Consider the following 349,322-nt stretch of genomic DNA (forward strand, 5'->3'; position numbering starts at 1 on the left):
CGACTACATTACCAAAGTGCTGATCGACTTCCTGAACCGCCGCGCCTTTGAAAACTTCGATTACAACACCAAAAACGATCTCAAAAAGCAGATCATCAAGTTTCTGGACAGCGTAACCGGGCCGGGCAAACTGATTGAAAAATTCAGTGTGATGCGTTTTGAGCAGGATAAAAATCAAAAAGACAAGGTATACCTCGACATTCACATGGTACCTTATTTTCCTGCCAAAAATTTCATGATCGCACTCACCGGGCAGAAGGGGGATGACCTGGATGCAGCGGCCTGGGCAGCGGAATATGCGCAACAATAATGCCCTTCCAAGCAACCCTAAAAGTCGACGGCGACCACGAATTCACGGTCATGTTTATGCGGTTTGAGCTGCATCAGACGGTGGATGATGCGATGTCGATTACTTCGCCGATGCAGTGGGCGCATTTGTATGTGGAGCTTGAAATGGTGCTGGACGATTTTCTGATTGAATGGGCCAACAAGCCGTCGCAGAAATATGATTTGACGGTGGAGCAGTTCGGGGAGAATGGGCCTTTTAAAACGCTCAGTTTCAAAGACGCTGTGTGTACTGAGTTTGTGGAAATGTTTGACGACGGTACTGACGATCTGGACAAGGCGCTGACGCACAGGTTGCAGAATTTTATCACCTGCCTGACGATCACGGCTTCGAGTGTGGAGGTGGACGAAGCCAAACTGGAAAATTTTTAAACCATGGCCGACCAGGATGCTACGATTGGCGTAGAAGCACATTTTACGCTGGACGGGAAGGAGTTTGTTGTCAAAAAAGTTTCGTACGGTTGCAACCGCAATGCCGACGAGCGCGGGAGTCCGACGGATGCGCCCAAGGCGCGGCTGATCCGGATGATTATTGCGCCGAAAGAGGACGACGACTTTGCATTGCTGTACGACTGGGCATTTAAAAATGACCGGCAGCTGAGCGGGCAGATCGAGTTCAAATACGACGGCGACTCGCAGGTCTTGCGCAAAATGGAGTTTGAAGATGCCTATTGCGTGGGGTTCCGGGAATCATTTCTGGCGCATGCGACAACAATGAGGAATTACACCATGGCGCACGTGCCGGATACAAAAGCGTACAAGCCGGAGCACCGGGGCAAGGATTATTTTCTGAGAAACAGCGTGGCAGACCTGGTTTATGAGCTGGTACTGTTGCCGACGAAGGTCAAGATCGGGCAGGTTGAAATCAAAAGTTGAATGGCACGACAGGTAAACACTTCCATTGAAATCGAAGGCGGGACGGAGATCAAGCGGCACCTGGGCCTGGTGATCGAGCAGGATTTGTTTGACCATCACTGGTTTGAGCTGCTGGTGCCTTTTGACCAACTGGAAGACGCGGGCGAGCATTTTTTCAATAAGTCACACCGGGCGGTGATGGGGAAGAAAATTACTTTTTCATTTAGTCCGCGGCTGGGTTCCGATTCTTTTGATTTCACATTCCAGGGTATCGTGACCGAAATCCGCCTGCGGAGCCTGAGCGATATGAGCAGTGCATTTGTGCTGAAAGGGTACAGCCCAACCATTGTCCTCGAAGATTCGGTTCAAAGACGCTCGTTTTTGAGGGGAACCGTGCAGGATATTTTCAACACCGTTTTACAGCCTTACCCGCAAAATCTGCTCAGAAAGCAGCTGAACCCCGAAAATGGCAGTCGTGCAGTGCCTTTTACTCAATATAATGAAAGCAACTTCCGGTTCCTGAGCCGCGTCGCCGACCGCTGCTGCGAGTGGTTTTATTATAATGGTAAGGAGCTGGTGCTGGGCCACGGTAATGATAGTTCGGAGGTGGATTTTCTGGTGGACGGGCTGCAAAATTTTGACGTAGCATTGAAGCTGCATCCTTCCCAGTTCAGTTTTGAAGGCTATAATTATACAGTACCCGAAGCTTATACCGGTCAATCCAGCTCCCAGAATGTGGACGGGCTGACTTCGCTGAGCGAGTTTGCCTTGGAACAATCGGACAGCCTTTTTGCCCAAACAGCATTGCTGCCTGCACCGGAAATTATCAGCGGACAGAGCGAGGTGGACGAATTGACTAAAATGGAAAAATCGGCCCGGGTAACTTCCATGGTGGATTTTCGGGGAAGCGGAGAGACGCCGACGATCAGTATCGGGACGGTTTTGACGGTGAAAGGACAGCGGTTAAATGAGCGTGGGGAGCAGTATGAGGAGAATTTTGGCAAATACCGTGTCGTGCATGTCCGGCATGAGATCAATACGGCTGGGAGTTATCAGAACACATTCAATGCGGTGCCTGAATCGGCTCAGCATCCGCCCAATAATCCGCATGTAAGAAATCCGCTGGGCGAAACCGAACAGGCGGAAGTGATCGCGAATGATGATAGCGATAGTCTGGGGCGGATAAGGGTGAAATTTTTCTGGAGTCAGCAGCGTCAGCAGGACCAGGAGTCGATCTGGATGCGGGTGGGAACATTCCATAATTCGGAGGGCCGTGGCGCGAACTTCGTGCCGGAAATCGGGTCGATGGTGATGGTGGGATATGAAGGGAATCTGGCAGAAAATCCTTTCGTGATGACCAGCCTTTATCCCAAACCCAAAGAAGAAATTAACTATACCAACGACAATAATGACATCAAAGTCGTCGCAACTCGCTCCGGGAATATGATGGTTTTTATTGATAAAGACGGCGACGCACAAATTCAGATCAGCAACCGGAACAAGACAGATACAAACCTGAAATTGAGCTTCAAAGACGACGGGTTTATCGAAATGCAGGTCGAAAACGGGCTGATCCATTTGAAAGCGAAGGACGTCAGTGTTGAAGCGTCCAACAACATTACGATGAAGGCCGATTCCAGTTTCGAAGTCCAGGCTGGCAGCATTTCCATGAAAGCCGATCAGGGCATTAAAATAGAAAGCGGAACATCCACCGACATTAAGGCTGGTACCGAACTGAATGCCGAAGGTACGGCCAGCGCAAAATTGAAAGGCGCGCAACTCAGTGTGGAAGGTGACGCTATGGCCGAGCTGAAAGCCAGCGGCCCGACCACGATCAAAGGTGCAGTAATCATGCTTAACTAAATATATCCATAACTATTCTTTTCACTTTTTAAACACTTACAACTATGCCAGCTTCAAGTTTTGACGCGTACTTTACCTGGGACGGTGGTCCCTCGGGCGACGGAATTGCCGTGATTTCCTGCAACTATTCTTTGTCACAATCCATAGACGATAAAGGCCGTGTTTCTTCCAAAGTGTACGGCGGTACTGTATTTATCCAGGTCGATTCGTCGAGCGCATCCGACAGCCAGAGCCTGTGGGAATGGATGGTGGACCCGGACGGAAAGAAAGCTTCGGCCAAGATCACATTCAAAAATGTAGACGAGGAGCAAACCCAGAAAGAGCTGGAACTGACGGATGTATACTGCGTCCAGTACAGCGAAAGTTTCATCGAAACCGGCTCCATGCCGATGACGACGAGCCTGACATTGTCTTCGAGAGAGATCAAGTTGTTCGGTACACCGCATGTGAACCGGTGGTAAAAGGGCTTCGGCCGTCGGCTTTCGGCTGACGGCCGTTTTTAACGCATAGAAATTATGATTTTTTGTGATTTTCAGACATTGCTCAATAACCACCCCTATCACACGGTCGAATCGATGAATATGGGAGGCGGGATACAATCTTACATTGGTAATGATCAGGAAACCTGTACGATTGAATTAAGCTACGCGATGAATAAATCGGGTCTTTGGATACCTGATGATTTACCTTATTCGCCGCTGGTTTTTGGTGGACGCGTGCGCAGCATGAAAGACGCGAGCGGCGATAACTACATTTACAGCGTTGTGGATATGATCGTGTATCTGGACAAAACCTATCCGGTTTCACAAAATTACCGTGCGGCAAATCGTGCTGGTTTTGTGTCCCAGTTAGGTTCACGGGTGGGAATTATTGCATTGGGACACCGGCATATCTCTCTCTGGGACGGCAAGCAGTATGTCCATGAGAAGGAATTTTATGATATATGGAGCGGCGAGTATGGTGCAAGCGCTGCCAAAAGAGGCATTTTCTTTTGGGAGGTCAAATCATTTGCGAGCGTGCTGAATGACATTTATCATTTCGAATGAGCGATTCACAACCCTCTAATTTCAAAATAATTTATGGCAGATGCAGTGGTGCATGTGGGGCCGGGAATGCAGCTCGCGGCGGAATATTACCAGCGATGCAGTTTTGACGTAGCAGGTCCAGGCCGGATCACGACCGGGCAGATCATCAATTTCACAAACCTCGAACAGCTGCTGGATAACATAGCCAGCCGGACAGAGGTGATGCATCTGATCGTTTCGCACGGATCGACGACAAACGGGCTGATTATTCCTTTTGCGCAGAATACCAGTTTTAATGCTACGGGATTGATCATCAGTAACCTGGCGCAGCTGGCGAAAAGTTCTGTCCCGCTTTTAGCTCAAAATAAGCATTTGCCTGTGAGCGATACAACTGTGATCAATCTGGCTTCCATGATGGGGATCCAGCCAAATGTGGCGATACGGCTGGCCGAGAAATTCATAGCAGTTCAGGAGAAAAAGCCGATCATCTTTATCCGCGGCTGCAACATTGGTGGTAATCAGCCTATGTTGCTGGAATACAAAGCAGCGCTGGGCGCACAAATGATTTCGGCGCCGAAATGCCGAATGTTTTTCCTGAGAATCCAGCCGCATTTACCCACCCGAAGACAAACCATGGCGGGCCTCGGCACCGGAAGACCTACGACTGCAAATACGCGCCGCCGATTTTTCAAACAACCTGCGGGAGGTACATTCAGTAGCGCAATGATTATTGATGTACGGGATATCGACGGACATACCAAGGTTGATAACGAATCATTTCAAAGTGCCACCGACCCGAGCAACGCCTGGGCGAAGGAGTTCAATTTTGCCTGGAATGGTGGGCTGCCGAATCAATTTATCATGCCCGTAATGTGGGACAATGCTGAAACTAGCTACCACTGCCCGAATGATATCAGCTACCGCGAAAAACTGGTGTTTGTTTAAAATAATAACCTACTGAAAGTATGGCAACAACGTGTCACTACGCATCGAACATTATTATCGGTACCGGTACCGGGCCGGTGGGCTGGGGAAATTTTGATTTGAATGCTTACGAAACCGGCACGCAGGCCGCGCTGGATGAAATTGTGAAAGGCAGCATGACGGGTTACGGATTGATTATGTTGATCCGCGAGCTGAGCGGGGAAATCGTAATCACGCCTAATTTTAGTAAAGTCTGCAATGCTACTGCGGCGCTGCCTACCTGGAAATCGAAAAATCAGGTTGAGATCATTTACACGCCGAGCGTTTTTGGGAAGGTAAATTGTAATGGTGCGGGGTTTACCGCCGACGAATTTTTATTGCACGAGCTGGTGCATGCTTACAGATTCCTGAAAAATAAGAAATCAAATACTTTTGGTCTGACAATCGGAGATTTCCAATACACCAATTTTGAGGAATTTGCCTCGATTTTATACGTCAACATTTATATGTCGGCCAAGGGGAAATCAACATTAAGAAAGCATCATTTGGATGGTACCGCGATGCCAGCTAATATGGCAAACAACCGCGGATTTTTCCAAAATCAAAAAGAACACGCGAGGCGGGTACATGATCTGATTTGCGAGGATTATCATTATTGTCAAACCTATGTGCGGAAGGATTATGGTGTTTTTAACCCGATAGATTACTTCCTGAAAAATTCGGTAGAAGTGACGAATATGATCGACTGGCCCAAACCGATGGTACCCAGTCCTTAACCGCGAATCGCGACGATGGTTTCGTTATCGACCACATTGTTAGCCTGGAATGTGAGGTCCGGATCCATGTATTTGCGGCGCTTGTACCAGGGGGCTTTTTTGTAGAATAACCAGCCGAAAGGTGCGCCATCGGGATTTAAATATTGAATAGGACTGGCGGGGTTGCGGTCATTGTAATCATTTAAAAAAATAAAAAACAACTCGCCGAATAACATAGCATTGGGCGCTTTTGCCCGGAAGTTGGTGAATGCAGTTTCGTTGAATTGTTTGGTAAATTCAAACTGGATTACCAGCACACGGGACAAATCGAGCAGATCCATATCAGGCAAAGGCTGACCGACTGGGTAGTACCATTTTTTATATTCTTTAAGCGGGATCGCGAGGAAACTTTGATAGACTTTTGCTACAAAAACCGGAAACAGAAACCCGACCAGCGCCGAAGACATTCCGATGCCTTTCATAAGTTCCTGAATGAGCTTGTGGTACAGAAAAACAAGCAGCAATGCTGTGAGCAGGCTGATCAGCAGGGTAAAACCGATGGCTTTGAAAGAGGCATTTTCAAAGAGCGTCGGAAACCATTGAGATATGAGATAAACGTGCAGGATGCCCAGGATCAGGTAACTTACCATCGCCATCGGATACGCGTCGCGGTAGTCGGAAATCCAAAAACCGAGAGAGCCAATCAGTACGAGCACCGCAATCACAAATATGGCGTAGAGTAGCTGGTAACGTTGGGTGACGGTTTTAACGAAAGGTAATTTCATTGAGTTAAGGGGCCGTTTTTAATACAGACAAAAATAAGATACACTTTCATTAATGCAACCACATTTTATTAATCGCCAACATGGAAGACCAAAACTACGCACTGCCCCTCGCGCTTGACAGGCTGGTAGCAGGTCAGCCACACCCCAAATGTTCTGATAAAGAGGCGATTCACCAGCATTTGTATCTTTTAATGGTCACGCATTTCGACGAAAACCGCTTCGACAGCGGCTACGGCTGCGCGCTCTGGGAACAGGACTTCGCAGTACTTTCCCAAATCAAATGGAAAGACCTCATCCGCGAATCCCTCGAAGAAGCGATCGCCCGCTACGAGCCGAGATTGACGAACACCAAAATCCGCGTGGAAGTGGAGGAATTTGAAGTGCTGACGAAGACGAATAACTATGTGCGGAAGCGCATTGGTATTGAGGTTAAAGCGATGATTAAGCGTACAAATGAGGCTTTTGTGTTTTTTGAGAGGATTTTTATTTCACCGTTGTCGATTGAATAGGAAGGGGTTAGGTGTGGTCAGAGGTTGTCAGGTATGGTCAGGTGTTGTTTACGTAGTTCGAAATGGTTCGGGGGTGTTCGGAGTTGTTCGAAATGGTTAATAGTTGTCACATTGCTATCATGGTTGTCATGCTGAGCGGAGTCGAAGCACTTTACCGGTGAGCACAGTGCAAGAAAGCATCCTGCCTAGCCAGTAGCGTGCTTCGACTCCGCTCAGCATGACATAACAAATATGTCTTATATGAATCAATCTATTTATTCAAAAGAAACCATCTCCCGTCGCCTGCTCCGCCGCTCCGCGGAGCTCTGGGGATACGACGAATCCCAATTAGACCATTTCGATCCGCTGGTAAAGCTACTCATCGATGCCTGCTCCGTTGAATTTGAAAAAGTCGGCCAGGAAATCCAGGGGACTGAGCTGCGGTTGATGACGCGGTTGGCGGAGATACTTTCGCCGCAGGTTCAGAATAGTCCGAAGCCGGCGAGTGCGATTGCGCAGGCGCGGTCGGTGGAGTCTTTGACTTGGATTAATCCTGAGAATCAGCTGGTTTGTAAGCGGGCTAATGTGCGGAAGGGGGAGGCTGCGGAGACGTTTTTTTCGCCGGCGGGAAATTATCCGGTGGTGAATGCTTCGATCGTTCATTTTGCCACGCCGCGAGCTCTGTATAGCATGGAAAAAGGAGCGAAAACATTGGTGGCGTCTGGGCGGATGCAGCCTGGCGACCAGTATTTGTGGATTGCCCTGGATATGGAAGCCAGCATTACTTCCTGGCAGGGTTTCCGGTTTTATTTTGATTGGGTCAATGATCCGGGGATGTATGCTTTCCGTGAATTTATGCCGCTGACGGTTTGGGAGGTAAATCAGCAAACATTGCCGATCAGCATTGGGATGCAGGATGAAGAGGCAGCCGACGAGGTGCTGGTTTATGACGAAAGCTTTGTCCGTATTACGAGTACTGATTTTTGGGAAAAAGGAAAAATCAAAACCGAAGCTTATCCGGTTGAATTTGAAAGAACATTCGACAACCGCACGTTACAAACATTAAAAAAGCCTTTGGTTTGGCTTAAAGTCAAATTTCCTGATTCGTTTCCCGCGGCGGGTTTTGAAAATATTTCTGTGGCGATTAATGCTTTTCCGGTGCTGAACAAGCAGCTGCACAAGCTGACTTACCGCCTGCAATCGGGCTTGAACGGGATTGCGCTGCCTTCTTCGGATGCTTTTCTGGGAGTCAACTCGGTGATTAATCAGAAAAACCAGGTGTACTATGCTTCCGGATCTGACCAGGAAAATGAGGCCGGGAATGTGGACAGAACTTACACATTAAGGCAGCAGGGGATCGGGCGGTTTGACCAGCGGAATGCGAAGGCAGTTTTGTATCAGCTGATGGAATTGTTGCGGGATGAAGTCACGGCATTCAGTGCGATCGGGGAGGATTTTCTGGCTTCTTCTTTGCGGGAAATCGGACAGAATATGGCGCGGATCGAGCAGAAGTTGGGGGTAAAAAAGGCCAGTGAAACCACGGCGCAGCCATTTCTCGTGATTAAAGGTGAAAAAAATCCGGACGTACTTTTTGTTTCTTACTGGACCACATTGTCCGAATCTGCAAACGGCTTGCCCGCTGGAACAAAGCTCCAATCCTACGCCGCGACAGGCATCAGCAACTCAGATATGATCCTGCTCACCCGCTCGACGGGCGGCAAACCTAAGCCCGACGAAACCGAATATGTGCAGGAACTGCGCAAGAACATCATTACCCGGAACCGGCTTGTTACCCAGGAAGATATCCGCACATTCTGCCTCGCCGAGCTGGGCGACCGGCTGCGAAATGTGCAGGTGAAGCCAGCATTTTCGCAGGGAAATATGCCCGGACAAGGTTTTGTGCGCTGCCTGCAAATCACATTAACTCCTTCATTAAGAGTTGAAAATCAGGAGGAATGGGCGAGTTCGTGTCGGTTGCTTCAATTGAAAATCCAGAAATTATCGTCAGGTATGTATCCGGTGCAGGTTGTTACCGCCAATTAAAAAAACATGATAGCAGAGCAAATTTCCGATCTCAGGGCCGAATTTATCGCCAGCTCGTGGCTGGAAGACGGCGTGGCTGCGGGTGACATTCTTTTTCGCTCGCTAGGGGCATTTAAGCGGCGGAGCCATCTGGATGTGGAGGCGGTGAAGGAGCAGGAAATCGGGCATTTCAAGGGACAGGTGATTGAGTCCAACCGGAGCGGGATTTATGATTATCTGCCCGAGCAGCTTTTTCATTTACCGTCATCGACTTCGATCAATACATTGAAGAAAAAGGTTGATGAAATACGCTTGCAGCGTGAAAAAGAGCAGAAATCCCGCATGTTCTTTCTCCCGCTTGAACAGGAATTTTTTCTGAACCGGGTCACATTGACGCAGTTGGAGCAGCGCGCTTTTGAGCTCGATCCTGAATCTTATTTGCTGGAAGAGCTCCAAAGTTTCTGGCAGGTACCTGCGGGTATTTCAAAGGAAACCGTCGTGAAGCTGCTGCCGGTGCTGCCTTTTGTTTCAGAAAACCGGGGTGATATGGAAATGGCCGGTGAGGTGATGTCGGCGGTGCTGAATTTGCCGGTCAATGTTAAAAGTGAGTTTGGTAAAAAATATCTGCTGGAATCGGAGTCTTCACTCGCGGGCTCGCGGCTGGGAATGGATACGATGTTTGGCGGCGAAATGGACACTTACCAGGCTGATTTGAATGTGGAAATCGAGCTGCCGGACCAGGAAAGTTTGGAGAAATGTTTGCAGGATGCTGGTTTTGATACACTTGTCAATTGGCTTGCGGCCTGGTTTATTCCGGTGGAATGTGATTACAACATTGCCTTGAAGCTTGATCCGAATGCTTCTATCTTCCGGCTAGGGGATGAAAATCTAATTGCGCCACGGCTGGGTTATGCACTTTTATAGAACCACCGTTTTGCATCGTTTAATTTGACAGGTACCATATAATGTTTGAATTTTTACATCGTTTTGTTCAAAAAAATAGTTTGCGATTCTGATTTTTTAAAATCAAATTTGCGGTTCATTTTGGAAAATGATTTGTAAGTGAAGCGTATCAAGGTTATCAATCAGGCAATTAGCTTAATGCTCGCCATCATGCTTTTGATGGTAGCAGGGGCGCGTTCCTGGTCTGATCATTCCGGTTCGATCCAATCCTACACTTCCAAATCAAAAGAAATTGCCAAAGATCTGACCAAAAAAGGGGCTCCTCAGTCCTCAGATGCAGATCAGGCCAAAGTAAGTACCCTCTCGCTGGACGCAGTCATCACGCCAGCCATTTCATTTGATTTCTCGCATTACTTTTATTTTGCGCCTCAGCCCGTTTGGCAATTTGTTGTCAGCGAGTCGGTTATCCGGGTTGCCTTCGAAGAATCCGTATTTCTGGTATCGTATTTTCACCGCATCTTCGGAAGATTTATAGTCACCAACGCCCCCTGACCACCCGGTTTCAGGGTTTCCAAAGCTTTTTCACGAGCATTTATCCCTCTTTTTTTGCAACTACCTGCCGCGCTCTCTGGCGTGGGAAAACCGTTTTTTCAGCATTATCAGTTTCAATTTTTACAATTTAAAAAATGACCAACAAGAATGGAATAATAGGGTTGACGATCGTGATCGCCCTTATTAGCGTCTATTATCTTTCTTTCACCTTCGTTTCGCGCAGCTTTAAAAGTAAGGCAACTGCTTATGCCACAGATTCCAAGGGTGAAGTAAATGTTTCTAAAAAACAGCATTATATCGACTCCCTGTGGCGCGAGGATGTGTATCTGGGGCATACTTTGCAGGAGGTAACCGAGCGTGAGTTGAACCTGGGCCTTGACTTGCAAGGTGGTATGCACGTGGTACTTGAAGTAGCGCCTGCCGACATTTTGAAAGGTATGGCTGGCGGAAATTCACGCAGCGCAGCATTTCAAACTGCATTGAAAAAAGCAGGTGAAGACAAATCGGCCAGCAACAGTGGTTTTATCAACCGTTTTGCATCGGCGTATAAAGAAGCTGCGCCGAATTCGAGCCTGGCGGCACTTTTCGCTACCAGCGCCAACCGTGGCAAGATCAGCAGCAGCTCTTCGGATGCGGATGTGATCAAAATGCTGAATACGGAAGTCAACGGTTCTATCGACCGGGCATTCCAGATTACACAGGCACGTATCGATAAATTTGGGGTGACGAACCCTAACATTCAGCGTCTGCCGGGTCAAAACCGCATTTTGGTGGAGCTTCCAGGTGTAGATAACCCTGAGCGTGTACGTCGTCTTTTGTCTGGTGCCGCGAAACTGGAATTTGCAGAAGTCTATCTGACCAACGAATTGGGTGCCGGTCTGGAAGGTTTAGGTAAATATCTGACCCAACAAGCTGAGATCGAAAAAGCGACTAAAAAACCTGGGACAGCAGCAACAGTTGCTAAAACCGATACTTCTAAAAAATCGACAACAGGTGGTTTGGCTGAGCAGCTTGCTCAAAAAGCCGACGCAGATTCTACTCAATCTGATTCTTCGAAAGTAGCTGCGCAAACTGCGGCTTTGACAAGTCTTTTCGTCCCAATGCCGCAAGGTTTGGGTGTTTATTTGAAAGATACAGCCCGCGCTGGTGAAATCCTGCGCCGCCCCGAGGTACGTTCTATGTTCCCTGCTGACTTGGTTTTCATGTGGGATCGCAAAGGAACCGAAGCAGGTGGTAATCAGCTGATTTTGCCTCTTTATTTTATCAAAAAACAAAATGGTGAGGCTGCGATGGAAGGTGACGTGATTGTAGATGCTACACACGATTACGACGACCGCGGCCGTCCGGAAGTGACGATGCGTATGAACGGTGAAGGTGCCCGCAAATGGCGCTCGCTCACTGCCCGCAGCGTAGGCCGCCCGGTAGCGATCATTATTGATAACCTGGTTTACACTGCGCCGACTGTACAGGGCGAAATTCCAAACGGAAATTCAAGCATTACCGGAAGTTTTACGGTGGAAGAAACGAAAGATATGTCTAACGTTTTGAAAGCGGGTAAGTTACCAGCGCCAACGCACATTGTTGAGGAAGCCGTGGTAGGTTCAACATTGGGTTCTGAGGCGATCAGCGACGGGCTCTGGTCTTCGGCGATCGGTCTTTTGATCGTACTTGTTTTCATGGTGGCTTATTATAACAAAGCCGGCTGGATTGCTGATATCGCATTGTTGATCAACTTGTTCTTTCTTTTAGGAGTCATGGCGTCGCTTGGTGCCGTACTGACGCTTTCGGGTATTGCGGGTATCGTACTTTCGATCGGTATGGCCGTGGATGCGAACGTGTTGATTTACGAAAGTATCAAGGTGGAGATTGAGTCAGGAAAGCCTTTCGCTCAGGCGATCCGCGATGGTTTCAAGAATTCATTGTCTGCCATCATCGACTCAAACGTAACAACATTATTGACAGGTATTATCCTTTATACATTCGGTACAGGGTTGGTACTTGGTTTTGCTACAACATTGGTACTGGGTCTTCTAACCTCACTTTTCAGCGCGATTTTCATTACAAGATTGCTGCTTGAAAACCAGATCAAAAATGGTAAAGTGTTCAACTTTTACACCGGTTTAACCAAAAACTGGTTTAAGGACAATCATTTTGACTTTGTATCCCAGCGTCGCCGTTTTTACCTGATTTCCGGTGTGATCATCGCGATAGGTATCGGCTCGTTTATTTTCAAAGGTTTTGGTTTGGGTATCGATTTCAAAGGCGGACGCTCTTATGTGATCCGTTTCGCTGAGAATGTGGATGCAGATCAGCTTCGTACCAACATGGACCAGACATTGGGATCGGCTACGGAGGTGAAAACTTTCGGCGGACAAGATCAGGTAAAAGTGACTACTGCCTATCTGATCGACGAAACTACGCCGGATGCGGATCAAAAAGCGCAAGCGAAAGTTTTGGAAGCGGCTGGCAAAATTCCTAATAACAAAGCTACCGTTGTAAGCTCGAACAAAGTAGGCCCGACGATGGCAAAAGACACCTTGTGGTCAGCGGTTTACGCGGTTCTTCTGGCACTTGCGGCCAACTTTATCTATATCCTGATCCGGTTTAAAAGAGTTGCGTTCAGCTACGGTGCAGTGATGTCCCTGGCGCATGACGTGGTGATTATCCTAGCAATTTTCTCACTTTTCAACGGCTGGCTGCCATGGTCACTCGACATTGACCAGGCATTTATCGGCGCGATTCTGACCATGATCGGTTACTCGATGAACGATACCGTTGTAATTTATGACCGTATCCGTGATTACCTGGCTGATGATAAATCACGTGGTCAAAGTCTTTCCGTGGTTATCAACAACGCATTGAACAGTACATTGAGCCGTACCGCGGTAACCGGTATTTCGGTAATCCTGGTATTGATCGTGTTGATGATCTTTGGTGGTGCGGTAATCCGCGGGTTTACATTCTGTATGTTGCTTGGGGTAATCGTGGGTACCTATTCGTCTCTGTTTGTGGCAGCTCCGATCGTGGTAGACCTGTTGCAGCGCGAGAAAAAGAAAGAGCCGGCGCTGGCCGTAGTTGATCCTGCGGCACCTGTGGCGGGCAAAAAAGTAAAAGCATAATAGGAAGAAGAAAAAAGGGTGAGATTCGTGCTCTCCCTTTTTTTATTTTGTCCCTATACGCATTTGGCGAATTTTTCTCTTAGTTTTATAGGTCTTTCAAAATCCTTATAACACCAACTCAGTATTTATGGCAAGTCAATTATGGATTAAAAAACCTCTTGATAAATTAATGCAAGAGTCCTCTGGTGAGGGTAACCAGTTAAAACGCACCCTGGGGCCGGGCTCTCTGGTCGCGCTGGGAATTGGGGCGATCATCGGGGCCGGATTATTTTCCATAACAGGTGGGGCGGCTGCAAATCAGGCGGGCCCTGCTATTACCATTTCATTTATCGTAGCTGCCCTGGGCTGTGCCTTTGCGGGATTGTGCTACGCTGAGTTTGCTTCCATGATCCCGGTTGCGGGAAGTGCCTATACTTATTCCTACGCCACGATGGGCGAGTTCATCGCCTGGATTATCGGCTGGGACCTTGTATTGGAATACGCGGTAGGAGCTGCCACGGTAAGTATCAGTTGGAGCCGATATTTAGTCAAGTTTTGTGAAGGCTTCGACGTCCACCTCCCGGCAGCATTGACAGTCGGACCATTTGACGGCGGAATGATCAACCTGCCAGCGATCTTCATAGTGATCCTGATGAGCTTGCTTCTGATGAAAGGTACCGAAGAAAGTGCTACTGTGAATGCGGTAATCGTGGGTTTGAAAGTGATTGTGGTAGTTATTTTTATCGTTTTGGGCTGGAAGTACATCAATGAAAGCAATTATGTACCCTACATTCCTGAAAATACGGGCACGTTTGGTGAATATGGTTTCAGCGGTATAGTCCGAGCGGCGGCTATCGTATTCTTTGCCTACATCGGTTTTGATGCAGTAAGTACCGCGGCGCAGGAAGCTAAAAATCCCAAGAAAGACATGCCGATCGGTATCCTGGGTTCACTGGTGATTTGTACTGTGCTTTACATTCTTTTCGCGCACGTGATGACGGGCGTGACTCCTTACACTTCATTCAAAGGACAAGACGGAATTGCACCGGTAGCGGTGGCGATCGAAGCGATGGGTACCACGGATGCAGCCGGAGTTATCCACCCAGATTATCCCTGGTTGAACCGCGCGATCATCGTCGCGATCCTGGCGGGTTATTCTTCTGTAATTCTCGTGATGTTACTCGGCCAGAGCCGCGTGTTCTTCAGTATGAGTAAAGACGGCTTGCTGCCACGTGTATTCTCGAGCGTTCATCCAAAGTATCAGACGCCGGTGAAGAGCAACACCATGTTCCTGATTTTCGTGAGCCTTTTCGCAGCATTTGTACCAGCCCGCGTGGTCGGTGAAATGACGAGTATCGGAACATTGTTTGCGTTTATCCTGGTGTGTATCGGCGTAATGGTCATGCGAAAACAGAGGCCGGATGTTCCCCGCGCATTCAAAACCCCGCTGGTTCCGCTGGTACCGATCCTCGGTATTTTCGTTTGTTTTTTCATGATGGCATTTCTGCCGCTCGATACCTGGATTCGCTTGTTTGTCTGGATGATTATCGGGTTCGATGTGTATCTGTATTATGGTATCAAAAACAGCTTCTTGTCCGATAGACTGCCCGCTTCAATTGTGAATGGAAGTAAGACAGTTGGGCTTGTGGGTCTTGTACTGGCACTTGCATTGGCCATCATCGCCTACGCGCACCACGCAACAACCGATGGCGAAGACACCGGAATTTTCTATTTTTCCATGATTTTTGCAGTAGTGCATCTGGTAACATTCGGTTTGACCCAGACTAAGAAGGCTTAGGATTATATATTAAATAAAAACAGGTCATCCCGCTCTGGAATGACCTGTTTTTATTTTAAAGGAGTATAAACTCTTGGACCACTAGGCTTGCGGAATATTTCTGACATTACGCTCATTCAATTTCGAAAGCAATGTTACCGTCCGCAGCTGATTAGCAATATCAACACGCATCTCAGGGGTAACATTTTCCAGATCTTTGCAAAAAAGCAAAGCTTCGAGCAGCGAGTTCATGGAGCCAATAATCTCGGCGCAGCTATCGGTTTGAAAGAATTTCCTGACATCGCCCAACATTGCTAGTTCGGTTTGTGTCAAATCTGAGTGTGAATTGTTAGTGGATTTGTTTGCTGAATTCTCGAATGTGTTCATACATTTACGAAAGTTTGATTGTGAAAAGATAATTGAACTGGCCCGGGTGTTGAAGTTTGGAGACGATAGCATCCGGGTTTTTTCTTGAAATAATTAGTCGGAAAATTCGACCAATTTGGGTAAAAAATTTTATTTTGGTTTGAATGTTACGACGGTTTGCACGTTTACATCACCAAATTTTGATAGCACTTCTGTCATTCTTTTATCAGATATTCCTTGCTTGTAGGTGAAATCTTTCCAGGCACTTGTATACTTGCCTTTCTTGACATCTGGCGGTAAACTTGGGTATACACTCTTACACCACCAATCAAAAGCTTCGGACAGCGAGGCGAACTTCTTCATCTTTCAAAAATACGCAAAAAGTCGAAATTCTCGACTTTTTTAAACAAGAAAATAAGAATCTTCAAGGCTTTCGGGTGATGATAATGTGAATGTCAAAATGCCCATATTCAACCAAAATCTTCTTCATTCTGGATTCCGAAATGCTTTTCTTATGTATGTAGTCCCGCCAAGCATCTGTTAACTTTCCTTTCTTCAAATCAGGGGATAGACTTGGATATTCATTTTTGATCCACCAGTCAAATGCATCTATAATTGATGGAAATCGCTGCATAGAACTGCGTGCTTAAGGCTTTAATCTGACGATAGTTTCAATCTCGAAATGACCAAATTCAAGTAGTATTCGACGCATTCGTTTTTCTGAAATTCCTCTTTCGTATAGGTAATCCTGCATTGCCTGCACAGCTCTGCCTTTTTTCATATCTGGCGCCAAAGAAGGATAGATGTTCTTGACCCAAAATTCGAACGCCTCTTGGATAGTAGCGAATGTCTTCATGATAGTTTTAGTGATGTGTAGTTCAGTATAAAGTAAAAAATGTAACCTTGATCTCAGGCTCGATGGCCTGAAATCCAAAGGTTACATTTTACTATCTAAAATTAAAGGGCCTTGACGAACCTGACTCCTCTCGCATGCAATTCATCCCTGGTTATTTTTCCGTCGTAGAACAGATTAATAGATTCTTGATCTGCTCTTACTTTTTCAATAAAGCGTGTCAATCTATCACCCTTCTTTTCACCATCAGCAGCTTCTGCCACAGGTGCTTTTGCCATTTTGCTCATGAGTTTACCATAGTTTATTTGCATTCAATACGACATTCAAGCGTGGGCGGATAGCCTTTTGAGATCAGTTCATCCCTGATCTCAAATGCACTAAGCTTAATTTGTTCAAGTTTCGAGCAGGTATTCGGGACAAGCAGCATCATATCAAATTTTTCTCCACTCCAAATACTTGATCCGCTAATGCTGATTCTGGTAACTTTCTTTTTCAATAACCGGGAGCATTCATTGTACCATCGGGCAAATGTGATTTTCCTGTTTCGTTGCCTGCCATCCGATGTGTCATACATCACTAGCATCGATCTTTCAGGATACATTTCGATGACATGGCAAAGTATCTGGAAGACAGTTGCTTTGATTCTTGCGTCATACTTGTCCACAAAAAAACCTTTGGATTGGCTGGTTCGCTTTAATCCAAAGGTTACAATGTCATCTTTCACTAGCGGATAGTCTTCGAAATAGGCCGAAGCATTAGCAAAATAGCAGGAATAATGAGCGCCAGATTCAGTCTGAAAAAGGTATTCCTTGTCGCCGCCTCTATATTCGACGGTGTAATCATAGGCCCTAAATGAACCTGACTCCTCGTGCGTGTAATTCATCCCTGGTTATTTTTCCGTCGTAAAACAGATTAATAGTTTCTTGATCCGCTCTTACTTTTTCAATAAAGCGGGTCAATCGGTCTCCCTTCTTTTCACCATTAGCAGCTTCTGCCACAGGTGCTTTTGCCGTTTTGTTCATGGTTTTTTGGTTTCGATTTTTCTCTTTTTGAACGTAGTAATGAGCGACAAGTCTTTTCAGGGAGCTTATCAGCGCGAATAAAATTAGAAAGAAAAATTTATTAATAAAATTCAGCCTCTTTCTTTAACCCCGGGCTTAAGCCCGGGGTTAAAGAAAGTGAGTTTCAGACCTAGGACTGAGGCAAAGGTTGCGGGCAAACAGACTTTGACCCGCGGCAAAGGATGGTGCGGCTGTCAAACCCTAGCCAAAACCCTTTCCGAAACCGTCTGCCCGATCGACAGCGAAGAAGTAGCCGCCGGCGAAGGCGCATTGCAGACATTAATTGCCATTTTATTCTCAATGATCGAGAAATCATCCAGCAAACCGCCGTCGTAGTCGCAGGCCTGCGCGCGTACGCCGGAGCCGCCAGGGATGAGGTCTTCGCTTTCTATTTGCGGGATCAGGCCTTGCAGGGCTTTGGTGAATGCGGCTTTGGAAAAAGAGCGGTAGTATTCGCCCATGCCCGTTTTCCAATATTTGGCCGCCACTTTGCGGAAGCCTGGCCAGGCCAGCGATTCGAATAACTCAGGAAAATTAATATCCAGCTTGTTGTAACCCTCGCGCCGGAAGGCAAAGACAGCATTTGGGCCAGCCTCAATCCCGCCTTCAATCATACGTGTAAAATGCACGCCGAGGAAAGGGAAGTTAGGATCAGGAACAGGGTAAATCAGGTTTTTGACAAAGAAATGTTTCTCCGGCCGGATTTTGTAATATTCACCGCGGAAAGGAATGATGCGAACTTTGATATTCTCGGGTTGAGTTAGTTGAGCAACTTTGTCGGAATAAAGACCGGCGCAATTTACAACCAGTTTTGTTTCAAAAACTTTGCCCGTCGCTGTGACTACTTCGGAATGTGTGTTGCGGTTTTTAATGTCCGTTACTTTTTGGCCAAACTGAATCTCGCCATCCAGCCTGCGCAAACATTCCGCATATTTTTCACAAACGACTTTATAATCAATAATGCCGGTATAAGGCACCCAAATCCCCTCCAAACCATTTACATAGGGCTCAATTTCCTTGATTTCCCCCTGCGAAATCATCCGGTTTTTGATCAAACCATTCTGGTTTCCCCGTTCAAAAAGATTGCGCAATAACGGTCGCTGCTCCTCGGTGGTTGCCACAACGATCTTCCCGCACAGATCATAGTGCACATTTTCCCGATCACAAAAATCAATTAGCATCTGGTATCCTCGGATGCAGTTGGTGGCTTTGAGGCTGCCCGGTTTGTAGTAAAGCCCCGAATGTATCACGCCGCTATTATGGCCGGTTTGGTGCTTCGCCACCTCGTTTTCCTTTTCGAGGAGCAGCAATTTAAGCGAAGGTTTCTGTTCCTTAATGCGGAGCGCCGTGGCGAGGCCCACAATGCCGCCGCCGATGATGGTAATGTCGTACATCTTATCCTTTATCTTTAGTGTAAAGAAAATGGATAGCCTCCTATATGTGGCAAGAAAAGTAAAAAGTAACGCTACTTTTGTTAAATCCTCAACACGTTCCTGCGATACAAATCGGCGTGCTGAGAAGCTACATTCAAGTAATACCGAGATAACAAGATGGTTTTACACAACGGGCGATCTTGCATACGCATCAAAGAATAATCCAAAGCGCCCGCCAAATCGCGGATCGTTTACTGACTTTTGACGGTTGCCTGCTGAGGTAGTTTGAAGCTAAGTTTGCGAAGTAACAAATCTGAAATCAGTATGGACGGATGCGCTGGCGGAAATAATGCGATTTCAACCGAATCCGGAGATGAATAAAACAATCTTCAACATTAAAGTTATCAACTGGGCGCTGATATTAACTGCCTTGGTGTACATTTTGCTTGGGGCTTATTATCCCAGAATGATGTTTAATCATGGCGGGATCTACATAGTCCTCGGTATTTTCTGGACGTTTCTGTTTTTGAAAATTAACTTTCTTTCGAAAGAGGAAAGGGTTGAAAGTTTTTTCAAGAAAAAAAAGCAGCTTCCGCTATTGTTGTATATGCTAATGATTGGGCTGCTCCTACACAGATATCTGGAAACCGTTTACTGGGCTCCTAAACGACAAAAAGCATTTGAGGAAATTCAGCGGAAGTATGAGGAGCGCAGTGGGAGGTCTGAGCAAAATAGATAGGTTACTCAGGAAACGAAACCTTCCCCATACTCACATCCGGCACGCCGTCCTTTTGACCAAAATGCGACTGTGTGCCGGCAACTGCCTCGTTAGCCAAAACAGCGAAGAGAACTGCCTCTTTCGCATCGCCTGAAACGCCCAACTCATCGATCAGTTTTACTTCCGATGGTAGGTTTTCGCGGATTGCGTTCATGAGGGCAATGTTATGTGCACCGCCGCCGCTGGCGTAGATCGTGTACTTTTCATCGGGAGAGGTGACGCTGGCGATGGCTTCGGAAATGGTGTCGGCGCTGAGGCGGGTTAAGGTGGCTATGATGTCCTGGCGGGTGAGGGATGTTAGTTTTGATTTTTGGATGGCGGCTTCTACGTATTCGAAATTGAAGACTTCCGGGCCCGTGGTTTTCGGGAAGGGGAGTTTGAAAAAGGGCAGGGATTTTAATTCTTCCAGTAATATCACATTGACTTTTCCGCTTGCGGCAATTTCACCGTTTTCGTCGAAAGGTTTGTGGAAAAAGCGGCGGGTATAGGCGTCCAGTAACGTATTTCCGGGGCCGGTATCGGTTGTGAAAACTGTGTTGGAATCTAATGTTGCAGGCAGGTAAGTGAAGTTGGCGATGCCTCCCATGTTTAATAGAATGCGGTTTTCCCCTTTTTTTGAAAAAAGGAAATAATCACCATAAACTGCCAGCGGGGCACCTTCTCCGCCTGCGGCAATGTGTTTTTGCCGGAAATCGCTGAGTGTGATGATGTTGGTTTTTACTGCAGTATGATCGCCGTCGCCGATTTGCAATGTTGCGTTTGGAAAACCTGAAAGCTTGTGTTGCTTTTTTGGAGCGTGAAAAACGGTTTGGCCATGGCTCGCGATCAGGTCGATATCATTTGTGGGGATGTCCCATTCTCCTAGACAATCCAGTATCATCTTTCCGTGCGTGGTTCCAATGTATGGATTAAGCAGACAGAGCTGCTGAAAGTCGATCTCGCGTTTTGCGAAAATTTTCCTGATCTCATCCCGAAAATCATCCTGATAAGGTACGGTAGCAAATTTTTCCAATTTTAAAACCGTATCTGTGCCGCTGCCTTCGATCCGGCAAAGCGCAACGTCCAGCCCGTCCAGCGAGGTGCCCGACATTAAGCCGATGATCCTCCGGGATTTGGCCTGGGCGATTTCGTAAAGCTTTTCAATGGATTTTTTCATAAAACAAGATCGTAAAAAAAGAAGTCAAGTTTATAAAAACCTGACTTCCCGGCAATGTGAAATGTATCTCAAACCTCTTAGCTTTTTGGCGTAGGTGTCGGCGCTGCCGCCGGTTCCTGCTTATTCTGTTTCCGCTGATTGTTTTGATTCCTGTGGTTTCCCTGACTTCCCGAATTGTTCTGGTTCCCCGGATTGTTCTGGTTTTTAGGATTACCTTGGTTTTTCTGACTTCCCTGATTATTCGGATTGCCCTGTTTATTCGGGTTACCCTGATTCGGATTTCCCTGGTTATTCGGCTTGCCTGGATTCGGGTTACCTTGATTCGGATTACCTTGGTTATTGGGCGTGCCCTGAATCTCAGCGGCTCCCACATTCTCCTGGTTATCCGGGCTATTCTGACCGCTTGGATTATTCTTGTTCTTGCCCGATTTATTCTTCTTTTTCTTCTTTTTCTTCTGCTCGTCGCTATACTTTTTATCGAGATTTTCCAGATCACTATTCAATTTTCCAGGCACTCGATCCAGACTTTTCTCAGGTTCCGGCGTCAGGATTTCCAGCGATTCCGGAATAACACCTTGTTTGTTCAACTCAATGATCTCCAATACTTTCTGGATTGCCACAGGGTACCAGTTGGTATCTTTATCAAAGCCAAACCACATGATTTTCTTGAAGATATCGGTCTTCTGCAAGGTAGCGACTCCCTTTTTTGTCCTCAAAGGCGCTTCCACTGTCGGAATGTCGCGCAGGGCATCAATGTATGTTTCCAGCTCGTAATTGAGGCAGCATTTCAGCCTGCCGCATTGTCCCGAGAGTTTGGCAGGATTTAGGGAAAGGTTTTGATACCGTGCCGCAGAAGTTGAAATATTCTTGAAATCAGTTAACCAGGTAGAGCAGCACAATTCCCTGCCGCAAGATCCCAAACCACCGAGCCGGCTCGCTTCCTGGCGCAGACTGATCTGCCGCATTTCGATCCTGACTTTGAATTCCGAAGCTAGCGATTTGATCAGCTCGCGGAAATCGACCCTTTCTTCGGAAGAATAATAGAATGTTGTTTTAGTGTTATCCGATTGAAATTCCACATCAGACAGCTTCATATTCAGCTTCATTTCGCGGATAATTTCTCGCGTCCGGTACAATGTGGGCATTTCTCGGGCGATGGCCTGCGTGTGTTTGTCGAGGTCCTTTTCGGAAGCTACCCGGTACACCACGTGCATATCATCGCTGATCACCACATTTTTGCGCTTCATTTGCAGCCTGACGAGCTCGCCTTGCAAAGAAACCGTTCCTATATGCTGGCCAGAGGCCATTTCACAAACCACATAGTCGCCTGTGACAAATTCCAGTTGATTAATGTTGCGGAAATATTCCTTTCTTCCTCCTTTAAACTTCACTTCAACAACATCAAAACGCTGACCGGCAGGCACATCCATGTGACTCAGCCAGTCGAATACATTCATTTTGTTGCATCCGCCAGTCCCGCAACTTCCACTACTTCCACATCCTGATACGGCTGAACCGTTGGTTCCGCAGCCGCCGGATGTACATGATCCACATCCCATAATTATCGTCCCTTCATCAATCGTTATAACGAATTAAATCCACACCGATATCGTGACGAAAATATTTACCCTCAAACTGAACAACCTGCGCAGCACGCTGCGATTTATGGACAGCATTTTCAAGGGAATTGGCCAGGCCGGTAAGTACCATCACCCGTCCTCCGTTCGTCACTACCTCGGTATTTCCATTAAAAGTAGTGCCAGCATGAAATACGTGCACATCCTCTGTTTTATCACTGCCCGAAATTACCTTTCCTTTTTCATAATCCCCCGGATAACCGCCAGAAACCACCACCGTAGTGACCGCCACCTGCGGAGATACCTGCATTTCAAAATCGTGCAGCGTACCTTTTGCCGTAGAAGCCATCAGCATCGCAAAGTCCGACTGAATGCGCGGAATGACCACTTCCGTCTCCGGATCACCCATACGCACATTGTATTCGATCACGTAAGGTTCGCCTTTTATGTTCATAAGGCCGATAAAAATAAAACCTACGTACTTAATGCCTTCATTTTTTAATCCGGCAAGTGTCGGCTTGACCACTTTTTCATCAACTTTCCTTAGAAAATTGGCATCAGCAAAAACCACAGGCGATACTGCGCCCATACCGCCGGTGTTCAGGCCGGTATCATTTTCACCGATGCGTTTGTAATCTTTTGCTTCGGGTAAAATTTTATAATGTTCGCCATCCGTCAATACAAAAACAGACAGTTCAACACCCTTCAAAAACTGCTCTACAACTACTTTATGCCCGGCAGTGCCAAATTTTCCATCAATCAGCATTTCCCTGAATGCTGTTTCGGCCTCCGCATGTTTTTCGGCGATGATCACCCCTTTTCCGGCAGCAAGTCCGTCGGCTTTCAGTACGATCGGAAGCGTATGTGCTTCCAGGTATTCCAGGCCGATCGCCAATGTTTCGGGCGTAAATGTGCGCGAAGAAGCAGTTGGAATGCCATATTTCTGCATAAACTGCTTGGAGAAATCCTTGCTTCCTTCCAGCTGGGCACCTGCTTTATTTGGCCCGATCACTTTTACCTTTGCAAGATCACTTCTTGATTCAATAAAATCCACGACACCATTTACCAGCGGCTCTTCCGGTCCTACGATCACCAGCTCAATGTTGTTCTGGGTGATGGCGTTGGCAACAGAATCAAAATCATTATAAGAAATAGAGAGGTTGGTCGCGATAGCAGCAGTACCCGCATTTCCGGGCGCTACAAACAACTGATCGCAAAGAGGGCTTTGGGCAAGTTTCCAGGCAAAGGCATGCTCTCTTCCGCCTGATCCCAATATTAGTATATTCATAAATAGGTTAAAAAAATCCGCTTTGCAGGCGGACAAGTAGGTCTCTTAGGGTTTATTAGTTTGCAAGTTCGGATAAAAACTTGATGCGCATCAGCCGCAGCTCTTCTTCGCTGATCTCATCATTTGCAAATTCGTCCAAAGCTACGGCAATGTTATCGGTTTCGGCAGACATGAAATAATCGTAAATGTCCTGCTGCCGCTCGCGGTCGATCACCTGGTTAATGTAATAATCCAGGTTGAGTTTGGTACCCGAGTAACATATATGCTCCACCTCCTCGATCACATCCGCCAGGTCCAGCGCCTTCACCTCCGCAATTTCATCCAGGCTCACTTTGCGGTCTACCTGCTGGATGATAAAGATCTTGATTTTGGACTTATTAACCGTGGATTTGATCACCACATCCTTGGCCGTTTCAATCTCATTTTCCTCCACATACCGTGTGATGGTATCGATAAACTGGCGTCCAAATTTTTGCACCTTCCCCATCCCGACGCCATTGATCTGCGCCATTTCCTGCTGGGTGGTAGGGTAAGTTGTGGCCATTTCTTCCAGGGAAGGATCCTGGAAAATAACGTAAGGAGGCAGATTCTTTTCTTTCGCTACCTTCTTCCGCAAGGCTTTCAGCATCCCGAGCAGCGCCTCGTCATAAGCATGGGCACTGCCGCCGCCTGCTGCGGCATCCTTATCGTCGTCCTCCGGTTTTACTTCCTCCTCTTCAAAGTTATGGTCTTTGTGCAATGTAACCTGGTAAGGATCATTTAGATAGCGCGCGCCTTTTTCTCCAAGCCGGATCACGCCATAATTTTCAATGTCCTTTTCAAGATAATTCAATATCACAAGCTGGCGTATCGTCGAAACCCAGTAATCACGGGATTCATTCAGCTCGAGGCCTTTACCGTACACATCGAGTTGGTCGTGCTCGTAGCTTTTAACGTATTGATTTTCAGTAGCCGTCAGCAGATCGGCAATGTGGTCAGCGTCAAATCGCTCGTCGGTTTGCGCTACTGCTCTCAGTACCAGGATCACATCTTCCTGCACTTTTGATTTTTCAGTGGGCTTAATGCAGTTGTCGCAGAAGCCGCAATCTTTTTCAAGATATTCACCAAAGTAACTCAGCAGCTGACGTCTCCGGCACACGCCCAATGTCGAATACGCCACCATTTCATTCAATAAATGGCGCGCATTATCCCGCTCCGTGACGGTTTTATCCTTGTTAAATTTTTCCAGCTTCTGAATGTCCTCGTAGCTGTAAAACATCAGGCAGTTACCTTCGAGGCCATCCCGACCGGCGCGGCCAGTTTCCTGATAATATCCTTCCAGCGACTTGGGAACATCGTAATGTATCACAAAACGCACATCCGGCTTGTCGATGCCCATTCCGAATGCGATGGTCGCCACAATCACGTCACATTCCTCATTCAGGAATGCATCCTGGTTGGCCATGCGGGTGTTACTATCCAGTCCGGCGTGGTACGGTAATGCACGAACGTCGTTGACATTCAGCAGCTCCGCCACCTCTTCCACCGTCTTGCGGCTGAGGCAATACACAATGCCCGATTTTCCTTTGTTATTGCGGATATACCGGATCAGCTGCTTTTTTACATCCTTCTTGGGACGTATTTCGTAGTAAAGATTTTTCCGGTTAAAAGACGATTTAAATGTTTCTGCCTCCTCCATTTGCAGATTTTTGCGGATATCCTGCTGCACTTTCGGGGTAGCCGTGGCAGTGAGCGCAATGATCGGAAGCTGGCCGATATTCTCGATAATACCATAAATCCGGCGGTATTCCGGCCTGAAATCGTGGCCCCACTCAGAAATACAGTGGGCTTCGTCTATCGCTACAAATGATATTCTTACTCTTTTGAGAAAATCGAGGTTATCTTCCTTCGTCAGGGATTCGGGGGCAATGTAAAGCAGTTTCAGGGTGCCGTCGAGCGCATCGGTTTTAACGCGGGTCATCTCGGCTTTGGTCAATGTTGAGTTAAGAAACTGGGCGTTAATTCCAAAGGCGGTCAGCTGGTCGACCTGGTTTTTCATTAAGGCAATCAGGGGAGAGATAACAATGGTCAGTCCGTCGCTGACGAGTGCAGGCAATTGATAACACAGTGACTTACCTGCCCCGGTGGGCATAATTACAAATGTATTTTTACCAAGGAGAATGTTTTGAATAATGACTTCCTGTTCCCCGCGAAATTGACTGTATCCAAATATTTCTTTTAGTTTCTCTTTTAAGGTGTCTAAGACAACTTGATCAACCTGCTTTACCATACTCTGTTAACAAAATGGTTATCCCCAAACTTCTTTATCTTTGCTTTTTTTGAAATGAATTTTGACGATTCTATCCCCTTAAACTGTGTTTCAGATTTGAAATTAATAAAAAATATTCAGTCAATAGCAAAAGAAGTAATACGGCAGGAGGCAGAAGCTTTGCATAAAATTATTGAACTGATAGATGATGAATTTGAAAACTGCGTATATGCTATTTTGAACTCCGGAGGGCGTGTTGTGATTTCCGGAGTGGGTAAAAGTGCGATCGTCGGACAGAAAATCGTAGCCACCCTCAACTCTACCGGAACACCCGCACTTTTCATGCACGCCGCCGATGCGATACATGGCGATCTGGGTATGATCCAAGACAATGATATCGTGTTAGTAATTTCCAAAAGCGGGGATACTGCGGAAATTAAAATGCTGGTACCGCTGCTCAAAAGGATCAATGTTACCATGATCGCAATGGTCAGTAACAGAGACTCTTACCTTGCTAGAAATAGTCAGTTTGTGCTGCATGCACAGGTTTCGAAAGAAGCCGACCCGCTTAATCTCGCACCTACGACAAGCACTTCCGTCACGATGGCGCTCGGCGATGCGCTGGCGATTTGTTTACTGGAAGCCAGAGGGTTTACCCATGATGATTTTGCCAAATTTCACCCTGGCGGTTCGCTGGGTAAAAGGCTTTATCTGAAAGTCTGCGACATTTACCCGCACAACGAACTTCCGATGGTGCCGGCAAGCGCAACATTACAGGAAGTGATCCTGGAAATGACTTCCAAAAGATTAGGGGCAACCGCCGTAAAAATGGCTGACGATCAAATGATTGGCATCATTACCGACGGAGATTTGCGCCGCATGCTAAAAGAACATCAGGGGACCAGGATCCTGACATTAACGGCAGCAGATATCATGACAAAATCCCCCATTTCCGTCTCGCCGGACGAATATGCCGTGAAGGCGCTGGAAATCATGCAGGCAAAAAGTATTACCCAGCTTGTGGTCGTGGAGGAAGGAAAAGTCCTGGGTTTCGTGCATTTGCACGATTTACTGCGAGAAGGTTTGGTCTAGCGCAGGCTACCGGAAACGCTTCGATTGCTGCACTTCGCGCTCGTCTTTCCTGATGAAACGGTTGGCAAAAACATTGGCCAGCATTGCACCCACCAGACCGTAAAAACCGATATCATATTTGCCTGGAAGTTCAGGATCAAACAATTTCGCGGTTTTATAAAAAGTGAAATAAATGACCAAACCCATGATAACGGTCATCAATATAGAATTCACCGCACACAGCGCAGATTGCAACACACGGTTGCGAAATTGAAAGATCGTATAAGCCGCCACGCCCGCCACCAGCACCGCCAGAATGATCAGATAATAAACCGGCTGAATATTTGACTGGGTTTCGCTTACCTGATGCGTCAGTTTTAATGCAGTCAATTCTGCATGCTGTACGCCCGCCAGCGCAACTTTATTCCAGATCGGGAAGGCAATAAAAAGCCCCATACCGACGATTGTGATGGCTAAAAAAATGGATTGGATTCGTTGTAACATGTGTTAATCTATGCTTGAATGTTTTTATTGGTCAAATTTAAGAAGGCCGCGCTAGCAGAAAAAGGGAATCAGGTAATCACTTCGCCATACAAATCAAATTCCTCCGCGGCTGTAATTTTCACTTGCGCAAAATCTCCAAGCCTCACATACTGACTTGCCGGTACAAGTACCTCATTATCAACTTCGGGTGAATCAAATTCCGTACGGCCGATAAAATGTCCGCCTTCTTTCCGGTCAAAAAGCACTTTGTAAGTATTGCCGATTTTCTGCTGGTTCAATTCGTACGAAATGCCTTGCTGCAATTCCATGATAGCATCGGCGCGCTCCTGCTTGATTTCTGCCGGAATGTCATCGGGCATGGTGTAAGAATGTGTGTTATCCTCATGCGAGTACTGAAATGCGCCCAATCTGTCGAACCGCATCTTTTCAACAAACTCATAAGTTTCATCAAATAACGATTCAGTCTCGCCCGGGTGCCCTACGATCAATGTGGTTCTTAATGTAATTCCAGGCACTTTCTCACGGATCGACCAGATGAGCGACTCCGTTTTTTCGCGGGTAATTCCCCGCCTCATCGATTTCAGCATTTCCGTCGAGCCTGATTGCAGGGGCATATCCAGGTACTTGGCAATGTTGCTCCGCTCGTTCATTACGTCCAGCACATCCATCGGAAATCCGGCCGGATAAGCATATTGCAGCCTGATCCACTCAATACCTTCCACATCGGAAAGTTGGGCGAGCAGGTCGGAAAGGTTTCTTTTTTTATAAATATCAAGACCATAATAAGTCAGGTCCTGCGCGATGAGTATCAGCTCTTTAGTACCTCGTTTGGCGAGCGATTTTGCCTCTTTCACAAGCTCGTCGATCGGTCTGGAAACGTGGCCGCCGCGCATGATCGGGATAGCGCAAAAACTGCACGGACGGTCACAGCCTTCGGCAATTTTCAGGTATGCGTAATGTGCGGGAGTTGTGAGCAGGCGCTCACCTACGAGTTCGTGCTTATAATCTGCTTTGAGTGTTTTGAGCAGCCGAGGAAGTTCGTTTGTTCCAAACCAGGCGTCAACAGTTGGGATTTCTACCGAGAGTTCGTCCTTGTAACGATGTGACAAACAGCCAGTAACATACACTTTGTCCACGATTCCGGCCGCCTTTGCATCGGCGTATCGCAGGATGGTATTGATCGATTCCTCTTTTGCATTATCGATAAATCCGCAGGTATTGATCACAACAATCTGCGAATCATCTTTCTTGGATTCATGCGCTACCGCAAATCCGTTTCCTTTGAGCTGTGTGTAAAGTACCTCCGAATCCACCAGGTTCTTGGAACAACCCAGGGTAACTATATTGACTTTATTCTTGATTATTCCTTTGGTTTTCATTGGAGAGTAGCTGCGAGCGACTGGCTTTCAGCTATATGTGTTAAATGAAAAATAATGCAATTCCTGTATCAGCGAATCAATTGACTGTGAACCGCTAAACGGGCCGCAAAGTTCGGGAAAATCTAATTGTTAGCCAATCTTTTTAAACAGAGAATCCACAAACTCGCCACGGTCGAAAACCTGCAAGTCGTCCATTTTTTCGCCTACGCCGATGTATTTGACGGGGATTTTAAATTCGTCGGAAATGCCGATTACGACGCCTCCTTTGGCGGTGCCGTCGAGTTTGGTGATGGCGAGAGCCGTGATATCGGTTACTTTGGTGAATTCTCTGGCCTGGATTACAGCATTTTGTCCTGTGCTTCCGTCTAAAACGAGCAAAACCTCATGCGGCGAATCGGGGATGATCTTTTGCATCACGCGCTTGATCTTCGATAACTCATTCATGAGGTTGACCTTGGTATGCAAGCGGCCGGCGGTATCAATAATGATCACGTCCGCGCCGATTTCTATGCCTTTTTTCAAAGCATCATAAGCCACTGCCGAAGGATCGGTGTTCATGCCGTGGTCGATCACCGGAACATTCACGCGTTTTCCCCATAATTTCAGCTGGTCCACAGCCGCTGCGCGGAAGGTATCTGCAGCACCCAGCACCACCTTATGGCCCCGCTGATTGAACTGATGCGCCAGTTTACCAATCGTCGTCGTTTTTCCAACACCATTTACGCCCACCACCATAATTACGTAGGGTTTGGGTAAATGTTCGGTTTCGAAACTATCCTTAATGTCAACGGATTTATTTTCAGTAAGTAATGCGGCGATTTCGTCCCGAAGAATGTTGTCGAGCTCCGCAGTGGTGGCATATTTATCACGGGCTACGCGTTCTTCAATCCGACGGATTACCTTCACGGTAGTCTCGACACCCACATCGGAGCTGACGAGAATATCTTCCAGCTCATCGAGCACCTCTTCATCGATAGTCGTTTTGCCGACGATCGCCCGGGAAAGTTTGCCGAAGAAGCTGTCTTTGGTTTTTTCGAGACCTTTATCTAATGTTTCCTTTTTTTCCTTTGAAAAAAAATCAAATAAACCCATAGTGCTAATGTTAGAGGCTCAAAAATAAAACAAAAAAGTCCCAAAAAGGGACTTTTCATTTTCAATATCACGCTTCGCCTTCGCTTAGTATAATAATATCATTTTTAATTGTGCTACGGACCAACATTGTCAGTCTGAGCGCAGTCGAAGACTAGTTTTTCAAAGCGCCTTGAACACCGTCAAGGGGTACGATCTCTTCTTTGAAGGTATAAGCTCCGGTTTTAGGAGATTTTACGGCTTTAATTACTTTCGCAAATGCTTTGCCGCCTTCTTTTTTCAGGGTAGCAACTACTTTCTTTGCCATGTCGGTATATATTAAAGTTTAAAAAAACTTATTTAATTTCTTTGTGAACGGTATAACGTCTCAGGAAAGAATTGAATTTTTTCAACTCCATACGGCCTGGCGTATTTTTCCGATTTTTTGTCGTCACATAACGTGACATACCTGGAACACCGCTTTGTTTTTGTTCTGTGCACTCCAGTATGACCTGTACTCTATTGCCTTTCTTAGCCATTTCTTTTATTCGTTTTACAAATAGGAGTGCAAAAGTAACAACATGAAATGTAAATCACAATATTATCATTTAAATAAAACCTAAAATTTGTAAAGTTTCCCTCCTGATCGCGTCTGTTAATGTGTTGTATAGCAAAAGAGTATCTTTTCAACATTGGCCAAAGGCCCGTAATTTATGCTGGGTATATGAAGGAAATCTAAGTCAAACTTAGTTTCTTCGTGTGATGATTTAATCTCAACCTTAATCTGGCGGAATTCTTAAAAATTGAAAACAATGACACTTAAACTCAGTACTTCCCGGGCATTTATCGCCCTCGCGGTTGCTTTCTGCATCGGCTGTTCGTCCAAGGAGGATCGCGACAAGTACAATACTTTCTACGGATCGGAAAGTAAGGCCAGGGAAGAATCGGCGCTTGTAAAGCTTCAAAACGACAGAAAAAATCAACCTGAGCTGCCAGCAGCTGCACCTGCTGCCGCACCCGCAGCATCACCTGCCGATTCATCGCGCGGAAAATCTGCTGATACTACCAAAGCTGCCGGTGCTGAAACTGCCACCGCAGCCCCGGCTGCCGCAGCTCCGGCTGCCGCACCAAAACGCAAGCCTGTTCCTGCTGATGTTTTGGCATTGCTGAACAAGCACGCATGTTTTGCATGTCACCAGGCTTATGATAAAGTGATCGGGCCGGCTTACTCGGAAGTGGCCAAGAAGAAATATACGCCGGATCAAATCGTAGAATTGGTACACAGCCCAAAACCGGAACATTGGCCTGGTTACCCTCCGATGGCACCACTGGCGCACGTTCCGAAAGCGGATATCGTTGTGATTGCCAACTGGATCAACGGTTTATAAGTCAACATTCCATACCGCATAAAATACGGGCCGTCCACAACTTGGACGGCCCGTATTTGTATCTTTGCGAAAGCATTAACACAATATTATGATTCAAAACGCCCTCCGACCTTCTGACATCAGCGATGAAATTTTGGCTGGTTATGAAACGGTTATTGGCCTGGAAGTACATTGCCAGCTGCAAACCGAGTCGAAGCTATTTGCCAGGGATTACAATCTTTTTGGCGCGGAACCGAATACCAACATTGGCCCGCTCACACTCGCCTTACCGGGAACATTACCCAAAGTCAATAAAAAAGCCATCGAGTACGCGGTCCGCCTGGGCCTAGCCTGCGGCTGCTCGATCAGCAAAAAAACCATTTTTGACCGTAAAAATTATTTTTATCCCGATCTGCCAAAAGGTTACCAGATTTCACAGGATAAAAAGCCGATCTGTGAAAATGGCGGTGTGACGATTTCGATAAAAGGTGCACATAACCAGTTAGTTGAGAAGACAATCCGCTTTCACCACATTCATTTAGAAGAAGACGCGGGGAAATCGGTGCATGACGGAAGCTATACTGAAACATTGCTGGATTATAACCGTGCGGGCACGCCGCTGGTGGAAATGGTATCCGAGCCTGATCTGAGATCGGCGGAGGAAACCGGGGCATTTGTGACGGAAATCCGGAGATTGGTGCGATACCTGCAAATCAGCGATGGAAATATGGAAGAAGGCTCGCTGCGCTGCGATGTGAATGTTTCTGTGCGTAAAAATGGCGCGCCGGCATATGGTACCAAGGTGGAAATCAAGAACATGAACTCGATCCGCAACATGATGCGGGCGATCAGCTTTGAGGAAAGACGTCAGATAGCATTGCTGGAAAATGGGGAGCAAGTGTTGCAGGAAACGAGAATGTTCGACGTCGAAAGCGGCCAGACTTACGGCATGCGGGTGAAAGAAACCATGAATGATTATCGCTATTTTCCTGATCCCGACCTGGGTCCGGTGGTGATTTCGGAAGAATGGCTTTCGGAAATCCAGCAAAGCATGCCAGCATTGCCGCATGAGCTGCGTGAAAAATTCGTGAGCCAATATGGCATCCCGGCTTACGACGCCGTGGTTTTAACTGATACAAGAGAACTGGCTATCTATTTTGAAGCAGTTTGCGCCAATACAAATGCCTACAAATCAGCTTCGAACTGGCTGATGGGGCCGGTTAAGTCTTTTTTAAATGAGCACGAAGGCAACATTGAACGTTTCCCGATCGGCGCAGCAAACCTGGCAGCATTGATCGAGCTGGGCGAATCGGGCGTTGTGAGCCATTCTGTGGCTACGCAAAAGATTTTCCCGGTGATGTTGACCGAGCCTGCACGTTCTCCCAAAGACATTGCGGAGGCAAATAACTGGTTGCAAAACAGCAATACAAACGAGCTGGAATCGTTGGTAGATGAGGTAATTAGCGTGATGCCGGATAAAGTTTTCGCTTATAAAAAAGGTAAAAAGGGGCTGATCGGCTTGTTTGTGGGAGAAGTGATGAAGAAATCGAATAACACGGCTGATCCCAAACTTGTCAACCAGCTTTTGGCCAAGAAACTGATCTAGTCACACATTTTATCAAGCATTATGAAGGGTTTTATCAAAGAGAGTATCTTTCTGGCAGTGACCGTTTTTGCAGGCTTCTCGTCTCTGGCGCAGCTAGCCCCGAAGAATTTTACAGTTTCGGGCAAAGTAAAAAACGGATCAAAAGGCGAGAAAGTGATTCTATCTCAGTCGGTTGTCGGCGGGCCAGCCATTAAACTGGATTCTGCGCAACTCGCAGCAGACGGAAGTTTTGCGCTTAAATCCACTGAAAAAGACCGCGGCAGTTTTTTTACATTAAATATTGCTGATCGTCAAAAAGTGGTGCTCCTGGTAGAAGGCGGTGAAAATTTCAATGTACTGGCCGACGGCACGAGTAAGGATAGCAAAGGAAACGGCGGAAAAGCGGAAGTGACCGGCTCGAAAAACATGGAATACTACGCGAAAGTGGATCATTTGATGCAAAACTTCGCAGCAAAAGTGACCAAGTGGAATGAGGACTACGCCGCAGCCGAGGAGAAAAAGGATGCTAAAAAAATTGCGGAAATCCAGCAGGCTTTTGCAGCCGCGGATCAGGAGCGGATCAATGTCATTAAAGGGTTAATCCCTGAAATGGGTACTTCGCTGGTGGCACTTTTTACAGCTAACAATTTCCTGCGTCCGGAGAATGATCTGGAAACATTGAAAAAGCTGGCGGATAATTTTGGAAAAGTGGATCCAATTCCCACATTAGCAAAGAGTTATATTGGTCAAATTAAACGCATTGCCGGTTTGGCAGTAGGTGAAATGGCGCCCGATTTTACATTGACCAGCCCTGAGGGAAAGCCAGTAGCCTTGTCGTCCCTGCGCGGAAAATTTGTGCTGATCGATTTCTGGGCATCTTGGTGCGGACCCTGCCGGATGGAAAATCCGAATGTGGTGCGGATGTATGATAAGTTCAAAGACAAAGGTTTTGACATTTACGGCGTCTCGCTCGACGATAATGAAAAGGCCTGGAAAACGGCCATCAGCCGGGATAACCTGAAATGGCAGCATGGTTCTGAATTGAAAAAATGGAACTCCGGTGTTGCGCAAACGTATGGCGTGAATGCGATTCCAGCCACATTTCTGCTGGATAAGGATGGCAAGATCATCGCGAAAAACCTGCGCGGCCCGGATCTGGAAAGCAAGCTGACAGAGTTGCTAGGAGCTCAGTAATATTCATTTTGGTTAAAATAATGCAAAAATCCGCGGGGCTACCTGCGGATTTTTTTGTTTTCTCAGTTCACTTTTAAAGTGTGTCTTTGATCGAATAAAAGAAGTTGAGCGGATCAGGATAAAGTAAAGAATAGGAGAAATCTTTATCAAGTTTTTCCCCTGAAATCACTTTAAAAGCGGGCTTCTCAGCATTTTGTGCATAAGTGGGTGCTTCCCAGCCAAACTGGTCGCAAGATTTCTGATAAATTTCCGCCCGTGTCGGGTGGTGCGGCGCAACAATGTTATACGTTTCGTTTTTTAAACCTTTCTCAATCATTATTGCCAGAATAGTCGCAGCATCGTCGCGGTGGATGTAATTGACTGGGATTTCACCAGTTAGCATATTTTTCTGGCCCTGCACATACTTGCCCGGAATCCGGTTGTAGCCCAGCAAACCTGCCAGCCTGGCGATCGTCACATTTCTTTCAGGACTTAATGCCTGAACCAGATTTTCGGCCAGGACCATTTCAGGAGAAGCGGAATGTTCGGGTTTAGTGACATCAGTTTCCGACATTACACGGTTCAGGTCGGGATAAACGCTGGTCGAGCTGATGAACAAAATGTCCGTTATTTCAGATGCTTGTATTTTTTCGACTACCGCCTCAATTTGTTTTGGATAAAATCCCGGCTCGTTTTTTGTCAGTCGTGGAGGCAAGGAAATGACGAGCGTGTCCACTTTAAAAAAATTTTCATTGTCCTCATTTTGGTCTGGAAAGCCGGGGTTCAAATCAAATAGATGGGCCTCAATTCCGTTGTTAGCAAATTTGAATACTTTCTCCATGGAAGTCGTACTGCCTCTGATTTCCTGCGTACTAGGCTGGCGGCGCAGGCGTTGAGCTAATGAAAATCCAAGCCAGCCACATCCCAGGATGCTTATTCGTTTTTTTTCTACTTTTGAACCGCTGTCTGTCATGTCACTTACCTTTGGTCGAATGTATTATTTGAGAAACTTTATCCTTTTTTCTGCTTCAATACTTTTCTTTTTCTCCTGCAAAACAAACAGCAAAAAGGAAGCAGATACTAATTCGGCGGAAATAAATTTGGTGTCCGAAAATCTCGACCAGGAATTGTTTGCCTGCAAGTCGGTTGCCGAAGTGCAAAATTTGCTGGATAGACACCCGGCTGTCTCAAAATTTTACTTCGTCGATTCCGGCGTCGACTCTACCAAACTGGCAGCGCATCTCTTTAACATTTCTCAAAATCCTGATTTACAGACATTCAGGCAGCAACTGGATTCTCTTATCGGGGATAGAAATACTGAAATCATCAAGCCGCTCGCCGCAGCATTTAAGCAAATCAAACATTACTATCCTGGCATCCAGGTCCCGAAAATTCAGTTTATGGTGACAGGCTTTACAGGAAACGATCTGTACATATCTGATTCTGTAATTGTTATTGGCCTCGATTATTTTGGTGGACCGGCTGCAAGGTATCGTCCCAATGTTTTTGATTACCAGCTCAGAAGATACCGGAAAGAATACATTGTGCCTTCAATTGTATTTTTTGAGTCAAACAGGTTCAATAATGTTGACGCAGGCGATCAGAGTTTACTGGCAGATATGGTAGGATACGGGAAGGGTTATGAGTTTGTAAAACAGGTCATGCCGGACACGCCCGACAGCCTGATCATTGGGTACTCGGAAGAAAATCTCAGACGTACCTATAATAGTCAGCTGGACATTTGGAGTTACTTTATTTCCAGCAAATTGCTGTACGAAAAAAGTGACCTGGTCAAGCGGAAATACATTGAAGAGCGCCCTTTTACGACCGAGATCGGTGCCAAAGTCCCTGGCGCGATTGCCCGCTGGGTGGGCTGGCGCATTGTCAGCAGTTACATGGCGCGGAACCCGGATACCACATTGCCGCAACTGATGGAAATCGGAAATCCTGCGCGCATTTTACAGGAATCAGGTTATAAAGGCCAGCCGGACGAAGAGGAGTAAGTTTTTTGGTTAGTTTTGCAACATTCACATGACCGCGATTCACGTTTGATACCGTTTACACTCATATTTTTCCTGCTTTTCGTTCCCGGATTTGTAGTCATCGGCGTGTATCTCGAACGCAAAGTGTCGGCATTTATTCAGGACAGGATGGGGCCGATGGAAGTGGGTAAATGGGGGTTGCTTCAACTCTTTGCAGATTTGCTTAAACTGCTTCAAAAGGAGGACATTGTACCCAAAGCTGCCGACAGAAGCCTTTTTCTCGTCGCACCTTTCGTGATATTTCTTTCCGTATTTACCGGTTTTGCAGTAGTTCCCCTCGCACCCGATCTGGCTGGCTCCGGCGCGGCGGTCGGCGTTTTTTTTCTGCTGACGATTGTTTCCATTGATGTAGTAGGCTTGCTGATGGCGGGGTGGGGGTCTAACAATAAATTTGCGCTTTTTGGCGCGATGCGGGCCGTCGCACAAATCATTTCCTATGAAATCCCGCTGGGACTTTCGATTCTTTGCGTGGTGATGTTAACTCAAACATTGGATCTTCAACTGATCAGCTACCAGCAGGGGATTTATGCCAACGAAACAACTTATTTATTCGGAATGAGGCAGTTAGGAATTGAGGTAAATGCGGTGGGTGGATTTCTCTCCTGGAACATTATCCGAAACCCATTTCTGCTGCTGGCCTACATAATCTTTTTTATTGCCTCTCTGGCTGAATGTAACCGCGCTCCTTTTGACCTTCCAGAGGGCGAATCTGAGCTGGTAGCCGGTTTTCATACCGAATATTCAGGGATGCGGTGGGCGCTTTTTATGCTTTCCGAATACGGCATGATGCTGCTCGTATCTCTGCTCGGCGCGATCCTTTTTCTTGGAAGCTGGAACACGCCTTTCCCAAACATTGGACCGATAAAACTGGCCGACTGGACCAGCGGCGAGCCAGGTACCTGGTTCGGCTACCTCACAGGAATTTTCTGGATTTTGAGTAAAGCCATGCTGGGAATCCTGATCCAGATGTGGGCGAGATGGACATTGCCGCGTCTCCGTGTGGATCAGCTGATGTATCTTGGCTGGAAAGTACTCACGCCGGTGGGACTGGTATTGTTCTTTATTTCAGGGATCTGGCGGCTTGTCGGGATTTAATTGGTGATCTCCGCGCTGTCCAGAATGTAGTTCATCTGGTAAATGTCGTCCGCGTTTAATTTCAATGTTCCTGTAAATGTCAGGCGCTCGTCTGTTTTAAATTTCCGTCCGTCTTTTTTCTTAAAATTCAATGTCATTACCGACTCCGGACCAGCGCCGCCGCAAAAAAAGCAGGCGCTGAAAGGAAATGCGGAAAGCACATACAAGTTTGCATCCAGATCGACCGGCAGAATGTATCCGGTGATGGAAACCTGCTGGTTTTTAAGCTTCTGCACATTTGGTCCGAATGTTGGATGCAACATATAAATTGATTCTTCCGGGTACCACTTCTTTTTAAAAGTCACATCGCGCAAAGTTTCCCAGGTAAGTTTCACCGGCTCCACGGTAGGCCGGAAAGCTGATAGTGAAGTGATTAAGAGAAAAAATAAGGCAACTTTTAAAGATTTCATTTGGGCGGAATTTTCGGGTTTCAAATGTTGAACCGGATTAACAAAATTACAGACATTATCATTCCTCGGCCAAAGTTCTCGAAATATTCAGCCTGTAAATGCCCAGGGAAGGAAGCGCCGCGGCCACCGCGCCGATGAATAATGCGCCGAAAAACAGGAAAACTTCTTCTTTCAAAAGACCAAATCCTTTGAGAGAATAATGAAAATCCTGCTCCGCCGCGCTGGAAAACAACGATAATCCAACCCTGCTCAGCAAAATCCCTGCAAAATAACCGACCACTGCCAGCAGCAATCCTTCAATTAATAACATTAAAAAAAGTCGCGTGCGGGTAGCCCCCATAGATAACATTAAAGCCATTTCGTATTTTCTTTCTTTCAAAGAGTTATAGAGGGAAACAAAAACGCTCACGCCTGCAATGCCGATAATGATCATCGCCAAAGCTCTCAATGTTTCAATCCCGACTCCCAACAGAGAAAACAGGCGGCTGATTTCAATGCTGGGCAAGGCAGCCTGCATGGATGTGTTATCATTGATCTGCCGTGGGATTGTCAGCAAACCCATCGGGTTTCGAAATTGCACTAATGCGCTGGTCACCTGCTTGTTCTCCTCGTCCGGCTCTGGCTCGGCTTGTCCCGGAAGTGGCTTGTGATGTTCTTCGTGCGACTTTTCAGACGATCCTTTTGAATGTTCTTCCGCATGTTCATGGATGTCCCAAACACTTGACAATCGGGTCAGTATCAGCTGGTCAACCACACTACCGTTTGGCGAGAAAATGCCGGTAACCTTGTATTTTTTCTCCCCATGCTTTTCTCCTGCCTGGTCGAGACCGTGTGCGCTTGAAAACTGGTCACCAACTTTCAAATTGGTCATTCTGGCAACTTTATTACCGATCGTCACTTCCAAGGAAGCATTGTAAACCTGGCCCTGCGCAAGCTTCGCGCCGAAATGTTCGATATACTTTGGGGTTGTGCCCACAATCCTGAAACCCTGAAAATTATCACCCATAGAAAGCGGGATCACAGTTTTTACAAACGGATTTCTGCGCAAAGCATTCACTTCCGCCAGAGGCACATTGCCCGTCGGCGCATCGATTTGGTAAATACTGGAAAGGATTAGTTGCAGTGGGCTTCCCTTGGCACCGACGACCATATCAATTCCCTTGATATTTTTCCTAAATTGTTCGTCCAGCTGCTTATTCAGCAAGAGGAGCAGGGATATCATGCCGATTCCCAGAGTAAGCAGCAGCGCGCTCAGAAAACTGTTGAGCTTTTTTTCCTTGAGATTCGCGAGACTGATCTTTAACAAATTCATTCCCAATGTATTATTTACAAAATCACCTGATTTGAAAACTCGTCTTTCAGTCGCTGGTCGTGCGTAACTACCACAAGACTTGCGCCGATAGACGCCGACTGGGCTTTAAGGAGCTGAATTACTTTCTGGCAGTTTACGTCATCGAGGTTCGAGGTAGGTTCGTCGGCCAGGATCACATTTGGGTTGTTCATCAGCGACCGGGCAATGCTCACGCGCTGCTGCTCTCCCTGACTTAGCTGGTGTGTTTTTTTAGATAAATGCTCGGTAAAACCCAGCTGCTCCGCCAGTTGCACTGCTTTTACTTTATCCTGTTTTTGATTAACCAAAAAGTTGGGAAGCAGCAGGTTATCCAGCACAGATAATGCACTTACAAAATGTGGACGCTGGTAAATGATCCCAATGTTTCGGGCCCTGAGACTCGTCAATTCTTCCTGAGAAAGTGCGTTACTGGACTTATCTGCAATCCGTACTTCACCAGATTCGGGTTTCAGAAGAAGCGCCAGCAAATGCAGCAAAGTGGTTTTCCCACGGCCAGATTGACCGAGTATCAGTAATGTTTCCTTATTGCCGCATTGAATGTCGGGAAAGCTGAATTTTTTCTGAGGTGAGTACGAAAAGCGGAGATTGCGGCTCGAAATCATTGCTAAAATCTTTTTTGCGTACACAATGATAAGGAAGATTTGTATCCCTGCCGGAAAAAAGAAGAGGCCTACAAATAAATTTTGGCGAAATACGTTGAAATGGTGTTGCAGCCTGTAGAAAACCAACAACTATCCTATTTTTGCAAAAAAATCGACCCACATGCTTAGAGATTTCGAAATGAGAAAAGTATCCGGAGCGCTGACTTTGATCTTGACTTTTGGGCTATTACTATCAAATGAGCGCGTTCAGGCGCAAAGCCGCGGGATATTCGTTCCTTATTCAACAGCAGGTTTTGGTATCGGTACTTCCAGTTATTTTGGTGATTTTGCTCCTTACCGGAGGCCGCTCGCATCTACTTTTTACATGATGCGTTGGAGTGTAGGAGGTAATTACACACGCCACTTTACACCACGTCTGGCTGCCAGGGCGAGTTTTATTTATGGTCGTATTGCTGGTGACGATTACATTATGAACCGCAGCTCGAAGTATGAAAACAGCGTCTTTTATGCCCGAAATCAGCATTTCCGTAATGATTTGAAGGAGTTTTCGGTTCAGGGGATTTTTAAATTAATACCAGATAATAGAAGCTATGACAGACGTCCGCAGTTCGGCGCCTATCTTTTTGCAGGTATTGCTCTAACCGCCCACAATCCAAAAGCATTAGACTCTCTAAATGGCGACTGGGTGAAGTTACAGCCGCTGGGTACTGAGGGTCAGGGCAATGAAGGCTATCGCAAACCTTATTCACTGGTCCAATTTGCAATTCCACTGGGTATCGGTGTCCGGTATAAAATCAATTCCAAGCTGGATGTCTCGGCGGAACTTGGTTTTAGAAAAACATTTACAGATTATCTGGACGATGTGGCTGGAAATTACGCAGACCCCGCTTTGTTTGCTGATAATCCTACGGCGCTTGCGGTTCAAAACCGCTCTGCTAATCAATTTGCAACCCGAAAAGGTGCTGACAGAACGGAATCCATCAGGAAGTTCCTGATTTCGAATTACAACTTAGATTCCAATGATCCTCTGGCAACCTTGCCCACTACGGGTTACGGCGCACCGGGTACACCGAGAGGTTACAGCCCAAAATACAAGGACAATTATATGTTTGGCATGATCCATATCAATTACATGCTGCCTTCACAAATCAAATGTCCACCACTTAAGTAATCCGGTTAGCATTGAAATACCTTTTTAAAAAGATGAGTTACAAATACTTGCTTCCTTTTCTGGTCGCAGGTATTTGTTTTTTTGTGCTGGGGAATGTTCATGTTCTCGCACAAAAAATAGAGATAGGTGCGGGAGTCGGCGGCTTTAATTATAAAGGTGACATTTCTCCTTCCGTAAGAGCACGGTTTTTCAAACCGGGTGGAAGTCTTTTTTTCAGATATAATCCAAGTCAAGCACTTTCACTTCGTGCTGAGGTCGCAGGTGGCTTGATTGGCGCGAAAGACCGTTACAGCAAAGATCCTTTTCAGCAGGCGCGCAATATGGAATTCAAAACATCCATTTTTGAAGGCAGCGCAGTGGCGGAATATAATTTTCTCAATTTTCAGGAACGCAGGTTTGCCGTAAATTGGAGCCCATACCTTTTTGGGGGAATTGGGTTCAACAAGTTTAATCCGCAAGTTCAGACGAGTTCTTACAAAACCAGCGGCCTGGTGCTGCCTTACGGGGTTGGTATCAAATATCAGATTAAGAGACCCTGGAACATTGGCCTGGAATACGGTATCAGAAAAACATTTACCGATTACCTGGACAACCTTGGCGGTCAACCCATTACGACAGACAAAATGCAGGGTGATCCTTCCCTGAAAGACAATTATTATTATCTGAGACTTTCTGTCAGCTATACTTTTTACAAAATCGTTTGCCCCTGATTCTATGAAAAAAATTCTCCTTATCCTCCTAGGAGTAATTGTAGTAGCCTTGATCGGTTTCTTCGGAGTCCGGAAATACACGAAATCATTCAGTCCCGAAGCAATTGCCGAAACACAGGCAAATGGCGTAAAAATCAAGGTTATTTATAGTAAACCGAGCAAAAAGGGCCGGCTGATCTTCGGACGCGAGCAGGACAAGGCGCTCGTCCCTTACGGAAAAGTTTGGCGTACTGGTGCCAATGAAGCCACATTGATCGAATTTGGAAATGATGTTCTCATCGCCGGAAAACCGGTAAAAGCGGGTACTTATTCTTTGTATTCGAGCCCTGGCCAGAGCAGCTGGAAAATTATCCTGAACTCCGAAACCGGCCAGTGGGGTACGGAATACAATGATGGCAAGGATATTCTCAGGGTAGAAGTCCCGATACGTATCCGTCCGACTGTGCGGGAGCTTTTCAATGTTTCTTTTGAGGAAATACCTGGTGGCGTCAATATGGTGCTCAGCTGGGACCAGACAGAAGCGTTAGTGCCCTTCACGCATCAATAAACCGACTAACAGATCCCTATGTTTGTCGAAGCTATTGAAAAAGTAGAACAGTTTACCCGGCCTATCCACTTCATTTTCAGATATTACGGCGGCAGCGACATTGTGCCGGGCACAGCTACGTTATTTTTTGTCAACGAAGATGGATTTGCAATCACTTGCAAGCATGTCGCCCGGCAGATCCTTTATGCCAAATCTATTTACGAGAACTATCTGAAATTCAGGGCTGAACTCAGAAAGTTTGAGAAGGATCCAGGCTTCGATACGCAGCGCCAGCTTTTAGAATCCAGATATAAGATTACTGAAGAAAACCCGATCCGGGTACTTTACAATTTTATTCACTGCGTACAATCCTATAAGGCGCTCAACATTCACCTGCATCCCACGCAGGACCTGGCGATTATCCAGTTCCGAGATTTTGAATCCATTCAGTATCAAGGTAGAGCCGAATTTTTAAAAGATAGTCGCCTGGTAAAACAAGGCAGGTACTTATGCCGGTTGGGTTACCCTTTCCCTGAATTTACCAACTATCAATACAACAAAGCCACCGGCGACATTGAATGGTTGAAGGAAGGCAAAATCAAAACGCCGAGCTTCCCGATCGACGGTATTATTACCCGGCACATTGGCGAAGCGAATGAAGTAACCGGTATTGAAATGAGCACGCCGGGACTTCGCGGACAAAGTGGCGGCCCGCTTTTCGATCCGAATGGTTTGATTTACGGCATGCAGACTTCCACCAGACATTTGCACCTTGGGTTTGATCAAATCAACAAAGAAGTCGTTTCTGACGGATACCGCCGTCGGGTTTCCAATTATCCGTTTTTGAATGTGGGCCAATGTGTCCACGTCGATGTGATCAAACGGTTTTTGCGCGAAAACAAAATTACCTTTCACGAAGTAGGTTAGCAGGGTAGTTTTGACAACTTTGGCTCTTTTCAGGTTAGTCAAATACTTCCAGCGATGACCGATTCTTACACTGATTCTCTTCAAACTGAGCTTGCTGCGCCTTATTCACTTCCCCAGGGCGTTGTCGAACATTTCGAAACTTACGGGTATGTGAAGTTGAAGGATGTTTTGAGTCCGCAGCTGCTAGAACATTACAGTTCACTGATTACAGACCTGGTTTTCAAGCTAAACAAGCTCACCAAACCGATGGAGGAGCGGACGACTTACGAGCGCGCATTTTTGCAGGTGATGAACCTTTGGCGGGAAAGTGATGAGGTGAAAGATTTTGTTTTTTCAAAAAGGCTGGCAAAAATCGCGACGGATCTTTTACAGGTGAAAGGCGTGCGGCTCTACCATGATCAGGCCTTGTACAAAGAATCATCCGGCGGTATAACTCCCTGGCATGCAGACCAGTTTTACTGGCCGCTATCTTCTCCAAAAACAGTGACTGTCTGGATTCCTCTTCAAAAAACCGAAATGGAAATGGGCCCGCTGGCATTTGCTGAGAAAAGCCATCATGTAGAAATTGGCCGTGATCTGGAAATCAGTGATGAAAGCGAGGCGTTGATGACGGAGCAGCTCAAACAGTTTGAAGTAAATGAAGGTCCGTTTGATCTCGGTGAAGTGAGCTACCACGCTGGCTGGCTTTTTCACCGAGCGGGGGCGAATGCTTCCGGACAGCCGCGAAAAGTGATGACAATGATTTATATGGATCAGGATCAACAGATTGTGCCACCACGCAACGAATATCAGCAGGCTGATTGGGAAACCTGGCTTTTGTCGAATCCGATCGGCGGCCCCGCTGACAGTGCGCTGAATCCGGTGCTTTTTACTTACTGATTATAGGATATACATCAATTCTTCCAGCCGCCGAATGTCATAAGTTGGCGACTCATCGAATTTCAGGCCGGCCGGGTTGAGGTACACCGTATCCAACCCGACTTTTTTTGCGCCCATAATGTCGGCCACCCAGTTATCGCCGACCATGATGCTTTCATGTTTGAGCGCTTTTGTTGCATCCAGCGCAAATTCGAAGATTGCGGGATCAGGTTTTTTAGCATTTGCAGTTTCAAAGGTGACTACGTGCTCAAAAAAGTGGCCGATCTGAGAGCTGGCAATTTTCTTTGCCTGGATCTCATTAAAACCATTGGTAATAATGTGCAGCCGGTAGCCCGCGGCGGTCACGTAGTTCAACAGATCCAGTGCACCTTCGAGCAAATGCTTTTTATCGGGCAGGGCAAGTAGGTATAATTCACCGATTTCGGTGTGATTTGGCGGACATTCGACGCCCAGCTCCTCGAAAACCAATTTAAACCGGTTCTCGCGTATATAGGTATGGTGCAATTTCCCCTGATCGAAGTCATTCCAAAGCGCCATGTTTATTTTCAGGAAAGACGTGATGAAATGCTCCATGGACGTAATTCCATACTGGCTCAATGTCAGTTTATGAAAAATTTCTTCCAGCGATTCGGATGAATTTCGCTCGAAGTCCCATAGTGTATGGTCGAGGTCAAAGAAAATATGTTTGTATTTCATATCTTGAAAATGTTCAATAATTATAAAAAAAGTCAAATAAAAATCTTGCGGATAATATAATAAAGGTTCAAGATCCGAAATGATCCAAAACGGGTCATTTTATCGTATATTTATTTGATAAGTTCTATTATTTGTTTTAAAAAGGACAAGTGGTGCGATTTGGGCTGACGGATTTTGTAGAAGAGTTTAGAGTTGTTAACATCTGTTAATAATAAATATTTTACAAAAAAAACAATCCCAAAGATTTGCAAATTATTTCCCAAATCTATTTCTTTGATTTATATAATTCGAAATACAGATAATACTTCATTTTTTTCACCATACAGAAAGGAGAAACAATATCGACGAACTGCTCTACGTTAACTAAATCGAATAGGAAAATGGAGAAAGTCCAAGTTAGCGACAGTGAGTTGGTAACGTTGTATGTCCGTGGTAATGAGAAGGCCTTTGAAAAGCTGGTTCAGCGCCATAAATCAAGAATTTACACCACTATTTATCTGATTGTCAAGGACCAATATGTAGCCGAAGATTTATTGCAGGATACATTTATTAAGGCAGTTGATACGATAAAAGGTGGTAGATACAATGATGAGGGCAAGTTTCTGCCCTGGATTATACGAATTGCACACAACCTCGCCATTGATTATTTCAGACGCGATAAACGCTACCCCAATGTAGTGTTCGAAGATGGAAGCAGTGTATTTAATACGCTGGATTTTTCGGAAGATTCCGTTGAGTCAATCCAGATTCGTCAGGAGACACATGAGCAACTGCGGGAGATGATCCAGCGGTTACCCGACGTGCAGAAGCAGGTACTGATCATGCGCCACTATGAGGACATGAGCTTTCAGGAAATTGCGGATGCTACGGGTGTGAGTATTAATACGGCATTGGGAAGAATGCGTTACGCGTTGATAAATCTGCGTAAACAATTTAACCAACGTGCCCCACAGTATGACAAAAACTTTTACTTACGATGATGTTGTAAGGTATTTATACGCCGAGACAACAGAGAATGAAAATGAACTGATTGTTGAAGCACTCGCGCTCGACGACAATTTGATGAACTTCTATCTGGATTCGCTTGAAATTCAGAGTCAGATGAACAAAATTACCCGCACTCCTTCGGATGGGGCGATTTCGGAAGTGATCAAATATTCACAGCAATTTTCTTCTAAAAGGCCTGCCGCTCTCTTGTATTAGGATTTAGCAGCAGGTTTTTTTGTGCCAGCCATTCCATGAGTGGCTGGATTTTCTATTTTTTGGTATTGACTATTTATGAAGAAACAAGAACGTTTCAGGCTTTTCCTTGATTATTTCACACACAACTTTCCGGAGCCAGAAACAGAGCTGCATTACGATAATCCCTATCAGTTACTGGTTTCGGTGATTCTTTCGGCGCAATGTACCGACAAGCGGGTAAACATTGTTACGCCACCGCTTTTCGAGCGTTTTCCCGACCCCGTATCGCTGGCTGCTTCCAATGCCGAAGAAGTTTTCACTTACATTCGATCCATTTCTTACCCCAATAACAAGAGTAAACATTTGGTTGGTATGGCCCGGATGCTGGTGGAACAGTTTGATTCTGAGGTTCCAGCTTCCATCGACGATTTGCAGAAATTACCGGGCGTGGGTCGAAAAACGGCTAATGTGATTGCATCGGTGATTTTTAATCAGCCCGCGATGGCGGTTGATACGCATGTTTTCAGGGTTTCGCATCGTTTGGGATTGGTGCCGACTACGGCAACTACGCCGCTTGCGGTGGAAAAAGAACTGGTAAAATACATTCCTAAAAGCCTGGTACACAAGGCACATCATTGGCTTATACTCCACGGTCGCTACATTTGTATTGCGCGGAGCCCGAAATGTTCGCAATGTCCTCTGACCGGTTTTTGTAAATATTTTGAGCAGAATGTAAAAATGGGACTTGTGCCTGCTGCATGATTGCAACCAATGTCGGAGGTAACGAGTCTATCGATAAATTAATAAATTTTAAGAATGAAAGTCAGCAAAATGAAGCGTGTAAGTTTAGTATTTAGTTTTCTCGCCGTCATGACATTGGCCATGTCCGGATGTATGAACTCAGACGGGGGGCAGGACGAGCAAAAAATTGCAGAAAATGAAGCAGCTATCGCAGCTTATTTGAAAACGGATAGCCTGGGTTCGACAGCCGTGGTCGATAGTTCGGGCCTTTATTACTTTATCCGGAAACCTAATCCTGCGGGAGAGCGCGTAAAAACGGGTGATGGCGCAACAGTGAAGTTCACTGGTTATCTTTTAAATGGTGCCAAAGTTTTGTCTACGCCTGGTGATTCAGCTTTCACCTTTCCAGCTTTGGGTTATTCAACTGGCTTTGCAGGCTTGGAGCGTGCGATATTTCTGATGCGTACCGGCGAAAAAGCGTCTTTCTTGCTACCCTATTATCTGGCGTTCGGGAATGTTGAGCGAGTGAATGTTCCGGCATATTCTCCGATCAGATTGGAAGTTGAGTTTGTGAAAAAACGCAACGAATTGCAGCAAATCGATGATTTTGTCGCCCGGAAAAAATTTGTTGTTTCGGACAAAACTTCTGATGGGTTGGTGATTGTCAGGACTAATACGGTTACAGGAGAAGCGATCGGAAGCGGCAAGTCGGTGACGGTGAAGTATGTGGGTAAGTTTTTGGATGACAAAAAGTTCGATGAAGGTACTTTTAGCCTGACTACCGGGGCAAATCAGGTGATCCCGGGTTTCGATGCGGCAGTTCAGAAAATGAGGAAAACGGAGAAGGCGATCATTATTTTCCCTTCTTCTCTGGGATACAAGTCAACCGGCTCCGGTTCGATTCCTCCCTACACACCTTTGCAATTTGAAATTGAGGTAAACTGATTTCATGAAGTTTTTAAAATGGCAGCCGATATTCGTCGGCTGCCATTTTTGCTTTATAATGTCAGGGATATCACCTCGCAAATCTCAAAAATCGAACTTTCCGACAAATCGGAACCTGATGGCAGGCATAATCCTCTTCGAAATAAATTCTCAGCTACCTCACCTCCCCAGTATTCACATTTTGTAAAAACCGGTTGCAAATGCATAGGCTTCCATAGCGGCCTGGACTCGATGTTTCTTGCCTCTAATGCTAACCTTATTTTTTCCGGAGTTACACTTTCAGAAGTTTCAGATAGCAAAAGCGCAGTCAGCCAGCGGTTAGAAAACGCAGCCGGTGGTTCTTCCTGGAAGCGAATATTTTCAACCCCACCTAAATGTCTTTTATAAACGGCAAAGTTGCGCCTTCTCTGCAAGACGCGCTCGGGTAGCACTTCCATTTGTCCCCGCCCGATTCCGGCGGAAATGTTGCTCATACGGTAGTTATAACCAATTTCTTTATGTTCGAAATGCGGGACAGGTTCACGCGCCTGGGTTGCCAGGTAGCGGGCTTTTTCAATGTATTTTTGGTTTGAAGAAACCAGTGCGCCGCCTCCCGATGTGGTTATGATCTTGTTTCCATTAAAAGAGAATATCCCCAAATCACCGAATGTACCGAGTTTTTGCCCTTCATATTCCGATCCCAGCGCCTCGGCTGCGTCCTCGATCAAGACCAATCCATACTTTTCACAAATCGATTTGATATCAAGAATCTTGCAAGGCATGCCATATAAATGCACGCAAATAACGGCTTTTGGTTTTTTACCGATGCGCTGGTAATGTTTGATTGCATTTTCCAGGGCGTCCGGGCAAACATTCCAGGTGTCAGGCTCGCTATCGATAAATACGGGAATAGCATTGAGATAAGTGATCGGATTGGCGGAGGCAGCGAAAGTGAGCGACTGACAGAGAACAAGATCACCGCTTTGAATCCCCAGAACGCACAATGCTAAATGCAATGCAGCTGTCCCAGAGGCGAGCGCGACAACATTTTTCGCACCGGTATATTCCCTTAAATTATTTTCAAAGGCGTCAATATTCGGCCCGATAGGCGCAATCCAGTTCGTATCAAAAGCTTCCTGGATGTATTTCATTTCATGCCCGTTCATGTGCGGAGGCGAGAGCCAGATTCTCGGAGTCATAGTATGTGAGTTTAATGTTTAATAACTCTGCCGGGATTTCCGCAGACAGTAACATTGTCGGGAATGTCGCGGATAATGACACTCCCTGCGCCTATGACGCAATTTTTACCAATAACAATATTGGGGACGAGAGTAGCACCGGCACCAACCAATGTAAAATCGCCGACCGTGACCGATCCACAAACAATAGCGCCCGGAGCGATATGAACAAAATCACCAATCACCGCATCGTGCTCTACGATCGCGCCCGTATTGATAATGCAATGATTGCCGATCCGGGATCCAGCTTGAATTACCACCCGGTGCATCACAAAATTACCCGCTCCGATGTTGATATTGTTTGTGATCAGAGCCGAGGGATGTATCACATTTACAAAGCGATGACAAATACGCCGGGCAATGTTGCCCCGAGTAGCATTGTCACCTATTGCAAGGACGATCGGTTCTTCCGGAAATAGGTTTGGCGAATAAGGGTAAACAGGATAATCTAGAAACTGATTTATCCCAACATCGTCATCAAAAACGGCAGTTATCGAACCTCCATCCGCATTGATGACGTCACAAATTACTTTCGCATGACCGCCAGCTCCGTATACGATCATAATCCTGAGCCTTTAAATTTTTCGAAACCTACTTCGCCAGGCGATACAATTCCTCGACATTGAAATACCCTTTTGACAGTCAGAAGCAGAATTTCAAAATCCAGTTTGAAGGATTGATTTTGGACATACCATAAATCAAAAGCGAATTTATCTTCCCAGCTGATTGCATTCCGACCATTCACTTGCGCCAGCCCGGTAATGCCCGGACTTACCGAATGTCTCTTTCGCTGCTCAGTATTATATAGTGTCAGATATTCCGTCAGTAAAGGTCGCGGCCCTACAAGGCTCATATCCCCACGCAGCACATTCCAGAGTTGTGGCAATTCGTCGAGGGACGATTTTCGAAGGAGATGTCCGATGAATGTAATGTGCAGTTTTCGAGGCGAAGCTTCTCGCATCGACCGAAATTTGATCAGGCGGAAAACCTTTTCATTTTTCCCTGGCCTTGCTTGAAGAAAAAACGGTCTTCCTGAAAAATGAAACCACAGCAAAACAGTCAGAAAAATAAAAAGCGGGAACAGGATGATCAATCCCGTCACCGCCAAAAAAATGTCGAATGTCCTTTTTCCAAATTTTCGATACATGAAATCAAACCGCGTTAGAATAGCTCCGGATACTGTTCGGGCGCTGCTTCTCGCATGATTTGATATACAGTTTCAAAAATATCGTCCATATTGGGTTTCGAAAAATAATCCCCGTCAGACCCGTAAGGCGGGCGGTGATCCTTGGCAGAAATGGTTACCGGCGCGGCATCCAGCCAGCGGTAAGCATTCTGTTTCTCAACCACTTGCTGCATCATATAACCCGATGCACTCCCCGGTAAATCTTCATCTGCGAAGATTACCCGGCTGGTTTTTTTGATAGACTCTACAATGCTACTGTTAATGTCAAACGGCAAAAGTGTCTGCACGTCAATTACCTCAGCATCAATGCCGACATGCTGTAATTGAGAAGCGGCCTCCATTACAATACGACACATTGAACCATAAGTAACAATCGTAATGTCTTTTCCTTCGCGGATAATTTCAGGAATGCCGAGCGGGACACACATTTCGCCGATATTATCAGGCAATGTTTCTTTCTGACGGTAGGAATTGAGCGGCTCCACCACCAGCGCAGGGTCGTCGCCTTTTAGTAAGGTGTTATAAATGCCCGCCGCCTGGGTAAAGTTTCTTGGAACAGCTACGTGCATCCCGCGCAAGCTGCTGAGGATGGTACCCATCGGTGAGCCCGAATGCCAGATACCTTCCAGCCGGTGACCTCTTGTCCTGACAATCAGCGGGGCTTTTTGGCCACCAGCCGTGCGATAGCGCAGGGAAGCAAGGTCGTCCGTCAGTGTTGCCAAGGCGTAATAAACGTAATCGAAATACTGAATTTCCACAATCGGACGTAAGCCACGCATGGCCAGGCCGATTCCCTGACCGATAATAGTCGCTTCGCGGATGCCGGTGTCTGTAATCCTTAACTCTCCGAAACGCTCCTGCAAACCGGCAAACCCCTGATTTACATCACCGATCATCCCGATATCTTCTCCCAGCGCCACTATCGCCGGATTTTTTTCAAACTGAGAATAAAAAAACGAGCGGATCACTTCCCGACCGTCCACAACCGCACTTTGGTCTGAATAAGTCGCCGCAATGGGCTCTACAAGCAGGGGAGATTCAGGCGTTTCGCTGTAAAGATGGGTATTGAAGCGGGCCGCATTTTCTTGCAGATGGCTGCGGAGATATTCTTTGAGGGAGTCTTTAACCGGATTTTCTTCTTTGCCGACGTTCCGGAGCGCTTTCCGGATACTTCCTATAAAATCGCGTCGGGTAGGCAGGTAAGTCTTTGAAAGTTCCAGGACAACATTGCTGAGATCGCTGGCAAATTTACTGGCTTTACCTGTTTCCTGCAGCAGCTGAATGGTTTCAAGATACTCTCTGTCAAGCTCTTTCCGGTAAGCCTGCCAAGCCTGGTTTCTTGCCTGATAAGCTGTTTCCTTCGCCTCTGTTTCTATTTGTTCAAGTTCTTCGTCGGTCGCATAGCCATTTTTGAGAATCCAGTCACGGAATCGAATGTTGCAATCGTGCTCAATTTCCCAGCCCAGTCGCTGCTTCGATTTGTACCGCTCGTGAGAGCCCGAAGTGGAGTGTCCCTGCGGCTGGGTAAGTTCCGTAACATGAATCAGCACAGGCACTTGCTCTTCCCGGCAGAGGGCGGCAGCTTTCTGATAGGTTTCGATCAATGTTGGATAATCCCAGCCATGTACCGTAATAATTTCCATCCCGGGTTCATCTTCATTGCGCTGCAAACCGGCCAGTGCTTTTGAAATACTGCCTTTCGTCGTTTGGTACTCGATCGGGACGGAAATGCCGTATCCATCGTCCCAAACCGAAGTGAGCAGCGGGATCTGCAAAACACCCGAAGCATTCATCGCTTCCCAAAACATGCCCTGGGAAGTGGATGCATCACCGATCGTGGCGAAAACTATTTCTTTTCCCTGACGGGTAAAGTTCGTAAAACCGTGTAGTTCTTTATTTTCCCGGAATAATTTTGAGGCGTAGGCAAGGCCTACTGCCCGGGGAATCTGGCCCGCTGTGGAAGAGATATCACAAACGGAATTGTACAATTTAGTCTGGTCAAGCCACTTGCCGTCTTCATCGAGCCAGCGGGTAGAAAAATGGCCGTTCATAGACCTGCCGCCGGTACTGGGCTCATGTTCGAGATCCGCGTGCGCGTACATTTGCGCGAAAAATTCCTGCCAGGTCAAATTGCCCAAAGCTGCTTCGATTGTCTGGTCGCGGTAGTAGCCCGAGCGGAAATCTCCCTGCTTAAAAGCCCTTGCAAGTGCAATTTGCGCCACTTCCTTACCGTCCCCGAAGATGCCAAATTTGGATCGACCGCCCATGGTATCCTTTCTCCCCAGCAAGCTTACCTGACGACTTTCGCACGCTAAACGATAGTCCTGGATAATATTTTCTTTACTGAGAACACTGGAACCGGTTAAACTGTCATTTTCAAGCATAAGCAAAAAGGAACGGGATTGAATCCGTAGTTAAATTACATTTTTTTGGATGGACACCAAAATCAGGCCGCAAAATAATAAACGCTCCGGTTGTCCGTATAACTTTTACAAGCTTCTGTTAATATTGGTTAACAATTATTATTTTTCTCATTAATGCATTAATCTTGTTTGCTAAAAATTGTTTCACCACTAAATATATAGTCACGATTATGAAAGTGTTTTTTTCAGCGCTGGTTCTTTTGGTAGGTCTTTCTACCGTTAGTTTTGCTCAAAAAGGTGTTTTGAAATTCAAAGAAGAAACACACAAATTTGGTAAAGTACCTCAGGGAACTCCTGTAACGCATGAGTTTACCTTCGTTAACACAGGTACCGACCCGATCGTCCTTTCCAATGTTACCGTTTCTTGCGGATGTACTACACCGGTTTGGTCGAAAGACCCTGTATTGCCAGGAAAAACGGGATCTGTAAAAGCTACTTTTAATGCAGCTGCTTCTGGTCCTTTCAATAAGCCTGTTACGGTTTTCAGTAACACAGAAGGTGGATCAATTACTTTATATCTGAATGGTGAAGTGGTGCCTAAGGCTGCTGCTGCAAAGACATCGTCCAAGTAATTTTTTCCGAAGACATTCATTAAGGCCGGCCTGCAAAGGTTGGCCTTTTTTGTTTTCAGGGGTAGGTTAATATGCGGCCCGGTCGTAGAATGAGCGGCGGCGGGTCACTTTTAAATCCTGCAAAATCGCGGATTTAACTTTCAATGTGAAGTTGTAATTACTTACCCGTGAGGCCGCTCCCGCAAAAGGTGTCCAGCTGAAACTCATATCCCAGCAATGCAGGTCGCGGTATAAGGTAAGCGAGGTAATGGTCGGAGAGAATGCCGTAAAGTCAAAACCGGTATTGATACTGATCTTGAAATTCTTGGACAAGCTCAGGTCGCCCGTAGCCTGCACCGCCTGGATCAATTGCGCCTTGGAAAGTCCTGGCTTCGTTAAACCGAAGTTATAGTTCAGCGATAAATTCCAGGGTACATTGAAATCCACATATAGATCCGGGTTTTGCTGAACAAAGTCTTTCGCAGCCTGTAAATCCTCCGTAGCCGCGGCATTGTTGGCCGTATTGGGCTGCGTTTTATTCTTATCCGTGCTTTTCGGGTTGAAACTGGTACCCAATGTAAAGCCCATGCTTTGCAAGTTTGCCAATCCCTGGCCCTGCGTGATCGCATATTTGTTCACCTTAGTACCCACCTGGTTGGTCAAAATCCTCGGATTGGCCTCGTAAGCATACGGATCCAGGTTCATGTTGAAGTTCAGGTTCAGATTCCTGCCAATCCTTGCATTCGCATTGATGGTAATGTTGGATAAATTCAGCGAATCCGCCAGCAGGTTATAACTTCCGCCCAAACTCAGGTTATCCAGCAGCGATACCTTTTCAAACTGCGTGGCGGCGGTGTCACTTTTCGTTTTCAGCTTCATTTCAAAAGAATTGTTCAAGCTGAAAGAAACTACGCTGGAAGCCAGACCATTACCCACCCCGCTGCCAATTCCCCGGAAACGCGAAAGGTTATACTCCTTGATCTCGCCACTCGTGCTGCGGACATTTATTTTTTGATAAAAACCAAAAGCGTCACCCGTGAAATCTGGTGTATAAGTGAATGACAAAGAAGGGATTACAGTATGCCGGATAGCTTCCAGCCGCTTGCCGCGTATGAAGAATGTCCCATAAAAGCGTGTATTCATTCCCGCCCCGAAGTTGTAGGAATATTCCGTCCCGGCCTGCTTCAATGTATCGATCGTCACCCGGTTATCTTCGCCTACCCGATAGTTATATTGTTTGGTAAAAACTTCACCTTGTAGCGAAATGCTCGGGGTAATGTTGATAAACCGTAAAACCTTAAAGTTGGGAAGCGAGATCGGCAGACTGTACCGACCGGTAAATTGCGCATCCTTCAACATTTGAGGCAGGTTACCAATGTTGAATGGTATTACCTTGGTTGTATTGAGGCGAGAAGTATCAATGTCGTTAGCGATCGTAAAACCAAGTCGTGCGGCAGAAGTATCGATGGATGTCAGGGAGTTCGTCAGGGTGTAGTTTCCACTAAAATCCAAACCTAGACGAAAGCTTTCATACCACCGGCCGGTGCCGCCTTTCAATGCAAAAGGTGCGATTTGGTTGACGCCGAAACTGAAATCGGAGGATACGTTTGTCTTACCGCCTTTTCGTTTGTTTCCATCATTTGGATCAGCCTGACCAAAGTTTTGGTTCACCCGTAAACTTGCAGCCGCACGCATATATTGCCCGAATGTCCGATTGTATTGAACCGATGAGCTTGCAACATTGGAAATGTACTTCTGCGTGTTGAATTCCTGAAACTGGTTGTAACTATTGCTGCTGACATTCACATTCGCAGAAAACTGAGAGTTTCCCCGCGGTTTTGGAGCGTGAGACCATAACACGCTGAAATCATTGGTTACACCTCTCCCCAGCAATCTATCGATTTCATCACTCGATTTATTTTTGTTGAAACGAAAAGCAAAGTTACCACTGTACTGATAGCGCTTGATATAAGTAGATTGAAGGCCCACACCCCAGCTTCCAGTTGAATAAATCTGCCCTGTCACAATCGCATTCACATATTCACTAATCGCAAAGTAATAGCCGCCATCACGTAGATAAAATCCACGTCCGTTGGGTTCCTCGCCATAAGTTGGAATGATAATCCCGCTGGTACCGCTTTCTTTTTTCTTGGGAAAAGGAAAAAACCCGAAGGGTAATGCAATCGGTAGTGGTACGTCGCTGATTACCAGGTTGAATGGTCCGGAAATAACCTGTTTTTTATTGACCATCTTGATCTTCGGCGCATTGATAAAATAATGCGGGTGAGTCAGGTTACAGGTCGTGTAAATAGAATGCCTGATGTAAAAGTTACCCTCGGCATCTTTTTTCACCTTTTCGCCCCGGATATTCCCGTCGCCTTCCTGCGTCACAATGCCCTGGATCAGCGCTTTTTGCGACTTGAAGTTGTACCTGATTTCCTTCGTATTGTAAGTCTCCGGGCCATCCTTGAAAATGGGTTCTCCCACCATCTTTTTAGAAGTGGAATCGAATGTACCTATCGCGTAAACTTCATTGGTCACCCAGTTGAGGCGGATGTAATTAGCTTGGAGATTAATGGTACCATACGTCACTTCCGCGTTACCATATAAGTGCACCTGTTTGAGGACCGCGTCCATGATCGTCGAATCTTCGGCGGTATACTGGACGGTATTTTGAAGATCGTCGGGATTAGATAAGGTATCCGTGGCCGTGGAATCGGACGTTAAACCGTTGTTAATTAAAGAAGTATCTCCCTTTGCGAGGGCAGCATTGGACGTACCAGCCTTACCGGTACCTGATGTATCTGCGCCGGTTTTTTGATTTGCTTTAAGAAGAGAATCCGCTGATTGCTTGTCAGAAATGGAAACTTTCTGCTTACTCTTATTTTTCCCGGACCCCCTTGTTCCCTGCCTTATACAGCCTAATGTGCTGAGCAGGAGAAACACCGCTACTACAGACGATATAATAATCGCCTTTCTTTTCAGTTCTAACAAATAGAGTATTTTTGCATATTAATTTCAAAATTAGCAGAGAAACCTCTTACGAGTTACGCCCCAATTAAAAAATAATGTTAAAAGTTCTTAAACTGGTAATTGTTGCAAGTTTTTTGCTCGCAAGTGTCTCTTTTATAATCCGACAAGAACCGGACGCCCACAAATCCCCAAGTAAAGTAAATACCGTTGTGATCGACGCCGGCCACGGTGGAAAAGACCCTGGAACACGGGGAAGCCGCACCAAAGAAAAGGATGTTGCGCTGGCCGTAGCGCTCGAACTGGGCCGCAAAATCAAGGAAGAGACGCCAGAAGTTAAAGTACTTTTTACCCGCTCCACCGACGTTTTTATTGAATTGGGTGAGCGCTCGGCTTTTGCCAACCGCAACAATGCCGACCTTTTTATTTCCATACATTGCAATGCAACGCCCAGCTCACGGTCGGTTCGGGGAACTGAAAGTTATGTAATGGGTTTACACAAAACACAAGGCAACCTGGAAGTGGCGAAACGTGAAAACTCGGTAATCTTGCAGGAAACCAATTACAAGCAAAAGTACAAGGGGTTTGATCCTAATTCCCCGCTGGCACATATCATGCTGGCCAATTACCAGAGTGCATTTATTTCAAGCAGTCTTCGTCTGGCAGACCTAATCGAAAAAAAGTTTAAGTCTGTTTCGGACCGGGATAGCAGAGGCGTGAAACAAGCTGGGTTTCTGGTGTTATGGCGGTGTGCAATGCCCGCGATCCTGATAGAAACCGGTTTTTTATCCACACCCGACGAAGAAGATTACCTTCGCTCAGAAGACGGGCAGGAGGAAATTGCGGAATCCATTCATCAGGCATTTATGGCCTATAAAAAAGATATGGACCGCTAAATGAGTGAATTCTAATAAATTTAGTCCATGAAATTATCAAGAGAAGCAAAAGTCGGGATCATGGCCATCTTCGCCATGGTTATGCTCTATTTCGGCTTTCATATCCTCAAAGGCTCCGACGTTTTTTCCCGCACCTATAAGTATTACATTGTTTACGACAACATTGATGGTCTGACAGCTTCTAATCCCGTCCTGCTCAATGGTTTGAATGTGGGCCGCGTGCAGGAAATCAAATTATTGCAGAGCCGTAACAATCATTTACTGGTAACGATCGACGTGCAAAAAGGGGTGGTACTGCCAAAAGGTACAGCAGCGATTTTGGCCGACGGGGGTCTTCTGGGCGGGAAAGTTATTAATCTCGCAGTAGGTACCGGTGCAGCTTTGCAGGATGGGGATACACTTTTAGCCAAAAAAGAATCTGGCATCTCCGCAGTTTTGCAGGAACAAGCATTACCGCTCGTGACCCACGCCGATTCACTTATCAAAAATCTCGATCAGGTAGTAGCAGGTTTTCAGGAAACCGGTTTGATTCTGAATCAGGTTTTGAAAAACTATAACCAGACTGGTAGCAGCCTGCAAGGATTATTAAATGAAAACAGAAGTAACCTGCTCGCATTAACTTCCAATTTGAATAAACTATCTACCTCACTGGTTGAAACTGAAAAAGAGCTGAAACCGCTTCTTTCCAAAACCGGATCATTGGCCGATTCGCTGAGCGCATTAAGGTTGGGCGAAACATTGCAGGGAGTGAACCGGACGATCAATGAGTTGCACACGCTTCTGGCGAGTGTGGAATCCGGCAAAGGTACCGCCGGGAAAATCGTGAAGGATGAAACATTATATAACAACATTGACAGGACGATCGTCAGCCTGAACAAGCTCCTGACGAACCTGCGCGAACATCCGAAACGCTACATTAACATTTCTGTTTTTGGTAAAAAAGACAAAGGACCAGCCGAATCGCCGCTGGATACCACTACGAAAATCAAGTAGCATTTACAGGTTGTCATACCTCAAATTATAATCAAAGTCGTTTGCTTACCGGTGAACGACTTTTTATTTTCGCCTATCATACAACTTCATCGCCGCACCATGACCAGCCAGGAATCACTTCCCGAATTACTTCAAAAACTCAGGACAAAATACGAAGAAGTGAAACTGGGCGGCGGCCTGAAAAAGATTGAGGCGCAGCATAAAAAGGGCAAGCTCACAGCCCGCGAGAGGATTGACTATCTAATTGATACGGATTCATATTTCCTGGAAATCGGGGCTTTCGTCGGGGACGGAATGTACCAGGAAGAAGGCGGCTGCCCGGCTGGCGGCGTAGTGGCCGGGATAGGTTATGTGTCGGGAAAACAATGTATGATCGTGGCCAATGATGCCACCGTGAAAGCCGGCGCGTGGTTTCCGATCGCTGCCAAAAAGAATTTGCGGGCGCAGGAAATCGCGATGGAAAACCGGCTGCCTGTGATTTATCTGGTCGACAGCGCCGGGGTATATCTGCCGATGCAGGCGGAGGTTTTTGCGGATAAAGAACATTTCGGGCGGATTTTCCGGAACAATGCTAAGATGTCGGCGATGGGCATTGTGCAGATCGCCGCGATCATGGGCAGCTGTGTGGCTGGCGGGGCCTATCTCCCGATTATGTCCGATGAAGCATTCATCGTGGAAGGCACCGGCTCGTTATTTTTGGCAGGGCCATTTCTGGTAAAATCGTCGATAGGCGAAGAAGTGGATGCTGATTCGCTCGGCGGCGCTACGATGCATTGCGAAATCTCCGGCGTAACCGACAACAAATTCCCAGACGACAAAACCTGCCTCGATGCCATCAAAAGGCACATTGATAAAATAGGAAAACCGCAGTCCGCCGGTTTCGACCGTAAAATCGCGATTACGCCGAGGAGAAACGCGGAAGAAATTTACAACCTCCTCCCCACCGACCGCCTCAAACCATACGACGTGCTGCCGATCCTGGAATGCATCGTGGATGATTCGGAGCTCGATGAATACAAACCCGATTACGGAAAAACATTGATCTGCGCCTACGCTCGCGTCGATGGCTGGGCGGTAGGAATCGTGGCAAACCAACGGAAAATGGTGAAATCCGGAAAAGGTGAAATGCAGATGGGCGGCGTGATTTATGGCGAGTCTGCGGATAAAGCAGCCCGTTTTATCATGAATTGTAATCAGAAGAAAATCCCGCTGCTCTTTTTTCATGACGTCACCGGCTTCATGGTCGGCAGCCGCGCGGAGCAGAGTGGTATCACCAAAGACGGTGCCAAAATGGTGAATGCGGTGGCAAATTCCGTGGTGCCCAAGTTCACATTCATTATTGGAAATTCTTACGGCGCGGGCAACTACGCCATGTGCGGAAAAGCATATGATCCACGCCTGATATTTTCGTGGCCCACGGCACAAATGGCGGTGATGAGCGGAGCTACCGCAGCCAAAACATTGTTACAGGTACAAACCGCCACATTGAAGGCAAAAGGAGAAACATTGACTGAGGAGGCAGAAAATGAACTTTTGAAACAAATAACCGACCGGTATAACCAGGAATTATCCCCCTATTATGCCGCAGCGCGACTTTGGGTAGACGGTATCATCGACCCCGTCGAAACCCGGCGCATCATTTCAACAGGCATTGAAGCCGCCGACCAGGCACCGATCGAAAAGCCTTTCAATGTGGGCATTTTACAAGTTTAAAAACCAATAAAACATTCAATTATGTTCGATAAAATCGCATTTCTGGGCCTTGGAAATCTGGGCACGCCGATAGCGGAAAGTTTGATAGAGGCAGGATATGAGTTAACCGTCTGGAACCGGACTGCATCGAAAGCCGAGCCGCTGGCCAAACTGGGCGCAAAAGTGGTGGAAGATCCGATGGACGCTATCACCGAGGGCGGTTTGGTCATTTCGGTTTTGGCTGACGACGCAGTTTTGGAGGATGTTTTCTCCATGGAATTGATTGAAAAACTGGGAAAAGGCGGGATACACATTTCGATGAGTACCATTTCGCCGGAAACTGCCAGGCAGCTCAGCAAAATTCATGATTGGTATGGGTCAACGTATGTCGGCGCACCGATTTTTGCACGTCCGGATGCCGTCAAAGCGAAGGTGGGCAACATTGCTATATCAGGTAAATCCGACGCCAGAGAAGCCGTGAAGCCTATCTTGCAAACATTCGTCAAAGGTATTTTCGATTTCGGAGAAGATCCCGGCGCAGCGAATGTGGTGAAGCTCGCAGGAAATTTCATGATTGCGGCGAGCCTCGAAATGATGGCAGAAGCATTTACGATGGCAGAAAAAAATGGCATTTCGCGCCAGAGCATTTACGAAATGCTGACGCAGACGATTTTCGCCGCGCCGATTTTTCAAAATTATGGAAAGCTGGTAGCCGCAAACAAATATGAACCTGTCGCATTCAGGTTACCGCTGGGCTTGAAAGATATTAAGCTGACTTTGGAAACCGCCGAGCGGGTGAATGTACCGATGCCATTTGCTGACATTGTCAGAAACCGGTTTGTATCGGCCCTGGCAAAAGGAAGAGAAGATATGGATTGGGGCGCACTGGCGCTGGGTGCATCTGATGACTCGGGGAATTAAAACAAAAAAAGGGAGCGCTTCAAACGCTCCCTTTTTTCAATTTCAATGTCAGGCTTCTCTCAGCTCCAATAACATTTCATCGGTAATGTTATTTTTCGATTTAAAATCTGCGACGGTTTCTGTGAAAGAAGTTTGCAGATCTTCAACGTGCTGCAGATTCTGGTAAACCCCATCATATATCTCATTCAGGGATTTATCGAGGCCCTGTACATTCACATTCATATTCTCAGTTTCAATCTGGCCGATCTTTTTGATCACCGCAGTTTCGCTGTTTTTCAAATCTTCTATTTCACGGAGAATCTTCTCCATCGTCTTGAATTTCTCGATCTTATCCATGAGTTCGTATTAGATTGTTTAGGGTGTATAGTTCAAATATCGTACCATTAGAGTTTTCGTACCGGTAAATTAGGCGCTCAAACTCCTTTAAAAACTATGAAAAACAGATTTTTAAAGGGAATTCTTCTCCTGACTTTTTGCTTTATAAACCTCGCCTCCTTCGCTCAGATCGAAGAAAAAACGACTTCCTGGAAGGGTTTTGACAAAGTAGATTTCAAGTTCGAAGGTCGTGATGCCTGGTATGTAAAACCAAAGAAGGCTATCGCTGGGAATCCGTGGATTTGGCGGGCACATTTCCCCACCTGGCACACCGAGATGGACAGTATCCTGCTTTCCAGAGGTTTTTATGTGGCTTATGTCAATACCAATGATCTGTTCGCGCATCCCAAAGCCATGCAGGTGTGGGACGATTTTTATGATTATCTGGTCAAACAAAAACAATTTGCGCCCAGGGTGGCGCTGGAAGGCGTGAGCCGCGGTGGATTGTATGTGTACGGCTGGGCTAAAAGAAATCCCGATAAAGTAAGTTGCATTTACGCCGAGGCGCCGGTATGCGATCCGAAAAGCTGGCCGGGTGGAAAGGGAAAAGGCAAGGGTTCCAAAGAGGATTGGGCTTCGTGGCTGAAATTGTTTAACCAGACGGAGGAGCAGGCGGCAAATTTCAAAGATATACCGATCAACGATCTGGCAGGGCTGGCGTCTTTCAAAGTTCCGGTGGTGCATGTTTTGGGTTTGCAGGATAAATTGGTCCCGCCCGACGAAAACAGCGACATTCTCCTCAAAAACTATCAGGCGCTGGGTGGCCCGGTGAGTGTATACCCGATGACGCGCGGCGAGCAAACATTGGAAGGCCATCATTTCCCGATCGAGCATCCCGAGATTTTGGCTGATTTTATCGTATCCAACAGCGTGCCGGTTTTGAAACCACTATCCCGCCAGCCCTACATTGAGGTAAATAAAGGTTTGGGAAATGCTTTTGAAAAATTCACGAAAGAGAAAAAAGGTACCGTGGCATTTCTTGGCGGCTCGATCACGCACAATCCTGGTTGGCGAAACAAAACCTCGCAGTATTTGCAGGAACATTTTCCGGATACTGAATTTACATTCATTGCCGCTGGTATCCCGTCGCTGGGAAGCACGCCACACGCATTTCGTTTTAGCCGCGATGTTCTGGCAAAAGGTACGCCCGATTTGCTTTTTGTTGAGGCAGCCGTAAATGACCGAGGAAATGGATTTAGCGAAAAAGCGCAGATCCGCGGCCTGGAAGGTATTCTGCGCCAGATGTATGCCAAAAACCCGAATGCCAATGTAGTAATGATGGCTTTTGCCGAGCCGCACAAGAATACAGATTATGAAAAGAGAAAAGAGCCCACCGAAGTTGCGGTACATCAAAGAGTGGCCAAATATTACGGGGCAGCTTACATTAACCTGGCCAAAGAAGTGTACGACAGGATTACCGCCGGGGAATTCAACTGGAAATATGATTTTAAAGATCTCCACCCGTCGCCATACGGACAGGAAGTGTATTTTCAGACGATCAAAGAATTATTGAAAATGGAATCCAAGCCAGAAAATGCCATCCAGCTGCCCACCCCGATCGATGAATTTTCCTACGCAAAAGCAAGCTACCACGCACTGACAGAAGCCAAGAATCTGAAAAATTTCACATTGGTAAGTGATTGGAAGCCAGCTGACAAAGTTTCCACCCGCGAAGGTTTCGTGAATGTGCCCATGCTAGTCGGAGAGCAGGCAGATGCATCTTTTGATCTGGATTTCAAAGGCCGCGGCATCGGTATCGCCCTCATCTCCGGCCCCGACGCCGGAAAAATCACTTACACTATCGACGGCAAAAAACCGCAAACATTAGACCTCTTCACGCAGTGGAGCAACCAGCTGCATTTGCCCTGGTACTTAATGTTGGCCGATGAATTGAGTTCAGGCAAGCATAAGTTGCATTTGGCGATTGATCAAAATAAGAATGAAAAGAGTGTTGGTACTGCGCTGCGGGTGGTGCATTTTTTGGTTAATGAGTGAGAGTTTCGGATATTTAATAATCAATTTTTTATTCACACACTAAATCAAAAGTCAATGCCGGAAATATCGCGCTTCTTTGGAATTACGATTTACATGTATTTCAAAGACCATTTACCTCCACACTTTCATGCTTATTATGGTGATCAAGAAGCTCAATTTTCAATTGAAACCGGGAATGTGATCGTAGGGGACTTGCCAAGAAAACAGATACGTTTGATCCAGGCCTGGGTCGAGTTATATCGTGAAGATTTATATCAGAATTATGTTGAAGCTCAAAGTGATAATGGGCAGCTGAGGAAAATAAGACCACTTCAATAATGAATCCCAGAATTAAAAAAATATTATCCGTTAGTCCTTTCACGGTCAAAGCTTTATGGAGCGACGACCATGTTAGGCAGATAGATTTTGGTAGTCTGTTGAGTGAATATTTCGAAAAAGAGGAAAGTCTGTTTTATAAGATACTACAACCCGACACTTTCATAAATGCCAAAACAGATGGGAAGACCATTTATTGGGATAACATTACCAAAATGAAGGATTATAGTGGAGCAATGATCGATGCACCGCTGGATTTTGATCCGGACGTCTTGTTTGACCAAGCGGAATTCATTTCCTGAGCTACTTCAAAGTCTGCGTCGTGTACGTACTCTCAAAAATCTTATCCGCATTACCAGCCTCAAAACCGTCCCTGCGGTGTTTTCTTTTGATTTCAGCTTGCGGTAAGTTCTGAAATTCAGGGAGGATTCTTCTTTCGGCAAATTCGACGTAGGAGCCCGAGATGGTTAAATGTTCTCCATTTGCAAATTCAGCATTGAGCATTTCAGCAACGGTTGCACTTTGCAGCAAGCCGCCATCGGGGCTTACCTTAATTTTTCCTCCGGAGGTATTCAGCTTAATGCCATTTTTTTCCAGAAATTCATTGAATGTCGCGACGGTGTCGTAGCCGGGTGGCAAATTGTGTACGCTGATCGTGAAGTGATTGAGGTAATACCGGTTGTAAATTACCCAGGCCGCATATTCGCTTTCCTTCAAGAGTGCCTGGTAATCTGTGGCGGAAGGTGTGCGCCAGAGCGGGCGGTGCAGAAATGCGTCCACTTCAAGCCCATTATCCAGGTCGAGCGCATCCACCGGGTCGCTGGTTACTTCGTCGGTGTAACTTTTGATGATGCGCTGACTTTCCTCGGAAAGATCCCCGACGCGCAGCTCGCTCACGAAAATCCGGGGATCAGTTTCGCGCGGCGGACTGTACCACCAGGCATCCAGTTTTTTACTTTCGAAAAAATAATGATCCCGTTTTTCGTAGCCGTAATGCACGAATATTTTTTCGAAAGACTTTACGCCCAGCTGCTGCACGCCCATGGTGCGGAATGCAATGTGATCGTTTTCAATGTCGTTCGTGCTGGCAACGATCCCGTCGCGGACCATGGCATTTAAAATGATACCGACGTCGGGTACGCGTTCTTTGTAGCGGCGCATGAGTCCGTCGAGGACAATGTCGAGCGTGGCGAGTTTGTCAGAAGAAGTCATAGTGTTGATAGTTAAATGTTTATAGTGGTGCGCAGTGACTTTTGGTTTGTTAGCCTTTTGATAGCTCTGTCGATCTTACCTGCGCGGCGATGATCCCGTCTTTCAATGTCTGATCCAGCTGTCCTGCTTCGAATTGCCGCAATGCTGCCTCGGTAGTGCCGCCTTTTGAGGCGACGGCTTTGATCAGATCATCCAGCGATTTATCCGCAGTATTGATCAAATGATACGACCCCAGCATGGTTTGCTTCACCAGAAGGGCCGCGACGGATTCTTCAAAACCCATTTGTTTGCCTGCCTCGATCATCGCTTTTACCACATAAAAGAAATAAGCCGGTCCGCTGCCGCTCAATGCAGTCACTGCATTCAGCTGATCCTCGTTTTCCAGAAATACGGAGCGCCCGGTAGCATTGATCAGGTTTTCGATTTTTCTTAACTGGTTGATATCCACCTCTGGCGACGCAGAGTATGCGGTAATACCCATGCCGAGCATCGCCGGTGTATTGGGCATCGCGCGGATCACCGCTTTATGGTCTAATGCATTTTGAATAATCTGGATCGTGATCCCCGCCATGATGGATAATACCACCTGGTTGGGCTTTACTACTGCTTTTAATGCTTCCGAAACAGACAAAAAATCCTGCGGTTTTACCGACAAAATGATCAGATCGTACTCGCCAATCTGTGGGCCGATGACGCCGGTAATCACACCCGGTTGAAAGCTGGTCAGACTTTCCATGCGGTCGAGACTTTTTTCAACCAGCAGAAAATCTTCTTTTTTGACCAGATCAAATTTCAGGAAAGCGCGGGCGAAGGCCATGCCCATATTGCCGCAGCCGATAATTGCAATTTTCATTCAGATTTAATGGATATGGTAAGGATACAGGCGAATTACGTAACTTTTAAAGAATAATCCGGCTGCGGCGGTTATTTACTCTTTTGAGATTGGAATGAATATCAGATAGGGCACGTTAGCCTTTCAGGGTACCTGTTATCCAACTATTTTATTGAATAGGTAAAAATCAATGAGTGTAGAATAAAATTTTGTTTAAATTATTTAATGTGGATGTATATTTTGAAAAACAACTAATATCCATTTTTTTAGGATCGGGTAATTCTCTTCCAGCCTAACTAATCAAGTTTAATGTAATACTCCTATTATGGCTATAAAAGTTGCTATTTCGCACAAAACAAAATACAAATTTGACCGGAGTGTTTCACTATCACCGCATATTTTTCGACTCAGACCTGCGCCACATTCCCGGACAGCCATAGAAGGATACTCGTTTAAAATTTCCCCTGAAAATCACTTTATCAACTGGCAGCAAGACCCTTTCGGTAACTATCAGGCGCGGGTTGTTTTTCCTGAAAAAACAACGGAACTGAGCATCGATGTAGAGGTGATCGCCAAGTTACAGGTGATCAACCCATTTGATTTTTTTGTTGAAGATTATGCCGAAAAATTTCCTTTCAACTACGAATCTGGCTTAAAGAAAGAACTCGGGCCATATCTCGAACCAAGAGAGTCGGGCCCGAAACTGATGCAGTGGATTGCCGACAACCGGCCAGCCGACGGCATTAAGATCGTCGATTTTTTGGTGCATCTCAACCAGCGGATTTTCAGGTCGATCGGATATAACATTCGCATGGAGGCCGGCGTGCAGACCTGCGAGGATACATTGAATATGCAAAGCGGCTCCTGCCGTGATTCTGCCTGGATGTTTGTCCAGGTTTTGCGGCATTTGGGTATTGCGGCGCGGTTTGTTTCCGGGTACCTGGTGCAGCTTACTTCCGACATTAAATCGCTCGATGGTCCGTCTGGCCCCGAGGAAGATTTTACTGATTTGCATGCCTGGGCGGAGGCTTACGTTCCTGGTGCGGGCTGGATTGGTCTGGACGCAACTTCCGGCCTTTTTGCCAGTGAGGGCCACATTCCGCTTTGCTGTACGCCCGACTATGCGAGCGCGGCGCCTGTTACCGGTGCTACCGACGTATGCGAGGTAACATTTGAATTCGACAACAAAGTGTACCGCATCCACGAAGATCCGCGCGTCACCAAACCTTATACTGAGGAGCAGTGGGCGGCGGTGATGGAAGTGGGCAATGTAGTTGAAAGGGATTTGCAGGAAAACGATGTGCGCCTGACGATGGGCGGCGAGCCGACCTTTATTTCTATTGACGACTACGAATCGCCGGAGTGGAATACTGCGGCGGACGGACCTCTGAAACGTCAGCTGGCGTATGACCTTTCGCTGAGACTGAAAAAGCGTTTTGCGCACGGCGGGCTGCTGCATTTTGGTCAGGGAAAATGGTATCCTGGCGAACAATTTCCGCGCTGGCAATATGCCTTATATTGGAGAAATGACGGCGTGCCGATGTGGCGCAATGATGATCTGGTGACCAAAGAAGGTCAGACCAAATATACTTTTCGCGAGGCGGAGCTTTTTACCACGGAGCTTTCGAAATACCTCGGCATTGATACCAACAACATTACCCCGGCTTACGAGGACCCGATTTACTGGGCGATGGAAGAGGGGAAAATTCCGGTAAATGTTGATCCATTGAAAGTTAACCTGAAAGATTCGGTTGAGCGGAGAACATTGGCAAAGCTGCTGGAAAAAGGGCTTAACAATCCTGCGGGATTTATTTTGCCGATTAAATGGAATACGGAAGGTGAACATTGGGCGAGCAGTGCCTGGCAGTTTCGCCGCAACAATTGTTTCCTGATCCCGGGAAACTCGGCAATCGGTTACCGGCTGCCGCTGACCGCGCTCCCGGAAGTAGCGAAAGAAAGACGCGAGCAGCCCATCGAGCGCAGCCCATTTGAAGATTTGCCTCCGCTGGCGGATTATAAGCCTATCGTGCAGTCGCGATACGGCTCTGTGGCGCCTGCCTATCAGTTGCCTTTGAATGTGCTGCCGGACGAGGAAGGTGAGAAAATAGAGAAGGACGCAACATTGCTTTTTGATGTGCCGATCATTAAAACGGCGATCTGTATTGAGGAGCGGGACGGGATCATTTACATTTTCCTTCCGCCCACAGATTATCTGGAACATTACCTGGACTTGATGGCGTCCATCGAGGCGACAGCTGAAAAATTGCAAATGCCGGTCCGCATTGAAGGTTACCCGGCGCCTTCGGATTACCGCGTTCAGAAATTGATAGTTACGCCGGATCCCGGTGTGATTGAAGTAAACATTCACCCTGCGAAAAACTGGCAGGAGCTTGTTGATAACATTAGTGCGCTTTACGAAGAAGCATTTTTCTCGCGCCTCGGCACAGATAAATTTATGGTCGACGGGCGGCATACGGGAACTGGCGGGGGTAACCACGTCACGATCGGTGGTGCGAAACCGGCTGACAGTCCGATACTTCGGCGGCCTGACTTGCTTAGAAGCCTTTTGACTTATTGGCAGCATCACCCGGCGCTGAGCTACCTTTTTGCGGGACCATTTATCGGGCCTACCAGCCAGGCGCCGCGGATCGATGAAGGTCGGGATGAAAGGCTTTATGAAGTGGAAATTGCATTTGACCAGATTCCGGAAGGTGAAGAAGTGCCTTTCTGGATGGTGGACCGCATTTTCAGGAATTTGCTGGTAGATATTACGGGAAATACGCACCGGTCGGAATTTTGTATGGACAAGCTGTATTCGCCGGATTCTTCGACGGGACGACTGGGTATCCTCGAATTTCGCGCATTTGACATGCCGCCGCATAAGCACATGAATTTGGTGCAAACATTGCTCATCCGGGCTTTGATCTCTAAGTTTTGGAAAAACCCTTATAAACATAAGCTGATCCGCTGGGGTACCGAGCTGCACGACCGTTTCCTGCTGCCGCATTTTGCGTACCTGGATATGGTGGATGTGGTAAATGATTTGAAAGAAGCGGGTTACCATTTCGACATTTCATGGTTTGATCCGTTCTTCGAATTCCGTTTTCCGCATTATGGCGGGATCACCGTAGATAACATCCAGCTGGACCTGCGCCTGGGTATTGAGCCGTGGCATGTCTTGGGTGAAGAGTTATCTAACTCAGGAACAGCACGTTTTGTGGATTCTTCGCTGGAAAGATTGCAGGTAAAAGTGAGCGGCTTCGTGGAAGGCCGGCACATTCTGGTATGTAACAGCTGCCGCGTGCCGCTGAGAAGTTCGGGCATTAAAGGCGAATATGTTTCAGGAATCCGCTACAAAGCGTGGAATCCGCCGTCAGCATTACACCCGACGATCGGGGCTGATGCGCCGCTGGTTTTCGACATTGTCGATACCTGGAATAACCGTATCTTGGGTGGCTGTACCTATTTTGTTTCGCATCCCGGCGGACGTAGTTTTGATACGTATCCTGTCAACAGTTTTGAAGCAGAATCTCGGAAAATCAGCCTTTTCCAAGGATTTGGCCACACGCCATCTTCCCGGCAGGAAGTGCAGATCAAGGAAGAATCTACCGGCGGTGTTTCCCGGTTTGTAGCCGAAACCAAAAAAGAAATGCGGGCCGACACGCCGATAGAATTAATCAATCCGGAGTATCCGAATACGCTGGATTTACGTAAATACTGGAAATCAAAATAGATTTCCTGATAAACCCCCTTTTTGAAGAAAACATGCTTACCGAGGCTTCTGTGAACCTTTTAGAATCATATACCAGTGGATTGAGTTCTTACGACGAAGTCCTGGATCTGAACGGAGTAATCAAACCTCATTGGAAAGCACTTTTCGGAACGATTGAAAAATTGGGTATCGGCGAGCTCAACAGCAGGAACCAGGAAATTGTCAGCAAGCTCCGCGAAAACGGTGTTACCTACAATGTTTACGGCACGCCCGACGGCATGAACCGTCCCTGGCAGCTTGATCCGATTCCTTTTTTAATCGAACAAAAAGAATGGAATGCGATTGCAAAAGGCTTGGAGCAGCGGGCCGTTTTGCTGGATTTAATGTTGAAGGATCTGTATGGTCCACGCAATCTGGTCAAAGACGGCATTATTCCCGCCGAGCTGGTTTTTGACAACACCGGTTTTTTCCGGCCGTGCACGGATGTAAAACTCCCTGCAAATCAGCAGCTGATCTTATTCGCCGCCGATATGGCGCGCGGTCCGGACGGGCAAATGTGGATCGTGGATAACCGCACGCAGGCGCCGTCGGGCTCAGGTTATACGCTCGAAAACCGCGTGGTGATGAGCAAGCTGCTGCCCGAGCTGGCGCAGGGAATGTACGTCAGCAAGCTTTCGCCTTATTTTAATAGTTTACAAAATACCGTTCTCCGGCTTTCCGATAAAAGCAAAGATGCTCCCAACATTGTATACCTCACGCCGGGGCCGAACAATGAAGCGTATTTTGAACACGCCTATCTGGCTTCCTACCTCGGCTATACATTGGCCCAGGGGGATGATCTTTTGGTGAGAAATGGCTGCGTGTGGCTCAAATCCATCGATGGTCTGCAAAAAGTGGATGTTATAGTTCGTCGGATCGATGATGACTGGTGCGATCCGCTGGAACTTCGGGAGGATTCTCAACTGGGCGTGCCGGGTTTGCTGCAGGCGATCAGGATGGGACATGTGCAGGTGCTGAATGCGCCGGGTACCAGTGTGCTGGAAAACCATGCATTCCTGGCATTTATGGAGAATATCTGCCAATATTTTTTGAAGGAAAAACTGATCATGCCTTCCGTGGCGACCTGGTGGTGCGGCCACGCGAAAGAGCTGAGCTATGTGCTGGAAAACATCGATGAGCTGATCATTAAAAAAGCCAACCGGAAAACAAGATTCCGGTCGATTTATGGCCGGCTGCTCACCAGCATTGAAAAGGAGGATTTGAAAAGAATGATCGAGGCGGCCCCGCACGAATTTATCGCCCAGCAGGAGGTAAGCCTTTCTACAACGCCTTCATTGATCGACGGTAACATTGAGCCGCGCTACGCGGTGCTGCGGGCATTTATGGTGGCCGATGGAAATGGTTACCACGTGATGCAGGGCGGACTTACGCGCAGCTCAGCGGTGAAAGACCGGTTTGTAATCTCCAATCAATATGGCGGTTTTTCAAAAGATACCTGGATTGTTTCCGATAAAACCGTGGATACGCAGGAAAAGGTAACATTGATCACGCCGGCATCGGTGAACAAGCACGTTTCGCTGCCGAGCCGGAGTGCCGAGAATTTGTTCTGGGTGGGCCGGTATTGCGAGCGGACGATGGCGGTGATCAAATTTATGAACATTACTATCAATGTGCTCAACCTCGACCGCAACTTCGGCGGCTCGGCCAAGCAGGAACACATTAAAGTGCTTTTACAGGCGCTGACACATCTTTCTTCTACTTACCCCGGCTTTTTAGACGAAACAGAGGACAAATTTCAGGATCCTTACAAAGAGGTGATCGATATGATTTCCAATATTTCGCGGGCTGGGTCGGTGGCAAGTAACATTGGCTCGTTTCTGAACGCGGTAGGGGCGGTGCGCAACCAATGGGACCTGGAAATCTGGCGGATCGTGGACCTGATCGATAAAGGGTTTCACAGCATCCGCAATGCTTCGAGCATGAATAGTACCAACATTCAAAAAACACTCGACGGGCTTTTTAACAATATGTTCACTTTCCTGGGCGTGATCGCGGAAAGTATGCCGCGGGACAATAGTTTTCTGCTGCTCGAAACCGGGAAGCTGATCGAGCGTATCCTGTCGCGGATCAGTGTGATACAATCTAATTTTGGTGTGAAAAATGCGCCTGCGGTGGAAAATGAGTTGATCGAAGCCACATTGATCAACCATCATTTGCTGGTGAATTACCGGCAGATTTATAAATCACATTTAAGTGTAGAGGCGATGCTGGATATGGTGCTCCTTGAAAAAAAGCTGCCTTATTCGCTGGCTTATATGCTGGATGAATTGAAGAAAAACCTCGGTCATTTACCCACAACCACACGCGGAGAAAGATTAAATGAGGCGGAGAAATTTGTGTTGAAAGCTTCCACGTTGATCAAGCTGGCGGATATTGCCGATTTGAGTAAAAGCAACCGGAATTCGGAGCGGGAAGAGTTATTCGACTTGCTTTCTGAGGTAGCGAGGCTGATCAGCTCGGTTTCTACTACGTTGAACAATATGTATTTCAGCCACACATTAATGCACCACTCGTTTTTTGACCCTGCGGACTACGATACCGATGAAATATAAGCTGATCCATAAAACGGAATATAAGTATGCCCAGGCCGTGAACAATTATCATAGCCTGCTGTGCCTTACGCCGCGGACATTGAATAACCAGTCTTGCAAGGATTTTAGCATTGAAGTCACGCCCAAACCTTCCGAGCTCGTCAGCCGGACGGATTTTTACGGAAATACGGTACATTATTTTTCCCTGCACTCGCCGCATAAAACATTGACGGTGCTGACAAAAGGTATTGTCGAGCGGTTTCAGGAAAGTACGGGGTCGCTTTTTATGCCGTCGGAAATTAGCTGCGCGACGGTGCGGCATCGGGTGCAAAATGACCGTTCACTAAAAATTTCGCTGATAGAATTTATGCTGCCGAGTCCCTCGGTAAAATGGGACCGGGAAATTGTGGGTTATGCCAGCGATTGTTTTCAGGAAAGCCGGCCTTTGTATGAATGTGTCCAGGCGCTTTGCCGGAAAATCTATACGGAATTTGATTTTGTACCTGATTTCACGACGGTTAACACACCTATAAAAGAGGTTCTGCACGCCAGAAAAGGAGTTTGTCAGGATTTTTCTCATTTGGCGATTGCCTGTATCCGAAGTTTTGGCTTTGCGGCGCGGTATGTAAGCGGCTACCTGGAAACATTGCCACCGCCGGGCAAGCAGAAATTGCAGGGCTCCGACGCGTCTCACGCCTGGATTTCGGTTTTCATTCCCGACTACGGCTGGTGCGATTTTGACCCTACCAATAATGTGGTGCCCGGCGAAAGACATATCACCACCGCCTGGGGCCGCGATTATACCGATGTGCCGCCGCTGAAAGGGATTATATTCAGCTACGGAAAACACACGCTTAAAGTGGAAGTAGATGTAATTCCCGTTTGACAATTGGGCTTGTTTCTCTAATTTTACCAGACATTTCGAAATAAGTATCCAAAACCTCTTTTGATGTAACCACAGTAGTCAAATCCAAACATTATACCGGGTTTTGCGATGGTTTCTTCTAAGGATTAAATAATTATAAAAATTACGAATGAAAGAATTAGCATTTAGAGATGCCATTCGCGACGCTATGTCGGAAGAGATGCGCCTTGACAAAAGTATATTTTTGATGGGCGAAGAAGTTGCTGAATACAACGGCGCCTACAAAGCAAGTCAGGGAATGCTGGACGAATTCGGGCCAGAGCGTATCATTGATACGCCGATCGCCGAGCTTGGGTTTGCCGGTATCGCGGTGGGAGCAGCCGGAAACGGACTTCGCCCGATCGTCGAATTCATGACATTCAACTTCTCCCTGGTGGCCATCGACCAGATCATCAACAGCGCGGCGAAAATTCTTTCCATGTCGGCAGGCCAGTACGGCTGCCCGATCGTGTTCCGGGGACCAACCGGTAATGCAGGTCAGCTGGGCGCGCAACATTCACAAAACTTCGAAAACTGGTACGCCAACACGCCTGGTTTGAAAGTAGTTGTTCCTTGCAATCCCTACGATGCAAAAGGACTTCTAAAATCATCTATCCGTGATAACAACCCGGTGATCTTCATGGAATCCGAGGTGATGTATGGTGATAAAATGCAGATCCCGGAAGAAGAATATCTGATTCCGCTGGGTAAAGCCGACATTAAGCGTCCGGGAAAAGATGTTACCATTGTTTCTTTTGGTAAAATGATCCCACGGGTAGTGATGCCAGCCGTATTGCAGCTTGAAAAAGAAGGTATTGATGTGGAAGTCGTGGATTTGAGAACTGTTCGCCCGATCGATTACCCTGCTGTCATTGAATCAGTTAAGAAAACAAACCGCTGCGTGATCGTGGAAGAAGCCTGGCCGCTGGCTTCAATTTCTTCTGAGGTTACTTATCACATTCAGCGTCATGCATTTGATTACCTGGATGCACCGGTGATGCGGGTTACCAACCGCGATGTGCCGCTTCCTTACGCACCAACATTGATCGAGGAGATCTTGCCGAGCGTAAAAAGAGTTACGGAAGCAGTGAAAGCCGTCCTTTACAAATAAGGTTTCAATTTGAGTACACAAAGCCATTTCCTGGAACAGGATGTGGCTTTGTTAGGTTATAAGAATACTAGTACTTTTGTAATCCTAAACACTCCTTGATAATAACAAAATCAACGTAAGAGATTATGCAAGAAGAACGCACAAGATATTCGGAGGAAGAATTGAGGGAATTTGAGGAGCTGATCCGTGGGAAGTTGGACGCAACAATGAGCGAGCTTAATTATATTAAAGGAGGGCTTAGCAAGAAAAACGACAGTGGTACCGACATTACGGCTGGTTCAGCCAAATTAGTGGAAGACGGCGCCGACGCCAGCGAGCGTGAAAATCTCAGCCAGCTGGCAGCACGTCTGCAAAAATATTCCATCCAGCTTGAAAATGCCCTAGTACGCATTAAAAACGGCACTTACGGGATCTGTATCGACACAGGAAAGTTGATTCCGAAAGAACGTTTGAGAATTGTACCGCATACGCAGCAGACAATTGAGGCGAAGCTGCGCCGGGCTAGCTAACATTTCCGGATATCAAAAAAGCCAGGCAAATCGCATTTGCCTGGCTTTTTCATTTTAGAAAAATCAATGTTATCATTCCCCCTCAGTCCCCAATACCTCCCGAAAAACTTCCAATAACCCTTCCGAAGGTTCCTGTCCCTTGTTCTTTGATTTGAAGTATTCCTGAAAGAGTTTTTCCATGCTTAAAGACAAGTCTATTTCTGAACCGGTTTCGGCGACTTCAGCTTTTTTTACTTGCGGGATGATCTGGATGATGCCTGAATGTGCTTCCATGAGACGCTTTTTGTCAGCGGCTTCGAGGTAGTTGTCGGAAATGATGGTGAGCTCGATCAGATCGTCGGCGTGTTCTTGCAGCCACTCGATCGCTTCGTCGATTTTGTGGAAGCTTTTTCTTCTGAGTTTTTTGCCTTTGAATAATTCGATGGGCTGGTAACCAATCAGTTTCCCGGCGGAGGCTTCGATCAGGACGACGAATTTCCTTTGATTGGCTTCGGAAAAACTATAAGCCAGCGGGCTGCTGGAATAGATTGCCGGTGCCGGTTCTTTGTCTACTACCTGAAACCGGTGCAAATGTCCGAGCGCAATGTAATGTACCTGTTTTGGGAAATTTTCGGTGTAAATGGCCTGGGCGCCGCCAATGTGAAGGATCGGTCGCTCGTCGTCAGGTTCTTCGGGCATCGGGCCTTCTTTTTGCATCACGTATAAATGTGTTGCGAGCAGGTTAAAACCTTTGTTGTCCAGGTAAGTGTCGGCCAGATCCTGCCAATGTTGCTGCAAATTCAGGCGCAAAGCTTCCTCCGAATCTTCCACGCCCAGAAATGTTTTGAGACGCTGCTCGTTGGCATAAGGTGTGTGCAGAATGCGGAGGGGAAAGTCGCAGTTCGGAAGCATGATTTCGATAAAACCTTTTGCGGTGCGGACAATATCCACTTTTCCCTGCGTACAAAATGGTTTTACTTCGGTATTGGGAAACCCGACGAACAGAATGCCGCAAACCTTCGCCAGCGCATCGGGTACCTGGATGCGCTCGGGCGAATCGTGGTTGCCGGCGATGGCGATGACGGCGCGGCTGCCATTTGCTGAAAGCCGGTGTAATGTGCTGTATAAAAGTTCGGTAGCTTCGGAGGACGGATTGAAATTATCGAAAAGATCTCCGGCAATCACTACCGCATCAACAGCCTCTCGCTCAGCGATTTCGCATATCTCGTCCAAAACCAGCCGCTGCTCGTCAAGACGTGAAAAGAGATCGAGCTTTTTGCCAATGTGCCAGTCGGCCGTGTGGAGAATTTTCATTTGTGTGATTAATTTTAGCGAAAATAACATTTGACTCCCGAAGTATTGAAATATAGATCATCGAGGTTTGCGTGGCTTGCTACATTAACGGTTCTTTTTTTAGCCGGAATGTTCCTGGCGGGCTGTATGCCGGATGCAAAAAGTCATGAACAAGCCGGTATCGCTATTTCTTTTGACGATCATTTTATCAGCGACTGGCATGCATTGAGGCCGCTTTTTAAAAAATATAATGCTAAGGTTACTTTCTTCATCACCTGCCCTGATAGTCTTACCAAAGAAGAAGTTACGCAGCTAAAAGAGCTGGAAAGTGACGGACATGAAATTGGTTTTCATAGTACCACCCACGGAAAGTCGACAGAACTGATCGCGGCAGTCGGGCCGGCGGGATATGTGGAGCGCGAATTGAAACCGGGCTTGGGATTTATGGCGGCTGCCGGTTTTTTCCCGAAATCTTATGCGCATCCTGGTGGAAATCACAATGATCAGGTGGATTCGGTTCTTTTTGCAAATGGTTTTAAAATTCTCCGCGATGTAGGCGTTTCAAGAAGAAAGCTTTTTGGAATCCAGATTTATGCCCTCGCGCCCCGGTTTATGAACTGGGTATATTATCGATTTGACCAAAAGAAATCGGTAGACGCATTATTCATCGATACGGACTCGGAAGTGACGGAGGTGGAAATGGCTGAGGCGATTCAAAAAGCGAAGGATACGAATACAGCCTTGATGATCTTCGGTCACCAGCCACTTTACGCCGCGCCAAAAAACGGTCAGTACGGTTTTAATGTACCTTTTCTTGAAAAAATATTGAGAGAAGCGAGCCGACAAAAATTGAAATTCTACACGATGTCTGAGCTGCCTGACCAGACTTCCACGGACTAGTCAGAACATTACCTGCCGAACTTTCGGTCTTTGAAAGCGAGCAAAGGTTTTTCCAGATAAGAATAAGAAAGAGAAGCCACCAGCACAGAGCCGATGAATGTCAGAATGTACAGAACGGTTTGATAAACAGGCCCTTCCCACTTAGGCGCATAGGCGGCAAGCAGGTTGATAATCAGCACGATCACCACGACGTGGTAAATGTAAAGTCCATAGGAAATCTTTCCCAAATGATCCATCACCGGGTTTTGCAAGCTGATAATGCTGTTTTTATTACAGGAAACATTCAGGACGAAGAACGCAAAAAACAGCGCGTACACTTCCAGAAAACCATTGAAATGTATGCCTGAAAAAAACAATGCAGCGAGCAGCAGGTAAGCCATGATCTGCAAATCTTTCCTGAAAATAATGTCGAGCACACGCTTTTTGTCTTTGTAAACCAGCCACGCGCAAAAGCCGCCGAGCGCCATCGTCTGTATCCTGAATTGGCCGAGGAATGTGGTGATGATGGCATCCTTCATTTCTTCGGAGGGATCAACAAAATACAAACCGAGGTAAAGCACGCCGGCGGTGATCGCCAGGAAGGCGAGGATGATGGGGATACTTCTTTTGGGATATTTGATCAGCCAGGGCCAGAGGTAATAAAATTGTTCTTCTACGCCAATAGACCACGTTTGGGCACACCAGTACGGCAGGTCGTAAAGGACGAATGCAAAATTTGGAAGGACAAGTAGCAGTAATGTCAGTCGCTCGCCCGCGTGGATTTCCAGTTTTTCCTGCGCTCCGGGATAGTAAAGCAGGTCAATGTGGGAGAAGACAAAAAAGGAGAGAAAAATGATGAGAAAGTAAATTGGCCAGATCCTGAAAACGCGGCGCAGATAAAACTTTTTGGCATCTACGTCCCCGAATCGCCCTTTTTCTTCCAATAATAAATAGGTGATCAAAAACCCGCTGAGCACGAAAAATAGCCCAACCCCCAGTCTTCCGGCATGCTGAATGATAGGCGAATCGTAAACATTGGCGATTCCCAGCGCATGTTTGGCTTGTTCCAGATGGTGAAAAACCACCAAAAGCGCCGCAATGCAGCGAATGCCATTGAGATTGGGGAAATAACGCTTTTTTTCCAATGATTCCACGCCGGGATTTTTCTCAGTTAATCGAACCAGGACATCCATTTTCCCTGAACCTTCATCACCTGTTCAATGAGATCGCGCACGGCGCCGTGGCCGCCGGTTTTTGGAGATATGTAATCGGATAAGGCAAGAATTTCTTCGGAAGCGTCGGCCGGACAAGCCGCCAGCACATTGGTACGCATCACTTCATAATCGGGCAGGTCGTCGCCCATGAACACAATTTCGTCTTCGCTAAGGTTATTTTCGCTCAGGTATCTTTTGAAAACGGGCAATTTTCCATCCGGCGATGTGCCCAGGAAAATTTCTTTAATTCCCAGGTATTCAAGGCGTTTACGAACCCCTACCTGGCCTTGCGCCGAAATAATAGCGACCCTGTAACCCAGCCTGACCGCACGGTTCAAAGCATATCCGTCCCTGACATTAAAAACCCTGGGTTGCTCACCGGATTCCAGCGCAATCACGCTTCCGTCGGTCAAAACACCGTCGACATCAAAAATCAAAGTGGTTATGCGCTGAAATCGCTCCGTTAACGAAGAATCCATGAAAATGAAAAGTAGTGACTCCTGCAAATATAGCCTAACTTTTTCCAGACGTCGCGCATTCTACTATTTTGAAATGTAGAAGTTGCGGATCTTGTCAGTCAGAAGCCGGTAAATTTCTGTCCAGTCTTCATTGGTTTCCTGAAGATATTCGAGGTGCCGGGCTGTGGTTTTCCAGTCGCCGCGCCGGGCAGGGCCGGTTTGTCCGAAGGCTGGGTCGTTTGTAGATAATGCTTTGTGAATGGTGGTTTGGATCAGCGGTTTTAGCAGCTCGAAGTTAATTTGCTCGCGTTCCAGGAGATTTTGGGAAACCGTGAGCATGTAATTGGTGAAGTTGCTGGCAAAAACGGCGGCGACGTGCAGGATAAATCGTTCATCGGAATCCATGCGCGTGACATTGTTACTGATGCTTTGGGCAATCAGAATGAGCTTATTTTCAATGAGTTCATTTTTTGATTCAATACAAAAAGGCAAATCCTGGTAATCCATTTCAATGTCCTTCGAGAATGTTTGCAAAGGATAAAAAACACCGGTATGTACATATACGTCGCTGTAAATCTCGACCAGCTTCTGAAATTCGGCCAGCGACCGGGTACCCGAAGTATGGACCAGAATCACGCCTTCCGGCAGCACAATCCGCTGTAAAACCTCTTCAATCGCATCGTCGCTGACTGCGATGACGATCACTTCGGCTTCGCTTTCCGAAAAATTCAGGTCGGGCTGGATGTTGGTATCATATAATACAGCGGCGAGCTGACGCGCTTTTTGCGTATCGCGGCTGTATACCTCGCAGATCCAATGTCCGGCGTCTTCAAAAGCCTGGGCAAGATGCCACGCAACATTGCCGGCACCGATAAAGGAGATTTTCATGCAACTGAATATTTATCCGTAAGATATCAGCCGGAAACCGGCTTCACAAATCAATTCACAACCGGCGCGGTTTGTTCAGCCGAAGTGATGCCACCCGGCAGTTCCAGAATGCGGATGTTGCGGAAGTGAATTTCGGCCCCTTCGGCTTCCAGGCAGATATATCCTTTCTTCCGCTGAGAGTCGCGCAAGCCATTTACAAACTTACCGTTGACAGATAATTTGACGACGCCATCGACGCAGACAACCACATATTTGTTCCACTCGCCTTTTCCTTTGCATCTCTTTTCCAGCGACTTGCTCCGGATCCCGCGTGGATTGTCGGGCGTGGCGGTCATACCCATCGTCGGGAAAAGTTCACCGTGAACATAGTCTTCGGTGGCATTATGGATGGGCGCATATTGTAGTTCCAGCATTTGCACTTCAATCGCTTTAGTGAGCGGATCATCCGGTTGCGGCGTCCCTTCGCTCCAAATAAAAACGCCCGAATTCCCGCCAGCTTCCATGTGTTTCCACTCCACTTCAAGAATAAAATTCTCATACTGCCGGTCACTCCGCATCACGCCAATCGGCTTGCCTGAGCATATCAATGTGCCATTTTTAACCTTCCACGTTTCCTTCGAAGTATTCACATCCACCCAGCCATCGAGGTTCTTACCGTTGAAGAGCGGCTTGAAGGCCAGCATGTCGTAGGACTGGGAATTAACATGGTGGTTTAAGAGAAAAATGCTTAATAGTAAGGCTGACCGTAAAAAAAATATTTTACCGGAGAATAAATGCTTCATGGGTTTAGGCGATTTGAATGGGGATTGTCAAGTTTTACAATGTAAGAATATCACAGTTCTTCTCCTCGGCAAGCATATATTTATCACCGCTTATAGCATCGGTCTTAATTTTTAACACACTGATCCAATAAAATTTCGAATGAAAAAAGTCCTTCTTGGCTGTGTTTTCCTGGCAGCTATTCATCCGGCTTTCGGCCAAAATCAATCAAATGTTAATGCTGGAATTGACGTGGGCACAGGCTTCAAAAATTCCGCCTGGGCACCATCTTTACTTTACCACGAAGAGGTGGGCATCGGGAAGCTTAGCTGGCTCAGACTTGGGTTGGGATTACGGGCCTGGGCATATTATGGAGAAGGCGCGACGCTGTCAAGCAAAGATGAAAGTAACAATCTTTTATTTCGCAAAACTTCTGTCAATGGTGCAAGCTTCGTGGCTGGTTTTAATTTCTGTTTTCCGAGGGTTGATATAGGTATCAACACAGATATAGGCGGTCTGGCGCTCGGTTCAAAACGCAGCGGATTCTACGAAAAGACTACTTCCACTCCTGGTATTGGTGAACTATTTTATAATACCTGGCTTTCCACTTCGCCTGTGAATTTCGATTTTCTTCCCTTGTTTTTAAAAAATTATAATGGTCAGTCAGAAATATATGCACGGATTTATCTGTCGAAAAAGATGGGTTTAAAACTGGGATATGTTCTGGGCCAGATTGCTTACAAGACGAATAATGTCAAAGAACGCAAGGTTCTCCTCGATGATAGAGAGCGTCGTGTTTTTGACAGATATAGCTTGCCGTATGCAGCGTTATCCTTTTCTCTGTCTGACTGATCGGATACTTTTTTCAGAGAACTTTGCAGAGTTACAAATATGCGTAGAGATACCCTAGTGGCGAAATTTCTCAGACATACTTGTTATTCAAATTGTTAAACTCTATATTTGCACTCCCATTTTGCGATGGGACTGTCTTGTTACAGTGTAATTTATTGAAAATCAATTAAATTTTTTGTTAATCGTGGATACGTTAAGCTACAAAACCATCTCGGCGAACAAAAACACAGTAAACAAGGAGTGGATTGTTGTGGATGCTAAAGATGCAGTTCTTGGTCGTTTGGCCAGTGAAATTGCGAAAATTATCAGAGGCAAACATAAAGCAAGTTACACTCCTCATGTGGATTGTGGCGATAACGTAATTGTTATCAACGCCGATAAGATCAAGTTGACCGGTAAGAAAATGACCGACAAAGTGTATGTCCGTCACACAGGTTACCCAGGAGGTCAACGTTTTCAGACTCCTCGCGAGTTGCTCGAAAAACACCCTGAGCGTGTGATCGAGAAAGCCGTAAAAGGCATGCTTCCAAAGAACCGTTTGGGACGTCGTTTATTCACTAACCTGTTTGTTTACGCTGATGCAGAACATCCTCACAGCGCTCAGCAACCTAAACAAATCCAGCTGTAATTCATGGAAGTGATCAACACAATTGGCAGAAGAAAAACAGCCGTGGCCCGTATTTATATGACGCCAGGGAAAGGAGATATCAAAGTTAACGGCCGCGATTACAAAGAATACTTTCCGTTTGAAGTACACCAGATCGTTCTTCAGCAGCCTTTCGCTACGATCAGCGGTGGTAATGGATATGATATCAAAGTAAACGTAAGAGGCGGTGGGATCTCAGGTCAGGCGGAAGCAATCCGTATGGCAGTTTCCCGCGCACTGTGCGAATACAATGGTGAATTCCGTCCTGCATTGAAAAAAGAAGGATTTCTTACCCGTGACCCACGTATGGTTGAACGTAAGAAATACGGACGTGCAAAAGCGAGAAGAAGATTCCAGTTCTCGAAACGTTAATATTTCGTCCAGACAGTACTTATCGTGCCCGATGTGCTGTGCTGCGTAATTTCAAAAACATTCTAACATTAATCTGTAATGGCACAATTAGAATATAAAGAACTATTGGATGCAGGTGTGCACTTTGGCCACCTTACCCGCAAGTGGGATCCACGCATGGCTCCATACATTTTCATGGAGAAAAACGGGATCCACATCATTGACCTGAACAAAACATTGAGCTGCATCAACGACGCTGAGGCTGCGTTGAAGCAAATCGTTCGTTCGGGACGTAAGATCATGTTTGTTGCTACTAAAAAACAAGCGCAGGAAATCGTAACAGAAGAGGCAAAACGCCTTAAAATGCCTTACGTGACCGATCGCTGGTTGGGTGGTATGCTCACAAACTTTGGCACAATTCGCAAGTCTTTGAAAAAAATGCAGACTCTTGAGAAGATGCTGAAAGACGAAACCACGGTTAGCAATATTGCGAAAAGAGAACGCCTGATGCTTACACGTGAAAAGGACAAACTGGAAAGAGTACTAGGTGGTGTAGCGGACCTTACTCGCCTTCCAGCCGCACTTTTCATCGTTGATGTAAAACGCGAGCACATTGCGGTTGCAGAAGCAAAAAGATTGAACATCCCCATCTTTGCGATCTGCGATACCAACTCAAACCCAGAACTTGTTGACTTCCCAATCCCAAGCAATGATGATGCGTACAAAGCCATTTCATTGATCACTTTGGCGATCGGAAAAGCGATCGAAGAAGGTTTGATGGAACGCAAACAAGATAAAGACGATCAGCGCATGGTTGAGGAAGAAGAAGCCAAACGTCAGGTTGACAAAGGCAATGAGGAAGCAGCTGCACCACGTGCAGAAGTAGCTCCTGAGGTAGTAGCTGAAAGTGATGAAGAATAAAAACTAGGGCGATATGGCTGGGGTTTCCAAATCCACGTGTTGTATCTGATTAGATAAAAATAGCCCATAGCCGTTTTGCTATGGGCTATCATTTTTTAAGGACCATTCATTTCATTTAAATAAAATCATGGCAATTACCGCACAAGATGTAAACAAACTCCGCCAAATGACTGGCGCGGGCATGATGGATTGTAAAAAAGCGCTTCAGGAGGCTGACGGCGACTTCGAACAAGCTGTTGATATTCTTCGCAAACAAGGACAGAAAGTAGCTGCGAAACGCGCTGATAACGCAGTTTCGGAAGGAACAGTACTGGTGAAAATCAGCGCTGACGGAACAAATGGTAAACTGGTAGCACTGGCTTGCGAAACTGAGCCGGTTTCCAATGTAGAAGATTTTAAAAACCTTGCTCAGAGCATTCTCGACAAAGCTGTTGCCGATGATATCGCTGACAAGGATGCTTTGCTGGCTGCTACGCTCGAAGACGGTCGTCCGGTGAGCGAGCACATCGTTGATTTGGTAGGTAAATTGGGAGAGAAACTGGAAATCACTTCTTACGAAAATGTAACGGCTGACCAGGTTGTTCCTTACATTCACTCAAATGGTAAACTGGGCGTTCTGGTAGCATTTGATGGCGTAAACGGAACCGATGTAAACGAGTTGGGTAAAGATGTGGCGATGCAGATCGCTGCAATGAAGCCGATCGCTCTGGATAAAGACGGTGTAGATTCAGCGACTGTTGAGCGTGAAATTGAAGTGGGTAAAGAGCAGGCGAGAGCAGAAGGCAAGCCAGAAGCAATGTTAGAAAAAATTGCGCAGGGTAAGCTTCAAAAATTCTACAAAGACAACACCTTGTTGAACCAGGAGTTTGTAAAAGATTCTTCTTTGACCATCCGTCAGCTTTTGGAAAAAACGGCCAAAGGCTTAACAGTGAAGTCCTTTAAGCGTATAGCAATCGGAGGATAGTAAATTCCGTAATAAATTAATATCGACAACGCCTGGTATCTATTTGTATACCAGGCGTTGTTTTTTAATATTTACAAGAAATTAATTCACCCTTTTCTTTTTTTACCACACTATCAGTGATATTCCAGCGAAGAATGACTGACCAAACAGCCCACACTTTTATAGTGTCGCACACTGCATCTGACGAAGAATTAGTAAGACTTTTTATAGAAACAGGTGACAACAGGCATTTCGAAAAACTTTACGAGCGCTACGCTTATAAAGTGTACAAAAAGTGCCGGACTCTGACCGGGGATTCTTCCAAAGCCGAAGACATTACCCAGGATGTTTTTCTGAAACTGATGTTCAAAATGAACACATTCAAGAAAGGCGCCAAATTCTCAACGTGGCTTTTCACCATCACCCACAACCATTGCCGGGACCTTGTCCGGATTAGTAAAAGGCGCGTCGTGCTCGTTAACGAAGCAGGTGCCGACCTGGTGGACGAATCGGATCTACACAATATTTTCGGGACGGACGAAATCGATACCGGAAAATTCAAGATAGCTATCACGCAACTCAGCCTGGAAGAAAAGGCGATTATTTATCTTAAATATCTGGAAAATAAGACAATACGCGACATTGCAGATATTTTTGATACCACAGAATCGGCCGTGAAAATGCGGCTGATGCGGTCGCGGGAAAAGCTCAGGAAGCAATATCTTCACATGATTCTCTTCGGGTGATCCTTCGAAGTGTTTAAAAAAATGCTTTACTTTAAGTCCTCTCTCTTTCATCAGATTCATATTTTAGCCTGAAGACGTCATGATCCGATACACTAAAACTGTTGAAAATGAGAGACTTACTACTTAGAATCTCTACATTACTCTGCGCTTTTATTCTTCTGCCAGGTAGCTACGCATTTTCCCAAAATGTTGATCTGTCCAATTCCCTCAATGCCGGCCGGCTCAAAACCGCCAACGATACCACCTGGAAAAAGATCGAGTTCGGTGCGAACCTGAACCAGGGATCATTCAGCTCCAACTGGACGGGCGGCGGGGTAAATTCTGTTGCGTTAGGCTTGTTTTTCAATGCATTAAATGAAAAAAGGAGAGGCAAAAATTCCTGGCGAAACGATTTTCAATCACAATATGGCGTTGTCAGAAATAAGGGGCAGCAAAGCAGAAAGAATGTTGACCGGATATTTTTTGATACCAAATACAACCGTGAGCTGACCGCAAAGTGGAGCCTTTTTGCCAATGTTAACTTCCTGTCGCAGTTCAGTCCCGGATTTAAATATTCTTCCAATGCCGATACTGCGGTGATCAAGGACAAAGTTTCCGGATTTTTGTCGCCTGCATATCTTACCGAAGCAATCGGTATTGAGTATCGGCCGGCACCTTACTTCTTTGTAGATCTGGCGCCTGGTGCGCTCCGTCAGACGATTGTGATCGATACGGATTTGTATGTTAACACACCCGACCAAAAAAATTACGGCGTGCCGATCGGTAAGAAGGTGCGGACGGAGGCAGCATTGATACAGGTAGTGGCCAATTTTGACAAGGATATCGCCAAGAATGTTAACCTGAAATTCAGATACCTGATGTATTCCAGCTTTAAACATCCGCTGAACATTGACAACCGTCTGGATGCCCAGTTGACTGCGAAAATCAACAAATATGTAAATGTGAATCTGGGCGCGATCGTGGTGTATGATCAGGACCAGAGCAATGAGATACAATTCGCTCAGGGCCTGAGCATCGGGTTTTTATATTCTCTTTAACGTTCGTTCAACTAACCTCAACTTGTTATGCTACAGGAATTTAAAACCTTTATCGCCCAGGGTAATGTGCTCGACCTGGCAGTCGGTGTTGTCATTGGTGCCGCATTTGGAAAGATCACAACTTCTCTCGTGGAAGACATTATTAACCCAATCCTCGGTCTGCTGATCGGTGGCGTGGACTTTACGCAGCTCAAAATTGTCCTCAAAGAAGCAGTCGGAAAAACGCCGGAAGTGGCTGTGAAATATGGTAATTTTATCCAGGTACTGATCCAGTTTATCATCATTGCCTGGGTGATTTTCATGATCGTCAAGCTGGCTAACAGATTGAGAATTTCGGAATCGCTTAAGAAATAAAAAGTAAGATTGAAGACTAATTTTGCAGCGGAGGCATCTTCAAAATGCCTCCGTTTTTATTACGTTTAATTAAATCCGAAGTCCGCAAAATTTTCTTCAAAAGATTTACCTTCGTAGTCTGCGTAGGTTGTTCCACGTTTAACTCAGAATTTGTGCAAAAAAAGGTCGTTATCCTGGGCGGCGGGGAAAGTGGTGCTGGGGCTGCTATTCTTGCTCAATCCAAAGGTTTTTCTGTTTTTCTATCTGACAAAGGTCAAATTCATCAGAAATATATTGATGTCCTGGTCGCGGAAAACATCCCTTACGAGCAGGGCCAGCATACCGAAGATTCCATCCTGGACGCCGATCTGGTTGTAAAAAGTCCGGGTATCCCGGATACTGTTCCGCTGATTGTGAAGCTGCGCGAAAAAGGCGTGGAAGTGATCTCGGAAATAGAATTTGCCTCGCGGTATACTCAGGCCAAATTAATCGCCATCACAGGTAGCAACGGAAAAACGACCACGACGCTGCTAACTTACCACATTCTTAAAACCGCTGGCTTGAATGTTGGTCTGGCCGGAAATATCGGCGACAGCTTTGCCTTGCAGGTTGCTGAGAATCGGTTCGATTATTATGTATTGGAAATCAGTAGTTTCCAGCTCGACAACATTGTCAGTTTCCATCCCAACATTTCAGTTATCCTAAACATTACCCCCGATCACCTCGATCGTTACGGGTATGATTTCCAGAATTATATTGATTCAAAATTCAACATTATCCGTAACCAGACTTCGGAGGATCATCTGATCTATTTTGAAGAAAGTGAAGTAATTCAAATGGAATTAGCCAAAAGAAAACCGGCGGTAAGTTTGTCGGGCATTTCGTTGGAAATCACATTGCAGCAGGGCGCATACCTCTCAAACGGTGTGCTAACCGCAGACATTCAGGACCGTTTTTTTGAAATACCATTTGATGAGCTACCTATCAAGGGGCCGCATAATGCCATCAATGCGCTGGCGGCGATTTCGGTTGCGAAGTTGCTGGACATTGAGAATGATAAAATCGTAGCAGGTTTAAAATCCTTTACAAACGCGCCTCACCGCCTGGAAGAAGTAGAAGTAATTGGGGGTGTCACTTATATTAACGATTCCAAAGCTACCAATGTTGATTCGGTGTTTTACGCGCTGGGAAGTTTCGACAAACCGGTGATTTTGATTGCAGGCGGCGTCGATAAAGGCAATGATTACAGTCAGATTGAAGAGCTCGTACGAAATAAAGTGAAGGGGTTGGTTGTTTTAAGTAAAGATGCGGACAAGCTGCAAAGCTATTTTTCAAGCATTGTTCCGCAGATATACATTACCCAGGATGTCCAGGATGCAGTTAATAAGGGAAAAGAGTGGGGCTTAGTGGGCGACATTGTGTTGCTGTCGCCAGCCTGCGCGAGTTTCGATTTGTTTAAAAACTACGAAGATCGCGGCGAAAAATTCAAGGCGGCTGTCAGAAATCTAGTTAATCCTTAATTATCAATATTGCCCGTGGATATCAACACCGATTTCTTGCAAAAGTCGAAGGACACCCAGGCATGGTTTGCCAAAAGTCTTAAAGGTGATCCCTGGATCTGGGGGATTTGCATAATCATGCTGCTCTGGAGCATTGTGGTGGTGTACAGCGCCAGTGTGAAGGACGCGTACAGCCAGATGGACGGGAACACGGAATACTATCTGTACAAACACGTGATGCTTTGTGCGGTTTCGCTGGTTGTCATGTTTTTCGTGCACCGAATCCCTTATATCAAATTCGTGTATGTGACGCGGCTGGCGGTTTGGAGCTCGATCGTGCTGCTGATTTTTACCATGTTTTTCGGTACGTCGGTGAATGATGCGGCGAGGTGGATCGAGATACCGGTGATCGGGCAGCGTTTTCAGCCTTCGGAGTGGGCCAAAGTGGCTTTGATCGCGCATTTATCCCTCATTTTGGCACGGCACATCAAAGGCGGCTGGAATACCCGGGAGCTTTTTATGGAGCCGCTTTCGCTGGTCGGCGTGGTTTGCGGGCTTATTTTTACAAGTAATGTTTCTACCGCGGTCATGCTGGCGGGTATTTGTTTTCTGCTGATGTTCGTCGGAAAAGTGCCGATACATTATCTGCTTTTTACAGCATTGGGCCTCGTATTTTTTGCTACGATCGCCATTTTGCTCAACTCTACACAAAGGGCCGGAACTGCTCAGAACCGTATCTCCGCTTTTTTTGATAAAGACGTGGTGGTGTACCAGTCACAACAATCCTACATGGCAATGGCGCGGGGCGGATTGTATGGTGAAGGTGTGGCGAAAAGCCGGCAAAGAAGGTTTTTGCCGGAGCCTCAGAAAGATTTTATTTTTGCCGTGGCCGTGGAAGAATACGGAACATTGGGCGGTACCATACTGATTGTTTTTTACCTGATCCTGCTTTACAGGGGATTAAAAGCCATCGAAGCTACCAAGCGACCTTTCGGCGGGCTGCTGTCTGCCGGACTTACCTTTGTGGTGGTCAGCCAGGCATTTTCGGCGATGGCGGTGACGGTAGGGCTGGTGCCGGTGACGGGGCAGACATTGCCATTTTTTAGTCAGGGAGGAACTTCGCTGATCTTTACGGGCATTGCCATGGGCATGATCCTGAGTGTAAGCCGCGGCGAAATTGCTGAAGAGAAACGCATTTGAAATGGCAAAAAGAGTAATTATCAGTGGCGGAGGTACCGGCGGGCACATTTATCCTGCCATCGCCATTGCCAATGCGCTGCAACAGAAAGAGCCTGATCTGGAAGTGTTGTTTGTAGGTGCTTTGGGTAAAATGGAAATGGAGAAAGTGCCGCGTGCCGGATATAACATCGTGGGTTTGCCGATTGTAGGGATAAAAAGAGAGCTTTCGCTGGATAATCTGGCGTTTCCTTTTAAACTCGCAAACAGTCTTTTGAAGGCAAAAAAAGTTGTGAAAGATTTTGCGCCCGACATTGCGGTAGGTGTGGGCGGTTTTGCCAGCGGGCCTTTGTTAATGATGGCTTCTCTGGCTGGAATTCCGACATTGATCCAGGAACAAAATTCCTACGCAGGGATTACCAATAAGTTGCTGGCGAAAAAAGCAGGCAAAATATGTGTAGCATATCCCGGCATGGAAGCATTTTTTCCCGCTGAAAAACTGGCACTGCTCGGCAACCCGGTAAGGAGCGACATTGTGGATGTTTCGGCTAAAAGCAAAGAAGCGATCGTGGAGTTCGGGCTTGATCCCGAACGAAAAACATTGTTCGTGATGGGGGGAAGTCTGGGGGCACGGTCGATTAATGAAAGTATTGATGCGGGTCTGGAGAAACTGATTGCGGCTGGTTATCAGGTACTCTGGCAAACCGGGAAAAGCTACATTGCCACGGCGCAAGCCAGCATTGCAAAACTCGGTACGAAGCAGGTAAAAGCGTTTGAATTTATTTACACGATGGACCTGGCGTATGCGATTGCCGACGTGGTGGTTTCCAGGGCTGGCGCGCTGTCGGTTTCGGAGCTTTGCCTGGCAGCCAAGCCTTCGATATTGGTGCCTTACCCAGCGGCTTCGGAAGATCATCAGACAAAAAATGCGCAGACACTGGTAAAACAGGATGCGGCGTGGATGATCAAAGATTCGGCAGCGGGGCAGGATTTGGTAACAAAAGCACTCGAATTGCTGGGCGATCTGGCGGAACAGGAAAATTTGAAATTTAATATCAGGAAACTGGCAAAACCGACGGCCGCGAGTGATATCGCAGATGAAGTTTTGAAATTAATCAAGTAAAATCTCAGCGTATGTCATCTTCCATGACGGATTGGAAATACATTTATTTCGTAGGAATCGGCGGTATCGGCATGAGCGCTTTGGCGCGCTGGTTTAAGGCAAATGGTTTTCAGGTAGCGGGTTATGACAAGACAATGACGCCGCTCGTGCAAAAGTTGACGGAAGAGGACATTGAGGTAACCCTGGAAGATTCCATCGAAAGTATTCCCGCAGCATTTATTGAGGATCCACAGCAGACGCTGATCATTTATACGCCGGCAGTTCCGGTGCAGCATAAGCAGATGAATTATTTCCGGGACCAGAATTTCCTGATCCTGAAACGCTCGCAGGTACTGGGTTTGCTGACAAGAAATTTGAGGACGATAGGTGTCGCCGGGACGCATGGAAAGACTACTACTTCGTCTCTGGTAGCGCACATTCTGAAACATGCGAATGTAAACAGCACCGCTTTCCTGGGTGGGATTACGCAAAATTATGGCACCAATCTGCTCTTAAACGAGCCGTCAGAAAAGCTGGAAGAGGTTTTCTGCGTGGTTGAGGCAGATGAATTTGACCGCTCATTTCTGACACTTTTTCCTGAAATAGCTATCGTCACTTCCACGGATGCCGATCATTTGGATATCTACGGCGAGCACGAGGCAGTGTTGCAATCTTTTCGTGAATATGTGGGCCAGATAGACGATGAGGGTGCATTGTTTATGAAAGATGGACTTGAAATTGCGAATAGTACCAAGGCAAAAGTGTATACCTATTCGTTAAAAAGCGGCGACTATCATTCTGCCAACATTCACATTAAAAATGCGCGTTTTGTGTTTGATCTGGTGTATCCGGACGGTGTGATTTCGAACATTGCGATGAAGATCCCGGGTTATCACAACATTGAAAATTCGATCGCGGCGAGCGCAGTGGCATTGTACATTGGCATTTCACCAGAAAATATTAAGGAAGCGCTGGAAAGTTACCGGGGTGTAAAAAGGCGTTTTGAATACCAGGTGGAGGAAGAGGGAAATGTGTACATCGACGATTACGCACACCACCCGGCCGAGATTGAGGCTTTTCTGACTTCTGTGAAAGGACTTTACCCGGGAAGGCACGTGACGACGATCTTCCAGCCGCACCTTTTCAGTCGTACCCGAGATTTTGCAGACGGTTTTGCAGAGAGCCTTTCACTGGCAGACCGGCTTTTTTTGCTGGAAATTTACCCGGCCAGAGAGCTCCCGATCGAAGGTGTGAACTCGGAAATGCTTTTGGAAAAGGTAACAATTGCAGACAAGCAGCTGGTCTCTAAAGAGAATGTACTGAACATTTTAAGGGAGCTGGACACGGATATTGTGGTGACAATCGGGGCAGGCGACATTGATACTTTGGTGTTGCCGATGCGCGATTTGCTCAGGAATTCATTTGCTAATAATTAGTAAAAGCATTTTTAATATTACTAAGATGTTACGTAAATTTGGTTATTCATGGCTTTTGTTGAAACGAAGTTTATGGCTGATCCTGCCGATAGCCGGAATAGGAATGGCCGAAAGCAGGCTTGGGACGCAACGCTGTAACGATCTTGTCATAACCATTGAAGGTGACTCGGGCGCACGTTTTCTAAACCAGATGGACGTCCGCATGCTGCTGACAGAAAATGGGGGAGATCCGCTGCTTGGGAACAGGCTCAAAGACGTTGCTTTGAATGATCTCGAAAACAGGATCAGGAGAAACAAGCTCATCAAAAAATGCCAGGTTTATCGTGACCTCAGAGGTAATATAGTTGTAGAAGTAGAACAGGAGAGACCACTTGCGCGCTGGATAGGGACTTCGAGAAATGGGGAAACGCAAAGTACAGCGGGACACTATATTAATGACGAGGGCGTTTTTTTTCCTCTATCAGAAAGTTATTCAGCAAGAACGTTATTGGTTTCCGGGTCATTTTTTAATGATTCGAAAAAGATGCAGACTACCGAAGGATTGTCTACGAGGGAATTGCTTCAATTTCTGAATACCGATCCTTTCTGGAAGGCGCAGGTAGCACAAGTGGACGCAGACAAAGAAGGCGAAATACATTTGCTAACTGTTTTAGGAGACCAGCGCATTGAGTTTGGCACGGCAGAAGATTACCAGTCTAAGTTCAAGAAGCTGCGTGTGTTTTACGATAAGGTGTTAAGTCAGGATTGGAGTAGGTTTAAGCGGATTAGCGTTAAGTTTCAGGATCAAATAGTTTGTGAATAATAATTCACCATCAGCATGGCACACGATAAAATTGTAGTTGGAGTAGATATAGGTAGTACCAAGATTGCGGTGGTTGCAGCGCAGGGGACCTCTTCGGGATCTCGCCAGAACAACATTGAGATATTGGGGTTCAGTGAAATTCCGATGCCTTCCGGGGCGGTTGTGAATGGATCTGTTGAAAATATCAAACAGGTTGGCGGCGCGATCCGGGAAGCTTTGCAGGAAACCTCAACACGCTCCGATCTGGATATTGGCGTCGTGAATGTTAGTTTCAGCGGCTCGCATGTGAAGGTAAGTTCCCAGAGCGACGGCGTGATCAGGCAGTCCGCTTCTTCCGGTGAAGAAGTTACTCAAAGAGATGTCGATCAGCTTGTTGACGATATGTACAGAGCCTGGATTGAGCCGAATTTCGAGGTGCTGCACGTGCTTCCGATGGAATTTGTAGTAGATAATTCAATGGGCGTCCGTGAACCGGTTGGACGTACGGGCATTAAGCTGGGCGGTAATTTCTTAATCGTTTCAGCAGATAATCAATCGATTCTCCGCACCAAAAAAAGCCTTGCCGACGCAGACCAGAATTTGCGTTGTGATAAAATGGTTTTCGGCCCGCTTGCTACTGGCCTGGCGGTTTTGACAGATAATGAAAGAAAAGCGGGTATCGCCCTGGTCGATATCGGCGACCATACAACGGATCTGGTGATTTACCACGACCGGATCATCCGTCACATTGCCACATTTCCGATCGGCGGGCGGCACATTACCAGCGATCTTGCGATTGGCTGCGGGATTCAATATGAAAATGCGGAGCAGCTGAAAAGAACATTCGGCTCAGCATTGTCTTCCGAGGTTCCACTCAACATTGAAATTCTGGTGAACTTTCTGACGGGAAGAGCACCTAAGCCTGTTTTGAAGAAAAACGTTGCATTGATCATTGAAGCGAGATTGAAAGAGATCGCGGCGATGGTGTATGCCGAAATTATTGAATCGGGTTATCTGGATAAATTAATCGGCGGAATGGTCCTGACAGGCGGCTCTGCCAACATTGAAGACATTGAAGCTTTGTTCGAAAAAGTGACTGACATGTCGGTGCGCGTAGGATATCCAGAGAATCTGGAAAGAACAGCGAAGGCAGAAGCAGTGAGCAATTCTTCTTACAGCACGGCAATCGGTCTCGCAATCGCGGGTTTCCGGTCCATCGACTCTCGGGTGAAATCGGTTTGTAAACCTGCTACGGCAGCGGCTACTACCACTGTAATCCAGCGCGAAAAACCGAAAGAACCGAAGGAGCAGCCCATCAAAAAGACGCCTACATTTTGGGATAGTTTTAACAGTATCATTGGTAAGAAAGACGACAGTTTGGGAGACTATTAAAAGCTCACAGCAGAAGTTACACAAACTCAACCCCGGGAATTATGAACACAAGCTTGTTGCAATCTTTAGACCAGGATTACATTGTAAATGAGATAGTAAAGGACCAGCCACATGGCGGCAGGGAAGGTGAGCCTGCGATCATTAAAGTCATTGGCGTGGGCGGTGGCGGCAGTAATGCTGTCAATTATATGTTTGAAAATAAGATTACAGACGTAGAATTTGCTGTTTGTAACACCGACAGACAGTCTCTTGCTAAAAGTCCGGTGCCGGTGAAAATCCAACTTGGCGCTACCTTAACCCAGGGGTTGGGAGCAGGTACGGATGCTGTGAAAGGTAAGGAAGCTGCACTGGAAACGATTGAAGAGATTAAGGGTTTGCTGGGCGGTTCAACGCAAATGGTTTTTATCACCGCTGGTATGGGTGGTGGTACCGGAACCGGAGCAGCGCCGGTAATCGCGCAGCTTGCACGGGAAATGGGGAAACTGACCGTAGCCGTAGTGACGGCCCCTTATACCTGGGAAGGACTTGATAAAAAAGAGCAGGCGCTGGAAGGTATTGAGCAGCTGAAAAAATATTGCGATACGGTTCTAGTGGTCTTGAATGATAAGCTGGAAGAACTTTTTGAAGATATGACCATCACGCAGGCTTTTGCCCAGGCGGATGGCATTTTGCTGAATGCAGTAAAAAGTATTTCTGAAATCATTACCACCAGCGGTAACATTAACACGGATTTCAAAGACGTAGAAAAAGTATTGAAAGGTGCCGGTCAATCAGTGATGGGTACTTCTGAGTCGACGGGTTCTGATCGGGCGCAGACTGCTATCAAGGAAGCACTGGACTCACCGCTGCTGAATGACCGCGATATCAGAGGTGCAAAACGTATCCTGGTAACCCTTGCCACAAGCAAGAAGAAAGAGGCGACGATGAAAGAGCAGCGCGAGATTTGGAGTTACGTACTTTCACAAGTGGGAGGCGAAGCCCGAATGTTCAAGCTGGGAACGATCACCGATGAATCTTTGAGCGACAAACTGCGGGTAACCATTGTTGCGGCAGGTTTTGATAGCGTGGAGTCGCCCATCCCGGGAACGAAACTAAACCGCTCTTTTGAAGTAAAAGCAGAAGATCCCTACGTTACAGGCAACTTCATGCAGACAATCCCTGAGCCGGAAGTTTTGAGAGAACTGGAAATGACGTCGGAACTGGAAGAAGCTACGCCAACTGGCCATGCAGACATTGTTCTGGAAGATGAACCTGTTGTTACTAGTGGATTTGAGAAGCTGAACAACACATTGACGGAGTCGGAAGATAACAGGGACTGGGCGGATGAGGAATCGGAGCGGATTGGGATTATGGTAAATGCTTTCAGGGATAAGCAGGTAAAAATGGCTGATCTGGAAGGGCCGGCTTACCGACGCAGCCGGGTAGAGCTTTGGAAAAAGCCGACAATGCCCGCCACGGAAATGGAACAACATTGGTTGAGATAAAAACGAAAAAAGGGAGCAGATGCTCCCTTTTTTCGTTTTGAGGCAATCACTAAAAGTGAATGATCTGCCCAGCCTGGATTTCCAGTAATTCTTTATATAAAGTATTCGAAATCACGTTTTCGCGGTAATGTGAGCGTATCTGTCCCAGTTTCACCCGCAATGCTAATGTATTCATACCCAGGTAACTGAATACATCATTTAAATGGCTTAAAGCGATGGCAGCACCCTGCATGTTGGAAGAAAGTCCCACCAAAGCTGCTTTTTTATTCGCGAAGCTATTCGGGTAAGGCAGGCCATCAATAAATGCTTTCAGCACGCCGGGATAAGAACCATTATATTCCGGGACGATAAATACAAACTTATCAGTCTGTTCGAGCAGCGATTTCAGGTTGTTAAATTCTTCGTTTTTGCCGGTATTTTCATACAATGCGGAAACCGTAAAATCGTGCGGCAGATTCACAAGATCGAGAATAATGCTGGATGCCTGGTGCTGGGTGAGGATTTCCTGGTAATATTCGGCTATTCGTCGCGACATGGAATTGGGACGGTTTGTACCAACTATAATCACGATCGGAGAAGTGTCTTTGGTCATTAATTTGTGAGGATAACTTGTACCTGGCGTCCGGCCGGGTTGAAATTGAATTGTTTTAGTAACAATTTATCGTCAAAATTGTTCAAATGGCAGGAGCTGGTCGGGATAAAAGCGGTGGCACAATGTATCCGGCATGCGCTGGTTTTCATGATACCGAACATTTATTGTTATATTTGATGCTCTTATTCATCATGGAAACGAGATAATTACTTAACGTTCAAGTCTTTATCAAGATATTAACCCACATAAAAATATGTCCTGGTTTATTCGGAAAGAGAAAGGTATCAATACGCCGACGGAAATGAAGCGCGAAGCGCCTGACGGTTTATGGTATCAGTGTCCAAATTGCAAGAAAATTAGTCCTACCAGGGAACATAAGCAGAATGCATTCACTTGCCCACACTGCAACTACCATGAAAAAGTGGGTTCAGATGTTTATTTTGACCTGCTTTTTGATGATAATGAATTTATAGAGCTGGACGAAAATCTGACTTCCGGAGATCCTCTTCATTTTGTTGATACAAAGGCATATCCCGACCGTATTAAATCAACGATGGCCAAAACCGGATTGAAAGATGCGGTACGGACAGGTCATGGAAAAATGAATGAGCTGGACCTGGTGATTGCTTGTATGGATTTCAATTTCATCGGCGGTTCGATGGGTTCGGTTGTCGGTGAAAAAATCGCGCGCGCAATTACTTACGCCATCGAGCATAAAATTCCTTTCCTGATGATTTCCAAATCGGGTGGTGCGCGAATGATGGAAGCGGGATTTTCATTAATGCAGATGGCGAAAACTTCTGCCCGCCTGGCGCAGCTGTCAGAGGCTAAACTTCCGTACATATCATTACTGACGGACCCAACCACGGGTGGTGTTACGGCTTCTTTCGCGATGTTGGGCGATTTCAACATTTCGGAGCCCGAAGCGTTGATCGGATTTGCAGGCCCGCGGGTAATCCGTGAAACAATTGGAAAGGATTTGCCAAAAGGTTTTCAGAGTGCGGAATTCGTTTTGGAACATGGCTTCCTCGATTTTATTGTTGACAGAAAAGACCTGAAAGATAAATTAACAAGTCTGCTCACCATGCTTCGCTGATATGCGCCTGGTTTCCCATCCGGTCCTGTGTAATTACTATGTAACTTATCGTTGCAATGCTTCATGCAGTTTCTGTGATATCTGGGAAAAGCCCTCGCCATACATTACCGTTGAAAATCTTCGCGAAAATTTAAGAGACCTCAAAAAGCTGGGAGTTAAGGTGATTGATTTCACCGGCGGCGAGCCGCTGCTGCACCGGCAGTTGGACGTACTTTTGCGTGAAGCGAAGGCGCACGGCATGATTACGACCGTCACTAGTAACGGTTTACTTTATCCCAAGCAGGCGGAGAAACTGCGCGGCCTGATCGATATGCTGCATTTTTCACTGGATTCTCCTGATCAGGAAGAGCATGATAAGTCGCGTGGGGTGAAATGTTTTGATAAGGTGATGGAATCGATCGAAATCGCCAGGTCATTTGGAGAGCGTCCCGACATTATTTTTACAGTTTTTGAAAATAACATTCATCACATCAGGCAGTTGTGGGAGGAAGTATGTCTGCCAAATAATCTGGTCTTGATTTTAAATCCAGTTTTTGAGTACAACAATGTTGGCTCAAATCTTTCGAAAGAGGCTTTGAATGAATTGTTGTGGTGGGCGAAGCAGAAAAATGTGTATCTGAATGAAGCATTTGTACAGCTGAGACTGGATGGTGGCAACCGCGTCGATGATCCGGTATGTAAAGCAGCGAGTACGACAATTGTTATTTCTCCGGAAAATAAGCTCGTTTTGCCCTGCTATCATTTGGGTTTGAAGGATTTTCCGATTGATGGCCAGTTGTTTGACTTATATCATTCAGATGAGGTACAAAAGTTGGTAGCCTTGGAAGGCCGGCTTCCGGCTTGTGAAGGATGCGCGATCAATTGCTATATGCAGCCCTCATTTGCAGTTGAAATGAATAAATATTGGTGGAAAGCCCTGCCCAGCACCATTAAGTACAATCGTATGAAAGGTACCTGGAAGCAAATGGTAAAATTCTGACGCTACCTGCATCCCTCTTTTCTCAGCGTATCCGTAATCCCGCTTATTTTCCAGCCCTCTTTTGGTCGAATCCTAGGTGCGCATACCCTCCTGCTCATGTTGGTATAGTTTTAACAAAAGGTTAATTTTGAGCCCTTTTTACATTGATATGTCTGAAAAAATAGTTAAAAAAGTAGATATAAAGAACAGGCGTGCTTCCTTCGAATATTTTTTCCTGGAAGAGTTTACTGCCGGAATGGCCCTGATGGGAACCGAGATTAAATCGATAAGACAGGGAAAAGTCAATTTTCAGGACGCTTATTGTCTTTTTATGGATGACGAGCTTTACATCCGCAGCCTGCACATTTCGCCCTATACAGAGGGAACACATTACAATCACGAGCCGATGCGTGACCGGAAACTGCTGATCACGAAAAGAGAGCGGCGTAAACTGATAGAGGGATTGAAAGATCAGGGGCTCACGATCATCCCGGTACGCCTCTTCACCAGCGACCGTGGACTGGCTAAATTGCACATTGCCCTGGCCAAAGGTAAGAAGCTCTACGATAAGCGGGAATCGATTAAGGAAAAGGACATTAAGCGCGAAACTGACCGGGCCAACTATTGACGGTTATGGTAAAAAATTGCTATATTGTCGGAACTAACTACCTCAAGGGCTCATGGGTAAAGTACTGGTTCTTAATCAAGATTACAGCGCGTTAAGTGTTTGCACAGTTCCGAAAGCATTTTTGTTAGTCTATATGAACAAGGCTGAAATGTTGGCCGAATCGCCGCAGCATTATCTGCGCACGGTCAACGATCAGTATCCCATGCCGGTGGTCATTCGCCTCAACCGCTACATTCACATTCCATATAAGGGAGTGGTTATGACCCGGCAAAATCTTTTCAAGCGGGACGGCAACCGCTGCCAGTATTGCGGAACACATGATAACCTGACCCTGGACCATGTTATTCCAAAATCGCGAGGTGGAAAGACGACGTGGGACAATCTGGCGACTGCATGTAAAAGATGTAATTCAAGAAAAGGAGATCACACACCGGAAGAGATTGATATGCCGCTGAGACAGAGACCTTTCCGGCCATCGTTCTTAATGTTTATCAGAGATTTTTCGGGTTTGGCTGACGACGAGTGGCTTCCATACCTTGGTGCCAAAGAACGAGCATACTAACATTCTACGGCTTTCTGCCACTTCCTGCAAGAAATTCATTCTTGCAAAGGAATTTCCTTCCCCTCTCATTTGGAATAAAATTTTCCTGTCCTAGCGGAAATAATCTTCAAAACACGTACTTTTGCGCTCTGATTTCTCAAAAAATACTTGTTTAACTAATTTTCAGCTATTTAGCTCGGGAGCTGATGTACCTTTAAGAGCGATAATTCCTATTTATGTCTAAGGAAAAAGAAAATCAACCACTTCCTGATTTCGATTGGGATAAAGCAGCTGACAAAGGTTTTGGAACCGGATATTCTTCGGCGGACCGTGATCGTTTGGAGCAAATGTATGAGACTACCATTTCTCCTGTATCTGAGAAAGAAGTAGTTAAAGGTGTTGTAGTAGGTATTACAGACCGTGAAGTGATCCTGAATATCGGTTTCAAATCCGATGGTATCGTTTCATCTAATGAATTCCGCGATCTGCCAGGAATGAAAATTGGCGACGAAGTGGAAGTTTACGTGGAAAACCAGGAAGATGCGCAAGGTCAGCTTGTTCTTTCACGCAAGAAAGCAAAAGTTATTACTGCATGGGATAACATTCAGAAATCATTCGATGAGGATGTTGTGATCGATGCAAATGTGAAGAGAAGAACCAAAGGTGGTTTGATCGTTGATATATTTGGTATCGAGGCGTTCTTGCCAGGTTCACAAATTGATGTGAAACCAATCCGCGACTTCGATATTTTCGTTGGAAAACGTATGGAAGTGAAGGTTGTGAAAATCAATTACGCAAATGATAACGTAGTCGTTTCTCACAAAATACTGATCGAGAAAGATCTTGAAGCACAACGTCAGCAAATCCTGAACAACCTTGAAAAAGGTCAGGTACTGGAAGGTGTGATCAAAAACATGACCAACTTCGGTGTATTCATCGATTTGGGTGGCGTGGATGGTCTTTTGCACATCACAGATATTTCATGGGGACGTATCAACCACCCATCAGACCTGCTTTCACTGGATCAGAAACTCAATGTGGTGGTTCTGGATTTCGACGAGGAGAAAAAACGTATTTCTCTTGGTTTGAAACAACTGCAGTCACATCCATGGGATTCTCTGGCAGAAGAAATTCAGGTTGGCTCAAAAGTAACCGGCCGCATTGTGAATGTTGCTGATTACGGCGCTTTCCTTGAAATCAAACCAGGTGTTGAAGGTTTGATCCACGTTTCTGAAATGTCATGGTCTCAGCACCTGCGCAATCCTCAGGAGTTTATGAATGTAAACGACGAGATCAGCGCGGTTGTATTGACTCTGGACCGTCAGGAGCGCAAAATGTCTCTTGGTATCAAGCAATTGACAGAAGATCCTTGGACTCAGGGTTCTCTGAAAGAAAAATATGCGATCGGTACACGTCACAAAGGCGTGGTTCGCAATCTGACCAACTTCGGTTTGTTCATTGAACTGGAAGAAGGTATCGACGGTTTGGTTCACGTTTCTGACCTTTCATGGACTAAGAAAATCAAGCATCCTTCTGATTTCGTAAAAGTAAATGACGAGCTGGAAGTTGTTGTTCTTGAACTGGACGCTGACAACCGTCGTCTGGCTCTTGGTCACAAACAACTCGAAGAAAATCCTTGGGATACATTCGAATCGATCTTTGAAGTTGGATCGGTACATAAATGTACAATCGTAGCGAAAGGTGATAAGTTTGCAACATTGGAGCTTCCTTACGGAATTGAAGGTGTAGCGGCTATCAAAAACCTGGCGAAAGAAGACGGTACATTGGCGGAAGTAGGTGAAAGCCTTGACTTCACTGTACTTGAATTCCTGAAAGACGAGAAGAAAATCGTTCTGACTCACTCAAAAGTAGCGAAGAGCGCGCCTGCGGCAGAAGAGAAGAAAGAGGAGAAATCCAAACCTTCCAATACCAAGAGTGCAGCTTCTGAGCCAGCGCCAAAAGATGTTGAGAAATCAACATTTGGTGACCTGAGCGTTCTGTCTGCTTTGAAAGAACAGATGGAAGAGAGTGAAAAAAAAGGTAAAAAGTAAGATAAAGTAAGTGCATCGTAGCCAATTTTTGGTACTTTTGCACCCGGAATAGCTGTCGGCCCGACGGCAGGCAGCTATTCATTTTGGTTCCGTGGCCGAGTGGCTAGGCAGAGGTCTGCAAAACCTCGTACAGCGGTTCGAATCCGCTCGGAACCTCCCCAATATTGCCATACATCCGAAGGATTTCAGGCACAAAAAATTAGTTAAAAAATACCATTTGATGAATTCCGGTTTAGGGTTCAGAAAATGGTATTTTTTTTGTTAAATGTTTGAAAATCAACATAATATTGCTCGTGACTTTAATCGCATTTTAACCTATAAATTAGACAAATTATAAATAAGATGGTGGTACAAAATATCCCCTAAATACTTTTGTGGATAAAAAATCGTGAACTAGTTTTGTCTGCTGAAGAATAATGAATAGTTGATTATGAATATATCATTCCGTACGGACGCTAAATTTTGTTCCTACTTAAGTTGCTCAAAAATCTTTATAGCTATTCTCGTAGCTGTATTATTAAGCCTGCCAAATTTAGTTTCTGCACAAGATAGCACGGCCGCCGCAGGTGGCGCTGCTGCTGCTCCGGCTGGCGGTGGTGACGCAGCCAAGGGAGAAGCACTCTTCAAAAACAACTGTGCGCAATGTCACTCCCCAACCGACGAACGTGTAGTTGGTCCTGGTCTTAAAGGTGCCAGCAGCCGCCACGACTTCGCCTGGCTTACCAAATGGGTACGTAACTCACAAGCAGTGATTGCTTCGGGAGATCCTTACGCAGTAAAAATCTACAACGAGTATTCAAAGGCTCAAATGACAAGTTTCCCAAACTTGTCTGACGATGATATCAAAGGCATTTTTGCTTATATCGACAAAGCTTCTACTGCGGCTCCTGCTGCTGCCGCACCAGCGGGTGGAGGTGGTGCCGCTGCAAGTGGTGATTCAAAAGGAGAAGGTCCATCAGATCTTTTCATGATTGTTCTTGTAGCGCTTGTAGTTGTTATGCTGCTTGTTCTGGGTGTTTTGGTAGTGATCGTGACATTGCTAAGCAAAGCAGTAAGCGGAGAAACGACGGATGCTGCGAAACCAGATTTCATGACAAGCCTTGGCAATTCTTTAAAAAGAATTTCAGCCGACCCGGCGATCAGATCTGCTACGATGTGGATATTCGTTCTGCTGGTTTTAAAAGCAACATTGGATGGTGCTTATAGTGTTGGTGTTCAGCAAGGTTATGCTCCAAAGCAACCGATTTCGTTTTCACACAAATTGCATGCAGGCGAATACAAAATCGACTGTAACTATTGCCACACCGGTGTTAACCGCGGTAAGTCGGCACACATTCCTTCTGCGAACATTTGTATGAACTGCCACGGCGTCATCAAGAAGGAATCTCCTGAAATTCAGAAAATCTATACTTCTATTGAGAACAATCAGCCGATTGAATGGGTGCGGGTTCACAACCTTCCTGATCTGGCTTACTTTAACCACGCCCAACACGTGAATGTAGGCGGGCTGGAATGCCAGAACTGCCACGGTGAGGTTGAAAAGATGGAGGTGATCCAGCAACGTTCATCCTTAACTATGGGATGGTGTATTGACTGTCACCGCAAAACGGAGGTTAATACCAAAGACAATAAGTACTACGATAAGTTGGTACAATTGCACGCTGGCGAAAGCAAGGAAGCATTGAAAGTTGCTGATATAGGTGGGTTGGAATGTTCTAAATGCCACTATTAATCAAAAAAATACCTGATACAACTCATTTGTATTGAATAGTTTTATGGAAAATACCAATAAAAGATACTGGCGGGGACTTGAAGAGCTGCGGAATGATGAGAAGTTTGTAAAAGAAGCAAGTTCTGAGTTTGGAGTCGCACCAACTGAAAACCAATACGAAAGTTTGGTGGACGGCGTTGGTACGCATCGCCGTGATTTTTTGAAAGTGCTTGGATTCGGGATGGCTGCGGTTTCTCTTGCAGCTTGTGAAACGCCGGTAAAAAAGGCGATACCTTATGTGAATAAACCCGAAGGTGAGTTTCCTACGATTGCCAACTGGTACGCATCTACTTATGCAGAAGGCGGAGATTACGCAAGTATTCTGGTAAAAACCCGTGAAGGCCGACCTATTAAAATAGAAAGTAATTCCCTTTCAAAAATTTCTTATGGTGTGAGCTCCCGGGCACATGCTTCGTTGCTCGGCTTGTATGACAATGAGAAATTGAAAGGGCCTAAGAAAGGAAATGATACAAAAGTTAGCTGGGAAGTTGTTGATAAAGAAATCGGCGACCAGCTGGGTCAGATTGCATCAAGAGGCGGAGCAATTCGTATCCTAACTTCCACAATATTAAGCCCGTCGACCAAGGCGGTAATTGCTGACTTTACAGCAAAATATCCTACCACTTCGCACGTGGTTTACGATGCTAATTCTTCTTATGCGATCGTAAAAGCCAATGAGTTATCATTTGGCAAAGCAGTTATCCCTTCTTACGATTTCAGCAAAGCGAAAGTTGTTGTCGGTATTGACGGTGATTTCCTGGGAACATGGCTTGCTCCTGACACTTTCTCGAAACAATTTGCAGAAACGCGCCGGGTGAGCAGCGAGAAAGACGGCAAAAAAGAAATGTCCCGTCTTTACCAGTTTGAATCTACATTGTCTCTGACTGGTGCAAATGCTGACTACCGCACTGCTGTAAAACCTTCACAAATTGGCTTAGTTGCGGCAGCACTTTATAACAAAGTGGCAGCGAAACTTGGCGGGGCATCTGTTGCAACTGCATCATTGAATGTTCCGAATTTGGACAAAGCTGCAGCGGAACTAGTTGCTGCGAAAGGACAGGCGCTTGTTGTATCGGGTATCAATGATCCTTCGGTACAAGTTGTTGTGAATGCGCTGAACAGCTTGCTTGGAAGTTACGGTTCAACAATCAATCTGGATAAACCGGCTAACTATCGCCAGGGTAATGATATCGCTACCAACCAGTTGATCGACGAGATCAAAGGTGGCAAAGTTTCTGCATTGATTTTGTGGGGTGCAAATCCGGTTTATGATCACCCACGCGGTGCCGAACTCGCTGCTGCATTGCCACAGGTTTCATTAAGCGTATCTTTCAACGATCGCCCCGATGAAACTTCTTCCCTTTTGAAATACATTCTTCCAGCGCCGCATTACCTCGAATCATGGGGTGATGCGGAGCCAGTTGCGGGATCTTATAGCTTAATCCAGCCAGCAATCAGCTTGATATTCAGTACACGTCAGGCGCAGGCCACACTTTTAAAGTGGGCAGGTGCATCGGCGGATTATCATGAATACGTAAAAGCATATTGGAGAAAAAATATCTATCCTCAGAGTGCCGGAGGTGATTTTGAAAAGTTCTGGGTTAAATCGCTGCATGATGGCGTATTTGACGTAGCTGCAACTTCCGCGACGGGTGGCGGTGCAACATTCGCCGGTAATCTTCCTGCTGCCGCTGCTGGTATTGCTAAAAAATATAAAGCTTCTTCATCCGGTCTTGAACTGGCGATTTTTGAGAATGTAGGATTAGGTACTGGTTTTGCTGCCAACAATCCATGGTTGCAGGAAAACCCTGATCCGATTACAAAAGCTTGCTGGGATAACCACGCGGGTGTATCGCAGAAAACGGCCACCGAACTTGGTTTGGCGCAGGGCGATGTTGTCAAGATTGATCTGAAAGGAAAATCTGTTGAGTTACCTGTGATTGTTCAGCCAGGTCTTGCACAAGGAACCGTTGCAGTTGCGATAGGTTTTGGCCGCGAGAAAGCAGGTAAGTCTGCAAATGGTGTTGGTAAGAACATGTTCCCGTTCGCGTCATTTACTGACGGCTTCCTGAACTTTACGCCAGGTGAAGTAACATTGTCCAAGACAGGTGCTACCCGGGAGATCGCTCAGACCCAGACACATAATACGGTGATGAACCGTAAGTCAGTTTTGCAGGAAACTGTACTGGCTCACTTCCAGAAGGATCCTTTGGCGGGACGTTTCATTCCGAAAATCCAGACTTCCGAAGGTGAAGTAGAAGCAACTGACCTGTCTCTTTGGAACGGTCACAAATACAAAAACCACTCATGGGGTATGGTGATTGACCTGAACACGTGCTTCGGCTGTGGCTCATGTGTGATCAGCTGCCAGAATGAAAACAATATTCCTGTTGTAGGTCGTCAGGAAATTATCAATTCCCGCGAAATGCACTGGCTGCGTATCGACCGCTATTACAGCAGTGATGCAGATGTAGAAGATTTACGTGGTTTGGAAATTGCTTCGGAAAATCCGGAAATTACATTCCAGCCAATGCTTTGCCAGCATTGTAATAATGCTCCTTGCGAAACGGTATGCCCAGTATTGGCGACTACCCACAGTTCGGAAGGTTTGAACCAAATGACTTATAACCGCTGTGTTGGTACAAGATATTGTGCAAATAACTGTCCTTATAAAGTACGTCGCTTCAACTGGTTCAAATATTTTGATAACGACAATTTTGACTACGCATTCAATAATGACCTTGGAAAAATGGTCATTAACCCGGATGTAACGGTACGTTCAAGAGGGGTTATCGAAAAATGCTCGATGTGCGTGCATAGAATTCAGGATGCCAAACTGACTGCGAAAAAGGAAAGAAGACGGATTGTCGACGGAGAAGTAAATGTAGCTTGTGCATCTTCTTGCCCAACAGACGCTATTACTTTTGGCGACATGAATGATCCTGAAAGCAGAATTTCGAAATTGCTTGAAGTAGAAAGAGAAGGACGCGCGTTCCACATGCTGGAAGAAATCAATGTTCGTCCGCAGATTTCTTACCTTACCAAGGTTCGTAATAAGGATGCAGCTGCCGCCAAAGAAGTTGAAAAAGAGCACGCATAAGTTGCTAGTAACGAGAGTTTTGAAGATTAAATCATTATAAATTAATAGTAATATGCATGTTACTTCACCTGTAAGAGAACCGCTGATTCAGGGTGGGAAAACGTACGCAGACGTAACGGAAGATATTTGCCGCCATGTGGAAGGTGCTCCAACCAAGGAGTGGAAAATCGCTTTCGGTATCTCCCTTTTGGTGTTGGCTTATGGATCAGTCTGCCTTGCATGGACCTGGTGGGAAGGCCTCGGAGTTTGGGGGTTGAATAAAACAGTGGGCTGGGCCTGGGACATTACCAACTTCGTTTGGTGGGTGGGTATCGGTCACGCTGGTACATTGATCTCGGCGATCTTGTTGCTGTTCCGCCAAAAATGGAGAACATCTATTAACCGTGCTGCTGAGGCGATGACCATTTTTGCGGTACTCTGCGCTGCATCTTTCATCCTGATGCACATGGGCCGTCCCTGGATGGCATATTGGGCATTGCCTTTGCCAAACGTTTTTGGTTCTCTTTGGGTAAACTTCAATTCCCCGCTTGTTTGGGACGTTTTTGCGATCAGTACATATTTCTCGGTATCCCTTGTATTCTGGTACATTGGTTTGATCCCTGACCTTGCAACAATTCGTGACCGTGCTACCAGCAACATTTCCCGCTTCATGTATGGAACATTTGCAATGGGCTGGGATGGTTCAGCTAAGACCTGGGCTAGATACGAATACATCAGCTTAATCCTTGCCGGTCTTTCTACACCGCTTGTACTTTCGGTACACACCATTGTAAGTATGGACTTTGCTACCTCGGTCATTCCGGGATGGCACACTACTATCTTCCCTCCATACTTCGTTGCGGGTGCGATTTTCTCCGGATTCGCGATGGTGCAGAATCTGATGCTGATCACACGTGTGGTTTACAAACTGGAAGACTACATTACGCTGGAACACATTGAAACGATGAATAAAGTAATTACCCTGACTGGTTCTGTTGTGGGTGTGGCTTATATCACTGAGTTCTTTATTGCGTGGTACGGTGGTGTTGAGTACGAATATTATGCATTCTTCAACCGTATGACAGGACCTTACTGGTGGGCATACTGGGCGATGATGACTTGTAACGTAATTTCTCCGCAGCTTTTCTGGTCAAGAAAATTGCGTCGCAGCATCACCTTCACCTTCTTCATTTCAGTGGTTGTAAACATTGGTATGTGGTTTGAGCGCTTTGTAATTATCGTGACTTCTCTTCACCGTGACTACATTCCATCCAGCTGGGCGATGTTCTCTCCTACACGTTTTGACATTGGTGATTACATTTTCTCCTTTGGGTTATTCTTCACATTGTTCCTTCTGTTCTCGAAATATCTGCCTGTTGTAAATATGGCGGAGGTAAAAGCAGTACTCAGGTCGACCTCTGCGCAAATGCCTGCGAAAATTGCTGGTGTTGCGAAAGTAAGACAGCGTGGTACGGCGCAACCAGCGTACGACAAGGATAAAGAATAACCAAAAGCGGACTTACAGATATTAATTTAGTAGTAGTATGGCAGAATTATCTGGTAAATATTTAGTCGGAGTTTATGACGATGACGATACTGTCCTTCACGCGGTACCAAGGCTAAGAAAGGCAGGAGTGAAGATCAAAGAGGTGTATTCACCATTCCCAATCCACGGAATGGACGAAGCACTAGGTCATCCCAGAACAAGAATCGGTATTGCCGCATTTATGTTTGGTGTAACAGGTTGCTGCTGCGCTTTAACATTGATGATCTGGACGATGGGGATTGACTGGCCAATGATTATTGGTGGTAAAGACCCAATCTCCATTCCGAACTACATTCCTATCACTTTTGAGTTGACAGTACTTTTTACTGCATTCGGGATGGCGACTACCTTCTTTATTTCAAATGGACTCGGACCCGGTACGCATTTTCATCCTAGATTTGACGTTCGCTCGACTGACAACAAGTTTGTGATGGCGATTGATCTGGGAAGAAACTCGATGACCGAAGAGGATATCACGAGAGCATTGAGAGACAGCGGTGCGGAGGAGGTCAACGTTAAACAATTTTAATGGAGTTTAGACAATGAAATTTAAAAGTTTAAATAGATATCTGATCGTTGCTGCTATCATCCTTACTACTGTCAGTAGTTGTAAAAAGGACCCAAGTAATCCTGGAAAAGAGTATGCTCCCAACATGTATCTGCCGGTAGGTTACGAACCGTACAAGCAGGAAAAGGCGAATCCGATTAACCCGATGGGTTTGACGATGAGATTGCCGGTTGCAGGTACAGTTGCAAGAAGAAATTACAAGACTTCATTCGGCGAGTCAGATTCCGCACAAGTTGATTTGATGGTGTATAACATACCGGCTGATAGTATTTCTGTTTCGGAAAGAGTGCTTAAAAACCCGCTTCCTGTAAATGAACAAGTAACAGCTGAGGGAAAAGTTTTATACGACAGATATTGCGAGCATTGCCATGGCGCAACTGGTGCAGGTGACGGTAAGGTTGGCGCGATGTATAAGGGTGTTCCGAATTATGCCAGTGATGCTTACAAGAACCTGAATGAAGGTCATATTTTTCACGTCATCACGTACGGAAAAGCCCGTATGTGGCCTCACGGTTCGCAAATTAATCCTGAGGAGCGGTGGAAGATCGTGCGTTACGTGCAGAAATTGCAGAAAGGCGCTTAAATACATTTTTGATAACAGAGAAATAAAATTTAATAATGGCATCAGCACATTCGATTCCTTCTATTGAAGAACGGTTTGAATTTACATCGGGGGCTAAAAGAAATTTACTCATTGGCGGTGGTATTGGACTAGCTCTGGTAGTTCTCGGAGCTTACCTGGCAGCAAATGGAGGTGGTCATGAAGCTGCATCGCATGGAGCAGAACATGCCGCAAGTGCATTGGCACACGCAACTCCGGAACATGCTGCCAGCGGACACGAAGCTGCGGCTGCGGCGGAAGGTCATCACGCTAAGAGCTGGGTGGCAAGAATCTGGGCGAACCTTTGGGTGAATGGTGTCTATTTTACGGGTATCTCGGTGGTTGGAATGTTCTTTATTTCTTACAACTATCTGGCTCAGGCTGGATGGTCGGCAGTTTTCAAAAGGATTCCTGAAGCAATGCCAGCATTTCTTCCGTTTACCGGCGCAATATTATTGATTACATTCTTCCTGGGCGGTCACGATTTATTTCACTGGACACATGAGGGCCTTTACGAAGTAGGCAGTGCTGAGTATGACAAAATTATCGCTGGAAAAAGAGGCTATTTGAATACACCTTTCTTTGTAGCCAGACTTGTCATTTACTTCGCTGTTTGGTATGGCTTATGGAGAGTGATCCGCAATTTGTCTTTGCAAGAAGATGAAATTGGTGGCACAGAGTTTTATGAGAAGTCGATCCGTTTTGGTACTGCGTTTTTGGTTGTGTTTGGGGTTACTTCATCTACATCTGCATGGGATTTTGTCATGTCAATTGATACGCATTGGTTCAGTACTATGTTCGGATGGTATACGCTAGCTAGCTGGCACGTGGCTGGTTTAGCCGTGATCACATTGACGGTTGTCATGTTACGAGAGAGAGGTTATTTAAGGGCGGTGAATTCTAGCCACTTGCGTGATTTGGGTAAGTTTGTTTTTGCTTTCAGTATTTTCTGGACTTATGTATGGTTTGCTCAGTTCTTGCTGATTTACTATGCTAACCTTCCGGAAGAGACTATTTATTTCCTTGAAAGATTCAGAGGGCATGGCGGATTTTTTAAAGCGCCATTCTTTATCACCTTGTTCCTGAATTTCTTCTTTCCGTTTCTTGTGTTAATGACCCGCGATGCCAAATTCACACATTCAATTTTGAAAGTGGCTTGCTGGAGTGTTATTATCGGTCACTACATGGATTTCTACACCAACATTATGCCGGGATCGGTAGGTGCTGCTGCTGAACTTGGACCGTTGGAGTGGGGTTTCTTTGTGATCTTTCTTTGCGCATTTACTTATTCAGTTGCATCGCAACTGGAAAAAGCGAATCTGATCCCGAGAAATCACCCTATGTTGGAGGAGTCATTGCATCACGATATTGCCTAATTGGAAAACCAGTCTATTATCATGTATATTTTAATCGCAATAGTTGCTCTTGTTTTCGTGGTTCTCACAGGTATCGTGGTTTCCAGATTACAGAACGTACTTAAAGATATCAATAAGTCTGATTCGGATCACAGCTACACAAGTGGCAACAAGGTTAATGGTGCGATGTTTATCGTGGTGTTGCTGATAGGCGCAGTAGCGATTACATGGTCATACCTTCACGCACGTGAATTCTTTCTACCAGAGGCATCTTCAATTCATGGAAGAAGAACCGATGACCTGTTTTGGTTTTCAATGGGAATTCTTACCATTCCATTTATCCTGGTAAACTTTCTTATTTTCTTCTTTGCCTGGAAATATCAGCACAAGAAAGATCACAGAGCTTCTTTTTATCCTGAAAATCACAAGCTGGAATTGATCTGGACGATCATTCCTGCAATTGTCATGGCCTTACTTGTATTTACAGGATGGAAAGCATGGTCGGATATTACATCAGAGGCGCCACGGGATGCAGAAGTAATCGAGATTACTGGAAAGCAGTTTAACTGGATTGTTCGTTATTCAGGTGTTCATGATAACAAATTGGGTAACTATAACTATAAATTGATTGACGCGCAAAATGAGGTAGGTATCGATTTGTCGGATGAAAATTCATTTGACGATTTTACCAACCCAAGTGAAATGCACATTCCGGTTGGTCGCCCGGTTCTGTTAAAGATCCGTGCACGTGATGTTTTGCACAGCGTTTTTATTCCTCACATGAGGGTTAAAATGGATGCGGTTCCAGGTATGCCGACTAAATTCTGGTTTGTGCCGGACAAGACAACATCTGACATGCGCTCAGAGCTTAACAATCCTAAATTTGACTATGAAATTGCTTGTACAGAAGTTTGTGGGCAAGGTCACTTTTCAATGAAAATGAGGTTGATCGTGGAAGACGAAGCGTCCTATAAAAAATGGTGCGCTGAGCAGGCTACTTTCTTGCAGACCTATCCGGAATATCTGGCAAGAGTACCTGAAAATTTGAAAGCCAAAGCTATGAAGTATGTACCTGCAGAGGCTGCGACGCCTGCTGACAGTTCATCGAAGGCAACAGGTAGTGCAGGAGCAAGTGTTAGTCTACGCTAATTAATAATTTTAAATACAGTAAAAGTATATGTCAGCTATTGAAGGATTGGATACAGCTCAACACCACGAAGCGGAACATGAGCACCACCACGAAGCACAAAACTTTTGGCAGAAATATATATTTTGTGAAGATCACAAAGTAATTGCTAAGCAGTATCTGATTACAGGTATCATGTGGGCGGTTATAGGGATTTCCATGTCCGTAATCTTCCGCATCCAGTTGGGTTTGCCTGATTCTAACCTGTCCTGGTTAAAACCGATACTAGGCGGTTGGATTAGCGATTCTGGAAAACTGGATCCTAACTTCTACCTCGCGCTAGTTACCATGCACGGAACTATCATGGTGTTCTTTGTATTGACCGCGGGTTTGAGTGGAACATTTAGTAATTTCTTGATTCCATTGCAAATCGGTGCGCGTGATATGGCATCGGGTTTCATGAATATGTTGTCTTACTGGTTCTTCTTTCTTGCCAGCGTCATCATGTTTGCTTCTCTTTTCTTGCAAAACGGACCCGCGGCTGGTGGTTGGGTAATTTATCCGCCTCTTAGTGCACTACCGCAAGCTCATCCTGGATCGGGAATGGGTATGACGCTCTGGCTGGCAAGTATGGCATTGTTTATTGTGTCTCAGTTGTTGGGAGGTATCAACTACATTACAACCGTTATTAACCTGAGAACACGTGGAATGTCTTTCGACAAACTTCCATTGACGATCTGGTCATTTTTGATCACTGCCGTTCTCGGTTTGATCTCTTTCCCGGTACTTTTCTCGTCAGTTCTTCTTCTGATTTTTGACCGTCATTTCGGTACAAGTTTTTATCTGTCTGATATTTATATCAATGGTGAAGCATTGCCGAATGTGGGAGGTAGCCCGATTTTGTTTCAACACCTTTTCTGGTTCCTTGGACACCCGGAAGTTTACATCGTTCTTTTGCCAGGACTTGGTATTACGTCAGAAGTAATCGCAACAAACTCACGCAAGCCTATTTTTGGTTACCGTGCGATGATTGCTTCCATGCTAGGTATCGCATTCCTTGCCTTCATCGTATGGGCTCACCATATGTTTGTGACAGGTATGAATCCTTTCCTAGGATCGGTATTCATGTTCCTAACATTGATCATTGCAGTACCTTCGGCAGTAAAAGGATTTAACTACATCACGACACTCTGGAAAGGAAACATTGTTTTCACGCCGGGTATGTTGTTCTCGATCGGTCTTGTATCACTCTTCGTTTCTGGTGGGCTAACAGGTATCATTTTGGGTAACAGTGCGCTGGACATTCAGTTACACGATACTTACTTTGTTGTTGCTCACTTTCACCTTGTAATGGGTGCGGCGTCAGCATTCGGACTTTTTGCCGGGGTTTACCACTGGTTCCCTAAAATGTTCGGTAGAATGATGAACACCACATTGGGGCAGATACACTTCTGGTTTACGTTTGTCGGTATCTACCTGGTATTTATCCCGATGCACTACGTGGGTATTGCTGGTTTCCCACGCCGTTACTACCAGTTTACGAGCTACGATTTCACGCATAAGTTCATGGACATGAACATGTTCATATCAATCGCTGCGATACTTTCATTCCTGGCACAGTTCATCTTCCTTTGGAATTTCTTTTACAGCATTTTCAAAGGTAAAAAAGCGCCGCAAAATCCATGGAGATCTAACACCTTGGAATGGACAGCGCCAATTAATCCTGGTCACGGAAACTGGGTTGGGGAAATTCCCGCGGTTTATCGCTGGTCTTACGATTACAGCAAGCCAGGTGCAAAAGAGGATTTTATCCCGCAAAATATTCCATATTCTCAAACGCTTGAGTCTAACTTCCCTCACGAGAACGAGTTGATCGCGACGGAAAAAGTGATTGAGTCTCAAAACTTCAATGATCAGTTCAATACCGCCCACTGATTCCAAAGCCAACCGCCGGTTTCGACGGTTGGCTTTAAATACTGTCATTACGCTCTATTTTCTGATTATTGCGGGTGGGGTAGTAAGGAGCACCGGAGCAGGAATGGGATGCCCCGACTGGCCGAAATGTTTTGGAAGGTGGATACCTCCGACTGAGGCATCACAGTTACCAGCAAATTATAAGGAACTTTACGGGGCGAAGTTAAAGGGAGAGGTAATATTCAATCCCATAAAAACGTGGACCGAATACGTTAATCGTCTTCTTGGGGCATTTACCGGGATCATGATTTTCTTCACTCTGCTGGCTTCCATTCCATTTTTGAAGTCGCAAAACAAGAAAATCTTTTTTTACAGCCTGGCCGCTTTCTTACTCGTAGGATTTCAGGGTTGGTTGGGTGCAAAAGTAGTTTCGTTTGAGCTGGCGCCCGTTGTGGTAACATTGCACATGCTTTTGGCCATCGTAATCGTGATGATGTTGCTTTATCTTTTCGCAAGATCAGCATTATCAAGAAAAGTGATTAAAGTCTCAGAAGAAAAGAGAAGATTTCTGAGTAACATAGGATTGATCGTAATGAGCCTGTCTCTGTTTCAGATACTGCTCGGAACGCAGGTCAGAGAGGTGATGGACGAGGTGATCAAGAGATTAGGTTACGAGGCCAGAAATAATTGGATTGACGAACTCGGAATCAAGTTTTACGTCCACAGGTCATTTTCACTGATCATTTTTGGTTTCAATGTATACTGGAACCGGAGTATTGCCAAGTCTGAAGTTGGGGCGACGGTGGCTGGAAAGATTTCACTGGCATGTTTTGCCGTATTAATCGCAGAACTTTGTACCGGCATATTGATGGCCTATCTTGGAGTACCGCCTTTCGCCCAGCCACTGCATTTAACATTTGCGATCCTGATGATCGGTTTGCAGTTTTTAGTTTGGCTGATTGTCAACGGAAATAAATATCTCAAATATCCGGCTATTGTACAGCCGGCGGTTTAGAATAGAAATTAATTAAGAATGATATCAGCACAGAAGGATTTAGCAGCGGCGGGGATCAGAGAGAAACTAGGCATTTTGTTTGAATTGCTAAAATTCAGATTAGCGTCTTTAATTGCTTTTTCAGGAGCCATGGGATACTGTCTGGGTTCAAATAATGTACAGACGAGCGATTTGGTATTCTTTATCATCGCATCCATTGGAATAACCGGCGCAGCAAACATCATTAATCAAATCCTGGAAAAGGATTATGATAAATTGATGAAAAGAACCGCTTCCCGACCGTTACCCAGCGGAAGAATCACGGTGGAGCAGGCAGCGATATGGGCGGCGTTTCTGGGAATAATGTCACTTACGATTTTCATTACCAGATTCAATCTTAGCACAGGGCTTGTTTCTTTGCTTTCATTGGTTCTTTACGGATTTGTTTATACACCATTAAAAAGAGTTGGCCCCATCGCAGTATTCGTTGGCGCATTTCCAGGTGCATTTCCTCCGATGATCGGGTGGGTTGCGGCTACAAATCATTTTGGTTTGGAACCTGGGATTCTCTTTGCAATTCAGTTCTTCTGGCAGTTCCCACATTTCTGGGCGATTGCATGGGTTTTGGATGAAGATTACAAAAGAGCTGGATTTAAATTGTTGCCGGCAAATGGTTTGAAGGATCTTGATACGACTTTCCGGATCATGATCTATACATTGTTTTTGCTGCCGATTGGATGGTTGCCGTATAAATTAGGTATGACGGGTATCAACTCAGCATTCATCGCTACCGTTTTCGGCGTTTTGTTTTTGGCCCAAACATTGCACCTCATGCGCACCTGTACAGATAAAACGGCGCGGCAGCTGATGTTCGGCTCATTTATATATTTGCCGATTGTGCAGATCGCTTTTTTGTTGGATAAATTGTGAAAATGAAATTCGTTGAGAAATGGAAAATGTTCAGCAGTATAAATTAAATATAGAAGAACCCAAAGCCACATTGGCGATGGATCCGTCAAAGTTTATTCTTTGGCTATTTTTGGTTAGCATTATTATGTTGTTTGCTTCCCAGTCGAGTGCTTACTTGGTTCGCAGGGCAGAGGGCAACTGGTTGGAATTTGAAATGCCGCGTATTTTCTGGTACAGCACAGCGGTGCTGGTAATCAGTAGTGCGGCCATGCAGTGGGCGTATTTTGCGGCAAAAAAAGATCTGTTTAACCAATTGAAAATTGCAATTTCTATTACTTTTGTACTGGGTCTGGCATTCCTTTGGATGCAGTTTGAAGGGTGGAAGCAGCTGGTTGACATGAATGTTTATTTCGTTGGAAACCCATCTGGTTCGTTTTTTTATGTGTTTACCGGCTTGCACGGTTTTCACATTATCAGTGGACTGATCGTTTTGCTTTACTCCTGGGCAGCTGCGTTTAAATTGCGGGTCCATGCGAAAAACCTGAGACGAATTCAGATCTGCGTGACTTACTGGCATTTCCTTGATATACTTTGGTTATACCTTTTTGTTTTTTTATTGACTTTTAATTAATGTTTTTTCAATGGCTGCAAATGTAACAACACCTGGCGCGATAGAACCCAAAATGTGGTTGGGGGGTATTGAGCCTATGAAAGCGAGTTACGGAAAACTGATGATGTGGTTTTTCCTCATCTCAGATACCTTCACTTTCTCCGCCTTGCTGGTGGCATACGGCACAGCCCGTTTCAGCTTTCCCTCTTTTGCGGGTAAAGCAGCAGATTTTACATTTTCAAATGTTTACTGGCCGATCCCTGAAAAGGTGTATGAGTCAGTTCCTTTCCTGCATGGTATCTCGCTCCCGCTTGTGTTTGTGGGTATCATGACATTCATCCTGATTGCAAGTAGCGTAACCATGGTATTGGCCGTAGAAGCGGGACACCGGATGGACAGGGCCAATGTTGAAAAATACATGCTTTGGACAATTCTTGGAGGATTTACCTTCCTGGGTTGCCAGGCTTGGGAATGGACCCACTTTATTCACGGAACAGAGTCGGGCAGTGTGATGAAAGTTCTGGTTGATGGTTCATGGGTTGAAAAAACGATTTTCGGGGCGAACCTGACAGAGAACCAGTACGGTCCTCCTGCATTTGCTGACTTCTTCTTCTTTATCACAGGTTTCCACGGAACCCACGTATTTAGTGGTGTTATCCTGAACATTCTGATCTTCTTCCGTTCTGCGACAGGTTTTTACGATAAAAGAGGAAGCTACGAAATGGTCGAAAAAGTCGGTTTGTACTGGCACTTTGTAGATCTTGTTTGGGTATTCGTATTTACCTTCTTTTACCTGGTTTAAATTCTCAAAACATTATAATTCCTAAGTCAAATGTCAGAAGTACATCAGATTCACAACCAGGACCCTAACGCAGGCGCCGAACAACGTAAGGCGATTTGGAAAACCTTCTGGATTCTGCTTGTTTTAACTACATTGGAATTCGTGATCGCTTTTACTGTTCCTCACGGTACATTGAAAGTTTCGGTTTTCATCGTGATGACCATTGTGAAAGCATTCTATATTGTAGGAGAATTTATGCACTTAAAGCATGAAACCAAGTCGCTGATTTGGAGTATCCTTGTTCCGATCGTATTTGTAGCCTGGTTGATTTTGGCATTGCTCCTCGAAGGACACGCGATTTTTGAAGCGATATTTGATTAAATAATACATGAAAAAATTTTCCAAAGCCGGATTGCTGATCGTCACATTAGTAATTCCGGCTTTGATTTTTGTTTTCCTAAAATTCTTTGCGAAAAACCATTACGACCTTCCTTACTTTAATCCGGAATTGGACGCACAAGGGAAAGTGGTGATTGAAAATGGTGATACATTATTTCGGAAAGTGAATATGGTTTGTCCGTCATTAGGACAAATAGATTTGAGGAACAAACTAACATTGATAAGTAGCTTATCCGGAGAATGTGATGCGGATTGTCAGACATTTGTGACGCAGCTGCAAAGGATCAATAGTCTAACCCACGAAATTCCTGAATTGCAAATTTTAACGCTGACTGATACATTAAAAAAGGTCGCTGAGTTGCCCGACGGAATGGGTGGGGGTAAGTGGAGCTTAATAAGGAGTTCGGAGAATGCGATCGATAATTGTCTTAAAATGAGCCCAATGTCCGTCGAAACGAGCAACGAATTGGATAAAAAGTGGCAGCTCATGTTGATTGACAGGCAAGGATTTGTGAGAGGATATTACAATGGTAAGGATGTGAAGGATACCGACCGTTTGATAGCGGAAATTAAGATCCTTGATTACGAAGGAAAAGCGACTAAATAGCTATGGCAACATTATCAATAGAGAAAAAACCTAAGTACGAGCGGATCATCAACATTCTGGCTGTGGCAATTCCGCTTGCCGTGGCCGTTTTGCTAGGGATTAGGCAAAAAATCGATTTAGGAGCGTGGACAAAAGTTTTGCCACATGTAATCGGCGTGATTAATTCGCTTACTGCTATTTTGCTGATGGCGGGATTTTATTTTGTTAAAAACAACAATCTTTCTGCTCACAGAAAAACGATGACGGCTGCTTTCTTGCTGGGTGCTGTTTTTCTAATTTGCTACATTCTTTACCATATTTCAAATGAGTCCACGCCTTACGGAGGGCAGGGATTTCTCAGACCGATCTATTATTTCCTGCTTATTTCGCACATTCTGTTGTCGATCGGGGTTGTTTGGTTTGTGTTGCGGGCGGTTTATTTTGGTTATACCAATCAAATTGTACAGCATCGGAAAGCTGTAAAATGGGCATTTCCGATCTGGTTATATGTCAGTATCAGTGGAGTTATCGTTTATCTGATGATCAGTCCTTATTACGTATGAAAAAATTTGCATTAGTATTCGGTCTAGTTGTTTCTCTGGTTTTGTCAGGTGCAGATTCATGGGCGCAATGTGCGATGTGCCGGGGTACGGTTGAAAGTTCGATGGGAAATGGCAGAAACAATGTGGGTGTCGGCTTGAATACCGGGATCATGTTCTTGTTTGTGATGCCGTATTTGCTGGTAGGTGTAATCGGCTACTTGTGGTACCGGAACAGTAAGAGAGATCAGCAGGAGCGTCAATTCGTGACGTCGCGTGTGAAGCAGGCATTTCAAAGCTAAGACAATACTTTAAATAATGTAGAGGGCGAAACTGGAAACGGTTTCGCTTTTTTTATGCGTAGAAAACGGATCTCCCGCCTTTATTCAAAAACTTTATCCGATGCGCGTCACGCTCTTTCTCCTGCTATTTTTTAAATGTGTGTTACTTCCAGCACAGAATATTTCCACCGCAAAACCCTGGACATATTGGTGGTGGATGGGCAGCGCAGTGACGAAAGAAGACATTTCAGCGCAGCTACAATTCTTCAAAAAATCCGGTCTTGGCGGCGCACATATCATTCCGATTTATGGCGTGAAGGGTTACGAGTCGAAGAACATTTCCTTTCTCTCACCCCAGTGGCTGGAAATGATGCAATATACCGTGCAGGAAGGCGCCCGGCTCGGAATCGGTGTGGACATGACGACAGGTACCGGCTGGCCTTTCGGCGGGCCTAATGTGGATACCTCAAACGCAGCTAGAAATATGGTGGTGACAGATGGAAATCTTTTCATTACGCCGACCAAACAAAAAGTAAAAAGGGCCGCTCCCGGCGGGGAAGGATTCGTTTTAGATCCGTTTCAATCCAATGCGATGGACAAATATCTCACCCGCTTTGATTCGGCTTTTAAAGGAATATCAAGTAAGCCAAGATCCATGTATATGGATTCGTACGAGGCTTACGGGGCAAATTGGACGGACGATTTTACAAAACAATTCAAAGAAAGACGGGGATACGATTTAAGCTCAACATTAACCTTGTTGACGGATTCCTCAGGTAATCCGGATGCCGAGCTGGTCAAAATAGATTACCACCAAACATTGGCGGAGCTGCTTTATGAGCGATATGCAGTGCCCTGGACAAAATGGAGCCGCGAACATGGATTTTTAACCAGATACCAGGCGCACGGTTCACCTGGAAATTTGCTCGACCTATATGCGGCGTCCGACATCCCGGAAACAGAATCTTTTGGTACGAGCCGCCTCCCCATCCCCGGACTGCGCGTTGATCCCGATTATTCTATCGATCAGTTTGGTACGCCTAATCCGCTCGCGATGAAATTTGCGTCTTCCGCGGCAAACCTGATGGGTAAACCTTTGGTAAGTTCTGAAACCGGTACCTGGCTTGCGAATCATTTCAAAGTGTCACTATCACAGTTGAAGCCGCAAATCGATGAGCTTTTTGTGGCGGGTATCAACCACATTTTTTATCACGGTACCACGTACTCGCCAGACAAGGAAGCTTATCCGGGCTGGCTGTTTTATGCGTCTACCAATTTTGGAAAGCATTCGCATTTCGCCGGGGAGTTTTCCTTAATGAATGCTTATGTTGAACAATGCCAGAGCATCTTACAGAATAGTACTTCAGATAATGATCTGCTTGTATATTTTCCAATTCATGATTTGTGGGCTACAAAAGCGAAATCGGCCGGGAATGTACATTTGCTTGAAGTGCACCATGTAGACCGCTGGCTGCTGGATTTGCCCTTTGGGAAATTATCTAAAAAGCTTTGGAATGAGGGCTATGCATTTGACTATGTATCAGATATGCAGTTGAAAAACCTCACTTCCGACAAGGATGGAAATTTGCATTCAGGTAAAGCCATTTATAAAACATTACTGATTCCGGCTGCTACTTACCTGCCGACCGAAACATTGGCTGAATTAAAGCGACTCGCCAGCGCAGGGGTGAAGATTGTCTTCGATTCGAAACTGCCGTCAAAAGTGACCGGATATGCAGATCACTTAAAGCGGCAAACGATTTTTGAAAATGAGCTTCAAATGTTGGCGAAGGTGAAAACGGTGAAGGTTTCAACGGATCTGGAAGCTGATTTGAAAAATAACAGTATATCCCGGGAGAAATCGCTCTCCGCTAATCATTTAAATTTTATCCGAAAGAAAGCGACAGATGGAAGTAAGTTGTATTTCGTCACCAACCTTGGCAATGCGTTTCAGGAAGGTTGGGTCACGGTAAGTGCTGGGAGTAATTTTTTCAAAAATGATCCGATCTTGGGTAAGTCGCTGTTGGCTTATCGAAAAGGAAATGTGGGCGAGGAGTTTTTTCTTTCGCTGGCGCCGGGGCAGTCTTGTTTTTTATTGGCAGGAACTGAAAAAGCGGCCCGTAAGCCGGTATCTGGTAAGAAGGAAGAATTTCAGATTTCCGGTGACTGGAATTTAAAATTTACAGAAGGAAAACCTCGCCTGCCTGCGGCAGCTAAGTTTACGGATTTGAGATCCTGGACAACATTACCCGACTCAGCAGAATTCTTTTCAGGCAAAGCAAACTATAAAATCACGTTCGACATACCAGAAGCTGTTTTGAAAAATCAGCAGGTTGAACTGGACTTAGGCGATGTGAGGGAATCAGCGAAAGTTACCCTTAACGGAAAAGAATTAGGAACATTATGGAGCATTCCGTTTCGAACCCGGATTGATCCGAAACTTTTGAAAATGAAAGATAATGTCCTTGAAATTGAGGTAACCAATCTTTCTGCGAATTATATGCGGCTGCGCGACACACAAATGCCCGATTGGAAGAAATTTTACGAGATTAACATTGTCGACATTACCTATAAAAAATTTGATGCAGCAAAATGGGAGCCGATGCCGTCGGGCTTGCTGGGACCGGTAAAGCTGGTTTATGAATAATCATTCCCAAAGCGGATAATGTTCCAGCTGGATTTGCTCCCCAAAAAATATGTTAGTCGATTGCTCAAAAGACAACGTGTAATCCGAAACGTAGAACTGTCGCCTGCCTTCGCCTTTCGCGTTCACCAGATAATGTTGTTCCAGCCAGGCTTTTAACGAGCGCGCGACGATTTCAGAGGTGTCCAGAATTTCTACCTGCTCCTTGTAAAACTGCCCGATCTGTTTTTTGATCAAAGGATAATGTGTACAGCCGAGGATTAATGCTTCGATGGAAGTTAATGTTGGGTCGGACAGGTAGTTGGTGATAATGCTTTCACTAATGTTATTGTCAAAAAATCCTTCCTCTATCATCGGCGCCAGCAGCGGCGTGGCCAGCGATTTCAGGTAAATATTTTTGTCCAGCGCGTCCACTTTCTTTTTATAAACATTAGAAGTGACCGTCTGCTTCGTGCCGATCAGCCCGATGCTTTTTCCTTCATAATGTTCCTTAATGTAATCGACCACCGGATCGATCACATTCAAAACTTTTGCCTTGCTCCCCACATATTCCCGCACCAATTCATAAGCCGCAGCCGAGGCCGAGTTACAAGCGATCAGTATCAGCTTGCAATTTTGCTGGATTAGCATATTGCAGATTTTGATAGAATAAGCCTGGATTGCAGCCGTCGATTTATCACCGTAAGGCAGGTGGGCAGTATCGCCAAAATAAATGGTGTTTTCCTGGGGCAGCAGCCGGGTCACCGCTTTTGCGACGGTCATACCGCCAATACCACTGTCAAAAATGCCAATCGGAGCAGAAGAATCGAGCATAAATTCTATTAAGAAGAGCAAGTTAATGGTTTCAAAACTACGGGAACTACGTCAATAACTTATAGAATAGGAAATAAAATTGGCTGCTAGGATCGCAAAATGACATTATCTCAAAAAAGTTTGAGACTGGTGCAACCTCATTATAAACTTTGAGCATCTTGCTGTCGAAACCACGAATTTAATGGGTCGAATTTTAACATTATTTAGCCAGGAAAAACAACTTGTCAATGCGCTGAGGAAGGCAGATCCGAAGGCACAGCGGCAGGTTTACGATAAATACAGCGCTCGCATGCTGGCTTTATGCTTCCGCTATATATGTGATGATATGGCCGCTGAGGATGTAATGGTTGAAGGGTTTCTGAAAGTTTTCGATAAGATAAGCCAGTTCAGCGGCGAAGGAAGTTTTGAAGGCTGGATTCGCAGGATTATGGTCAATGAGGCGCTAGGGTATCTGAGAAAGCAGAAGAGGGTTTTGGAAGATGCGATTTCAGAGGAAGTCAACAACATTCCCGACTACGTTCACGCCGACCAGAATCTGGAAACCGAAGAGTTGCTAAGCCTTATTGAAACATTGCCAACCGGTTACCGGACGGTTTTCAACTTGTATGCGATCGAGGGTTATTCCCACATGGAGATTGCGGAAATGTTGGGTGTTACTGAGAGTACCTCGAAGTCGCAGCTGCACCGTGCACGTGCATTGCTGCAAAAAATGGTTTGTGATTGGGAGAATGATTTTAAAAAAAAAGTAGAATATGAAAAAGCATCCTGTTGATGATCTTTTCAAACGTAAGTTGGCGGATTTAGAGAAAAAGCCCTCTGCCGGTGCTTGGCTCAAAATCCAAGAAAATACCAAATCGCGTCGCAGGCCAGTGGCGTGGATCTGGTACGCGGCTGCCAGCGTGACCATTGCGCTGCTTGCGGGTTATGTTGTTTGGGAAAACAATCAAACGAACATTGACAAGCAGATTGGAGATCAGAAAGCGATGGCTGTTGTGAAACAGAAGATGGCTGAGAAAGGAAAAGAAACTAGTCAGGATCCTGACACACATTTAGAAGAAGCAAAAGCTGAACCTGCTGGTGCTGAATTGGCGAAGACTGATGTGTCGGTAAAAGTGGATAATCCAAAGGTTAAGGCTGAGAAAAGTGTTTCGCCGGCTGTGATAGCTCAGCAGAAACAAGAATTGGCTGACATTCAACCTTCAAACATTTCAGAAGAGAAAGCGCCTTCAACATTAAATTCTATTACCCCGATTAAATCACCGGAGCCGGTGGAGGTTGCGTTGACCAAACCTGCTGCAAATGAAAGCGATCTGCCAGAAGGTAAAATGCAGAAGGCGGAACAATCAATCAAGATTGTGGTTGCGGTAGAGGAGCCGGAGGATCAATCCGAAAAACCCAAAACTTCTCGATTTTCGAGAGTATTTCGTCAACTGAAAAATGCGAGAGCTGGCGAAAAAGTGGATTGGGACGAAGTGGGTTTCAATCCAAAAAATCTTGTCGCGAGGGTTGACGACCGCCTACGGACGAAAGAAGAAAAGTCGTCGGACAAAAATCAAAATTCCAGGGAGAGAACAAAATTATAATCTGTTAGCTATGAAATCGAAATTATATATCACGCTGCTGCTTACATTATTAGCATGCTTTTCTGTGAAGGCAGAGGAAAGAAATACCCTAACATCGGGTGATGCGTCCAGCCAGAAGGATTCCATCATTGTGACATTCGGGGACAAGACCCGGCTGGTCATCTATGGTGAAAATCGCAAGGAGCTGGAAAAAATTATGAAGTACGATTTGAATGCACTTTTGCAGGATTTGAAAGTACGTCTGGACAGCGCGAGTGGAGATACCACCTATTTAAAAGAAGAAGTAAACGGAAGCGCTTATCTCAGGCAAAAGGACGAAAGAGATGACAAGGATTATGTGCGGATCGGGCTCCGAGGGGTTCATGTGAAAGATGGAGATACACAGGTGAGTATTGATGCGAAGGGTGTTGAGGTAAAAGATGGAACTTCGGACTCGACTTATAGAAGGATCGGCAAGCGTTTTTACCGGTCGCATGGCGGCAGCAGTCCGCGGAAGGGATTCAACATTGCGGCTGGATTAAATACTTATGGAGAAAATCTGGCGAATGTGGAGTATGATAAGGTGGATTATGATCTGAAACCCTTCGGGTCGCGCTTTATCAGCCTGGGTTATGTTGCGAGTACCACCGTTGCCAGAGGTAAAAATGCACGCCTGCATTTTGATTTCGGAGCGGATTTCTCCTGGTACAATCTGATGTTTGATGGTAATAATACGATTGATAAGAACGACCAACGTGTGACATTCCCAGCTGTAATGGGCGATTCAACAAAGGAAATCCAGATGAAGAAAACAAAGCTGGTGGTACCCTATGTGAACCTATCTTTTATGCCTACCGTCAGTTTCTCACATTCGTTTATTTCTTATCTGAGCGCGGGGGTCTATGGTGGCTACCGGCTCGGTAGCTATACAAAGCTTCGGAGGGAAGGCAGCAAGGATGTAGATCACGTGAGAAAGAACTTTTTTCTGGAACAATTCAGGTATGGTTTATCAGCTGAAATCGGTATACGAAATTTCCCGGATCTGTTCGTAAGCTATGATATCAATAAGTTGTACGAAGAAAACCGAGGACCATCTGTGCGAATGTTGAGCTTTGGCGTGAGGTTGTTTTAAATGCGAAAAATGCTTCATGGAGGCTGAAATGAAGGTATTTCATTTCAGCCTCGTTTTTTATTTATTTTTTTCTTGAAACAATTTGAGAATTTAAGAAAAGGGTATAATTTTGCGACTCCAAAAGTGAAACGAACGGTTTTCACGGTAGTGTTGAAATGTTGTAAGGGGGTGTACCAGAGTGGCCAAATGGGGCAGACTGTAAATCTGCTGGTGTACGCCTACGGTGGTTCGAATCCATCCGCCCCCACAGTTTATGCCTGATTTTATTCCTGAAATACCAGTCAGGAATATGGCAAAACAGATGCGGAAGTAGCTCAGCTGGTAGAGCGATAGCCTTCCAAGCTATAGGTCGCGAGTTCGAACCTCGTCTTCCGCTCATTGAATACACCATCGAAGCGACTAGCGAAAACATTCTAATGAACCATTTTCGCTAGTCGCTTTTTGGCTAATATAAAGTTTGGCTGAAAGGTCACATTGATTTTTGAAATTTTTGCCTTTATAGCTCAGGGGTAGAGCACTTCCTTGGTAAGGAAGAGGTCAGGGGTTCAAATCCCCTTAAAGGCTCAAAGTGATTAGAGTACTTCCTTGGTAAGGAAGAGATCAGGGCCGGGCGGCCGGTGCCGCGGTCCGCCGCGCGGTTCAAATCCCCTTAAAGGCTCGGAGTCGTTTGCGGCTCAAAGGTTTTGATTCTGTATTTGGTTATTTGATTTTTGGAGTGCTTGACGTAAAGCCAACAGAATCAATATTTTAGTGTAAATAATTCGTAATAACTTTTTAATTTTAAGCGTACTTAAGTCATGGCAAAAGAGACGTTTGACCGCTCGAAACCCCACGTAAATATTGGTACTATCGGGCACGTTGACCACGGTAAAACTACCCTTACAGCAGCAATCACAACTGTACTTGCTGAAAAAGGTTTCGCACAAAAACGCGATTTCTCATCTATCGATAATGCACCGGAAGAGAAAGAGCGTGGTATCACAATTAACACTTCTCACGTAGAATACCAGACAGCCAACCGTCACTATGCGCACGTTGACTGCCCAGGTCACGCTGACTACGTTAAGAACATGGTAACTGGTGCTGCCCAGATGGATGGTGCTATCATCGTAGTTGCTGCTACTGATGGTCCGATGCCTCAAACTCGTGAGCACATCCTTCTTGCTCGTCAGGTAGGTGTTCCTCAGCTTGTTGTGTTCATGAACAAAGTGGATATGGTTGATGATCCAGAACTTCTTGAACTTGTTGAAATGGAAATTCGTGAGCTTTTGAGCTTCTACGAATACGATGGAGACAACATTCCAGTTATCCAGGGTTCTGCTTTGGGTGGTTTGAATGGCGACCCGAAATGGGTTAAAACAATCGAAGAATTGATGGATGCTGTTGACAGCTACATTCCAATTCCTCCACGTATGACAGATCTTCCATTCTTGATGCCGGTTGAAGACGTATTCTCGATCACTGGTCGTGGTACTGTTGCAACTGGTCGTATCGAGCGTGGTGTGATCAACTCTGGTGATCCTGTTGATATCCTGGGTATGGGTGCAGAAGGTCTTAAATCTACCGTAACTGGTGTTGAGATGTTCCGTAAAATCCTTGACCGTGGTGAAGCTGGTGACAACGTTGGTCTGCTTCTTCGTGGTATCAACAAAGAAGATATTCGTCGTGGAATGGTAATTTGCAAGCCAGGTTCAGTAAAACCTCACGCTAGCTTCAAAGGTGAAGTTTACGTTCTTTCGAAAGAAGAAGGTGGTCGCCACACACCATTCTTTAACAAATACCGCCCTCAGTTCTACTTCCGTACAACTGACGTAACAGGAGAAATTTCTCTTCCTGCTGGTGTTGAGATGGTTATGCCAGGTGATAACATCACAATTGAAGTGAAGCTGATCAATAAGATCGCTATGGAAAAAGGTCTTCGTTTCGCGATTCGTGAAGGTGGACGTACCGTAGGTGCTGGTCAGGTAACTGAGATTCTTGACTAAGTAGTCAAAAGATAATTACAAGTGCATTTCTTAACGGGGTGCACTTGTTTTTTATCATAAAGTTGTATCTTTGCAGCCCGAAATAGGTGGTTGTGCGATAAACGGGTGTAGTTCAAGGGTAGAATAGCGGTCTCCAAAACCGTTGATGGGAGTTCGAATCTCTCCACCCGTGCAAATAGAAAAGGGAAAATGGAAAAATTTACGTCTTTTTTGAAAGCTTCCTGGGAGGAAATGACCCAGCATGTAACCTGGCCGCCATTCAACGAATTGCAGGCTAATACAACGTTGGTGCTTGTAGGGTCCCTCATTTTTGCCTTTGTAGTAGGTGTGATGGATTTCGTTTTTGAAAACGCACTGAAATTGTTTTATCAGTCTTTCTAAGACTATTTTAACCCCAAAGAAGGTATGAGTAGTCTAAATTGGTTTGTATTAAGAGCAGTGTCCGGACAAGAGAAAAAAATCAAGTCTTACATTGAAAATGAAATAACACGTCAGAAACTTAACGAATTCGTTCCTCAAATTTTAATCCCTTCGGAGAAAATCTATGAGATGCGTAATGGCAAGAAGCGTGTTAGGGAGAAGAATTTTTTTCCAGGATATATAATCATTTCGGCTGACCTGTCAAAGGGTGAAGTCCTGCACATTATAACCAGCATTCCCGGTGTTATTGGATTTTTAGGGAATGCAGAAGGTAATTCAAAAGTCCCCGTTCCTCTACGCCAGTCGGAAATCAACCGTATCCTCGGAAAAGTTGATGAAGCTGAGCAGCACGAAGAAGCACCAAGCATGTCCTTTATCAAAGGAGAAACAGTGAAAGTGGTGGATGGTCCGTTCAGCGGATTTATCGGTCTCGTGGAAGAGGTTTTTGATGAGAAGAAAAAACTCAATGTAGTTGTAAAAATATTCGGGCGTAATACACCCGTGGAACTCAGTTACGCACAAGTAGAAAAGGATAGTTGATAGAAAACGGGCAAGGTAAGCTTCCACTTGCACTAGAACCGTGATCGATCAATGACCCAACAAATTCCAAAACAATGGCAAAAGAAATAGGTGGATACGTCAAACTACAGGTAAAAGGTGGCCAAGCCAACCCTTCACCTCCAATTGGTCCTGCTCTTGGATCAAAGGGTTTGAACATCATGGAGTTTTGCAAGCAATTCAATGGCCGTACCCAGGATAAAATGGGTGTGGTGTTGCCGGTAGTTATTACGTATTACAAGGATAAGTCTTTTGACTTTGTCATCAAGACTCCCCCGGCCGCGATTCTGCTTCTGGAAGCATCAAAAGTAAAGGTAGGTTCGGCTCAGCCAAACCGTTTAAAGGTAGGTTCAGTTTCATGGGATCAGGTTCGTACGATCGCTGAAACCAAAATGCCAGATCTTAACTGCTTTACAATTGATTCTGCTATGAAAATGATAGCGGGAACGGCTCGTAGTATGGGTATTACCGTAGCTGGCAAAGCCCCGTGGGAAGAAAACAACTGAGCGTAAATTAACAATACGCCAAAGAAACAAAGAACATGGGAAAATTGACCAAAAAGCAAAAAGAAGCTCTTTTAAAATATGACGCAACCCAGGCTTATACCCTGGAACAGGCTGCGGATGTTCTAAAGACGATTTCCTATACCAAATTTGATGCTTCCGTAGATATCGACGTTCGTTTGGGCGTAGATCCTCGTAAAGCTGACCAAATGGTGCGTGGCGTGGTAACATTGCCGCATGGAACAGGAAAAGAAGTTCGCGTGCTTGTATTGTGTACGCCTGACAAAGAGGCCGAAGCGAAAGAAGCAGGAGCGGATTACGTTGGTCTTGACGAGTATATCCAAAAGATAGAACAAGGCTGGACTGATGTTGACGTGATTATCACGATGCCAAGTGTAATGGCCAAAGTGGGACGTTTGGGTAAAGTGCTGGGTCCTCGCGGGCTGATGCCAAACCCTAAGTCCGGAACAGTAACCCCTGAAGTTGGTAAAGCTGTGAAAGAAGTGAAAGCAGGTAAAATCGACTTTAAAGTTGACAAAACCGGTATCATTCACACAAGTGTAGGTAAAGTTTCTTTTGGAAACGATCAGCTTGCACAAAATGCTCAGGAAGTTATTAACACGCTGGTGCGCCTTAAACCGTCTTCGGCAAAAGGTACTTACGTAAAAAGCATTCACTTGTCAAGTACGATGAGCCCGGGTGTTATTATTGACAAAAGCACGATTCCAGGATTATAATATGACACGGGAAGAGAAAGCAGTTATTATTGACGAATTAAGTCAAAAATTCTCTAGCACGCCTTACTTCTACATTACCAGTGCGAATGGCATGTCGGTAAAGGAAGTAAATGAACTGAGAAGGCAATGTTTTGAAAAAGGCATTGAATACCGTGTGGTAAAGAATACTTTGATTAAAAAAGCACTAGGAACATTAGATACGGATTATACATCTTTCGGAGAAGTTTTGAAAGGTTTTTCCGGTGTTATGTTTCACCCGGAGTCAGGTAAAGTTCCTGCACAGCTGATTAAGGATTTCAAAAAGAAAGGTGGTAGTGACAAGCTTAAATTTAAAGGAGCTTCTGTTGATACCGCAGTTTTTGTAGGCGAAAGCCAGCTTGATGTCCTGATCTCTTTGAAATCAAAACAAGAATTGATTGGAGAGGTAATCGGCTTGCTGCAATCACCTGCCAAAAATGTTATCGGCGCACTTTCAAGCGGCGGACACAAATTGGCTGGTATCCTCAAAACTTTATCTGAAAAAGAAGACTAGTAATAGCCGGGTGTGGCTCACCGGATTAATCACAAAAAGAGCTCTCAAAAATCATCTTATTGTATAATCAAAAAATCTAAATAAAAATGGCAGATTTGAAAGCTTTCGCAGAACAGCTTGTTAACCTGACGGTTAAAGAAGTGAACGAATTGGCTACAATTCTTAAAGACGAGTACGGTATTGAGCCTGCAGCTGCTGGTGCAGTAATGGTAGCAGGTCCTGCTGCTGGCGGTGGTGCTGATGCTCCTGTTGTTGAAGAGAAAACATCTTTCGATGTAATCTTGAAAGCGGCTGGTCCAAGCAAATTGGCAGTTGTGAAATTGGTTAAAGACCTTACTGGTCTTGGCCTGAAAGAAGCAAAAGAACTAGTTGACGGAGCTCCAAAACCTGTTAAAGAAGGAGTTGCGAAAGACGAAGCTGAAGCTTTGAAAAAACAACTTGAAGAAGCTGGTGCAGAAGTTGAAGTGAAGTAATTTGCTCAATAGCAACAATCTATAATTGTTTGGAAATAGGCCTGGCATTTGCCGGGTCTTTTCCTGTTTTGCATAAAAACCAAACGAAAACGCAAGTTTTAACGTTTAAATTAAGGCGCTGACAAACGTTAGTCAGTTTGCCCATCTTCTTCCCGGATAATTTTGCCCGAAACACTTCTTTACTCGTAGAAAAGATAGAAAAGGGGCGATTATTCATTCTCTACGAGGCATTAGATTAGGTTTAAAATTAATTAATGCCATACGTTTCGTACCCATCACTGACGTACTGGTTTTTCTGCTAACCCAAATCAAACATAGCCTTGGCTACAATTAAAGCAACACCTAGAAAAAATTTCTCAAGGATTAATCAGATTATCGATTATCCGGATCTGCTAGGAATCCAGGTACAATCGTTCCGGGATTTCTTCAGTTTGGATACGTCGGTCGAAGATCGTTCCGGAGAAGGATTGTACAAAGTTTTCGCCGAAAACTTTCCGATTGCCGACTCACGCGACAATTTCGTTTTGGAGTTCATTGATTATCTTCTTGAACCGCCAAAATATTCTGTTGATGAGTCTATTGACCGCGGATTAACTTACGCAGTTCCGCTGAAAGCCAAGTTACGGTTGATCTGTAACGACGCTGACCATGAAGAGTTTGAAACTATTGAGCAGGAGGTTTTCTTAGGAAACATTCCTTACATGACCGAGAGAGGTTCATTTGTAATCAATGGTGCAGAGCGCGTAATTGTTTCTCAATTGCACCGCTCACCTGGTGTGTTCTTCTCAATGAGCAAGCACACCAACGGGTCGAAATTGTATTCTGCACGTATCATTCCGTTCAAGGGTTCATGGATTGAATTCTCGACGGATGTGAATAACGTGATGTATGCTTACATCGACCGGAAGAAAAAATTCCCTGTTACTACGCTTTTAAGGGCGATCGGTTTTGGATCTGATAAAGACATTCTTGATTTGTTCGGATTGTCGGAAGAGATCAGCGCAACGCCTGGAAACTTAAAAAAAGCAGTAGGTCGTCGTTTGGCTGCGAGGGTTCTTCGTACCTGGACGGAGGATTTTGTGGATGAGGATACTGGCGAGGTGGTTTCTATTCAACGCAACGAAGTGTTGTTGGAACGCGACTCTACAATTTCTGCCGACGATATTGATGTAATTACTGAATCTGGTCAGAAATCAGTAATTCTTCACAAAGAAGATATGAATGTTGCGGATTATAACATTATCTATAATACGCTTCAAAAAGATAGCTCAAATTCTGATAAAGAGGCAGTTGAGCAAATTTATCGCCAACTTCGTAACGCAGAGGCTCCTGATGAGCAGACAGCCCGTGATGTAATCCAGAGCTTGTTCTTCAGTGACAAACGTTACGATCTGGGAGATGTTGGCCGTTACCGGATTAACAAAAAACTGGGATCTGATACCAGCCTTGATGTTCGCGTTTTGACTACCGGTGACATTGTTTCCATCGTGAAATATTTGATCGGTTTGATCAATGCGAAAGCGGTTGTCGATGATATCGATCACTTGTCAAACCGTCGTGTACGTACGGTTGGCGAGCAGCTTTATGCACAATTCGGCGTAGGTCTTGCACGTATGGCACGTACCATTAAGGAGCGTATGAATGTGCGTGATAACGAGGATTTCAAGCCTGTTGATCTGATCAACGCGCGTACATTGTCTTCTGTTATCAACTCATTTTTTGGTACAAACCAGTTGTCACAGTTCATGGATCAAACCAATCCATTGGCTGAGATTACGCACAAGCGTAGAATGTCTGCACTTGGGCCAGGCGGTCTTTCCCGTGAAAGAGCTGGTTTCGAGGTACGTGACGTTCACTACACGCACTACGGTCGTCTTTGTACCATTGAAACGCCGGAAGGTCCGAACATTGGTTTGATTTCGTCGCTTTGCGTTTTTGCAAAAGTGAATGGAATGGGTTTCATCGAAACTCCTTACCGCGTCATTGATAGCGCAGGTAAGCTGACAGATGAACTTATATATATGACTGCCGAGGAAGAAGATTCCAAATACATCGCACAGGCAAATGCTTCTGTTGATAAAGAAGGAAACTTTACGGTAGAGAAAATCAAGACGCGTTTCGAAGGTGACTTCCCGATGGTTGATCCGTCGCAGGCATCTTATATGGACGTGGCTGCCAACCAGATTGTATCGGTAGCGGCATCATTGATTCCGTTCCTTGAACACGATGATGCAAACCGTGCCCTGATGGGATCTAACATGCAGCGTCAAGGTGTGCCTCTCTTGCGTCCACAAGCGCCAATCGTAGGTACTGGTCTTGAAAAACGTGTTGCTATGGACTCACGTGCATTGGTAGTCGCCGAAGGTGATGGTGTGATTGAATTTGTTGATGCGAAGAAAATTGTTGTGAAATATGACAGAACAGATGAAGATCGTCTGGTTAGCTTTATTGACGACAGCGTTTCTTATGATCTTGTAAAATTCCGTCGGACTAACCAGGATACTTGCCTTAATCTTCAACCAATGGTTTTGAAAGGCCAAAAAGTGAAGAAAGGCGAGGCACTTTGCCAGGGATATGGTACCGAGGGTGGTGAACTTGCACTTGGACGTAACCTGCTGGTTGCATTCATGCCTTGGCAGGGATACAACTTTGAGGATGCGATTGTAATTTCTGAGAAAGTAGTTCGTGACGATATTTTCACTTCGATCCATATTGAGGAATTTGAACTGGAAGTACGTGATACAAAACGCGGAGAAGAAGAGTTGACGGCTGAGATTCCAAACGTAAGTGAAGAAACAGTTAAAAACCTCGACGAAAACGGTATCGTACAAGTCGGTACCGAGGTGAAAGAAGGAGATATTTTGATTGGTAAAATCACTCCAAAAGGTGAATCTGATCCAACTCCGGAAGAAAAACTGCTGCGTGCGATCTTCGGTGATAAAGCAGGTGATGTGAAGGATGCTTCGAAAAAAGCGCCGCCATCGATGAAAGGTGTTGTTATTGACACAAAACTTTTCTCCCGCCCAACCAAAGAAGAGCGTGCAAAACACAAAGACGAACTTCGTCTGTTGATGAAAAAATACAGCCGGGACCTGACTGCATTGCGCGGCCGGATCATTGACAAGCTGGTTCAATTGACCGACGGAAAAACCACGCAGGGTGTTAAGCACAAATTCGGTGATGAGCTGATCAGCAAAGGAATGAAGTTCAATGTGAGAAATATCTCGGAGAACTTGTTCCCAGCTAACAACCCGTATCGTGACGAAAGCCAATATGCTGTTCCCGAAGAGGTTAACTTGATCGGTGACGTTCTGACGGATTCCTGGACTGAGGATGCTGAGACAAACCGTCAGGTATCATTGGTTTTGAAAAACTACCTGAATGCACGTAGCGAAATCATGGGACGTTTCAAACGCGATCGTTTTGCGCTTGAAGTTGGTGATGAGCTTCCTGCGGGTATCGTGAAACTGGCGAAAGTATATATCGCTAAGAAACGCAAGCTGAAAGTAGGTGATAAAATGGCGGGTCGCCACGGTAACAAAGGGGTTGTTGCCCGTATTGTACGTGATGAAGATATGCCATTCCTGGAAGACGGAACACCAGTTGATATCGTGCTGAACCCACTTGGGGTACCTTCACGTATGAACATTGGTCAGATCTACGAAACCATTCTGGCATGGGCTGGTCTGAAATTGGGCCGCCGGTATGCGACGCCAATTTTTGACGGTGCAACAGAAGCGGAAGTAGCAGCTGAGTTGAAAGAAGCTGGTTTACCGGCTTGGGGACGTACTTATCTGTACAATGGTTTGAGCGGAGAGCAATTTGACCAGCCGGTAACTGTTGGTTTGATGTACATGATGAAGCTAGGTCACTTGGTAGATGATAAGATGCACGCCCGTTCGATCGGACCGTACTCGCTTATCACGCAGCAACCTTTGGGGGGTAAAGCACAATTCGGAGGTCAGCGTTTTGGAGAAATGGAAGTGTGGGCGCTGGAAGCATTCGGTGCATCGCACATTCTGCAAGAAATCCTGACGGTGAAATCTGATGACGTGGTAGGCCGTGCCAAAGCATACGAAGCGATCGTGAAAGGTGAAAACCTGCCGAAACCAAATATTCCGGAGTCCTTCAACGTACTTGTTCACGAGCTTCGTGGATTGGCTTTGGAGATTACGCTGGACTAATTTATAGTCGTTGGCGCGCGAAAGCGCGCCATCAGAAAATCAATCGAATTTCGACTTTTAGACAAACGACTTTTTAATTATGTCTTTCAAAAAGAACAAAAAACTAAATAGTGATTTTTCCAGAATGACAATCAGTCTGGCGTCACCTGAATCAATTCTTGAGAGTTCATTCGGTGAAGTAACCCAGCCTGAAACCATCAACTACCGGACGTACAAGCCGGAAATGGGTGGTTTGTTCTGCGAACGTATTTTCGGGCCTGTGAAGGACTGGGAATGTCATTGTGGAAAATACAAACGTATCCGTTACAAAGGCATTATCTGCGACCGTTGCGGTGTGGAGGTGACTGAGAAAAAGGTACGTCGCGAGCGCATGGGACACATTGAACTCGTTGTTCCTGTGGCACACATCTGGTACTTCCGCAGCTTGCCGAATAAAATCGGTTACCTGCTCGGATTGTCTACCAAAAAACTGGATCAGATCATTTACTACGAGCGGTATGCCGTAGTTCAGCCTGGTATCAAAGAGGAAGACGGTGTTGGATATCTTGACTTCCTTACCGAAGACGAGTACCTGGATATCATCGACAAATTGCCTCGCGAAAACCAGTTGTTGCCTGATACAGATCCTCAGAAGTTCATTGCGAAAATGGGTGCCGATGCACTTGAAATGCTGTTGAACCGGATCAAATTGGACGAACTTTCTTATGAACTTCGTCACCAGGCTGCAACCGATACTTCTCAGCAACGTAAAGCGGAAGCTTTGAAGCGTCTGAAAGTTGTGGAAGCTTTCCGCGATGCAAATACCCGTATCGAAAACCGCCCTGAGTGGATGGTGATCAAAATGGTACCGGTAATTCCACCAGAATTGCGTCCGCTTGTACCTCTGGACGGTGGTCGTTTTGCGACTTCCGATTTGAATGACTTGTATCGTCGCGTGATCATCCGAAACAACCGTTTGAAACGTTTGATCGAGATCAAAGCGCCTGAGGTAATCTTGCGTAACGAAAAAAGGATGTTGCAGGAAGCGGTAGATTCGCTTTTCGATAACAGCCGTAAAGTGAATGCGGTACGTTCAGAAGGTAACCGTGCATTGAAATCACTTTCTGACATGCTGAAAGGTAAGCAAGGACGTTTCCGTCAAAACTTGCTTGGTAAGCGTGTCGATTATTCAGGTCGTTCGGTAATCGTCGTAGGTCCTGAATTGAAATTGCACGAGTGCGGTTTGCCAAAGGATATGGCGGCTGAGCTTTTCAAGCCGTTCATTATCCGCAAGTTGATCGAGCGCGGCATTGTTAAAACCGTAAAATCAGCGAAGAAGATCGTAGATCGTAAAGATCCTGTGATCTGGGATATTTTGGAAAACGTGTTGAAAGGGCACCCAGTGTTGCTCAACCGTGCTCCAACATTGCACCGTCTGGGTATCCAGGCTTTCCAGCCTAAGCTGATCGAAGGAAAAGCGATCCAGTTGCACCCACTTGTGTGTACAGCATTCAACGCTGACTTTGACGGTGACCAGATGGCGGTACACGTACCACTGGGTCAGGAAGCTGTTTTGGAAGCATCTATGCTAATGCTTTCGTCACATAACATTCTGAACCCTGCCAACGGAGCGCCGATCACGGTACCTTCACAAGACATGGTTTTGGGTCTGTATTATGTAACAAAAGGACGTGTAAGTACGCCTGAATATCCGATCATCGGAGAAGGCAAGATCTTCTACGGTCCGGATGAAGTGGTGATTGCGATCAACGAAGGCAAGCTTTCGAAACACGCAAATATCAAATGCCGTCTGAGAGTTCGTAACGATGACGGAACATTTGAAACCAAATTGACTGAAACCGTAGCCGGACGTATCCTTTTCAACCAGGCTGTTCCTGAAGAAGTTGGATACATCAATGAGTTGCTGACGAAGAAAAAATTGCAGCAAATCATCGGTTTGGTATTCAAACAAGCTGGTGTGGCACGTACCGCTCAATTCCTGGATGAAATCAAAGAACTTGGTTTCCAAATGGCCTTCAAAGGCGGTTTGTCGATGGGATTGGACGATGTAATGGTTCCGGGTGAAAAAGAAAAACTGATCGAGCAGGCTAAGATAGATGTGGAAAACGTCTGGAATAACTACCTGATGGGTTTGATCACCGAAAACGAACGTTACAACCAGGTAATTGACATCTGGACACGTGTTAACTCACGCATTACAGAGACATTGATGAAGCAGCTGGAAACAGACAAAGGCGGATTCAACTCTATTTATATGATGATGCACTCAGGTGCACGTGGTTCGCGCGAGCAGATCCGTCAGCTGGGTGGTATGAGGGGTTTGATGGCAAAACCACAGAAGAACATTGCGGGTGGTGCGGGTGAAATCATCGAAAACCCGATTCTTTCTAACTTTAAAGAAGGTCTCGACGTTCTCGAATACTTTATCTCAACCCACGGTGCGCGTAAAGGTTTGGCCGATACCGCTTTGAAAACTGCGGATGCTGGTTACCTGACCCGTCGTTTACATGACGTGGCGCAGGATGTGGTAGTTGTTGAGGAAGACTGCGGATCACTTCGCGGTATTGCTATCTCAGCATTGAAAGACAACGAAGATATCGTTGAGCCACTTTCTGAGCGTATCCTGGGACGTGTGAGCGTTCACGATGTATTCGATCCGCTTTCTAATGAATTGATCCTTACCTCAGGTCAGGAAATTACAGAGGAAATCGCCGCTTACATTGACGAAACCAGCATTGAAACAGTTGAAATCCGTTCGGTACTGACTTGCGAAACCCGTAATGGTGTTTGCGCGAAATGCTACGGACGTTCGCTGGCTTCTGCGCACATGGTGAACATTGGTGAAGCTGTGGGTGTAATTGCCTCGCAGTCAATCGGTGAACCTGGTACGCAGCTGACACTTCGTACATTCCACGTGGGTGGTACTGCTTCCAACATTTCTGTTGAAGCAAACATTAAAGCGAAATTTGATGGTATCATTGAATTTGAAGATCTGCGTCTGGTACAATCTGTTAACTCAGAAGGAGATGACATTACAGTAGTTATGGGCCGTTCAGGTGAGGTGAAAATCGTTCATCCTGAAACGAAACAGCTGCTGATCTCGAACAACGTACCCTACGGAGCTAACCTTCTGGTAAAAGATGGCGACAAAGTCTTCAAAGGACAGGAATTGTGTACCTGGGATCCATATCACGCAGTAATTCTTTCGGAATTCACCGGAGCTGTAAGTTTCGATGCAATTGAAGAAGGTATCACTTACCGTGAAGAATTTGACGAACAAACCGGCTTCCAAGAATCAGTGATCATTGAAACACGTGACAAAACCAAAAACCCGGCTATCGTGGTAAAAGGTAAGTCAACCTTGTTGAAAGATCAGACTGAAAAAGGTTATAACCTTCCGGTAGGCGCACGTTTGGTTGTGAAAAATGGCGTAGCGATTAAAGCTGGTCAACCTTTGGCGAAAATTCCTCGTGTGGTTGGTAAAACCCGCGATATCACCGGAGGTCTTCCACGTGTAACGGAATTGTTCGAGGCACGTAACCCATCGAACCCTGCAACAGTATCTGAAATTGATGGTGTTGTATCATACGGTGGCGTGAAACGTGGTAACCGCGAGATTCATATCGAATCAAGAGACGGTACACAGCGTCGTTACATGGTAGCGCTTTCGAAACACATTCTGGTTCAGGATGGTGACTTCGTAAGAGCGGGTGATCCGCTTTCAGATGGAGCGATCACGCCGGCGGATATCTTGTCTATCAAAGGACCAACCGCAGTGCAGGAATATCTGGTGAATGAAATTCAGGAGGTATACCGTCTGCAAGGTGTGAAGATCAATGATAAGCACATTGAATGTATCGTACGCCAGATGATGCAGAAAGTGGAGATCCTGGATGCAGGTGACACCAACTTCCTCGAAATGCAGCCGGTTGACCGTGTTGTGTTCCGTGAAGAAAACGATAAGATCCTGGATTTGAAAGTGGTTGAAGATGCTGGTAGCTCTGAGACATTGAAACCAGGTATGATCGTTTCTGTACGTCGTCTGCGTGATGAAAATTCAAGCTTGAAACGCCGTGACCTGAAACTGGTAGTAGCCCGTGACGCGCAGGCGGCGGTGGCAAAACCAACATTGATGGGTATCACACAAGCTTCTTTGGGTACTGAAAGTTTTGTTTCTGCGGCTTCGTTCCAGGAAACAACCAAAGTATTGAGTGAAGCAGCTGTTCGTGGAAAACGCGATGAGCTAAAAGGTTTGAAGGAAAACGTGATCGTTGGTCACTTGATCCCGGCCGGTACAGGAATGCGTCAATACGAAAATCTGATCGTAGGTTCAAAAGAAGAATTCGATGCACTGACCGAATCGCGCGACAAACAGTCTCGCAAGAAAAAAGAGTTGGTATAGTATTCGATCTCTCTATAAAAGAGCCGGTTCTGCAAACGCAGGCCGGCTCTTTGCTTTTTGGTGCTGTTTATTTTTAGTAATTTACCAAGCCAAAAATGTCACTTACGAGCTCCTTTTAGTCTCCAACAACCAACTCATGAAAGAGGAAAAAGAAAACGAACAACAGATTAATGTAGAACTATCAGAAGAAATGGCGGAAGGGGTTTATTCCAACCTGGCCATGATCGCCCACTCGAATAGCGAATTTATCCTTGATTTTATACGACTGATGCCCGGGGTTCCCCGCGCGAAAGTGAAGGCACGCATCATTGTTACCCCCGAGCACGCCAAACGCCTGATCGCGGCTTTGAAAGATAACATTAACAAATACGAAGACCAGTACGGTCCCATCCAGAGCTCACAGGACAACGAACCGAATTTTAATTTCCCGATCAGCTTCGGCGGACCAGGCGGAGAGGCTTAGTACCAGCACGTTCCGCAATTTTTTGTAACTTCCGTTACAGCTACTGCAACGAAAAACTCAATTATTCACCATGGCAATTTTCAAACTTTCTGTAAACAACCGCGCATACAATGCAGACGTCGAGGGAGATACCCCGCTTCTGTGGGTGCTGCGCGACAATCTCGGGTTGGTAGGTACGAAATATGGCTGCGGCATCGCGCAGTGCGGGGCCTGCACAGTTCATTTGGATGGGAAAGCAGTGAGATCCTGTGTTCTTCCGGTTTCATCTGTTGGAAAATCAAAAGTTACAACCATTGAAGGATTGTCTGAAAAAGGCGATCACCCGGTGCAGAAAGCCTGGGACGAAATCGACGTGCCGCAATGCGGGTACTGCCAGGCTGGCCAGATTATGACCGCGGCCGCTTTCCTGAAAGAAAAACCGAAGCCAACCGATGAAGAAATTGTTTCGACGATGAGCGGAAATATTTGCCGCTGCGGGACTTACCACCGCATACACGAAGCCGTAAAATCAGCAGCCTCTAAAACCAATTAATCATGGCAACATTAGATCAAACATCGAGGCGTGATTTCATGAAAATTGCGGCAGCGGCAGGTGGCGGACTGTTTTTGGGCTTCAACTGGACCAATTCGAATGCATTGCCGGTTGTGGTAAGCGCTAAAGAAATTGCAGCAGGAGCCATACATTTTAATGCGTACCTGTCAATCGGGACGGACAATACGATCACCATTGTTTCTCCCAATCCCGAGATCGGGCAAGGTATTAAAACCGCGTTTCCGATGGTGGTAGCAGAGGAACTGGATGCCGATTGGAAAAAGGTAAAAACAGTACAGGGTAACCTGGATACCACCATATTTGAAAGGCAGGTTACCGGCGGCAGCGGCGCAGTACCGCATTCCTGGGAAAGGCTGCGTAAAGCTGGTGCTACGGCTCGTCATCTTCTGATCGAAGCTGCGGCTGCAAAATGGAAAGTGCCGGCCAGCGAATGTTCGACCGAGAATAATAAGGTGCTACACAAAGCTTCGGGCAAATCCACTTCGTACGGCGAGCTGGCGGAAGCGGCTTCAAAGCTCACCGCTCCGACCGAAATAAAACTAAAAGACGAGAAAAGCTTCAAGCTGATTGGTCAGGCAGTGCGGAATGTGGATAACCACAACATTGCTACCGGAAAGCCACTTTTCGGTCTGGATTTCTATCGCGAGGGAATGCTTTTTGGCATGATCCAGCGACCCAAAGCATTTGGCCTAAAACTAAAATCCGTCGATAGCGCGGCGGCCAAAGCAATGCCCGGCATTGTGGATGTAGTAACATTTGATAACAATGTGGCCGTGGTAGGAAAATCTACCTGGCAAGTAAAAAAGGCCAAGGACGCATTAAAAATAGAGTACGAAAAAGCGGCAGATCTCGAAAGTTCTGACGATCATAACCGCATTTTTTCCCAGCTGATGGATAGCGGCCAGGCGACAGTCCGGCGGAAAAATGGAGATGTAGAAGCCGCATTCAAAAATGCGGCGAAGGTGATCAAGGCGGAATATCAATGTCCATTTTTGCCGCACAGCCCGCTGGAACCGATGAATTTCTTCGCCCATGTGCGCGAAGATGGCGTGGAACTGGTAGGCCCGACCCAGACTCCCGACCGCGCCCGCACGGAAGTAGCCAAACTCACTGGCATAGCGCCCGAAAAAATTACAGTTGAAATCACCAGACAAGGCGGAGGTTTTGGTCGTAGGCTGGCAGCAGATTATGTAATTGAAGCTGCTAATGTTTCGAAGCTGGTGAAAGCGCCAGTGAAATTGATCTGGACGCGGGAAGACGACATGACCGGAGGCACCTATCGCCCGGCAGTGAGATACCGGTTTGAAGCTGCATTAGACCAAAAAGGAGAATTGATCGGCTACAAGCTGAGAGGTGTCGGCATGAATTCCGGTAACCCGACGCGGGAAGATAATTTTCCATCGGGCTCTGTGGATAACCTGCTGATCGACTCTGTGGAGCACAAATCGCCGATTACAACCGGCCCCTGGCGAGCACCGATCACCAACTTTTTAGCCTACGCTGAGCAATCATTCCTGGATGAAGTGGCGGAAGCAGCTGGTAAAGATCCGGTCGAATTCAGGCTGGCGCTTTTGGAAAAAGCAAAAAAATCGCCCGCAGGCGAAGTAAAGTATGACGTGGACCGGATGATTGCTGTCATTAAAACGGCCGCTGAGAAAAGTAACTGGGGCAAGAAAAAAGGCGTTCACCAAGGATTCAGCGTCTATTTTTCACACCGGTCGTATGTGGCCCAAGTGGGTGAAATGGTGATGGAAAAAGGCAAACCGGTACTTAAAAATGTGATTGCAGCGGTGGATTGCGGCATTGTAATCAACAAAAGCGGCTCTTTGCAGCAGGTGCGCGGCGGGGTTGTGGATGGTATCGGGCACGCGATGTACGGGGCGCTCACGTTCAAGGAAGGTGCGCCGGAGCAAAGTAATTTCAACGGTTTCCGGCTGATCCGCATGAATGAAATTCCGCAAGTGGAAGTACATTTTATTGATAACGGCATTTCCCCAACGGGTTTGGGCGAACCAGCGCTGCCTCCCGCCGGAGCAGCCCTGGCAAATGCATTTTACAAAGCCACCAAACAACGTCTGCGTAATCAGCCGTTTATCAATGACGACGCTTTCAAAGGAATATCTTAATATTTATTTTAAATGAAGAGACCGACAGTAAGGTGAAAATGTGATACCGCATTTTTATCTTACTGTTTTTATTTGAAACGCGGCCTGATTGTTGCAGTCCGCTATTTTAATCTTAAACCTAATGGTAATGAAAAAAATATCCCTGTTACTTTTTGCCAGCATTCTTATCGGGATTGCTGCATTTAAAGCTGCGGAATTTCCTGAAACTGAAATCGGAAATGGCATTATTAAGGCAAAATTGTACCTGCCGGATGCTGAAAAAGCCTATTATCGTGGAACACGCTTCGACTGGTCGGGTGTTGTGCCCAGCCTCGAATACAAAGGACATACTTACTTTGGACAGTGGAACCAGGCGCCGTATGATCCCATGCTGCACGACGCTATCATGGGACCTGTAGAGGAATTTACGCCGCTGGGATTTGACGAAGCCAAAGTGGGGGATAAGTTTGTAAAAATCGGCGTCGGTGTTTTGGGAAAAACCGATGACAAAAAATACTCTTTCGCGACCGTTTACCCGCTTAAAAACAATGGTAAGTGGACTGTCAAACCTGGCAAAGACCAGGTAGAATATACCCATGAACTGACGGACGATTTGGGTTACGGATATGTTTATAAAAAAACATTGAAGCTGGTAAAGGGAAAACCGGAACTGGTTTTGGAACATAGCTTGAAAAATACAGGCACTAAGGCGATCGAAACCAGCACTTACAACCACAATTTTTTCATGATCGACAAAGAGCCGTCGAATGAAAACATCCGGATTGTTTTTCCTTTTGATGTAAAAGGTGAGGGAAAAGGTTTTGGCGACATTATTAATGCAAAAGATAAAACGCTGAGCTACACCCGAGAAGTTGTTAAAGGCGATCAGGTTTTCAGCAGCGGCCTGCAAGGGTTTGGAACAACCTCAAAAGACTATGACATTCGCATTGAAAATACGAAAACAAAAGCTGGCGTGCGGATCACAAGCGATCGTCCGCTGGAAAAAATCGTTTACTGGGCTTGTCCCACCACTTCCTGCCCCGAACCTTATGTAAGGCTTTCGGCGCAACCCGGGCAGGAGATCAGGTGGAAAATCAATTATGAGTTTTATACCTTCTGAGACCCGGATATACATTAAATTTCGCTCTTAATTACTGAAAATGGGTTCGCATCAACATCACGACAAGGCTTCCGCGGCAGGTTTGCTGGTTGCTTTGGGAATTATTTTTGGGGATATCGGCACCTCCCCGCTGTATGTAATGCAAGCCATCATTGGTACCGGCGAAATTTCCGACGAAGTTGTTTATGGTGCGGTTTCCTGTATTTTCTGGACATTAACCTTACAGACGACCGTCAAATACGTGATCCTCATCCTGCGGGCTGATAACAAAGGGGAAGGAGGAATTCTAGCATTGTACGCGCTCGTGCGAAAAAGGGCCACCTGGCTCACAGTTCCGGCGATTATCGGCGCAAGTACCTTATTAGCCGATGGGATCATTACCCCACCCATTTCGGTGTCGTCCGCCATCGAAGGTTTGCGGATCCTTTACCCGCAAATTCAGACGATACCGATCGTGATCGGCATTCTTACATTACTTTTTATCATCCAGATTTTCGGTACTACCATCGTCGGCCGTGCATTCGGGCCGGTAATGATGATCTGGTTTTTGATGTTGGCGCTGCTTGGCCTTTCACAGGTGATAGGGCATCCCGAGATCCTAAAATCCATCAGCCCCTACTATGGCTATCAACTGCTCGCGCATCATCCGGGCGGTTTCTGGATGCTGGGTGCAGTATTTCTCTGTACCACGGGCGCCGAAGCATTGTATAGTGACTTGGGACATTGCGGCCGTGGCAACATTCGTATCAGCTGGATTTTTGTAAAAACTTGCCTGATCCTCAATTACTTTGGACAGGGCGCGTGGCTGATTGTACATTCAGGAGGTTATCTGAAAGGCCAAAAACCATTTTACGCGATCATGCCAGACTGGTTTCTCCTGCCCGGCATCGCGATTGCAACCATGGCCACCATCATTGCCAGTCAGGCTTTGATCAGCGGCTCATTTACATTGATTTCCGAAGCCATCCGTCTGAATTTCTGGCCGAAAGTGCGTCTGATTTATCCGAGTGACAAAAAAGGCCAGCTCTATGTGCCGAGCGTTAACTGGCTGCTGTGGGCCGGTTGTATTGGTATTGTTTTGCATTTTAAAGAATCGTCGCATATGGAAGCCGCTTATGGCCTTGCTATCACGCTGACGATGATCATGACGACGTTGTTAATGTCGGTATATCTTTATGCAAATAATGTTAACAGAGGCATTGTCGCGGTTTTTCTGTTGATTTATCTCGCGATAGAATGCTCCTTTCTGGCAGCCAACCTGCTCAAATTCACGCATGGCGGCTGGGTATCCCTGCTGCTTGCGACGATCATTGGGTTTGTGATAACGGTTTGGCTTAAAGCATTTTACATTAAGCTGCGGCTAACGGAATTTGAGAGTCTTGAAAAATACATTAATCCGCTCAAAGAGCTGAGTAATGATATCAGCATTCCCAAGTATTCTACGCATTTGATCTTCATGTCAAATGCTTCCCACGAGTCGGAAATTGAGACCAAGATCATTTATTCCATTTTTTATAAACGCCCCAAACGTGCCGATATCTACTGGTTTGTCCACGTCGACACCACCGATGAGCCGTATACAATGGATTACCACGTGAATGTGCTGGCAGAGGACGACGTGGTGAAAGTGACATTCCGGCTGGGCTTCCGGGTCGAGCAGCGCATCAACCTGTTTTTCAGGAAAGTGGTGGAAGATATGGTGCTCAACAACGAGGTGGACATTACAAGCCGGTACGAATCGCTCAACCGCCAGAACATTACAGGCGATTTCCGGTTCATCGTCCTGGAACGTTATCTCTCGATTGAGAACAACCTGCCATTCATGGAAGAGCTGATTATGAAGATTTATTTTGGCATAAAAAGCATCACTACTTCGGAAGATAAATGGTTTGGCCTCGATAGCAGCGCTGTCAAAGTGGAGAAGGTACCGTTAGTTTTGACGCCCGGAGAGCGGATCAGAATGCGCCGCGTTTACAGTTGACGCCTAGAAATATTTCTATATTAAATTTTTTTAATTATTCATTTCTGCTAAGCATTTTTCCCTTTTCAGTTTGGGTAATACACTACGCACTCTGTGGATAGGTAGTTTGTTTTAAGACGTATCATGCTGGAATAGTTTTATTAGTTGAAGAACTACCTGTATATCCAGGCTGTCATCAACTTAATTTAGCTCAAAATGAAAACGTTACGAATACTTATTATGCTGGTTTGCCTCGGCGTAGCTGCGGCAGCCCACGCTCAGACAACGCCGGTTCCAGCCCAGCAAACACCGACTACGACGCCTGAAACGACCACTGAGGGAGACAAAAAGCCGGAGTTCAATGCGCCTCAAACGCCTGTCAGACCAGCACAGGTACCATCGGAAGATACATTAATAAAAGCACAAAAGAACTCTGCTGTGATCCAGGACAGGATGATGCCTTCTACTGATAAAAAAAGTGACCGCGCCAATCGCCGGAAAAATAAAAGAGGAACCACGGAATCGGACGATGCAAATGCTGTGAAAACGCTGGCAGATAGCACCAGAAAACCTTAACAGTTAAGAATAAGCAACATAAAAAAGGCCCGGAGATGATCCGGGCCTTTTTTATTGGTTGAGTTTCAGCTTAAGACTGATAGAATAACGGAGGCAGGTTAATGCTGCACAGACACAGATTCGGGAACCGCAGGTTCGAGTTCGTACTCCCAAAATGGCTGCGTTACTACTGCTTTGTTTTCATTAATCCAGGTGCACCATACCTTGCCGCTGTACACGCGCCTCATTGTAGGAAGCGATAAATTGCCGTTAGCATAGGAAACGCTTTCGATGATTTGATACTCATCTACTTGCATGAGCCTGGAACCGTTCTTCTCCTTCACCCAGTCGTCTTTCACAAAATTTAACGTGACCATCGGAAATTGAGATTTTCATGTACCGCAAATTCTCAAATCCTATGCCATTAAAATAAAATATTTTGAAGAATCGGTAACGAATACGAAACGCATGAGCGATGCTTGTAGAACTATTTCAATAAAAAATCGCCGCTGCGCATCTATTTTTAGCTGGCAAACGTATATAACTCTGGGCTTAATTTATTTTAATTTTTCTATGATTATCTAAATCTACTTGTCATAATGAAGAACCAGAAGACTACCATCCTTTCTCTCAGCAGTGAAAGCTTTAAACATTATCTGCTTCTGCAGTATGTTGCCAATTCCAGCGACCCAAAATGGCGTCGGCTCAACTTTGTTTCCGAAGATATGATCCTGCCTGAAATCTGGATCCAGCTGCACGACCATGCAAAAGCCGATGTGGAAAGCCAGGGCGGGCGGCTGATGGGTTACGAGGTAGTGAACCAAAAAATTGTCCGTCGAAATGGTATCAAAACGGATTTTTGGCCCGATAACCGGATGTGGGTTATCTCAAAAAAAGGATTATAAATGCGAATAGAGCTTGAATTTGTGTACGGACGGCCTTCCAGCCGTCCTTTTTTATTGTGTATTTTTACCCGGTTAGTTTTCATTTATTCCAATAAATATGTCCCAGCGCACCGTCTCACTATTTTTAATGCTGCTGATTTTTTGCGCCGGCGCCTCCCTGATGGCGCAGGTACCTGTATTTATTTCCGGCAGCGACGGTTTCAAATCTTTCCGGATCCCTGCATTTGTCAAAGCGCCAAATGGTGATCTGCTCGCATTCGCCGAGGGCCGCGTTGATGGTGGCCGCGATTTTGGAGATATCGACATTGTGATGAAGAGAAGCAAAGACTCGGGTAAAACCTGGTCGGCCATCAGCACAGTAGCGGCTTATAACAATTTGCAAGCCGGTAATCCGGCGCCTGTGTTTGACCTGGGTGACCCGGCTTTTCCAAATGGGCGGCTCTTTTTATTTTACAATACCGGCAACAATCACGAAGCCGAGGTACGGAAAGGAAACGGTTTGCGTGAGGTCTGGTACAAAACTTCGACCGACGCTGGCGTAACCTGGTCGGAGCCTGTGAACATTACAGCGCAGGTACACCGGCCGAAGCAACCCAAAGTAAATGCTGCATATAACTTTCCGGAAGATTGGAGGAGTTATGCAAATAGTCCGGGCCACGCCACGCAAATTGCTTCTGGCAAATACAAAGGCCGGATTTTCGTTCCCGGCAATCATTCCGTCGGCGAGCCGAAGGACGATTATACCGATTACCAGGCGCACGGATTTTACACCGACGACCATGGCAAGACATTCAAGCTCAGCGAAAGCATTCCCATCCCCGGCTCCAACGAATCTACCGCCACCGAGATTTCCGGCGGACGGCTCATGTTCAATGCCCGGAACCAGAAAGGCGATAAAAAGGCCCGCATCGTAGCCATCAGCGCCGACGCCGGTATGAAATGGGATACCACCTACTTCGACGAAAATCTGCCCGATCCGGTATCGGAAGGCAGCATTATCACCATCGGGAAAATGCCCTCAGGACATTACTTACTCGCTTTTTCCAATGCGGCCGATACTAAATCCAGGGACAACCTGACGGTGAAGATCAGCTACGACGACGGCAAGACCTGGACGAAGAAGATCTTGATCGATAAGTCGGGAAACGGTGAAAAGGACTACACAGCCTACTCGGACATCGTGCTCACCAGCTCAGACACCATCGGTATTTTGTATGAATTGAATGGTTACAAGTCGATTGTTTTCAAGGAAATCAATTGGAAGAAGGATTAAATATTTTCATAAGCAAAATGTGTAAGAGACAAGCCAAATCCGATAGGTAAAGCAGGTAGGGTAGCGTATTAGATTTGCAGTGATATTTTTTGATAAAGAGAAAAAATACCTGCAGATGAATGCTTTGAAAAAATACCTTCTTTTAGTGATTATCTTGATCCTGCCAACTGCCGCCACGCTAGCCCAGGACGTTGTCAATATTGTTAACTTTAATGAGGCCGGTAAGCAGGTGACGCGGTTTGACGTGGCGGGAGATGCCGTGGATGCACACGACGGCGAAATCGCGTATTTCAATGGTACTTACTATTTGTATGGTACCAGCTACGATTGCGGGTTTGCCTGGCAAAATAAGACGGCACCTTTTTGTGGATTTAAAACTTATTCGTCACCGGACCTGGTGCATTGGACGGACAGGGGTTATTTGTTTGATGCTAAAAATCCGGTTTGGCAGAGCCGGTGTAACGGAAATACCTACGGCTGTTTCAGGCCGCATGTGATTTTTAATAAAAAGACAAATCAGTATGTTTTGTGGGTGAATGTGTATGATAACCGCGTAGGTTTCAGGGTGTTTACCAGCAACGAGCCGACCGGGCCTTTTAAAGAAGTCGAGAATCCAAAACTGGCGGTTAACAATGATGCCGAAGTGGCGGGACTGAATAATGGGGATCACGATACCTTCGTGGACGATGATGGTACGGCTTACGTGGCTTACACCGACTGGCGGACAAAAGGTACAATCGTCGTAGAAGAGCTGACGCCGGATTATCTTTCAGGAACCGGCCGCCACGTGAAAGCAATCACGCCCGGGAAAACCGAAGCGCCGGGTATGATGAAGCGAAACGGCATTTACTACCTGCTTTATTCTGACCCGAATTGCGGTTATTGCTCGGGTACAGGCACTTCTTACCGCACCGCCAAATCGCCGCTCGGACCATGGTCCGAGGGAATCAAAATCAGCGACAAATCCTGTGGCGGGCAGCCATCGTTTGTGTCGACCATTCAATTTAACTCCGAAACGGTATACATTTATGGCAGCGATCTCTGGAACAATGCGGCCAGAAATGAGGCCCTCGCCAACTATTTCTGGGCACCGCTAAAATTTGATTCCACCGGCGCCATCCTGCCGATTCCCTGCAATCCATCCGAAAACATCCGTATCCGTAAAGGAAAATCCGAGGCAGAGGCCAAATCAAAAGACCTTGATAACACGGCTGGAAACGAAGGTTTCACCACCCAATGTGACATCGCCAAAGGCACGCAGCGCACCCAATCTTTCACCGCCAAAAAATCCGGCACATTATCCTCGCTCACATTCACCACATTTCGAAACGGTGTCCCTGATGCTGGATTAGAAATAGCAGTTTACGCCGCCGACAAATCCGGACTTCCCGAAGGTTCGCCCTTATTTTCGGCAAATGTAGCTGCGGATTCTCTGGGCTGGGCCGCGAAGAGAACTTTTATCAAACCCAACATTAAAGTATCCAAAGGAAAGAAATACGTCATCTCCGCAAAATCCGAAACTTCCGCTGGCTGCTACGGATTTGAATTCAATGATGCCTTGCCTTACGCAGCTGGCGTGGCAGCGGTGAAGGCTGGTGGCGATGCGGGATTTAGTGTGGAAAAAGGGAGGAGTTTGAAGTTTGAGACGTTTGTGACAGGTAAGTGAGAATTGGCGGAGAATTTTAGTGGTATTGACGCATACAATCGTCGCACGTCGATTCAGGCTGGGGTTATGATTAAGGTTGAGGCGAAATAATTTCTATAACTCCTAATCTGGCAAAAAATGAGTTATAGAAACGAAATCTATAACTCATAAACCAAAAAAGCCCGGTCTTTCGACCAGGCTTTGTCGGGATGACAAGATTCGAACTTGCGACCCCTAGCACCCCATGCTAGTGCGCTACCGGGCTGCGCTACATCCCGAATTCTTTGGGGTTGCAAATGTAATGATCTTTTGCAGTTGAGGCAAAAAATTTTAGGCGTATCAGAAAAATCCCGATACGCCTAAATCATGGCTACTAAATGCTTTCCTTCTGCCAGTTCGGATTCACCACTTCTGCCGGCTCGTCTTTTTTCCGGAACCATTTTTCGCGGACTCTTTCGTTGACATAATACATACATGGTACCATAATCAATGTCAGAATGGTTGAGAACGTGAGACCGAAAATGATTGTCCAGGCCAGGATATTCCAGAAAATAGAGCTTGGTCCTCCTACTATTAAATGTGGTGCAAGATCGCGGAAGAGGCCGACGAAATCAACGGTGATACCCAATGCAAGCGGAACAAGTCCAAGTACCGCGGCGGATGCGGTCAAAAGTACCGGCGTCAGACGAATCGCGCCACCTTCGATGATCGCCTCACGCATCGGGTAACCCCGGCCGCGGAGTTCTTCGATGAACTCTATGAGCAGGATACCGTTTTTCACCACAATACCGGCCAAAGCGATGATACCCACACCCGACATAATGATCGAGAAATCTTTGTGGAAAATCACAAAACCGAGCAATACCCCGATCAGCGAAAGAATGATCGTGAAGAAGATGATAAATGGTTTGATTACCGAGTTAAACTGCGTCGCCAAAATCAGGTAGATCAGCAAAATTGCGGCACCAAATGCAGTTCCAAGGAACGACATCGACTCGTTTTGCTCTTCCTGCTCACCGCCCATTTTTATGACATAACCGTTTGGAACTTCCATGTCCGCGATCAACGCTTCGATCTGTCCTACGATTTCGTTGGCATTATAACCAGGTAAAACGTCAGAGCCCAATGTTACGATCCGCGACTGATCCTGGCGGTTGATCTGGCTGAATGTAGTTGAATAATGAATGTTGGCCACAGACGTGATCGGTACCTGGCGCAATGCTCCGCCCATCACCATATCGCGGTATACCACATTCAAACTCAATATTTTTTCAATCGACTCGCGGTCGTTTTTGTTAAGCCGCACCATGATCGGGTACTCGTCTTTGTCGTCCCGAAATTTGGAAACTTCCAGACCAAACAAAGCCGTCCGAACTGCCAATGCTACCTGCTGCGAGCTGATCCCTTCGCGCTGCGCTTTTTCACGGTCAATGTCGATGACGATTTCAGGTTTGTTGGTCACCAGATCCGAGCGGAGCTGATCGATCCCTTCGATTCCCGAGTTCTGCACTTTTTGCAAAACATCTTTTTCCAGTTTTTGAAGAATTGCAAAATCATCACCGGAAATCTCGATGGAAATCGGCTTACCGGTCGGAGGACCTACGGCTTCGCGCTCTACCGAGATTTCAGCGCCGGGGATACCTTTCACGGCATCCCGTATTTTACGCAAAATCAACTCCGACGATCTTCCGCCGCGCTCGGTACCATATACAAATGCAACGGTTACCTTGGATTTATGTGGCGTCGCTGCGCGGTCGGGGTTATATGGGTCACCGGCGTTTTTACCTACGTTGGCAATCACCGAGTTTACCATATCCATGGCTTTCTCTTTTTCCAAAACATCAAAAACCCGCTTTTCAATGATCCTGGTCACAGAATCCGTCACCTGCGCATCGGTACCGATCGGCATTTTGGTATAGACATACACATAATCCGGGTCGCCGCTTGGGAAGAACAACACTTTTGGCGAAGCGATACCTGTAATGATGAATGTCGCAACGAGCAAGACGAGCATTGACACAATCGCAACTACCGGTCTCCAACCTCTCAAAAGCCAATCGATCAGTTTACGGTAGTTGTTTTTCAATGCAGGAAGTAAACGGTCCTGGAATGGAACCAGGATTCTTGGTGTCAGAATATAATGATTGAAAATCCAGAGTACGAGGATGAATACCACGAAGTTGCCGATACCGCGGTCGATGAAATAACCGATCACGGCCGCCACCGCCAGGATAATTAATGGCCTGCGGATACCTTTGAAGCTGGTATCGTGCGCTTCTTTTTCGTCATCGTGGCGACCCATGAAGGACACCGCAAAAACGGGGTTCATCACATAAGCCACAAAAAGCGAAGCCCCTAAGGTAATGATGAGCGTGAGCGGCATGAACTTCATAAATTCCCCGACTATACCCGACCAGAAAAGCAGCGGGAAAAATGGTGCAATCGTCGTCAATGTACCTGAAAGTACAGGAAGGAATACCTCGCCCGCCGCCGCTTTCACAGCCTGCTGGATCGTCCAATCCTTGTGCATGTTGAAAAGGCGGTGCGTATTTTCGATTACCACGATCGCGTCATCCACCACCAGACCGATACCGAGCAGGAAGGCGAAAAGTACGATGGTATTCAAGGTAAATTCTGTCCCCACCATCGGCCCGATGATCGGCATCATCACAAATGCTACCAGCGCCGAAAGTGGCACGGATAACCCTACGAAAATCGCATCGCGGACACCCATGAAGAACATGAGCACCATTACCACGAAGATAAAACCGAGTACAACCGTGTTAATCAAATCGTGCAGGTCGGCGCGAGTCTGGATCGATTGGTCGGCGGTGATTTTCACGTCCAATCCCGTCGGGAAGCGGTTTTCTTTGTATTCGGCGATGACATTTTCAATCTTATCGGCCGCGTCTACGAGGTTTTCGCCCGAACGTTTGATGACATTCAATGTGATTACCGATTTGTTGGCAAGACGGGCAAAATCTTGTTGTTCTTCAAAGTCATCCCGAACGTCTGCTACGTCTCCCAGGCGCACTGTTGCGCCGGTAGAAGTACGGATACGAATGTTCGCCATATCAGCCACATTGGTATACTCACCTTTTACACGCAACGTCCGGCGCACGCCCTCCACATTCAACTCTCCACCAGATACGTTGATGTTTTCACTCGCCAAAGCAGTTTGAACATCAAAAAAGGATAAGCCCGTCGACTTCATGCGGTCCAGGTTCACATTGATCTGGATCTCGCGGTTCAAGGCGCCGAGAATGTCGACGCGGGTGATTTCCGGCAATGCTTCAATGCCGTCCTGCAAATCTTCGGCATACTGTTTCAGCTGTTTCAGCGAGTAGTTACCGGCAATGTTGACGTTCATGATCGGGAATTCCGAGAAGTTAACATCCTGAGCAGTAGGGCCGGAGTCGAGGTTGGTAGGTAAGTCTGTCTTGGCTTTATCCACCGCGTCCCGCACCCGCTGCAATGCTACCTCCACAGCCACGTCAGGCGTAAATTCTACCAAAATCACAGAAACGTCCTGCAATGCATTGGATTTAATCTTTTTAACCCCGCTCAGCGATTTCAGCTGCTTTTCGATGGGTTTATTGATCGTGTTTTCAATATCGGCCGGCGCTGTCCCGAAATACACCGTATTAATGTAAATCTGCGGGATTTTAATATCCGGAAATTGCTCCTTGGGCAGGTTATTGTAAACCATGAACCCGGCCAACGTGATGATGAACGTAAAGATGTAGATCGTCGTCCGGTTCTCTACGCACCAGTTGGTGAAGCCTAAGGTTTTATATTCTTCAAATTTCATAAAAGCTAATGTTGAATGAGTGAATGACTGAATGAGTGAATTGCACGATAAATGACAATTCCTGACAATAAATGACCTTTAGCAGATCATCACTCTTGAATACTAGTAACTGATCGGCTGGCCGTCTGAAACTTCCTGGTAACCCAATGTGATCAAATGATCTCCGGCAGTAAGTCCTGAAAGGATTTCGATTTTTCCGTTGTAGCTCAAACCAGTTTTTACTTCTTTCGCTTTGGCTACTTTCTTGTTTCCTTCTGTGACAGCCACATACACCACATTGCCTTTTTCAGTGCTTTGAACAAAGTTTTGGTCGATGGTCAGGGCGTTTTTGCTGGTCGCGTCGTTGATCTGCACATTAGCCATCATATTTGGCTTAATGTCGCGGTCGGAAGGCAGGTTAGCCTCGATCGTGAATGTTCTTGAAAGCGGGTCTACGGTAGTGCTGACGAAAGAAACGCGCGCTTTGAATTCCTTTTTCAAATCAGGAAACTTCACGATCACCTCGTCACCTTTTTTCACGCTGGCGGCATAGGTATCAGATACTTTCGCCATCACTTTCAAGTTACTCAGGTTCACGATCCGCACCACGCCTACTCCCGGAGAAGCCATTTCCCCTACTTTCACATTCACCATATCCACCACACCGGCCATCGGGGCCACAATGTTGGTTTGTGCCAACTGTGTATTCAATGTGCTCAGACGTCTTTCCAGGGATTCCTTGTTATTTTTAGCCTGGATAAACTGGATTTCGGTACCGATTTTCTGGTCCCAAAGGCTTTTCTGCTTTTCGTAAAGCGTGTTTGCGAGGTTCAGCTGCGTTTTCAGTTCTTCTATGGACTCCATTAAAATGCTGTTGTCGATCTTACCGATAATACTGCCGGCTTTCACCTGATCGCCTTCTTTTACATTCATGGCAGTGACCACGCCGCCTGATTTCGGCGTCACCATCACATTGTTTTTCGCATCCACAGTTCCCTGTAAATCAACATAGTGACGGAATGTTTCGGCATTCAGCGTATCGATCGACACCGGTTTCACTTTGGATTCACCGGCTTTTTTCGGATCAAGTTTCGCAATTTCGATTTCAAGCGCTTTGATCTTCTTATCGTTTTCGGCCTGCTCCGCTTTCAGTTTCGCCAGTTCTTCTTTTTTTCCTGCTACGCCTTCTTTTTTCTCACCACTGCAGGAAGCAAGTAAAATGGCCAGGACCGCTATGAGCAAAATATTTTTTTTCATGATCTTAGTAAGTAGCTGTTTCAAATTTTGTTTGTGTTAATGTCAGTTTCCGGTTTCGGTGTAAAGCTCGCCTCTTGCCCTGCTCAGGTCCACTTTGGCGATCATCAGATCATAAAGTGCTGTGAAGTAGTTGGTTTGCGCTTCTTTGAAGGATGATTCTGCATTGATCACCTCAATGTTGGAACCTACGCCTTCCTTGTATTTGATCTTGGAAACCCGCACCACTTCCTGCGCCAGGTCAAAATTCCGTTTCTGCGTTTCCAGCGTCGCAAAGGCGTTTTTAATGTTGATAGAAGCCTGATTACTTTCCAGATCGATCGATTGTTTCAGCAAAGTCTGGTTGTTTTTGACCTTATCAATCGCAATTTTCTTCTGCTCGATCTGGTATCTTTTGGTAAAACCGTCGAAAATCGGAATGTTAAGGTTTAAAGCGATCACCATGTTGTTGTACCAACTCTTGGTAAAAAGTTGCGAAAACCGGTCATAACCTGCATTATATCCATATCCGACGGAAGCCGACAAGCTTGGCAGATAGCCACTCCGCACATTGCGCAGATCGAGGCCAGCCAGTTTTTCCTGCGTATTCAGCAAAGAAAATTCAATGCGGTTTTCGTAGTTCAGTTCGCCGCCAGTTAAGGCCGATTTTAGTGAATCTATATTCACTGCATTGATATCATCCGTTAGTTTAATCGGCTCATCAGCAGCCATCGCCATCTGGAATTTCAGCAGCGCGTAACTCAGTTCGATGAGGTTTTGCACCTTCTGGCGTTCCGTTTGCAGGTTATTGATCTGAACTTCAATCCGGTTCACGTCCAGCAACTCCACAAAGCCGCTGGCATTCATTGCTTTGGTTTCTCGCATCAGCGAATCTACGCGGGAGATGTTCAGGTCTAGCAACTTGGCCCGTTCTTCGGCTACTTGTGCTGAGTAATAAGCTTTTGTGACTGCCTCGGCCACGGAAACTTTGGATGATGTAGTCGACTTTTGCGCTAGTTCCCGGTAAGTTGCCGCTGCTTTCAGACCAATAAAATAAGAACCGTTAAAAATGAGCTGGTTCAAATTCGCAGATGCCGAACCTTGCCAGGGAATCCCGAATTTAACCGCAGCAGGCGGCGCATCGTCAGGGGCAGATGGGTCAAACGTTTTAGCTGGAAGAAAAAATCTTGGGATAATCACGTTATTGGTGATCGAAACAGCCCCGGTGAGTTGCGGCAATCCCGCCGCCCTGATTTCTCCAATTCTGGCTTCCGCCGAAATCGCGTCCAGCTGGGCATTTTTAATGTTCAAATTGTGCTTGATCGCATAGTCTACGGCCTGCTTCAAGGTGAAGCCGCCGTTCTGCGCCATCAACGGAGCGAAGCTGAGTAGCATCGCAAGCAGAAACAAGCTGCCGCGAATGGTTTGGTTATTTTTCATGGGTATTGATTTCAAATTCAGTTTTATCTTTTATGGTGTTGTAGTATTCAAATCCTTTTTCCGACAAAACCCCTCTTAGAAAATGGAGCAGAAACTGCATCTGCACATGCATCATTTCAAATTTCTTCGAAGGAAAAAGTGTCGGGTCAAATGCCATCACGACCTGCTCTACACGCAGTACGCAAAGCACTTCTATATCAATATCAGGGCGGTACAATCCCAGCTCAATGCCTTGTACCAGGTTATCGCGGATGCTTTTGAGGATAAATTCATGTTTATAGGTTTGAAACAGCTCCCAGGCAGCCGGGTAGTACTTTTTAAGGTCATATAAAAGCGTCGGGCTCATGTCAGAAAGCGTATCCCGCATTTGTTGCGACGCGTACATCATCTGCTCGATCGGATTGGCTGCCTGCTCGTCCAGCTTCTCCATTTCACACTTCTGAGAATTGATTTGCTCCTCGATCACCAGGGCCAGTATCGCCTCTTTATCAGCATAATGCTGGTAAATGGTCCTTTTCGAGATACCCAGTTCCTTGGCAATATCATCCATGGTGACGCTCTTGATCCCGTAGCGCCAAAACAGTTCGCATGCTGCTTTTATAATTCGATCTTTCACGCAGCAAATTTGAATTATTCGAATGATAAAAACTAAGGAAACTCTGAAAAGTTTTAAAGTTTTCTAAGGTGATTCTAAGTTTTGCTGTGCCTAAAAGTAGTCAGCTCAGACAGGCAGGATCAACCAAAAGGTAATCAAGCGGAAAATTTGAAGTATGAACTTGTTAAAAACGCAGATAAATCGATGGGAAAAGGGAATGATTTAGTAATAAACCACGTTTGGAAATGACGCATATTGTGCCCAAATTTCGGGTCTTTTCAGTCATTTATAACTCATAATTCGCTAATTGCCATCGAGACTCCCAAATCAATGAAAAGTAGCTACATTGACCTGATTCAGCAGACTTTCGAGTTCCCTACGATGGAATTCAATGTTGAAAACAATGAATTGCTGTTCAACAATGTACCGTTGATGGACATCATCAAGGAACATGGTACGCCTCTGAAATTAAATTATCTGCCCAAGATCGGGGAGCATATTTATAATGCGAATATGTTTTTCCGGAATGCTTTCAAAAGGCATAACTACAAAGGGACCTATACCTATTGCTATTGTACCAAATCCTCACATTTCAGTTTTGTGCTGGAAGAGGCTTTGAAGCATAACATACATATCGAAACTTCATCGGCTTTCGATATTCCCATTTTACGGGAGTTGTACCGCCGCGGCAAGGTGACCAAAAACACCTATATCCTGGCAAACGGCTATAAATTGCCGCGCTATACCCAGTACCTCAGCGAGCTGATCAACGAAGGTTTCAATGTGATCCCGATCCTGGATAACCTGAAAGAAATCGAGTCATACGAGCAGCAGGCTACCGCCGACGTTGTGAATTTCGGAATGCGCATCGCCACGGACGAAGAGCCGAATTTTGCTTTTTATACGTCGCGTTTGGGAATCCGCTATAATGATGTGCAACAGCTTTACAAGGAGAAGATCGAGTCTAATCCGCGTTTCAAGCTCAAAATGCTGCATTTCTTTATCAATACCGGGATTAAGGACAGTGCGTATTATTGGAGTGAGCTTACCCGGTTTATGTTCAAATACTGTGAAATGAAGAAAATCTGTCCCGATCTCGATTCGATCGACATTGGTGGCGGGCTTCCGATCCAGACTTCCCTGCAGGCTAACTATGATTATCAGCAAATGATCGACGAGATCATTGAGAACATTCAGTGGATCTGCAACAAAAACAATGTGCCGGTCCCGCATATTTTCACCGAATTCGGTAGCTATACCGTCGGCGAAAGCGGCGCGGTGATTTACGAGATCATCGACAAGAAGTTGCAGAATGACAAGGAGTTATGGTATATGATCAACGGATCATTCATCACGCAACTTCCCGATTCCTGGGGTATGAACCAGAAATACATCATGCTGCCGATCAACAACTGGGACAGCCCGTACCAGAAAGTGAACCTCGGCGGACTTACTTGTGATTCACAGGATTTTTATAACAGTGAAATGCACAGTGCGGATTTGTATATGCCTATTTTTGAGGAAGATACAGAGAAGCAATACATCGGATTTTTCCATACCGGCGCTTACCAGGAGTCACTCGGCGGATACGGTGGAATTCAACATTGTCTCATTCCTGCGCCGAAGCACGTTTTGGTGGACAGGGACGAAGAAGGCCGGATTACCACCCGCGTTTTCGCTGAGGAGCAGGTGAGCGATTCCATGTTGCGGATTCTGGGTTTCAAAGATGAGCCTTTTGTCTCGCCCGTCAATAATATTCCGAAAGAAAGCGAGCCGCTGGAAACTGAGGAAGAATTGGCTGAAACAAAAATTTGACGCCTCTTATAAAGTTCTTTGAATGAGTTCGTTATTAGTTGTACTGAAACACTCATTCAAAGAATTTATTTTTTATATTTTTGCGGTGACAAAATCTTATACGAACAGAAAAATGAAAAAGCTGATATTTCTCTTTGCGATTTGCGGAACATTGGCGGCAGCTTCCTGCACCAAACATGCCTGCCCTGCATACGGTTCCGTTCAGAAAGCAATCCAGCCTGCCGTAGTAAAAGCTTAATTTCCGGCATTCAAAATAATCCCGGCTGCTTCGAATAAGTTGACAGCCCGGTAATCCCCTTCAGATATTTCCGTTTCGGGAACAATGTGAATTGTTCTCACTCCCGCATTTTTTCCAGCCTTCATATCTCCGTCACGGTCACCTACCATCCAGGATTGTTCAGGGTCAATGTTATATTTTGAAATTGCTTTTTCCAGCATCAATGAACCTGGTTTTCTGGAAAGTGATGAGCCCGAATAGGCTGGATGATAAGGTGAAAAATAAACGTCGTCAAGTGCATTACCTGACGCTTTCTGAAGCTCATTGTGTACCGCATAAACTTCATTAGCAGTGTACAATCCTTTGGCGATACCGGCCTGATTTGTGATCACGATCAATAAATAGCCAGCCTGTTTCAGCAATGTCAGCGCTTCCACTACACCTTCCGGAATGATCAAATGTTCCAGATTGTACAAATAATCCGGACGATCCACATTCAATACGCCGTCGCGGTCCAGGAAAACGCATTTTGTTTTAGTTGATAACATGAATGTATGGGCTACGCAGAAAATTCTTTCACTGCCTCGATGAAGCAGCGGACTTTGTCGGGATCGGTATCGGGATAAACGCCGTGGCCGAGGTTGGCAATGTAGCGCTGGGTGCCAAACTGGTTCAGCATATTTTTGACTTCCGTGCGAATCTGGTCGTAAGAAGCATACAGCACGCAGGGGTCCAGATTTCCCTGCAACGTTTTATTCGGGATCAATGCACGGGATTCCGCAATGTCCATATTCCAGTCCAGCCCCACCACGGAGCAGCTCAGTTCCCCGATTTCTTTTCTTGCAAAGAAAGCACCTTTGGCAAAAACCGTCACCGGCACTTCCGAAATCGCGTCGCAGATTTGCTTAATGTATGGTAATGAGAATGTTTGGTATTGCTCGGGAGACAAAATGCCTGCCCACGAATCGAAAATCTGGACTAAATCTGCACCTGCTATAATCTGCGATTTGAGGTAAGCAATCGTGCTATCGGTGATTTTTTGAAGTAATAAATGCGAGAATTCCGGGTCGGCGTATAAATGTCTTTTGGCGACAGAGAATGTTTTGGAACCCTTGCCCTCTGTCATATAACAGAAAATCGTGAAAGGCGCTCCTGCAAAACCGATCAGCGGCACCCGGCCTGCGAGACCTTCTTTGGTAAGCCTGATTGCATCGACTACATATTTCAAATCCGTTTCCGGCTCGGCAATATGCAGTCTTTCAAGGTCTTGAATCGTATGTACGGTGCTCGGGAAAACCGGCCCGCGCTGCTCGATCATTTCATAGGGCAGCCCCATCGCTTCGGGAATTACGAGAATATCGGAGAAGATAATCGCTGCATCCACGCCCAGTAAATCAACGGGCTGCAAAGTAACTTCGGCAGCCATTTCAGGAGTAGTCGCAAGCGCAATAAAGCTCCCCGCCTTTTCTCTCACGGCCCGGTATTCCGGCAAAATCCGGCCAGCCTGGCGCATCATCCAAACCGGCGTACGCTCGGTTTCCTCTCCCCTTGCCGCACGAAGCAAAAGATCATTTTTCAAGTTCATGCGGCAAAGGTAGGGAGAAACGCCAATATCAAAACCTAAAATTCACCCCGACCAGAAAGTTTGTCCCTGCCTGCGGGAAGTAGAAATTCTCCTGTGTCAAAGCGCCGCCGGCAATGTATCCGTAGGTGTAGCCGTTGGATTCGTATTTTTGGTCGAATATGTTGTTGACCAATAAATTAAAGACAATTTCTTTTGCCCAGGTCGGTTTGATGGTCCAGGAAAGCCGGACGTCATTCGTAAAATAGGCGTCGAGCCGGCGGGTTTCCGTGGAAGTATTGTCGAGATATTGCTTGCCTACATATTTGGTCAGCAGCGCCAGTTCCACGTTTTTATGAACAGAATAAGTTAGTTGGCTGCCCGCGATAATGTTAGGTGAAAACGAAATGTCAGACTTTCCGTGGTTGACAGTTTGATATCCACCATTGTCATAATCGACGATGAACTCGGTGAAGTTGTCAATTTTATTCTGGCTGAATGTAGCATTCACATTCCATTTCAGGAATTTACTGAAAACCGCCGCACCTTCCAGCTCAATACCCATTCGGTAGCTTTTCGGAACATTTACCCGCACCGAGTTACCCACATCATTGATCTGCCCCGTAAGTACTAGCTGGTTTTTATAGCTCATCAAATAATAGTTTGCCGAGAAAGCCAGGCGGCCAGTCTGTGCCCGGAAACCAGCTTCTACATTCTGCATTCTTTCACTTTTTGGAAAAAGACCCGGCGCCGAAGACGTGAAATCGTCCCGGTTTGGCTCACGATTCCCTACACTATATGATGCGTACGCGGAACTTCTGTCCGAAAGCTGATAGGTTAACCCTGCTTTGGGGTTGATAAAATTGTAGGATTCGTCAAAAGCGAGCGGCACAAGATCATTATCCTCACCAGAAATGTTGTGACTTACATTCCGGTACTGCAGATCGGCGAAAGCATTCAGTTTGTCGGTAAATTGGTAGTACAGCTTTCCGTAAATGTTGAAATCCTTTTTAATACCCTTGCTGTAATAATATTGGTGGTCGTTTTCAATGTTCCCGGCATTCCGCGCCCAGATAATCCGGCCATAATGATCGCCATCGTATTTATTCCAGCCGCCGCCAAAACTCATCGTCAGCTTTTTAAAACTGTTGAAATCCAGTGAAAAAGTGGAGCCATAAAAGTAATTATCCAGCCAGCGGCGACGGATGAAATCCGTCTGCGTGACCGTATCTTTTCCCATGATCACATTGGGCAGATTATAGTTCGAATAACTGTCACCGGGCCGGTTTTGCTCATAATAACCTAAGCCGCGCACCAGGAAACCGTTCAGGTTCAATGTCCACTTATCATTCAAATTATGCGAGGTAACCAGCTGATAATGATCCTGACGGTAGTTGTCAACTTCATTTTTGTAGGTGTAAGAATTGTAAGTCCGGTCGTTTGAGTTGAGCAGATTTTCCACATCTTTTTCACCCAAACCATTCCGGTCAATGTAAGCCAGAATCCCCTCGCGATCGCCGCGTAATTTAGCCTCCGGTACACCGTTCCACGACTGGTACGTGACCTCTTTCCCGGAAAATACATTCAACCGCACAAAGCTTTTTTTACCAAAATATCCTCCGGACAAATAGTAAGAATGCAGCTCTGAAGAAGCCCGGTCCACATAACCATCCGAAGATACCCGCGACAAACGTGCATCAAAAGTGAATTTATCCTTGATCAAACCCGAGCCGAGTTTGATGGTATTTTTGAATGTATTGAAAGAACCGTAAGAGTTATTCAGCTCAGCGTAAGCCTCTTGCCGGAAAGCATTGGTGTTAATGTTGACCGACGCGCCAAAAGCGCCCGAGCCATTTGTGGAAGTCCCCACACCCCGCTGTACCTGGATGCTGCTCACGGAGGAAGCGAAATCCGGCATATTCACCCAAAACACACCCTGACTTTCAGCATCATTGTAAGGTATTCCGTTGACCGTCACATTGATACGCGTCGCATCAGAGCCGCGGATACGGATTCCCGTGTAACCCACGCCACCGCCCGCGTCGCTGGTACTCACGAGCGAAGGCGTGAAATTCAGCAGCACCGGCAAATCCTGACCGAGGTTTTGTTTGTCGATAGCCGCGGCAGTCACATTAGTGTAAGCCATCCCCGTTTTATCATTGACGCGGGTGGCATTGATGATCACTTCGTCGGCCTGGAATGTGCTCTTGGTCAGCTTGATATCCGTTTCGCCGCTTTCGCTGATGCCCGATTTTGTAGTCTGGTAACCGATATAGGAAATGTCGAGCGAGGTAATGTTGTCGGAAATGTTCCTTAATGTAAATTTCCCGTCCTGGTCGGTGCTGGTGCCCCGGATGTCGCCGGCTTTGACGGTCGCGCCGGGCAAAGGTTTGCCGTCTTCGGCGTCGGTAACCCGGCCAGAAATGGTTTTTTGGGCGATTAATGGTGAAAAAAGCGCGCTGACGAGCAGCAAAAGCAGATAGGTAGTAACGGTTCGCATTGCGATAAAATGTTACAACAGGCAGGGGCCACCTATCTTGGTTGAATAAAAAATTAAATTTTGGACAGCCTGAAAACTCCTGGCTTTCTCTCCCTACGCCGGCATTACCCGGATCAGGTTTATGGGTATGATCTCAGCCCGTTTGGTAGGGCACCCCTTGAGATTATGCTGCAAAGCTACGTTGGAAAGGTTGTTATTGCAACTGAATTATTGTCGCTTTGACCAATTCTCAGGATTTCGACTTGTGTGAAATACTCCAAGAATCGCTATCACTCTTCTTTTCTCGTAAACTTTAAAATGGATAGTGAAAGGAAAAATGGGAGTGAGAGCCATGCGGATCTCATCATATCGAACTTCGTACAAGTGAGGCTGCTCACTTATCAATTCGATTTTTCTTAAAACAGTGTGTGCAAATCGCTTACCCAGGCCAGGTTTCTGTTCATTATACCATAATGCAGCTTCCCGTATATCCCGCCTGGCAGAGCGCGGAATATGTATTTTGTACATTAAAGATCTTTTTCAATCTCTTTTATAGCGTGCTCAAATTCAAGGTATTCTTCAATACCATTTTCATAATCTTTCAGTCTTTTCAAAACAATGTCTTTCTGCCATTGAGGAATTTCGAAAGTATTTCGACCTTCTACTTTCTCGTAATTCGGTTTTAATGCATTCCATTCGTGAACCGGAGTCAACTTTCGATTGCTGATATTTCGCCCGTCCGATATATAGTGCAGTTTCATGATCTTGCTTTTTTGACCTTTTACAAATATAAGATTTTAAAAGGCAAGTAATGCACCCGCTTTCCCTCGTCGCTTTTCTCTATTTTTACATAACTGAAAAAGAAGAGCTTAAATGGAAACGATGACCGAATTTACCAACACACTGAGTGTCTCCCAGCAAGTAATAGACCTGGAATACAAATACGGGGCGCATAACTATAAGCCGATGCCGGTGGTGCTGGAAAGAGGCGAGGGGGTGTTTGTGTGGGATGTGGAGGGGAAGCGGTATTTTGATTTTCTTTCAGCTTATAGCGCTGTGAGTCAGGGACATTGTCATCCGCATATTGTGAATGCGATGATTGTGCAGGCGCAGAAACTGACGTTGACTTCCCGGGCTTTTTATAATGACCGGCTGGGGGAATGTGAGAAATATCTCTGTGAATATTTTGGGTTTGATAAGGTTTTAATGATGAATTCCGGTGTCGAAGGCGGGGAAACTGCATTGAAACTGACCCGGAAATGGGCGTATAAAGTGAAAGGTATCGAGCCAAATCAGGCGAAGATGGTTTTTGCCTCGGGGAATTTCTGGGGGAGAACATTGGCTGCGGTTTCTGCTTCAACCGATCCATCGAGTACCGATGATTACGGCCCATTTTTGCCCGGCTACCTTATTGTTCGCTATGACGATCTGGATGAGCTGGAAAACGTTTTTAAAAGCGAGCCGAATGTTGCCGGTTTTATGGTGGAACCCATTCAGGGTGAGGCGGGTGTAGTGGTTCCGCAAGCAGGTTATCTCAAAGGTGTGCGCGATTTGTGTACAAAATACAATGTACTTTTTATCGCGGACGAAGTGCAAACCGGCATCGGGAGAACCGGGAAGCGTTTGGCTTGCGATTGGGAAGATGTAAAACCCGACATTCTGGTTTTAGGAAAGGCACTGTCAGGAGGCACCATGCCGGTTTCGGCCGCATTGGCCAGTGATGAAATCATGCTTACGATCGCTCCGGGAGAACACGGTTCCACTTATGGCGGAAATCCGTTGGCTTGCGCTGTCACAATTGCCGCGATGCAAGTCGTGGAGAATGAAAAGCTGGCCGAAAATGCCGAGGCGATGGGCGCACTTTTCAGGCGCAGAATGACGGATTTGCAGAAGCAATGTTCACTGATTGAAATCGTTAGAGGAAAAGGACTTTTGAATGCGATTGTCATCAACGACTCGGAGGATAGCAGCACCGCGATGGACCTTTGTTATAAAATGATGGAAAAAGGCCTGCTCTGTAAGCCGACGCATGGTAACAAAATCCGTTTCGCGCCGCCGCTCGTCATCGACGAAAAGCAAATGCACGAAGCCTGCGACATCATTGAAGCCGTATTTCTCGAAACCAACAAAGCACTATGAAACTGAAATTTTTACTCTCGGTGATGTTCATGCTGGCGGTTTTAAGCTCCTGCCGCGATAAAAGCGTCGATCCGGCCACGGAGTCTCAGACCAATGACTGGATTTATGCCAACATGAAATACTGGTATTATTGGACCGACCACATTCCTGCCAAACCGGATCTGACACAGGACCCTGCCAAATTTTTCGAATCGCTGCTTTATAAATATGACGCCACGACGCGCCCTGATGGTGACCGGTTTTCCTGGATTCAGGAGAGTGCCGACGAGTTGCAGGCGTCCCTGGGCGGCGAGTCCAAGACGCCGGGCATGGAGTACAAGCTGGTTTATTATCCTTCCAACACCACCAATGTGATCGGAATTGTGCTTTACGTGATCCCGGATTCGCCGGCGGCAAAAGCAGGTTTTGTGCGCGGCGATGTTTTCAGCAGTGTAAATGGTCAAAAACTGACAGGCGCCAATTATAGTCAACTACTTAATACACAAGATTCCAAGACTTACACGCTCGCTAAAATCGACAATGTGGGCGGCCTCGTGGAAGGTAGTACCAGAGAAGTTGCGCCGGTTGTTTTGCAGGAAGATCCTGTTTTCTTCGACACCACATTTACTTACGGCGCGAATAAAATCGGCTATATCGTTTACCATCAGTTCATTCCGCAGCCTTATCAGACTGAAAACGGACAGTACGACAAAAAGCTGGACAACATTTTCGCAACATTCAAAAGCAGCAATGTCAATGCACTAATCATCGACTTGCGTTACAATCCCGGCGGTTACGTCAGCTCGGCAACCAACTTTTCAAGCCTGATCACGAAGGGTACCGCGAATGATGTTTTTTATTACAAAGAATACAATGCGCAGGTTACCGAAACCAGCAAGAAGAAATACGGCGAGAGCTATTTTTACGATAAATTTCTTTCCAAAAGTCAGAACATCGGTAGTAACCTGAGCCAGGTCTATTTTTTGGTTTCTTCCCGCACTGCCTCTGCCAGTGAACTGATGATCAATGGTTTGAAGCCTTATATGGAGGTGAAACTGGTGGGCTCGAAAACGGTTGGGAAAAATGTAGGCTCGGTAACATTAACGGGTAAAGACCAGGGCATTAAGTGGGGCATGCAGCCGATCGTTTCAAAATCTTTAAATAAAAACCATAAATCTGATTATAGCACCGGTTTTGTGCCCGATTACCCGGCTTCGGAGGGGACTATGCTTTATCCCTATGGTAACCCAAAAGATCCGCTGCTCGGTGAGGCGTTATTTCAGATTACCGGCACGCGCATAGCCCGGCAAGCCAGAGAGGCCGCAGTTTTGAAAGAAGAAGATGCCCAGGAAATCACTTCTACGATTGTGAGAAAAGCGGGCGGCAGTAATATGTTTTTCAAATAATTTTTGATTCAAAAAAACCATTTCAATGGTGTGGAAGCAGTTGTTAACTGTTCGCCTCACCATTTTTTATTGCTATTTTTACAGGCTTACATCTGGCACTTTTAACTGATAATTCGTTTATGAAGCTGGTTAACGATATGACTGTCTGGTTTTTAAAGCGGCGCTTTGAAAGGATAGAACAGTTTATGAAATATCCCGTCGAAACCCAGCAGCGCATATTTTCAGAACTGATCGAAACTGCCCGATATACTGCCTGGGGCAGCCGCTATAATTATGGTCAGATCAAGACGATCAAAGAGTTTCAGGAACAGGTGCCAGTCTCTACTTACGAGGAGCTTTATCCTTATTTAGAGCGGGTTATGAAAGGTGAGCCGAATGTTTTGTGGCCTTCGCCGATCGAGTGGTTTTCCAAATCGTCGGGTACCACCAATGCCCGCAGCAAATTTTTGCCGGTTTCGCCGGAGGCTTTGGAAGAATGTCACTACGAGGGCGGCAAGGATATGATGACGCTTCTGATTCATAACCGCCCGGATACCCGTGTTTTTGACGGAAAAGGCCTGTCGATCGGCGGGACTTTGCATGCCAATCCTTTTGATGATTATACGCAGGTCGGCGATGTCTCGGCGGTGATTATGCAAAATCTGCCTTCCTGGGCCGAATTTATGCGCACGCCGCCGCTGGAAGTGGCATTGATGGATCACTGGGAAAACAAGCTGGATAAAATGGCGTCCATCTGCTCGCAGGAAAATGTGACGAGCATTTTGGGCGTGCCTACCTGGACGATTGTGCTGCTCGATCAGATTTTGGAAAGGACCGGCAAGAAAAATATGCTGGAAGTGTGGCCGGATTTTGAAGTTTTCGTGCACGGCGCGGTTTCTTTCGAGCCTTACCGAGACCTTTTCATGACCAAATATTTCCCTTCTGACCAAGTTTTGTATCTGGAAACTTACAGTGCGTCAGAAGGTTTTTTCGCGATCCAGGATGATGTAAAAAGGGTTGGGGAAATGCTGCTAATGCTGGATTACGGCATTTTTTATGAATTTATACCAGTTGAAGAAATCGGCAAACAACATCCAAAAGCACTATTGCTGAGCGAAGTGGAAGTTGGGAAAAATTACGCGATGGTGATTTCGACCAATGCTGGCTTGTGGCGTTACCTGATCGGGGATACGGTGAAATTTACGTCGGTGTATCCTTTCCGGGTTAAAGTCAGCGGGCGTACCAAGCACTTTATCAATGCTTTTGGTGAAGAAGTGATCGTCGAAAATGCGGATTACGCAGTGAAAGTGGCGGCGCAGAAAACCAATGCTTTGGTAACCAACTACACGGCAGGGCCGGTGTATATGGGCGACGGCTCCCGCGGCCGGCATGAGTGGATCATTGAATTTACCAAACAACCCGAAGATTTCAGTGCATTTGAGCAGGCACTCGACGAAGCCTTGCGGGAAGTAAATTCAGATTATGATGCCAAAAGATATAAAGAAATGGCCCTCCTGCCGCCCCTGGTTCATTTTGTGCCGGAAGGTACCTTCTATTCCTGGATGGGAAAACGCAACAAGCTCGGCGGCCAGAACAAAGTACCCAGACTAAGCAACGACCGCGAATACCTCGACGATTTGCTCGGCAGCTTTTAGCTAACAGCCAAAAATGATTCCCAAACACCTCAAAATAAAAGGTTTATATTCTTACCAGACCGAGCAGGAAATCGATTTTGATCCTCTAACGGATGCTTCACTTTTCGGGATTTTTGGCGCGGTGGGCAGCGGGAAATCTTCTATCCTGGAAGCGATCACATTTGCATTGTATGGAGACACCGAGCGCCTGAATAACAAAGGCGACGACCGGACTTACAATATGATGAACCTGCGGTCGGATGAGTTACTGATTGATTTTGAATGTATTGCAGGCAAAAAAGGCGAGCGGTACCGGTTCACGGTGCGGGGAAAACGCAATTTGAAGAATTTCAAGGAAGTAAAAACTTTTGACCGCAAAGCCTATATCTGGCAGGATGAGCAGTGGGTGCCGCTGCCGGAAAATGAAAATGCCGAAAGCATTATCGGGTTGAGCTACGACAATTTCCGGCGCACGATCATCATTCCCCAGGGACGTTTTCAGGAATTTATCGAGCTCCGCGATGCCGACCGTACGCGGATGATGAAAGAACTTTTTCAGCTGGAAAAGTACGATCTGAGCCGGAATGTAGGTTCGCTTTCAAAGCAGAATGACCTGGCGATGTCCAATGTGGACGGGCAGCTGATGGGGCTGGTTGAGGTAACCCAGGAAATGATTGAGGCTGAGGAAAAAACGCGGGAGGCTGTGAAGTTGCAGATCAAGCAGACTTCCGAAGATTTGCAGGTTCAGACGACTTTGGAGGCGCATTTCCTCAAAATGAAGCAGGCGCATGCAAAGATTTCGCTGCTGAAAACCCAGCTGGAAACATTGGAAAGTCAGCGCGCGGCGATGACATTACGGGAGCAGGAGTTGAAGGCTTTTGAAACCTGCTCGGTACATTTCAAATCTTTATTAGACCAAAAGAAAAACCTGGAAACTGCTGTGGTACGTGACCAGCAGGTGCAGGCAGCGAACTTGCAGCGGATCAGCGAGTTGAATGTATTGCTGGAAAAACAAAAGGAAACATTACTGCAATTGAAACCGCAATACGACCAGCGGGAAGCGTTGCTGGACACAGCCGACGAGCTGGGCAAGGTCGTGCAGATTTTAGCACATAAAATTTCAGTTGAAAAGAAAAAAGAATCACTGACCCGGGGTGAAATGCGGCTGGTGGAGAAAGAACAATCCATCGCAACATTAAGGCAGCAAAAACTGGAAAAGGAAGCGGCAGTGGATTTGCTGAAAACTAAAGTCTCTGACATTCAGGAGCTTGGGCTGGTGAAATCCTGGTTTACCACATTGGATAACCTTGCTGAAACCAGGCAGAATGTGAAGCTGGAAGCGGAATCCTTGCAGGCTGAGATTGTGAAACAGCAGGAAGATTTGCTGAAAAAGACGGCGAAGCTGAACCTGGATTTTGGGCTAAAACTTGAAAATCCGACGCTTGAACCTTTTCAGCAGGCTGTGCAGCAATTTTTGTCAGACAACGATAGTCGCCAGAAAACACTTAATAAACAGATACTTAACATTAATACCCGACTGGCATTGCATCAATATGCTGGTGATCTGGAAGAAGGCGTTCCTTGTCCGCTTTGCGGCGCGAAGCATCACCCGGCGGTTTTGCATGCCGATGGTGCGATTTCGGATGAGCTGACGGTTTGTGAAAAGGAATTGGGAAAACTGGAACAGCAGGAAAAGTCGATCCGGCTTTTACAGACGCCGATTGAGCGGATTTTTACACAGCTCGAAAACCTGGAAAAGCAAAAGGGAGCGATCAAGCAGCGATATCAGGATGCCGGGGCGCGGATCAAGCAGCATGAAACCGAATTTGTCTGGCAGAAATTTGACAAAAATAATCGTGAGGCTTTCGAGCAGTATTTTACGGAAACCAGTCAGGCGCAGGCTGCTATCAAAGAAGGTGAGGCGGGATTGAAAATGCTCTCGGCGAAAATTGAAGCAGAGCTGCTAGATAAAACGGAGAAGTTCGAAAAGCCGCTGCAAACATTGCGGGATGACATTTTGAAACTGGAAAACACCGCGGCGACACTTTCAGAACAGTTGCAAAAAGTCAGTGTTCTTGATTTTGAAAATAAGGAAACTGCCGCCATTTCGGAGCAGATTACAGCTTTGAAAAAATCTTATCAAGATATCACCAATCTTTTTGAACAAACAGAAAAACAGACTGATACGCTGGAAAAAGAGAAAAATGTGCTCTCAGGAAGTCAGCAAACTTTGCAGGCTGCATTGGACGCCAACCAGAATGATCTGGTTACATTGCAGGGCAACATGAATCTTCGCCTTGCGGAATTTAGCTTTGCGTCGGAAGCGGAAGTTGCCGGGATTTTGCAGAAGAACATTCAGGTAGGGCAGGAGCGGAAAATAATCGAGGAATTCAAATTTGCAATCGAGACGACCGCCCGCGATCTGCAAAATTTAACCAGCGAAAATGCTGAGGCACAGTACGATGCAGTGCGGCACGAAGAAATATCAGCATTGAAACTACAACTGACGACTGCCCTGCAAAGTCTGCAAAAAGAAGAAGGTGGCCTGGAAAGGTTACTGAAAAAGCTGGCGGAGGATTTGGCAAAAAAAGTAACCTTACTAAAAGAAAAAGCCCGATTGCAGCTCAGGAAAGAACATTTAGATGATCTGGCCAAGCTTTTCCGGTCTAGCGGTTTCGTGGATTATGCATCGAGCATTTATTTGCAAAACCTGATACAGGCTGCAAATCACCGTTTTCACCAGATGACACACCAGCAGCTGCACCTGGAACTCGGCGATGGAAATAGCTTCTGGGTGCGCGATTTATTAAACGGCGGCCACATGCGGCTGCTGAAAACCTTGTCGGGCGGGCAGAAATTTCAGGCGGCATTGTCGCTGGCACTGGCGCTGGCCGATCACATTCACATTAGAAATGAGTCGAGACATAACTTTTTTTTCCTTGATGAAGGTTTCGGATCTTTGGACAAAAATGCGCTGCAAACGGTTTTTGAAACATTGAAATCCTTGCGAAAAGAAAACCGGATTGTCGGCATTATCAGCCACGTGGAGGAATTACAGCAGGAAATCCAAACCTATCTGCGGGTCAGCGAGGGCGAGGAAGGCAGCCGGATCATGGCCAGCTGGAAGTAACTTTTTTGGATTTTATGATTTTAGAAAACTTCTACCACACATTTCTTTCCTGGCTTGCATCGCAGCTGGCGCCCAAAAACTGGCTCTGGAAGCTCACGCTCGTCGCGATTGCTATTTCCCTCTTTCTGGCTTTTCCCCCCTACGCACTCCTGGCTGATCATTTGCGCGACAATGGTGTGAAGCTCGATGCGTGGCTTTTTATCCAGAACCAGGCGCAGGACCTTTTTCACCCCTCGGGTATGGAACACGACGTGCGGCGCGAAAACATGATTTTTCGCTGGACGCTGCCCGCATTATCCTTCCTCACGCACCATAATGTGCTGCTGATCGTGATAATACAGGGGATACTAGCTGTTTTATTTCTGAAAAAAATCGGGGACTACATCTTCTCCATCTCCGGCGATAAGATTGTCACGGCGCTCTTCCTGCTGTCGCTTGCGAACACATTCGTATGCGTCTGGTCGTTCGCTGACATTCATGGTTATGGCGACGGTATTGCCTATTTTTTCCTGTTAATGGCGCTGCTCAACCGAAACGGGATCATTATTTTCCTTTCCCTGCAAATCGCCTTTTTCACCGACGAGCGGGCAGTGGTGGCGGGGGGATATCTGGTGCTTTGGTGGATGGTTACCAAGGCCTATGAAAAGAATGATTTCAGCTTTTCAGCACTTTTGAAATCGGCATTTACGGGCGAAAGTTTGTTTGTCTGGATCGCCTGGGTGGTTTATTTCGCGATCCGGGAATATGTGCAAAGCCGATATTTTCCGCACCACAGCTATTCCACGATCGGGACACCGGTGCTTTTTGCCAATGCGCACCGGAACGGTTTGGGCAGCAGTATCTGGGGGGCTTTTGAAGGTATCTGGTTGATTTTGGCGGCGGCGACAGTGGTACTTTGGGTTTCGCGCAGGTACTGGCTTTTGCTGGCGCTGTTTGTCGGTTTTTCCGTACTCGTCGCGACGGGCATTTACGTCCACGATATCGACCGGGCGCTGGCTTACGGCTTCCCGTTTATCCTGGCCGCCATGTATATTTTGATTAAATCAGAATCCTATCCAACCATCAAAATCCTACTCTTCTTCACCATGATTATCTGCGTCGGACACCCGCAGGTATTTTATATGGGATATAACAAAATACTGTGGCTGGAACCCCTGCCGATGAAGATACTGATGTATATCGACCGGCATTTGCACTGGAATTTCTTTGTCTAGGTCAAAAAAGAGGTACTTCGTAACTAAATCATTACCAGTTCACAGGAAAATTTTCTGTTTTAATAATATAAATATAATAAGATATTGTCTTCACAATAATTAATGTCTGCCGGAGGATAATGCTATTTTTTATGTCAATGGTATTTTAGTATTTTCAGGGGAAATTGCCGGTTTGAAAAGATTGTAACTGCTCGGCCCGGACGGCAAAAACGATATTCTCCCTAACATTTGACATTACACATGCCCCACTTAATTGAATTGGACACATTCAACACGGACTCAGGAAACCTGACTGTTTTTGAAAAGATTATCCCGGGTACGATTAAACGCGTTTTTTACATTTACGGCGCAGGCGAAACCCAGCGCGGCGGGCACCGTCACCATAAAGCGTGGAATGCCCTGATCTGCATTCACGGTAGCTGCCGGGTTTATAATAATGACGGCCAGACCGAAGAAACGTTTATCCTCGACAACCCCGTTTCCTGCCTCATTCTCGAACCGAAAGACTGGCATATCATGGATTCTTTCTCCGAAGATGCCATTCTGCTCGTACTGTCCAACGAATATTACGACAAAGCGGACTACATCGACGAGCCGTACCTGGTGAACCAGACGATATCTCAATGATTCCTTTTCTGGATTTAAATCAGGTTAATGCGCCTTATATTGAGGCCATTAAGGACGCTTCTTTGCGCGTCATCCAGTCGGGCTGGTACATTCTTGGGAATGAATTAAAGAATTTTGAAACTGCCTTCGCGGACTATTGTGGGTCGGAACATTGCATCGGCGTCGCGAATGGTCTGGATGCGATCACATTGATCCTCAAAGCACTGGACTTTCCGGCTGGCAGTGAAATCATCGTTCCGGCGAATACCTATATTGCTTCTGTGCTGCCGGTAAGTTACCTCCACCTGAAACCCATTTTCGTCGAGCCCGATCCGCGGACGATGCTGATCGATCCGAAGAACATTGAGCAGCACATTACTTCCACCACCAAAGCGATCATTACCGTAGACTTGTACGGCAGAAGCTGCCAAATGTCGCCGATCCTGGAAATCGCTGAGCGTCATCAGCTTAAAGTGATTACGGATGCTGCTCAGGCGCACGGTGCTTTTTATCAGGGAAAAAAATCAGGTAACATTGCGCACGCGACGGCATTCAGTTTTTATCCTACCAAAAACCTGGGCGCGCTCGGTGATGCAGGTGCGGTGACTACGAATGATGCAGAGCTGGCAGAAAAAATAAAGTATCTGCGGAATTACGGTTCGGTAGTGCGCTACCGGAATGATTATCAGGGAGTAAATAGTCGTCTCGACGAAATGCAGGCGGCGATTCTGAGTGTAAAATTGCCTTATCTGGATGCCGAGAATGTACGCCGGAGAGAGATTGCGAAACGTTATCTCGAAGAAATTGATGTAAAAAACCTGATCCTTCCGCCCAATGATCAGGTGGAGCAGGATGCCTGGCATTTGTTCGTGGTACGTCACCCGCGGCGCTCCGAATTTGTGAGATTTCTGGACTCAAAAGGGGTTCAAACCAACATTCATTATCCTTTGCCCATCCATTTACAACGGGCTTACCAGGAATTTAGTCATCTAAGCCTGCCCCTCACTGAGCAGATCCACGAGCAGGTGGTCAGCCTTCCTTTAAATCCTGTCCTGACTGACGAGGAGGTTGCGTATATTATCCAAACGGTTAATCAATTTGATGATCAGGCATGAAGCTGTCCGTCGTAATTCCGGTTTATAACAGTGAAAAAACCATCGGCGCCCTCGTCGAAAGATTGCAGCGCACGCTGGCTGACGTGGCTTTTGAAATCGTGCTCGTCAATGATGGGAGCCGCGACGGGTCGGAGCGGGTTTGCAGACAATTGGCGCAGCAGCATTCCAATGTCCGGTTTTTAGCATTAAGAAGAAATTACGGTGAATTCAATGCTGTCATGTGCGGCCTCAACTGGGCTTACGGCGATTATTGCGTAATGATCGACGACGATTTCCAGAACCCGCCGGAAGAAATTGTGAAGCTGGTGGAAGTGGCCGAAAAGGGTGATTATGACGTGGTTTATACCTATTATGCTAAGAAACAACATTCCGTGAGCCGCAACATGGGCAGCCGGTTTGTCAACTGGCTTACCACTTATTCGCTCAACAAACCCAAGGATCTGTACCTGTCGAGCTTCAAGCTCATCCGCCAGGAAGTGGTGCAGGAAATTATCAAATACCAGGGGCCTTATCCTTATATCGACGGGCTGATTTTCCGGATCACGCGCAACATCGGTACCATACAAGTTACACATTCAAAGCGCGAGGAAGGCAGCTCCAACTATACTTTTCAAAAGCTCATTTCCCTTTTTCTGAACATCCTTTTTTGTTATTCGTCGCTGCCGATCAGGCTTTTTATGCCGATCGGCCTCGGCTTGTTTGGGCTGGGATTTTGCCTGCTTTTTTACCTGACGATTCAGTGGAGCATCGGCCCGGACCCGAAAGGCTGGCAGGTAATGACGGCCACCATTATTTTTATCGGTGGCATTCAATGTACCCTGCTGAGCGTGCTGGGCGAATACATCGGCAAAAGTTTCATGGCCCAAAGTGGCCAGCCGCAATATGTGATCAAGTATAACAGCGAAGCACAAAATGATCGACAACCGGCTTGAATATCAGCGCATGTACGAAGTGGAGCGCAAGCTCTGGTGGTATCAGGTGCTGCACGGGAAGGTTTTGAAACAGATTGAAAAGCATTTTAAAAGCGAAAAATCAAATCTCCGTATACTCGACGCGGCTTGCGGCACGGGCGGCCTGCTATCCTTTCTGAAAGAGCAGGGTTATACGAATGTAGCCGGTTTCGATTACTCCCGATATGCCATCGAATTCTCAAATGAGCGCGGCTTGCCGGTCACTTTCGGCGATCTGAGAAATGTGGACGCATTTCAGCCGGGCGAAACATTTGATGTTATATGCTGCAACGATGCGCTTTATTTTCTGACCGACGAAGAAATCATCCGCGCACTAACTGCATTCAAAAACAGGCTGAATAAGAGTGGTTTACTCATCATTAACATTCACGCATTCGAAGCATTTTCCGGGACGCACGATTTAGCAGTAGGCAGCCAGCGGCGGTTTGAATTAAAGGATTTCAAAAATTACAGCCACGTAGCTGGGTTAAAAATCGCTTACAATACCTACTGGCCTTTTGCGCTCTCGCTTCCGATTTTGGCGGTGCGTCAGTGGCAGAAATTCCAGATCAGAAAGAACCAGGTGAATGTGGCAGAGCTGGATTCCGACGTGAAATATCCGGGAGATACCATTAATAATGTGCTCAAAGGCATCGTCAAGCTCGAATCCACCTTGCTGAGCAGCACACCATTTGGCAGCTCACTTTTTATGGCGATGAAAGCAGATTAAGTGGTTTGGATTACTTTTTCTTTGAAAATCCGGAGTTATTGACCTTTTCAAACAAATCTTTCGCCTTCGCAACCCCTGCTTCCCCGTTGATTGAAAAATAGAGAAATGTTTCCAACTCACCGCGGTGCATAGCCTGGTTCATATCCCCGCTCTGCGATTTATGCGCAGCCTTCACCCAATCAGCCACAATCATATAGCTGTGTTTATTGTCTTCTCCAAAACTATAAGACCGGTCGAAATCCAGCGCCGGGGCATTTGCGGCAACATTGGTTTCCGGGTAGCCCGGCAAGCCTGTGAAGTCAATTTTTGAATCCTTATTGCGTGACTGCCCGCCGAGGACGATCGGTTTTTGTGCACCTTTAAAACGCTGCGCTGCCCGTATCGCGCTGATTGAAGCAGTTTTATGGTGCGCATGCTGGCCATCGCTGGGTATCAGGCAAAAAATGAAATCGTAATTTCCTTTGGCTAAAATCTGGTCGAGGCGCCGTTCTACATATTTGATATCCCAATTTTTTCCTTCGAGATAGGGCTTTTCATTTCGGTTGTAATAATCGTCGAGCTGGTCGAGAAAGAAGAAATTACCGATGCCCAAAATTTCGCCTGATGCCATGATTTCCTTTTTCCGGATCAGCGGCAAATGTTTCCGGCCGATCACCGAGTCGGTCATATTCATCCCGTAATAACTCGACGCTACCAAACCATTGTAACCGCCCGACGCGTCGGTGATCAGCGCCAGGTCGGCGGAGCCTTTCAATTCATGCGTGATTTTAAAAACAGTCACTGGAAACATTGTTTCATCATCCGGATGCGCTGTGACGATCAGAACCCTTGGACTTTGACCTAAAACTTTGGACGCCAACAGCAAAAAGAGCAGGAGATAAATGTTTTTCATAGGATGATTTTGTCGGGGGAAGTGTTATCGGAATGTCGGTTTCTGATCATTAAATGCGTCATTTGCAATCATTTATCAGGTACATTTAATTCTTTGAATAACAATAAAAAATTATGGATTTACAACTAAAAGGCAAAACCGCCTTCATCAGTGGCTCAACACAGGGAATCGGTTTTGCAATTGCACAAGGTCTGCTAAAAGAAGGTGCACAAGTCATTATAAACGGCCGCTCAGAAGGCAAGCTGGCGGAAGCGGTAGATAAGCTGAAAAATGCCTATCCGGAAGGGAATGTTTCGGGGCTCGCTGCCGATTTTTCAAAAGTGGAGGAAGTGGATGCGCTGCTCCAAAAACTGCCGGAAGTGGATATTCTGGTCAATAATGCCGGGATTTTTGAACCCAAATCATTTGTAGATATTACCGACGCCGACTGGTTCAGGTTTTTCGAAGTGAATGTACTGAGCGGCGTCCGGCTTTCCCGGCACCTTTTTCCAAAAATGATCGCCAAAAACTGGGGACGTATCATTTTTATTTCCAGTGAATCGGGCGTAAACATTCCCGAGGAAATGATTCATTATGGTACTACAAAAACCGCTCAGCTGGCTGTAAGCCGCGGTTTGGCGGAATTAACAAAAGGTACCAATGTGACGGTGAACACCGTAATGCCCGGCCCGACAAAGTCGGAAGGTGTGGCTGATTTTGTAAAGCAATTGGGTGCTGCAAACAATGTGACGGCGGAAGAAGCGGAGAAGGATTTCTTTAAAAACGCTCGTCCTACTTCGCTGCTGCAACGTTTTGCTCACGTGGAAGAAATCGCGAACCTGGTTACCTACGTGGCCAGCCCGCTTTCGTCCGGTACCAACGGTTCGGCCCTGAAAGTCGATGGTGGCGTGGCGAAATTTATCATTTAAGATTCTCTAGGGGATAGTCTGGCCCAGATTATCCCCAAAAACATTCCCCCCAAACTGGCCAGCAGGCCGTAGATCAGCGGCGGATATTCAGTGTTGATGTACGAACAAAACACCCAGGTGACCAACCCCAGGATCATGGAGAGGATACTTCCGACCTCATTCGTGGCTTTCCAGTAAATGCCCGACGCCAGCGGTACAAAGAGTGATACCAGGCTGAAAGCGGACGACTCCGAGACAAGATCAAAAATACTTTCACCAGTGATTGCCAGCACGATACAGATTGCGGTAATCACCACGATACCAATGCGAATGATGCGCAGCAGCTGCTGATCTGTCAGTGTTGGGTTGAAAAATTTGAAAATATTTTCTCCTAAAACCGCGGCCGGCGCCATGATTGCGCTGCTGGTGGTACTGAGTATAGCCGAAACCAGCGCGCCGAAAAAGATAATTTGCAGCGGCAGGCTCATGTGTTTCAAAATCATATTCGGAATGATTAGCTGCCCGCTTTTCCCGGCATCGGGATAAAGGTGGTAGCCGCATAGACCGATAAAAAGCGGCAGCAATGCTACGGTGAAATACATTACCGAGGATAGTAATGTGGATTTTACCGCAACATTGGCAGACTTCGCCGACATAACCCGCTGAAAAACATCCTGCTGCGGGATAGAGCCGAGCCCGATCGTGATCCAGGCGGCGAAATATTCCACAGAGCCTTTTAAGGTAAAATCGGGATGAAAGCGGAAAAAACCAGCAGGCGCCGCGTCGAGTAGCGGCTGAAAACCACCTACCTTTTTATAGAGCACGACCGAAACAATGATCAGTCCGACAATAATCATGATGGTTTGTAAAAAATCCGTAATTGACACCGACCACATGCCGCCCCAGATGGTATAAATGATCACGACGATGGAACTACCTACAATACAGCTGATGAGCGACCAGCCCATAATTACTTGCAGCACGAAACCCATCGCCAGCAGCTGCGCCGCGATCCAGCTGAAATAAGACGGGATGATCAGCACCGCAGAAAGCAGCTCGGAACGTCGGCCGTACCGGATGCGGAAAAAGTCGCAGAAAGTGATAATGTTCATCTGATAAAACCGCCGCGCAAAGAATAGCCCGATCAGCAGCAGACAGAGTGACGCGCCGAAAGGATCCTCAATGACGCCCATCAGTCCGTGCTGCACAAATTCGATCGGCGCACCCATAATGGTTTCGGAGCCGAACCAGGTGGCGAATGTAGCGGAGGCGGCGAGCACGAGCGGCAGGTTACGCCCCGCCAGCAGGAAGTCTTCGGTGCTGGAAATCCGCCGGGAAGCCCAGAGCCCGATGCCTAAATTCGCCACGAAATACAGGAGGATAGCTATCGCGAGCATGCTTCTTTCTGTAAAAATTTTGTAAAAATAGCGGCCCCCTTTTGGTTTAAATGATGCGCATCGAACAGATTTTCAGGCTTGAAAAATTCGTTCAGCAACGGATTTTCCGGCAAGCGGATCAGGTTTTGATTTGACAAAAATGGCGCAACCTGCGATAGAACCTGGTATTCCACTTTTGTCAGGTTATTGGGATAAAAGAAAATCACCTTTCCTCCGCGCAATTTTGCGGTGGCTATCAACGCATTGATCCTGGAAATATAATAAGTATTCGGGATTGCCTGCGGATGCCCGGCCATCATTTGTTGCGTCGCCTCAAAATTGTCTAGTATCCGGGCATTCGTCTGTGAAAGCGCGGATGCAACTGGCTGGTAACCGTTTTCCCGCAGCCCTGGATTACCTTCAATCGGATCATTTTCAGGTTTCAGTGCTTTTTTTGCTGAGGTAATCTGCGGGGCGATGGAGAACATTTGAAACAAGGTCGTGTTAAGTCCTTCCAGGAAACTGGCGGTTTTTTCATTCCAATCTAAGTTGGAGCAACCGGCCATGACATTCGCCCGGAAAATCGCATCCGGGATTACCTGCTGCGGTTTTAATGCTACGGTGCTGTAATTCAGGGCACTTAATTCAATGTAAATGGTATTTACATCCGGACTTTCGGAAAGTAAATCTTCGGCTACCTGGAATGCGCTTTGCGGCGAAAGGCTGAACATTCCGAAGTTGTAGCTGCGCGTTTTTTGCTGATTTAAAGAATCAAAAATGGCAGGGTTAATGCTAAAAAGTGTGCGGCTGGTGCCGATAAAAACGACATTCGGTTTGTAGGATTTGCAAAGTTTTTCTCTTGCGTCAATATCTCGGCGGGGATCCATATAAAACTGCGAAACGATCATTACCACTGCCAGCTTGAAAAGCAGGATCAGTACCAGCCATTTTGCCATTTTTATGATCATCGGCACCGTTAAATTTCAGGTTTAAAACTGGATATAATAAAAGTTCGCTACCGACGGTCGCCCGAAAATAAGGACCAGCTGTATCAGAAGTATAATGGATAATGTTCGTCTTAATGTGCTGCTTTTGAGCAGGTAAGAAGCAATATCTTCTTTCTCGCCCATTTTGTAATTGAAAAAATCCATCACCAGAAACAAAGCGATCGTCAGCACAAAGCTGGATGTGAGCAATGTCCCAGCTCCCGATTTAATGCCGAACATGCTGCTGTACAGCCTGATGCCGCTTTTCAACTCCGCCGCCCGAAACCAGCCCATGATCAATGTGCCGGTGAGCAGCCGCACGACGACGCGAAACACATAATGTACCTGCGAACCCATCGAAAGTCCGATCCCGGTGTAAAATTTTTGCCAGAATTGCTTTGTCCGCATTTCGAAATTGATGTAAGCCCACTGCAGCGAGCCCCAGATCACAAATGACCAGCTCGGCCCATGCCATAAACCGGTGATCACGAAGGTTACCAAACGATTGAATTCCAGTCGTTTTTGGCTGGTGACCCCTTTGCTAATGTTGAAAAAAATATAATCCCGGAACCAGGAGGTTACCGTCATGTTCCAGGAATTCCAGGATTCGGTGCGGGAGGGGACGAAGTAATATCGGTTGGAAAAATTGCGGCTGAGCCGAATGCCGAGCAGCCGCGCGGAGCCCATCGCAATGTCGCAGTAGCCCGAAAAATCGCAGTAAAGCTGGATGGAAAAAAGCAATATTGCGAGGGTGACGGAAATACTGGTGTAAGATTCAGGACTGTCGAAAACCGGGCCGGTAATGTCGGCGAAGCGTGCTGCGAGCACCAGCTTTTTGAATAAACCCCAGATAATGAAGTATATGCCGGCTTTAATGTTGTCTTCCTGATAAGGTCTTGGATTACGGAGCTGCGGTACGAGCTGGCGCGTCCTTTCGAGCGGACCGGCCAGTAATGTTGGAAAAAAACCGAGGTAGATCATGAGATAACCCAGGTGATTTTCAGGCTTAATGTACCGTCGGTGCACATCGTAGAGATAACCGATGATCAGAAATGTGTAGTAGGAAATGCCGATCGGCGCGATCCAGTTGAGCGCCACCAGCGACATGGAATTGTTGATCGGTACCAGATATTTGAAAAACAGCAGCGGCAGCAGGCAAATGATGATGGACAATGTGAGCAGCATCTTTCGCTGCTTTTTGGGGTAAGCCTGGTTCCCCAAAGCCTTGCCCGATACAAAGCAGATCGCCACAAGTACCAGCCAAACGATGAGATATTTTCCGCTCCAACTGAGGTTAAAAAGCGTGCTGATGATCAGCAGGAAAATCCACTTTTTCGCGTCCGGAACTTTGTAATAGGCTGGAACAGTGAGGGCTAGTAAAAGAAAATAGGCGAAGTCCGTGAATTTTACCATGATGCTATTTCAAAAGCACTGGCAAACGTTTGTAGCCACGGAAAAAAACTTTTGTATCCCACTCGGCAGTTTTGGAAGGATGCAAATGAATGTTGGGGAACGCAGCCATGAAGCGCGGCAAAAACTTTTGCAGCTCGAATCGCGACAAGCGGGCGCCCAGGCAATGGTGAATGCCAAATCCGAAACCAATGTGCGGATTGGGTTTACGGGTCGGGATAAATTCATCCGCATTTTGAAAAACGGACGAATCTCTGTTCGCGGAAGCCAGGCCCAGCAGCACCGTTTTGCCTTTTTTCAAAGATAACCCCTCAAATTCCATGTCATTTTTAATCTGCCGCGGTATCCAGTTCACGGGGCTGACATAGCGGATCAGTTCTTCCACGGCGATGGCACATTCATTGTGCGCCAGCCAGTTAACGTGCTTTTCCCGGTTTTCAATCAAGGTAGCGATGCTCCTGGTCAGCAGCAAAGTAGTAGTTTCCGTCGCAGCATTGACCAGAAATTCCCAGGTACCAATCAGTTCCGATGCCCGGGGATGGCCCATCACCTCCCGCATTTCCAGCAAAAGACTATTAGTGACCTCGCTTTCGTGGCGGGTGAATGTTTCGGAAAGGTAGCTGTGAAACTGCCGCGACATGTCGGCGCATTCCAGTAAAGCCTTGACAGAAAGCGTTTTCTCGAAAATTAATGTAATGACGTAGGAGAATTTCTGAATAAAATCGAAATCCGATTTTTGCAGGTTGATAATCTGGCTGATGATCAGAAAACTGAACTGACGCGCTACTTCCACGAGGTCGGCTTCTTCGCGATCTTTCAGCGAGGCGATGATTTCGTCGATGGCGCGGACGGTAATTGTCTCGTAATCTGCCTGATAAAACTTTTGATTGACGAATTTCCGGTGCTCCGCATGTTTTGCACCATTCATAAAAAGCAGCCAGTGACTCAGGCTTTCGCCGAATTGCAGCAGGCCCGGATCGTTGTTCGCAATCGCCGAAACGACTTTGAAGCGCTCCGTAAAATCGAAATTTTGGAAATTCTCTGAATCCGAAAGTATCGTTTTCACACTCTTATAATCCATGGCCACGAGGTCGCCGAACATATTGAAATGCAGCGGATCGGACTTGCGCACATTTCCGAGCAGCTCAGAATAGTTCTGGTTAATGTCGGTTTGTGAAGACCAGATGGAGGCTGCGGACATAGGAGAAGTTTGCATATCGAAGCAAAAAGCGGGCTTTTTATACTTCCTGGTTTTCGGTAATCCACTGACTTGTAGCAGCAATGGTGCCCATTTCCCAAAAAATGGAAGGGCTCAGCTCCATCCCGACCCACTCTTCGAGCTCGGTGGTAATGTTGACAAGCAGCAGCGAATCCAGGCGAAATTGCGCAATATCGGCGTCGGGGGCGATTTCAGATGGATCCAGTTCGGCGTGTCTGGAAATATTCAAAATGATCCAGTCGGAAATTTCTTCAAAAGTTTTAGGCATTCAGGAGTTGAGTAGGTGAGATCGTCTTGGTGAAAGTAAGTTCAAACCCGGTTTAAAAAAAGGGCATGGGCGGCTTATTGCCGCTTTGGGGCTACGAAAAGTTAGTTACCGGCAAACATTTCCTTTGCTTTGAGCCGCTGGATCTTCCCACTGGAAGTTTTGGGCAGCTTGCCCGGCGGTATCAGCACGATTTGATGCGCCACAAGCCCGAATGCCAGCCCGATACTGTGCGCAACTTTGGTTTTGACCGCGTCCAGATTTTCCTCCTGCGCCACGCGTTTCAGTTCACTGACCAACATTAAAGCCTCACCCTCTTCTGTTTCAACCGAAAAAGCCGCCGTCGCATTTGGCTGGATCGCTTCATGCGCGTCACCGACTACCTCCTCAATATCGTGCGGATAATAATTTACGCCGCGGATAATGATCAGTTCTTTGGTGCGGCCGGTAATAAAAAGTTTTCCTGCGTCCATAAAACCCAGGTCACCGGTCCGCAAAAACGGGCCTTCACCTGCGCTGCTAAATGCCCTGAAAGTAGCATTTGTCGCTTCTTCATTCTGCCAGTAGCCCAACGCTACCCCTGCATTTTTCACCCAGATCTCACCGGTTTGTCCTTCTTGCAATGTTGTTTTTTGTTGAGGATCAACAATTTGCACTTCTGTAAATTCGACGGGTGGCCCGCAGGCTACGACTTCTTTCGGGTTTGTCTCAGCTATTTTTTTATAGGTCAAGGGCGTGCCGTGCAAATGCAGGCTCACGGCCAATGTTGCTTCCGCCAGGCCGTAGGCAGCTACCAGGCTTTCTTTTCTAAAACCGGTTACCCGCATAGTTTCCGCAAATTTTTCCAAAGTCGAGATCCGGACAGGTTCCGCACCAACATATAAAACCCGTAATGTGCTGAGATCGACGGTTTCCAGCAATTCCGGTGCAATGCGCGCCAGGCAATGATCCAGCCCAAAGCCCGGCCCGCCGCAGAACCCGGCCTGGTAGCGGCTGATGGTTTGCAGCAGTAAAAAGGGTTTTGTAATAAATAAAAGCGGCGAAATGACAATCCCCGTACCGCCGGTAAAAATCGGAGACAAAAGCCCGTCGACCAGCCCCATATCGTGGTAATGCGGCAGCCAGGTGACGGAAGTATCCGCCGCCGTCCGGCCGAAGCAATTATTAATGGCATTCAGGTTGGCAGCGAGATTGGCGTGGCTGATCATCACACCTTTCGGATGACTTGTCGAGCCCGAAGTATATTGCAGGTAGGCTGGCTTGTTTTGGTCAGTGAATGTGCTTTGCAGTTGCGCTGGCGGCGTTTTGGGGTCAAAACCTTCTGTGAAAAACCAGTCGATTTCCAAATGCTGTAATGCCAGAGAAGCCTCATTCTGGCGCTGGAAAAGCATTTTATAAGTTTTCCGATTGGTGATGATGCCCGCGGCCCCGCAGTTTTGGATAATCTTTAAGATGCGGTTGATACCTGGCTCTGAAAAGCTGATCGGGCAGGGGACGGCGATAATCCCGGCTTGGAGTGCGCCCAGAAAAAAGCGGATGAATGCGGCTTCTGCCGGTAGCAATATGACAATTCTGGAATCCGGCGGATATTGTTTTTGCAGCTGGCCGCCCGCCGCCCGCACTTCCTGAAAAAGTTGTGCATAAGTGCATTGTTCCGTGATATCACCTTCTTTTCCGATGTACCGAAATGCCGATTTTTCAGGATAAAGCGCTGCATTTGAGGTGAGTTTTTCCAGAATGTCCATAAAAGCAAAAATAAAAGAAAAGGTGACAAGCTGCGGTTAAATCCCGGCTTGCCACCTTTCAATTATAAAAAAGCGCTTTTATTATCTTCTGTAACCCCTGCGTGAATCGTGTCCGTAGTGGTTTCCGTGATTGTACTGTTGCCTGTAATGCCTGTTATCATAACGGCTTGACCGGTAACGTTGTGCATGAACCACTCTGCGGGGAGGAGGCGTCACAACTACAACTCTTGGCGGTGGTACAGGACGGTATCCGTACCCATAATGTGGCCGGTAACCATAATCATAACCTGGGTTGTAGGCTGCCCTGTAAGTACAGGAAGAAATGCTGATGGCTGCAATCATCGTAACGATAACCGACAGCAGAAATCTATTTGTTTTCACGGCTTTTAGTTCGTTTTGTGATATTATGAAAACGATATGCAGCCGATTTAAGTGCCCTAATCGGGTTTGGTGAGCAGGCGATGGACGTCTTTCAGGGAGTTATCCACATGGTTGAAAAGACGTAAATGTTTGTTAAATCGCTGGAAATGCAGGAAATAGAAGTTTGTTAACAGGTTATCCACAACGGGTATGTGGATAACTGTTAACAAATATTAGGACTTGATTTTAAGCTTCCACATCATAGATCAACACCCTCTCCCAAAGATGCGCGCAGTCGTCCACGAACTTCTTGTGCAGCGGGTGCACCTGATAAACATCGTGTGCAGCTTCGTCTGCAAAAACCAGGATTTCGGCGAAATCATAAGTCGCATCAATTACCGGTCTGCGGGTAGAAGCGGGCGTGCCAATGTACACAGATTCAATGGATTCGATGCCTTCGAGCGATTTGATGCCGGCCAGTAATGCGCTTTTGGCTTCTTCATTGTCTTTTTCTTTGAGCCAAAAAAATACGTTATGTACAAACATTGGTGTTGGTTTATGGAGTTAAAAATGATTAAGAATTTACATGAGGGATCGCCTCTGCCTCATTAAAGTCATTTGCCGCGCTGGTATACGCTTTTTCCAGCTTAAAAGAGAAAGTTGTCCCTTTGTCGGGCTTGGACATGACAGCGATTTTGGTGTTATGCGCATTGAGAATGTGCTTTACAATCGCCAATCCAAGGCCGGTACCGCCAATTTCCTTGCTCCGGCTTTTGTCCACACGATAAAAGCGCTCGAAGATCCGGTTCAAATGTTCATGTGGAATGCCGGGACCGTTGTCGCGGACAGCAATTTCAATGTATTTTTTACCTTCCGTGAAATGTACAATCACTTTGCCGCCTTCATTTCCGTATTTAATCGCATTTTCGATCAGGTTCAGCATTACCTGCTCTATGCGGTCGGCGTCGGCTTTGACCCAAACTTCGTGCAGGTCGTCGGGTTTCACTTTTAATGTGACGCCGCGGTCCTGCGCAATGTTTTCGAGCCGGCTGAAAATGTTGGTTGTCATCAGCCGAAGGTCCGTCGGGTTAAGGTTCATCTTGATGTCGCCGGTTTCCATTTGAGAAAGTACCAAAAGGTCTTTCACGAGGACGTCGAGGCTATCAAGGTTCTTGGCTGCTTTTTTCAGGAAACGCTCGCGGACGTTATCGTCCTCCATCGCACCGTCGAGCAGCGTGTGAATGAAACCCTGCGCAGCGAAAATCGGGGTTTTGAATTCATGGGAAACATCGGCCAGAAACTCTCTCCGAAACAATTCCAGCTTTTTCAGCTCATCGATTTCCTTCTGTTTTTTTGTCACATATACAAAAATCTCATCATTGATGGTCTTCATCGGATTCGATTCCTGGATGAGCTTTTTGCGCGGCGTCATGTTGAAATCACGCATTTTAAGCTTGTGGATCGTGCGGTACATTTTATTGACCTCCCTGAAAACAAGAATGTCAATGGTATAAAGCACCAGGAAAAACGAAGAAATAAAGGAAGCGATAGAAACCACAAAAAGCATCCCCTTGGAAACGCCGTCAACAAATGCCAGAAACGTGGTGGTGATCAGGGATATTAAAAACGCCAGTATAAAGGCTATAAACCGGGGACTCAGAGACATAACATTAACATTATTGGTATAAAGTTAACATTTTCGGCTCGAAGTAGGGCGAATGGGCGGGTTTGTTAATGTTTGGGTAATATAAGGATTGTCATTTGTAGTCATTGATAGTCATTAATTGTCATTTGTTGTTTTTTGAGTTTGCTAAACAATAAATGACTGCCAATGACCATCAATGACAACAATTGACCTTTTTAAAACCCTCCTCGATACTTATAGGTACTCGAAACCTTATCGATTGCCACGATATATGCTGCGATGCGGAGGGAGACCTTGTGTTTTAAAGAAGTTTCGTAGACTTTGTCGAACGAATCTTTCATGATGCGGTCGGTGCGGCGGTTGATGCGTTCCAGCGTCCATTTGTAGCCGATGCGGTTTTGTACCCACTCGAAATAGGAGACCGTCACGCCACCTGCGTTGGCAAGAATGTCCGGTACTACCATGATTCCTTTTTCATTGATGATATCGTCGGCTTTGAATGATGTGGGGCCATTTGCGCCTTCTACGATCATTTTTGCCTGGATACCGGCTACATTTTTGCGGGTGATCACATCTTCTTTGGCGGCAGGTACAAGCACGTCTACAGGTAATGTCAGCAAGTCATCGCCTGGTATTTGCTCGGCGCCTGAGAAACCTTCAAGGGAGCCTTTGTTGGCGTCACGGTAAGCTACCGCGGCGGCTACGTCGATGCCTTTACTATTATAATATGCGCCGGAAATGTCGCTCAATGCGTGAATTGCAACACCTCGCTCGCGGAGGAGCAGTGCGGCGTGTGAGCCTACGTTACCAAAACCCTGTACGGCTGCGGTAGCGCGGTATGGGTTGATTCTCAGCTTTTCCATCCCTGCAAGTGCGGATACCATCACACCTCGGCCGGTCGCTTCGGTGCGTCCCAATGAGCCGCCGAGCACCAGGGGTTTGCCGGTTACTACGGCTGGGATTGTCATGCCTTTTGATTTGGAATATTCATCCATCAGCCACGCCATTTCACGCGGGCCGGTGCCCATATCCGGCGCTGGAATGTCCTGATCCGGACCAAAAACATCGAGTAGCGCAGTAGTATAAGCCCGCATCAGACGTTCGATTTCTCCTGCCGACATTTCGCGCGGGTTACAAGCTACGCCACCTTTTGCGCCGCCGTAAGGAATGTCGACCACTGCACATTTCCAGGTCATCCACGCAGCAAGCGCACGTACTTCGTCAAGATTTACATCGGGATCAAAGCGGATGCCGCCTTTGCTGGGGCCAAGGATGGTGGAGTGGATTACGCGGTAACCTTCAAATGTCCGGATCTCGCCGGAATCCATCGTAACTGGCAGACCTACAATCACTTGTTTACGCGGTACTTTCAATATATGATACATTTCTTCCGAAATTCCCAAAAGCTCTACGGCCTTGTCAAATCGCTGCATCATAGACTCCAAAGGGTTTTCTTTATCCTTAATCGGAGCCGGTTCTATATACGACATTTTTACTTGATTAATGTGTTGATAATAAGTGTATTAAAGAATTGTAATTCTTCATTACCACAAACTTACAGCATTTGTTTTTATAAAAACAAAAAACTAAAATTTCTTGAAATAGTATAATAAAACGACAGAAGCAGAATCTTTCCTGCTTTGCGCAAAGGCTGGAAGAATGTACCGTGTGAAGATTTTAACCCAAATTTCCTGTAAGAATTTACGTCAATTCAAGAATCAAAAAAAGAGGGGTATGCAGTAAATTTTTTGCAGGAAATATTCGGATCGTCCGGTTTCAGGAGCCTAAGCCCAATTCTTTCAAAAAACCTTCACGATAATTGCTGCCGATCGGGATTTCGGTTTTGCCAATAAAAAGACGATTACCTTCAATGTGGTCGATTTTTGACTTATTGATCAGGAAAGAGCGATGGATGCGGAGAAATGTAGATTTGGGCAGCAGCTCCTCGAAGCTGGAAAATGTCATCGCGGGAAGTAAGGTCTGCTGGGCCGTCACGACTTTGGTATAATTCCCGCTGGCTTCGGCATAAAGCAGCTCGTCGAAGCGGATTTTAAAGATTTTTCCGTCGGCTTTAATAAAGACGAAATTTTCAGTAGGAACTTCAACTTGCTCTGTCTGTGAAGAAGTTATAGGTTTAATTCTTTCCATCGCCTTGTCCACAGCGACGATAAAACGTTCGAGGGAAAATGGTTTGAGCAGGTAATCGCAGGCAGCCAGCTCGAAGGCGTCGATGGCGTATTCTTTGTAGGCGGTAGTGAAAATGATTTGCGGCGGATTTTTTAATGTTTTCAAAAAGGTAACCCCGTCAATCACAGGCATGTTAATGTCAAGAAAAAGAATATCGACCTTTTGCTGAAACAGAAAAGTTTTGGCTTCCAGGGCATTTCCCAGTGAGGCCAGAACATTCAGATAGGGCAAATGCGCGCAGTAGGTTTTGATAATGTCACGGGCGATGGGCTCGTCGTCGACGATGAGGCAGTTGATTTTGTTCATCTATTTTGCATTAAGCCTGAGAATCACCAGGTAGGATGTATCGGTTTCCTCGATTTTCAGTTCGTGGCTCCCTGGATAAAGTAATTCCAGCCGCTTTTTAACATTCACCAGGCCGAAGCCACTGTTTTTATCCAAAATCGTCTCCTTTTTAGCCGCGATACTGCGCGAATTTTTGATGGAGAAAAGAATCAGATTCTGCCACGTTTTCAGCGAAATTTCAATGTGAATGTTTTCGTCCGCCGTGTTTTTTGAATGTTTAAATGCATTTTCAATAAAAATGATCAGCAGCATCGGCGCAATTTTTACCGCCGGGTCCACGACTTTTTCAATGTCATTTGTCAAAACAAGCCGATCCCCGATCCTGATTTTTTCAAATTCAATGTAATTATCAATGTAGGTCTGCTCTTCTTTGAGCGGGACAAAAGTTTCGCTGGCGTCATATACCGAGTACCGCAGCAGGTCGGAAAGTTTCAGTAGCAGCGGCGGAATTTTTTCGTGCTGGGTGATGGAAAGGCCGTACAAATTATTTAACGTATTAAATAAAAAATGCGGGCTCAACTGCGATTGCAGCAAATGCAGCTCACTTTTGTTATGCGCCGCCTGGCTCCGCGCCTCCATCAGTTCATTACGCCCGATCGCTCTCACGACCTTGATAAGCATGCCCAGCGACATCAGCGTGATCGTAAAAGGTACCCAGGAAAGCAGCAAATGCACCGCCGCAGAACCTTCAAACGGGAAGGCGAGTTGCGAAAAAAGGACAATGCCGGCCACGATAAAAATCGCTGTGATCAGGAAGGTCAATCGCTGCAAATCTTTAAACCGGATCAGCAGCAGTTCTGCAAGATACCGGCCAGTGAAAATCCCGGCTAAAATGAAGACTGTCAATGCCGTAGCGATAGCCTCGTCGCCGGGTATGTGCATGGTATTGACAAAAAAATCCATCGCGACCCAAATCGGCCCCGCAGCGACGGCGGAAAGAAAAATGTATTTGTCCCTGACACTAAACCCCGTTTTTTCCCAGATATCCATATCGTGCGCTAATTAAATAAGCTCACAAAGATGAGCCAGCCGACAGTATTTCATCCATGTTAAGGACGGAAATGCCGGATTCCCTGACCAAATGCGGATTTAACATTTCGAAAAATTTGGTCATGCCTAAATCGCATTCCGTCAGTGAATTTGGAAGTTACAACACTATTATTTCCTCTGCTTCTCCGCAAAGCGAATATTTGCTTCATCAAAAAAGGAAAACCTTTATTCAATGAAGCCATGAAAAATTTAAGTGCATTATTCATGTTATTTCTTTACGCGATTCCGGCCAGCGGGCAAAGCGTGCATGCGATTTCGGGAACTGTAAAAGATAGCGGAAACGAAGCCTTGCCCGGCACGACCGTCAAGCTGCTAAAAGCGCAGGATTCTACATTTGTAAAAGGTGAAATCACTGATGTTTCAGGTAAATTTTTGATCAGCGGATTGGAAAATGGGACGTATCTGCTGGACATTTCTGCATTGGGCCAAAAGAAATATGTGAGTGTGCCACTGACATTAGATAGCGCGCATCAGCAAATTCAATTGCCAGTCATTATTTTACTTCCGGCAAAAAGCATTGAATTAAAAGAGGTCACGATCAAAACAAAAAAGCCGCTGATCGAGCAGGAAATTGACCGCACCATTGTGAATGTGGAATCAATGATCAGCAGCGCGACAAGTAATACAATGGAGGTTTTAGAAAAGACACCGGGTGTTTCTGTGAATGCAAATGGTGAAATCAGTTTAAATGGTCGCAGCGGTGTGCTGGTGTTGATTGATGGAAAAAGTACTTATATGTCGGGCGCGGATTTGTCAGCTTATTTGAAATCACTTCCAGGCGGGCTTCTGGATAAAATTGAATTGATCGATAATCCTTCTGCAAAATATGATGCGGCGGGAAATGCGGTGATTGATATTCGTTTGAAAAAGAACCGCGTAGGTGGTTTCACAGGAAGTGTTTCGGCAGGGTTAAGTCAGGGTAGATATGCCAGAAATAATGATGCATTGAATTTGAATTACAATTATAAAAAGCTGAATGTATTCGCGAACCTGGGTTATGGTTTTGAGAAAAATTATAGCAAAGATGTTTTCGACCGAAGGTTCTATAATTCAAATACTGAGCTGAATTCTACTGTGGATCTGACGAATGATCAGGTTTATAAAAACAGGGGTTTCAATGCGAATATGGGGGTTGATTATGCTGTGTCTCCAAAGACAACTTTGGGTTTGGTTTTGAATTTGAATAAGTCAAAAAGAGACGGAGAATTGGGTTACGAAAGCCGGAATTACAATGCATCGCATCAATTGGCGGTAGTGGGCACTGGCGGAACAAAAGGTGGAGATACCCGAGACAATACAGGCTTTAATTTGAATGTCCTGCACAAGTTTAATACGGCAGGTCGTGAGCTGGCGGCGGATGTGAATTATCTGCACTATGTCAACAATGGTACGCAATTCCTTGAAAACCTGGCAATTGATCCACAGGGAAGTCTGCTTAGCCGAGATGAATTTGTTTATCGTATTCCGTCCGACATTGACATTTACACCGCCAAAGCCGATTATGCGCATCCTTTAAAAAACAAGGCGAAGATCGAAGCCGGTTTTAAATCCAGCATTATTCATACGGACTACACCTTCAATTATTTTGACCGGGAAAATGACTCCGAGACGATTAATAATACGCAGTCCAATCACTTCAAATACCATGAAAACATTAATGCGGCTTATTTAAATAGCCAGAAATCCTGGAAGAAAATCGGATTGCAACTGGGGTTAAGAGTCGAGAATACGAACATTGAAGGAAATCAGCTGGGGAATGCGGAAGTGGTGGGTTCTATCTTTACGAAACATTATACTGGACTTTTTCCAAGTGGATATATTAGCTTTAAACCGGATCAAAAAGGAAATAATACATTCGGGTTGATGGCGGTGAGAAGAATCAGCCGGCCTAACTATCAATTACTAAATCCATTTGTTTTTCAGCGCGACCAGTATACATATAGCTCCGGGAATTCAAATTTGAATCCGCAATATCAAAGTCGCCTGGAACTAAAATACCAGCGTAAACAGTGGCTGAATATGGGTTTGAGCTATAACAAGTTCTCAAATTCTATTTTTCCCACGACCCAAACATTAGATACCATTTTCCTGAATAAACCGGATAACATTGCCGGCGGCTATATGGTGTTGCTGAATACTTCTATATCCGCTTCCTTAAATAAATGGTGGTATACCAATACAACATTACGCTTGTCGAGGGTAGGATTGAAAGGGAAAGTTTTAAATGCTGACCTGGATTTCAACAGCAACATTGCGCGGCTGGAATTGAATAACTATTTCACATTAGGTAAAACAGTTTCAGCGGAATTAGGCGGTTATTATGCCAGTCGCGATTTTACTGGACAAACCATTACCAGCGGCATGTTCCGCCTCAATGCATCGATCCAGAAAAAGATTTGGGACGGTAGAGGCAGCATTCGTTTATCGGCGGAAGATGGTTTTCACTCCTGGATTTATCACAACCGTTCGATCGGCCTGATCAATTCCGAATATTTCCAAACCAACCGCACAGACACCCAGCGCATCGGTGCCGCATTTACCTATCGTTTTGGAAAAGAAACATTCGCGCGGAAGCGGCGTCATAATAATAATGCTTCGGATGAGGAGAAGGAGCGACTTTAAATTTGGTATTGGTAATATGAAAAAAGGAGCACGATTCGCGCTCCTTTTTCTTTATATATTTTGGAAGTCGGACTAAGCCATTTCCATTTTAGCACCGAATCTCTTACGATCGTTTTCTTCCAGATAGATCTTCCGCATACGCATGCTTTGAGGCGTAACTTCCAGATACTCATCTTTTTGAATGTATTCCATCGATTCTTCCAGAGAAAAATTGATTTTCGGAGCGATCCGCAAACCGTCATCCGTACCCGAAGCACGCATGTTGGTCAGTTTTTTCGCTTCCTGAAGGTTTACCACGATATCGTTCGGGCGGTTGTGCTCTCCGATAACCTGTCCACCGTAAATTTCATCACCCGGCTCCACGAAGAAACGGCCGCGATCCTGCAATTTGTCAATGGTATAACCTGTCGCAGGTCCTGTATTTTTGGAGATAATCGAACCGCTGATACGTCCAGGGATCGGTCCACGGAATGTTCCAAATTCTTTGAAACGGTGCGTCATCACTGCCTCACCTTGCGTCGAAGTCAATACATTGGAACGAAGCCCGATCAAACCTCTTGAAGGGATCAGGAATTCCAAATGTTGCAAATCGCCTTTTGGCTCCATAATCAGCAACTCACCTTTACGCTGTGTTGCCAATTCAATCACCTTACCAGCAGTCGCTTCTGGTACGTCTACGACCAATGTTTCGATCGGTTCCAGACGCTCACCATTTTCGTCTTCTTTGAAAAGTACCTGAGGCTGACCTAGTTGCAGCTCATAGCCTTCACGGCGCATGGTCTCGATCAATACCGACAAGTGAAGAATACCACGTCCGAAAACAAGGAATTTATCTTCTGTATCAGTTGGCTCAACGCGCAATGCGAGGTTTTTCTCCGTTTCTTTCATCAAACGGTCACGCAAGTGACGTGATGTTACAAACTTGCCTTCTTTACCAAAAAACGGCGAGTTATTGATCGTGAACAACATGTTCATCGTCGGCTCATCCACCGCAATACGTGCGATTGGCTCAGGGTTTTCAAGATCAGCGATGGTGTCACCAATTTCGAAATCCTCGATACCGGTTACTGCGCAAATATCTCCGGCAGAAACTTCTGAAACTTTCACGCGTCCAAGTCCTTCAAAAGTTTGAAGTTCTTTTACTTTCACTTTTTTGATCACGCCGTCCGCCTTGCAAAGCGACAATGTCGATCCTTCTTTGATTGTACCTCTTTTCACACGTCCGATCGCGATACGACCTACGAAAGCATTGTAATCCAGGGAAGTGATCTGCATTTGCAAAGTACCTTCTTCGATCACCGGCGCAGGGATCGATTCGATGATCGTGTCCAGCAGGTAAGTAATGTTATCAGTTGGATGCTGCCAATCCGGGCCCATCCAGCCTTGTTTTGATGAACCATAAACGGTCACGAAGTCAAGCTGATCTTCGGTAGCGCCGAGGTTAAACATCAAATCAAAAACGTTTTCCTGAACTTCTTCCGGGCGGCAGTTTTCTTTATCAACTTTATTCACCACCACGATTGGTTTCAAACCTAAGTCGATGGCTTTTCCAAGTACAAAACGGGTTTGCGGCATTGGACCTTCGAATGCATCGACCAGCAACAATACGCCATCCGCCATTTTAAGTACGCGTTCCACTTCACCACCAAAGTCTGCGTGACCTGGTGTATCAATTACATTGATTTTGACGTCTTTGTAACGCACCGATACGTTCTTGGAAACAATTGTAATTCCACGCTCACGTTCCAGATCGTTGTTGTCGAGGATCAGGTCGTCGAACTCTTGATTGTCACGAAACAGCTTTGACGCGTGGATAATTTTGTCAACCAAAGTGGTTTTACCGTGGTCAACGTGTGCAATGATTGCGATGTTGCGAATGGCTTGCATTGTTCTTTTTAGATGAATTTTTTGACGGGCTGGTTAGCTTGTAACAGGTTGGTTAACAAGCGCCGCTGTGTTTGTTTGACTGAAGTTTCGTCAAATAAGGTGCAAATGTACGAGTTTTTCCCTGAATAACAGTTATTTACAATTAAATTATTGTTAATAGCTGAAAAACAGGCATTGGGCTAAGAGAAGTGCAAAAAGTGAAGGTTTATGGTGGAATGTTTCAATTTTTATTCGGACATGTTGTACAGATTGTCCGGGTCAAAATCAACACCATTATCCCAGGTCAATGTTCCGTAAGAATCAAGTTTAACTGACTTGAAATAGCCGGGATCGGACAAGCGACTGATTAGTCCGTCATTAATTTTGCTATACTTTTCAATAATTCCTTTCAGATTCACCACCCGAATTTCGCCTGTGTTAAACACGCATGAAATGGCGTAATCTTCTATCGAAATGATTTTTTTAATGTAGTGCAGCATGCTAGTTGAGCGGCTCGATTTTATTCCAGGACTTCACATCCTTACCCAGGTTCTCAAAATTTTCAAGTAGTTGTTCTTCATGTAAAATCGCCCATGCTTGAACCAGTTTCAATTGTTTCACAGGAAGATAGCCATCTAAAAGCTCAGCACTTTGGATTAAGATCGTGGCCCGATTTTCCTGAAATTCCGCATGAAAATGTGGCGGGTTATGGTCATCAAAAAACATTCTGATTACGATTCCGAAGAAGCGGCTGATTTCCGGCATATAAGTATGTGTATTAAGTGTCTTTACAAAAATACAAACCTTTCGCCGACATCATTGTCACATTAACTATTAAGGATGAGAATTTTGCAATCGCATGCTGGTTTTCCGTTCTTTGTGCAAACTGACATACCACGAATAATTCACGATGAACAAAAACTTGATTGGCGGGTTGCTGCTGCTTGCTACAACCGCATTTGCGCAGGACGACGCCACAAAATATGCAGGCAGCATTACGCCGGAGGATTTGAAAAAACACCTGGTTTTTATTGCTTCCGATAGTCTAAAAGGTCGCGATACGGGCTCGCCAGGGCAGAAAATAGCTGCCGAATATGTTGCCAAGTATTACAAAGAATATGGCTTGCAGCCCGGCGCTACCGGCACGGATGGTACCAAAAGCTTTTTGCAAAAATATAACTTGTACAAGCGCAGCTGGGGAGAGGTGTATGTGAAGACCGGTGCCAAGAAATACGAATTCAATAAAGATTTTTATATCAATGGCCAGCTGGCGATACCGCAAGAAATCAATGTTCCCGTGGTTACGGCTGGTTATGGCATTGAGGAAAAGAATTATAATGACTACGCAGATCTGGATTTGAAAGATAAATCAGTAGTGATCTTCGACGGCGAGCCAAGCGACGGAAACGGCAAATATTGGCTGAGCGGCTCCGGCGAACATACCAAATGGGGGACTTCGATCGGCTGGCAAGCCAAAGCAAAACTGGCCCACGAAAAAGGTGCGAAGTATATTTTCATTATTACAGACAAAACAGGAGAAGACCGTGACAAGGAAATCAGGCAGCATGCTGTGATGACCCGTCGCCTGAATGCGCCTACGCTTAAACCGGTTCAGGAAAATCCGGAAGGAATTGCAGCATTTGTTATTTCTCCGGAAATGGCCGCAGAAATGTTGAATACATCGGTTCAAAAGCTAACCAAAGCAAAGTCTGACATTGACAAAGCTGGAAAAGCTGCTTCTAAAAAAATGACCGGCCAGGTTTCGATCAAGGCTGAAAGGGTGAGTGAAACGATTGATACCGAGAATGTTGCTGCGTTTATGGAAGGCAGCGACAAAAAAGATGAGGTGCTGGTCATCAGCGCGCATTTGGACCACATTGGCGTTTCTCCAAATGGTGAGATCAACAATGGTGCGGATGATGACGGTTCGGGGTCTGTTTCGCTGCTTGAAATTGCGGAGGCATTCAGCAAGGCAAAAGCGGATGGCAAAGGCCCGCGCAGGAGCATTTTGTTTTTGAATGTGACGGGCGAAGAAAAAGGGCTTTTTGGTTCCGAATACTATTCTGAAAATCCATTATATCCGGTTAATAAAACGATTGCCGATCTAAACATTGACATGATCGGTCGGGTTGACGAGGCGCATAAAAGCGATCCGAAATATGTGTATCTGATTGGTTCTGACAAGCTTTCGTCCAAGCTGCATGAGATCAGCGAGGAGGCAAATAAAAAGTATGTAAACTACAAACTAGATTACACTTTTAATGATCCCAAAGATCCAAACCGCTTCTACTATCGTTCGGATCACTACAATTTTGCGAAGTTGGGTATACCTGTGATTTTTTATTTTACAGGTGTTCACGAAGATTACCACAAGCCAGGCGATGATGTTGAAAAAATCATGTTTGACAAGCAGTCTTCGATTGTGAAACTGGTTTTCTATACTGCTTGGGAACTGGCAAATCGTGATGAAAGAATCGTCGTAGATAGTCACAAGCAATAAATCATTGATTATGAGGAAGATCTTGTGGGGCATATTAGTATGTGTAATGTCTGCAACTGCCGGCCTGGCGCAGGTACCGACAGAAAATTCGCTGCTTTGGGAAATCAAAGCGCCTGGCATAGCCAGGCCATCTTACCTTTTTGGCACCATACATTTAATATGCCCCGCCGATTTTTCGCTCAGCGATTCACTCAAAGCCTCCCTGGCCAAAACGCAGCAAGTCGCTATGGAAATGGACATGGACGACCCGGGGATGATGATGGCGATGATGAAAAGCATGAATATGCGGGAGGGAAACTCGCTGAAAACATTGCTCTCCGAGCAGGAATATGCGAAGCTGAATCAGTTTTACAAAGATTCGGTGGGTATGGGTCTGCAAATGTTCGAGAAAGCAAAACCCTTTATTCTGATGGGGCCACTTTTCAATGCAATCCTTTCCTGCCAGCCGCAATCCTACGAAATGTCGCTGGTCGACCTCGCAGCCAAACAAAAATCCGAAGTAATTGGCATTGAAACATTGGACGAACAAATGGCGATTTTCGACTCGATCCCATACAAAGACCAGCTGAAAACGGTCATGTCCATGATCGATAGCATGCCGTCCGCCAGGCAAGAATTCAAACAGTTGATCGATCTATACAAGTCGCAAAAAATCAACGACCTGTACAGCATGACCATGAAAAGCGACTTCGGCATGGAAGGAAACGAAGAAATCATGCTCTTCGCCCGCAACAAAAAATGGATCCCCCGTATCCAGAAAATCATGGCCGGCAAGCCGACGTTTTTTGCCGTGGGCGCTGCGCATTTGGGGGGGGAGAAGGGGGTTATTGCGCTTTTAAGGCAGCAGGGTTATAAGGTGCGAGCGGTTTTGTGAGTTTAGGCCGAAAACTGGTTGTCTAGAAATACACTGGACAATTTATCTTCCTACATCCTGCCAATATTATATCGGCTTAATATAAAGTCGCGGTTACTGCGGCAAAATTGCAAAAGCTTTTTAGGGTCTTTCAGGTTTAGTTTGAAGGAGATTGAGCTTTTTAGGGTGAGAATCTCACGCCTTTGTAGGTTCAAAGCCAGCATGATATCCTGGTTTGAAAAGTCGTCGACGAGCAGGAGAAGTACTTTCCACTCGCGTGGTTTTAGCTGTGAAAAGCAGTCTTCCTGCGTTTCAGAGGCACTGATTTCTGGTAGGGTAAAAATTTGCATGGCGTGTGAATGGTTGGGTTGAGAAAATTCCTTCCTTCCACGCTGAGTAGTAGCAGAGGCAAATATATGGAGTTGTTTGAAATGTCAAAATGCGGAAATCCACTTACTTAGCCAGTCTGGCCGGAAAAAAAGCAGCAGCACAGTCGCTACCAGAAATCCCGCGATGACTTTGCCCGTCAAACTTCCATTTGAGTTAGATGCAGCTGAACTCGGGTTTTTGAAAAATAACAAATAAGGGAGTCGTAAATAATAGGCCAGCGAAATTGCTGCATTCAAAATTCCGCCGATCAACAGCCATAGCATCCAGGGGAATTCCTGCTGGTGGTAGCTCTCCCATAATGCGGAGAAAATCAGGAGTTTGGATGTGAAACCGGCCGTGGGAGGTAAGCCCGCCAGCGCGATCATGATGATGGTAAGAATGCCTGAAATCCAGATGGAATGTTTGCCCAAACCTTCATAATCAGAAAGATTGGTTTCTGTACGCGGGCTCAAAAGATCGATCAGGAAAAATGCGGCTAGGTTTACGACGAGATATACTGCGGTATAGAAAACGGCGGATTCAAAGCCGAAACGACTGTATGCAGCCACGCCGACCAGCAGGTAACCTGCCTGGGCGATAGATGAGTAAGCAAGTAACCTGCGGGCGTTGGTTTGCCACAATGCGGCTACATTGCCGATGGTCATGCTGATCAGTGCAATGCCTCCCAAAACCGGGAAGTATTGGGCTGGTAAAATGCCTGCGAAACGCATTAAAACCAGGATCACAGCAGCTTTGGGAGCTACGGAAAGAAAGGAGACAAGCGGCGTCGGCGCAGCTTCATAAACATCTGGGGTCCAGACGTGAAACGGAACCAGCGAGAGCTTGAAAAGCAGTCCGGCGAGCATCAGTACAATGGTGACCGTTACCACAAAATCGGGGTTGTTGGACAGGCCGACGGTCATCATTTCATTAGTAATGTCGAGCGTGCCGGTGAGGCCATAGACGAAGGAAATGCCGTAAAGCATCACCGCCGAGCTGGCCGAGCCGAATAGCAGGTATTTGATGCCACCTTCCGCCGCTTTTTTGTACGGCGACAATGCTACGAGCAAGTAGGAACTGATCGAAATGAGCTCCAAAGACAAGTATATCGACAATAAATGGGTTGACATACTCAGCAAATTCATCCCCAGAACCGCCGCAATCAGCAATGCATTATACTCCGGTGGGAAATCGTATTTGAGGACGCGGACGTGGATGAGCGTGAAAATCCAGGATAATGTGATGAGCAGCTTAAAAAAAACGGCCTGCCTGTCGAGAAATAATAAGGGTTGAAAACGGAAGGCTGGTTCTTCATTCCACTGACCGAAAATGAGGATCAATGTGACAATGCTGCCAGCCAGCGCAATGTTTTGAAGCCAGGACGCTACCTTTTTTTTGTCGGGTTGTTTAAGAAAAAGCAATTCTGCCAGCAGAAAAAGGCAGAAAAGGATCGCCAGAAAAATTTCGGGAAGTATTCCGGCCAGGCTTTGGCGTATATGACTTAGCTGTTCGCTGATATCCAATGGAACGGGTACAATTTTTTTGGCAAAAGTACTTAAAGAAGACAGGGATTCTAAATTCTCCGGCCTCCGGAGTTCGAACTTATCAAATTAACCAACTTAAAACATGAAATATCTACGAAGATTTTTCTTCCTGTTGCCGCTGCTTGTTGCGCAGGCAGCGATTTCCCAAGACTCAACCGGCCTGGCCGGAACACCATACAAAGAAACTGCCGGTGCGGATACTTACCTTTTTAAAGAGTGGTATGTGGGCAGCGTCCGGACGAGTGATGACAAAGTGCACGACGGCGTGAAGATGCGCTACGACCTGGCAAAAGACGAAGTGGAATATATGGCTGATTCGGGCATGTACCGTGTTTCTACGGGGGTAACAGAATTTACCTTGCCTACCGGAACCGATCTTTATAACTTTAAAAATGGCTATCCAGCTGCGGGCGATTATTCCAATAAGAGCTTTTACCGGTTGCTGTATGATGGAAATATGAAGCTTTTGAAAAAATATGTGAAGCCGATCACGATGGAAAAAGCGTCAGCTACCCGCGAAATGGATCCGTCGGCGAGGCTTTATATTTTGAAAGATGATAAAATGAACCAGGTGCAGCTCAATAATAAAAACAGTTTCATGAAGCTGCTCACCGACGAAAAAAATAAGCTGAACTACGTAATTCGCGAGCAGCAACTGGATTTTGCAGGCGACGATGACCTGATCAAATTATTGGAGGAATACGATTCCTACAAAGCGGGAAGGGGCGGAAACTAACATTCGTTATTTTTCAACAACCCAGTAATTGGCGTTGTTGTATTTCGCTTCTAAAACGATTTTATAAAAGCCGGAAGGATATTTACTGATATCTATTTCGGCTTTTTCGTTTGCTACCTCCACCTCATCCATCAGATAATAAAGGTCCTGGCTACCGGTTTTGAAATTATTTTTAATGCTGAGCCAGATTTTTGCTTTTCCTTCTTTATCTACTGATTGCCAAGTTAATGCAATTTTGTTTCCGGTTTTCACGGCATTCAATTTGGTAGCGGAAACTTTGCCAGTGAAAGGTACGCCGTCAATTTCAAAAGCCTGCCCTTTTGGAATGTTCATGTTCATATGCCGTGCTACGGTTGGCATAATGTCCACAATGCCAGGCGTGTTTTTAAAAGAAGCATTCAAATTCTTCGCATTCGTCACAATCCACGTACCGCGCTCGCGGTCCGATTGTCCGCCGTGGCCTTTTCCGTCTTTTGGGCTGCGGCCGTGGTCGGTAGTTAATACCATCAGCCAATCTTCATTGAAGGTTTTTTCACGATAAGAAATTGCTTTCCAGATACGGCCCATCTGATCGTCCATCATTTGAATCGCTTTGTGAAATTGCTCGCTGTCACCATACCGATGGCCCATATCGTCGGTATATTCCAGGTAAAGCCACGACATATCCGGCGCCTGTTCCTGAATGTAGGCAGCCGCTTCATTCACGACTTTTTCATCAATGTTGTGAATATACTGCGCCGTTTTATCGTGTGGGAAATGTGCTGTATCCAGCTCAAAACCATCGAAGGAATAATCCAGACGCAGTTTTTCAGTTTGGGGCAGCCCTTCTCCGACAAGCTTTGTACGGTTATCCAGCCAAGTTGAAAAAATGGCCGTTTTCTTTTGCGGATACTGGCTTTCAAAAAAACGGAACAGTGTCCAGTAATTGTAATTTGGATCTTTAATGTCGTTGTCCCAAACATTATGCTTATTGACCCAGGTACCTGTCAGCAAACTATTGTAGCCTACTGCTGAAATAGTCGGAGTTTGAGAATAAGTATCTTTTCCACCACCTACATACGCCCGGGTGTATCCTCCGATTTTCGCGATCGCGTCGAGATTGGGTGTTGCGATTTTTTCCTTGCTATCGCTGGAAATACCGTCTACGATGACAAAAAGCGTCTTTTTAACTTTTGTTTGAGCAAAAAGAACATTGCTTGAAATAAGAGAAACAGCGAGAAAAATGAGGGCGAGGAAATTTTTTTTCATATTAAGCAGAATGAGTAGCAAACAAAAATGCCCTCAAATAAAAGGTTTTTCAACCGTATTTGAGGGCATTGCAAGACTAAGAAATTATTATCAATGTCAGGGATTAGTCACTTGTTCGGGTGCAGGCTCGTCTTTTTTCTTTTTACCAAAAACATAAACCAGCCCAAAGTGGCTCTTTAAAACCCCGCTGTCAAATTTGTCTTTCACGTACGGGTTCAATTCTAAAACCAGCTGAATGTTCCTGTTTTTGGGTAGAGGCGCTATTCTTGCACCAAAATTCAGCGAATATCCATCTATCGTAATCAGGTCAGCATCTGCGTCGGCGATACGGTAAAGCGGATTTAGCCTCACGCCACCGCCCAGGTACCACTGCACCACTTCGCCTCTTTTAAGATTCACCATCGGCAAAATGTCCACGCTGAGGCTGCTGAATAAGGAATTGGTCTGAAAACGTGCATCCAGCCATACTGCCTTCCGGGGATTTGTACTGATTGAAAGCAGGCTGCTCCACGGATAATATCCCACGGAAGCCTGGGCTTTCAATGTTTCGAAACTGCAAATAAAAAGAAGTGCCGCGACCAGCAGAAGTTTTTTCATTTTTAGCGACGTACTGCCTTGCCGAGTTTGCCTGCTGCCTGCATGGTATTCATTTTTTTCATCATCCGGCGCATTTCATCAAATTGTTTGATCAGATTATTGACCTGCAAAATCGAAGTTCCGCTGCCATTGGCGATGCGTTTTTTGCGGCTGCCGTCGATGATATCCGGATTTTCGCGCTCCTTTTTGGTCATCGATTGAATGATCGCCTCTATGGGTTTGAATGATTCATTGCTGATATCCAGGTCTTTCATGGCGCTTCCCATACCTGGGATCATACCGATCAGGTCCTTCACATTACCCATCTTTTTGATCTGCTGCAACTGGCCCAAAAAGTCGTCAAAATCAAATTTATTTTGACGCATTTTGGCATTGATGCGTTTGGCTTCGTCTTCGTCGAAAGCCTGCTGCGCTCTTTCGACCAACGAAATCACGTCACCCATACCCAAAATCCTGCTCGCCATACGATCAGGGTAGAAGGAATCGAGGGCTTCCATTTTTTCGCCGGTACTGATATATTTAATGGGCTTGTCGACGATCTGGCGGATCGAAAGTGCCGCTCCACCTCTTGCGTCACCGTCCAGTTTGGTTAAGACAACGCCGTCAAAATCAAGTCTTTCGTTAAATGTCTTTGCTGTATTCACCGCATCCTGCCCCGTCATCGAATCGACCACGAAAAGGATTTCGGAAGGTTTCACCGCAGACTTAATGTCTTGAACCTCTTGCATCATCACCTCATCGACTGCCAAACGACCGGCGGTATCGACGATCACGATTTTCTTGCCGGTTTTCCGGGCATGTGCCACTGCATTTTGTGCAATGTTGACCGGATTGGTGTTTTCAGGCTCCGAGTAGACTTCTACGCCTACTTGCTCGCCGAGCACTTTCAGCTGGTCTACCGCTGCAGGACGGTACACATCGCAAGCAGTGAGCAATACTTGTCTGCCTTGTTTTTTGAGTAAAGTGGCGAGTTTTCCGGAGAATGTGGTTTTACCGGAACCTTGCAAACCTGCGATCAGGATTACCGCCGGGTCGCCTTTAATGTTGATCCCTTCGGCCTGGCCGCCCATGAGTTCGGTCAGCTCTTCCTGCACGATTTTGACAAACATTTGTCCCGGCTCTACCGAGATCAAAATCTTTCTGTCGAGTGCTTTTTCGCGGATACGGTCTGTTATTTCTTTGGCTACCTTGAAGTTAACATCGGCGTCGACCAATGCTTTACGGACTTCCTTGGTAGTTGCGGCAACATTGATATCGGAGATCCTGTCCTTGCCTTTTAGTGTGCGGAAGGCGTTATTAAGCTTGTCCTGTAAGTTCTCAAACATGGAATAATATCTATGATTCTAATCCTGAATTCAAATAATTCACAAAGGTATAAATAAAATAAGGAGTACAGGAACGTGAATCCTGCACTCCTTGAAAATCAGTGGAGCTAACTTAAATGAAAAACTAATTCTTGCCGGTGAACTTGGCCTTGATCCAGCGGAACATTTTCTTTTCTTTTTCCCAAAAAAATGAAAACTGGCCCAGCAAAAATCCGTAAAGCAGCAGTAATGTCTGGTAAGTCGGGAAGATGAAGAGAATGTAGGTGATGGTTTTCAACCACATTGGGGTAGCATCGTCGTAACCCAGGAGATGGAACAATCCTTTGCGCAGCCAAACTACCGAAGAACCTGACAAACTAAATACCGCCAGTACCAGCAAAACCTGCCTGGTTGTTTCCAAACCCCACTTTTCCTGCATTTTTCCCAACCAGGGCTGCGCACTTTTTTCTTCGCCTTGCATATAAATTCTGAATTGAACGTCTTTGAAATATTCACAAAGAAAAGGCGCACAATGCACATTTCCTTGATTTTAATTAATGTTTAATCATGACTTTGGTCATTTGAAACGGTCGATACTGCCGGTATTTGTTATTTTTGTTAAAACAACATGCAATATGTCCGACCTTTATGACAGAACGGAGGAAGTATTTGAAGGCGTCGCGCCGCAGCCTGAAGAACAGTAATTTTCCTATATTTGCCCTTTAAACAATATGAGGGTATATGCTCCGTTTAAGTTCAAAGTTGCCTGATACCCGATTTACCTCAATTTCACTAGCTTAACCATTCACTTTTTTATCTCGTATATGATGCTTCTGCAAGCACTTACCGACTCTACTGTGGCAGCGCCCGTCGCTGACCAGGGGCTTTCTGTTATAGATCTTCTGGCAAAAGGGGGCTGGGTCATGTTGCCGCTCGGACTTTTATTTCTGGCAACGCTTTTTTTGATTATCGAGCGGTTTTTAGGCATTAATGCGAATGGAAAGATTGATCCGCAGGTAGTAGACAATGTGAAAGATTTTATTCAGCAAGGTAACCTGAAATCAGCTGAATCACTTTGCCGCAACCAGCGTAATGCTGCCGGACGGATTCTCGAACGCGCGATCGGTCGCATCGGATATCCGATCAAAGACATTGAAACAACGATTGAAAACGCCAGCCAGATCGAAATCCAGCGTATGGAGGGTAATTTGCCTTACCTCGGTGTTATTGCAGGTATTGCGCCGATGCTCGGGTTTGTTGGTACGATTTCGGGTATCATCCGTATTTTCTACGACATTTCTATTTCTAATGACTTCAATATCAGTACCATCGCAGGTGGTATGTACGAAAAAATGATCACTTCCGGCTCCGGTCTGATCATTGGTCTGATCGCCTACGCGGGTTATCACTTGCTGAACATGAAAATTGACGGGTTTGCACTCAGGCTGCAAATGGCCGCATCGGATTTTCTGGATGTGTTACAAAAGCCGGTAGCTGCTAAGTAAAAAATAGAAATATGAAAATACGTCGCAAGAGCAGGTTTGCCCCGGAGGTGTTTACGCATTCTCTGAACGATATTATGTTTTTCCTGCTGCTGTTCTTTTTGATCATTTCCACGATGTCCAATCCGAACGTGATCAAGCTGATGTTACCTAAGGCATCGGCCACGCAGCAGATGTACAAGAAACAAATCACATTATCAGTGGATGAAAATAAAGGCTATTTTATTGACAAAGAGCCGATTCCATTTGATCGACTGGAAGCTGAGCTGCAAAGTATCTTTGCCAATGTGGAGGAAAAAACGATTGTGCTGAGAGTGGATAAAAACCTGGCTGTTCAGGACCTCGTGGATGTTCTGGAACTTGGTGCCAAAAATGATATTAAAATGGTGATGGCTACTGCCAAATAATCCGGATAAGCCCAAAAAACTCGGCCCTGAAAACGCAATTTTCAGGGCCGAGTTTTTTGTTAAATGCTATCGCTGGGCGCTTTGATAAATCTTTTCGACAATCGCCTGCAAAACCGCACCTTGCTCGGCATTGCAAATGTTGCTCGGTTTCCCGGCGCAGGTGTCCAGAAATGCGGTGGTATTTTTTAATTGAATGTCTGTTTGTTCCAAATGTGGAAATTCCATGTCAGTCAGCTCGCCCGCGAATTCGGTATAAAGTGTAAAAGGGTTCAATAACGCACCTGCCTTACTCCCGAAAACTTCCAGATTTACATTCTTCTGCAATTTGGTATTCAAAGCAAAAGACGCGGAAAGTGAAATGCTGCTGTTGTTAGGGAATGATAAATGTGCGAAGCAGCCGTCTTCAACTTCAAATGTTTCAGGATTCCAGTCGCCCATCAAACCTTTGCCACCTGCTTTTCCAATCAGATCATACGTGTTTGCCACAATGCGGTCGGGCATTTGATAATCCAGCATACCGAGCGCCAGGTCAAGCACATGCACGCCCAAATCAATCAGCGCGCCGCCGCCCTGGATGGTTTTATTGGTAAAATTGCCCCAGCCCGGAATACCTCTCCGTCGAAGGAAATTGGCTTTGATATGATAAACTTTGCCCAGCTCTCCATTTTCCAGGCATTTTTTCAGCAAGCTGTATTCTTCGGTTTGTCTCAGCTGAAAATTATAAGCCAGTACTTTTTCCTTGTTTTTTGCCAGCTCAGCCATGTCTGCCGCCTCCGCAGCATTCATAGCGGGCGGTTTTTCACAAAAAACATGACAATCATGTTGCAGTGCCTGAATGGTAAAGGGATAATGCAGATTGTTTGCTGTGCAGTTGACAATAATATCCGGCTTGCTTTCGCTTTCGTACATTTCAAGTGGATTGTCATAAGCAAAAGGAACACCGTGTTTGTCGGCCAATGTTCTGGCTTTCTGCTTATCGCGGCTGCATATCGCGATTACTTCAACCTGGTCGGGGAGGGCTTTGAGTGCCGGAATGTGGTTGTCATCGGCAATGTGGCCGCCGCCAATGATGGCGGCTTTTAGGATTGGCATTTTAGATAGCGGATAATGTTGGTTACTTGCTAAAATAAGGAACATTATCCAAATGGCATGCTCAATTTTAATCTGGTTTGACAGCAGGTCTACCTTGTCTCAAGGCCATTCCGCTTTTTTTCTGAAATTTATATGAGTAGGCAGGCATGGTTACGCCATAGTTGACATATCGGTAGTTCGCCGAATAGGTTGCTTGCTTGGTGCTATCCGATTTTGTAGCAGATGACTGATCTCGATTACTACCTGAAAAGTCAATGAATTTATTAAAGTACATACCTAGATCCGTCATTGTCGGCAGCAACGATGGTTTTTCAACTTCCAGAAACAATCCTTGTCTCGTTTTCAATTTTCCCTTCTCCAAATCAAATTTTATTTCGATCATCTGGCTCATTGCCAGAGGTTTGCCATTTTGAACACCAGGCTCCCACTTCGGCATGTTCTTTACCAGTCTGATGGATTCGTAGTCAATGCCAAAACCGACTCCTTTCATGATTACCACATCGCCAATTTCACCTTTTTCACTTACTGTAAATTTCAGAATCGTAATACCCCCCACATTGGCCGTCGCCGCCAGCTCCGGATATTTCAGATTTTGATCCAGATAAGCCGCCAGTGCCTCACTTCCGCCAGGAAATTGCGGCTGCTGCTCAACTACTGTGAAAGGATTTTTTACGGATTCAGGCAGTTGTCCGGCCTTATAATTTTCAAATTTTTCGGAAGATTTTTCTTTAATTGTGCTTGATGCAGTCACAATTTCAATACTTTTTGCAAGGCTAACTTTGTAAAAAGTCACGTTTTTCTGTATCTGAACAGCAGAAGTACTATACTGAACGTGACTGACCACCAGCCTTCCATTTACTGGTACTTCTTTCAATTCAAATTCCCCTTTTTTGTTCGTAGCAAACCCTCTGGTAGAGCCTTCCAGGATCACAATTGCATCGGTGATCGGCTCGCGGTTCATATTTGTCACCACCCCTTTGACATTCATCACCTCATCCTGAGATGCCAGCTTTTTTGGTAGTATCACATTATTTAAAACTGGCATCTGAACAGGAATCCTTTCTCGCGCCGCAGTCATGAAAATCATCAAACAAGTGATCGGGAGAACCAGCACATACTTGCCTAAAAGCCAGTTAGATGTGCGATTTTTATAAATCATCTGAATTCTGCTTTTCAGTAGGGATGAGTTGTAAAAATGATTGGTAAGAATCCGCTGCGGGACATTTAAAGCATACGAAACCAGAAAGTTAGCATACCTGTCGCGATCAGGGATTTGCTGGTCCGCGAGGAATTCGTGGATTTCTTGTATTGCGCGTTTGTAAAACCAGATCACCGGATTAAACCAGAGAAAAACCTTTAAAAACTCAACGAAAATAACGTCGAGACTGTGAAGCTGGCGGATATGCACATGCTCATGCCGCAGGATCACGTCAGGGTTGTCTTCATAGTCTGTCTTGCTCACTACCAGCCATTTAAAAAATGAAAAGGAGCCGGTGTTGGCAGTTTTTGTCTGTTTGCCAAGCAGTACCAATGTATGGTCTTCGAGCGGCAGCCGCTCTCCGTTTTTGATTGTTTCAAATATTTTGTAAAAAGATAAAATCAGCCTTCCAAGCATAATTGTTATCCCTATGCCATAGATCAGCGCAAAGAATGTAATCCAGTCAAATGTTTGGTCTTGAATGTGTTGTATAGGTGTTTGGGTTGGCACTGCCGCAAAATCAGCAGGTGCGTCAGACATATTCACCTGGTAGGTTTCGGAAAATTTAATGAGCGGAAGGAGTAAGGAAGCGGCCAGGGAAGCCAGTAAATAGAAACGGTTCCAGGCAAAGAATGTGTGGTTGCGAAAGAGCAGCCAGTAGCAGCCGTAAAAGATCACGAGAAACAAGTTGATCTTCGCCAGATAAAGGAGGGTTTCCATGACTATTTTTTTGTGGTGATGAGCACTACCCCGCTGCGACCTTCCTCTCCGTAAGCCGAAATCGCATTTTGATTTTTCAACACAGTAACTGCTTTAATATCATCCGGATTCAGCTTTTCAAAGCCAGCTTTTCCGCGCTCCTCCTGTTTTTCCCCGTCAATAATCACGAGCGGCTCAGAAGACGAAAGCATATTACCGCGAAGCATTACCTGCGCGTTTGGAGCAAGACCGGGCTTTACCTCCGCCAATTTCGGCGCTTCTTGCTCCGGAGATGGATTGTTATCTGAAATGGTAATGGATCCAGATTTTGCTAAATGTTTGTTGATGTCACGGGTACTGATTTCCAGCACACCGTTTTTGCCGTCCTGACCGTAAAGTTTTACCGCCGATTCATCTCTGAGCACATTAACACTTTTAATGTTGGCCGAAGCGATTTTTGAAGCATCTTCCTCGGGAGTCACTTTTCCGTCGATTACATACAGCGGCTTCGGTTTTTCCGAATTGATCTTAACGCCCGTTTTCATCGCAGAATCATCGCTGTCGTCAAGCTGAAAGTTGATCGGAAGATTGTATCTCACATTCACAGGATGCCCATTTTGCTTGCCAGGTGTCCATTTCGGGAATTTGCTCAATACCCTGATCGCCTCTTCGTCGCAGTCGAACCCGATGCCTTTCAAAACCTTAATATCGCCTGTCTCACCGGTTTCAGTTACGATAAACGAAAGAAACACGCGGCCGGAAACATTCGCTCTCGCGGCTTTTGCGGGGTACTTAATGTTCTTTGCCAAAAACTCGAACATCGCGCTTTGACCACCCGGAAACTCGGGCTGTTCCTCTACCACAGTGAAAATCGGCTTGTTGGCCAACGCCTCTTTGCTGAGCGGTTTGGTATCCACAATGTCTTTCGTATCCGAATTTTCACAACCTGCCACCAGTATTGCAGCGGTTCCAATTAGCATTGCTGCAACCACGTATGTGCTGAGCATCCATTTCGAAGTTCTGTTTTTATAGATCATCTTGATTCGGCTTTTAATTTGAGATGGTTTGAAAAAATGATTGGTCAGTGACGCCACGGGCGCATTCAAGGCATAAGCCACCAGGAAGCGGGCGTAACTTTCGCGATTAGGCGCCTGCTCGTCGGCCAGAAATTCGTGGATTTCCTGGAAAGCGTTTTTGTAGAGTCGAAGGACCGGGTTGAACCAGAAAACCACTTTCATGATTTCCGTGAAAAGAATGTCGAGGCTGTGCCACTGCTGGGTGTGCACCATTTCGTGCCTCAGGATCGCGTCAAAATGATTTTCGTAGTCATTTCTGTTAATCACAATCCACTTGAGAAAAGAAAATGAACCTATCTGGTTAGAATCTATCAGGACGACTTTACAATCTTCCAGCTCAATCAGCTCGCCTGCCCGGAGAAAATTTTTAAGCTGAATAAAATGCTTGATAAACTGCCCCGCCGTGATTGTAAAACCAATGCCATAAACAATCCAAAGTGCCTGCACCCAAGTCAGCCAGGGTTTATCAACTGCTTCTGCCGGCGCGAGTGTGAATGTACTTGCCGTGATCTCGTAAGTCACCGGCAAAACGGGCGCTGTGGCAGGGTATATCACAAATGGTAATGTGAAGGCAATGCACAGAGAACCAAGCAAATAATAGCGGTTCCACCGAAAGAAGGTGTGGTTACGAAGCATCAGCCAGTAGCAGGCATACAGCATAACCCAGTAGAGATTGACCTTGGCAAAATAGATGATCGTGTCCATGGCTAACAGATTTATTGGTCGCTTTTTTGTTCGTTGATAAGTTTCATAATCTCATCCAGATCTTTGGTTTTGAGATCATTGTCTTTGACGAAAAAGGATACAAGGTTGGGCAGAGAATTATCGAAGTAGTTGACCATCAGCTGCTTCATTTCATGGCGCTTGTATTCCTCCTCGCTGATCAGCGGAAAATATTCGTGCGTTTTTCCATATGCGGTATACCCCACAACTTCCTTCTTTTCGAGAATTCGGATGATGGTAGAAACGGTGTTATAGGCAGGTTTCGGTTCGGGCATTTCGGCCAGAATGTCCTTCACAAATGCCTTCTTGAGTTGCCAGAGAATTCTCATAATTTCTTCCTCTGCGCGGGTAAGCGTGCGAATTTCCATATTCATGTTACTTCTTTTAGTACTATTAAAAACCGGTTAGATCAAAGTTAATACTATTATATTAGTTTCAAAACTATTTTATTAGTTATTGACGAAAAATAAAAAGCAGCGATGTGAGCCGCTGCTTTTAAATGACCATAATAGATTGAAAGTCAGGCAAATTCCGAGCCTTTCTCTCTCAGATATTTACCAACATTACAGTGAATTCCATCCAAAATCTCCACATCCTTATCCCAATCTTTGATCTGCCAATCGGTATCGGACGTCGCAATCATGACTTTCTTTGGTTCAGTTAGAAACCAGATAACCTTCTCCGCTCCAAAGTCCAGAAGCTTCCTGGTTTTCAGGGTAATATAGCTGCTTTCGGAGTATTCGCCAATTTCAATATTGGTGTCCACCTCGATGCAAATTTTCGGGTTAACCGACGTGTATTTTTTATTGATCAATCCTATCGGAAGCAGCGTATTTTCAAAAATCAGAATATCGCCGGCCAGATTATTCTTCTTGTCGAGATGCAGCCCCGCTTCATTCGTCAAAATGGTGTACTGCTCTTCATCCAACTGTCTCGCAATTGTGATAATAAGATAGGTGATGATAAATGCCTGTAATGAGCTGGTTCCCAAAATATCCTCAACAGTTTTAGTTCCGGTTAAAACGTCACGGTAACCCTTGCGATAATAAGGCTTACCGTCAATTATTTCATGAATCAGAACGTCGGGTATTTTTTTGAGAGAGGCTTTTGAGAAAGCATTTCCCGGATTTGGTGAAGCGATCATAGGATGCGTCATTTTGCTTATTACCAAAAATAAGCATTTTCGGCTGTGCGCGCTGATTAATTTTCCACCGGTCGGAATGAGTGAATGAAAGGTATTTAAAACAAAAAAGCAGCAAGGATATCCCTGCTGCTCTAACCTTATAACTTAATGTTGTTATTCTACAACACTCAATTTAACTGTATTAGTCTTGCGCTGTCTCGAAACCGGCATGCTCAAAGTGTTGATAAACACATCGCCTTTTGTCAACTCGCCTTTTTCAACCAGGAACAGTTTAATGTCTTCGATCAAATCATCCGTAGAAACGCCCTGATCGCGGTCGTAATAGAAAACCTTTGTTCCCCAGTACAATGCTAATTGATTCATTAACACTTTGTTAGACGTAAAAATCAGCAAGTTAGCTTTCGGGCGGTGGTGTGAAAGACGGAAAGAAGTATAGCCTGATCTCGTGATCCCGATAATCGCCGCCGCGTGGGTATCGCGCGCCAGACGGCATGCGCTCATCACCACATTGTCATTGAATTTGTATTGACCTGGATTTTCATTTACAAATGCATGGTGCTTAAAGTAAATGCTGTTTGTAGATGATTCCACTTTCTCAATCGTGCGGGTCATACTTTCAACTGCCAGGATCGGATACCTTCCCGAAGCAGTCTCAGCGCTCAGCATTACAGCATCTGCACCATCCAAAACCGAATTCGCAACATCATTTAACTCGGCACGGGTAGCACGCGGACTTTCGATCATGCTTTCCAGCATTTGCGTCGCCACAATCACAGGCTTACCTGCCTTGTTACATTTATCTACGATCATTTTCTGGATCATCGGCACCTCTTCGGCAGGAAGTTCCACGCCCAAATCGCCGCGGGCAACCATGATGGCATCCGTCGCTTCAATGATCTCGTCGATATTCGCGATCGCCTCAGGTTTTTCGATCTTAGCGATCAGGCGAGCAGTGTTACCTTTTGTAGCAATATATTCCTTCACTTTCAGCACCTCCGCAGCGGTACGGACAAATGATAGTGCAACCCACTCCACATTATGTTCAAGACCAAAATCCAGATCTTCATAATCCTTCGCAGTTACCGAGGGCATAGAAACCTTCGTATTGGGCAGGTTAACGCCTTTTTTGGATTTCAGATAACCTCCGTAAATCACTTCGGTCACCACATCCGTACCATCAAGTCCGGTTACCAGTACTTCCAGTTTACCATCATCCATCAAAATCCGGTCGCCGATTTTTACATCGTTGTACATACCGTCATAAGGCGTGCTTACTTTTTCTGATGTGCCAAGTACCTCTGTGTTAGATAAAATCAATTTATTGCCAGACTCGATCAGGACGCCGTCTTTATTTTCAACCAGACCAATCCTGATTTTTGGACCCTGTAAATCCTGCAAAATCGCCAGGTTCAGTCCATATTCTTCGTTGATTTCACGAATCGTGTTAAGTCTCTGAAGGTGATCCGCGTGCGTACCGTGTGAAAAGTTAAGTCTGAAAACGTTGACTCCGGCCTTAGCTAATGCGTATAATGTTTCTTTTGTCTCTGAGGCGGGGCCTACGGTTGCAACAATTCTGGTTTTTTTGGAAGACATAGATGAATATGCGGTAAAAAATGATTTTTATAAACAATCCACATCGATGACAACCTGGATGCTCTTTAAAGTCTTATCGGTTAAAGTGTCAATGACCTTTTCCTGAATAAATGACTTTGCCGCCTTAAAATTAATCTTTTCTCGTTCAAGTTTGATGAGAATATCGAACAAAAACTGATTTCTTACTCTTTCAACAAGCGGTGGCTGAGGACCCAAAACCCGGCTCGCCCCGAGGTTTGCAGTCAACTTTTCTGCCAATATTTTAGCAGCTCTCTGCGAGGTTTGCTCGTCTATGTGTTTGACAGTCAGCTTAATTAGTCTTGTAAAAGGCGGATAGCTAAACTTTTCACGCTCCGCAATCTCCGACTCATACATTCCTTCATAATCGTTGGTGACGATCCTTTCGAGCAATTTCTGTGATGGATTGGCGGTTTGAATCAAAACTTTTCCGCGCTTGTCCGCCCGTCGGCCAGCCCGTCCACTCACCTGCGTCAGCATTTGAAATGCACGTTCCGACGCCCGGAACTCCGGAAAATGGATAATCCGGTCCGCGTCAAAAATCCCTACCATGCTAACATTATCAAAATCAAGACCTTTACTCACCATTTGCGTCCCCACCAGAATGTCGATCCCGCCTTCTTCAAATTCCTGGATAATTTGTTGATAGGCATTCTTAGCCCGCGTAGTATCCAGGTCCATACGCTGCACCCGCGCTTCCGGAAACATTAAATGCAGCTCATCCTCGATTTTTTCAGTACCATAACCCATCGTTTTTACTTTGGTAGACCCGCAGTTTGGGCACGTGCGCGGTACTTCTTCCTTATGTCCGCAATAATGACATCGTAACTCCTTCACCTTCATATGGTAAGTCAGGCTCACGTCGCAGTTGGGACATTCTGAAATCCAGGAACATTCCTCGCACTGCAAATAAGGCGAGTACCCACGGCGATTCTGAAAAAGGATCGTTTGTTCTTTGTGGGTAAGGTTATGTTCCAAATGCTGGATCAAAACAGATGAAAATTCATTTTTCATCTGGCGCTGTTTCTTCTCTTTTTTTGTATCAATCAGTTGAAAATCAGGTAAAACAGCATTGCCATACCGTTCTTTCATTTCAACCAAACCATATCTTCCACTTTTTGCGTGAAAATAGCTTTCCAAGGAAGGCGTCGCCGATCCGAGCAGCGTTTTTCCTTTGTGCATGTAGGACATAATCACTGCCACATCACGCGCATTGTATCGGGGCGCCGGATCGTGCTGCTTGTAGGAAGTCTCATGCTCTTCGTCGACGATAATAAGCCCCAGATTATCAAAAGGCAAAAAAATCGCCGACCGCACACCTACCACAAATTGGAATTTTCCATCCAGAATACCTTTCCAAACTTCTACCCGCTCATTATCAGAGAATTTCGAATGATAGATTCCCATCGTATCGCCAAAAACTTTCCTTAATCTGACGACAATCTGGGTAGTCAGCGCAATCTCGGGCAGCAGAAAAAGTACCTGCGAGCCACCTTCCAGCACTTTTTTAATTAGATCGATATAAACCTCAGTCTTGCCGCTTCCTGTAATACCGTGCAGCAAAACCACCTCTTTCTCCGCAAGCAGCTCCTCAATCTGTTGCGATGCTTCTTTTTGAGAATCGGACAAGGAAATGTTGGCCATGTTTCCAGAAGGAAGATCATCAAATCGCGACACGAAAATCTCAAACTGCTCGAAAATACCCTTTTTAATTAATGTATTTAAAGAGGCGTCCGAAATCGAATCATCCTGCGAAAAGAATGATTTATCCAGCCCTTTTTGATTCAGCTCAGCATGATTATAAACCGGAATATAGCTCAGGTATTTGAGCAAAATCTCCTGCTGTTTCTGATTTTTTTCGAGCGAAGTTGCCAGGGCAGAAAGCGCCGCATTGGACGTGTAAGCCGCTGCAAGTCTGACCTTTTTCAAAACTTTTGGCTTGTAACGCTCCTTCACTTCCTCATACAAAATAACGGCACGTTTGCCAACCAGCGACTTTATGATCGCGGTAATGTTGGATTTTTGCAGCAACCGCTCTACCTCCTCATAAGAAAGCGTCTGCTGCTTCCTGATTTCATCGACCACAATCCTTTCCTGATCGGTCAGGAGGTCTTCATACTCAAATTCCGGGTTTACCTGGATACGTGATTGGCTGGTAATTTTAAGCCCTGCAGGCAGCGCCACATTCAAAACCTCTCCAATGTTGCAGAGATAATATTCTGACACCCAATTAAAGAGTTCAAGCTGGTACTGGGTTACGATCGGCTGCTCGTCAAGCAGTTCGAGGATATATTTTGCCTGATATTTGACGGGCGGAGTGGAATGTATCCGGGCAATCACCGCCGTAATAACCCTTTTCTGCCCAAACTGAACAATCACCCGCGCACCGACTTTTACCAGCCCGCTCATCTCCCGCGGCACCCGATACGTAAACAACGAAGGCACCGGAACCGGCAAAATCAAGTCAGCAAATAAAGTAGTTTCTTCCTCGAAAATGGAGGTCATTTATTTTAGAAGTCAGTCTGAACAATGAAGCAAGTTATGATTTTTGACCTTCATACACTTGCCTGAGCTTTCGATGCAAAAGGAAATCAGTAGAATCCTTTCTTTTTAGGATGCTGTCGCGTGTCAAAAACCGCTAGCAACGCAATTTTTTCTTTATAGACTTTGTAGATAAGAAAATTGTGTTTTGTAATAACCGCCTCCCGGACCGGATTGCTTCTTGAAACTTGCCTGAACATATCCGGGTGGTCTGCAATGAGTTGAAGCACCTTTTCAGTTCTCTGAACAAAATCTCTCACAACTTGCTCTGTCCAATTAACTTCTAGATAAGCAATTACCTGATGGAAATTTTCGAGTGCGCGTGGTGACCAGATAATCTTTAAAGCCATTTTTTATAAGTTTCTCTGGCTTTCAAATGTGATATTTCTTTCCCTGCTTCGATTTGGCTCAAAGATTCTTCAATGTCCTTAATTACTTTTTCAGGCAAATCTGCCCACTCATTCGTATTATCAAAAGAATCCAAAACAGATTTTACGGCATTTATAATGCTTTCATTTTCCGTATCGAGGAGCCTTTTTGCAAGCTCTATTTTTTCAGATTGAATATCCATAGTAATCAAATTTACTACTTTGAATGCTAACATGTCAACTAATTAAGTTCGATCGCATCTATACTCAGCGTTGCCGCCCTCTCCCAGCCAACCATCGCATTAAACAACCTAATCTCCTGATACTTCCCAATATCCCCCTCCGAAATTTCGGCCTCTTCAATCACCCCGGCATCCAGTAAAAAAGCCCTCTGCGTGCCGGGAAGCAGGTAAGTTTTTGGCGTAAACCATTTTGAGCCGTCAGAAAACGCAACATTGCAGTAAAACGAATCTGTTACCATACCATTTTTAATGATCAGGATATCGTCGGCGTCGCCTCGCTGAGCGAATAATGTATTCAGCTCGTCGCGGTTGTTATATTTGTAGTTGTAGTCGATGGTGTCGTCGTGGACGATCTGGATTTTACGGATTGTCCGGAAGTTGTATGGCTCCCACTTAATGTTGTCGATCTCTTTTCCGTACGCGACGCGGCATTTATGTATTTCATTGTCAACACAATCCGGGAGGATCAGCATTTCTGATAAGTCCCAACGATCGGTATATCCCCAAAGCTCTTGGCGGGTTTTGTTCAGCCGGGCTTCGTGGTAAGACAGGTTTTTGAGCTGCCGGTTTTCGACACAGATCGTTTCAATACACAATGTGTGGGACATGGCTGAAAGGAAGGTAAACTTTATCGATAATCTCCTGATACTCACTTTTTGCGTCGCTCAGCGCCGTAATGCCGCCACCGCTTTTAAATACCAGGCTGCCATTTTTGTTTTCTATAAAACGGATCATCACGGCGCTTTCAAAGTTTTCACCATCAAAATAACCCATCACGCCGGTGTAAAAACCTCTCTCATAACCTTCTGCTTCCTCGATGATTTTCAATGTACTCGGCTTGGGTGCCCCTGTGACAGATCCGGCAGGCAATAATTTCAACAACAGATCGCCGAACTTTCCGTCAAAATCATCCGGCAAAATTCCAGCTACTTCCGAGCTCACCTGCAAAAGCGCCTTATCATGGGTTTCGATCTGGTCGATATACCGGTACTTTTCTACCCAAACTTTTTCCGCAACCATACTCAGATCATTACGAATCAAATCCACAATCGTGGCGTGTTCGGCGGCTTCCTTGTGGTCCGACAAGATGGTTTTTTCAGCATTCGGCAGGGAAGCGTCGATGGTACCCTTCATCGGGAAACTGGAAATTTGGTTTCCTTTAACCCTGACAAAGATTTCCGGCGAAAAGCAGACAAATTCATCCCGATACCAAACCCGAAAACGCGCATCGCTATTGCGATAAATTTCCTGCAAACTCAAATTTGTATTAATCGGAGTTTCAATTGAAAGGTTGGTCAGAAAAGAATTACCGGCTTTCAGATTTTTCAGGACATGCTCAAATTTGTCCCGATATACTTCAAATGAAACAGGGTTTTTATAAAAATAAAAATCAGAAACCGGCTCTTCTTTTGACGAAATGTCCTGATTACTAAATCCTTGAAAGTGAAACTGCAATTCCTGGGAATCAACTTCCGCCAGTTTCCAGGCCACCGGATTTTGAATCCGATAATCCACAAGAAACACAAAAGGGGTTTTTGATTTTCCCCATGCATTTAATTTTTCAGCAAAATCTTGGACAGTATCTATCAAATCTTCGGGCGGTCGGATTGAACATTTTCAACAGCTAGCTAATTTACAAAGTTCAGAAACCAATATCTAAATTAGGGGGTTAAAAGAGAATAGAATTGCGCTTTCTGCGCTCGGCAGAGGGTTTTAGCCTTAAAAAAAGCATGCATATTTACGACGTTATCGTGATTGGAGGAGGCCCTTGCGGACTGGCTATGGGCGTAGAGCTGGCCAAAAGCGGCCTCGATTATCTGATCCTGGAAAAAGGAAACCTGACAGAATCGATTCGCCGGTATCCGAGACGGATGAAATTCTTTTCAACCGCCGAAAACATTGAAATCGGCGGCATTCCTTTCGCGATTTCAGATGTAAAAGCCAACCGTAACGAGGCACTGCAGTACTACCGGAAAGTAGCCGGATATTATCATTTGAATTTCAAATTGTTCATAGATGTTGACCGCGCCGAGAAGCAGCCGGACGGTACTTTTCTGACGTACGCCAATGATGGTCAGGTATTTCAGTCCAAAAATGTGGTGCTGGCGACCGGCTATTTTGATGTGCCAAGATTGCTGAATGTGCCGGGTGAGGACCTGCCGCACGTTTCACATTACTATGATGAACCTTTCAAATATTCCTACACCAATGTGGTTTTGGTGGGCGGCTCCAACTCTTCGGTAGAGGCGGCGCTGGAATTGTATCGTCACGATGCACACGTTACCATCGTGCACAAAGAGGCTGATTTCCGTACCAAAGTGAAATACTGGCTCGTACCCGATGTGAAAAACCGGGTAAAAGAAGGAAAGATCCACACGCGATTTAACTCGGTTACCGAAGCCATCGAGCCGGGAAGAATGTTGATCAGAAACCTGGAAACGGGTGAAACTGAATGGTTACCAGCAGATTTTGTCTTTTTACTCGTCGGTTACTTGCCCGACGAACATTTGCTGACGCGCTGCGGCGTGGTGCTGAATCCGGTGACCAAAGTGCCAACATTCAATTCTGAAACTTTTGAAACCAATGTGCCCGGACTGTACTTGTGCGGTACGGTGATGGCGGGTGTTTTTACCGAAAAGGTATTTATCGAAAATGGCCGGGAGCATGCTGCGGCCATCGCGGATCATTTATCAGGGCGGGAAGTCCGGAAGGTGAATGAGCTGATCGACAGGATTTAACGTGCTATTCTTCAATTAGTTGAAGTCGCCGCCTTTTCTTTTTCATCGATACTTTTTCAATTTTTCCAACTAAACCTTTCGCACCAACTGCGTAGCCAACATTAGCTGCAAAGCTTACGGCGTGAAAACCTTCTATACCGAGCTGCCGCCACGATTTTCCTTTATCAATACTATAACTGCTGCCCGACGGCCCGGTCGCAATCAGCGCATAATCGTCTGCGCGTAACTCCGTTTCGCCAGTCCAGATCGCATCGGTTTTGTGATAAAGCGCCACGCATTCCTTCAATCCGGTCGGTTTTGTCATGGCGGTCAGCTTCCAGGTAATGCCACCGTCGGTTGTCATTAACACATTTTGGGTTGAGTCGGTTGTACGTTTATAATCGCCACCCACAGCCATTCCATGTTTTTTTGTCCAAAACCTTAATCCAAAAATGCCGCTGGTTGGGCCTGCCGCCAGAGGCGTAGCCGATACCTCCCAGGAACGCCCATAATCCTCCGATCTGAAAACCCGCGCGAATTTGCTGCCGCCGGTTCCAATATAAACATTGCCTTTGCCGGTGGCCAGGATCGAGGTGCCGCTTGCAGCAAAAGAAGCTTCTCCGGGTTCGGCCACTGGACGTTTTTCCAGCGGTAATTCCTGCCAGCTTTTTCCACCATCCTCAGTAGTCAATATATACAGATGTCCGTCGATAGGGTCACCCAGGCAGATACCCTTATTTTTATCCCAAAAGTCGATTCCATCCAGAAAAACCCCATTTTGTGTAGTTTGGTACACAAGGTTCCAGCTTTTTCCGCCGTCTTCGGTCCGGTAAATTTTAGCTTTATCCGTCTCTGCAGTACCCGCGCTCATCGCCACGGCAACCTCTCTATTAAAGGCATGAATATCCCGAAAATCCAGAGAATCGGCTCCCGGCACTTTGAATGTTGACCAGCGCTTTCCGCCGTTTGTTGTTTTCAGAATTGTACCTCCTGAGCCGCCAATCCAGCAAGTACTTGGGGTGAGGGTGTGTACCGCCCGCATATTCACGGCTGGCGTAATGTTATAAAGTTTCCACTGGGCTTTGCCAGGTAATGAAGTAGTAAGTGTAATAATTAGTAAGAGATAGTGAAAAGGCCCTGCAAACTTGCATTTGGGCAGTAAAAGGTAATTTGGCACAGTATTTTTATCTGGTAAAGTTCTAAGTCATTAATAATCACAAAATAGGAAATTCATATGAACAAGAATGAAAAATTTTTGATCGGCGCGATAGGTGCTTTGTTATCTGGTATTGCTATCGGGCTTTTGGTTGCTCCTAAAAACGGAAAAGACACGCGCAAATTGATCAAGCACAAGGCAACTGACCTGAGCGGATCTGCGAAAGATACCTACGAAAAAAGCCTCGAAGAATTATCTGCACTGGCTGATAAACTGAAAGAAGGTTTTTTGAAAAACGTAAATACGGTGAAAGACAAGGCGACAAATGTTGCTGATAATGTGAACGACAGAGTTCGCAATGTTGTCAACAACAACGCATAAGAATTAGATTAAGAATACAAAAAGGGCCGGTTCTAAACGAATCGGCCCTTTTTTGCGTGTTGTGAATGTATTTATTACTTAGGTACGCCGGCAATAAGTTCCCTGACAAGATTGTCAATGTCTTCCTTGAAGTTTTTGCTCTTCTCCGGAATAATCCCGCTGCCGCCTCCCTGCCATACCATTTTATTACTCGCCGCGTCCACAAGATCGATCATCAATGTGCCCTCGCGGTATTTCCCAACCACCACTTCTTCACTTTTCCAGGAATACCGCCGCTGGCCCATATACCTCGGCAAACCTTCACTCCGAAAATCCGTTTGCCTGGTCTGAACCTGCTCTTTTACATTCAATGCAATGTTGATTTTTAAATTGGCATCCCGCGCCTCATCGAGACCTCTCGATTGCAAATTCTCAGATATGGCCGTTTTAATGATGTCAACATTCCGCTGAAAATTTGCGGGAATTGTATCGCCGGAGGCATCGATGTCGTAAAACCCGAAAGTGGCGTAGTTAGAAAGCCTGAAATCAGCCTCTTTTTTCGGTTTCAGCACTTTGTAAGAAGAACCGCAGTCCATTAAAAGCACCGCGGAAAACAAGAGAAGTAGTTGCAGACTTTTTTTCATAACGATCAATTTTTAACCGATCACACTCCCCAATTCCTTTGCCGCAGCCATACTAATGTGCTTGAAATGCATAAATTCCGCCATAATAGCGAGTTGTTCCTCTTCCGAAGAGGCCTGGACGGCATGCTGCAGACATACCTTCATTCTTTCCTCAACAAATGCTTTTTTCAGCCTCAGAATGTTGTTAAAGGCTGTTTTGTCTAAAACGTCCGTCTCAAAAGGCACATATATCTCGAATTTCTCCGCCCAAAGTTCACTCAATGCATGTTTGGCAGTAAGCCACTCGATGGCAATACTACGGATCTCAGCCTCATGATGTTGCACGAAATAATCGGTCGGCAAGACGTGGTTCCGGCTGTAATTTTCACGGAAAAGTGTCAGCAAATGATGGAAAACCGGATCTTTGAAATCAATTCCCTCAATCTGGCTCAGCACATACTGGCAAACCGTAATTGTCGGTTCCAGTTCTTTTGTACCATGCACCACCAGCAATTTCACGAATGCTTCTTCCTGGTAATGCAGTTTGGTCCGCTGCGGCGCCTCGGGGACATCTTCTTCCGGGAAAAACAAATCGGCAGGGATTTCCGAATCGTCCCGAAATTCCATTCCTGACAGAAAATCGAGGTCATTTGGACCGCCCGGCGCCGCATTATCAGGTCGACTTTTTCTTTCCTGTGGTTTCTGAGCATGCAGTTTCCGGAGCAATTTGTTGCCTTCCGTGATCAGCATTTGCTCGTCGACCTTCATCATTTCCGACGTCCGCTGAAAAAATACCTGCCGCTTGATCACGTCCGGTATTTTCACAATGCTCTGCACAATTTCGCCGATCAGCGCCGCCTTTTTGAAAGGATCATTGCCCGCATCTTGCAGCAGGATTTCAGTTTTGAAAGAAATAAAATCTTTGGAAGCTTTCTTTAAATATGCCTTGAATGCCTCCGCACCCACTTTTCTGACAAAGCTATCGGGGTCATCACCATCTGGAAAAAGGACAATGTTTACATTCAAACCTTCCTCCAAAACCAGGTCCAGCCCGCGCAACGCAGCTTTAATCCCGGCAATGTCCCCATCATATAAAATAGTCACATTGGGTGTGAACCGACCGATCAGACGAATCTGCTCAACAGTCAGCGAAGTGCCGGATGACGCTACAACATTCTCAATTCCAGCCTGATGCAGGGAAATTACATCCGTGTAGCCTTCTACCAGATAACAATGTTCCAGCTGGCGGATCGCGTTTTTGGCCTGATAAATTCCGTAGAGGACTTCACTTTTGTGATAAACATCCGTCTCGGGCGAGTTCAGATATTTAGGCTGATTGGCCTTTTGACCGGCATTCGATTTAAGGATCCGCGCGCCAAATGCAATCACTTTCCCCGAAACATGGTGGATCGGAAATATCACGCGCCCCCTGAAACGGTCGTAGCCAGGAGAATTCCTGTCGCCCGGACGGCTTTCCTCCCGACGGATCAGTAACCCGGCTTTTTCTAAAATTTCAGCAGAATAACCTTTTTCAAGCGCTTCTTTGGAGAATGCATCCCAGGTATCGAGGCTATATCCGAGTTCAAATTTCTTGCGGATATCCCCTGAAAAACCTCTTTCCCGAAAATAGCTCAGCCCGATTGCCTGACCTTCCTCGCTGTCATTCAGCTGTTTCTGATAAAAATTCTTGGCGTAGTTGAGGATAATGTAGAGGCTTTCACGCTCATTTTGCCGGAGCGTTTCATCGTCCGTCAGCTCCTCCTCCTGGATCTCAATGTTGTATTTATTAGCAAGATAGCGCAATGCCTCGCCGTACCCGATGCCGTCAATATCCATCACAAATTTGATAGAATCGCCGGCCGCGCCACAGCCAAAACATTTATAAATCTGCCGCGACGGATTTACATTGAATGATGGGGTTTTCTCATTGTGAAAAGGGCAGCAGGCAGAATAGTTTGCGCCCTTTTTTTTGAGAGATACAAAATCCCCAACCACTTCCACGATATCTGCAGCGTGCTTGATACGGTCAACGGTTTCGGGATTAATGCGCATAAATCAGTTATTTAACGCGGTCGCGCAGTTTCACGGGGCCTTCTTTCGCATTTTTGTCAAGACGCATGTTCAGCAGCTCGACCACAAAAGAGAACGCCATCGCGAAGTAAGCATAACCTTTCGGAATCTCGTAGTGAAATGCTTCGGCGACCAGCAGGGTACCGATCATCAACAAAAAAGAGAGCGCTAAAATTTTAATCGACGGGTGACTATTTACAAAATCGCCGATTTTAGCGGCAAAAGCGATCATAATAAATGTAGAAGCTACCACCGCAGCAATCATAATCGGGATTTCTTTCACCAGCCCGACGGCGGTAAGCACAGAGTCAAAAGAAAAGATAATGTTGAGCAAAGCGATCTGGATCAGGGCGCTTCCGAAAGTCAATGAGCCTTTGCTGGCCGCGCCGGGAGTGGGTGCCTCCTCGGTCTCGCCTTCGAGCTTGTGGTGTATTTCTTTGGTGGTACTATAAAGCAGGAAAAGTCCGCCGCAGAGCAGGATCAGGTCGCGGCCGCTGAAACCATGGCCGAAAATCGTAAGCAAATCCTCTTTTAGACCGATCACCCATGAAATCGCAAAAAGTAAGGCTACGCGCAGTACCAGGGCAATAAGCAAACCATTATTTTGTGCCTTTTTCCGCTGATCAGCCGGAAGTTTGCCAGCTACAATCGTGATAAAAATGATATTATCTATCCCAAGAACAACTTCGAGCAAGGTCAGCGTAAGCATACTTATCAGAGCATCAACCGTAAAAAACGCTTCCATGAAAAAAAATTAGGTGAGTATTGTTTGTACGAAATTAATCAGGTGTGGTAGTTTGAACAATATTTAAATAATATTTCCGTAAATTTGATGCCCTAGCTAAGATCAATGAAGAAGTTTTGGAGAATTGTCCATTATTTTCTTATTAGAATTTAGAAAATCCCAAATGAAAGTTTTTTTCTAATTACTTTAGTTTGTTATTTTGCGGTATTGAAACTGAGTTAAGAAACTATCCGACGAGATATATAGATATTAAAAATATAGTGTGTGTATAGTGTGAAACAGGGCATGGAAATTTTTCTATGCCTTTGTTTTTTTCTAACCAACTACATTCTTCTCTCGTCCGATAGCATTGACGTATACAGATCCACTAAATTTTCCATCACATCTTTCCCCGCTTTCTCTGGATTTCCGCTTTTCAGCAATTTCTTTGCCCGATTGATAGACATCTCAAAATCAATTTCTTGGATGTCCTTAAACACTTCGCAGAATGTTGGTCGCGGTACCGCCTCCGATGCGAGTACCGGCACATTCAGCTCCCAGGCTTCGTGGATGGATAGTGATACACCGTCGGTAGTGGTATTACGGATGAAGGCATCTGAGAATGTAAGAATGTGCCTGAAATCATACGGCTCGGTGATGAAAATGACATTTTCGGGAATGCTGCCTGACTTTTCAATGATGAATTTCTGATAATTACGAGACGGATCTGAAATGATCAGGCCAATGTCGGCTTCGTTTTTTATGCGATTGATCAGATCGGAGATGCCGTATGTTTCTTTTCCATTTTTTTCAAAAGTGAGGTTCCAGGCATTGGAGCAGAGCACGAGATTATATTTTTTTCTAAATTCTTTTAAAATTTTAGCCAGAAGCATATCCGGCTTTTTCAAAGGTGGGGACGGCAGGTGAGTTGAAATATTGACAGCGCGCCGGTTCCAGCAAAGCGCCTTTTTCAAACTAGCCTCATTTTGCACAACCGGAATGTACGCAAGCCAGGCTGAGAGGTTTACCAATAAATTTCCCAACCAATCGTATCGCCCCCAATTTCCGTGGTAGGTGATGATCAGACGTTTCCGGGACATTTTACAAAAAATCGCAAATAAACATTGCAGTCCGGGACGCGATATGTGCAGGTGAATGTTTTTGTGTTTTAAAATATTTGCAAGATTAATCTGCGCGTTAACTTTTCCTAAATCACAGAAAGTGAAATCGTGGAAACCGGATTTCGGGAGATTTTCGACTAGCCTTTTCACATGATTCGTGATTCCCCCGATGGGTGGAGGTGTCTTTCCTAAAATCAGAATCTTAGCCATTTTGGTCGGGAATATTGGCGGCGCTTCTTGAATAAAAGAAAAGACAAAGCAGCAGGATGGGAGCGATGCAATTAATGGTGATGCTTTTGCCAGGAATAATCACGAAAACGCTCCCGACGGTGTGGTTGAAAATGAGATAAAAGAGTAGTGAAATAGTTAGTAGCCAGTATCTTTTGTCCAATCGCGTCGCGTGAATTAATGTTAATGCGAGTATCGCGAGAAGAATGTAGAAGTATAATGTTCCGATAAGTCCCTGCTCGGCCAGCAAAGTGAAAAGCAGTGAATGTGCCTCCCGGTAACCCGGCCCGAGCATCTCAAAACTTCCTGTCCCGTGACCGAAAAGCGGGCTTTTCAGGAATAGATCGTAGGCGATCGCATGTATTTCTGCGCGTCCACTGCTGGCTTGTAGCTTTTGCACGGCAGCCAAAGGCGCCGCCGCGCCGCCAAATCGCAAACCCCAGGAGTAACCAAGTCCTTGATCCTCAAATGCATGGGTGATGTTTTTGAAAAAGAAGGAAATAACTAATAAAGCGCCTGCCAGCCAGACAATTTGCCTGCGTTGAAAAATGATCCCGGTTGTGATAAAAAGATAGGGTGCGACGATAAAAACAGCGCCTCGGGAAAATGAGAAAATAACGATTCCGACGAAAATGCCGAGCAGCGTGATCAGGATGTAAGTAGGCAGCCGGTTTCGCTGAAAAAATAGCAATGCAAACGGCCAGAGCAGAATAAAATAAGCCATCGTAACATTGGTATCGGAGATATTGCGGGTTACCAGCAGGTTGTCGGAACCTTTATACGCAGCCCCGGCGAAAATTAGTCCGAATGTGCCGAAACCGAGAATGAAGTAAAGCAGGCACAAATACATTTCCATTTTTGACTGAAAATCAGTGGCTTCGCTCAATGTGTGGAGATATAAAAAGAAGAGTGGCAATATTGCGAGGTAGAAAAGTAGTCCACCGAAAACAGTGTTTGCGAGGTTGGGGGAAATCGTCAGAAAGCCGAGTTGTGTAGTGATCCAGGTCAAGAGAAAAAGCTTTTCATTTCTGGACAAATGCACATTGACTTTGAGAAAGAAGTTAAAAAAGTACATCAGCAGCATGATAAATGGTAGCAGCCGCCAACCCGAATTTGCGCCAGCAGTAAAGGCATATTTCTGAAACAGATGCAGGAATTGCGAGAAAACCGGGATGCTGAGGACGTGAAATAACCGATGCCTTGAAGGTCCGAAAAGCGCGAGCGCAACATATAAATAGCAGGTCAAGACGATAATCGTTTGAAATGTGCTTTCGCCGAATATTAGTAAGTCAGGAAAAATTTGGCTGACGATCAATACAATCACCAAGGAAATCAATGCTTTCCGACCCGTTTCAAACATTATCTCAACCATTCCTGCACACAATCTAAAATGGTATCGACTGACTTCGCTTCATTAAAATGAATGAAAGGCAACACCTGCCTTACATAATCGTTTGGCTGGGGATCATTCAATGTCTGATCGAGGTGACGGAAAAGTTCTCGCCTACTATGCGCCATCTTATCAATACCGAGCTTATTTAAAGGAATCTGATGTGAATAATCGTAAAGCCGCCGCACGGAAATCGGGTAGGGGAGTTGCTGGCGGCCGTCATAGGCAATGCTGATGACAGGCTTATTGCAAGCCGCGGCATCGAGGCGGATGGTAGAGGCGACCTGGATGCAGACGTCACAATTTTGAAGGGTCGTTTTCAGTGAATTCAAAAAATCCGGATCGGGGAGCCAGCGGTAAAATTTGTTATCCAGCTCAGAATCAGTAGCGTCACAATACTGAATGTGTACATTATTCAAGTTTTCAAATGCTTGATAATCCTTGGGACGATCTGCTGGATGACATCGGACGATCAGATCAATTCCGGGATGCAGCTGAATGTATGATATAAGATCAGCGGCGATATCGGACTGATAATGAAAATGCTTCCAGGCGCTGGTAGCGAAAAAAATGATTTTGTTGGCGGGAGGTATTGAAAGCCTTTTCCGAAATGCTGCACTACTTTCCGCTGAGCTATTTTGAAAATAAGTATCAAATCTTGCAATACCCGTCACGCACAATTTTTCGTCACCTTTAAAAATCGTGTAAAGCCGCTCAAATTCGCTGGCCATCACGGTATTCCAGGTCAGCACATAATTGTGTTTAGCATTCATAATGCCTTTTGAGGTCAAATTATCCCAGCTGATAATCATTGCAAGAGACCTTATTTTCCTCTTTGCGAGCACATTGACCGTGCTATTTTCCCGAATGTCCAGCGGCGATGTGGAAATGACTCCGTCAAAATGATACGCTGAAAAATCGGCGGCGTTTAAGTGATGCGTAGAAATGTTAATGATCAGTTTTCGCAAAAAGCGAAGTGCAAATACCGTCACTGCGGGCGACAATCTGACCAGCCAGGCTGCGAAGCGAAAAACCGCTTGCATTTCCAACACCTTGATCTGATAGGTTTCAATGTTGAAATGGACAGAGAAAATCAATTTTTCAACTCTTCTGAGAAATCTTAAAGTCTTATTTTCGGGCGGCAGGTGCACATTTAAAAGACCAACTTCCATATCATAGCGCCGGTTAATTTCCGCCATTTCTTTTTCACCGATCATGGTCGAAAGAATGTCGATTTGATATCGATCCGAAAGCTGTTTGAGCAATCCGCTATGAATCATATTGGTGGCTGCAAAGCTATTGGTGATCAGCAGCAGCACTTTCTTTTTTACAGATTCTCCTGACTTCTCTTTCTGCCAACTGCCAGTCATAGGGTGTGTCAATGTTAATATTGGGTTCATTTTCAGTTATAAAGCCTGCGATTTTACCGCCCAGCATTTCGCCCTTTTCAATCAGCGACTTGTGGGTGATGTAGATTTTTCCATCCCGGTAAAATGTAGCCGGTAAGTCCTGGCGGCGGGTGATTATTTTTTGATGCGAAAAAAATTGAAGACAGCAGTCGGCTTGCTGTTCAAGCGCCCAATGCGGATTATACCGATCCGGAATTTTCTGGATGGTGACCAGGCTGTCGGATTTGGTTTTGAGTAAATGTGTGATGCACCTATCAATCAAATCAGAGCCTCGAAATGGCGTAGTCGGCTGTAAGAGAACTACATAATCGAATGTGACGCCAGCTTTTGCGTAATGTTCCAAAGCATGTTTTACTACCTCAGTCGTCGGAGACTGATCGCCGGAAAACTCGGCTGGCCGCAAGAATGGGACTTCAATTCCTGCATATTGTCTTGCAAAATCCACCGTCTTTTCGCAGTCACTTGAAACAATGATCTTATCCAGCAACTTCGAACATTGTGCAGATTCCAGGGTATAGGCAATTAAAGGTTTACCGCCCAAAAGCTTCATATTTTTTCCAGGAATGCCTTTCGAGCCGGCCCGTGCCGGGATAAGTCCGAGAAATTGAGGTTTAGCATTCATCAGAATGTGATTTGCTTGTCAAATGTTAATGTTGCTTCTGCCAGTATTTGCGCTATCTGTCGCCCGGCGTCGCCTTTTCCGTAAAGAAAGTCGGGAGGGTAGGGGCCGTGGTTAAGTTGATGCCGTATCGCCTGTTCGATCAGATCCGTATTGGGCGTTACATCTACTACATTTTGGCCTCTTTCCCTTCCATTTTGTCTGTTTCCAATATTCACCACCGGCACGCCCAGGTAGGCAGCTTCACGGATTCCGGTGCTCGAATTCCCAATCAGGCAAGCTGAATTTTTGATCAGTTCAAGAAAATGCTCCGTCCGCATGCTCCGGAAAAAGTGGATCGGCAAGCCGTCATTTGCTTCCCGAAATGTTCGGATACCCTTAGAAATACCGCAAGTCCCCGGATCAGCATTTGGCCAGAACCAAAGTGTAGGTAAGTTGACCGTTTTAATCGCTTCCAGCGTACACGTAATGTCCGATTGGGCATTGCCCAGCTCCGTAGTAACAGGATGCTGTAAAACGACCAGGTAACGTTGAGCCAGATCGGGCTCCTCGCCCACACCGCCATATAATTTGTAAGGCTCAAAAGTCAAGGAGTTACGCTTAGAGATTCCCATTGCAATGTCAATCGAAGGGCAGCCGGTAAGATGAATCTTGTCCGGAGATTCACCCAATTTCAAAACGCGCTGCCTGGCAGCAGTGGTAGCTACAAAATGTAGATCGGCCAATTTAGTGACTGCATGCCGTACTTTCTCGTCAATGTTTCCAGTCACTTCGCCACCCTGAATGTGCGCGAGCGGAATGTTCATGTAGCTGGCGGCGATCGCGGTTGCCATCGTTTCGTAGCGGTCGGCAATGGTCACGACGATGTCCGGCCGCAGGTTTTCGAAAATTGTTGAAAGTTCAATAATTCCTAAGCCGGTTGTTTTCGCGGCTGCTGTAACCTGGCCGGGTTCGAGCAGGGTGTTGACTTTTGCCGTGATCTCAAAACCGTCATCTTCTATCCAGTTTACAGGAGATCCGAATTTGTCAAAAAGTGCGCTGCCGCATATTATCAGTTGTAAATCACAATCCTGTCGATTTTTAATCGCCAACAAAACTGTTTTTACACGCCCAAAACTGGCTCTTGCAGTGATGACTACGCAAATTTTCCTCATATTATAAATGGGCTTCGGTTAAAAAATCACACTTCTGAATGTCGCGGGTAAGTGCTTGGCATAGAACCGTCCCAAAATATTTGGGAGAAATGCCAAAACCCGCTGGCTTCTTGGCTTCCAGATCTTCAAATGTTAGCTTGTGTCCCTTTTTAAGCGATTTATTAACAGCCAGTGACTTGCCGAAAATGACTTTCAGGTTTTCGAATCCCGAACAATCCGACTTATCAACCGGATTACTTAAAGCCATTTCGATTTGCCGCACGCCTCTAATCATTTCAGTGGCTTGTGCGATTGTCAGTGAAGAAGTGGCATCCGGTCCAGGCATTCTTTTATCGAAAACAATGTGAAATTCGAGCAGCCGGGCGCCCGAACTTGCAGCGGCAAGGCAGGCGAAAATATCCCCTGAATGATCAGAAAAGCCGATAGGTATCTGATATCGGTTATCTAGCTCGACTATCATATTGATACCCCACTGACGCGGCGCGGTGGGATACGCCGAAGTACATTGCAACAGCGAAATCCGGCAGTTTCGATTTTTGAGAAATTCTACTGCATTGTCCAGTTCAGTCAGCGAACTCATTCCCGACGAAAGAATGATGTCTCTACCAGACTCCGCTATTCTTTCCAGCATGAGCGGATTATTAACTTCTCCCGATCCAATCTTGAATGTCGTAACCCCGATCCTTTCCAGCAATTCCACAGCCTCGATCGAAAACGGACTTGCAACAAAGTCCAGCCCGCGCGACTCGCAATGGTCCTTCAATGCAACCCACTGTTTTTCAGTAAACTCCATGCGCCGCCAGTATTCCATGCGGGTTTCATCACAGTATCGAAGAGGAACCCGAAATGGCTCGTGAATGCTGCTTTCCGCTTCGGCAATATGTATCTGGAACTTGACCGCGTCGACCCCACATTCGGCGAGGGCGTCAATGTATGCGTGTGCGAGGGCGATGTTTCCTTCATGCGCCTGCCCCACTTCCCCCATGATATAAATGCTTGTCATTGTGCTGGTTAAAATTTTAGTTTATTTAATAGTTTGTCAAAAAAGCTTCGGTTTTCGATTCCATAGCCGTAGTCATATTGATAGCGTGCATTGGGTTTGACGCCATTGAGAATGATGCGTAGTGCCGGAAACTGGTCATCTTCAAAAATTCGGTTAATGTCATTTAAATGGCTCTTGAATGTGAAATGCTGGCGAACAACATACAGTGACAGATCCGAAAACCGGCTCAGTAGTCGTGCGTCCGTCACAAGCCCAATCGGCGGCGTGTCGAAAATAATGTAGTCGTATCTGCCTCTCAGCGTGGAAACGATTTCCTCCAACTTGGGTAATGCCAGCATTTCAACTGGGTTGGGTGGAGGTAAGCCCGAAGTAATCACGTCGAAGAAAAGTTCGCCGGGAGAGGGCTGGATAACTGCATCCAGGTTAGCCGCGGATGTCAGCAGCTCACGGAATCCAACCTTCCTCAATCTCAGGATGTTGCCGATCGTTGGTTTGCGCAAGTCCAGCTCTGCAAGAATTACTTTTTTTCCTGCCAGCGCCAGCGAGTGACTCAGGTTGATGGCCAGAAATGATTTTCCTTCACCTCCCGAACTCGACGTGATCAAAATGGTCTGGCAATCTTTATTTGCATTCAAAAATTGAATGTTCGTCCGCAGCGCCCGGAACTGTTCGGCCAACATACCGCGCGCATTCAGGTCAAGCCGCTTCCCTAAAGGCATTTTCTCGTAGCTGATCTCAGCGAATATCGGAGCACGGCAATTTTCTTCAATCTCTGTTTTACCGGTTATCCGATCATCCAGAATGTTCTTCAAATGCAAAAGGCCCAGCGGGATACCTATGGAAATCAATCCGGACATCAGCAGCACAAGCTGGTGGCTTGGATTAGTCGGTTTTGGGTTGGCTTTTGGTGGATCAATAATCCGTCCGGCCGCGATAGCTGAGGATTTTGAGATAGCGGTTTCGACCTTCTTTTTTAGCAGAAAAAGATATAAGTCCTGTTTGAGTTGCTGCTGCCGCGTAAAATCCAGCTGGGTTTTTTCCAGGATGGGGATTTTTGCAATTTCAATCTGAATGCTGTCATTGTATCTTCGCAAAGCCGCAATGCTGATTTGCAACTCAAACATTTGATCACCAATTCCTTCCAATAAGCTTTGCCGCAGCATTTCGATCTGACTTTCAAATTCTGCGATGCGCGGATGCGGCTCAGAAATAGTTAAAAGTGCCTTTCGTCGCAGAAGCTGTACTTCATTGAATTTTGCAGCAATCTCAGCGAAGCCCGGCGCCTGCTGAAATAGTGAGGAAGGGACAATAAACCGTTCATCTTTTAGCAGATTGTTTTGAAGCTCCGTCAACACTTTAAATCTGACTAGCTGCCCATTTTCTTCCTGCGCATAACGATCTGCACTTTGCAGAAGTAACCGTCCGGTCTCCGTAAGGTTAACCACCTTGTGATTCTTTCGAAAAAGGGCGATACCTTTTTCAATACCAGCAAGTTCCGCTGTGACTTCCAGAAGATTTTTGTCAAGAAAAGCGATGGTACTGTCTGCAATTCTGTTTTTATCCAGAATGCTCAACCTGAGGTAATTGGCCAGAAGAGTTCGTAGAATCGCCTCACCTTTTGCCGGTAAATTGTCGTGAATAGAAAGATCAACAAGGCTGGCCAGCTTGTTGGTCACAGAAACTGAAAGCGCCTCAGCATATTTTCGAAATGTCTCTTCGCGAGATGAAATAAGGATGGAATAAGTATCGTCTTTTGCTGGCTTGAAACGTGTTTTTGTCAGGATTGCTAAGCCATGAGGCAGCTTAATTGTTTCTCCAAACCGCCCTCTGAAATGCTGATCCTGCATAGATAGCTGGTAACAACATTGATCAGTAAGCGTAAGATTATATGTAGCAGGATCTGAGGAAGTGGGCGCCTTCAAAAATCTGAGATGGAAAGGAGACTTATCATACAACTCCGCAGCTTTCACCCGGCCAGTTGCGAAATACCGTACCTGCAATTGTAGGTCATCCACCACACCCTCCATGAGGCTGCGGCTTTTCAGGATTTCTACCTCATTATCAATGCTGTTTTTAAAGGAAGATACACCCAGCTCTTCCAGCACAGTACCATCACCCAGATCACCGCCACGCGATTCGTCACGAATCAAAAGTGAGCCTGTGACTGTGTAGCGAGGCGTGGCGTAACGCAGATAGAGTAGCGAAATGGTCGTGCAGAGAATAAAGGAGACTACAAACCAGTACCAATGTGCACGGATTTCAGGGAGCAGGTAAAACTGCTGCTGGCTGGAATTTCTACTTTTAAAGTTGGTAAGTGCTGCTAGATCTTTTCCGCTCATTGTTTTCAAAAAGAGGGTGGTATGATTTAGACGCGCACTTGTAAATTAGGTAACGCACTTTTTGCAAATATTTTTTTCAAATAAAAAACCCTGTCCATTTCCGTAGAATGAACAGGGTTTTTGAATGCTATTCGGCAAAGGAATTAGTCGAAATGCACCTTTACTTTTTTCAATGCTGACGCGACAACCTGGTGCATATCATAGTACCGGTACTCGGCCAGCCGTCCTCCAAAAATTACATTTTCTTCCTGTGCAGAGAGCGCTTTATATTGGTTAAAAACCGCCGTGTTTTTGTCATCATTCACAGGATAATAAGGCTCAGCACCCTTCACCCACTCCTCCGGGAATTCGTGCGTGATCACCGTTTTGGGCTGTGTGCCAAACTCAAAATGCTTGTGCTCAATGATACGCGTAAATGGCGTTTCACCATCCGTATAGTTGACTACCGCATTTCCCTGATAGTTTTCCTGGTCAAGAAGCTGATTTTCAAACCGTAAGCCCCGGTACTCCAGCTGCCCGAATTGGAAATTAAAATACTCGTCGATCGGACCAGTAAACACAACGGTTTCAGCAAGAGCGGAAAGGGACGCTCTATCCTGCATAAAATCGATTCCCAGCCTCACTTCAACACCCGCCAGAAGCCCCTCGGTCAGCTTGTTGTAGCCACCGATAGGGATGCCCTGATATTTGTCGTTAAAATAATTATTGTCAAATGTAAACCTTACAGGCAGGCGCTTGATGATAAATGCGGGAAGTTCAGTGGCTTTGCGTCCCCACTGTTTTTCTGTGTAAGCTTTGATCAGCTTTTCGTAAATATCTGTCCCAACCAATGAAATCGCTTGTTCTTCCAGGTTTTTCGGATCGGTGATACCTGCTTCTTCTACTTGCTGCTGAATTTTTGCCTTCGCCTCTTCCGGAGTTTTCACTTTCCACAGCTGGTAGAAAGTGTTCATATTAAATGGCAAATTATACAGCTCACCGTTAAAGTTCGCTACGGGAGAATTGGTGTACCGGTTGAACTCAACAAATGAATTCACATAATCCCAAATGTCCTTATCATTGGTATGGAAGATGTGCGCACCATATTTGTGAACATTGATTCCCTCCACATTTTCGCAGTAAATGTTACCGCCGGTGTGCTGCCTGCGGTCTACTACCAAACATTTCTTCCCTCTTTTTGTTGCCTCGTGTGCAAAAACTGAACCCCACAAACCTGCGCCTACTATCAGATAGTCGTATTGTTTCATTAAGTGTTTGAATTAAAGTGATAGGTATAATGTGTTACATAACTCGAATTTTAGTTTATAGCATGAAGTGGCAAAAAGAAAGGCTCCTGTTGGGGAGCCTTTCTTCGGATATCATTTCCAAAAATTATGGAAGCAGTTTCAGTTCTACACGGCGGTTTTTCTGTAAACCTTCACGTTTTGCGCTATCAGCGATTGGTTTGAATGAACCGAAGTAGTCAACAATCACTTTGCTAGGATCAGTCAAACCCGCTTCGTTGATCAGGTAGTTTTTCACTGCATCCACGCGGCGTTTCGAAAGTGCTACATTGTAGCGGTCAGAAGCACGACGGTCAGTGTGTCCAGCCAATTGCAGGCGGCAACCGTTCAGGTTCATCAACTTAGCTACGTTTTTCAGCATTTCCTGAGCCTCAGGAGTAATGGTGTTTTTATCTGTTTCGAACATTACGTTTGCGAAGATCTCGCTGCAAGCCGCACCATTTTTAAGTGCATTTTTAACGTAAGCGTCAAAGTCAAGTACGCGACCACCACCGTCAACAATGCTACCAGCTGGTGAATTAGGCTCTTTATCGAAGAAGTCAGAAACACCGTCACCATCTGTATCAAGCAACAAACGTGGGTCGATATCTTTTGGACGGTTGGCTTTTGCCACTGAGTCCATCTCTTCAAGCGTAAGAATTTTTGGTGGCTTGATCAGCACTTTTGGATCTGTGTAACGTAGGTGGTAATATCCGCCTTCGTCTGGCTTGTAATCCCATTTGCCATCCACTTTCTGAACTTTCAAAGGATTTTTACCCAGTTTGTAAGTTACCTGGATAGATCCGTAGCCGTAGCCGTCCAGTTCTGAATTTCCTTTGTGAGAAGTTTTTTGATCACCGATGATGAAGCTGTTTGGCGTTCTGTCATAGTCACCACCGTAAGTTGCATCCAGGTAGTCAGAGTTGGTATGGTTGTAACGGAAGTCAAGACCGATATCAATTCTTTTAGTTACTTCGTAGTTAATGTTCAAGCCGGTAGGAATGATCCAGTCATTTTTGCTGCCGGTTTCACGAAGATTCACGCCACCCGTCAGATCGTAAGCAGTTGAGTTGTAGAAAACCTGACCTACACCCACATACGCATCGATTTTCCAGCGTTTCATTTTATTAGGTCCCATTAAAAGCCCTTTCAGGTTAACAGTTCCCGCAACAGATGCATCAAAATAGTTGCCTTCAAAATAACGGTTGTACATCCGGCGTTTCATACCTCTCAGGTTACCAATAGAAAGGTCAAGACGTGATCCGAACCAGTATGAAAGCTGTTTGTTTAAAGTTAAACCGCCCTGGATTGTTCCGGATTCTTTGTGGCTGTCGGAATTTGTTTTGGTAACAGGCCAAAAATCATATTCTCTCAAATCGCCAAAAAACATGGATGGGCCGATGTGTGCTGAAATTGACCAGGTGTTCAATTTGTAAGGGCCATCATAGGTTGCTTTGGGATTGTAATCCGGAGAATTCGGTTGCTCTAGTGGTTGCGCCAATGAAGGCAGCGCCATCATTGCCCCCAAGGCAAACGAACAAATCAACTGGGATACTTTTTTCATACTATTCAAGTTAGCGTTATTAAGATTAACTAGGAATTGATCTATAGTCAATTATGAGTAAAGTTATATATTTAATTCATGGCCAATCGTGCATTAACCAAATGCCTAGTGCGACAAAAATAGGTTAACAATATCATTTAATCAACCGAACATGATCGAAATGGAAAAGTTTCCTGATAATAAATTTAAAATTTATTCGAAGAAACGCCCTTTTCTGAACTTTCAAAGCCGTTGATTTAATTTTTTTTCCACTTCCCGCTTCCAGGAAAGGAAATTTCCCTCTATTATTTTCTCTCTCGCCGTATTCACCAGCCAAAGGTAAAAAGTGAGGTTATGAACACTTGCAATCTGCGCACCCAGCATTTCATTGGATTTTACCAAATGTCTCAGATATGCCTTACTGTAAAAAGTACTAACATACCCGCCCAGGCCAGCATCGATTGGTGAGAAGTCATCCTTCCACTTTTCGTTGCGAATGTTCACGATACCCTCAGTAGTAAAAATCATGCCATTACGCGCATTGCGGGTTGGCATTACACAGTCGAACATATCTACGCCCAGCGCAATGCATTCGAGGATATTGGAAGGCGTACCCACACCCATCAGGTAGCGGGGTTTGTCTTTTGGCAGGATATCGCAAACCACTTCGGTAAGTTCATACATGATTTCCGCGGGTTCTCCCACCGACAGGCCGCCGATCGCATTTCCCTCTCTTTCGCAGGACGCAATAAATTCCGCAGATTGAACCCTAAGATCTTTATAAACACTGCCCTGCACAATCGGGAAAAGTGTCTGACTATGTCCGTAGCGGGGTTGCGTACTATCAAATCTTGCGCAGCAGCGTGTCAGCCAGCGGTGCGTCATTTCCATGGATTTCCGGGCGTAGGTGAAATCGCAGGGGTAGGGGGTGCACTCGTCAAAAGCCATGATAATGTCAGCCCCGATCGTCCGTTGAATGTCCATCACATTTTCTGGGGTGAAGGTGTGAACCCCACCGTCAATGTGTGACTTAAATACCACACCTTCCTCGTTGATCTTTCGGCCCGTCCCTGCCAGGGAATACACCTGGTATCCGCCACTGTCGGTCAGTATTGGCCTGTCCCAGCCGTTAAAGGCATGTAACCCTCCGGCTCTTTCCATAATGTCGAGCCCAGGCCGGAGATATAAATGATAGGTATTTCCAAGAATGATCTGCGCTTTAATATCTTCTTTTAACTCGCGCTGGTGAACTGCTTTTACCGTCCCGGCCGTACCCACAGGCATGAATATCGGCGTCTGAATTACCCCGTGATCCGTTTCAATAAACCCCGCTCTCGCCTTCGACCCGGGGTCCTCAGCTTGTAGTGTAAACTTCATTAAATGTTTTGATTTCTAAGCCGCAAAAATAGGTTGAAGGTCTCGAACATTGCTGCCAATGACTGTATATTTGTAAGAATATGATAAAATTTTACTTCTCTCTTCTATTGTGGCCGATTATCTATTATATGCGCTGGGAGCGTTTGTAGCTGTTCAGCTATTCTATTATCTCTTCTTTTTTACACGACTGGCATTTTACGGAAAAGGCGCAAATTATGGCAACACCATGCCCGGCGTAACAGTGCTCGTTTGTGCCTGGAACGAGCGGGATAACCTGACGGAACTGCTCCCACTACTCGACGCCCAGGAGTACCCGGAGTTTGAAGTGATCCTGCTCGACGACCGCTCCGACGATGGCAGTGAAGATTTTATCAGAGGCAACATTCAGCAGTGGAGACATATAAGATATATCCGCATCAACGATCAGTTTGACCATGTAACACCCAAAAAATATGCATTGACCGTCGGTATGAAGCAGGCCAAATATCCGATCGCTTTGATGACCGACGCCGATTGCAGGCCTTCCTCCAATCACTGGATCACCGCCATGACTTCGCGGGTGGCCGAGGATAAGGATATTGTGCTCGGATTTTCACCTTATATAAAGAAGGCCGGCATACTCAACTGGTTTATACGCTGCGAGACATTTTATACAGCCGTCCAATATCTTTCTTTCGCGCTCGCCGGAATGACCTATATGGGTGTAGGTCGCAACATATTATATAAGCGCTCGGTGTTTTTTGCCAACAAAGGATTTTACACGCATAAACACGTTTTCGGGGGAGACGATGATATTTTTCTGAACGAAGTCTCCACAAGCTCCAACACCACCATTTCAATAGAAGAAGATTCCTTCGTGTACTCCGAGCCCAAACTGACCTGGAAAGATTGGTTCAGGCAAAAGCAGCGGCACATTTCGGTGAGCCGGTATTACAAAATGCGGAACAAGATCTTGCTGGGAATGCTTTCCGGAACGCACGTGGCAATCTGGGCTGCCGGAATTGTAGCTCTTTTTTATGGGCTAATAATGCGAGACATTCTATTTTTACAATATCTGGGTATTTTAATCGGTGTTCGGTGGATCATTCAGTGGTTTTTACTGGTGATCATTAATGTCAAGCTCGACAAAACTGTGGAGTGGTTTACCTTTTTATTTATGGACTTCGCGTTGTTCTTGTACTACCTCATTTTCGGGGTTAGGACAATGACCAGGAGAAGGCCCCGCAAAACATGGAATTAATTAAAAGATATTTTCTGGATCTGACAGAAAATCAGCTCGCTAAATTTGGGGAGATGGGCGAACTGTACCAGTTTTGGAATGCGCGCGTCAATGTGATTTCCCGCCAGGACATTGATACATTATATGAGAGACATATCCTGCATTCTCTGGGTATTGCCAAGGTGCAGACGTTCAAAGCCGGTACAAATATACTCGACGTGGGTACCGGGGGAGGTTTTCCGGGGATCCCGCTGGCGATCATGTTCCCGGAGGCGCAGTTTCATTTGGTGGATAGTATCGGAAAAAAAATCCGGGTCGTGCAGGAAATCGCGGTAGCGCTTAAACTGGATAATGTGAGGGCGGAGCAGATCAGGGCCGAAAAATTGGAAGACAGCTACGAGTTTGTGGTGAGCCGGGCGGTGACGCGTATGGCGCCCTTCGTTGGCTGGGTGAAAAAAAATATCAGCCGTAACTCTTTTCACGATCTCAGGAACGGGATTTTATATCTGAAAGGAGGCGACCTGTCCGAAGAACTATCCGAGTTGAACCAAAAGTCGCGTATTTACGAGCTTTCCGACTATTTTGACGAAGAATTCTTTGAGACAAAAAAGGTCGTATACGTACCATTGTGAACATTTTAAAATAACCTATTCTTATGAACGAGCGTTTTAGCGCCAGTGGATTGATGAATCCATTTTTTCCTGATGAAGTCACTTTCGGAGAAAAAGGCGTAACCTTCAAAGTCAGCAAGCTTTTCAAGAGTACCGACAACTTTGTTTTTTACTCCGATATTTCCGGTGTAGAAGTGGATAGTGGAATGTTCTTTTCCACAGTGAGGATCATTCCACGCATGCGTCCTGAAATTATTATCAACAATTTTACAAAAGGAGATGCTAAGAAAGTCAAGGAGTTAATCTTGCAAAAGGTGCAGAGCTGACATTTTTTTAAGGCATAATGTTGCGCTGTATATCCACTTTACTTACATTTGCACCCACAATTCGAGTAAACAAACCGGATTAAGATTCCTGAATAGCTCAGCCGGTTAGAGCATCTGACTGTTAATCAGAGGGTCGTTGGTTCGAGCCCAACTTCGGGAGCCTTCAAACGCGGTCCGCCGCTTCGAAAACACTTAGTGAGAAATCGCTAAGTGTTTTTTTGTTTATCAACACGTCAGATTCAGAGCCAGATAATGTGGCTTCGGAAAAGCTGTATCTTTTTATTTTGCTCCATCTTTTTCAGCAACCGGGAAACCACCTCGCGGGACGTGTTGAGATCATTCGCTATTTCAGAATGGGTCATTGAAAGCTCCTTTGTACCACGGTTTTTCACCTGATTTTTTAGGTAAAATTCCAGCCGCTCGTCCATTCCTTTGAAAACAACACTGTCCAAAACGGTTAACAGCTCTTCAAACCGGGACCGGTAATTGTCGATCACGAAGTAATACCAGCTTTTGTATTGCTGCATCAGATTGTCCATCAGCTGAATAGGCACCATGATCGCGACGGTGTCTTCCAGGGTCACTGCCGTGATCTCGCTCGTTTGCTGACGGGTGTTACAGATCATGGAAAGCGCACAGGCATTCCCGGCCTGCAATGTGTAAATGTAAGCTTCTTCCCCATCATCACCTTCGCGATATAGCTTCACTTTTCCGCTGGCTATCAACAATGTATACTTAAAATACTGACCCGTTCGCATGATCACTTCGCCCGCTGGAATTTGCTTCAATGACGATTCTGCTGCAAGCCTTACTTTAAGTTCCGGTTCAAAATCCGGGAAAACGGTGTCCAGGTAATGTGCTGTATCTGCGTTCATATATACTCCTTGTTTGTATTCCAAAGTTAGCCGCAATTCATTTCCTGCAATGTGACAATTATCACTGACTGGCCAGTTTCAGGTTTCGAATTTTGTGCCTGATAAAACACATTCACATGGAAACATTTGCTTACCTGGCCTCTATCTTCATCGGCATTTCGCTGGGGCTTATTGGCGGCGGCGGTTCGATCCTGACGGTTCCGGTGCTGGTATATCTGTTTGGGATAAGCCCGCTGGTCTCCACATCTTACTCCCTCTTCATCGTCGGCTCAACCAGTCTGATGGGCGCATTCACCTATTATCGTAATGGACAGATCAACCTAAGAACAGCGGCGTTATTCGGAACGATTTCCATCACGACGGTTTACCTGACGAGAAAATTTCTGATGCCGATTGTGCCGGATAACCTTTTTCAGATCGGCACATTTACCATGACGGAGGCATTGCTGACCATGATCCTTTTTGCGCTATTAATGGTGGCGGCGTCCATGGGCATGATCAGGGAAACCGAGAAAAAGCCGGGTTGCCTGAACTGCAATTTAAAGAGCAATGTGATCCGGCTGGTGCTGAGCAGCATCGGGATCGGGCTAACGACCGGACTGCTTGGGGCGGGAGGCGGTTTTCTGTTGATCCCGACATTGGTCCTGATTATGGGAATGCCCATGCGCGAAGCAGTCGGAACTTCCCTGCTCATCATCGCGCTTAATTCGCTTATCGGTTTCCTGGGCGACCTCGGGCATTTCGAGATGGATTGGCCATTTCTTTTCAAAGTAACAACTATTGCCCTGAGTGGGATCATCGTCGGCACCTGGCTTAGCAAACGTTTGGCATCGAGTCAGTTGAAGAAAGGATTTGGGTGGTTTGTGCTGGTTATGGGTTTATTTATTATTACAAAAGAGCTGGTCTGGCCATTGCTGGCGGGCTAAAATGCTTTTAAACAAAAAATTTCAGGCAGGTAACAAATGTCACTGACCCGGGAAGCCGGACTTCTGAAATTTGCATCAATAACAAATCAAAAAATCGGATTATGAAAATCGAACAGATCTATACCGGGTGTCTTGCACAGGGCGCTTATTATATTGAAAGCAATGGCGAAGCGGTGGTGATTGACCCGCTCAGAGAAGTGGAGCCTTACATCAGTCGCGCGGAAAAAAGCGGGGCGAACATTAAATATGTGCTGGAAACGCATTTTCATGCGGATTTTGTCTCCGGTCATCTGGATCTGGCAGAGAAAACAGGCGCACAAATTGTATTTGGACCAACGGCCCGGCCAGAATTTGAAGCGCATATCGCAACCGATGGTGAGTTGCTGCAAGTTGGTGATGTCACCATTAAGGTCCTGCATACGCCCGGCCACACGATGGAAAGCACTTGCTATCTGCTACGTGATGCAACGGGTAAAGACATGGCCATTTTCACCGGAGACACCTTGTTTATCGGAGATGTAGGCCGCCCGGACCTGGCGCAAAAAACAGCAGCTGATCTCACGCAGGAAAAGCTCGCCAGTCATTTATTTAAGTCATTAAGAACAAAAATCAGGCCGCTGGCGGACGACATTGTGGTATATCCCGCGCACGGAGCCGGCAGTGCCTGCGGTAAAAATATGAGCAAGGAAACGATCGACACATTAGGCAATCAAAAGCGCACAAACTACGCGCTGCGCCTGGATATGACGGAAGATGAATTTGTAAAAGAAGTTACCAAAGGACTCGCGCCTCCCCCGGCCTATTTCCCCGAAAATGTGATGATGAACATGCAGGGATACGATCGCATTGACACGGTTATGCAGCGCGGAAATCGCGCACTCGATCCGGATGCGTTCGAAGCGGCCGCCAATGAAACCGACGCCATCCTGCTCGACACGCGTGAAGCGTCGGTTTTTGCAGAAGGCTTTATTCCAAATGCAATCAACATTGGCATTGACGGAAGCTTTGCGCCGTGGGTAGGCGCAATGATGCCCGACATCAAACAAAATATCCTTATTATTTCGGACGCAGGACGGGAAGAAGAAGTCATCACCCGGCTCGCCCGCGTCGGCTATGATCATACGATCGGTTATCTGAATGGCGGTTTTGAAGCCTGGCAAAGGGCAGGCAAAGAAATAGATCAGATCGAATCTGTTACCGCGAGCGAAATGGCGCAGCGACTACATGACGATCCCACATTGACCGTGCTGGATGTAAGAAAACCGGGCGAACATTTCTCAGAGCATTTCATCGGATCGGAGAACATTCCGCTGGAAGATTTGAATGAACATTTTTCTCAAATCAATAAAAACAAGATCTATCTCGTGCATTGCGCTTCCGGTTACCGGTCCATGATTTTCAACTCCATTTTGAAATCAAGAGGATATGATCGTGTGGTGAATGTAACCGGCGGATTCAAGGCGATCAAGGAATCGGGTCTTTTTCAGATCAGCCATTATGTTTGTCCAAGCACTATTTTGTAAGCCGGCTTTCCCATTTTTCGAATCAAAGTTTCTCAAGCATTGTTTCTACATTCAAAGGAGATTTTAAACATAAAAGCACATTCATGCTGGAATTAATCAAACAGCCGTGGCCCTGGTACATTGCGGGTCCCCTGATCGGGCTCACCTTGCCGGCCCTGCTGATATTAGGAAATAAATCGTTCGGGATTTCGTCATCGCTGCGTCATGTGTGCGCCGCTTGTTTTCCCGCCAAGATTCCCTTTTTTGAATACAATTGGAAAAAAGAAACTTGGAATCTGTTGTTCGTACTGGGCATTTTCTTCGGAGGGGTGATTGCCGCCAACTTCCTGGCAAACCCAAATCCAGTCCAGGTTACAGCAAACCTGACAAAAGAGCTGGCCCGCTACGGCATCACCGACTTTTCGTCCCTGGTGCCCGTCGATATTGTGAGCTGGAAAAGCTTGTTGACCCTTCCGGGGTTGATCATGCTGGTCGGCGGCGGATTTCTGGTGGGTTTCGGGACGCGTTATGCGGGTGGCTGCACGAGCGGTCACGCTATTATGGGACTGTCCACATTGCAATGGCCATCGCTGGTCGCCACGATCTGCTTTATGATCGGAGGGTTTGTGATGGCCAACTGGATTTTGCCCGCGATTTTGAATTTATAGCATTAAAAAGAATTTGATATGCAGCACATTGCAAAAGAAACGAGCGAACACGCCATCCGCGCCACGGACGCCATTTGTATCAATGAGAGTGAAGAAAATACGCCCTGGTACGGCAACATTAAATATCTGATCGTCGGCATTCTTTTTGGGATTGTCTTCGTCAAATCAGAAGTTATCAGCTGGTTTAGGATACAGGAAATGTTCCGGCTGGAATCGTTTCACATGTATGGGGTGATCGGGAGCGCCGTCGCTGTTGGTATGCTGTCTGTGTGGCTGATCAAAAAGTTCAACATTAAAACTGTGCACGGCGAGCAGATCACTTTCACCAAAAAGCAGTTTAACAAAGGGCAGATTTATGGCGGGTTGTTATTCGGGTTAGGCTGGGCACTGACGGGCGCTTGTCCGGGGCCCTTGTTTGCACAGATCGGATTTGGCGCAACCGTTGTGATTGTGCCGCTGCTCAGCGCAATTGCCGGCACGTGGGTTTACGGTTATTTCCGGGATCGGCTGCCGCACTAATAAGACATTCTTAAAAGCAGGATCTTAGGATTAATTAAGCAAAGCTTTCAGCGCAGCTTCGTCCTGAAAGCCAAGCTTCCTGTCGGTCAGTTTACCATTGCGGAAGATCAGGATTGTGGGTAGTTCTTCAATCTGGTAAGCCTTCATGAGCGGTTTTTCGGTATCGGCATTCAGTTTTACAATCGTCGCTTTTCCCGCGATTTGCTGAGAAACCTGATCAATGATCGGCGCCATTTTTTTGCAGGGGGCACACCAACTTGCATACACATCCACCATTACCAGTTTTTGGGACCTGATCAGGCTGTCGAAACGGGCAGCATTCCACTCGGGCTTTGCGGTCGACTTTTTCACACCAGCCACAGGCATCATGCGGGCAGACCATTTCAGGTAACCGCCTTTCATCTCATGGACATCATTAAAACCCATTTTATGCAGTTTTTCGGCAGCCATTTTGCTGCGTCCGCCCGATAAGCAATACACAAAAACGGGCTTATCCTTGTCCAGTTTAGCTAGCGACTGATCAAACGACGCACTTTGAGCATCAATATTCACCGCGTCCGGCAAGTGGCCGTCGGCAAATTCACCCGGTGTCCTCACGTCGATCAGCTGCGGTTGACGGGCTTCTTTAAGTTGCAAAGCAAACGTATCCGGGGCTACACTTTGCGCCAGCAGGACCTGGCTAAAAAGCAAAAATGAAAAGAGCAATTTATACTTCATAAGGTATTTGTTTTGACTGAAACGACACAGAAAGCCTTTTGGTCTGCCAATCAGTTTGAACTCTCGGTAGAAAACGTCAATTCAATACTTAATCCGGCAACCGGGACGCACATATAAAGATCCGCCCTCCGGGGCTCAAATTTGGCTAAACTATCCTGAAAATCCCATGCGGCGCAGAGCGATTATTGTAATAGGTATCCTGCTCGTCGCGGGAGCGGCATTTTTTTTAATCAGGAAAAAAGTTGGCTTTTCGGGATTTGGTGGCAGTTCGGTCGAAATTCCATTTCATGAGCCGGTATTGGCGGTGTATAATCGTTTTTCCAATTCAAAAAACCTCCCTGACACTTCCACAGAACACATTTCGATACTGCTAGACAAGGCGGCTACCGCTGGTTTTTTCAGCGAACTCGGGCAGCAGCTGTCTTCAAAGAAAACTGTCATCGTCACCGTGAAACTCACAGGACCATCGGACGGGAGTTTGTTGCCGGCAGTTGTTGGAGGGTCTTATGACAAAGCTTTTGCGCAGCTTTTTGAAACATTCAAAAAACATACTTCGGCTGTTTTTGTCAGGTTAAATCCTGAAATGGAAGTGCCGGTGAAAACCTATCCCTGGCAGTACCAGTCGTCGCAGGCTTATGCGGATGCCTTCCGACATTTTGCCAAGTTATGTAAAGTGGCTGCGCCAAATGTCCAACTAGTCTGGTCGCCAGCGGGTTACCCTGGCACCGAAGAATATTATCCCGGCGATGAATTTACGGACCTGATCAGCATTACCCTTAAAAGCGACCTGGAAAAGTGGCTGGAAGCTTACCCGCCTTATCCCGATTTGCAGACCGAGGTCAAAAGAAAAATCCATCGGGTCAGGTTTATGCCAAAGCCGGTGATCATCCTGGGTAAAGAAGCGTTGAAAACAGATTCCGCGAAGGCAGCCATTGAAGAAGGGCTTGCGCAGGTCAGAAGAGAGGCGTCCATCATTTATTCGACGGCAGTTTTTAAAAATATAAACAAAAATCCGGCAAGAGCGAACACCCCGATAGTCGGTGTTTATGATCCGAAATTGTTGCTGACCGGCTCGGCTTCGGTAAATGCTGAACATATCTTCATTGATCTGGCGCACATTCAAACCGGCAGTTTTCAAAAGGAATTAAGCGCGATCCTTAAAAGGAAGCACGTGCCTATCATCAGCTTCGAACCCTGGCGCGACCAAAAGGTGAGGAAGGATACCAATGTGCTCCGAAACACGATCAACGGGGTTTATGATGAGGAGTTTAAAAAGCTTTACGGGATACTAAAAGCGTCGGGAAGTGTGGTTTATCTGCGTTTTGCACACGAAATGGAAATCCCGATCCACCGCTACGCCTGGCAGATCCAGGATCCGGTTTTATACATCAAGGCATTCCGGTACTTTATGGAACTGGGTGGGCGCGACGAGAAAATCAAGCGCGTCTGGGGACCGGCGGGCGACCGCGGCTCGATGGAATGGTGGCCGGGCGAAGATGTTGTGGATTTCGTGAGCATTGCCATTTACGGCTTGCCCGACAAAAACATTACCGACCCCAAAATGCAGGAATCGTTCAGTACCATTTATGAACGGAAGTTTCACCGGGTTGGTTTTTCAGGAAAACCCATTTTTGTGACAGAATTTGGGGTAAAAGGCCCGGAAGATTACAAGCAAAAGTGGATCGAAGATGCGGCAGAGTTGATCAAAAAACATAAGGAAATTGCCGGGATCAGCTATTTTAACCTGGCCGATAACCCCGAAGCCTGGGGCGACATTCCAGCCCCTGATTGGAGCATTCAGCGAAGCACATTTGAAACATTCATCCAGAAACTCTCCGCTCCATAAATGTTTAATGCGCTATTTTGCAGTGACTTGCAAAGGTGTGTTAAGCGTTGAGCTGACGATCGATTTTACAACATTGCCTTCCACCACGTACAGATACAACCGATATTCAGACGGATTTGGCGGGATCTGCAACATTAACCGCGGCCCCGCGCCTACGTCGCTGACCGCAGTCGGGTTATCCAGATCGTCGGTCTTCACCAGTTTCCATTCATAATGCAGGTTTCCCGCGCCGGGTTTTGGTAGCGTCCATTTTTTGTTTTCCCTGACAATCACGTGATAGGCCAGCACCACACCTGGAAATGTTCCGGCAGCAGGTTTCAGAATTTTGACCGGAGCCGCCAGCGTATCCGCCTTATATCTGCCCGTAAAATCCTTCATCCCATCAAAACGCACTTTATCCGCCCACTCTTCATCCTGCCAATTGGAAACAAAAGCCGCTTTTTTGCCGGGTAAGTACCGCTGGTTTTTTGGAGAAACATAGCTGATAAAGTAGGGTGCAGGCAATGCGTCCAGCTGCTTTTTTAAAGGCATTTTATCATCAATGATCAATCCAAAAGCATCAATTTCCGGGATAGCATGAAGGATTTTCCCTGTAACGAAATTCAATTCGTCCGAGACTTCCACATCCATCGTGACTGGTCTGCGGCGATCAATTTTCTTGATTTCTATTACAATTTGCTGCAACCAGATCAAAGCCGCCTGCTCCTGCTGCTGCAAATCCGCGGGATTGTACAACCCTTCCATTTTTTGCAAAACATCGTTTCCAATGTTCCAGGAAACAATTTCAGCATGGTCTTTCAGCTCCCGGACGGTCTGTGAAATTTCGTCTTGAAGCTCGTCGAGCTGCTTTTTGTCTTTTTTAAAATCAATATTTTCGGGAATCCAAAAACCGTAATGTACCTGAAAACCCTGCTGGCGAGCCTCCCGGAGCACATTCCGGTCGTACATGTTCGGCCCGTACCTTTTGATCGCATTGAAATGTATTCTCCGCATTTCCGCGAAGTCATTTTCCAATTCTTTTTTGGTAAAAACATGCAGTTTCTTCGACCAATCCTGCCCCTTGGAATAGTTGACACCCTGTGTGCCGGCAAATGCAACCCGCTGTGGTTTAGTATTTTGTGCAAATGTTTCAGCAAATGTTGAGTCAGCATTCTTGGAACGAACATGACCGGTTGGAGAGAATTTACCAATCTGCGAATTTCTTTTAATCGTGCGCGCTGGTTTTGATTGAAAATCTTCCAGCCCGCCTGTTTTGAAATAGACCAGCGCTGCCACAAAAATCGTAGTAATAACCAGCGCAGCATTCCGGATCCCGTTATAAATGCGCCGTCTCAGGAGCCAGAAGCTGCCTTTGGCTTTTCCCAGAATAAAACTCAGCTTGTTCAGCCAGGCATAGCCGCTTCTCCACCGCCTGAAATGCTGCTCCCGGCTCGCGCCGATCACAAAAATCATGATCAGGCAATTCATCCAGGCAAAACCAGCCATCGCCAGATTGTACGGGTTCCAGTCGTTGGACAAGCCATAAACGATCGCTGCAAGTGAAACCAGCAGGATAATAATGTTGGGCACATTGAGCAGCCAGTTTCCGTCCTCGTGGCCTTCCTTCGGCGTAGGCACATACGGTACTTTTTTTCTTAAAATGGTGTAGATCAATCCCGTAAGAAATACCCACCAGGTCCCGATCGTGAGCAAGCCGCCGACCATGTGGAAGCCGCGCTCATCGTCTTCCATCACCCACCACTGCACAAAATGCCTGATCAGGATAATTGCGACAAGGAGGGGAAAGACGGTTAACCCAAAGTTTTCCAGACCGATATAAACCGGACTTTTATTAAAAAAAAGCGCAATGAGCGGGATCAGGAAGTTGGCCAGGAAAATCAGTCCCGAGGCATAATGCAGCGGAATAGCGGCGTAGTGGAGTTTTTGTTTCCAGGTAAACTGGGAAAAAAGCTTTGGATAAGCGATCACCAGCAGATCGAAAACGCCGCGCGACCATTTCAGCTGCTGCTGGTAGTAAGCCGAAAGCGTGGACGGGACCAAACCCCTGGCAAGTACCGAAGGGACATATACCGATTTCCAGCCTTTGGCATGCAGCTGCATGGAAGTGTGCATATCTTCCGCCAGCCCGGCCGCATGTCCGCCGATGGATTCCAGCGCACTCCGCCTGAATGTACAGTTCGCGCCGATCGCCTGCACCGTCCCATATTTGTTCATGGTCATCATCATTGGCCCGTAAAACTGGTAAGTCTGCTGGGCCGCACCTTTCGCAATCAGGCTTTCGCGGTGGTTTTTATAAGCCTGCACGATCTGCACAAAACCGATCTCGGGGTTGTCGAAATGTGAGACAATCGGGTTCAGGAATTCGGGAAAAGGGACGTGGTCCGGGTCTAGCACCACGCAAAGTTCGCCACTGGATTGAGCCAATGCATTGTTGATATTTCCGGCTTTTGCATCCTTTTTAACCGTCCTCGTAACGTGGTGCACGCCCAGTTTTTCGCAAAACGCTTTGAGGCGCGGATCATTTGCCTCGTCGCACAGGTAGGTCTGGTGCGGATAAGTTACCGCTTGCAGCGCCGTGAGCGTTTCCTCGATCATGCCGTAAGGCTCGCCGGCAACGAATGTCGTGAAAATGTCAACGGTGTAAGTCCTCGTTGCCGGAGGTGTTACCGGCACGGTAATGTAAAAGTAATGCAGCCACTCGTGCAGGATTTTCAGACAAGTGAAAACGAATGTGATCATTAAAAGACCATAAAGCGGCCCGCTGCCACGTATCTCCGGCGAAAACATGGTTTTCAGGAAAAACCACATAGCCGCCAGCCCCAGCAAGATCATCAGGCGCAGCGTGAGAAGTTCCAGTCGCGTCGGCGATTTTACAGTGATCACTTCCTTCATTTCCCGACCACGTAAAAAGGCGTGTTGCAGGTGGCATACGTGCCATTATCTGCATAAACTGTGGCGAACAACCGGTAAGGTCCTTCTTCCGCGGGAGCGGTAACGGTAGCCTGTAAACCTTCCTCACTTACGACCACATTCGGCAGGGCCGGCAGCCGCCTGGTACTGTTCTCGTTGTTTTGTTTGTACCAGTCTTCCTTGCAAACTTTCCACTGGATTTTGTCAAAATCACCGCTGCTTTCGGGCATAACGATCCGCGCACTGACTACCTCCCTGGGGTCGAGCATAATGTTATCGCTGCCGCCTTTTTCGTCGAGCAGCATAAAACTGATGTCCGGATAATGTGTTGCGGGCATTTTGCCTTTCCAGAGATATTCCATCGTTCCAACTACCTCGGAAGCCGCGCCGTTTTCGTCAAAAAGGCTAAACCAGGTGTCTGTCGTCTCTTGTTTGTTTCCCCAGAAAAACACCGATGCACCCAGAAAACGCGGATCTTTCAGCGGCATATCCCTTTGATAGCGCTCCCGGTAAATCTCCGCCTTTTTCCAGCTGGTATCTTCCAGGTAAGCCGACCAGGCCGTTTGCTCCGTACCCGGCCAGGGACCATTAATGCCCCATTCCAGCAACATATAAGGCCCGTCCCAGAACCAAGAGAAATCTTCGAGGTCTTGACGGAGCTGTGGCAGCTTGCCGAAAATGTTGAAGGAAATCAGGTCGATATCGCACCGCAGCATCATGTTCGCAATGTATTTTTGATTGAAATTGAGGATGGTGGTAGTGACGGGATGATTCGGGTCGTCACGATGGATCATATCCGTTAAGTTGTTGAATGCCTGGTAAAAAGGCTGGTAAGAGAATTTAACCGGGAATGTCAGTTCGTTCCCGACGCACCACATCAGGATCGCCGGATTGTGTTTGTGCCGATTTATCAACCGGCTGAATGCCAGGTATTGTTTTTTGACTTTTTCGGGATCATTATAAAACGCCAGGTCTTCGCTGTGGCGGACGGGCAAACCTACCACTACCGCAATGTCATTAGCAACCGCACTGTCCAGTATCGTTTGAAGCCCGGTTGTATCCCAGATGCGGACTGTATTTCCGCCGCAGTTTTTTAAGGTTTTAAAATGCGAATAACCGCTGGCGCCCCGGATTTCAAACGGTTTGCCATTTCGGTACAGCGTAAATTTTTTATCTTTTTTCTCGATTCTCACTTTCTGCGTATGGGCAGAATCGGTGCGGCTTTTACAACCCGGCAGGACAGCAATGATAAGCAAAGCCAAAAAGCAGAATCCGCGATTAACAATAATCACTGGCAGGAGCTTTGTATAAAGGACGATTGGAGCCTAAAAATAGCCAGAAAAATCGTTTCCAGGCCTATGAAATGTTTCTACAACGTTTATAGGTCTGGGTATTGCCTGTTTTACAGTTGGTTCAGCCTTTCGAAAAATGGTACCACGTCACCGCCTCTTTCAGCTGAGAAGGTTCGACAGATTGCTGTTCGTCCAGATCTTCGTGAACAGATATCAGGTATTTTGTGTCTTCCACGGCTATGATGTGGCTGTTTTCGTTTTCCCGGCCGAGCTCGTAGATGAACTTTGGGAAATGCGTCCGGAAAATAAAAATGCGCCCGGACAAGCTGTTGTAGGGATCATCGAGGAGGAGAAATTTGGGTAACACTTTTTTCATTCCAACATACACAATAGGGTGGAAGCTGACTACAAATCCTTTGGAAACTACTTCTGCAAACAAATTCTTCCCGATTTCAAGCAACTCAGCCTCTGAAAACGCTTTTCCATTCACCAGGTCTTTTTGCGTAATCGTAATGTCGCTCACCAACTCGCCGTCGGGATCCACCGAGTGACTTATCAAAAATTTAATGCGAAAAGCCCGCCAAAACTCATGCGAATATATCTCGATCATAATCGAGTCTTCGGCAGAAAAAGGAAGGTCGTCGGCATTTAACATGCTTGTAAAAGGGTGTTTGTTGTAATGTTTACCGTAAGTTAAAATGAAGATCATTTTTTAAAATTTGTTTGGGTTTTCCAAACTATTATCTCATATTTGAACATGCAAACTTTTGGTTCGGTTGAGGACGCATTCAAATGGTTCTTGACGAATATTTATCCGTCGCTGTCACCAGACAGAAAGAAAGGACGATTGAAAACTGCATGGAGAGATTACACTTACGGACTTGGTATTTCAGAAAAAAGGATGCGCGATATTCTTTCTGAATTTGGTAAAGTTGACGTCAAGATTTTAGTAACATTCACTCCGGACTAAATTTTTTTGCCTCAATTTGTTTGGAAAATCCAAACCACAAAATTTAAAAACTATAAACATACCAATCATGAAAAATCAGCAAACTATTGTGGAAAACCAGATCGCAGCATTAACAGCCCAGCAGAAACAGGCCCTGATCCAGCAAGAAACGCTGATCCGCGAGTTTTTCCAGCAAGATTCTGCTACGGAGATGATCAGTTCTTTGAATGCTATGACAGAAACCGTTTTGTTCAGCAGCGATGTCCAGAATGTAACCACAGAAATTCGGACAAACATTGTGAATAATCTACGTCTGGTGACTTTTCTGAGCCGATTAGATGTGAATTATCGAAATATGAAAAGATAGTTAGCAATGCATAGATAAACTAGATGTACGAATTAGATCTACAAAATCTTGCCGGAGTGCTCTAACATGCTTAGTTTTACGTAAAGTGAGACCAGGCAGATGTAGATTTACCCTGAACAATGATTGGAAAGAATTACTCTTTTCGGCCTTCGGAATACACAAAGGAAGGTGACGGAGAAAGAGATGAAGAGGAAGTGAAAAATATCGGCCGGGGATCTCAGGGCATGTTTTTACACCAGACCGTATTAGGTGATGACTCCGACAGTTTACTCAAACGAACCGTTCAGGAGTTATCTGCTTATAAATATGCGCTAGACGAATCTGCGGTAGTTTTTATCACAGACGGGACCGGCAAAATCACGCACGTCAACAAAAATTTCTGCATCATATCCCAATATTCCCGTGATGAGCTGATCGGCAGCGATCAGGGGATTGTCAATTATTCCTGGCACGCCCCGGCATTTGTCCGAAACTTGTGGCTCACGATTGCCGGCGGCAACATTTGGAAAGGCGAGATCAGGAACCGCGCCAAAGACGGCAGCTTTTACTGGATCGATACCACCATCATTCCTTTCCTCGACGAATCCGGGAAACCTTATCAGTACGTCGCCACAGCCTCCGACATTACGGCCAAACGTGTGACCGACGAGCGTATCCGGTCTCTGAATGAGCGCTTTACGCTGATTACCAAGACCATTAACGACGCATTATTTGAGTGGAATTTTTTCACCGGTGAAATGTGGTGGAGTGAAAGTCACTACACCATGTTTGGATTTGACCCCTCGCAGCCTATCCCTACCCAGGAAAAGTGGCTCGAAAAGATCCATCCCGACGACCGGGAAACTTTCACAAAAAGCATAGAAGATATCCGCGATACCGGCGAATCGTACTGGCAAAATGAGATCAGGTACCTGCGCCAGGACGGGACTTACGGGACGCTTTTGTCCAGGGCTTTCATCATTTTCGACGAGGAGCACAGGGCGCAAAAAATGCTCGGCTCGTATATCGATATTACGGACCGAAAAAATGAGGAACTGGAAAAAACAATCCTTTCCAATATCAGCCTGATTTTCAACAAGGGTGGTGATTTGACTGCCATGCTGAACGAGGTGCTGACATTACTGATCACATTTGCTGATTTCCAGCTGGCCGAAGCCTGGCTCATCGGTTCGGATCAGAAGGTGATCAGTCTGAAAGCGCAATGCAGGCCATCTTCGGAAATTTCCCTGCCGGGCCGGGATGAGCAAAAAATGCATTTTGAGAAAGGCGAAGGCCTGCCCGGTCTGACCTGGGAAAGACAGAACTTTCAGCATTGGAGCTGCCTGGACGAGCATCCCGATTTTATCAGGAAACCTTTGGCGGTACACGGCGGGCTCAAATCGGCATACGGGGTACCTTTATTTCATAACCACCAGATTATCGGCGTTTTGGTGCTTGGATTGAGCACTGAACAAAAGCCCGAAAATATATTTTCGTCCGTGCTGAAAAGCCTCGGCTCGCACATTGGCGCGGAGGTAAAGCGGAAGCAGCTGGAAGAAGAACTGAACCAGATCTTCAATTCTGCGCCGGATATCATTTGTATTGTCGGTTTTGACAGGTATCTGAAAAAAATTAACCCGGCAATGTGCCGCCTGATGGAATATTCCGATCAGGAGCTTTTGTCCAAACCGATCGATGCCCTGATCCATCCCGACGACCTGGCCGAAAGCGTGATCCGGATGCAGGGTTTTCAAGACGGAATGCAGACCATGTATTTTGAAAACCGCTATCTGACCAAGTCGGGCAAGATCAAGTGGTTTGCCTGGACAGCCACGAGGTCTTCGGAAGAAGGTTTTATGTTTTGCGTGGCCAAGGATATTTCGGAAAAGAAACACCTGGAACATTTACTCGAAAAAACCAATAAGCTGGCCCTTATCGGCGGGTGGGAGGTGGATGTGGCAAACCGGACGGTGTACTGGTCGAAAATCACGCGGTCAATTCACGAAGCGGAGGACGGTTTTAATCCGGATTTTGACAGCGCTACGTCGTTTTTCAAAGCGGGGATCGACCGGGACACACTTCTGCAAAGGTTTATCGACTGCATGGGATCGGGTATTTCCATGGACGAAGAATTGCGGCTGATCACTTTCAAAGGCAAGGAAAAATGGGTGCGGGTGATCGGAGAGGCCGAAATGGTTAATGGTGCTTGTCAGCGAATTTACGGTAGTTTCCAGGATATTGATCAGCAGAAAAGAAATTCGATCGAGCTCGAAGAGTCGGAGCAGCGTTACAGCAATCTTTTCCATCTGAGTCCGCAGCCCATGTGGGTTTTTGATAAGGAAACACTTTGTTTTCTCGATGTAAATGATTCGGCAATAAGACATTACGGATTTTCAAGAGAAGAGTTTCTGAGCATGACGATCCGGGACATTCGTTTGGAAGCGGATATTCCTGTATTAAAAGAAGCCATCAATATGGCGCGAAACGGCGGTTATACGTCCTATCATCACACATTCAGGCACCGCACGAAAAGGGGCGAAATCATCATCGTCGACATTCAGAGCACCCCGATTTTATATAAAGATAAACCGGCAAAAGTCGTCCTGGCGACGGATGTGACGGAGCGTTTCCAGTACATTGCGGAAATTGAAAATCAGAACAAAAAGCTCCGGGAAATTTCCTGGTTGCAGTCGCACGTGGTGCGCGCGCCGGTGGCGAGGCTGATGGCTTTTGTGGATTTGATGAAGAATTTTGAAAATTCGGAGTCCGAAAGGGAGGAAATGTTAAAAGGCATTCTCAATTCGGCACGCGAGTTGGACAACATTATCAAGGAAATTTCGGAAAAAGCAAAAGTGTGAAAGGGTAAAGTTTTCCTTTTCAACAAACCGAAAAAACCTTCGTTTCCGTGGTAATGTAAATCTTCCGGTTCTTCGCAATATCCATCTGATATCCACCCGTAAAAACCCCGAAACTAGGCAAAATCGCCTGGTGGTTGTCGATGACAAAACAAGGAAGCTTCACACTCTGCCGCCCACGGCCATAGGTGGTAAAAACCGGGTGCACGTGCCCTGCGAAAATGAATTTTCCTTCGGCTTCATCGACTTTTGGATGGTGGGTGAAAATGAAGTTATCTTCCTCGAAATCATTCAAATGCACTTCCAGGTTACATTCCAGAAAGAGGCTTACCGGCAGAATGTCGTGATTCCCGATGGCGATCAGCATTTCAATATAATGATGCTCGGTACGCCAGTTCCGGAACAATTCCCACTCTGAATTGTACTCGCTGTGAAAAAGGTCGCCGAGAAAAATGATGCGAGTAGCGCCGGTGCTCTGTACCAGCTCATTAAGTCTTTTGAAGTTGTTGTCGATGGCATTGGGCGGAACTGCAATGCCCTCTTTCCGGAAATGGGTAATCTTGCCTAAATGCAGGTCCCCGATCAATAATGTCTGCTTTTCTTCCCAAAAAATGGCCCTTTGTGTGAGTAAGATGAAGTGGTTTCCTTTAATTTCAATCTGCATTACTATACTGTTTGATCATTTTCTGGACACGGTCGTCGAGCTTTTCAGAAGTAAGCTGCTCGCGCAACCGGTCCACCATAATAGGGAACGAGAAAGGCGTCGGCTTAATGGTATGCCTAACAATAATTTTCTGATTTGCGATCCTGTCCAGCGCCATCCGCATCCGCACTTCCTCCAACTGATAAGTCAAAACTTCCTGATATGCCTGATTTACAAGGAGATTGTTATTGTCTTCATATTTACTCATCACATTAAAAAGCAGCGAGCTCGACGCCTGCAAATGTCGGGTCTTCACATTCTTGCCTGGATACCCCTGGAACATTAACCCTGAAATCGCCGCAATTTCCCTGAATTTCCGCTTCGCCATTTCCGTCGCATTCACACTTTGGTAAATGTCGTCCACCAGATGTTTTGTGGAAAACAGGTCGACTTCATTCATAATTTTTTCAAAATCAACATATTGGTCGCTGAGCAGCTCGAAACCATAATCATTCATCGCCACCGAAAAAGTGATCGGTGACAACTTGCTAATCCGGTAAGCCAGAATGATCGACATACCTTCATGCACCAGCCGGCCTTCAAAAGGAAAAATAAAAATGTGATGCCCCTCGCGCGTCTCGCATTGTTCGATTAGCAGTTCATCGGTTTTTGGAATGATGGACCTGTCCTGCTGCAATTGCAGGAGCGGGTGCATTTTGGCCAGTTCTTTTTCTTTAAACGGATTTTCCAGCGCATCGGCCAGACGCTCGCGAATAAATGCCGAAAGCTGCGAAGAGAGCGGCATCCGCCCGCCGGCCCAGCGTACCAGAAAGCCTTTTTTACCCTCCGCTTTTTTCACAGAAAGCGTCATTTCATGCATTCTCACAAACTCGACGGTCATCCCCGCGAAGGTAAAAACATCCCCCGCCTTCATCCAGGTTACAAAGGATTCTTCTACCGTACCAAGATATTTCCCCGACTGTAATTTGACCTTAATCCCTGTCTCAGAAACAATTGTACCCATACTCAGCCGGTGCCGCAATGCTACCCGCCGGCTCGTGACAACATAACGCCCATCCACCCGCTCCACTTTTTTATACTCATCATAAACCAGCAGTGACGAACTTCCGGTGGTAATGTATCCCAAAAGCCACTCCCATTCCTGCCGGTTCAGATATTGATAACCATAAGCATCACAAACCTCCTCAAACAGCTGCGCTTCGTCAAAACCTTCACCCACAGCCAGCGTCATCATCCACTGCGCGAGTACGTCGAATGCATGCGCCACCGGCGGCCGGTCTTCCAGAATATTTTTGGCGACACCTTCACGCAGCGATACCGCCTCGATCAACTCCAAAGCATTGGTGGGACAAAAATAAACCTTGCTATCCACCCCAGGCCGGTGCCCGCTCCGCCCCGCGCGCTGGATAAATCGTGCAATACTTTTAGGACTGCCTACTTGAATCACCGTATCGACAGGACGAAAATCCACGCCCAAATCGAGACTCGCGGTGCAGATTACCAGCTTCAAACGTTCGTCGTGCAGAGCCTCCTCCACCCAATCACGGATTTCCCGGTCGAGGGAGGCGTGGTGCAATGCCATGATCCCGGCGAATTCGGGGTATTTGTCAATGATGGTCCGGTACCAGATTTCCGTTCCGGAGCGGGTATTGGTAAAAAGCAAGGTCGTCTTGCTCTGGTTCACAATTTCCACCACCTGATCCACCAGCCGCGTACCCATATACCCCGACCACGGCAATGTTTCGACCCGGGGCGGGATAATGCTTTCGACAATGATTTTTTTATCGGAATTTGCCTTGATGATCACCGAATTAGCCGTCGGAAATTTCATGCCGAGCAGCACGTGTTTGGCTTCATCAAGGTTACCGATGGTTGCCGAAATCCCCCAGGTTTGCAGCTCCGGTCGCATACTTCTCAGCCGGGCTAGCGCCAGTTCTGTCTGCGTGCCGCGCTTGCTGCCCATCAACTCATGCCATTCATCGACGACGACGGTATGCAGGTGTTTGAATGTTTCAGAAGCGTTTTTTTGAGCAAATAAAATATGCAGACTTTCGGGCGTAATGATCAGCGCGTCAGGCATTTGCTTCTTCTGATCATTCTTGTCTTTGGTATTGGTATCCCCGGTCCTGATACCGACCCGCCAGGTCAGGTTCATTTCCAAAGCAGCGGTTTCCATGTTGCGGAATAAATCTTTGGACAATGCCCTAAGCGGCGTAATCCAAAGCACCTGCAAGCCCCTTTTGGCTTTAATTTCCTTATTGGCCTTCTCATTAATATGCCGGATGAGGATCGGCACCCAGAGCGAATAAGTTTTCCCGCTCCCGGTCGGCGCATTCACCAACCCGCTTTTCCCCGCCAGATAAGCCCCCGCGGCCTCCTGCTGAAAATCCGCCCACTTCCACTTCTTGGCCTTAAACCACTGTTCAGCAATAATATGTCCGCGGGATTTGGCCAAGGGGGGTTGAGATTATTTATTTTTGATTTGAATTAAGAAACAAGTATACAATTACTGTTCCTTGAAGGAGTTTTGGGTAATCAAAATACCTACTTTTGTCCAAAACAGCAATAACCCGTAGCACACTTAAAAATTTCACCCACATCACTATGCTGAACAGTATCCAAATCCTTCGCGCTATCGCTGCCTTACTTGTTGTTTTTGCTCATTTTGAGTTTGTGGAGCCGGCGGTCGGTGGTTTTGGGGTGGACATCTTTTTTGTGATCAGCGGGTTTATCATGGCGTATATCGTGAACAAAAATGCCGATGCGTTTTTGTATCGCCGCATTGTCCGCATTATGCCGCTTTATTATAGTATGACGGCTTTCGTCATCGCGCTTTTCCTTCTGAAACCCAGCTGGTTCCGAAATGTCATCGTGACGCCCGGGGCAATTATCAAATCCCTGCTTTTCATCCCCTACCGCATCAAAGGCAGCGGCCCGATACTCTCACTCGGCTGGACGCTCAATTACGAAATGTTCTTCTACGTGAGCATTGCCATTTGCCTCGCAGTTTTTGGCCGGAAAAAAGGTATGCTGGCTTGTTTGGTCACATTGACACTTTTTTCAATCCTGGTCATGCTGCTTCCACTCACTAACAGCCTCATTTTATTTTGGGGAAACAGCATTATTCTTGAATTCGTGGCGGGAAGTCTGCTTTATTATGCTTGGACCAAGTGGCTCAGAAACCCAGGAGGAATGTTGCGCAGTGTGCTGATCTTTTTGGGATTGATTTCCTTCTTAACCCTTGTTTTGATGGATCATTACTACGATCCCAAACCCTATCGATTCCTGATTTTTGGTGTGCCTTCAGTCTTTCTAGCTGCCGGATTTTTGGCGATGGAGCCCTATATCAACCCCAAAAACAAGATTCACGCTACAATGGTGTTACTCGGCGACGCCAGTTACGCCATGTATCTGGTACATCCGTTTGTGATTTATGCCATGATACGCCTGGTTTTTGTGAGGTTTAAGTTGGAAGGATTTGGCTTCGAGCTGGCAGAACTTATTTTGTCGATGATCATCGTTTGCCTGGTCAGCATTGCGCTGCACAAATGGTTTGAAAAGCCGGTTTTAAAAAGGTTAAAGTTATCCCTCGACAAACGTTTCGACGCCAAAAAAATCTAAAAACTACCTTATTTATACACTTCCAGAATGCCTTTCAAAGCATCCAGCGTATCTGCTTCCTCGGCTTTTTTATCTTTTCTCCACCTTAAAATCCGCGGAAAACGTACGGCGATGCCCGATTTGTGCCGCGAGGATTCGTTGATGCCTTCAAAACCAATTTCAAAAACCAGCTCAGGTTTTACAGTTCTTACCGGGCCGAATTTTTCAACTACATTTCTTTTGATAAAATAATCCACCTGACCGATTTCAACGTCCGTCAAGCCGGAGTAAGCCTTTGCAAAAGGTACTAGCTTTCCATCTTCGCCCCACACCGCAAATGTATAATCTGTAAAAAGCTCGGCCCGGCGACCCGAGCCTTTTTGTGCATATATCAGCACGGCATCTATGCTTAGCGGGTTGATTTTCCATTTCCACCAATCGCCCTTTTTACGACCGACCTGGTAAGTCGCGCTTTTTCGCTTGATCATGAAACCCTCCGCAATGTTCTGGCGCGAAAGTCCATGCAGCTCGTGCAGCACCTCCCATTTCTGAAAATCAATGAGCGGCGAAAGGTTGAATGTATATTGTTCAGGCACATTCTGGTGGACCAGTTCCAGCTCGGCGCGGCGCTGTTCCTGCGTAAGTCCCCGGAGATCCACGCCATTTGTCTCCAAAATATCATAGGCCAAAAATGCTACCGGCGCTTCCTGCAACACTTTTTTAGACAGATTTTTCCGTCCGATGCGTGTTTGCAGCACATTAAAAGGCATCGGTTTGTCATCCATATAACTCACAATTTCCCCATCGAGTACCGTACCATTTGGCAAAACATCGGCCAGGAAATGCAGCTCAGGAAATTTTTCAGTTGACAATTCTTCGCCCCGCGTCCAGATAAAAAGCTCGTTATTTCTATAAATGATCTGCGAGCGGATGCCGTCCCATTTCCACTCCGCGAACCAATCGGCGGGGTCGCCCAGATCCGAAACGTCGCCTTCAATCGGGTACGCCAGGAAAAACGGGTAGGGGCGGGACGCGTTGTCATTTTCGCCTTTGTCGAGGATCAGTTGTTCAAATGTCGTATCCTTCGGGTCCCACTGGCCCATGACGCGGTGGGCGATCACGTTCGGATCAGTCTCGGTTGCTTCGGCTAAGGCCCGCACTACCAATGTTTGTGAGACGCCGATCCGGAAACTGCCCATCAAAAGCTTGTTGAAAACAAATGTCTCATGCTGCGACAATTGCATCCAGGCTTGCAGAATGTGGTCGCGCTTTTCCTCGTCGGTCATACCTGGCAAAAGTCCGAGATAGTAGAACCAGTCCGTCAATGTTTTGTCGGAATCGAATGTTCCGCTCCTTGGCAAAATTAGTGAAATGGTTTCGCCCAGGTCGCCGACGCTGTGGTAGCTTTCCTGAAAAAGCCACATCGGAATGTCCGCCTCCTGCGCTGCCCACTCTTTCACCTGCGTACGATTGACCTTAAATGAAGGCCGCCGACCAGTGAAAAGCGTAAGCGCCCAAAGTTTGTCCTCGTCGCTCGCCGACAAAAAGTATTGCTTCATCAACTCCACCTTTGCATTGGTTTTGTTGGTGCGGTCGAGGTTCATAAAAAGCTCCGCGAATTGTTTCATAGCGCCCGGTCAGTTGAATGTGAAACTGTATCTTCATCCAGCGATTCCTTGTGCTCTTCGTAAGATTCCTGACCAGCCGAAATATCCTGCACGGCTTCCTCCTCCTCACTTTCATCCTCATTGCCGTACATGGTATGCACCTCGCCGGCCTCTATTCCATTTTCATTCAGCCAGCGGGAAAAAATGCTGGTGTATCCGTGCGTGACATACACTTTTTCAGCCTCCGATTCTTTCACGGCCCGGTTCAGATCCGGCCAGTCTACATGATCGCTCAGTACAAATCCCTGATCGACGGCACGACGGTTTTTTGCGCCGCGCAAAGCCATCCAGCCTGAGCAATAGCCCAGTGAATAAGGATTGAATTTCCGGATCCAGGTGCTGCTATCGACTGAGGGTGGTGCCAGAATCAATGATCCTTTGAACAATTTCCGGTCGGTTTCACGGGTAACCAATGTGAGTTCCGGCAGGTCAAATCCTGCTGCCCGGAGTCTTTCATTTAAGGTAAAAATGGCGCCGTGGGCGTAGATAATGTCGTCCTGTAATTGTATGTTTTTCAAAATCCGCTGCATTTTGCCGAGGGAGTAACCCATGAGCACGCTCGCTTTCCCTTCCGATTTATTCTGCGCCCACCAGTTATCGATTTCAGAAAATATTTCCTGCTGCGGCTGCCACTTATAAATCGGCAATCCGAATGTTGATTCCGTGATAAAAACATTGCATTTGACCGGCTCAAAAGGTACTGCAACGTGATCATCTTCCAATTTATAATCGCCGCTGGCTACCCACACTTCACCTTTGTATTCCACCCTAACCTGCGCAGAACCAATGATATGGCCAGCCGGATGCAAAGAAAAAGTTACGCCGTTGATGACAAATTTCTCGCCATACTCTACCGTTTGCAGGGAAATATCCGGGCCTAACCGCAGCCTTAAAATCGGCTCGCTATCCTTGTGCGCCAGGTAATGTTTACTGCCCCAGCGCGCGTGGTCGCTGTGGGCATGCGTGATGATCGCCTTGTCCACCGGAATCCAGGGATCAATGTGTGCGTCGGCAACGGTGCAGTATATACTTTTGCCCGTAAATTGGAGTAGCGGTTGTGCTGGCATAACCCTGTCAAACATTAAAATTGTGCCATCCGCCAAATCCCGCCACAAAGCGCCTTGAAAAAATAAGTGCTATTTTTGAGTTACTAATGTTGCGTTCCTGCGTCTAAACAGGAAAAGCTAATTTAATCACACGTCATGACAAAGAAGAAACACGAGCCAGCATTGCCGCCAGCCGAAGAAGCAGCAAGGTATCTGGACAATGCCAGACAGATTTTGTCGGAAAAAGCAAAAAAAGAGGACGGCCTTTATTACGATGTCAAGTATGTAAAAATGGCATCGGGGACAGCTTACTCCGCTGCATTGCTGATATTGGACGAATATCTCAAACAGAGAGAAGGAATTAAGTTTGAAAAACCGACAAGCATCGAGGATTACACGAACAGAGTCAGAAAGTATAACAAAAAACTTCTCGTTCTTCTGCATGCAGTTTACGGTGAACTGCACATCAGCGGTTATTACCACGGCACGAGGTCGGTAGAAATCATACAAGCTGGATTGGCTAATGTCAGACAGATGTTGACGTACATTTAAATTTCCAGTCAAATTCTATTCAATGCTTACCAGACACCTACTACTTCCTCTTTTACTCACCCTCACCTTCTCCTGCAACCGAGAAAAAGCAGCACACACCACCGAAAAATCACAAGCCAGCGACAGCAACTATCAAGACAAAGTTGAAATCAAACACGCTCAGGGTTTTTCTATTCAATATTTTAAAGACTACAAAATTGCCAGCATTGTATCTTCCGGGACGGATACATTGAAATATATCCTGCTTGAAAAGGGCGCGCCGCGGCCGGCAGGTTACGAAAATGCGCAGATTATTAATATTCCTCTCAAAAGTGCAGTAGCGATGTCTTCCATGCATATCGGGCTTTTTGAAATGCTGGGGGCGGAGAATGTGCTGACCGGGCTCGGGAATCTGCAATATGTGTATTCGCCGAAAGTCATTGCGCGCATCAAAGTCGGTAAGATTTCGGAAGTGGGGCGCGACCAGGGATTGAATGAGGAAAAACTGGTTGAAATGAATCCCGGCGTGGTGATGACCGTGGGTAGTCCGGGTAGCAAAACGGATCACTATCAGACACTCAAACAGGCAAACATTCCCGTACTTGTTAACTCCGAGTGGATTGAAAAAACACCACTCGCGCGGGCTGAGTGGGTGAAACTGGTGGCGGCGCTGCTCAATCAGGAGAAACTGGTAAATGAAAAGTTTGGGGAAATCGAGCGGGAGTACGACCGGCTTGCCAAACTGGCGGCGGCGAGTGCGAAAAAGCCTACCGTACTTTCGGGATTGAATACCAAGGACGCCTGGTTTTTGCCCAGCGGCGATAGTTATATGGCCAAATTCTTCGCCGATGCCGGCGCGGATTATCATTGGAAAAACAACAAAGCCGCCGGAAGCCTGCCGATGAACTTCGAGGCGGTGTACCCTTTTGCCTTGGAGGCCGACAGCTGGGTCAATGTGGGTTTTGATAAAAATGACACCCGCCAAAGCATTTTGGCGCAGGATTCCCGATATTCCGATTTTAAAGCATTCAAATCGGGCAACATTTTCAGCTACAATAACAAAGTGAACGAGCAGGGCTCCAACGATTTTTTCGAGTCGGGGACTGTTAATCCGCATATTGTCCTGGCCGATCTGATCAAAATATTCCATCCCGAAATACTGCCTGAGCATCAGCTGGTATATTACAAAAAGCTCCAATAATGGCCGAACAGGAAAATAGCAAAAGCCGCATTCTGGTTGGTCTCGCCATTTTCGCCGTCTTTTTCTTTGTGCTGGACATTATGCTGGGCTCGGTCCGGATCCCTATCCGCGAAGTTTTCAACATTCTGTTTTTTCAAAAATCAGAAAATACCGCCTGGCTTTTTATCATTGAAAAAATCAGGTTACCCAAGGCATTCACTGCTATTCTCGCAGGTTGCGGACTGTCCGTCAGCGGTTTGCTCATGCAGACATTATTCCGTAACCCGTTGGCCGGGCCTTCGGAGCTGGGTATCACGGCAGGCGCAGGACTCGGCGTAGCGGCGGTGATGCTGGCAGGCGGAAGCAGCGCCAGTATGTACGCAATCAGCCAGTTAGGAATTTCGGGAAGCTGGCTGATCGTCGGAATGTCGTCGCTCGGGTCGGCGCTCGTGATGGTTTTGATTCTGGCCATCGCCGGGCGGATCAGGGACAATGTTATTCTGCTGATCGTAGGTGTCATGATCGGGACCATCACACTTTCCGTGATCAGTATCTGGCAATATTTCAGTGCGCCCGAGCAGTTGCAGGAGTACATCATGTGGACATTCGGCTCGCTGAGTGGCGTCACCAATTATCATTTGTACGTTTTGTCCGGCGTTGTTTTGTTTGGATTAACATTGGCTTTTGCTGCTTCCAAGTCGCTGAATGCAATGCTTTTGGGCGAAAATTACGCCCGGAGCATGGGGTTATCCGTCGGCAAAGCGCGACTGATTATCATGGCCAGCACCAGCATCCTCACCGGCAGTATCACCGCATTTTGCGGCCCGATCGGTTTTGTCGGCATCGCCATCCCGCACATTACCCGCTCGCTGCTCGGCACCGCCAACCACCGCATACTCGTCCCGGCTACGTGTCTCACAGGCGCCGTATTAATGCTGGCGTGCGATATCATTGCCCAGCTTCCCGGCGCGCAAACCGTCGTACCCATCAATGTGGTGACTTCCCTGCTCGGCGCGCCGATTGTCATCTGGGTGATTATCAGCCGCAACAACATTCGCTCGTCCTTTTCATGACCGGAGTCCAGCCATATCTCGCTACCGAGCAGCTAACCATCGGTTATCGTTCAAAAGGACTCACCAAAGTTATTTCCAGTAACTTAAATCTTGCATTGCACCCGGGGAACCTCGTTTGTCTGCTGGGTTCAAACGGTTCCGGGAAATCTACGTTAATGCGCACTTTGGCCGGTTTGCAGCCTGCATTGGATGGTAACATTAAGATTGGACAGAAATTGCTGGCTGAACTTCCACCCGAAGAATTAGCCAGAAAACTAAGTCTTGTTTTAACTGAAAGAATCGAAGTCGGAAACCTGACCGCAAGGGAAATTATCACCTTGGGAAGAACTCCCTACACCGGCTGGCTGGGCATTTTAAATGTCCAGGACCGTGAAAAAATCGATGAGGCGGTGTCGCTGACCCACGTGGAAGACTTGCTGGAAAAACGTGCACATCAGCTTAGTGACGGCGAGAGGCAAAAAGTAATGGTAGCCCGCGCCCTGGCCCAGGATACGGACCTGATCCTGCTCGATGAACCCACCGCCCACCTCGACCTGCCCAACCGCATCGAAATGATGAACTTGCTGCATGACTTGGCGAGAACAACCGGAAAGGCGATTTTACTGAGCACGCACGAACTCGATCTGGCCCTCCAAACCGCGGATTATCTATGGCTTTTGAAACATGACGGTGAAGTTTCCGCCGGTGTGCCAGAAGATCTGGTGCTCAATGGTTCTTTCGAATCGGCATTTTTGAAGGCTGGTTTTTCCTTTGACAAAATGTCGGGGACGTTTCATGTGAACAAACAATCGGGACCGCTGACCGTATACCTGGAAGGCGACGAGCTGCTGGTTTCCTGGACAAAAAGGGCTTTGAAAAGGGCGGGTTTTACATTAGCGATCATAGCAAACAGCCATTTGAAAATAAGGGCGATGAGTGAGAATGCGGTGCTGTCGTGGGAAATTGAGGGTTTTGACAAAACACAAACGGTGAATTCCATCGAAGATCTGCTACATACGCTGAGGCAATTTTAAGTATATGATTGTCGCCTTCCGGTGAATTAAAGCCTCGCGTTTCGTCCGAATTGGTTAGTTTTGGACATATAAAAATTAGCCAACAGTTACCCTTCATGATTTTTTTGATTCCGATAGCAATGTGGCTGAGCACCGCCATTTGCTACTTAACAATCTTTAAAGGCACCCGGCAAACCTTCCGCCGCTCGCTGTTGACGGCGGCGATCGCTAACTTTTTCTTTATCGCCGCAAGTACAGAACTGCTCGGCGCGCTGGATCTGATCACCGACTGGGCTGTCCAGGGAAGCTGGTTTTTACTGGACCTGGCATTAGCAGCAACCTATTTTCGAATTACAAAACGTGTCGGCAGCAACTTCCGCAAAATCGTTTCATACTGGTTAATTTCGTCAAAAACTTTCTTCAAAGAGCTGGGCGCGTTCACGACGATCCTGCTTCTAATACTTTCCTGCATTACATTGACGGTCGCCGTCATGACTACGCCGAACAACCTTGATTCACTGAGTTATCACCTTAGCCGGCTAGGTTACTGGGTGCAGAATAAGAATGTTGCACATTATGCCACGCACATCGAGCGGTCAATTTCTTTCAGCCCGTTTTCGGAATATGTGCATTTGCATACTTTTTTGCTCGCCGGCAGCTGGCGATTTTTTCAGCTTTTGCAGTGGCTTTGCCTGGTCGGTATTCTTGGGTTTGTTTCCATGCTTGTGCAGCTTTTTTCCAATTCCAGGTCCGCATTACGCATCGCCCTCCTCTTTGCAGGTACTTTACCAATCGCGATTTTGGAATCCATGACCACGCAGAATGACATTGTGGTGAGCTTTTTTATCCTCGCCACAGCTTTTTTTGTTTTTGATTATATAAAAAAACAGGATCCGGTTTCACTCTTTTTGCTGGTTCCCACCGTAGGTCTAGGGATGATGACCAAAGGTACCTTCGCATTTTTCGTACTTCCTTTCGGGCTTTTTCTGCTCATTTTCATGGTTTCAAAAGGCCTGTGGAAACCTTTGGGTGGGGCTGCGGTGGCGGCTGTTTTTGTGATGATTTTACTCAACGGACCGTTTTGGTACCGAACTTATCAGGTGTTCGGGACGCCGATCGGGCGGATGAGCCAGGGGAACAAGACGCATTTTTCAGGCGGTGGCAGCTATCTGTCGTCCGTTTCGAAACACGTTTTCCTGCATTTGGGCTTTATTTCGCCGGGAGATCGCTACAACCATTTCCTCGAAACACAGCTTGACCATTTCCATCACCTGATCGGCGCGCCGCTGAATGATCCGGGCACCGGGATGGCGTTCAAGATGAACCGGTTGAATTTCAACGAGGATTTCGCACATAACTTCCTCTCTGCCTGGCTGGTGATTTTCAGTATACCTCTGCTTTTTGTCGCCCGTATATCGCGTGCTATCAAAATCTACCTGGCACTCACACTGCTCGCTTTTCTGACATTCTGTTTTTTTATCGCCTATCAAACCTACGGCTCCCGGCTGCACATTCCGTTTTTTCTGTTGTATTCGCCGGTGATCGGCGTGGTCTATGGCGCACTTTTTTCTACTCTTTTTTCCAAAGTACTGATACTGATTTTGTGGCTGGCAGCATTGCCTTTTGCGCTGCTCAGTGCCAGTCATCCTTTGCTTTCTACCAAATGGTTTTTTGAAGAAGTTTTTCCACCGATCAACTCCGCATTAAACCTGCATATTAACATTGAAGGGAATGTAAACCTGAAACAACGAAGTGCGCTGATGATCAGTCCACTGGAAGCTTTTTGGGGTGAATACTGGCGGGATGCAGAGAAAGTAAGAGCAGAAGTAAATGCGCTGCATCCGCAAAAAATCGGGTTTGATTTTGAAGAACATAGCTACGATTATGCGTATCAGTATTTACTCCAAAAGCCCGGACGAACATTCGGGCACGTGGCGGTCAGAAACCCGTCTAAAATTTTGGAAAAATCCAATTTCCAGCCCGACATCATTCTGGCTGAACATTATGAAGGAGAAAAATTCAGTTACCACCGTAAAGTCTATTTTGCACGGCGCATTGTGGATGGAAAGTGGCTGTATATACCCCTGCAATAAATTTTTAACCTAAAATTCACCGTCATGACAGCATTAGAAACTGTACGACTTTATTATCAATGCTTTAACCAAAGAAACTGGAAGGGAATGCTCACGCTGCTCGACCCGGAAGTGCGCCACGAGGCCAACCAGGGAGATGTACGTATCGGCGCCGACAAATTCACGGAGTTTTTACAAAAAATGGATGAATCCTACGAGGAACATCTGACCGATATGGTGCTTTTTTCCGAACCTTCGGGCAAGCGGGTAGCTGCGGAGTTTGTTGTAAATGGTGTTTATAAAAAAGGCGAACCAGGTATGCCGGAAGCGCACGGACAACCTTATGTACTCCCGGCCGGGGCATTTCTGGAAGTGAAAGAGGGGCGGATCAGCCGCGTGACCACTTACTATAACCTCCCGCTATGGATCGACCTGGTTTCAAAGACAAAATAATGGCTGAACTCCGATTTTTGTGGGCGCGCGGGGAGGAGATAGGTGCGGTTGTAAATGATCTGGCTGGGCTGCGTATCGCCGTTTTTCGTGATTATCCCTATTTATACGAAGGCTCGGTTGCGTATGAAAAGGAATACCTGACGGTTTACACGGCATCTTCAAAATCGCTGCTGTTTTCGGTATATGATGGCGACAGGATGGTGGGCGCAACTACCTGTCTGCCGCTGGCGGACGAATCTGCGGAGGTCCGCCGGCCTTTCGAAGACGCTGGGTATGATATCAGTACCGTTTTTTACTTTGGAGAAAGCATTTTGCTGCGGGAATACCGTGGTTTAGGGCTGGGACACCGTTTTTTTGATGAACGCGAGGCACATGCCCGCACTTTCGGGAATTTTGAGACCTCTTGTTTCTGTTCTGTTGATCGGGGGGAGAATCATCCGCTAAAACCTGCGGATTATCGGTCAAACAATGCCTTTTGGACAAAGAGGGGTTATCATGAAGAACCGGAATTACAGACTTATATGTCCTGGCCCGATGTCGGCGACAAAGTATCTACCGCCAAAAAGATGATTTTCTGGATTAAAAAATTACGAGAATAAACCCACTTTCGAGCATTAACCCACAATGATTTTAACCATTGCGTCAGCACAGTACCCGATTACCGAACACGTCGGCTTTTCTGCCTGGAAACAACATACCGAGCGCTGGGTGGCCGATGCCGTAGAAAAGGGGGCAAAACTGCTGCTCTTCCCGGAATACGGTTCTATGGAACTTGTCAGCATCTTTTCGGAAGAAATCCGGGGCGATCTTCAAAACCAGATTTTTTCACTGGATTCGATCAAATCGGAATTTTGCATGGTCTTCGAGATTTTTGCAAAAAAATATGAGGTAGTGATCGTGGCGCCCACCATTCCGATTGTCGAAAACGGCGAAAAGCTGAACAGGGCCTATGTTTTTTCTCCAAATGGGCTGATGGGTTACCAGGATAAATTCTTCATGACCCGGTTTGAAAACGAAGAATGGGGCATCCAGAGCGGCCGGAAAGCGTTGACTATTTTCGAAACGTACTGGGGAAAATTCGGGATCCAGATCTGCTATGATGTGGAATTCGGTATCGGCTCGCAGCTTTTATGCGAGGCCGGCGCCACATTGATCCTCGTCCCCAGCTGCACTGAAACCATTCGCGGCTGCACGCGTGTACACATTGGCGCACGTGCCCGGGCGCTTGAAAATCAGGCGTATACCGTTGTTTCGCAAACGGTCGGCGATGCCGAATGGTCACCCGCCGTCGATCTCAATTACGGTTACGCCGCGTTTTACGGCACACCTGATCACGGTATGCCCGAAGAAGGCATTATTGCCGCCATGGAACCGCAGCAAGCTGGCTGGCTGGTCCAGGATCTCGACCTATCAGAAATTGACCGTGTAAGAAACGACGGGCAGGTTTTGAATTTTAAAGACCACCAGCGCATCATTTCCCGTCTGAACGAGGGGATTATCATTGTTGAAAAAGTGCTCTGATTATTTTTTCAAAACCCGCTTTATATCGTCTTCCGAAATCCGGTCGGGCATATTGCCAAACTGCTGGCGCACGAATGTCAGGAGCTGAGCCATTTCGCCGGGCGGGATAAAATCGTGTTTGGGCATCAGGTCGTTATACGGTTTTCCCAAAACCTTAATCTCGCCTTGCAGTCCGTTTGCAACCACCTGGATCAGCCTTCTTTTATCCTCGGTAACCCACTCGGAATTGACAAGCGGCGGAAAGCGGCTTCCATCCCCGAGGCCGTTTCGCTGGTGACAAGGCGTGCAATACGTATTGTAAATGCGCTGCCCGGCCACTTTTGTTTCTTTGTCAAGGTTATCATTGATCTCGTCGGGTGTGCGAATGTTGGAGTTGAGCTTATGTTTTTCCATGGCGGCCAGCTGGGTTGTGCCAAAGTTTTTCTTGTTGCCTTTGAACATTACCCGCCAGACTTTCCCCTTCCGCGAATCGGTAATATATAATGAACCGTCAGGTCCCTGCGCCAGTCCCATCGGCCGCGCTTTGGCGTCACTGACATTGATCAGCGGGTCCATCCCTGCAAAACCGTCGGCGAATACCTCCCATTTTTCAGAAAATTTACCATTTACCCAAGGTACAAAACACACAAAATAACCCGCCTGCGGATAGGGCGCGCGGTTGGTAGAACCGTGAAATGCGATGAATGCACCGTTTTTGTAACGTGCCGGAAACTGGTCGCCGGTATAAAAAAAGAGGTCATTCGGTGCCCAGTGACCTGGAAAACCGATAATTGGATTCTGGTATTTCGTGCCTTCGCCTTCTTTTTTACCATCGCCGCCGTACTCCGGGTTCAGCATTTTTTTGCCTTTCATCTGGTCAAAATAATAGTACGGCCAACCGAGATTGGTGCCCTGCGTTACTTTCACAAATTCCTCCGCTGGCAGAACCGCGCTTTGCCAGGACGAAAATTGTTCTGGAAAAAGCCGGTGCAAATTGTCACGCCCGTGCACGACGGCATATAAATTCTGATCATTGGTATTCCACCGCAAGCCAAGAATGCTGCGTAGGCCGGTCGCAAACAGGGTACCGTCTTTTTGTGTTTGGTCCAGCTTATCCGCGTTGAATTTCCAGATACCCCCATGTTTCTCCAGATCAGGGCAAGGCGTAATCCCTGGACTTCCCGGCTTTCCGCCCGGCGAATTCACCATATCCTGGCAAGCATCCGAAGGCGCGCCGAAAGGCACGTACATATTTCCCTGATTATCAAAAGCCATCGGCTTGGTAATGTGCCAATGCGTGCCGTGCTCGTGGTCGTCGGTGAGGATGGTTTCGTATTTTTCTTCGGGTAAAAGTTGTCCCGGAATCAGCTTGCTGCGGTAAACCACCAGCGAGGAACTGTAATAGAGGTAACCATTGTGAATGATAATGCCATTTGCCAAACTGCTCTGATCCTTGTAAGTACCAAAGTTTTGAATGATATCTGCTTTGCCGTCGCCCGTCGTGTCCCGCATGGCTACCGTCCCGCCGCCCTGGCCTTTGCCAAAATACCGCAGCTTAATGTAGATGTCACCGTTATCCCGCACCGTAATGTGCCGCGCCTGGCCCGTGCTGTCCGCCACCACCAATGCCTGAAAACCGTCGGGGATAGCCAGTCCGCCATTATCCGGGTCGCCGGCCGGGAGTTTGTCTTCCGGGGTTCTTGCGGCAATGATCAAAATGGTTAGTAGGCCAAAAACGCCTGCTGTTTTGACTACATTCTTTGTCTTTTTATAAAAATTCATAAAACTATTGTTTCTGCTTTTTTGCGCCCAAACCATTCAAATCCCACACAATTTTCCCGTCGCGGACCGTCATTTCCACTTCCAGCTTTTTAGAACCGGTAATACTGTTCCCGGCAGAATCCGTAAATCCAAACTCCCCATCCCGCACCCGGAAAATGGCCAGATCGGCCACATTTCCCGCTTTTAAATTTCCTAGCTCTTCATGCCCAATCGCCTTCGCAGGGTTTGATGTAGCGATCTGCACCACCTGTTCCAGCGAAAGTCCCAGCGCCATGAATTTGGACATGACATTCGCCATATCTTTCATGCCCGAATTCATGCTAAACCGATGGAGATCAGTACCGAAAGAATTGGGATAAAAACCTTGTTTCACCGCCGGCATCGCCTGGTCGAACCAAAAACCCGCGCCACCGTGCCCAAGATCGAAAAGGATACCGCGTTTTTTGGCTTCCAGTACAAAAAGCTTCACTTTCCCGTCCGGCCCTACTATTGGAGTTCTCTCTTTGATATTTTCAAAGGAATGCGTGATCATATCCCCGGGACGCATTTTTGCGAGCTGATATTCCAGCGGATATTCTGGTAAATGACATTCGACGAACAACGGTTTTTTGGTTTTGGAAGCCGCCGAAACCGCCCGGTCAAAAGGCGTCCAATCCTTGCCGTTAAAGTGCCCGATTTTCACGCCGACAATGTTCTCAGGATATTTTAAAATCAAAGCGGCAGTCGAATCCACATTCATGTCATCCAGGTTTTGCTCCCGGTCTGCACCCGTCATTCCCTCGCCAGAAATGTTCAGAAAAGCCAGGATCCGCGTTTTTGACTGGTCGATTACCTGTTTTTTAAATAGCGGAAAACTGCGCCAGCCGGAAGTACCCGCATCCACCACCGTCGTGACGCCGGATTTAAAAGTAAAATCATCAGGCGAAACACTATTTACACCATTCGCAAAAAGTCCGGCCTCGGGTCCGACGAAAACGTGGGTGTGGGTATCAATAAATCCGGGGGTAATGTAGAGGCCTTTCACGTCGATGATTTTTGAGGCAGAATCGGAGAGTGGGTGGCCGACTTTCACGATTTTACCTTTATCAATCAAGATATCCTGAACCTTATCTATTTGATTTGCAGGGTCAATGACGTGGCCGTTTCTGATCAGCAGATCGGATTTTTGCGCAAATGCGGGCCCTGTAGAAAACAGGTGCAGTAGCACTGTAAAAAGCAAAATTTGAAATCGCCCCATCCTTAAACCTTATTTAGAATTCAACTCACTTTGCCAGTCTGCGGAGGCGATACCATTCAAATCCCACATGATTTTTCCGGCGCGCAAGGTCAGTTCAGCTTCCAGTTTTTTGTCCCCTTTCATTTTCAACCGGCGGGTATCGATAAAACCAAAATCGCCTTTCCGCACATTGAAAACCGTCACATCCGCCTCTGAACCAACTGTTAAGCTGCCCAAATCGGTACGTTTGATGACTTGTGCCGGGTTCCAGGTCACCCGCAAAATGGCGTCGGGCAGCGTCATTCCCATGTTCAAAAATTTGGAAATCAAGTTATCCAGACCTTTCATTCCACCATTCATGCTGTCGGTATGGAGGTCGGTGCTGATCACATTCGCCTTAAAACCCTGCTGCATGGAAGGTATCGCCTGCCGCCACGCGAATGCGCCGCCGCCATGACCTACGTCAAAAACCAAGCCTTTTTGCTGCATTTCCACCACAAAAGGTTTCACCTTGCCATTTTCATCCACCACCGTTTCGCGCTCGGTAGGGCCGTGGGCGTAAGTATGCGTGAAAATATCGCCGGGACGCAGGTATTCCTTGAACAGTTTTTCAATCGAGAGCGGCGGTTTATGTTCGCCAAAATCCACCATAACAGGCGCGTCGGCCAGTTTTCCAGCTTCCACAGCCTTCTGCACCTGCGAATAATCGCCCCAGAAATGCGCTGATTTAATACCGACGATCACATTCGGATAAAGTCTTTTGATCATATTCGCAACCATCGCCGGGTTCATATCCGTCAGGTCCTGCTCCTCAAACCGACTCGCCATACCTGTGCCGACAATGTTGAGAAATGCCAGAACGCGCGTCTGCGATTTGTCAATCGTCTGAGCCTTAAAGGTTTTGAAATTCCGCCAACCCGATGAACCTGCGTCCACCATGGTAGTAACTCCTGTCCGGAACGAAAAAGCATCGGGCACGACGCTGGTCGCGGCGTTGGCAATGTAGGATTCGGGTGTGACGCCGTAAAAAACGTGCACGTGCATATCAATGAAGCCGGGCGCTACATATAACCCTTTGACATCCACCACTTTTTTTGCCGAAGAAGCCGGAATGTCCTTCGCCACCTGCATAATTTTCCCGGCGGTAATTGCTACGTCCAGGTCAGCGTCAAGGTTATTTTTAGGATCGATCACGTGACCGCCTTTGAGCAGCAGGTCGATATTTTGGGAAAAAGAAAGAGAGGCGGAAAGGAAAACCAGCAGGCAGCCGAACAGGGCCACGCCCACGGCGCGTCGTTTTTTTAGGAAAAGCATTTTATCAAGAGTTTAGGATAACAAGCCGCTTGGCTGTTTTCGAATGTGATTTTAACGAAAAAATCCGGCTACTCCAAAGAAATTGTGCACGAGCACGCGGCGATCAGATATTCAGCAGTCTGGCCATAACACATTTTAGCGTGTGTTAACAAGCCAGTATTTATTTACTGGCTTTTATCGCCTGCGGTTACTTACGATATTTGCCGCAAAAACTGCGTTCCCGTTGAAAAATCCACGAATTAGAGGCTACTCAACTGTGTTGGGTACGTTTGGTTGGTTACTAACAGTTTGCTTCATTTGCCTGACGTTCATCCCCAGATCCCTCGACCACGTCCTGTTCGTCGACGGACTTGCCTACGCCGCTATTTCCAGGAACATGGCGATGGGTTTGGGCTCTTTCTGGGAGCCGTATTTTGCCGATTCTTTCTGGATGAATTTCAATGACCGCTGCGCTTTTTTCTGCGAACACCCGCCTTTAATGTTCGGTTTGCAGGCGCAGCTTTTCAAAGTTTTGGGTGACACTACGCTTGTTGAAAACCTCTATAACCTGATCATTCTGCTTGCCAGCGTGGGTGTTATTGCCCTCATTTGGAGGGAGTTATTTAAAAATAACCTGGAAATCAAACAGCAGGCGTGGCTTCCGATTTTAATGTGGTACAGCCTGCGGGTTGTTTGGTGGAGCGTCCCCGGAAACCTCCTGGATACCACGATGGCAGTGTTTTGCATGCTTTCTTTTTATTTCCAGTTAAAAGCCATTTCCGAAACGAAATTCAAACCTCTTTACTGGATACTGGCAGGCACCATGGTCCTCCTCGCCATTTTGACCAAAGGCCCCGTCGGGTTGTTCCCGCTGGCTTTCCCAGTTATTTATATGGTCGTTTTTGGCAAAAGATTTTATGGGATTGGTGTCAAGGGATTGCTGACGACATTGGCTTCTTTCGGACTGTTACTTACCCTGCTTTTAATGTACGAACCAGCCTTGTTTTTCCTTAAAAATTACTTTCAGGGCCAGGTAATGCTGGCCATCATGCAAAAACGAGAGCGGGTTGCGAAAGATTGGACGGCACATTTTTATTTACTTAAAATACTATTTGTCAACATTATACCCCACTTGCTGTTCGTGGCGGGCTTCTACTTTTTCAGATTTTATTCAAAACGATCTGCACCTGTTTCCAATCATGCAATGCAGGTCAGAATGCTCGTTTTGCTCACTGCACTTTCTGGCATTTTGCCTATGATGGTCAGCGTCAAACAAGCCGATTATTACCTGATGCCCGCGCTGCCTTTTGTTGGATTCTTCTTTGCAGCCTGGTGCGTGGAAATGCTGCTGACGTTCGCGGGCAATTTCACAAGCCGCATAAAAGTCGTTTTTACAGGATTATCTGTGATTTTGCTGGCCGGAATGATCTTCAAACTTCTGCATCCGGATTTCGACCGCACTTACGAAATTGCGCAAGCCCTCAAAAAGCACGTCCCCGAAAGATCCAAAATTTACGTAACCGAAGACATCAATACGGAATCCGGCCTGCATAGCACCTACCAGCGCTACGCCCGACTTTCAGTCGCCTTCAATCCGACTGAAACGAAATATTTCTTCTTCAACCACCAGCACAAAATGCTGGATTCCATCGCCGCAACACAACATTTCGAGATTATCGATCTGGTCCACGGCGCAAAGTTGGGCGTTAAAAAGTAGCTTAACATGCCTAAAACGCAGAGTGCTTAAAAACCTTCATCCGTGGGATCACCTGCCAACCTGACGCATCCAGCTCAAAATCTCCCCGTAACGCTGGTTAAATGGATTAAAAAATTGCGTGATCATCGGTACGTGCTTCTTCTTTTCCTGAATGTGATAGGGGGTTTCGGGGGCGAAATCTGCGAGGGCTTTTTTGAATTTTTCGTTGCTGGATATGATCGAGGGGTAGGATTTTCCACCGCGGTAGATGATCATTGGCGGCATCGATTTGTGCAAATGGTAAAGCGGCGTCGCTTTTTTCCAGGTATCGGGATTGTTCGTGAAAGTATTCAGATAGGTATTTCCCGGCTGGAATTTTTCATCGGTCAGGTAGCCGTACATATCCAGGCCGGCGGCGTCGATCAGGATTGTTCCGGCGAGGGGATTTTCGATTTTCAGGTCCTGGAAATATTGGTTGTCGATAGAAACCAATGCGGCCAGATGTCCGCCGGCCGAATGTCCTGAAAGGAAAATCCGCTCTGGATTTCCGCCGTACTGCGCAATGTTATCCTTTACCCATTTGACGGCATTCGCAGTGGAGCGGGCCATTTCATCGTATTTGGCGGCCGGACTGAGCGGATAATCGATTGTCACATACACAACTCCCTTTTTCGCCCAGTGATTTCCAATTATGTTGTACTGCGATTTCTTGCCTGAATTCCAGTTGCCGCCGTGAACGAAAATGATCACGTCGTGCGGTGTGACGTGCTTTTTCGGCGCGAAAATATTCAGCTTTTGTTCCGAAATGCCTTTTTCGGCGGGCTGATAAGTAATGTCTTTGTGGCGGCTGATCCTCTTGAAGGAACAGCCGGAAATGGTCAGCAGGAATGCCGCCGAAATAATGGTCAGAATGAGTAATGTGATTCTCGTCTCAGCTTTCATGTATCAATTTTTCAATATGATACATACGGGGCCGACTTCCTGAAAGATCAATAAATGTCCTCCTTGGCAAATAAATGCTTGCTGATTGTTTCGATCAGCACCTCAGCTTTAAAAGGCTTCGTGATGAAATCGGTGAAGTTGCAGCTGGCGATTTCCGGCGTTTTTTGGGCGAAGGTATCGGCTGTGAAGGCAATGACAGGAACCTTGGCGTAGCGCGGAAAATCGCTCTGGATTTTCTTCATAGCCGTGATACCATCCATGACCGGCATCTGAATGTCCATCAGGATCAGGTCGTAGTCGTCGCCTTGTGCCAGACGGTCGAGTGCATCGGCACCGTTGGGACAGATGACAAAATCGGCTCCCCACCTTTTCAGAAGCTGCCGCAGCAGCACCTGGTTTGCGAGGATATCTTCGGCTGCCAGAATGTTGTAGCCTTTCAATGAGAGATTTACAGGTGCTTTCACGTTTTCTTGTCCGTTTGAATTTCCGCCTTTACCAAAGTTAAGGATTACCGTGAATGTTGCCCCTTCGCCAAGCTTGCTTTTGGCCGATATCGAGCCCTTCATGAGCTCGGTGATGGTGCGGGTAATGCTCAAACCAAGGCCGGTACCGCCGAAATGATGCTTCGCGTCGTTGGTGTGGGCTTGTGAAAAACTTTCAAAAATCACATTCAGCTTGTCTTCCGAAATACCGATCCCCGAATCTGTCACTTCGATCCGGATATCAACATTGGAACCGTAATCCTCGTGCAGGTGTACCGCTATTCTTACAAAACCATCCTCGGTAAATTTAATCGCATTGCCGACGAGGTTGACCAGGATCTGGTTCAGGCGGTAGGCGTCGCCCATGAGCATGTGCGGCACATTGTCGTCGAACTGGAATTCCAGGTTGATCGATTTTTCCTTAGCCCTGATCTCAAAGGTTTTAAGTAAGTAATCCAGCTTTTCTTTGAGGTCAAACTCAAAATTTTCAAGCCCGAATTTTCCGGCTTCGATTTTTGAGAAGTCCAGGACATCATTCAAAATCACCATCAGGTTATCCGCCGAATACTTGATCATTTTCAAATATTCCCGGTCCTCCGCATCAAAATCGCTGGTCAGCAGCAGGTCCGTAAAACCAATGATCCCATTCATCGGTGTCCGGATCTCGTGGCTCATCGTAGAAAGAAAGTCCGACTTGATGCGGGTCGCCGCTTCGGCGTCTTTTTTGGCCTGGATCAGCTCTTTTTCAGCCAGTTTGCGTGAGGTAATGTCGATAGCCGTACCCAGCACTTCCTGCACCAGCCCTTCCTCACCTCTTTTAAAAGGCACTTCCCGCGTAATGATCCACACCTCCGAACCGTCTTTGTGTTTCAGGCGAAACTCTTTTTCTACCACATCCTCATCTTTAACAAAATTCCGCATGTGGTGGTAATGCCGGCGGAAAGTGAGCTGGTCCTGGTTGTTGATGATCTGGGTCAGACCATTCGTAGTATCCGTTTGAATGTCTTCTTCCGAGTAGCCCAGTATTTTCCAGATCTGTTTATTATGGAAAATATTTGTCCATTTTTCAATGTCGATCACATAGATAATGTTGGGCGACAGGAGTGCGATTTTATTGATAAACTCCTCTTTTTCAGCCAGCTCGGTGCGCGCCTGCTCCCGGCCTTTCTCCATCTCCTGCATCTGGCTGATGGTGTGAAAGGATTTAGACAGCTTTTCCGCATTGACCTCCGATTTTGGAAAATAATCTGTCGCGCCGGCTTTCATCATTTCTACCGCCAGCCGCTCGTCACCCTGGGAAGTAAGCACGATCACAGGCAGCTTCGGCGACATTCTCTTGACTTTTTTCAGCAGTTCAAGACCATTGGTTTTGGGTAGCTGATAATCAAGAAAAACACATCCCGGCGTCCAGGATTCCAGTTTCAGTATTGCATCCTCAGCATATTTGCAGACCTGGATATCGCCGATTTCTACCTGTGACTTTTTGATGGCCCGTATCAGGTTCATCGCATCGATATCATCGTCTTCTACAAGGAGAATGGTTAATGGTGTCATTTTTAATAGGTTATATCGTTAAACTACTCCGGAAATTCGCAGAGTGTCCAGTAGCTGTTAAGAGTGGATACTGCTGCGATAAATCTGTCCATCGAGAGCGGTTTCAGGATATAGCCGGCCACATTCAGGTTAAATGCCTCTATCTTGTCGCTGTCCTCGTTGGACGTTGTCATTACAAAAACCGAGAGAGAGCTGAGTTCCGGATCCTGACGGATTTCTTTCAGGAACTCGATTCCCCCCATTTTCGGCATGTTCAGGTCGAGTAATACGATCCGCGGTTTCGGAAGATCCGTCCGCGACCGGAGTATTGCCAGTCCCTCAATACCGTTTGAAGCGACGATGAGCGGGTTCGAAATGTTGTTTTTCTTGAATGCGCGTTTCACATTCATGACGTCCACTTCGTCGTCTTCAAGTAATAAGATGGTCATTGGAACGGGAGTAGAGTAAGACATTTTAGATATGCTATTATTTATTGGAACGGGTTGTTTTTGAGTGAGGTCTCCGTTTCTTTCCGGTCGTTTTTAGGCCAGGTGAAATAAAACCGTGTGCCTTCTGTCATTTTGGATTCGATGCGAATGACGCCGCCTTTTTCGTCGAGTATCTTCTTAACGATCGCCAGCCCCACACCCGTACTTTCCACTTCATCCCTGGCCTGCAAGGTCTGAAAAATAACGAAAATACGTTCGTGAAATTCCGGACTGATCCCCGGCCCATTGTCTCCCACGAAAAACTCGAAGCGGGTATCGTCCTCCGTCCAGCCGATGGTAATGTCCACTTCCGGCTTGTCGTTGTACTTGATACCGTTTGAAATCAGGTTTTGCAAGATCTGGGTCAATGTGATTCTCTCCGTTTCCAGCACCAAATCCTGGTTTCCTTCAATCAGAAAACGGACCGGTTTTTTACTGCTGAATGTGTCGTGGAGGTCGTCGACAAGGGTTTTGAGCATAAATCTTTCCCGCACCGTCTTGATCCTGCCTGCCCTGGAATAGGATAAGATACCATTAATCAGACTTTCCATCCGGTGTACGCGCCCGCGCAGCAGCCTGAACTGATCTTTGGTGTCGCCTTCCAGCAAGTGGCTGATATCCTCCTCGATCCACTCCGACAAATTATTGATCGCCCGCAGCGGCGCTTTCAAATCGTGGCTCACCACATAGGCAAACTGGTCCAGCTCCGCATTGATCCTTTCGAGATCACGCATGTAAGATTTCAGCTTCTTTTCCGCATTGATCCGCTCCGTCACATCCGAGAATGTGCCGATGTACCCGATCAGTTTTTCGCCTACATATTGATGGCTGAGTGATACACCGATCCAGACTTCCTTTTTCTGGGCCGTCAGCAGCTTCACGGTCGTGTCGATATTTTGCTCCTCGGTATCCAGTATGTCATTGATTTCCTCCGCCGAATCCGGGAAAAATTCCACCCAGTTCCGGTTGAGGCTTTCGGCAACTGTATAACCCGTAATGTTCTCCCAGGCTTTGTTGAGGTACACAATGTTGCCCTGCCCATCGAGCTGCACGAGTACCTCGGTAATGCTGCGCACCACTTCTTCGAGGCGCTTGCTGGTTAATGCTGCCTCTTCGGTTTTTTCTTTGGCAATACGGCTCAGCTCTCGGTTTGCTTTGAAAAGTTCGCCCGAACTTTGTTCCAAAATCAGCTCTACCCGGCCCATGTCGTCCTGAAATTCCGTATAAGCCTGGTTTACCGAAAGCAAAAAATCCTGCATGCCCGGATGTTCCGCCAATTCGGGTGGTAATGATTTTCTGATCTGCCTCTTTAAAAGCCTGTGGTAATTAGTTTCTGTAATATCGAGGGTCGGCATTCTAATTCTCTCTGAATGTGGTAATTGTCATTGTCTGATTATGGAGCTCGCAGAGTGAGTTCCGGTTGAAAGGGGCCAGTTCTCCGTAAGAATAAAATCCGGCGATCACTGGCTCGTCCAGTACTTCCGACACACATTCCACCTCTTCTTCCACCATTTGTTTCAGTACGAGCTTCCGCCCCACGCAGCTTACCAGGAGCGCAAACTCGGGACTGTTTTTCAAACCTTCCGAAGCCGCGTGCGCCGCTTCTTCCGCCCCGGTGATCAGGCGGTCGTTATTGGCTTTCATCAACCTGACAAATGATCCCTGCGGAATGTCACCAGCGAAAGTCAGGCTTTTTTCTTCTTCATTAATTCCTAGAATCGTCCGTACCACCGGCGCGCGGTCTTCATTATCCCGCATACTCAGCGGAAAAAGCAGCCCCGACGCAGGCAGATCTTTGGCTTTATCACGCAGAAATGATTTATAAAGATCCAATGCAGGTTCCTCGTCAATTTCAAAGAGAATGTTCTCTTTCGAGCGGGTCACTTTTCTATCTAATCCGAAACTATCCCAGCCGCCGCGCGAACCAAAGCCAATCGACAGGTTATGTCCATAAAACCCAATCGCCGCCACACTTTCCGTCGCCACTTTTCCGTCTGGCTCAATGATCACGGTCCTGGAAAATTGCGAGCCGTCGCCAGCCAGTCCGCCGGTCAATGTTACGTCCGGGCCTAATGCTTCCGTCATGCCTTTTACAAGGTCGGTACCATTCACTTTGAGACCATCCGAAACAACGAAAATGTGCCGCAAGTCTTCTTTTGAAAGTTTTGCAACCAGCTGTTTTCCAGCCTCTGCACTATTGAAGCTGATTTCGTCCAGCGCAATTTTCGCACTTTCAACGACGGTATTTTCAAAGAGAATTCCGGTAATGATGATCGTGTGGTCCTTCACGGAAACATTGGCGATTTCTCCCGCTGTGGAGCATCCCGAAAAAATCGCTTCGGGATATTTTTCAGCCAGCTGTCCGACAAGATTATTTTTTTCTAAAAGCTCGCGGTTTCCGAAAATAAAAAGGAGCTGAGGGGAAAAAGTGAACGAGACAGGCGAGGAGGTATCTGTGTAAACGAACTGTTCAATCTGCATATAGTAGCTGCTTGCGGCTTTTATAATTGGATCAACAATTTACGTAAAACTTTCGATACGCGAATTACTTTTACACTTGCTTCAAAGTAGTAACTACTAAGCTATAAAATTGTCAGCTATGAAATTGAGGGAAAGGAGATTCCCTTTATTTTCCTGAACAATTCTACCGCATACAAATCGGTCATACCCGAGACAAAATCGAGGACGGTTTGTATCCTTTGGTAAGGATCGGTGCTGGACGTGATGAACTGCTTGGGGATCAGATCGACCAGCTTGCGGGTGTAATGTGAATTGTTGTTGAGATAGGCTGGTACAAATTCTTCCAAAAGCCCGCCCATGACCTTATAGCCCGCCACTTCAATCTGCACGACCGACGAATAATTGTAAATCCGACGTCTGGAAATGTCGGCGATTTCCTTCATCGCGGAGCAGAAAGGTTCGGGAATGCCGTCGATCAGACTTTTGTTAAAATCGCCGTCCAAGATGGTTTTCTGTTTCTGATAAAATAATTCCGAGCAGGCGCCGATGAGGGTATTGATGGATTTGGCGCGCAGCAAGCTGATTTTCGCGTCATCGTCGTCAATGTCGGCGAGGCGGGCGGGCATCCGCGGATCGTTGCACAGTTGGAGTAAAAGTCGCTCCACGTCGTGATAAGACAGGATTTTCAGCCGGTGCGCATCTTCCAGATCGATAATGTTGTAACAAATATCATCCGCGGCTTCCACAAGGTACACCAGCGGGTGGCGCTTGAAAACCAGCGGAGAGTCGCTCACCTGCGCCAGTTCCAGCTCGTTCGCAATTCGCTGAAAACCTTTTTGTTCTGATTGAAAAAAGCCGTATTTCTTAGTGAAAATCTTCGACTTATCATGCCCCGCCAGCGACTCACAGGGATACTTCGCGATGGCCGCCAAAGTGGAGTAGGTCAATGCAAAACTGCCATAACCCTTGCCGGCGTAAGGATGCGTGAGAATGCGGAAAGCATTGGCATTTCCCTCAAAATTGATCAGATCGGCCCACTGCGCCTCGGTGACTTCTTTTTTGTATTTCAAACCGGCATCATCCGTAAAATAATGCGAAATCGCAGCCTCACCCGAATGTCCGAAAGCCGGGTTACCCAGGTCATGCGCGAGGCAGGCAGCAGAAACAATGTTCCCGATCTCGCTGATTAGAGGGAGTTTTTCGTCAACATTCAGATCATCCTGCCTGAGTTTATTATAAAAAATCCGACCCAAAGATTTGCCTACACTCGCTACTTCCAAACTGTGCGTAAGGCGGTTATGTACAAAAACACTTCCCGGAAGCGGAAAAACCTGCGTCTTGTTTTGTAACCTTCTGAAAGGGGACGAAAAGATCAGCCGGTCGTAATCGCGCTGGAATTCGGACCGCGCCTCGGCCGGATCTGCATTGTATTTGTCTTCGCTTCCCCAGCGCTTCGCGGATAGTAATTTTTCCCAATTCATCGGTTGACAGTTTTCAAGTCGCAAAACTAATCGAATTACCTGTTTAGGCTCGAACTGGTAGTTTCTCACATTTAAATACTTTCCTTTTTTGACGATTTCGTTACGCAATTCCTAAATGATCCTGATATGAAAAAGTTTTTCCTGACCGCCTGCCTCGCAGTGCTGGTAAGCTGTACCTCAGCATTATACGCTTCTGAAACAAAGGATTTTTTATTGGTAAAAAAAGATGAAAAGCTAGCTAAGGAAATGACCGGCGTGGTGAATGCTTTTCTCAAAACATTATCAGAAGAGCAGAAAAAAACCGCCATGCTCGCCTACACCGATCCCGCCCGCTTCGACTGGAATTTTACGCCCCGCGAGCGGAAAGGTTTGACATTCAAGCAAATGAATGCCGACCAGCGCAAAGCCGCGATGGCGATGGTGCATCTGGTACTGAGCCAGGAAGGTTACAGCAAAGCCGAGCAAATCATCGATCTTGAAAATGTGCTTAGAGTGGTGGAAACCCGCCCGGCCAACGATACTTACCGCGATCCTGAAAATTATGCATTCCTCGTTTTTGGCACGCCGGGCACGGAGCCCTGGGGCTGGCGGGTGGAGGGGCATCATTTGTCGCTGCATTTCTCGTCGGTCAATGGTGAGGTGACTTATACGCCCAGTTTTTTCGGAAGTAACCCGGGTACCGTGCTGATCGACGTGCCGCAAAAAGGAAAAAGGATTTTGAAAGCCGAGCAAGAACTGGCATTTGATCTTTTGCACAGCCTGAATGCGTCGCAAATGGAAAAGGCAAGTATGGGAACGAAAGCGCCGAACGAGATTTTTACTTCCAATTCCAGAAAAGCGTCACTGGAAAAAATGGAAGGTATCCCGATGGGCGAGTTGACGGCTGCGCAAAAAACGCTTTTCAAAAACCTGATCATGGAATACCTCCGCCGCTACCACGTTACATTGAAAAACCAGCAGTGGTCGGAACTCGAAAAAGCAGGGCTTGACCAGATACATTTTGCCTGGATGGGTGATCAGCAGCCGGAAATCGGTCAGGGCCACGGACATTATTACCGCATCCACGGCCCGACTTTCCTCATCGAATTTGACAATACCCAAAACGGCGGCAACCACATTCACTCGGTTGTGCGGGATTTGACGAGCGATTTTGGCGAGGATATGCTGGGTAAGCATTATGAGAAGGCGCACTAGATTTCGCTAACTTTGGGCATGACACCCACGCCGCATCGCTATTTTGTCCTTAATAAACCCGCGAATATGGTTTCGCAGTTTGTCAGTTCAGATGATGTGCGGCTGCTGGGGGACCTTGATTTTGATTTCCCGGAAGGTACCCACGCCATCGGCCGGCTCGACAACCAATCGGAAGGCTTGCTGATTCTGACGACCAATAAGCGGGTTACAAATTTGCTTTTTCAAGGCGAAGTCCCACATAAAAGGACTTATTGGGTGAATGTGGGGCACATTGTGAGCAAAGAAACATTGCAGCGGCTGCGGACCGGGATTCCGATTTTGGTCAAAGGCGGCGTCGAATATGTGACCTCGCCTTGCGAGGTGGAGGTGATTTCAAGACCTGAAATTTTATCAAAACATCAAAACGAAACCTGGGAAAATGTGCCGAATACCTGGCTAAGTATTACTTTGACCGAGGGCAAATTTCACCAGATCCGTAAAATGGTGCGTGTGGCGGGGCATCGGTGCAAAAGATTGGTGCGGGCCAGCATTGAAAACCTGACATTAGGAAATCTGGCGCCGGGGCAAGTTCAGGAAATTCAGGAGGAGGAATTTTTTGCAGCCTTAAAAATTGAAAACTGGTTTCAACAACATTAATACTTCACTATGAACCTGCTCGGTAACATTATCTGGCTCATTTTCGGTGGATTCGCCGTTTTTCTGGAATATATGATTGTCGGCTTCCTGCTGTGCCTGACCATTATCGGCATTCCTTTCGGGATGCAATGTTTCAAAATCGGCTTCCTGACGTTATCGCCTTTTGGAAGAAATGTGCGTGATGTTCCTGGAAACACCGGCTGTCTCTCAACCATTTTCAACATTATCTGGATTTTCGCCGGAGGCGTCTGGGTCGCGCTCACCCACCTGATTTTTGGAATAATTCTTGCTATCACCATCATCGGGCTCCCTTTTGCAAAACAGCATTTCAAGCTGATGAGCCTGTCCTTCACGCCTTTCGGGAAGGAGATTTACTGATTTTGACAATCCTGATATGATGAAAGCCGTCGTAATCACTGCGCCGGGAGAGCCTGGTGTTTTGCAAATTCAAAACCGTGAAATTCCGAAACCCGCACCGGATGAAGTACTTATTAAGGTACAAGCCGCAGGAATAAATCGTCCCGATGTCTTGCAGCGGCAGGGAAAATACCCGCCGCCTCACGGTGCTTCTCCCGACATTCCGGGTCTGGAAGTAGCAGGTATTGTAGAAGAAACTGGTGAGAATGTTACCGCCTGGAAGCCCGGCGACGAAGTTTGTGCGCTGCTGACCGGTGGCGGTTATGCCGAATATGCGATCGCGAAGGCGGGACATTGTCTTTCCATACCCCAAAATTTCACTTTCGCGGAAGCCGCTTCCCTGCCCGAAACGGTTTTTACCGTCTGGCACAATGTATTTCAAAAAGGTAACCTCCAATCCGGCGAACATTTTCTCGTCCACGGAGGCAGCAGCGGCATCGGGATCACGGCCATACAACTGGCAAAAGCATTCGGTGCAAAGGTTTTCACCACTGCCGGAAGCGAAGAAAAATGTGCTGCCTGCCAAAAGTTAGGCGCTGATCTGGCGATCAATTACCAAACCGATGATTTTGAGGAAATTCTTAAAAAAACTGGCATAGACGTGATCCTGGATATGATCGGTGGCGAATACATCCCCAAAAACCTCCGACTACTACGGAAAGACGGCCGCCTGGTTTTCATCAACACCATGAAAGGCGCCAAAGCCGCCGACGCCGATTTCAGCCTGATCATGCGAAATCGGTTGACGATCACGGGGAGTACATTGAGGAACCGGGAAGTGGAATTCAAGTCGGCTTTGGCAGCTGAAATCCGCGAAAAAGTCTGGCCAGTAATTGAAAGCGGAAGTTTCAAACCGGTTATTTTCAAAACTTTTCCACTAGAAGAAGCGGCGCAGGCGCATGCATTGATGGAGAGCAGTGGGCATATTGGGAAGATTGTGCTGACTTGCTAGCAGCATTATCTCTTCAACTGCCGATTTAAAATCTCCGAAATCTGATCTGCCTGTGCATACACCATCAAATGCCCGGCACCTTCGATTTTTATATCGGGGTTGACGAGCTTGATCGGGATCAGCTGATCATTGGTACCGTGAATGTGGTAGATGTTTTCGGGTTTTGTTTTGCGGTCCCAGCTGCTCATTCTTTTTAATGCCCATTTCAAAAACTTGCTATCGGTATCGTGCAGAATGTCTTTTAGCAACGATTTGAGCTCTGGGGTATTTGCTCCGAAATATCGGTAAACAATTTTATTGGTGGATTTTAGAATCGGCGCTGCAAAAGGTGAGAGTAGCAAAAATTTGATCAACCCCTGATAACCTTTGGAAACCGGAATGCCGGTGGGCGTGCTGGAAATGAGGATAATTTGCTCAGGATGAATAATATCTGACATTTCGGAAGCGACCACCCCGCCAAAGGATAAGCCGACGAGTTGAAACGGTTTCGTCGTATCCATTTGTGCGATCAGGCGGCCGGCGTAATGTTTGATTGTCTCTTTTTTCTCCGGTTTGATCCACTCGATGTGATGCACCGAAAAATGGTCGTCGAGTTTGAGCTTGGCAAAAACACGCTTATCGGCGCCCAGGCCGCTGATAAAATAAACATTCATTTTCGAGGAATCTGACGATACATTTTGTGCAGTAGCCTGATTGCCAGGAAAGGTAAGGCCGATCAGCAATGCAAAAACGGAAGTCCGGAAATTTGAAAACATACTAAAAAAGGTCGCTTTCTGAATATACGGGTTCCTTCAAAATAAAGATGCCTGCTACCTCGTCAAATTAAACCTGATCCCGCCCAGAAGCCACCTTCCCGGCATTTTGGAGCCGAGCAAATCGCTGTAATTCGTGTCAAATGCATTGTCGGCCTGGACAAAAATGGCCAACGTGCGCGCCAGAAATGCATATTCCGCTTTGGCATTCAGCAGGAAATAATCTTTTGTAATGCTGGCTTCGATGGCCGTGGCTTCCCGGGCTGCGCGTTTTTTGTACAAACCATTCAGACTAAGTGAAAACCCGGAAACCTGGTATATCGCTGAGAAATTGCCCAGAAACTTGGCGTGCGAGGAAATGTAGAATGAAGTAACCCCGCTATTATTCTTGCTATCGAGCCAGGTTAGGCCGGCGTTAAAAATGAGTTTTTGACTGGTCGAAATTGTGTTAACCGATTGAATGTCAAACTCAAAGCCCGTGGTATTTACTTCCGCAATGTTCAAAGCCAAGCCAAATGTGCCGGTCGGGGAGAGGTTGTCTTTTCGCGGCATTTGCGCGTATGGAGTGGTCACATAGTCGATCAGATCGTTTTGCAATCTTTGAAAGAAGGTACCTGAAAGTTTGAGCTGCGTCGTATTGTTTTGGGTTAAAAACCAATCGGCGCCGGCTTCGTAGCTGAATGAGCGTTCCGCTTTTAAGTTGGGGTTACCCACGTTTCCACCGGTGACCAGTGCTTTTTGATAGTTGTTAAATCGCTCGGTGAAATCAGCATCGCGGATTGTTTTTCCTGCACTTCCCCGGATTTGCCACTGGTCTTTTTTATAGGATAAATTGATTTGCGGGACAAGTTCCGTGCCGATACTTTGCCGCCAATCCAATCTTACAGAAGGAGTTACCGTAAAATTTTCTTCAAAAACTTGAACCACCGAAACAAAAGGCGCGAGCTGACTGAGCGAATGATCGCCACGATCATTGGAAGAAATGTTTCGGTTTTGAAAATTGATCCCGGCGATCAGGCTGGTTTTTTGAGTAAATGCCTGTTGCAGAACCGCCAGCCCCTGCCAGAGTCTGGATTTACTACTGTTGGCAATCGCGTGCGGATTAAATGCATAGCGGTCATCGGCAAACTTGTAGCCGCCGTCGAGCGAAAACGAGGTGTTATTCTTTTTATAACCAATCCTGAGCTGGTTCCAGGAAGTTTTGACCTTCTCGCTGGCGGTATCGGATTTCAAAACGGTATAAAAATTCTGCGCAGCAAAATCACGGTGATCGTAGGCGCTCCTTAATGCGATATTCCACGTCGGCGAAAGCTGGTAATTCAATGATAATGAGGCGGTATTGTTGTGAAAATAACCTTTGATACCGCGCTGCTGCACGCCGCTAGCATTGTTGGAAAGCACACCAGCCGAAACCGCCAGTTTATTTTTTTGGTAAAAACCCCCTGCATTGACATTCTTCAAACCATACGCACCAGCCGAAACCATCGCATTAATATTGGTCTTAGCCACATTATTTTCTTCATCCGAACCTGATAATTTGGTAGCAAATGTCTTGGAAATAACATGAATAACACCGCCTACCGCATCCGAACCATATAATGCGGAAGAAGCTCCCTTCAAAACTTCAATGCGATCAATTTCAGAGGGCGCGATCGGGATATAGCTGTTGAAATGCCCCGTATTTGGATCATTAAGCCGAATTCCATCCAAAATCACCAGAACCTGCTGGAAGGTACCGCCGCGCAACACAATGTCACTTTGTGAACCCATCGGGCCACGCGCCTGGATTTCCACGCCCGGAACATACCGCAAAAGATCGTCGATGCTGTGTACAGGCAGGTTTTGAAAATATTCTCCTTTAATGACAGCAATATTTCGTCCGGTTTGTGATGCCCTTTTTTCGACAATCGAAGAAGTTACAGTCACCGGGTCAAGCGAAACTTCCTGGGCGAGAGCGAAGGAGTAACAGGTAATTAAAAGAAGCGTTAGTAATGATTTTTTCATTTTGCAAACTTAGTATCTTGCCGGACTGTCCAGATACCCCGGTTTTAAGATAATGAGTAGTCCGGTTGAAATTCCTTTTAAAAGTGTAGTCCTGCTCGACCGGATTTCCGGTACGCCGGTTTACTTACAAATCGCGCGACAAATGATCAATGCGATCCAACGTGGCGTGCTTGTAACCGGCGCTAAACTGCCTGGAACGCGCACATTGGCCGAAATGCTGTATGTACACCGCAAAACGGTGGTGGCGGCTTACAATGAACTCGATGCCCAGGGATGGATAGAAATGCTGCCCAACAAAGGGACATTTGTAACTAAGAAATCGCCGGTTGATGAATCCAAGCGACTGTCTTTCAATGCGAATGATTTGGTAAGTTATCCCAAGCAAGCCGGTTTTTCCTTCGATCAAAGTATGCTGCTGGATAAGCCGGTTTCGGTTTCCAATGTGGAGCTGGAATTTACTGACGGCCTGCCCGACGTCCGTCTTGCGCCGATGGATAAATTGGCAAAAGCCTATTCAAGCGTGCTAAGGCGGAAAAACAACCGGAAATATCTCAATTATTCACACGTAGAGGGCAATGCCTTTTTTCGCGAAAAACTGGCGGACTACCTGAATAATACGCGTGGCTTGCACATTAACTCAACAAACGTGATCACGACGCGAGGCATTCAAATGGGCATTTACCTGGCTTCGACGCTGCTGATCCGGAAGGGTGATAATGTGGTGGTCGGTAATCTGAGCTATTATGTGGCGAACATGATTTTTCAGCAGGCAGGTGCGAAGATTATTTCGTTACCGGTTGACGATCAGGGGATTTCGGTGGACGCAGTGCGTAAATTGTGCGCGACGACCAGGATCCGGATGCTGTACATTACCCCGCACCATCATTATCCTACAACCGTAACGCTCAGTCCGGAACGCCGCATGGAGCTGCTGAATTTGTCGGTGCAATACGGGTTTATTATTCTGGAAGACGACCATGATTACGATTTTCACTACAACAGTAGTCCGGTTTTGCCGCTCGCGAGTGCCGATAGTGCCGGGATGGTGGTTTACGTCGGGTCATTTTGCAAAGCGATGGCGCCGGGGCTGCGGTCGGGGTACATGGTCGGGCCGGAAAATCTAATTCCGGAGTTGGGAAAAATCCGGCGCATTATTGACCGGCAGGGTGACTTAATGATGGAGCAGGCGCTGGGGGAGCTGCTTGACGAAGGCGAAATTCAGCGGCACATTAAAAAAGCACAGAAGGTTTACCACCAGCGAAGAGATCTGATGACGGATATCTTGCAAACACATTTTGCTGATTATCTGACATTTAAAGCGCCACCCGGCGGACTTGCAATCTGGACCGAGTGGCGGAAGGACATTAACCTGATGCGCGTCAGCAAAGCTTGTCTGAAACAGGGGCTACATTTGCCGCAGACGCTTTTATTCCAGACCGGTCAGCTGAGCGCGATGCGGCTGGGTTTTGGAAATATGGACGAAAGCGAGTTGCAGGAGTCGATGCTGATACTCAAAAATGTGCTGGAAAAGATTGTCTGACGGCAATGTCTCCGGCGCGTTGTGATCCTGAATTATTCAATTAATTTGTGGCAAAATCATATCGAAAATGAAAAAGCGCACCTTTATCAAACTTTCATCGGCTTTAATGACAGCTCCTTTATTTTCACCTTTAACCGGCTGGGCAGCGGACGGCTCAGTCACGGGAAATTCCGCGGTCGACAAGCTCAAAAACTGGGCGGGTAACCTGGAATACAGTACCCAAAAACTCGACGCGGCAAAAACGCTGGCCGAAGTTCAGCAGATCGTCAAAAAATATCCTAAGCTGAAAGTGCTGGGTACCAAGCATTGCTTCAACAACATTGCGGATTCCAAAGATCAATTTATCTCGCTGGTCTCCGCCGAGGAATCGATTGTTTTAGACGAAAAAAATAAAACGGTGACGGTTAACTCCGGGTTAAAATATGGTCAGCTAAGTCCCTATCTGCATAAAAAAGGTTTCGCGCTGCATAATTTGGCTTCGCTGCCGCACATTTCCGTGGCTGGCGCTTGTGCTACTGCTACGCATGGCTCAGGGGAAAAAAACGGGAATCTGGCGACTGCGGTTGCGGCGTTTGAGCTGGTGACTGCGAAGGGTGAAGTTTTGAAATTTGATAAAAAGAAAGACGGAGAAAAATTCAATGCGGCGGTGGTGCATCTCGGTGCATTGGGTGTGGTGACGAAGGTGACTTTGAATGTGGAGCCAACTTTTATGATGGGGCAATATGTATATGAAAACCTGCCGCTAAATGAGTTAAAAGATAATTTTGATAAAATTGAAGCCAGTGGATATAGTGTGAGTTTATTTACAAACTGGTCAACTAATGACATTACGGAAGTATGGTTGAAATTTAAGACAAACAGTGAAAAGCCTTTGAAAAGATTGCCTGATAACGAATTTTTCGGTGCAAGGCTGGCAAACAAGAACCTGCATCCGATCCCTGAACTTTCTGCTGAAAACTGTACCCCTCAGATGGGTGTACCCGGTCCGTGGTATGAGCGTATGCCGCATTTCAAAATGGGTTTCACGCCGAGCAGCGGGAAAGAACTGCAAACTGAATATTTTGTTCCGCGCACCAACGCGGTAGATGCGATCCTGGCGGTTTCCAAACTCGGCAGCCAGATTACCCCACATTTGTTAACTTCCGAAATCCGGACGATTGCCGCCGATAATTTCTGGCTAAGTCCTTGCTACAAACAGGATTCTGTGGCGATACATTTTACCTGGAAACAGGATTGGGCGGCGGTGAGCAAACTTCTGCCGATTATCGAGAAAGAACTTTCCGCCTTCAACGCCAGGCCGCACTGGGGCAAGCTGTTCAAAGTTTCTCCGGCAATTCTGGAAAAACGTTACGCCAAATTGCCTGAATTCCGCAGCCTGGCCAAAGAACTTGATCCGACAGGGAAATTCAGGAATGACTTTCTGAACCTGAACATTTTTCCGGCGAAAGGGTAGCCTCGCAGGCACCATTCACACCTCAGAATCGTTCTCAAACAGTACACTTCCAACTAGTCATCATTATGGCAACAAAATTGAGAGAGCTTCCGGCGGGGGCGCAGGAACTTACGAGTGACAAAATCACTGAACTGTTCATGCATTACTGTCTGGAGAATAACAAAAAGCCGGAATCGGTTTATTTATTCTGTAAGGTAAATGGCATCGCGGAGAAGGATTTTTACAAGCATTTTTCTTCTATTGATGCAATTGAAAAAACTGTTTTTGTATCCTTTCACAAGCTGGCCGTCAATCTCATCGACCAAAGCGCGGACGTCAGTGCACTGGGCTTTCGAGACAAGCTGCTGACTTACTACTATACTTATTTTGAGATACTTACAGCGAACAGAAGCTATGTTGTTTTTGCATTGAAAGAAAGTAAAAATAGATTGAATGGTCTGCTGAAATTGAAAGAATTCCGGACACATTTCAAGAACTTTATTGGGGAGATCAGCGATGGTTATCTCAAAGTAAAAAGCGAAAGGATCCGCAAGGCGCAGCAGGATGCATTGGAAGAAGGCGCGTGGATCCAGTTTATGGTCACGTTGAAATTCTGGCTGGACGACGAGTCGATCGGCTTTGAAAAAACGGATTTGTTTATCGAAAAATCGATCCGCGCTACATTTGATCTGATCGATACGACGCCGCTTGAAAGCGTGATCGATTTTGGAAAATTTCTCATTAAAGAAAAGTTGAGGTAAGGCATGGAGACAATTGACAGCATACCTACTTCAAAAATTCAGCGTGCGACGAAGTTGATTTCGACTGGGGTGAAGATTGGGGGGAATTACCTGAAATATTACGGTGAGAAAATCACCAACCCGGAGTCGGCCCGCGACAATTTGAATACCAACAATGCGGAGGACATTTACGACGGGCTTAAAAACCTGAAAGGCAGCGCGTTGAAACTGGCGCAAATGCTGAGTATGGAGAAAAATTTCCTGCCGCAGCAGTACGTGGAGAAGTTTTCGCTTTCGCAATTTTCAGTACCGCCACTTTCGGCGCCGCTGGTAGTGAAGACTTTCAGGAAATATTTTGGTAAATCGCCGCTTGACCTTTTCGATACATTCGACGCGAATGCGATCAATGCGGCGAGCATTGGTCAGGTGCATAAAGCGACGATCGACGGCAAAGAATTGGCGGTGAAAATCCAGTATCCTGGCGTGGCGGAAAGCATTTCGTCGGACCTTGCGCTGGTGAAGCCGATTGCGATGAAAATGTTTAACATTCAGGCAAAGGATTCGGATAAATATTTCAAGGAAGTTGAAACGAAGCTGACCGAGGAGACGAATTATAACCTTGAAATCGCCCAAAGCAGCGAGATTGCTGACGCTTGCGCGCACATTCCGAATTTGCGTTTTCCGAAATATTATCCGGAATATTCCAGCGAGCGGGTGATTACGATGGACTGGATGACGGGCAAACATTTGTCTGAATTCTGCAAATCCAACCCCGATCAGCACACTGCGAACAAAATCGGGCAGGCGCTTTGGGATTTTTATATGTTCCAGGTGCACCAGCTGCGTAAAGTCCACGCCGATCCGCATCCCGGTAATTTTCTGGTTGATGAACAGGATAACCTGATCGCGATTGATTTTGGGTGTATCAAAGAAATTCCAGAAGCGTTTTATAATCCTTATTTTGAGCTTGCTGAGCCAGAGAATCTGAATAACCCGGCCGTTTTCCATGACAAATTATTTGAGCTGGAAATTTTAACGGAGAAGGATACGAAGGCTGAAACGATTTTCTTTTCTAATCTTTTTAAAGAGATCCTTTCGCTTTTGACCCAGCCTTTCCAGTCTGAAACTTTTGATTTTTCAGACGAACGGTTTTTTGGAAAACTAGCAGCTTTGGGCGAAAAATACGCGAATGATAAGGAGCTGAGGAAAATGAATGTAAACCGCGGTTCGAAGCATTTTATTTATATCAACCGGACATTTTTCGGATTGTTCAGCCTGCTGCACGATCTTAAAGCGACGATTGATACGAAGCAATTTGTGGTTTAAAGATCAAGCTGATAACATGACAAAGCCGCTGTCGGGAATCTCCGGCAGCGGCTTTGTCATTCTTCCACTTTCTTTTTCTTTCGTTTGACAAGTCTGAATAAAGTATTATCTGCCTGCTCGGGCGTTTGATCACCCAATAAAACTCCCCAGGGCTGCAACCCATCAACCCGGTCGAAAACCACTTTCATCATGGCGATGGCGGGAATCGACAAGAACATTCCCGACAAACCGGCCAAGGCTCCGCCGATGAGCACGCCGAGAATTGAAACCAAAGCATTGATCTTCACTTTTGACCCGACAACCACGGGCACCAGGAAATTGTTATCAATGAACTGAACGAAAATAAACACGCCGACGACGCCAAGAATGGTATCGACTTCGGGGTGGCTAATGAATGTCACCATCACCGCCAGCGCCGTGGCTACCAGCCCGCCAATGTACGGCACGAGGTTCAGAATAGCCGCCATAATTGACAGCAAAATCGCGTACTGTACATTCAGGATCAGCAAACCGACGGAGTTCATGACCGCTACGGCCGCAGTTTCCAGCAACAGCCCGACCATATAACTTTGAATGATCGCCTTAATCTGACCCAAGCCTTCGAGGACTTTTTCTTTGTGTTTTTCGGCAAATAATACCACCATAAAATGCAGCAGCATAGCGCGGTAGTAGAGTAAGAGAAAGGCGTAAATTGGAATGAGAATTAATGTTCCGAGCGGCCCTGTAACAACACCCAATGTCTCGGCTCCCTGGAAATTTTCCAGCGTTTTTGTCTGCGCATTTTTCAGGTATTTCTCTTGCTGCCAGTAACTTACACTGTATTCCCGCCTGATCCAGCGCCGAACATCCCGGTACACTTCGTTCAGGTTTCGTTTCAGCCTCGGCCACTCGTCTGAGAAATCCGCCAGCTGCATCGAAAGCACCACTGTCACCGCCGAAACAATCACGACCGCCAGCAAAACGGCCAAACTGATCGCTACAATTTTCGGGACGCCAATCCTTTCCAGCCAGCTCTCGACCGGCCTGAGCAAAACCGCAATCAGCCCCGCCATCGCCAGCGGCACAATAATATCCTGCCCCAGATATATCGCCAGCATAATGAGGCCGATCGCGAGAAGGGATTGGGAGAGTTTTTGGTAAAAGGGAGGGGTAGAGGTGTCGGTCATTTTATTTAGGAATTCTAAAAATATTTTTTATTTTCTAAAAAGAGGTATATTTGCTTATTGCACACTATAAATATATTATATGGTCACTATTAGTTACCGAATGATTAGGGAATATGCAAATAGACGTCAGGAATCCCTCGAAGCACTTAACTCCTGGTATGACCTGGCTAAAAAAGGCAACTGGTCGCATTTTCACGATGTAAAGCAAGTTTTCAATTCAATTGATGCCGTGGGAGACGATCTGTATGTTTTTAATATAAAAGGAAATCACTTGCGACTGATAGTGCGAATATTTCCGGTGCGCACAGTTTACATAAAATTTATAGGAACTCATGCGGAGTACGATAAAGTAAAGCTAGAAAGACTGTAATATGGAAGAGTTAAAATATAAGACTGAGTCAGAATATGAAGCTGCAATGATTGTGATAGACGAGCTGATGCGTAAAGGCGAGGCAGATTTATCCGCGGGAGAGTTGGAAAAAATTCGTGTTATGGCTGTTGCCGCGCAAGCTTACGAAATGGAGCATTACTACATTGAGGCGCCGCAGACTTTCCAGGGCATGATCGAGCGCAGGATGTACGAATTCAAGCTCAACCAGCAGGAATTGGCAAAAAAACTCGGCGTCAGCAATGCAAAGCTTTCCCTGATACTAAATGGAAAACAGCGGCCTGATATTCCTTTTATCAAAGCCGTGCATACCGAGCTGAATGTTCCTGCTGATTTTATCCTGGACCATATCTGATTTACCCCAAGTCAAACTCCGGATTATAAATCAGCCCAATCACATTGCCCCAGGGATCTAAGACCGACGCGACCACTATTTCGCCGCCAACATTGTTCGGGGCTTCATGTTCTGATGCGCCGAGGTCGATGAGTTTTTGGTATTCTGCGTCGATTTGTTCGGTGCCCCAGTAAGTGATGACGCTGTCGGTTTTGGCGGCAGATTCGCCTTCTTCGGGTTGCAGGCCGAGTTCGTAGCCGGCAATGTTGAAGCCTACGTAAAAGGGTTCGTCAAAATAGGGCGCGGTTTCGAACGCTTTGGTGTACCACGCTTTGGCGACGTCGAGGTCGGGAACTTTGTAGATGGTGGTTCGGAGTCCAAGAAATTTCATTTGCCTGATTTTAAGTTATATAAGTGCTTTTCGCAGGGAAACACTGTGGATGGTCGTGTCCCCATTGTAATTTTCAATCTCCGTATAGCCTAGTTTGCGGTACATGGCAATCGCTTCGGGTTGCCGGTAGCCGGTTTCCAGGATTACCGCCTCATTTCCAAGTTCCAAAGCCCAGTCTTCGAGCGTCTTCACCATCATTTGCGCCACACCTTTTTGCCTGAATTCCGGGACCACATACATACGTTTCAGTTCCACCGTAAAATCATCGTATTTCCTGAAACAACCACAACCCGCCAATTTGTCGTCCGCATAAGCCAAAACCACCGTTTCCAGGTTGGTAATGCGGTTATATTCTTCATAATCTTCCAGTTTCGTGTTATAAAGCCTGCAAAGTTCCTGATCCAGTTCATCGGTAAGTTGCTTAAAATCGGGGTTATTGCTGTCGGTGCGGATGGTCGTAATCATGGTGGTTCAATTAAAGTTGTAATATAGGCAGGTTATCGAAATTCAGGTTTATTTCGCGTGATCCAGTTTACTTAAAAAGCCATTTGCATGTTCCAGATGTGCTTTTCTTTTTTCTTCCGGTAAATTGTCGAATGTTCGGATCAGCATTCCAAGTCTCGGATTTTTGGTAAAAAAATTTCGGTGCTTGTCCATAAACCGCCAGAAAAGCCCGTCCCAGATTTCCTGCCAGTCACCTTTTGGGAAGTCGCTCATTTTCAGGAGATAATTACTGCTGCTGATGTACGGTTTGGTGGATAGCAGGCCTCCGTCGGCAAACTGGCTCATGCCGTACACATTTGGGACCATCACCCAATCGTAAGCATCAATGAACAATTCCATAAACCAGCGGTACACATCGTCCGGGTCGAATTCACAGAGCAACATGAAATTACCCATCACCATGAGGCGCTCTATGTGATGACAATAGCCCGTTGCCAACACTTTTTTGATCACAATGTCTACCGGTTCAATACCGGTTTCACCTGTCCAAAATGATTCAGGAAGTTTCCGTTTGAATTCCCAATAATTTCGAGTGCGCTGCTTACTGCCTTTGAATTCATAAACCCCATGCATATACTCCCGCCATCCAATAATCTGCCGGACAAAACCTTCCAGTGAATTAATCGGAATATTCTCTGATTCAGCGAATTGTAATGTTTCACTAATTACATATTTTGGCGTCAGTAAGCCCGTATTCAGCATTGGCGTCATCACACTGTGGTGCAGGAAATGCTGGTCTGTCACGATCGCATCCTCATATTTTCCAAAATCCTGAAACCGCTTTTTGAGAAACTGGCGCAGCCAGAATTTGCTATGCTCGAAGTCTGTGGGAAACTGAATTTCAGCCGGAATGTCACCGTAATTTTTGGGGTAATGTTTTTCAATGTACTCGCAGGCTTCTTTCCAGATTTCATTTTTCTCTGGAAAATCAATGTCTGGCGGCGTCTGTTTTTTGGGAAATTTTAGTCGGTTTTCTGTATCAAAGCTCCATTTTCCACCGGTCGGGTCACTGCTTTCATCGACCAGTATTTTAAGTTTCTTCCTTTGATAAGAATAAAAATCGGCCTGAAAATATTTCTTCTTGTTGCCAAAATATGCTTCCAGATCTTCCGACGAATTCAAAAACATCGGCGTTTCGTAGCGGATCAATTCAATGTTGGCTTTTTTACAGGCATTTTCCAGCCGCTTTTGCAGCCAGTCGTCGGTCACGTCAACGTAATGTATTTCGGTAACCCCTTTGTTTTGCAGATAGGGAATCAATTTCCGGATATCCGAATGATTTTTGTGCGCCTCGATATAGCCGGTTTTGTGCGCTTTACTTTCCAAAAACTGCCGGTAAGTCTGCATCGTCGCCCGATGATAGGCCAGCTTATGTTTATGAAAATGAAATTGATTGAAAAATAATGTTTCCTCCACCAGCACAATGTCGCGGCCCGCATGTATCGCGGGATTTTTTTCAAATAGCTGATGCGGAAATACCAGCGTAATTGCTTTCATAAGTTCGATGTTAGCCGCTTCAAAACCGTAATTGTCTATCTTTAAAACTCAAAACAGACTTCCCAAATCTCTATCAAAATCATGCGAATCCTCTTGTTATTCCTTTTTGTCGCGTTTCAAAATATGCCTTGTTTCGGTCAGGACGGTTTTAAAATTGTGCCGCTGGGGGTGAAAGGTGGTGGGGAAGATGGTAACCTTTCGGCTTATATGGTCGCGCCGGTCGGATCTGATAACTATATCTGTCTGGATGCCGGGACAATCACAAATGGAATTCAAAAGGCTGTGGATCAGAAGGTTTTTCCGGTGGCGGCGAATGTTGTTTTGAGAAAGTATATCAAAGCCTATTTCATTTCACATCCCCATCTCGATCATTTGTCGGGGATGATTATCAATTCTCCCGAGGATACTGCGAAAAATGTGTATGGATTTGAACAATGCATTGAAACCATTAAAAACCATTATTTCAACTGGCAAAGCTGGCCGAATATGGGCAATGAAGGACAAGCTCCGGCGCTGAAAAAATATACGTATAAATTACTCTCGGAAAATCAGAATATCCCGATCGATCAGACTGAAATGTCGGTGCAAGGATTTAAATTAAGTCATTCCAATCCCTACGAAAGTGCTGCTTTTCTGATTAAAAACGGGGAAAATTATTTACTCTATTTTGGTGATACCGGACCGGATGAAATCGAGAAAAGTAATAAAATGGAGATCGTCTGGAAAACAGTAGCTCCTTTGGTTTTAAATAAGAAATTAAAGGGAATTTTCCTGGAAGTATCTTATCCTAATATCCAGCCTGACAGACAATTATATGGACATTTAACACCCAACTGGCTGATGAAAGAACTGCAAAAACTGGCCGGTTTCGCGGGAAAGGAAAATGTTAAAAATCTGAATGTAATCGTCTCCCATATCAAGCCTTCCAGCAAAAATGAGCAAACGATTACAAACGAATTAAAAGCGGCGAATTCACTTGGCTTGGATCTAATTTTTCCTCAGCAGGGCACCCAATTGGAGTTGAGATAAATTACTTTTTGGTCTTCGGTGCTGCGGTCTTTGTTTTAGGCTCTGCCGTCCTCGGTTCCGGCGGTGTTGGATTAATTGGCACGTGAATGTTCGTACCCAATTCCTCATTAAATTTCTTGATCAGATAACCAGAGAGCAGCGGTGACGCTTCTTCATGGTTTTGGTGAACAAAAAAATAAATGTTCTGAATACCTTCTTCCACCCAAAGTTTCAGGCGCTCAAACCAGTCGTCGAGCCGGGTATAATCCGAATCTACATTGGCACCATTGTAGCGAATAAATGCCGTCGGCGTGGTCAGGCGCATGTGTAGCAAATCCCTGCGTCCGGCCGAGTCGGTAACAATGTGCGTAATGTTTTTGGCTTCCATCACCTCGTATAGGTCTTCGGTTTTAAAAGAGCCGTCGTACCAGCCGGTGTGGCGCAATTCCAGCGCGAGCGGGAAACCGGAAGGCCACTCTTCCAGGAAGCTTTTCAATGCATCCCAGTTTTTCGGGCCAAAATTATCCGGCATTTGAAGGAATATCATGCCCAGTTTTTCCTGTAAATGCGCAATGCCGTCAAGGTATTGGTCGAGCGGTTCTTTCGCGTCTTTCAGCCTTTTCCAGTGACTAATTCCCTGATGGATTTTTGGAAAAAACTTAAAACCCGGTGCCGTTTTGTTGTACCAGGTTTCGATGGTTTCAATCGGAAAGTTATTATAAAAAGTCGCATTCAGTTCAATGCTGTTGAACTGCGTCGCGTAATAAGCGAGCTCGTCTTTAGTCCCTTTTGGATAAAAGCTTTTCAAGTCCGTTTTATTCCATTTGGCACATCCGATAAAAATACCCGGCTGGCCAGCATTCCCCGCCGCACCCAAGATGTCCTTGTTGACAGCAGCATCGGGCGGCAATTTGAAATCAACATCATCAGGGTTCTCGACTTTACCGAATTTCATAAAAGGTCTTTTTAGGAATAAAAAATATTGATTTACCGTCCAAAATCATCCTGCACGCGAACAATATCATCTTCATCAGATGGATTGCTTGGGTCAGTATGTTGCCAGATTTCGGCTACGAAACCCCACTCGTCGACGCCTACAAGACGGTGACGCTCACCTTGTTTCAGCTCGATGACGGTGCCGATCGGTAATTGTTGTAATTCGGTTTCGTCATCAGTGTCGCTGATTACGATACCTGCATTGCCGCCGATTACTTTCCAGATTTCGGCGCGGCGGTGGTGGTACTGCCATGAAAGGCGCTTGTTGGGTGCTACAACCAATATTTTGGGGCTCAGTTTTTCGTAACCTGCAAAATCTTCGAGGGATTTGTGGGGGAAGAACGTTGAAATAAATCTTGGTGCTTCGCTTTCTTCCAAAACAAAAAAACCACCCCAGGGCCGGGAATGATCCTTACTTACTACCGTAAATCCCTGCTCATCTATGAACTGCTGGACCTTCGCAAAAACAACATCCTTGTCGGCATCCGCCGTAAATGACTGTATCATGTTGGAATAATAAAGAATCGGGTGAGCTCAAAAATAGGATAAAAAACAAAAAGATGCCCCAAAAATCTTCAGGGCATCTTCTGAATTATATCTACTAATTTATACTATTTGTCCCACCAAACTTTGGTAGTGAAATCGTCCGGAAGCGTCGCGCCCGTCTGGTAGTTGGGATTACCCGCCACCTCGTTAGTCGGGTATCTCAATCTTACCGGGATTGTACCATTTGTAAGGTTACCAGGATAGTTAGTTGGTGTCAGTTTAGGGTAACCTGTTCTTCTCCAATCGGACCAGGCTTCCCACCAGTTAAAGAATTTATTAACCCAAAGCTGCTCGCCGATCATTTCTAATGCAGGTTTCGTCACTCCGTAAGGATAGGTTTTCAGGTAGGCGGCTACGGCTGCATCGGATACGGTGAGGGAAGCATCGTAAGGCGTATACATTTGCATGGAAGCTTTTACGCCTGCCTCATAGTGAGATTTGGCAGTTCCAGTCATGCCTGTTCCGATTTTTCTTTCAATTGCTTCGGCCATCAGAAGTTCAACTTCCCCGTAATTCATGATCTGATAAGGATCAGAATCCTGCAACATTTTCACATTGATGCGGGAATAAGTTTTGGCTACGTCCACAGTCTTGCCTTCCAGTTTGTCGAGCATTGCCTGGTCAAATCCATTTGGCATACCTTTCTGTTTCAGGGGATCCACTGTAATCGGTTTGTAAGCAGAGGCTGTCCACTCACCGATGCCGCCGCTGATGATCATCAGGCGAGGATCGTCGTCTGTTACAACTGCTTTGTTGGTACCTTTCAAATAGTCAACCAAAGTAGCGCTCAGGTAGGAAGGCTGGCCGCCGTCACCTGGATCGAATGCACGGGAAATACCATTCTGGTTAACCCACTCGCTCGGTCCGTCTGCCATTTTAATCCAAACATTATCTGCATTGCTTGTGAAAACACCGCCTGCTGCTGCCTTGGTCACATAAGTGGCTGCTTTGGTAGCGTCTACATTCGAGATACGCATCGCGAGACGCAGCATCAGAGAATATCCCCATTTCTTCCATTTCGCGATATCACCATTGTAAATGAAATCGTGCGCGCCGAAATTTTCGTCCGGGTTGCTTGCATTCAGAGTCGAGCAGGCTTCGTCCAGTTCTTTCAGCAGGTCGGTATAAACCGCTTCCTGCGTATCATATTTTGGAAAGAAGATACCGCTTGTACCCTGATTAGCTTCGCTGTAAGGAATGTTTCCGTAAAAATCGGTCAATCTTGCAAAGCTGAAAGCACGGATAATACGCGCTGCCTGGCGCATGTTGACATATTTACCTTCCGCAAAACCACCTGGTCCCGATTGTTTCAGGATCTCAGCAATGTTTTTCAACTGGTCATTATAAGTAAATTCAAAAGGCGCCGCGTTCGTTTCAGCATTGCTTTGATACTTATCACCCGGAGAAATACCGCCACCAGAGCTCGCCAGCTGCTGGATCGCGTAGGCGCACCAGCCAATGTTTGTCCGCCAGTCGATGTAGCGGTTATCGCCGGTAGAACCGTTGGATGCGATGGCCAGCTCCGTCGTGGTGAAGATCAGGTTGAGATCTACCTGGTTGAGAGCCTGCGGGTTAATGTTCAGTTCATGCAATTGGTTGGTGTCACATCCAGATGCCAGAACCGCTACCAAACCGTACTTTATATATTTTTTGATGTTTTTCATTTTTTGTTCAGAATTAGAATGTTGCTCTCAAATTGAAACCGTAGCTGCGCGTCGATGGGAAACCGAAGTAGTCAAAGCCTTGTGAGTTTCCGTTAGAATAGTTGGACTCAGGATCAATGTTCGGCGTGTTCTTGAAAAGAATAGCCAGGTTACGACCTACGAAAGAGAGCGAAAGTGCTTGCAGAGGTGTTTTTTCAAGGAATCTTTTTGGAACTGAGTAGCCCAATGTCAGCTGCCTCAATTTTACGAAAGAAGCATCGTACAGATATTTGGTCGTCACCGCGTCCGTTTCACCACCTACTGAACCCCAGTAGTTATATGCTTCCTGAGGAGTCAAAGTTTTGGTAAACGGCTTATATTCTGTGCCTTCCTGCGTAACACCGGTTACTGTCAGAGGAGCCTCGCCTTCTCTTCCCTGCAATGAGTTTTTGCTCAATCCCCACTGGTCAAGTCTCATGTTAGTGCCAGAAAGAATGTCGCCACCCACTTTGAAATCCACCAGGAATGAAAGGTCTATTCCTTTGTAATTGAATGAGTTGGTTAAACCACCGGTCAGTTTTGCGATACCATTACCAATCACTTCATAGCCTGAGGTTCCTACCGGACGTCCGTCGCTGTAGAATACCGGCTGGCCATCTGGCGACATTTTCTGCACGCGACCTGTGATCATACCGAAAGGTTGTCCTACGATATTTTTGATGTAAGCATTTCTCGTACGAGGTTCGTCCATCACCAGCTCGGTAGTTCCTTCGATCAATGATTTTACCTTGTTGTTGTTTTTAGCAAGGTTCAAAGTCATATCCCAGTTCAGGTTGTTGGTTTTGAGCGGGGTAAATGTCAAAAGAAGCTCGATACCGCGGTTTTGAAGTTTACCAAGGTTCACCGAAGTACTACCAAAACCTGATGCTCTTGAAATAGTCGCGTTCAGGATATCGTCGGTAGTTTGCTGATCATAGTAAGTGAAATCAACGCCCAGTTTGTTGTTGAATAGGCGGAAGTCGATACCCAATTCAGTTTCACTCACTGTCAGCGGTTTCAGGTTCGGGTTAGGAATGTTACCACCGTTGCCCATCGCCTGGGAGAAAGATGCCATCGGATAGCCCAAATGCGGGTTTCCGTTCAGCGAATAAGTCAGGTTGGTCTGGTATGGTCCGATGGTTGCATTACCCACTTGCGCCCACGACGCCCGCACTTTACCATAAGACAACCAGGTAGGGAGCGATTTGAATGCGTCTGAGAATACAAAGCTACCTCCAATAGAAGGATATAGAATGCTGTTTGTCGCCGGGTTAAGTACTGAGAACCAGTCATTACGCGCGGTGGCAGTCAGGAACAAATAACCATCCCATGAAACTTCTGCCGATCCCAGAAGTGAGTTGATACCGCTTTCGCTGTAATCGTAATCCCACGATTTCCCTTTCACGTTGTTCAAAGCAGGGAAGAACTGGACATTGAAACCATTACCATAAATGTTGTTATAGTCGTATGTCCTTCTCATGCGGTTTCCGCCTCCGAAAGCTGTAATTCCCAGTTTTCCGAATTCCTTGTTGAAACCAATCGTATATTCAGCATTGATCTCAGACACATTCCAGGTACCCATGTTCCGGGCTCCACCACGCTGATAGCCAGTTCCTTCGGGAGTTAATGATTCTGCGCGGCGCTCGTATTTGTCCATACCTACACGTCCCTGGATAAACAGCCAGTCTGTGATTTGGTATTTCAATTGACCTGATGTGATGATCCGGTTCTTTTTATCTGTTTTGATAAACTGATAAGCCGTCCAGTATGGATTTTGGCCCCAGTTGTTATTCGCCTGCTGGTATTCTTCACCTACAACTTTACCCCAGATACCTAAGCTTGCAGCATCCGTTCCTGCTGGAATAGCACCCAGCTTGTTAGGATCACCCTTATAATCAAGCACATTGTAATCTCCCGGGATACGCCAGATGGCCTGGATCGCATTTCCTGGTGAGTCGGAAAGGTTTGGACGGTTTTTCGCTTTTTCTTCTGAATAAAGCACTTTGGCGTCGAAAGAAAGTCTTTTGCCAAACTTACCATTTGTAGATAATGATAAGTTGATCCTGTCAAATCCTGAATTTGGAATGATGGTAGTACTTTTCAGGTTGGTTACCGACGCACGGAAAGCCTGATTTTCATTTCCTCCTGAGAATGCAAGACTATTGGTAAATGCGTGCCCGGTTTTCAGGAATCTTGAAAAATTATCCCCTGAATATGAATATGGATGCATTTTTCCATCAAATCCGATAACCTGGCTGTTGTCATATTTTGGTCCCCAGGAATCGTCTCCCCATTCGTATGCCTGGTTTTGGTTAACAGGTTTCGAAGCCACGCCATTTGCAAGACCACCCGCGCCATAAGAATGTTGCAGGTCGGAAAGATCATTCAGTTTTTCAAAAACATAATTTGATCCAAATTCTACGCCGACACCTTTTCTTTTGGAGCCGCGTTTTGTAGTGACGTTGATAACACCATTGGATGCGCGTGATCCGTAAAGAGCCGCCGCATTTGCACCTTTCAGTACGGTGATCGACTCAATGTCGTCCGGGTTGATACTCGACAAACCGTCTCCTTCATCAGATCCTCCCCAAAGACCTGCCTGTCCGAAGTTGTTGTTGTCCATCGGGATACCATCAATTACATATAATGGCTGGTTGTTTCCCTGCAATGATTTGTTACCACGGATAATTACGCGCGAAGAACCGGCTGGTCCGGAAGCTACTTTGCTCACGTTCACACCCGCTACACGTCCGGCCAATGCATTACCGAGGTTGGCTTCGCGGGCGGCGGTAAGATTACTTCCGCTCACTTCCGTGATAGAATATGCCAGCGCACGTTTATCGCGGCTGATACCGAGGGCAGTTACGACTACCTCATTCAATGCGGTGGCTTCGGCGGCCAGAGATACATTAAGAATGGTAGCATTGGCCACCACGTCTTTGGTGATGTAACCGATATAGCTGAATGTTAACGTTTTACCTTTCTCAACAGTGATACTATATTCTCCTTTGTCATTGGACGAGGTACCCCGGGTAGTACCTTTTACGACTACGTTTACACCGGCGATTTCACCCCCGGTTGCGTCAGTCACTTTTCCGGATACTGTCATATCCTGCGCAAAACCCGGGAGGGCGAGCACAGAAAGCAGTATCAACATGTTAATCAGTAGATTTTTTTTCATACAGTTGTTTTTACTTCTGGATAGGTTAATAATGATACAGGGAAATAATGATAAAAATTAGATCAAATATACCACGTGTCCATCCTATATTACATAGTACTCATTTAGCAAATAATAACACTTTTTTAACGGCATATTAATCTGGTGCTACTGTTTGATTTTTATAAAAGCCGTTTTTGAGACCCGTGGAGACATTCTTATCCGAATGTCTTTCAAGAAGCTGTTTTAAAATACTTGCAGTATTTTAACATATCCGATTTTTACCGATACTAGCTATACGTTTATTTGTTAACTGGTAATTTTAAATACCAGCCTTTCCAAAGAGCCATCGCGCAAATTGAAAAAATGGCGATTGCCGCAAGTGTTTGCGAGGGCATCAGAAGTACAGCATAGACCGGAATTGCCGTGAGCGCGGTTTGCGCAATGATCCCAAAAACAACATTGATACTGTCTTTGAAGAACTCATTTTTGGGTAGGAAATCAGGATTTTCTTCCCGGATCATTTTCACAACCGGCTGCCAGAAGCCCCAGGGTTCAATGTTTTTGTAAAACGATTTTAAAACCTTCAAATCCGTTGGCGGTGTGAGCAGCGAACCTACGATAGCGCCCACGGCAGATACCAGCAGGATTACCGGGAAATAAAATAATGGCAGCGTATCGGGGAATAATGCCGGACAAATCATTGCGCAGAGGATGCCGGTCAGCATTCCGGCAAAAAAGCCATAGCTGTTAAACCGCCACCAGTGAAATTTCAGGACATTTGAGGCAATGTAACCGCCGTATAATGCAGAAACGATCCATAACAAGGTACTGTTGACGTCTTTAACGAGCAAACCCGTCAATGTGCTGATGATGACGATGGCCACGCCCAGCACGTAAGTAACTTTTTTTATGTCCTTCTCGCTTGCCTTTGGACTGATTGATTTGAGATAAACGTCATTGAGCAGGTAAGCCTGCGCCGCGTTGAATGTTCCTGCAAAACTGCTCATAAATGCGCCCATCAACCCAACCACGACAAGTCCCAGCAGGCCGGGCGGAATGTACAGGTTCACCACGGCCGGAAGAATTTTTTCAAAATCGAGTCCCGAAGGCGTCGAAATATTGATGTCTTTAAAATGCAGCAAGCCAAGAACCGTGACCCCGGCGATGAGTAAATACCGTGTCGGCAGCAATACAATGTTGACGACCATGCTCATCAGCGCAGCTTCCCGCGGAGTTTTGGCGGAAAGGATTTTTTGCATATCGTAACTGGGTACCGGCCCGGCAAGGCTCGCCAAAATCCCTTTTGCAGCCATCAAAGCAAAGAAATAGCCAAAAGGAGAAAACTGGTCACTCTGAATTTTTTGATTAACAACTGAAATGTAGTTATCCCAGTCAAGGCCAAGTTCTTTGCCAAAAAACAAATCTTTCCAGCCAGCCGGTACGGGTAGACTTTCGTGACCCAGCAATGCCTGAATCGCTATCCCGGCAATCGCCACAGAAATGATGACCATGATGATATAGTGCACAAAATCGGCCCAGACGATGCTTTTCATTCCACCCAGAAGTGAGTAAATGACTGTGAAAACGGTAAACACGATGCCGTAAAAATGCGGGACATTCTCGGGAGAGAAATTCAGCGGAATGTAAGGTTGAATGATCGACCAGGGCAGGAATATCTCAATAAACTTGCCGAGCCCGACGAAGGCGTAAGTCATGAAACTCAGGCAGCTGATCAGCGCAAAGGTGGTAACAATGCCGTGCGCCAACCCGCCGTCTTTTTGACTGCCAAAACGAGTGAGCATCCACTCCGCGCCGGTCGAAGCGTTTGATTTTCGGAGCCAGATGGAGAGGTACACCATCAAAAAAACCTGGTTGAAGACCGGCCAGAGCCACGGCAGCCAGATGCTTTTGACACCGTAAACAAACATGATCGACACCATCCAGGCCGTGCCGGAAATGTCGAACATCCCCGATGCATTGGAAATCCCGAGCATCCAGAAGGGAATGGATTTGCCTCCCAGCAGGTAGTCGTTTTTGCTTCGGCCAGCCTGCTTTTTCAAGATAAACCCGATGATCAGTACGAAAATCAGGTACCCGATGATGACCAGAAAATCAATCAATTTCAACTTCATAAGAGAAGGACTGCGATGCTTCGGCGGTTACGTCCGGCAGTATAATACATTTTTATCAGGCTCAAAAAGATATACATCAATCGCTATGAGGATTACTATGATATTTTGTATTTTAAATCACTATAAAAAATGAAAAATTAGAATAACTTGGATTATACAGGTATTTATTATTATTAAATTTGACAAATAGTAGTGATACATTCTTGACATTATTTGTCGATACCATACAATTTAACCTAACAACTTATGAATGAAATCTACCGTGAGATTACCCCTCTGACACAATATGATTGTTTTACTGTTTTTACAAGAAGTAAGACCATCTTCGACTTCCCGCTGCATACCCACGACGAGTACGAACTCAATCTGATTCTCTCCGGAAAAGGTGTAAAACGCATCATTGGCGACCACACCGAAGTGATCGACGACGCCGAGCTGGTGCTGGTCGGAAACAATCTCCCTCACGGCTGGCTGACACATTGCTATAAGTGGGAGCAGGGAATGCCTGAGGTCCAGGAGATTACAGTACAATTTCATAAAGATCTTTTTGACGACAAGTTCCTGAAACGCAACCAGCTGTTTTTTGTTCGGTCACTTTTGGAAAAATCGGCAAAAGGGATTTCGTTTTCCAGGGATACCATCGAGCGGCTGATGCCCCGGTTCCAGGCCTTGTCCCAAAAAAGCGGCTTCGATTCGATTCTTGAACTAATGTCCATTCTGCACGATCTGTCGGTTTCGCGGAACATGCGGACCCTGTCGAACAGTACGTTTACGGAGGAAAGTGTCAACTTCAACAGCCGGCGGATCGAACGCGTTTTTGCGCACATGCGGGATCATTATGATAAGGAAATCAATTTGACGAGTGTTGCTAAACTGGCGGGGATGTCGGAAGTTTCTTTCAGCCGGTTTATTAAAAAACGGACAGGAAAAACTTTTATCGAAAGTCTGAACGAAATCCGGCTGGGCCACGCTTCGCGGTACCTGATCAATACGACGGATACGATTTCGGAGATAGCTTATAAATGCGGATTTAACAACCTCTCTTATTTCAACCGCATTTTCAGGAATAAAAATGGCTGTACGCCGAAGGAATTCAGGGGCAATTATTCCGGCACCCGAACCTTTGTTTAAATGCAAAAAAGCTCAAACCGATTTCCAGTTTGAGCTTTTTTAATGTTTCTAAGAACAACTACACTTTCAGCATCCAGCCAAAAACATCCTCCTCTTTGCCGGTGCGCAGGTCGGTCAGATACGTTTTTACTTTGTTTACAAATGAGTCTTCCTTGATTTCGGGAAGCGGATAATCCACGCCTTCGTAAGCAATCGTCGCAAACGGAGAAATCACCACCGCAGTACCTGCACCAAAAGCCGCTTCCAAAGATCCGTCTTTTAAACCATCAATAATTTCCTTTACACTTACGCGGCGCTCTTCCACCGGGATACCCCAATGCTGCGCTATAGCCACAATACTTTTTCGTGTAATTCCATCCAGCGTGGTTTCTGAAACATAGGGAGTTACGAGTTTTCCGTCGAGGATAAACATAATGTTCATCGTGCCTGATTCTTCAATGTAAGCATGTTCGCGGGCATCGGTCCAGATCAGCTGGTCGTAACCTTCTTGCTGGGCCAGTTTTGCCGGATAAAGTGAGCCTGCATAGTTTCCTGCACATTTGGTAGCACCCACGCCGCCTTCTGCCGCGCGGATGAAATGTTGCTCTACTTTCACGCGCGGCGGTTTCGCATAATAAGTACCTACCGGGCTTGTGAAAATGATAAAGTAGTATGAATCAGATGGTTTTACACCAATATATGGGTCAGTCGCGAACATATAAGGTCGAATGTACAGCGAGCAGCCAGGCTGAGAAGGTACCCAGCCTGCATCGAGGCGCAGCAATTCGGTCAAACCATTCATGAAAATTTCTTCCGGAATGGTGGGCATGCAAAGACGTTCTGCCGATTTGTTCAGTCGTTTCCAGTTGTCAATCGCGCGGAAAAGCAGCACTTCGCCTTCATCATTTTTGTAGGCTTTCATCCCTTCAAAAATCGCTTGTCCGTAATGCAATGCGGCAGTTGCAGGGCTTAGCGATAGGTCACCATAAGGGACGATCCGAGGATCGTGCCACTGGCCTTCCCGATATTCGGCGATGAACATGTGGTCGGAGATGTTCCGTCCAAAAACGAGGTTGTTAAAATCAACCTCCTGCAAACGTGATTGGGTGGTTTGCTGAACTTCAATTTGCAAGGTGTCGGCTGTCATAATGCCCGGAATTTAATTTTTCAAAAGCTCTCAAAAAGGGTATTCTTTGGATTTCTCCAGTCCCGCAATTTAAAAAATTAAATCTGGAAATAATTGATATTTAGTATAACAATTATTTTTTCGGAGATACCCGCGGTTTCCAGGTGACTTCCTCCACATTCAGCTCGTAAGTCATTGCTCTACAAAGCATAAAAAGGTAATCGGAAAGCCGGTTGAGATAGCGTACGACAATGTTTTCGACCTCTTCATTCTGCTGCAAATGGATCACAGCCCGCTCGGCGCGGCGGCAAACTGTCCGCGCCACATGCCCGAAAGAAACGGATTGATGTCCGCCCGGGAGGACAAACGCTCTGAGGGGAGGAATCTTGGCTTCGATCAGGTCCATCTCCGTTTCAAGCAATGAAATGTCGCTTTCTTCGAGATCAGGCAATATTCTTTTGGTTTGCTCCGGCTCGGACGCCAGATGCGAGCCGATGGTAAATAGCCGGTCCTGGATTTCTTTGAGCTGGTCCCTGCGGGTTTCATTTACCGGCTGATCGCGGAGCAGCCCAATGTAGCTATTCAACTCATCGACAGTGCCGTATGCTTCAATTCTTACATGCGCTTTGCTCAGGCGCGTTCCTCCGATGAGGGACGTCATTCCCTTATCGCCTGTCTTTGTGTAGATTTTCATTGCGGGACATTTCGATGGTTTCTTGGAGCGTGTAGAATGGGCCTTTGCTGTTTACCATTTCTCTTTCTATCTCTGCCATCTCCTTTCTGGTATGACCATTTTTGATTACTGCTATCTTATTAGTTTTTACGGTTTTCATAATAGTATCTTTTAGTTTGTTTATTAGCTGGCCAACAGCTTATTGGCCTCACTTTGGTGCCAGAAATCGTATAAACGACTGCCTTAACCATTTCCAGGCTATTGACTCCAACAGCATAATATCTTAATTCGCCTCTAATTAGCCTTTTACTTGTAACTAAAAAATCAGGATCATAGAAAACGCTTTCTACCCCAAATACCGTATTCCCTCTTTCGGGATAGTCGTCACAGACGTGCTTAATGTTATTCTGATCCCACTCAAATTCAATCATTATCCAATAAGTGTGTGTTATGAAAAGGAGAGTAAGTCTCCAAAGTTAGCAATTCCCAATTAGGTTTTAGAAACTCCCCAACCTAATTTTGCGGCCTGATTACTATGGCAAAAAAACCTTTGAAGGTTACAAATTCATGAAAATTACCACATTTGCAATCAAAGTTTGGCGCTGGATGTCGATACTGTTCGTCGTCGGTGCCTTGCTTTGGACTTACTCTCTTTTCCCTGAAATGGTTGCGGTTGATTTTTCCAGTAATGGCCTGGCAGAAAGGTATGTGGATAAGCAACACATTTTTTACATTGTGATGGGACTTTTCCTGCTGAATAATGTGATTATCACCGCATTTGCGAGACATATCTCCAAAGTAGACGCCAATCACCTGCCAATCTTTAACAAGAAAATCTGGGCGCAACATCGCGAGGAGTTAAATGAACATCTGGAAAACTGGCTTTTCTGCCTCGTGGCGGTTATCAACACCATCATCGGATTTAGTCTTCTTGCTTTGGCGACCATTAATAGTACCAACTATAAAATGGATGTGTTCGACTTTTCCTGGGTTTATTACGCCGGTTTGGCATTGATCATTTTCGTCTTTTTGCTTCCTCTAAGATTGCTGTGGACACCAGTTCCGGAGGACAAATTGTAATTGGATTATGGCAGGGGAGGAAAAAGCGGCTAATAACTGGCTGGAAAAAGCAGCATTAATCAATCTAGAAGATTACGTTTACGACTTGCCGGACGAGTGGATCGCACATTATCCGCTACCTGAACGCGATACTTCGAAGCTGCTGATTTATAAAAGCGGCACGATCTCCCACAAACATTTTTACGACCTGCCTGCACATTTGCCTTCCGATGCGCTGCTCGTTTTTAATGATACCAAAGTCATCCCGGCACGGGCGTATTTTACGAAGGATACCGGCGCATTAATTGAGATTTTGTTGCTCCATCCTGAGCTGCCGACACGCATTATTAATGATGCCATGCTGGTCAAGCATGAATGTGTTTGGGAATGTATGATCGGGAATAAGAAGCGCTGGAAGCAGAAGGATATTTTGTCTTCCGAGGTGCAGATTAACGGTGAAACTGTGAGATTGACAGCAAGTTACGCTGATTATGACCGAAACTTGGTTCAGCTAAATTGGTCCGGCGAGCATAATTTTCTTGAAATCGTCAAAGCTCTCGGAGAAATTCCACTTCCCCCATATCTGAATCGTGACACCGAGGAGCAGGACAAACAAACTTACCAAACAGTTTACGCCCACCACGACGGTGCCGTGGCAGCCCCGACAGCAGGTTTGCATTTCACGGATCGGGTTTTTGAAAAACTAGATAAAAAAGGCATTAAGCGTGCTTTTTTGACCCTGCATGTTGGCGCTGGAACATTTTTGCCAATCAAAGTCAACTCAGTGACGGAGCACAAAATGCACGCGGAGCAGATTGTTTTTTCAAGAAACTTGATTAATCAGCTTCTTTCGTCGGACAAAATTGTTTCGGTCGGGACTACCTCGATGCGTTCTTTGGAAAGTCTTTACTGGTTTGGTGTAAAGCTGATCAGGCAGGAAACGACTGATTTTTGGATTGAAAAATTATATCCCTATTCCTTGCTGGAAACTACACTTCCTACTGGGCGAGAATCCCTGCAAGCGATCGCAGCATTCATGGATTCTCAGGGATTGGAACATTTGACTGGTGAAACGGAGATCTTCATTTTTCCCAGATACAAATTCCAGCTCTGCAAAGGCTTGATTACTAATTATCATCAGCCTGGCTCCACATTAATTTTGCTAGTAGCAGCGTTCGTCGGTCCCGACTGGAAAAAGATTTACACCGAAGCTTTTGATAAAAACTATCGCTTTCTGAGCTACGGGGACAGTTCTTTGCTCTGGTTGAACTCCTGAGACCAGGCCAATTGTGTTTGTTTCAGAACAATCCTTTAATTTGCTGCTTTCACATTAACACTCTACACACATGGGACAAGCGCAAATGGCAGGACCGAAATATACCGTACCCGAATACCTCGAAATGGAGGAAAAAAGCGATATCCGTCATGAATACTATGACGGGGAAATCTTCGCTATGGCAGGCACGACGATGAATCATAATGAAATCGTCGACAATGTCCGGACTATCTTAAAAGATTTTTTCAAACCTTTCGGCTGCCGTGTTTTTGCGGAAAATGTGAAGGTAGAAGCGATTGAGAATCTGTATTATCCTTATCCTGATGTCATTGTAACCTGCGCGCCAGATGATATTTCTGGCAGATACATTGTAAAACAGCCGTCGGTTCTTGTAGAAGTCTTATCAAAATCATCGGCGAGTTACGATCGTGGATTTAAATTACGGCAGTACAAGAAAATAGATTCCCTGATCTATTACATGCTTGTTTCGCAAAATGAATTTTACGTCGAACTGTATTCCCGCACAAATCAACCCGACATTTGGTCTTATCAAACATTTGATAATGCTGAAGACACTATTCACCTGGAAAAACTGGATTTCGAAATAGAAGTTTCGGAGATTTACGATAACATTGTCTTCATCCCAGACGAAGATCAGATCTGAATCTTACTTCACCGAAACGACCTCACTCATTTTCGAAACCCCATTTTCATTAAAAGCTTCAATCGCAAAAAAGTAAGGCACTCCTACATTCAACGCCCTGAGCTCGAAGGTGTCCGGCTCGTCGTTCCAAAACTGGTATGTCTGATATAATTTGTCCTGCGCGATTCCCCAGAGCACATTATAGCCGGTTGCGCCTGGTACTTTTTCCCATTTTAAATCTGCATTGCGGGCGTCCTTTTGCCGGGCTGCGGTGAAAGTTTTTGGTGTTTGCGGAGCGGTGCCCGTACCATTTCCGAAAATCCGGTATTCGCTGATGGCCAAAATTGGTGAAGCAGCATATATGTGTTCGTAGCGGACGTATCTCGCGCGCACTGGCTTCGCGAGTTCAATGTAGGCGCAGGGGCGGTCTCTTTTTGGTTCGGTCGAGAGGTCGCTGGCGAGTTCCCAATTTTGGCCGTCCTTCGACGTCAGGATTTTAAATTGCGTGTAAACCTTCTCAGGCTTGTTGTCAAAAATGTTGGATTTGTAATCGGTGTAGTTGATTTGGATGGCTTTAATGTCTTGCTCGGTTTGCAAATCGATGGTCAATGTTTCGCCGGGTTTATTCTGTTTTGCTGCCCAAAATGTTCTCGGATTTTCGTCTGTAATTTTTGCGGCTGCATTGGAATCCAATGTTGATGAGGCAGTTACTGGTTTTTTGTAAGACAATAACATCCAACCGGTAAACAATTCATCACCCTTTCCTGACCAGGTTTTTGACGGCATTTTATGCGGAAAATCTCCGAAGCGGGTATTCGCAAACATTTGTCCGTCCTTATCAAAACCAGCTGGATGCATTACAATTCGCCGCTCCATGCCCCAGTTCAGACCAATCCAGGTGGTACCGGTATTCCAGTAGTTTCCATAATTATCCTGAAATGTATTCCCATGACCAGCGCCGGTTGCAAATCCGCCCGGCTTGTAGGAAACCGGATTGTAAGGCGCGTAAGTAAATGGCCCCAGCGGCGAATTCCCGACGTAGGTACCGTTTGCGTAAACGTTATATTCCGTCCCCGGCGCGCCGTATTGCAGGTAATATTTGCCTTTGTGCTTCGTCATCCACGCGCCTTCCGTGAAAGGTTTGAAGGGATCGGAATGATTTGGACCGAAACGCTCCCAGCCGTGCTCATATTGATTTAACCAAAACATCGCCTGATACTGTCCCTTGAATGCCAGTCTTTTAGAGTAATCCAGTTCCGAGCCGAAAATCGGATACACATTCGACGAGCCCCAGTACATATACCATTTATCGGTGTCGGCGTCGTGAAAAAGGGCTGGATCCCAGGGGCCGATATCTTTCGGTAACCGCGGCGTCCAGCGGTTGTAAAATTCCCAAATACCTTTTTCTGGTGCGACGGAATATAAAATTGGTCGTGACTCAAATGTAGATTGAAAAAGAAAAAGCGTATCCCGCACCGAAACCGCCGCCGGGGCGCACATATCTTCGAAAGGCCAGCGGTTGGCCGTCAGGTATTTCCAATGCAGCATGTCTTTCGAATGCCAGTAGCCGCCGGAAATTGTCACAAAAAGGAAGTATTCGTTTTTATGGTTAATGATCACAGGATCAGCCCCGGAGCGGTAGCTGATGTTTTCATTGAGCTGCTCAAAATTGTATTTATAATCAATGTCCATCGGGTTGCAGTACGTCGTCTGCGCTTCTGCAAACGTGCAAGTCAGCAGAAAATAGAGTGAAATGAGAGCAAGCCCCCATGAGGATGTCTTAATGATATGTTTCATAAAAATCTTTTAATCCTACTAAAATAGACAGTTTACCGATATTATGCCGACTGCATTTTCCAAAACATGGGCGTCAAAACAACTTTTAAAAGCGATAACTTCTACCTTTGCGGTTCGATTAGATGTAAGTAAAAGTTTATAAAATGACCATTGATTTTATAGAGGAATTGAAGTGGCGAGGCATGTTGCACGACGTGATGCCTGGGACGCAGGAACAGCTGAACAAGGAAATGACCGCCGGTTATATCGGTTTCGACCCGACTGCTTCTTCGCTCCACATCGGTAACCTCGCCACGATTATGTTGCTGGTGCATTTCCAACGTGCTGGCCATAAGCCTTTTGCATTGGTGGGCGGCGCGACGGGAATGATCGGCGACCCGTCATTTAAGGCTTCCGAGCGATCATTTCTGGATGAAGAAACTTTGCAGATCAACCAGGAAGGTATCCGAAAGCAGCTCCAACAATTCCTTGATTTTGACTGCGGCGAGAACTCTGCCGAGATGGTCAATAATTATGATTGGTTTAAAGATATCGGCTTTCTGCAATTTCTTCGGGAAGCAGGTAAGTTTCTGAGCGTCAATTATATGATGTCCAAGGATTCTGTAAAAAAACGTCTCGAAACCGGGATTTCATTTACAGAATTTTCGTACCAGCTTTTGCAGGGTTACGATTTTTATCATTTATATAAAAACAAAAATATCCGGCTGCAAATGGGCGGCTCCGATCAGTGGGGCAACATTACGACCGGAACCGAAATCATCCGCCGTAAGGAAGGCGACGAAGAAGGTTATTTTAAAGCTTACGCGTTAACTACGCCACTTTTAACAAAATCCGACGGTTCCAAATTTGGTAAAAGTGAAGGCGGGAACATTTGGCTGGACGGTACCAAAACTTCTCCTTACGAATTCTACCAGTTCTGGCTCAACCAGGCTGATGAAGATCTGCCGCGCTACCTGCGTGTATTTTCTCTGAAAGGTCGCGAGGAAATCGAAGCCCTGGAAACCAGCCACGCCGCTGAGCCACATTTGCGGATCATGCAAAAAGCGCTGGCCGCTGAGCTGACGATCCGCATACATTCAGAAAAAGCATATCAGACTGTTTTGAAGGCATCGGAAGTTTTATTCGGAAAAGCAACGCTGGAAACATTGCAAGGCATTGAAGAAGAAGAGTTTGACGCCATTTTCGCCGGCGTACCTCAAACCGAAATCACATCCCAGGAATGGGCTGAATGCGCCAACATTACCGACCTGATATCAACCGTAACCCGCTCCGAAGTCTACGCATCAAAAGGCGAAGCGAGACGTGCAATTCAGCAAAACGCTGTGAGCGTCAATAAGGTAAAGGTTAATTCAGCCGAGCAGTCTTTGAGTGATTTTTCGCTTCTGCAAAACCGGTTTTTGTTGATTTCCAAGGGGAAGAAGAATCATTTGATTCGGGTTATGTAATATTTTAATGTGTTCCAGAGGAACACACTGTTTATAGGAAGTATCGTTGTTAATTATTTGGGCTCCGAAAGGAGCCTCCTTTTTTTGTATGGGTTTCATAACTCCTTTCTTTAAATTTGAAAAATCCACGACTGTTTGTAGGATTTTCTTACAAAACTATTATCTTTGAATGTCAAAATCATTTAGTTCTATCGAAGAGGCATTTGCCTGGTTTTTAGAACATGTATACAAAAATTTGCCACCAGAAGAAAAGAAAGGTGAGTTAGTAAGTGCCTGGCGCAGTTTTACATTCAAGCAGGGTATATCTCAAAAAAAGATGATTTCTATTTTGGAGCGATATGGTTTTGACGTGAATGTTTCAGTAACATATAAAAAGTAAATTTTTTTGCACCGGCTTTGTAAGATTTTCCTACAAATATTTTAAACTATAACCACTATCAAAATGATCATTGATTCAAATGCTACAAACAACCAAAATCCTTTGTCAGATGAAGAAGCTAGATTATTAAGAGAGCAGCACGATGTTGTCTGTGAGTTTTTCAAACGAGATAGCAGTGCGGAAATCGTGAATTCTTTGAATACATTGATTGAGGACTTTCTTTTTTCGGACGATGTGGATAATGTCACGCCCGAAATTCGGGTTCATATTGCTAATAATCTGCGGGTTGTGACATTGATCACGAAGTTGGGGCAGACGAGGGTGAGGTGGTAGATAAGTTTCGGCTCTTGGCTGGCGAAATTCTAATTTAATGTTTGTCCAAAACTTGAATTAAGATTTCGCTTAGTTTAGTTTTGCTATCAAAATCTAAACTAACATATAAATAAGTCTCAGCTGATAAGATGAAGAATTTCAAAGCGGGTAAGCATTTCAGTCAGGGATATTATAAAAGTTTCCAGCCTGAGCCTATCAATCGCGATTGGCAGGTCGATGATATGCAGGTACTTAGCCTTTTAAGCCAGGCGGATCGGTATCTTGGGAAGCTCGATATGTATTCAGAATACGTGAACATTGATTTATATGTTCGGATGCACATTGCTAAGGAGGCGACGCAGTCATCGAAGATTGAGGGCACGCGGACAAATATGGAAGAGGCGTTTCTTGGGAAAGAGGATATTGCTGCCGAAAAACGGGATGATTGGGAGGAGGTGCAGAATTACATTAGTGCTATGAATGATGCTATAAAACAGCTACATACGCTTCCATTTTCATCGAGACTAATTCGGCAGACGCATAAAATTTTGCTGCAAGGCGTCAGAGGAATGCATAAGCAGCCCGGGGAATATCGGACAAGCCAGAACTGGATTGGCGGCGCATCGATCAATGATGCGGTATTCGTGCCGCCTGTCCACACTTCGATTGCGGACCTGATGTCGGACATTGAAAAGTTTGCCCATGATGAACTGAATCAGCTGCCCGACCTGCTGAAAGTGGCGCTGATCCACTATCAGTTTGAAACAATTCACCCATTTTTGGACGGTAATGGTCGCGTCGGTCGGTTGATGATTACGCTTTATCTGGTGGATAAAGGGATATTGAAGCAGCCAATCTTGTATTTATCTGACTATTTTGAAAGAAATAGGACATTGTACTACGACAATCTGATGCGGGCCAGGACGCATAATGACATCAATCAGTGGCTGAAATTTTTCCTGGTGGGTGTTATTGAAATTTCGAAAATAGGGATCAAAACTTTCGACGGCATTTTACAGCTGCAAAAAACACTGGATGCCAAAATCCAGACTTTTGGAAGCCGAGCAGCAGAAGCCAGGAAGATTGTGAATTACTTGTATGAGCAGCCGGTAATTGATGCAGGTAGAATCGAGGCCCTCACCGGCAAGTCAAAAGCAACGAATTACAAAATGTTGGCCGACTTCGAAAAACTTGAAATCCTCCGTGAGATTTCTGGTGGGCAGCGTAACAGGCTTTTTATCTTTAATGATTATCTGGCCCTTTTCCGGTAGCAGGAAGGCTTATGACTTCCCCGAAAAAGTATTCAAAACCGGCGCGGCCGTGGGATTATACTGATACGATTGCCACGTATGGTCCTCATAAATCTCCACAATCCGGTAACCTTTGTAAGCCGTACCCCAATTTCCACCGAAGTGGCCGTCGAAGAAGTAGGGTTTTTTGCCGTAGAGTTTGGTGCTGTCCTGGTCGTGGTCGTGGCCGTTGAAGATAGCTTTTACGTTGGGCGTGTTTTCGAAGAGGTCGATCACTTCTTTGCATTCGATTCCGTTGACCGTCCACTTGGCCGGGGTAATGTGCAGGAATACGAAAATGCCTTTTTTGTCAGCGTATTTGGCGAGTTCGGCTTTTAGCCAGGCGGCATTCGGGCAGACGTACTCGCCTTTTTCATTGGAAGTATCGCCGATCACGAAAGCATATTCACCTTTTGCAAAACTGTGGTTTGTGGGATAACCCCAAGTACTTTGCCACACATCCAGACCTACTTTATCATGATTTCCGCGGCTGACGTAAAACGGTACGCTGAGGTTTGCGATCGTTTTTTTGAAATCGTAAAGTAATGTTGGATCATCGTGGATGAGGTCTCCGTTGAAGAAAAGGAAATCGACGCCTTTTTGTAATTTCTCGCGGTTGACCCAGCCGATCAGATCCAAATGCATGGTTTTGAAATCCGTGTCAGGCTGCCCATAATGTCCGTCAGAGGCGACGATGAAGCGCATGGAAATCCTTGCTTTCGGCGATTTTTCAACATTCGAGAGCAAATTGATTCCGGGTAAAGCGGGTAAAAGTTTCAAAAAAGACCGTCTTTGGAAGCGCATCAGGGGGCAGGTTTTGAGTCAGGATTGGGGTAGCTAATAATTTCAAAAATAGTTATTCGTCCGTGATATTTTCTTTATTCTTGCATTTGGTTAATAATATTTAATATAAAATTTCAACTCATGGATCGCCTAATCCTGCAAAAAGCGGCGTCTTATTGTGCTTACCAGGAGCGGACGCAGGAGGAAGTCCGGCAGCGGCTCCGGAAGTGGAATGTGTGGGGCGAAGAGGCCGACGAGCTGATTGCGGAACTGATTTCGATGAATTATCTGAGTGAGGAAAGGTTTGCAAAAACGTATGCCGGCGGCAAATTCCGGATCAAGAATTGGGGACGGATGAAAATAAAGCAGGAGTTACAGCGGCGGGGCATCAGCACGTACAGCATTCAGCAGGGCATGAATGAAATCGGGGACCAGGCTTATGTCGAAAACCTGAGGATATTACTGCAAAAAAAGAAGGACCTGCTTTCGAAAACGGAAACAGATCCTTTTAAATTGAAACAAAAACTTGCGCGATTTGCGCTGGGGAAAGGGTATGAGAGTGAGTTGGTTTGGAAGGAGTTAGAAAGTTTGTGACGTGCTTCGACCGCCCGGCGGCCCGGTGCGCTCAGCATGACAGTTCTAAAAATCCGAATCAAACGAAATTTTGTGGCCGCCTGAATCTTTATCCTTTACGCCACTCATGACGCCTGCTTTCTGATATTCTCCTACGCGTTTTTCGAAGAAGTTGGTTTTTCCTGGAAGTGAGATCAACTCCATGAAATCGAACGGGTTAGCGGAGCCGAATTGCTTTTCACAGCCCAATCTTTCCAGCCAGAAATCTGCGATGTACTCGATGTACTGCTTCATCAAGTCTGCATTCATCCCGATTAGTGATACCGGCAGCGCTTCGGTAATAAATTCTTTCTCAATTTCAACTGCATCGAGCATGATTTCGATCACCCTTGCAGGGTCAAGCTGGTTGACGATATGTTGGGTATAAAGCAGGCAAGCAAATTCGCAATGTAAACCTTCATCTCTGGAAATCAATTCGTTAGAGAAGGAAAGACCTGGCATTAAGCCACGTTTTTTCAACCAGAAAATAGAGCAGAAAGAGCCTGAGAAGAAAATTCCTTCGACCGCTGCAAATGCAATGATCCTCTCCGCGAAAACCGGACTGTTGATCCATTTTAAAGCCCACTCGGCCTTTTTACCAACACAAGGAACCGTTTCAATCGCTCTTAATAATCGGTCTTTTTCGACGGGATCTTTAATGTAAGTATCAATTAAAAGCGAGTAAGTCTCGGAATGTATGTTTTCCATCGCGATCTGGAAGCCGTAGAAACATTTGGCCTCGGCATATTGCACTTCGCTAAGAAAATTCACTGCCAGGTTTTCATTCACGATTCCGTCTGATGCTGCGAAAAAGGCAAGTACGTGAGATACGAAATGCCGCTCTCCGTCAGACAGGTTCTCCCAATCCTTCATATCCTGGGACAAATCTATTTCTTCCGCTGTCCAGAAAGACGCCTCGTGACGTTTGTACATTTCCCAGATATCGGAATGTTTGATTGGAAACAATACAAAACGCAAAGGGTCTTCGATCAACAGGGGTTCCTGCCTGGTAAGTTCTTGTGACATAGTTAGTTTTGAATATTTACGGGGATCAGTAATGTATAACGTTTGAGCTTTTTTGACTGGAAAAGCCAGTTTTGAGGGAAAACAAATCTACCCACTTTGAGCCGAAAACCCAAGGCGCGGAAGTCAATTTGCGGCGGCTGTTTAGAAAAATTCTTCTCAGGAATCGCGTAACTTTACGGGCCACAATGTCTTACTGACGCCATTTTTTTTAAGAATTTCATTAAATAAATTCCACTTAAACTTGAAGATTTCAGGATTTACGATCATCAGAAATGCTGTTTTGAACGACTACCCGATCGTCGAGGCGATCACTTCGATCCTGCCGGTTGTGGACGAAATGCTTGTGAGTGTGGGGTATAGTGACGACGCAACATTGGACCTCATTAAAAGCATTAACTCGCCGAAAATCAGGATTGTAGAGTCGGAGTGGGATATGTCGCTGCGGGCTGGCGGGAAAGTTTTGGCAGTAGAAACGGACAAAGCTTTGCGCCAGATTTCAGCGGATACCGACTGGGCATTTTACATTCAGGGCGATGAAGTGGTGCACGAAAAATACCACGCGGCAATTTTGGAATCTTGCAATCAACATGTTGATAATGTAGAAGTTGAAGGTTTACTTTTTGACTACGTGCATTTTTATGGGACCTATGACTACATCGGCGACAGCCGGAAATGGTACCGCCGGGAAATCCGTATTATCCGGAATGAAAATAAAGCCGGCAAGTATGAAATTTCAGCTTTCCGGGACGCGCAGGGTTTTCGAAAAGGATATACGAAACTGAATGTCAAGCATTCTGGCGCGGCAGTTTATCATTATGGCTGGGTGAAAAGTCCGGCGCAGATGAAGACAAAAATGAAGAATGTGAGTAGGTTCTGGAATGATGATGAGAAGTGGGAAAAGATTCTGAAAACGGAGGATGTGTTTGATTACAGTGAGTTTGATTCGATTAAGAAATTCGAAGAAACACATCCAAAAGTAATGCAAAACCGGATCGCGCGGCAGAACTGGAAAGTCGACCTGGACATTACTAAAAAGAAATTCAAGCTGAAAGATGCGCTGCTGTATTGGTTCGAGAAAAAGACCGGACGGAGGTTGTTTGAGTTCCGGAATTACAAATACATTTGAAATTAGAACCTTATATTTGTTACCTCAACTCAATTTCAAATCTCAATCTTAACCTCATGTTTGAATATTTTAAGAGAAGGTCAGCCCGCAGAAAGGCACGTCGTCATTTTCAGGAATATCCGCATGTTATTGATACATTTGAATTGGCCGATGAAGGCAAAATTTCTTTCGCAAACTGGGAAAATCCTTTAATTAAACCGAAAGTTATTACCCAGGAAGAAGTAAATTTTTTCAAAAAATTTATTACAAAGGGCAGTTTTTGCATTGATATAGGTACCAACATTGGGGACACCACAGTCCCGATGGCGCTGGCGGCCGGTAAAGAAGGTACTACATTAGGTTTTGATCCTAATCCTCACGTTTACAAGATTTTAGAGATCAATGTTTCTCTGAATAAAGATAAAACCAACATTATTCCGCTGCCTTACGCGATCACCAAAGAGGATGGTGAGTTCAGCTACGCCTCATCGGAAGCATCTTTTGGAAATGGCGGGATTTCAAACGAAGTTGTGGAAGATCACGGCTCATTTAAACTGGCCAACAAAATCCAGGGGATTCGTCTGCAAGATTACCTCAAAAGAAATCACGCAACATTACTTCCAAAATTATCTTTCATCAAAGTAGATGTGGAAGGTGCTGATATGGAGGTGATTATTTCAATTTCAGATTTGATTTCAAAATATCATCCGGCGCTCGTGGCCGAATGTTTCCCCAAAACTACATTGAAAGAACGGGCCGAATTGTTTAGGACGGTGTCAGATTTGGGATATGAACTTTACTATTTTTCGGACTTTTTGGATAATGCTGAAATCGTGAAAATTGAAAATCCAAAGGACATGACCAAGTGGAGGCATTTCAACTTTTATGCAGTACCTGTGAAGGAATAACATTCCCTTCAAATCCATCTTTTCCTCCTAAAAAACCAGAGGACCACCAGTGACGATAATACCATCAAAAGCAGTGAAATCCAGAATCCCCAGGGTTCGTTGGTTGATGGAATGTGCGCATAGTTCATGCCGAAAATACCTGCTATCAAGGTCGGGGGCATGAAAATGATGGTTACTACGGTGAATATTTTGATAACCTGGCTTTGTTCGAGGTTGATCAAACCCATGAAAGTGTTTTGAAGGTATTCGAGCCGCTCGAAATTGAAGGTGGTATATTCGAGCAGGGAGCTGATATCCTTCAAAATGATCCGTAAATGCTCTTTTCTGTCTTCCGGGAAATACTGACTTCGTAAAATTCCGGAGAGTACTCGCTGTTTGTCAATGCTGGTTTCGCGGAGCATCATCGTAATTTCCTGCAAGCCGGAAATGCGGATCAGTACTTCCTGCCGGGCTTTTTGCTCGTGTGTCAGATCTTTACTGATCGCTGAAATGTCGCGGGATATACCTTCCAAAGAATCCGCATCCGCCTCGATCCGGGTTTCAAGCAGAAGCAGCATAAAATCTACCCCGCCCTGAATGGTCTCTGGGCTTACCTTCATCTTTTTGACGGTATCGGCAAAGGTTTTGGAATCGCCGCGCCGGTACGTGAAAAGCACATTCTGATGCAGAATAAATGAAACCGGGTACGTTTCATACCCATCGCGGTCTATTTTCAAAAAGTTGGAGTTGGCGTTGATTGTTTCGTTTTGTTCAAAAAACCGTGAGCTACTTTCGATTTCGACAATTTCCTGCGGTGTTTGAAAACTGATCGCACATTTGTTCTCCACCCACTCTTCCTCCTCCGCCGTCGGCGACTGCAAATCGACCCAAACCAGGCCCTGCACCTTGCCCAATTCGCGAATATCATTCTCACGCTTAATCAGCCTGCCTTCTTTGTAAAAGATACGTACCATGTTTTAAAGTTGGGAAAAAAGAAGGAGCGCAAAAAGCCGGTCACCCAATTTTATCAGGTTTCTGGGAAGTTAATCGTATTTTTGCGTGATGCAAAATACCGCTTCTCCGAGCATTTTTACTACGCAATTCTGGTTGCTCGGCCTCAGTTCGTTCCTTTTTTCTTCCAGCTTTAACATGCTGATTCCTGAGCTGCCGGGATATCTTTCCAAAATGGGCGGCGCCGATTACAAAGGCGCAATCATCGGACTTTTTACATTAACAGCCGGATTGTCAAGACCTTTCAGCGGTCGGCTTACCGACCGAATCGGCAGAGTGCCCGTAATGGCATTTGGTTCGCTGGTTTGTTTTGTCTGCGGAATGCTATACCCTGTTTTCACGACGGTCATGCCATTTCTGTTACTCAGATTGGTGCACGGATTTTCCACCGGTTTCAAACCTACCGGTACGGCTGCCTACGTCGCCGACATTGTTCCCGCCGAACGCAGGGGAGAGGCGATGGGAATTCATGGGATGTGCATGGGTTTAGGATCGGCTTTCGGGCCGGCGGTGGGTAGCATGATCAGCCTCTCTTTTTCCCTGAATGCACTATTTTACACGTCTTCGATTTTCGCGCTACTTTCTATTGTGATCCTTTTAAACATGAAAGAGACGCTTGCAGAAAAGCAGCCACTTTCGTTAAAAGCCTTCCAAATCACCTGGCGGGATGTCTTTGAGCCAGATGTTTTCAGTCCTGCACTGATCACTTTTCTTTGCTACTTTGGCTTCGGTGCAGTTTCGACATTGACACCTGATTTCAGCGAGTATCTTGGTCTGCAAAACCGGGGTTATTACTTTATGGTATTCACGCTTTTCTCAATTTTGGTTCGTCTGTTCGCCGGAAAAATCTCGGACAGGCACGGCCGAATGCCGGTTACGATAGTCGGTTGTGCTATCTTAATCGTCGCGATGGTTATCACCGGACTTGCTCATTCAGTATTTATTTTCCTGACCGGCGCAGCCTTTTTTGGAATGGCAATGGGGATTCTATCGCCGGTATTGTCGGCTTGGACAGTTGATTTAAGCGGAGATCATAATCGTGGGAGGGCAATTGCTACCATGTACATTTGCCTGGAAGCGAGTATCGGTTTAGGCGCATTTCTTTCAGCGGCATTGTTCGTAAATCGTGCGGAAAACCTGCAAACCGTATTTTTCTCCATGGCAGGTTTTGCCGCCGCTGCTCTGATTTATACGCTGGCGATTTACCAACACAAAAAACGCCGCGCCCGTGTTATTTGACGACAGTTTTCAAACCATAGCAAAACCATCCGAAGGTTTTTTCAAAGACAAAGGCAGCAAGTTCCTGGCATTCGCATCTCCAATCCGAAATGATTCGGAAGTAAAAAAACGCCTCGTTGAGTTGCGCGAGCTTCATCCAAAAGCTGTGCACCATTGCTATGCCTACCGCGTGGGAACCGACCGGATGAGCTACCGCATGAGCGACGACGGAGAGCCATCCGGAACCGCAGGGCGACCGATCCTTAACACATTATATTCACGAAATGTTACCAATCTGCTGGTTGTTGTCGTGCGGTATTTCGGAGGAACATTACTAGGCGTGCCGGGATTGATCAATGCTTATAAAACCGCGACGGAAGAAGCTTTGAATGCAGCAGAAATTGTGACTCGGCATTTATCCAGCACATATGAAATCAGCTTTCCTTACCTTCAAATGAATGATGTGATGAAAATCGTGAAGGACTTGGACCTGGAAGTGTTAGAGCAGAATTTTGATCTGAATTGTAATATGATCCTCGAAGTACGGGCGTCACGGATAGAGCTGTTTATGACACGAATTGATAAAGTAACAGGAGCTACTGTTAGCTTGCAATAACCTCAATCATTGTCCTTCAACATCCGTACAAAATCATCATCATATTCCTTAATTGCCTTCAAAAGCTCTTGTAGCTCCTTCTCTTCTGGCGTACCCTTTTTCGCTCCGAAAATTTCATCTGCTCGTTCTGATGCTTTTTCGTATTCGCTTTCGTTCGTGATTTTCATTTTAGTTGGTTTGAAGGTTAACTGACAGACCAAAGTTAAGAAATAAAAAAAACCGACCTTTTACGGTCGGTTTCTTCATTTAGGTTAAAAAGCAATTTAGCAGGTTAAAAAAACAATTTAGAAAAATTAATATCCGGGGTTTTGAGTCAATGTTGGCTGACCGTTCAACTGGCTGTTCAGAATTTCGTCTTGTGGGAGTGGATAGTACAGGTTTTTCTGAGTGAATGTCTTTCCAGTCATGTAACCTCTCTTCACAAATGTACGTCCCGATGGCTCTTTGCCCTGTACCGCTTCTTCGGCGATGTATTTGTTCAGCACCTTTTCGGCAATCCCCCAGCGAACCAGGTCGAAGAAACGGTGGCCTTCCATCGCGAATTCCAGTCTTTGCTCCATGCGTACCGCATTTCTGGCAAAATCAGCTCCTTTGGACGCAAACGTTCCGGCTGGATATGGCTCCACTTTGTATGTAACCGATGCATCTTGCACCGAACCGGTTTTAGCGCGGTTGCGGATCTGGTTTACATAACCTTCTGCAACTGCCAGGTTACCAAGCTCTACTTCGCATTCGGCCAGCCACAGTATCACGTGCGACAACTTGATCATACGGAAGTTGTTGTTCACGTTTCTTTTGCTGGTAGAGTGGGTAGTGCTGTTTTCTTCGGCCAGGTAGTACATCCATTTCTTACCGGTAAACGGACCGGCGTAATTCTGGTCACGGATCCAGGAAGAACCTGGCATCGGTCCCCAGTCGAGGAAGTTGACGCCGCGGCGTCCTACTGTCCAGTCAAGGCGAGGGTCTACCGGAATTGTTTTGTCCAATGTAAATGTAGCCGAGGCAACGATTCCCTCATCATTTGGCAGATCCACTTTATTATAAGTATCCAAAGATCCGTCCGCAGCAGTACCGATCATCGGCAGACCGTTTTCGGTTTTGAATGCATTCACGAGGTTGTGGGAAGGCTGGTAAAAACCGCAGCAGCCACGGCCGGGCGCATTCGCCGAGTAAGGCCAGTTGAGGTTATCCCCAGCGTTACCATTGTTACCATTTGTACCGTCATTGACAGAGAACTGTACTTCAAAAATCGACTCTGAATTGTTGTTTCCGGTTGTACGGTAGTTGTCATGGTAGTTGGCAACCAGCTTTTTGCCTGAATTTGTCAAAACATCATCGAGCAAAGTTTTTGCCTGTGCCCATTTTTTCTCAAACAAGTAGCATTTCGCAAGGAAAGATTCCGCAGCCCATTTTGTAGCACGGCCTTTCTGAGCTTGAGTAGCAGGCAGGTTATCCGCAGCGAATTTAAAGTCTGCTTCAATTTTTGGCCAGATATCCTCTGTATTTGGAACTTTGGTTGAATTCGGATCGGAGCGAACATATACGGTTTCGTCAATGTAAGGAATCTTGTTCCACATTTTTTTAGCTTCGAAGTGATAAAAACCTCTCAAATAACGAGCCTCCGCGATTACCTGCGTTTTTTCCGCATCGGTCATATCCTTTACTAGCTCACCATTTACGATCTGGATCACTTCGTTGCAGCGCGCAACACCGTCATATTGGTGCCACCATTTTCCAAGGAAATATGTATTGTCTGACAGCCAGTTGTACTGCTCGATAAATGATTGCTCAGGCTGGTCACCCGCATCGGTACCTTTCACCGCATCATCGCTGGCGATTCCACCGAAAACATAATTGGATACCGTCGACTGACGACCTGTATTACCGGAACCCACACCATCCACCAGCGAGTAAGCGCCAATCAGCAAGGCATTTACCCCGTTTTTGTTGCTCAATTGTTCCAGAGATGCGCGGCCCTGCGGTTTCAGATCGAAAAAGCTGTCGGAGCAGGAGAAGCTCAGACCGATCAAAACGATTATTAATGTTATTTTCTTCATTTGAATGATATGAATTTCGTGAATGTCAAAGGATTAGAAACCAAAGCGTAAGCCTACCAGGTATGATTTGGAAACAGGGTAAGCGCCCTCATCCACACCCATGTGAATGTCCTGGTTGTCGGTACCGGATCTTCTCAGGTTAATATCCGGGTCAAGACCGGTGTATTTGGTGAATGTGAAAAGGTTTTGGCCTTGTACATAAACCTGTGCAGAATTGATCTTGATTTTCTTCAACAAGGAAGTGGGCAGCGTGTAAGTCAGCTGAATGTTTTTAAATCTGAAATACGAACCGTCTTCAAGGAAGTAAGAAGAAACCTGCTGGCTGGTAGCGTCACCTGAGTTAAGTCTTGGCAACTTCGCATTGTCTCCGGATTTTTTCCACGAGTTGTAAAGCATATCTTTTGACCTGTTACCCTGAAAAACGTTGAAATCTGTCCAGTAGCGGGTATAGTTGAAGATTTGGTTTCCGTAAACACCTTGTCCGAACAATGTCAGGTCAAAGGCTTTGTAACCAATATTCAGGTTTACACCGTAGTTAAATTTTGGGTGCGGATTTCCAATAATCGTACGGTCAGCAGCAGTAATCACACCGTCGCCATTTACATCCCGGAATTTGAAAACACCCTCACGTGTATACGATCCGAATTTCGGCGCAGCATCCGCTTCCGCCTGGTCTTTGATCACACCATCCACAAAATAACCATAGTAGCTCGCGATCGGGTAACCTGCTTTGGTGGCAGACATGGCCGGAAGACGTGTCGTGAATCCGAAAATGGTTGAGTTCGGATCATTGTTCAGCCTTACCACGTTGTTTTTATAGTGACCGAAGTTCACGCCGGCAGTATAATAGAAGTCACCTTTTTTATCCCGGAAATTCAAACCAATGTCAAAACCTTTGTTAGTCACTTCACCAATGTTGGTATAAGGAATGGTACCGGTACCAGCTGTTCTCGGGATCGCGATCTGCGTCAACATGTCGGTGGTTTTGCGGTTGTAAACGTCCACTACCAATTCCAATTTGTTGTTCAGCAACACCGCGTCCAAACCAATGTTGGTCGAAGTATTGGTTTCCCATTTACCGTTTGTGTTACCAAACTGTACGAGGTCAAACCCGCCGACAATAGAAGTTCCGGTACCGTTGATATCGTAACCATTGTTTTGCGGGTCTGCTGCGTACAGCGTATAAGCATTATAAACGTTAGGGATGAGCTGGTTACCAGTTTTACCCCAGCCGAAGCGAAGTTTCAGATCGTCCACGAATTTCTTGGCTGGCTTCATAAATTCCAGCTCTGTCATACGCAAACCAACTGAGAACGCTGGGAAGATACCGTAGCGGTTGGCTTCCGAGAAGCGGGACGAACCGTCGCGGCGTAATGTAAAGTCAGCCAGGAAAAGGTCTTTAAAGCCGTAGTTGATTTTACCGAATTGAGAAAACAATGCGCTTCGGGTGGCACCACCACCAGCATTCGCCAAACCTGCGGCAGAACCTGCATCCAGGTAACGGTAGTCGATATCATCGAATGCAAAACCGCTTCTGCTCGCCTGAAAACCAAAAGAATAAGTCTTCACAGCCTCGGTACCAACCAGCACATTCAGGTTATGCGAGCCGATGATTTTCGAGTAGTTCAATGTGTTGAACCAGGTGATCGAGCGGTCCAGGTTGTTGATCACGTTTAAGCTGTTCGCATTTCTTGCTTCCGCAGCCTCAATGTCGCGGTGGAAATATTCGGAGCGGTTGGACTGGTTGTATTCCAAACCAAAGCTGGTGCGGCCAACAAGTCCTGGAAGAATGTCGATTTGTGCGAACATATTTCCAAACACGTGGGTACCTTTTGTGATGTTGTCTTTTTCACGATACAAGCGGGCCAGCGGGTTGGGTGCATTACCCAGGTTACTTCCGCGGCTTCCGGCAAAACCATTGAAATCAGAAGTATTCGTTCCACCCAGTGCTTTCGGGCCGCCTGTAATGTCAAACACGGGGATGATCGGGTGAACGCGGATCGCAAACATAATCGGGTTACTTTCATCGTTGTTTGTGATACCTTGTCTTTCGTCATAAGAGAATGTAATGTTCTCTCCCACAGTTACTTTGCCTTTTGTAAATTCTGTGTTGGCACGAACTGAGTACCTTCTGTATTTGGTAAATCTCAGGATACCATCTTGCTTGAAGTGGTTGGCAGAAATCGCATACTTAGCCGATTTTGAACCGCCTGACGCCCCGATCTGATAGTTGGAAATCGGAGCTGGATCGAAAATAACATCCTGCCAGTCAGTTCCTTCCTTGTTTGCTTTGGTAATGTTGAATGCGGTTTTACCCAGGTTTGGATCAGCAATGTCGTTGGTGTAAGTGTAGTTGGAAGGCAGCTCTCCGTAAACGTTCGGGTAAATGTAATCAGCGATGGTTTGCTCACCATTTGGACCAAATTTATACTGAACAGAAGGAGAAGTTACCGATGGAGTTTTACCTGCACCCAAGTCAGATTGGTACAAATACTCGCCCAATTCTTTTGTATTCAGTAGGTTAAGCATTTTGCCAGGTCTTTGTGTTCCTGTGTAAAAATCGAAAGAAATGCTTGGCTCGCCTGGTTTTCCTTTTTTCGTTGTAATGATCACAACCCCGTTCGCCGCCCGTGCACCATATATTGAAGCAGCCGACGCATCTTTCAAAACCTGCATCGACTCAATGTCGTTTGGGTTGATCTGGTTCAATGTTCCTTGCGTCGGAACACCGTCGATTACAAATAGCGGGCTGTTGTTGTTGATAGAACCAAAACCGCGGATACGTACCATGGTACCACCACCCGGCGAGTTATCATTTCCGACAGTTACCCCGGCAGCACGGCCCTGAAGCATTTGGGTGACGCTGGCGGAAGGTACTGAAGTAAGTTCTTTGGGGCTGATCACAGTTACAGCACCGGTAATGTCCTGCTTACGCTGCGAAGCATAACCTGTCACCACCACTTCTGTCAAGCTTTTTACATCATCGGAGAGGGTAATGTCGATCACGGATTTGGCACCGATCACAACTTCTTGTTTCATGTAGCCGATTGAAGAGAATACGAGGGCGGCGTCAGCGCCTTTTGCCTCGATGGAATAACGGCCCTCGGCGTCGGTCACGGTACCTGTGTTCGTACCTTTCACCTGCACATTGACGCCCGGAATACCCGCGCCATCAACTGATGAAATGACCTTTCCGGTAACCTGTTTGTCTTGCGCATAGGTAGTAGCCGAGCTTAGCACTGCCCACACCAAAACTGTTACGGAAGTCAAAAAGACTCGTAAATTTTGTTTCATAAAATTGGAGTTAGAGAGTTAAGAATGTATTAGTAATTATCAATATAATATCAAAAATACAAATTGGTCTGATATTACTATGCTTGGAAAAGTATTTTGGAAATAAATATTATAACTATACTTATGGTTACAAATGAAGTTTTCAGGTTATTGTCCTAGTTCGGGAACGATTGCGCTTCGACCCTTTCCCTTTTTATTACAATAAAATGTTAAGATAATTTTGTGGTTAAATCGCGCAAAATTTATGCAACTCAACTTTTACTTTTGTGGTTAAACATAGATATGCACTTTCAGCAGCAAGATAAAAACGACAGGATTTTGGAACATCAACATGATTTAGCATTGGTTGGAGAAGACTTGATTGAGGTAGAAGGTGCACGAGAGCATAACCTGAAAAACATTGACGTCAGCATTCCCAGGAACAAGCTGGTGGTGGTGACGGGGATTAGCGGAAGCGGCAAATCTTCCCTGGCTTTTGATACGATTTATGCGGAAGGACAGCGCCGGTATATGGAGAGTTTTTCCTCCTATGCGCGAGGTTTTATCGGAGAAATGGAGCGGCCGGATGTAGATAAAATCAGTGGATTATCGCCTGTAATCAGCATTGAGCAGAAAACGACTTCGCGGAACCCGCGCTCTACGGTCGGTACCGTTACTGAAATTTATGACTTCCTGCGGCTTCTTTACGCCCGCGCGGGTGACGCATATTCGTATGTGACGGGCAGGCGGATGATCAAGCAATCGCAGGACCAGATCGTGAACCAGATGCTGACGCAGTTTCTGGGACAGAAAATTATTCTGCTCGCGCCGGTGGTAAAAGGCCGGAAAGGTCACTACCGCGAGTTGTTTGTGCAGATAACGCGTCTTGGATATACGAAGGTGCGGGTAGATGGTGAGGTACAGGACATTACCGCCAAAATGCAGCTCGACCGGTACAAAGTGCATGACATTGAAATCGTGATTGACCGGGTAATTCCGAAGAAAGAAGAGGAAGATCCGCAGTCGAGATACCGGCTCAGCCAATCGGTAGCGACGGCTATCAAGCAGGGAAAAGGTGCATTAATGGTGCTGGATGCGAAAGGAGAAACGTACTATTTCTCGCAAAATTTGATGGATCCTGAGTCTGGGATCAGTTACGACGATCCGGCGCCGAATGCGTTTTCCTTTAACTCACCGTATGGCTGGTGCCCTACCTGTCAAGGTTTGGGGATGATCGAGGAGATTACGGAAGATTCGATCATGCCGGATAAATCGTTGAGCATCAGCAAGGGTGGGATCGCGCCGATGGGTGAATACCGTGAGGCGTGGATTTTCAAGCAGCTGGAAGTTTTGCTCAAAAAATTCAAGGTAACATTGCAGACACCGCTGGAAAAATTCCCGGAAGAAGCGATCAAGCTGGTGCTTTTTGGAAGTGAAGATGCCGTGCCGGTACCTTCCAAAAAATATCCTGGAACGGAGTGGGAAACCAAATTTGACGGGATCATCAACTTCCTGAAAAGGCAGCAGGAATCCGGAAATGAGAAAATCCAGGATTGGCTGAAAGATTTCATGGTGGTTCAGGTTTGTCCGGAATGTCAGGGAAAAAGGTTGAAAAAAGAATCCCTGCATTTTAAAATTGATGGAAAAGATATTGCTGAATTGTCCGATAGTGACATTCGGGTTTTGGCGGATTGGTTGGTAAACCTGGAAGACAGGCTTGAAGACCGTCAGAAGGTAATCGGCCACGAGGTTTTAAAAGAAATAAGAAAAAGAGTAGGTTTTCTGCTCGACGTGGGTCTGGATTACCTGACATTGAACCGGGCTCTAAGAACATTATCCGGCGGAGAGGCGCAGCGGATCCGGCTTGCGACGCAGATCGGGACACAGCTGACGGGCGTGCTTTATATTATGGATGAACCGAGCATCGGGCTGCACCAGCGGGATAATGTGCGGCTGATCAATTCTTTGAAAAGCCTGCGGGATCTTGGAAACACGGTTTTGGTGGTGGAGCATGATAAGGATATGATGCTGGCTTCGGACTACATTCTCGACATTGGGCCGGGAGCGGGCCGCCACGGTGGGAATGTGGTGGGAGCCGGAGAGCCGGAAGCATTTTTGAAAAATGGCTCGCTCACAGCAGATTATCTGGCGGGTAGAGAAACCATTGAAGTGCCTAAAAAGCGTAGAAAGGGAAATGGTAATGTGATCACCTTGAAAGGATGCACAGGCCACAATTTGAAAAATGTGAATATGTCGTTCCCTCTGGGGACGATGATTTGTGTGACCGGCGTGAGCGGAAGCGGCAAGTCTTCTTTGATCCACGAAACATTGTTTCCGCTGCTCAATCATTATTTTTACAAATCCCGCCGCGAGCCGCTGCCTTACAAATCCATCGAAGGTTTGGAGCACATTGATAAGGTGATCGAGGTAGACCAAACGCCAATCGGACGTACACCGCGTTCGAACCCGGCGACTTACACCAATTTATTTACAGATATCCGCACACTGTTCGCTGAGTTACCGGAAGCCAAAATCCGCGGCTACAAGCCGGGACGTTTTTCATTCAATGTAAAAGGTGGGCGCTGCGAAGATTGCGAAGGCGCGGGGATGAAAAAAATCGAAATGGATTTTCTGCCGGACGTGCATATCAACTGCGAAACCTGCAAAGGAAAACGTTTCAACAGGGAAACATTGGAAGTGCGTTTTAAAGGAAAGTCCATCGCAGATATCCTGGATATGACTGTGGAAACTGCCCTGGAATTTTTTGAAAACCAGCCAAGACTTTTGCGTAAAGTACAGACATTGAATGATGTAGGTCTTGGCTACATTACCCTCGGCCAGCATGCTACAACATTGTCGGGCGGCGAGGCGCAGCGGGTGAAACTGTCAGAAGAATTATCCAAGCGAGATACCGGCAAAACGTTATACATTCTCGACGAGCCGACCACCGGGCTGCATTTCCAGGATATCAGACATTTGTTGAGGGTCTTGAACAAACTCGTAGAAAAAGGAAATACGGTCCTGATCATCGAGCATAACCTGGACGTAATCAAAGTAGCCGATCACATTATCGACGTCGGTCCCGAGGGCGGCGCGAAAGGCGGGAAGATCATTGCAGAAGGTACGCCGGAGAAAGTTTCAAAAGTAAAAGGAAGCTTCACCGGACATTTTCTCGCGGAAGAATTGAAATAAAAATTTAGAATAAAAATGAATGCGTACTTCCTTGAAAGCAAGGCAAGTACGCATTTTTTATTTGATTTCGATTTTACTCCAAAAAGGAAGAGAAACAGATTTGTCGGCGTAAACGTGGCGCACTTCGTAAAAGCCCGGGGCGATAGAAGCGGGTAAAAGATACTCGCCGTAATAAACCGTAATACTGCCGTCACCGTACGAGGGATCATGTTTTACGGCCGCCTTGATCGTGACAATTTGTGCACCATTTTTCAATTGCAGATCGGGTAAAACTTTGTTAGGATCACCGCCACCATACATTCTGGTAATCGCCGGGAAAGGGTTCACAAAGAAGGGCTTACCTCTTGATAAGCTGATTTTCTTGGCAACAAAAAGTGACCGGTCGGCCGTGGGATAATCATTTGCGCCGGTCCAGATCTGACCAACTGATTTTTCATTTTCGTTTTTTGAAATGGTCAGGATAACGCCATTTACAAGAACATCATTTTCATAAACACTGACGGAGTAGTTGCCGCTCACGACGCCAGCTGGGATTATTCCTGATAGTCGACCAGTCTCTTCAAACTTAGCATTCGTTTCATAGGGTTTATCCGTAAATGCATTCTCAATTTTGAGCGTGTACCTGTTTTTTGATGAAAAGCCAATGCCGGAAATGATCACTTCTTCACCCACGCCCGTGGCCCGGAAAAGCGGATAATTTCCCATTTGATAGACTGCCACTTTCTTTTGAGTGATCCTGGTTTTTTCGGCAAGCGTCAAAATTTTATCGCCGTATTTCAAGCTGACGCTAATGTCATCCGAATTGACAAAGGACGCCGTATTGCCAAAATATAAAGCCCCATTATATAAAGAACCGCGATTTTCCTCGCCTGTTTTTTCGTTTTTTAAGATACCAGTCAGTTCGAGCATTTCATCCGGGATAGCAGGTATCGTTCCCATACCGGACGTAATTTCAACTGGCAGGCTCATTATGCCGTCGGGTTCAATTTGCAAATCGCCCTGATTGATGAACGTACCTTTCAGCGGACCATTATGCTTGACGTATATCCTGTATGCTTCCTGCTTTTGGGCGGCAGTACTGACAATAAAATAAAGCGGCGGCCTGCTTCGGAAAGTAAAATCGACCACCTTGGGCGACTCGGCACTATGTTCGGTAGTGAGGAATGCGCCGGGATAAAATTTGAAATTGATGCGAAGCCGATCGGAAGTAAAACCAGCAGGCAATGTGACCTGATATTCATTTGATGCTGAATCAAATGTGATCTTTTCCGCGCCAGGGATTTCAATGTTCTGGATAAAATTTTTGTCTGTAAGCGCGGTGACGATGATTTCTTCGTCTTGTGGTGACGGGTTTTCGTCTTTTTTCTTGCAACCAATAAACGCCAGCACGAATGCCAGCGCGAATAGTAAAGAATTTTTCATGGATAACAGGCTGATGGGTTGAGAATCAGTCGTTAATGTAAGTAAAAAATACTTACGGTTACATCCACTTGCTCAAATATTGGTTGAAGCTTTCCTTATACTGGTCGCTGACTGGAATGGTCGTGGCGGCGATTTGGATGGTGTTGCGGGTTACGGCGCTGATTTTATCCAGATTGACGATAAAGGAGCGGTGCACGCGCATGAATTTGGAAGGGGGTAGTTTTTCTTCCAAAGCTTTTAAACTGGTGAGGGAAAGAACCGGCTTGGGATCCGATTTGAGGTGAACTTTGACGTAATCTTTAAGTCCCTCCGTGTACAAAATATCATCATAAGCGATCCTAACCAGTTGATATTCAACTTTCAGGAACAGATATTCATCTTTGTTTTCTGACGATCCCGCCGACGAAGCTTTTTGCAGTAATTCTGCATAAGCCTGCGCCTTGGATGCAGCACGGAGGAACTCTTCGTAATTAAAGGGTTTTAGGAGATAGTCTATGGCGTCGACCCGAAAGCCGTCTAGTGCGTATTGATTGAATGCGGTTGTAAAAATGATCCTCGGAGCGCGTGTACCTGCTTTTTCGAGTATTCTTGCCAATTCAATTCCTGTCAGATCTGGCATCTGAATGTCCAGGAAGATAACATCAATGTGTTTTGAATTAATCGCCTGCAAAGCTTCTACGGCACTTGAAAACTTGCCGGCAAGATTCAAAAAAGGTGTTTTTTCAATGAAAGCGCAGACCAGGCCCAAAGCAAGCGGCTCATCGTCTACTGCGATACATTCGAGGGCACTCATGCAGTTTCCAGTTCCAGGTGTACTTCAAATTCTTTTTCAGCCTTGTTTTCGTTGACTTCCAGCTGATACTTGCCGGGATAAAGCAGGTCTAGGCGGCGCTGGGTATTGGCCAGGCCTATACCATTGCTTTCGTCCAGAACAGCTCTTTTGTCACTAAACAAAGTGTTTTTCACCTCCACATGAATTTTCTGACCGTTCTGACGGATCTGAATGTCGATGCGGCTGGGTTGCACGGCACTTACACCGTGTTTAAATGCATTTTCAATAAAGGGTAGGAATAGCATTGGGGCAATAGAAACATCGTGCAGCGGGCTCGGCGGATCGAGGTGGACCGTCACTTTATCGGTCAGCCGGAGCTGCATCAACTGTATGTAATCTTGGGCAAAAGCAATTTCCTGGCTTAGCAGCACGGTACCATGCTGGGTTTCATACAACACATACCGCATCATCCGCGAAAGCTTGTGCAAAGCTTCCCGCGCTGCCTCCACGTCGATGACCGTCAGAGCATATATATTATTAAGAGTATTAAAAAAGAAGTGCGGATTGATCTGGGCTTTCAGAAACGACAGCTCGGAGTTGATCTTTTCCCTTTCCAGATTCTGGCGGTACTGCTTGTCCATCTGCGCGCCACGAACTGCTGCAACACTGGTACTTAACCCAATGATCATCAATGCAGTGAGCAGTGCGAAGTTGTCCAGCTTGTCGTGCCGCTTTTTTTCCCCATTTGTCTCCCGCGCCAGTTTAAATGCACGGTCCATTTGTTCGCTGTGGTTGATCTGGATTTTGACCTGTTCCACAGTAAATGCCAGCGCCAGGCCGCAGATCACATTAAGGATAATAAATTGGTAATACCGGTTTTTGGCAAGATATCTTGGAAACCAGATATAATAATTTAGGTAAAAGACGAGGACGAGCAAAGAAAGCAAAACGACTTGCTTCACCCAAAAAGACACAGGAAATACGATTTGCCAGCTTAATGGTTGCCACATCAGGAAAAGAGCGAGAAAACTCCATCCTAAAAGATGCAAAAACAACGGTGGGATCTTTCGAGCAGCGCGCGTATCCATTTAGGAATAAGTTAGTTTGATCGTGCGAACCAAGGCAATATACTAACTGCAATCTTACATGGAAATTGTTAAAACACCTACAAGAGTCGATCAAAGCCGACTAAATACCGACCGTTTCAGGAAGGTAATCTATTAATGAAAAATGCAAAGATGCGTATTGCTATCCTGCGGGTTTTACAGGGGCACAGGTTTTGTAAATGCATTTAAGACAGGCCTTTGAGCAGAGTAAATCGCGGATTTGTCGTGTGAAAGCTGCCTTTGATCGGTACTTCTTCCCTTTTCATCTATTCTGTTTTTATTACAATTTTTAAGGATGTTATTTTGATATTCCAGTAATACATTAATACAACCCAAACCATGAAGCTTAGTTTACATTTGACAATTCTGGCGTTTCTGTCAGTGAGCACAATAACCGCTTTTGCACAGTTCCCCGGCGGTGGAGGAGGCGGCGGCCGCGGAGGTTTTGGCGGCGGTGATCGTGGCGGTGACAGGCAGCGTCCGACGGTGATTCCCGGTACTGCGGAAGACACACCAAAAGGAAATGGAAAGATCAAGGGTATCCTAATTGATTCCGTGAGTAAGAAACCGGTGGAATTTGCCGCGCTTGCATTGGTAGATATCAAAACAAATAACCCGATCGATGGTACTACTACCGACGAAAAGGGGGAGTTCACGATGACGAAAGTGGCGTCCGGCAGCTTTAAGATCCTGATTTCTTTTATCGGTTATAAGACTAAAACAATCAATGACATTAAGATAGACCGCAAAACGGAGCTGGATCTGGGCTCGGTAGCCCTGGCGCCGGATGTGGTTCAGCTGAAAGAAGTGGAGGTAGTGGGCATGGCCCAGCTTGTGGAAGAAAAAGTGGACAGGCTGGTTTATAATGCTGAAAAAGACATTACAAGCAAAGGCGGCGATGCTTCGGACGTAATGAAAAAAGTGCCGATGCTGACAGTGGATCTGGACGGAAATGTTTCTTTAAGAGGTAGTTCCAATGTGCGGGTTTTGATCAACAATAAACCTTCGACGATTATCGCGACCAGCGTGGCGGATGCTTTGCGGCAGATTCCTGCAGATATGATCAAATCGGTGGAGGTAATCACTTCGCCGTCGGCTAAATATGATGCGGAAGGTTCTGCCGGTATCATCAACATTGTAACCAAGAAAAGTACAATTCAGGGCGGAACTTTGAACATTGATTCTGGTATCGGTAACCGCGGTTCCAATTTAGGATTAAGAGGAAATTACCGGGTCGGAAAAATGGGTTTCAGCCTGGGTGGCTTTGGAAGGTTTGGCTATAACATGCCTGGCAAATCTGAAAATGCGCAGATTGGAAAAACGGAGGATTTTTCGGTAAGACAATCTTCTGATTCACATAATAAAAATGCGTTTGGCTCCTACAACCTGGGCTGGGATTATGAAATAGATTCGAAATCTTCGCTTTCTGCCAATGTTCGGTATGGCTTACGTAACCAGCTCACTTCGCAGGGGTTGACTACCATCAACAGCCGTGCGGGTTCCACGCTTTCCACTTTCAGGGATGTGGATACCAAAGATTTGTCGGGAACCTGGGACGTGAATGTGGATTATCTCAAAACCATGAGTAAGCCACAGCAGGAACTGAGCATTTCGACCCAGTTTAGCCGTAACAACCGGACTAACAACTATGTAGCAGACAACTTTTCCATGAGCAGCATGGACGTGCGGGAGTTTTTGAACAACCAATCGAACGATAACAAAAGCCACAACCAGGAAAGCACGATCCAGCTGGATTACCAAACACCTATCAAAGACAACCAGTTGTTGGAAATGGGTGGTAAAGCGATTATGCGTCAGGTAGTTAGCGATTATTTTTACTACAAAGCCAGCGCGCTGGACTCTACTAACAATCTGAACTATGACCAGAATGTAGCGGCCGGTTATCTATCTTATACTTATAGCACCAAAAGCAAGTTTACAATCAAAGTCGGTTCGCGCTACGAGTACACGACGATCAATGCTAACCAGGGTTCGCGTGAGGGAAACAAAGTCGACCTGGCCATTCCTTCTTATGGTAACCTGGTTCCAAGTATCAATATTTCTCAGACTTTCGGTAAAGGTCAGACCATTAAACTGGGCTATAACAGAAGATTACAGCGCCCGGGTATCCAATATCTGAACCCGAACGTAAATGCTTCTAACCCGCAGAACATTTCTTTCGGTAACCCGAACCTAAAACCTGAATTAACCGACCAGATTGAATTGGGTACGAGCTTCTTCAAAGGTACGGTTTACATCAATGTTTCGACTTTCGCAAGATTCACAAACGGTTCTATCGAGAGCATCAGAACAGTAAACTCGAACGGCGTAATCTCCACCACTTTTGGTAACATTGGTCAGAAAAACAATTACGGCGCCAACCTCTTCGGTAACATTACATTGTTCAAAAGATGGCAACTTGGCGGTGGTTTGGATGCCTATTATGTATCACTTTCCAACAACAATGCTGATCCAACATTGCATTACAGCAACAGTGGGGTGGTCGTCAGCGGTCGTATCCGGACAGGACTTACCATCAAAAACGGCTGGGGTTTCCAGGGAGGCGGCTTCCTGAGAGGGCGCGATGTGCAGCTGCAAGGCTACCAGACCGGTTTCAGAATGTATGATTTTGGGGTGAAGAAAGACTTCAAAAACAAGAGAGGGAGCATTGGATTGGGTATGGAAAACTTCTTCGCACCTGCATTCAAACAGAAAACGGTGCTGGAATCTTATACTTTCACGCAGAACAATACCAACCACTTGTATAACAGAGGTTTCCGGGTGAATTTCTCTTATCGCTTAGGTAAAATGACCTTCGTTGAGCAGAAAACACGCCGCAAAAAATCTGTAAACAATGATGATCAGAAAGGTGACAGCGGCGGCGGTATGGATGCAGGTGGCGGCGGTGGTGGCGCCGCTACGCCGGCGGTTACTGTGCCAACAATCCGTCAACAAGGTGGTGGTGGTGGTACAAATGGCGGCGGCGCAAATGGCGGCGGAAGGCCACAAGGCATGAGACCAGTAGGAGCCGACAGTACGGCAAGACCAGCTGGACAAGGCGGAATGCCGATGCGCAATGGTATGCGTGGCGATTCTACCATGAGAAACCCCAACATGCGCCGTGATTCAACCATGCGTCCAGGCAACATGACGCGTCCGGATTCAACCATGCGTCCCGCCTCTACCATGACGCCGGACTCAACAATGAAACGCGACTCAACATTGGTTAAACCTTTGGTAATGCCAGCTGACTCAACAAAACCGGACAGTACTGCAAGACCAACGCTACCAACATTACCAGTAAAACAAGATTCTACTGGTCTTCCGGCAAAACCAGCAACACCAGCGGATTCGCTGCCAAAGAAATAGTGATTTTGATAAATGTTAAAATAAAAGGCCCGAATCAAATCGATTCGGGCCTTTTTGATTTTGCGCTCTTGATGAAATTATAAATGTTGCTTGATCTCTGCCAGTATTCTTTCTGCCCCAGCCGCCAGCAATTCATCTGCCAGCGCCGTCCCCAATTCTTCAGGAAAAGCAGACGATCCACTCTCAGTCCTTCTAATCAGCTCGCTGCCGTCCAGGCTGACGATGCCGCCTGTAATGTTGATGGTATCTTCATGTAATGTTGCCATCGCGAAAACCGGAATGCTGCAGCCGCCTTGTAAGCGTTTCAAAAATGCGCGCTCGGCGAGGAGGCAGGTTGCGGTATGGTCGTGATTTAGAAGGCTTTTTAAGGTTTCTTTTTTGTCTTCAGGCAATGTTAGCGCACATTCAATTGCGACGCTTCCCTGACCGACGGCGGGGGTGAATTCGTCTAGTAATAAATGTTCGGCGATTTTGTCGTCGTATTCCATGCGGTGTACGCCGGCATACGCCAAAAGCAAAGCGTCACATTGTCCTTCTTCCAGTTTTCGAAGCCGCGTTTGCAGGTTTCCCCGCATATCGACAGTTTTGATATGGGGATAAAAATGTTTTAAAATCGCAATGCGACGCGTCGAGGAAGTGCCGACGGTAAAGGATTCGCCGCTTTTTAGTGACAAACTGGTATCGTGGCTGACCAGCACATCATTGGCTTTTTCGCGCTCTGTGAAAGCAATTAATTCAAAATCTTCGTCCAGTTGTGATTGCAGATCCTTGGCGCTGTGCACGGCAATGTCAATACTCCCGTCACGCAGCTGATCTTCTAATTCTTCGGTAAAGACACCCTTACTTCCGATTTTGGACAAAGACCTGTCCAGGATCTTATCTCCTTTGGTTTCAATGGTAACTATCTCGGTTTCCACCCCGCCTTCTTGCAAAAGCGCCTCCACATAATACGCCTGCCAAAGCGCCAGTTTACTCCCGCGGGTTCCTATTTTGATATGCATAAATGAATTTCTTGGTAGTACAGTCAGACAAGCCGATCAATATGCCTGGATCAGTACTTCTGCTGGAATGTGTAACTTTTCGTTGAGCTTTCGTATCATGGCAAGGCTTAATTTTCTCTTGCCAGACAAAATTTCTGATTTGCGGGACCTATATCCTAGTATTTCGGACAACTCCTTTTCAGTCATCCCCAATTGTTCTAGCCGGAATTTTATCGCTTCCAAAGGATTAGGTTTAGGAACCGGGAAATGAATGTTCTCATAATTTTTCACCAAAATCGAGAGAACTTCCAATTCATCCGATTCGGCAGAATCCGGCAAAATATCGGTTTGCATCAGCTGATAAATTCGTTCTAATGATTTATCGTACTGGACGTCATTTTTGATTGGAATTTGCATGTTGAATTTTCAGGACATCAATCTTATCGTATTCTTTATGAGAGCCAAACCACACGATGAAAACAATTTTAAGGCGAAATTCTATGTCAACAACCAGCCGGTATGTGTTGCCGTGGATGTTGAAAACGACCCTTTTATTATTAACAACAGAGGCATTTCCGTATTGCGCTTTCAATTGGTTGGGTGAACTCCATTCTGCATTTTCAGCCTCTTCATACCAGGACAACAATGATTGTTTCGCCGGAGGATAGGCTTCCCAATAAGTTTTTAAAGTTTTAGCAGCAATGATCCGCATACAAAAATAAGAAAATGTTACCAAGATGGTTACATTTAATTGAAATAGATTAAACCCCAACCGTATCCCCTTCGTCCGTCACAATTTTATCTTCAATGTAACTCACAATCAGCGAGGCGATGTCGATGCCGCTGATTTCCTCGATGCCTCGCAGGCCGGGGGAGGAATTAACTTCCATGACCAGCGGGCCGCGATCGGATTGCAGCATATCTACGCCGGCAATTTTGACGCCGAGGGCTTTTGCCGCTGCGATGGCGGTATGTTCTTCTTCTGGGCTTAGTTCAATAATTTGTCCGGCGCCTCCCCGGTGCAGATTTGACCTGAAATCACTTTCGGCTCCCTGCCTTTTCATGGCGGCGATCACTTTATTGCCGATCACAAAAGCGCGAATGTCAGCGCCTTTTGACTCTGCAATGTATTCCTGGATCAAAAAATTCGCGCGCAGACCGTAAAATGCTTCAATCGTCGACTTGGCCGCTTTGATGGTTTCTGCAAGTACGACGCCCACGCCCTGCGTGCCTTCGAGCAATTTGATCACCACCGGCGGGCCGCCCACCAAATGTATGAGCTCGTTGACCTGCGCCGGGTTTTTGGCAAAAACCGTTTTCGGAACATCTACGCCTGATTTGGCGAGTACTTGCATACTTCTCAACTTATCCCGCGATCGCAAAATTGCCTGTGACTTGACAGTTGTAAAAACCTTCATCAGTTCAAGCTGACGTACGACTGCGCAGCCAAAGGAACTGACCGACGTGCCGATTCTTGGGATTGCGGCGTCGAGTTCAGGAATGGATTTGCCTTTGTAAATAATCGACGGTTTCCCGCCTTCGATCATGACGGAACATTTGACGTGGTCAATGACCGTCGGCTCGTGTCCTCGTGATATGATCGCCTCCACCAGCCGCCTCGTTGAATAAAGGTCGGGATTGGTTGATAATACGGCTATTTTCATAGAATGTTGATCAAGTTAATGTCGAGGTATGGATTTACGCATGGCTGTTTTTGGAGCGAACCAATGTGGTATGACGGCGAGCCGAAGACAGGTTTTTTTGTGAAACATCTACTAAAAACCTGTTTTTGAGCAACTTTCGTCCCAGCAGGATCGGGTATTGCATTTTGCGTCGGTTGGCCAGTGAAAATTCAGTCATGATCTTTTTGCCAAATAATGTGATCCTGGTTTTGATCACGTACCGTTTTTCTTCTTTGCCGGAAGAATTTCGGACGACTGTTTCTTTAAAATCAGTCACAATGTAGGATTGCTGCGGGGCTCCTTTTTTTGTGTCCAGAAAAAAATGGAGGCTAGTCTGCTCGCCATCTTTGACCAATTTCACCTTCGCGCAATGTATGGCAGAACTGGTAGCGCCCGAGTCGATGCGGACGGGCACATTGTACCAGCCCAGCTCGGGCAAATCCACAATATCGGTCGCTCCGATCACTTGCAGGGCGTTTTTCATCTGCGTTGGAAAAAGTGGGCAAATGTGAGGGAGAGATCGAGGAAAACCATTTTTGCCCTGACGTTACGCTCAATGTGATAACAGGCTGTGTTGACCTCATCCACCATTTTTTCGAGCGATCCAGAAGTTACTGCTTTGGAAAAATTCTGCACGAAAGTAAGCTCTTCATCCGGAACCCGCAACAATTCCCCGGCGCCGTGGACCCACAGTAACATATCCCTAAAAAGTCGCAGCGCATATTCCAGCGTACCTTTTTGCTTTTCCTTGCTCATGACATCATAATTGTCCGCGAGCTTTACCAAATGTGCGAGGTCATACCTGTAACAAGATCGCATCCAGGCAGCAAACCAGGCCGAGCGGTCGTCTTCGGTTTCGTGAACGAGTTGTAATGCTTCGGAAAGATTTCCGTCACACAAAAAGGCAATCTGGCTGGCGGCAGCAACAGCTACGTTGTGTTCGTTCAGAAAATGCCGCACATCCTTATCCGAAAATGCAGGGATCGTGACGCGCTGCGTCCTGGAAATAATGGTTGTAATTAATTTGTCGGACTGATCGCTGACCAGGAGAAAAAGCGTTTTTTCCGGTGGTTCTTCCAGGATTTTCAAAATTGCATTGGAAGACGCGGCATTCATAATGTCAGGCTTCCAGATCAGCAAAATCTTGTATTCGCCTTCATAAGCCTTAACCGACAGTTTTTTCAAAATACCCCGCGCTTCTTCCACGGAAATGTTGCCCTGCTTGTTTTCAGCGCTGATATGGTCGAGCCACTCGGGTAAAACGCGGTATGGATTTTCAAGTAAAAATGACCGCCAGAGTGGCAGAAAGGCTTCGCTGGTTTTCCCGTCGAGCTTTTTTGAAGTGGCTATCGGGAAAATAAAATGCATATCCGGGTGGATCAGCTTGCTCATTTTTGAGCAGGAAGCGCACACACCGCAAGCATCGTCCTCTTGCCTGTTTTCGCAGTTGATATATGTTGCAAATGCCAGCGCCAGCGACAATCCGCCCCCGCCCGCAGGATAATCAAAAAGTAATGCATGCGCCAGGTGACTATTCTGCACCGACCGCCGGAGCGTCGATTTGATATGGTCCTGTCCCGGAATATCTTTGAAAAGCACGATGTGGGTCTAGTTTTTTGCTTTGTCCGATTTTAAATCGATCGCTGCATTTGCGTTTGTTCAAATATATGATGGAGAATTTTCTCGTCTGTTTCGCCAAAATCAACATTACGGCGGACCACCGTATCTGCTGCCACGTGCAATGCTTTTTGAAAACGGTATTCCGAAATTCCTTCCGCCGCCCCGCCCCATGAAAACGAGGGAATGTGTTTATCCTGAAATCCCGCGCCAAACACATTCACACTTACGCCAACAACCGTCCCGGTGTTGAACATCGTCGAAATTCCGGCTTTGGAATAATCGCCCATGATCAGGCCGCAGTTTTGCAGGCCGGTATTTTTCAGTTTGTTGGTGGCATAGCTGTGCAATTTTACGGGGCTAAGGTCATTTTTCAGGTTCGAATTATTGGTATTCGCCCCGAGATTGCACCATTCTCCTAGCACCGAATTTCCAAGATATCCGTCGTGACCTTTGTTGCTGTAACCCAAAATCACAATGTTGCTCACTTCCCCGCCGACTTTACAAAATGGTCCGATCGTGGTATTGGGCCTGATCTTCGCACCTTGCGCCAGGACGGAACCTTCGCCAATAAAAAATGGTCCCTGTACCATCGAGCCTTCCTGTATCAAAGCATCGCGGCTAATGTAGATTGGCCCATTTTCAGCATTTAAAATAGACGCTTTAATAACAACACCTTCCTCGATAAAGATATTTTCCTTATTGTAACAATGTGTAAAAGGGTCGGTTATAGACGCGGATTTTTTGTTCAAAGTCAGTCTCTCAAAGTCAGCTTTAATTTGCGCCGCGTTAAAAGAAAAAATGTGCCAGACTTCACGGATCAATGTTGGAATACCAGGATAATGTACCGGTTTAAATCCTTTAATGCCGTCCTCGGTTTTCCAAGATTTACCAGTGCGCAGCGCCAGCAACACGCCATCTGCCGAAAAGAGCGCTGATTCTTTTTCCAGATCGGTAATTGATTTTAAAATGTCCTGATCCGGGCACAAGCTTCCGTTAATTAAAAGATTATCAGAAGAATAATTGACAGGAAACTTGGTGCTAAGGTATGTTTCAGTCAGGTAAGAAACCGGTGAATCCAGGACTGAGGACCACTTTTCGGAGATCGTCTGTATGCCGCAGCGAAGTTCGGCGACGGGCCGGGTGTATGTCAATGGTAAAAGTTGCGGACGAAATATCGGATCATCAAAGAGAATGACGGCAGGCATAATGGTTCAAGTATGTGTGGTCAAAGGTCGGTCATTTTATTGGATGGGGCAAAAAAAGAAGCAGTCTCCTGCACATTTGCGCGGAGACTGCTTCTTTCTAATTTCAAAAAGCGATTAAACTTCTTTCGTTCCGTAACGTTTTCTGAATTTATCAACACGTCCGGCAGTATCCACAAGCACATTTTTACCAGTGTAAAAAGGATGTGACTGTGAAGAAACCTCGACTTTGTAAACCGGATAAGACTTACCGTCTTCCCAGGTAATGTTCTCGCTGGTTTCTATGGTAGAACGTGTTATGAATTTGAAATCGCTTGATAGATCCCAGAAAACGACTTCTCTGTAGTTGGGATGAATATCTTTTTTCATTGGTATATGCTATTATATGTTCGATGCTATTCTCAAAAAGGATTGCAAAAGTAAAAATTCTTCTTCTGTAAACCAAGAAGTGGAGCTGTATCTTTTTTAATATTAACCTGATACAGACCAAAGCTATACTTCGCTAAGCTGCTGTTTGAGAACCTCAATCCCTTTTTTTGCCTCTTTATCAAAATCATTATACACGAAACATTCGATAGAAAGCCCACCTTTATAATTGATTTTTTTCAGCGCGCCGAGGTAAGCGCGAAAATCATCTCCTTTTACGCCGGGAGGTGTGCGGCTTTCTTTTTCGGCAATGTGGCAGTGCACAATGTGCTTACCGTATTTCACGATTTCCGTCGCAGGCTCGTCTTCTTTCAGCATATGATAAATGTCACAAAGCAGCTTCACCCGTGGACTTTTCACGGCATCGACGATCTCGACACCCTCGGACAGACTGTTAATAAAATTGGTTTCACCCCGGTTCAAAGGCTCCACGGCGATCGTCACCCCATACTTTTCCGCCAGCGGTGCCATTTTTCTGGTGAGGTCAATGTGCTGTGATTTTGCGACCGCCCGGTCGAATCCTTCGGGAATCACGCGGGAGGCGCCGCTGCCGAACACGATATATTGCGAGCCACATTCTTTTGCCCTTTTTAGCACCAGTTCGGTTCGCTGAAGTATTGCTTCGTGATTGGCGTCCGGGCCTAATGTTTTGAGACTTCCCGGCAGGAGGATCACGTAAGATTTGATCGGGAAATTTTCCGATTTGAGTTGCTGAAGGTTTTTCTCATACTGCTGGTCACCGTCGGCTGGCAGCAAAAAGCCTGAAACCGACTCCTCTATATAAGTACATCCCGATTCCTTCAAAAAATGCGCTTTATTATACCCCGCATACACGCCTAGTGGGATAGAATACTGGGGTTTGTTGTGGTCAGAACCGAATAAATCAGGCGCAACGCTGCTCGCTGCCAATCCAGCTAAAATCCCGGAGGAGCTTTTGATAAAATTTCTCCTGCCGGAATGTTCATTTTTGTCAATCATAGGAATAGTTTTTTATTCAATGTTTAAAATTATCTAACAGAAATTTTTGAGGGCCAAGAAAAAAAGTTTACAAATTTTATTTTTGATCTCAAATTTTATTTGTCCTAAGTGTCTGATTTTCAATTCAAATATTTTACTACTAATGGTTTCCCTTTGTAGCTAGCCAGAAAAAAGTTTACAAATTTTTGAATTTATTTTTCCGTAAAATTTTTTGAAGAAAATATTTAGATCGATGATTTTGTAAATGACTAACCCTTAGAACCTTAACAATTCCTTAATTTGTGTTATCCCTTTAGAGCCTTTTTTAACCCTCAAAACCGGTTGCGATTCCCGATAATTTAATGTTACTTCAAGAGATTTTCCGAATCACCTCCGAGTACAATTCTTTGTTATTAACATCACCAACTTCCTAATAAACAACATATCGTTATGTCAATGTACGTAATAAAGCGTGACGGCCGCCGCGAGTCTGTAAAGTTCGACAAAGTGACAGCCCGCATCGAAAAACTCAGCTATGGCCTGGACACCAACTACATCCAGCCGATAGAAGTGGCCAAAAAAGTAGTATCCGGTATTTACGACGGTGTTACCACTGCTGAGCTGGACAACCTCGCTGCCGAAACCGCGGCGTCCATGACAACCAAACACCCCGATTATGCGATTCTTGCTGCTCGGGTAGCTATTTCAAACCTTCATAAAAACACATTGAAGTCGTTTTCGGCGACAATGAAGCGTCTTTATACTTATATAGATTCCAAAACCGGTGAAAATGCATCGCTGATTTCAAAGGAAGTTTATGAGGTAATCCGTCAAAACGCTTCTCTTTTTGACTCGACGATCATTTATGACCGGGACTATGCTTATGACTATTTCGGCTATAAAACACTCGAAAAATCATATTTACTGAAAGTTGACGGTAAAATTGTAGAGCGCCCGCAGCATATGTTGATGCGCGTTGCGGTGGGAATTCACCAGGAGGATATTCAGTCGGCGATTGAAACATATCATTTGCTTTCGGAAAAGTGGTTTACGCACGCCACACCAACATTATTCAATGCTGGAACACCAAAACCACAAATGTCTTCCTGCTTTCTTTTGACAATGAAAGAGGATAGCATTAATGGTATTTACGACACACTCAAAAATTGCGCATTGATTTCTCAGTCTGCCGGCGGGATTGGTCTGAGCATTCACGACGTCCGCGCGACGGGTTCTTATATTAAAGGTACCAATGGTCAGTCCAATGGTATCGTACCGATGCTCCGCGTGTTCAATGATACGGCAAGATATGTGGATCAGGGAGGTGGAAAGCGCAAAGGTTCTTTTGCTATATATATGGAACCTTGGCACGCCGATATTTTTGACTTTCTGGATTTGAAGAAAAACCACGGAAAAGAGGAGCAGCGTGCACGTGACCTTTTCTATGCCTTGTGGATCCCGGATTTGTTCATGAAGCGCGTGGAGGCGAATGATACCTGGTCCTTATTCTGTCCGCACGAATGTCCGGGCTTGTCTGATACGCACAGCGCGGATTTCGAAAAACTGTACGAACAATATGAGCTGGAAGGCCGGGCGCGTAAAACGATTAAGGCGCAGGATCTTTGGTTTGCAATTATGGAATCGCAGATTGAGACTGGTACACCTTATATGTTGTATAAAGATCACGCGAACAGTAAATCCAACCAGCAAAATCTGGGTACGATCAAGTCGTCGAACCTTTGTACAGAAATTATCGAGTATACCGCGCCTGATGAAGTAGCGGTTTGTAACCTGGCATCTATCGCTTTGCCAAAGTTCGTGGAGCAAATGCCTAATGGTTTGATGCGCTTCGACCATCAGAAATTGTATGAGATCACGAAAGTGATTACCCGCAACCTGAACAAGATCATTGACCTGAATTACTATCCTGTTCCCGAAGCTGAAAAAAGTAATAAGAGACACCGTCCGATCGGGATTGGAGTACAAGGATTGGCAGATGCTTTCTGCATGATGCGCATGCCTTTCGACTCGGACGAAGCGCGTCAGCTGAATAAAGATATTTTCGAGACGATTTATTTCGGCTCAATGGAAGCGTCCATGGAATTGGCAACGCAACTTGGTCCTTATGAGAGCTGGGCAGGCAGTCCGATTTCAAAAGGAGTGTTCCAATTCGATATGTGGGGCGTGACGCCAAGCAGCAGGCGCTGGGATTGGGATAAGTTGAGAAAGGATGTGGTGAAGTTTGGCGTGCGTAATTCTCTTTTACTTGCTCCAATGCCGACGGCATCTACCAGCCAGATTCTGGGTAATAATGAATGCTTTGAACCATTTACCTCTAATATCTATGTAAGACGGGTTCTTTCGGGTGAATTTGTGGTAGTTAATAAGTATTTGTTAAAAGACTTGGTACGCCTCGGACTTTGGAATGAAGAGATGAAAAATAACCTGGTTCGGGCAAGCGGCTCGGTTCAGCCAATTCCAAACATTCCTCAGAATATTAAGGATTTGTATAAAACAGCTTGGGAGATCAAGCAGCGCAGCTTGCTGGATATGTCGGCGGATCGCGGTGCATACATTTGCCAGTCACAGTCACTGAATATATTCATGGAAGAGGCAAACTTCGGTAAGTTGACGTCCATGCACTTCTACGCCTGGAAAAAGGGCTTGAAAACGGGCATGTACTACCTGCGTACCCGCGCAGCCTCCGATCCGGTGCAATTTACTGTCAGCAAGCAGGCGGAAGTTCAATTGGAGCCGGCTACCATGGTCGTATCCGAAAAGGCGCTCGATTACGTACAGTACGCGGAATCTCATGCAAAGCCGATGGTGAAAAAAGATAACCTGGCGGACATGCAGTGTTCGCTGGATAATCCCGAAGGTTGCGAGGCTTGCGGGAGTTAGTCTAAGTCAGTTTTAGAATTTTGGATGGCGTGTACTTAGTACGCGCCATTTTTTTTTGTAAAATTTTTTAAAATGTATTTTTTTGAAAATCAGTAAGTTGAGCTGTACTCCGAAAAAATCTTTAAAAATATTTGCGGCTGGTGCTTGCTATTATAGAATTGATGGTGCACTTTTGCACTCCCAATCGGGA

The 349,322-nt window shown here is 46.1% G+C and carries 318 protein-coding genes, 7 tRNA genes and 1 riboswitch (1 of these 326 running past the window's edge); of the genes, 176 read left to right on the forward strand and 149 right to left on the reverse strand.

Annotated features, from left to right (window positions below):
• The 8 genes in view from FEN17_RS24780 to FEN17_RS24815 are tightly spaced (at most 54 nt apart) and all read left to right on the forward strand, a layout consistent with a single transcriptional unit that may run on beyond the window.
• Window positions 1–310, forward strand: the 3' end of a protein-coding gene (locus tag FEN17_RS24780; protein WP_138368105.1) for a DUF5458 family protein. 1,061 nt of this gene lie to the left of the window's left edge; 310 of the gene's 1,371 nt are visible here — the last part of the coding sequence; its start codon lies off the left edge, out of view; it ends in the stop codon at window positions 308–310.
• Window positions 310–717, forward strand: a complete 408-nt coding sequence (tssD, locus tag FEN17_RS24785; RefSeq protein WP_138368106.1) for a type VI secretion system tube protein TssD — start codon at window positions 310–312, stop codon at window positions 715–717. The genes FEN17_RS24780 and tssD (FEN17_RS24785) overlap by 1 nt, the downstream gene beginning before the upstream one ends.
• Window positions 718–720: 3 nt before the next feature.
• On the forward strand, window positions 721–1,221 hold the full coding sequence (tssD, locus tag FEN17_RS24790; protein WP_138368107.1) for a type VI secretion system tube protein TssD: 501 nt from the start codon (window positions 721–723) through the stop codon (window positions 1,219–1,221).
• Window positions 1,222–3,063, forward strand: a complete 1,842-nt coding sequence (locus FEN17_RS24795) for a type VI secretion system Vgr family protein (protein WP_138368108.1) — start codon at window positions 1,222–1,224, stop codon at window positions 3,061–3,063. It abuts the gene before it with no gap.
• Window positions 3,064–3,107: 44 nt separating this feature from the next.
• Window positions 3,108–3,524, forward strand: coding sequence for a type VI secretion system tube protein TssD (gene tssD, locus FEN17_RS24800; protein ID WP_138368109.1), 417 nt, complete (start codon window positions 3,108–3,110; stop codon window positions 3,522–3,524).
• A 54-nt stretch (window positions 3,525–3,578) separates the two neighbouring features.
• The gene (locus FEN17_RS24805) at window positions 3,579–4,109 is read left to right on the forward strand and encodes a T6SS effector amidase Tae4 family protein (protein WP_138368110.1); all 531 of its coding nucleotides are present in this window, start codon (window positions 3,579–3,581) and stop codon (window positions 4,107–4,109) included.
• A gap of 33 nt (window positions 4,110–4,142) precedes the next feature.
• Window positions 4,143–5,033 (forward strand): hypothetical protein, encoded by an 891-nt coding sequence (locus FEN17_RS24810; RefSeq protein ID WP_138368111.1) that lies wholly within the window; start codon window positions 4,143–4,145, stop codon window positions 5,031–5,033.
• Window positions 5,034–5,053: 20 nt separating this feature from the next.
• Complete coding sequence (locus FEN17_RS24815; protein WP_138368112.1) at window positions 5,054–5,788, forward strand: hypothetical protein; 735 nt, start codon at window positions 5,054–5,056, stop codon at window positions 5,786–5,788.
• Here FEN17_RS24815 and FEN17_RS24820 read toward each other — a convergent pair.
• A complete protein-coding gene (locus tag FEN17_RS24820; protein ID WP_138368113.1) occupies window positions 5,785–6,552 on the reverse strand; it encodes a TssN family type VI secretion system protein in 768 nt (255 codons plus the stop codon). The genes FEN17_RS24815 and FEN17_RS24820 overlap by 4 nt on opposite strands.
• Before the next feature lie 80 nt (window positions 6,553–6,632).
• Here FEN17_RS24820 and FEN17_RS24825 point away from each other — a divergent pair, with 80 nt between their 5' ends.
• From FEN17_RS24825 to FEN17_RS24850, 6 genes are all read left to right on the forward strand, one after another.
• Complete coding sequence (locus FEN17_RS24825) at window positions 6,633–7,061, forward strand: GPW/gp25 family protein (RefSeq protein WP_138368114.1); 429 nt, start codon at window positions 6,633–6,635, stop codon at window positions 7,059–7,061.
• 240 nt (window positions 7,062–7,301) lie between these two features.
• Window positions 7,302–9,083, forward strand: coding sequence for a type VI secretion system baseplate subunit TssF (locus FEN17_RS24830; protein ID WP_138368115.1), 1,782 nt, complete (start codon window positions 7,302–7,304; stop codon window positions 9,081–9,083).
• 6 nt (window positions 9,084–9,089) lie between these two features.
• The gene (locus FEN17_RS24835; protein WP_138368116.1) at window positions 9,090–9,986 is read left to right on the forward strand and encodes a type VI secretion system baseplate subunit TssG; all 897 of its coding nucleotides are present in this window, start codon (window positions 9,090–9,092) and stop codon (window positions 9,984–9,986) included.
• A 138-nt stretch (window positions 9,987–10,124) separates the two neighbouring features.
• A complete protein-coding gene (locus FEN17_RS24840; protein ID WP_229208984.1) occupies window positions 10,125–10,517 on the forward strand; it encodes a hypothetical protein in 393 nt (130 codons plus the stop codon).
• Window positions 10,518–10,651: 134 nt separating this feature from the next.
• Complete coding sequence (gene secDF / locus FEN17_RS24845; RefSeq protein ID WP_138368117.1) at window positions 10,652–13,636, forward strand: protein translocase subunit SecDF; 2,985 nt, start codon at window positions 10,652–10,654, stop codon at window positions 13,634–13,636.
• Between the two features lie 127 nt (window positions 13,637–13,763).
• Window positions 13,764–15,413: an amino acid permease gene (locus FEN17_RS24850; protein ID WP_138368118.1), complete on the forward strand. Its 1,650-nt coding sequence runs from the start codon at window positions 13,764–13,766 to the stop codon at window positions 15,411–15,413.
• 81 nt (window positions 15,414–15,494) lie between these two features.
• Here the strand turns inward: FEN17_RS24850 and FEN17_RS24855 are convergent, their stop codons facing one another.
• From FEN17_RS24855 to lhgD, 8 genes are all read right to left on the reverse strand, one after another.
• Window positions 15,495–15,725: a hypothetical protein gene (locus tag FEN17_RS24855; protein WP_205748186.1), complete on the reverse strand. Its 231-nt coding sequence runs from the start codon at window positions 15,723–15,725 to the stop codon at window positions 15,495–15,497.
• Window positions 15,726–15,908: 183 nt separating this feature from the next.
• The gene (locus FEN17_RS27545) at window positions 15,909–16,121 is read right to left on the reverse strand and encodes a hypothetical protein (protein WP_138368120.1); all 213 of its coding nucleotides are present in this window, start codon (window positions 16,119–16,121) and stop codon (window positions 15,909–15,911) included.
• 61 nt (window positions 16,122–16,182) lie between these two features.
• Window positions 16,183–16,392 carry a hypothetical protein gene (locus tag FEN17_RS24865; RefSeq protein WP_138368121.1) on the reverse strand — a complete coding sequence of 70 codons (210 nt, stop codon included), beginning with the start codon at window positions 16,390–16,392 and terminating at the stop codon, window positions 16,183–16,185.
• A 12-nt stretch (window positions 16,393–16,404) separates the two neighbouring features.
• Window positions 16,405–16,614, reverse strand: coding sequence for a hypothetical protein (locus FEN17_RS27550; protein ID WP_138368122.1), 210 nt, complete (start codon window positions 16,612–16,614; stop codon window positions 16,405–16,407).
• Window positions 16,615–16,715: 101 nt separating this feature from the next.
• A complete protein-coding gene (locus tag FEN17_RS24875; RefSeq protein ID WP_138368123.1) occupies window positions 16,716–16,898 on the reverse strand; it encodes a hypothetical protein in 183 nt (60 codons plus the stop codon).
• Window positions 16,899–16,912: 14 nt separating this feature from the next.
• A complete protein-coding gene (locus FEN17_RS24880) occupies window positions 16,913–17,494 on the reverse strand; it encodes a hypothetical protein (RefSeq protein WP_138368124.1) in 582 nt (193 codons plus the stop codon).
• Window positions 17,460–17,633: a hypothetical protein gene (locus FEN17_RS27365; RefSeq protein ID WP_171038001.1), complete on the reverse strand. Its 174-nt coding sequence runs from the start codon at window positions 17,631–17,633 to the stop codon at window positions 17,460–17,462. Before FEN17_RS27365 ends, FEN17_RS24880 begins: the two co-directional genes overlap by 35 nt.
• A gap of 233 nt (window positions 17,634–17,866) precedes the next feature.
• Complete coding sequence (gene lhgD / locus FEN17_RS24885) at window positions 17,867–19,066, reverse strand: L-2-hydroxyglutarate dehydrogenase (RefSeq protein WP_138368125.1); 1,200 nt, start codon at window positions 19,064–19,066, stop codon at window positions 17,867–17,869.
• A gap of 352 nt (window positions 19,067–19,418) precedes the next feature.
• Here lhgD and FEN17_RS24890 point away from each other — a divergent pair, with 352 nt between their 5' ends.
• Window positions 19,419–19,784: a hypothetical protein gene (locus tag FEN17_RS24890; protein WP_138368126.1), complete on the forward strand. Its 366-nt coding sequence runs from the start codon at window positions 19,419–19,421 to the stop codon at window positions 19,782–19,784.
• A gap of 1 nt (window position 19,785) precedes the next feature.
• Here the strand turns inward: FEN17_RS24890 and FEN17_RS24895 are convergent, their stop codons facing one another.
• The 4 genes from FEN17_RS24895 to recQ form a co-directional block, all read right to left on the reverse strand.
• Window positions 19,786–20,979 (reverse strand): anhydro-N-acetylmuramic acid kinase, encoded by a 1,194-nt coding sequence (locus FEN17_RS24895; RefSeq protein ID WP_138368127.1) that lies wholly within the window; start codon window positions 20,977–20,979, stop codon window positions 19,786–19,788.
• Between the two features lie 77 nt (window positions 20,980–21,056).
• On the reverse strand, window positions 21,057–22,436 hold the full coding sequence (locus FEN17_RS24900) for a PSP1 domain-containing protein (RefSeq protein WP_229208985.1): 1,380 nt from the start codon (window positions 22,434–22,436) through the stop codon (window positions 21,057–21,059).
• A gap of 118 nt (window positions 22,437–22,554) precedes the next feature.
• A complete protein-coding gene (gene purD, locus FEN17_RS24905; protein ID WP_138368129.1) occupies window positions 22,555–23,844 on the reverse strand; it encodes a phosphoribosylamine--glycine ligase in 1,290 nt (429 codons plus the stop codon).
• Between the two features lie 55 nt (window positions 23,845–23,899).
• On the reverse strand, window positions 23,900–26,113 hold the full coding sequence (gene recQ, locus FEN17_RS24910; protein ID WP_138368130.1) for a DNA helicase RecQ: 2,214 nt from the start codon (window positions 26,111–26,113) through the stop codon (window positions 23,900–23,902).
• Between the two features lie 96 nt (window positions 26,114–26,209).
• Between recQ and FEN17_RS24915 the strand changes: the two genes are divergently transcribed.
• Window positions 26,210–27,184, forward strand: a complete 975-nt coding sequence (locus FEN17_RS24915) for a KpsF/GutQ family sugar-phosphate isomerase (RefSeq protein ID WP_138368131.1) — start codon at window positions 26,210–26,212, stop codon at window positions 27,182–27,184.
• Window positions 27,185–27,190: 6 nt separating this feature from the next.
• On the opposite strand, the gene FEN17_RS24920 is transcribed toward FEN17_RS24915, so the two are convergent.
• The 5 genes from FEN17_RS24920 to rpmG all read right to left on the reverse strand — a co-directional run bounded on the left by FEN17_RS24920 (window position 27,191) and on the right by rpmG (window position 30,653).
• Window positions 27,191–27,667: a DUF4293 domain-containing protein gene (locus tag FEN17_RS24920; protein ID WP_138368132.1), complete on the reverse strand. Its 477-nt coding sequence runs from the start codon at window positions 27,665–27,667 to the stop codon at window positions 27,191–27,193.
• Between the two features lie 68 nt (window positions 27,668–27,735).
• Entirely contained in the window at window positions 27,736–29,046 is a 1,311-nt protein-coding gene (gene rimO / locus FEN17_RS24925) for a 30S ribosomal protein S12 methylthiotransferase RimO (RefSeq protein WP_138368133.1), read from the reverse strand.
• 129 nt (window positions 29,047–29,175) lie between these two features.
• A complete protein-coding gene (gene ftsY / locus FEN17_RS24930) occupies window positions 29,176–30,138 on the reverse strand; it encodes a signal recognition particle-docking protein FtsY (RefSeq protein WP_138368134.1) in 963 nt (320 codons plus the stop codon).
• A gap of 151 nt (window positions 30,139–30,289) precedes the next feature.
• Window positions 30,290–30,442 (reverse strand): DUF4295 domain-containing protein, encoded by a 153-nt coding sequence (locus tag FEN17_RS24935; RefSeq protein ID WP_015813059.1) that lies wholly within the window; start codon window positions 30,440–30,442, stop codon window positions 30,290–30,292.
• Between the two features lie 28 nt (window positions 30,443–30,470).
• Complete coding sequence (gene rpmG / locus FEN17_RS24940; protein WP_138368135.1) at window positions 30,471–30,653, reverse strand: 50S ribosomal protein L33; 183 nt, start codon at window positions 30,651–30,653, stop codon at window positions 30,471–30,473.
• Window positions 30,654–30,926: 273 nt separating this feature from the next.
• Here rpmG and FEN17_RS24945 point away from each other — a divergent pair, with 273 nt between their 5' ends.
• From FEN17_RS24945 to FEN17_RS24955, 3 genes are all read left to right on the forward strand, one after another.
• Window positions 30,927–31,502: a c-type cytochrome gene (locus FEN17_RS24945; protein WP_138368136.1), complete on the forward strand. Its 576-nt coding sequence runs from the start codon at window positions 30,927–30,929 to the stop codon at window positions 31,500–31,502.
• Between the two features lie 88 nt (window positions 31,503–31,590).
• Entirely contained in the window at window positions 31,591–33,087 is a 1,497-nt protein-coding gene (gatB, locus tag FEN17_RS24950; RefSeq protein WP_138368137.1) for an Asp-tRNA(Asn)/Glu-tRNA(Gln) amidotransferase subunit GatB, read from the forward strand.
• Between the two features lie 21 nt (window positions 33,088–33,108).
• Window positions 33,109–34,260, forward strand: a complete 1,152-nt coding sequence (locus FEN17_RS24955) for a TlpA disulfide reductase family protein (protein WP_138368138.1) — start codon at window positions 33,109–33,111, stop codon at window positions 34,258–34,260.
• A gap of 73 nt (window positions 34,261–34,333) precedes the next feature.
• On the opposite strand, the gene FEN17_RS24960 is transcribed toward FEN17_RS24955, so the two are convergent.
• Window positions 34,334–35,212, reverse strand: coding sequence for an NAD-dependent epimerase/dehydratase family protein (locus FEN17_RS24960; RefSeq protein WP_138368139.1), 879 nt, complete (start codon window positions 35,210–35,212; stop codon window positions 34,334–34,336).
• Window positions 35,213–35,231: 19 nt separating this feature from the next.
• Here FEN17_RS24960 and FEN17_RS24965 point away from each other — a divergent pair, with 19 nt between their 5' ends.
• Window positions 35,232–36,242: a gliding motility protein GldB-related protein gene (locus FEN17_RS24965; RefSeq protein ID WP_138368412.1), complete on the forward strand. Its 1,011-nt coding sequence runs from the start codon at window positions 35,232–35,234 to the stop codon at window positions 36,240–36,242.
• Window positions 36,243–36,290: 48 nt separating this feature from the next.
• A complete protein-coding gene (locus FEN17_RS24970; RefSeq protein ID WP_171038005.1) occupies window positions 36,291–37,376 on the forward strand; it encodes a complex I subunit 1/NuoH family protein in 1,086 nt (361 codons plus the stop codon).
• Here the strand turns inward: FEN17_RS24970 and FEN17_RS24975 are convergent.
• The 3 genes from FEN17_RS24975 to FEN17_RS24985 are packed head-to-tail and all read right to left on the reverse strand — an operon-like array spanning window position 37,373 to window position 39,778.
• Window positions 37,373–37,825 (reverse strand): DUF3299 domain-containing protein, encoded by a 453-nt coding sequence (locus tag FEN17_RS24975; RefSeq protein ID WP_138368140.1) that lies wholly within the window; start codon window positions 37,823–37,825, stop codon window positions 37,373–37,375. The two genes, FEN17_RS24970 and FEN17_RS24975, sit on opposite strands and share 4 nt — an antisense overlap.
• A gap of 58 nt (window positions 37,826–37,883) precedes the next feature.
• Entirely contained in the window at window positions 37,884–39,137 is a 1,254-nt protein-coding gene (locus tag FEN17_RS24980; protein ID WP_138368141.1) for an ABC transporter permease, read from the reverse strand.
• Window positions 39,138–39,151: 14 nt separating this feature from the next.
• The gene (locus tag FEN17_RS24985) at window positions 39,152–39,778 is read right to left on the reverse strand and encodes an ABC transporter ATP-binding protein (protein WP_138368142.1); all 627 of its coding nucleotides are present in this window, start codon (window positions 39,776–39,778) and stop codon (window positions 39,152–39,154) included.
• Window positions 39,779–39,956: 178 nt separating this feature from the next.
• On the opposite strand from FEN17_RS24985, the gene FEN17_RS24990 reads away from it, so the two are divergent.
• Genes FEN17_RS24990 through FEN17_RS25010 form a run of 5 tightly spaced genes read left to right on the forward strand, consistent with a single transcriptional unit; the run spans window position 39,957 to window position 43,991 of the window.
• On the forward strand, window positions 39,957–40,949 hold the full coding sequence (locus FEN17_RS24990; RefSeq protein WP_229208987.1) for a hypothetical protein: 993 nt from the start codon (window positions 39,957–39,959) through the stop codon (window positions 40,947–40,949).
• 32 nt (window positions 40,950–40,981) lie between these two features.
• A complete protein-coding gene (gene porG / locus FEN17_RS24995) occupies window positions 40,982–41,659 on the forward strand; it encodes a type IX secretion system protein PorG (RefSeq protein WP_138368143.1) in 678 nt (225 codons plus the stop codon).
• Between the two features lie 4 nt (window positions 41,660–41,663).
• Window positions 41,664–42,206, forward strand: a complete 543-nt coding sequence (locus FEN17_RS25000; RefSeq protein WP_138368144.1) for a DUF2911 domain-containing protein — start codon at window positions 41,664–41,666, stop codon at window positions 42,204–42,206.
• An 18-nt stretch (window positions 42,207–42,224) separates the two neighbouring features.
• Window positions 42,225–43,112 carry a S1 family peptidase gene (locus FEN17_RS25005; RefSeq protein ID WP_138368145.1) on the forward strand — a complete coding sequence of 296 codons (888 nt, stop codon included), beginning with the start codon at window positions 42,225–42,227 and terminating at the stop codon, window positions 43,110–43,112.
• Between the two features lie 54 nt (window positions 43,113–43,166).
• Window positions 43,167–43,991, forward strand: a complete 825-nt coding sequence (locus FEN17_RS25010) for a phytanoyl-CoA dioxygenase family protein (RefSeq protein ID WP_138368146.1) — start codon at window positions 43,167–43,169, stop codon at window positions 43,989–43,991.
• Here the strand turns inward: FEN17_RS25010 and FEN17_RS25015 are convergent, their stop codons facing one another.
• Window positions 43,992–44,687, reverse strand: coding sequence for a YjjG family noncanonical pyrimidine nucleotidase (locus FEN17_RS25015; RefSeq protein WP_138368147.1), 696 nt, complete (start codon window positions 44,685–44,687; stop codon window positions 43,992–43,994).
• A gap of 380 nt (window positions 44,688–45,067) precedes the next feature.
• Here FEN17_RS25015 and FEN17_RS25020 point away from each other — a divergent pair, with 380 nt between their 5' ends.
• From FEN17_RS25020 to FEN17_RS25035, 4 genes are all read left to right on the forward strand, one after another.
• Window positions 45,068–45,667 (forward strand): RNA polymerase sigma factor, encoded by a 600-nt coding sequence (locus FEN17_RS25020; protein ID WP_138368148.1) that lies wholly within the window; start codon window positions 45,068–45,070, stop codon window positions 45,665–45,667.
• Window positions 45,642–45,890, forward strand: coding sequence for a hypothetical protein (locus FEN17_RS25025; protein WP_138368149.1), 249 nt, complete (start codon window positions 45,642–45,644; stop codon window positions 45,888–45,890). The genes FEN17_RS25020 and FEN17_RS25025 overlap by 26 nt, the downstream gene beginning before the upstream one ends.
• Window positions 45,891–45,965: 75 nt before the next feature.
• Window positions 45,966–46,631 carry an endonuclease III gene (nth, locus tag FEN17_RS25030; RefSeq protein WP_138368150.1) on the forward strand — a complete coding sequence of 222 codons (666 nt, stop codon included), beginning with the start codon at window positions 45,966–45,968 and terminating at the stop codon, window positions 46,629–46,631.
• A gap of 54 nt (window positions 46,632–46,685) precedes the next feature.
• Window positions 46,686–47,555, forward strand: a complete 870-nt coding sequence (locus tag FEN17_RS25035) for an FKBP-type peptidyl-prolyl cis-trans isomerase (protein WP_229208988.1) — start codon at window positions 46,686–46,688, stop codon at window positions 47,553–47,555.
• Window positions 47,556–47,608: 53 nt separating this feature from the next.
• Here the strand turns inward: FEN17_RS25035 and FEN17_RS25040 are convergent, their stop codons facing one another.
• The 4 genes from FEN17_RS25040 to FEN17_RS25055 are packed head-to-tail and all read right to left on the reverse strand — an operon-like array spanning window position 47,609 to window position 52,342.
• Window positions 47,609–48,733, reverse strand: coding sequence for an aminotransferase class I/II-fold pyridoxal phosphate-dependent enzyme (locus FEN17_RS25040; RefSeq protein WP_138368151.1), 1,125 nt, complete (start codon window positions 48,731–48,733; stop codon window positions 47,609–47,611).
• A gap of 11 nt (window positions 48,734–48,744) precedes the next feature.
• On the reverse strand, window positions 48,745–49,335 hold the full coding sequence (locus FEN17_RS25045) for an acetyltransferase (protein ID WP_138368152.1): 591 nt from the start codon (window positions 49,333–49,335) through the stop codon (window positions 48,745–48,747).
• Entirely contained in the window at window positions 49,332–49,919 is a 588-nt protein-coding gene (locus tag FEN17_RS25050) for a sugar transferase (RefSeq protein WP_138368153.1), read from the reverse strand. Before FEN17_RS25050 ends, FEN17_RS25045 begins: the two co-directional genes overlap by 4 nt.
• Window positions 49,920–49,933: 14 nt before the next feature.
• Window positions 49,934–52,342, reverse strand: a complete 2,409-nt coding sequence (locus FEN17_RS25055; protein WP_138368416.1) for an alpha-ketoacid dehydrogenase subunit alpha/beta — start codon at window positions 52,340–52,342, stop codon at window positions 49,934–49,936.
• 209 nt (window positions 52,343–52,551) lie between these two features.
• Here FEN17_RS25055 and FEN17_RS25060 point away from each other — a divergent pair, with 209 nt between their 5' ends.
• The gene (locus tag FEN17_RS25060; RefSeq protein WP_138368154.1) at window positions 52,552–52,953 is read left to right on the forward strand and encodes a DUF1573 domain-containing protein; all 402 of its coding nucleotides are present in this window, start codon (window positions 52,552–52,554) and stop codon (window positions 52,951–52,953) included.
• Between the two features lie 66 nt (window positions 52,954–53,019).
• On the opposite strand, the gene FEN17_RS25065 is transcribed toward FEN17_RS25060, so the two are convergent.
• Window positions 53,020–55,926 carry a putative LPS assembly protein LptD gene (locus tag FEN17_RS25065; protein WP_138368155.1) on the reverse strand — a complete coding sequence of 969 codons (2,907 nt, stop codon included), beginning with the start codon at window positions 55,924–55,926 and terminating at the stop codon, window positions 53,020–53,022.
• Window positions 55,927–56,000: 74 nt separating this feature from the next.
• Between FEN17_RS25065 and FEN17_RS25070 the strand changes: the two genes are divergently transcribed.
• The 4 genes from FEN17_RS25070 to FEN17_RS25085 all read left to right on the forward strand — a co-directional run bounded on the left by FEN17_RS25070 (window position 56,001) and on the right by FEN17_RS25085 (window position 60,404).
• Window positions 56,001–56,798, forward strand: coding sequence for an N-acetylmuramoyl-L-alanine amidase family protein (locus FEN17_RS25070; protein ID WP_138368156.1), 798 nt, complete (start codon window positions 56,001–56,003; stop codon window positions 56,796–56,798).
• Window positions 56,799–56,825: 27 nt separating this feature from the next.
• Window positions 56,826–57,791 carry an MlaD family protein gene (locus FEN17_RS25075; RefSeq protein ID WP_138368157.1) on the forward strand — a complete coding sequence of 322 codons (966 nt, stop codon included), beginning with the start codon at window positions 56,826–56,828 and terminating at the stop codon, window positions 57,789–57,791.
• Between the two features lie 99 nt (window positions 57,792–57,890).
• Window positions 57,891–59,504: an acyl-CoA carboxylase subunit beta gene (locus FEN17_RS25080; RefSeq protein ID WP_138368158.1), complete on the forward strand. Its 1,614-nt coding sequence runs from the start codon at window positions 57,891–57,893 to the stop codon at window positions 59,502–59,504.
• A 21-nt stretch (window positions 59,505–59,525) separates the two neighbouring features.
• On the forward strand, window positions 59,526–60,404 hold the full coding sequence (locus tag FEN17_RS25085; RefSeq protein WP_138368159.1) for an NAD(P)-dependent oxidoreductase: 879 nt from the start codon (window positions 59,526–59,528) through the stop codon (window positions 60,402–60,404).
• Window positions 60,405–60,452: 48 nt separating this feature from the next.
• Here FEN17_RS25085 and FEN17_RS25090 read toward each other — a convergent pair whose 3' ends face one another.
• Complete coding sequence (locus FEN17_RS25090) at window positions 60,453–60,740, reverse strand: hypothetical protein (protein WP_138368160.1); 288 nt, start codon at window positions 60,738–60,740, stop codon at window positions 60,453–60,455.
• Window positions 60,741–60,836: 96 nt separating this feature from the next.
• On the opposite strand from FEN17_RS25090, the gene FEN17_RS25095 reads away from it, so the two are divergent.
• From FEN17_RS25095 to FEN17_RS25105, 3 genes are read left to right on the forward strand one after another with little or no spacing between them, the layout of a single operon-like run.
• A complete protein-coding gene (locus FEN17_RS25095; protein ID WP_138368161.1) occupies window positions 60,837–62,774 on the forward strand; it encodes an SGNH/GDSL hydrolase family protein in 1,938 nt (645 codons plus the stop codon).
• Window positions 62,775–62,828: 54 nt separating this feature from the next.
• On the forward strand, window positions 62,829–63,092 hold the full coding sequence (locus FEN17_RS25100) for a DUF4160 domain-containing protein (RefSeq protein ID WP_138368162.1): 264 nt from the start codon (window positions 62,829–62,831) through the stop codon (window positions 63,090–63,092).
• Window positions 63,092–63,391: a hypothetical protein gene (locus FEN17_RS25105; protein ID WP_138368163.1), complete on the forward strand. Its 300-nt coding sequence runs from the start codon at window positions 63,092–63,094 to the stop codon at window positions 63,389–63,391. Before FEN17_RS25100 ends, FEN17_RS25105 begins: the two co-directional genes overlap by 1 nt.
• 1 nt (window position 63,392) lies before the next feature.
• Here FEN17_RS25105 and FEN17_RS25110 read toward each other — a convergent pair whose 3' ends face one another.
• Window positions 63,393–64,301 carry a DUF1338 domain-containing protein gene (locus tag FEN17_RS25110; RefSeq protein WP_138368164.1) on the reverse strand — a complete coding sequence of 303 codons (909 nt, stop codon included), beginning with the start codon at window positions 64,299–64,301 and terminating at the stop codon, window positions 63,393–63,395.
• 49 nt (window positions 64,302–64,350) lie between these two features.
• Window positions 64,351–65,154 (reverse strand): pyrroline-5-carboxylate reductase, encoded by an 804-nt coding sequence (gene proC / locus FEN17_RS25115; RefSeq protein ID WP_138368165.1) that lies wholly within the window; start codon window positions 65,152–65,154, stop codon window positions 64,351–64,353.
• Window positions 65,155–65,458: 304 nt separating this feature from the next.
• Between proC and FEN17_RS25120 the strand changes: the two genes are divergently transcribed.
• From FEN17_RS25120 to FEN17_RS25140, 5 genes are all read left to right on the forward strand, one after another.
• Window positions 65,459–68,866, forward strand: a complete 3,408-nt coding sequence (locus tag FEN17_RS25120) for a transglutaminase family protein (RefSeq protein WP_138368166.1) — start codon at window positions 65,459–65,461, stop codon at window positions 68,864–68,866.
• A gap of 32 nt (window positions 68,867–68,898) precedes the next feature.
• The gene (locus FEN17_RS25125) at window positions 68,899–71,457 is read left to right on the forward strand and encodes a circularly permuted type 2 ATP-grasp protein (RefSeq protein ID WP_138368167.1); all 2,559 of its coding nucleotides are present in this window, start codon (window positions 68,899–68,901) and stop codon (window positions 71,455–71,457) included.
• Window positions 71,447–72,322 carry a transglutaminase family protein gene (locus FEN17_RS25130; RefSeq protein ID WP_138368168.1) on the forward strand — a complete coding sequence of 292 codons (876 nt, stop codon included), beginning with the start codon at window positions 71,447–71,449 and terminating at the stop codon, window positions 72,320–72,322. Before FEN17_RS25125 ends, FEN17_RS25130 begins: the two co-directional genes overlap by 11 nt.
• Window positions 72,323–72,470: 148 nt before the next feature.
• Window positions 72,471–73,451 (forward strand): pyruvate dehydrogenase complex E1 component subunit beta, encoded by a 981-nt coding sequence (locus FEN17_RS25135; RefSeq protein ID WP_138368169.1) that lies wholly within the window; start codon window positions 72,471–72,473, stop codon window positions 73,449–73,451.
• Between the two features lie 122 nt (window positions 73,452–73,573).
• A complete protein-coding gene (locus tag FEN17_RS25140) occupies window positions 73,574–73,960 on the forward strand; it encodes a TraR/DksA family transcriptional regulator (protein WP_138368170.1) in 387 nt (128 codons plus the stop codon).
• Window positions 73,961–74,032: 72 nt separating this feature from the next.
• Here the strand turns inward: FEN17_RS25140 and FEN17_RS25145 are convergent, their stop codons facing one another.
• Entirely contained in the window at window positions 74,033–75,253 is a 1,221-nt protein-coding gene (locus FEN17_RS25145) for a metallophosphoesterase family protein (RefSeq protein ID WP_138368171.1), read from the reverse strand.
• Window positions 75,254–75,298: 45 nt separating this feature from the next.
• On the opposite strand from FEN17_RS25145, the gene FEN17_RS25150 reads away from it, so the two are divergent.
• Window positions 75,299–76,132: a polysaccharide deacetylase family protein gene (locus tag FEN17_RS25150; protein ID WP_229208989.1), complete on the forward strand. Its 834-nt coding sequence runs from the start codon at window positions 75,299–75,301 to the stop codon at window positions 76,130–76,132.
• Window positions 76,133–76,140: 8 nt separating this feature from the next.
• Here the strand turns inward: FEN17_RS25150 and FEN17_RS25155 are convergent, their stop codons facing one another.
• From FEN17_RS25155 to FEN17_RS25170, 4 genes are all read right to left on the reverse strand, one after another.
• Window positions 76,141–77,304, reverse strand: a complete 1,164-nt coding sequence (locus tag FEN17_RS25155) for an acyltransferase family protein (protein WP_138368172.1) — start codon at window positions 77,302–77,304, stop codon at window positions 76,141–76,143.
• Complete coding sequence (locus FEN17_RS25160; protein ID WP_138368173.1) at window positions 77,283–77,804, reverse strand: KdsC family phosphatase; 522 nt, start codon at window positions 77,802–77,804, stop codon at window positions 77,283–77,285. The genes FEN17_RS25155 and FEN17_RS25160 overlap by 22 nt, the downstream gene beginning before the upstream one ends.
• Before the next feature lie 63 nt (window positions 77,805–77,867).
• Window positions 77,868–78,671 (reverse strand): Rossmann-like and DUF2520 domain-containing protein, encoded by an 804-nt coding sequence (locus FEN17_RS25165; protein ID WP_138368174.1) that lies wholly within the window; start codon window positions 78,669–78,671, stop codon window positions 77,868–77,870.
• Between the two features lie 50 nt (window positions 78,672–78,721).
• Window positions 78,722–79,354 (reverse strand): 3-keto-disaccharide hydrolase, encoded by a 633-nt coding sequence (locus FEN17_RS25170; protein WP_229208990.1) that lies wholly within the window; start codon window positions 79,352–79,354, stop codon window positions 78,722–78,724.
• A 238-nt stretch (window positions 79,355–79,592) separates the two neighbouring features.
• On the opposite strand from FEN17_RS25170, the gene FEN17_RS25175 reads away from it, so the two are divergent.
• The 15 genes from FEN17_RS25175 (at window position 79,593) to ftsZ (ending at window position 94,129) form a co-directional block, all read left to right on the forward strand.
• Window positions 79,593–80,282 (forward strand): hypothetical protein, encoded by a 690-nt coding sequence (locus FEN17_RS25175; RefSeq protein WP_138368176.1) that lies wholly within the window; start codon window positions 79,593–79,595, stop codon window positions 80,280–80,282.
• A 184-nt stretch (window positions 80,283–80,466) separates the two neighbouring features.
• Window positions 80,467–80,910, forward strand: coding sequence for a 50S ribosomal protein L13 (gene rplM / locus FEN17_RS25180; RefSeq protein WP_138368177.1), 444 nt, complete (start codon window positions 80,467–80,469; stop codon window positions 80,908–80,910).
• Window positions 80,911–80,913: 3 nt separating this feature from the next.
• Complete coding sequence (gene rpsI / locus FEN17_RS25185; protein WP_138368178.1) at window positions 80,914–81,300, forward strand: 30S ribosomal protein S9; 387 nt, start codon at window positions 80,914–80,916, stop codon at window positions 81,298–81,300.
• Between the two features lie 78 nt (window positions 81,301–81,378).
• Window positions 81,379–82,200 (forward strand): 30S ribosomal protein S2, encoded by an 822-nt coding sequence (gene rpsB, locus FEN17_RS25190; RefSeq protein ID WP_138368179.1) that lies wholly within the window; start codon window positions 81,379–81,381, stop codon window positions 82,198–82,200.
• Between the two features lie 127 nt (window positions 82,201–82,327).
• A complete protein-coding gene (gene tsf, locus FEN17_RS25195; RefSeq protein WP_138368180.1) occupies window positions 82,328–83,164 on the forward strand; it encodes a translation elongation factor Ts in 837 nt (278 codons plus the stop codon).
• Between the two features lie 134 nt (window positions 83,165–83,298).
• A complete protein-coding gene (locus tag FEN17_RS25200) occupies window positions 83,299–83,889 on the forward strand; it encodes an RNA polymerase sigma factor (protein ID WP_138368181.1) in 591 nt (196 codons plus the stop codon).
• A gap of 107 nt (window positions 83,890–83,996) precedes the next feature.
• Window positions 83,997–84,926 (forward strand): DUF3078 domain-containing protein, encoded by a 930-nt coding sequence (locus tag FEN17_RS25205; RefSeq protein WP_138368182.1) that lies wholly within the window; start codon window positions 83,997–83,999, stop codon window positions 84,924–84,926.
• A 27-nt stretch (window positions 84,927–84,953) separates the two neighbouring features.
• Window positions 84,954–85,280, forward strand: a complete 327-nt coding sequence (gene mscL / locus FEN17_RS25210) for a large-conductance mechanosensitive channel protein MscL (RefSeq protein ID WP_138368183.1) — start codon at window positions 84,954–84,956, stop codon at window positions 85,278–85,280.
• A gap of 152 nt (window positions 85,281–85,432) precedes the next feature.
• Window positions 85,433–86,779 (forward strand): UDP-N-acetylmuramoyl-L-alanine--D-glutamate ligase, encoded by a 1,347-nt coding sequence (gene murD, locus FEN17_RS25215; RefSeq protein ID WP_229208991.1) that lies wholly within the window; start codon window positions 85,433–85,435, stop codon window positions 86,777–86,779.
• A gap of 15 nt (window positions 86,780–86,794) precedes the next feature.
• Window positions 86,795–87,958 carry an FtsW/RodA/SpoVE family cell cycle protein gene (locus FEN17_RS25220; protein ID WP_229208992.1) on the forward strand — a complete coding sequence of 388 codons (1,164 nt, stop codon included), beginning with the start codon at window positions 86,795–86,797 and terminating at the stop codon, window positions 87,956–87,958.
• Between the two features lies 1 nt (window position 87,959).
• Entirely contained in the window at window positions 87,960–89,057 is a 1,098-nt protein-coding gene (gene murG, locus FEN17_RS25225; RefSeq protein ID WP_138368185.1) for an undecaprenyldiphospho-muramoylpentapeptide beta-N-acetylglucosaminyltransferase, read from the forward strand.
• Window positions 89,058–89,068: 11 nt separating this feature from the next.
• The gene (murC, locus tag FEN17_RS25230; protein ID WP_138368186.1) at window positions 89,069–90,472 is read left to right on the forward strand and encodes a UDP-N-acetylmuramate--L-alanine ligase; all 1,404 of its coding nucleotides are present in this window, start codon (window positions 89,069–89,071) and stop codon (window positions 90,470–90,472) included.
• 25 nt (window positions 90,473–90,497) lie between these two features.
• Window positions 90,498–91,274 carry a cell division protein FtsQ/DivIB gene (locus FEN17_RS25235; RefSeq protein ID WP_138368187.1) on the forward strand — a complete coding sequence of 259 codons (777 nt, stop codon included), beginning with the start codon at window positions 90,498–90,500 and terminating at the stop codon, window positions 91,272–91,274.
• 15 nt (window positions 91,275–91,289) lie between these two features.
• A complete protein-coding gene (gene ftsA, locus FEN17_RS25240; RefSeq protein WP_138368188.1) occupies window positions 91,290–92,645 on the forward strand; it encodes a cell division protein FtsA in 1,356 nt (451 codons plus the stop codon).
• Window positions 92,646–92,686: 41 nt separating this feature from the next.
• The gene (gene ftsZ, locus FEN17_RS25245) at window positions 92,687–94,129 is read left to right on the forward strand and encodes a cell division protein FtsZ (RefSeq protein ID WP_138368189.1); all 1,443 of its coding nucleotides are present in this window, start codon (window positions 92,687–92,689) and stop codon (window positions 94,127–94,129) included.
• A 49-nt stretch (window positions 94,130–94,178) separates the two neighbouring features.
• Here the strand turns inward: ftsZ and FEN17_RS25250 are convergent, their stop codons facing one another.
• Window positions 94,179–94,721, reverse strand: a complete 543-nt coding sequence (locus FEN17_RS25250) for an NADPH-dependent FMN reductase (protein WP_138368190.1) — start codon at window positions 94,719–94,721, stop codon at window positions 94,179–94,181.
• On the reverse strand, window positions 94,721–94,870 hold the full coding sequence (locus FEN17_RS27370) for a hypothetical protein (RefSeq protein WP_171038002.1): 150 nt from the start codon (window positions 94,868–94,870) through the stop codon (window positions 94,721–94,723). Before FEN17_RS27370 ends, FEN17_RS25250 begins: the two co-directional genes overlap by 1 nt.
• Before the next feature lie 104 nt (window positions 94,871–94,974).
• Between FEN17_RS27370 and accD the strand changes: the two genes are divergently transcribed.
• From accD to FEN17_RS25365, 23 genes are all read left to right on the forward strand, one after another.
• Window positions 94,975–95,817: an acetyl-CoA carboxylase, carboxyltransferase subunit beta gene (accD, locus tag FEN17_RS25255; RefSeq protein WP_138368191.1), complete on the forward strand. Its 843-nt coding sequence runs from the start codon at window positions 94,975–94,977 to the stop codon at window positions 95,815–95,817.
• Between the two features lies 1 nt (window position 95,818).
• Window positions 95,819–96,796, forward strand: coding sequence for a radical SAM protein (locus FEN17_RS25260; RefSeq protein ID WP_138368192.1), 978 nt, complete (start codon window positions 95,819–95,821; stop codon window positions 96,794–96,796).
• A gap of 148 nt (window positions 96,797–96,944) precedes the next feature.
• Window positions 96,945–97,403: an SsrA-binding protein SmpB gene (gene smpB, locus FEN17_RS25265; protein ID WP_138368193.1), complete on the forward strand. Its 459-nt coding sequence runs from the start codon at window positions 96,945–96,947 to the stop codon at window positions 97,401–97,403.
• Window positions 97,404–97,455: 52 nt separating this feature from the next.
• Entirely contained in the window at window positions 97,456–97,965 is a 510-nt protein-coding gene (locus FEN17_RS25270; protein ID WP_138368194.1) for an HNH endonuclease, read from the forward strand.
• Window positions 97,966–98,180: 215 nt separating this feature from the next.
• Window positions 98,181–99,995, forward strand: a complete 1,815-nt coding sequence (gene rpsA / locus FEN17_RS25275) for a 30S ribosomal protein S1 (RefSeq protein WP_138368195.1) — start codon at window positions 98,181–98,183, stop codon at window positions 99,993–99,995.
• Window positions 99,996–100,080: 85 nt separating this feature from the next.
• Window positions 100,081–100,151 (forward strand) — tRNA-Cys (locus FEN17_RS25280).
• A 274-nt stretch (window positions 100,152–100,425) separates the two neighbouring features.
• Window positions 100,426–101,727: a c-type cytochrome gene (locus tag FEN17_RS25285; RefSeq protein WP_138368196.1), complete on the forward strand. Its 1,302-nt coding sequence runs from the start codon at window positions 100,426–100,428 to the stop codon at window positions 101,725–101,727.
• A 43-nt stretch (window positions 101,728–101,770) separates the two neighbouring features.
• Window positions 101,771–104,866 (forward strand): TAT-variant-translocated molybdopterin oxidoreductase, encoded by a 3,096-nt coding sequence (locus FEN17_RS25290; RefSeq protein WP_138368197.1) that lies wholly within the window; start codon window positions 101,771–101,773, stop codon window positions 104,864–104,866.
• A gap of 52 nt (window positions 104,867–104,918) precedes the next feature.
• Window positions 104,919–106,352, forward strand: a complete 1,434-nt coding sequence (nrfD, locus tag FEN17_RS25295; protein ID WP_138368198.1) for an NrfD/PsrC family molybdoenzyme membrane anchor subunit — start codon at window positions 104,919–104,921, stop codon at window positions 106,350–106,352.
• 37 nt (window positions 106,353–106,389) lie between these two features.
• Window positions 106,390–106,920, forward strand: a complete 531-nt coding sequence (locus tag FEN17_RS25300; RefSeq protein ID WP_138368199.1) for a DUF3341 domain-containing protein — start codon at window positions 106,390–106,392, stop codon at window positions 106,918–106,920.
• Between the two features lie 13 nt (window positions 106,921–106,933).
• Window positions 106,934–107,542, forward strand: coding sequence for a c-type cytochrome (locus FEN17_RS25305; RefSeq protein WP_138368200.1), 609 nt, complete (start codon window positions 106,934–106,936; stop codon window positions 107,540–107,542).
• 35 nt (window positions 107,543–107,577) lie between these two features.
• Window positions 107,578–108,936, forward strand: coding sequence for a quinol:cytochrome C oxidoreductase (locus FEN17_RS25310; RefSeq protein WP_138368201.1), 1,359 nt, complete (start codon window positions 107,578–107,580; stop codon window positions 108,934–108,936).
• 21 nt (window positions 108,937–108,957) lie between these two features.
• Window positions 108,958–110,064, forward strand: a complete 1,107-nt coding sequence (locus FEN17_RS25315) for a cytochrome c oxidase subunit II (RefSeq protein ID WP_138368202.1) — start codon at window positions 108,958–108,960, stop codon at window positions 110,062–110,064.
• Window positions 110,065–110,092: 28 nt separating this feature from the next.
• Complete coding sequence (locus tag FEN17_RS25320; RefSeq protein ID WP_138368203.1) at window positions 110,093–111,976, forward strand: cytochrome c oxidase subunit I; 1,884 nt, start codon at window positions 110,093–110,095, stop codon at window positions 111,974–111,976.
• Window positions 111,951–112,970 carry a COX15/CtaA family protein gene (locus FEN17_RS25325; RefSeq protein ID WP_138368204.1) on the forward strand — a complete coding sequence of 340 codons (1,020 nt, stop codon included), beginning with the start codon at window positions 111,951–111,953 and terminating at the stop codon, window positions 112,968–112,970. The genes FEN17_RS25320 and FEN17_RS25325 overlap by 26 nt, the downstream gene beginning before the upstream one ends.
• Before the next feature lie 18 nt (window positions 112,971–112,988).
• Entirely contained in the window at window positions 112,989–113,879 is an 891-nt protein-coding gene (gene cyoE / locus FEN17_RS25330) for a heme o synthase (protein WP_171038003.1), read from the forward strand.
• 19 nt (window positions 113,880–113,898) lie between these two features.
• Window positions 113,899–114,489 carry a cytochrome c oxidase subunit 3 gene (locus tag FEN17_RS25335; RefSeq protein ID WP_138368205.1) on the forward strand — a complete coding sequence of 197 codons (591 nt, stop codon included), beginning with the start codon at window positions 113,899–113,901 and terminating at the stop codon, window positions 114,487–114,489.
• 10 nt (window positions 114,490–114,499) lie between these two features.
• Window positions 114,500–115,270, forward strand: a complete 771-nt coding sequence (locus FEN17_RS25340) for a cytochrome c oxidase subunit 3 (protein ID WP_138368206.1) — start codon at window positions 114,500–114,502, stop codon at window positions 115,268–115,270.
• Between the two features lie 30 nt (window positions 115,271–115,300).
• A complete protein-coding gene (locus FEN17_RS25345; protein WP_138368207.1) occupies window positions 115,301–115,630 on the forward strand; it encodes a cytochrome C oxidase subunit IV family protein in 330 nt (109 codons plus the stop codon).
• Window positions 115,631–115,637: 7 nt separating this feature from the next.
• Entirely contained in the window at window positions 115,638–116,255 is a 618-nt protein-coding gene (locus FEN17_RS25350) for a hypothetical protein (protein WP_138368208.1), read from the forward strand.
• 2 nt (window positions 116,256–116,257) lie between these two features.
• Window positions 116,258–116,797, forward strand: coding sequence for a DUF420 domain-containing protein (locus tag FEN17_RS25355; RefSeq protein ID WP_138368209.1), 540 nt, complete (start codon window positions 116,258–116,260; stop codon window positions 116,795–116,797).
• Window positions 116,794–117,075 carry a CAMCR motif-containing small membrane protein gene (locus tag FEN17_RS25360; protein ID WP_138368210.1) on the forward strand — a complete coding sequence of 94 codons (282 nt, stop codon included), beginning with the start codon at window positions 116,794–116,796 and terminating at the stop codon, window positions 117,073–117,075. The genes FEN17_RS25355 and FEN17_RS25360 overlap by 4 nt, the downstream gene beginning before the upstream one ends.
• A 100-nt stretch (window positions 117,076–117,175) precedes the next feature.
• Window positions 117,176–119,701, forward strand: coding sequence for a glycosyl hydrolase (locus FEN17_RS25365; protein WP_138368211.1), 2,526 nt, complete (start codon window positions 117,176–117,178; stop codon window positions 119,699–119,701).
• Here the strand turns inward: FEN17_RS25365 and murI are convergent, their stop codons facing one another.
• Window positions 119,702–120,511: a glutamate racemase gene (gene murI / locus FEN17_RS25370; RefSeq protein WP_138368212.1), complete on the reverse strand. Its 810-nt coding sequence runs from the start codon at window positions 120,509–120,511 to the stop codon at window positions 119,702–119,704.
• A gap of 181 nt (window positions 120,512–120,692) precedes the next feature.
• Between murI and FEN17_RS25375 the strand changes: the two genes are divergently transcribed.
• The 22 genes from FEN17_RS25375 (at window position 120,693) to FEN17_RS25480 (ending at window position 143,776) form a co-directional block, all read left to right on the forward strand.
• The gene (locus FEN17_RS25375; RefSeq protein ID WP_138368213.1) at window positions 120,693–121,283 is read left to right on the forward strand and encodes an RNA polymerase sigma factor; all 591 of its coding nucleotides are present in this window, start codon (window positions 120,693–120,695) and stop codon (window positions 121,281–121,283) included.
• A complete protein-coding gene (locus FEN17_RS25380) occupies window positions 121,264–122,094 on the forward strand; it encodes a prolipoprotein diacylglyceryl transferase (RefSeq protein ID WP_138368214.1) in 831 nt (276 codons plus the stop codon). Before FEN17_RS25375 ends, FEN17_RS25380 begins: the two co-directional genes overlap by 20 nt.
• Before the next feature lie 10 nt (window positions 122,095–122,104).
• On the forward strand, window positions 122,105–123,205 hold the full coding sequence (locus tag FEN17_RS25385) for a hypothetical protein (protein WP_138368215.1): 1,101 nt from the start codon (window positions 122,105–122,107) through the stop codon (window positions 123,203–123,205).
• A 164-nt stretch (window positions 123,206–123,369) separates the two neighbouring features.
• Window positions 123,370–123,452: transfer RNA gene (locus FEN17_RS25390), tRNA-Tyr, on the forward strand.
• A gap of 56 nt (window positions 123,453–123,508) precedes the next feature.
• A tRNA-Gly gene (locus FEN17_RS25395) sits at window positions 123,509–123,581 on the forward strand.
• A gap of 116 nt (window positions 123,582–123,697) precedes the next feature.
• A tRNA-Thr gene (locus FEN17_RS25400) sits at window positions 123,698–123,769 on the forward strand.
• A 233-nt stretch (window positions 123,770–124,002) separates the two neighbouring features.
• On the forward strand, window positions 124,003–125,190 hold the full coding sequence (tuf, locus tag FEN17_RS25405; protein WP_138368216.1) for an elongation factor Tu: 1,188 nt from the start codon (window positions 124,003–124,005) through the stop codon (window positions 125,188–125,190).
• A 101-nt stretch (window positions 125,191–125,291) separates the two neighbouring features.
• Window positions 125,292–125,362 (forward strand) — tRNA-Trp (locus FEN17_RS25410).
• A 17-nt stretch (window positions 125,363–125,379) separates the two neighbouring features.
• Window positions 125,380–125,571, forward strand: coding sequence for a preprotein translocase subunit SecE (gene secE / locus FEN17_RS25415; RefSeq protein ID WP_138368217.1), 192 nt, complete (start codon window positions 125,380–125,382; stop codon window positions 125,569–125,571).
• Window positions 125,572–125,595: 24 nt separating this feature from the next.
• Window positions 125,596–126,150 (forward strand): transcription termination/antitermination protein NusG, encoded by a 555-nt coding sequence (gene nusG / locus FEN17_RS25420; RefSeq protein WP_015812908.1) that lies wholly within the window; start codon window positions 125,596–125,598, stop codon window positions 126,148–126,150.
• Window positions 126,151–126,224: 74 nt separating this feature from the next.
• Window positions 126,225–126,674, forward strand: coding sequence for a 50S ribosomal protein L11 (gene rplK, locus FEN17_RS25425; protein ID WP_138368218.1), 450 nt, complete (start codon window positions 126,225–126,227; stop codon window positions 126,672–126,674).
• Window positions 126,675–126,709: 35 nt separating this feature from the next.
• Entirely contained in the window at window positions 126,710–127,408 is a 699-nt protein-coding gene (gene rplA / locus FEN17_RS25430) for a 50S ribosomal protein L1 (RefSeq protein WP_138368219.1), read from the forward strand.
• 1 nt (window position 127,409) lies between these two features.
• Complete coding sequence (gene rplJ / locus FEN17_RS25435; RefSeq protein WP_138368420.1) at window positions 127,410–127,940, forward strand: 50S ribosomal protein L10; 531 nt, start codon at window positions 127,410–127,412, stop codon at window positions 127,938–127,940.
• An 86-nt stretch (window positions 127,941–128,026) separates the two neighbouring features.
• Complete coding sequence (gene rplL / locus FEN17_RS25440) at window positions 128,027–128,413, forward strand: 50S ribosomal protein L7/L12 (RefSeq protein ID WP_138368220.1); 387 nt, start codon at window positions 128,027–128,029, stop codon at window positions 128,411–128,413.
• A 320-nt stretch (window positions 128,414–128,733) separates the two neighbouring features.
• Window positions 128,734–132,597 (forward strand): DNA-directed RNA polymerase subunit beta, encoded by a 3,864-nt coding sequence (gene rpoB / locus FEN17_RS25445; protein WP_138368221.1) that lies wholly within the window; start codon window positions 128,734–128,736, stop codon window positions 132,595–132,597.
• Between the two features lie 79 nt (window positions 132,598–132,676).
• Window positions 132,677–136,999 carry a DNA-directed RNA polymerase subunit beta' gene (gene rpoC, locus FEN17_RS25450; RefSeq protein ID WP_138368222.1) on the forward strand — a complete coding sequence of 1,441 codons (4,323 nt, stop codon included), beginning with the start codon at window positions 132,677–132,679 and terminating at the stop codon, window positions 136,997–136,999.
• A 136-nt stretch (window positions 137,000–137,135) separates the two neighbouring features.
• Window positions 137,136–137,462, forward strand: a complete 327-nt coding sequence (locus FEN17_RS25455; RefSeq protein ID WP_138368223.1) for a DUF3467 domain-containing protein — start codon at window positions 137,136–137,138, stop codon at window positions 137,460–137,462.
• Window positions 137,463–137,532: 70 nt separating this feature from the next.
• Window positions 137,533–137,994, forward strand: a complete 462-nt coding sequence (locus FEN17_RS25460) for a (2Fe-2S)-binding protein (RefSeq protein WP_138368224.1) — start codon at window positions 137,533–137,535, stop codon at window positions 137,992–137,994.
• A gap of 2 nt (window positions 137,995–137,996) precedes the next feature.
• A complete protein-coding gene (locus tag FEN17_RS25465; protein WP_138368225.1) occupies window positions 137,997–140,141 on the forward strand; it encodes a xanthine dehydrogenase family protein molybdopterin-binding subunit in 2,145 nt (714 codons plus the stop codon).
• A gap of 127 nt (window positions 140,142–140,268) precedes the next feature.
• A complete protein-coding gene (locus FEN17_RS25470; protein WP_138368226.1) occupies window positions 140,269–141,240 on the forward strand; it encodes a hypothetical protein in 972 nt (323 codons plus the stop codon).
• Between the two features lie 40 nt (window positions 141,241–141,280).
• Window positions 141,281–143,221: a KUP/HAK/KT family potassium transporter gene (locus tag FEN17_RS25475; RefSeq protein ID WP_138368227.1), complete on the forward strand. Its 1,941-nt coding sequence runs from the start codon at window positions 141,281–141,283 to the stop codon at window positions 143,219–143,221.
• 195 nt (window positions 143,222–143,416) lie between these two features.
• Window positions 143,417–143,776: a hypothetical protein gene (locus tag FEN17_RS25480; protein WP_138368228.1), complete on the forward strand. Its 360-nt coding sequence runs from the start codon at window positions 143,417–143,419 to the stop codon at window positions 143,774–143,776.
• Between the two features lie 98 nt (window positions 143,777–143,874).
• Here the strand turns inward: FEN17_RS25480 and FEN17_RS25485 are convergent, their stop codons facing one another.
• A complete protein-coding gene (locus FEN17_RS25485) occupies window positions 143,875–144,132 on the reverse strand; it encodes a hypothetical protein (RefSeq protein WP_138368229.1) in 258 nt (85 codons plus the stop codon).
• 222 nt (window positions 144,133–144,354) lie between these two features.
• Here FEN17_RS25485 and FEN17_RS25490 point away from each other — a divergent pair, with 222 nt between their 5' ends.
• The 3 genes from FEN17_RS25490 (at window position 144,355) to FEN17_RS25500 (ending at window position 147,599) form a co-directional block, all read left to right on the forward strand.
• Entirely contained in the window at window positions 144,355–144,660 is a 306-nt protein-coding gene (locus FEN17_RS25490; RefSeq protein WP_138368230.1) for a hypothetical protein, read from the forward strand.
• Between the two features lie 97 nt (window positions 144,661–144,757).
• Window positions 144,758–145,933 carry a sialidase family protein gene (locus tag FEN17_RS25495; protein WP_229208993.1) on the forward strand — a complete coding sequence of 392 codons (1,176 nt, stop codon included), beginning with the start codon at window positions 144,758–144,760 and terminating at the stop codon, window positions 145,931–145,933.
• Between the two features lie 115 nt (window positions 145,934–146,048).
• Entirely contained in the window at window positions 146,049–147,599 is a 1,551-nt protein-coding gene (locus tag FEN17_RS25500; RefSeq protein ID WP_138368231.1) for a family 43 glycosylhydrolase, read from the forward strand.
• Window positions 147,600–147,782: 183 nt separating this feature from the next.
• Here FEN17_RS25500 and FEN17_RS25505 read toward each other — a convergent pair.
• The 5 genes from FEN17_RS25505 to FEN17_RS25525 form a co-directional block, all read right to left on the reverse strand.
• A tRNA-Pro gene (locus tag FEN17_RS25505) sits at window positions 147,783–147,856 on the reverse strand.
• Between the two features lie 95 nt (window positions 147,857–147,951).
• Complete coding sequence (locus FEN17_RS25510) at window positions 147,952–151,389, reverse strand: efflux RND transporter permease subunit (RefSeq protein ID WP_138368232.1); 3,438 nt, start codon at window positions 151,387–151,389, stop codon at window positions 147,952–147,954.
• A 102-nt stretch (window positions 151,390–151,491) separates the two neighbouring features.
• Window positions 151,492–152,625, reverse strand: a complete 1,134-nt coding sequence (locus tag FEN17_RS25515; protein WP_138368233.1) for an efflux RND transporter periplasmic adaptor subunit — start codon at window positions 152,623–152,625, stop codon at window positions 151,492–151,494.
• Window positions 152,626–152,667: 42 nt separating this feature from the next.
• Window positions 152,668–154,041, reverse strand: a complete 1,374-nt coding sequence (locus FEN17_RS25520) for a TolC family protein (protein WP_138368234.1) — start codon at window positions 154,039–154,041, stop codon at window positions 152,668–152,670.
• Window positions 154,031–154,657 carry a TetR/AcrR family transcriptional regulator gene (locus tag FEN17_RS25525; RefSeq protein ID WP_138368235.1) on the reverse strand — a complete coding sequence of 209 codons (627 nt, stop codon included), beginning with the start codon at window positions 154,655–154,657 and terminating at the stop codon, window positions 154,031–154,033. Before FEN17_RS25525 ends, FEN17_RS25520 begins: the two co-directional genes overlap by 11 nt.
• Before the next feature lie 309 nt (window positions 154,658–154,966).
• On the opposite strand from FEN17_RS25525, the gene FEN17_RS25530 reads away from it, so the two are divergent.
• Entirely contained in the window at window positions 154,967–156,451 is a 1,485-nt protein-coding gene (locus FEN17_RS25530) for a type III PLP-dependent enzyme domain-containing protein (RefSeq protein ID WP_138368236.1), read from the forward strand.
• Between the two features lie 112 nt (window positions 156,452–156,563).
• Entirely contained in the window at window positions 156,564–156,689 is a 126-nt protein-coding gene (locus FEN17_RS27795; protein WP_262711607.1) for a hypothetical protein, read from the forward strand.
• Here FEN17_RS27795 and FEN17_RS25535 read toward each other — a convergent pair.
• The 5 genes from FEN17_RS25535 to FEN17_RS25555 all read right to left on the reverse strand — a co-directional run bounded on the left by FEN17_RS25535 (window position 156,686) and on the right by FEN17_RS25555 (window position 161,469).
• Window positions 156,686–157,216, reverse strand: a complete 531-nt coding sequence (locus FEN17_RS25535) for a D-glycero-alpha-D-manno-heptose-1,7-bisphosphate 7-phosphatase (protein ID WP_138368237.1) — start codon at window positions 157,214–157,216, stop codon at window positions 156,686–156,688. The two genes, FEN17_RS27795 and FEN17_RS25535, sit on opposite strands and share 4 nt — an antisense overlap.
• 11 nt (window positions 157,217–157,227) lie before the next feature.
• Window positions 157,228–158,253, reverse strand: a complete 1,026-nt coding sequence (gene hemE, locus FEN17_RS25540) for a uroporphyrinogen decarboxylase (protein WP_138368238.1) — start codon at window positions 158,251–158,253, stop codon at window positions 157,228–157,230.
• 28 nt (window positions 158,254–158,281) lie between these two features.
• Window positions 158,282–160,729 (reverse strand): TonB-dependent receptor, encoded by a 2,448-nt coding sequence (locus tag FEN17_RS25545; RefSeq protein WP_138368239.1) that lies wholly within the window; start codon window positions 160,727–160,729, stop codon window positions 158,282–158,284.
• Window positions 160,730–160,801: 72 nt separating this feature from the next.
• Window positions 160,802–160,897, reverse strand: a riboswitch (TPP riboswitch).
• A 39-nt stretch (window positions 160,898–160,936) separates the two neighbouring features.
• Window positions 160,937–161,236, reverse strand: coding sequence for a type II toxin-antitoxin system RelE/ParE family toxin (locus tag FEN17_RS28005; RefSeq protein WP_138368240.1), 300 nt, complete (start codon window positions 161,234–161,236; stop codon window positions 160,937–160,939).
• Complete coding sequence (locus tag FEN17_RS25555) at window positions 161,236–161,469, reverse strand: hypothetical protein (protein WP_138368241.1); 234 nt, start codon at window positions 161,467–161,469, stop codon at window positions 161,236–161,238. The genes FEN17_RS28005 and FEN17_RS25555 overlap by 1 nt, the downstream gene beginning before the upstream one ends.
• A 121-nt stretch (window positions 161,470–161,590) precedes the next feature.
• On the opposite strand from FEN17_RS25555, the gene rocD reads away from it, so the two are divergent.
• From rocD to FEN17_RS25600, 9 genes are all read left to right on the forward strand, one after another.
• Window positions 161,591–162,847, forward strand: a complete 1,257-nt coding sequence (gene rocD, locus FEN17_RS25560) for an ornithine--oxo-acid transaminase (protein WP_138368422.1) — start codon at window positions 161,591–161,593, stop codon at window positions 162,845–162,847.
• Window positions 162,844–164,232, forward strand: a complete 1,389-nt coding sequence (locus tag FEN17_RS25565) for a S41 family peptidase (RefSeq protein WP_138368242.1) — start codon at window positions 162,844–162,846, stop codon at window positions 164,230–164,232. The genes rocD and FEN17_RS25565 overlap by 4 nt, the downstream gene beginning before the upstream one ends.
• Window positions 164,233–164,351: 119 nt before the next feature.
• Entirely contained in the window at window positions 164,352–165,866 is a 1,515-nt protein-coding gene (locus tag FEN17_RS25570) for a GH3 auxin-responsive promoter family protein (protein WP_138368243.1), read from the forward strand.
• A gap of 13 nt (window positions 165,867–165,879) precedes the next feature.
• Window positions 165,880–168,975, forward strand: coding sequence for an SbcC/MukB-like Walker B domain-containing protein (locus FEN17_RS25575; RefSeq protein WP_138368244.1), 3,096 nt, complete (start codon window positions 165,880–165,882; stop codon window positions 168,973–168,975).
• Window positions 168,976–168,989: 14 nt separating this feature from the next.
• The gene (locus FEN17_RS25580; protein WP_138368245.1) at window positions 168,990–170,189 is read left to right on the forward strand and encodes a hypothetical protein; all 1,200 of its coding nucleotides are present in this window, start codon (window positions 168,990–168,992) and stop codon (window positions 170,187–170,189) included.
• 240 nt (window positions 170,190–170,429) lie between these two features.
• Entirely contained in the window at window positions 170,430–170,816 is a 387-nt protein-coding gene (locus FEN17_RS25585; protein WP_138368246.1) for a sugar 3,4-ketoisomerase, read from the forward strand.
• Window positions 170,813–171,910 carry a DegT/DnrJ/EryC1/StrS family aminotransferase gene (locus FEN17_RS25590; protein WP_138368247.1) on the forward strand — a complete coding sequence of 366 codons (1,098 nt, stop codon included), beginning with the start codon at window positions 170,813–170,815 and terminating at the stop codon, window positions 171,908–171,910. The genes FEN17_RS25585 and FEN17_RS25590 overlap by 4 nt, the downstream gene beginning before the upstream one ends.
• Complete coding sequence (locus FEN17_RS25595; RefSeq protein WP_138368248.1) at window positions 171,907–172,842, forward strand: glycosyltransferase family 2 protein; 936 nt, start codon at window positions 171,907–171,909, stop codon at window positions 172,840–172,842. The genes FEN17_RS25590 and FEN17_RS25595 overlap by 4 nt, the downstream gene beginning before the upstream one ends.
• A complete protein-coding gene (locus FEN17_RS25600; RefSeq protein ID WP_138368249.1) occupies window positions 172,823–173,590 on the forward strand; it encodes a class I SAM-dependent methyltransferase in 768 nt (255 codons plus the stop codon). The genes FEN17_RS25595 and FEN17_RS25600 overlap by 20 nt, the downstream gene beginning before the upstream one ends.
• A 10-nt stretch (window positions 173,591–173,600) precedes the next feature.
• Here FEN17_RS25600 and FEN17_RS25605 read toward each other — a convergent pair whose 3' ends face one another.
• The gene (locus FEN17_RS25605; RefSeq protein WP_138368250.1) at window positions 173,601–174,482 is read right to left on the reverse strand and encodes a PIG-L family deacetylase; all 882 of its coding nucleotides are present in this window, start codon (window positions 174,480–174,482) and stop codon (window positions 173,601–173,603) included.
• A gap of 113 nt (window positions 174,483–174,595) precedes the next feature.
• On the opposite strand from FEN17_RS25605, the gene FEN17_RS25610 reads away from it, so the two are divergent.
• The gene (locus FEN17_RS25610; protein WP_138368251.1) at window positions 174,596–175,390 is read left to right on the forward strand and encodes an SDR family NAD(P)-dependent oxidoreductase; all 795 of its coding nucleotides are present in this window, start codon (window positions 174,596–174,598) and stop codon (window positions 175,388–175,390) included.
• Here FEN17_RS25610 and FEN17_RS25615 read toward each other — a convergent pair.
• From FEN17_RS25615 to FEN17_RS25670, 13 genes are all read right to left on the reverse strand, one after another.
• Window positions 175,387–176,766, reverse strand: a complete 1,380-nt coding sequence (locus FEN17_RS25615) for a high affinity choline transporter 1 (RefSeq protein WP_138368252.1) — start codon at window positions 176,764–176,766, stop codon at window positions 175,387–175,389. The two genes, FEN17_RS25610 and FEN17_RS25615, sit on opposite strands and share 4 nt — an antisense overlap.
• On the reverse strand, window positions 176,754–177,701 hold the full coding sequence (locus FEN17_RS25620) for a hypothetical protein (protein ID WP_229208994.1): 948 nt from the start codon (window positions 177,699–177,701) through the stop codon (window positions 176,754–176,756). Before FEN17_RS25620 ends, FEN17_RS25615 begins: the two co-directional genes overlap by 13 nt.
• Before the next feature lie 33 nt (window positions 177,702–177,734).
• Window positions 177,735–179,144 (reverse strand): MBOAT family O-acyltransferase, encoded by a 1,410-nt coding sequence (locus FEN17_RS25625; protein ID WP_138368254.1) that lies wholly within the window; start codon window positions 179,142–179,144, stop codon window positions 177,735–177,737.
• A gap of 4 nt (window positions 179,145–179,148) precedes the next feature.
• On the reverse strand, window positions 179,149–180,342 hold the full coding sequence (locus FEN17_RS25630) for a cytochrome P450 (protein WP_229208995.1): 1,194 nt from the start codon (window positions 180,340–180,342) through the stop codon (window positions 179,149–179,151).
• 37 nt (window positions 180,343–180,379) lie between these two features.
• On the reverse strand, window positions 180,380–180,628 hold the full coding sequence (locus FEN17_RS25635; RefSeq protein WP_138368256.1) for an acyl carrier protein: 249 nt from the start codon (window positions 180,626–180,628) through the stop codon (window positions 180,380–180,382).
• 101 nt (window positions 180,629–180,729) lie between these two features.
• The gene (locus tag FEN17_RS25640; protein WP_138368257.1) at window positions 180,730–182,370 is read right to left on the reverse strand and encodes a fatty acyl-AMP ligase; all 1,641 of its coding nucleotides are present in this window, start codon (window positions 182,368–182,370) and stop codon (window positions 180,730–180,732) included.
• Between the two features lie 81 nt (window positions 182,371–182,451).
• Window positions 182,452–182,751 carry a hypothetical protein gene (locus FEN17_RS25645; protein ID WP_138368258.1) on the reverse strand — a complete coding sequence of 100 codons (300 nt, stop codon included), beginning with the start codon at window positions 182,749–182,751 and terminating at the stop codon, window positions 182,452–182,454.
• Between the two features lie 56 nt (window positions 182,752–182,807).
• Window positions 182,808–182,933 (reverse strand): hypothetical protein, encoded by a 126-nt coding sequence (locus FEN17_RS27800; RefSeq protein WP_262711608.1) that lies wholly within the window; start codon window positions 182,931–182,933, stop codon window positions 182,808–182,810.
• 43 nt (window positions 182,934–182,976) lie between these two features.
• Window positions 182,977–183,276: a Dabb family protein gene (locus FEN17_RS25650; RefSeq protein WP_138368259.1), complete on the reverse strand. Its 300-nt coding sequence runs from the start codon at window positions 183,274–183,276 to the stop codon at window positions 182,977–182,979.
• Window positions 183,277–183,304: 28 nt separating this feature from the next.
• Entirely contained in the window at window positions 183,305–184,396 is a 1,092-nt protein-coding gene (locus tag FEN17_RS25655) for a sensor histidine kinase (RefSeq protein WP_138368260.1), read from the reverse strand.
• 194 nt (window positions 184,397–184,590) lie between these two features.
• On the reverse strand, window positions 184,591–185,865 hold the full coding sequence (locus tag FEN17_RS25660; protein WP_138368261.1) for a Glu/Leu/Phe/Val family dehydrogenase: 1,275 nt from the start codon (window positions 185,863–185,865) through the stop codon (window positions 184,591–184,593).
• Window positions 185,866–186,151: 286 nt separating this feature from the next.
• The gene (locus FEN17_RS25665) at window positions 186,152–186,868 is read right to left on the reverse strand and encodes a LytR/AlgR family response regulator transcription factor (protein ID WP_138368262.1); all 717 of its coding nucleotides are present in this window, start codon (window positions 186,866–186,868) and stop codon (window positions 186,152–186,154) included.
• A complete protein-coding gene (locus FEN17_RS25670; protein ID WP_138368263.1) occupies window positions 186,869–187,897 on the reverse strand; it encodes a sensor histidine kinase in 1,029 nt (342 codons plus the stop codon).
• Window positions 187,898–188,137: 240 nt separating this feature from the next.
• On the opposite strand from FEN17_RS25670, the gene FEN17_RS25675 reads away from it, so the two are divergent.
• The gene (locus tag FEN17_RS25675; RefSeq protein WP_138368264.1) at window positions 188,138–190,579 is read left to right on the forward strand and encodes an outer membrane beta-barrel protein; all 2,442 of its coding nucleotides are present in this window, start codon (window positions 188,138–188,140) and stop codon (window positions 190,577–190,579) included.
• 72 nt (window positions 190,580–190,651) lie between these two features.
• On the opposite strand, the gene typA is transcribed toward FEN17_RS25675, so the two are convergent.
• The 3 genes from typA to FEN17_RS25690 all read right to left on the reverse strand — a co-directional run bounded on the left by typA (window position 190,652) and on the right by FEN17_RS25690 (window position 193,210).
• Window positions 190,652–192,466: a translational GTPase TypA gene (gene typA, locus FEN17_RS25680; RefSeq protein ID WP_138368265.1), complete on the reverse strand. Its 1,815-nt coding sequence runs from the start codon at window positions 192,464–192,466 to the stop codon at window positions 190,652–190,654.
• Between the two features lie 227 nt (window positions 192,467–192,693).
• On the reverse strand, window positions 192,694–192,945 hold the full coding sequence (locus FEN17_RS25685) for a DUF2442 domain-containing protein (protein ID WP_138368266.1): 252 nt from the start codon (window positions 192,943–192,945) through the stop codon (window positions 192,694–192,696).
• A 1-nt stretch (window position 192,946) separates the two neighbouring features.
• Window positions 192,947–193,210 (reverse strand): DUF4160 domain-containing protein, encoded by a 264-nt coding sequence (locus FEN17_RS25690; RefSeq protein ID WP_138368267.1) that lies wholly within the window; start codon window positions 193,208–193,210, stop codon window positions 192,947–192,949.
• A gap of 145 nt (window positions 193,211–193,355) precedes the next feature.
• Here FEN17_RS25690 and FEN17_RS25695 point away from each other — a divergent pair, with 145 nt between their 5' ends.
• Entirely contained in the window at window positions 193,356–194,945 is a 1,590-nt protein-coding gene (locus tag FEN17_RS25695) for a M28 family peptidase (RefSeq protein ID WP_138368268.1), read from the forward strand.
• Window positions 194,946–194,955: 10 nt separating this feature from the next.
• A complete protein-coding gene (locus tag FEN17_RS25700; protein WP_138368269.1) occupies window positions 194,956–195,819 on the forward strand; it encodes a TraB/GumN family protein in 864 nt (287 codons plus the stop codon).
• A gap of 50 nt (window positions 195,820–195,869) precedes the next feature.
• Here the strand turns inward: FEN17_RS25700 and FEN17_RS25705 are convergent, their stop codons facing one another.
• Together FEN17_RS25705 and FEN17_RS25710 are read right to left on the reverse strand one after the other, a co-directional pair.
• Window positions 195,870–196,148 carry a LuxR C-terminal-related transcriptional regulator gene (locus FEN17_RS25705; protein WP_138368270.1) on the reverse strand — a complete coding sequence of 93 codons (279 nt, stop codon included), beginning with the start codon at window positions 196,146–196,148 and terminating at the stop codon, window positions 195,870–195,872.
• Between the two features lie 84 nt (window positions 196,149–196,232).
• Complete coding sequence (locus tag FEN17_RS25710) at window positions 196,233–197,690, reverse strand: NADH-quinone oxidoreductase subunit N (RefSeq protein WP_138368271.1); 1,458 nt, start codon at window positions 197,688–197,690, stop codon at window positions 196,233–196,235.
• A gap of 103 nt (window positions 197,691–197,793) precedes the next feature.
• On the opposite strand from FEN17_RS25710, the gene FEN17_RS25715 reads away from it, so the two are divergent.
• The gene (locus FEN17_RS25715) at window positions 197,794–198,447 is read left to right on the forward strand and encodes a hypothetical protein (RefSeq protein WP_138368272.1); all 654 of its coding nucleotides are present in this window, start codon (window positions 197,794–197,796) and stop codon (window positions 198,445–198,447) included.
• Between the two features lie 6 nt (window positions 198,448–198,453).
• On the opposite strand, the gene FEN17_RS25720 is transcribed toward FEN17_RS25715, so the two are convergent.
• The 4 genes from FEN17_RS25720 to FEN17_RS25735 all read right to left on the reverse strand — a co-directional run bounded on the left by FEN17_RS25720 (window position 198,454) and on the right by FEN17_RS25735 (window position 202,077).
• Window positions 198,454–199,695, reverse strand: a complete 1,242-nt coding sequence (locus FEN17_RS25720) for an alkaline phosphatase family protein (protein WP_138368273.1) — start codon at window positions 199,693–199,695, stop codon at window positions 198,454–198,456.
• Between the two features lie 96 nt (window positions 199,696–199,791).
• On the reverse strand, window positions 199,792–200,292 hold the full coding sequence (locus FEN17_RS25725; protein ID WP_138368274.1) for a hypothetical protein: 501 nt from the start codon (window positions 200,290–200,292) through the stop codon (window positions 199,792–199,794).
• Window positions 200,293–200,294: 2 nt separating this feature from the next.
• The gene (gene ffh, locus FEN17_RS25730; RefSeq protein WP_138368275.1) at window positions 200,295–201,617 is read right to left on the reverse strand and encodes a signal recognition particle protein; all 1,323 of its coding nucleotides are present in this window, start codon (window positions 201,615–201,617) and stop codon (window positions 200,295–200,297) included.
• 124 nt (window positions 201,618–201,741) lie between these two features.
• A complete protein-coding gene (locus FEN17_RS25735; protein ID WP_138368276.1) occupies window positions 201,742–202,077 on the reverse strand; it encodes a DUF6787 family protein in 336 nt (111 codons plus the stop codon).
• Between the two features lie 343 nt (window positions 202,078–202,420).
• Here FEN17_RS25735 and FEN17_RS25740 point away from each other — a divergent pair, with 343 nt between their 5' ends.
• Together FEN17_RS25740 and FEN17_RS25745 are read left to right on the forward strand one after the other, a co-directional pair.
• The gene (locus tag FEN17_RS25740; protein WP_138368277.1) at window positions 202,421–203,101 is read left to right on the forward strand and encodes a MotA/TolQ/ExbB proton channel family protein; all 681 of its coding nucleotides are present in this window, start codon (window positions 202,421–202,423) and stop codon (window positions 203,099–203,101) included.
• Between the two features lie 11 nt (window positions 203,102–203,112).
• The gene (locus FEN17_RS25745; protein WP_138368278.1) at window positions 203,113–203,505 is read left to right on the forward strand and encodes an ExbD/TolR family protein; all 393 of its coding nucleotides are present in this window, start codon (window positions 203,113–203,115) and stop codon (window positions 203,503–203,505) included.
• A gap of 66 nt (window positions 203,506–203,571) precedes the next feature.
• Here the strand turns inward: FEN17_RS25745 and FEN17_RS25750 are convergent, their stop codons facing one another.
• From FEN17_RS25750 to FEN17_RS25800, 11 genes are all read right to left on the reverse strand, one after another.
• On the reverse strand, window positions 203,572–204,597 hold the full coding sequence (locus FEN17_RS25750) for a Gfo/Idh/MocA family protein (RefSeq protein ID WP_138368279.1): 1,026 nt from the start codon (window positions 204,595–204,597) through the stop codon (window positions 203,572–203,574).
• Between the two features lie 67 nt (window positions 204,598–204,664).
• Window positions 204,665–206,515 carry a M56 family metallopeptidase gene (locus tag FEN17_RS25755; protein WP_138368280.1) on the reverse strand — a complete coding sequence of 617 codons (1,851 nt, stop codon included), beginning with the start codon at window positions 206,513–206,515 and terminating at the stop codon, window positions 204,665–204,667.
• A 2-nt stretch (window positions 206,516–206,517) separates the two neighbouring features.
• Entirely contained in the window at window positions 206,518–208,275 is a 1,758-nt protein-coding gene (locus FEN17_RS25760; RefSeq protein WP_138368281.1) for a M56 family metallopeptidase, read from the reverse strand.
• An 11-nt stretch (window positions 208,276–208,286) separates the two neighbouring features.
• On the reverse strand, window positions 208,287–208,661 hold the full coding sequence (locus FEN17_RS25765) for a BlaI/MecI/CopY family transcriptional regulator (RefSeq protein ID WP_138368423.1): 375 nt from the start codon (window positions 208,659–208,661) through the stop codon (window positions 208,287–208,289).
• A gap of 152 nt (window positions 208,662–208,813) precedes the next feature.
• Window positions 208,814–209,437, reverse strand: coding sequence for a Uma2 family endonuclease (locus FEN17_RS25770; RefSeq protein ID WP_138368282.1), 624 nt, complete (start codon window positions 209,435–209,437; stop codon window positions 208,814–208,816).
• A 153-nt stretch (window positions 209,438–209,590) separates the two neighbouring features.
• On the reverse strand, window positions 209,591–211,030 hold the full coding sequence (pyk, locus tag FEN17_RS25775; protein WP_138368283.1) for a pyruvate kinase: 1,440 nt from the start codon (window positions 211,028–211,030) through the stop codon (window positions 209,591–209,593).
• A 27-nt stretch (window positions 211,031–211,057) separates the two neighbouring features.
• Window positions 211,058–213,553, reverse strand: coding sequence for a replication restart helicase PriA (gene priA, locus FEN17_RS25780; protein ID WP_138368284.1), 2,496 nt, complete (start codon window positions 213,551–213,553; stop codon window positions 211,058–211,060).
• Between the two features lie 86 nt (window positions 213,554–213,639).
• Window positions 213,640–213,939, reverse strand: a complete 300-nt coding sequence (locus tag FEN17_RS25785; RefSeq protein ID WP_138368285.1) for a type II toxin-antitoxin system RelE/ParE family toxin — start codon at window positions 213,937–213,939, stop codon at window positions 213,640–213,642.
• Window positions 213,930–214,193 (reverse strand): hypothetical protein, encoded by a 264-nt coding sequence (locus FEN17_RS25790; RefSeq protein WP_138368286.1) that lies wholly within the window; start codon window positions 214,191–214,193, stop codon window positions 213,930–213,932. Before FEN17_RS25790 ends, FEN17_RS25785 begins: the two co-directional genes overlap by 10 nt.
• 5 nt (window positions 214,194–214,198) lie before the next feature.
• The gene (locus FEN17_RS25795; protein ID WP_138368287.1) at window positions 214,199–214,807 is read right to left on the reverse strand and encodes an aminotransferase class IV; all 609 of its coding nucleotides are present in this window, start codon (window positions 214,805–214,807) and stop codon (window positions 214,199–214,201) included.
• The gene (locus FEN17_RS25800; protein WP_138368288.1) at window positions 214,785–215,789 is read right to left on the reverse strand and encodes an aminodeoxychorismate synthase component I; all 1,005 of its coding nucleotides are present in this window, start codon (window positions 215,787–215,789) and stop codon (window positions 214,785–214,787) included. The genes FEN17_RS25795 and FEN17_RS25800 overlap by 23 nt, the downstream gene beginning before the upstream one ends.
• 140 nt (window positions 215,790–215,929) lie before the next feature.
• Here FEN17_RS25800 and FEN17_RS25805 point away from each other — a divergent pair, with 140 nt between their 5' ends.
• Window positions 215,930–216,937 (forward strand): YpdA family putative bacillithiol disulfide reductase, encoded by a 1,008-nt coding sequence (locus tag FEN17_RS25805; RefSeq protein WP_138368289.1) that lies wholly within the window; start codon window positions 215,930–215,932, stop codon window positions 216,935–216,937.
• Between the two features lie 4 nt (window positions 216,938–216,941).
• Here FEN17_RS25805 and FEN17_RS25810 read toward each other — a convergent pair whose 3' ends face one another.
• On the reverse strand, window positions 216,942–218,093 hold the full coding sequence (locus tag FEN17_RS25810) for a YCF48-related protein (RefSeq protein ID WP_229208996.1): 1,152 nt from the start codon (window positions 218,091–218,093) through the stop codon (window positions 216,942–216,944).
• A 57-nt stretch (window positions 218,094–218,150) separates the two neighbouring features.
• On the opposite strand from FEN17_RS25810, the gene FEN17_RS25815 reads away from it, so the two are divergent.
• Window positions 218,151–218,453 (forward strand): YtxH domain-containing protein, encoded by a 303-nt coding sequence (locus FEN17_RS25815; protein WP_138368290.1) that lies wholly within the window; start codon window positions 218,151–218,153, stop codon window positions 218,451–218,453.
• Between the two features lie 74 nt (window positions 218,454–218,527).
• Here the strand turns inward: FEN17_RS25815 and FEN17_RS25820 are convergent, their stop codons facing one another.
• The 13 genes from FEN17_RS25820 to tgt all read right to left on the reverse strand — a co-directional run bounded on the left by FEN17_RS25820 (window position 218,528) and on the right by tgt (window position 235,294).
• Window positions 218,528–219,076, reverse strand: a complete 549-nt coding sequence (locus FEN17_RS25820) for a DUF4136 domain-containing protein (protein ID WP_138368291.1) — start codon at window positions 219,074–219,076, stop codon at window positions 218,528–218,530.
• Window positions 219,077–219,088: 12 nt separating this feature from the next.
• The gene (gene dnaG / locus FEN17_RS25825) at window positions 219,089–221,107 is read right to left on the reverse strand and encodes a DNA primase (RefSeq protein WP_138368292.1); all 2,019 of its coding nucleotides are present in this window, start codon (window positions 221,105–221,107) and stop codon (window positions 219,089–219,091) included.
• Window positions 221,108–221,114: 7 nt separating this feature from the next.
• Window positions 221,115–221,870, reverse strand: coding sequence for a TerC family protein (locus FEN17_RS25830; RefSeq protein ID WP_138368293.1), 756 nt, complete (start codon window positions 221,868–221,870; stop codon window positions 221,115–221,117).
• Window positions 221,871–222,193: 323 nt separating this feature from the next.
• Complete coding sequence (locus FEN17_RS25835) at window positions 222,194–223,180, reverse strand: glycosyltransferase family protein (protein ID WP_138368294.1); 987 nt, start codon at window positions 223,178–223,180, stop codon at window positions 222,194–222,196.
• Window positions 223,173–224,570, reverse strand: coding sequence for an O-antigen ligase family protein (locus tag FEN17_RS25840; RefSeq protein ID WP_229208997.1), 1,398 nt, complete (start codon window positions 224,568–224,570; stop codon window positions 223,173–223,175). Before FEN17_RS25840 ends, FEN17_RS25835 begins: the two co-directional genes overlap by 8 nt.
• Window positions 224,558–225,958 carry a CDP-glycerol glycerophosphotransferase family protein gene (locus FEN17_RS25845; RefSeq protein WP_138368295.1) on the reverse strand — a complete coding sequence of 467 codons (1,401 nt, stop codon included), beginning with the start codon at window positions 225,956–225,958 and terminating at the stop codon, window positions 224,558–224,560. Before FEN17_RS25845 ends, FEN17_RS25840 begins: the two co-directional genes overlap by 13 nt.
• Window positions 225,885–226,619 (reverse strand): acylneuraminate cytidylyltransferase family protein, encoded by a 735-nt coding sequence (locus tag FEN17_RS25850; protein ID WP_138368296.1) that lies wholly within the window; start codon window positions 226,617–226,619, stop codon window positions 225,885–225,887. Before FEN17_RS25850 ends, FEN17_RS25845 begins: the two co-directional genes overlap by 74 nt.
• Window positions 226,619–227,770, reverse strand: coding sequence for a UDP-N-acetylglucosamine 2-epimerase (neuC, locus tag FEN17_RS25855; protein ID WP_138368297.1), 1,152 nt, complete (start codon window positions 227,768–227,770; stop codon window positions 226,619–226,621). Before neuC ends, FEN17_RS25850 begins: the two co-directional genes overlap by 1 nt.
• 1 nt (window position 227,771) lies before the next feature.
• On the reverse strand, window positions 227,772–228,773 hold the full coding sequence (locus FEN17_RS25860; RefSeq protein ID WP_138368298.1) for an N-acetylneuraminate synthase family protein: 1,002 nt from the start codon (window positions 228,771–228,773) through the stop codon (window positions 227,772–227,774).
• Window positions 228,774–228,781: 8 nt separating this feature from the next.
• Complete coding sequence (locus FEN17_RS25865; protein ID WP_138368299.1) at window positions 228,782–231,112, reverse strand: GumC family protein; 2,331 nt, start codon at window positions 231,110–231,112, stop codon at window positions 228,782–228,784.
• A 143-nt stretch (window positions 231,113–231,255) separates the two neighbouring features.
• Window positions 231,256–232,359, reverse strand: coding sequence for a UDP-galactopyranose mutase (glf, locus tag FEN17_RS25870; RefSeq protein ID WP_138368300.1), 1,104 nt, complete (start codon window positions 232,357–232,359; stop codon window positions 231,256–231,258).
• 124 nt (window positions 232,360–232,483) lie between these two features.
• The gene (locus FEN17_RS25875; protein WP_138368301.1) at window positions 232,484–233,938 is read right to left on the reverse strand and encodes an OmpA family protein; all 1,455 of its coding nucleotides are present in this window, start codon (window positions 233,936–233,938) and stop codon (window positions 232,484–232,486) included.
• Between the two features lie 222 nt (window positions 233,939–234,160).
• Window positions 234,161–235,294 carry a tRNA guanosine(34) transglycosylase Tgt gene (gene tgt, locus FEN17_RS25880; RefSeq protein ID WP_138368302.1) on the reverse strand — a complete coding sequence of 378 codons (1,134 nt, stop codon included), beginning with the start codon at window positions 235,292–235,294 and terminating at the stop codon, window positions 234,161–234,163.
• A gap of 109 nt (window positions 235,295–235,403) precedes the next feature.
• On the opposite strand from tgt, the gene FEN17_RS25885 reads away from it, so the two are divergent.
• From FEN17_RS25885 to FEN17_RS25900, 4 genes are all read left to right on the forward strand, one after another.
• Window positions 235,404–236,534 (forward strand): glycosyltransferase, encoded by a 1,131-nt coding sequence (locus FEN17_RS25885; protein ID WP_138368303.1) that lies wholly within the window; start codon window positions 235,404–235,406, stop codon window positions 236,532–236,534.
• A complete protein-coding gene (rsmG, locus tag FEN17_RS25890; RefSeq protein WP_138368304.1) occupies window positions 236,525–237,145 on the forward strand; it encodes a 16S rRNA (guanine(527)-N(7))-methyltransferase RsmG in 621 nt (206 codons plus the stop codon). Before FEN17_RS25885 ends, rsmG begins: the two co-directional genes overlap by 10 nt.
• A 23-nt stretch (window positions 237,146–237,168) precedes the next feature.
• A complete protein-coding gene (locus FEN17_RS25895) occupies window positions 237,169–237,450 on the forward strand; it encodes a hypothetical protein (RefSeq protein ID WP_138368305.1) in 282 nt (93 codons plus the stop codon).
• Window positions 237,451–237,536: 86 nt separating this feature from the next.
• Window positions 237,537–237,610 (forward strand) — tRNA-Asn (locus FEN17_RS25900).
• A gap of 79 nt (window positions 237,611–237,689) precedes the next feature.
• Here the strand turns inward: FEN17_RS25900 and FEN17_RS25905 are convergent.
• On the reverse strand, window positions 237,690–238,325 hold the full coding sequence (locus FEN17_RS25905) for a Crp/Fnr family transcriptional regulator (protein WP_138368306.1): 636 nt from the start codon (window positions 238,323–238,325) through the stop codon (window positions 237,690–237,692).
• Between the two features lie 116 nt (window positions 238,326–238,441).
• On the opposite strand from FEN17_RS25905, the gene FEN17_RS25910 reads away from it, so the two are divergent.
• From FEN17_RS25910 to FEN17_RS25925, 4 genes are all read left to right on the forward strand, one after another.
• Window positions 238,442–239,251, forward strand: coding sequence for a sulfite exporter TauE/SafE family protein (locus tag FEN17_RS25910; RefSeq protein ID WP_138368307.1), 810 nt, complete (start codon window positions 238,442–238,444; stop codon window positions 239,249–239,251).
• A 101-nt stretch (window positions 239,252–239,352) separates the two neighbouring features.
• Window positions 239,353–240,774, forward strand: a complete 1,422-nt coding sequence (locus FEN17_RS25915) for an MBL fold metallo-hydrolase (RefSeq protein WP_138368308.1) — start codon at window positions 239,353–239,355, stop codon at window positions 240,772–240,774.
• Between the two features lie 83 nt (window positions 240,775–240,857).
• The gene (locus FEN17_RS25920) at window positions 240,858–241,421 is read left to right on the forward strand and encodes a YeeE/YedE family protein (RefSeq protein WP_138368309.1); all 564 of its coding nucleotides are present in this window, start codon (window positions 240,858–240,860) and stop codon (window positions 241,419–241,421) included.
• A gap of 18 nt (window positions 241,422–241,439) precedes the next feature.
• Window positions 241,440–241,940 carry a YeeE/YedE family protein gene (locus FEN17_RS25925; protein ID WP_138368310.1) on the forward strand — a complete coding sequence of 167 codons (501 nt, stop codon included), beginning with the start codon at window positions 241,440–241,442 and terminating at the stop codon, window positions 241,938–241,940.
• Window positions 241,941–241,970: 30 nt separating this feature from the next.
• Here FEN17_RS25925 and trxA read toward each other — a convergent pair whose 3' ends face one another.
• Window positions 241,971–242,657 (reverse strand): thioredoxin, encoded by a 687-nt coding sequence (gene trxA, locus FEN17_RS25930; protein WP_138368311.1) that lies wholly within the window; start codon window positions 242,655–242,657, stop codon window positions 241,971–241,973.
• Window positions 242,658–242,823: 166 nt separating this feature from the next.
• On the opposite strand from trxA, the gene FEN17_RS25935 reads away from it, so the two are divergent.
• Window positions 242,824–244,503, forward strand: coding sequence for a glycoside hydrolase family 26 protein (locus FEN17_RS25935; protein WP_138368312.1), 1,680 nt, complete (start codon window positions 242,824–242,826; stop codon window positions 244,501–244,503).
• Between the two features lie 12 nt (window positions 244,504–244,515).
• Here the strand turns inward: FEN17_RS25935 and FEN17_RS25940 are convergent, their stop codons facing one another.
• The 3 genes from FEN17_RS25940 to FEN17_RS25950 form a co-directional block, all read right to left on the reverse strand.
• The gene (locus FEN17_RS25940; protein WP_138368313.1) at window positions 244,516–247,395 is read right to left on the reverse strand and encodes a glycosyltransferase family 2 protein; all 2,880 of its coding nucleotides are present in this window, start codon (window positions 247,393–247,395) and stop codon (window positions 244,516–244,518) included.
• The gene (locus FEN17_RS25945; RefSeq protein ID WP_229208998.1) at window positions 247,392–248,675 is read right to left on the reverse strand and encodes a glycoside hydrolase family 2 TIM barrel-domain containing protein; all 1,284 of its coding nucleotides are present in this window, start codon (window positions 248,673–248,675) and stop codon (window positions 247,392–247,394) included. Before FEN17_RS25945 ends, FEN17_RS25940 begins: the two co-directional genes overlap by 4 nt.
• 151 nt (window positions 248,676–248,826) lie before the next feature.
• Window positions 248,827–249,414: a hypothetical protein gene (locus tag FEN17_RS25950; RefSeq protein WP_138368314.1), complete on the reverse strand. Its 588-nt coding sequence runs from the start codon at window positions 249,412–249,414 to the stop codon at window positions 248,827–248,829.
• A gap of 48 nt (window positions 249,415–249,462) precedes the next feature.
• On the opposite strand from FEN17_RS25950, the gene FEN17_RS25955 reads away from it, so the two are divergent.
• The 3 genes from FEN17_RS25955 to FEN17_RS25965 all read left to right on the forward strand — a co-directional run bounded on the left by FEN17_RS25955 (window position 249,463) and on the right by FEN17_RS25965 (window position 252,858).
• Window positions 249,463–249,675 (forward strand): hypothetical protein, encoded by a 213-nt coding sequence (locus FEN17_RS25955; RefSeq protein WP_138368315.1) that lies wholly within the window; start codon window positions 249,463–249,465, stop codon window positions 249,673–249,675.
• Between the two features lie 67 nt (window positions 249,676–249,742).
• Window positions 249,743–250,021 (forward strand): hypothetical protein, encoded by a 279-nt coding sequence (locus FEN17_RS25960; RefSeq protein WP_138368316.1) that lies wholly within the window; start codon window positions 249,743–249,745, stop codon window positions 250,019–250,021.
• A 119-nt stretch (window positions 250,022–250,140) separates the two neighbouring features.
• Window positions 250,141–252,858 carry a PAS domain-containing protein gene (locus FEN17_RS25965; RefSeq protein ID WP_138368317.1) on the forward strand — a complete coding sequence of 906 codons (2,718 nt, stop codon included), beginning with the start codon at window positions 250,141–250,143 and terminating at the stop codon, window positions 252,856–252,858.
• 19 nt (window positions 252,859–252,877) lie between these two features.
• Here FEN17_RS25965 and pdeM read toward each other — a convergent pair whose 3' ends face one another.
• Window positions 252,878–253,519: a ligase-associated DNA damage response endonuclease PdeM gene (pdeM, locus tag FEN17_RS25970; RefSeq protein WP_138368318.1), complete on the reverse strand. Its 642-nt coding sequence runs from the start codon at window positions 253,517–253,519 to the stop codon at window positions 252,878–252,880.
• Window positions 253,509–255,974, reverse strand: a complete 2,466-nt coding sequence (locus tag FEN17_RS25975) for a ligase-associated DNA damage response DEXH box helicase (RefSeq protein WP_138368319.1) — start codon at window positions 255,972–255,974, stop codon at window positions 253,509–253,511. The genes pdeM and FEN17_RS25975 overlap by 11 nt, the downstream gene beginning before the upstream one ends.
• A gap of 149 nt (window positions 255,975–256,123) precedes the next feature.
• On the opposite strand from FEN17_RS25975, the gene FEN17_RS25980 reads away from it, so the two are divergent.
• Window positions 256,124–257,140: an acyltransferase family protein gene (locus tag FEN17_RS25980; protein WP_138368320.1), complete on the forward strand. Its 1,017-nt coding sequence runs from the start codon at window positions 256,124–256,126 to the stop codon at window positions 257,138–257,140.
• An 8-nt stretch (window positions 257,141–257,148) separates the two neighbouring features.
• On the opposite strand, the gene FEN17_RS25985 is transcribed toward FEN17_RS25980, so the two are convergent.
• A complete protein-coding gene (locus FEN17_RS25985) occupies window positions 257,149–258,747 on the reverse strand; it encodes an ATP-dependent DNA ligase (protein ID WP_138368321.1) in 1,599 nt (532 codons plus the stop codon).
• Window positions 258,744–259,853 (reverse strand): ligase-associated DNA damage response exonuclease, encoded by a 1,110-nt coding sequence (locus tag FEN17_RS25990; protein ID WP_138368322.1) that lies wholly within the window; start codon window positions 259,851–259,853, stop codon window positions 258,744–258,746. Before FEN17_RS25990 ends, FEN17_RS25985 begins: the two co-directional genes overlap by 4 nt.
• 135 nt (window positions 259,854–259,988) lie before the next feature.
• Here FEN17_RS25990 and FEN17_RS25995 point away from each other — a divergent pair, with 135 nt between their 5' ends.
• The 8 genes from FEN17_RS25995 (at window position 259,989) to FEN17_RS26030 (ending at window position 267,654) form a co-directional block, all read left to right on the forward strand.
• Window positions 259,989–260,384: a DUF5618 family protein gene (locus FEN17_RS25995; RefSeq protein WP_138368323.1), complete on the forward strand. Its 396-nt coding sequence runs from the start codon at window positions 259,989–259,991 to the stop codon at window positions 260,382–260,384.
• A gap of 22 nt (window positions 260,385–260,406) precedes the next feature.
• Entirely contained in the window at window positions 260,407–261,564 is a 1,158-nt protein-coding gene (locus FEN17_RS26000; RefSeq protein WP_138368324.1) for an ABC transporter substrate-binding protein, read from the forward strand.
• Window positions 261,564–262,616, forward strand: coding sequence for a FecCD family ABC transporter permease (locus tag FEN17_RS26005; protein ID WP_138368325.1), 1,053 nt, complete (start codon window positions 261,564–261,566; stop codon window positions 262,614–262,616). The genes FEN17_RS26000 and FEN17_RS26005 overlap by 1 nt, the downstream gene beginning before the upstream one ends.
• Window positions 262,613–263,629 carry an ABC transporter ATP-binding protein gene (locus FEN17_RS26010; protein ID WP_138368326.1) on the forward strand — a complete coding sequence of 339 codons (1,017 nt, stop codon included), beginning with the start codon at window positions 262,613–262,615 and terminating at the stop codon, window positions 263,627–263,629. The genes FEN17_RS26005 and FEN17_RS26010 overlap by 4 nt, the downstream gene beginning before the upstream one ends.
• 95 nt (window positions 263,630–263,724) lie before the next feature.
• Window positions 263,725–265,701, forward strand: coding sequence for an ArnT family glycosyltransferase (locus tag FEN17_RS26015; protein ID WP_138368327.1), 1,977 nt, complete (start codon window positions 263,725–263,727; stop codon window positions 265,699–265,701).
• A 24-nt stretch (window positions 265,702–265,725) separates the two neighbouring features.
• The gene (locus FEN17_RS26020) at window positions 265,726–266,133 is read left to right on the forward strand and encodes a nuclear transport factor 2 family protein (protein WP_138368328.1); all 408 of its coding nucleotides are present in this window, start codon (window positions 265,726–265,728) and stop codon (window positions 266,131–266,133) included.
• Window positions 266,133–266,732, forward strand: coding sequence for a GNAT family N-acetyltransferase (locus FEN17_RS26025; RefSeq protein WP_138368329.1), 600 nt, complete (start codon window positions 266,133–266,135; stop codon window positions 266,730–266,732). The genes FEN17_RS26020 and FEN17_RS26025 overlap by 1 nt, the downstream gene beginning before the upstream one ends.
• A 25-nt stretch (window positions 266,733–266,757) precedes the next feature.
• Window positions 266,758–267,654: a carbon-nitrogen hydrolase family protein gene (locus tag FEN17_RS26030; protein WP_138368330.1), complete on the forward strand. Its 897-nt coding sequence runs from the start codon at window positions 266,758–266,760 to the stop codon at window positions 267,652–267,654.
• Here FEN17_RS26030 and FEN17_RS26035 read toward each other — a convergent pair whose 3' ends face one another.
• The 3 genes from FEN17_RS26035 to FEN17_RS26045 are packed head-to-tail and all read right to left on the reverse strand — an operon-like array spanning window position 267,655 to window position 271,945.
• Window positions 267,655–269,415 (reverse strand): PQQ-dependent sugar dehydrogenase, encoded by a 1,761-nt coding sequence (locus FEN17_RS26035; RefSeq protein WP_138368331.1) that lies wholly within the window; start codon window positions 269,413–269,415, stop codon window positions 267,655–267,657.
• 4 nt (window positions 269,416–269,419) lie between these two features.
• On the reverse strand, window positions 269,420–270,622 hold the full coding sequence (locus tag FEN17_RS26040; protein ID WP_229208999.1) for an amidohydrolase/deacetylase family metallohydrolase: 1,203 nt from the start codon (window positions 270,620–270,622) through the stop codon (window positions 269,420–269,422).
• Window positions 270,623–270,661: 39 nt separating this feature from the next.
• A complete protein-coding gene (locus tag FEN17_RS26045; protein WP_138368333.1) occupies window positions 270,662–271,945 on the reverse strand; it encodes an amidohydrolase/deacetylase family metallohydrolase in 1,284 nt (427 codons plus the stop codon).
• Window positions 271,946–272,201: 256 nt separating this feature from the next.
• Between FEN17_RS26045 and FEN17_RS26050 the strand changes: the two genes are divergently transcribed.
• Window positions 272,202–273,641 carry an ArnT family glycosyltransferase gene (locus FEN17_RS26050; RefSeq protein ID WP_138368334.1) on the forward strand — a complete coding sequence of 480 codons (1,440 nt, stop codon included), beginning with the start codon at window positions 272,202–272,204 and terminating at the stop codon, window positions 273,639–273,641.
• A 48-nt stretch (window positions 273,642–273,689) separates the two neighbouring features.
• Here FEN17_RS26050 and FEN17_RS26055 read toward each other — a convergent pair whose 3' ends face one another.
• From FEN17_RS26055 to FEN17_RS26080, 6 genes are all read right to left on the reverse strand, one after another.
• Window positions 273,690–274,562: an alpha/beta hydrolase gene (locus FEN17_RS26055; protein ID WP_138368335.1), complete on the reverse strand. Its 873-nt coding sequence runs from the start codon at window positions 274,560–274,562 to the stop codon at window positions 273,690–273,692.
• A gap of 47 nt (window positions 274,563–274,609) precedes the next feature.
• Window positions 274,610–276,598 carry a hybrid sensor histidine kinase/response regulator gene (locus tag FEN17_RS26060; RefSeq protein WP_138368336.1) on the reverse strand — a complete coding sequence of 663 codons (1,989 nt, stop codon included), beginning with the start codon at window positions 276,596–276,598 and terminating at the stop codon, window positions 274,610–274,612.
• 23 nt (window positions 276,599–276,621) lie between these two features.
• Window positions 276,622–277,026, reverse strand: coding sequence for a response regulator (locus tag FEN17_RS26065; protein ID WP_229209000.1), 405 nt, complete (start codon window positions 277,024–277,026; stop codon window positions 276,622–276,624).
• A gap of 41 nt (window positions 277,027–277,067) precedes the next feature.
• Window positions 277,068–278,420 carry a sensor histidine kinase gene (locus FEN17_RS26070; protein WP_138368338.1) on the reverse strand — a complete coding sequence of 451 codons (1,353 nt, stop codon included), beginning with the start codon at window positions 278,418–278,420 and terminating at the stop codon, window positions 277,068–277,070.
• A gap of 1 nt (window position 278,421) precedes the next feature.
• Window positions 278,422–279,546, reverse strand: coding sequence for an FIST signal transduction protein (locus FEN17_RS26075; RefSeq protein ID WP_138368339.1), 1,125 nt, complete (start codon window positions 279,544–279,546; stop codon window positions 278,422–278,424).
• A gap of 116 nt (window positions 279,547–279,662) precedes the next feature.
• Complete coding sequence (locus FEN17_RS26080) at window positions 279,663–281,006, reverse strand: deoxyguanosinetriphosphate triphosphohydrolase (RefSeq protein WP_138368340.1); 1,344 nt, start codon at window positions 281,004–281,006, stop codon at window positions 279,663–279,665.
• Window positions 281,007–281,132: 126 nt separating this feature from the next.
• Here FEN17_RS26080 and FEN17_RS26085 point away from each other — a divergent pair, with 126 nt between their 5' ends.
• From FEN17_RS26085 to FEN17_RS26100, 4 genes are read left to right on the forward strand one after another with little or no spacing between them, the layout of a single operon-like run.
• Complete coding sequence (locus tag FEN17_RS26085; RefSeq protein WP_138368341.1) at window positions 281,133–282,200, forward strand: DUF3500 domain-containing protein; 1,068 nt, start codon at window positions 281,133–281,135, stop codon at window positions 282,198–282,200.
• An 18-nt stretch (window positions 282,201–282,218) separates the two neighbouring features.
• Entirely contained in the window at window positions 282,219–282,836 is a 618-nt protein-coding gene (locus FEN17_RS26090) for a pseudouridine synthase (RefSeq protein WP_138368342.1), read from the forward strand.
• Window positions 282,837–282,845: 9 nt separating this feature from the next.
• Window positions 282,846–283,214 (forward strand): YccF domain-containing protein, encoded by a 369-nt coding sequence (locus FEN17_RS26095; RefSeq protein WP_138368343.1) that lies wholly within the window; start codon window positions 282,846–282,848, stop codon window positions 283,212–283,214.
• Window positions 283,215–283,233: 19 nt separating this feature from the next.
• Complete coding sequence (locus FEN17_RS26100) at window positions 283,234–284,205, forward strand: NAD(P)H-quinone oxidoreductase (RefSeq protein ID WP_138368427.1); 972 nt, start codon at window positions 283,234–283,236, stop codon at window positions 284,203–284,205.
• Window positions 284,206–284,210: 5 nt separating this feature from the next.
• Here FEN17_RS26100 and FEN17_RS26105 read toward each other — a convergent pair whose 3' ends face one another.
• Window positions 284,211–284,960 carry an alpha/beta fold hydrolase gene (locus FEN17_RS26105; RefSeq protein ID WP_138368344.1) on the reverse strand — a complete coding sequence of 250 codons (750 nt, stop codon included), beginning with the start codon at window positions 284,958–284,960 and terminating at the stop codon, window positions 284,211–284,213.
• Window positions 284,961–285,014: 54 nt separating this feature from the next.
• Window positions 285,015–286,961 (reverse strand): TonB-dependent receptor plug domain-containing protein, encoded by a 1,947-nt coding sequence (locus FEN17_RS26110; protein WP_138368345.1) that lies wholly within the window; start codon window positions 286,959–286,961, stop codon window positions 285,015–285,017.
• A gap of 52 nt (window positions 286,962–287,013) precedes the next feature.
• On the opposite strand from FEN17_RS26110, the gene pdxR reads away from it, so the two are divergent.
• From pdxR to FEN17_RS26130, 4 genes are all read left to right on the forward strand, one after another.
• Window positions 287,014–288,501, forward strand: a complete 1,488-nt coding sequence (gene pdxR, locus FEN17_RS26115) for a MocR-like pyridoxine biosynthesis transcription factor PdxR (RefSeq protein ID WP_138368346.1) — start codon at window positions 287,014–287,016, stop codon at window positions 288,499–288,501.
• Window positions 288,502–288,568: 67 nt separating this feature from the next.
• Entirely contained in the window at window positions 288,569–289,954 is a 1,386-nt protein-coding gene (locus FEN17_RS26120; protein ID WP_138368347.1) for a D-arabinono-1,4-lactone oxidase, read from the forward strand.
• 65 nt (window positions 289,955–290,019) lie between these two features.
• Window positions 290,020–290,694 carry a TetR family transcriptional regulator C-terminal domain-containing protein gene (locus FEN17_RS26125; protein ID WP_138368348.1) on the forward strand — a complete coding sequence of 225 codons (675 nt, stop codon included), beginning with the start codon at window positions 290,020–290,022 and terminating at the stop codon, window positions 290,692–290,694.
• A 3-nt stretch (window positions 290,695–290,697) separates the two neighbouring features.
• Window positions 290,698–291,999, forward strand: coding sequence for an ABC1 kinase family protein (locus FEN17_RS26130; RefSeq protein ID WP_138368349.1), 1,302 nt, complete (start codon window positions 290,698–290,700; stop codon window positions 291,997–291,999).
• A gap of 56 nt (window positions 292,000–292,055) precedes the next feature.
• Here FEN17_RS26130 and FEN17_RS26135 read toward each other — a convergent pair whose 3' ends face one another.
• Window positions 292,056–293,165 carry an AI-2E family transporter gene (locus FEN17_RS26135; RefSeq protein WP_138368350.1) on the reverse strand — a complete coding sequence of 370 codons (1,110 nt, stop codon included), beginning with the start codon at window positions 293,163–293,165 and terminating at the stop codon, window positions 292,056–292,058.
• Between the two features lie 100 nt (window positions 293,166–293,265).
• Between FEN17_RS26135 and FEN17_RS26140 the strand changes: the two genes are divergently transcribed.
• Both FEN17_RS26140 and FEN17_RS26145 read left to right on the forward strand, forming a co-directional pair.
• Complete coding sequence (locus tag FEN17_RS26140; protein ID WP_229209007.1) at window positions 293,266–293,535, forward strand: type II toxin-antitoxin system HigB family toxin; 270 nt, start codon at window positions 293,266–293,268, stop codon at window positions 293,533–293,535.
• Window position 293,536: 1 nt separating this feature from the next.
• Window positions 293,537–293,908, forward strand: coding sequence for a helix-turn-helix domain-containing protein (locus tag FEN17_RS26145; protein WP_138368352.1), 372 nt, complete (start codon window positions 293,537–293,539; stop codon window positions 293,906–293,908).
• A 1-nt stretch (window position 293,909) separates the two neighbouring features.
• Here FEN17_RS26145 and FEN17_RS26150 read toward each other — a convergent pair whose 3' ends face one another.
• From FEN17_RS26150 to FEN17_RS26160, 3 genes are read right to left on the reverse strand one after another with little or no spacing between them, the layout of a single operon-like run.
• The gene (locus FEN17_RS26150) at window positions 293,910–294,278 is read right to left on the reverse strand and encodes a VOC family protein (protein WP_138368353.1); all 369 of its coding nucleotides are present in this window, start codon (window positions 294,276–294,278) and stop codon (window positions 293,910–293,912) included.
• 15 nt (window positions 294,279–294,293) lie between these two features.
• A complete protein-coding gene (locus FEN17_RS26155) occupies window positions 294,294–294,743 on the reverse strand; it encodes a GNAT family N-acetyltransferase (protein ID WP_138368354.1) in 450 nt (149 codons plus the stop codon).
• Between the two features lie 48 nt (window positions 294,744–294,791).
• A complete protein-coding gene (locus tag FEN17_RS26160; RefSeq protein ID WP_138368355.1) occupies window positions 294,792–296,279 on the reverse strand; it encodes a cryptochrome/photolyase family protein in 1,488 nt (495 codons plus the stop codon).
• An 81-nt stretch (window positions 296,280–296,360) separates the two neighbouring features.
• On the opposite strand from FEN17_RS26160, the gene FEN17_RS26165 reads away from it, so the two are divergent.
• Complete coding sequence (locus FEN17_RS26165) at window positions 296,361–297,308, forward strand: MBL fold metallo-hydrolase (RefSeq protein WP_138368356.1); 948 nt, start codon at window positions 296,361–296,363, stop codon at window positions 297,306–297,308.
• 1 nt (window position 297,309) lies between these two features.
• Here FEN17_RS26165 and FEN17_RS26170 read toward each other — a convergent pair whose 3' ends face one another.
• From FEN17_RS26170 to FEN17_RS26190, 5 genes are all read right to left on the reverse strand, one after another.
• On the reverse strand, window positions 297,310–298,242 hold the full coding sequence (locus FEN17_RS26170; RefSeq protein ID WP_138368357.1) for a DUF72 domain-containing protein: 933 nt from the start codon (window positions 298,240–298,242) through the stop codon (window positions 297,310–297,312).
• 32 nt (window positions 298,243–298,274) lie between these two features.
• Window positions 298,275–298,790, reverse strand: coding sequence for a cupin domain-containing protein (locus FEN17_RS26175; RefSeq protein ID WP_138368358.1), 516 nt, complete (start codon window positions 298,788–298,790; stop codon window positions 298,275–298,277).
• Between the two features lie 104 nt (window positions 298,791–298,894).
• The gene (locus FEN17_RS26180) at window positions 298,895–300,493 is read right to left on the reverse strand and encodes a SusD/RagB family nutrient-binding outer membrane lipoprotein (protein WP_138368359.1); all 1,599 of its coding nucleotides are present in this window, start codon (window positions 300,491–300,493) and stop codon (window positions 298,895–298,897) included.
• 13 nt (window positions 300,494–300,506) lie between these two features.
• Window positions 300,507–303,692, reverse strand: coding sequence for a SusC/RagA family TonB-linked outer membrane protein (locus FEN17_RS26185; protein ID WP_138368360.1), 3,186 nt, complete (start codon window positions 303,690–303,692; stop codon window positions 300,507–300,509).
• Between the two features lie 281 nt (window positions 303,693–303,973).
• The gene (locus tag FEN17_RS26190) at window positions 303,974–305,806 is read right to left on the reverse strand and encodes a sodium:solute symporter family protein (RefSeq protein ID WP_138368361.1); all 1,833 of its coding nucleotides are present in this window, start codon (window positions 305,804–305,806) and stop codon (window positions 303,974–303,976) included.
• A 246-nt stretch (window positions 305,807–306,052) separates the two neighbouring features.
• Here FEN17_RS26190 and FEN17_RS26195 point away from each other — a divergent pair, with 246 nt between their 5' ends.
• Entirely contained in the window at window positions 306,053–306,937 is an 885-nt protein-coding gene (locus FEN17_RS26195; protein WP_138368362.1) for an AraC family transcriptional regulator, read from the forward strand.
• 58 nt (window positions 306,938–306,995) lie between these two features.
• On the opposite strand, the gene FEN17_RS26200 is transcribed toward FEN17_RS26195, so the two are convergent.
• From FEN17_RS26200 to FEN17_RS27555, 3 genes are all read right to left on the reverse strand, one after another.
• Entirely contained in the window at window positions 306,996–308,063 is a 1,068-nt protein-coding gene (locus tag FEN17_RS26200) for a branched-chain amino acid aminotransferase (RefSeq protein WP_138368363.1), read from the reverse strand.
• A gap of 112 nt (window positions 308,064–308,175) precedes the next feature.
• Window positions 308,176–308,736, reverse strand: a complete 561-nt coding sequence (locus FEN17_RS26205; RefSeq protein WP_138368364.1) for a cob(I)yrinic acid a,c-diamide adenosyltransferase — start codon at window positions 308,734–308,736, stop codon at window positions 308,176–308,178.
• Window positions 308,708–308,875 carry a hypothetical protein gene (locus tag FEN17_RS27555; protein WP_205748187.1) on the reverse strand — a complete coding sequence of 56 codons (168 nt, stop codon included), beginning with the start codon at window positions 308,873–308,875 and terminating at the stop codon, window positions 308,708–308,710. Before FEN17_RS27555 ends, FEN17_RS26205 begins: the two co-directional genes overlap by 29 nt.
• 407 nt (window positions 308,876–309,282) lie before the next feature.
• On the opposite strand from FEN17_RS27555, the gene FEN17_RS26215 reads away from it, so the two are divergent.
• From FEN17_RS26215 to FEN17_RS26225, 3 genes are all read left to right on the forward strand, one after another.
• The gene (locus tag FEN17_RS26215; protein WP_138368366.1) at window positions 309,283–309,795 is read left to right on the forward strand and encodes a hypothetical protein; all 513 of its coding nucleotides are present in this window, start codon (window positions 309,283–309,285) and stop codon (window positions 309,793–309,795) included.
• Window positions 309,796–309,802: 7 nt separating this feature from the next.
• Window positions 309,803–311,050 (forward strand): S-adenosylmethionine:tRNA ribosyltransferase-isomerase, encoded by a 1,248-nt coding sequence (locus tag FEN17_RS26220; protein WP_138368367.1) that lies wholly within the window; start codon window positions 309,803–309,805, stop codon window positions 311,048–311,050.
• 70 nt (window positions 311,051–311,120) lie between these two features.
• Window positions 311,121–311,714 (forward strand): Uma2 family endonuclease, encoded by a 594-nt coding sequence (locus FEN17_RS26225; RefSeq protein WP_138368368.1) that lies wholly within the window; start codon window positions 311,121–311,123, stop codon window positions 311,712–311,714.
• A gap of 3 nt (window positions 311,715–311,717) precedes the next feature.
• On the opposite strand, the gene FEN17_RS26230 is transcribed toward FEN17_RS26225, so the two are convergent.
• Window positions 311,718–313,490, reverse strand: coding sequence for a discoidin domain-containing protein (locus FEN17_RS26230; protein WP_138368369.1), 1,773 nt, complete (start codon window positions 313,488–313,490; stop codon window positions 311,718–311,720).
• Window positions 313,491–313,639: 149 nt separating this feature from the next.
• Here FEN17_RS26230 and tyrS point away from each other — a divergent pair, with 149 nt between their 5' ends.
• From tyrS to FEN17_RS26250, 4 genes are all read left to right on the forward strand, one after another.
• Window positions 313,640–314,935: a tyrosine--tRNA ligase gene (tyrS, locus tag FEN17_RS26235; protein ID WP_138368428.1), complete on the forward strand. Its 1,296-nt coding sequence runs from the start codon at window positions 313,640–313,642 to the stop codon at window positions 314,933–314,935.
• A gap of 169 nt (window positions 314,936–315,104) precedes the next feature.
• Entirely contained in the window at window positions 315,105–315,314 is a 210-nt protein-coding gene (locus FEN17_RS26240; protein WP_138368370.1) for a hypothetical protein, read from the forward strand.
• 63 nt (window positions 315,315–315,377) lie between these two features.
• Window positions 315,378–315,647, forward strand: a complete 270-nt coding sequence (locus tag FEN17_RS26245) for a hypothetical protein (protein ID WP_138368371.1) — start codon at window positions 315,378–315,380, stop codon at window positions 315,645–315,647.
• A gap of 128 nt (window positions 315,648–315,775) precedes the next feature.
• The gene (locus FEN17_RS26250; RefSeq protein ID WP_138368372.1) at window positions 315,776–316,897 is read left to right on the forward strand and encodes a Fic family protein; all 1,122 of its coding nucleotides are present in this window, start codon (window positions 315,776–315,778) and stop codon (window positions 316,895–316,897) included.
• A 9-nt stretch (window positions 316,898–316,906) separates the two neighbouring features.
• Here the strand turns inward: FEN17_RS26250 and FEN17_RS26255 are convergent, their stop codons facing one another.
• Complete coding sequence (locus FEN17_RS26255; protein ID WP_138368373.1) at window positions 316,907–317,719, reverse strand: metallophosphoesterase family protein; 813 nt, start codon at window positions 317,717–317,719, stop codon at window positions 316,907–316,909.
• A 120-nt stretch (window positions 317,720–317,839) separates the two neighbouring features.
• On the opposite strand from FEN17_RS26255, the gene FEN17_RS26260 reads away from it, so the two are divergent.
• Window positions 317,840–318,292, forward strand: a complete 453-nt coding sequence (locus FEN17_RS26260) for a regulatory protein RecX (protein ID WP_138368374.1) — start codon at window positions 317,840–317,842, stop codon at window positions 318,290–318,292.
• A 45-nt stretch (window positions 318,293–318,337) separates the two neighbouring features.
• On the opposite strand, the gene FEN17_RS26265 is transcribed toward FEN17_RS26260, so the two are convergent.
• A complete protein-coding gene (locus FEN17_RS26265) occupies window positions 318,338–319,336 on the reverse strand; it encodes a ribonucleoside-diphosphate reductase small subunit (protein ID WP_138368375.1) in 999 nt (332 codons plus the stop codon).
• Window positions 319,337–319,577: 241 nt separating this feature from the next.
• On the opposite strand from FEN17_RS26265, the gene FEN17_RS26270 reads away from it, so the two are divergent.
• Both FEN17_RS26270 and FEN17_RS26275 read left to right on the forward strand, forming a co-directional pair.
• Entirely contained in the window at window positions 319,578–320,462 is an 885-nt protein-coding gene (locus tag FEN17_RS26270) for a glycosyltransferase family protein (protein WP_138368376.1), read from the forward strand.
• A gap of 56 nt (window positions 320,463–320,518) precedes the next feature.
• Window positions 320,519–321,349: an FkbM family methyltransferase gene (locus tag FEN17_RS26275; protein WP_138368377.1), complete on the forward strand. Its 831-nt coding sequence runs from the start codon at window positions 320,519–320,521 to the stop codon at window positions 321,347–321,349.
• An 8-nt stretch (window positions 321,350–321,357) separates the two neighbouring features.
• Here the strand turns inward: FEN17_RS26275 and corA are convergent, their stop codons facing one another.
• Window positions 321,358–322,302 carry a magnesium/cobalt transporter CorA gene (corA, locus tag FEN17_RS26280; protein ID WP_138368378.1) on the reverse strand — a complete coding sequence of 315 codons (945 nt, stop codon included), beginning with the start codon at window positions 322,300–322,302 and terminating at the stop codon, window positions 321,358–321,360.
• Between the two features lie 88 nt (window positions 322,303–322,390).
• On the opposite strand from corA, the gene FEN17_RS26285 reads away from it, so the two are divergent.
• Both FEN17_RS26285 and FEN17_RS26290 read left to right on the forward strand, forming a co-directional pair.
• Window positions 322,391–323,578 carry an MFS transporter gene (locus FEN17_RS26285; protein WP_138368429.1) on the forward strand — a complete coding sequence of 396 codons (1,188 nt, stop codon included), beginning with the start codon at window positions 322,391–322,393 and terminating at the stop codon, window positions 323,576–323,578.
• Complete coding sequence (locus tag FEN17_RS26290) at window positions 323,568–324,173, forward strand: IMPACT family protein (protein WP_138368379.1); 606 nt, start codon at window positions 323,568–323,570, stop codon at window positions 324,171–324,173. The genes FEN17_RS26285 and FEN17_RS26290 overlap by 11 nt, the downstream gene beginning before the upstream one ends.
• Before the next feature lie 2 nt (window positions 324,174–324,175).
• Here the strand turns inward: FEN17_RS26290 and FEN17_RS27375 are convergent, their stop codons facing one another.
• The 3 genes from FEN17_RS27375 to FEN17_RS26300 form a co-directional block, all read right to left on the reverse strand.
• Window positions 324,176–324,340: a hypothetical protein gene (locus tag FEN17_RS27375; protein ID WP_171038004.1), complete on the reverse strand. Its 165-nt coding sequence runs from the start codon at window positions 324,338–324,340 to the stop codon at window positions 324,176–324,178.
• 126 nt (window positions 324,341–324,466) lie between these two features.
• Window positions 324,467–326,230, reverse strand: coding sequence for a RagB/SusD family nutrient uptake outer membrane protein (locus tag FEN17_RS26295; RefSeq protein WP_138368380.1), 1,764 nt, complete (start codon window positions 326,228–326,230; stop codon window positions 324,467–324,469).
• 33 nt (window positions 326,231–326,263) lie between these two features.
• Window positions 326,264–329,524: a SusC/RagA family TonB-linked outer membrane protein gene (locus tag FEN17_RS26300; protein ID WP_138368381.1), complete on the reverse strand. Its 3,261-nt coding sequence runs from the start codon at window positions 329,522–329,524 to the stop codon at window positions 326,264–326,266.
• Window positions 329,525–329,842: 318 nt separating this feature from the next.
• Here FEN17_RS26300 and uvrA point away from each other — a divergent pair, with 318 nt between their 5' ends.
• Window positions 329,843–332,695, forward strand: coding sequence for an excinuclease ABC subunit UvrA (uvrA, locus tag FEN17_RS26305; protein WP_138368382.1), 2,853 nt, complete (start codon window positions 329,843–329,845; stop codon window positions 332,693–332,695).
• 57 nt (window positions 332,696–332,752) lie between these two features.
• On the opposite strand, the gene FEN17_RS26310 is transcribed toward uvrA, so the two are convergent.
• Genes FEN17_RS26310 through FEN17_RS26320 form a run of 3 tightly spaced genes read right to left on the reverse strand, consistent with a single transcriptional unit; the run spans window position 332,753 to window position 335,899 of the window.
• Window positions 332,753–334,117, reverse strand: a complete 1,365-nt coding sequence (locus tag FEN17_RS26310; RefSeq protein ID WP_138368383.1) for a hypothetical protein — start codon at window positions 334,115–334,117, stop codon at window positions 332,753–332,755.
• 58 nt (window positions 334,118–334,175) lie between these two features.
• The gene (locus FEN17_RS26315) at window positions 334,176–334,910 is read right to left on the reverse strand and encodes a LytR/AlgR family response regulator transcription factor (RefSeq protein WP_138368384.1); all 735 of its coding nucleotides are present in this window, start codon (window positions 334,908–334,910) and stop codon (window positions 334,176–334,178) included.
• Window positions 334,907–335,899: a sensor histidine kinase gene (locus tag FEN17_RS26320; RefSeq protein ID WP_229209002.1), complete on the reverse strand. Its 993-nt coding sequence runs from the start codon at window positions 335,897–335,899 to the stop codon at window positions 334,907–334,909. The genes FEN17_RS26315 and FEN17_RS26320 overlap by 4 nt, the downstream gene beginning before the upstream one ends.
• Before the next feature lie 435 nt (window positions 335,900–336,334).
• Between FEN17_RS26320 and FEN17_RS26325 the strand changes: the two genes are divergently transcribed.
• Window positions 336,335–339,364: a TonB-dependent receptor gene (locus tag FEN17_RS26325; RefSeq protein ID WP_138368386.1), complete on the forward strand. Its 3,030-nt coding sequence runs from the start codon at window positions 336,335–336,337 to the stop codon at window positions 339,362–339,364.
• A gap of 77 nt (window positions 339,365–339,441) precedes the next feature.
• Here the strand turns inward: FEN17_RS26325 and hemC are convergent, their stop codons facing one another.
• From hemC to FEN17_RS26370, 9 genes are all read right to left on the reverse strand, one after another.
• On the reverse strand, window positions 339,442–340,365 hold the full coding sequence (hemC, locus tag FEN17_RS26330) for a hydroxymethylbilane synthase (protein WP_138368387.1): 924 nt from the start codon (window positions 340,363–340,365) through the stop codon (window positions 339,442–339,444).
• Between the two features lie 36 nt (window positions 340,366–340,401).
• Window positions 340,402–340,761: a helix-turn-helix domain-containing protein gene (locus tag FEN17_RS26335; protein ID WP_138368388.1), complete on the reverse strand. Its 360-nt coding sequence runs from the start codon at window positions 340,759–340,761 to the stop codon at window positions 340,402–340,404.
• Complete coding sequence (locus FEN17_RS26340) at window positions 340,739–341,080, reverse strand: type II toxin-antitoxin system HigB family toxin (RefSeq protein WP_229209003.1); 342 nt, start codon at window positions 341,078–341,080, stop codon at window positions 340,739–340,741. The genes FEN17_RS26335 and FEN17_RS26340 overlap by 23 nt, the downstream gene beginning before the upstream one ends.
• Before the next feature lie 25 nt (window positions 341,081–341,105).
• Window positions 341,106–342,008, reverse strand: a complete 903-nt coding sequence (gene rimK / locus FEN17_RS26345) for a 30S ribosomal protein S6--L-glutamate ligase (protein ID WP_138368390.1) — start codon at window positions 342,006–342,008, stop codon at window positions 341,106–341,108.
• A gap of 34 nt (window positions 342,009–342,042) precedes the next feature.
• Window positions 342,043–342,510 (reverse strand): ATP-dependent zinc protease family protein, encoded by a 468-nt coding sequence (locus FEN17_RS26350; RefSeq protein WP_138368391.1) that lies wholly within the window; start codon window positions 342,508–342,510, stop codon window positions 342,043–342,045.
• Complete coding sequence (locus tag FEN17_RS26355) at window positions 342,507–343,625, reverse strand: DNA polymerase III subunit (RefSeq protein ID WP_138368392.1); 1,119 nt, start codon at window positions 343,623–343,625, stop codon at window positions 342,507–342,509. Before FEN17_RS26355 ends, FEN17_RS26350 begins: the two co-directional genes overlap by 4 nt.
• Window positions 343,626–343,657: 32 nt before the next feature.
• The gene (locus FEN17_RS26360; RefSeq protein ID WP_138368393.1) at window positions 343,658–344,851 is read right to left on the reverse strand and encodes a putative sugar nucleotidyl transferase; all 1,194 of its coding nucleotides are present in this window, start codon (window positions 344,849–344,851) and stop codon (window positions 343,658–343,660) included.
• Between the two features lie 114 nt (window positions 344,852–344,965).
• A complete protein-coding gene (locus FEN17_RS26365) occupies window positions 344,966–345,217 on the reverse strand; it encodes a type B 50S ribosomal protein L31 (protein WP_138368394.1) in 252 nt (83 codons plus the stop codon).
• Between the two features lie 123 nt (window positions 345,218–345,340).
• Window positions 345,341–346,252: a sugar phosphate isomerase/epimerase family protein gene (locus tag FEN17_RS26370; protein ID WP_138368395.1), complete on the reverse strand. Its 912-nt coding sequence runs from the start codon at window positions 346,250–346,252 to the stop codon at window positions 345,341–345,343.
• Window positions 346,253–346,687: 435 nt separating this feature from the next.
• Here FEN17_RS26370 and FEN17_RS26375 point away from each other — a divergent pair, with 435 nt between their 5' ends.
• Window positions 346,688–349,132: a ribonucleoside-diphosphate reductase subunit alpha gene (locus FEN17_RS26375; protein ID WP_138368430.1), complete on the forward strand. Its 2,445-nt coding sequence runs from the start codon at window positions 346,688–346,690 to the stop codon at window positions 349,130–349,132.
• The last annotated feature ends 190 nt before the right edge of the window (window positions 349,133–349,322 follow it).

Source organism: Dyadobacter luticola, from assembly GCF_005860805.1.
Classification (GTDB): domain Bacteria; phylum Bacteroidota; class Bacteroidia; order Cytophagales; family Spirosomataceae; genus Dyadobacter; species Dyadobacter luticola.

Bases quoted from the DNA above. Each gene is read 5' to 3' on its own strand.
- tssD (WP_138368106.1), top strand. From the start codon at position 310: ATGCCCTTCCAAGCAACCCTAAAAGTCGACGGCGACCACGAATTCACG.
- tssD (WP_138368107.1), top strand. From the start codon at position 721: ATGGCCGACCAGGATGCTACGATTGGCGTAGAAGCACATTTTACGCTG.
- FEN17_RS24795 (WP_138368108.1), top strand. From the start codon at position 1,222: ATGGCACGACAGGTAAACACTTCCATTGAAATCGAAGGCGGGACGGAG.
- tssD (WP_138368109.1), top strand. From the start codon at position 3,108: ATGCCAGCTTCAAGTTTTGACGCGTACTTTACCTGGGACGGTGGTCCC.
- FEN17_RS24805 (WP_138368110.1), top strand. From the start codon at position 3,579: ATGATTTTTTGTGATTTTCAGACATTGCTCAATAACCACCCCTATCAC.
- FEN17_RS24810 (WP_138368111.1), top strand. From the start codon at position 4,143: ATGGCAGATGCAGTGGTGCATGTGGGGCCGGGAATGCAGCTCGCGGCG.
- FEN17_RS24815 (WP_138368112.1), top strand. From the start codon at position 5,054: ATGGCAACAACGTGTCACTACGCATCGAACATTATTATCGGTACCGGT.
- FEN17_RS24820 (WP_138368113.1), bottom strand. From the start codon at position 6,552: ATGAAATTACCTTTCGTTAAAACCGTCACCCAACGTTACCAGCTACTC.
- FEN17_RS24825 (WP_138368114.1), top strand. From the start codon at position 6,633: ATGGAAGACCAAAACTACGCACTGCCCCTCGCGCTTGACAGGCTGGTA.
- FEN17_RS24830 (WP_138368115.1), top strand. From the start codon at position 7,302: ATGAATCAATCTATTTATTCAAAAGAAACCATCTCCCGTCGCCTGCTC.
- FEN17_RS24835 (WP_138368116.1), top strand. From the start codon at position 9,090: ATGATAGCAGAGCAAATTTCCGATCTCAGGGCCGAATTTATCGCCAGC.
- secDF (WP_138368117.1), top strand. From the start codon at position 10,652: ATGACCAACAAGAATGGAATAATAGGGTTGACGATCGTGATCGCCCTT.
- FEN17_RS24850 (WP_138368118.1), top strand. From the start codon at position 13,764: ATGGCAAGTCAATTATGGATTAAAAAACCTCTTGATAAATTAATGCAA.
- FEN17_RS27545 (WP_138368120.1), bottom strand. From the start codon at position 16,121: ATGAAGAAGTTCGCCTCGCTGTCCGAAGCTTTTGATTGGTGGTGTAAG.
- FEN17_RS24865 (WP_138368121.1), bottom strand. From the start codon at position 16,392: ATGCAGCGATTTCCATCAATTATAGATGCATTTGACTGGTGGATCAAA.
- FEN17_RS27550 (WP_138368122.1), bottom strand. From the start codon at position 16,614: ATGAAGACATTCGCTACTATCCAAGAGGCGTTCGAATTTTGGGTCAAG.
- FEN17_RS24875 (WP_138368123.1), bottom strand. From the start codon at position 16,898: ATGAGCAAAATGGCAAAAGCACCTGTGGCAGAAGCTGCTGATGGTGAA.
- FEN17_RS24880 (WP_138368124.1), bottom strand. From the start codon at position 17,494: ATGAATTACACGCACGAGGAGTCAGGTTCATTTAGGGCCTATGATTAC.
- FEN17_RS27365 (WP_171038001.1), bottom strand. From the start codon at position 17,633: ATGAACAAAACGGCAAAAGCACCTGTGGCAGAAGCTGCTAATGGTGAA.
- lhgD (WP_138368125.1), bottom strand. From the start codon at position 19,066: ATGTACGACATTACCATCATCGGCGGCGGCATTGTGGGCCTCGCCACG.
- FEN17_RS24890 (WP_138368126.1), top strand. From the start codon at position 19,419: ATGAATAAAACAATCTTCAACATTAAAGTTATCAACTGGGCGCTGATA.
- FEN17_RS24895 (WP_138368127.1), bottom strand. From the start codon at position 20,979: ATGAAAAAATCCATTGAAAAGCTTTACGAAATCGCCCAGGCCAAATCC.
- FEN17_RS24900 (WP_229208985.1), bottom strand. From the start codon at position 22,436: ATGAATGTATTCGACTGGCTGAGTCACATGGATGTGCCTGCCGGTCAG.
- purD (WP_138368129.1), bottom strand. From the start codon at position 23,844: ATGAATATACTAATATTGGGATCAGGCGGAAGAGAGCATGCCTTTGCC.
- recQ (WP_138368130.1), bottom strand. From the start codon at position 26,113: ATGGTAAAGCAGGTTGATCAAGTTGTCTTAGACACCTTAAAAGAGAAA.
- FEN17_RS24920 (WP_138368132.1), bottom strand. From the start codon at position 27,667: ATGTTACAACGAATCCAATCCATTTTTTTAGCCATCACAATCGTCGGT.
- rimO (WP_138368133.1), bottom strand. From the start codon at position 29,046: ATGAAAACCAAAGGAATAATCAAGAATAAAGTCAATATAGTTACCCTG.
- ftsY (WP_138368134.1), bottom strand. From the start codon at position 30,138: ATGGGTTTATTTGATTTTTTTTCAAAGGAAAAAAAGGAAACATTAGAT.
- FEN17_RS24935 (WP_015813059.1), bottom strand. From the start codon at position 30,442: ATGGCAAAGAAAGTAGTTGCTACCCTGAAAAAAGAAGGCGGCAAAGCA.
- rpmG (WP_138368135.1), bottom strand. From the start codon at position 30,653: ATGGCTAAGAAAGGCAATAGAGTACAGGTCATACTGGAGTGCACAGAA.
- FEN17_RS24945 (WP_138368136.1), top strand. From the start codon at position 30,927: ATGACACTTAAACTCAGTACTTCCCGGGCATTTATCGCCCTCGCGGTT.
- gatB (WP_138368137.1), top strand. From the start codon at position 31,591: ATGATTCAAAACGCCCTCCGACCTTCTGACATCAGCGATGAAATTTTG.
- FEN17_RS24955 (WP_138368138.1), top strand. From the start codon at position 33,109: ATGAAGGGTTTTATCAAAGAGAGTATCTTTCTGGCAGTGACCGTTTTT.
- FEN17_RS24960 (WP_138368139.1), bottom strand. From the start codon at position 35,212: ATGACAGACAGCGGTTCAAAAGTAGAAAAAAAACGAATAAGCATCCTG.
- FEN17_RS24965 (WP_138368412.1), top strand. From the start codon at position 35,232: ATGTATTATTTGAGAAACTTTATCCTTTTTTCTGCTTCAATACTTTTC.
- FEN17_RS24975 (WP_138368140.1), bottom strand. From the start codon at position 37,825: ATGAAATCTTTAAAAGTTGCCTTATTTTTTCTCTTAATCACTTCACTA.
- FEN17_RS24980 (WP_138368141.1), bottom strand. From the start codon at position 39,137: ATGAATTTGTTAAAGATCAGTCTCGCGAATCTCAAGGAAAAAAAGCTC.
- FEN17_RS24985 (WP_138368142.1), bottom strand. From the start codon at position 39,778: ATGATTTCGAGCCGCAATCTCCGCTTTTCGTACTCACCTCAGAAAAAA.
- FEN17_RS24990 (WP_229208987.1), top strand. From the start codon at position 39,957: ATGAGAAAAGTATCCGGAGCGCTGACTTTGATCTTGACTTTTGGGCTA.
- porG (WP_138368143.1), top strand. From the start codon at position 40,982: ATGAGTTACAAATACTTGCTTCCTTTTCTGGTCGCAGGTATTTGTTTT.
- FEN17_RS25000 (WP_138368144.1), top strand. From the start codon at position 41,664: ATGAAAAAAATTCTCCTTATCCTCCTAGGAGTAATTGTAGTAGCCTTG.
- FEN17_RS25005 (WP_138368145.1), top strand. From the start codon at position 42,225: ATGTTTGTCGAAGCTATTGAAAAAGTAGAACAGTTTACCCGGCCTATC.
- FEN17_RS25010 (WP_138368146.1), top strand. From the start codon at position 43,167: ATGACCGATTCTTACACTGATTCTCTTCAAACTGAGCTTGCTGCGCCT.
- FEN17_RS25015 (WP_138368147.1), bottom strand. From the start codon at position 44,687: ATGAAATACAAACATATTTTCTTTGACCTCGACCATACACTATGGGAC.
- FEN17_RS25020 (WP_138368148.1), top strand. From the start codon at position 45,068: ATGGAGAAAGTCCAAGTTAGCGACAGTGAGTTGGTAACGTTGTATGTC.
- FEN17_RS25025 (WP_138368149.1), top strand. From the start codon at position 45,642: ATGACAAAAACTTTTACTTACGATGATGTTGTAAGGTATTTATACGCC.
- nth (WP_138368150.1), top strand. From the start codon at position 45,966: ATGAAGAAACAAGAACGTTTCAGGCTTTTCCTTGATTATTTCACACAC.
- FEN17_RS25035 (WP_229208988.1), top strand. From the start codon at position 46,686: ATGAAAGTCAGCAAAATGAAGCGTGTAAGTTTAGTATTTAGTTTTCTC.
- FEN17_RS25040 (WP_138368151.1), bottom strand. From the start codon at position 48,733: ATGACTCCGAGAATCTGGCTCTCGCCTCCGCACATGAACGGGCATGAA.
- FEN17_RS25045 (WP_138368152.1), bottom strand. From the start codon at position 49,335: ATGATCGTATACGGAGCTGGCGGTCATGCGAAAGTAATTTGTGACGTC.
- FEN17_RS25050 (WP_138368153.1), bottom strand. From the start codon at position 49,919: ATGTATCGAAAATTTGGAAAAAGGACATTCGACATTTTTTTGGCGGTG.
- FEN17_RS25055 (WP_138368416.1), bottom strand. From the start codon at position 52,342: ATGCTTGAAAATGACAGTTTAACCGGTTCCAGTGTTCTCAGTAAAGAA.
- FEN17_RS25060 (WP_138368154.1), top strand. From the start codon at position 52,552: ATGAAAGTGTTTTTTTCAGCGCTGGTTCTTTTGGTAGGTCTTTCTACC.
- FEN17_RS25070 (WP_138368156.1), top strand. From the start codon at position 56,001: ATGTTAAAAGTTCTTAAACTGGTAATTGTTGCAAGTTTTTTGCTCGCA.
- FEN17_RS25075 (WP_138368157.1), top strand. From the start codon at position 56,826: ATGAAATTATCAAGAGAAGCAAAAGTCGGGATCATGGCCATCTTCGCC.
- FEN17_RS25080 (WP_138368158.1), top strand. From the start codon at position 57,891: ATGACCAGCCAGGAATCACTTCCCGAATTACTTCAAAAACTCAGGACA.
- FEN17_RS25085 (WP_138368159.1), top strand. From the start codon at position 59,526: ATGTTCGATAAAATCGCATTTCTGGGCCTTGGAAATCTGGGCACGCCG.
- FEN17_RS25090 (WP_138368160.1), bottom strand. From the start codon at position 60,740: ATGGATAAGATCGAGAAATTCAAGACGATGGAGAAGATTCTCCGTGAA.
- FEN17_RS25095 (WP_138368161.1), top strand. From the start codon at position 60,837: ATGAAAAACAGATTTTTAAAGGGAATTCTTCTCCTGACTTTTTGCTTT.
- FEN17_RS25100 (WP_138368162.1), top strand. From the start codon at position 62,829: ATGCCGGAAATATCGCGCTTCTTTGGAATTACGATTTACATGTATTTC.
- FEN17_RS25105 (WP_138368163.1), top strand. From the start codon at position 63,092: ATGAATCCCAGAATTAAAAAAATATTATCCGTTAGTCCTTTCACGGTC.
- FEN17_RS25110 (WP_138368164.1), bottom strand. From the start codon at position 64,301: ATGACTTCTTCTGACAAACTCGCCACGCTCGACATTGTCCTCGACGGA.
- proC (WP_138368165.1), bottom strand. From the start codon at position 65,154: ATGAAAATTGCAATTATCGGCTGCGGCAATATGGGCATGGCCTTCGCC.
- FEN17_RS25120 (WP_138368166.1), top strand. From the start codon at position 65,459: ATGGCTATAAAAGTTGCTATTTCGCACAAAACAAAATACAAATTTGAC.
- FEN17_RS25125 (WP_138368167.1), top strand. From the start codon at position 68,899: ATGCTTACCGAGGCTTCTGTGAACCTTTTAGAATCATATACCAGTGGA.
- FEN17_RS25130 (WP_138368168.1), top strand. From the start codon at position 71,447: ATGAAATATAAGCTGATCCATAAAACGGAATATAAGTATGCCCAGGCC.
- FEN17_RS25135 (WP_138368169.1), top strand. From the start codon at position 72,471: ATGAAAGAATTAGCATTTAGAGATGCCATTCGCGACGCTATGTCGGAA.
- FEN17_RS25145 (WP_138368171.1), bottom strand. From the start codon at position 75,253: ATGAAAATTCTCCACACGGCCGACTGGCACATTGGCAAAAAGCTCGAT.
- FEN17_RS25155 (WP_138368172.1), bottom strand. From the start codon at position 77,304: ATGGATGTCCTGGTTCGATTAACTGAGAAAAATCCCGGCGTGGAATCA.
- FEN17_RS25160 (WP_138368173.1), bottom strand. From the start codon at position 77,804: ATGGATTCTTCGTTAACGGAGCGATTTCAGCGCATAACCACTTTGATT.
- FEN17_RS25165 (WP_138368174.1), bottom strand. From the start codon at position 78,671: ATGAAAATCTCCTTTATCGGTGCCGGCAATGTTGCGTGGCATCTTGCC.
- FEN17_RS25170 (WP_229208990.1), bottom strand. From the start codon at position 79,354: ATGCTGGCCTTCAAGCCGCTCTTCAACGGTAAGAACCTCGATGGCTGG.
- FEN17_RS25175 (WP_138368176.1), top strand. From the start codon at position 79,593: ATGAAAAAAGTCCTTCTTGGCTGTGTTTTCCTGGCAGCTATTCATCCG.
- rpsI (WP_138368178.1), top strand. From the start codon at position 80,914: ATGGAAGTGATCAACACAATTGGCAGAAGAAAAACAGCCGTGGCCCGT.
- rpsB (WP_138368179.1), top strand. From the start codon at position 81,379: ATGGCACAATTAGAATATAAAGAACTATTGGATGCAGGTGTGCACTTT.
- tsf (WP_138368180.1), top strand. From the start codon at position 82,328: ATGGCAATTACCGCACAAGATGTAAACAAACTCCGCCAAATGACTGGC.
- FEN17_RS25200 (WP_138368181.1), top strand. From the start codon at position 83,299: ATGACTGACCAAACAGCCCACACTTTTATAGTGTCGCACACTGCATCT.
- FEN17_RS25205 (WP_138368182.1), top strand. From the start codon at position 83,997: ATGAGAGACTTACTACTTAGAATCTCTACATTACTCTGCGCTTTTATT.
- mscL (WP_138368183.1), top strand. From the start codon at position 84,954: ATGCTACAGGAATTTAAAACCTTTATCGCCCAGGGTAATGTGCTCGAC.
- murG (WP_138368185.1), top strand. From the start codon at position 87,960: ATGGCAAAAAGAGTAATTATCAGTGGCGGAGGTACCGGCGGGCACATT.
- murC (WP_138368186.1), top strand. From the start codon at position 89,069: ATGTCATCTTCCATGACGGATTGGAAATACATTTATTTCGTAGGAATC.
- FEN17_RS25235 (WP_138368187.1), top strand. From the start codon at position 90,498: ATGTTACGTAAATTTGGTTATTCATGGCTTTTGTTGAAACGAAGTTTA.
- ftsA (WP_138368188.1), top strand. From the start codon at position 91,290: ATGGCACACGATAAAATTGTAGTTGGAGTAGATATAGGTAGTACCAAG.
- ftsZ (WP_138368189.1), top strand. From the start codon at position 92,687: ATGAACACAAGCTTGTTGCAATCTTTAGACCAGGATTACATTGTAAAT.
- FEN17_RS25250 (WP_138368190.1), bottom strand. From the start codon at position 94,721: ATGACCAAAGACACTTCTCCGATCGTGATTATAGTTGGTACAAACCGT.
- FEN17_RS27370 (WP_171038002.1), bottom strand. From the start codon at position 94,870: ATGAAAACCAGCGCATGCCGGATACATTGTGCCACCGCTTTTATCCCG.
- accD (WP_138368191.1), top strand. From the start codon at position 94,975: ATGTCCTGGTTTATTCGGAAAGAGAAAGGTATCAATACGCCGACGGAA.
- FEN17_RS25260 (WP_138368192.1), top strand. From the start codon at position 95,819: ATGCGCCTGGTTTCCCATCCGGTCCTGTGTAATTACTATGTAACTTAT.
- smpB (WP_138368193.1), top strand. From the start codon at position 96,945: ATGTCTGAAAAAATAGTTAAAAAAGTAGATATAAAGAACAGGCGTGCT.
- FEN17_RS25270 (WP_138368194.1), top strand. From the start codon at position 97,456: ATGGGTAAAGTACTGGTTCTTAATCAAGATTACAGCGCGTTAAGTGTT.
- rpsA (WP_138368195.1), top strand. From the start codon at position 98,181: ATGTCTAAGGAAAAAGAAAATCAACCACTTCCTGATTTCGATTGGGAT.
- FEN17_RS25285 (WP_138368196.1), top strand. From the start codon at position 100,426: ATGAATATATCATTCCGTACGGACGCTAAATTTTGTTCCTACTTAAGT.
- FEN17_RS25290 (WP_138368197.1), top strand. From the start codon at position 101,771: ATGGAAAATACCAATAAAAGATACTGGCGGGGACTTGAAGAGCTGCGG.
- nrfD (WP_138368198.1), top strand. From the start codon at position 104,919: ATGCATGTTACTTCACCTGTAAGAGAACCGCTGATTCAGGGTGGGAAA.
- FEN17_RS25300 (WP_138368199.1), top strand. From the start codon at position 106,390: ATGGCAGAATTATCTGGTAAATATTTAGTCGGAGTTTATGACGATGAC.
- FEN17_RS25305 (WP_138368200.1), top strand. From the start codon at position 106,934: ATGAAATTTAAAAGTTTAAATAGATATCTGATCGTTGCTGCTATCATC.
- FEN17_RS25310 (WP_138368201.1), top strand. From the start codon at position 107,578: ATGGCATCAGCACATTCGATTCCTTCTATTGAAGAACGGTTTGAATTT.
- FEN17_RS25315 (WP_138368202.1), top strand. From the start codon at position 108,958: ATGTATATTTTAATCGCAATAGTTGCTCTTGTTTTCGTGGTTCTCACA.
- FEN17_RS25320 (WP_138368203.1), top strand. From the start codon at position 110,093: ATGTCAGCTATTGAAGGATTGGATACAGCTCAACACCACGAAGCGGAA.
- FEN17_RS25325 (WP_138368204.1), top strand. From the start codon at position 111,951: ATGATCAGTTCAATACCGCCCACTGATTCCAAAGCCAACCGCCGGTTT.
- cyoE (WP_171038003.1), top strand. From the start codon at position 112,989: ATGATATCAGCACAGAAGGATTTAGCAGCGGCGGGGATCAGAGAGAAA.
- FEN17_RS25335 (WP_138368205.1), top strand. From the start codon at position 113,899: ATGGAAAATGTTCAGCAGTATAAATTAAATATAGAAGAACCCAAAGCC.
- FEN17_RS25340 (WP_138368206.1), top strand. From the start codon at position 114,500: ATGGCTGCAAATGTAACAACACCTGGCGCGATAGAACCCAAAATGTGG.
- FEN17_RS25345 (WP_138368207.1), top strand. From the start codon at position 115,301: ATGTCAGAAGTACATCAGATTCACAACCAGGACCCTAACGCAGGCGCC.
- FEN17_RS25350 (WP_138368208.1), top strand. From the start codon at position 115,638: ATGAAAAAATTTTCCAAAGCCGGATTGCTGATCGTCACATTAGTAATT.
- FEN17_RS25355 (WP_138368209.1), top strand. From the start codon at position 116,258: ATGGCAACATTATCAATAGAGAAAAAACCTAAGTACGAGCGGATCATC.
- FEN17_RS25360 (WP_138368210.1), top strand. From the start codon at position 116,794: ATGAAAAAATTTGCATTAGTATTCGGTCTAGTTGTTTCTCTGGTTTTG.
- FEN17_RS25365 (WP_138368211.1), top strand. From the start codon at position 117,176: ATGCGCGTCACGCTCTTTCTCCTGCTATTTTTTAAATGTGTGTTACTT.
- murI (WP_138368212.1), bottom strand. From the start codon at position 120,511: ATGCTCGATTCTTCTGCTCCGATTGGCATTTTTGACAGTGGTATTGGC.
- FEN17_RS25375 (WP_138368213.1), top strand. From the start codon at position 120,693: ATGGGTCGAATTTTAACATTATTTAGCCAGGAAAAACAACTTGTCAAT.
- FEN17_RS25380 (WP_138368214.1), top strand. From the start codon at position 121,264: ATGAAAAAGCATCCTGTTGATGATCTTTTCAAACGTAAGTTGGCGGAT.
- FEN17_RS25385 (WP_138368215.1), top strand. From the start codon at position 122,105: ATGAAATCGAAATTATATATCACGCTGCTGCTTACATTATTAGCATGC.
- tuf (WP_138368216.1), top strand. From the start codon at position 124,003: ATGGCAAAAGAGACGTTTGACCGCTCGAAACCCCACGTAAATATTGGT.
- secE (WP_138368217.1), top strand. From the start codon at position 125,380: ATGGAAAAATTTACGTCTTTTTTGAAAGCTTCCTGGGAGGAAATGACC.
- nusG (WP_015812908.1), top strand. From the start codon at position 125,596: ATGAGTAGTCTAAATTGGTTTGTATTAAGAGCAGTGTCCGGACAAGAG.
- rplK (WP_138368218.1), top strand. From the start codon at position 126,225: ATGGCAAAAGAAATAGGTGGATACGTCAAACTACAGGTAAAAGGTGGC.
- rplA (WP_138368219.1), top strand. From the start codon at position 126,710: ATGGGAAAATTGACCAAAAAGCAAAAAGAAGCTCTTTTAAAATATGAC.
- rplJ (WP_138368420.1), top strand. From the start codon at position 127,410: ATGACACGGGAAGAGAAAGCAGTTATTATTGACGAATTAAGTCAAAAA.
- rplL (WP_138368220.1), top strand. From the start codon at position 128,027: ATGGCAGATTTGAAAGCTTTCGCAGAACAGCTTGTTAACCTGACGGTT.
- rpoC (WP_138368222.1), top strand. From the start codon at position 132,677: ATGTCTTTCAAAAAGAACAAAAAACTAAATAGTGATTTTTCCAGAATG.
- FEN17_RS25455 (WP_138368223.1), top strand. From the start codon at position 137,136: ATGAAAGAGGAAAAAGAAAACGAACAACAGATTAATGTAGAACTATCA.
- FEN17_RS25460 (WP_138368224.1), top strand. From the start codon at position 137,533: ATGGCAATTTTCAAACTTTCTGTAAACAACCGCGCATACAATGCAGAC.
- FEN17_RS25465 (WP_138368225.1), top strand. From the start codon at position 137,997: ATGGCAACATTAGATCAAACATCGAGGCGTGATTTCATGAAAATTGCG.
- FEN17_RS25470 (WP_138368226.1), top strand. From the start codon at position 140,269: ATGAAAAAAATATCCCTGTTACTTTTTGCCAGCATTCTTATCGGGATT.
- FEN17_RS25475 (WP_138368227.1), top strand. From the start codon at position 141,281: ATGGGTTCGCATCAACATCACGACAAGGCTTCCGCGGCAGGTTTGCTG.
- FEN17_RS25480 (WP_138368228.1), top strand. From the start codon at position 143,417: ATGAAAACGTTACGAATACTTATTATGCTGGTTTGCCTCGGCGTAGCT.
- FEN17_RS25485 (WP_138368229.1), bottom strand. From the start codon at position 144,132: ATGGTCACGTTAAATTTTGTGAAAGACGACTGGGTGAAGGAGAAGAAC.
- FEN17_RS25490 (WP_138368230.1), top strand. From the start codon at position 144,355: ATGAAGAACCAGAAGACTACCATCCTTTCTCTCAGCAGTGAAAGCTTT.
- FEN17_RS25495 (WP_229208993.1), top strand. From the start codon at position 144,758: ATGTCCCAGCGCACCGTCTCACTATTTTTAATGCTGCTGATTTTTTGC.
- FEN17_RS25500 (WP_138368231.1), top strand. From the start codon at position 146,049: ATGAATGCTTTGAAAAAATACCTTCTTTTAGTGATTATCTTGATCCTG.
- FEN17_RS25510 (WP_138368232.1), bottom strand. From the start codon at position 151,389: ATGAAATTTGAAGAATATAAAACCTTAGGCTTCACCAACTGGTGCGTA.
- FEN17_RS25515 (WP_138368233.1), bottom strand. From the start codon at position 152,625: ATGAAAAAAAATATTTTGCTCATAGCGGTCCTGGCCATTTTACTTGCT.
- FEN17_RS25520 (WP_138368234.1), bottom strand. From the start codon at position 154,041: ATGAAAAATAACCAAACCATTCGCGGCAGCTTGTTTCTGCTTGCGATG.
- FEN17_RS25530 (WP_138368236.1), top strand. From the start codon at position 154,967: ATGAAAAGTAGCTACATTGACCTGATTCAGCAGACTTTCGAGTTCCCT.
- FEN17_RS27795 (WP_262711607.1), top strand. From the start codon at position 156,564: ATGAAAAAGCTGATATTTCTCTTTGCGATTTGCGGAACATTGGCGGCA.
- FEN17_RS25535 (WP_138368237.1), bottom strand. From the start codon at position 157,216: ATGTTATCAACTAAAACAAAATGCGTTTTCCTGGACCGCGACGGCGTA.
- hemE (WP_138368238.1), bottom strand. From the start codon at position 158,253: ATGAACTTGAAAAATGATCTTTTGCTTCGTGCGGCAAGGGGAGAGGAA.
- FEN17_RS25545 (WP_138368239.1), bottom strand. From the start codon at position 160,729: ATGCGAACCGTTACTACCTATCTGCTTTTGCTGCTCGTCAGCGCGCTT.
- FEN17_RS28005 (WP_138368240.1), bottom strand. From the start codon at position 161,236: ATGTACAAAATACATATTCCGCGCTCTGCCAGGCGGGATATACGGGAA.
- FEN17_RS25555 (WP_138368241.1), bottom strand. From the start codon at position 161,469: ATGAAACTGCACTATATATCGGACGGGCGAAATATCAGCAATCGAAAG.
- rocD (WP_138368422.1), top strand. From the start codon at position 161,591: ATGACCGAATTTACCAACACACTGAGTGTCTCCCAGCAAGTAATAGAC.
- FEN17_RS25565 (WP_138368242.1), top strand. From the start codon at position 162,844: ATGAAACTGAAATTTTTACTCTCGGTGATGTTCATGCTGGCGGTTTTA.
- FEN17_RS25570 (WP_138368243.1), top strand. From the start codon at position 164,352: ATGAAGCTGGTTAACGATATGACTGTCTGGTTTTTAAAGCGGCGCTTT.
- FEN17_RS25575 (WP_138368244.1), top strand. From the start codon at position 165,880: ATGATTCCCAAACACCTCAAAATAAAAGGTTTATATTCTTACCAGACC.
- FEN17_RS25580 (WP_138368245.1), top strand. From the start codon at position 168,990: ATGATTTTAGAAAACTTCTACCACACATTTCTTTCCTGGCTTGCATCG.
- FEN17_RS25585 (WP_138368246.1), top strand. From the start codon at position 170,430: ATGCCCCACTTAATTGAATTGGACACATTCAACACGGACTCAGGAAAC.
- FEN17_RS25590 (WP_138368247.1), top strand. From the start codon at position 170,813: ATGATTCCTTTTCTGGATTTAAATCAGGTTAATGCGCCTTATATTGAG.
- FEN17_RS25595 (WP_138368248.1), top strand. From the start codon at position 171,907: ATGAAGCTGTCCGTCGTAATTCCGGTTTATAACAGTGAAAAAACCATC.
- FEN17_RS25600 (WP_138368249.1), top strand. From the start codon at position 172,823: ATGATCGACAACCGGCTTGAATATCAGCGCATGTACGAAGTGGAGCGC.
- FEN17_RS25605 (WP_138368250.1), bottom strand. From the start codon at position 174,482: ATGAAAAACATTTATCTCCTGCTCTTTTTGCTGTTGGCGTCCAAAGTT.
- FEN17_RS25610 (WP_138368251.1), top strand. From the start codon at position 174,596: ATGGATTTACAACTAAAAGGCAAAACCGCCTTCATCAGTGGCTCAACA.
- FEN17_RS25615 (WP_138368252.1), bottom strand. From the start codon at position 176,766: ATGCTCGCGATAGCTATCCTCCTGTATTTCGTGGCGAATTTAGGCATC.
- FEN17_RS25620 (WP_229208994.1), bottom strand. From the start codon at position 177,701: ATGGCAAAATGGCTGGTACTGATCCTGCTTTTCAAGCTGGCAGTGGTA.
- FEN17_RS25625 (WP_138368254.1), bottom strand. From the start codon at position 179,144: ATGGTAAAATTCACGGACTTCGCCTATTTTCTTTTACTAGCCCTCACT.
- FEN17_RS25630 (WP_229208995.1), bottom strand. From the start codon at position 180,342: ATGTCCGCAGCCTCCATCTGGTCTTCACAAACCGACATTAACCAGAAC.
- FEN17_RS25635 (WP_138368256.1), bottom strand. From the start codon at position 180,628: ATGCCTAAAACTTTTGAAGAAATTTCCGACTGGATCATTTTGAATATT.
- FEN17_RS25640 (WP_138368257.1), bottom strand. From the start codon at position 182,370: ATGGACATTCTGGAAAAACTCACCTCAAATGCAGCGCTTTATCCTGAA.
- FEN17_RS25650 (WP_138368259.1), bottom strand. From the start codon at position 183,276: ATGTTTGTACATAACGTATTTTTTTGGCTCAAAGAAAAAGACAATGAA.
- FEN17_RS25655 (WP_138368260.1), bottom strand. From the start codon at position 184,396: ATGTCTCTGAGTCCCCGGTTTATAGCCTTTATACTGGCGTTTTTAATA.
- FEN17_RS25660 (WP_138368261.1), bottom strand. From the start codon at position 185,865: ATGTCGTATATAGAACCGGCTCCGATTAAGGATAAAGAAAACCCTTTG.
- FEN17_RS25665 (WP_138368262.1), bottom strand. From the start codon at position 186,868: ATGAACAAAATCAACTGCCTCATCGTCGACGACGAGCCCATCGCCCGT.
- FEN17_RS25670 (WP_138368263.1), bottom strand. From the start codon at position 187,897: ATGGATATCTGGGAAAAAACGGGGTTTAGTGTCAGGGACAAATACATT.
- FEN17_RS25675 (WP_138368264.1), top strand. From the start codon at position 188,138: ATGAAAAATTTAAGTGCATTATTCATGTTATTTCTTTACGCGATTCCG.
- typA (WP_138368265.1), bottom strand. From the start codon at position 192,466: ATGCAAGCCATTCGCAACATCGCAATCATTGCACACGTTGACCACGGT.
- FEN17_RS25685 (WP_138368266.1), bottom strand. From the start codon at position 192,945: ATGCTGCACTACATTAAAAAAATCATTTCGATAGAAGATTACGCCATT.
- FEN17_RS25690 (WP_138368267.1), bottom strand. From the start codon at position 193,210: ATGCCGGAAATCAGCCGCTTCTTCGGAATCGTAATCAGAATGTTTTTT.
- FEN17_RS25695 (WP_138368268.1), top strand. From the start codon at position 193,356: ATGAACAAAAACTTGATTGGCGGGTTGCTGCTGCTTGCTACAACCGCA.
- FEN17_RS25700 (WP_138368269.1), top strand. From the start codon at position 194,956: ATGAGGAAGATCTTGTGGGGCATATTAGTATGTGTAATGTCTGCAACT.
- FEN17_RS25705 (WP_138368270.1), bottom strand. From the start codon at position 196,148: ATGCAAATTTTTACCCTACCAGAAATCAGTGCCTCTGAAACGCAGGAA.
- FEN17_RS25715 (WP_138368272.1), top strand. From the start codon at position 197,794: ATGAAATATCTACGAAGATTTTTCTTCCTGTTGCCGCTGCTTGTTGCG.
- FEN17_RS25720 (WP_138368273.1), bottom strand. From the start codon at position 199,695: ATGAAAAAAAATTTCCTCGCCCTCATTTTTCTCGCTGTTTCTCTTATT.
- FEN17_RS25725 (WP_138368274.1), bottom strand. From the start codon at position 200,292: ATGAAAAAACTTCTGCTGGTCGCGGCACTTCTTTTTATTTGCAGTTTC.
- ffh (WP_138368275.1), bottom strand. From the start codon at position 201,617: ATGTTTGAGAACTTACAGGACAAGCTTAATAACGCCTTCCGCACACTA.
- FEN17_RS25735 (WP_138368276.1), bottom strand. From the start codon at position 202,077: ATGCAAGGCGAAGAAAAAAGTGCGCAGCCCTGGTTGGGAAAAATGCAG.
- FEN17_RS25740 (WP_138368277.1), top strand. From the start codon at position 202,421: ATGATGCTTCTGCAAGCACTTACCGACTCTACTGTGGCAGCGCCCGTC.
- FEN17_RS25745 (WP_138368278.1), top strand. From the start codon at position 203,113: ATGAAAATACGTCGCAAGAGCAGGTTTGCCCCGGAGGTGTTTACGCAT.
- FEN17_RS25750 (WP_138368279.1), bottom strand. From the start codon at position 204,597: ATGCCAATCCTAAAAGCCGCCATCATTGGCGGCGGCCACATTGCCGAT.
- FEN17_RS25755 (WP_138368280.1), bottom strand. From the start codon at position 206,515: ATGGAAACCCTCCTTTATCTGGCGAAGATCAACTTGTTTCTCGTGATC.
- FEN17_RS25760 (WP_138368281.1), bottom strand. From the start codon at position 208,275: ATGGACACGATCATCTATTTTGCCAAGGTCAATCTCTACTGGGTTATG.
- FEN17_RS25765 (WP_138368423.1), bottom strand. From the start codon at position 208,661: ATGGAAATTCGCACGCTTACCCGCGCAGAGGAAGAAATTATGAGAATT.
- FEN17_RS25770 (WP_138368282.1), bottom strand. From the start codon at position 209,437: ATGATCGCTTCACCAAATCCGGGAAATGCTTTCTCAAAAGCCTCTCTC.
- pyk (WP_138368283.1), bottom strand. From the start codon at position 211,030: ATGTCTTCCAAAAAAACCAGAATTGTTGCAACCGTAGGCCCCGCCTCA.
- priA (WP_138368284.1), bottom strand. From the start codon at position 213,553: ATGACCTCCATTTTCGAGGAAGAAACTACTTTATTTGCTGACTTGATT.
- FEN17_RS25785 (WP_138368285.1), bottom strand. From the start codon at position 213,939: ATGGCTTTAAAGATTATCTGGTCACCACGCGCACTCGAAAATTTCCAT.
- FEN17_RS25790 (WP_138368286.1), bottom strand. From the start codon at position 214,193: ATGTTAGCATTCAAAGTAGTAAATTTGATTACTATGGATATTCAATCT.
- FEN17_RS25795 (WP_138368287.1), bottom strand. From the start codon at position 214,807: ATGTCCCACACATTGTGTATTGAAACGATCTGTGTCGAAAACCGGCAG.
- FEN17_RS25805 (WP_138368289.1), top strand. From the start codon at position 215,930: ATGCATATTTACGACGTTATCGTGATTGGAGGAGGCCCTTGCGGACTG.
- FEN17_RS25815 (WP_138368290.1), top strand. From the start codon at position 218,151: ATGAACAAGAATGAAAAATTTTTGATCGGCGCGATAGGTGCTTTGTTA.
- FEN17_RS25820 (WP_138368291.1), bottom strand. From the start codon at position 219,076: ATGAAAAAAAGTCTGCAACTACTTCTCTTGTTTTCCGCGGTGCTTTTA.
- dnaG (WP_138368292.1), bottom strand. From the start codon at position 221,107: ATGCGCATTAATCCCGAAACCGTTGACCGTATCAAGCACGCTGCAGAT.
- FEN17_RS25830 (WP_138368293.1), bottom strand. From the start codon at position 221,870: ATGGAAGCGTTTTTTACGGTTGATGCTCTGATAAGTATGCTTACGCTG.
- FEN17_RS25835 (WP_138368294.1), bottom strand. From the start codon at position 223,180: ATGGCTAAGATTCTGATTTTAGGAAAGACACCTCCACCCATCGGGGGA.
- FEN17_RS25840 (WP_229208997.1), bottom strand. From the start codon at position 224,570: ATGGTTGAGATAATGTTTGAAACGGGTCGGAAAGCATTGATTTCCTTG.
- FEN17_RS25845 (WP_138368295.1), bottom strand. From the start codon at position 225,958: ATGACTGGCAGTTGGCAGAAAGAGAAGTCAGGAGAATCTGTAAAAAAG.
- FEN17_RS25850 (WP_138368296.1), bottom strand. From the start codon at position 226,619: ATGAATGCTAAACCTCAATTTCTCGGACTTATCCCGGCACGGGCCGGC.
- neuC (WP_138368297.1), bottom strand. From the start codon at position 227,770: ATGAGGAAAATTTGCGTAGTCATCACTGCAAGAGCCAGTTTTGGGCGT.
- FEN17_RS25860 (WP_138368298.1), bottom strand. From the start codon at position 228,773: ATGACAAGCATTTATATCATGGGGGAAGTGGGGCAGGCGCATGAAGGA.
- FEN17_RS25865 (WP_138368299.1), bottom strand. From the start codon at position 231,112: ATGAGCGGAAAAGATCTAGCAGCACTTACCAACTTTAAAAGTAGAAAT.
- glf (WP_138368300.1), bottom strand. From the start codon at position 232,359: ATGAAACAATACGACTATCTGATAGTAGGCGCAGGTTTGTGGGGTTCA.
- FEN17_RS25875 (WP_138368301.1), bottom strand. From the start codon at position 233,938: ATGAAAAAAGTATCCCAGTTGATTTGTTCGTTTGCCTTGGGGGCAATG.
- tgt (WP_138368302.1), bottom strand. From the start codon at position 235,294: ATGAAGTTTACACTACAAGCTGAGGACCCCGGGTCGAAGGCGAGAGCG.
- rsmG (WP_138368304.1), top strand. From the start codon at position 236,525: ATGGAATTAATTAAAAGATATTTTCTGGATCTGACAGAAAATCAGCTC.
- FEN17_RS25895 (WP_138368305.1), top strand. From the start codon at position 237,169: ATGAACGAGCGTTTTAGCGCCAGTGGATTGATGAATCCATTTTTTCCT.
- FEN17_RS25905 (WP_138368306.1), bottom strand. From the start codon at position 238,325: ATGAACGCAGATACAGCACATTACCTGGACACCGTTTTCCCGGATTTT.
- FEN17_RS25910 (WP_138368307.1), top strand. From the start codon at position 238,442: ATGGAAACATTTGCTTACCTGGCCTCTATCTTCATCGGCATTTCGCTG.
- FEN17_RS25915 (WP_138368308.1), top strand. From the start codon at position 239,353: ATGAAAATCGAACAGATCTATACCGGGTGTCTTGCACAGGGCGCTTAT.
- FEN17_RS25920 (WP_138368309.1), top strand. From the start codon at position 240,858: ATGCTGGAATTAATCAAACAGCCGTGGCCCTGGTACATTGCGGGTCCC.
- FEN17_RS25925 (WP_138368310.1), top strand. From the start codon at position 241,440: ATGCAGCACATTGCAAAAGAAACGAGCGAACACGCCATCCGCGCCACG.
- trxA (WP_138368311.1), bottom strand. From the start codon at position 242,657: ATGAAGTATAAATTGCTCTTTTCATTTTTGCTTTTTAGCCAGGTCCTG.
- FEN17_RS25935 (WP_138368312.1), top strand. From the start codon at position 242,824: ATGCGGCGCAGAGCGATTATTGTAATAGGTATCCTGCTCGTCGCGGGA.
- FEN17_RS25940 (WP_138368313.1), bottom strand. From the start codon at position 247,395: ATGAAGGAAGTGATCACTGTAAAATCGCCGACGCGACTGGAACTTCTC.
- FEN17_RS25950 (WP_138368314.1), bottom strand. From the start codon at position 249,414: ATGATCTTCATTTTAACTTACGGTAAACATTACAACAAACACCCTTTT.
- FEN17_RS25955 (WP_138368315.1), top strand. From the start codon at position 249,463: ATGCAAACTTTTGGTTCGGTTGAGGACGCATTCAAATGGTTCTTGACG.
- FEN17_RS25960 (WP_138368316.1), top strand. From the start codon at position 249,743: ATGAAAAATCAGCAAACTATTGTGGAAAACCAGATCGCAGCATTAACA.
- FEN17_RS25965 (WP_138368317.1), top strand. From the start codon at position 250,141: ATGATTGGAAAGAATTACTCTTTTCGGCCTTCGGAATACACAAAGGAA.
- pdeM (WP_138368318.1), bottom strand. From the start codon at position 253,519: ATGCAGATTGAAATTAAAGGAAACCACTTCATCTTACTCACACAAAGG.
- FEN17_RS25980 (WP_138368320.1), top strand. From the start codon at position 256,124: ATGCTGAACAGTATCCAAATCCTTCGCGCTATCGCTGCCTTACTTGTT.
- FEN17_RS25985 (WP_138368321.1), bottom strand. From the start codon at position 258,747: ATGAAACAATTCGCGGAGCTTTTTATGAACCTCGACCGCACCAACAAA.
- FEN17_RS25990 (WP_138368322.1), bottom strand. From the start codon at position 259,853: ATGCCAGCACAACCGCTACTCCAATTTACGGGCAAAAGTATATACTGC.
- FEN17_RS25995 (WP_138368323.1), top strand. From the start codon at position 259,989: ATGACAAAGAAGAAACACGAGCCAGCATTGCCGCCAGCCGAAGAAGCA.
- FEN17_RS26000 (WP_138368324.1), top strand. From the start codon at position 260,407: ATGCTTACCAGACACCTACTACTTCCTCTTTTACTCACCCTCACCTTC.
- FEN17_RS26005 (WP_138368325.1), top strand. From the start codon at position 261,564: ATGGCCGAACAGGAAAATAGCAAAAGCCGCATTCTGGTTGGTCTCGCC.
- FEN17_RS26010 (WP_138368326.1), top strand. From the start codon at position 262,613: ATGACCGGAGTCCAGCCATATCTCGCTACCGAGCAGCTAACCATCGGT.
- FEN17_RS26015 (WP_138368327.1), top strand. From the start codon at position 263,725: ATGATTTTTTTGATTCCGATAGCAATGTGGCTGAGCACCGCCATTTGC.
- FEN17_RS26020 (WP_138368328.1), top strand. From the start codon at position 265,726: ATGACAGCATTAGAAACTGTACGACTTTATTATCAATGCTTTAACCAA.
- FEN17_RS26025 (WP_138368329.1), top strand. From the start codon at position 266,133: ATGGCTGAACTCCGATTTTTGTGGGCGCGCGGGGAGGAGATAGGTGCG.
- FEN17_RS26030 (WP_138368330.1), top strand. From the start codon at position 266,758: ATGATTTTAACCATTGCGTCAGCACAGTACCCGATTACCGAACACGTC.
- FEN17_RS26035 (WP_138368331.1), bottom strand. From the start codon at position 269,415: ATGAATTTTTATAAAAAGACAAAGAATGTAGTCAAAACAGCAGGCGTT.
- FEN17_RS26045 (WP_138368333.1), bottom strand. From the start codon at position 271,945: ATGCTTTTCCTAAAAAAACGACGCGCCGTGGGCGTGGCCCTGTTCGGC.
- FEN17_RS26055 (WP_138368335.1), bottom strand. From the start codon at position 274,562: ATGAAAGCTGAGACGAGAATCACATTACTCATTCTGACCATTATTTCG.
- FEN17_RS26060 (WP_138368336.1), bottom strand. From the start codon at position 276,598: ATGACACCATTAACCATTCTCCTTGTAGAAGACGATGATATCGATGCG.
- FEN17_RS26065 (WP_229209000.1), bottom strand. From the start codon at position 277,026: ATGACCATCTTATTACTTGAAGACGACGAAGTGGACGTCATGAATGTG.
- FEN17_RS26070 (WP_138368338.1), bottom strand. From the start codon at position 278,420: ATGCCGACCCTCGATATTACAGAAACTAATTACCACAGGCTTTTAAAG.
- FEN17_RS26075 (WP_138368339.1), bottom strand. From the start codon at position 279,546: ATGCAGATTGAACAGTTCGTTTACACAGATACCTCCTCGCCTGTCTCG.
- FEN17_RS26080 (WP_138368340.1), bottom strand. From the start codon at position 281,006: ATGAATTGGGAAAAATTACTATCCGCGAAGCGCTGGGGAAGCGAAGAC.
- FEN17_RS26085 (WP_138368341.1), top strand. From the start codon at position 281,133: ATGAAAAAGTTTTTCCTGACCGCCTGCCTCGCAGTGCTGGTAAGCTGT.
- FEN17_RS26090 (WP_138368342.1), top strand. From the start codon at position 282,219: ATGACACCCACGCCGCATCGCTATTTTGTCCTTAATAAACCCGCGAAT.
- FEN17_RS26095 (WP_138368343.1), top strand. From the start codon at position 282,846: ATGAACCTGCTCGGTAACATTATCTGGCTCATTTTCGGTGGATTCGCC.
- FEN17_RS26100 (WP_138368427.1), top strand. From the start codon at position 283,234: ATGAAAGCCGTCGTAATCACTGCGCCGGGAGAGCCTGGTGTTTTGCAA.
- FEN17_RS26105 (WP_138368344.1), bottom strand. From the start codon at position 284,960: ATGTTTTCAAATTTCCGGACTTCCGTTTTTGCATTGCTGATCGGCCTT.
- FEN17_RS26110 (WP_138368345.1), bottom strand. From the start codon at position 286,961: ATGAAAAAATCATTACTAACGCTTCTTTTAATTACCTGTTACTCCTTC.
- pdxR (WP_138368346.1), top strand. From the start codon at position 287,014: ATGAGTAGTCCGGTTGAAATTCCTTTTAAAAGTGTAGTCCTGCTCGAC.
- FEN17_RS26120 (WP_138368347.1), top strand. From the start codon at position 288,569: ATGAAAAAGCGCACCTTTATCAAACTTTCATCGGCTTTAATGACAGCT.
- FEN17_RS26125 (WP_138368348.1), top strand. From the start codon at position 290,020: ATGGCAACAAAATTGAGAGAGCTTCCGGCGGGGGCGCAGGAACTTACG.
- FEN17_RS26130 (WP_138368349.1), top strand. From the start codon at position 290,698: ATGGAGACAATTGACAGCATACCTACTTCAAAAATTCAGCGTGCGACG.
- FEN17_RS26135 (WP_138368350.1), bottom strand. From the start codon at position 293,165: ATGACCGACACCTCTACCCCTCCCTTTTACCAAAAACTCTCCCAATCC.
- FEN17_RS26140 (WP_229209007.1), top strand. From the start codon at position 293,266: ATGATTAGGGAATATGCAAATAGACGTCAGGAATCCCTCGAAGCACTT.
- FEN17_RS26145 (WP_138368352.1), top strand. From the start codon at position 293,537: ATGGAAGAGTTAAAATATAAGACTGAGTCAGAATATGAAGCTGCAATG.
- FEN17_RS26150 (WP_138368353.1), bottom strand. From the start codon at position 294,278: ATGAAATTTCTTGGACTCCGAACCACCATCTACAAAGTTCCCGACCTC.
- FEN17_RS26155 (WP_138368354.1), bottom strand. From the start codon at position 294,743: ATGATTACGACCATCCGCACCGACAGCAATAACCCCGATTTTAAGCAA.
- FEN17_RS26160 (WP_138368355.1), bottom strand. From the start codon at position 296,279: ATGAAAGCAATTACGCTGGTATTTCCGCATCAGCTATTTGAAAAAAAT.
- FEN17_RS26165 (WP_138368356.1), top strand. From the start codon at position 296,361: ATGCGAATCCTCTTGTTATTCCTTTTTGTCGCGTTTCAAAATATGCCT.
- FEN17_RS26170 (WP_138368357.1), bottom strand. From the start codon at position 298,242: ATGAAATTCGGTAAAGTCGAGAACCCTGATGATGTTGATTTCAAATTG.
- FEN17_RS26175 (WP_138368358.1), bottom strand. From the start codon at position 298,790: ATGATACAGTCATTTACGGCGGATGCCGACAAGGATGTTGTTTTTGCG.
- FEN17_RS26180 (WP_138368359.1), bottom strand. From the start codon at position 300,493: ATGAAAAACATCAAAAAATATATAAAGTACGGTTTGGTAGCGGTTCTG.
- FEN17_RS26185 (WP_138368360.1), bottom strand. From the start codon at position 303,692: ATGAAAAAAAATCTACTGATTAACATGTTGATACTGCTTTCTGTGCTC.
- FEN17_RS26190 (WP_138368361.1), bottom strand. From the start codon at position 305,806: ATGAAGTTGAAATTGATTGATTTTCTGGTCATCATCGGGTACCTGATT.
- FEN17_RS26195 (WP_138368362.1), top strand. From the start codon at position 306,053: ATGAATGAAATCTACCGTGAGATTACCCCTCTGACACAATATGATTGT.
- FEN17_RS26200 (WP_138368363.1), bottom strand. From the start codon at position 308,063: ATGACAGCCGACACCTTGCAAATTGAAGTTCAGCAAACCACCCAATCA.
- FEN17_RS26205 (WP_138368364.1), bottom strand. From the start codon at position 308,736: ATGAAAATCTACACAAAGACAGGCGATAAGGGAATGACGTCCCTCATC.
- FEN17_RS27555 (WP_205748187.1), bottom strand. From the start codon at position 308,875: ATGAAAACCGTAAAAACTAATAAGATAGCAGTAATCAAAAATGGTCAT.
- FEN17_RS26215 (WP_138368366.1), top strand. From the start codon at position 309,283: ATGAAAATTACCACATTTGCAATCAAAGTTTGGCGCTGGATGTCGATA.
- FEN17_RS26220 (WP_138368367.1), top strand. From the start codon at position 309,803: ATGGCAGGGGAGGAAAAAGCGGCTAATAACTGGCTGGAAAAAGCAGCA.
- FEN17_RS26225 (WP_138368368.1), top strand. From the start codon at position 311,121: ATGGGACAAGCGCAAATGGCAGGACCGAAATATACCGTACCCGAATAC.
- FEN17_RS26230 (WP_138368369.1), bottom strand. From the start codon at position 313,490: ATGAAACATATCATTAAGACATCCTCATGGGGGCTTGCTCTCATTTCA.
- FEN17_RS26240 (WP_138368370.1), top strand. From the start codon at position 315,105: ATGTCAAAATCATTTAGTTCTATCGAAGAGGCATTTGCCTGGTTTTTA.
- FEN17_RS26245 (WP_138368371.1), top strand. From the start codon at position 315,378: ATGATCATTGATTCAAATGCTACAAACAACCAAAATCCTTTGTCAGAT.
- FEN17_RS26250 (WP_138368372.1), top strand. From the start codon at position 315,776: ATGAAGAATTTCAAAGCGGGTAAGCATTTCAGTCAGGGATATTATAAA.
- FEN17_RS26255 (WP_138368373.1), bottom strand. From the start codon at position 317,719: ATGCGCTTCCAAAGACGGTCTTTTTTGAAACTTTTACCCGCTTTACCC.
- FEN17_RS26260 (WP_138368374.1), top strand. From the start codon at position 317,840: ATGGATCGCCTAATCCTGCAAAAAGCGGCGTCTTATTGTGCTTACCAG.
- FEN17_RS26265 (WP_138368375.1), bottom strand. From the start codon at position 319,336: ATGTCACAAGAACTTACCAGGCAGGAACCCCTGTTGATCGAAGACCCT.
- FEN17_RS26275 (WP_138368377.1), top strand. From the start codon at position 320,519: ATGTTTGAATATTTTAAGAGAAGGTCAGCCCGCAGAAAGGCACGTCGT.
- corA (WP_138368378.1), bottom strand. From the start codon at position 322,302: ATGGTACGTATCTTTTACAAAGAAGGCAGGCTGATTAAGCGTGAGAAT.
- FEN17_RS26285 (WP_138368429.1), top strand. From the start codon at position 322,391: ATGCAAAATACCGCTTCTCCGAGCATTTTTACTACGCAATTCTGGTTG.
- FEN17_RS27375 (WP_171038004.1), bottom strand. From the start codon at position 324,340: ATGAAAATCACGAACGAAAGCGAATACGAAAAAGCATCAGAACGAGCA.
- FEN17_RS26295 (WP_138368380.1), bottom strand. From the start codon at position 326,230: ATGAAGAAAATAACATTAATAATCGTTTTGATCGGTCTGAGCTTCTCC.
- FEN17_RS26300 (WP_138368381.1), bottom strand. From the start codon at position 329,524: ATGAAACAAAATTTACGAGTCTTTTTGACTTCCGTAACAGTTTTGGTG.
- FEN17_RS26310 (WP_138368383.1), bottom strand. From the start codon at position 334,117: ATGAAAAATTCTTTACTATTCGCGCTGGCATTCGTGCTGGCGTTTATT.
- FEN17_RS26315 (WP_138368384.1), bottom strand. From the start codon at position 334,910: ATGAGTGCCCTCGAATGTATCGCAGTAGACGATGAGCCGCTTGCTTTG.
- FEN17_RS26320 (WP_229209002.1), bottom strand. From the start codon at position 335,899: ATGTGGCAACCATTAAGCTGGCAAATCGTATTTCCTGTGTCTTTTTGG.
- FEN17_RS26325 (WP_138368386.1), top strand. From the start codon at position 336,335: ATGAAGCTTAGTTTACATTTGACAATTCTGGCGTTTCTGTCAGTGAGC.
- hemC (WP_138368387.1), bottom strand. From the start codon at position 340,365: ATGCATATCAAAATAGGAACCCGCGGGAGTAAACTGGCGCTTTGGCAG.
- FEN17_RS26335 (WP_138368388.1), bottom strand. From the start codon at position 340,761: ATGCAAATTCCAATCAAAAATGACGTCCAGTACGATAAATCATTAGAA.
- rimK (WP_138368390.1), bottom strand. From the start codon at position 342,008: ATGAAAATAGCCGTATTATCAACCAATCCCGACCTTTATTCAACGAGG.
- FEN17_RS26350 (WP_138368391.1), bottom strand. From the start codon at position 342,510: ATGAAAAACGCCCTGCAAGTGATCGGAGCGACCGATATTGTGGATTTG.
- FEN17_RS26360 (WP_138368393.1), bottom strand. From the start codon at position 344,851: ATGCCTGCCGTCATTCTCTTTGATGATCCGATATTTCGTCCGCAACTT.
- FEN17_RS26365 (WP_138368394.1), bottom strand. From the start codon at position 345,217: ATGAAAAAAGATATTCATCCCAACTACAGAGAAGTCGTTTTCTGGGAT.
- FEN17_RS26370 (WP_138368395.1), bottom strand. From the start codon at position 346,252: ATGATTGACAAAAATGAACATTCCGGCAGGAGAAATTTTATCAAAAGC.
- FEN17_RS26375 (WP_138368430.1), top strand. From the start codon at position 346,688: ATGTACGTAATAAAGCGTGACGGCCGCCGCGAGTCTGTAAAGTTCGAC.